This is a genomic window from Fulvimarina fulva (assembly GCF_039652615.1).
Taxonomy (GTDB): domain Bacteria; phylum Pseudomonadota; class Alphaproteobacteria; order Rhizobiales; family Rhizobiaceae; genus Fulvimarina.
The window spans coordinates 1-439,971 of the sequence record NZ_JBDJAC010000002.1 but is presented as its reverse complement, the minus strand read 5'-3'; the positions used below and the strand labels follow the sequence as shown (position 1 = coordinate 439,971).

395 protein-coding genes, 3 tRNA genes, 2 pseudogenes and 2 riboswitches are annotated in these 439,971 nt (G+C 61.8%); of the genes and pseudogenes, 211 read left to right on the top strand and 189 right to left on the bottom strand.

Annotated features, from left to right (window positions below; genetic code table 11):
• The 12 genes from ABDX79_RS05600 to lhpI (ABDX79_RS05545) all read left to right on the top strand — a co-directional run.
• Positions 1 to 269, top strand: a 269-nt coding sequence (locus ABDX79_RS05600) for a hypothetical protein (RefSeq protein WP_346219267.1), incomplete at its 5' end; no start/stop codon positions are given.
• Positions 270 to 275: 6 nt separating this feature from the next.
• The gene (cobW, locus tag ABDX79_RS05595; RefSeq protein ID WP_463671114.1) at positions 276 to 1,403 is read left to right on the top strand and encodes a cobalamin biosynthesis protein CobW; all 1,128 of its coding nucleotides are present in this window, start codon (positions 276 to 278) and stop codon (positions 1,401 to 1,403) included.
• 13 nt (positions 1,404 to 1,416) lie between these two features.
• Positions 1,417 to 5,172: a cobaltochelatase subunit CobN gene (gene cobN, locus ABDX79_RS05590; protein WP_346219265.1), complete on the top strand. Its 3,756-nt coding sequence runs from the start codon at positions 1,417 to 1,419 to the stop codon at positions 5,170 to 5,172.
• Positions 5,165 to 6,016 (top strand): MBL fold metallo-hydrolase, encoded by an 852-nt coding sequence (locus tag ABDX79_RS05585; protein ID WP_346219264.1) that lies wholly within the window; start codon positions 5,165 to 5,167, stop codon positions 6,014 to 6,016. The genes cobN and ABDX79_RS05585 overlap by 8 nt, the downstream gene beginning before the upstream one ends.
• Before the next feature lie 175 nt (positions 6,017 to 6,191).
• Positions 6,192 to 7,652, top strand: coding sequence for a sensor histidine kinase (locus ABDX79_RS05580; RefSeq protein WP_346219263.1), 1,461 nt, complete (start codon positions 6,192 to 6,194; stop codon positions 7,650 to 7,652).
• Positions 7,653 to 7,656: 4 nt separating this feature from the next.
• Positions 7,657 to 8,424, top strand: coding sequence for a peptidoglycan-binding domain-containing protein (locus ABDX79_RS05575; protein WP_346219262.1), 768 nt, complete (start codon positions 7,657 to 7,659; stop codon positions 8,422 to 8,424).
• Positions 8,425 to 8,478: 54 nt separating this feature from the next.
• A complete protein-coding gene (locus ABDX79_RS05570; RefSeq protein ID WP_346219261.1) occupies positions 8,479 to 8,811 on the top strand; it encodes a DUF1491 family protein in 333 nt (110 codons plus the stop codon).
• A 338-nt stretch (positions 8,812 to 9,149) separates the two neighbouring features.
• The gene (locus ABDX79_RS05565; protein WP_346219260.1) at positions 9,150 to 11,015 is read left to right on the top strand and encodes an AsmA family protein; all 1,866 of its coding nucleotides are present in this window, start codon (positions 9,150 to 9,152) and stop codon (positions 11,013 to 11,015) included.
• Between the two features lie 138 nt (positions 11,016 to 11,153).
• Entirely contained in the window at positions 11,154 to 12,152 is a 999-nt protein-coding gene (locus ABDX79_RS05560; RefSeq protein WP_346219259.1) for a hypothetical protein, read from the top strand.
• A gap of 144 nt (positions 12,153 to 12,296) precedes the next feature.
• Positions 12,297 to 13,058, top strand: a complete 762-nt coding sequence (locus ABDX79_RS05555; RefSeq protein ID WP_346219258.1) for an urease accessory protein UreD — start codon at positions 12,297 to 12,299, stop codon at positions 13,056 to 13,058.
• Positions 13,059 to 13,085: 27 nt separating this feature from the next.
• A complete protein-coding gene (locus ABDX79_RS05550; protein WP_346219257.1) occupies positions 13,086 to 13,388 on the top strand; it encodes an urease subunit gamma in 303 nt (100 codons plus the stop codon).
• Between the two features lie 39 nt (positions 13,389 to 13,427).
• On the top strand, positions 13,428 to 14,366 hold the full coding sequence (lhpI, locus tag ABDX79_RS05545) for a bifunctional Delta(1)-pyrroline-2-carboxylate/Delta(1)-piperideine-2-carboxylate reductase (RefSeq protein ID WP_346219256.1): 939 nt from the start codon (positions 13,428 to 13,430) through the stop codon (positions 14,364 to 14,366).
• Positions 14,367 to 14,382: 16 nt separating this feature from the next.
• Here lhpI (ABDX79_RS05545) and fabI read toward each other — a convergent pair whose 3' ends face one another.
• The 3 genes from fabI to fabA all read right to left on the bottom strand — a co-directional run bounded on the left by fabI (position 14,383) and on the right by fabA (position 17,122).
• Positions 14,383 to 15,225 carry an enoyl-ACP reductase FabI gene (gene fabI / locus ABDX79_RS05540; protein ID WP_346219255.1) on the bottom strand — a complete coding sequence of 281 codons (843 nt, stop codon included), beginning with the start codon at positions 15,223 to 15,225 and terminating at the stop codon, positions 14,383 to 14,385.
• Between the two features lie 103 nt (positions 15,226 to 15,328).
• On the bottom strand, positions 15,329 to 16,543 hold the full coding sequence (gene fabB, locus ABDX79_RS05535) for a beta-ketoacyl-ACP synthase I (RefSeq protein ID WP_346219254.1): 1,215 nt from the start codon (positions 16,541 to 16,543) through the stop codon (positions 15,329 to 15,331).
• Positions 16,544 to 16,594: 51 nt separating this feature from the next.
• Complete coding sequence (gene fabA / locus ABDX79_RS05530; protein ID WP_346219253.1) at positions 16,595 to 17,122, bottom strand: 3-hydroxyacyl-[acyl-carrier-protein] dehydratase FabA; 528 nt, start codon at positions 17,120 to 17,122, stop codon at positions 16,595 to 16,597.
• Between the two features lie 96 nt (positions 17,123 to 17,218).
• On the opposite strand from fabA, the gene ABDX79_RS05525 reads away from it, so the two are divergent.
• Positions 17,219 to 17,701, top strand: a complete 483-nt coding sequence (locus ABDX79_RS05525) for a hypothetical protein (RefSeq protein WP_346219252.1) — start codon at positions 17,219 to 17,221, stop codon at positions 17,699 to 17,701.
• Between the two features lie 146 nt (positions 17,702 to 17,847).
• Entirely contained in the window at positions 17,848 to 18,279 is a 432-nt protein-coding gene (gene irrA / locus ABDX79_RS05520; protein ID WP_346219251.1) for an iron response transcriptional regulator IrrA, read from the top strand.
• A gap of 211 nt (positions 18,280 to 18,490) precedes the next feature.
• Here irrA and ABDX79_RS05515 read toward each other — a convergent pair whose 3' ends face one another.
• Positions 18,491 to 19,060 carry an SH3 domain-containing protein gene (locus tag ABDX79_RS05515; RefSeq protein ID WP_346219250.1) on the bottom strand — a complete coding sequence of 190 codons (570 nt, stop codon included), beginning with the start codon at positions 19,058 to 19,060 and terminating at the stop codon, positions 18,491 to 18,493.
• A 154-nt stretch (positions 19,061 to 19,214) separates the two neighbouring features.
• Between ABDX79_RS05515 and ABDX79_RS05510 the strand changes: the two genes are divergently transcribed.
• Positions 19,215 to 20,216 (top strand): 2-hydroxyacid dehydrogenase, encoded by a 1,002-nt coding sequence (locus tag ABDX79_RS05510; protein ID WP_346219249.1) that lies wholly within the window; start codon positions 19,215 to 19,217, stop codon positions 20,214 to 20,216.
• Positions 20,217 to 20,313: 97 nt separating this feature from the next.
• On the opposite strand, the gene ABDX79_RS05505 is transcribed toward ABDX79_RS05510, so the two are convergent.
• The 4 genes from ABDX79_RS05505 to ABDX79_RS05490 all read right to left on the bottom strand — a co-directional run bounded on the left by ABDX79_RS05505 (position 20,314) and on the right by ABDX79_RS05490 (position 23,676).
• On the bottom strand, positions 20,314 to 20,823 hold the full coding sequence (locus ABDX79_RS05505) for an SRPBCC family protein (RefSeq protein ID WP_346219248.1): 510 nt from the start codon (positions 20,821 to 20,823) through the stop codon (positions 20,314 to 20,316).
• A gap of 73 nt (positions 20,824 to 20,896) precedes the next feature.
• Positions 20,897 to 21,202 carry a hypothetical protein gene (locus tag ABDX79_RS05500; protein WP_346219247.1) on the bottom strand — a complete coding sequence of 102 codons (306 nt, stop codon included), beginning with the start codon at positions 21,200 to 21,202 and terminating at the stop codon, positions 20,897 to 20,899.
• 289 nt (positions 21,203 to 21,491) lie between these two features.
• Entirely contained in the window at positions 21,492 to 22,637 is a 1,146-nt protein-coding gene (locus tag ABDX79_RS05495) for a coiled-coil domain-containing protein (RefSeq protein WP_346219246.1), read from the bottom strand.
• Between the two features lie 292 nt (positions 22,638 to 22,929).
• Positions 22,930 to 23,676, bottom strand: a complete 747-nt coding sequence (locus ABDX79_RS05490; protein ID WP_346219245.1) for a DUF1134 domain-containing protein — start codon at positions 23,674 to 23,676, stop codon at positions 22,930 to 22,932.
• 271 nt (positions 23,677 to 23,947) lie between these two features.
• Between ABDX79_RS05490 and ABDX79_RS05485 the strand changes: the two genes are divergently transcribed.
• On the top strand, positions 23,948 to 24,574 hold the full coding sequence (locus tag ABDX79_RS05485) for a histidine phosphotransferase family protein (RefSeq protein WP_346219244.1): 627 nt from the start codon (positions 23,948 to 23,950) through the stop codon (positions 24,572 to 24,574).
• A gap of 109 nt (positions 24,575 to 24,683) precedes the next feature.
• Complete coding sequence (locus ABDX79_RS05480) at positions 24,684 to 25,070, top strand: response regulator (protein ID WP_346219243.1); 387 nt, start codon at positions 24,684 to 24,686, stop codon at positions 25,068 to 25,070.
• 31 nt (positions 25,071 to 25,101) lie between these two features.
• Here ABDX79_RS05480 and ABDX79_RS05475 read toward each other — a convergent pair whose 3' ends face one another.
• Positions 25,102 to 25,980: an NAD(P)-dependent oxidoreductase gene (locus ABDX79_RS05475; protein ID WP_346219242.1), complete on the bottom strand. Its 879-nt coding sequence runs from the start codon at positions 25,978 to 25,980 to the stop codon at positions 25,102 to 25,104.
• 996 nt (positions 25,981 to 26,976) lie between these two features.
• Here ABDX79_RS05475 and ABDX79_RS05470 point away from each other — a divergent pair.
• A pseudogene (locus ABDX79_RS05470) lies at positions 26,977 to 28,100 on the top strand (IS5 family transposase).
• Positions 28,101 to 28,440: 340 nt separating this feature from the next.
• On the opposite strand, the gene ABDX79_RS05465 reads toward ABDX79_RS05470, so the two are convergent.
• On the bottom strand, positions 28,441 to 30,117 hold the full coding sequence (locus tag ABDX79_RS05465; RefSeq protein WP_346219241.1) for a DUF262 domain-containing protein: 1,677 nt from the start codon (positions 30,115 to 30,117) through the stop codon (positions 28,441 to 28,443).
• A 263-nt stretch (positions 30,118 to 30,380) separates the two neighbouring features.
• Positions 30,381 to 31,415 (bottom strand): hydantoinase/oxoprolinase family protein, encoded by a 1,035-nt coding sequence (locus ABDX79_RS05460; protein WP_346219240.1) that lies wholly within the window; start codon positions 31,413 to 31,415, stop codon positions 30,381 to 30,383.
• Positions 31,416 to 31,492: 77 nt separating this feature from the next.
• On the opposite strand from ABDX79_RS05460, the gene ABDX79_RS05455 reads away from it, so the two are divergent.
• On the top strand, positions 31,493 to 32,182 hold the full coding sequence (locus ABDX79_RS05455) for a HisA/HisF-related TIM barrel protein (protein ID WP_346219239.1): 690 nt from the start codon (positions 31,493 to 31,495) through the stop codon (positions 32,180 to 32,182).
• Positions 32,183 to 32,371: 189 nt separating this feature from the next.
• Here the strand turns inward: ABDX79_RS05455 and fae are convergent, their stop codons facing one another.
• From fae to ABDX79_RS05440, 3 genes are all read right to left on the bottom strand, one after another.
• The gene (gene fae / locus ABDX79_RS05450) at positions 32,372 to 32,881 is read right to left on the bottom strand and encodes a formaldehyde-activating enzyme (RefSeq protein ID WP_346219238.1); all 510 of its coding nucleotides are present in this window, start codon (positions 32,879 to 32,881) and stop codon (positions 32,372 to 32,374) included.
• A gap of 241 nt (positions 32,882 to 33,122) precedes the next feature.
• Positions 33,123 to 34,028, bottom strand: a complete 906-nt coding sequence (locus ABDX79_RS05445; RefSeq protein ID WP_346219237.1) for a triphosphoribosyl-dephospho-CoA synthase — start codon at positions 34,026 to 34,028, stop codon at positions 33,123 to 33,125.
• Positions 34,025 to 34,960 (bottom strand): RimK family alpha-L-glutamate ligase, encoded by a 936-nt coding sequence (locus tag ABDX79_RS05440; RefSeq protein WP_346219236.1) that lies wholly within the window; start codon positions 34,958 to 34,960, stop codon positions 34,025 to 34,027. The genes ABDX79_RS05445 and ABDX79_RS05440 overlap by 4 nt, the downstream gene beginning before the upstream one ends.
• 349 nt (positions 34,961 to 35,309) lie before the next feature.
• Here ABDX79_RS05440 and ABDX79_RS05435 point away from each other — a divergent pair, with 349 nt between their 5' ends.
• On the top strand, positions 35,310 to 36,431 hold the full coding sequence (locus ABDX79_RS05435; protein WP_346219235.1) for a sensor histidine kinase: 1,122 nt from the start codon (positions 35,310 to 35,312) through the stop codon (positions 36,429 to 36,431).
• On the top strand, positions 36,428 to 36,817 hold the full coding sequence (locus tag ABDX79_RS05430; RefSeq protein ID WP_346219234.1) for a response regulator: 390 nt from the start codon (positions 36,428 to 36,430) through the stop codon (positions 36,815 to 36,817). Before ABDX79_RS05435 ends, ABDX79_RS05430 begins: the two co-directional genes overlap by 4 nt.
• A 380-nt stretch (positions 36,818 to 37,197) precedes the next feature.
• Here the strand turns inward: ABDX79_RS05430 and mch are convergent, their stop codons facing one another.
• The 4 genes from mch to ABDX79_RS05410 form a co-directional block, all read right to left on the bottom strand.
• Positions 37,198 to 38,172, bottom strand: coding sequence for a methenyltetrahydromethanopterin cyclohydrolase (gene mch, locus ABDX79_RS05425; protein ID WP_346219233.1), 975 nt, complete (start codon positions 38,170 to 38,172; stop codon positions 37,198 to 37,200).
• Between the two features lie 62 nt (positions 38,173 to 38,234).
• Positions 38,235 to 39,446, bottom strand: coding sequence for an ATP-grasp domain-containing protein (locus ABDX79_RS05420; RefSeq protein WP_346219292.1), 1,212 nt, complete (start codon positions 39,444 to 39,446; stop codon positions 38,235 to 38,237).
• Positions 39,447 to 39,461: 15 nt separating this feature from the next.
• A complete protein-coding gene (locus ABDX79_RS05415) occupies positions 39,462 to 40,361 on the bottom strand; it encodes an NAD(P)-dependent methylenetetrahydromethanopterin dehydrogenase (RefSeq protein ID WP_346219232.1) in 900 nt (299 codons plus the stop codon).
• Positions 40,362 to 40,473: 112 nt separating this feature from the next.
• On the bottom strand, positions 40,474 to 41,493 hold the full coding sequence (locus ABDX79_RS05410) for a beta-ribofuranosylaminobenzene 5'-phosphate synthase family protein (protein ID WP_346219231.1): 1,020 nt from the start codon (positions 41,491 to 41,493) through the stop codon (positions 40,474 to 40,476).
• A 53-nt stretch (positions 41,494 to 41,546) separates the two neighbouring features.
• Here ABDX79_RS05410 and ABDX79_RS05405 point away from each other — a divergent pair, with 53 nt between their 5' ends.
• From ABDX79_RS05405 to fliP, 19 genes are all read left to right on the top strand, one after another.
• Positions 41,547 to 41,921 (top strand): 4a-hydroxytetrahydrobiopterin dehydratase, encoded by a 375-nt coding sequence (locus ABDX79_RS05405; protein WP_346219230.1) that lies wholly within the window; start codon positions 41,547 to 41,549, stop codon positions 41,919 to 41,921.
• Between the two features lie 127 nt (positions 41,922 to 42,048).
• Positions 42,049 to 43,167 carry a hypothetical protein gene (locus tag ABDX79_RS05400; RefSeq protein ID WP_346219229.1) on the top strand — a complete coding sequence of 373 codons (1,119 nt, stop codon included), beginning with the start codon at positions 42,049 to 42,051 and terminating at the stop codon, positions 43,165 to 43,167.
• A gap of 31 nt (positions 43,168 to 43,198) precedes the next feature.
• Entirely contained in the window at positions 43,199 to 44,836 is a 1,638-nt protein-coding gene (locus ABDX79_RS05395) for a formylmethanofuran dehydrogenase subunit A (RefSeq protein ID WP_346219228.1), read from the top strand.
• Positions 44,827 to 45,747, top strand: coding sequence for a formylmethanofuran--tetrahydromethanopterin N-formyltransferase (gene fhcD / locus ABDX79_RS05390; protein WP_346219227.1), 921 nt, complete (start codon positions 44,827 to 44,829; stop codon positions 45,745 to 45,747). Before ABDX79_RS05395 ends, fhcD begins: the two co-directional genes overlap by 10 nt.
• Complete coding sequence (locus ABDX79_RS05385; protein WP_346219226.1) at positions 45,744 to 46,550, top strand: formylmethanofuran dehydrogenase subunit C; 807 nt, start codon at positions 45,744 to 45,746, stop codon at positions 46,548 to 46,550. Before fhcD ends, ABDX79_RS05385 begins: the two co-directional genes overlap by 4 nt.
• Before the next feature lie 185 nt (positions 46,551 to 46,735).
• Positions 46,736 to 48,127 carry an HD-GYP domain-containing protein gene (locus ABDX79_RS05380; protein WP_346219225.1) on the top strand — a complete coding sequence of 464 codons (1,392 nt, stop codon included), beginning with the start codon at positions 46,736 to 46,738 and terminating at the stop codon, positions 48,125 to 48,127.
• 334 nt (positions 48,128 to 48,461) lie between these two features.
• Entirely contained in the window at positions 48,462 to 48,671 is a 210-nt protein-coding gene (locus ABDX79_RS05375; protein WP_346219224.1) for a hypothetical protein, read from the top strand.
• A 102-nt stretch (positions 48,672 to 48,773) separates the two neighbouring features.
• Positions 48,774 to 50,021: a putative DNA modification/repair radical SAM protein gene (locus ABDX79_RS05370; RefSeq protein WP_346219223.1), complete on the top strand. Its 1,248-nt coding sequence runs from the start codon at positions 48,774 to 48,776 to the stop codon at positions 50,019 to 50,021.
• 289 nt (positions 50,022 to 50,310) lie between these two features.
• Positions 50,311 to 50,754, top strand: a complete 444-nt coding sequence (gene ybgC, locus ABDX79_RS05365) for a tol-pal system-associated acyl-CoA thioesterase (protein WP_346219291.1) — start codon at positions 50,311 to 50,313, stop codon at positions 50,752 to 50,754.
• Positions 50,755 to 51,004: 250 nt separating this feature from the next.
• Complete coding sequence (locus tag ABDX79_RS05360; protein ID WP_346219222.1) at positions 51,005 to 51,676, top strand: response regulator transcription factor; 672 nt, start codon at positions 51,005 to 51,007, stop codon at positions 51,674 to 51,676.
• 393 nt (positions 51,677 to 52,069) lie between these two features.
• Entirely contained in the window at positions 52,070 to 52,741 is a 672-nt protein-coding gene (locus ABDX79_RS05355; RefSeq protein ID WP_346219222.1) for a response regulator transcription factor, read from the top strand.
• A 508-nt stretch (positions 52,742 to 53,249) separates the two neighbouring features.
• Positions 53,250 to 54,662, top strand: coding sequence for a flagellar hook-associated protein FlgK (gene flgK / locus ABDX79_RS05350; protein ID WP_346219221.1), 1,413 nt, complete (start codon positions 53,250 to 53,252; stop codon positions 54,660 to 54,662).
• 17 nt (positions 54,663 to 54,679) lie between these two features.
• On the top strand, positions 54,680 to 55,732 hold the full coding sequence (locus ABDX79_RS05345; protein ID WP_346219220.1) for a flagellar hook-associated family protein: 1,053 nt from the start codon (positions 54,680 to 54,682) through the stop codon (positions 55,730 to 55,732).
• A 133-nt stretch (positions 55,733 to 55,865) separates the two neighbouring features.
• Complete coding sequence (flaF, locus tag ABDX79_RS05340) at positions 55,866 to 56,213, top strand: flagellar biosynthesis regulator FlaF (protein WP_346219219.1); 348 nt, start codon at positions 55,866 to 55,868, stop codon at positions 56,211 to 56,213.
• Entirely contained in the window at positions 56,213 to 56,689 is a 477-nt protein-coding gene (gene flbT / locus ABDX79_RS05335) for a flagellar biosynthesis repressor FlbT (protein WP_346219218.1), read from the top strand. The genes flaF and flbT overlap by 1 nt, the downstream gene beginning before the upstream one ends.
• Positions 56,686 to 57,096 (top strand): flagellar hook assembly protein FlgD, encoded by a 411-nt coding sequence (gene flgD / locus ABDX79_RS05330; protein ID WP_346219217.1) that lies wholly within the window; start codon positions 56,686 to 56,688, stop codon positions 57,094 to 57,096. The genes flbT and flgD overlap by 4 nt, the downstream gene beginning before the upstream one ends.
• Before the next feature lie 111 nt (positions 57,097 to 57,207).
• Positions 57,208 to 57,486, top strand: coding sequence for a flagellar biosynthesis protein FliQ (gene fliQ / locus ABDX79_RS05325; protein WP_346219216.1), 279 nt, complete (start codon positions 57,208 to 57,210; stop codon positions 57,484 to 57,486).
• Between the two features lie 129 nt (positions 57,487 to 57,615).
• A complete protein-coding gene (locus ABDX79_RS05320; RefSeq protein ID WP_346219215.1) occupies positions 57,616 to 58,188 on the top strand; it encodes a flagellar basal body-associated FliL family protein in 573 nt (190 codons plus the stop codon).
• A complete protein-coding gene (gene fliP / locus ABDX79_RS05315; protein WP_346219214.1) occupies positions 58,185 to 58,979 on the top strand; it encodes a flagellar type III secretion system pore protein FliP in 795 nt (264 codons plus the stop codon). Before ABDX79_RS05320 ends, fliP begins: the two co-directional genes overlap by 4 nt.
• Before the next feature lie 48 nt (positions 58,980 to 59,027).
• On the opposite strand, the gene ABDX79_RS05310 is transcribed toward fliP, so the two are convergent.
• Entirely contained in the window at positions 59,028 to 59,405 is a 378-nt protein-coding gene (locus ABDX79_RS05310) for a hypothetical protein (protein ID WP_346219213.1), read from the bottom strand.
• Positions 59,406 to 59,800: 395 nt separating this feature from the next.
• Between ABDX79_RS05310 and ABDX79_RS05305 the strand changes: the two genes are divergently transcribed.
• Complete coding sequence (locus ABDX79_RS05305) at positions 59,801 to 61,252, top strand: methyl-accepting chemotaxis protein (protein ID WP_346219212.1); 1,452 nt, start codon at positions 59,801 to 59,803, stop codon at positions 61,250 to 61,252.
• A 51-nt stretch (positions 61,253 to 61,303) separates the two neighbouring features.
• Here the strand turns inward: ABDX79_RS05305 and ABDX79_RS05300 are convergent, their stop codons facing one another.
• The 15 genes from ABDX79_RS05300 to ABDX79_RS05230 all read right to left on the bottom strand — a co-directional run bounded on the left by ABDX79_RS05300 (position 61,304) and on the right by ABDX79_RS05230 (position 79,966).
• Complete coding sequence (locus ABDX79_RS05300) at positions 61,304 to 62,599, bottom strand: glycerate kinase type-2 family protein (protein ID WP_346219211.1); 1,296 nt, start codon at positions 62,597 to 62,599, stop codon at positions 61,304 to 61,306.
• Positions 62,600 to 62,604: 5 nt separating this feature from the next.
• Positions 62,605 to 63,573 (bottom strand): 2-hydroxyacid dehydrogenase, encoded by a 969-nt coding sequence (locus ABDX79_RS05295; RefSeq protein WP_346219210.1) that lies wholly within the window; start codon positions 63,571 to 63,573, stop codon positions 62,605 to 62,607.
• A 99-nt stretch (positions 63,574 to 63,672) separates the two neighbouring features.
• Positions 63,673 to 64,569: a succinate--CoA ligase subunit alpha gene (gene sucD / locus ABDX79_RS05290; RefSeq protein ID WP_346219209.1), complete on the bottom strand. Its 897-nt coding sequence runs from the start codon at positions 64,567 to 64,569 to the stop codon at positions 63,673 to 63,675.
• A 12-nt stretch (positions 64,570 to 64,581) separates the two neighbouring features.
• A complete protein-coding gene (locus tag ABDX79_RS05285) occupies positions 64,582 to 65,766 on the bottom strand; it encodes a malate--CoA ligase subunit beta (RefSeq protein ID WP_346219208.1) in 1,185 nt (394 codons plus the stop codon).
• 25 nt (positions 65,767 to 65,791) lie between these two features.
• Positions 65,792 to 66,730 carry an HpcH/HpaI aldolase/citrate lyase family protein gene (locus ABDX79_RS05280; protein ID WP_346219207.1) on the bottom strand — a complete coding sequence of 313 codons (939 nt, stop codon included), beginning with the start codon at positions 66,728 to 66,730 and terminating at the stop codon, positions 65,792 to 65,794.
• A gap of 515 nt (positions 66,731 to 67,245) precedes the next feature.
• Complete coding sequence (locus ABDX79_RS05275; RefSeq protein ID WP_346219206.1) at positions 67,246 to 67,863, bottom strand: response regulator transcription factor; 618 nt, start codon at positions 67,861 to 67,863, stop codon at positions 67,246 to 67,248.
• Between the two features lie 121 nt (positions 67,864 to 67,984).
• Complete coding sequence (locus ABDX79_RS05270) at positions 67,985 to 70,777, bottom strand: phosphoenolpyruvate carboxylase (protein ID WP_346219205.1); 2,793 nt, start codon at positions 70,775 to 70,777, stop codon at positions 67,985 to 67,987.
• 225 nt (positions 70,778 to 71,002) lie between these two features.
• The gene (gene cls / locus ABDX79_RS05265) at positions 71,003 to 72,400 is read right to left on the bottom strand and encodes a cardiolipin synthase (protein ID WP_346219204.1); all 1,398 of its coding nucleotides are present in this window, start codon (positions 72,398 to 72,400) and stop codon (positions 71,003 to 71,005) included.
• Between the two features lie 72 nt (positions 72,401 to 72,472).
• Positions 72,473 to 73,528, bottom strand: coding sequence for an AI-2E family transporter (locus ABDX79_RS05260; RefSeq protein WP_346219203.1), 1,056 nt, complete (start codon positions 73,526 to 73,528; stop codon positions 72,473 to 72,475).
• Positions 73,529 to 73,750: 222 nt separating this feature from the next.
• On the bottom strand, positions 73,751 to 75,439 hold the full coding sequence (lhpI, locus tag ABDX79_RS05255; protein WP_346219202.1) for a cis-3-hydroxy-L-proline dehydratase: 1,689 nt from the start codon (positions 75,437 to 75,439) through the stop codon (positions 73,751 to 73,753).
• The gene (locus ABDX79_RS05250; RefSeq protein ID WP_346219201.1) at positions 75,436 to 76,437 is read right to left on the bottom strand and encodes a 4-hydroxyproline epimerase; all 1,002 of its coding nucleotides are present in this window, start codon (positions 76,435 to 76,437) and stop codon (positions 75,436 to 75,438) included. The genes lhpI (ABDX79_RS05255) and ABDX79_RS05250 overlap by 4 nt, the downstream gene beginning before the upstream one ends.
• 3 nt (positions 76,438 to 76,440) lie before the next feature.
• The gene (locus tag ABDX79_RS05245; protein ID WP_346219200.1) at positions 76,441 to 77,697 is read right to left on the bottom strand and encodes an NAD(P)/FAD-dependent oxidoreductase; all 1,257 of its coding nucleotides are present in this window, start codon (positions 77,695 to 77,697) and stop codon (positions 76,441 to 76,443) included.
• Between the two features lie 41 nt (positions 77,698 to 77,738).
• Positions 77,739 to 78,704, bottom strand: coding sequence for a dihydrodipicolinate synthase family protein (locus ABDX79_RS05240; protein ID WP_346219199.1), 966 nt, complete (start codon positions 78,702 to 78,704; stop codon positions 77,739 to 77,741).
• Between the two features lie 112 nt (positions 78,705 to 78,816).
• Complete coding sequence (locus ABDX79_RS05235) at positions 78,817 to 79,518, bottom strand: GntR family transcriptional regulator (RefSeq protein ID WP_346219198.1); 702 nt, start codon at positions 79,516 to 79,518, stop codon at positions 78,817 to 78,819.
• Between the two features lie 238 nt (positions 79,519 to 79,756).
• Positions 79,757 to 79,966 (bottom strand): hypothetical protein, encoded by a 210-nt coding sequence (locus tag ABDX79_RS05230; protein ID WP_346219197.1) that lies wholly within the window; start codon positions 79,964 to 79,966, stop codon positions 79,757 to 79,759.
• A gap of 169 nt (positions 79,967 to 80,135) precedes the next feature.
• Between ABDX79_RS05230 and ruvB the strand changes: the two genes are divergently transcribed.
• Positions 80,136 to 81,182, top strand: a complete 1,047-nt coding sequence (gene ruvB / locus ABDX79_RS05225; RefSeq protein WP_346219196.1) for a Holliday junction branch migration DNA helicase RuvB — start codon at positions 80,136 to 80,138, stop codon at positions 81,180 to 81,182.
• Between the two features lie 151 nt (positions 81,183 to 81,333).
• On the opposite strand, the gene ABDX79_RS05220 is transcribed toward ruvB, so the two are convergent.
• The 4 genes from ABDX79_RS05220 to thiB all read right to left on the bottom strand — a co-directional run bounded on the left by ABDX79_RS05220 (position 81,334) and on the right by thiB (position 86,537).
• On the bottom strand, positions 81,334 to 82,797 hold the full coding sequence (locus ABDX79_RS05220; RefSeq protein ID WP_346219195.1) for a M48 family metalloprotease: 1,464 nt from the start codon (positions 82,795 to 82,797) through the stop codon (positions 81,334 to 81,336).
• Positions 82,798 to 83,108: 311 nt separating this feature from the next.
• Complete coding sequence (locus ABDX79_RS05215; protein WP_346219194.1) at positions 83,109 to 83,864, bottom strand: thiamine ABC transporter ATP-binding protein; 756 nt, start codon at positions 83,862 to 83,864, stop codon at positions 83,109 to 83,111.
• Complete coding sequence (gene thiP, locus ABDX79_RS05210; RefSeq protein ID WP_463671113.1) at positions 83,861 to 85,498, bottom strand: thiamine/thiamine pyrophosphate ABC transporter permease; 1,638 nt, start codon at positions 85,496 to 85,498, stop codon at positions 83,861 to 83,863. Before thiP ends, ABDX79_RS05215 begins: the two co-directional genes overlap by 4 nt.
• A gap of 10 nt (positions 85,499 to 85,508) precedes the next feature.
• Positions 85,509 to 86,537, bottom strand: coding sequence for a thiamine ABC transporter substrate binding subunit (gene thiB, locus ABDX79_RS05205; protein WP_346219193.1), 1,029 nt, complete (start codon positions 86,535 to 86,537; stop codon positions 85,509 to 85,511).
• Positions 86,538 to 86,595: 58 nt separating this feature from the next.
• Positions 86,596 to 86,704: riboswitch (TPP riboswitch) on the bottom strand.
• A 136-nt stretch (positions 86,705 to 86,840) separates the two neighbouring features.
• Between thiB and ABDX79_RS05200 the strand changes: the two genes are divergently transcribed.
• The 4 genes from ABDX79_RS05200 to ABDX79_RS05185 all read left to right on the top strand — a co-directional run bounded on the left by ABDX79_RS05200 (position 86,841) and on the right by ABDX79_RS05185 (position 89,019).
• A complete protein-coding gene (locus ABDX79_RS05200; RefSeq protein WP_346219192.1) occupies positions 86,841 to 87,482 on the top strand; it encodes a thiamine diphosphokinase in 642 nt (213 codons plus the stop codon).
• A gap of 295 nt (positions 87,483 to 87,777) precedes the next feature.
• A tRNA-Arg gene (locus ABDX79_RS05195) sits at positions 87,778 to 87,854 on the top strand.
• A 176-nt stretch (positions 87,855 to 88,030) separates the two neighbouring features.
• The gene (locus ABDX79_RS05190) at positions 88,031 to 88,228 is read left to right on the top strand and encodes a hypothetical protein (protein ID WP_346219191.1); all 198 of its coding nucleotides are present in this window, start codon (positions 88,031 to 88,033) and stop codon (positions 88,226 to 88,228) included.
• Between the two features lie 542 nt (positions 88,229 to 88,770).
• The gene (locus ABDX79_RS05185) at positions 88,771 to 89,019 is read left to right on the top strand and encodes a hypothetical protein (protein ID WP_346219190.1); all 249 of its coding nucleotides are present in this window, start codon (positions 88,771 to 88,773) and stop codon (positions 89,017 to 89,019) included.
• A gap of 307 nt (positions 89,020 to 89,326) precedes the next feature.
• Here ABDX79_RS05185 and ABDX79_RS05180 read toward each other — a convergent pair whose 3' ends face one another.
• The 3 genes from ABDX79_RS05180 to ABDX79_RS05170 form a co-directional block, all read right to left on the bottom strand.
• A complete protein-coding gene (locus tag ABDX79_RS05180) occupies positions 89,327 to 89,833 on the bottom strand; it encodes a hypothetical protein (protein ID WP_346219189.1) in 507 nt (168 codons plus the stop codon).
• A 174-nt stretch (positions 89,834 to 90,007) separates the two neighbouring features.
• The gene (locus ABDX79_RS05175; protein ID WP_346219188.1) at positions 90,008 to 91,600 is read right to left on the bottom strand and encodes an alanine/glycine:cation symporter family protein; all 1,593 of its coding nucleotides are present in this window, start codon (positions 91,598 to 91,600) and stop codon (positions 90,008 to 90,010) included.
• 13 nt (positions 91,601 to 91,613) lie between these two features.
• Entirely contained in the window at positions 91,614 to 92,051 is a 438-nt protein-coding gene (locus ABDX79_RS05170; RefSeq protein WP_346219187.1) for a universal stress protein, read from the bottom strand.
• A 515-nt stretch (positions 92,052 to 92,566) separates the two neighbouring features.
• Here ABDX79_RS05170 and ABDX79_RS05165 point away from each other — a divergent pair.
• The 14 genes from ABDX79_RS05165 to ABDX79_RS05100 all read left to right on the top strand — a co-directional run bounded on the left by ABDX79_RS05165 (position 92,567) and on the right by ABDX79_RS05100 (position 109,211).
• On the top strand, positions 92,567 to 93,445 hold the full coding sequence (locus ABDX79_RS05165) for a S49 family peptidase (protein WP_346219186.1): 879 nt from the start codon (positions 92,567 to 92,569) through the stop codon (positions 93,443 to 93,445).
• Positions 93,446 to 93,561: 116 nt separating this feature from the next.
• The gene (locus ABDX79_RS05160) at positions 93,562 to 93,756 is read left to right on the top strand and encodes a hypothetical protein (protein ID WP_346219185.1); all 195 of its coding nucleotides are present in this window, start codon (positions 93,562 to 93,564) and stop codon (positions 93,754 to 93,756) included.
• A gap of 103 nt (positions 93,757 to 93,859) precedes the next feature.
• Positions 93,860 to 94,036 carry a YqaE/Pmp3 family membrane protein gene (locus ABDX79_RS05155; protein WP_346219184.1) on the top strand — a complete coding sequence of 59 codons (177 nt, stop codon included), beginning with the start codon at positions 93,860 to 93,862 and terminating at the stop codon, positions 94,034 to 94,036.
• Positions 94,037 to 94,182: 146 nt separating this feature from the next.
• Positions 94,183 to 95,181, top strand: a complete 999-nt coding sequence (locus tag ABDX79_RS05150) for a glycine--tRNA ligase subunit alpha (RefSeq protein WP_346219183.1) — start codon at positions 94,183 to 94,185, stop codon at positions 95,179 to 95,181.
• Between the two features lie 139 nt (positions 95,182 to 95,320).
• Positions 95,321 to 96,235, top strand: coding sequence for a KPN_02809 family neutral zinc metallopeptidase (gene ypfJ / locus ABDX79_RS05145; RefSeq protein WP_346219182.1), 915 nt, complete (start codon positions 95,321 to 95,323; stop codon positions 96,233 to 96,235).
• 152 nt (positions 96,236 to 96,387) lie between these two features.
• On the top strand, positions 96,388 to 98,580 hold the full coding sequence (glyS, locus tag ABDX79_RS05140; protein ID WP_346219181.1) for a glycine--tRNA ligase subunit beta: 2,193 nt from the start codon (positions 96,388 to 96,390) through the stop codon (positions 98,578 to 98,580).
• Positions 98,581 to 99,187: 607 nt separating this feature from the next.
• The gene (locus ABDX79_RS05135; RefSeq protein ID WP_346219180.1) at positions 99,188 to 100,111 is read left to right on the top strand and encodes a D-alanine--D-alanine ligase; all 924 of its coding nucleotides are present in this window, start codon (positions 99,188 to 99,190) and stop codon (positions 100,109 to 100,111) included.
• Positions 100,099 to 100,983: a cell division protein FtsQ/DivIB gene (locus tag ABDX79_RS05130; RefSeq protein ID WP_346219179.1), complete on the top strand. Its 885-nt coding sequence runs from the start codon at positions 100,099 to 100,101 to the stop codon at positions 100,981 to 100,983. Before ABDX79_RS05135 ends, ABDX79_RS05130 begins: the two co-directional genes overlap by 13 nt.
• A 5-nt stretch (positions 100,984 to 100,988) precedes the next feature.
• Positions 100,989 to 102,314, top strand: coding sequence for a cell division protein FtsA (gene ftsA, locus ABDX79_RS05125; protein ID WP_346219178.1), 1,326 nt, complete (start codon positions 100,989 to 100,991; stop codon positions 102,312 to 102,314).
• 139 nt (positions 102,315 to 102,453) lie between these two features.
• The gene (gene ftsZ / locus ABDX79_RS05120; RefSeq protein WP_346219177.1) at positions 102,454 to 104,034 is read left to right on the top strand and encodes a cell division protein FtsZ; all 1,581 of its coding nucleotides are present in this window, start codon (positions 102,454 to 102,456) and stop codon (positions 104,032 to 104,034) included.
• Positions 104,035 to 104,339: 305 nt separating this feature from the next.
• Complete coding sequence (gene lpxC, locus ABDX79_RS05115) at positions 104,340 to 105,278, top strand: UDP-3-O-acyl-N-acetylglucosamine deacetylase (protein WP_346219176.1); 939 nt, start codon at positions 104,340 to 104,342, stop codon at positions 105,276 to 105,278.
• Between the two features lie 174 nt (positions 105,279 to 105,452).
• Positions 105,453 to 106,250, top strand: coding sequence for an outer membrane protein assembly factor BamD (locus ABDX79_RS05110; RefSeq protein WP_346219175.1), 798 nt, complete (start codon positions 105,453 to 105,455; stop codon positions 106,248 to 106,250).
• Between the two features lie 182 nt (positions 106,251 to 106,432).
• The gene (gene recN, locus ABDX79_RS05105; RefSeq protein ID WP_346219174.1) at positions 106,433 to 108,103 is read left to right on the top strand and encodes a DNA repair protein RecN; all 1,671 of its coding nucleotides are present in this window, start codon (positions 106,433 to 106,435) and stop codon (positions 108,101 to 108,103) included.
• Position 108,104: 1 nt separating this feature from the next.
• Positions 108,105 to 109,211 (top strand): FAD-dependent oxidoreductase, encoded by a 1,107-nt coding sequence (locus tag ABDX79_RS05100; protein WP_346219173.1) that lies wholly within the window; start codon positions 108,105 to 108,107, stop codon positions 109,209 to 109,211.
• A 12-nt stretch (positions 109,212 to 109,223) separates the two neighbouring features.
• On the opposite strand, the gene ABDX79_RS05095 is transcribed toward ABDX79_RS05100, so the two are convergent.
• Positions 109,224 to 109,418 carry a type II toxin-antitoxin system RelE/ParE family toxin gene (locus ABDX79_RS05095; RefSeq protein ID WP_346219172.1) on the bottom strand — a complete coding sequence of 65 codons (195 nt, stop codon included), beginning with the start codon at positions 109,416 to 109,418 and terminating at the stop codon, positions 109,224 to 109,226.
• Positions 109,419 to 109,761: 343 nt separating this feature from the next.
• Between ABDX79_RS05095 and ligA the strand changes: the two genes are divergently transcribed.
• Positions 109,762 to 112,230 carry an NAD-dependent DNA ligase LigA gene (ligA, locus tag ABDX79_RS05090; RefSeq protein ID WP_346219171.1) on the top strand — a complete coding sequence of 823 codons (2,469 nt, stop codon included), beginning with the start codon at positions 109,762 to 109,764 and terminating at the stop codon, positions 112,228 to 112,230.
• An 82-nt stretch (positions 112,231 to 112,312) separates the two neighbouring features.
• Here ligA and ABDX79_RS05085 read toward each other — a convergent pair whose 3' ends face one another.
• Positions 112,313 to 112,789 (bottom strand): BA14K family protein, encoded by a 477-nt coding sequence (locus ABDX79_RS05085; protein ID WP_346219170.1) that lies wholly within the window; start codon positions 112,787 to 112,789, stop codon positions 112,313 to 112,315.
• Between the two features lie 263 nt (positions 112,790 to 113,052).
• On the opposite strand from ABDX79_RS05085, the gene ABDX79_RS05080 reads away from it, so the two are divergent.
• The 4 genes from ABDX79_RS05080 to glgB all read left to right on the top strand — a co-directional run bounded on the left by ABDX79_RS05080 (position 113,053) and on the right by glgB (position 121,779).
• Positions 113,053 to 113,904 carry a fumarylacetoacetate hydrolase family protein gene (locus ABDX79_RS05080; RefSeq protein WP_346219169.1) on the top strand — a complete coding sequence of 284 codons (852 nt, stop codon included), beginning with the start codon at positions 113,053 to 113,055 and terminating at the stop codon, positions 113,902 to 113,904.
• Positions 113,905 to 114,169: 265 nt separating this feature from the next.
• Positions 114,170 to 116,164 (top strand): alpha-1,4-glucan--maltose-1-phosphate maltosyltransferase, encoded by a 1,995-nt coding sequence (locus ABDX79_RS05075; RefSeq protein ID WP_346219168.1) that lies wholly within the window; start codon positions 114,170 to 114,172, stop codon positions 116,162 to 116,164.
• Positions 116,165 to 116,233: 69 nt separating this feature from the next.
• Positions 116,234 to 119,563, top strand: coding sequence for a maltose alpha-D-glucosyltransferase (gene treS, locus ABDX79_RS05070; protein WP_346219167.1), 3,330 nt, complete (start codon positions 116,234 to 116,236; stop codon positions 119,561 to 119,563).
• A complete protein-coding gene (gene glgB, locus ABDX79_RS05065) occupies positions 119,560 to 121,779 on the top strand; it encodes a 1,4-alpha-glucan branching protein GlgB (RefSeq protein ID WP_346219166.1) in 2,220 nt (739 codons plus the stop codon). Before treS ends, glgB begins: the two co-directional genes overlap by 4 nt.
• Before the next feature lie 140 nt (positions 121,780 to 121,919).
• Here the strand turns inward: glgB and ABDX79_RS05060 are convergent, their stop codons facing one another.
• Positions 121,920 to 125,054, bottom strand: coding sequence for an efflux RND transporter permease subunit (locus tag ABDX79_RS05060; RefSeq protein WP_346219165.1), 3,135 nt, complete (start codon positions 125,052 to 125,054; stop codon positions 121,920 to 121,922).
• Positions 125,051 to 126,391: an efflux RND transporter periplasmic adaptor subunit gene (locus ABDX79_RS05055; protein ID WP_346219164.1), complete on the bottom strand. Its 1,341-nt coding sequence runs from the start codon at positions 126,389 to 126,391 to the stop codon at positions 125,051 to 125,053. The genes ABDX79_RS05060 and ABDX79_RS05055 overlap by 4 nt, the downstream gene beginning before the upstream one ends.
• A 281-nt stretch (positions 126,392 to 126,672) precedes the next feature.
• On the opposite strand from ABDX79_RS05055, the gene ribB reads away from it, so the two are divergent.
• Positions 126,673 to 127,800, top strand: coding sequence for a 3,4-dihydroxy-2-butanone-4-phosphate synthase (gene ribB, locus ABDX79_RS05050; RefSeq protein ID WP_346219289.1), 1,128 nt, complete (start codon positions 126,673 to 126,675; stop codon positions 127,798 to 127,800).
• 298 nt (positions 127,801 to 128,098) lie between these two features.
• On the opposite strand, the gene ABDX79_RS05045 is transcribed toward ribB, so the two are convergent.
• The gene (locus ABDX79_RS05045) at positions 128,099 to 128,311 is read right to left on the bottom strand and encodes a cold-shock protein (protein ID WP_346219163.1); all 213 of its coding nucleotides are present in this window, start codon (positions 128,309 to 128,311) and stop codon (positions 128,099 to 128,101) included.
• A 276-nt stretch (positions 128,312 to 128,587) separates the two neighbouring features.
• Between ABDX79_RS05045 and ABDX79_RS05040 the strand changes: the two genes are divergently transcribed.
• The 5 genes from ABDX79_RS05040 to ABDX79_RS05020 all read left to right on the top strand — a co-directional run bounded on the left by ABDX79_RS05040 (position 128,588) and on the right by ABDX79_RS05020 (position 131,964).
• Entirely contained in the window at positions 128,588 to 129,229 is a 642-nt protein-coding gene (locus ABDX79_RS05040) for a pyroglutamyl-peptidase I (protein ID WP_346219162.1), read from the top strand.
• A 104-nt stretch (positions 129,230 to 129,333) separates the two neighbouring features.
• Positions 129,334 to 129,675, top strand: a complete 342-nt coding sequence (locus ABDX79_RS05035; protein WP_346219161.1) for a hypothetical protein — start codon at positions 129,334 to 129,336, stop codon at positions 129,673 to 129,675.
• A gap of 17 nt (positions 129,676 to 129,692) precedes the next feature.
• Entirely contained in the window at positions 129,693 to 130,505 is an 813-nt protein-coding gene (locus ABDX79_RS05030) for a class I SAM-dependent DNA methyltransferase (protein WP_346219160.1), read from the top strand.
• A gap of 429 nt (positions 130,506 to 130,934) precedes the next feature.
• The gene (locus ABDX79_RS05025) at positions 130,935 to 131,531 is read left to right on the top strand and encodes a hypothetical protein (RefSeq protein ID WP_346219159.1); all 597 of its coding nucleotides are present in this window, start codon (positions 130,935 to 130,937) and stop codon (positions 131,529 to 131,531) included.
• Between the two features lie 97 nt (positions 131,532 to 131,628).
• Entirely contained in the window at positions 131,629 to 131,964 is a 336-nt protein-coding gene (locus ABDX79_RS05020) for a hypothetical protein (protein WP_346219158.1), read from the top strand.
• On the opposite strand, the gene ABDX79_RS05015 is transcribed toward ABDX79_RS05020, so the two are convergent.
• Positions 131,961 to 132,899: a DMT family transporter gene (locus ABDX79_RS05015; protein WP_346219157.1), complete on the bottom strand. Its 939-nt coding sequence runs from the start codon at positions 132,897 to 132,899 to the stop codon at positions 131,961 to 131,963. The two genes, ABDX79_RS05020 and ABDX79_RS05015, sit on opposite strands and share 4 nt — an antisense overlap.
• A 417-nt stretch (positions 132,900 to 133,316) precedes the next feature.
• On the opposite strand from ABDX79_RS05015, the gene ABDX79_RS05010 reads away from it, so the two are divergent.
• The 3 genes from ABDX79_RS05010 to ABDX79_RS05000 all read left to right on the top strand — a co-directional run bounded on the left by ABDX79_RS05010 (position 133,317) and on the right by ABDX79_RS05000 (position 135,354).
• Complete coding sequence (locus ABDX79_RS05010; RefSeq protein WP_346219156.1) at positions 133,317 to 133,718, top strand: hypothetical protein; 402 nt, start codon at positions 133,317 to 133,319, stop codon at positions 133,716 to 133,718.
• A gap of 517 nt (positions 133,719 to 134,235) precedes the next feature.
• A complete protein-coding gene (locus tag ABDX79_RS05005; protein ID WP_346219155.1) occupies positions 134,236 to 134,664 on the top strand; it encodes a hypothetical protein in 429 nt (142 codons plus the stop codon).
• Positions 134,665 to 134,868: 204 nt separating this feature from the next.
• A complete protein-coding gene (locus ABDX79_RS05000) occupies positions 134,869 to 135,354 on the top strand; it encodes an SRPBCC family protein (RefSeq protein WP_346219154.1) in 486 nt (161 codons plus the stop codon).
• A 175-nt stretch (positions 135,355 to 135,529) separates the two neighbouring features.
• Here the strand turns inward: ABDX79_RS05000 and ABDX79_RS04995 are convergent, their stop codons facing one another.
• The 3 genes from ABDX79_RS04995 to trxB form a co-directional block, all read right to left on the bottom strand.
• Entirely contained in the window at positions 135,530 to 136,384 is an 855-nt protein-coding gene (locus ABDX79_RS04995) for a metallophosphoesterase (protein WP_346219153.1), read from the bottom strand.
• A 160-nt stretch (positions 136,385 to 136,544) separates the two neighbouring features.
• A complete protein-coding gene (locus tag ABDX79_RS04990; RefSeq protein ID WP_346219152.1) occupies positions 136,545 to 137,441 on the bottom strand; it encodes a LysR family transcriptional regulator in 897 nt (298 codons plus the stop codon).
• A 78-nt stretch (positions 137,442 to 137,519) separates the two neighbouring features.
• Positions 137,520 to 138,494, bottom strand: coding sequence for a thioredoxin-disulfide reductase (gene trxB / locus ABDX79_RS04985; RefSeq protein ID WP_346219151.1), 975 nt, complete (start codon positions 138,492 to 138,494; stop codon positions 137,520 to 137,522).
• A 268-nt stretch (positions 138,495 to 138,762) separates the two neighbouring features.
• On the opposite strand from trxB, the gene ABDX79_RS04980 reads away from it, so the two are divergent.
• The 3 genes from ABDX79_RS04980 (at position 138,763) to ABDX79_RS04970 (ending at position 142,544) form a co-directional block, all read left to right on the top strand.
• Positions 138,763 to 140,148: a TrkH family potassium uptake protein gene (locus ABDX79_RS04980; RefSeq protein ID WP_346219288.1), complete on the top strand. Its 1,386-nt coding sequence runs from the start codon at positions 138,763 to 138,765 to the stop codon at positions 140,146 to 140,148.
• Between the two features lie 217 nt (positions 140,149 to 140,365).
• Positions 140,366 to 141,751, top strand: coding sequence for a TrkH family potassium uptake protein (locus ABDX79_RS04975; RefSeq protein WP_346219287.1), 1,386 nt, complete (start codon positions 140,366 to 140,368; stop codon positions 141,749 to 141,751).
• 7 nt (positions 141,752 to 141,758) lie between these two features.
• Complete coding sequence (locus ABDX79_RS04970) at positions 141,759 to 142,544, top strand: glycosyltransferase family 25 protein (RefSeq protein WP_346219150.1); 786 nt, start codon at positions 141,759 to 141,761, stop codon at positions 142,542 to 142,544.
• Here ABDX79_RS04970 and ABDX79_RS04965 read toward each other — a convergent pair.
• The 6 genes from ABDX79_RS04965 to carA form a co-directional block, all read right to left on the bottom strand.
• Positions 142,481 to 143,584 (bottom strand): glycosyltransferase family 4 protein, encoded by a 1,104-nt coding sequence (locus ABDX79_RS04965; protein WP_346219149.1) that lies wholly within the window; start codon positions 143,582 to 143,584, stop codon positions 142,481 to 142,483. The genes ABDX79_RS04970 and ABDX79_RS04965 overlap by 64 nt on opposite strands.
• A gap of 28 nt (positions 143,585 to 143,612) precedes the next feature.
• Positions 143,613 to 144,197 (bottom strand): Uma2 family endonuclease, encoded by a 585-nt coding sequence (locus tag ABDX79_RS04960; RefSeq protein ID WP_346219148.1) that lies wholly within the window; start codon positions 144,195 to 144,197, stop codon positions 143,613 to 143,615.
• Between the two features lie 25 nt (positions 144,198 to 144,222).
• Positions 144,223 to 144,696 (bottom strand): transcription elongation factor GreA, encoded by a 474-nt coding sequence (greA, locus tag ABDX79_RS04955; RefSeq protein WP_346219147.1) that lies wholly within the window; start codon positions 144,694 to 144,696, stop codon positions 144,223 to 144,225.
• Between the two features lie 213 nt (positions 144,697 to 144,909).
• Positions 144,910 to 148,344, bottom strand: coding sequence for a carbamoyl-phosphate synthase large subunit (gene carB, locus ABDX79_RS04950; protein ID WP_346219146.1), 3,435 nt, complete (start codon positions 148,342 to 148,344; stop codon positions 144,910 to 144,912).
• A gap of 206 nt (positions 148,345 to 148,550) precedes the next feature.
• Entirely contained in the window at positions 148,551 to 148,802 is a 252-nt protein-coding gene (locus ABDX79_RS04945) for a helix-turn-helix domain-containing protein (protein ID WP_346219145.1), read from the bottom strand.
• A gap of 575 nt (positions 148,803 to 149,377) precedes the next feature.
• Positions 149,378 to 150,565 (bottom strand): glutamine-hydrolyzing carbamoyl-phosphate synthase small subunit, encoded by a 1,188-nt coding sequence (gene carA / locus ABDX79_RS04940; RefSeq protein WP_346219144.1) that lies wholly within the window; start codon positions 150,563 to 150,565, stop codon positions 149,378 to 149,380.
• Positions 150,566 to 150,948: 383 nt separating this feature from the next.
• Here carA and ABDX79_RS04935 point away from each other — a divergent pair, with 383 nt between their 5' ends.
• Positions 150,949 to 151,398, top strand: coding sequence for a GatB/YqeY domain-containing protein (locus ABDX79_RS04935; RefSeq protein ID WP_346219143.1), 450 nt, complete (start codon positions 150,949 to 150,951; stop codon positions 151,396 to 151,398).
• 111 nt (positions 151,399 to 151,509) lie between these two features.
• Here ABDX79_RS04935 and ABDX79_RS04930 read toward each other — a convergent pair whose 3' ends face one another.
• The 3 genes from ABDX79_RS04930 to ABDX79_RS04920 all read right to left on the bottom strand — a co-directional run bounded on the left by ABDX79_RS04930 (position 151,510) and on the right by ABDX79_RS04920 (position 153,245).
• Positions 151,510 to 152,229, bottom strand: a complete 720-nt coding sequence (locus ABDX79_RS04930; RefSeq protein WP_346219142.1) for an LrgB family protein — start codon at positions 152,227 to 152,229, stop codon at positions 151,510 to 151,512.
• Entirely contained in the window at positions 152,222 to 152,593 is a 372-nt protein-coding gene (locus ABDX79_RS04925; RefSeq protein ID WP_346219141.1) for a CidA/LrgA family protein, read from the bottom strand. Before ABDX79_RS04925 ends, ABDX79_RS04930 begins: the two co-directional genes overlap by 8 nt.
• Positions 152,594 to 152,744: 151 nt before the next feature.
• On the bottom strand, positions 152,745 to 153,245 hold the full coding sequence (locus tag ABDX79_RS04920; protein WP_346219140.1) for a hypothetical protein: 501 nt from the start codon (positions 153,243 to 153,245) through the stop codon (positions 152,745 to 152,747).
• A gap of 242 nt (positions 153,246 to 153,487) precedes the next feature.
• Between ABDX79_RS04920 and ABDX79_RS04915 the strand changes: the two genes are divergently transcribed.
• The 6 genes from ABDX79_RS04915 (at position 153,488) to ABDX79_RS04890 (ending at position 161,990) form a co-directional block, all read left to right on the top strand.
• Positions 153,488 to 153,766, top strand: a complete 279-nt coding sequence (locus tag ABDX79_RS04915) for a DUF1289 domain-containing protein (RefSeq protein WP_346219139.1) — start codon at positions 153,488 to 153,490, stop codon at positions 153,764 to 153,766.
• A gap of 514 nt (positions 153,767 to 154,280) precedes the next feature.
• Positions 154,281 to 154,610, top strand: coding sequence for a hypothetical protein (locus ABDX79_RS04910; protein WP_346219138.1), 330 nt, complete (start codon positions 154,281 to 154,283; stop codon positions 154,608 to 154,610).
• A gap of 72 nt (positions 154,611 to 154,682) precedes the next feature.
• Positions 154,683 to 156,635: a DNA primase gene (dnaG, locus tag ABDX79_RS04905; RefSeq protein ID WP_346219137.1), complete on the top strand. Its 1,953-nt coding sequence runs from the start codon at positions 154,683 to 154,685 to the stop codon at positions 156,633 to 156,635.
• A 323-nt stretch (positions 156,636 to 156,958) separates the two neighbouring features.
• Positions 156,959 to 158,992: an RNA polymerase sigma factor RpoD gene (rpoD, locus tag ABDX79_RS04900; protein ID WP_346219136.1), complete on the top strand. Its 2,034-nt coding sequence runs from the start codon at positions 156,959 to 156,961 to the stop codon at positions 158,990 to 158,992.
• Positions 158,993 to 159,485: 493 nt separating this feature from the next.
• Positions 159,486 to 161,165 (top strand): 2-isopropylmalate synthase, encoded by a 1,680-nt coding sequence (gene leuA / locus ABDX79_RS04895; protein ID WP_346219286.1) that lies wholly within the window; start codon positions 159,486 to 159,488, stop codon positions 161,163 to 161,165.
• Between the two features lie 195 nt (positions 161,166 to 161,360).
• A complete protein-coding gene (locus tag ABDX79_RS04890) occupies positions 161,361 to 161,990 on the top strand; it encodes a hypothetical protein (RefSeq protein WP_346219135.1) in 630 nt (209 codons plus the stop codon).
• A 311-nt stretch (positions 161,991 to 162,301) separates the two neighbouring features.
• On the opposite strand, the gene ABDX79_RS04885 is transcribed toward ABDX79_RS04890, so the two are convergent.
• Both ABDX79_RS04885 and ABDX79_RS04880 read right to left on the bottom strand, forming a co-directional pair.
• Positions 162,302 to 162,715 carry an IS30 family transposase gene (locus ABDX79_RS04885; RefSeq protein ID WP_346219134.1) on the bottom strand — a complete coding sequence of 138 codons (414 nt, stop codon included), beginning with the start codon at positions 162,713 to 162,715 and terminating at the stop codon, positions 162,302 to 162,304.
• A 16-nt stretch (positions 162,716 to 162,731) separates the two neighbouring features.
• Positions 162,732 to 163,673 (bottom strand): metallophosphoesterase family protein, encoded by a 942-nt coding sequence (locus ABDX79_RS04880; RefSeq protein WP_346219133.1) that lies wholly within the window; start codon positions 163,671 to 163,673, stop codon positions 162,732 to 162,734.
• Between the two features lie 57 nt (positions 163,674 to 163,730).
• Here ABDX79_RS04880 and ABDX79_RS04875 point away from each other — a divergent pair, with 57 nt between their 5' ends.
• Positions 163,731 to 164,192: an NUDIX domain-containing protein gene (locus tag ABDX79_RS04875; protein ID WP_346219132.1), complete on the top strand. Its 462-nt coding sequence runs from the start codon at positions 163,731 to 163,733 to the stop codon at positions 164,190 to 164,192.
• 18 nt (positions 164,193 to 164,210) lie between these two features.
• On the opposite strand, the gene ABDX79_RS04870 is transcribed toward ABDX79_RS04875, so the two are convergent.
• Positions 164,211 to 165,212 carry a glutathione S-transferase family protein gene (locus ABDX79_RS04870; RefSeq protein WP_346219285.1) on the bottom strand — a complete coding sequence of 334 codons (1,002 nt, stop codon included), beginning with the start codon at positions 165,210 to 165,212 and terminating at the stop codon, positions 164,211 to 164,213.
• Positions 165,213 to 165,581: 369 nt separating this feature from the next.
• On the opposite strand from ABDX79_RS04870, the gene ABDX79_RS04865 reads away from it, so the two are divergent.
• On the top strand, positions 165,582 to 166,103 hold the full coding sequence (locus ABDX79_RS04865) for a GNAT family N-acetyltransferase (RefSeq protein WP_346219131.1): 522 nt from the start codon (positions 165,582 to 165,584) through the stop codon (positions 166,101 to 166,103).
• Positions 166,104 to 166,152: 49 nt separating this feature from the next.
• Here ABDX79_RS04865 and ABDX79_RS04860 read toward each other — a convergent pair whose 3' ends face one another.
• Positions 166,153 to 166,431 (bottom strand): DUF1236 domain-containing protein, encoded by a 279-nt coding sequence (locus ABDX79_RS04860; protein ID WP_346219130.1) that lies wholly within the window; start codon positions 166,429 to 166,431, stop codon positions 166,153 to 166,155.
• Between the two features lie 287 nt (positions 166,432 to 166,718).
• Between ABDX79_RS04860 and mutS the strand changes: the two genes are divergently transcribed.
• Positions 166,719 to 169,412 carry a DNA mismatch repair protein MutS gene (mutS, locus tag ABDX79_RS04855; protein ID WP_346219129.1) on the top strand — a complete coding sequence of 898 codons (2,694 nt, stop codon included), beginning with the start codon at positions 166,719 to 166,721 and terminating at the stop codon, positions 169,410 to 169,412.
• A 104-nt stretch (positions 169,413 to 169,516) separates the two neighbouring features.
• Here mutS and ABDX79_RS04850 read toward each other — a convergent pair whose 3' ends face one another.
• The 4 genes from ABDX79_RS04850 to ABDX79_RS04835 all read right to left on the bottom strand — a co-directional run bounded on the left by ABDX79_RS04850 (position 169,517) and on the right by ABDX79_RS04835 (position 173,284).
• Entirely contained in the window at positions 169,517 to 170,050 is a 534-nt protein-coding gene (locus ABDX79_RS04850; RefSeq protein ID WP_346219128.1) for a hypothetical protein, read from the bottom strand.
• A gap of 102 nt (positions 170,051 to 170,152) precedes the next feature.
• Positions 170,153 to 171,238, bottom strand: a complete 1,086-nt coding sequence (locus ABDX79_RS04845) for a YcjF family protein (protein ID WP_346219127.1) — start codon at positions 171,236 to 171,238, stop codon at positions 170,153 to 170,155.
• Positions 171,235 to 172,692, bottom strand: coding sequence for a YcjX family GTP-binding protein (locus ABDX79_RS04840; protein WP_346219126.1), 1,458 nt, complete (start codon positions 172,690 to 172,692; stop codon positions 171,235 to 171,237). The genes ABDX79_RS04845 and ABDX79_RS04840 overlap by 4 nt, the downstream gene beginning before the upstream one ends.
• 94 nt (positions 172,693 to 172,786) lie before the next feature.
• Positions 172,787 to 173,284 (bottom strand): SixA phosphatase family protein, encoded by a 498-nt coding sequence (locus ABDX79_RS04835; protein WP_346219125.1) that lies wholly within the window; start codon positions 173,282 to 173,284, stop codon positions 172,787 to 172,789.
• Between the two features lie 221 nt (positions 173,285 to 173,505).
• On the opposite strand from ABDX79_RS04835, the gene ABDX79_RS04830 reads away from it, so the two are divergent.
• From ABDX79_RS04830 to ABDX79_RS04820, 3 genes are all read left to right on the top strand, one after another.
• Complete coding sequence (locus tag ABDX79_RS04830) at positions 173,506 to 174,288, top strand: SIMPL domain-containing protein (protein ID WP_346219124.1); 783 nt, start codon at positions 173,506 to 173,508, stop codon at positions 174,286 to 174,288.
• Between the two features lie 11 nt (positions 174,289 to 174,299).
• Positions 174,300 to 174,608 (top strand): hypothetical protein, encoded by a 309-nt coding sequence (locus tag ABDX79_RS04825; protein WP_346219123.1) that lies wholly within the window; start codon positions 174,300 to 174,302, stop codon positions 174,606 to 174,608.
• A 315-nt stretch (positions 174,609 to 174,923) separates the two neighbouring features.
• On the top strand, positions 174,924 to 175,889 hold the full coding sequence (locus ABDX79_RS04820; protein ID WP_346219122.1) for a YihY/virulence factor BrkB family protein: 966 nt from the start codon (positions 174,924 to 174,926) through the stop codon (positions 175,887 to 175,889).
• 186 nt (positions 175,890 to 176,075) lie between these two features.
• On the opposite strand, the gene ABDX79_RS04815 is transcribed toward ABDX79_RS04820, so the two are convergent.
• The 6 genes from ABDX79_RS04815 to ABDX79_RS04790 all read right to left on the bottom strand — a co-directional run bounded on the left by ABDX79_RS04815 (position 176,076) and on the right by ABDX79_RS04790 (position 182,290).
• The gene (locus ABDX79_RS04815; protein ID WP_346219121.1) at positions 176,076 to 176,624 is read right to left on the bottom strand and encodes a formaldehyde-activating enzyme; all 549 of its coding nucleotides are present in this window, start codon (positions 176,622 to 176,624) and stop codon (positions 176,076 to 176,078) included.
• Between the two features lie 101 nt (positions 176,625 to 176,725).
• The gene (locus ABDX79_RS04810; RefSeq protein WP_346219120.1) at positions 176,726 to 177,979 is read right to left on the bottom strand and encodes a D-amino acid dehydrogenase; all 1,254 of its coding nucleotides are present in this window, start codon (positions 177,977 to 177,979) and stop codon (positions 176,726 to 176,728) included.
• Positions 177,980 to 178,133: 154 nt separating this feature from the next.
• A riboswitch (glycine riboswitch) is annotated at positions 178,134 to 178,223 on the bottom strand.
• Between the two features lie 198 nt (positions 178,224 to 178,421).
• Positions 178,422 to 178,925 carry a GNAT family N-acetyltransferase gene (locus tag ABDX79_RS04805; protein WP_346219119.1) on the bottom strand — a complete coding sequence of 168 codons (504 nt, stop codon included), beginning with the start codon at positions 178,923 to 178,925 and terminating at the stop codon, positions 178,422 to 178,424.
• Between the two features lie 5 nt (positions 178,926 to 178,930).
• Positions 178,931 to 179,551, bottom strand: a complete 621-nt coding sequence (locus ABDX79_RS04800) for a 2,3-bisphosphoglycerate-dependent phosphoglycerate mutase (protein ID WP_346219118.1) — start codon at positions 179,549 to 179,551, stop codon at positions 178,931 to 178,933.
• 44 nt (positions 179,552 to 179,595) lie between these two features.
• Positions 179,596 to 180,411, bottom strand: coding sequence for a 4-hydroxy-tetrahydrodipicolinate reductase (gene dapB, locus ABDX79_RS04795; RefSeq protein ID WP_346219117.1), 816 nt, complete (start codon positions 180,409 to 180,411; stop codon positions 179,596 to 179,598).
• Between the two features lie 43 nt (positions 180,412 to 180,454).
• On the bottom strand, positions 180,455 to 182,290 hold the full coding sequence (locus ABDX79_RS04790) for an ABC transporter ATP-binding protein (protein ID WP_463671112.1): 1,836 nt from the start codon (positions 182,288 to 182,290) through the stop codon (positions 180,455 to 180,457).
• 75 nt (positions 182,291 to 182,365) lie between these two features.
• Here ABDX79_RS04790 and ABDX79_RS04785 point away from each other — a divergent pair, with 75 nt between their 5' ends.
• The 3 genes from ABDX79_RS04785 to ABDX79_RS04775 all read left to right on the top strand — a co-directional run bounded on the left by ABDX79_RS04785 (position 182,366) and on the right by ABDX79_RS04775 (position 186,120).
• Entirely contained in the window at positions 182,366 to 182,512 is a 147-nt protein-coding gene (locus ABDX79_RS04785) for a hypothetical protein (protein WP_346219116.1), read from the top strand.
• A 98-nt stretch (positions 182,513 to 182,610) separates the two neighbouring features.
• On the top strand, positions 182,611 to 185,043 hold the full coding sequence (locus ABDX79_RS04780; RefSeq protein WP_346219115.1) for an EAL domain-containing protein: 2,433 nt from the start codon (positions 182,611 to 182,613) through the stop codon (positions 185,041 to 185,043).
• Positions 185,044 to 185,199: 156 nt separating this feature from the next.
• The gene (locus ABDX79_RS04775; protein ID WP_346219114.1) at positions 185,200 to 186,120 is read left to right on the top strand and encodes a mechanosensitive ion channel family protein; all 921 of its coding nucleotides are present in this window, start codon (positions 185,200 to 185,202) and stop codon (positions 186,118 to 186,120) included.
• A 498-nt stretch (positions 186,121 to 186,618) separates the two neighbouring features.
• On the opposite strand, the gene ABDX79_RS04770 is transcribed toward ABDX79_RS04775, so the two are convergent.
• The 4 genes from ABDX79_RS04770 to mutM all read right to left on the bottom strand — a co-directional run bounded on the left by ABDX79_RS04770 (position 186,619) and on the right by mutM (position 190,848).
• Positions 186,619 to 188,301, bottom strand: coding sequence for a methyl-accepting chemotaxis protein (locus tag ABDX79_RS04770; protein ID WP_346219113.1), 1,683 nt, complete (start codon positions 188,299 to 188,301; stop codon positions 186,619 to 186,621).
• 544 nt (positions 188,302 to 188,845) lie between these two features.
• A tRNA-Ala gene (locus ABDX79_RS04765) sits at positions 188,846 to 188,921 on the bottom strand.
• Positions 188,922 to 189,051: 130 nt separating this feature from the next.
• Positions 189,052 to 189,825 carry an enoyl-CoA hydratase gene (locus ABDX79_RS04760; RefSeq protein WP_346219112.1) on the bottom strand — a complete coding sequence of 258 codons (774 nt, stop codon included), beginning with the start codon at positions 189,823 to 189,825 and terminating at the stop codon, positions 189,052 to 189,054.
• Between the two features lie 129 nt (positions 189,826 to 189,954).
• The gene (gene mutM / locus ABDX79_RS04755) at positions 189,955 to 190,848 is read right to left on the bottom strand and encodes a bifunctional DNA-formamidopyrimidine glycosylase/DNA-(apurinic or apyrimidinic site) lyase (protein WP_346219111.1); all 894 of its coding nucleotides are present in this window, start codon (positions 190,846 to 190,848) and stop codon (positions 189,955 to 189,957) included.
• 156 nt (positions 190,849 to 191,004) lie between these two features.
• Here mutM and ubiE point away from each other — a divergent pair, with 156 nt between their 5' ends.
• From ubiE to dut, 4 genes are all read left to right on the top strand, one after another.
• A complete protein-coding gene (ubiE, locus tag ABDX79_RS04750; protein WP_346219110.1) occupies positions 191,005 to 191,784 on the top strand; it encodes a bifunctional demethylmenaquinone methyltransferase/2-methoxy-6-polyprenyl-1,4-benzoquinol methylase UbiE in 780 nt (259 codons plus the stop codon).
• A 44-nt stretch (positions 191,785 to 191,828) separates the two neighbouring features.
• Positions 191,829 to 193,418 carry a 2-polyprenylphenol 6-hydroxylase gene (gene ubiB / locus ABDX79_RS04745; protein WP_346219109.1) on the top strand — a complete coding sequence of 530 codons (1,590 nt, stop codon included), beginning with the start codon at positions 191,829 to 191,831 and terminating at the stop codon, positions 193,416 to 193,418.
• 113 nt (positions 193,419 to 193,531) lie between these two features.
• The gene (gene coaBC / locus ABDX79_RS04740; protein ID WP_463671111.1) at positions 193,532 to 194,752 is read left to right on the top strand and encodes a bifunctional phosphopantothenoylcysteine decarboxylase/phosphopantothenate--cysteine ligase CoaBC; all 1,221 of its coding nucleotides are present in this window, start codon (positions 193,532 to 193,534) and stop codon (positions 194,750 to 194,752) included.
• Positions 194,749 to 195,195 (top strand): dUTP diphosphatase, encoded by a 447-nt coding sequence (gene dut, locus ABDX79_RS04735; protein WP_346219108.1) that lies wholly within the window; start codon positions 194,749 to 194,751, stop codon positions 195,193 to 195,195. Before coaBC ends, dut begins: the two co-directional genes overlap by 4 nt.
• 20 nt (positions 195,196 to 195,215) lie before the next feature.
• On the opposite strand, the gene ABDX79_RS04730 is transcribed toward dut, so the two are convergent.
• The gene (locus tag ABDX79_RS04730; RefSeq protein ID WP_346219107.1) at positions 195,216 to 195,971 is read right to left on the bottom strand and encodes a GGDEF domain-containing protein; all 756 of its coding nucleotides are present in this window, start codon (positions 195,969 to 195,971) and stop codon (positions 195,216 to 195,218) included.
• A gap of 332 nt (positions 195,972 to 196,303) precedes the next feature.
• On the opposite strand from ABDX79_RS04730, the gene cysK reads away from it, so the two are divergent.
• A complete protein-coding gene (cysK, locus tag ABDX79_RS04725; RefSeq protein ID WP_346219106.1) occupies positions 196,304 to 197,332 on the top strand; it encodes a cysteine synthase A in 1,029 nt (342 codons plus the stop codon).
• A gap of 379 nt (positions 197,333 to 197,711) precedes the next feature.
• Complete coding sequence (locus tag ABDX79_RS04720) at positions 197,712 to 198,395, top strand: DUF502 domain-containing protein (RefSeq protein ID WP_346219282.1); 684 nt, start codon at positions 197,712 to 197,714, stop codon at positions 198,393 to 198,395.
• Between the two features lie 18 nt (positions 198,396 to 198,413).
• Here ABDX79_RS04720 and ABDX79_RS04715 read toward each other — a convergent pair whose 3' ends face one another.
• Positions 198,414 to 199,358: a glutaminase gene (locus ABDX79_RS04715; protein WP_346219105.1), complete on the bottom strand. Its 945-nt coding sequence runs from the start codon at positions 199,356 to 199,358 to the stop codon at positions 198,414 to 198,416.
• A 68-nt stretch (positions 199,359 to 199,426) separates the two neighbouring features.
• Between ABDX79_RS04715 and ABDX79_RS04710 the strand changes: the two genes are divergently transcribed.
• The 3 genes from ABDX79_RS04710 to ABDX79_RS04700 all read left to right on the top strand — a co-directional run bounded on the left by ABDX79_RS04710 (position 199,427) and on the right by ABDX79_RS04700 (position 201,168).
• Entirely contained in the window at positions 199,427 to 199,993 is a 567-nt protein-coding gene (locus ABDX79_RS04710; protein WP_346219104.1) for an EAL domain-containing protein, read from the top strand.
• A 216-nt stretch (positions 199,994 to 200,209) separates the two neighbouring features.
• Positions 200,210 to 200,638, top strand: coding sequence for a hypothetical protein (locus tag ABDX79_RS04705; RefSeq protein WP_346219103.1), 429 nt, complete (start codon positions 200,210 to 200,212; stop codon positions 200,636 to 200,638).
• A gap of 104 nt (positions 200,639 to 200,742) precedes the next feature.
• Complete coding sequence (locus tag ABDX79_RS04700) at positions 200,743 to 201,168, top strand: hypothetical protein (protein WP_346219102.1); 426 nt, start codon at positions 200,743 to 200,745, stop codon at positions 201,166 to 201,168.
• A 337-nt stretch (positions 201,169 to 201,505) separates the two neighbouring features.
• On the opposite strand, the gene ABDX79_RS04695 is transcribed toward ABDX79_RS04700, so the two are convergent.
• The 6 genes from ABDX79_RS04695 to ABDX79_RS04670 form a co-directional block, all read right to left on the bottom strand.
• Complete coding sequence (locus tag ABDX79_RS04695; RefSeq protein ID WP_346219101.1) at positions 201,506 to 202,624, bottom strand: NADH:flavin oxidoreductase/NADH oxidase; 1,119 nt, start codon at positions 202,622 to 202,624, stop codon at positions 201,506 to 201,508.
• 138 nt (positions 202,625 to 202,762) lie between these two features.
• Complete coding sequence (gene recG / locus ABDX79_RS04690) at positions 202,763 to 204,865, bottom strand: ATP-dependent DNA helicase RecG (protein ID WP_346219100.1); 2,103 nt, start codon at positions 204,863 to 204,865, stop codon at positions 202,763 to 202,765.
• 80 nt (positions 204,866 to 204,945) lie between these two features.
• Positions 204,946 to 206,094, bottom strand: a complete 1,149-nt coding sequence (locus ABDX79_RS04685; RefSeq protein ID WP_346219099.1) for an FAD-dependent oxidoreductase — start codon at positions 206,092 to 206,094, stop codon at positions 204,946 to 204,948.
• A 76-nt stretch (positions 206,095 to 206,170) separates the two neighbouring features.
• Positions 206,171 to 207,496, bottom strand: coding sequence for an MFS transporter (locus tag ABDX79_RS04680; protein ID WP_346219098.1), 1,326 nt, complete (start codon positions 207,494 to 207,496; stop codon positions 206,171 to 206,173).
• Positions 207,497 to 207,700: 204 nt separating this feature from the next.
• Complete coding sequence (locus tag ABDX79_RS04675; RefSeq protein ID WP_346219097.1) at positions 207,701 to 208,624, bottom strand: uracil-DNA glycosylase; 924 nt, start codon at positions 208,622 to 208,624, stop codon at positions 207,701 to 207,703.
• A gap of 43 nt (positions 208,625 to 208,667) precedes the next feature.
• A complete protein-coding gene (locus ABDX79_RS04670) occupies positions 208,668 to 208,997 on the bottom strand; it encodes a DMT family transporter (protein WP_346219096.1) in 330 nt (109 codons plus the stop codon).
• A gap of 179 nt (positions 208,998 to 209,176) precedes the next feature.
• On the opposite strand from ABDX79_RS04670, the gene ABDX79_RS04665 reads away from it, so the two are divergent.
• The 7 genes from ABDX79_RS04665 (at position 209,177) to ABDX79_RS04635 (ending at position 217,022) form a co-directional block, all read left to right on the top strand.
• The gene (locus ABDX79_RS04665; protein ID WP_346219095.1) at positions 209,177 to 210,838 is read left to right on the top strand and encodes an electron transfer flavoprotein-ubiquinone oxidoreductase; all 1,662 of its coding nucleotides are present in this window, start codon (positions 209,177 to 209,179) and stop codon (positions 210,836 to 210,838) included.
• A 136-nt stretch (positions 210,839 to 210,974) separates the two neighbouring features.
• Positions 210,975 to 211,823, top strand: coding sequence for an SDR family oxidoreductase (locus ABDX79_RS04660; RefSeq protein ID WP_346219094.1), 849 nt, complete (start codon positions 210,975 to 210,977; stop codon positions 211,821 to 211,823).
• Positions 211,824 to 211,937: 114 nt separating this feature from the next.
• Positions 211,938 to 212,282 carry a copper resistance CopC family protein gene (locus tag ABDX79_RS04655; RefSeq protein ID WP_346219093.1) on the top strand — a complete coding sequence of 115 codons (345 nt, stop codon included), beginning with the start codon at positions 211,938 to 211,940 and terminating at the stop codon, positions 212,280 to 212,282.
• 10 nt (positions 212,283 to 212,292) lie between these two features.
• Positions 212,293 to 213,183, top strand: a complete 891-nt coding sequence (locus tag ABDX79_RS04650) for a copper resistance D family protein (protein ID WP_346219092.1) — start codon at positions 212,293 to 212,295, stop codon at positions 213,181 to 213,183.
• A 95-nt stretch (positions 213,184 to 213,278) separates the two neighbouring features.
• Positions 213,279 to 214,889, top strand: a complete 1,611-nt coding sequence (locus tag ABDX79_RS04645) for a long-chain fatty acid--CoA ligase (RefSeq protein WP_346219091.1) — start codon at positions 213,279 to 213,281, stop codon at positions 214,887 to 214,889.
• 153 nt (positions 214,890 to 215,042) lie between these two features.
• Positions 215,043 to 216,671: an acyl-CoA synthetase gene (locus tag ABDX79_RS04640; RefSeq protein ID WP_346219090.1), complete on the top strand. Its 1,629-nt coding sequence runs from the start codon at positions 215,043 to 215,045 to the stop codon at positions 216,669 to 216,671.
• Between the two features lie 15 nt (positions 216,672 to 216,686).
• A complete protein-coding gene (locus ABDX79_RS04635) occupies positions 216,687 to 217,022 on the top strand; it encodes a GlpM family protein (protein ID WP_346219089.1) in 336 nt (111 codons plus the stop codon).
• A 157-nt stretch (positions 217,023 to 217,179) separates the two neighbouring features.
• On the opposite strand, the gene ABDX79_RS04630 is transcribed toward ABDX79_RS04635, so the two are convergent.
• The 3 genes from ABDX79_RS04630 to ABDX79_RS04620 form a co-directional block, all read right to left on the bottom strand.
• A complete protein-coding gene (locus ABDX79_RS04630; RefSeq protein WP_346219088.1) occupies positions 217,180 to 218,184 on the bottom strand; it encodes an endonuclease/exonuclease/phosphatase family protein in 1,005 nt (334 codons plus the stop codon).
• Positions 218,185 to 219,681 carry an AMP nucleosidase gene (locus tag ABDX79_RS04625; RefSeq protein ID WP_346219087.1) on the bottom strand — a complete coding sequence of 499 codons (1,497 nt, stop codon included), beginning with the start codon at positions 219,679 to 219,681 and terminating at the stop codon, positions 218,185 to 218,187.
• A gap of 162 nt (positions 219,682 to 219,843) precedes the next feature.
• The gene (locus ABDX79_RS04620) at positions 219,844 to 220,035 is read right to left on the bottom strand and encodes a hypothetical protein (RefSeq protein WP_346219086.1); all 192 of its coding nucleotides are present in this window, start codon (positions 220,033 to 220,035) and stop codon (positions 219,844 to 219,846) included.
• A 572-nt stretch (positions 220,036 to 220,607) separates the two neighbouring features.
• Between ABDX79_RS04620 and pptA the strand changes: the two genes are divergently transcribed.
• Together pptA and ABDX79_RS04610 are read left to right on the top strand one after the other, a co-directional pair.
• On the top strand, positions 220,608 to 220,832 hold the full coding sequence (pptA, locus tag ABDX79_RS04615) for a tautomerase PptA (protein WP_346219085.1): 225 nt from the start codon (positions 220,608 to 220,610) through the stop codon (positions 220,830 to 220,832).
• 82 nt (positions 220,833 to 220,914) lie between these two features.
• A complete protein-coding gene (locus tag ABDX79_RS04610; RefSeq protein ID WP_346219084.1) occupies positions 220,915 to 221,844 on the top strand; it encodes a DUF1194 domain-containing protein in 930 nt (309 codons plus the stop codon).
• Between the two features lie 94 nt (positions 221,845 to 221,938).
• On the opposite strand, the gene ABDX79_RS04605 is transcribed toward ABDX79_RS04610, so the two are convergent.
• From ABDX79_RS04605 to ABDX79_RS04590, 4 genes are all read right to left on the bottom strand, one after another.
• Positions 221,939 to 222,313 (bottom strand): hypothetical protein, encoded by a 375-nt coding sequence (locus ABDX79_RS04605; protein ID WP_346219083.1) that lies wholly within the window; start codon positions 222,311 to 222,313, stop codon positions 221,939 to 221,941.
• 105 nt (positions 222,314 to 222,418) lie between these two features.
• Positions 222,419 to 223,066 carry an exopolysaccharide biosynthesis protein gene (locus ABDX79_RS04600; RefSeq protein WP_346219082.1) on the bottom strand — a complete coding sequence of 216 codons (648 nt, stop codon included), beginning with the start codon at positions 223,064 to 223,066 and terminating at the stop codon, positions 222,419 to 222,421.
• Between the two features lie 168 nt (positions 223,067 to 223,234).
• Positions 223,235 to 224,416: a patatin-like phospholipase family protein gene (locus ABDX79_RS04595; protein WP_346219081.1), complete on the bottom strand. Its 1,182-nt coding sequence runs from the start codon at positions 224,414 to 224,416 to the stop codon at positions 223,235 to 223,237.
• A 203-nt stretch (positions 224,417 to 224,619) separates the two neighbouring features.
• Positions 224,620 to 225,297, bottom strand: a complete 678-nt coding sequence (locus tag ABDX79_RS04590; protein ID WP_346219080.1) for a hypothetical protein — start codon at positions 225,295 to 225,297, stop codon at positions 224,620 to 224,622.
• A gap of 234 nt (positions 225,298 to 225,531) precedes the next feature.
• On the opposite strand from ABDX79_RS04590, the gene ABDX79_RS04585 reads away from it, so the two are divergent.
• Entirely contained in the window at positions 225,532 to 225,975 is a 444-nt protein-coding gene (locus tag ABDX79_RS04585) for a helix-turn-helix domain-containing protein (protein ID WP_346219079.1), read from the top strand.
• Entirely contained in the window at positions 225,972 to 226,478 is a 507-nt protein-coding gene (locus tag ABDX79_RS04580) for a DUF6456 domain-containing protein (RefSeq protein ID WP_346219078.1), read from the top strand. The genes ABDX79_RS04585 and ABDX79_RS04580 overlap by 4 nt, the downstream gene beginning before the upstream one ends.
• A 103-nt stretch (positions 226,479 to 226,581) precedes the next feature.
• On the opposite strand, the gene ABDX79_RS04575 is transcribed toward ABDX79_RS04580, so the two are convergent.
• From ABDX79_RS04575 to ABDX79_RS04565, 3 genes are all read right to left on the bottom strand, one after another.
• Positions 226,582 to 227,004 (bottom strand): SufE family protein, encoded by a 423-nt coding sequence (locus ABDX79_RS04575; protein WP_346219077.1) that lies wholly within the window; start codon positions 227,002 to 227,004, stop codon positions 226,582 to 226,584.
• Between the two features lie 59 nt (positions 227,005 to 227,063).
• Positions 227,064 to 227,639 carry a DUF5330 domain-containing protein gene (locus ABDX79_RS04570; protein WP_346219076.1) on the bottom strand — a complete coding sequence of 192 codons (576 nt, stop codon included), beginning with the start codon at positions 227,637 to 227,639 and terminating at the stop codon, positions 227,064 to 227,066.
• 285 nt (positions 227,640 to 227,924) lie between these two features.
• Positions 227,925 to 228,821: a DUF1499 domain-containing protein gene (locus ABDX79_RS04565; protein WP_346219075.1), complete on the bottom strand. Its 897-nt coding sequence runs from the start codon at positions 228,819 to 228,821 to the stop codon at positions 227,925 to 227,927.
• 298 nt (positions 228,822 to 229,119) lie between these two features.
• Here ABDX79_RS04565 and ettA point away from each other — a divergent pair, with 298 nt between their 5' ends.
• The 4 genes from ettA to ABDX79_RS04545 all read left to right on the top strand — a co-directional run bounded on the left by ettA (position 229,120) and on the right by ABDX79_RS04545 (position 233,639).
• Positions 229,120 to 230,769 carry an energy-dependent translational throttle protein EttA gene (gene ettA, locus ABDX79_RS04560; RefSeq protein WP_346219074.1) on the top strand — a complete coding sequence of 550 codons (1,650 nt, stop codon included), beginning with the start codon at positions 229,120 to 229,122 and terminating at the stop codon, positions 230,767 to 230,769.
• A 123-nt stretch (positions 230,770 to 230,892) separates the two neighbouring features.
• Complete coding sequence (locus ABDX79_RS04555; protein WP_346219073.1) at positions 230,893 to 232,380, top strand: sensor histidine kinase; 1,488 nt, start codon at positions 230,893 to 230,895, stop codon at positions 232,378 to 232,380.
• Positions 232,361 to 232,753 carry a response regulator gene (locus ABDX79_RS04550; protein WP_346219072.1) on the top strand — a complete coding sequence of 131 codons (393 nt, stop codon included), beginning with the start codon at positions 232,361 to 232,363 and terminating at the stop codon, positions 232,751 to 232,753. The genes ABDX79_RS04555 and ABDX79_RS04550 overlap by 20 nt, the downstream gene beginning before the upstream one ends.
• A gap of 265 nt (positions 232,754 to 233,018) precedes the next feature.
• Complete coding sequence (locus tag ABDX79_RS04545; protein ID WP_346219071.1) at positions 233,019 to 233,639, top strand: DedA family protein; 621 nt, start codon at positions 233,019 to 233,021, stop codon at positions 233,637 to 233,639.
• Positions 233,640 to 233,758: 119 nt separating this feature from the next.
• Here ABDX79_RS04545 and ABDX79_RS04540 read toward each other — a convergent pair whose 3' ends face one another.
• Both ABDX79_RS04540 and tsaA read right to left on the bottom strand, forming a co-directional pair.
• A complete protein-coding gene (locus ABDX79_RS04540; RefSeq protein ID WP_346219070.1) occupies positions 233,759 to 234,133 on the bottom strand; it encodes a DUF2293 domain-containing protein in 375 nt (124 codons plus the stop codon).
• 2 nt (positions 234,134 to 234,135) lie between these two features.
• The gene (tsaA, locus tag ABDX79_RS04535) at positions 234,136 to 234,630 is read right to left on the bottom strand and encodes a tRNA (N6-threonylcarbamoyladenosine(37)-N6)-methyltransferase TrmO (RefSeq protein WP_346219069.1); all 495 of its coding nucleotides are present in this window, start codon (positions 234,628 to 234,630) and stop codon (positions 234,136 to 234,138) included.
• Positions 234,631 to 234,770: 140 nt separating this feature from the next.
• Here tsaA and ABDX79_RS04530 point away from each other — a divergent pair, with 140 nt between their 5' ends.
• Both ABDX79_RS04530 and metF read left to right on the top strand, forming a co-directional pair.
• Positions 234,771 to 235,784, top strand: a complete 1,014-nt coding sequence (locus ABDX79_RS04530) for an ArsR/SmtB family transcription factor (RefSeq protein ID WP_346219068.1) — start codon at positions 234,771 to 234,773, stop codon at positions 235,782 to 235,784.
• Positions 235,785 to 235,853: 69 nt separating this feature from the next.
• Positions 235,854 to 236,768, top strand: coding sequence for a methylenetetrahydrofolate reductase [NAD(P)H] (metF, locus tag ABDX79_RS04525; protein WP_346219067.1), 915 nt, complete (start codon positions 235,854 to 235,856; stop codon positions 236,766 to 236,768).
• Positions 236,769 to 236,866: 98 nt separating this feature from the next.
• On the opposite strand, the gene ABDX79_RS04520 is transcribed toward metF, so the two are convergent.
• From ABDX79_RS04520 to ABDX79_RS04465, 12 genes are all read right to left on the bottom strand, one after another.
• Complete coding sequence (locus tag ABDX79_RS04520) at positions 236,867 to 238,993, bottom strand: OmpA family protein (RefSeq protein WP_346219066.1); 2,127 nt, start codon at positions 238,991 to 238,993, stop codon at positions 236,867 to 236,869.
• Between the two features lie 117 nt (positions 238,994 to 239,110).
• Complete coding sequence (locus ABDX79_RS04515; RefSeq protein ID WP_346219065.1) at positions 239,111 to 240,292, bottom strand: FAD-dependent monooxygenase; 1,182 nt, start codon at positions 240,290 to 240,292, stop codon at positions 239,111 to 239,113.
• A gap of 25 nt (positions 240,293 to 240,317) precedes the next feature.
• A complete protein-coding gene (locus ABDX79_RS04510) occupies positions 240,318 to 240,554 on the bottom strand; it encodes a zinc-finger domain-containing protein (RefSeq protein WP_346219064.1) in 237 nt (78 codons plus the stop codon).
• 138 nt (positions 240,555 to 240,692) lie between these two features.
• Positions 240,693 to 241,373 (bottom strand): hypothetical protein, encoded by a 681-nt coding sequence (locus ABDX79_RS04505; protein WP_346219063.1) that lies wholly within the window; start codon positions 241,371 to 241,373, stop codon positions 240,693 to 240,695.
• Positions 241,374 to 241,529: 156 nt separating this feature from the next.
• Complete coding sequence (locus tag ABDX79_RS04500; RefSeq protein WP_007065759.1) at positions 241,530 to 241,673, bottom strand: hypothetical protein; 144 nt, start codon at positions 241,671 to 241,673, stop codon at positions 241,530 to 241,532.
• 713 nt (positions 241,674 to 242,386) lie between these two features.
• Positions 242,387 to 244,075 (bottom strand): TRAP transporter large permease, encoded by a 1,689-nt coding sequence (locus ABDX79_RS04495; RefSeq protein ID WP_346219062.1) that lies wholly within the window; start codon positions 244,073 to 244,075, stop codon positions 242,387 to 242,389.
• A gap of 7 nt (positions 244,076 to 244,082) precedes the next feature.
• The gene (locus ABDX79_RS04490) at positions 244,083 to 244,778 is read right to left on the bottom strand and encodes a TRAP transporter small permease (protein WP_346219061.1); all 696 of its coding nucleotides are present in this window, start codon (positions 244,776 to 244,778) and stop codon (positions 244,083 to 244,085) included.
• Between the two features lie 80 nt (positions 244,779 to 244,858).
• Positions 244,859 to 245,917, bottom strand: coding sequence for a DctP family TRAP transporter solute-binding subunit (locus ABDX79_RS04485; protein ID WP_346219060.1), 1,059 nt, complete (start codon positions 245,915 to 245,917; stop codon positions 244,859 to 244,861).
• Positions 245,918 to 246,347: 430 nt separating this feature from the next.
• Positions 246,348 to 247,736, bottom strand: a complete 1,389-nt coding sequence (locus ABDX79_RS04480; RefSeq protein WP_346219059.1) for a sigma-54-dependent transcriptional regulator — start codon at positions 247,734 to 247,736, stop codon at positions 246,348 to 246,350.
• Positions 247,737 to 247,756: 20 nt separating this feature from the next.
• On the bottom strand, positions 247,757 to 249,550 hold the full coding sequence (locus ABDX79_RS04475) for a sensor histidine kinase (protein WP_346219058.1): 1,794 nt from the start codon (positions 249,548 to 249,550) through the stop codon (positions 247,757 to 247,759).
• 139 nt (positions 249,551 to 249,689) lie between these two features.
• On the bottom strand, positions 249,690 to 250,991 hold the full coding sequence (gene hslU, locus ABDX79_RS04470; protein WP_346219057.1) for an ATP-dependent protease ATPase subunit HslU: 1,302 nt from the start codon (positions 250,989 to 250,991) through the stop codon (positions 249,690 to 249,692).
• Between the two features lie 192 nt (positions 250,992 to 251,183).
• A complete protein-coding gene (locus ABDX79_RS04465; RefSeq protein ID WP_346219056.1) occupies positions 251,184 to 251,921 on the bottom strand; it encodes a DUF4396 domain-containing protein in 738 nt (245 codons plus the stop codon).
• Between the two features lie 415 nt (positions 251,922 to 252,336).
• Here ABDX79_RS04465 and ABDX79_RS04460 point away from each other — a divergent pair, with 415 nt between their 5' ends.
• The 3 genes from ABDX79_RS04460 to ABDX79_RS04450 all read left to right on the top strand — a co-directional run bounded on the left by ABDX79_RS04460 (position 252,337) and on the right by ABDX79_RS04450 (position 254,295).
• The gene (locus ABDX79_RS04460; protein ID WP_346219281.1) at positions 252,337 to 252,900 is read left to right on the top strand and encodes a type 1 glutamine amidotransferase domain-containing protein; all 564 of its coding nucleotides are present in this window, start codon (positions 252,337 to 252,339) and stop codon (positions 252,898 to 252,900) included.
• Between the two features lie 150 nt (positions 252,901 to 253,050).
• The gene (locus ABDX79_RS04455) at positions 253,051 to 253,275 is read left to right on the top strand and encodes an aa3-type cytochrome c oxidase subunit IV (RefSeq protein WP_346219055.1); all 225 of its coding nucleotides are present in this window, start codon (positions 253,051 to 253,053) and stop codon (positions 253,273 to 253,275) included.
• A 222-nt stretch (positions 253,276 to 253,497) separates the two neighbouring features.
• Positions 253,498 to 254,295 (top strand): exonuclease domain-containing protein, encoded by a 798-nt coding sequence (locus ABDX79_RS04450; protein ID WP_346219054.1) that lies wholly within the window; start codon positions 253,498 to 253,500, stop codon positions 254,293 to 254,295.
• Positions 254,296 to 254,492: 197 nt separating this feature from the next.
• Here ABDX79_RS04450 and ABDX79_RS04445 read toward each other — a convergent pair whose 3' ends face one another.
• The gene (locus tag ABDX79_RS04445) at positions 254,493 to 256,721 is read right to left on the bottom strand and encodes an esterase-like activity of phytase family protein (RefSeq protein ID WP_463671110.1); all 2,229 of its coding nucleotides are present in this window, start codon (positions 256,719 to 256,721) and stop codon (positions 254,493 to 254,495) included.
• Positions 256,722 to 256,894: 173 nt separating this feature from the next.
• Between ABDX79_RS04445 and ABDX79_RS04440 the strand changes: the two genes are divergently transcribed.
• A complete protein-coding gene (locus ABDX79_RS04440; protein WP_346219053.1) occupies positions 256,895 to 258,559 on the top strand; it encodes a cisplatin damage response ATP-dependent DNA ligase in 1,665 nt (554 codons plus the stop codon).
• A 46-nt stretch (positions 258,560 to 258,605) separates the two neighbouring features.
• On the opposite strand, the gene ABDX79_RS04435 is transcribed toward ABDX79_RS04440, so the two are convergent.
• Genes ABDX79_RS04435 through ABDX79_RS04425 form a run of 3 tightly spaced genes read right to left on the bottom strand, consistent with a single transcriptional unit; the run spans position 258,606 to position 262,150 of the window.
• A complete protein-coding gene (locus ABDX79_RS04435) occupies positions 258,606 to 258,728 on the bottom strand; it encodes a hypothetical protein (RefSeq protein WP_346219052.1) in 123 nt (40 codons plus the stop codon).
• Positions 258,729 to 258,971, bottom strand: coding sequence for a hypothetical protein (locus ABDX79_RS04430; protein WP_346219051.1), 243 nt, complete (start codon positions 258,969 to 258,971; stop codon positions 258,729 to 258,731). It abuts the gene before it with no gap.
• Between the two features lie 29 nt (positions 258,972 to 259,000).
• Positions 259,001 to 262,150: a DNA translocase FtsK gene (locus tag ABDX79_RS04425; protein ID WP_346219050.1), complete on the bottom strand. Its 3,150-nt coding sequence runs from the start codon at positions 262,148 to 262,150 to the stop codon at positions 259,001 to 259,003.
• 344 nt (positions 262,151 to 262,494) lie between these two features.
• Here ABDX79_RS04425 and ABDX79_RS04420 point away from each other — a divergent pair, with 344 nt between their 5' ends.
• Entirely contained in the window at positions 262,495 to 262,770 is a 276-nt protein-coding gene (locus tag ABDX79_RS04420; protein ID WP_346219049.1) for a GNAT family N-acetyltransferase, read from the top strand.
• A 90-nt stretch (positions 262,771 to 262,860) separates the two neighbouring features.
• On the opposite strand, the gene ABDX79_RS04415 is transcribed toward ABDX79_RS04420, so the two are convergent.
• The 3 genes from ABDX79_RS04415 to ABDX79_RS04405 form a co-directional block, all read right to left on the bottom strand.
• Positions 262,861 to 264,222 carry an ammonium transporter gene (locus ABDX79_RS04415; RefSeq protein WP_346219279.1) on the bottom strand — a complete coding sequence of 454 codons (1,362 nt, stop codon included), beginning with the start codon at positions 264,220 to 264,222 and terminating at the stop codon, positions 262,861 to 262,863.
• 304 nt (positions 264,223 to 264,526) lie between these two features.
• Complete coding sequence (locus ABDX79_RS04410) at positions 264,527 to 265,903, bottom strand: ammonium transporter family protein (protein ID WP_346219048.1); 1,377 nt, start codon at positions 265,901 to 265,903, stop codon at positions 264,527 to 264,529.
• Between the two features lie 19 nt (positions 265,904 to 265,922).
• Positions 265,923 to 266,261 (bottom strand): P-II family nitrogen regulator, encoded by a 339-nt coding sequence (locus ABDX79_RS04405; protein ID WP_346219047.1) that lies wholly within the window; start codon positions 266,259 to 266,261, stop codon positions 265,923 to 265,925.
• On the opposite strand from ABDX79_RS04405, the gene ABDX79_RS04400 reads away from it, so the two are divergent.
• Complete coding sequence (locus ABDX79_RS04400; RefSeq protein WP_346219046.1) at positions 266,239 to 266,568, top strand: hypothetical protein; 330 nt, start codon at positions 266,239 to 266,241, stop codon at positions 266,566 to 266,568. The two genes, ABDX79_RS04405 and ABDX79_RS04400, sit on opposite strands and share 23 nt — an antisense overlap.
• A gap of 9 nt (positions 266,569 to 266,577) precedes the next feature.
• On the opposite strand, the gene tesB is transcribed toward ABDX79_RS04400, so the two are convergent.
• Positions 266,578 to 267,438 carry an acyl-CoA thioesterase II gene (tesB, locus tag ABDX79_RS04395; protein ID WP_346219045.1) on the bottom strand — a complete coding sequence of 287 codons (861 nt, stop codon included), beginning with the start codon at positions 267,436 to 267,438 and terminating at the stop codon, positions 266,578 to 266,580.
• Positions 267,439 to 267,578: 140 nt separating this feature from the next.
• Here tesB and ABDX79_RS04390 point away from each other — a divergent pair, with 140 nt between their 5' ends.
• Positions 267,579 to 268,841, top strand: a complete 1,263-nt coding sequence (locus ABDX79_RS04390; RefSeq protein WP_346219044.1) for a ubiquinone biosynthesis hydroxylase — start codon at positions 267,579 to 267,581, stop codon at positions 268,839 to 268,841.
• A 156-nt stretch (positions 268,842 to 268,997) separates the two neighbouring features.
• Positions 268,998 to 269,156, top strand: a complete 159-nt coding sequence (locus ABDX79_RS04385) for a DUF3309 family protein (protein WP_346219043.1) — start codon at positions 268,998 to 269,000, stop codon at positions 269,154 to 269,156.
• Positions 269,157 to 269,247: 91 nt separating this feature from the next.
• On the opposite strand, the gene folD is transcribed toward ABDX79_RS04385, so the two are convergent.
• From folD to ABDX79_RS04310, 15 genes are all read right to left on the bottom strand, one after another.
• Positions 269,248 to 270,168: a bifunctional methylenetetrahydrofolate dehydrogenase/methenyltetrahydrofolate cyclohydrolase FolD gene (gene folD / locus ABDX79_RS04380; RefSeq protein WP_346219042.1), complete on the bottom strand. Its 921-nt coding sequence runs from the start codon at positions 270,166 to 270,168 to the stop codon at positions 269,248 to 269,250.
• Between the two features lie 245 nt (positions 270,169 to 270,413).
• On the bottom strand, positions 270,414 to 270,884 hold the full coding sequence (locus ABDX79_RS04375; protein WP_346219041.1) for a DUF2269 family protein: 471 nt from the start codon (positions 270,882 to 270,884) through the stop codon (positions 270,414 to 270,416).
• 4 nt (positions 270,885 to 270,888) lie between these two features.
• Positions 270,889 to 272,130, bottom strand: coding sequence for an SDR family oxidoreductase (locus ABDX79_RS04370; RefSeq protein ID WP_346219040.1), 1,242 nt, complete (start codon positions 272,128 to 272,130; stop codon positions 270,889 to 270,891).
• The gene (locus ABDX79_RS04365) at positions 272,130 to 272,522 is read right to left on the bottom strand and encodes a hypothetical protein (protein ID WP_346219039.1); all 393 of its coding nucleotides are present in this window, start codon (positions 272,520 to 272,522) and stop codon (positions 272,130 to 272,132) included. Before ABDX79_RS04365 ends, ABDX79_RS04370 begins: the two co-directional genes overlap by 1 nt.
• A gap of 70 nt (positions 272,523 to 272,592) precedes the next feature.
• Positions 272,593 to 273,069 carry a GbsR/MarR family transcriptional regulator gene (locus ABDX79_RS04360; protein ID WP_346219278.1) on the bottom strand — a complete coding sequence of 159 codons (477 nt, stop codon included), beginning with the start codon at positions 273,067 to 273,069 and terminating at the stop codon, positions 272,593 to 272,595.
• A gap of 200 nt (positions 273,070 to 273,269) precedes the next feature.
• On the bottom strand, positions 273,270 to 274,013 hold the full coding sequence (gene pth / locus ABDX79_RS04355; RefSeq protein ID WP_346219038.1) for an aminoacyl-tRNA hydrolase: 744 nt from the start codon (positions 274,011 to 274,013) through the stop codon (positions 273,270 to 273,272).
• 95 nt (positions 274,014 to 274,108) lie between these two features.
• Positions 274,109 to 274,807 (bottom strand): 50S ribosomal protein L25/general stress protein Ctc, encoded by a 699-nt coding sequence (locus tag ABDX79_RS04350; protein WP_346219037.1) that lies wholly within the window; start codon positions 274,805 to 274,807, stop codon positions 274,109 to 274,111.
• Positions 274,808 to 275,057: 250 nt separating this feature from the next.
• Positions 275,058 to 275,816, bottom strand: a complete 759-nt coding sequence (locus ABDX79_RS04345; RefSeq protein ID WP_346219036.1) for an alpha/beta hydrolase family protein — start codon at positions 275,814 to 275,816, stop codon at positions 275,058 to 275,060.
• Positions 275,817 to 275,928: 112 nt separating this feature from the next.
• Positions 275,929 to 276,861: a ribose-phosphate pyrophosphokinase gene (locus ABDX79_RS04340; RefSeq protein ID WP_346219035.1), complete on the bottom strand. Its 933-nt coding sequence runs from the start codon at positions 276,859 to 276,861 to the stop codon at positions 275,929 to 275,931.
• A 171-nt stretch (positions 276,862 to 277,032) separates the two neighbouring features.
• Entirely contained in the window at positions 277,033 to 278,034 is a 1,002-nt protein-coding gene (locus tag ABDX79_RS04335; RefSeq protein ID WP_346219034.1) for a hypothetical protein, read from the bottom strand.
• A gap of 156 nt (positions 278,035 to 278,190) precedes the next feature.
• Positions 278,191 to 279,345 carry a M24 family metallopeptidase gene (locus tag ABDX79_RS04330; RefSeq protein ID WP_346219033.1) on the bottom strand — a complete coding sequence of 385 codons (1,155 nt, stop codon included), beginning with the start codon at positions 279,343 to 279,345 and terminating at the stop codon, positions 278,191 to 278,193.
• 5 nt (positions 279,346 to 279,350) lie between these two features.
• On the bottom strand, positions 279,351 to 280,121 hold the full coding sequence (gene pgeF, locus ABDX79_RS04325) for a peptidoglycan editing factor PgeF (RefSeq protein WP_346219032.1): 771 nt from the start codon (positions 280,119 to 280,121) through the stop codon (positions 279,351 to 279,353).
• 66 nt (positions 280,122 to 280,187) lie between these two features.
• Positions 280,188 to 281,291 carry a class I SAM-dependent methyltransferase gene (locus tag ABDX79_RS04320; protein ID WP_346219031.1) on the bottom strand — a complete coding sequence of 368 codons (1,104 nt, stop codon included), beginning with the start codon at positions 281,289 to 281,291 and terminating at the stop codon, positions 280,188 to 280,190.
• A 5-nt stretch (positions 281,292 to 281,296) separates the two neighbouring features.
• Complete coding sequence (gene lgt / locus ABDX79_RS04315; RefSeq protein ID WP_346219030.1) at positions 281,297 to 282,190, bottom strand: prolipoprotein diacylglyceryl transferase; 894 nt, start codon at positions 282,188 to 282,190, stop codon at positions 281,297 to 281,299.
• Between the two features lie 402 nt (positions 282,191 to 282,592).
• Positions 282,593 to 284,137 carry a Tad domain-containing protein gene (locus ABDX79_RS04310; protein ID WP_346219029.1) on the bottom strand — a complete coding sequence of 515 codons (1,545 nt, stop codon included), beginning with the start codon at positions 284,135 to 284,137 and terminating at the stop codon, positions 282,593 to 282,595.
• 502 nt (positions 284,138 to 284,639) lie between these two features.
• On the opposite strand from ABDX79_RS04310, the gene ABDX79_RS04305 reads away from it, so the two are divergent.
• The 4 genes from ABDX79_RS04305 to ABDX79_RS04290 all read left to right on the top strand — a co-directional run bounded on the left by ABDX79_RS04305 (position 284,640) and on the right by ABDX79_RS04290 (position 286,976).
• Positions 284,640 to 284,903, top strand: coding sequence for an accessory factor UbiK family protein (locus tag ABDX79_RS04305; RefSeq protein ID WP_346219028.1), 264 nt, complete (start codon positions 284,640 to 284,642; stop codon positions 284,901 to 284,903).
• A gap of 301 nt (positions 284,904 to 285,204) precedes the next feature.
• A complete protein-coding gene (locus ABDX79_RS04300) occupies positions 285,205 to 285,708 on the top strand; it encodes a type III secretion system chaperone family protein (RefSeq protein ID WP_346219027.1) in 504 nt (167 codons plus the stop codon).
• 4 nt (positions 285,709 to 285,712) lie between these two features.
• Positions 285,713 to 286,534: a pyrroline-5-carboxylate reductase gene (proC, locus tag ABDX79_RS04295; RefSeq protein ID WP_346219026.1), complete on the top strand. Its 822-nt coding sequence runs from the start codon at positions 285,713 to 285,715 to the stop codon at positions 286,532 to 286,534.
• An 88-nt stretch (positions 286,535 to 286,622) separates the two neighbouring features.
• Positions 286,623 to 286,976 (top strand): tRNA-binding protein, encoded by a 354-nt coding sequence (locus tag ABDX79_RS04290; protein ID WP_346219025.1) that lies wholly within the window; start codon positions 286,623 to 286,625, stop codon positions 286,974 to 286,976.
• Between the two features lie 39 nt (positions 286,977 to 287,015).
• Here the strand turns inward: ABDX79_RS04290 and ABDX79_RS04285 are convergent, their stop codons facing one another.
• From ABDX79_RS04285 to ABDX79_RS04265, 5 genes are all read right to left on the bottom strand, one after another.
• Positions 287,016 to 287,483 carry a MarR family winged helix-turn-helix transcriptional regulator gene (locus tag ABDX79_RS04285; protein WP_346219024.1) on the bottom strand — a complete coding sequence of 156 codons (468 nt, stop codon included), beginning with the start codon at positions 287,481 to 287,483 and terminating at the stop codon, positions 287,016 to 287,018.
• A 268-nt stretch (positions 287,484 to 287,751) separates the two neighbouring features.
• Positions 287,752 to 289,827, bottom strand: coding sequence for a hypothetical protein (locus tag ABDX79_RS04280; protein ID WP_346219023.1), 2,076 nt, complete (start codon positions 289,825 to 289,827; stop codon positions 287,752 to 287,754).
• Positions 289,827 to 292,709, bottom strand: a complete 2,883-nt coding sequence (locus ABDX79_RS04275) for a DUF4159 domain-containing protein (RefSeq protein WP_346219277.1) — start codon at positions 292,707 to 292,709, stop codon at positions 289,827 to 289,829. Before ABDX79_RS04275 ends, ABDX79_RS04280 begins: the two co-directional genes overlap by 1 nt.
• Positions 292,709 to 293,620 carry a DUF58 domain-containing protein gene (locus tag ABDX79_RS04270; protein WP_346219022.1) on the bottom strand — a complete coding sequence of 304 codons (912 nt, stop codon included), beginning with the start codon at positions 293,618 to 293,620 and terminating at the stop codon, positions 292,709 to 292,711. The genes ABDX79_RS04275 and ABDX79_RS04270 overlap by 1 nt, the downstream gene beginning before the upstream one ends.
• Positions 293,621 to 293,649: 29 nt before the next feature.
• Positions 293,650 to 294,663 (bottom strand): AAA family ATPase, encoded by a 1,014-nt coding sequence (locus ABDX79_RS04265; protein ID WP_346219021.1) that lies wholly within the window; start codon positions 294,661 to 294,663, stop codon positions 293,650 to 293,652.
• A 323-nt stretch (positions 294,664 to 294,986) separates the two neighbouring features.
• Here ABDX79_RS04265 and ABDX79_RS04260 point away from each other — a divergent pair, with 323 nt between their 5' ends.
• The 4 genes from ABDX79_RS04260 to ABDX79_RS04245 all read left to right on the top strand — a co-directional run bounded on the left by ABDX79_RS04260 (position 294,987) and on the right by ABDX79_RS04245 (position 298,773).
• Positions 294,987 to 295,565 (top strand): DUF1285 domain-containing protein, encoded by a 579-nt coding sequence (locus ABDX79_RS04260; RefSeq protein WP_346219020.1) that lies wholly within the window; start codon positions 294,987 to 294,989, stop codon positions 295,563 to 295,565.
• Positions 295,558 to 296,211: a CoA pyrophosphatase gene (locus ABDX79_RS04255; protein WP_346219019.1), complete on the top strand. Its 654-nt coding sequence runs from the start codon at positions 295,558 to 295,560 to the stop codon at positions 296,209 to 296,211. The genes ABDX79_RS04260 and ABDX79_RS04255 overlap by 8 nt, the downstream gene beginning before the upstream one ends.
• Entirely contained in the window at positions 296,208 to 297,449 is a 1,242-nt protein-coding gene (locus tag ABDX79_RS04250) for a CCA tRNA nucleotidyltransferase (RefSeq protein WP_346219018.1), read from the top strand. Before ABDX79_RS04255 ends, ABDX79_RS04250 begins: the two co-directional genes overlap by 4 nt.
• 88 nt (positions 297,450 to 297,537) lie before the next feature.
• Positions 297,538 to 298,773 carry a flagellar hook protein FlgE gene (locus ABDX79_RS04245; protein WP_346219017.1) on the top strand — a complete coding sequence of 412 codons (1,236 nt, stop codon included), beginning with the start codon at positions 297,538 to 297,540 and terminating at the stop codon, positions 298,771 to 298,773.
• A 109-nt stretch (positions 298,774 to 298,882) separates the two neighbouring features.
• Here ABDX79_RS04245 and ABDX79_RS04240 read toward each other — a convergent pair whose 3' ends face one another.
• The 7 genes from ABDX79_RS04240 to ABDX79_RS04210 are packed head-to-tail and all read right to left on the bottom strand — an operon-like array spanning position 298,883 to position 304,942.
• Positions 298,883 to 300,109, bottom strand: coding sequence for a hypothetical protein (locus ABDX79_RS04240; RefSeq protein ID WP_346219016.1), 1,227 nt, complete (start codon positions 300,107 to 300,109; stop codon positions 298,883 to 298,885).
• Positions 300,103 to 300,741 carry a tetratricopeptide repeat protein gene (locus tag ABDX79_RS04235; RefSeq protein ID WP_346219015.1) on the bottom strand — a complete coding sequence of 213 codons (639 nt, stop codon included), beginning with the start codon at positions 300,739 to 300,741 and terminating at the stop codon, positions 300,103 to 300,105. The genes ABDX79_RS04240 and ABDX79_RS04235 overlap by 7 nt, the downstream gene beginning before the upstream one ends.
• Position 300,742: 1 nt before the next feature.
• Entirely contained in the window at positions 300,743 to 301,669 is a 927-nt protein-coding gene (locus tag ABDX79_RS04230; protein ID WP_346219014.1) for a vWA domain-containing protein, read from the bottom strand.
• Positions 301,669 to 302,622: a VWA domain-containing protein gene (locus ABDX79_RS04225; RefSeq protein WP_346219013.1), complete on the bottom strand. Its 954-nt coding sequence runs from the start codon at positions 302,620 to 302,622 to the stop codon at positions 301,669 to 301,671. Before ABDX79_RS04225 ends, ABDX79_RS04230 begins: the two co-directional genes overlap by 1 nt.
• A gap of 4 nt (positions 302,623 to 302,626) precedes the next feature.
• Positions 302,627 to 303,046: a hypothetical protein gene (locus ABDX79_RS04220; protein WP_346219012.1), complete on the bottom strand. Its 420-nt coding sequence runs from the start codon at positions 303,044 to 303,046 to the stop codon at positions 302,627 to 302,629.
• Entirely contained in the window at positions 303,024 to 303,962 is a 939-nt protein-coding gene (locus ABDX79_RS04215) for a DUF58 domain-containing protein (RefSeq protein WP_346219011.1), read from the bottom strand. Before ABDX79_RS04215 ends, ABDX79_RS04220 begins: the two co-directional genes overlap by 23 nt.
• On the bottom strand, positions 303,962 to 304,942 hold the full coding sequence (locus ABDX79_RS04210) for an AAA family ATPase (protein WP_346219010.1): 981 nt from the start codon (positions 304,940 to 304,942) through the stop codon (positions 303,962 to 303,964). The genes ABDX79_RS04215 and ABDX79_RS04210 overlap by 1 nt, the downstream gene beginning before the upstream one ends.
• A gap of 253 nt (positions 304,943 to 305,195) precedes the next feature.
• Here ABDX79_RS04210 and ABDX79_RS04205 point away from each other — a divergent pair, with 253 nt between their 5' ends.
• Together ABDX79_RS04205 and ABDX79_RS04200 are read left to right on the top strand one after the other, a co-directional pair.
• Positions 305,196 to 306,569 carry a sensor histidine kinase gene (locus ABDX79_RS04205; RefSeq protein WP_346219009.1) on the top strand — a complete coding sequence of 458 codons (1,374 nt, stop codon included), beginning with the start codon at positions 305,196 to 305,198 and terminating at the stop codon, positions 306,567 to 306,569.
• Entirely contained in the window at positions 306,569 to 307,228 is a 660-nt protein-coding gene (locus tag ABDX79_RS04200; RefSeq protein ID WP_346219276.1) for a response regulator transcription factor, read from the top strand. The genes ABDX79_RS04205 and ABDX79_RS04200 overlap by 1 nt, the downstream gene beginning before the upstream one ends.
• Before the next feature lie 52 nt (positions 307,229 to 307,280).
• On the opposite strand, the gene ABDX79_RS04195 is transcribed toward ABDX79_RS04200, so the two are convergent.
• Positions 307,281 to 307,727 carry a hypothetical protein gene (locus tag ABDX79_RS04195; RefSeq protein WP_346219008.1) on the bottom strand — a complete coding sequence of 149 codons (447 nt, stop codon included), beginning with the start codon at positions 307,725 to 307,727 and terminating at the stop codon, positions 307,281 to 307,283.
• On the bottom strand, positions 307,724 to 309,568 hold the full coding sequence (gene phaC / locus ABDX79_RS04190; RefSeq protein WP_346219007.1) for a class I poly(R)-hydroxyalkanoic acid synthase: 1,845 nt from the start codon (positions 309,566 to 309,568) through the stop codon (positions 307,724 to 307,726). The genes ABDX79_RS04195 and phaC overlap by 4 nt, the downstream gene beginning before the upstream one ends.
• Before the next feature lie 165 nt (positions 309,569 to 309,733).
• On the opposite strand from phaC, the gene ABDX79_RS04185 reads away from it, so the two are divergent.
• From ABDX79_RS04185 to ABDX79_RS04175, 3 genes are all read left to right on the top strand, one after another.
• Positions 309,734 to 310,201 (top strand): hypothetical protein, encoded by a 468-nt coding sequence (locus ABDX79_RS04185; protein WP_346219006.1) that lies wholly within the window; start codon positions 309,734 to 309,736, stop codon positions 310,199 to 310,201.
• A 65-nt stretch (positions 310,202 to 310,266) separates the two neighbouring features.
• A complete protein-coding gene (locus tag ABDX79_RS04180) occupies positions 310,267 to 311,484 on the top strand; it encodes an LL-diaminopimelate aminotransferase (protein WP_346219275.1) in 1,218 nt (405 codons plus the stop codon).
• 144 nt (positions 311,485 to 311,628) lie between these two features.
• A complete protein-coding gene (locus ABDX79_RS04175) occupies positions 311,629 to 312,933 on the top strand; it encodes a homoserine dehydrogenase (protein ID WP_346219005.1) in 1,305 nt (434 codons plus the stop codon).
• A gap of 133 nt (positions 312,934 to 313,066) precedes the next feature.
• On the opposite strand, the gene ABDX79_RS04170 is transcribed toward ABDX79_RS04175, so the two are convergent.
• From ABDX79_RS04170 to purC, 4 genes are all read right to left on the bottom strand, one after another.
• Complete coding sequence (locus ABDX79_RS04170; RefSeq protein ID WP_346219004.1) at positions 313,067 to 313,486, bottom strand: hypothetical protein; 420 nt, start codon at positions 313,484 to 313,486, stop codon at positions 313,067 to 313,069.
• The gene (gene purQ / locus ABDX79_RS04165) at positions 313,486 to 314,166 is read right to left on the bottom strand and encodes a phosphoribosylformylglycinamidine synthase subunit PurQ (RefSeq protein WP_346219003.1); all 681 of its coding nucleotides are present in this window, start codon (positions 314,164 to 314,166) and stop codon (positions 313,486 to 313,488) included. The genes ABDX79_RS04170 and purQ overlap by 1 nt, the downstream gene beginning before the upstream one ends.
• 16 nt (positions 314,167 to 314,182) lie before the next feature.
• Entirely contained in the window at positions 314,183 to 314,425 is a 243-nt protein-coding gene (purS, locus tag ABDX79_RS04160; RefSeq protein ID WP_346219002.1) for a phosphoribosylformylglycinamidine synthase subunit PurS, read from the bottom strand.
• Between the two features lie 70 nt (positions 314,426 to 314,495).
• Complete coding sequence (purC, locus tag ABDX79_RS04155) at positions 314,496 to 315,260, bottom strand: phosphoribosylaminoimidazolesuccinocarboxamide synthase (protein WP_007065826.1); 765 nt, start codon at positions 315,258 to 315,260, stop codon at positions 314,496 to 314,498.
• A 330-nt stretch (positions 315,261 to 315,590) separates the two neighbouring features.
• Here purC and ABDX79_RS04150 point away from each other — a divergent pair, with 330 nt between their 5' ends.
• Positions 315,591 to 315,902, top strand: coding sequence for a DUF1476 domain-containing protein (locus tag ABDX79_RS04150; RefSeq protein WP_346219001.1), 312 nt, complete (start codon positions 315,591 to 315,593; stop codon positions 315,900 to 315,902).
• Positions 315,899 to 316,681 (top strand): HpcH/HpaI aldolase family protein, encoded by a 783-nt coding sequence (locus tag ABDX79_RS04145; RefSeq protein WP_346219000.1) that lies wholly within the window; start codon positions 315,899 to 315,901, stop codon positions 316,679 to 316,681. Before ABDX79_RS04150 ends, ABDX79_RS04145 begins: the two co-directional genes overlap by 4 nt.
• A gap of 20 nt (positions 316,682 to 316,701) precedes the next feature.
• Here the strand turns inward: ABDX79_RS04145 and ABDX79_RS04140 are convergent, their stop codons facing one another.
• Positions 316,702 to 317,262: an RBBP9/YdeN family alpha/beta hydrolase gene (locus ABDX79_RS04140; RefSeq protein WP_346218999.1), complete on the bottom strand. Its 561-nt coding sequence runs from the start codon at positions 317,260 to 317,262 to the stop codon at positions 316,702 to 316,704.
• A gap of 117 nt (positions 317,263 to 317,379) precedes the next feature.
• Positions 317,380 to 318,222 carry a tetratricopeptide repeat protein gene (locus ABDX79_RS04135; RefSeq protein ID WP_346218998.1) on the bottom strand — a complete coding sequence of 281 codons (843 nt, stop codon included), beginning with the start codon at positions 318,220 to 318,222 and terminating at the stop codon, positions 317,380 to 317,382.
• 131 nt (positions 318,223 to 318,353) lie between these two features.
• Between ABDX79_RS04135 and ABDX79_RS04130 the strand changes: the two genes are divergently transcribed.
• The 6 genes from ABDX79_RS04130 (at position 318,354) to ABDX79_RS19680 (ending at position 322,272) form a co-directional block, all read left to right on the top strand.
• A complete protein-coding gene (locus ABDX79_RS04130; protein ID WP_346218997.1) occupies positions 318,354 to 319,763 on the top strand; it encodes a leucyl aminopeptidase family protein in 1,410 nt (469 codons plus the stop codon).
• A 40-nt stretch (positions 319,764 to 319,803) separates the two neighbouring features.
• Complete coding sequence (locus ABDX79_RS04125; protein ID WP_346218996.1) at positions 319,804 to 320,706, top strand: C40 family peptidase; 903 nt, start codon at positions 319,804 to 319,806, stop codon at positions 320,704 to 320,706.
• Positions 320,703 to 321,326 (top strand): class I SAM-dependent DNA methyltransferase, encoded by a 624-nt coding sequence (locus ABDX79_RS04120; protein WP_346218995.1) that lies wholly within the window; start codon positions 320,703 to 320,705, stop codon positions 321,324 to 321,326. Before ABDX79_RS04125 ends, ABDX79_RS04120 begins: the two co-directional genes overlap by 4 nt.
• A gap of 98 nt (positions 321,327 to 321,424) precedes the next feature.
• Positions 321,425 to 321,694: a type II toxin-antitoxin system Phd/YefM family antitoxin gene (locus ABDX79_RS04115; RefSeq protein WP_346218994.1), complete on the top strand. Its 270-nt coding sequence runs from the start codon at positions 321,425 to 321,427 to the stop codon at positions 321,692 to 321,694.
• A gap of 5 nt (positions 321,695 to 321,699) precedes the next feature.
• Positions 321,700 to 321,960 carry a PIN domain-containing protein gene (locus tag ABDX79_RS04110; protein ID WP_346218993.1) on the top strand — a complete coding sequence of 87 codons (261 nt, stop codon included), beginning with the start codon at positions 321,700 to 321,702 and terminating at the stop codon, positions 321,958 to 321,960.
• Positions 321,961 to 322,008: 48 nt separating this feature from the next.
• Positions 322,009 to 322,272: a type II toxin-antitoxin system VapC family toxin gene (locus tag ABDX79_RS19680; RefSeq protein WP_463671109.1), complete on the top strand. Its 264-nt coding sequence runs from the start codon at positions 322,009 to 322,011 to the stop codon at positions 322,270 to 322,272.
• Here ABDX79_RS19680 and uvrA read toward each other — a convergent pair.
• Complete coding sequence (uvrA, locus tag ABDX79_RS04105; protein WP_346218992.1) at positions 322,197 to 325,124, bottom strand: excinuclease ABC subunit UvrA; 2,928 nt, start codon at positions 325,122 to 325,124, stop codon at positions 322,197 to 322,199. The genes ABDX79_RS19680 and uvrA overlap by 76 nt on opposite strands.
• Positions 325,125 to 325,347: 223 nt before the next feature.
• Between uvrA and ABDX79_RS04100 the strand changes: the two genes are divergently transcribed.
• The 20 genes from ABDX79_RS04100 to dnaE all read left to right on the top strand — a co-directional run bounded on the left by ABDX79_RS04100 (position 325,348) and on the right by dnaE (position 350,430).
• A complete protein-coding gene (locus ABDX79_RS04100; RefSeq protein WP_346218991.1) occupies positions 325,348 to 325,866 on the top strand; it encodes a single-stranded DNA-binding protein in 519 nt (172 codons plus the stop codon).
• Positions 325,867 to 326,230: 364 nt separating this feature from the next.
• A complete protein-coding gene (nuoE, locus tag ABDX79_RS04095) occupies positions 326,231 to 327,718 on the top strand; it encodes an NADH-quinone oxidoreductase subunit NuoE (RefSeq protein ID WP_346218990.1) in 1,488 nt (495 codons plus the stop codon).
• Between the two features lie 15 nt (positions 327,719 to 327,733).
• The gene (nuoF, locus tag ABDX79_RS04090) at positions 327,734 to 329,038 is read left to right on the top strand and encodes an NADH-quinone oxidoreductase subunit NuoF (protein ID WP_346218989.1); all 1,305 of its coding nucleotides are present in this window, start codon (positions 327,734 to 327,736) and stop codon (positions 329,036 to 329,038) included.
• Positions 329,039 to 329,139: 101 nt separating this feature from the next.
• The gene (gene nuoG / locus ABDX79_RS04085; RefSeq protein ID WP_346218988.1) at positions 329,140 to 331,215 is read left to right on the top strand and encodes an NADH-quinone oxidoreductase subunit NuoG; all 2,076 of its coding nucleotides are present in this window, start codon (positions 329,140 to 329,142) and stop codon (positions 331,213 to 331,215) included.
• Positions 331,216 to 331,227: 12 nt separating this feature from the next.
• A complete protein-coding gene (gene nuoH, locus ABDX79_RS04080; RefSeq protein ID WP_346218987.1) occupies positions 331,228 to 332,280 on the top strand; it encodes an NADH-quinone oxidoreductase subunit NuoH in 1,053 nt (350 codons plus the stop codon).
• On the top strand, positions 332,280 to 332,492 hold the full coding sequence (locus ABDX79_RS04075; RefSeq protein ID WP_346218986.1) for a hypothetical protein: 213 nt from the start codon (positions 332,280 to 332,282) through the stop codon (positions 332,490 to 332,492). Before nuoH ends, ABDX79_RS04075 begins: the two co-directional genes overlap by 1 nt.
• A gap of 292 nt (positions 332,493 to 332,784) precedes the next feature.
• Entirely contained in the window at positions 332,785 to 333,276 is a 492-nt protein-coding gene (nuoI, locus tag ABDX79_RS04070; RefSeq protein WP_346218985.1) for an NADH-quinone oxidoreductase subunit NuoI, read from the top strand.
• A gap of 97 nt (positions 333,277 to 333,373) precedes the next feature.
• On the top strand, positions 333,374 to 333,991 hold the full coding sequence (locus tag ABDX79_RS04065) for an NADH-quinone oxidoreductase subunit J (RefSeq protein WP_346218984.1): 618 nt from the start codon (positions 333,374 to 333,376) through the stop codon (positions 333,989 to 333,991).
• 27 nt (positions 333,992 to 334,018) lie between these two features.
• Positions 334,019 to 334,327 carry an NADH-quinone oxidoreductase subunit NuoK gene (gene nuoK / locus ABDX79_RS04060; protein ID WP_346218983.1) on the top strand — a complete coding sequence of 103 codons (309 nt, stop codon included), beginning with the start codon at positions 334,019 to 334,021 and terminating at the stop codon, positions 334,325 to 334,327.
• Between the two features lie 7 nt (positions 334,328 to 334,334).
• On the top strand, positions 334,335 to 336,344 hold the full coding sequence (gene nuoL, locus ABDX79_RS04055) for an NADH-quinone oxidoreductase subunit L (RefSeq protein ID WP_346218982.1): 2,010 nt from the start codon (positions 334,335 to 334,337) through the stop codon (positions 336,342 to 336,344).
• Complete coding sequence (locus ABDX79_RS04050) at positions 336,344 to 337,852, top strand: NADH-quinone oxidoreductase subunit M (RefSeq protein WP_346218981.1); 1,509 nt, start codon at positions 336,344 to 336,346, stop codon at positions 337,850 to 337,852. The genes nuoL and ABDX79_RS04050 overlap by 1 nt, the downstream gene beginning before the upstream one ends.
• A gap of 16 nt (positions 337,853 to 337,868) precedes the next feature.
• Positions 337,869 to 339,311, top strand: a complete 1,443-nt coding sequence (gene nuoN, locus ABDX79_RS04045; RefSeq protein ID WP_463671117.1) for an NADH-quinone oxidoreductase subunit NuoN — start codon at positions 337,869 to 337,871, stop codon at positions 339,309 to 339,311.
• The gene (locus tag ABDX79_RS04040; RefSeq protein ID WP_346218979.1) at positions 339,308 to 340,060 is read left to right on the top strand and encodes a biotin--[acetyl-CoA-carboxylase] ligase; all 753 of its coding nucleotides are present in this window, start codon (positions 339,308 to 339,310) and stop codon (positions 340,058 to 340,060) included. The genes nuoN and ABDX79_RS04040 overlap by 4 nt, the downstream gene beginning before the upstream one ends.
• A gap of 195 nt (positions 340,061 to 340,255) precedes the next feature.
• Positions 340,256 to 341,905 carry a ribonuclease J gene (locus ABDX79_RS04035; protein ID WP_346219274.1) on the top strand — a complete coding sequence of 550 codons (1,650 nt, stop codon included), beginning with the start codon at positions 340,256 to 340,258 and terminating at the stop codon, positions 341,903 to 341,905.
• A gap of 10 nt (positions 341,906 to 341,915) precedes the next feature.
• A complete protein-coding gene (gene mce / locus ABDX79_RS04030) occupies positions 341,916 to 342,320 on the top strand; it encodes a methylmalonyl-CoA epimerase (protein ID WP_346218978.1) in 405 nt (134 codons plus the stop codon).
• A 128-nt stretch (positions 342,321 to 342,448) separates the two neighbouring features.
• On the top strand, positions 342,449 to 342,718 hold the full coding sequence (locus ABDX79_RS04025) for a DUF1467 family protein (RefSeq protein WP_346218977.1): 270 nt from the start codon (positions 342,449 to 342,451) through the stop codon (positions 342,716 to 342,718).
• 504 nt (positions 342,719 to 343,222) lie between these two features.
• On the top strand, positions 343,223 to 344,545 hold the full coding sequence (gene proS, locus ABDX79_RS04020) for a proline--tRNA ligase (RefSeq protein WP_346218976.1): 1,323 nt from the start codon (positions 343,223 to 343,225) through the stop codon (positions 344,543 to 344,545).
• Positions 344,542 to 345,849, top strand: a complete 1,308-nt coding sequence (locus ABDX79_RS04015; RefSeq protein WP_346218975.1) for a lipoprotein-releasing ABC transporter permease subunit — start codon at positions 344,542 to 344,544, stop codon at positions 345,847 to 345,849. The genes proS and ABDX79_RS04015 overlap by 4 nt, the downstream gene beginning before the upstream one ends.
• Positions 345,846 to 346,529, top strand: coding sequence for an ABC transporter ATP-binding protein (locus ABDX79_RS04010; protein ID WP_346218974.1), 684 nt, complete (start codon positions 345,846 to 345,848; stop codon positions 346,527 to 346,529). The genes ABDX79_RS04015 and ABDX79_RS04010 overlap by 4 nt, the downstream gene beginning before the upstream one ends.
• Positions 346,530 to 346,974: 445 nt before the next feature.
• On the top strand, positions 346,975 to 350,430 hold the full coding sequence (dnaE, locus tag ABDX79_RS04005) for a DNA polymerase III subunit alpha (RefSeq protein WP_346218973.1): 3,456 nt from the start codon (positions 346,975 to 346,977) through the stop codon (positions 350,428 to 350,430).
• A gap of 145 nt (positions 350,431 to 350,575) precedes the next feature.
• Here the strand turns inward: dnaE and ABDX79_RS04000 are convergent, their stop codons facing one another.
• The 3 genes from ABDX79_RS04000 to ABDX79_RS03990 are packed head-to-tail and all read right to left on the bottom strand — an operon-like array spanning position 350,576 to position 352,874.
• The gene (locus ABDX79_RS04000; RefSeq protein WP_346218972.1) at positions 350,576 to 351,880 is read right to left on the bottom strand and encodes a DNA polymerase IV; all 1,305 of its coding nucleotides are present in this window, start codon (positions 351,878 to 351,880) and stop codon (positions 350,576 to 350,578) included.
• A complete protein-coding gene (locus ABDX79_RS03995; protein ID WP_346218971.1) occupies positions 351,877 to 352,575 on the bottom strand; it encodes a hypothetical protein in 699 nt (232 codons plus the stop codon). Before ABDX79_RS03995 ends, ABDX79_RS04000 begins: the two co-directional genes overlap by 4 nt.
• The gene (locus ABDX79_RS03990) at positions 352,572 to 352,874 is read right to left on the bottom strand and encodes a DUF3572 domain-containing protein (protein WP_346218970.1); all 303 of its coding nucleotides are present in this window, start codon (positions 352,872 to 352,874) and stop codon (positions 352,572 to 352,574) included. The genes ABDX79_RS03995 and ABDX79_RS03990 overlap by 4 nt, the downstream gene beginning before the upstream one ends.
• Positions 352,875 to 352,999: 125 nt before the next feature.
• On the opposite strand from ABDX79_RS03990, the gene ABDX79_RS03985 reads away from it, so the two are divergent.
• Positions 353,000 to 353,371, top strand: a complete 372-nt coding sequence (locus tag ABDX79_RS03985) for a response regulator (protein ID WP_346218969.1) — start codon at positions 353,000 to 353,002, stop codon at positions 353,369 to 353,371.
• Positions 353,372 to 353,382: 11 nt separating this feature from the next.
• A complete protein-coding gene (locus tag ABDX79_RS03980) occupies positions 353,383 to 354,747 on the top strand; it encodes a PleD family two-component system response regulator (RefSeq protein WP_346218968.1) in 1,365 nt (454 codons plus the stop codon).
• Positions 354,748 to 355,671: 924 nt separating this feature from the next.
• On the opposite strand, the gene rpmG is transcribed toward ABDX79_RS03980, so the two are convergent.
• From rpmG to ABDX79_RS03965, 3 genes are all read right to left on the bottom strand, one after another.
• The gene (rpmG, locus tag ABDX79_RS03975) at positions 355,672 to 355,839 is read right to left on the bottom strand and encodes a 50S ribosomal protein L33 (protein ID WP_346218967.1); all 168 of its coding nucleotides are present in this window, start codon (positions 355,837 to 355,839) and stop codon (positions 355,672 to 355,674) included.
• 208 nt (positions 355,840 to 356,047) lie between these two features.
• Positions 356,048 to 356,962: an RNA polymerase sigma factor RpoH gene (gene rpoH, locus ABDX79_RS03970; protein ID WP_346218966.1), complete on the bottom strand. Its 915-nt coding sequence runs from the start codon at positions 356,960 to 356,962 to the stop codon at positions 356,048 to 356,050.
• Positions 356,963 to 357,107: 145 nt separating this feature from the next.
• Positions 357,108 to 358,136, bottom strand: coding sequence for an RluA family pseudouridine synthase (locus ABDX79_RS03965; RefSeq protein WP_346218965.1), 1,029 nt, complete (start codon positions 358,134 to 358,136; stop codon positions 357,108 to 357,110).
• 72 nt (positions 358,137 to 358,208) lie between these two features.
• Between ABDX79_RS03965 and ABDX79_RS03960 the strand changes: the two genes are divergently transcribed.
• Both ABDX79_RS03960 and ABDX79_RS03955 read left to right on the top strand, forming a co-directional pair.
• Entirely contained in the window at positions 358,209 to 358,577 is a 369-nt protein-coding gene (locus ABDX79_RS03960) for a hypothetical protein (protein ID WP_346218964.1), read from the top strand.
• A gap of 124 nt (positions 358,578 to 358,701) precedes the next feature.
• Positions 358,702 to 358,777, top strand: a tRNA-Glu gene (locus tag ABDX79_RS03955).
• A 7-nt stretch (positions 358,778 to 358,784) separates the two neighbouring features.
• On the opposite strand, the gene ABDX79_RS03950 is transcribed toward ABDX79_RS03955, so the two are convergent.
• The 7 genes from ABDX79_RS03950 to ABDX79_RS03920 are packed head-to-tail and all read right to left on the bottom strand — an operon-like array spanning position 358,785 to position 363,999.
• A complete protein-coding gene (locus ABDX79_RS03950) occupies positions 358,785 to 359,861 on the bottom strand; it encodes a tyrosine-type recombinase/integrase (protein WP_346218963.1) in 1,077 nt (358 codons plus the stop codon).
• Positions 359,862 to 359,863: 2 nt separating this feature from the next.
• Complete coding sequence (locus tag ABDX79_RS03945; protein WP_346218962.1) at positions 359,864 to 360,034, bottom strand: hypothetical protein; 171 nt, start codon at positions 360,032 to 360,034, stop codon at positions 359,864 to 359,866.
• Position 360,035: 1 nt separating this feature from the next.
• On the bottom strand, positions 360,036 to 361,181 hold the full coding sequence (locus ABDX79_RS03940) for a phage portal protein (RefSeq protein ID WP_346218961.1): 1,146 nt from the start codon (positions 361,179 to 361,181) through the stop codon (positions 360,036 to 360,038).
• Between the two features lie 3 nt (positions 361,182 to 361,184).
• Positions 361,185 to 361,727 carry an HK97 family phage prohead protease gene (locus ABDX79_RS03935; protein WP_346218960.1) on the bottom strand — a complete coding sequence of 181 codons (543 nt, stop codon included), beginning with the start codon at positions 361,725 to 361,727 and terminating at the stop codon, positions 361,185 to 361,187.
• Positions 361,727 to 362,962 carry a phage major capsid protein gene (locus tag ABDX79_RS03930; protein WP_346218959.1) on the bottom strand — a complete coding sequence of 412 codons (1,236 nt, stop codon included), beginning with the start codon at positions 362,960 to 362,962 and terminating at the stop codon, positions 361,727 to 361,729. Before ABDX79_RS03930 ends, ABDX79_RS03935 begins: the two co-directional genes overlap by 1 nt.
• A 12-nt stretch (positions 362,963 to 362,974) precedes the next feature.
• The gene (locus ABDX79_RS03925; protein ID WP_346218958.1) at positions 362,975 to 363,478 is read right to left on the bottom strand and encodes a hypothetical protein; all 504 of its coding nucleotides are present in this window, start codon (positions 363,476 to 363,478) and stop codon (positions 362,975 to 362,977) included.
• Positions 363,479 to 363,534: 56 nt separating this feature from the next.
• Positions 363,535 to 363,999 (bottom strand): hypothetical protein, encoded by a 465-nt coding sequence (locus tag ABDX79_RS03920; RefSeq protein WP_346218957.1) that lies wholly within the window; start codon positions 363,997 to 363,999, stop codon positions 363,535 to 363,537.
• A gap of 96 nt (positions 364,000 to 364,095) precedes the next feature.
• On the opposite strand from ABDX79_RS03920, the gene ABDX79_RS03915 reads away from it, so the two are divergent.
• Both ABDX79_RS03915 and ABDX79_RS03910 read left to right on the top strand, forming a co-directional pair.
• A complete protein-coding gene (locus ABDX79_RS03915; RefSeq protein WP_346219273.1) occupies positions 364,096 to 364,302 on the top strand; it encodes a helix-turn-helix domain-containing protein in 207 nt (68 codons plus the stop codon).
• Between the two features lie 2 nt (positions 364,303 to 364,304).
• The gene (locus ABDX79_RS03910) at positions 364,305 to 364,550 is read left to right on the top strand and encodes a hypothetical protein (RefSeq protein ID WP_346218956.1); all 246 of its coding nucleotides are present in this window, start codon (positions 364,305 to 364,307) and stop codon (positions 364,548 to 364,550) included.
• 3 nt (positions 364,551 to 364,553) lie between these two features.
• Here the strand turns inward: ABDX79_RS03910 and ABDX79_RS03905 are convergent, their stop codons facing one another.
• From ABDX79_RS03905 to ABDX79_RS03895, 3 genes are all read right to left on the bottom strand, one after another.
• Entirely contained in the window at positions 364,554 to 366,236 is a 1,683-nt protein-coding gene (locus tag ABDX79_RS03905) for a terminase large subunit (RefSeq protein ID WP_346218955.1), read from the bottom strand.
• Complete coding sequence (locus tag ABDX79_RS03900) at positions 366,226 to 367,140, bottom strand: HNH endonuclease (protein ID WP_346218954.1); 915 nt, start codon at positions 367,138 to 367,140, stop codon at positions 366,226 to 366,228. The genes ABDX79_RS03905 and ABDX79_RS03900 overlap by 11 nt, the downstream gene beginning before the upstream one ends.
• Before the next feature lie 256 nt (positions 367,141 to 367,396).
• Positions 367,397 to 369,364 carry an AAA family ATPase gene (locus tag ABDX79_RS03895; RefSeq protein WP_346218953.1) on the bottom strand — a complete coding sequence of 656 codons (1,968 nt, stop codon included), beginning with the start codon at positions 369,362 to 369,364 and terminating at the stop codon, positions 367,397 to 367,399.
• Positions 369,365 to 369,826: 462 nt separating this feature from the next.
• On the opposite strand from ABDX79_RS03895, the gene ABDX79_RS03890 reads away from it, so the two are divergent.
• Positions 369,827 to 370,411 carry a MerR family transcriptional regulator gene (locus tag ABDX79_RS03890; RefSeq protein ID WP_346218952.1) on the top strand — a complete coding sequence of 195 codons (585 nt, stop codon included), beginning with the start codon at positions 369,827 to 369,829 and terminating at the stop codon, positions 370,409 to 370,411.
• 396 nt (positions 370,412 to 370,807) lie between these two features.
• Here the strand turns inward: ABDX79_RS03890 and ABDX79_RS03885 are convergent, their stop codons facing one another.
• Both ABDX79_RS03885 and dgcA read right to left on the bottom strand, forming a co-directional pair.
• On the bottom strand, positions 370,808 to 371,443 hold the full coding sequence (locus ABDX79_RS03885) for a DedA family protein (protein WP_346218951.1): 636 nt from the start codon (positions 371,441 to 371,443) through the stop codon (positions 370,808 to 370,810).
• A gap of 141 nt (positions 371,444 to 371,584) precedes the next feature.
• A complete protein-coding gene (gene dgcA / locus ABDX79_RS03880; protein ID WP_346218950.1) occupies positions 371,585 to 372,565 on the bottom strand; it encodes an N-acetyl-D-Glu racemase DgcA in 981 nt (326 codons plus the stop codon).
• Between the two features lie 240 nt (positions 372,566 to 372,805).
• Between dgcA and ABDX79_RS03875 the strand changes: the two genes are divergently transcribed.
• From ABDX79_RS03875 to cobO, 7 genes are all read left to right on the top strand, one after another.
• Positions 372,806 to 373,990 (top strand): ABC transporter permease, encoded by a 1,185-nt coding sequence (locus ABDX79_RS03875; RefSeq protein WP_346218949.1) that lies wholly within the window; start codon positions 372,806 to 372,808, stop codon positions 373,988 to 373,990.
• A 4-nt stretch (positions 373,991 to 373,994) separates the two neighbouring features.
• Positions 373,995 to 374,864 (top strand): ABC transporter ATP-binding protein, encoded by an 870-nt coding sequence (locus tag ABDX79_RS03870; RefSeq protein WP_346218948.1) that lies wholly within the window; start codon positions 373,995 to 373,997, stop codon positions 374,862 to 374,864.
• Entirely contained in the window at positions 374,864 to 377,392 is a 2,529-nt protein-coding gene (locus tag ABDX79_RS03865; RefSeq protein ID WP_346218947.1) for an MlaD family protein, read from the top strand. The genes ABDX79_RS03870 and ABDX79_RS03865 overlap by 1 nt, the downstream gene beginning before the upstream one ends.
• Positions 377,393 to 377,566: 174 nt before the next feature.
• Entirely contained in the window at positions 377,567 to 378,151 is a 585-nt protein-coding gene (locus tag ABDX79_RS03860) for an ABC-type transport auxiliary lipoprotein family protein (RefSeq protein ID WP_346218946.1), read from the top strand.
• A 20-nt stretch (positions 378,152 to 378,171) separates the two neighbouring features.
• Positions 378,172 to 378,696: a bifunctional adenosylcobinamide kinase/adenosylcobinamide-phosphate guanylyltransferase gene (cobU, locus tag ABDX79_RS03855; protein ID WP_346218945.1), complete on the top strand. Its 525-nt coding sequence runs from the start codon at positions 378,172 to 378,174 to the stop codon at positions 378,694 to 378,696.
• A gap of 186 nt (positions 378,697 to 378,882) precedes the next feature.
• Positions 378,883 to 379,302 (top strand): GNAT family N-acetyltransferase, encoded by a 420-nt coding sequence (locus ABDX79_RS03850; RefSeq protein WP_346218944.1) that lies wholly within the window; start codon positions 378,883 to 378,885, stop codon positions 379,300 to 379,302.
• A 32-nt stretch (positions 379,303 to 379,334) separates the two neighbouring features.
• Positions 379,335 to 379,973, top strand: coding sequence for a cob(I)yrinic acid a,c-diamide adenosyltransferase (cobO, locus tag ABDX79_RS03845; RefSeq protein ID WP_346218943.1), 639 nt, complete (start codon positions 379,335 to 379,337; stop codon positions 379,971 to 379,973).
• A 160-nt stretch (positions 379,974 to 380,133) separates the two neighbouring features.
• Here cobO and ABDX79_RS03840 read toward each other — a convergent pair whose 3' ends face one another.
• Positions 380,134 to 381,219, bottom strand: coding sequence for a cation diffusion facilitator family transporter (locus ABDX79_RS03840; RefSeq protein WP_346218942.1), 1,086 nt, complete (start codon positions 381,217 to 381,219; stop codon positions 380,134 to 380,136).
• A gap of 216 nt (positions 381,220 to 381,435) precedes the next feature.
• Positions 381,436 to 382,104, bottom strand: coding sequence for a MarC family protein (locus ABDX79_RS03835; RefSeq protein ID WP_346218941.1), 669 nt, complete (start codon positions 382,102 to 382,104; stop codon positions 381,436 to 381,438).
• A 303-nt stretch (positions 382,105 to 382,407) separates the two neighbouring features.
• Here ABDX79_RS03835 and gyrA point away from each other — a divergent pair, with 303 nt between their 5' ends.
• The 6 genes from gyrA (at position 382,408) to tgt (ending at position 389,578) form a co-directional block, all read left to right on the top strand.
• Positions 382,408 to 385,161 carry a DNA gyrase subunit A gene (gyrA, locus tag ABDX79_RS03830; protein WP_463671116.1) on the top strand — a complete coding sequence of 918 codons (2,754 nt, stop codon included), beginning with the start codon at positions 382,408 to 382,410 and terminating at the stop codon, positions 385,159 to 385,161.
• Positions 385,162 to 385,593: 432 nt separating this feature from the next.
• Complete coding sequence (gene coaD, locus ABDX79_RS03825) at positions 385,594 to 386,079, top strand: pantetheine-phosphate adenylyltransferase (protein WP_346218940.1); 486 nt, start codon at positions 385,594 to 385,596, stop codon at positions 386,077 to 386,079.
• Between the two features lie 43 nt (positions 386,080 to 386,122).
• Positions 386,123 to 386,734: a peptidylprolyl isomerase gene (locus ABDX79_RS03820; protein ID WP_463671108.1), complete on the top strand. Its 612-nt coding sequence runs from the start codon at positions 386,123 to 386,125 to the stop codon at positions 386,732 to 386,734.
• A gap of 142 nt (positions 386,735 to 386,876) precedes the next feature.
• A complete protein-coding gene (locus ABDX79_RS03815; RefSeq protein WP_346218939.1) occupies positions 386,877 to 387,356 on the top strand; it encodes a peptidylprolyl isomerase in 480 nt (159 codons plus the stop codon).
• Positions 387,357 to 387,374: 18 nt separating this feature from the next.
• Positions 387,375 to 388,451, top strand: a complete 1,077-nt coding sequence (queA, locus tag ABDX79_RS03810; protein ID WP_346218938.1) for a tRNA preQ1(34) S-adenosylmethionine ribosyltransferase-isomerase QueA — start codon at positions 387,375 to 387,377, stop codon at positions 388,449 to 388,451.
• Complete coding sequence (tgt, locus tag ABDX79_RS03805; RefSeq protein ID WP_346218937.1) at positions 388,448 to 389,578, top strand: tRNA guanosine(34) transglycosylase Tgt; 1,131 nt, start codon at positions 388,448 to 388,450, stop codon at positions 389,576 to 389,578. The genes queA and tgt overlap by 4 nt, the downstream gene beginning before the upstream one ends.
• Before the next feature lie 15 nt (positions 389,579 to 389,593).
• On the opposite strand, the gene ABDX79_RS03800 is transcribed toward tgt, so the two are convergent.
• The 5 genes from ABDX79_RS03800 to ABDX79_RS03780 form a co-directional block, all read right to left on the bottom strand.
• Entirely contained in the window at positions 389,594 to 390,016 is a 423-nt protein-coding gene (locus tag ABDX79_RS03800) for a DUF4864 domain-containing protein (RefSeq protein WP_346218936.1), read from the bottom strand.
• Between the two features lie 234 nt (positions 390,017 to 390,250).
• A complete protein-coding gene (locus ABDX79_RS03795) occupies positions 390,251 to 390,709 on the bottom strand; it encodes a DUF302 domain-containing protein (RefSeq protein WP_346218935.1) in 459 nt (152 codons plus the stop codon).
• A 198-nt stretch (positions 390,710 to 390,907) separates the two neighbouring features.
• Positions 390,908 to 391,525, bottom strand: a complete 618-nt coding sequence (gene msrA, locus ABDX79_RS03790) for a peptide-methionine (S)-S-oxide reductase MsrA (RefSeq protein ID WP_346218934.1) — start codon at positions 391,523 to 391,525, stop codon at positions 390,908 to 390,910.
• Positions 391,526 to 391,794: 269 nt separating this feature from the next.
• Positions 391,795 to 393,570 (bottom strand): PRC-barrel domain-containing protein, encoded by a 1,776-nt coding sequence (locus ABDX79_RS03785; RefSeq protein WP_346218933.1) that lies wholly within the window; start codon positions 393,568 to 393,570, stop codon positions 391,795 to 391,797.
• 422 nt (positions 393,571 to 393,992) lie between these two features.
• A complete protein-coding gene (locus tag ABDX79_RS03780) occupies positions 393,993 to 394,157 on the bottom strand; it encodes a DUF1328 family protein (RefSeq protein WP_346218932.1) in 165 nt (54 codons plus the stop codon).
• A gap of 456 nt (positions 394,158 to 394,613) precedes the next feature.
• Here ABDX79_RS03780 and ABDX79_RS03775 point away from each other — a divergent pair, with 456 nt between their 5' ends.
• Positions 394,614 to 395,540 carry a diacylglycerol/lipid kinase family protein gene (locus tag ABDX79_RS03775; protein ID WP_346218931.1) on the top strand — a complete coding sequence of 309 codons (927 nt, stop codon included), beginning with the start codon at positions 394,614 to 394,616 and terminating at the stop codon, positions 395,538 to 395,540.
• 199 nt (positions 395,541 to 395,739) lie between these two features.
• Here ABDX79_RS03775 and ABDX79_RS03770 read toward each other — a convergent pair whose 3' ends face one another.
• Positions 395,740 to 405,285, bottom strand: coding sequence for an apolipoprotein A-IV repeat region-like domain-containing protein (locus ABDX79_RS03770; RefSeq protein WP_346218930.1), 9,546 nt, complete (start codon positions 405,283 to 405,285; stop codon positions 395,740 to 395,742).
• Positions 405,286 to 405,753: 468 nt separating this feature from the next.
• On the opposite strand from ABDX79_RS03770, the gene ABDX79_RS03765 reads away from it, so the two are divergent.
• Together ABDX79_RS03765 and ABDX79_RS03760 are read left to right on the top strand one after the other, a co-directional pair.
• Complete coding sequence (locus ABDX79_RS03765; protein ID WP_346218929.1) at positions 405,754 to 406,131, top strand: Hpt domain-containing protein; 378 nt, start codon at positions 405,754 to 405,756, stop codon at positions 406,129 to 406,131.
• 161 nt (positions 406,132 to 406,292) lie between these two features.
• Positions 406,293 to 406,613 carry a 2Fe-2S iron-sulfur cluster-binding protein gene (locus ABDX79_RS03760; protein ID WP_346218928.1) on the top strand — a complete coding sequence of 107 codons (321 nt, stop codon included), beginning with the start codon at positions 406,293 to 406,295 and terminating at the stop codon, positions 406,611 to 406,613.
• Between the two features lie 28 nt (positions 406,614 to 406,641).
• Here ABDX79_RS03760 and ABDX79_RS03755 read toward each other — a convergent pair whose 3' ends face one another.
• Entirely contained in the window at positions 406,642 to 407,310 is a 669-nt protein-coding gene (locus ABDX79_RS03755; RefSeq protein ID WP_346218927.1) for an HAD hydrolase-like protein, read from the bottom strand.
• Between the two features lie 197 nt (positions 407,311 to 407,507).
• Between ABDX79_RS03755 and rpiA the strand changes: the two genes are divergently transcribed.
• From rpiA to ABDX79_RS03705, 10 genes are all read left to right on the top strand, one after another.
• Complete coding sequence (gene rpiA / locus ABDX79_RS03750) at positions 407,508 to 408,203, top strand: ribose-5-phosphate isomerase RpiA (RefSeq protein WP_346218926.1); 696 nt, start codon at positions 407,508 to 407,510, stop codon at positions 408,201 to 408,203.
• A gap of 84 nt (positions 408,204 to 408,287) precedes the next feature.
• The gene (locus ABDX79_RS03745) at positions 408,288 to 408,896 is read left to right on the top strand and encodes a DUF2059 domain-containing protein (RefSeq protein ID WP_346218925.1); all 609 of its coding nucleotides are present in this window, start codon (positions 408,288 to 408,290) and stop codon (positions 408,894 to 408,896) included.
• Positions 408,897 to 409,008: 112 nt separating this feature from the next.
• Positions 409,009 to 410,403 carry a glutathione-disulfide reductase gene (gor, locus tag ABDX79_RS03740; protein ID WP_346218924.1) on the top strand — a complete coding sequence of 465 codons (1,395 nt, stop codon included), beginning with the start codon at positions 409,009 to 409,011 and terminating at the stop codon, positions 410,401 to 410,403.
• A 142-nt stretch (positions 410,404 to 410,545) separates the two neighbouring features.
• On the top strand, positions 410,546 to 411,190 hold the full coding sequence (locus ABDX79_RS03735; protein ID WP_346218923.1) for a gamma-glutamylcyclotransferase family protein: 645 nt from the start codon (positions 410,546 to 410,548) through the stop codon (positions 411,188 to 411,190).
• Between the two features lie 28 nt (positions 411,191 to 411,218).
• Positions 411,219 to 411,686 (top strand): YtoQ family protein, encoded by a 468-nt coding sequence (locus tag ABDX79_RS03730; RefSeq protein ID WP_346218922.1) that lies wholly within the window; start codon positions 411,219 to 411,221, stop codon positions 411,684 to 411,686.
• Between the two features lie 173 nt (positions 411,687 to 411,859).
• On the top strand, positions 411,860 to 413,245 hold the full coding sequence (locus ABDX79_RS03725) for a class II 3-deoxy-7-phosphoheptulonate synthase (protein WP_346218921.1): 1,386 nt from the start codon (positions 411,860 to 411,862) through the stop codon (positions 413,243 to 413,245).
• 230 nt (positions 413,246 to 413,475) lie between these two features.
• Entirely contained in the window at positions 413,476 to 414,000 is a 525-nt protein-coding gene (locus ABDX79_RS03720) for a hypothetical protein (protein WP_346218920.1), read from the top strand.
• Entirely contained in the window at positions 414,000 to 414,341 is a 342-nt protein-coding gene (locus tag ABDX79_RS03715; RefSeq protein ID WP_346218919.1) for a hypothetical protein, read from the top strand. Before ABDX79_RS03720 ends, ABDX79_RS03715 begins: the two co-directional genes overlap by 1 nt.
• A 112-nt stretch (positions 414,342 to 414,453) precedes the next feature.
• Entirely contained in the window at positions 414,454 to 415,494 is a 1,041-nt protein-coding gene (dusA, locus tag ABDX79_RS03710) for a tRNA dihydrouridine(20/20a) synthase DusA (protein WP_463671107.1), read from the top strand.
• Between the two features lie 67 nt (positions 415,495 to 415,561).
• On the top strand, positions 415,562 to 416,389 hold the full coding sequence (locus ABDX79_RS03705; RefSeq protein WP_346218918.1) for a sulfite exporter TauE/SafE family protein: 828 nt from the start codon (positions 415,562 to 415,564) through the stop codon (positions 416,387 to 416,389).
• A gap of 20 nt (positions 416,390 to 416,409) precedes the next feature.
• On the opposite strand, the gene ABDX79_RS03700 is transcribed toward ABDX79_RS03705, so the two are convergent.
• The 3 genes from ABDX79_RS03700 to ABDX79_RS03690 all read right to left on the bottom strand — a co-directional run bounded on the left by ABDX79_RS03700 (position 416,410) and on the right by ABDX79_RS03690 (position 419,012).
• Positions 416,410 to 417,120, bottom strand: coding sequence for a retropepsin-like aspartic protease family protein (locus ABDX79_RS03700; protein ID WP_346218917.1), 711 nt, complete (start codon positions 417,118 to 417,120; stop codon positions 416,410 to 416,412).
• Positions 417,113 to 417,316, bottom strand: a complete 204-nt coding sequence (locus ABDX79_RS03695; RefSeq protein WP_346218916.1) for a DUF1289 domain-containing protein — start codon at positions 417,314 to 417,316, stop codon at positions 417,113 to 417,115. Before ABDX79_RS03695 ends, ABDX79_RS03700 begins: the two co-directional genes overlap by 8 nt.
• A 139-nt stretch (positions 417,317 to 417,455) precedes the next feature.
• Positions 417,456 to 419,012 (bottom strand): sensor histidine kinase, encoded by a 1,557-nt coding sequence (locus ABDX79_RS03690; protein WP_346218915.1) that lies wholly within the window; start codon positions 419,010 to 419,012, stop codon positions 417,456 to 417,458.
• Between the two features lie 109 nt (positions 419,013 to 419,121).
• Here ABDX79_RS03690 and ABDX79_RS03685 point away from each other — a divergent pair, with 109 nt between their 5' ends.
• The 3 genes from ABDX79_RS03685 (at position 419,122) to ABDX79_RS03675 (ending at position 421,276) form a co-directional block, all read left to right on the top strand.
• Entirely contained in the window at positions 419,122 to 419,733 is a 612-nt protein-coding gene (locus ABDX79_RS03685) for a glutathione S-transferase family protein (RefSeq protein WP_346218914.1), read from the top strand.
• Between the two features lie 6 nt (positions 419,734 to 419,739).
• The gene (locus ABDX79_RS03680) at positions 419,740 to 420,387 is read left to right on the top strand and encodes a uracil-DNA glycosylase family protein (protein ID WP_346218913.1); all 648 of its coding nucleotides are present in this window, start codon (positions 419,740 to 419,742) and stop codon (positions 420,385 to 420,387) included.
• 265 nt (positions 420,388 to 420,652) lie between these two features.
• Positions 420,653 to 421,276 carry a putative glycolipid-binding domain-containing protein gene (locus ABDX79_RS03675; RefSeq protein ID WP_346218912.1) on the top strand — a complete coding sequence of 208 codons (624 nt, stop codon included), beginning with the start codon at positions 420,653 to 420,655 and terminating at the stop codon, positions 421,274 to 421,276.
• Between the two features lie 137 nt (positions 421,277 to 421,413).
• Here ABDX79_RS03675 and ABDX79_RS03670 read toward each other — a convergent pair whose 3' ends face one another.
• The gene (locus ABDX79_RS03670; RefSeq protein ID WP_346218911.1) at positions 421,414 to 423,363 is read right to left on the bottom strand and encodes a methyl-accepting chemotaxis protein; all 1,950 of its coding nucleotides are present in this window, start codon (positions 423,361 to 423,363) and stop codon (positions 421,414 to 421,416) included.
• A 648-nt stretch (positions 423,364 to 424,011) separates the two neighbouring features.
• Here ABDX79_RS03670 and ABDX79_RS03665 point away from each other — a divergent pair.
• Positions 424,012 to 425,808, top strand: coding sequence for an acetolactate synthase 3 large subunit (locus ABDX79_RS03665; RefSeq protein WP_463671115.1), 1,797 nt, complete (start codon positions 424,012 to 424,014; stop codon positions 425,806 to 425,808).
• A 77-nt stretch (positions 425,809 to 425,885) separates the two neighbouring features.
• Here ABDX79_RS03665 and ABDX79_RS03660 read toward each other — a convergent pair whose 3' ends face one another.
• On the bottom strand, positions 425,886 to 427,901 hold the full coding sequence (locus tag ABDX79_RS03660) for a hypothetical protein (RefSeq protein ID WP_346218910.1): 2,016 nt from the start codon (positions 427,899 to 427,901) through the stop codon (positions 425,886 to 425,888).
• A 154-nt stretch (positions 427,902 to 428,055) separates the two neighbouring features.
• Between ABDX79_RS03660 and ilvN the strand changes: the two genes are divergently transcribed.
• Complete coding sequence (gene ilvN, locus ABDX79_RS03655; RefSeq protein WP_346218909.1) at positions 428,056 to 428,628, top strand: acetolactate synthase small subunit; 573 nt, start codon at positions 428,056 to 428,058, stop codon at positions 428,626 to 428,628.
• 70 nt (positions 428,629 to 428,698) lie between these two features.
• On the opposite strand, the gene ABDX79_RS03650 is transcribed toward ilvN, so the two are convergent.
• Both ABDX79_RS03650 and ABDX79_RS03645 read right to left on the bottom strand, forming a co-directional pair.
• Complete coding sequence (locus tag ABDX79_RS03650; RefSeq protein WP_463671106.1) at positions 428,699 to 429,463, bottom strand: alanyl-tRNA editing protein; 765 nt, start codon at positions 429,461 to 429,463, stop codon at positions 428,699 to 428,701.
• Positions 429,464 to 429,466: 3 nt separating this feature from the next.
• Positions 429,467 to 430,507, bottom strand: a complete 1,041-nt coding sequence (locus ABDX79_RS03645; RefSeq protein ID WP_346218908.1) for a cysteine synthase A — start codon at positions 430,505 to 430,507, stop codon at positions 429,467 to 429,469.
• Between the two features lie 464 nt (positions 430,508 to 430,971).
• Here ABDX79_RS03645 and dksA point away from each other — a divergent pair, with 464 nt between their 5' ends.
• Positions 430,972 to 431,388, top strand: a complete 417-nt coding sequence (gene dksA / locus ABDX79_RS03640) for an RNA polymerase-binding protein DksA (RefSeq protein ID WP_346218907.1) — start codon at positions 430,972 to 430,974, stop codon at positions 431,386 to 431,388.
• 267 nt (positions 431,389 to 431,655) lie between these two features.
• On the opposite strand, the gene ABDX79_RS03635 is transcribed toward dksA, so the two are convergent.
• The gene (locus tag ABDX79_RS03635) at positions 431,656 to 432,015 is read right to left on the bottom strand and encodes a flagellar biosynthetic protein FliO (protein ID WP_346218906.1); all 360 of its coding nucleotides are present in this window, start codon (positions 432,013 to 432,015) and stop codon (positions 431,656 to 431,658) included.
• 247 nt (positions 432,016 to 432,262) lie between these two features.
• On the opposite strand from ABDX79_RS03635, the gene cckA reads away from it, so the two are divergent.
• The 4 genes and pseudogenes from cckA to ABDX79_RS03615 form a co-directional block, all read left to right on the top strand.
• Positions 432,263 to 434,776 (top strand): cell cycle histidine kinase CckA, encoded by a 2,514-nt coding sequence (gene cckA, locus ABDX79_RS03630; RefSeq protein ID WP_346218905.1) that lies wholly within the window; start codon positions 432,263 to 432,265, stop codon positions 434,774 to 434,776.
• A gap of 262 nt (positions 434,777 to 435,038) precedes the next feature.
• On the top strand, positions 435,039 to 436,112 hold the full coding sequence (gene recA, locus ABDX79_RS03625; RefSeq protein ID WP_346218904.1) for a recombinase RecA: 1,074 nt from the start codon (positions 435,039 to 435,041) through the stop codon (positions 436,110 to 436,112).
• Between the two features lie 138 nt (positions 436,113 to 436,250).
• Positions 436,251 to 438,920: an alanine--tRNA ligase gene (gene alaS / locus ABDX79_RS03620; RefSeq protein ID WP_346218903.1), complete on the top strand. Its 2,670-nt coding sequence runs from the start codon at positions 436,251 to 436,253 to the stop codon at positions 438,918 to 438,920.
• Positions 438,908 to 439,582: pseudogene (locus ABDX79_RS03615) on the top strand (MFS transporter); the annotation flags it as partial. The gene alaS and the pseudogene ABDX79_RS03615, both read left to right, overlap by 13 nt.
• 138 nt (positions 439,583 to 439,720) lie before the next feature.
• Here ABDX79_RS03615 and ABDX79_RS03610 read toward each other — a convergent pair.
• Positions 439,721 to 439,971 (bottom strand): PRC-barrel domain-containing protein (locus tag ABDX79_RS03610; RefSeq protein ID WP_346218902.1); only part of this gene is annotated, 251 nt, incomplete at its 5' end.

The window sequence follows — 439,971 nt, the reverse complement described above, 5'->3', positions numbered from 1 at the left end:
TCGCCGCCAGGTCCGCAAATACCAAGATCAAAAAATCTTCTTCTTCACAACAAACAAACAAAAGCCCCGGCCATAAACCGGGGCTTTTACGCGTCTCAAAACCACAAAAAGAAGTGGCGGGAAGCCGCAGACGGGGAAGACGGCCCAGAGCGCGGCAGTCTCTTAACGGCGCCAATCACATGAGCGGGAAGGTTTCCCTCTCGCTATGGAGCCTTCTCCCCCTCGACCTTGAACGGCATTTGCGCGACATAGGCGCAACGACGCTTTGACCTTCGATGTCGAAGCCGACCCCATCTTCGAGAGGCAGATTCGATATGTCGAAAATTCCCGCCACCGTCATCACCGGCTTCCTGGGCGCGGGCAAGACGACGCTGATCCGCAACATGCTTGCCAATGCTGGCGGTCGCAAGATCGCTCTCATCATCAACGAGTTCGGTGATCTGGGCGTCGATGGCAACATCCTCACCGGCTGCGGGATCGAAACCTGCACCGAGGACGACGTGGTCGAGCTCACCAATGGCTGCATCTGCTGTACGGTCGCCGACGATTTCATTCCGACGATGGCGAAGCTTCTCGCGCGCGAGGACAAGCCCGATCACATCGTGATCGAGACGAGCGGCCTTGCGTTGCCACAGCCGCTGGTTGCCGCGTTCAACTGGCCGGAGGTGAAGACCAATGTGACTGTCGACGGCGTCGTGACGGTCGTCGATGCGGCAGCTGTCGCCGATGGTCGGTTTGCCGCCGACGAGGAGAAGGTCGCGGCCCAACGGGCGTCGGACGAGAGTCTCGATCATGACAACCCGCTGGAAGAGCTCTTTGAGGATCAGCTTCGCGCGGCCGATCTCGTCGTTCTCAATAAGGCGGACCTGATCGATCGCGAGGCGCTAGAAAAGGTTCGCTCGGCGATCGCCGCCAAGACGGAGCGGACGGTTCGAACCGTCGCAAGTGAGAACGGAAAGCTCCCGACCGATGTCCTTCTCGGCATCGAGGCAGGGACGGAAAGTCTGATCGCCGATCGCAAATCGCATCACGAGATGGAGCATGAAAGCGGCGAGCCGCACGACCACGATCACGACGAATTCGAGAGTTTCGTGGTGGGGGCTGGTCCGCTCGCCGATCGGGAAGCGTTCGAGACGAAGCTCCCTGAGCTCATCGCGCGGCATGACATTTTGCGGCTGAAGGGCTTTGCCGACGTGCCGGGCAAGAAGATGCGGCTCGTCGTCCAGGCTGTCGGCAAGAGGCTCGAAACCTATTTCGACCGGCCTTGGAAACCGGAGGAAAGCCGGGAGACGAAGCTCGTCGTCATCGGTCTGCACCACGACCTCGATGCGGCCGCCCGTGAAGACATCACCAGCGAACTGAACGCGATCGTCTCTGGAGAAGCGCGTCAGGCTGCGGAATAAGCGGCCTTAAGGAATGCATCTTCTTCTTGCCCAGAGGGGAACGATCGACGACGGGGGCGAGGCGGTCGATCTCGGTCAATCGCCGGCCGATGTCGTCATCCTGACAGCGGCGGATACGGAAATCGCGAGTCTGTCGGGTGCGGCCCGTCGGCTAGGCGGCGAAGCCCCGTCCCTGCGTCTCGTAAATTTTCTGCGGCTCAAACATCCGATGTCGGTGGATGCCTATATCGAGCGCACGGCCCGGCACGCGAAGCTCATTGTCCTGCGTCTGCTCGGTGGTCGCGCCTATTGGCCATACGGGCTTGATGCACTCCACGCGGCTGCGAAGAAGTCTGGCGCAAAGCTCTGCGTTTTGCCGGGCGACGACAAGCCGGATGTCGGTCTCGACGGATACGATATGCTGGAGGCGTCTTCGCGCGCCCAGCTCTGGCGCTATCTCCTCGAAGGTGGTGCCCAGAATGCCGACAATTTCCTGCGGGCCTGTAACGCTCTTCTGGACGGATCGGAACTGCCGGAAGACGCGCGGCCGCTGCTGAAGGCGGGAACGCTGGATGTGGGGCAGACCGGGAACCGATCAGATAGCCCCCGCGCCGCGATCGTCTTCTATCGGGCCCTCGTCCAGAGTGGCCAGACCCAGGCGGTGGAAGCATTGGCGACTGCCATGGCGGAAGCCGGGCTCGAGACGCAGGCGATCTTCGTCTCAAGCCTCAAGGACCCGGTGTCGATCGAGACGGTGCGCGGCCTTTTCGCAAAACATCCGCCCGACGTGGTCGTGAACCTCACCGGGTTTGCAGTCTCGTCGCCGGGCGCGGAGCGGGTGCCGACCGTTCTTGAAGAAAGCGGCGCCTTCGTCATGCAGGCCGTGCTTGCCAGCGGCGATGCCGAGGCCTGGGAAGTGTCCAGCCAGGGACTTTCTGCGCGCGATCTTGCCATGAGCGTGGCTCTGCCGGAGGTCGATGGCCGGGTATTGTCCCGCGCGATCGCGTTCAAGACCGCCGGCGAATGGGACGAGCTGACCCAAACCGATATCGTCGCCCACAAACCTCTTGCGAACCGTGTGGAGTTCGTGGCGGCTCTTGCCGCGCGCTGGGCCCGGCTGCGGGGGAAGACCAATGCGGATAAGCGGATCGCGCTCGTCCTCGCCAATTATCCGAACCGCGACGGGCGGCTCGGCAACGGCGTCGGTCTCGATACGCCCGCCGGAACGATCGAGGTGCTGCGGGCGATGGACGCGGCGGGCTATGCCATCGGCGAGATTCCTTCAGGCGGCAATGCGCTGATCGACCATCTGATGGCGGGGCCGACCAATGCAGGGACGAGGGCGCGCGAGATTCGCGAGACGCTCTCGCTCGCCGATTACAACGCCTTTTTTGAAACGCTTCCCCAAGCCGTCCGCGACAAGGTGAGGGACCGCTGGGGCGAAGCTAAGTCCGATCCGTTCGTCATCCGGCACGAGGGGGTGGATGTGTTCGCCCTGCCGATCAGCCGGCTCGGCAATACGCTTCTCGGCATCCAGCCGGCGCGCGGGTACAATATCGATCCTAAGGAGACCTATCACTCGCCGGATCTCGTGCCGCCGCACAACTACATCGCCTTCTACGCCTATTTGCGCAGGAAGGCCGATGCGGATGCCGTCGTGCATATGGGCAAGCACGGCAATCTGGAATGGCTGCCTGGCAAGGCGCTGGCCGTGTCGGAAACCTGTTTTCCCGAAGCGGTCTTCGGTCCGATACCGCATCTCTACCCGTTCATCGTCAACGATCCGGGTGAGGGGACGCAGGCCAAGCGGCGAACGAGCGCCGTGATCGTCGATCACCTGACGCCGCCTCTGACCCGCGCCGAGACCTATGGCGATCTGAAGGACCTCGAAGCTCTGGTCGACGAGTATTACGAAGCTTCGGGAACCGATCCGCGTCGGTTGGCACTGTTGAAGCCGCGCATTCTCGATCTCGTGCGAGATACCGGCCTCGATCAGGATGCCGGGATCGGTGCGGACGAGGGAGAGGAAACGGCGCTCGAAAAGCTCGATGCCTATCTTTGCGATCTGAAGGAAATGCAGATCCGCGACGGGCTCCATATCTTCGGCAAGGCGCCGGAATGCCGGCTTCTGACGGACCTGACCGTTGCGCTCGCCCGGCTTCCGCGCGGCCATGAGCCGGCGGAGGGATCGCTCCACCGGGCGATTGCGGCGGATCTTCTGGGTGATCCGGATTTCGACCCCCTCGATTGCGACATGGCTGCACCGTGGAAGGGTGTGCGTCCACAACGTCTTCAGGCGATGTCCACCGATCCGTGGCGAACCAACGGAGACACGCTGGAGCGGATCGAAATGCTTGCGGCACAGCTAGTTGCGGGCGAAATTTGCCCGGATGGAATGCCGCGAACGGCGGACATCCTTTCCGATATCCACAACCGGCTGATGCCGTCGGTCGAGGCTTGTGGAAAAGCGGAAATCGACGGGCTGTTGACGGGGCTTGCAGGCCGCTTCGTCTCGCCGGGACCGTCCGGCGCTCCGACCCGGGGGCGACCGGACGTTTTGCCGACGGGGCGGAATTTCTTCTCGGTCGATACGCGGGCCGTGCCCACGGAAACCGCCTTCGAGCTCGGACGAAAATCAGCCGAACTGCTTGTTACGCGGCATATGCAGGATCATGGCGAGGCTCCTCAAAGCATCGGTCTGACAGCCTGGGGGACCTCGAACATGCGAACGGGCGGCGACGACATCGCGCAAGGCTTGGCGCTGATCGGCGTTACGCCGGAATGGGACCGCGCCTCGCGCCGGGTCACCGGCTTCCGCGTTCTGACGCTGGCCGAGCTCGGCCGCCCGCGCGTCGACGTGACGCTCCGCATTTCCGGCTTTTTTCGTGATGCCTTTCCGGACCAGATCATGCTTTTCGATCGCGCGGTGCGGGCTGTGGCCGCGCTCGACGAGGATGGGGAGGACAATCCCATCGCGGCGCGGATCTCGGCGGAGACGAAAGACCTGATCGCTTCGGGGGCGAGCGAGGAGGAGGCCGCGAAGCGCGCTGGCTTCCGGGTCTATGGCTCCAAACCGGGCGCCTATGGTGCAGGGCTTCAGGCACTGATCGACGAAAAGGGTTGGGACTCCGCCGCCGATCTCGCCGAAAGCTATCTTCAATGGGGCGGATATGCCTATGGTCGCGGTGCCGAGGGGACGCCTGAGCGTCAGGGCTTCGAAAAGCGGCTCGCCGGGATCGACGCTGTCGTCCAGAATCAGGACAACCGCGAGCATGATCTTCTCGATTCCGACGATTATTATCAGTTCGAGGGCGGCATGACCGCCGCCGCCGAGCACCTGTCCGGTTCTCGGCCCGCGATCTATCACAACGATCATTCGCGGCCCGAGCGGCCTGTCATCCGGGCGCTCGACGAGGAGATCGGGCGGGTCGTCCGCGCCCGCGTCGTCAATCCGAAGTGGATCGCCGGCGTCATGCGACACGGCTACAAGGGCGCTTTCGAAATCACGGCGACGGTCGACTATATGTTCGCCTTCGCGGCGACCACGGGCGCTGTGAAGGATCATCATTTCGAGGCCGTCTATCGCGCCTTCGTGCTCGATCCGCACGTGAGGGTCTTCATGGAGGAGAACAACCGAAACGCCTTCGAAGAGATGGCGGACCGGCTTGGAGAGGCGATCGAGCGAGGCCTCTGGACGCCCAAAAGCAACTCGGCGCGCGTCGAGCTTGCCGAAATCGCTCGCAAGCGGACGAGCGTGGGCGGCGAGGACAGCGAGACAGCCCATGCCTGACGACCGTGCGCAAGACTTGCCGGAGGGCATCCTTCGGGTGACGGCGGACAATCCCGGCCCGATGACCTTCAAGGGCACCAACAGCTATGTGGTCGGGAACACTGAAGCCTGCGTCCTGGTCGATCCGGGTCCAGAAGACAGCGCCCAATTGGACGCTCTTTCAAAGGCTGTCGGGTCGCGCCGGGTCGAAGCCCTGCTTCTTACCCATCGCCATAGCGATCACAGCGGTCTGGTTGATGGCGCCAGAAGGCACTTCGACGCGCCGCTGCTGGCGGCGCCATCGCCTGAGATCGCCTATCAGGATTCGGTGGATTTCGCCGCGCTGCATCCTGACCGAGCTCTTGTTGACGGCGAAACGCTCGATCTCGCCGGCCAGCGGATCGATGTCGTCGCAACGCCCGGTCATACGTCGGACCATATTGCCTTTGCCCTTCCGGCCCTTGGCCTTCTCTTGAGCGGCGATCACGTGATGGGTTGGTCGACGACGGTCGTCATTCCGCCCGATGGCTCCATGCGCCAGTATCGCGATTCGCTGAAAAAGCTGATGGAACGGGCGGAGACCGTCTATCTGCCGGGTCATGGCGACCCGATCGAACGGCCGGGCCGGCTCGTTCGCAATTTTCTCACCCATCGAAGACAACGCGAGGAAATGATTCTCGCAAGCCTCACCGACGCTCCCGCTACCATCGCTCAGCTCGTTGAACGCCACTATCCGGGCGTCGAAGGCGGGCTGGCGGTTGCGGCGGGCTACTCGGTCCGCGCCCATCTGGTCGAACTGTTCGAGCGCGGTGTCCTCGCGGGCCCGGACCCTCTCGCCAGTGATGGACCGTTTAGGATCGGATAGCGCTACCTGCTTGCGGCATCGCGTTTTTTTGAACCGTCCACCGATAAGGGTCGGTACGGTTTATGCCTTCCTTAAAAACTCTCCGGCATTCTCCCATTCGAACTTCTCCTCGAAGTGAGACGGAACCCGCCCATCGGGCCCGCCCGTCTCGCGAATGGCATGAAGAGTGTTGTGTATGGTGTTTTTTGCGAGCGAGGCAGCGACGGGATCGGGCTCCGGTTCCAGCTTGTGGACCGGACGTGCGACTCAGCCGCACGGCGTCACGCCGGCCCGCCAGCCGTTTGCACACGTCAAGCGGCGGCACTGGAATGGTGCCCTTTTGACGGGTGCGCTGCTGGCTTCCGTCGCAACGCCTGTCATGGCCGCCGCCGATATGAGCGGGGCGATTGTCGCGGCACCGCTTTTCCTGGCGGGTATCGCGGTCGCCGCATCCTCCCTGTTCGGCTCTTCAAATGCGCCGAGTGATGGTCTTGCTGGCATGGAGACGCCATCTGCCAGCGCAACGGGCATGGCCGCCCTGCCGCTTGCCGATCTCTTCGAGGCCTCGGCCTTCGTCGTCTCGTCTGCCGGCTGCATCGTGAACTGCAACCGGGCAGGGCAGGGCCTGATGGATGACCTCGCTTCGCGCGCCGATCCGCCCGTCGTCTTCGATCTTCTCGATGCGCCAAGCCGCGCGACCGCGATGGCCGCGTTGCGGGAGCGCTCGGCCAAGCCCGTAACGGTTCGCATGCGCAACCGGGAAAGCCGGCTGTTCCACATCCTCCCGCTCGACGGCGATGCCAATCTTCTCGCCGTCATCGGACAGGTTCCCAACAAGGCTGGCCAGCCGGCGGAGCCGGAACCGGGCCGCCTGTCCGAGGCGATGCTCGCGACCGTGAGCCATGAGTTGCGCACACCGCTCAACGCCATCATCGGCTTTTCGGGCATCCTCGAAAACGAGCTGTTCGGCGCGCTCGGGTCAGAGAAGCAGCGCGAATATGTCGGTCTGATCCAGAGCTCGGGGCGTCATCTCCTCGCGGTCGTGAACGATATCCTCGACGTCTCGAAGATCGAGGCGGGGGCCTATCAGCTGCATTGCGAGCATTTCCTGCTCGATGAGGTGGTCGAGGAGGCAAGCGCCATGGTGCGCTGCCAGGCCGATGAGAAGGGGATCGCGATCGAGATCGAGAGCCCGCCTGGCGGCACCACCATTCACGGCGACCGCCGCGCCCTCAACCACATGCTCGTCAACCTTCTGGCCAACGCGGTGAAGTTCACCGATGCCGGCCATGTGACGCTCTCATGGGAGAGAGCCGGACGGGACCTGAAGCTCAGCGTTTCGGACACCGGCATCGGTATTCCCGCCGATCAGATCGGCAAGCTCGGCAAGCCCTTTGTCCAGGCCTCCTGCGGCATGTCGCGCCGTTACGAGGGGACCGGGCTCGGTCTCGCCTATGTCCGTGGCATGTGCGAACTCCACGGCGGGGTCATGACCATCACAAGTGCGGAAGGCGAGGGGACGCAGGTCATGCTCGACATGCCGCTCGTGCCTCGCCAGGCCGCAACCATCGAAGACAGAAACATCGTAGCGTTGAACCATGCCCGTCATTCGAAGAACTCCGGTAACTCCCATGCCCCGCAGCGCCGCTCGGCCTAGCGGCATGGCCCGGGTCACGGGCCGTGTACTCGGCGGAGCGAAGACAGGTCTGATCAAGGGAGCGCATCAGCTGCGCACCCATCCCGGCGTTTCGCTGGGAACGGCGGCGTTCGGCCTTTTCTTCGTCTGGGTGTCCGGCAACGCGCTCTTTGCGCAGTCGGAACATCATCCCGCGCCGTTGATCGCGACCAGAGGCATGCCCGAGCCCAGTCTCGATCAGAGGACGAGTGAATCGGACCCTCTGCTTGCCGAACTGCAGCAGGCACTGTCGCGGACCGGCCATTACCAGAGGTCTGTCGACGGACGGTTCGGACCCGGCACGCAGGCGGCGATCGAACGCTTCCAGCGCGAGAACGGGCTTTCTGTCGACGGGCGTCCGTCTCCGGATCTCCTTCGACAGGTCAAGGCGGTCGGCGCTCATGCGGCGCCACGCCCATCGTCCAAGCCTGTCGATTGGACCGATGCCGAGGAATACGAGATTGCCGAGACACCCGACGGCCGCAGCAGCCGTGTGATCCAGGATGTCGATCCGGTGTCCTCGATCATTGAGTTCGAGCGAGCCGAATCCTTGAGCGAACAGGATCTGGTGCGCAAGATCCAGACCGGTCTCACCGCGATCAATCTCGCAACGCTCGAGGCGGACGGCATTCCCGGCGCGCGCACGAAGGCGGCTATCCGCGAATTCGAGCAGGTCGAAGGGCTGGACGTGACTGGAGAGCCCGATCTCGATCTGTTGAAACAGCTCGTCCGCGTCGGCGCCTTTTCCGGCTGATCGACTGACGAACCGTGGCTGGCGTCCCTTTGCATCAGTCGGTAGAGGGAGGCCATGCGGATCACCAGCGACCTCTTCGTCTCCCACCTCATTCGCCGCGTCTTCAATGATGGCGGGTTCGCCGCAGTCGAGCGCAAGGGCGCTGAGGCGGCGGGCGCGATCTATATCGTGACGCGCGACCGGCTGGGGCAGGTCACGCTCTTTGCGCCGGCCTTCCAGAGCCTTGTCGAGGACTCGGGCACCCGCGCCTTCGTTCGCGAGGCGCTGACAGACGAGGCCGCGTTCAAGGCCCGCTTCGAGCGCGAGGCCCGCTTCGATCCCGATTTCTGGCTGGTGGAGATCGAGACGAGCGAGCCGGAGCGGTATCTGGAGATCGTCGAGGGCTGATAGAGCATTGTCGAGCGGAACAAGCCGCCGCGACACCAGCCGAATTGCAGGCGGAGCGCGATCGCACTGGCCGCTACGGGCCTTCAGACCTTGTCCGCTCATGGCTTTCAATGCCTTATCGCCACCGTCCCGGGTGGTTCGGTCATGATCATGCCACGAGGCTGTCGCAAACGACGCACACGGTCATGACATTTCGCTGAATGCGATCGACCCGTATTCAGGTTCGTTGTAGTGACGTTGCGGCAGAATGACGTGCTTGCCGACAAGGCGCGCAGTTGATCAGCCACTGCTCTTCGGCCGCATTGAAAAGACAGTCGATCAAGGAGACCACGCGCCGGATGCGTTTGAAGCGAACTCTGATCTGGGGCCTGTCCGCACTGGTGCTGCTTGTCGCAGCCGTCATGGTCCTGCCGCATCTGGTCCTGACATCCGATGATGCTCGCCGCGAACTGGTGACGCGACTGGAAGCCATGACGGGTGCGCCCGTCGAGATATCCGGCCGCGTGAGCTATTCCGTCCTGCCGAGAACCCGTCTGGTGGCGGACCGGATCGCCATCGGCGACGGGGGCGATTTCACCATCGATCGGATTGTCGCCGATTTCGATCCTGTCGATGCGCTGTTCGGCCATCCAAAGATTGCGCGTGTCGTTCTGGTGCGCCCGGAACATTATCCCGAGAGCGAACGATCCGCGGCCGCCAAGGCCGACGCCGAAGGCGCGACCTTCGGGCTGAAACCGGTCACCGACACCGCCCGAGCGCCGCGCCAGAGCGCTGCACAGATGATTGCGGGCCTCGAAGATCTTTCGCGCAAGGCGATCGACCGCCTTGATCAGCTACAAATTCTTGAAATTCGCAACGGGGTCTGGCGATCCGGCGAGGGCGAAGTCGGGCCGACCGGCATCAGCAATGCCAATCTGACGATCACGCGGGCCTCAAGCCGAAGCGCTTTTCGGATGGTCGGTGGCTTCGTCTGGAACGGTCAGCCCTCCGATATCGACATGCGTGTCGATTCGACATCCAGCCTTCGCGATGGCGGACAGAGCGATGTTTCCCTGGCCTTTTCCTCCCCGCCTCTAAGTGTCGATTTCGACGGTGTAATGGATTTTGGCCCGTCGACCCGCCTCGCAGGACGGTTCGAAGGTCGCGGCGAATCCTTTGCCACGACTGCTGCCTGGCTATCCAACGCCGACTTCCGGATTCCCTCGCTTGGCCCCATGAGCCTCACCGGCGATTTGAGCCTCGGCGGCCGAATGCTCGCTTTCAGAAACGCGAACTTGCGTATGCTCGATAGTCTCGGTGTCGGTGCCGTCGAATACGACCTCGACGCAGACCGTCTCGACGGCACGCTAGCCTTCGAGAGCCTCGATCTGACGCCGGTCGCCGAAGCGATCGTCCCGATGCCGTCGGGACCGTTCGGTCTGACCCGTCCGATCGAAGCAAAATTCGCCCAATCGGCGGATATCGCCCTGCGCGTCTCGGCGCAGCGGGCCCGCTTCGGCGAATTCGATTTCTCCGATATCGCTGCCGTGTTCGCTGTCGCTGATGGCGACGTTTCGCTCGAACTCGGGGATTCCCGGCTCTATGGCGGCCGGGCTTTTGGCAGGCTCGCTCTTTCCGACAACTCCGAGACCAGGATCAAGGGCGAGTTGAACGCGACCGGTGTCGATCTGGCGAGCCTCTCGTCGAGCCTCGGGGGTTCGTTGCTAAACCTGACCGGTTCGGGTGAATTCCACGCGAGCCTGACGACGCCGGCCAAGGACTGGCGGACGATCATGACGCGCGCGCAGACGGAGGTTTCCCTCAATGTGGGCAAAGGCGTTCTCGGCGGCTTCGATCCGTCGGTGTTCTCCGAACCCGGCGTCAATTCGATCTATAGCGGGTTTACCGGAGGTTCCGTCCCGTTTGAAACACTGAGGGCCCAAATGCGGACATTCGGCCCGAAGCTGTCGATCGAGTCCTGGTCGATGAACAACGCAAACTACCATCTCGAAGCCCAAGGCGATGCGCTCCTGAGCAGCGGGAAAATGCGGTTCGAGGGAACGTCGGAAACGCTCCCCCAGACAGCCTCGGTCGGAGTGAATGCCGAGGAGTTCACCGAGCCGAAACCAATTCCGTTTACGGTCGAGGGAACTTGGCCCGACCCGCGCGTCATCACCGGAACGCCAAAGCGTCCCCGAAACGAAAGCGGAGATTCGGCGCCGTAACGACTCAGGGCGTTTCACTTCGGTATGTCTCGATTTCCTTCGCTTTTGGTGCTCGCCCTTTGTTGTCCGTTCGTCGCAGGCACGTCCCATGCCAAAGACATATCGGCGGCGCGTTGCGCAGAAGAATTCCACGCCGCTTTGAGCGGGGAGCCCGCAAGGGCTTTTTCCACCATCGGATCCTTGCGCGACGTGGTGCGCGGTGGGGACGAGAGACTGCCAGGACGGCTTGTCTTCGCCGTCTCCGGTCAGCGGCGCGGGGGGGACGAAGTTCAGGCCCTGCGCATCGCGAACAAGCTCGCAAAGAGCAAGGGCCGACCGACCTGGGTGTCCAGCGCAAACAGCCGTTGGATCGTCGACCGCGTCATCACCGATCTTACCGATTTCATGGAGCAGGGGCCTTCGCCCTATCTGTGCGGCGGTGTCGAAAATTATATCGCTACGCTGCGCACCTATGTCGATCAGGTTTCGACAGGGGGAGGCCGCTCGCTGGAAGAGGTGAGAGAAGCGCAGGCCGATCGGGCGCGCAAAGCCATCGAACCGGCCCGTATTGCAATGAGGCCGGTGCCCGCGCCGCGCTATGCCCCTGACTTCCGCCCGATCGCGGTGATCGCATCGCCGCTGGAAACTCATCCGAGTTTCGCGCTGCGTCGTGGCTTCGACGGCCTGGATCTCATGTTGCCCGTTTCGAGCAAGATGCGGGAAGCTTTGGATAAACCGGTTTACGGTCCGCAGATCGACCCCGGTCTGCCGCTCAAATCCGAGCTTCGGATCGCTCTTGACACAGATGCGAACCGGCTTGCGGCGATCGACGGCCTGCTCGCTGCCGCCGTCGAGGGAGGCTTCCTGAACAGCGGCGATCTCGCACTTGTCTCGACTGAGCCTGCGGGGACTGAAACCTATCGCCCCGTACTTCGCCGGCTTGCGGGTCTGAGACAGGTTCTGACCGGTCAGGACGCCCGGATCGCGGATGCACTGGCGCGGCGCTCGCTCGTTGAGGCACTCTCAGAAATCGAGATCCTCGATTATCTTGCCCATGCGGGCGAAGAAAACGCCGAACCGCTGATCGCTGCCATCGAAACGACCTTTACCGCCATTCTTGAAGCCCGACGTCAGGCGCTGGCAAAGGCCAGCGGATGAGGGACTGACAAATCGCTCCCCAATGGGCAGGCCGGTATGCTATCCGCTGACCGGTTGTTCGATACCGACAGGGAGCGTTGATCCATCGCCGTTCTAGAAGAGACCGCCGGCACGCGCTTCCAAAGGGCCGAGGGCTCGGTCCGCGTGGAGCTCGGCCTTTCCGGCAACCGCACGAGGCTGCGCACGCTTCATCAGGCGGGTTGCCTCAAACTCCGCTTTCCCCGCCATGGAGATGGACGTTCGGAGGCGATCGCCATCAACACGTCGGGGGGCCTGACGGGTGGGGACCGCCTCACCTACGAGCTTGCCCTTGGCGCTGATGCCGCCGCGACGATGACGACCCAGGCCTGCGAACGGGTTTACCGGTCCTGCGGGGGCGATGCGGTTCTCAAAACCACGCTTCGGATCGGCGCCGGCGCGTCACTCGCCTATCTCCCACAGGAAACGATCCTTTTCGACGGCGGCAGGCTCAGCCGAACGCTGGAGGTCGAGGCGGACGCGACGTCGCGGTTTATGCTGATCGAGCCCGTCATCCTTGGGCGGGAGATGATGGGTGAGCGGATCGAGACAGGTGCCTTGCGCGATCGCTGGCGTATCCGGGTCGACGGCCGGCTGGTCTTCGCTGACGATCTTTCCCTCTGCGGCCGGAGCTCGCAATTGATCGACGAACGCGCTGCGCTCGACGGTGCCCGCGCTTTTGCGACCGTTCTCCTGAAAGGCGAGACCGCTGAGGCGCAGCTTGATGCTGCACGGCGTATCGTGGGCGATGCGGGCGGCGCGAGCCTGATGGACGGACTGCTCGTTGTCCGGCTTGTCGAAAAAAGCGGCTTTCGCTTAAGAAAACGGCTTGTTCCTCTGCTCGAAACGCTAGGCGAGGCCCCGCTGCCGCTAGTATGGTCTTTATGAAACTCTCGAAGACAGGATGCTTGAGCCATGCAATTAACCCCCCGGGAAAAGGACAAGCTGCTCGTCGCCATGGCCGCGATCGTCGCACGGAAGCGCCTTGAGCGCGGCGTGAAGCTCAACCATCCCGAAGCCGTGGCACTGATTACCGATTTCGTTGTCGAAGGTGCGAGGGATGGCCGCTCGGTCGCCGATCTGATGGAAGCCGGCGCCCATGTGATCACGCGCGATCAGGTGATGGAGGGCATCGCCGAAATGATTCACGACGTTCAGGTGGAGGCGACCTTTCCCGACGGGACCAAGCTTGTGACGGTGCACGAACCGATCCGGTAGCGCTTTTTCCCACTCCTCGGCCAATCAGGAGGTGACGATATGAAGGTTTTGTCCCGCCAGGAAACGATCGACGCCTTGCCGTTCGAAGAGCTGATTGCAGCGATCGACGAAGGCTTTCGTCATGACGTGGTTTCGCCGCTTCGCCACCATCATGCGATGACTAATGACGGGCGCAGCGACGACACGCTTCTCCTGATGCCTGCCTGGCAGAACAGTGGATGGGGCGGCATCAAGCTCGTCAACGTGCATCCCGGCAATGGGGAGCTCGGCATTCCGGCCGTTTCGTCCACCTATGTCCTGTTCGACCGGACAACCGGACAGCACAAGCTCATTCTCGATGGCGGGGAGCTGACGGCGCGGCGCACGGCGGCAGCTTCGGCCCTGGCGGCCAAGCGCCTTGCACGGCCGAACGCCTGCCGGCTTCTGGTCATCGGGTCGGGGCGCGTCGGGGCAAATATTCCCCACGCCTACAAGGCTGCGTTTCCGATCGAAGAGGTCGAGGTCTGGAGCCGCACCGGAAAGAGCGCGGCCCGGCTTGCCGCCAATCTGGAAGAAGCAGGTTTTGCGGCACGGGCCGTGGAAGATCTGGAGAAGGCCGTTTCCCGCGCCGATATCGTCTCCTGCGCGACGCTCGCCACGGAGCCCGTGCTCAAGGGTGAATGGCTGAAGCCCGGCCAGCATGTCGATCTCATCGGAAGCTTCACGCCCGGCATGCGCGAGGCCGATGACGAGGCGCTGAGGCGAGCCTCCATCTACATCGACACCGATCACGCGAAGGTGGAAAGCGGTGAGATCAAAACACCGTTGGAAACGGGTGTCATTTCGGACGCCGATATCCTCGGCACCCTGATCGACCTGTGCAGAACGGATTCATACCCGCGCGGTTCGGCTGAAGAAATTACCCTTTTCAAGGGCGTCGGAAACGCGATCGAGGATCTCAGCGCGGCGATCCTCGCCTACGATACCCTCGGCGCGTAGCGCTCGCGTCGCGCGCTCAATCTACGTCGCCGGATGTGCCCTCGACGATTTCTTCGCGCCGTTCCTGCTTCTTCAGCTCTTCGAGATCCGGCATCGACATGATGTTGTAGCCGGAATCGACATAGTGAATTTCGCCCGTGACCCCATCGGCCAGGTTCGACGTGAGATAGAGCGCGGCGCCGCCGACCTGATCGATCGTCGTGTTGCGACGGAGCGGAGAGTTGCGACGCTGATAGTTGAACATCAGCCGCGCATCGGAGACGCCGGCACCTGCAAGAGTGCGCACGGGCCCGGCCGAGATGGCGTTGACGCGAATATTGCGTGGGCCGTAATCGGCGGCGAGATAGCGGACCGAGGCTTCCAGTGCGGCCTTCGCAACGCCCATGACGTTGTAGTTCGGCATCACGCGGGTCGAGCCGCCATAGGTCATGGTGATCATAGAGCCGCCGTCACTCATGAGGCCGGCCGCCCGCTTCGCGATCTCCGTGAAGGAGAAGCAGGAGATAACCATGGTCCGCGTGAAGTTCTCGCGCGAGGTGTCGGCGTAAAGCCCCTTCAATTCGCTTCTGTCGGAAAAGGCGATGGCATGGATAATGAAATCGAGCTTGCCCCACTCGGTCTTCAAATCATCGAAGACCTTGTCGACAGTGGCTATATCTTCCACGTCGCAGGGCAGGATAAGCTTTGACCCGATTTGATCCGCGAGCGGCTTCACCCGGCGGCCGAAAGCCTCTCCCTGATAGGTGAGTGCGATTTCAGCACCCTCGCTGGCCAAGGCCTTGGCCGCGCCCCATGCGATGGAGTTGTGATTGGCGACACCCATGACGAGCCCGCGCATTCCCTTCATCAAATCTGCCATGGCTTTCCTTTGTGATCGCTTCGGCTTGGTGAGCGAGAAGCAATCGAAATAACTGCATCAACGTGTTTCCCGGTAACCCTTTGTGGATACCGGGCAGTAAGCTTTACTCGACGCGTTGAAATACCAGGCACGCGTTCGTGCCGCCAAAGCCGAACGAATTCGACATGATCCTGTCGAGTTTGACGTCGTCCTTGCGCTCGAAAGCGATCGGGAACCCTTCGAACTCAGAATCGAGCTCGCCGATATGCGCGCTCTTGGCGATGAAGTTCTCCTTCATCATGATCAGCGAGTAAATCGCTTCATGAACGCCGGTTGCGCCCTGACTGTGCCCGGTCAGCGCCTTGGTCGCCGAAATCGGCGGGATCGCATCGCCGAAGACTTCGCGTATGGCGTTGACTTCCGACTTGTCGCCAACGGGCGTCGCGGTCGCGTGTGGGTTGATGTAGTCGATTGGTCCATCAAGGCCCTGCATTGCCATCTTCATGCATCTGACGGCGCCTTCGCCGGAGGGCGCGACCATATCGGCGCCATCGGATGTGAGGCCGTAGCCGACGATCTCACCGAGGATATTGGCGCCGCGCGCCTTTGCCCGCTCATAGTCTTCGAGAACGAGAACGCCAGCGCCGCCGGCGATCACGAAGCCATCGCGCTTGGCGTCATACGGCTTGGAGGCATGGGCCGGATCGTCGTTGAAGCGCGAGGAGAGCGCCCCCATTGCGTCGAACAGGTTCGACAGGGACCAGTGAAGATCTTCGCAGCCGCCGGCAAACATGGCGTCCTGCTTGCCATAGGCGATCATCTCGTAGGCGTTGCCGATGCAGTGGCTCGATGTCGAGCAGGCCGACGAGATCGAATAATTGACGCCCTTGATCTTGAACCAGGTGGCAAGGGTCGCTGAGGCCGTCGAGGACATCGCCTTGGGCACCGCGGTCGGGCCGATCCGCTTCGGGCCCTTTTCGCGGGTGATGTCGGCGGCGTTCATGATCGTCTCGGTGGAGGGGCCACCCGAGCCCATGATGATGCCGGTCCGCTCGTTGGAAATGTCGCTTTCCGTAAAGCCCGCGCTTTCGATCGCCTGGTTCATGGCGACATGGTTCCAGGCCGTTCCGCCGCCGTGAAAGCGCAAGGCACGCCGGTCGAGAACATCAGCCGGATTGAGTTTCGGCTTGCCGTGAACATGGCTGCGGAAGCCCAGTTCGGCATATTCCTCGGCAAAGACGATTCCGGATTTCGCCTCGCGGAGGGATTGGGTCACTTCCGTGACATCGTCGCCGATCGACGACACGATTCCCATTCCGGTTACGACGACGCGTCTCATGATCCGCACCCCCTGTTAGAAGCTCTGCTGCCTGTTCGTGATCCGGCCGGATCAGGCCGAAGCCGCCGCTGCCTGCTCATCTGTGAAAAGACCGACCCGCATGTCGCTCGAGCGGTAGATGACTTCGCCATCCGCCTTCATCCAACCGTTCGCGATGCCGAGTTTGAGCTTGGAGCGCATCACGCGGCGAAATTCGACGCCGTATTCGATCAGCTTGATTTTCGGTGTGACCTGTCCGGTGAACTTGACCTCGCCGACGCCGAGTGCCCGGCCACGTCCGGGCTCGCCCAGCCAGCCGAGGAAGAAACCGGTCAACTGCCAAAGGGCATCGAGGCCCAGACATCCCGGCATTACCGGATCGCCCTGAAAATGACACTGGAAGAACCAGAGATCCGGATTGACGTCCAGCTCTGCTGTGATCGAGCCCTTGCCATGTTCACCGCCATCTTCGCTCACATGGGTGATGCGATCGAACATCAGCATGGGCGGAAGCGGCAGTTGCGCATTGCCTGAACCGAAAAGCTCGCCGCGGCCACAGGCGATGAGATCGTCGTAGTCGTAGGATGTCTTGCGCGTCATGAACTTTGTGCTTCCGCCTATTCCGTCGCCCTAGAGCGAGCGTTATTGATTTGCCCCGGCCTTACCATGGGAAGCCGATTGTGGGAAACAATGGCGATGATCCAATTTCTCAGTGAATTCCGTCGGCCGGCCAGGCCTCTATATCTGGCGCGCTTGTCAGGTTTTTGTACCCTCGCGCTCGTCTGTCTCGCCACCTCGGCCATGGCCCAGAGCTGGCGAAACAGCGGAACGACATCGGGATTTTATGCCGATGGCAGGCCGAACGGCATCTTCCTGCGCTGCGTCGGGCCGAGCGTGACCGTGAACTTCACGGGCTATGATGCGCCGCTATCCAATGGAACGAGCTACCGTGTCGGTGTCTCGGTCGATGGTGTCGCGCGGATCCTGAAGACCCGAACCTACAGGGTGCGGGGCCGTTCGATTCTCGTTCATCAGGATTCGCTCGCCAATCTGAGGCCGCTCATCGACGACTTGAGAAAGGGAAAGACAGTGGAGATCTCGACGCCCGCCGGTCGCTACAATGTGCCGCTCCAAGGTTCGGGAGCCGCGCTTGGCGCCTTGCTGGAGCGATGTGGCTGATAAACGCGGCAAAGCGCTCTTATGGGGCAGGGAGGGGTTTGTGATATGGTTTTCCCTGTATTATGTACGGCTAGAGCATATTCGACGAACCTTGAGGGTTGGCCGCTACGTGCAGACCGAAATTGGGCAGGCAGAGACTTAGAACCATGCAAACCTCGGCACATAGCCATTCATTCTGTGTCTTTTCGAAGTTGCGGTCGGTCGGCCTGCGCCCAACGCGCCAGCGGGTCGCTCTTTGTAACCTGATGTTCGGACAGGGTGACCGCCATCTTTCGGCGGAAGAGCTTCATGCCGAAGCCCATGAGGCCGGAGAGTCCGTGTCGCTCGCGACCGTCTATAACACGCTTCACCAGTTCACCGATGCCGGCCTTGTCCGGCCGCTTTCGGCCGAGGGTCAGCGGACCTATTTCGATACCAATACGTCCGATCACCATCACTTCTTCGTGGAGGACGATGGAGAAATGGTCGACATCCCAGCCGGCTCGTTCGATCTCGGCCAGTTGCCGGCCGCGCCGGAAGGCATGGAGATCGTGAATGTCGACGTGGTCGTTCGCCTGCGCCGCAAGCAGGGCGCCTGATCCCGATCAGGTTATTTGATGAGCCCGATGGTTCATCGGGCGGGTTGATATGGAACAGGCGACGATCCGGCCGGATACGTCGCCTTTTTGTTAGGGCCCGCCCGGCGAGCCCCATATGCAAGCACCCGGCTGCCGGCGGCCTTTCGAAAGGGGACGCTTTCGGAAGGCTCGCCGGCTTCGGTCTGGAGGCTTTGACGGAAAGCAGCTTCCGTCAGTTTTCGATGGGCTCGTCCGGATATACGCCCCAGATATCGGTTTGCGCGACATATCCGACCCGTTCGGAGACCGCGATCTCGCACCAGCCGGCATTGCATTTCTCGACCTTCGAGACGACGCCGGGCTCCATCCGGACGATGAGCGGCGCGTCCTTGGCGGGGCTCTTGTAGACGTCGATAAGGGCGTTCTTGCCCTTCAGCCACGGCGCCGCAATGGCAGTGCGCTCGCCGGACAGGAGCGAGTGATAGACCCAGCCCTCGGTGCCGTCGGAGTCGCGGATCTTACGCCAATGGTCGAATTCCTGGATGATTTCGACCGGCAGGCCCGATTTCAGATAAAGCCAGTTGACCTTGTGTTCGCGGCCCGGGCCATTGCGCAGGTTCACCCGACTCGACTTGAGGCTCACATAACGGGGAAGGGGCAGCTTGGAATAGCGCCCGAGTTCGACGGCCGAAGATGGCGCGGGCATTGCCATGAGCGAGCCCGCGAGTACGGCGCCCGCAAGCGTGACGCGGAACGCTGTTCTGCTTGCCGAGCGAATTTTCGAAAGATGCTTGAATGGCATGAGATCCTCGATCTGCCCTGCGTCTTGCCGGTCTCGCCTTCAGCCCGCACGCGGAAAACTTTTGTTTTCGCGGTCGCGACTTGATAGGACGAGGGCCCGAGCGGTCGAAAACGATCATCGCCCCGTTCGGTTAATGATTGCTTGAGGTAGACCGATGTCGGAGCGCCAGAAGCCGCTTGTCGTGATCACGCGAAAGCTTCCCGCTCCGGTGGAAGCCCGGATGGGTGAGCTGTTCGATGTCAGGACGAATGTCGATGATCGGCCGATGTCGCATCTCGATCTCGTCGCGGCGGTCCGCGAGGCCGATGTGCTCGTGCCAACGATCACCGACAGGATCGACCGGACCATCATCGAGAAGGCCGGCGAGAAGCTGAAGCTGATCGCCAACTTCGGCAACGGTATCGACAATATCGATATTTCGGCCGCGCACGAGAAGAGCATCTACGTGACCAATACGCCGACGGTGCTCAACGAAGACACCGCCGACATGACGATGGCGCTTATCCTCGCGGTGCCGCGACGCCTTGTGGAAGGCGCGAACCTTCTCCAGTCGCCCGAACCCTGGGCCGGCTGGTCGCCGACATGGATGCTCGGGCGTCGGATCTGGGGCAAGAAGCTCGGAATCGTCGGCATGGGCCGGATCGGAACGGCGGTCGCCCGTCGCGCCAGGGCCTTCGGCCTCGAAATCCACTATCACAACCGTCGGCGGGTCAATCCAAAGACCGAAGCGGAGCTTGGCGCGACCTATTGGGAGAGCCTCGACCAGATGCTGGCTCGCGCCGACATCATTTCGGTCAATTGCCCGTCGACGCCCGCGACCTTCCATCTCCTGTCGGCCCGGCGTCTGGCCCTGATCCAGCCGCATGCCTTCATCGTCAACACCGCGCGTGGCGATGTAATCGACGAGAAGGCGCTCGTCGATCTCATCCATGCCGAAAAGCTCGCCGGGGCCGGCCTCGACGTGTTTGAGACGATGCCCTCATCGAACCGCAAGCTGATGAAGCTGGCGACAAGCGGCAAGGTCGTGCTCCTGCCCCATATGGGCTCGTCGACGCTGGAAGGCCGCGTCGATATGGGTGAGAAGGTGATCATCAACATCCGGACGCTGATGGACGGTCACCGTCCGCCGGACCGCATCTTGCCGGGGCGTGCTTAAAGTCTCTCTTTAAGCCAATCCTTTCTCCGCCTGGTCCTTGAGACGTATCAACGGTCTTCGAATAACGCTGCCCGATTGAGACCGCCCTACGGCGACTTTACGCCGAGTCTTTTCGTGCGGCCCCGACAAGCCCTTCCAACCAGTTCTGGTGGCCGTTGACCATGGGGTTGGGCGTCTCTTGGGCAAGCTCTTTGGCCGGTTTTCCGTTCTGCGTTTCCTGCGTGAGAATCCGCACACGCCCGCCTTCCAGATTCTCGATTATCCATGCATGATGAACATCGAGTAGATCCTCGCCATCCCCGCTCCAGCCGTGCCAAGAGATCCGGCCCGGCTGGTCGCCTTTTGGCGGCGTGGCCTCGACAACCTCGCATTCGACTGGAAAGCCAAACGTATCGAAGCGGAAGCGATCGCCGACCTTGAGTTCGGGGCCGGCATTGTTGTGAAATTCAATTTTGCCCGCATTGTCGTAATAAGTCGGCCATCGCTCCGGGTAGCTGACCAGCGGCCAGATATTCTCGGCGGATAGGCCGGCTACAATCATTTCGTTCGAGGCGAAATTGTCCGTAAAACCGGGGATAAATCCCTCGGGCCAGCCGATTGCATGCATGGTCGCACCTCTAAAACCGTTGCGCCCCTCAGCTATGCGCGCCTGCAAAGACGTCAAGCGCTCTCAGGATCGGTCACCTTTCTTCTTGATCTGTGGAAGAATTCGGTCCGCCCGGCAGCTTGTTGCGCGCAGCCTCCAGTGCTTTCACCGCTTCATCGAGCCGGCGAAGGGTATCCGCGACACCTGCCGAGTTGGGATCGAGTTCGTGCCCGTTGCCATCGATCACGAGCACATCGTCCATATTTTCCGTAAACGGGCCTGTGGGCCCAGCACGATCATTGCCGTCGCCTGATACTTGGTTTTCAGGCGCGTTCTGGAGCAGATCCTCCAGACCTCTTTGAGCAGAGCCCGAAACCGTAGTCGCGAGCAGCGCGATCAAGACGATCAGAATTCGTGTCGGCATCGGCTTCTCCTGTGACCACGCTCACATGCGAACTTTTGTGCGGCGATCAACCATGCCCGTCAGCGCAGGCTTTTTTGTGCCCGACACATGAACGACCGAGTGCTGTTATCATCTGTCGCGGCGCGACGAGGTCCGCGCTTTCGCACGGCAGTGGATGGACCGGGCCGTGATGATGTCGTCTCGGAGCCTGCAAGTTGAAACGCCTGGATTGAAAGCCCCTCCAGACTGACCCATCGTCCGCACCGACAGATCGTGGGACCGAACGCTACCGTGCCGCTTCGCTCTCACGCTCGCGGCGGATCGCGCCGACACGGGCCGCGAGACTGGGGTGGGGGCCAGCTGAACCCCGCTGATCGTTTTGTGCCGCTGCCAGAATGGCTTCGATCGGCGATGAGGGGCCTTCCTGCCGGGCCGTTTGTTCGATCACTCGGGCGGCGATGTCCGCGACCTCTTCGCGGAGTTTCGCCGGGTCCTCGATCGCGTCGAGTGCGGTATGATCGGGTGATCCGCTCTCAGTGGCAACATTGGTCGTCTCTTCGACCACTGCCGCTGCAACCCTCGTCTCGCCGCCATCTTCAGCGTTCGCTTCGGCCTCTGCCGAACGTCTGAGCCTGTATTCGGCCCGCTCTTCGGCCGTGATCGGCCGGCTGGTCTCCATCGCCCGTTCGCCCCCACCGCGCGAGAAAATGCGGTCGAGCTGGTCGTCGCGATCGGCAAGCTGGCCGGTGAGGCGGGTCACCTTGGCCTCCAGCCGCTGGTTGGTCGAGCGCTCCTTCGCAAGCTGGGCACGGAGCCCTTCGACCTCGTTGGACAGCCGGTCGACCGAATTGCCGCTTTCGCGCGAGCGCCGTTCCAGAGCGCGCAGCTGGTCGGCAAGTTCGTCGTTGCGCGTTTCGAGCGTGATGATCTGAACCTTCCGCTCGTCGGCGATGTCGGTCATCTCCTCGAATCTGCGGCCAAGCTCTTCAAATTCCTCGATCCGGACCCTCAGGTCGTGATGGACCTCGCGCAGCTCGGTGTCGACCTCGTCGGCCTCGGCCTCGCGTTTGGAAAGAGCCGCATTGAGCTCCTCCAGTTCGCCCATCTGCTGCGCGACCTGCTTCGTCAGCGCCTTGGTGCGGGCCTTCAGCTCGGCATTCTCGCTGGCAATCCGCCCTGCATCGGCGCGCTCAAGAGCGGCCCTTTGCTCGCGTTCTTCCGATGCGATCTCGCGCTGGCGGGACTCAAAGGCAGTCTGCGCGCGCAAGCGATCATAGGTGCCCTGGATTTCCCGCGCATTGACCGGGATCGTCGCCTCGAATTCCTGCCTGGCGATCGAGCGGGCCCGTTTCCAGACGAGCGGGGCGATCAGCAACGCGCAGAGAAGGGCGAGGAGAAACCCGAATGCGAATGTGAGGGCGGCGGTAATCATGGGGGCGAACGATCATGCTGATAAAGGCTGACACAAGATAGATCGCCTTTGCGCGGAATTCGCCCCTCAAGCGAGAAAAGGGTGATGAAATCGCGGATGCTGTTGCGCGAATGCGATTTTCGAGCGGGCAAAGCCCCTTGTCCTATGGCAGCTGTGAAAGGCGAGCGTTTCGCACTCCCCGCCGCCCCTTATCCGAGTTCGGTTTGATCGTTTCGCAATAACGGATTCGATAACGCTCTTGCGCCGTGCGGGCTTCTGATGCCGTCCCTGGCTTCATCAGCCGGATACGGTATCAGAATGGATTCCAGGTCGGAGCTGGCGTCATCTTCAGATAGCCGATGTTCACGCCAAGTCGTGCGCCGACGCCGGTCTTGATCGGAACGATCATCACATTGCCGCGCTTGAGCCCGGTCATTGCGAAACCGCCGACGAGATAGGCGGTGCCGGTGATCCCGCCATAGCGACCGTAGATCGCCTCAACCGAGGGTAGATCGTAGACGAGCATCATGGTGCGCGCGCCGTCCGCGCCGGCGTCGAGGCCGATCGACGGACCCTGCCAGAAGATGCGGTGATTGCCGGCATTCTTCGTGTACAGTGTGCCCTCGCCGAACCGCACCCCGCCGATGAATGCGCCGGAGGCTTCTTCACCGAGGATATATCCGTTCGGTAGGCCGTAGCTCTGGATCGCCTGCTGCATCAGCTGGGCGAGGCCGCCGGATGTTGCCCCGAAGAAGTGATGACCCGAGCGCAGCACCTCGTCCATGGAATAGTCGGCGCCGTTGCCCGCTGCCTGCTGGCGTGGAGCCGAGTAGGGTTGCTGGTTGCCGTAGGATTGTTGTGTGCCGTATCCATTCTGCGCGGCATAGGTGCCGGCCGGATCTGAATATCCACCAGATTGCGCCGCGTAGTTCGGCTGGCCGGAATATTCCCCCTGTGCCGGTGCCGCGTATTGTGCGCTGGCCGGGCCCGGTGTGAACACCAGGACCGAGGACAGGACGGCGATCAGGGCTGCTGCGATTGAAAATCGTGTCGATGACATGGGCGGTCGACCCCTCTCCGATCGAATGGGCGCGTGGGCGAGCGTTCTTGGTCTCCATTAGAAAACGTTAGGCTTTCGAAATCGCTAACGGGGTTCGGACGATGCGAAATCAGGCTGGCGCAAGTTAGAAAGGAGATGCCAGGATGGGGTGCTGGAGCCGGTCGTTCCTGGCAGCTTGCCAGACGTCTGGAGCGAAGATGCGCGCGCGAAGTCGAGCACCCGAGATGAAGCGGTTCAGAAGGCCGCGCCAAACCGATACGAGGAACGCCTGATGAACAAACTGCCAGAACTCGCGCCGGCCGATCTTGCGGCGCTGCTCGCGAGCAAAATCTGCCACGACATCATCTCGCCGGTGTTCGGCATTCAAAGCGGCCTCGAACTCCTCGACGACATGCCGGACGATGCCGAATCCATGGGCCTCGTGCGCAATTCCTGCAAGGCGGCCGTCGGCAAGCTGCAATTTGCCCGCATGGCCTATGGTGCCTCCGGCTCGCAGACGGCGGCGGTGGATCTGAACGATGCGAAATCGGTGGCCGAAGGCTATATGTCCCACGAAAAGCCCGAACTCGTCTGGATCGGCGAGCCGGGCTACGCGCCGAAGAACTTCGCCAAGGCGGTTCTCAACCTGATCGTGCTCGCGACATCGAGCATCAGCCGTGGCGGCGAGGTGAGGGTCGAGATCACCGAAGCCGATCCGGGCCGTGCCACCGTCTCCGCCAAGGCGCAGCGTATCCGGATCCAGCCCGATACGATCGCGCTGATCGAAGGCCGATACGAGGGCGAAGCGATCAGCGCCCAGACCATCCAGCCCTATTACATGCTGTTCTGTGCCAACGAAGCGGGACTGACCGTGTCCCACGTGATGGAAGAAGGCAGCGTGACCTTCACCATCGGCTGAACAACGGCACTTTCGCATACCATTTGGCAAGCTTCCTCAGGTTAGGCTCGGATCGGAATGCCGCCCGCCGGTGACCCTATGAGCACATACTGAAGAGGGAGCGCCCGCCATGGCGACATGTCTGTTGTTCGACGAGATGCCGATCGTGAGAAAGATCGGTGAGCGCATTCTCGCCAAAGCGGATTATGAGGTCACCGTCGTGGAGACCCTCGCTGCGGCACAGGCGCATATCGCGGCGGCGGGCATACCGGACCTCGCCATCCTCTCCGGCACCGGCGGGAACAGCACAGTCACCGAATTCGTCAAGGCGATCCGGGAAGACCGGGGCGCGGGGCGCAGGGCGGTCATCCTCGTCTCCATCGTCGAGCGCAATATCGGGCTGCTGATGCGATTGCGCCGGGCGGGGGCGAACGGCATCCTGATGAAGCCGTTCGACGCCGATGGTTTTACCGAGACGCTGCACATCCACAAGCGCGCCGCCGAACTCGCGGCCTGATCGAAGTCCCGGCCGGATCGCTTCGGCCTGATCAGCCGGCCGGCTTGCGCAGGCGGGCGAGAAGGGCCGACGTATCCCAGCGCTTGCCGCCCATGGCTTCCACTTCCGCATAGAACTGGTCGACCAACGCGGTGACCGGAAGCTGCGAGCCGTTGCGTCTGGCCTCCGCAAGGCACATGCCGAGATCCTTGCGCATCCATTCGAGCGCGAAGCCGTGGTCGTAGTGGTTCTCGTTCATGGTCTTCCAGCGGTTTTCCATCTGCCAGGAGCCGGCCGCGCCCTTGGAGATGACCGAGATCACCTTCTCGATGTCCATGCCCGCATTCTGGCCGAAGGCGACCGCCTCCGACAGGCCCTGAACGAGGCCGGCGATGCAGATCTGGTTCATCATCTTGGTGATCTGGCCCGAGCCGCTCTCGCCCATGAGACCGACCATCTTGGCATAGCATTCGATGACGGGTTTCGCCGCCTCGAAGTCTTCCCTGTCGCCGCCGCACATGACGGTGAGCTGGCCGTTCTCCGCGCCCGCCTGACCGCCCGAGACCGGCGCATCGATGAACTTCACGCCCTTCTCGCTGCAGGCGGCGGCAAGCTCGCGGGCAAGCTCGGCCGAAGCGGTGGTGTTGTCGATGAGGGTCGCCCCGCTCTCCATGCCGGCAAGGACGCCGTCATCGCCGTAGACGACCGAGCGCACGTCGTCGTCATTGCCGACGCACATGAAGACGAATTCGGCGCCGCTCGCGGCCTCCTTCGGCGTCGCGGCATGGTCGCCGCCATGTTCGCCCGCCCATTTCTCCGCCTTGGAGCCGGTGCGGTTCCAGACCGTGACCTCGTGGCCACCCTTGTTCTTGAGGTGCCCGGCCATCGGATATCCCATGACCCCAAGCCCGATGAACGCCGTCTTCGCCATGATCGCCTCCGCAATGTTTCATGAAGACGGGCAGATATGGGGAAAGCGGCAGCTTTCAACGCCGGGACGACGATCAGGCACGGGTTCGCGTTCCCGCGCTCGTCGCGCAAGCCGGGGTCTCCAAAGAACCGTCGTTACCGGCTCGTGTGCCGGTGGGACGGTCCGAGATGTCTTGCCGCCCTGGCAGCGGCGCGCCGGAGGCAGGCCTCCGAAAGAGGGAAGTGAAACGGCTTGCCGCCGGCGCACTCCGCGCGGGATTTATCGCACCTCGCTTCGCCCGAGCCATGAACGGCCTTCTCCCGGCAGGCCCGTTCCCGGCACCCGATCCGGAATGCCGCCGGAAGGCGGGTTTCGCGGAACGGACCGATGAACGGCTCATCCAAGGGACGGCCCTCATGTTTCGGGCGGCTGTTGGCGTTTCCCACCTTCGAGAAGGTGGTCAAGTGGGCCGATCCACACCCGCGCCGTAGTACGCGAGGAGCCAACGGGGCCGCGAGACGTCCGGGACGCGGCAGCTTCCGGAATAAGCCACGCGCCGCAGACACCGCACGCATTCCCGAGGGATCCCGGCGATCACCCGTGCCATCCGGAATGCGATGGGCGGAGTGTAGGCGAGGGCGCGGGGGGCGGGGATAAGTTTTCGGTTTTCGCTGTTCTCGGGCGCTCTCGTCTTCAAGGAGCGATCCCTCGGCGTCGTCATCCCGGGCTTGACCCGGGACCCATTCCTCTGGCCGTTCATCCGCTTGGTGGTGGAAGTGGAGACGCACCACCCGACGTTCCGATGGGCTTCTGGAATGGGCGCTTTGCGCGCTCGGAGGCCGGGGTGACGACGCCTATTCCGAGGAAACCTATCCTCGGCTATCGAAGCAGTCGAGGGTGCGTTGGATGCTTTCTAGAAAAAGTGCAGCGAAAATGTCTACAACTTGGACACCTCCGGAAACTGGCATGTTTCTCGGTAATCTGATTCACTGACGTCGTATTGGTGGGGAGGATCGGATGTCGGGTCAGCTTGGATTTTGGGACGTTTCGGATCGGCTGTCTCAGCTCTCCAAACAGGGCGACCCGCTTGAGAAGCTTGCGGCGACCGTCGATTTCGAGATGTTCCGCTCGGAGCTTTTGAAGGCCGTTCCGCCCGGCATTCGCAGCAAAGGCGGCAGACCTCCTTTCGATCCGGTTCTGAAGTTCAGGATGCTTGTGCTTCAGGCGCTGAACGGTCTCTCGCTCTAACAGACCGAGTTTCTCGTGAAGGACCGGCTGAGTGGGATGCGCTTCTGCGGCTTGGGACCCGGCGACAGCGTCCCGGACGCCAACACGCTGTGGGACTTTCGCGAGGCCCTGATCGCCGCCGATGCGCTCGATGCCCTGTTTGCGCGCCTTGATCGGGCGATCACGGAGGCCGGCTATCTTCCGATGTCTGGCCAGATCATCGACGCGACGCTCGTTGCCGCTCCGCACCAGAGAAATACCGAGGACGAGAAGGCTCGGATCAAGGCGGGCGAGAGCGCGAAAGAGATCTGGAAGGACGAGCCGTTCAAGGCGCGTCAGAAAGATACCCACGCTCGCTGGACCGTGAAGTTCTCGAAGGCCAAACCCGCCGAGGACGGCCAGAAGCAACAGGTCGACATCGCGATCCCGACCTTCGGCTATAGTAAGCGGCCAGCGCGCCATCGGTCCGAGCGCGGCCAGCGAACGCACATCTCGATTGACCGCCGGCATGGCATCATCCGCAACTCTCTCGTCACCGACGCCGCGGCCCACGATGGAGCGCGTCTACGCGGGGCCTGATCGATCCGGACAACACCGCGTCCGACGAGTGGGCGGACAGCGCGTACCGTTCGGCAGAGAACGAACGCTTTCTCGACAAGGTCGGCAAGACCAGCCGTATTCACTGGCGAAAGCCTAAAGGCAACCCCATGCCGGTCGCGACCCGCAAGGCGAACGCGGCGAAGTCGACCGTTCGATCATGCGTCGAGCATGTCTTCGCCCGCCAGAAGGGGCCGATGGGCATGGTGATCCGAACAATCGGCATCGCCAGGGCAGAAGCGACGATCACGCTCGCCAACATGGCCTACAACATGAACCGATGGCAATGGCTCAACAGCCGAACTGCGTCCGCATGAGCCGAAAACGGCCGTAGAATAAGTCATTCGGCCCAAAATCAGCGTCGGAACGGGGCCGACGTGGTCGGCGCGGCGCCCAATCCGTCTACGACATTAAAATCAGCGCGTTTCCGGAGGTGTCCAGGTGCCGATGATCTGCTCTTCGGAAAAACGATTGCGCTTCATGTCCTGGTCCTCTCGGTGGGCCAGAACGAACTTCAAACTGGATTAAGCCGAAGGCGCAATGTCAGCTGCAAGATGGAAGCTTCCCGCTCACCTATCACTAGCCTAAGACAAACCGGAAGAGGCTGTAAGGGGGTTGGTGCTTCAATTGCGATTGCTTGCAGGAAACTCTAATGCGTTAATCAGCCCATTCCTTTCGAACGAACTCTTCGATTCTCTTTGTCCGCGTCTGAACGGCTACCTCGTCCCACTCCATGTCTTTATCAGTTGCAGTACGAATCTCTTCACCAACAGCGCGAGTGGCTGCCAAGCCACAACCGCGGTAGGTTGATGACTTCTCAAGGGGCGATTTGTCCTGAAGCCTTGAATTGACCCGCGGTGGGAGCATTGTGAGATTGCCAAGATGGTGAACGTAGCTCACCTGACTACTCTGCGGCTGGATGTGTTCGATCGACCGAGAAGCCTCTTCAGCCCATATCTTGTTCCATTGAGTAGTATCGAAGGGCGTGCCCGCTTCGTCAGCTAGGTGTTCGTCGTACCGAAACAGAATATATCGCAACTCTTCTGTCCATTGGTTATAGCAATCGGACCAGTAATCGGGACCGAGAATCACTTCATTGATACTCCACCCATCCCCCAACTCTCGGAGGCGATCTTCGACCTCCTTCGCAGAAAGTGAGCCGGTGCCGATATCATATCCAAGGCGGACGTAGTCGCCAACTTTGTGGCGGGTATCTGCGCCACCCAGTCCGAATATCCGGAACGTGACCCTTTCCCACCGACCGAGCAAACGGTCCTGCGTCGATTTCTCGAACCCACCAAGGAGTATTGCGGTCGCAACAAACCTAGCGTGTCGGATGCGGGTTACAGCCCGCAGGCGGACGCTCCGGTCAAGGGTGTTAACGGCACGTACAACCTCGCGAAGGCTCTTGGCCGCACCAACGATCGTTTTTTGCGCAGCGCCTGCCACACGCGTTATTTCTGCAGCCGCATCCTGCTCGCTCAGGATACGGTTCGGGCGATCGACCAAGGCCAACGTTCCAGCGAAGCGCAACGCTTCGTCGCCAAGTTTGTCCTCTAATCCGAGGATACGATAGATGTCCTGCCACACAACCCGCATCTCGTGCACCGCTTCGGCGCGAGCATCGTCGGTAAGGTGCTCGAAAAGTAGAGCCATCAACTGGCTCTTAAGCTTGTCGATCCACTTAACGTCCAGCCCTCTACTATTCAGAACTTCGAAAACCCGATATACTGTCGTCTCATCGGCCAACTCATGGTAGATCATAGAGAGCTGGTGCCGGATGGTCGCGATTAGATCGATCGCCGTTCGCTCGTGCAGCCAAAGTTGAACGAAATCTTCGCATTCCCGGGCAGCGTCAACGATCCTTAAGTCAGCTGCGGTAGTCGCGTTATCTTCTCTAATCTTGCCGTCGCGGATGTAGTCGACGAAAACGTCGGACGCGTCATGGTTCGTTTGTAGCAGAACAAGGGAGTGATCGTCATTCTTGACGAGCAGGTTGCGAAGGTCGAGACGAACCTTCTCCTGCGCCTGATCCTTACTGAGCGCCTTCTCGATCGCCTTGATCAGAATGATCAGCGTGGTCAATCTCTGTTGACCATCGACGATCTCGACGGTCTTGAACGCGTCAGCCCCAATCAGGCGTTTGTCTAACGCCAAAGCGACGACCGTCGCCATGAAGTGTTCCCGACCAGATTCTTTCGCTGCAACAATGTCCCTGAAGAGATCGTCCCGCTGCCGAGGACCCCAAGCGTAGGCCCGCTGATAGTCAGGAATACGAAAGAGCCGTCCCCCGAGTAGTTCGTTGACTGTCAGGTGTGTTGGACTTAGCTGCATGACAATTCCCTAGTTTTCAGTAGCGAGCGCTTCACTCAGGCAGCTTGCAACTGACTGCGCAGCTAACCACGTCGCGAATGTAGTTCATCTCAAACGAGGCCTCGTAGTCAATCGTCCTTCACAGGCTTGTTCCTATCGAAGAACGCGGCTGCCTGGGACATAATCGTGGAAGTACTTCTGGGGAGGCAGCTTTCCGCCATCTAGGCCCCAGAAACTGACGGTCTTTTTCGGCCCACATCAGCCAGAAGCGCTTTATCTGATCCTCACCCATCCCCCGCATTCGCCAGCACGCTCAGCGCACTGGCTGGCGCCGATCTGAGAACCGCGTCGCGGATATCCGAGGGGCAGTCGACGAGGTCCGAGAAATCGACGACGCCGCGATCAAGCCGTGAGGCGAGGCGCTTGAGGACCGGACGGCCGGCGCCGGCAACGACGAGGGGCGCATCGTCCGTGATTTCCTCCCGCGACAGGACCTTCAGCGCCGCATCGTGGATGGCGCGGACCTGAGCCTCCGCAAAGGCGTGAGCGAGCCATTCCCAGGCGCCATCCCGCGCATCGGCCGTATCCATGCCGATCATCCGCGCGATGCGCCTGCGCGAACCTTCGAGGCTCTTGTCGCCGCCATCGGCCGCCTCGTGCTGGTCGTCCTCCTCATCGAGATTGCCGATGACGCGCTGGACATCCGCCATGGTGGCGAAGAACTCGTTCATGACGGGAATCGTGCGGCCGACGAAGGGAACCTCGCGGGCGACCGCCATCAGCGCCGTGCGCGTATAGCCCTGATAGACGAGTTCGCCGGAGGCGAGGCGATCGCGATCCGTATGGCCCTTTGAGGCGTGGACGATGCCATCGGCGATGGGCACGAGATCGGTCGTCGTCGAGCCCATGTCCATGAAGAGGGCTTCCTCTATGTGCTTGGCCGCAAGGGAAGCGGTGGCGTGCCAGTTGGCCGACGCGATATCGAAGACGTTGGAGCGGGCATCGCCGAGGGAGAGGAAGCCTGCCGCCCCACCATAAAGCCGGATATCGCCCGAGAGGCGCTCGCCCATGACGCGGGCGATGCGCTCCACGCCCTGACGGCGGGAGGGGAAGACATCCGCGACCTCGGCCGTCATGGTGATGGCGTGGCGATCGACGAGGCCGGCCTCCTCCTCGATGAGGTCGACGGCGGATTGAAGGCTCTCGAAATCCTTCCAGATCGGCGTTACCTTCTGCCAGACCTTGATCACCCGGTCGTCCTCGGCGAGGGCGGCTTTCAGGTGCGCGCCGCCGATATCCCAACCCAATGCCCGTGCCATGTCATGCCCCGATCGCGATTCGAACTGACGCGCGTCATAGCATTGTGTGCGGCGAATGACAGGGGAGTGAACTGAAGATGCAGCTGATCCTGGTGCTGGACGTGATGAACGGCGCGATCGTGCGCGGGCAAGGCGGCAAGCGCGAGAGCTATCGGCCCATCGCAACGCCGCTGGCAAAGGGCGCGGCGCCGGTGGCCGTGGCGCGCGGGCTTATCCGCGCGACGGGGGCGGCGGTGGTCTATGTCGCCGATCTCGACGCGATCATGGGAGGCGAGGCGCAGGTTGGGGTGCTGATGGCGCTGACGGCGGCGCTGCCGGACGTGCGGTTCTGGGTGGATGCGGGGTTTCGCACGATCGGCGAGGCAGAGGCGCTCACGGCGGCGGTGGGGGACGCGCGGATCGTGCCCGTGTTCGGGACGGAGACGCTGGACAAGACGGAGGCGGATCAGCTGGCTCGGATCGAGAGGCCGGCGGTGCTCTCGCTCGATTTCGGCGCGGAGGGCTATCGCGGCTCGCGGCGCATTCTGGAGGATGCGGCCCGTTGGCCGGACGATGTGATCGTGATGTCGCTGACGGCGGTCGGCTCGGACGGCGGGCCAGATTTTGCGCGTCTGGAGGAGATCGCCCGGCGGGCCGACGGGCGCCGGGTGCATGCGGCGGGGGGCGTTCGCGGCGAAACGGATCTCGATGCGCTTGCCGCCATGGGCGTTGCAGGCGCGCTGGTCGCCAGCGCGATCCATGACGGGCGGATCGCGCGGCGGGGATAGGATATCCCGGGGGAGGGGCGCCGAGAGGCTGCCGGCCAAAGAAAAAGGAGCCTTTCGGCCCCTTTTCCTTCGATGTGTTGCGACCGCGAGAGCGGTGCCCGGTTATTGAAAACCGAATTTGGCGGCCAATCGCCGGAGAAGTCCACCGGACATCGCCGATTCTTCCTCTCCCCCGGGATGGTCTCTTGTCTAAGCGCCGGCGAACGGATGCTCGGCGGAACCCTTCTTGGAGACGACTTCCTGTGCGGTCGGCGTACCCTTCACGGCGCGCTCGATGGACTCCATCGTGGCCTGGTAGTTGTAGTCGCGGATCTTCGCGTCGTCTTCGGCTTCCCAGTGGATGAAGACACCGACGCAGATGTAGAGATCGTCGGCTTCATCGGCCGGGATGATGCCCTTTTCGACTGAATCGGCAACGGCGCGCGCGACGGCGGTCTGGGCCGGGCCGAACATCTGGACGGCCTGCTTGGCGCCCTTGATGGTGACCTTGTTGAACATCACCGTGTTGGGCTTGCAGGGCAGGTTCGGCGCGACGACCGCGAGAAGCGTCGTGAAACCGTCCTTGTTGTTCGTCAGCGAGTGGCAGAACGCCGACTCGGCAGCCGAACCGCGGGGGCCGATGATGAGATCGATGTGTGCAACTTCGTTGCCTTCACCGACGAGCGACTCGCCGACCATGACCTTGTTGATGGTTGCCATGAGCAATTCCTCCTGTTGTGCGGTCCTGCCGGTTATCTCCCGGCCGACCCTCAATATGTCTGTTCCCGGGATGTGAGATAGCCTTAAAGCCTGCCACAACAAGCCGTATCGGCCATTTCCTCCCGGCCGATGGACTGCGCGGAGCAATCCATCCTCACGGCTACCCTTGTTGGCGGCATCCCTTAATCGAGACCGGTTAGCCGGATAGCGCCGTTGTCACATGGACCACGACGGGGCGCAGTCAATCATCGCGCGGGACGTTCCGCAAGGGATGGGGAAAAAAAGCGGTGCGCGCGAGGTCGAGGGCGAAGAGTGTCGCGACGGTAAGATCGGCGGACGTGCCGGGATTGAGGCCCTCCGACTTCAGTTCGGCATCGAGGCGAAGAGCATTCGCCGCAACCTCGTCAGGGTCGGCAGTCGGGGTAATGGCCGCCGCGAGCCGGGCGAATCGCAAACGCACGGATTCGGCGCGCTCGGGCCCGAATTTGCGGCCGATATGGGAGTCGGCGAAGCGGGTCGTGTAGGCGAGATAAATCGCGAAGGCGGGGCCGAGAGCCGGATGGTCGATGATCGACGCGGGCGCTGCGTCCGGCGCCGCGAGCCCCGTACGAAAGATATCCGAATAGCCGGTCGCGTATTGATGGGCGATCAGGTCCCTGTCGGCGGAAAGCCGCATCGCTTCGATGAGTGAGATCCTCGGCGCGTGGCGCACATCGTGTGCGCCGGCCTCACCAAGTCCGCCGGGCGAGGCATGGGCGATGGCGGCAAAAACGTCTGCCGCGTCGTCCTCCGAGAAAGCGGTAAGGGTTCGGCGGAGGGCATCCTCGAGAGCGCCTGGGCCGGACGCTTCCATGGTCTCGAAGGTGCGGGCAAGGGGCGCGGCGAGGAGGACAATGCCGAGATTGGCGTTGCATCCGGCCGCGGCGAAGCTCGCGCGGGTCGCCTCCAGAACCCGGCGGCCGACGCTTAGGGCCGGATCGGCGATGATCGGGGCGGCAGCGAGTGCGGCGCGTTCGAAGGTTTCGGCATCCATGTCATGGCCGGGGGCGTGGATGTGGACATTGCCGGGCTTGATGGCGGCAAGCTCCGCCCGGCATGCCCTGAGGAAGGCTGCTTCGATGGTTCGACGTGGTTCGACGGCGCTCATACGGCGCGCGGCAGAACGAGATCCGCGCCCGGCCGCTTGGTCGAAGCATCCTCCAGGCGCGAGAGAAGGTCTTCGGCGCGAATGCGGGCGATGTCGAGCGGCACGACGCGGGACAGGCCGGTCCAGGCCGGCATGGAATTCACTTCGATGAGCTGGATCGCGCCGTCAGCGTCCCGCAGGAGGTCGACGCCGCAGAAATCGGCTTCGACCGCCTTGGCCGCTGAAATGGCGAGGGCGTTCATCGCCTCGTCCAGCTCCATGGGAAGCGCGACCGCGCCCTGTTTGATATTGGTGATCCAGTTCGCCGCCTCCCGGCGCATGCCGGCGATGGCCTTGCCGTTCGAGACGAGAATGCGGAAGTCGGTCCAGCGTTCGCCAACGGCTTTCCCCGCGAATTCCTGAAGGTAGTAGACGCCGCCGGCGATCTCCTCTGGCGGGGGCAGGTCGGCAGGCGCGCGGATCAGCTTGAGGCCTTTGCCCTGGCTGCCAAAAAGCGGCTTCAGCACGAGCGGCCCGGACGTCTTCTCGATCGCATCGAGGGCCTGATCGCGCTTCTCGAAGCAGTAAGAGCGCGGGCTCGGAAGGCCTGCCGCCTTCAGGCGAAAGCTCGTCGCCGCCTTGTCGACGCAGAACTCGATCGCGCGGCCCGAGTTCGAGACGGGAATGCCGACGCCCTCGAGGGCGTGAAGAATGCCGAGGCGGCGCGTCACGCCCTCGAAACTGCCGCCGTCCATCGTGCGCACGCAGATGGCGTCCGGCAGGTCGCTCTCGTATCCCGGGATCGAAAAGCCCGAGGGCGAGCCCGTGTCGAAACCGATGTCGGCGAGTTTGGCGAATGAGGCGCTCGCCCCGCAGGCCTCGAACGCGGCCTTCATCTGCCGCGCGTGGCGGTCGATAGCGGCGGTGACGACGAGGATGCGGGGTGCGGGCATGGATGGTCCGGTCTTCAAGGACAGAGTCTTACGCAACCGAAAGACGTGCGGTGGTCATTCGCTCAAGGACCATCGCAGTTCGTCCGTCATGCGACGACGGCACAAGATGAATGGAAGCCGCCGGATCGTCAAACCGCCGGAGGCTCGGGGGTCGATCCGGGTTGTGGGCGGATCGGCCCGAACCAGGCGATATCTCTGGTGACAAAATGCTGCAACACCTGCCGCGATGTTCATTTAGGGACTCGTTCAAACGGTGTGTTACGCTAATATGTGATTGAAATGCCTGCCTCATACCCGTTTTGAGAACGGTTCGATTCATAAATCAAACCTGTATGGAGGGTCTGTTTTCATGCCAAATTCGCGGCAGCCGCTGCAATCGACTTCAGCCGCGCAGGCGCCGCTCAAGAACCTTCGGCAGGGCGATGGCCAGCTGTTCGAGACCGAACGCCGTCTGAACGCAGTGCTGAACAATGCATCGGTCGCCATCTTCCTGATGGATGACCGCCAGCATTGCATCTACATGAACCGTGCCGCCGAACAGCTGACAGGCTGGACCCTCTCCGAAGTCCTGGAACGCGACTGCCCGCTGCACGACATCGTTCACCACACCTATCCGAACGGCGAGCCGTTTCCGCTGCATGAGTGTGCGATCGATCGCGCGTTTCCCGAAAACAATCAGGAGCGTGGTGAAGAGGTCTTCATTCATCGTGATGGCCACTTCTTCCCGGTCGGTTTCACAGCGAGCCCGATCCGGGACGACGAGTCCAACATCATCGGCACGATCATCGAGGTTCGCGACATCACCGAAGAGAAAGCGGCAGCCGAGCGGCAACGCCTGCTGATCAACGAACTGAACCACCGGGTGAAGAATACCCTGGCGACGGTTCAGTCGATCGCCGCACAAACCTTTCGCGCAGAGGCCACGGACCCCGCCATTCGCGCGGTGTTCGATTCCCGCCTGAGCGCTTTGTCTGTCGCCCATAACGTGCTGGTGGATGACAATTGGGAAAGCGCCAGCCTGAAAAGCGTCGTCGAAAGAGCTGTTTCCCCGCATCTCTCAGTGGAATCGGATGATCAGCGCTTCAAGCTCGAGGGGCCCGATTCGCGCCTGCATTCCAAGGTCGCGGTGACGCTTGCGATGGCGCTGCACGAATTGACGACGAACGCGGCGAAATACGGCGCCCTGACGGTGCCGGAGGGCCAGGTTCTCGTCCAGTGGTCGCTCGCAGCACTCGAGGACGGGCGCGAGCAACTCGATCTTTATTGGGAAGAACGGAACGGCCCCACCGTTGAACCGCCCGCCCGCAAGGGCTTTGGTTCCCGCTTGATCGAGCGCCAGTTGCCCATGGAGTTCGCCGGCAGCGCGGAGTTGCGATACCTGCCCTCCGGTGTCGTCTGCCGCGTCCAGATTCCGCTGACACCGCTCGGTTGGCACGGGCAAGCCAAGGTGACCGAGGCGCTTCAGCGATGAGTATGCTGGAGGGGCGCAGGGTCCTGCTCGTCGAGGATGAAAGCCTCATCGCCATGATGGCCGAGGATATCCTGTTCGATCTCGGCTGCGAGGTCGTTCTGGCGATGCGCCTCGATCAGGCCCTGACTTTCGTCCAAAAGGAAACCTTCGATTTCGCAGTGCTCGACATCAATCTTGGCGATACGCGAAGCTATCCCGTCGCCGATCTGTTGCTGGAGAACGGGACGCCTTTCATTTTCGCAACCGGATACGGCCTGAAAGGGCTGGACCCGAACTATGGATCGATACCGGTCATCCAGAAACCTTATATCGAGGCGGATATGGCGGACATGCTCCGTCGGAAACTGACCGGCAATTCGACGTTTGTCGAACTGCACCGGGAATAGATCGCGATGGTATTTCCCGGAAACGAACGCCACGCGTGCAGCATTTCCTGGTTCCGCAAGACATGGACGGAAAACGGGGCTCGCTGTTTCCTTACCCTGCCGTAGCACTTCATTCGTCCGGCACAGGCTCATACCGCCGGACAAATGAATTGACCTGAAGGTCAATTGTCGTCCGACGATTGGCTCTGGCGCCGCTCGGGCTCCCGGCCACCTTATGAAACCGTTGGTTTCAAAGGCCCCTCGGTATCAGACGCCGACGGGGCTGCCTGCGGACATCCGAACGCGATGCTTTCAAATGTCCGCCGGTATCCGTCCGACGACCGTGTCGAAAGTGATGCTTCGAAGGGACCGTCGGTCTGCGTAAGATGGGTCTCTAACCCTTAATCGAACGAGGCATCCACCAGCTTCGGATCGATGGCACCGCCCCGGAAGGTTTCGCCGGAATCAAGCGCGACCACCTGCACCTCGGCCGGCGAGAACAGCATCGGATCGATCTTGTAGAAGTCGCCTTCGTATTCCTTGAAAATCTCCGCGAAGGGCTTGCCGTAGTCGGCCGCCGTCGAGCTCGGGAGCTTTTCGGCGAGGTCCTTCGCCTCGTCTGCCGGGCCGGTGACGTAGAGAAGGATGCGCCCACCATAGATCACCGCGTCGTTGGTGCGGCCCATGGCGGTGATGAAATCGGGATGGGGCGGGGCGAGCGGGGCGGTGCCGATACCCTCGACGATGCGCGAGAGATCGAACTTCAACTCGTGCGCCTTGTGGAGGGCGACCTCGACCACGCGGCCGACGATCTGGATCGCGCCAGCGAGCGAAGTGGTCGGTGTGATCGCGAAGGTGAGCTTGTCCGGCGCGACGCCGCAATCCTTGGCGATCTGGCGCACCAGTTCTTCAGGCGGCGCGGTGTCGGTCTCGAGCACGAGAACGGCCTCGTCGGCGCTGTCGGAATAGGCGATGTCCTCGAAGATGTGCTCCTTGCCGGCCATGGCGCGGCCGGGACCCGAGCCCATGGAGAAGTAGGCGTTCTCGCCCTCGCCATGGGTCAGCTGCCAGCCGGCATACTGGCTGCCGAGGCAGGCGATGACGGGCTGGGAGGTGGAGACTGTGAGGGTGAAGGGCCAGCGATCGAGATAGGAGCCGACATCGAGCCGCACCTGACCGAGGCCGCCAAGGCAGACTTCCGTCAGAAGCCGTCCGGCCTCGAAGGAGCCGGGCACAGTTGAGCCCGCATCAATGATGGTTTCGCCGGCAGCGCCCGTCGTCACCTTCACGCGCAGCTCGCCGGCATTGTCCTTCAGGGTCTGGATCAGCGGCAGGACGCCCCGATTGACCGAGATATTCGCCTGTTTCGTCGTCATGTGTTCCTCCCGATCAGTCGCGATCGTCCGTCGATGCGTCGGACTTGGACTGTGTTTGTAGGTTACTGGGTCGCGTAGGCCAACCGAGGTGGTTCTCGGCCATCGCCGGCTGCGCCCTGGCTTTGGTCATGTGATTGGCCGGACGCGCGAAGCTCAGTGACGCGCCTCTCGAAGAGCGTCGTCGCCTCACCCTCGCTCTTGGCCTCGGCATAGATCGTCGCGATCGGCTCACCTGCCTCGAAGCTGTGGGGCAGGGTGGTGCGGTCCCGCGTCCAGTCCGGCCAGGAGAAGCCTTCGCCAAGGTGAAGCGGCGCATCGGCCCAGGCAAGACCCGAGGCGCGACAGGCGTGCTGATAGGGCGACAGATCCGCCGGCAGGCTGCCGTTGCAGGCCTCGATATGGAGCTTCAGCAGCGGCGCGTCGGGCTGGTCGAACACATCCACCGTCGCGCCGAAGCGGGCGTTGATCTCGAGGCAATAGACGAACTCGCCAGCCACAATGAAATCGGCGCTGAGAAGTCCGGTCAGCGCCGTGCCTGCCTCATGGGCCGAACGGACGATGCGGCGCAGGTCCTCGCGCATGGTTCGGGCGACGGAGGCTGGTGGATCGAGCGGGCCGACGGCGCCGCCATAGCGGAAGGGCTCGTCCGGTGTGGGGTCGACCCATTGGCGCGAAAAGCCGAGGGACCGGATGTCGCCGCGTGACGCCAGCGCTGCGAGCGAGTAGCGGGTGCCGCGCATGAAACGCTGGGCGTAACGCCGGCCGGTTCCGCCAACGGGGCGCTGCGCATTGGACCACTGGACATGGGTGCCGCCGCAGCCGCCGACCTGTTTCGAAATCCATCCCTCTTCTTCCGGCGGGGCGTAAAGGGCGATTTCGGGAAAGAGAACGCCCGCCCGGTCGCAGACCTCAGCGAACCAGAGCGGGTCCTTCAGCCGGGCCGAGGCCGTCGCGCCCGTGCCGAGCACCGGCCAGCGCTTTCCGATTTCGGTGAGAAGATGCGGGCGATCCTCGAAGCCCGCGCCGTAAACGAAGCCGATTGGCTTCTCGCCCTCGGCCAGCCGGTCGAGGGCGGACAGTAGATCCTCGTCGGTGAAGCCGTCCGGGTAATGGCCGGTCACGAGTTCGGCGCGTTTCGCCGCCGCCTTCAGATCGAGATCGGCGAAGAAGTCGACCGCCAGCGCATCATAGCCCGAAAGGCGTGCGCTCTCGGCGATCTGGCGCGCGGAAAACGCCGCGCACAGGATCGTCTGACGCTCGCCAGCGGTTTCCATTTCGCTCAAACCGGATCAGCCCTCGTTGACGAGCTTGCGGGCAAGATCGAAGGCGTGGCGGAAATCCAGAACCTGGCCTTCTTCCGACTCGATCATCTGGCGAAGCAGGCCGTATTCCGTCTTCGACTTGAAGACGCCAGTCGCGAGCGCCCCGATGCCGAGCGCCTCGGTTCCCTCGATCTTCACCGTATCGTCCATCACGTCGATGCCTTCGAGGCCGACGGGCGGAACGGCGTTGACGTCGGCTGCGACGAGAAGCTTCTCAGCCTTCTTCAACTGGTCGTGGCTGAGAACCTGAATGCCGGCCTTGGCCGCCGAGAGAATGACCTCGACATCGGAGATGATCGCCGAGTTTTTCTCGTCGGAGGAGCCGTCGACCGGCTCGACCTCGACGCCGAAGCGCTCCTTCATCTCGTCGGCGCGCTTCTTGACGCGGTCGACGCCGCTATAGCCGACGATGCGGACCTTCGCGCCTTCCGAAGCGGCGATGACGGCGGCGCAATAGCCAACGACGCCGGTCGCGCCGAAGACGGCGATGGTGGTGTCCTTGAGGTCGACGCCCTTCTCCTCCTTCAGGGCCTTCTCCACTTTTGCGACCATGGCCGCTGCAGTGGTGAAGGAGCCGGCCGGATCGGCCATGATGTTGCAGGTAAAGGGCGGCACGAGCGCGCCCTTGGCGGCATCGATCATGTCGAGAGCGAGAACCGCGTCGTCACCACCGAAGAAGATCGCCGAGTTCACACCGTGATCGGGCGGGCGCGAAAAGATGACGTCCTGCACGAGGTCGCTCACCTCGTCGATCCCGACGCTTTCATAGGGCGTGACGGAATCGTAACCGGCATCGAGCGCCTGGTTCACGTCGAAGGGGCTCACGTGCTTCTGCGGCGTGATCATGTGCAGGATGTTCTTTGGCATGTCCGGTATCCGTTCGCTTCTATGGTGTCGGCGCCCTTGCTGCCGCTGCTACTAGCACTGATCGGGGGATGCGGCGAAGCGCCCGATCGGGTAGAAAACGCCCGTCGCGCTCTCAACGCATCGAAAGTTTCGCAAGGGACAGGCGCTTGCGGATCTCCTGCCGAATGGAATCGACGACCGCGCCCTGATTGCGGCCTTTGGCAATCCTGATCGTGAGGCCTTCGATATCGCGTGTCGCGCGCGCTGTCTCGACGATGTCGAGCGCTTCGGCTTCGCTCGGCGCAAAGGCGAAACCGGTCGGCCCCCATGAGCTCTGGCCGATGCCATGGGCGCCATTCGCGGCGAGCTGTGCCATCATCTCGGCAACGCGGGAGCTCGTGAAGACACCGCCCTGGGCGGGCGCGAAATGGGAGCCGACGATCTCCTGAATCCGCGTCAGACCACGGCCGAAGGTTGCGATGTCGCGCTCGACGAGCCCCGGAAGGACGTTCATGAGCGTCAGGGCGGAGACCTCGCCTGCGTCTTCGGCCGAAAAGTCAGGCAGGCTTGCGAAGGCTTCGAGTTCGGCGGCTCCGTGGATGCCGGAAAGATCGTCCTGGAAGACGAGGATGATGCGCCAGTCTTCTGGGAAATCGAAATGGGCAACGAGCGGCGGCGGTGCATCGCTCGCCCCCTTGCCGCCGTCGACCGCGAGCCCGCCCCGGGTGACGAAGGCGGCGCCAAGGCCTGAACGCTGGCCGCGGCCCAGAACCGCCGCATCGCCCGCGACATCGAGCGGAATGTCTTCGAGGGTGCGCAGGGCGGTCGCGAGGGCGAGGGCGAGCTGGGTGCCCGAGCCGAGGCCGGAATGGCCGGGTATGACGCTTTCGATCTCGACGCGGTGGTTGGTTGTCAGACCGAGATGAGAGTGCAGGGTTTCGAGATAGCCGCGAGCGCGATCGGCGTCCGGGCCGATGACCGCCGTGGCCCGGTCCCGCCTGATCGAAAGCGAGGTCGCCGGAGCATCGATCGCAAGGCCGATGCCGCCAAAACGGCGCCCGAAATTTGCCCCTGGATCAAGGAAACCCAGATGGAGGCGAGCGGGGGCGGAAACGTGGACGACGTGGTCTGGCAAAATCGATCCTGTCTTCATGACGCGCCCCGCCTATTATCGAGTGCTAGACCGATCGGACAAGGGAGAAACCAATGGCTGCCAAGACCTATTCCGACGCTGACGTCGAAGAACGTCTGAAGACCGAGCTGCCGACCTGGCGTCTCGAAGACGGCTGGATCCGCCGCACCTACAAGACGCAAGGCTGGAAAGGCACCTTGATGGTGATCAATGCCGTCGGCCATCTGGCCGAGGCCGCGTTTCACCATCCCGATATCACGGCGTCCTATGCCTGGGTCGAGGTTCGGCTGATGAATCACGCCGCCAAGGGCATCACCGATTCGGACTTCGCCCTCGCCAAGATGATCGAACAGGTGATCATGTGGCAGCCGGGCAAGGAAGACGGACCGCTTCAGGGCACGCCGGACGATCCGCGCTTTGCCTATATCAAATACGAAAAATCCAGCTGACAGACGCCATCGAGCGCACGCTACGGACGAGCTTATTTTCGCTTGACGGAATTTCCTGCGAGCGGACGGCTTGCCGTGGCGGGCGGACGTGATAGTTCCCGTGACGGGCACAGAAAGTGATTGAGACGTGACGACTGCATGGGTCGAAGGCCAGCCGGTTTCGTCCGGCGAGGCGATCCGCGAAGCGGTGAAGCTGTTGTCTACGAGCCGGTTGCCGCTGGTGACGGGCCGGTTCGACGACATATCTGCCCTGCGCGAGGCCGCGCGTGTCGCGGGTGCGTGCGGCGGCGTTCTGGACCATCAGGATCTGGACAAGGTCGCGCCGCTTATCGAGGCGCTGCGCGACAACGGCATCATCCGCGTTTCTCCCGGGGAGATGCGACGGCGGGCCGACCGGGTTCTGGTGATCGGCGCCGATCCGTTCGCGGGCAGCGAGACGGTCTTCGAGCAGATTTTCTCGGTGGAGCCCGATCTTGGCGCAAGGACGAAGGGCGAGCCGCGCGAAATCGTGCTGCTTGGGCCAAACGCGCCGGGACGCTTTTCTGAAGCCAGGGGCAACGTGCGCACGATCGCCTGTCCGTCGGACGACCTGGGCGATGCCGTCGGCATCCTGCGGGCGGCGCTCGGTGGAAAGCCGTTCAATGACGGGCCTTTCGAGGAAGGGGCCGCGCGGGCGCTTGCGGGCTGGCTGAAGGATGCGGGCTTCGCTGCGATCGCCTTCGCTGCCGGTGACCTGGACGCCATCGCGATCGAGAGCGTGGCCGGGCTGGTCGCCGATCTCAACAGCGAAACGCGGGCCTCCGCTCTACCGCTCACGGCTGGAAGCGCCTATGGCGCGGCCGAGGGCGCGCTCTGGACGTCGGGCTTTCCGCTGCGCACCGCGTTCGGCCGTGTCGATCCCGAACACGACATGACACTGAACGAGGGGTTTCGGCTCGTAAGCTCCGGTGAGAGCGATGGGCGGCTTGTCCTCGTCTACGACGACAGCGCTTTCGATGCGGCGGATGTGCCGACGGTTCTGCTGAGCCCGGCCGACGAGCCTACCGGCAAGGGCGCCAAGGTCGTCTTCAAGATCGGGCGACCGGGGATCGACCACGGGATGGTCCATCACGAGCCGCGCTTCGGCAGTTTCGTCTCGAAGCCCGCCGAACATTCGGGGATGGCGACGAACGCTGCCGACATTCTCTCCGCGATCGCCGATCAGCTCGGCAAAACGCATCCATCAAACGACGAGGTCCGCGCATGACCGATATGCGGCGGGACGGAAAGGCAATCCCATGCTGACGTGCCTCAAAGGCGGCCATGTGGTCGATCCCGCGAACGGCATCGACGAGGTTCGGGACATGTTCATCGAAGCCGGCAAGATCGTCGATGCGCCGTCCGAGAGCGGCTCTGCGGATGAAACCGTCGACTGCTCCGGCATGGTGGTGATGGCGGGCGCGATCGACATCCACTCCCATATCGCCGGCGGTCATGTGAACACGGCCCGGCTTCTTCTGCCTGAATGGCACCGCGCGTTTTCCGCGCGGCCGGGCGAGACGGCGCTTTCCAAGGTGGGCTGGACCACCGAGGAAACGGGCCTTCGCTATGCCGAAATGGGCTTTACCACTGTGGTCGAACCCGCCATGGGGCCGCAGGCCGCGCTCCACGCCCATCTGGAGCTGGCCGATATTCCGATCATCGACAAGGCGACGCTGGTCGTCCTCGGCAATGACGACATGCTGATGTCGATGATCCGCGACGGCGAAAGCGACGAGGCGATCGCCGACTATGTTTCGTGGACGGTGGATGCCTCCAAGGCGCTCGGCGTCAAATGCATCAATGCAGGCGGTTCGGCGGCCTTCAAGGAGAATGTCCGCTCCTACGCCTTCGACGCGGAGGTGCCCGATTATGGCGTCTCCTCGAAGCAGATCGTGAAGACGCTGCAGAAGGCCGTGGCGGATGTCGGTATCCCCCATCCGCTGCATGTCCATTGCAACAATCTCGGCGTGCCCGGCGCTTCGGCCGAAGCGGCGGAGGCAACGATCCGGGCTTCGGAGGGCATGCCGCTCCATCTCGCCCACATCCAGTTCTACGGCTATGGCACAGAGGGCAAGCGCGGCTTTTCCTCCAAGGGGCAGGAGCTTGCCCGGCTGATCAACGAAAGCAGCGATGTCACCGTCGATATCGGACAGGTAATGTTCGGCCAGACGGTGACGATCTCGTCCGACGAACTGCGCCAGTTCGCCGGCCGCGCTCAGGCGAGCCCCGGCAAGACGATCATCATGGATCAGGAGGCCAATGGCGGCGGCGTCGTGCCGATGAACTACAAGGAAAAGAGCTTCTTCAACGCCCTTCAATGGGCGATTGGACTGGAGCTGTTCCTTCTCATCGAGGACCCGTCCCGCGTCTTCTTCACAACCGATCATCCGAACGGTGCGCCGTTCACCACCTATCCCGACATCTTCGCCCTGCTCATGGATCGAAACGTGCGTGAAACATGGATCGAGGCGCTGCCCAAAGGCGTGAAAAAGTGGACCTCGCTCCCCGAGATCGATCGCGAATACACGCTGGGCGAAATTGCGACCATGACCCGTGCGGCACCCGCCAAACTCCTCGGCACGAAGGATCGCGGCCATCTCGGCAGCGGTGCGACCGCCGATATCTCGGTCTACCGCCGGGATGACGACAAGGCGAAGATGTTCGGCGCGGCAGCCTATCTCTTCAAGGATGGCGTGAAGGTGGTCGAGAACGGCGCGGTGATCGCGAAGCCTTATGGCAAGGCGCTGACCCTGAAGACCCATTCGGACGCTAAGATGAGTTCGCGGCTCGATCGCTATTTCGACGAGGCCTACGGGCTTCAGTCGCGCTGGTTCAAGGTGGAAGGCAGCGCGCTGCGCCGTGAGACGCCATTCCGGGAGGTCCCATGCCTGTGATTGACCTTGCCGCGACGATCAACGGCGTCAGGATCGACGACGATTTCGCCGAAGCCTTTCCGATGAGCGGAACGGCGATCCAGATCACCGCGATCAGCGAGAAGTGGGCGCTGGAGGCGGCGACCAAGATGACGGGGTTTGCCACATCGGTCATCGCCTGCGGCTGCGAGGGCGGCATCGAACGGGTGCTTTCGCCGGACGAGACGCGCGATGGCCGGCCGGGCGTGCGCGTGCTCTTCTTCGGCTTCGATCCCGGCGGGCTTGAAAAGCAGGTGACGACACGGCTCGGCCAGTGCATCCTGACTTGCCCGACGACGGCCTGTTATGCCGATTACGATTCCGAAACGACGATCGAACTTGGCTCTGCGATCCGCTATTTTTCCGATGGCTTTCAGGTCTCGAAGAAATTTGCGGATAAGCACTTCTGGCGCATGCCGGTGATGGAAGGCGAGTTCCTCTGCGAGGCGAAGACCGGCTACACGTCCGACGGCGTCGGCGGTGGCAATCTCCTCATCATGGCGGGCGATGTCAGGGGGGCTCTCGCGGCCTCCGAGGCAGCGGTCGAGGCGATGAAGGCGGTGCCGGACGTCATCATGCCCTTTCCGGGCGGGATCGTGCGGTCGGGCTCAAAGCTTGGCGGCAAATACGAGGGCATGATGGCCTCGTCCAACGATGCCTACTGTCCAACCCTGAAAGGCGCCACCCAGTCGAAGCTCGACGACGATATCGGCTCGGTGCTGGAGATCGTGATCGACGGCCTTTCGGCCGAGGCGGTGTCGGAAGCGATGCGCGCCGGCATCAAGGCGATCTGCGATCTCGGCCCCGATGAAGGCGCGCTTCGCATCGGCGCCGGCAATTACGGCGGCGGTCTCGGACCCCATCACTTCTCCCTGAAGGAGCTTCTGCCATGAGCGCGCTCACCTTTCGCTTGAAGGGCGAACCGGACGAGCGGATCGATTGCTCCTCGCTCGTGCCGGATCGTCTGAAGAGCATCGGCCTCGCCGAAATCGGGAAACTGCCGGTCGGCACCACGAAGCGGGCGCTTCTTGCGGGAGATGTCTTCGATATCTCGGGCGACGATGCCGCCGATATCCGCTTTGAGGGGGGCTCTTCCCGTCTCGACCGGATCGGGCAGACGATGTCCGAAGGCGTGATCCGGGTCTCCGGCGATGCCGGGTTTCGCGTCGGCCGAGCCATGAGCGGCGGCGATCTTCACGTCGAGGGATCGGTGGGCGACCTTTGCGGCTCGGGGCTTGAAGGCGGCCGCATCCGCGTGAAAGGCGATTGCGGTGCAAGGCTCGGCGGGCCCGATGCAGGCGAGATGAAGGGCATGTCCGGCGGTACGATCCGCATCGCGGGCACGGCCGGTGAACGGGCTGCCGACCGCATGCGCCGGGGCACGATTCTGATCGACGGCGATTGCGGCAAGGAAGCCGCGAGCCGGATGATTGCCGGCACCCTGATCGTCGCGGGGCGTACGGAAGGCGCGCCCGGTCGGCTGATGAAGCGCGGCACGCTGCTTCTCATGGGAGGCGCTGAGCGCTTCGCACCGACATTCATCGATGCGGGCGTTCACGATCTTCTCTTCCTCAAACTGATGGCGGACGGACTCAAATCGACATTCGGGGATATCCCGTTCGATGGAACGCCGATGCGCAAGATCAGCGGTGATACGGCGGTCCTGGGCTTAGGTGAGGTGTATCTGCCGGCTTGATCGCGTGGCGGACATTTGAAGGCAATGCTTCCGGTGTCCGTCGGCGGGCTGCGGTGCGGCTTTGCCTGCCGATATGAAACGAAGGCTTTACCCTAACCGATGAGCACGATGATCGCTAAGGTTTGAGCGATCATCGTTCGTTAGTCTTCTTTCCGATAAGGGTCGGGGAGAAGACGAGGCGCCATATGAATTTCGAAGTTTTGGGTGATCAAGGTGCAAGGCCGTCTGCAAGTGTCCGTCTGTCGGACCTGCTCGGCGCACTATCCTATGCGCTCGATCTCACGGAGGGTCAGCCCGCCGGTCACTGCATCCGCGCGACCTATATCGCCCACCATATCGGAAAGCGTATCGGCCTGCCGGATCTGCAGCTCTGGGAGCTGTACTATACGGTGATGCTGAAGGACCTTGGCTGTTCATCGAACGCTGCGCGGATCTGCGAACTCTATCTGTCCGACGACATCGGCTTCAAACATGATTTCAAGACGCTCGGCACGTCCCTGCCGAAAGTGCTGGCGTTCGTCGTCTCCCATACGGGACGCAAGTCGCCCCTCGGCGAACGGCTGAAGGCGATCCTGAATATCCTGCAGAATGGCGGCGAGATCGTCGACGAGATGATCGAGACGCGCTGCCATCGCGGCGCGGAGATCGCGGCGGCTTTGCGGTTTCCGAAAGCCGTCAGCGAAGGCATCCATGCGCTCGACGAACACTGGAACGGGGAAGGGCGGCCCGATCGCCGCGCCGGGCCCGCGATCCCGCTCTATGCCCGGATCGCGCTTCTGGCGCAGGTCGCCGACGTCTTTCACTCCGCCGCAGGTCCAAAGGCCGCGCTCGCCGAGATCGAGGCCCGTGCCGGCAATTGGTTTGATCCCCATCTGGCGATGGTGTTCGCCGAAGTCGCCTCCGAGCCGGGTTTCTGGGACGCATTCGCACAGACAGATTTCGCCGATCGTGTTGCCGGGATGGAGCCGCCCGGTAACCTCATTCGTGTCGACGAGGACTATCTCGACGAAATCGCACAGGCTTTCGCGCAGGTGATCGACTCCAAGAGCCCCTTTACATCCGGTCATTCGGAACGCGTCGCAGTCTATGCCGAGATGACGGCGCGCAAGCTCGGTCACTCCGATGCCGACTGTCGCTGGCTGAAGCGGGCAGCTCTTCTTCATGATATCGGTAAACTTGGCGTGTCGAACGCGATCCTCGACAAGAACGGCAAACTGGACGACGCGGAATGGGTGGCGATGCGCTCCCATGCCGACCTTTCCGAAAAGATCCTCTCCCGCGTCCCGATCTTTTCCGAGATGGCGCTGATCGGCGGCGCCCATCACGAAAAGCTGGATGGGCGGGGTTATCCGCGCGGGCTGAAGGAAAATGAGATCGACGAGCGCACGCGGATCGTCTCGGTTGCCGACGTCTTCGACGCGCTGACGGCGGATCGCCCCTATCGCAAGGCGATGCCGCTCGAAAAGGCTCTGTCGATCATGCGGTCCGAAGTCGGCACTTCGTTCGACGGGCGTTGTCTTGCGGCACTGGAAGATGCGATCGCTGAGGCTGAAATCGGATTGGCCCGTGCCGCCTGAGGCGCCAAAGCGAGATTTTGGCGGGACGGCGTGGCGGCAAGACGGTCGCGGCGCCGGTTCGGGACATCGCCCAGGCTTGCGTGAGAATCCCTCCGGATTTTCCGGGTAGGGCTGAAACCATCCAGCGAAACGCATCGTAGCTGGTTTTACAGACCGGATGGGACGGGACGCTGGCGCCGCGGGTCGCGATTGCTTGACCTGCGGCGTCATGACCTTCTCCATGGGCTTGCGATGACGCGCCGTTGCGTCACAAGATTTGGCTGGGCACCGGGAATGGCAGGTCGATGGTCTTCGACTTGCCGCGACAACTCGTTTCTGGGAGGAAAGTCGAGCGATGATGGTCGATCTGATCCTGACTGTCTGCATGGTGACCAATCCGGACTCATGCCGCGAAGAACGCCTGAGCTTTCAGGCGCGACAGTCGCTTGCGCAATGCGTGATGCTGTCAGCACCCTATGTCGCCCAATGGGCCGGCGACCATCCGAACTGGAAGGTCAAGCGGTGGGAATGCGGCTGGCCGGACGAACGCGAGCAGAAGATCTGAACCTCTCGCAGGAAGACGTGGCTTTCGAGATGCGACCTGAAAACGGGTCCTGCGACCTTTTCGCGCTGGCGTGAACGGATCGGGAACGTTATCTCATGTCCCATGGCCAAGATCTCCCTGCGCGACAAGCTCGCGATTCTGTCCGATGCCGCGAAATATGACGCGTCCTGCGCGTCGTCCGGTGCGCAGTCGCGCAACTCGGTGAAGACCGGCGGCATCGGCTCCACGGAAGGCAACGGCATCTGCCATGCCTACGCGCCGGACGGGCGGTGTATTTCGCTGCTCAAGATCCTGATGACGAATTTCTGCATCTATGACTGCGCCTATTGCGTCAATCGGTCCTCGTCGAATGTGCAGAGGGCGCGGTTCTCCGTTGAGGAAGTCGTCGACCTGACGATGAACTTCTACAAGCGCAATTACATCGAGGGGCTGTTTCTCTCGTCCGGCATCGTGCGGAATTCCGACTACACCATGGAGGAGATGGTGCGGATTGCCCGCAAATTGCGGCTGGAGGAGAATTTCGCCGGCTATATCCATCTGAAGACGATCCCCGACGCAGCGCCAAAGCTGATCGAGGAAGCGGGGCTTTTCGCCGACCGGCTCTCGATCAATATCGAACTGCCGACGGACGTGGCGCTCGGGGCGTTCGCGCCGGAAAAGAACCCGCGCGACATCCGCCGCTCCATGGCCCATCTCCGCGAGAAGATCGAGGAGCACAAGGGCGAAAAGAAGGATCGGAAGAAGCCGCAGAGATTCTCCGCCAGCGGGCAGTCGACCCAGATGATCGTCGGTGCAGATGGTGCGGATGACGACGCCATTCTGGGACGTTCGGAGAACCTTTACGGCAATTACCGGCTGAAGCGCGTCTACTATTCCGCCTTTTCTCCCATTCCGGATTCCTCGGCCAAGCTGCCGCTGATGAAGCCGCCGCTGATGCGCGAGCACCGGCTCTATCAGGCCGACTGGCTGATGCGATTTTACGGTTTCGATCGTGGCGAGATCGTATCCGGCGGAGAGGCGGGGATGCTTGATCTTTCCATCGATCCCAAACTCGCCTGGGCCCTGAAGAACCGCGGCCGATTTCCCGTGGACGTAAACCGGGCCGACCGCGAAATGCTTTTGCGGGTGCCGGGCTTTGGAACGCGGGCGGTGAAGCGCATCCTTTCGACGCGTCAATTCCGGACGCTGAGGCTGGACGACGTGGCGAAGCTTTGCCAGTCGCTCGACAAGGTGCGCCCGTTCATCATCGCGGCCGACTGGTCGCCGGGCGGGTTGACGGACAGCCACGGCCTTCGCGACCGTTTTCTTCCGAAGGTAAAGAAGCAGGCGGCCCAGCTCGAGCTCTTCTGAGATCGCGGTTTTGCCGGCTCTCTCTTTCGGATCGGACCGGTCCGCGTTTATACCGGGCCTGCCCGCAAGGAGAGACGACGCTGTCATGACGATCGAGACGCCAGGACGAGCGCGACCGGATTACGGCGGAGACCGATTATCGGGTCAATCTGAAGGCGGAACTGGAGGTGCGTGAAGCGCGCGAGATGCTGGACCAGCTGCTTGCCGATCAACGCTCGGTGCTGGACGAGGTGCGCGCCGAGGTCGAAAAGCTTCGCGGCCTCGAAAGGAGACCGTCGTGAACAGCGAGATGGCGAGCGCACTGGCCGGCCGCCTCGTGGAGGATGGCCACGAACTCGAGTGCCGTGTCTATTTCGAGGATACGGACTTTTCCGGGGTCGTTTATCACGCCCGCTATCTGCACTTCCTGGAAAGGGGGCGGTCGGATTTCCTTCGGCTCAAGGGGATCGGTCACCGCGAACTTTTGTCCGGCTCGTTCGGAGAGCCGATGGCCTTTGCGGTTCGCAAGATGGAGATCGAATTCCTGCGCCCGGCGCGGATCGACGACGTGCTTCTGGTCTCGACGCGAACCCGGCAGCTTGGCGGTGCGCGTGTGTTGCTGGATCAGACGATCTCGCGTGATGGCGAGGTGCTGATCGAGGCGAATGTAAAGGTCGCGGTCATTTCGCCGGACGGAAAGCCCATGCGCATGCCCAAACGCGTGCTGGAGGTGCTGGCGCCAGACCCTGAATAGGGCTTGTCAAGGGTGCTTGTGAGAAAACGGTGAGCCAGCGGTGGATTTGCAGCGGGGAATCGCGCAGTATCGGTGGATAGTAAACGAATTGTGAAAATTTTCAGAAATAAAACCAAATAATTTCAATAGTTTAATTCAGAGTTTACACAAGAAGGTTATCCACCACTAAATTTCAGGATAGGAGCAAGTTCGAGGTCAGGTTATTCCTTACTCACAGGTTAACGCGGCGGGGGCCGAAGGGGAAAAGACCATGATCGTGATCGTAGACAACCGTGAACTTGTCACCGAAGGCTATCAGTCTCTCTTTGCACGCGAGGGCGTGTCTGCAGCTGGATTCAGCGCGGAAGAATTCCAGGACTGGATCTCGACGGCTCCTGAGGCTGACCTGTCCGCAGTCGAGGGCTTCCTGCTCGGTGACTTCGAGGAGCGCGCATCCTCGACCCGCACGATCCGCTCGCGTTCGAAGGCTCCGATGATCGCATTGTCCGAGAGCCGCAATCTCGACTCCACGCTCGATCTCTTCGCCTCCGGCATCGACGATGTTGTCGCCAAGCCTGTCCATGTAAAGGAAATTCTCGCCCGGGTCGGCGCCATCCGCCGCCGCGAGTCTTCCGAAGCCGCCAAGACCGTCACCGGCGAGATCGCCATCTATCAAGACGGCCGCGACGCGGAAGTCGCCGGCAAGCCGCTGGCCCTGCCGCGCCGCGAGCGCCGCATTCTGGAATATCTGGTTGCCAACAAGGGTCGCCGCGTTTCCAAGCAGCAGCTGTTTTCCGCGATCTACGGCATCTTCGACGAGAACGTGGAAGAGAACGTGATCGAGAGCCACATCTCCAAGCTGCGCAAGAAGCTGAAGATGCGCCTCGGCTACGATCCGGTCTCCTCCAAGCGCTATCTCGGCTACGGCATCGGCGTCGAATAAGCCTTCAGTTTCCTGTCTGCCTCACACGAAAAAGGCCGCCCGCGATCAGATCGCAGGCGGCCTTTTTCGTCGTCGTCTGGTTATCTTACGGCGTTTCGGGACAGGACGGGAGCGCGATTCTGTTTGCCGCCAGAAGTTAGCTGAGGGCTGTCAAGCGGGACTGTGAAGAAGGCGTATTTTCCGGTGGATCTGGAGTGGAGAATCGCGCGGTATCGGTGGAAAATGAACGAAACGTAAAAATTCTAATAAATTAAGTTCAATATATTCAATGACTTAGTTCGAAGCTGGTGCGAACACGTTATCCACCACTAAATTTCAGGATAGGAGCAAGTTCGAGGTCAGGTTATTCCTTACTCACAGGTTAACGCGGCGGGGGCCGAAGGGGAAAAGACCATGATCGTGATCGTAGACAACCGTGAACTTGTCACCGAAGGCTATCAGTCTCTCTTTGCACGCGAGGGCGTGTCTGCAGCTGGATTCAGCGCGGAAGAATTCCAGGACTGGATCTCGACGGCTCCTGAGGCTGACCTGTCCGCAGTCGAGGGCTTCCTGCTCGGTGACTTCGAGGAGCGCGCATCCTCGACCCGCACGATCCGCTCGCGTTCGAAGGCTCCGATGATCGCATTGTCCGAGAGCCGCAATCTCGACTCCACGCTCGATCTCTTCGCCTCCGGCATCGACGATGTTGTCGCCAAGCCTGTCCATGTAAAGGAAATTCTCGCCCGGGTCGGCGCCATCCGCCGCCGCGAGTCTTCCGAAGCCGCCAAGACCGTCACCGGCGAGATCGCCATCTATCAGGACGGCCGCGACGCGGAAGTCGCCGGCAAGCCGCTGGCCCTGCCGCGCCGCGAGCGCCGCATTCTGGAATATCTGGTTGCGAACAAGGGTCGCCGCGTTTCCAAGCAGCAGCTGTTTTCCGCAATCTACGGCATCTTCGACGAGAACGTCGAAGAGAACGTGATCGAGAGCCACATCTCCAAGCTGCGCAAGAAGCTGAAGATGCGCCTCGGCTACGACCCGGTCTCCTCCAAGCGCTATCTCGGCTACGGCATCGGCGTCGAATAAGCCTTCAGTTTCCTGTCTGCCTCACACGAAAAAAGCCGCCCGCGATCAGATCGCGGGCGGCTTTTTTCGTATGCCTACGGCGAGGCTTTCTTTGGCGAAAGGCTCGTGCGAAATCCGTCCGATCTCTTCGAGATTACGGGCTTCGAAGACGCTGCTCCGCCGCCCGGCCCGCCGACGAGTTTGCCCATCGCTGCTGCCAAACCTCAGTCGCAATAAGAGCTTGGATCGCTCCGGCTTATCCGACCACCGCCGACAACTCTCAGGCCAGCACAAGCTTCACCCTCTACGACTGTATCGAACGGAAATACCGGGAGATCAGGTCATGGGACAGGCTGCGAACACCGAGGGAAGACGTCCTTCGTGGCGGTCCTTGCCTGCAATGGACCCCGTCTTTCCTCGCCGTCTGCGGCCTCGTCCAACGAAGGCTGTTCGTTTCGATTGCGAACCTCGCCGGTCGCACGACCGGCTTGCGGCCCGCGCCGCCCTTACAGAATAGAAGCACCTCGCCATGTCACTTCTTTCGGTCTTAAACAGCGCACGGTCGTCGTTTTCCGTCACGAGCCAGCAGTCGGCGCTCGTTGCGCGTAACGTCGCCAATTCTGCCGATCCGACCGCGACGCGGAAATTCGGCAATCAGAGCTATGAGCGCGTCGGCGCCGTCGATATCAGGTCGATTTCCCAGTCGAGCGACCCGGCGCTCTATCGCAGTCTCATCAGTGCCCAGGCAAGCCAGGGAACGAACCAGACGCTGGCCGATGCGCTCGACCGTGTTCGCGACGTGATCGGTGATGTCGATGCGCCGACCTCGCCGTCTGCTTCGATCGCGGCCCTCAAGGATGCGCTCACCGACCTTGCTGGTTCGCCGGAAAGCTCGCATCTTCAGCGTGCCGCCGTCGATGCCGCGCGTACCGTGACGACGAACATCAACAACGCGACCAAGTCCGTCCAGGACATGCGTGGGGATGCCGATCGCCAGCTGGAAGCCGGGGCGAAACGCCTGAACGAACTTCTCGCGAACCTCGAAACCCTCAATGCAAAGGTGGTGTCCGGGACTGAGGCCGGCGCGGATGTGACCGACGACGTGGATCAGCGCGACCGGATCGTGTCGGAAATCTCGGACTATGTCGGGGTTTCGGTCCGGTTTCGCGCGAACAACGATCTCGTGCTCTCGACCGATTCCGGTATCGTGATGTTCGAGACGACGCCGAGAAGCGTCGAATTCGCGCGCACGCCGAGCTTCGATCCGTCGATCCGGCTGGATAGCGCAGTTCCGGCCAAGCGGCCTGGCGAGTTCAAGATCGACGGCGTGAGCATCGGCGCAGACAGCACGATGACGGTCCGAGAGGGCACGCTCGTCGCCGCCCTCAAGCTTCGCGACGAGATCGGCGTCCAGTTCCAGGATCGGCTCGACGATACCGCGAACACCTTGATCAACGAGACATTTGCCGAGAATGGCGCACCCGGTCTTTTCGAGCGGGCGGGGCCTGCGACGATCTCGATCGCCGCAAGCGTCGATTATCGTCTGCCCACGGGTGATCCGGCACGCCTGCGCGATGGCGGGATCAACGGCAGTGCCTCCTTCAATGCGGCCGGTGACGCCGGCTTTTCCGACCGGCTGAACCAGCTCGTCGCAAGGTTCAGCGATCAGCACACCTTCGCGACGGGCGAGATCGGCACGATCGCAATGTTCACCGCCGGCTCCATGGCACGCTTCGAAGATATACGGGCGACGGCGAGCGAGGATGCCTCCTATCAGTCCGTGATGGTCGCGCGAACCCGCGATGCGCTTTCGAACAAGACCGGCATCAATCTCGACGATGAAATGAGCCACCTTCTCGAACTGGAGCGGACCTATCAGGCCTCGACCAAACTCGTTCAGACCGTCGGCGACCTTCTCGATGGCCTCCTGGCTGTCCGCTAATCTGAAAGGCTGATTTCATGTCGAACTTCCTTGTCTCCAGCCTCTCCCTTTCCGGCGCGCCGCGCGCTTCCATCGCTCGCGTGCAGCAGGAACTGATGATCGCCCAGAAGGAAATCGCGACCGCCCGCTACGACGATGTCGGCAAGAGCCTCGGCATTTCGGTCGAGCGCACGATCACCATGCGCGCTGAAGTCTCCAATAGGGAGAGGCTCATGAACACCAACACGGTGATGGGCCAGCGCTTCGAAACCATGCAGGCCGTTCTCGGGACGATCGCCGATACCGGCGACAATCTTCTGGCCTCGCTGATTTCCTCGTCGGCAGCCGATCAGGCAGCGCGCGCCAACAAGCAGGTCGCCTCCGCCAGTATCAGCCAGATCATCGGCGGGCTGAACGGAAACTTCGGCTCACGCTATATCTTCTCGGGTGCCGCCACGGACACGCCGCCCATGAAGCCGGACATCTTCAAGGATTTCGAGACGTCGGTCGCTTCCGGCCTCGTGGATACCGCCTGGAATACGTTCGTTGCGGCGAATGCCGGCGGCGATCCCGCTCAGGTGACGGCTGCGCAGATGGAAAACTTCCTCCAGAACGACTTCGAGAATCTTTTCAGCGACGCGAACTGGGCGGCAAACTGGTCCAATGCATCCGACAGTGATGCAACGAGCCGCATCGGCGACAATGACTACATCCAGAGCTCGGTCTCTGCGAATGACGAGAGCTTCCGCAACGTCGTCAAATCGTCCGTCATGCTGTCGAAATTCGGCGGCGATTATCTGAACGACGAAGCACGTCAGGTTCTCACAAGCACGTCCATCGAAAGTCTCTCCAAGGGCCTGTCGCAGCTCACGGATCTTCGCTCGGAGATCGGCCTTCGCCAGGAGCGTGTCAGCATGGCTAACGATGGATTAAAGGTTCAGCAAAGGGTGCTGGAAATCGCGATCCAGGAGGAGGAGGAGGTCGATGTGTATGAGGCCAAGATTCGAATAGACGGCCTGATGAACACGCTTGAGATGTCTTACTCCCTGACAGCGCGGATGTCTCGGATGAGCCTTCTTAACTACCTTTAGTTTCCGCTCGGGTATGATCCCGCACAAGCGATCAAGCGCCTGAACTCGGGTTTCGGGTGACGATAGCGACACGCCAGAAATAGGACTGTCCTCTGCCTGAAAAAGGTGAGGACCCGCATATCAAGGGGTTTCAATGTATCAGTTTTCCTACGCGGAAGTGGCTCAGGACACGGCGGTCGATGCGCGCGAGCGCGAGCGCCAGGCGCTTGATCACTCGATCGCGCTTCTTGAAAAAGCAGAGAGAAACGGTCCGAGAAGCAGAGACGCGATCGAAGCGATCTATATCACGCGCAGCCTCTGGGCGATCCTGATCGAGGATCTCGGCAGCTCCGACAACGGGCTTCCCGAAGAGCTTCGAGCGGAACTCATCTCGATCGGCCTGTGGATCATGGCCGAGGCGGAAGCCATCCGTGTCGGCAAATCCACGAATTTCAAAGGCGTCATCGAAATTTCGCGCCTCATCCGGGATGGTCTCAATTAATGTCTACGCTCAGGATATCGCTGCGTGCGGGCGAGCGCATCTTCGTGAACGGCGCCGTCATGAAGGTCGATCGTAAAACGACCCTCGAATTCCTGAACGATGTGACCTTTCTTCTCGAAAGCCATGTCATGCAGGCCGAGAACGCCACGACGCCCCTTCGCCAGCTCTATTTCGTCGTGCAGATGATGCTGATGGATCCGGCCGATCAGGACAGGCCGCGCGCCGTGTTCAACGACAATCTCGCCCGGATGCTGAAGGCTTACTCGAACCGGGACATTCTTCAGGGTCTTCTCGAGATCGAGGACATGGTCGGGCGTGGCCGTGCCTTCGAGGCGCTGAAGCGGTTGCGCTCGCTCATCCCGATCGAGGACGAAATCCTCGGACGGCCTGAAAAAGGGGCCGTTCGTCCCGCCCCGCCCCGGGTCGTCCGGGGTGAGGACCAGAAACTTCGGATGGCCGCAGGAGGCATGTCATGAGCGTCGGCGCTGTAGGGGCCACTCAACAGACACAGGCGACGTCCGCCCAGAACGGTGTCACCAAGGGCGGCGCGTCCGAAATGGACTATGACGCCTTCCTCCAGCTGCTCGTTGCGCAGATGAAGAACCAGGATCCGCTCAACCCGGCCGATTCCACCGAATATGTTGCCCAGTTTGCGACCTTCGCCAATGTCGAGCAGTCGATCCAGACCAACACCCGGCTCGACAGCATGATGACCGTCTCGGCGCTGACCCAGGCGGACGCCCTGATCGGGCGCACGATCTTCTCCGCCGACGGTGAGAAGAGCGGCACCGTCTCCAGCATCCGCTCGGTCGACGGTGGAATCCAGGCAACGACCTCGAACGGCGATACGATCATGCTCGGAAACGGCGTCACTGTGGCCTGAGGCTTTGGCCGCCTTTCGCGGCACGGGCCTCTCTGACGCGCTTCGAGACCTCCCATTTCACATGCGGCGACCATGAGGGTCGACCGGCCAGGCTATGAAGGCTGAAGATCCATGAACCAGGCTGACGCGATCGATATCGTTCAGGAAGCGATCTGGACCATCGTCACCGCGAGTGCACCCGCCGTCGGCGCGGCCATGGCGGTCGGTATTCTGATCGCCCTTTTCCAGGCGCTTACCCAGATCCAGGAAATGACACTGACCTTCGTGCCGAAGATCCTGGCGATCTTCATCGTGATCGCGGTCACGGCATCCTTCACCGGCGCTCAGGTCTATGCATTCACCCAGGAAGCCTACAGCCGCATCGAGACCGGCTTCGACGGAAACCAGTAGACCACCAGCCCGTTCGGCTGCGGTCAGGCTGACATCAGTCTCCTCCCTTAAGACATCGTTAACGCTTTCGCGCAGCTGCCATGATGGCGGTCCGGCGGACTGCGAGTATCATTTCGGAAGGGCTCTCGAATGAGCGAGACCAACGATTTGCAGATCGAGGACGGGACGAAGAAGAAGGGTGGCATGATGCCCCTGATCGTCGCCCTCGGCCTCGTTACGATAATCGGCGGCGGCGGCGGCGCAGCGATGGGGTTTCTGCTGAGCGGCGGTTCCAGCAAGGAGGAGCCTGCGACTCCCGCTGAGGAACACGCCGAGGCGCCCAAGCATGAAGAGCCGGCCGCAGACCCTCAGGGCGGCCATGGCGACGACGGCGAAAAGAGCATCACCGAAATTGCTGAGGCCGAGAAACTGCCGCTTCGCATCATCGAGCTGAAGCCGGTTTTGACGAACCTCTATAATCCGTCAGCCTCATGGATTCGGATCGAGGCCGCGCTGATCATCAAGGACGACTCCGAAACCGATCCGGCGATCCTTGCGGCCGAGATCGAGGCCGATACGCTCGCCTTCGCACGCTCGCTCCAGATTTCCCAGGTCGAGGGCACACGCGGCCTGCTGCACCTTCGCGACGACCTTCGTGAACGCGCAAGGCTGCGCTCGCCGGTCGTCGTCGATTATCTCATCCAGGCCATGGTCGTCGAATGAGCTCCCCGGTGTCAAAGACTGTCCTTCGGCTCGCGCTCGTTCTTCTGGGCCTTGTCGGGCTGGCCACCGCAGCCCATGCCCAGATGGCCAATCCTTCGAGCCTCGCTGACCTGATACCCCAGGGCGACGGCACGATGTCCGGGCGCATTATCCAGCTTTTCGGTATCGTCACCGTGCTGTCGATCGCGCCGGGACTTCTCGTGATGGTGACGGCTTTCACGCGCATCGTCATTGCGCTTTCGATCATGCGAACCGGCCTCGGGCTCCAGACGACGCCGGCGAACCTCATCATCATCTCGCTCGCGCTGTTCATGACCTTCTTCGTCATGACCCCAACCTTCGACCGGGCCTGGAAGGACGGGCTTCAGCCGCTGCTTGAGAACGAGATCGGCGAGGAAGAGGCGTTCCATCGGATCGCCGACCCGTTCAAGGACTTCATGCTGACCCAGGTGCGCCCCTCGGACCTCCAGCTGTTCGGCGACATCGCCTCGTCCACCGGGCGGGATCGCGTGCAACCGCCAGAGCAGGGGGCGGCCGACGAGCGGGACGTGGAGCTTCGCGTGCTGATCCCCGCCTTCATGATCTCCGAACTGCGGCGCGGCTTCGAGATCGGCTTCCTCATCGTTCTGCCGTTCCTCGTCATCGACATGATCGTTGCGACGCTGACCATGTCCATGGGCATGATGATGCTTCCACCGACCATCATTTCCCTGCCGTTCAAGATCCTGTTCTTCGTGCTGATCGACGGCTGGAACCTGCTGGTGGGCTCGCTGGTGCGAAGTTTCTTCTAGATTTCCGGTCGTGAAAGCTCTCGCGCCACGGGCGAGAAACCGCTCCGGTCAGACCTCGAGGACATCCTGAAAGGCATCGGGATGGGTCTTGCGGGCGACGGTCTCATCGACCCGAAGGAGCGCCTCGTAGGATTGCGCATCGAACGGGTTTTCGGCCGGCACGATCTCGCGATTGAACAGCCAGGAGATACGGCCTGCATCGAGATTGCCGCGCTCGAACGGCTCGTCGCCGAACATGTGCCAGATCGCGTGCAGAAATGCGGTGTCGGCCAGCTTTTCGGTGGACGTGCGATCATGGAAACGCTTGCGCTCGATGATCTTTGTCGCGCCCTTCGGGTTTGCCCGGCGGACCGTGAACTGGAAGCCGGTGCCTGGCAGGCCGGACGGGAAACCGCGATGCTTGGTCATGGGCGGCAATTTGGGCATGGTTCGGCCTTCGGAGTGCGGTGCTGGATGGCGGGGGTGCGACGTGTCACTGCACCTACGTCTAGTGCGCGTCTCTGGCAGCCGAAAGGGGAAATCGCATTTTGGCTCGTACGAAGGTCTAAGCGGTCAATCCAGCAAAATTCATGTTTCGGCAGATCCTGGGAGTGATGATCGACAACGATCGATCCGAGGAAAACCGGCTCAGTTCCTTGATCTGCCAGGCATTCGACGGCCGGCGCCACTTCACATTTCCGGTTTAGAACCGCTTAACGGTTTTATCACGGACCAGTGATTAGAATGAAGCGCATCGTATCGATTGCATTCAATTGAACCCATGCCGGACCGGAAGACGCTCATCGCTCTTTTGGCCAGATATCTGCCGGGAGGCCTCCGTGGTGTCATTCTTTCGCAAACGGGCGACGGCCGAGCCGAGCGAGACGGTTCCCGACGCACTGGCCGCCTTCGGGACCATGGCGGTGCCCGCGTTCGTACTGGGGCGCGATGGGACCGTCGCGATGTGGAACCCGGCCTGCGAGGAGCTGACGGGCCTTAAGGCGCGGGATGTCATGGGCACCAAGAACCACTGGAAGGGCTTTTACGCTGCAGCCCGTCCCTGCCTTGCGGATCTCGCCTTCGGCAAAAACCCCGAGGCTGTCGCAGCGCTCTATGCCGCGCAGGAGCGGACCATCGACAGCGTCAATCTTCGCGCCCAAAACTGGTGCGACCTTCCCTGCGGCAAGCGCCGCTATCTCCTGATCGACGCTTGCCCGATCTTCGACGCCGACGGTGAGATTTGCGCCGTCGTCGAGACCCTTCAGGACATGACGGTGAACGAGGAAGCGAGGCTTGCCGCCATCGAACAGAAAGAACGGCAGGCAGATGTCACCAGCACGATCGGACTGGCGCTGAAGGCGCTCGCATCCGGCGATCTCGCAACACGTATCGATGCGGACTTCCCGCAAGAATATGAAGGACTTCGCCAGGACTTCAACCAGGCTGTCGGTGCTCTTGCCCAGGCGATCGCCGCCATCAGCGACAAGGCCGACAGCATACGGACCGGCTGCTCCGAACTCTCGGCAGCCGCAAGCGATTTTGCGGTCCGCACTGAGCGTGAGGCGGCTCAGGTGGAACAGGCCGCACACGAAGTCAGCCGGATCAGCGCCGCCGTGACCGAAACGAGCGGCGGTCTCGGAAACGCCCGCAAGGTGATCGCTCAGGCAAAAGATCAATCCACCCGCTCGGAAGCCGTCATCGAGCAGACCATCGATTCGATCAAAGCCATCGAATCTTCTTCGGAAAAGATCGCCCAGATCATCGGCGTGATCGATGAGATCGCTTTCCAGACCAATCTTCTTGCGCTCAATGCCGGCGTCGAGGCCGCAAGAGCCGGCGAGGCAGGGCGCGGGTTTGCAATCGTTGCTCAGGAGGTGCGGGGCCTGGCACAGCGCTCGGCCGATGCAGCACGCGAGATCAAGACGCTGATTACGACCTCCAGCGAAGAGGTCGCCGATGGCTCCCGCCTCGTTGGGGAAACGGGCACGTTCCTAAAGGCGATCGTCGAACAGGTCATGCAGATCGACGAACTCGTCGTCGGGCTGGCAACGGGCGCCGAGGATCAGTCCTCGCGCATCAAGAACGTGGACACGAGCGTCTCCGACATCGACCGGATGGTCCAGCAGAACGCGGCCATGGCGGAGGAGACATCGGCCGCAAGCCAGAGCCTCACCGACGAGGCCAATCATCTCTCGCGGCTGCTTTCGCGCTTCACCATCGCTGAGGTCCGCCAGTCCCGCGAGGGCGAGGCACGATCCCACCGACACGAGCACTTCGACCGCACCGCAGCCTGAGCCATCCTGACCGGCCAACGAGCGCCTAAAGTCGCCTCAGCCAGCCGTCGCTCACTTGTACAGGATCAACTGGATGTCGGCGACATTCGTGCCGGTTGCGCCCGTCTTCACCAATGCGTTTGCGGCTTCGAGAGCGGGATTGGAATCGTTGTCGGCAAGCCTTTCCCGAGGATTAAGCCCGGCATCTCGCATCTTGCCAAGCGTTTCGGCATCGACGATTGCGCCGGCTGCGTCTGTCGGGCCGTCGCGGCCATCGGTGCCGCCTGAGAGAAACACCCAGTCTCCGATAATCGGTTCTTCCTCTGCGAGCATGGCGAAACGCATCGCCATTTCCTGATTGCGACCACCAGAGCCGCTGCCCTTGAGGACGACCGTCGTCTCTCCGCCGGCAATGATCGCGACTGGCTTTCCGCCGGACGAATGACTGCTTAGAAGTTTGCGCAGGCGGGCTGCGGCATCGGCGACGTCACCGTCGAGCCAGCCTGTCACACGGTCAGTCAGATAGCCCATTTCTTCCGCCGCCGCTTCCGCCGCATCGCAGCTGAGGGCGTTGGAGCCGACGATGACGGTCTCGTAGTCCTGCGATGTAAAATCCGGCGCGGCGCTGGTGTCGCGCAGCCGGGTGAGGGCGGCTTCCGGGAGCCTGTCCTCGATGCCGTAACGCTGGACGATTCCCAGTGCGGCTTCCGGCGCATCGGAGGAGGGGACGCTCGGACCGGAGGCGACCGAAGATGGATCGTCGCCCGGGACATCGGAGAGGATCAGCGAGAGGACGCGGGCGGGCGCTGCGCGCGCGAGGAGACCGCCGCCCTTGAGGCGCGAGAGCTTGCGGCGAACCGTATTGACTTCGTCGATGGGTGCCCCGCAGCCGAGCAGCGCGTCGTTGACGGCGATCTTGTCTTCAAGCGTCAGCCCTTCGGCGGGCGCGGTGAGAAGCGCAGAGCCCCCACCGGAGACGAGGACGAGAACGAGATCCCCGTCTTCCGCGCTGTCGGCGGCAGCCTCGATCGCTTCTGCGCCCTTTTCGCTGCCCTCAGTCGGCGTCGGGTGCCCGCCGACATAGGTGTCGACGCCGGCGATCACCTTGGCCGCATCCTGCGTGGTGACCGCAACGCCAACTTTCAGCTTGTCCTGAATGTAAGGGAGCGCCGCCTCCGCCATTTGCGTGGCAGCCTTGCCGAAGGCGATGAGGACGATCCCTTTCGCATCGAAGATCGTCTCCTTCCGATCCTGAAGCGCGGCGTCCACCGCGCTCCCCGGATCGGCGGCCTCGACGGCGCGCCGGAAGATCGCCTCGGCATCCTGCCGAAGCGAACGCTCTTGCCTGTTCCCTTGCGTCTCGGACATCGGCGTCAGGCCACCCTGTCGCCGGGTTCCTTGCCGGCGAAAAAGGCTTCGAGATTGTCCATCACACGCCATCCCATGGCATCGCGGGTCCATTTCGTTGCGGAGCCGAGATGGGGAAGCATGACGGCGTTTGTTTCAAGAAGCGCTGGTGGAATGGTGGGCTCGCCCTCGAAGACATCGAGGCCGGCGCCCGCGATTGTGCCGTTGTTGAGCGCATCGGCGAGGGCCTTGGCGTCGACGACTTCCCCGCGCGCGGAGTTCACGAGGATCGCGGTCGGCTTCATCATTGCGAGCCGCTCGGCATTGATGAGGTGGTAGTTCTCCTTGCCGCCGGGCATGTGCAGCGAGAGGACGTCCGCTTCCTTCAGGACGGCCTCGATGGAGTCGCGGCTTTCCGCGTTCGTCGCTGCCGCCTTTTCCGGCGCAACGGGGAACGCGTCGTAATAGATGACCTTCATTCCGAAGCCGTGATGGGCGCGCTTGGCAGCCTCCTGGCCGATGCGGCCGAAGCCGAGCACGCCGAAGATGCCGCCGGAGACCTTGGTGCCGACCATATGGGTCGGGCGCCAGCCGGTCCAGTTGCCGGCGCGCAGCTCGCGCTCACCCTCGCCGGCGCGGCGCGCGGCCATCAGCATCAGCGTCATCGCGAGATCAGCCGTGCATTCGGACAGGACTTCCGGCGTGTTGGTGACGACGATGCCGGCCTTCTTGGCCGCATCCGTATCGATATGGCTGTAGCCAACGCCGTAGCTGGCGATGATCTTCGTCTTCGGATCGGCAACGTCGAGCACCGATGCGTCCACGCTGTCGGAGACCGTCGGACACAACGCGTCATAGTCCGTCAGCGCCTGCCGCATCTCGTCTTTCGACATCGGCTTGTCGTTCTCGTTGAACGTCACGTCGTAGGTCTCGGCCAGCTTCTTTTCGACGGCTTCGGGCCAGCGGCGCGTCACCAGTATCTTCGGTTTGCTCATTGTCGGAATTCTCCTCCCGCGTGCAGACAAGAAAGGGCGGATGGCGCGGCTTGTCCATAGCCGCGCCCCGCCATTGGTCGTACTTTGATCTCAGCCCTATCAGGCGGCCTTCTTCGTTCCGATCATGTCCTCGACGACTTCGCCGAAGGCCGAAGGGTGGGGCACGACAGTGATGCCGCAAGCCTTCATGATCTCGATCTTTTCGGCGGCGGACTCGCCTTCGGTGGACACGATGGCGCCGGCATGGCCCATGCGCTTGCCTTTTGGCGCGGACGCACCGGCGATGAAGGCGGCAATCGGCTTGGACATGTTTTCCTTCGCCCAATGGGCGGCTTCGGCTTCCTGTGGCCCGCCGATCTCACCAATCATCACAACGGCATCCGTTTCGGGATCGGCCTCGAAGAGTTCGAGACAGTCCTTGAAGGACGAGCCGTTGATCGGATCGCCGCCGATGCCGATCGAGGTGGAGACGCCGATGCCCTTTTCGAGCATCTGGGCCGCCGCCTCATAGGACAGGGTGCCCGAGCGTGCGACGACGCCGATGCGGCCCGATTTGTAGATATTGGTCGGCATGATGCCCATGAAGCCCTGGCCCGGTGTGATCATGCCCGCGCAGTTCGGTCCGAACAGGCGCATCTTGTCCGCCTGCTTGTAGCGGCGCATGTAACGCTTGACGCGCATCATGTCCTGGGCCGGAATGCCGTCGGTGATGCAGACGCAGAACTTGATGCCGGCATCGGCCGCTTCCATGATCGAATCCGCGGCGAAGGGCGGTGGTACGAAGACGATGGAGGCGTCCGCGCCGGTTTCCTCCACAGCGCCGCGAACCGTGTTGAAAACCGGCAGGTCGAGATGCATCTGGCCGCCCTTCGACGGGGTGACGCCACCGACGACATTGGTGCCGTAACGGATCATGTCCTCGGCGTGGAACGTGCCGATCTTGCCGGTGAAGCCCTGGACGATGACCTTGGTGTCCTTGGTGAGTAGTACTGCCATGATATCCTCCCGTCAGGCTGCCTTGGATGCGCCGGCGTTCTTCCACGCGGCGACCGCTTTTTCCGCACCCTCCTTGAGGGTGTCGGCGACGATGATGTCTTCGCCGGAATCGGCGAGGATCTGCTTGCCCTTCTCCACATTCGTGCCGGCCAGGCGGACGATGATCGGCAGATCGACGCCGACCTCCTTCTTGGCCTTGATGACGCCTTCCGCGACCCAGTCGCAGCGGTTGATGCCGGCGAAGATGTTGACGAAGATCACCTTCACGTTCTCGTCCTGAAGCACCGCGCGGAAGCTTTTGGCGACACGGTCCGGGCTTGCGCCGCCGCCGATATCGAGGAAGTTCGCGGGCTCGCCGCCGGAGATCTTGATCATGTCGAGGGTCGCCATGGCGAGGCCGGCGCCGTTGATGATGCAGCCGATTTCCCCGTCGAGGCCGACATAGGAAAGACCACGATCGGAAGCGAAGGTTTCGCGCGGGTCTTCCTGACTCTTGTCGCGCAGCTCGGAAATCTCCTGGCGGCGGAAGAGCGCATTCTCGTCGAAGCTCATCTTGGCATCGAGCGCCATGACGCTGCCGCCCTTCGTGATGACCAGCGGATTGATCTCCAGCATCGAGGCGTCATAGTCGCGGAAGGCGCGGTAGCAGCCGAGGATGGTGTCGACCATCCGGTTCACGACCTTGTAGTCGAGACCGAGATTGTAGGAGATCTCGCGGGCCTGGAAGTCCTGAAGGCCATGTCCGGGATCGACGATCGTCTTGACGAGGGACTCCGGTTCCTTGTCGGCGATCTCCTCGACTTCCATCCCGCCCGAGGACGAGGCGATGATCATGATGCGCTCGGCTTTCCGGTCGAGCACGAAGCCGAGATAGAGTTCCTGTGCGATATCGACCGTCTCCTCGATATAGAGACGGTTGACGAGCTTGCCCTCGGGGCCGGTCTGGTGGGTGACGAGGCGCTTGCCGAGCATGTCCTCGGCAGCTGCTTTCACCGCCTTGTCGCTGTCGCAGAGCTTGACGCCGCCGGCCTTGCCACGGGCGCCGGAATGGATCTGCGCCTTCACGGCCCAGCGGTCGCCGCCGATCTCGCTCGCGCGATAGGCCGCCTGTTCCGGGCTGTAGGCGAGGCCTCCACGCGGCAGGTTCACACCGTGCCGGGCCAGTAGCTCCTTGGCCTGATATTCATGGATATCCATGTGATGTCTCCCTTGTCTTGGCGGCTCAGCGCGCGTTGATCGCTTCGTGCATTTTCAGGACGTTCTGGGCCATGCGCTCGGAGGCGGCGTCGATCATCTTGCCGTCGAGCGAGGCGGCGCCCTGGCCCTTGCCTTCGGCTTCCTTCAACGCGGCGAGGATCTTGCGGGCCTTTTCGACCTCGGCCTCCGGCGGAGAGAACACATCGTTGGCAAGCTTGATCTGCGAGGGGTGGATCGCCCATTTGCCCTCGATGCCGAGAGACGCGGCGCGGTTGGCGCCATCGGTGAATCCCTGGGGGTCGGAGAAGTCTCCGAAGGGGCCGTCGATGGGACGAAGTCCGTAGGCGCGGCAAGCGACGGTCATGCGCGACAGGGCGTAGTGCCACTGGTCGCCCGGATAGTTCGGGTTGAGGCCGCCGATATTGGTGGTTCGCGCCTTGTTGAAGGCCGCATAGTCGGCAACGCCGAAATGCAGGGCCTCGAGGCGGCCGCCATAGGCCGCGATCTTTTCCACATTCGCCATTCCGAGCGCGGTTTCGATCAGCGCCTCGATGCCGACCCGGGTCTCGTAGCCCTTTGCCATCTCGATCTGGTTGATCATGGCCTCGACCATGTAGATGTCCGAGGGATTGCCCACTTTCGGGATCAGGATCGTGTCGAAACGGTCTCCCGCCTGTTCCATCAGATCGACGACATCGCGGTACATGTATTTCGTGTCGATGCCGTTGATGCGCACCGACACAGTCTTGTTCTTCGCGCGCCAGTCGATGTCGTTGAGGATCTGGATGATGTTGCGAAGCGCCTTTTCCTTGTCGGGCGGTGCAACGGCATCCTCGATATCGAGGAAGACGTAATCGGCTTCGCCGTCGGCGGCCTTTTCCATCATTGTGACATTGGCGCCCGGCACGGCGAGTTCACTTCGCTGAAGCCTGAATTTCCGTAGATTGTGGAGCTCGTGGCTCATGGGCTTCTCCTCCCTTGAAATGTGATTGGCCCTCTGGCGATCGCGGATGCGCGGCGCGCCTTTGAGGCGGCGGAATGGTCAGTGAGCGGGCCCGATCATGCACCGTGAACCGCTGGTGTCGTCTGGCGACGGGGCGATTGCCGGCCTTGAAAATGGGTGAGGGGACGTGCGACCCGGCATTCGGCTCTCGTCGCGCTCCAGGCCGCTGTCCTGGCTTCTGCGACGTCGCGCCACGGCGGCGGCATGGTCGTCGGACGCGGTATAAACGATTGTTTATGACCGGTCATTTCAAGTCCTCCCAGCGACTTCGACATGCCGGGAAGTATCTAACCTTGCTGTTTGCCGCACAAGGAAGGGACGGATAGGAACTTGACTGGTTGCGGGTAGGAAAACCTACCCGATTGAGATGGCGCGTTTCTCTGTTCGACTTTCGGGGGCGAACACTACGGAACCCGCGACTGCCTCGGCCATCGCGGCGACTTCTTTCGCGGCGCAGCAAACCGGCGGCATCGGCATCAGCGTTGCTCGTTCAGCCAGACTGCGACAGCCATCGCGCGGTTCTGGACATCCAGTTTTTCATAGAGATTTTTGAGATAATATTTGACGGTATTCTGCGAGATGCCCGTTCGCGCCGCGATCTGCACATTCGTCCAGCCAAGGGCGAGCATGGAAAGCAGCTCGCGCTCACGCACGGTGAGCTTGGAGATCGCCGTATCGTTGACCGAGGTGAGATCGAGGAAGGGAATGCAGATGCGGCCGTTCGCGACTGCGAGCAGCGTATCGAAGAGCACGTCCGGATCATCGAACTGGTAGCAGAAGCCGTAGACGCCGAGACGGACGGCCTGGCGCAGGATCACGATGTCCTCTTCGGCCGAGAAGATGACCACGCGCGGCGGCTTCTCCTTCTCCTTCAGCTTGATGAGGAGCGAAGCGCCATCCATGTCGGACAGGGTCCAGCCGACGACGACGATGTCGAAATCCGGATCGTCGGACCGGCGCAGGATTTCCGCGCCGCTTTCGGCGGTTCCGGTGAAGGCAAATCGATCGTCCTTGCCAATCAGATGTTTCAGCGCTGAAACGACGAGCGGATTGCGCTCAGCCAGCAGGACTCGGATCGGTTTTTCGGCAGCCATGTTCCTCCCACACCGACACTCCGGAGGTGCCAAACCGGAGGGCCGTCGTTCCTTGATAGTCTAGTGAATTTACACGCGGTGGGTAAAGCCCCGCGCAGCCGGAATTCAACCGTTACCGGTCTCAGCCCGTCCAGCCGAGACCGGCGGACGTGCAATGGATCGACAGAAGAAGGGCATCCAGCGTGCGCGGATCGCCATCCTTCACCTTTTTGCTCCTGCGGACGCGGGACAGGAGCTTGACCTGAAGATCGTGAACGCCGGCGAGCTGTGGCGCGACGCGGTCGATCTGCCGCTTGTGAACCGGGAAACGTTCTGAGAGATCGTCCGCGCCCGTCACTGCGATCAGCATCTTTCTCGTCAGCTCGTATTCGTTTTCGATCTTCCCGAAGATCGCCTGCCGCACCGTTTCGTTCTCGACGAGGGCCACATAGGCGCGGGCGATGTCGAGATTGCATTGGTAGTGCTGCTTCTCGACCTCGTCGATGATGAGGCGGAAGAGGCGCGAATGGCGGAACATCGCCCTCAGACAGTTCATCCCGTCGTCGCCGCGCACCTTCACGAAGCTGTCGAAGGCCGTCCCGATGCCGTACCAGCCCGTCATCAGATGGCGGTTCTGGCTCCAGGCGAAGACCCACGGGATCGCCCGCAGTTCCGACAGATCCTTCGGGCTGCCGCCGAACCGGCGCGCCGGGCGTGAGCCGATGTTGAGGAGGCCGAGCTCTTCCACCGGGCTCGCCTGGTTGAAATAGTCGATGAAGCCATCGGTGTTGATGAGATCTGCATAAGCGGTCTGGGAAAGGCCGGAGAGCGCCTCCATCGCCTCGTTGAACTCGGCATTGTCCTTCAGCTCCCTGTCGTGCGGGCTCTTCAGCGTATGAGCCAGCACGCTCGCTGTGAGGATTTCCAGATTGTGAAGCGCCGTGCCCTTGTTGGCGAACTTGGAGGAGACGACCTCGCCCTGTTCCGTGAGGCGCAGGGCCCCATCGACGGTTTCCGGCGGCTGGGCGGCGATCGCGCGCCCCGTCGGTGCGCCGCCCCGGCTCACCGAGCCGCCTCGGCCGTGGAAGAAGGAGACCTTCACCCGGCGTTTGACGCCGATCTCATGCAAGGTCCGCTGGGCTTTGGACAGTTCCCAGTTGGAGGTGAAGAAGCCGCCGTCCTTGTTCGAATCCGAATAGCCGAGCATGACCTCCTGGCGGTCGCCGCATTCGCGCAAAGAGCGGCGGATCGCGGGGATGGCGATCATCTCCTCCAGAATGTCCGGCGCTGCGCGCAGGTCGTCGATGGTTTCGAAGAGCGGCACGATGGCAAGCGTCGTCGCCGCGCTCGGGTCGTCGCCCGCTGTGATGCCGCCCCAGCGCGCCAGAAGATGGCAGGCGATCATGTCCTCGGCCGATTCCGTCATGGAAAGGATGAAGGCGCCGATCGCCCGATTGTCCTTGGCTTTCGCCTCGCGCATCACCCGGAAAAGGGCGACGGTTTCCTGAGCATCGTCCGAAAGATCGTGGCCGGCGATGTCCGGCTTGGCCTCGCTTCTGAGCGCATCGCGCAGGCGGTCTCCCCAGCCTTCGTCGCCTTTTTCGATCTTTCTGTCGTCGTCGACGCCGAGATTGAGGAGTTCGGCAACCACCTTGTTAACGATCGTCGCGTTCTGGCGAATGTCGAGGGCGGCGGTGTGAAACCCGAAGATTTCGAGCTGCCAGATCACCGGGCGCACCAGCCGCTCGGCAACGGCGATCGCGCCGACCTCGACGAGCCCCTGATTGAGCGCAAGAAGTTCGCCGCGCATCTCATTGGGGCTTCGATAGGATGTCGCGGCGTTCGCGCGCCGTTCGCCGTTCTCGTCGGCCAGGGTCGCCTTGAGGCGGGCGCGGACCGCGCAGACGAATTGGCGGAAGGGCTCGTTCGGGTTGCGACTGGAGATGCCGTCCCGCTCGCCGCTGAGATCCAGAACGCTGCCCAGAGCTTCCCGGAAGGTCTCGGGGATTGTGCAGACATTGGTGGAGACACTGAGTTCCACCGTGAGCCGTTGAAGGGGGGCGAAATAGGATTCGAGCGCTGCGCGGCGGTACTCCTTCAGGGCTGCCCGCGTGAGATCGGCGGTGACGAAAGGGTTGCCGTCGCGATCGCCGCCGATCCAGGTCGAAAAGCGCAGGTTCGGCGAAACGGGCGTCGCGTTTTCCGGTGCATGGCGCTCGAGCGCGGCCGAGAGCACGTCGCCGAGCTTCGGCACGGTGTCGAACAGGATCTCGCGGAAGAAGTGCAGTCCCCAGGCGACCTCCTGATCGACGGTCGGCTTTTCGAGGCGCAGTTCGCCGGTCAGCCATAACAGCTCGATCTCGCCGCGCAGACGGTCGATCAGTTCGTCGCGCTCGCGCGGCGACCAGCGCTGCTGCTCGGCCTCGGTCAGCGTTCGATAGATGCGGCGGTGAATTTCCAGAACCGTGACGCGCTTTGTCTCGGTGGGATGGGCCGTCATGGTCGGGCCGACACGCAGGGCCCCGAGGAGGCGGCGGATTTCCTCCGCGCTCTGGCCGTCCGCCATGCACTCGCCGACGACGTTGGAAAAGGAGCCGAGGATCGCATCCGCGCTGCCCTTTCGTTCCACCGCGCGGCGCCGGCTTGTCGCGGTGTATTCCTCGGCGATCGCAAGCAGCTGGAACCAGGCGGCGATCGCCTGCAGGCCATCGAGCCAGAGGCTTTCGTCGAGGTCGTGCACAGACATCGAACCATTGACGACGCGGGCGAGATCGGGATGGCGGCGGCGGACGACGGTGCTGAGCTGGGCGAGCAGGAGCCCGCGAATGCCCTGTCCGTTCTGTTCGAGACCGGCATCGGCCATCGCGCTCTCACGGGTCTGGGCGCGGATGGCGGAGGCATCGTCATGCTGGCTTTTCAGTTGAGCGTTGCTCATGGCGGCTTCCTCCCGAATGTTCGAACCCGGCTGCCCTCCCGGCAAACGGATGCACGCGCGCCTCGATCGATAAATCGATTGAAACAGCGTGGCATCATCAGTTTTGAAAGAATCGAGCGCCGCCGCAAGGATGGGCCGGGGTATCAACTTCATGGCGGCCGGGTAGAAAATAGTCTCCGACCGGTTGAGGCTCGGGAGCCGGCGCAAGGCCGGAGGGAGGGTGCCTTACAGGAGAGGGCTGACGAGCCGCGCCATGTTTTCGAGGAAACGGTCCCACCATCGCCGGCCTCGCCATTCCTCAAGATCGAGACGATCGCTCATGGCCATATAGCTTTCCTGGATACGCACCAGCGTGGCGTTCGCCGCCTCGTCATGGGACATCAGGCTGATCTCGGCATTCAGCGTGAAGGAGCGGACATCGGCATTGCTCGATCCGATGACGCCGATCCGTCCGTCCATCGAGACGTTCTTGGCGTGGAGCAGTCGGTCTCGGTAGCAATAGATCGCAATGCCGGCCCGCAAAAGCTCGTCGTAATAGGAGCGTTGGGCGAAGCTGACGAGGCGCTGATCCACAACCTGCGAGACGATGAGATCCACGGTGACGCCGCGCGCCACCGCGTTCTGGAGCGCGATCAGGAGGGCTGCGTCCGGGATGAGATAGGGCGAGACGATGATCAGCCGCGCCCGCGCGCCATGGACCAGTTCCACGAGCAGTCGCTCGAAGCCGGGCGTGTTGAAGTCCGGACCGCTCGGCATCGCCTGCAGCGCGGCTTCGCCCGTTGTTTCGTGGACTGCAATGGCACCAAGCTCCTGCCTGGTCTCCAGATACCAGTCGCTGGAAAAGACCGCTTCGAGCGCGGCGACCACGGGACCTTCGACGCGCGCCACCAGTTCGTCGTTGACGATGCCGGGGCGAAAATCGCGGTCGACGATGTTCTGCGAACCGATGAAGCCGGACTTTCCGTCGATGATGCAGAGCTTGCGGTGGTTTCGAAGATCGCCGCGCGCCCGCCGAAGGGCCGCGAGGCGCACCGGCAGGACGAGACGGGCATCGATGGAGCGGAATTCGAGCATGGCGATGGTACGCTCGGCCCAGGCCCGCGAGCCCAGCGCATCCAGCATGACGCGGACTTCGACACCCCGTTTCTTCGCGCGGGCGAGTGCCTCGGCGACGCTTGTGCCGGTTTTATCGTCGGCGAAGATGTAGGTGAGGATGTGAACCGTGCGCTCGGCCCCGTCGATCTCGCGGATCATGGCCGCGATCGTGGCATCGTAATCGGTGTGAAACTCGATCCGGTTGCCGCCGCAGACCGGGAAGCCGCCGAGGGTTTCGGCAAGGCGTGAGATGGACGCAGATGTCGCGGGGCCATTTGTCAGAGAGGCAGCGACATCCGCGCGCATCGTCTCGGTCGCCGCGAAGCGTTTGCGCCGCCACGTCGGGAACCGGGCTCGGCCGAACAGGCGATAGGCAATGAGCGCGGGTATGGGCAGAAAGAGTACCAGCAAGAGCCAGCTGCGCGCCGCTTCCGGAGGTCGCCGCATGGGGATGACGAAGACCATCACCAGCCGAATGGCCCATTCGCAGAGCAGGTAGTAGAGCGCGAGGCTAGAAGCGTCGAACATGGGCCTCGCGCGGATCGAAGCGCGGTCTTTCGAGGGGCGTCGCGGAACAGGAGTCGGAGAACCGGACGCCGATCATGAGGGCTCGATCCGTTTCGGTTCAATCTCGCGATCTTTGTCGCCGCCTACGAAGACCGCGAATTTCTGGGTCGGTTCGAACTTCGAACAGACGATGACGAGCATGGCCGTGAGCGGCACCGCCAGAAGACCACCGGCGACACCCCAAACCCAGCCCCAGAAGAGCAGGGACAGGATGATGGTGATCGGCGGCAGGGACACGCCTCTCGATTGCAGCATGGGATAGACGAAATTGCTGATGACGAGCTGCAAGACGACGAAACCCAGAAAGACCACGAGCGGCATGACCCATCCGCCATACTGGATGAAAGCGTACAGGGTGGGCGGCAGAATGCCGATGATATTGCCTATGACAGGAATGAAATTGAGAAGGAAGTTGAGAATGCCCCAAATGAGGGCGAGATCGAGCCCGAGGGCGAAAGCCCAGGCGAAAGACGCGACACCTGTAATGAAGCTGGTCAGAGTGGTCATGGCCAGATAGCTGCGCAGACTCTCCGCCATTTCCGCAACGGTCTCGGAAATCACGCGGTTGTCGTCAGTCTCGTATTCCTGGCGGAATTTATAGGCAAGCTTGGGCACTTCCGGAAAGCCGAGAATCACGATGACCGCCACGACGCCCAGATAGCTGAGGACGGTGTAGACGTCGCTGAGAACCATGCGGCCCATGTTGAGAATGCGTTGAAAACCGTTGATCTCGTCCGGCAGGGTCGGAAGGCCGTTGGTGCGGGCCCAGTCCGAATAATTCTCGAAGACGGCCGCAAACTCGTCTCGCCGTTCCACGAAGTTCTGGGCGACCTGCGACAGCGCGTAGAGAATGACGCCGAAAAAGAGAAGCAGGCCGAAAATCAGGACGATGATCGTGATCGTGTAGCTGAGCGCGGGTGGACCGAGCTGGTTGGCCCAACGCTTGATCGGCCAGGCCGAAGCGATGATGCAGAACGAGACGACGATCGGCATCAGCACGGGATAGCCGATCTTGACCGCCGCGATCGTCAGAATGATCGCCATGACGATGAGCAGGCGATTGCGCATCAGATCGGGCTGTATCGACATTCGACCTCGCAACCTGTCCTGCCGGGCATCCGGCATTTCGAGATATAAACCAAGAGGCGGAACGGTTCGAAACCTGGCGAGGTTTGCGCGCCTTGCAATGACCACCACTCGATAAGCGCAACGGTTGGGAGAGACGCTGGTTGCGGTGCCCGCCAGCGCTGTTTCGCTCGCCGGCCGTTCAACATTCGTGCAGTCGGTCATCCCGCTGCATTAAAAGCCCCCTCAGGAGAGCCAGTCCGGCGGCAAGGATGAAAGCCGGCCCGTCGTCGCTGCCTCGATGCAGCCGGCAAGGCTTGCAAGCCGGACCGCGCAGCCGGAGAGGCCGGGGCCGTAATGGGCGTATTTCCCGGAATTGGTGACCACGGTCTTCGCATCCACCGGAAACAGCGGGCGGACGATCGAGCACCAGCAGAGATCGGAGTGGATCGTCACGCCGGACTGAACGAGGCGGGAAAGCGTGCCCTCGCGCTCCAGCTGTGCCTTGACGGCTCTGCCAAGGGTGATGATCAGCGCCACACCGTGGGCGATGCGGCGGCCTTCGAGACCCTCCGCCAGCCGGCGGCATTCGTCTGCCGAGGCGTGTGGGCTGCCGATGGCGACCAGATCGATCGCCTGCGCACCCTGATTGAGTTTTTCGAAGGTCCCGGTGAAGTCGGCTCGGCCGATGTGACGATGATCCATGTCAGCGGATGCGCAATCTTCCGCCTCGGGCGTCACGTCGGCGATGTGCAGCATGGGCGCCGCGGATGTGGTTCCGAAGGCCGCGCACAGCGCTTTCAGGGCGTCAGGGCCCGGTTCAGCCGACTTCAATCCTCGCAGCAGGGGAATGCGATCGGGCGATTTGAGCCCGGCGCAATATCCGATGAGCGGCCAGACAAGATCGTCCGCGCCATCCGGAATCTCGACGTCGATCACGGTTCGGGCACGGCGATGATCGTCGAGATAGACCCCGGAAAGGGGCGCGCGGCCGGTGACCGCGATGCAAAGATCGAGAAAATCGGGGTGCTTCTGCGTGCGTGCGCCGAGCACACTGTTGGCATAGATGACGGCGTTCGATTCCGACCAGGCGATGGGCTCGTTAAGGCTTGGGGGCCCGTCGAGCAGATAGGGCGAGCAGGTGAAGCTCGGCCGGCATCCCATGTCGAGATAGCAGTCGGCGAGGCGCTGGGCAGGCGCACCGAAGCTTGGTGTAATGCCCTGCGCCTGCCACCGGCCATGTTCGATGGAGATCGCATTCATCGTCGTTGGGACCGAGACCTTCGCGCCGAGCCCGGCCATTCGTTCCGCGAAGACGAGATTGGCCGGGCTTGCATAGATGCAGCCGTCGATATGGGCGCGGGTCACGTCGAGAAGGGATGTCGCGCCCTGACTTTCCGCCATGGCGCAGACGATGCCCATGGCGATCCGCGCGGCCTCGCCCTCACTGCCTGCGAGCATCGAGCGGTCCCTCGCGGTGAGAGTGAGAGTTTCGTCGCTCGCGGGTCGGAGTTGATGGGACGCGCCATCGAAGGCGACCGCGTTCGGGGTGATGCGGGCGTTTTTCGCGGCAGAAATTGCCCCGTAGGCTTGCGCATCCAGCCGGATGACCGGCACGCTCGCCTTGAACATCCCGGCCGCGACCAGCGCTCCCAGGGTGAGAACGTCCTCCGGCCCTCCAAAGACGAGCGCCGAAGGAGCCCGGCCGGCCAAGGCAAGGTCGAGAAAGACGCCCGAACCCGAACAAGAGCCCCGGCTGGTCGGCATGACGAGGATCTTCCCGCTCACGATTTCGCCGTGCTGCGGATGGTGCGCGTCGATAATCCGCCCGCTTGCAGGATCGACGCCGCCCCAGAAGCTCAAGGGCTCGTCGAGCGCAAGAACTTCGCCTTCTCCGTGCCCATCGAGAACGCTGCGGCCGGCGGTCCCGGTCACAGCACGCTGAACCCGGCGGCGAAGGGGTCGCGATCGTCGATGAAGATCGTGTTGATCCCGGTCTGCCGCGCCCAGCCGGCGATGGAGGGCACAATCGCGGAGAAATTCCCCACTGTCGTCGCCGCTTCCACGCGGCCCCTGAAGAGGGAGCCGATGATCGATTCATGCACGAAATCGTCGCCGACGGTCAGCCTGCCTTTCGCGGCAAGCTGTGCCATGCGCGCCGAGGTACCCGTGCCGCAGGGCGAGCGGTCGATCGCCTTGGCACCGTAGAAGACGGCGTTGCGCCCATGGGCTTCGGGGTGTCTCGGCGTGCCCGTCCACAGGATATGGGAAAGGCCGGATATCTCTGGATGCAGCGGGTGGACGAACTCGTATCGGTCGTTCAGCGCGGCCCGCAGGCGCGGCGACAGGGCAACGAGTTCGCCGGCCGAAAAGTCGCTCATGTCGCAAAACGCCTTTTGCGGCTCGACGATGGCGTAGAAATTACCGCCATAGGCGACATCGACGACGAGCTCGCCGATGCCCTCGACCTCGACGGTGAGCCCTTCGGAATGGAGAAATCCCGGCACATTGGTGAGCCGCACCTCCTCGACGAAACGGCCCTCCTGCCGATAGGCGATGTCGACGCGTCCGGCCGGCGTTTCGAGCGAGAGCCTGCCGGGCTCGCGCGGTGTGACGAGACCGTTTTCGATCGCCATCGTCACCGTGCCGATGGTGCCATGGCCGCACATGGCGAGGCAGCCCGAGGTCTCGATATAAAGGACTGCGACGTCGCAGTCCTCGCGGGTTGGCGGGTATAGGATCGCGCCGGACATCATGTCGTGGCCGCGCGGCTCGAACATCAGGCCGGTGCGGATCCAGTCGTAATCGCGAATGAAGTGGGCGCGCTTTTCCAGCATGGTCGCGCCCTTGAGCTGCGGGCCCCCGCCAACCACCAGCCGCACGGGATTGCCGCAGGTATGGCCGTCGAGACAGGAGAAGGTGTGATTGGCCATGGCTCAGAACCGCTGTGGAGAGAAGGGCGCGAGGTTGATCGGCGCAGGCTGGCCGGTCAAGAGGTCGGCGACGAGCCGCGCCGTGCCGGCCGACTGGGTCAGCCCCAGATGGCCGTGGCCGAAGGCGTAGACGATACGCGGCGATGCCCGCGAACAGCCGATCGCCGGCAGGCTGTCGGGGAGGGACGGGCGGAAGCCCATCCACTGGCGGCCGCCCTCCGTTTTCAGGCCGGGCAGGAAACTCCTGGCCTTGTTGAGCATGGCATCCGCGCGGGCGAAGTTCGGCGGACGGTCGAGGCCAGCAAGCTCGACGGCGCCGCCAACCCGCACGCCACTCGACAGATTGGAGATGACGAAGCCATGCCCGCCGAAGGTCAGCTGGACCCGCAGATCGAAGGCACCGACGGGAAGGCTGGTGTTGTAGCCCCGTTCGGTTTCGAGCGGGATCGTCTCGGCGAGGGTTTTAGCGATGCGGTGGGAGTAGGCGCCGGCCGCGACAACGACCTTGCCGGCTTCGAGGACGTCACCAGACACGGTTTCGATCCGAACGCCGTCTTCAGAGGGCTTGAGGCCAGCTACGTCCTTGCGCTCGATCCGGCCGCCGCACTCTTCAAAGCGTCTGGCAAGGGCCAGCACATAATCCTTCGGATCGGACACCGAATACCAGCCGGGCGTGAACGTGCCGTGGGTGAGTTTCGGCGAGAGGCCGGGCTGGATCTCGGCCATTTCCTCATGACTCATATGCCTGAATTCGATGCCGTGCCTCTCGCGCGCGGACCAGCCGGGGAGGGAGGCGCGGAACTCTGCCTCGCTCTCATAGACTTCGAGATTACCGTCCTTGCGCAGCATGTCGATGGTGCCGCTCGCCTGCATGAACGGTTCGAGCTCGGCCTTGGACAGAGCCATCATCGCGGCCTGCGCCCTCGAGCCCGCAGCATAACGGGAAGGCCGCGCCGAAAGCGCGAAGCGCACCATCCAGGGCGCGATGCGGAACGCGTAGCCTGGCGGAACGCTCAGGGGTCCGAGAGGGTCGAAAAACCATTTCGGAGCCTTGCGGAAGATAACGGGCGACGCAAGCGGCAGGATGTCGGTGAAGGCGAACGCGCCGGCATTGCCGGACGAAGCCCCTGCCGCCGGTCCTTCGCGGTCGATCACCATGACGGAAAGCCCGCGTGCCTGGGCCGCGCGGGCCGCCGACAGACCGATGACGCCGGCTCCGATAACGGTGACATCCGGTCGCTGATGAACGGCTTTTCCCATGGCCGGTGAAATCCGCCTTCTCTTGCGGCGTTCCCGTCAGCTCAAGCCGCCGGTGCCAGCGCCTCGATGCTGTTCGAAAGCTTCCACTCGGCATACCAGCGCTGGAAGAGGGTGAACTGCGCTTCGGCAAAACCGCGCTGGCTTTCGCTTAACACGTCGCCTTCGTTGAAATGCAGACGATACTCTTCTTCGCCCTTCAAAACGAGTAGATGCTTGAAATAGAGAACGAGGTCCGGGCCTTCGTCGAAGGAGGAGAGAACGGCCAGCGCCCGGTCCAGCTCTTCGGCCGCGCGGCGGGCCGCGACGCTGCCCTTCGCGGCTTCTCGGCTCAGGGCGCAGAGATGGAGAACTTCCTCGGGAAGCACATTGCCAATGCCGGTGATGGCGCCGGTCGCGCCGCAATTGACATAGCCGTGGACGACGGCGGTATCGACGCCGATCATCAGCGACACGGCGTCGTCGCGGCTGGTGATCGTCTCGGCGGCATAGCGCAGGTCGTCTAAGCCCCCGAATTCCTTGAAGCCGCAGAGGTTCGGATGCTCGGCCCTCAGCGCAAAGAACAGATCGGCGCGGGTCGCAAAGCCGTAATAGGGGCTATTGTAGATGACGGCCGGAAGGTTCGGAGCCGCTGACAGCACCGACTTGAAATGGGCTTTCTGGGCAGCGGGCGCGCTGCCGCGCGACAGGACGCGCGGGATGACCATCAGGCCCTTTGCGCCAACCTTTTCGGCATGGGCCGCATGGGCAGCAGCGAGCTTGGTGTTCATCGCGCCGGTCCCGACGATGACGGGAATGCCTGCTTTCGCGAGGCGCTCGACGCCGGTCATCCGTTGCTCGTCGGTGAGAAGCGGCCAGTCGCCCATGGAGCCGCAATAGACGACGGCGGACATGCCTGCGTCGATCAGCTCTCCGGCCTTTCGAACCAGTGCGTCAAAATCCGGTGTCCGGTCCGGCGTGCAGGGTGTCATCAGGGCCGGAATGGTGCCTGAGAAGATGTCGGCTTTCATGGCTCTGTCTCTCGAAATCGAGGGTGGAAAAGGGCCGTATCTCAGGTCCGCTCAATCCTTTTAGCTCATTGTATAAAGTTTGTCGACAAAAATGCGGATAGGCGAAAGGGGGTCAAAGCGCAATGTCGAGGTCGGACCGGCGGCTCATCAGGCTCTGGATCTGCGTAACGATCTGTTCGGCATGGACTGCGGCGAGATCGTCCGCCTTCTGGAGGTCGCGGCTCTCGATTGCTTCGATCATCGCCTTGTGTTCATCGACGAAACGCTTGGGCAGGCGATCCTCGTAGGAGCCGTAATAGACGCGCAGAATGCGCCGGCCGTCGTCCATGAGCTTGGTGAAGAGGCCAAGGAAATAGGCGTTACGACCGGCCTCGGCGATCGCGATATGGAAGGCCCGGTTCGTGGCGATCATGGCGAGCGCGTCCTCGCGCTCCACCGCCTGTTCGAACTCGCTTTGGTGTGCGCGGATGGCGATGAGGTCTTCCGGGCTGTGGTGCTGGGCCGCGAGCCGCGTCGTCACCCGGTACATCAGGACCAGCGCATCGTAGAAGCTTCTGAGATTGAGCGTGTCGATGCCGGAGACCAGGGAAGCGCGGTTCGGCAGGGTTTCGACCAGCCCGTCGGACGCGAGCTTCACCAGCGCCTCGCGCACCGGGGTTCGGGATACTTCGAAGCGTTTTGCGAGCCGCACCTCGTCGATGGGACTGCCCGGAGGCAGTGTCAGTTCGAGGATCTCGTTGCGGAGAATGTCGTAGACATACTGGGAACCAGAGACGCGTTTACGCTCCATGACGGACCTCTCGATCGTCGGCATTGCGCCGGCTCCCAAGCGAAGCCAGTCTCACTCTGTAATAGGCCTTCGATCTTTCCCGGAAAGCAAGGATCGACAGACTTTCGCTCTCCTCCGGTGGCGTCGACGGACGCAGGAGAAAACCAAGCCGTTGGCGAATGCGAGCCTCGTCGCCCGCCTACGTTGCGTTGCCGCCAGCAGGCAGCCGCCCCCTCGATGGGCGGTTTGCGGGCAACCCGCTGGCTAGAACAATCGCGGACCGTTAGCGCTGGGCGCCTTCGGGCGGCGTCTTTCCCGCTCGGATGGCGTCCTCGCGCTCGTCTTCGCTCATCGCTTCCCATTCCTGCACGTCCTTGGGAATGTCCTTGCCGATCAGATCCTCGCCCAGTTCCTCGCCCTTGTAGCGCTTGTCCGTGCGTTTGATGGCATTGCCGAAGCCGCCGTAATTCGCATTGTTGTCGTTATCGCCCATGACTGTCTCCGTTTCCTGTTCTCTCCAAACGGTTCAGCCCGCCGAAAAGATGCGAGGGTGGGCCAAGTTTCGAACGAAAAGCGAACGTTGTCGTTGAACCCCTCGGCCAAGGTCTCTATGCGAAAGACCGACTTATGACATCTGAGCCGCCTTCTGGAGCGCCGACCCAATGAGCGACACCTCCCGTCTGATCGCGCCGGACAAGCGCGGCGAGGACATCGACACGACGCTGCGCCCGCAGGCGCTCGACGATTTCGTGGGGCAAGCTCAGGCGCGCGCCAACCTCAAGGTGTTCATCGGGGCCGCGAAGGCGCGCGGCGAGGCGCTGGATCACGTCCTCTTCGTCGGACCTCCGGGGCTCGGCAAGACGACGCTCGCCCAGATCATGGCGAAGGAGCTTGGCGTCAATTTCCGGGCAACATCCGGACCGGTGATCGCGAAGGCCGGCGATCTCGCCGCTCTGCTCACCAATCTGGAAGAGCGGGACGTGCTCTTCATCGACGAGATTCACCGGCTCAGCCCGGCAGTGGAGGAAATCCTCTATCCGGCGATGGAGGATTTCCAGCTCGATCTCATCATCGGCGAGGGGCCGGCCGCGCGTTCGGTGAAGATCGATCTGTCGAAGTTCACGCTGGTCGCCGCCACCACCCGCATCGGCCTCCTGACGACGCCGCTGCGCGACCGTTTCGGCATTCCGGTCCGCCTGAATTTCTATACGGTGGCCGAGCTGGAACACATCGTAACGCGCGGTGCGCGGCTGATGGGCCTCGCGATGGACAAGGCGGGTGCCGAGGAAATCGCCCGCCGCTCCCGTGGCACGCCGCGTATCGCCGGGCGTCTGTTACGCCGCGTGCGCGATTTCGCCGAATTTGCCGGCGCCGAAATGGTGACGCGCCAGGTTGCCGACGAGGCCCTGTCGCGGCTGGAAGTGGACAGCCTCGGCCTCGACCAGCTCGACCGGCGTTATCTCGATCTGATCGCCATGAATTTCGGCGGCGGTCCAGTGGGGATCGAGACGATCGCGGCCGCACTTTCCGAGCCGCGCGATGCCATCGAGGATATCGTCGAGCCGTATCTTCTCCAGCAGGGCTTTATCCAGCGCACGCCGCGCGGCCGGCTGATGACGCAGACCGCCTTCCGGCATCTGGGGCTTGCCATGCCGGCAGGCTTCCAGGGTGTCCAGTCGAGCCTGTTCGAGGAACCGGACGCGGAGTGAGACCGGCGGACCTTTGAAACCAACGGTTTCATGGGTCGTTGGCAGCCCGAGCGGCGTTTGAGCCGTTTGCCGGGCGTGGATTGACCTAGCGGGTCAATTCATTCGTCCGGCGGTATGACAGGTCTTCCGGCTGACGCAGCCGGATACGGATTTATTCCGCGACGATCTTGTAACGCGCGCCTGGCTGAACCTGTTGCGAGGCGTCGAGGCCGTTGAGCAGGCGGAACAGCGCCGCCTCACGGTCGACGCCCACCATGCGGCTTGACAGGCTTTCGACCGTATCGCCGCCGGCTGCCGTCACCACGCGAATGCGCAGCGGCTTCAGCGAATTGCGCTCGGCCGTCGAGAGCATCCGGAAGGACGAGGAAACGGAATCGGAGATCGAGGCAACGCGCGAGGCGTTGTCGGCCGGCACGGCCGTCAGGAAACGATAGACCTGCTTTCCGACCCGAACCACGGTGACATCGAAGGCATAATCTCCGCCCGAGGCGCGTGCCGACACCGCTTCTAGGCCGCCGATCCGTCTCTGCCGGATGGTCGACTTGTCGAGGCCGCCGACCCAGCCGCTTGCAATGTAATCTTCCAGCCGGGCCGAGGGCGCGAGTGCGACACCATCGAACCGGATCGCGACGTCGCCCGGACCTGTGGCGAGCACCGCCTCTGACGTGTTGTCGATCACGAAGTCCTGCGGCACGTCGAAGGCGATGCCGAGGCCCGGATGATAGAAGCTGCGTCCGCGAACATAGCCTTCCGAGGCCGAGTCGCCGAACAGAATGCCGTCGATGCCGGCGAGGTAGCGGTCGCGATCTGTCGTGCCGGTGCCGACCGGGCCTTGCTCGGCCGCATGGCGCCGGGCGAGACTGATGCGCTGGGGTGCGGATGGGTGCGAGGCCAGGAAGTCGAGGCTCGGATTTTCCACCTGGAACGCATTGCGGAAGTTCGTATAGGCGTCCATCGCCGAAAGGAAGCGGCTCGCGGCATAGGGGTCGTATCCCGCGCGCGCGACGTGCTTGATGCCGAGATCGTCGGCCTGAAGCTCCTGCTGGCGGGAGAACTGCGCAACGCTGAGCTTGTTGCGGGCAAGGGCCATGCGGCCCGCCTGATCGCTCGCGAGAACTTCCGAGACGACGCGGCTTGCGATTTCGGCTTCGCGCTCGCGCTGCTGGCGCTCGATGCCGTGATTGGCCGAGACGTGAGCCATCTCATGGCCGATCACAGCCGCGACTTCGGCGGAATCATTGGCGAGCGCCAGAAGTCCGCGCGTGATGTAGACATAGCCGCCCGGCAGCGCGAAGGCATTCACATTGGGGGAATTGAGAACGGTGATGTTGTAGGCGCGATCGGCATCATCGCTCGTGGCCTGCAGCTTGCCGACGACGCCGGCCAGCATCCGCTCCACCTTCGGATCGGAATAGGCCCCGCCATAGGCCGCGAGGATCTTCGGGTGCTGCGAGCGGCCGATGCTGGACTGGGGGTCCTTGGCCTGCGCGGTCTCGAAGGTGACCGGCGAGCGCGATGCGGCATAGCCGGTCTTGAGATCGCTGCTGGTCAGGCCGAGCCCGTCTTCAAGGGTCGTGCAGGAGGCGGTCCCGAGCAGAAGCGTGGCTGACGCCATAAGACCCAGCCGACGCAGAATCGAGCCACCAGCGTTGGACGCTTTTGCAAACATGCGCTTCGAAATTCGCCTCAATCTCTTGCCGTAACGCGGCGGTTTGCCGCTGCTCGTATCGGTTCGAGCCAACAATGCCCTTTAAGCGTTTGTGTCAGCCCCCCGATAGAGTGAACGCGCAACAGGACGTTCCTCAACCGGCATCGTCCCCACGATGCGGCAGTCTTCGTTCTAGGTCGAGATTGAGGTTGCAATGGGGCGTTTGTCTCGCCCGAAAAGCGTTTCGCAGCGCAGACAAGCGCTTGCGCGATGCCAGGTCATGTCACGTCAACACGGCTTGAATGGTCTTGTGACCCGAGATAGCGGCGCACGGCCTCCGGGGCATCGGAACCCAGCATGGCCTCGACCGGGCCGATATGGGCGATTCGTCCGGCATCGAGAAAAGCGACACGATCGGCATAGCTGCTGGCGTCTTCGGGGTGATGGGTCACCATCAGGATCGTCAGCGGTGTATCGGTGAACTGGCCGCGAAGCTGACGCAGGGTCGTCATCATCTCCCGGCGAAGCGCGGGACCGAGCGAGGCGAAGGGCTCGTCGAGACAAAGCAGCGGCTGGCGGCGCAGGAAAGCTCGGGCAAGCGCCGCGCGCTGGCGCTCCCCGCCGGACAGTTCATGTGGTTTACGCCCGCCCTTGCCTTCAAGGCCGACGGTTTCGAGGCCTTCCTCGATATGCGTACGCTCCTCTTGGGTCAGTCGGCGATTCGGAGCGATACCGAGAGCGACATTCTTGAAGACGGTCAGGTGCGGGAAGAGATTGTTGTCCTGAAAGACGATCGAGAGCGGGCGCTCCGACGGTCCCCGGCCTGTCACGTCTTCACCGGCGATCGACAGAGAGCCGCTGGTGAGCGGCAGGAACCCGGCGACCATATCCATCAGGGTGGATTTGCCGGCGCCGCTGGGGCCGATCAGCGCCAGCCATTCCCCCGGTTCGAGTTCCAGATCGAGCGTGACGGACCAGTCGTTGCGCGCAAAGACAGCACTGTCGAGGCGAAGGGCAGGCTGATAGTGGCTCATGTCGCTTTCGCCTCATCTGCGCTTGTGCGTTCGGCGAACCAGATCAGGGCGAGGCAGACCACGCCCAATATGAGGGCGAGACCGGCCGCGTCGTCGGTTCGATAGCTGCCCATGCGCTGATAGAGCAGATAGGGAAGCGTCGTGAATTCGCGATTGCCGAACAGGGCGATCGCGCCGAGATCGCCAAGAGAAATCGCGATGGCGAGCGCGAAGGCAAGACCCGCGGGACGCTTCAGCGCCGGATAGTCGAGAAGGAAAAAGCGGCGAAACCCGGTCATGCCGAGGCTGTCGGCGAGCTTTTCATCGCGCCGATGGGCGGCCGCGAAGCCGGGCCCGAGAATGCGGACCGCGAAGGGCACCGCCATCGCCATATTCGTGAGAACCACGATATAGGGCGCCGCCGAAAAGACGCTCGTCACTTCACGCAGGCCAAGGAACCAGCCGGCCCCGACGACGACCGGCGGGACGACGAGAACGAGGCTTGCGGCAATCTCCAGCGCGCGGCGGGGAAGGGGTGTCGCGAGCATCATCCGCCTCTCGGCGCTCGCAAGGGCTTCGACGCCAAGGAGGATCAGGACAGACACGAAAAGCGCAAGGACGCCCGAGGTGAACGCGACCCAGAGGCTGGTGAAAAGCGCGTCCAAGACCGCTGCTTCCGTCAGAAGCCGCGCGAGATCGGCCGTGATGCCGGCAAGGACGATGGCGAGAAAGGGCGAGAGCACGAAGAAGAGCCCGAGACCAAGGATCAGCGCGTCGTAACTCCTGAGAAGTGGGCCTGCCCGGTCCCAGCGGGTTGCCCGTCCGCCAAGCCCGAACTGGCCGGCATCCGAGCCGCCAAGCCGGTTCGCGATGGTGAGGATGATCGCCGTCAGGCCGATCTGTAGCAGCGACAGCGCGACGGCCCGGCCCGGTTCGAAGTCGTATCGCAGCGTCTGGTAGATCGCGACTTCCAGCGTCGTTGCGCCAGGGCCGCCGCCGAGGATGAGAACGATGGTGAAGCTCGTCGCGCAGAGCATGAAGATGAGGCTTGCCGCCGCCGGCAACACGGTGCGGATCGCCGGCCATTCGACCAGTCGGAACGTCGTCATGGGCGAGAAGGACAATTGGCCGGCAAGCTTCCAGCTTTCCTTCGGAACGTCGTCGAGCGCGGCGATCATAAGTCGGGCCGCGAGCGGCATGTTGAAGAACACATGCGCGACGAGAATGCCCGAAAGGCCGTAGATCGAAAAGCGCGGCAGGCCGAGGAACGCGCCGATATCCGCGACGACGCCATTGCGTCCCCAGACGGTGATGATCGCCAGCGCGCCGACCAGAACGGGAAGCGCTTGGGGCAGAAGGAAGATGCGCAGCACCACGCTTCTTCCCGGAAAGCGCGATCGGTGGAGGGCGCTTGCCAGGGGAATGGCGCCGAGAACCGAAAGGAGCGTCGACAACGCGGCCTGTTCCAGCGTGAACAGGGTGACGCCGCGCAGATAGGGATCGGTGAGGATCGCGAGAAACGGAAGCTCGGCATCGGTGCCTGCGGCAAGCAGGAGGAAGCCGCCGGCCAGAAAGCCGGTAAGGAGCAGCGCGGCAGCCACCCCTATGCTCAGCCGGATCGCCCTGTCCCGCTGCATGATGGTTGTGACGTGCAAGATTGGGCGATCAGCGTCCGAGTGCTTCCAGCCATTCCTGCGTCCAGGCCTGGCGATTCTCGGCAACGGTTTCAGGATCGATGTAGATCGGGTTTTCGACCTGGATCAGCTTGCCGAAGGCCTCCGGCAGCTCGATGCCTTCGATCACCGGATAGGCCCAGTTTCCGGTGGGGATCACCGACTGGAAATCCGAGGTGAGGATGAAATCGAGAAATTCGCGTGCAAGCTCCGGCTGTTTGGCGCTTTTCAGCATGCCGGCCACCTCGATCTGCAGGTAGAGACCTTCGGAGAAATCGGCCGCCTGATACCGTTCGGTGTCCTCCTCGATCATGTGATAGGCGGGCGAGGTGGAATAGCTGACGACGAGGGGCGCCTCGCCGGAAGTGAAAAGCCCATAGGCTTCCGACCAGCCGGGCGTCACCGTCAGAATACGGTTCGAGAGCTCCTCCCACTTCGCTTTCGCATCATCGCCGTAAACCGCCTTCATCCAGAGGAGGAAGCCAAGGCCCGGCGTCGAGGTGCGGGGATCCTCGATCGCGATCTTCTGCTTGGGATCGCCGGTGACGAGCGCATCGAGGCTCTTCGGCCAATCCTCGGCGGCTTCCGTATCCACCATGACGGCGAGATAGGAATAGTCGAAGGGCACGAACGTATCGTCGTCGTATTCGACCGGGAGGGAGAGGGGCGAGAGATCGACCCCACTTGGCGCGAAAAGACCGGTCGCCTTTGCCTCGGGCACGAGATCGGTCGTCAGGCCGATAACGGCATCGGCCGGCGAGGATGCGCCTTCGAGCTTCAGCCGGTTGAGGATTGCAACGCCATCGGCAAGGCCCACGAACTGGAGGTCGCAATCGCATTGCGCCTCGAAGGCCGCTTCGATCTTGGGGCCCGGACCCCAGTCCGGCACGAAGCTTTCATAGGTGTAGACGGTCAGGACCGGTTTCTCGCGGTCCTGCGCATGGGCGGCACCGGTATGTACGCCCGCAACGGCCATGGCGATCGCACCGGTGAGGAGCGGACGGAATTTCGACTGGGCCAACAGGGCCTCCCTTCAGGTTGTTTCGAAGGAAAGCCGGCGAGCCGAGGCCGCGAGTGATCGAAGCCGGCGCCCTCATTCCCTCCGCCGGCATGACCCGGATCAGGTTCGACGGGTCGGCTTTCAGCCTCTCAGCCTGCGTCGGATACGCGGCACCCCGTGTGAGCTTGGCTGAAAGATTAAAGCGTTTCGGCTGGAAAGAAAGCGATTCCTGATCAGGCGCGCAACGCGGACGGCTCCTTTCGTCCGATCCCTTTTGCACGCCGATGGCTTGGCCGAAGCTGCGTCTGCACCATTCTCTCGCCGATGACCGAATTCGCAGTTCTCCTCGCCGGCGATATCGCGCCGACAGATCATCTCAAGGCGCGCCTTTCGGCCTGCCGCATCATCGCCGCCGATGCTGGGATCGCCCATGCCCGCGCGCTGGGGCTCAAGCCGGAACTCTGGCTTGGCGACTTCGATTCGGCCGAGACCTCGCTTCGGGAGACCAGCGCGATCGAGACGCGCTCCTTTCCGACCGGCAAGGACAAGACGGACGGCGAGCTGGCGATCGAAGCCGCGATCGAGCGCGGCGCAACCCGCCTCGTCATTGCCGGTGCGCTCGGCGGGACGCGCAGCGACCACGCGTTTTCCAATCTCGTCCTTGCCATGCGTTATGTCGGTGAGGGGATCGCGATCGAGCTCGACGACGGCCGCGAACGCGGCTGGCCCCTCACTCCGGGCAAGCGTCGGGATGTTGATCTCCCGCCCGGAACCCAGTTTTCGATCCTGAAATTCTCCGACATCTCCGGCCTGACGATAACCGGTGCCGTCTATCCGCTTAACGATGTCAGCGTGCCGTTCACCTCGATCCTCACCCAGTCCAACGAGGCGACAGGGCCCATTTCGGTCGTCATCGGAACGGGGCGAGCCCTTTTATTGGCCCAGGCCGATCCTTCGGCCCATTGAGGCTCGATACGCGGCTTTGGCACAAAGCTTGAACCCAGCCATCGGTTCGGCCGCACAGTCAGCTGCAGGTCTCGTTTCAGGAGGGCATTCACCAGACTGGCGCCGCGCAAATCATACGAAGTAAGCTTGATCGCTTCCCGATAACGGTTTGAAATCGTGTCAGCGCCGCTTCGGGCTCCGATACCGTCCCCCGGCCTCATTCGCCGGATACGGTATCAGTCGGGATACCTCTTGCGAAAAGCTTCACGGAACAGGTTTCGCACCGCCGCGCTTTATTCTATAAGCTCCCCGGCGTGGTCCCGTAGCTCAGCAGGATAGAGCATCAGATTCCTAATCTGAGGGTCACAGGTTCGAATCCTGTCGGGATCACCAATAAATCAATTGCTTAGCGATGCGCATCTCCGGCTCACAGGCTATTAGGGTAACGAGGCGGGTAACGAAAGCTTCCCTTTAGGCTACGGCACAGCCCCGAATTCTCACAAGCGCGTGAGCCTCTTTCCGGATCATGGTATCCGCTCTCCTTTTCCTGGGAACAGAAAGGGAACAATATGGTCGAGAAGATCCAGCATATGTTTCGGATTAAGCGGGAGGTGGAGCCCGGCGATCTAAAGGATAGGCTGATAGCGGAGATCAGGGAATTGCGATGGGCGCGCCGCATGTGGGTCGCGGTCATCGCCGACGAGCCGGATTCCCGACTTGTCTTTCGCCATGGTGCCAGGATCATTGCGAAGCACCCGCCGCAATAAGCGAAACTTGCGACAGTGAAAGCCTAACTGGCGAACGGAGCAAAGAGCACAAGGAAGCTTAAGAACGCTATCGCGATTCCGAAAAACGCTATGACAAGAAGCGTTATTTCCGGCCTCAAGAGTGGTCGCATTCGTTCGCTGACTTGGCTCGGGGCGGCAAACACGAGAAAACGGTTATCTCGGAATGATGCTGGCGAACCAGCCGCCTATATCTCTTGAGCTTCGTGGTCTCATCTCGTTCGGCTTCAAGCTCTAGTTCTTGATTGGCTAAAGTTTGCCACGCATCTCTTGACCGTAAAAGTTTCTTTTTTACGGACATGAGGAGAGGCGGTTTAAGCTCTTCGTTTGCCTGATCGGCTCTATCTTGATAAACTTGGCTTTTTTCTTTTAGCATGAAATTCTTTCATTTTTCATTGAGAAAACATTCGGTAATTAACTTGATCACCCAGACATTTCGGTATTGAAAATTCCAGATACGACAATCATTTCATATGTAGATCGCGTTCATTCTAAATAATTCAATTCAAGCCGGAGAAATTATTATGAAAACGACTAATCCAAGTTTCGCTATGTCAGAATCAGAAGACTCGCTTTTACGGAATTTGAACGAGAATGGCGGTCAAGTTTCTTGGCTGAACCCAACATCAACCCTCTTGGTAGGAAAGAGGCTTGCGGCTTGGGCAGATTGTGGCGGTATGCTCGAAATTACATCCATGGGCCGTCTGGTGGCTCAAATGAGGGAGGAGGCGGCGGATCGCCCCCGACGCGCGCACGTCATGAAAGACATCTGAGGAATTTCCCCAGATGAGTAAGATCAATTCAGCGGAAAGCGCCCCGACCCGGCAAGGTCGGAGCGCCGCCATGACCTAACTGTCAACGATGGACAGATGCGAAAGCTATCGAACTTCGTCCAGCTTGCGCTTTTTGGCCTCGACGAGCGCCGCCAGCGCGTTTCCTTCGTGCCGCAGCTCACAATCCCCCTTCGCCATGATCAGGATGCCGTCCACCGGTGGATTCCATCGTGCAGTGCAACGGCTCATGAGAAGCGGATTTGGACGTCCTTGCCAAGCTCTTTGAGCATGGCCTGAAGCGGGCTGATTAAACTGCCGCGAACACGTGCGCGGCGAGGATGCCCCCGTCGCGCCGGTCGACTGCCAGAATATTAAGCTGCATCTGGCGTTCCTCCCGCTTGCCGCACCGGATGCCAAGACGGTTTATGATGCCGGCCACCTTCGCACGGTTCACCGTGGCGAGGTTGTAGCGCTTCAGCAGCGCCGCGACTTCCGAATAGCTGAAGCCGTGCAGGAGGAGGACGCAAGCGCAATATCGCGCCAGCGTCGTGTAGACCGATAGCGAATCAAACGCCGGCCGCACCCTGAAATTCACGATCTGCCGATGCCTGGGTTGGTTGTCGCCGGTCTGGTATGCGTCGAACGCCTCGCCGGTTTCGCGCCAGACCTGAAAGCTCTTGCCCTGCCACTGTCCGGCATGATCGCGCAGCGCGGCGAGGGCGGCATTGTCGAGCCGTTCGGTCTTGCCGAAAACCTTCCCGACGCTGACGGCCGAAACGTCGCCCTCTGGCCATCCTGAAGCCTCGGCGAGCATGTTCGGTTCTTAGCCGTTCGTCTCGCGGCATGGGCAGCGCGGGCTGCCTGTCAAAACATCGGGGTGGTCGGGCAGTTTGAAGTCGTGAAACGCCATCCTGCCCGGCCATCCCGATAATCATTCTTTTTCATGCGAAACCAGCGCGGCGAGAGTGCCCGCCGCGCCTTTGGAATTTTAGTCCCCGGTCGGCTGCGTCCCGAAAGGATTGGTGCTCGGGAATTTCTTGATCTCGCCCGACTTAAGCCGCGACCAGTAGGAATTGAGTTCCCTCTTGACGATGGGCATCAGCACGTAGAGCGCGGCGATGTTGACGACTGCCATGGCGAAGATCGCCGCGTCGGAGAAATCGATCACGGGCCCGAGGCTTGCCGCCGCACCGATGATGACGAAGAGGCAGAAGATCACCTTGAACGTAATCTCCTTCGCCTTGCCCTCGCCGAAGAGGTAGGTCCAGGCCTTGAGGCCGTAATAGGACCAGGACAGCATGGTCGAGAAGGCGAAGAGGATGACCGCCACCGCGAGCACGACGGGGAACCAGGAGAACGCCGTCGCGAAGGCCGCCGAGGTAAGCGCAACGCCCGAGACGTCGCCGACCGTCCGGATGGTCGTCCCGTCCTCGTTCAGGAGGAACATCCCGTTTGGATCGGTGATCAGCTGGTCGGAAATGATGATCACGAGGGCGGTCATCGTGCAGATGACGACCGTATCGATGAACGGTTCGAGCAGCGAGACGCAGCCCTCGGTGATCGGCTCCTTCGTCTTCACGGCCGAGTGGGCGATCGCAGCAGAGCCGACGCCCGCTTCGTTCGAGAAGGCCGCGCGGCGGAAGCCCTGGATGAGAGCGCCGACGAACCCGCCGGCAACGCCAAGTCCCGTGAAGGCGCCCTCGAAGATGCGGACGAAAGCAATGCCGATCTGATCGAAATTGGCGATGATGATGACCAGTGCCGAGACCACGTAGAGAACGCCCATGAACGGCACGACCTTTTCCGTGACACGGGCAATCGACTTGATGCCGCCGACGATGACCGCGAAGACGATCATGGCGAAGATGACGCCGGTGATCCAGCCGGGATAATCGCCGAAGATATTGGCCAGCTGGGCGTGGGCTTGGTTGGCCTGGAACATGTTGCCGCCGCCGAACGAGCCGAGGATGCAGAAGATGGCGAACAGGACGGCCATGAACTTGCCGCCGGGGATCCCGCGTTCCTTAAAGCCCTTTTCCATGTAGTACATGGGGCCGCCTGAAACGGAGCCGTCGGCGTACTCGTTGCGGTATTTGACGCCAAGTGTGCACTCGGTGAATTTCGACGCCATGCCCATCAGGCCGGCAAGGATCATCCAGAAGGTCGCGCCCGGACCGCCGATGCCGATGGCAACGGCGACACCGGCGATATTGCCGAGGCCAACCGTGCCCGAGAGCGCGGTGGCGAGGGCCTGGAAATGGCTCACCTCACCGGAATCGTTCGGATCGGAATAGTCTCCCTTCACCAGAAGGATCGCGTGCTTGAACGCGCGGAACTGAATGAAGCCGAAATAGACCGTAAAGATCGTCGCACCGACGACCAGCCAGAGCACGATCCAGGGAAAGCCCGTTCCGGGCAGGTCCGAGAAGATGAAGCTGACGAACCAGCCGGTCGCAACGCTGAAGACGTTGTTGACCACGGCATCGATGCCGCCGCCTTCAGCCGCCTCCTGGGCAAGGGCGGCAGCGCTGGATGCGAGTAGAAAGAGCACGGTGAGAGGTGTCACGAGCCGTCGTGTCATGGTGGACAATTCCTTAAGAGACGATAGTCACGGGCACGCTGGCTGAGGTCGCGAGCTTGACGGAGACGGTGCCGAAGAAGCGCGAGGCGAACCCGCCTTCGGAGCCGCGTGCGACGATGATCTGCTCGGCGTGGTTTTCGACCGCGATGGAGTTGAGGATCTCGGCGGCATCACCGTGCCGCACCCTGCATTCGGCCTTGAACCCGTCGGCGACGACCTGTTTCATCATCGGGTCGAGCACCCGTGATTTCGCGACGTCGATCTCTTCCTCGCGCCGTCTGTGGCGCTGCTCGTTCTCTTCGGCGCTCTGGAACGTGTAGGGCGACCATTCGATCACGTAGACCAGCAAGAGTGTGCAGTCCCCGATGAGCTTGGAGAGCCGCTGGCCGTGGGCCAAGGCTCTCTTGCTTGCGGCGCTGCCGTCGATTCCGATTACCAGTGTCGTCGTCAAGAGAGCTCCTTTCGAAAGGTAAAACTACACGTCTGCTCTCCGGCGGTCATGATGAAGGTGCCGGATTGTCCGTGTGAATGAGCGTCAGGTTTCACTTGCCCGAGTATTGGAAGCGTTTCTCCTGCGTTTCTGAAAGTTGTCGTATTTCTCTTGCGAAGGTCCGATGATCTCCTGCGGCCTTTATTTTGCGTCATTATTCCTGTTGCGGTGCCCATCCGCTGGATCGACCTGGAAAAGAGTGGGTATCTCTTTTCGGTCATATTTTCGTCACACGGATTGGATGCTCAAAATCCAAGCGGGTCAAGCCAGCTAACGACATTTTCAGTCATAATGACCAATTTTTTTGATGAATTCATTCATCGCGCTGATGAAACCCGACGCTGCATCAGCGATGCCCAGGGTTAAAGCGGTGATGAACGCGAATCGATGGCGCGCGCTGTCCGTCGCCCTTTGCGAATGGCTTGGCGGGGCATACATGCGCTGCAGCGCACAAACCTCAAGCAAAGTGAACGACCGTGGCCAACCTGTTGAAGAAATTCGTCCCGAAACGTTTCCGCAAGGAGAAGATCGAGATCCCGACCGTGCGCCTTTCGGGTGCCATCATGGCTTCGGGCGGCGGGATCGGCCGGCAGTCCCTGTCGCTCGCGGGTGTCGCGCCGATGCTGGAGAAGGCGTTCGGGCAAAAGGGTGCGCCGGCCGTGGCCGTGATCGTCAATTCGCCGGGCGGCTCGCCGGTCCAGTCGCGCCTGATCTATCAGCGTATCCGGGACCTTGCGGACGAGAAGAAGAAGAAAGTTCTGGTCTTCGTCGAGGACGTCGCGGCCTCGGGCGGCTACATGATCGCCTGTGCCGGCGACGACATCACCGCCGATCCGTCCTCCATCGTCGGCTCCATCGGCGTGGTGTCCGGCTCGTTCGGCTTCGTCGAGGCGATCTCCAAGCTCGGCATCGAGCGCCGGGTTCACACGGCCGGCAAGAACAAGGTGACGCTCGATCCGTTCCAGCCGGAAAAGCCGGAAGACGTGGAGCGGCTGAAAGCGCTGCAGCTCGACGTGCACGGCACCTTCATCGATCTCGTGAAGAACGCCCGCAAGGAGAAGCTTGTCGAACACGACGATCTTTTCACCGGCCTGTTCTGGTCGGGGAGCCGTGCGCTCGACCTCGGGCTGATCGACCGGCTTGGCGATCTGCATGGTGTGATCCGCGAGCTCTATGGCAAGAATGCCGAGCCCAAGCTTTACACGCCGAAGACCGGTCTGTTCGGGCGAGCCAAGCCCGGTGTCGGGATTTCGATGGGATCACCAACGATTGGACAGGCCATCGGCGCTGGCGCGATCGACCACATCCATGCGCTGGCGGAAGAGCGCGCACTCTGGGGCCGTTACGGACTCTGACGAAAATTTCAGGTTTCAGTGATCGGATGCGGCGTTCGGCGCACCCATATAGATGAAAGAGCGCTTGTCGGCGGTTCGGCAGGCGCGCATACTATCCGATATTCGGAACCCGTCACGTGATCGATCTGATGCCCCAGTTTCTTCTCCTCAGCCTTGTCGGGGCTGCTGCGCTTTACGGCTACAAGCAGATGAAGCGCGATGCGGAGCAACTCTCCGAGCGCAATCGGCGTGCCGAAGCCGAAACCCGCACCGGCGCACAGGGAACGCTGGTGCGCGGGGCGGACGGGGTCTACCGGGTGAAGAAAGACTGACGCTCAACGGCAAGCTCCATCGGCGCCTAACTTTTTGAAGCAGCAACCGCATCCGTCGAGATCCGTTGATCACAATATCAACAATCTCGATTGGATTAAGATCTTGCGTCTCGTCACACTTGTCATCGGCTTCCTGATCCCGCCTTTCGGTGCATGGCGGGCTGTCGGCTTTTCCGGCCATTTCTGGCTCAACGTGGTTTTGACGATGTTCGGCTATTTGCCGGGAAGTGTGCACTCGCTTTATCTGACTTTGACGCGAGAGCCCAAGCATCCGGGCTGAACGGTCAAACTTCGCGTTGCGAGGCCGATGAAGCCGGCTTGCGCGGGCGGGGCCAGCTTGACCATGCGCGCTCCCCCGTGGCAACTCGCGTGATGAACGCGGCGTCGTGACCGTCGCTTGTGAAGCCCGAAGAAAGCCTGCTCTTTATGTCCGATCTGGCCCCCCACATGGACCCGCGCCGCTCCTTTCAGGCGCTGATCCTGACGCTGCACCGCTATTGGGCCGATTACGGCTGCGTCGTGCTCCAGCCTTATGACATGGAAGTGGGGGCTGGCACCTTTCATCCGGCAACCACCCTTCGGGCGCTCGGGCTCAAGCCCTGGAACGCGGCCTATGTCCAGCCGTCCCGCCGCCCGAAAGACGGGCGCTATGGCGAGAATCCGAACCGTCTCCAGCATTACTACCAGTATCAGGTGATCCTGAAGCCGAACCCTTCGAACCTTCAGGAGCTTTATCTTGGCTCCCTGAAGGCGATCGGCATCGATCCGCTACTCCACGATATCCGCTTCGTGGAGGACGACTGGGAAAGCCCGACGCTGGGCGCCTGGGGGCTTGGCTGGGAATGCTGGTGCGATGGCATGGAGGTGTCCCAGTTCACCTATTTCCAGCAGGTCTGCGGTATCGAATGCGCGCCGGTCGCCGGCGAACTGACCTACGGTCTCGAACGCCTCGCGATGTATGTGCAGAACGTCGACAATGTCTACGATCTCAATTTCAACGGCCGTGAGGGCGCGGAAAAGGTCACCTATGGCGATGTGTTCCTGCAGGCCGAGCAGGAATATTCACGCTATAATTTCGAGATGGCCGATACCGAGATCCTTCACCGGCATTTCGACGAGGCCGAGCGCCAGTGCGCCGCGATCCTGAAGGCCGGCGCGCCGACAGAGGCGGGCAACGACAATGTTTCCGAAATGGGGGCTTTGGGCGGGACGGCTTCGCTGCACAAATGCGTGCTCCCGGCCTATGATCAATGCATCAAGGCCTCCCACGCCTTCAACCTGCTCGATGCGCGCGGCGTGATCTCCGTCACCGAGCGCCAGAGCTATATCTTGCGCGTGCGCAACCTTGCGCGTCAGTGCGGCGAGGCGTTCCTCATGACGGACGCGGGTGGGGCGAACCTGAAAGCCGGGGACGCGGCGGCCTGATCCTGTTTTAAGGAGGCCGAACCGAAGGGCGATCCGCAGGCTGACGGGCATCTCAAAGAACCCTGAAAGCGCTCGATCCTCATATTGACTTATCTCGCGCTGCGCAAATGTCTCTCCGATCAACAGGAGCAAGACGTATATGCGCTGGCGCGGACGGAGACAGTCGAGCAATATCGAGGATCGGCGAGGTAGCGGCGGCGGCTTTTCGCCCGGCGGATTCCGGCGAGGCGGTGGCGGCGGGCTGCGCATCCCGGTCAAGTCCGGCGGCGGCCTCGTCGGACTGATCATCGTCGGCGCAATCGCTTGGTTCGTCTTCGGCATCAATCCGATCGCGCTGCTCGGCGGTGATCCGGGCGGGCAGGGCAGCTATCAGACAAGCCAGACAGGCCCGTCAGGCGGCGGCGTTCAGTCGACGCCGGGCGAGACGGACGACTTCGTCGCGACGGTTCTCGCCGATACCGAGGATGTCTGGGGGCGCCGCTTCCAGGAGGCCGGGGAGACCTATCCCGAGCCGACGCTGGTTCTCTTCAACAGCCGCGTCCAGTCCGCCTGCGGAATCGCGGGCGCTGCGACCGGCCCGTTCTACTGCCCGAGTGACCGGAAGCTCTATATCGACCTTTCCTTCTTCGATCAGCTTCAGCAGCAGCTCAACGCGCCGGGCGACTTCGCGCAGGCCTATGTCGTTGCCCATGAGGTGGGCCATCACATCCAGAACCTCACCGGCGTTCTCGGTCAGTTGAACGAGGCCCGGCGCACCTTGCCGCAGGATGAGGCGAACGCGCTGTCGGTGCGTGTCGAGCTGCAGGCCGATTGTTACGCCGGCATCTGGGCGCACGAGACGCGCGCCGCCGGCTTTGTAGAGCCGGGCGATATCGACGAGGCGCTGAATGCCGCCTTCCAGATCGGCGACGACACCCTGCAGCGCCGCAGCCAGGGCACCGTGGTGCCGGACAGCTTTACCCACGGCACTTCGGAGCAGCGGCAGACATGGTTCAAGCGCGGCTATGAGACCGGCGATTTCGGCGCATGCGATACGCTGGAGGGAAGGATATAGGATCGGCTCAATTTAAAAGATCGCCGCGTGACTCGATCATGCCGCGCATCTGGGTTGGTGAGCCACTTTCGTTTGTTCTTCCAGGCTGAAGCTTGCATTCGCCCGAATGCCGTGGTGCAAGGCGGCGCACTCAACGAGATAGACTTCTGATAATGCCCGACCTTCTTCTCGAACTTCGCTCCGAGGAAATTCCTGCCCGCATGCAGCGCAAGGCGGCGGGAGACCTCAAAAAGCTCGTCACCGATGCGCTGGTCGAAGCCGGCCTCACTTATGAGGGCGCGCGGGAATACTGGACGCCGCGCCGGCTGACGCTGGACGTTCGCGGTGTAGATGCGGCCTCGAAGGATGTGAGCGAGGAGCGCAAGGGCCCGCGCACCGATGCGCCGGAAAAGGCGATCCAGGGCTTTTTGCGTGGGGCCGGCCTTTCGTCCATCGAGGAGGCCGAGACGCGTTCGGATCCGAAGAAGGGCGATTTCTACGTCGCGGTCATCAAGAAGCCCGGCCGCCCGGCCGAAGAGATCATCGCGGAGGTGATGCCCGGCATCATCCGCAACTTCCCCTGGCCGAAGTCGATGCGCTGGGGCCCGGCCTCGCGCGAACCGGGCTCGATGCGCTGGGTGCGGCCGCTCCAGTCGATCCTCTGCACCTTCGGTCCTGAGACCGAGGAGCCGGTGGTCGTCGACTTCGAGATTTCCGGCATTCGTTCCTGGAATATGACGGCGGGCCACCGCTTTCATGCGCCCGAGCCATTCACTGTGCGCCGCTTCGACGACTATGTCGACAAGCTGGAAAAGGCCCATGTGATCCTCGATGCCGAGCGCCGGAAGGACATGATCCGCACCGACGCTGAGAACCGCGCCTTCGCGCTGGGACTGGAAGTGGTGCCGGACGAGGCGCTGCTGGAAGAGGTGTCCGGGCTGGTCGAATGGCCGGTCGTGCTGATGGGCACGTTCGACGAGGCCTTCCTCGCGATTCCGCCCGAGGTGATCCAGCTCACCATCAAGGTGAACCAGAAGTGCTTCGTCACGCGGCCGGTCGGTTCCGACAATAAACTCTCCAATCACTTCGTGCTCATCTCGAATATCGAGGCGAGCGATGGGGGCGAGGAGATCGCGCGGGGCAACGGCAAGGTCGTGCGGGCCCGGCTGTCGGACGCGCTCTATTTCTGGGAAACCGATCAGGCCGACCTGCCGGATCTTGAGAGTCTCAAATCCTCGGCGGAAACGTTCAGGCTCGATCTTTCAAAACCGCTCGACCAGCGGATGGCGAAGCTCGATGCGCTCGGTGTGACCTTCCACGCCAAGCTTGGCACGCAAGGGGAGCGCGTGCAGCGCATCGCGGCGCTGGCCGAGGCGATCGCCGGTGAGATTGCGGCGCAGGTCACCGGCAATGGCGTTGCGACCAGCGAAGATGCGTTCGCAGCGGGCGAATTGAGAAGCACGGTGCGCCGTGCGGCGGTGCTCTCCAAGGCCGATCTGCCGACGGAGGCGGTCGGCGAATTTCCCGAGCTTCAGGGCCTGATGGGGCGCTATTACGCAGAGCTTCAGGGCGAGCATCCGTCCGTCCAGGCGGCGATCGAGGAGCATTACAAGCCCCTCGGCCCCGGCGATCAGGTGCCGCGCGATCCGGTCGCGATCTGCGTTGCGCTCGCCGACAAGCTCGACATGCTGGTGGGCTTCTGGGCGATCGACGAGAAGCCGACGGGGAGCAAGGACCCGTATGCGTTGAGGCGCGCGGCGCTGGGCGCGATTCGGATTCTGGTCGAGAACCGGTTGGTGCTGAATTTCGGCAAATTCGACATTCCCGATGATCTCCTCGCCTTCTTCCACGACCGCCTGAAAGTGCAGCTCCGCGACTCCGGTGCGCGCCACGACCTCGTCGATGCTGTCCTCTCTGGCTCCGGCGATCAGGCGAATGACGACCTTCTCGACATCACGCGCCGCGTCGAGGCGCTTGGTGCATTTCTCGGCACCGAAGACGGGCAGAACCTTCTCGCCGGCTATCGGCGTGCGGCCAACATCCTCGCCGCCGAGGAAAAGAAGGGCACGACGATCGGCGCCGAATTCGACGCCGACTGGATCGCTGCGAACGGCGAGCATGAGGAAAAAGTGCTTGCCGGCGCGATCGACCGGGCGGAGATCGAGGTCGCCGAGGCATTGGAGACGCGCGACTACGGGCAGGCGATGGCGGGGCTTTCCAAGCTACGCGCTCCGGTGGACGCCTTCTTCGACAAGGTTCTCGTCAACGCAGAGGACGAAACCGTGCGGGCCAATCGCCTCGCGCTTCTCGCCCGCATTCGTGCGGCCTGCGAGAAGGTCGCCGACTTCTCGAAGATCTCTGGGTAGGGGCGGCACCGCTCCATCCTTAGTTCCGATTTGTCCCGTCGCTCGGCATTTTGCGAGGCATTCCGGACTCTCGTCCGATCGACCATTCATTCGATTTGGATGATGCGCTCTTGAGGCGCGAGGGCATTTGACCGGACCGGAAGCCGCGCTTGACCGTGTTCAGCCCGCGAGGCTGTAATACCGCCGGACGAATGAATTGACCCGTTGGGTCAATCCACGCCCGGCAAACGGCTCAAACGCCGCTCGGGCTGCCGACGACCCATGAAACCGATGGTTTCAAAGGTCCGCCGGTATAAGCGGGCGGAAAGCCGGCACTCGTGCTTTTTCCCATATTCTGCTCGCCGACCCTATGCCGCTTATTTCCGAAGCTTTCGGCGCATGCTCTGTCGCACCTGCCATCGGCTGCGAGCGAATATGCGTCCTGATCGAGCGATCTATTGCGCCCCAACTGCAACAGTGCTGCGCGGCTGCAACAGAAAAGCGTCTTCATAAGATTTCATTGAGGATCGTTTCCTAGACCTTTCCACAAATTGCGCGCGTTAACCACCGCTTAACCAAATCCCTGCGATGGTCATTTCGAACTTGAATGCAGGGGTTTTGGTAACCGATGGCCAAGCATGTCGCGGTACTGATGGGCGGTTTTTCCTCCGAGCGGCCGGTGAGCCTGCGCTCGGGTGAGGCATGCGCGGATGCGCTGGAAGCGGAAGGCTTTCAGGTCTCGCGCGTCGATGTCGATCGGTCGATCGCAGAAACGCTCGCGAACCTGAAGCCGGATGTCGCCTTCAACGCCCTGCACGGGCCTTATGGCGAGGACGGCCGCATCCAGGGCATCCTCGAATATCTTCAGATCCCCTACACCCATTCCGGCGTGACCGCCTCGGCGCTTGCCATGAACAAGCTCCTCGCAAAGACCGTCGCGATGACGGCTGGCGTTCCGGTCGCCAAGGGCAAGGTGATCAAGCGCCAGGACATCTTCGACAAGCACCCCTACAGCCCGCCATACGTGATCAAGCCGATCGCGGAAGGTTCGAGCTTCGGCGTCATCATCGTGCGCGAGAACCAGTCGCATCCGCCGCAATCGCTCTCATCGCCCGAATGGACCTTCGGCGACGACGTGCTCGTCGAGCAGTTCGTGCATGGCCGCGAACTGACCTGCGCCGTGATGGGCGATGTGGCCCTCGATGTCTGCGAGATCACGACGGAGGGTCACGCCTTCTACGATTACGACTCGAAATATTCCGATGGCGGCTCCGTCCACATCGTGCCGGCTGACATCCCTTCCGATGTGGCCCGCAAGGTCCAGGAATGGTCGCTGCTCGCCCATCGCGCCATCGGATGCCGGGGCGTTACGCGTTCCGACTTTAGATATGACGACCGCTTCGGCGCCGGCGGCGAGATCGCCTGGCTCGAAATCAACACGCAGCCCGGCATGACGCCTGTCTCGCTGGTGCCGGACATCGCGGCGAAAGCCGGCCACAGCTTCGGCGAACTGCTGCGCTGGATGGTGGAGGATGCGTCATGCGAGAGGTGAGGCGCTCCTTCAATCCGCTCGGGTCGGCGCAGACACTGGCGCGCCGCTCGGCGGCGGGAATCGAACAGTTCGCGGGTCGGCTCGCCGAATTGCGGCTGCCACGCTTCGGCTTCATCGCCGGCGGTCTCGTAGCTGGTTCGATCACATACGGCATCGTACTCGGCGGTCACACGACGGCGGTCATCGACGGCATCGCGATGCCGCTCGGCTTTTCGATCGAGACGATCGAGGTGTCCGGCAATACCGAGACGTCGGAGATCGATATCCTGCAGGCACTCTGGGGCACCGGCGCGCAGACACTACTGAGCCTCGATCCGGCTCTCGCCCAGGAAAGCATCGAGGCGATGCCCTGGATCGAGCGTGCGTCGGTTTCGAAATACTACCCCAACCGGATCGGCATCGATTTGATCGAACACCGCCCCTATGCCGTCTGGCAGAGCGGTGAGAGCTTCATGATTGTCGATCGGGAAGGCACCCGGATCGTGCCCTTCACGCCGGGTCGTTTCGACATTCTTCCGGTCGTGGTGGGCGAGGGCGCGCCCACGGCCGCAGCGCGAATTCTCGATGAAATGGAAGAGTTTCCCGAGCTTCGCGCAAGCGTGAAAGCCTACGTTCGGGTCGGAGACCGGCGATGGGATCTTGCCCTGAACAATGGGGTCACGATTCGCCTGCCGGAAAATGAGCCGATCGCGGCACTGTCGGAGGTCGCGCGTATGGATCGAGAGCAGAACTTGCTGGGCCGCGACATCCTTGCCGTCGATATGCGCGTGAGCGACCGCATCGTGGTGAAGCTTACGCCGGAGGCGCTGGAGCGCCGCAACGCCGCGCTCAAAGAGCGCACGAAAATCCTCAAGCAGCGGTCGAAGGGCTGAAGGTCATGAGTTTCCTCTTCCGCAAAACATCCGACGTGCCACGCATGAAGCCGTTGTCTTCGCGGCGCACGCAGATCGTCTCCGTGCTCGACATCGGCTCCGAGAAGATGTCCTGCATGATCGGCAAGCTGCGTCCGCGCCCGGAAGGCGAGGTGCTGCGTGATCGAAGCCACACGATCGAGGTGCTCGGCGTCGGCTATCAGCGCTCCCGCGGTGTCAAATCCGGCAACGTCATCGATATCGAGGCCGCAGCGAAAGCGATCCGCGCGACCGTGGACGCCGCCGAGGCTGCGGCCGGTCTTTCCGTCGGCTCGCTCATCGTCTCGCTGACGGCCGGTCGTCTCAAGAGCTATCGCGGCAGCGCGACGCTCAATCCGTTGACGGCAATCACCCAGTCGGATGTCGATTTCGTCGAATCCCAGGCGGCCCGCATTCGCTTCGAGCCGACGCGACTCGCGCTTCACTCCGTGCCCTTCGATCTTGCGATCGACGGCGAGGGCGGTGTCGAGAACCCGGTTGGCATGGCGGCGGGAACGCTCAGCGCCGACATGCATGTTCTGACGGCCGAGGAAGTGCCGCTCCGCAATCTCGAGGCCGCGCTCAACGAGGCGCATATCGAGGTCGAGGCCTTCGTCGCAACGCCGTATGCGAGCGCGCTCGCAACGCTGGTGGAGGACGAGGCCGCCATGGGATCGGCCGCGATCGACATGGGCTCCGGCACGACGACGATCGCGATCTTCCACAACGGCCACTTCGTCTATGCCGATCAGGTGGCCATCGGTGGCAGCCATATCACCATGGACATCGCGCGCGGTCTCTCCATCCATCCGGCCGATGCCGAGCGTCTGAAGGTCGTGAACGCGTCCACGATGCCCCATCTGGCCGATGAGGACGAGATTCTCACCATTCCCTCGCTTGGCGAGGGCGGCAATGACGAAACCGTCACGGTTTCGCGTGGGACCCTTTCGAAGATCGTGCGGCCACGCGTGGAAGAGATCCTCGAACTCGTCCGCGACCGGCTGAACGCCTCCAATCTCGGCCACGTCATCGGCAAGCGCGTCGTGCTGACCGGTGGGGCGAGCCAGCTTTCGGGCCTGCCCGATACGGCCCGGGCCATCCTTCAGCGCAATGTCCGCCTCGGCCGTCCCGTCGGCGTCGCGGGGCTGACGACCGCGCACAAATCGCCTGCGTTTTCAGCGGCCGTCGGCCTCCTGATCTACCCGCAGGTGGTTCATCGCGAGACCGTCGCGACGACATCCATCGCCGCCCGCATGTTCGACCAGTCGACCAGAGCGGGCCGGTTCGGAACCTGGCTGAAACGAAGCATCTGAACACCGCCGGTCTGACCCCTCGCGGCGGACCGGCACCTGAGAAAAGAAACGGCGCGTGCCGCGCGTCGCCCGAGACCAAAAAGCATCATCCGGCCGCGCGGCAAGAACGGCCTCGGAATCTGGAGAGAGGATCAAGGCAATGAGCATCACCCTCAACAAGCCCGACATCACCGAGCTGAAGCCCCGCATCACCGTCTTCGGCGTCGGTGGCGGTGGCTGCAACGCGGTCAACAACATGATCAGCGCTGGGCTCGAGGGCGTCGAATTCGTCATCGCCAACACCGATGCGCAGGCGCTCCGTTCGTCCAAGGCCGAACGCGTGGTTCAGATGGGCGTCGCCGTCACCGAAGGTCTGGGCGCTGGTTCCCAGCCCGAGGTCGGCCGTGCGGCCGCCGAAGAGTCGATCGACGAGATCTGCGATCACCTGCTCGGTTCGCACATGTGCTTCGTCACCGCCGGCATGGGCGGCGGCACGGGCACGGGTGCAGCTCCCGTCGTCGCAAAGGCTGCCCGCGAAAAGGGCATCCTCACCGTCGGCGTCGTCACCAAGCCGTTCCACTTCGAAGGCCAGCGCCGCCTGCGGATCGCCGATCAGGGCATCGAGGATCTTCAGAAGAACGTCGATACCCTCATCGTCATTCCGAACCAGAACCTGTTCCGGATCGCCAACGACAAGACCACCTTCGCCGATGCCTTCGGCATGGCCGATCAGGTGCTCTATTCGGGTGTTGCCTGCATCACCGACCTGATGGTCAAGGAAGGCCTCATCAACCTCGATTTCGCGGACGTGCGTTCCGTGATGCGCGAGATGGGCAAGGCCATGATGGGCACGGGCGAAGCTTCGGGTGAGGGCCGCGCGCTCGCCGCCGCCGAGGCTGCGATCGCCAATCCGCTGCTCGACGAAACCTCGATGAAGGGCGCCAAAGGCCTCCTGATCTCGATCACCGGCGGCCGCGACCTGACGCTGTTCGAAGTGGACGAGGCGGCAACGCGGATCCGCGAAGAGGTGGATTCCGACGCCAACATCATTCTCGGTGCAACCTTCGACGAGAATCTCGAAGGCGTCATCCGGGTCTCGGTCGTCGCGACGGGCATCGACAAGATCGTTGAGGACAAGCCGATGCGCCGGCCCGAGCCCGCCCAGCGTCCGGCCGCAGCAACGCCTTCGGTTCCGGCCAAGCCGGCTCCGGCCTCAGCTCCGGTCGCCGAGAGGAAGCCGGTCGAGGCTCCGGTTGCCGCAGCTCCGGCACCGAAGCCTGCAGCTCCGGCTCCGCAGCCGCGCGCAACGAGCAATGACGACATCGACATGGACGACGACTTCACGGCCGCTCTCGCAGCCGAGATCGCGCAGGTCGCTCCCGAGATGAACCGTCAGGCCGCTCCGGCGCCTCAGGCTCGCATGCCGAAGATCGAGGACTTCCCGCCGGTGCTGAAGACCGAGATCGAGAACCGCGCCGCCCAGGCCGAATACTCGAACGACGACAAGGGACCGATGGGCCTCCTGCGCCGCCTGACGACGGGCCTGTCCCGCCGAGACGATGCCGAGGAGTTCGCAGCGCCCGAACAGCGCAAGGCCGAAGCGCCGAAGCCAGCTGCGCCGCAGCCGGCTCCCCGCCGCCAGGCGACGGAGTCCGCGGCTCGCCCCGCACCTCAGCCGAGGGGCCTCGCGGAGGAGGATCATCTTGAGATCCCCGCCTTCCTGAGGCGTCAGGCGAACTAAACGCTCTGTCTATTGCAGATTGGACACAGGCCCGCTGGTTGTACCGGCGGGCCTTTTCCGTTGTAAGTTATTGTAAATGAATGTTTTCTATTCTGGTTTGGAGCTTTACCGGTAACACGAAGTAAAGAAGCGTGATTTGGCTATCTGGCAACCTCAATCTAGGTAATCATTCACGACATCGGGGTCGGCGCGGCATGGGGGTGCCAAGCCACAGGGTCCCGGATCCGAGGGGAAATCCACCGGCCGTTTCATGGGTCGCCTCAGGCGAGCCGGAAGTGTGGTGGGAAAGGTTGCTTCAAGTGTTGATGTACCAGCAGACGATCGCCGCACATATCAGCTTCAACGGCGTTGGTGTTCACAGCGGCATGCCTGTCTCGTTGAACCTCATTCCCGCGGACGCCGATACCGGAATCATCTTCCGCCGCCGTCTCGACGATGGCGCGGTTCGCGACATCCAGGCAGTTTCGACGAACGCGCCGCTTGGCGATCTCTCCACGATGATCGGCGATGGTGACGGCGTTATGATCGCAACCATCGAGCACCTGATGGCCGCGCTTTACGCAGCTGGCGTCGATAACGCGATCGTCGAGATCGATTCGGGCGAAACCCCGATCATGGACGGTTGCTCTTCGGCCTTCATCTCCGCGATCGACGAAACCGGCCTCGTGAGCCAGCCGGTCAAGCGCCGCTACATCAAGATCCTGAAGACGGTCACGGTCGAGCACAACGGTGCCCGCGCCGAGTATCGCCCGCACAACGCGACGCGTTTCGAGGTGGAGATCGACTTCGAGTGCGACGCGATCGGCAGACAGTCCTATGCGGCCGACCTGACGCCCGAGCGGTTCAAGCGTGATCTCGCCAGGGCCCGCACCTTCGGCTTCATGAAGGATGTGGAGCGCCTCTGGGCCGCTGGCTACGCTCTCGGCTCGTCGCTTGAAAACTCGGTGGTGATCGATGTCGACGGCGGCATCGTCAATCCCGATGGCCTTCGCTACGAAGACGAGTTCGTGCGTCACAAGGCCCTGGACGCCGTGGGCGATCAAGCTTTGGCCGGAGCGCGCATTCTCGGCTGCTACGCGTCCTATCGCGGTGGTCACCGCCTGAACGCGATGGCGCTTCAGGCGCTCCTGGCCGATCCGTCGGCCTATGAGATCGTCGAGCTTCCGGCGCGCCGGACCGATCCGGTCCGTCACGCGCCGCTGGTTGCGGTCGCCGCGCCTGCTTACGGCCCGCAGATGATTTGACTGTCGGATGCGCCTCTGGCGGTCCGATACAGTCGATTTGCATGTCCGCGCAGGGCCACTTCGTCATAAAAACGCCGTCTCACACCGATCAGAAGCGATCGGGGTATTGAGTTTTTCCCGCAAGGATGTGACCGCATTCGAGACAGGGGAAACCGACAGGGGGATGATCAAGGGATGATGACGACGTTCGGCGCGTTTATCCGCAAAGCTTCGCTTACCGTTATCGTCGCTTCGACGGCAGCTCTCTCTTCGGGTTGCATGTCCGATGGCGGCTCCGACGTCGACGTGCTGGCGCTTGCCGCACAGACCGAGCGGCCGGAGGTTCTGTACAATCAGGGACTCGCCAATCTCGAGGGTGGCAATCTGGGAGAAGCCTCTGCGAAGTTCCGGGCGATCGACCGGCAGCATCCCTATACGGATTGGGCGCGCAAGGCGCTCGTCATGGGGGCCTTCACCAGCTATCGGTCCGGTGACTACGAGGAGGCGATCAACGCCACCAAGCGCTATCTGTCGCTCTATCCCGGCACCGAGGACGCAGCTTACGCGCAATATATCATGGGCCTGTCCTACTGGCGGCAGATCCCCGATATCACCCGCGACCAGACGGCGGCCGGACGCACGGCCCAGGCCATGCGCGCGGTGATCGACGATTATCCCGATTCCGAATATGTCGCGGATGCCCAGACCAAACTCCGCATTGCCCGCGATCAGCTCGCCGGCAAGGAGTTGCAGGTTGGGCGGTATTATCAGGAACGCAGCGAATACGTCGCGGCGATCAACCGCTTCAAGAACGTGGTCGAAGTCTATCCGGAGTCCCGTCAGGTCGAGGAAGCGCTGGCGCGCCTGACCGAGACCTATTATGCCATGGGTCTCGTACGCGAGGCGCAGGCCTCCGCTTCGGTTCTCGGCCAGAACTATCCGGACTCCGAATGGTATAAGGATTCATACGCGCTCCTGCAGGGCCGCGGCTGACGCGAAGCCCGCAGGCCCGCAACCCGGCATTATATTCGCGAACCGGCCCGCCCCTTGGCGGGCCGTTTTCGTTCGAAGGATATGCAAGCGACCCGCTTTCACCTATCTAAGGGCCAGCCGGAGCGGATCGAACTCCGCGCCGCCATCGCTCGCCATTTCTTCGCGCCCACCCAAGCCTGGACATGCTCGTTCACCTCGCAATCCGCGATATCGTCCTCATCGAACGGTTGGATCTGTCTCTTACGGAAGGACTTGCCGTCCTGACCGGCGAGACCGGTGCGGGCAAATCGATCATGCTGGATGCACTGTCGCTCGCCCTTGGAGGACGAGGCGACGGCTCGCTCGTTCGTCACGGAACCGAGCGAGGCGAGGTGACTGCGGTCTTCGACCTGCCTGGCGGCCACAAGGTGCGCGAGATTCTCAGCGAGAATGGCTACGAAAACGATGGCGACGTGATCCTGCGACGCATTCAGAACGCCGACGGGCGGACGCGGGTCTTCGTCAACGATCGGCCGGCGAGCGTCGGCCTGATGCGGGAAATCGGCGAAGCACTGGTCGAGATTCACGGACAGCACGCCGACCGTGCCCTCGTCGACGCGGATGCCCATCGCGATCTGCTCGACGCCTTTGGCGGGCTTCAGCCAATGGTTGCCGAGGTGGGCGCTGCGTTCAGTGCCTGGCGACGGGCGAGGACGGAACTCGACCAGCATCTGAAGAAGGTTGAGGAAGCCGCCCGCGAGGCGGACTATCTCCGGGCGAGCGTCGAGGAACTTTCCGAACTTGCGCCGCTGGCGGGCGAAGAGGAAGAGCTCGCCGAACGGCGCGCGATCATGATGAAGTCCGAAAAGATCGCGACAGACGTCAACGACGCCAATGACGAATTGTCGGGCCCGACCTCGCCGATGCCCGCGCTCGTCAACCTTCTGAAGCGCCTCGACCGCAAGCGTGACGACGTGCCGGGCCTCCTCGACGAGGTGATCGATCGTCTGGGCGCGGGCGTCGACGCTCTGTCAGACGCGCAGATGGCGCTCGAAACCGCGATGCGCTCGCTGGAATTCGATCCGCGCGCCCTAGAGCAGGCCGAGGAGCGCCTCTTCGCGCTGCGTGCGGCGAGCCGGAAATTCTCCGTGCCCGTGGACGAACTGCCGGATCTCACCGCGAGAATGGTGGGCGATCTCGCCGAGCTCGATGCCGGCGAAGAGCGGGTCCAGAAGCTCGAAGCGGAAGTGGCCTCGCGCCGCAAGACCTTCGACGAGCTTGCCGCGCGGCTTTCGGAGCGCCGCCGGGAAACGGCCGAAACGCTGACCGAGGCGGTGATGGCGGAACTGCCGGACCTGAAGCTCGAACGCGCGGCCTTCATCGTCAACATCGCCCGGACCGGCGAGAAGGGAAGCGCAAGCGGAATCGACGAGATCGAATTCCACGTGCGCACCAATCCTGGCACGCGCGCCGGACCCATGATGAAGGTCGCCTCCGGCGGCGAGCTCTCACGCTTCCTGCTCGCGCTGAAAGTTGCGCTTGCCGACCGGGGATCTGCTCCGACGCTGGTCTTCGACGAGATCGATACCGGCGTAGGCGGTGCCGTGGCCGATGCGATCGGACGACGCCTCGCAAGGCTTTCCAAGACCGTTCAGGTGCTCGCCGTGACCCATGCGCCGCAGGTCGCGGCACGGGCTGCGACACATCTTCTGATCTCCAAGGCCGATACAGAGGAAGCCGACCGGGTCGCGACGCGGGTCGTCGAGATCAAGAGCGATACCCGGCGCGAAGAGATCGCGCGCATGCTGGCTGGCGAAACGGTGACCGACGAGGCGAGGGCTGCAGCCGCCCAGTTGATTGGACTGGGAGCCTGACATGTCCACGATCCCCGGCAAGCCGATCGTCGTTGCCGGGGCCGGACCTGTCGGCCTGGCGCTTGCCGTAGAGGCTGTCAGGCGGGGCCTGAGCGTTCGGATCGTCGACAAGGACGATGGCCCGACTTCGCCGGACGAGTCGCGCGCGCTGGCAATCATGCCCACGACGCTGGCCGTACTCGAAGCATCCGGTGTGACGCAAAGACTTCTTCAAGAAGGTCAGCCGATTCGCCGTTTTCGCGTCCATTGGAATGGTCGGCCGACGGTCGAAGTGTCGCTCGATGCCGCCGATACCCCGAGGCCGTTCATCCTCTCTCTGCCTCAGGGCCGTACGGAGCGGGCGCTGATCGATTGGCTGTCCGAGCGCGGCGTCACGGTCGAATGGGGTGTTTCGTTGATCGGCTTTGAAGACACGCGGTCTCCGACGGCGATTTTTTCGACCGGCGAGAGGATCGAAGCCCATGCGCTCGCAGGCTGCGACGGCGTGCGTTCGACCGTGCGGCGCCTCCTCGACATCCCTCGGGTGGGCGAGCGCTATGCGACAGAGTTCGCGCTGGCGGATATCCATCTCAAGACTCCGATTGACCCCGATTGCGCTCAGCTTTCCATCGGCGGGGCCAATGGAACACGAGCGCTTCTACCCTTCGCATCCGACTTCGGCCGGTTGATCGGTGTGGTCGATGATCCGCAAACGCTCGTGAACGAGCGCGACGACATCCTCTCGGTCGGATGGATGTCCTCTTTCAAGGTCGCATTCCAGCATGCGGAGCGGATGGCGCGGGGCATGGTGTTTCTCGCTGGCGATGCCGCGCACGAGCATTCGCCGGTGGGCGGACGCGGCATGAATCTCGGCATCTGGGATGCCGCCTGGCTGGCCTTTCTCTTGAGCGAGGGCCGCGCCAGCGAATATGAAATGCGCCGCATGCCGAGCGTCAGGAAGGTGCTTGAACAGACGCGGACGATGACGGACATGATCAGTGCACCGCCGGCCTGGATGGGAGCGGGCTTGCGCTTTGGCCTGCCGGTGGCCTTGCGGCTGCGCATTGTGCGAAAGCGGATTGCAACACGGCTTCTCGCGCTGGACCTGCCGCAGCCGGAATGGCTTTAGACCGAGAGATCATCAAGTCGCGTCCGTGTCGGCTCTGAAGATTGCGGAGTAGTTCTTGCCTCCATAGAAAACGTTGAGGATCACAACGTCTTTCTCGCCAACGGTGTAAAGAATGACGGCCGATTTCTCGAACGGCACCATCCGAATATCTTCGCCAAGATCGGGGCGAGCCACGCCGCCAGAGGGCGCATCGCCGATCTCGCTCAAGTCGATAATCGCTTGTTCCGATAGACGTATCGGCGATGTTTGCATCGATTACCGCGACGCTTTGATCTTTTGCTCGATGCGTTCGAAAGTCTCCTTGATCGGGACCGAAGGGCGAGGATCGGCGAGAGACTTGCGCACCTTTTTCCGTATCTCTTCAAGGCGCTGTTCCCGGCTCGCAGCGTCGTTGCGCCTCCTGCAATCGGTCTGGTGATCAGCCCAAGATAGGGATTTCGATGCTTCGAGACAGCGGAGAGTGACATGTCCACAAAGCCATTCGACTTGAGGCGCGGGTGCGCTATGGACCATTCTTGACGAGCAGAGATCGACGGGAGCAGCGCAACACATGGCCGAAAAACCGGTCGAGAACCTGAGCGAGGCGGAAGCTGCTGCCGAGCTGGAGCGGCTTGCACGCGAAATCGCCGAGAGTGACCGTGCCTATTATGGCGAGGATGCCCCGACGTTGTCAGACGCCGACTACGACGCCTTGCGGCGTCGGAACATGGCGATCGAGGCGCGGTTTCCGGACCTCGTTCGGGATGACACGCCGTCGAAGCGTGTCGGAGTGGCGCCCTCGACGACCTTTGCCAAGGTCCGCCATGCCGTGCCGATGCTGTCCCTCGACAACGCCTTCACCGAGGAGGACGTTGCCGATTTCGCCAAGCGCGTGCGGCGTATGGCAAAGCTCAAGGAAAGCGATCGCCTGGGGATCACGGCCGAGCCGAAGATCGACGGTCTCTCGCTGTCGCTGCGCTATGTGAACGGAGTGCTGGAAACCGCCGCGACGCGGGGTGACGGAACGGTTGGCGAGGATGTGACCGCCAATGCACGGACCCTCGACGACATTCCTGCGCGGATCGAAGACGCCCCGGAAATCTTCGAGGTGCGCGGCGAGGTCTACATGGCCCATGCCGATTTCGCGGCGCTCAACGAGCGGCAGGAAGCGGCGGGCAAGCCGCGCTTTGCCAATCCGCGCAATGCGGCCGCCGGCTCTCTGCGCCAGAAGGATGCGGAGGTGACCCGGTCACGGCCGTTGCGCTTCTTCGCCTATGCCTGGGGGGAGGTGAGCGAGGTGCCAGGCGAGACCCAGACCGAAGTGGTCGCCGCGATCGGCAGGTTCGGCTTTCCCGTCAACGACCTCATGCAGCGCTTCGAGACGATCGACGGTCTGATCGAGCATTACCGCCGCATCGAGGAAAACCGGGCGGGCCTTGGCTACGATATCGACGGTGTCGTCTACAAGGTGGACGACCTTTCGCTGCAGGAAGAACTCGGCTTCGTCTCGCGCTTTCCGCGCTGGGCGATCGCCCACAAGTTCGCCGCCGAACGGGCGACGACGGTTCTCGTCGGCATCGATGTCACCACCGGACGCACGGGCGCGCTCAATCCCATCGCCCGGCTGAAGCCGGTGACGGTCGGCGGTGTGGTTGTCTCCAATGCGACGCTCCACAACGAGGACTATATCGCCGGCATCGATGCCGATGGCGAGACGATCCGCCCAAGCGGGCTCGATATTCGCATCGGCGATACGGTGGTCGTGCAGCGGGCCGGCGACGTCATTCCGCAGATCATCGACGTGGTGGCCGAAAAGCGGCCGGCGGATGCGAAGCCTTACGTCTTTCCCACCCATTGCGCCGTCTGCGGCTCGAACGCCGTGCGCGAGATGAACCCGCGCACCGGTCGCCCCGAATCCAAGCGGCACTGCACAGCGGGGCTGACCTGTCCGGCTCAGGGGCGCGAAGGGCTGAAGCATCTCGTTTCGCGCTCGGCCTTCGACATCGACGGTCTTGGGGACACGCTGGTCGAGGCGATGTTCGATGCGAGGCTGGTCAGGCAGCCGGCGGATATTTTCACTCTCGATTTCGAAAAGACCAAGACGCTGCTCGAGGAGCGGGCGCTGGCGGCCCGCCGCGAACGGGAGGCAGCCGAGGACGAAGCCGCGCGAGCCGAGGGGCGCGAGCCGAAGGCGCGCAGTGATGAGCGCAGCTACGACTATACGAAGACCACGCAGAACCTCTTCGATGCGATCGACGCGCGCCGGACCCTGCCACTTGAACGGTTCATCTTCGGGCTCGGTATTCCGAACATTGGCGAGACCACGGCAAAAGCACTCGCGCGCCATTTCCCGGATGTCGCTTCGCTGATCGAGGGTGTCGACGGGGCGGCGAAAGGCAGGCCGGGTCAGGCTTGGGTGACGCTCTCTTCCCTGAAGGGAATCGGCGACAAGAGCTTCGAGCAGCTTCTCGAACTTGATGAGACGAAGCTGAAGGACGAGGCGTATGATCCGACGCGCGATCCCGCAGCGGGGCTGAACGTCACCCGGCGCAGGAGCCTCAAGGAGCGCTTCGAAGATGCGGCCGGCATCCGCGCGGCGATCCTTGAAGCCAAACGCACGGCGCCGGTTCAATCCTATCTCAATCTCACGACGGACAGCGATATCGGCACGGTCGCGACTGAGGCGCTGATCAACTTCTTCGCCGAGGAGCACAACCGGCAGGCGGTCGACGCGCTTCTGAAGGCCGGCGTCTCGACTACGAACGAGCGGATCGCGATGGCTGAGACGGCGGACGGATCGCCGGTCGCCGGTCTCACCATCGTCTTCACGGGCTCGCTTGAAAAGATGACCCGTGACGGGGCCCAGGAAATGGCCGAGAGCCTTGGGGCCAAAACCTCGGGTTCGGTGTCGAAGAAGACAGATCTCGTGGTTGCGGGGCCCGGTGCAGGCTCGAAACTGAAGAAGGCGAGCGAACTCGGCATCGAGGTCATCGACGAGGCGGGGTGGTTCGAGCGCATCGGACGCACGCCACCCGACTGAGCCTTCAGCCTGTCGTCTTGATACGAAAACGCCGCCAGACCCGATGAGCCGGCGGCGTTTTCGAAGCGTTTGACTGACGCGCTTAGCGACAGATCTGGCGCGGGCCGTGATAGGGCTGGAACGTGCCAGAGCGGGCATCGAAGGACCGATATCGGGCCGCACAATAGCGATACCATTCGCCCGTCCACGGACGCGGGGCGCCATAACCGCGCGATACGGGGCGGGTGCGGTAGACCGGACGGGGCTGGTAATAACGCGGCTGCTGGCTGGCAATCGCAGCGCCCACACCCAGGCCAACGATACCGCCGATCACGGCTGCTGCTGCGGCATTGCCACGATCGCGGTAGTGGCGGCGATGGCCATAACCACGGTGCCCGCGATAGTGCCGACCGCCTCGATAACCGCGATCGCCGCGATAGACACGGTAATAGGGATCAGCCTTCGCGGCGGTGACGCCGATACCGGGGAGGGACATGCCAGCGGGCATCGTTGCCGGCGCAAGCGAAAAGGCGAGAGCCAGCGCCATTATTCTGAAACTGAGGGACTTGAAGAGCGACATCGGATTTCCTCATCCAAAGGGGGACTTCATGAAGCGCCCCTCGATCTGAACATCCGGTGAACGACGTTTCCGGCCGAAGGTTCAATCCGGAGCTTCACTCTTGCGTGTGGTGCCCGTTTCCCAAGTTTTGCGGCTTCGGTCTATCGCGCGTGGCGGAGTACCATTTCTTTTCGTCTATCTCACGCTGGACTGAACGCGGCGGGACGCAATGTTGTTCTTGCCGGATCGATACATGTGAATGCGACGAGCTCAGGGGATTGAAAATGCGATTAGTGCGATATGGTGAAATGGGCGCGGAAAAGCCTGGGCTCATTGACGACGAGCAGGTCATGCGCGACCTTTCGGACGAGATCGATGACATTGCGGGCGATGTCCTTTCGCGGCACGGCATGGAGCGGCTGGCGGCGATCAATCCGAAGAGCCTGCCGAAGGTCGACCCGTCCCATCGTCTCGGGTCTCCGGTCGGCCACGTCGGTCACTTTATCGCGATCGGGCTGAACTATGCCGATCACGCGGCGGAGACAGGGGCCGAAAAGCCAAAGGAGCCTCTGGTTTTTTCAAAGGCGCCGTCGTCGATCTGCGGTCCTCACGACAATCTTCCGATCCCGCCGGGGTCCACCAAGCTGGACTGGGAGGTGGAGCTTGCCATCGTCATCGGGGACAAAGCGTACGACATTTCCGAAGCCGAGGCGATGGATCATGTCGCTGGCTTCTGCCTGTGCAATGACATCTCCGAACGGTCCTTCCAGAAAGAGCGGGGCGGCCAGTTCATCAAGGGCAAGAGCTCCCCGTTCACCGGGCCCTTGGGCCCATGGCTGGTGACGCCGGATCGTCTCGGCGATCCGCAAGGTCTTGAACTCTGGCTCAGCGTCAACGGTGAAATCAAGCAGCGCGGCAAGACCAGCGACATGCTGTTCTCATCCGCCTTCATCGTCTCCTACCTCTCGAAGTTCATGGTCCTGGAGCCGGGCGACGTGATCACCACCGGAACGCCCTCGGGCGTGGGTGCGGGCATGGAACCGCCGCAATTTCTGAAAGAGGGCGATATCATCACTCTTGGCGGCAGTCATCTCGGCGAGCAGCGGCAGGTTGTGGTCGCGAGAACGCCCGGCTGAACGGCCTTTGGCGCGCTGGCCGCGTAAAGGTTCGGCCTCCCGGTCGTCATGTGCGGCAGACGACTTTCTGCTCGCCAATGACGATTAATGCGGCATGCAGTGCTGGACATGGGACAGCGCGCTCCTATCCCTTTTCATCAGAACTCGCATGGCCGACCGCATAAGGGTCGGCCGAGATTTCGTATCCTAGACCGGCAATCGGAAGGCATCGCCAATGTCAGACGCGAAAACGTCCGAACCCAGAAAGAGGAAGAAGAAGGACGACATGCCTTTGATGAAACCGTTCGAGGCCGATCTCATGGAGCTCGCCGAGAACCGGATCGCCATCGAAGGCGTCGCGCCGATGATCGATGGCGGGCGTTTCGCGATCAAGCGGGTCGAGAACGAAGACCTGACGATCTCGGCTGACGTCTTCTCCGACGGCCACGACAAGATCGCGGCCGCGGTGGTTTACGGCGAGGCGGGCTCGAAGGACTGGTCCGAGACCCCTCTCGAATTTCTCGTGAACGATCGCTGGGAGGCGGTGATCCGCTTTGAAAAGCCCGGCCCCCACCGCTATTCGGTCATCGCCTGGCGCGATCTTTACGCGACGTGGCGCGACGAAGCCAAGAAGAAGCTCGATGCGGGTAAGTTGACAGATCTGGAACTCACCGAGGCACGTGAGCTGGTCAAGGGGGCGCAGGAATCGGGTCGCGGCAGCAAGGCCGATCAAAAAGCGCTCGTGAAGCTGCACGAGCGGCTCGAAAAAGCCGCGGGGCAGGGCGATTCCACCGCGCAATATTCGCTGATGATGGAGCCCGACACCATCGCGCTCCTCGAACGCGCCGGCAACCGCACGAACCTCTCGCGCTTTTCCGTCGATGTTCCGGTCTGGGTCGATCGGACAGCGGCTGCGTTTTCGGCATGGTATGAGCTGTTCCCCCGCTCGCAATCGGGCGATCCGGAGCGGCACGGCACCTTTGCCGATGTGGAAAAGCGCCTGCCCGACATTCAGGAAATGGGCTTCGACGTTCTTTATTTCCCGCCGATCCACCCGATCGGGAAGACGAACCGCAAGGGCAAGAACAACACCCTGACGCCGGACGAGGGCGATCCCGGCAGCCCCTATGCGATCGGCTCGCCCGAGGGCGGTCACAATGCCATCCACCCCGAACTCGGGACCTTCGAGGATTTCGTGCAGCTGATCGCGAAGGCGAAGCAGCATGGACTGGAGATCGCGATCGACTACGCCATCCAGTGCTCGCCGGATCATCCGTGGATCAAGGAGCATCCCGAATGGTTCGACTGGCGGCCGGACGGAACGATCAAGTTCGCCGAAAATCCGCCGAAGAAGTACGAGGACATCGTCAACGTCCACTTCTATCGGGGTGCAATACCCTCGCTCTGGTACGAGCTGCGCGACAGCTTCCTGTTCTGGGTCGACAAGGGCGTGCGCATCTTCCGGGTCGACAACCCGCACACCAAGGTGTTCCCGTTCTGGGAATGGGTGATCGCGGAGATCCGCAAGGTCGATCCGGGCGTGATCTTCCTCGCCGAGGCCTTCACCCGGCCGAAGGTGATGAAGCGCCTCGCCAAGGTCGGCTACAACCAGTCCTATTCATACTTCACGTGGCGAAACGAGAAGTGGGAGCTTCAGGAATACCTGACCGAGCTGACGACGGAAGAGTGCGCCGAATACATGCGGCCGAATTTCTTCGTGAACACGCCGGACATCAACCCGATCTATCTCCAGACCTCGGGCCGGCCGGGCTTCCGCACCCGTCTTGCCCTGGCGGCGAGCCTTGGGGGCAATTACGGCGTCTACTCGGGCTTCGAACTCTGTGAATTCCTGCCCGTGCCCGGTAAGGAGGAGTATCTCAACTCCGAAAAATACGAGATCCGGGCTTTCGACTGGAAGGCCGAGGGAAATATTCGCGACGATATCGCCTTCTTCAACCGGCTTCGCAAAAACGAGCCGGCGATGCAGGATTTCCGTTCGCTTGCCTTCTTCAACTTCTGGAATGATCAGGTCCTGTATTACGGCAAGCGCACGGCCGATCGCTCGTCCTATCTCCTCTTCATGGTCAATCTCGATCCGCACCACCCGCAGGGCGGTCACTTCGAGGTGCCGCTCTGGGAGTTCGGCCTCGGAGACCAGGGTCTCGTTCAAGCCGAAAATCTGGCCAGCGGTCAGGTCGTGGCCTGGCACGGCAAGGTGCAGCACTGGTGGCTCGATCCCGCCGAATGCCCTTACGCGGTCTTCAAGCTGAGCTCGCCTTGACGCCGGCCGGTCCGTCTTCCACCCTTTTGCGTCACGCCCCTTACGAATGCTCGAAAGACATCTTCCCCGATGAATGAAATCGTCACCGCCGCAGCGCTCGACCCCTCGGGCGGAATCGATCCCGACGCCCCGGACTGGTACAAGGATGCGATCATCTACCAGCTCCACGTGAAGACGTTCGCCGATACCAACGGCGACGGGGTCGGCGATTTTCCGGGTCTGCTCTCCAAGCTCGATTATATTCAGGAGCTTGGCGTCACGGCGATCTGGCTCCTGCCGTTCTATCCCTCGCCCTTGCGGGACGACGGTTACGACATTTCCGACTATCGCTCGGTGAACCCGTCTTACGGCAACCTAGAGGATGTCGAGCGGCTGATCGAGGAGGCGCACAAGCGCGGCATGAAGGTGATCACCGAGCTGGTGATCAACCACACCTCCGATCAGCATCCCTGGTTTCAGGCCGCGCGCCATGCGCCGAAGGGCTCGCCGGAGCGCGATTTCTACGTCTGGGCGGACGATGACAAGGGGTACGATCTCACCCGGATCATCTTCACCGATACCGAGACGTCGAACTGGACCTGGGACCCGGTCGCCCAGCAATATTTCTGGCACCGCTTCTTCTCCCACCAGCCCGATCTCAACTTCGACAATCCGAAGGTGATGGAGGAAGTGCTGTCGGTCATGCACTTCTGGCTCGACAAGGGCGTCGACGGGCTGCGGCTCGATGCGATCCCCTATCTCGTCGAACGCGAGGGCACGAACAACGAAAACCTGCCCGAGACCCACGATGTCCTGAAGGCGATCCGCGCCGATCTCGACAAGCACTATCCAGACCGGATGCTTCTGGCGGAAGCGAACCAGTGGCCGGAGGACACGCGCCCCTATTTCGGCGAGGGCGACGAGTGCCACATGGCGTTCCACTTCCCGCTGATGCCGCGCATGTACATGGCGGTTGCCCAGGAGGACCGGCATCCGATCACCGACATCATGCGTCAGACGCCGGAAATTCCGGAAAACTGCCAATGGGCGATCTTCTTGCGCAACCATGACGAGCTGACGCTGGAAATGGTGACCGAGGAAGAGCGCGACTATCTCTGGTCGACCTACGCCGCCGACTCCCGTGCGCGCATCAATCTCGGCATCCGCCGGCGCCTTGCCCCGCTGATGGGCAACGACCGCCGTAAGATCGAGCTTCTCAACGCGCTGTTGATGTCGATGCCGGGAACGCCGGTCGTCTATTACGGCGACGAGATCGGCATGGGAGACAACTACTATCTCGGCGACCGCGACGGCGTGAGAACGCCGATGCAGTGGTCGGCCGACCGCAATGGCGGGTTCTCCCGCGCCGATCCGCAGCGTCTCTACCTGCCGGTGATTCAGGACGCGATCTACGGCTTTCAGGCGCTCAACGTCGAGGCCCAGTCGAACAACCCGGCCTCCCAGCTCAACTGGGTGCGACGCCTCATCCAGGTGCGCCGCACGAAGGAGGCCTTTGGCCGCGGCACGATCGACTTCCTCCTGCCCTCGAACCGCAAGATCCTTGCCTATCTGCGTGAGTTCGGCGACGAAAAGGTGCTGATCGTCGCCAATCTCTCGTCGTCCGCCCAGGCTGTCGAACTCGACCTTTCGAAGCATGCTGGCGCGACGCCGGTGGAGATGCTCGGTCTATCGGCCTTCCCGCAGATCGGCGAGCTTCCCTATATGCTCACCCTGCCGGCTTACGGCTTCTTCTGGTTCGATCTGTCGGCAGCGCCCTCCACGAGACGGTCGGATGCCCCGACGCCGCTGCCCGCCTTTTCGACACTCGTCGCGCCGGGCGATCTTCAGTCGACGGTGGGCGGACGCAACCTCACCGAGCTCAAATCCGTGCTGCCGGAATTCATCGGCAACCAGCGCTGGTTCGCCGCAAAGTCCGAGCAACCTAGACGCATCGAAATGAAAGTGCTCGGGGCGCCGACGCCCGATGCGCGGCGTCATCTGCTCACCGAGGTGGTCGTGCCGGCCAAGGACGGGGAACAGCGCTATCTCCTGCCGCTCTCGGTCAACTGGGGAGAACACAATCTGAACGCCCAGGAGCCTAACCTGCCTTATACGGTGGCGAAGGTGAGACAGGGGCCGAAGATCGGTGCACTGATCGACGGGGCAAGAAGCGGCGAATTCGCCAAGATCGTCGTGTCGCTGATTGCGGCCGATACCGATATCGATCTGACCGACGGCAAACTCGTCGTCGAGGCGTCGGCGAGCGAGAAGGAGGGGCTGGCCCAGTCGCTTCTGGTCGACACGGATGCAATCCGCGTCCTTACCGGCGAGCAGTCCAACACATCCGTGCTGGTCGGCGGGCAGGCGATCCTGAAATATTATCGCCGTCTGCGCGACGGTATCCAGCCGGAGCTGGAGGTCACGCGCTTCCTCACGGAAAAGACCGATTTCGACGCGGCACCAGCGCTCTACGGCTCGGTCGAACTCGTTCGCGAGGACGGCACCCGCACGGCCATCGCGGCGCTGTTCGAGCAGATCCAGAACCAGGGCGATGCCTGGACCGTGATCGTCGATGCGCTGGCCCGCTATCTGCGTGACCGCGCCTATGTTTATCAGCAGGAAGACACGGGCGGTCAGGACGAGGATGCCGCCTCAGACCAGCAGCTGATGATCCAGATCGATCCGGGCGAAGTGCTCGGCAGGCGCACCGGCGAGATGCATGCCGCACTTTCGACGGTGACCGGCGACGCAGCGTTCGATCCCGAGCTGCTCGACGACGAGCATTACATGAAGCTTGTTGGCGAGGCGAAGGCCGAAGCGAAGGACGCGCTCGAAATCCTGCGCGAGGCAAAGCCGCGTCTTCCTGCGGACGAGCTCGACGCTGTCGAGCGGCTGGTCTCTGCCGAAAAGGATATCCTCACCTGGTTCGACCGCTTCGGCGGCCTGAAGGTGAAGGCGCACAAGATCCGCATCCACGGCGACTATCACCTGGGTCAGGTTCTGGTGGCCAAGAATGATGTCGTCATTCTCGACTTCGAAGGGGAGCCGGGACGGACACTGGAAGAGCGGCGCGAGAAGTTCTCGCCGCTGCGCGATGTCGCCGGCATGATCCGCTCCTTCGACTACGCCGCCTTCGCAGCACGCGACCGGGCAGGGCCGGTGGACGATTCGACGGCGGAACGCCTGCGCGAGATGTCCCTTTCCTGGCGGGACGAGGTTACCGAGGAGTTCCTCAAGCACTGGAGCACCGCTTCGGGCATCTCTCTGGAAGACGATGCGACGGCGCAGCTGCTGGATCTCTTCGTTCTGCAAAAGGCGTTCTACGAACTGCGCTATGAAGCGGCCATGCGTCCGGCATGGCTGTCGATCCCGCTCCGCGGCATCATTGCGCTTCTCGAGAAAAGACAGGTGTTGAAATGAGTTCGACCAATAACGCTTCCGGGATCGATCATCGCCCCGAGGAAAGCAAGGCCTGGGAGATCGGTCGCGGTGTGCACGGCGATCCATTCTCCATCCTTGGCCGTTTCGAGGTCGAAGGCGGCTCGATCGTTCGCGTCTATCGCCCCGGCGCGCACAGCGCCACGGTGATCGACGAAAGCGGAAAGGAGCTCGGCAAACTGGAGCAGTTCGGGCCGGAGGAATTCTTCTCCGGCTTCGTGCCGGGCCTCACCGCCCAGATGCCTTACCGCATGCGCTACACCCATAATGACGCGCCGTGGGATGAAGAGGACCCCTATCGCTTCGGGCCGATCCTTGGCGAGCAGGACGTCTATCTTCTCGCCGAAGGCACGCACTACCGGATGTACGAGAAGCTCGGCGCGCATCCGATGGACAATGGCGGCGTGAAGGGCACGGCCTTCGCCGTCTGGGCGCCCAATGCCCGCAGGGTCTCCGTGGTCGGCAACTTTAATTCCTGGGACGGGCGCCGGTCCGTGATGCGCAAGCGCCACGAGTGCGGAGTCTGGGAACTCTTCATTCCCCATATCGGGAAGGGCGAGACCTATAAATACGAGGTGATCGGGCCAGACGGGGCGCTGCAGCCGCTGAAGGCCGATCCGGTCGGCTTTCGGCAAGAGCTTGCGCCCTCGACTGCCTCCATCGTGCAGGGGCTCGTCGAGCACGAGTGGAAGGATCAGGAATTCCAGTCGCATAAGGCCGACTGGCAGGACCGCGAGAAGCCGGTTTCGATCTACGAGGTGCATCTCGGTTCGTGGCAGCGCGGGCCGGACAACACCTTCCTCGATTATGACGAGATCGCCGAGAAGCTCGCCGCCTATGTGACCGAAATGGGCTTTACTCATGTGGAGCTGATGCCCGTTTCCGAGCATCCGTTCTACGGCTCCTGGGGCTATCAGCCGATCGGCATGTATGCGCCGTCGTCGCGCTACGGCACGGCGGAGGGCTTCGCGCGGCTCGTCGATGTCATGCATCAGCACAATATCGGCGTGCTGGTGGACTGGGTGCCCGGCCATTTCCCAACCGATGCCCACGGGCCGGGTCTCTTCGACGGTCGGCCGATCTACGAGCATCCGAACCCGAACCGCGGCTTCCACAAGGACTGGAACACGCTGATCTACGATTACGGTCGGCCCGAGGTGAAAAACTACCTCGTTGCCAACGGACTGTACTGGCTGGATCAATTCCACGTCGATGGCCTGCGCATCGATGCGGTCGCCTCGATGCTTTATCTCGACTATTCGCGCAATGCGGGCGAGTGGGAACCGAACATCCATGGCGGGCGCGAGAACCTCGAAGCCATGGCGTTCCTGAAGGACACCAACGAGCGCGTCGGCGAGTATTTCCCGAAGGCGACGACCCATGCGGAGGAATCGACTGCCTTCCCGGACGTGTCGCGCCCGACTTATGCCGGCGGCCTCGGCTTCCACTTCAAGTGGAATATGGGCTGGATGCACGACACCTTGCATTACATGCAGGAAGACCCGATCAACCGGCGCTACCACCACCATCACATGACCTTCGGCATGGTCTACGCCTATTCGGAGAACTTCGTTCTGCCGATCAGCCATGACGAGGTGGTCTACGGCAAAGGCTCGATGATCGAGAAGATGCCGGGCGACGAGTGGCAGAAATTCGCGAACCTGCGTGCCTATTACGGGTTCATGTGGACCCATCCCGGCAAGAAACTGCTCTTCATGGGCCAGGAATTTGGCCAGTGGCGCGAATGGAATCACGACCAGTCTCTCGATTGGCATCTGGTCGAGGAGGACGGCAGTCGGCACAAGGGTCTCCAGACCCTGGTACGCGATCTCAACCATCTGTACCGCGAGATCCCGGCGCTGCATGAACTCGACTGCGAGCCGGCCGGTTTCGAGTGGGTGGACACGGCCAATGTGGAGCAGAGCATCCTTGCCTATGCGCGGAAGGATCGTGCCGGGCGTACGGTTCTGATCGTCTGCAACTTCACGCCGGTCCCGCGGCATGATTACCGCGTCGGCGTCTCCAAGCCCGGCACCTGGACCGAGCGCCTCAACACGGATGCGGAGATCTATGGCGGCTCGAATGTGGGCAATATGGGTGGCAAGGAAGCCGAGGAGCACTCGGTGCACGGCCGGCCCTATTCGATCTCGCTCAGCCTCCCGCCGCTCGGCACGATCGTGATGGTCCACGAGGACTGATCGGCGGTTTTCCTCGACAGACGATCAAGCGGCATCGGCGGACCTCGCCGGTGCCGCTTCTTTTTTGGGACAACATCAGCGTCTGAGGTCGTCGCTTCTGAGAATTCTTCCCCGACTTCGCGAGCTGAATTAGCGAACGCCTATTCCCCCGGCGCAATCTGCGTCTCGGCGGCGCGCAGATCGGTTTCGAGACGCGCCATGCGTTCGGCATTGGGCGTCGAGAAGCGGCCGAGCACAAGATAGGCGACCGGCGTCAGATAGAGCGTCGAGATCGTCGCGAGACCGAGGCCACCGACGATGACGATGCCGAGGGCTTCGCGGGCTTCGGCGCCCGCGCCGGACGACAGCATCAGCGGCACGCCGCCAACGACCGTCGCGATCATGGTCATCATGACCGGGCGCAGGCGGATGATCGCAGCCTGCTCCGCGGCTTCACGAACGCTTTTGCCCTCTTCGCGCAGCTGGTTGGCGAATTCCACGACGAGGATGCCGTTCTTCGCCATGATGCCGACGAGAAGCACGAGCCCGATCTGGCTGTAGAGGTTGAGGGTCGCGCCGAAGAATTCAAGCGAGAAGACGGCGCAGGCAACGCCCAGCGGAACCGTCGCGATGATGATGAGCGCGGAGATGAAGCTCTCGAACTGTGCCGAGAGAACCAGCAGGATGACGATGAGGGCAAAGGCGAAGACGAGGGCGAGACCGCTGTTCGTTTCGCCGATGGTCGCAAGTTCCCCAAGCGGGATAAGGCGCTGGCCCGGTTGGAGTTCGCTCTCGACGACGGCCTGAACGTCTTCCCAGGCGTCCTGCATCGCCATGCCCTGAGGGAGATCCGCAGATATCGACACCGCGCGGGCGCGGTTCTCGCGGGTGAGTTCGGGTGCGACGGCTTCCTCTGAAATGCTGGCGATGGTCGAGATCGGCACGATCCGCCCGTCGCCGGCCTTGACGAAGACATTCTCCAGATCACCCGGATCGTTGATCGGATCGGTGGAGGCAATCAGCCGGATCGGCACTTCCTTGTCGGCGACATAGGTCTGTCCGATGCGACGTCCGTCGAGCAGCGCCTGGATGGCGGTGGCAAGCCCGTCGATGCCGATTCCGAGATCGGAGGCGCGTTCGCGATCGATGGAAACGGAGAGCTGCGGCTGGGTCGCCTCCGAGCCGAGGCGGACACGGCCGAACCGGCCGTCCTCTTCCATCGCCGTCACGATCCCGTCGGCGGTTTCGGCGAGGGAACGGAAGTCCTGGCCAGCCACCGCGAAGCGCAGGCCTTCGCCGCCGCCGCGAATACCGAGGGAATTGGGCTGGATCGCGAAGGCCCTGACGCCCGGAATGGAGCGCAGATTGCCGTTGATTTCCGAGACGATTTCGCCCTGGCCGCGCACGCGGTCCTCCCATCCGGCGAGGGAGAGCACCATGAAGCCGGAACTGGAGCCGCCGAAGCCGGAAATCGCGAAGACGTTGTTGGCTTCGCCGCTGTCGACATAGGGCGTCAGGATCGCTTCCACCTTGCGCATCTGGGCATTGGTGTAGTCGAGGCTCGCGCCCTGGGGAGCTGACAGCCGCAAGAGGACGACGGCGCGGTCTTCGGGCGGTGTCAGCTCCTGGGGCAGTTGCAGGAAACTCAGATAGGCAGCGCCCGAGAAAATGACGGCGATGCCGACAGTTGCGAGCGGATAGTTCAGCGCGCGGCGAAGGCTGAAGGCGTAGAGGCCGGCAAGCCACCCGCCGAAGCGCTGCATGGCGCGCGCAAAGACATTCGGCCGCCCCGCGTGCGAAAGATCCTTCAGGAGGAGCGAGGCCATCATCGGGCACAGCGTAAGGGCGATGAAGGATGAGATCGTCACGGCAGCCGCCAGCACATATCCGAACTCGCGGAAGAGCCCGCCGGCCTGACCAGGCAGGAAGGAGATCGGAACGAAGACGGCTGCCAGCGTCGCTGTGGTGGAGACGACGGCGAAGAACATCTCCCGCGCGCCGACGACGGCCGCCGCACGCGGCGTCAGCCCCATGTCGCGTCGTCGCACGATATTTTCCAGAACGATGATCGCGTCGTCGACGACCATGCCTGTCGCGAGAACCAGCGCGAGCAGGCTGAGAATGTTGATCGAAAAGCCCGCCATGTAGATGAACGCGATGACGCCGATGAGCGCGATCGGCATGGTGACTGCGGGAATGAGCGTTGCGCGGATGTTGAGGAGAAACAGGAAGATCACGCCGGTCACGATCAGAACCGCGAGGATCAGCGTGAACTGAACCTCCGAGATCGCGCCATTGATGAAGATCGCGTCGTCGCTCGTCACCTGCATGGTGACGCCATCGGGCAGCGATGCGTTGAGGCGGTCGACCTCGTTGCGCACGGCCTTGGAGATTTCGAGGGTCGAATAGCCGGCCTGCCGGATGACTGCGAGCCCGATCCCGGTGGTGCCGGTCACGCGCAGGGCCGTTGCCGCATCGTCCGGGCCGAAGCGCACGCTCGCCACATCGCCGAGCCGCGTCCGGTCGTTGAGATAGATTGCCTCGAACTCTTCCGGCGTCGAGATGTTGGCGTCGGCGCGCACGATCAGCGACTGCGAGGACGATTCCAGCTGGCCGGCAGGAACGTCGAGATTGGCGTTCGCCAGCGCGGTTGCGATGTCGCCGACGGTGAGGCCGCGCGTCGCGAGCCGGTCGGGCTGGACGTCGACGAAGATCTGGCGCTCGCGCTCGCCATAGACGCGGATCGCGGCAACGCCTTCGACGGCTGACAGCTGATCGGTGATCCTGTCGTCGACCAGCGTCGTCAGATCCTCGATGCTCATGTCGGGCGCGGTCACCGCAAGGCGCATGATCGCCTGTGCGTCTGCATCCGCCTTGACGATTTCCGGGTTCTCCGCGTTTTCCGGCAGGTTGTCGGCAATCCGGCCAACCGCGTCGCGCACATCGCTGGCAGCGACATTGAGATCGACGGAGTCGTTGAACTCGATCGTGACCTGACTTTCGCCGAATTCCGATTTCGACGAAATGGAGGAGATGCCCGATACGCGGGACACCGCGCTTTCGAGCTGGCTCGTCAGCTGGCGGTCCACGGTCTCGGGGGATGCGCCTTCGAATTCGACCTCGACGGTGACGACGGGCCGGTCGACATTCGGAAGCTCGCGGACCTCCACGGCGTTGAGGGCTGCAAGGCCCGCGACGACGATGAGGAGGTTCAGAACGATCGTCAGCACAGGCCGCGTTACGACCAGAGCCGCGAAGCTGCCAAGCGCGCTGGGCTTGTCCTTCGTCTTGCTCACGAGCCGCTCCGATCCGCCTTTTCGGGAATCGGGACGCCGGAACGTTCAGGGCCGCTCCCGAGACGAGAAGGAACGTCTTCCGCTGTTTGTGGCTGAGCCGAACCGGGGCGCGCTTCCGCCGCCACGATCGGTGCGTTCGCCCGGCTTAGATCCGCGCCGGGCGGGGCCTTGAGCACTTCGAGGTCCAGATCCAGCCCCTCGCGCATGGACTGGATGCCTTCGACGACGACGAGATCGCCGGCTTCGAGCGCATCCGAGACGATGAGTACCCGGTCGATGTCCCGCTGCACGATGCGAACCGGCGCCTTGGTCGCCTTGCCATCCCGAACGGCCCAGACGAACGGCCCGCTGCGCTCCCAGACGACGGCGAGCGGATCGGTCGCGAGATAGGTTTCTCCGTTCAGGGCGACGGTCACCGTAAAGGACATGCCGGGCCGGAGACGATCGTCGCGATTGACGATGACGCCTTCGGTGCGGACCGTGCGGCTGTCCTCGGCAACGCGGCTGTCGATGGCGGCGATCTGGCCCTGATAGGTCTGATCGGGCCGGGCAACGGGCACGGCGGTGAGGTCGGTGCCCACATCGATGTCGGTCAGGTAGCGTTCCGGCGTATAGAAAACGAGCTTCAGTTGATCGCGGGCGTCGATGGTCGCGATCTCGGTCGACCCTTCCACGAGGCTGCCGCGCTCGATCTTGATGATGCCGATGCGTCCGTCGATCGGTGCGCGGATTTCGCGTTTCGAAAGCGCGATCCGCGCCTCGCGCAGGTCGAGACGAGCCGTGTCCAATTCGCGAGCGGCATCGGTGACCTCGACACTCGTCGATGCGTTGCGTTGGCGAAGCTGGCGAATGCGTGAGAGCTTGTCCTCGGCAGCCTGGACCATGAGCGAGGCGCGGTCCACCGCGACGGCCTCGCTCGAACTCTCCAGGCGAATGATGGGTTGGCCGGCCGTCACCTGTTGACCGGATGAGGCCAGCACCTCCTCGACGATGCCGGACGTATTGTCCGGAACGACGGTGACGGAGCGTATGGCTTCGGCGCTGGCGATGGTCTTGAAGGTGGTGCGGCTTGCCTCCCGGGTGACCGGGGAGGCGATGGCAGGGGTTGCGCCGCTCCCGCCACCGAAGGCGCCGCGACCGGGGCCGCGCGCCTGTTCGGGCGCTGGCTGGGTCGCCTCCGGTGAAATCACCGCGATGGCCTCGCGCACCGTGTCCTTGTAGGGAATGTCCGCGGCAAGGATCATTCGGCCGATTTCCGGCTTCACCCAAACCAGTCCGGCAAGTCCGACGATGAGAATCAGGGCCGTGACGAGGATCTGTTTGAGAAAGGAAAGCATTACGTCCGTATGCCGTTGACCAAGAGAGAAAGGCGCGAGCCCGTGCCGGACCAGATACGCTTTACCGGGCGGTTATACGGCAGAATCGTCATACTCACGTAACGATTTGTAAGCGTGCGACCTTTCGCGGTCACTTCAGCGCGAGTGTGCCGCGAGGGTCAGGCAAAGCAATGGCATGCGCCGCCATTCAAATTCGCCGTGAAACCGACTAGACGGGCTTTCTGGACCCGATTCCCAACGTGCCGGCGGACTGATCGGCAAAGCATGAAAGTGGCTGGATGATGAGCGAGACCGATCTGACGCTCGACAAGGTCGAGGACGCAATCGAAGCGATCCGGAACGGCGAACTCGTCGTCGTGGTGGACGATGCCGACCGCGAGAACGAAGGCGATCTGATCATGGCGGCGTCCAAGGCGACGGCGGAAAACATGGCTTTCATGATCCGCCATACGAGCGGGATCATCTGCGTGCCGATGACCGGGGAGCGCGCCGAGGCGCTCAATCTGCCGCCGATGGTCGCCAACAATCTCGATCCCATGCGAACGGCTTTCACGGTTTCGGTCGATTACAAGCGCGGCATGACCACCGGCATTTCGGCCGACGAGCGCTGCAACACGGCGCGCGCCCTTGCCAACGACAATGCGGCGGGCTCGGACTTTCTGCGGCCGGGCCACATGTTCCCGCTGATCGCCCGCGACGGCGGCGTGCTGACGCGCTCCGGCCACACCGAAGCGGGGACCGATCTCGCGCGGCTCGCGGGTCTCCCCGAGGTCGGCGTGTTGGCGGAGGTCGTCAACGACGACGGGACGGTGATGCGCCTTCCCCAGCTCGTGCCGTTCGCACGCCAGCACGGCCTGAAGATCGTCTCGATCGAGGACATGATCGCTTGGCGCGTGCGCCGCGAGTCCTTCGTCAAGGCGGTGCGCGAAGAGACGATGACGATCGGCGGGCTGACCGGTCAGATCAGGATCTACGAGACACCGTTCGACGACCTCCAGCATGTTGTCGCGATTTTCGGCGATGTCCGGGGAGGTGAGGGGGTGCCGGTGCGCATTCACAGGGAGCAACCGGTCACGGATCTGTTCGGCCGCACACGCAATTCGAAGACCTGGGTCGAGGTTGCCGTCGACGAGATCGGCAAGGTCGGCCATGGCGTTCTGATGCTCCTCAGAACGCCGGAAGTCGACGACTTCGATCTCGGAGAAACCGTCGTGGATCACGCGGATGGGGAAAAGCACCATTCGGCGGTGTCGCGGCGCAAGCGCTGGCGCGAAGTCGGCCTTGGCGCGCAGATCCTGCGTGATCTCAAAATCCGCTCGATTCGCGAGATCGCGACCCATGAGCGCGCCTATGTCGGCCTCACCGGATTCGGGATCGAGGTCAGCGGAACGATTTTGGTGAAGGGCTGAGGCTGAGGAAAGGGCCGTTTGCAGCGTCGCAGTATGAGCCTCGGCGCCTGATCTGATCCGGAAGGTCGCATGACATTTCCGGTCAACCCAGGCGGCTAATCGAGAGGCCTGGAGCGGGCTGGGCCTGGAGCGGAATGTCGATTCCGGTTTGCCGCTTCATGCTCTGGTCAGTCGTAAACGCTGGCCAGGCTTCGTGCGTCGGTCGCGGTGGGACCAGCTGAAACGCAATTATGCGGCGAAGCACCCATGGCTTCGCCGCCTCATAGCAGGCTTGTTCGGGTAAGCCCGTATCGAGCTGTTATGCGGATTCGAGATTGACGGCCTTGGGGCCTTTTCCGCGCTTGTCCGGCTCGGTTTCGAACGAGACCTTCTGGTTCTCTTCGAGGCCGGAGAGGCCAGAGGCCTGAACGGCGGAAATGTGAACGAAGATATCAGCACCGCCATTGTCGGGCTTGATGAAACCAAAACCCTTCTCGGTGTTGAAGAATTTGACCGTTCCGGTCTGCGCCATGGTAGGAACCCTTGATCCTTAGCATTCAGTGTCGCCCGAAGGCAGCGGCAGGCAAGTCTTGTACTTAAGGAAGGAACCAACTCATCGCGGCTCTCGCCGCTCGGAAGAAGCGCTTCCGATGCGCAAATCGTCCATACCTAGCGTTCGCGAAATTGCCCGAACACAGTGAGGATGCATGCGATGCGTGCTATTGGCAAGTAAAACTTTTCCAACACAGGGCAACGCCTATATAGGTCGCGTTCCATATTCTGCCCACTCTCCTCGGTCGACCCGCCCATGAAAACGATTTTTGCCGGCTTTTCCGCGTTTCCCGGCGCTCCATACAATCCATCGGGTGATCTCATCGAGATGCTGACCCAGCGTCCGGCGGCGACAGGCGATGTCTATCCCGTTTGTCTTCCTGTAGATTGGGACCGGAGTTGGCCGGTACTGCGCGCGGCGATCGAAGAGCAGCGCCCCGAAACGGTCGTCCTGTTCGGTCTGCACGTCACGACCGAGCGCTTGAGGCTGGAGCTTCTGGCGCAGAACAGGCGCGAGCTTGGACGAAAGGATGCGGCAGGCGGTTTTCCGGCCGGCCCCAGCATTCTGGATGGTCCGGCGAAATACCAGAGCTGTCTGCCATGGACCGAGGTCGCGGCGCTGCTTCGCTCCGAAGGGATCGACTTCGAATGGTCCACCGATGCCGGTGCCTATCTCTGTAACGATACGCTTTACCGCCTGGCCCACCATGCCGGATCGCTTGGCATTCGCCAGTTCGGCTTCATTCATCTGCCGATGAGCGACGAGCGGATCGGCGACTTCCTCGCCAGCGATGCGGATTGTCCCCAGGTCTTCAATTCGATTTCCGGTGAAAAGCTTCTGAGATTCGCCAACGATCTTGCAGCTCTGCTCGGGTCGGCAGAATCGCCCATAGGCTGAGAGATTGACCTTTTATCCCTTTCGCCGGCGCGATGGCACGTCGTCGTCAGGGAACGTTTTCGCGTCCTGCCGGGTTACGGATCAACACCCTTTGGAGCGTATTGATGCCGACCTGTAAGCCGATCTATTTGGCCTCCACCCTGTTCTCCGTTCTGGCAATCTCGGGCTTTGCCACCGAAGCTTCGGCTCAGACGATGGACAGTGCGCCGATCCCAAGCGGCGGTGCGGTCGTGGAATATGATGCGGGCATTCCCCTCGGTCAGCGCAGCCAGTTCTACGGTCTTCCGGGAGTCGACCTCAACGACGGTGTCGGCAAGGTTCGCCCGCGCGGCCCCGGCGGGCTGGAGAATAATGTCGGCGCGATCGGCATGGCGACGCCGTCGACGTCCAGCGCCAATCCACGGCCGCTCGACGATACAGAGAGCGGCATTCCGCTCAACCGCTGAAGGCCCGATAGCCAACCGTGACCGATTTCGATGCTGATGCGCTGGGCGAGGTCTATAGGACCGGGCTTGCCGCGGAAAAAAGCGGCGACCGCGAGGCCGCCGCGGCCGCTTATCTGAAATGTCTGGACATTGATCCCGCCGATCACGTCGGGGCGGAAATTCGCCTTGCCGGGCTTGGCTTTCGCGATGCGCCGGCGAGTGCTGGCAGCGCCTATGTTGCAACGTTGTTCGATCAACATGCCGAAGATTTCGAAGACATTCTCGTTCGGCAACTGCAATACAGGGTCCCGGAAATGGTCGCGGAGGTCCTTCGGGCGTCCGGCCGGCGGTTCGGCCGCCTTCTTGACCTTGGCTGCGGAACAGGGCTTGGCGGCGAGGCTCTTTCCGAACTCTGCGACACGACGGTCGGCGTCGACCTGTCCGAAGAGATGGTGCGCATATCCGGCGAGAAGGACATCTATGACAGGTTATTCGTCGCCGAAGCGATCGCCTTTCTGAAAAGCGAGCACGCCAGCGCTGGCTATGAGCTGATCCTCGCGACGGATGTCGTTCCCTATCTTGGCGACCTCGACGAATTCTTCAAAGCTGCGGCCGATCGGCTCATTGCTGGCGGTACACTCGCCTTTTCGACCGAAACCATGAGCGTAAGCGAGCTGAACGGCCGCCCGTTTGCCGTCGGCAGGGCTCAGCGCTTTCATCATGGCGAAGTTTACGTCCGTCAGACGTTGTCCGACCACGGATTCTCAATTGAACATTTTAACGCCATCACCGTTCGCTTGCAGGATGGGGAACCAGCTCCGGGACACATCGTCGTTGCGCGCCAGTCGTGACGCACGATCGGGCGTCAACTTTGCCCTGCTCTGTTCTGAAACACGTCCAACCAAGAGGTTACCATGAGAACTCTCGTCTTCCCCGCAATCGCAGCACTCTTGATGGTCGGAGCATGCAGCACCGCGAATAACGGACAGGCTGCTCGCGAGATGACGACGCCTGAAACTCCGTCCGATGGCGTCGTTCCGGGCCAGACATCAACCAGCGGAATGTGAGACCGCTGAGCGGAGCATCAACCCCGATGTCGGGGGAACCTGATGCTCCGCTCGCGTGTTTTTTGGCGTCAATTCCTTCGGACACCGGCATTTTCTGTCCGGTTTGGTTCGTCCGGCCTGCATGACGTTTTTGTCCCGGACCAGTTCACGGCAAGTCCCGGATCATAGGATCGGAGCTAATCCGATTGCTTTCACGGCCCGAGACTTCGTTTGATGACCAAAGCCGCACGCTTCGTTCTTTTCAGTCTGATCGCTTCGCTCGCCTTTCCGTCCGCAAACGCGCAGCCGGTTCCCGGTTGGTCGGCCGGGTCTTCGAAAGACGCGACGATGGACGCCGGGCAGCTCTTCACATGCAAGGGGCCGGATTGCGCGGGCGGCTTCACCTGTCTTTACGCCGCAGCTCCGCCAAGGCCGGCTGGCGCCCGGTGGCTGAAGGTCGAGGATGTCACCAATCCCAAGGTCTGGCCCTGGCGGGCGGTCGAAACCTGGCTCGGCACGAAACTCAACGAGATCGAGGCCGGTATCGTGGAGGACCCTTCGCTGCCAGTCGGTGAATGGGCGGCCCGCGACAATCCGGTTACCTTCAAGATCGAAGACGAGGGCTTCGCCCGCCGCGTCTATTCGCCGAATTCCCGACAAGGCAATCTGACGGTTCCAATCTGGTTCTGGACGTCCAAAGGCCGGCTGTTCACGATGTTCTGCGCGATCGAGGGGCCACGGATTTCGAAGGTGAGGGCGCCAATCCACCGGCTCCTGAGCGAGCTTCATCCGGGTGAGCCGGTCCGCGACGATATACCCACGCGTTTTTGATCGGGTTCCCTCCGCCCGCTTTGCCGCACATCCGGAACCAAACACACCGCGCCGCCGTCTCCTTTTCGATATTCATCGTTCCGGACAGGAGACCAACATGCGTACGCTCGGACTGCTGGCGGTTGCGGCCGCTCTCGCTCTTCCCACGATGTCAGTCACGCCGGCCTCGGCTCAGCAGCGCATGGTCGATCGGGACGGCTACGACATTGTCGGCGTGCGTTTGTCGGAACGCGAACGCAAGGAAAGCCGTCCGGTGGAGTTGCCGAACGGACAGGTCGTTCTGCGTCCCGTGAACAATGGCATTCCGTGGCTCTACGGCTTTGGCGATGCGCGCGGTGTGCCGTCGGGCCTTCCGACGCAGCAGGGCGTCACCCCGTCCATCTACGATTCGACGCCCTCAAGTGGGATCGTGCCCGGACAGAGTTCGCGCTAGCTCACGCCAGCATTGACCGAGGCGGGGGCAGCCAGCCTGCGCTTCTTTTCCAGCCGCCGTTCCCGGAACCAGATGACCATTCCGGACCCAGCTACAATGGCCGCGCCGAGGATGGTCCATGGGCCCGGCCATTCGCCAAAGACCAGGATGCTGGCGATCGTCAGGTAGATGATGAAGACGTAGGTGAATGGTGTCAGCGCGGAGGCATCGGCGTAACCATGGGCTCTGGTCAGCATTTCGTGGCCGAACCAGCCGAATATTCCGATGGCAACAAGAAGCATCGTCGACAACCAGGTCTCTGGCATCTCCCAGAAATAGAAGGCGAAGGGCGCGAGGCAGACCGTGCCGACCAGCCCGCTGTAGAATTGCATCGTTTCGTGATGCACGCGGCCGGAGAGCTTGCGCGTCAGAAGTGTATAGAGCGCGACCGACAAGGCTCCGATCAGGGAGAGGAAGACTGCCCAGTGAAAGTCGGCCTCGAACGGGCGTATCGCGACAATCACCCCGACGAAGCCCAAGGCGATCGCGCCCCAGCGCCACGGGCCGACCTTTTCGCCCAATATTGGGCCCGACAGGGCGCAGATGATGATCGGCGATGAGAACATGATCGTCGCCGTCAGCGTCAGCGGAAGATAGCGCACCGCGAAGAAATTGGCGCAGGTCGAGGCCGCCAGAAAAGCTGATCGAAGCAGCACCAGGCCAAAGCGCTCCGAGCGGAATCGGTCGATATGGATGCCGTCCTTCGCAATCAGTCCGGTCGAGATGACGAAATGGACAAAATAGCGCATGAACCCGATCTGCAGCGCAGGAAGTCCGACGGTTCCCAGCCACTTCGCGCTCGTGTCGATGCCCGAAAAACCGAGATAGGCGAGAAGCATCATCCCGACGGCGAGGACGACGCGATCCTCATTGGCTTTGCTGACCAGTCCGACCATGGCGGGAGACCTTTCGAAGATGTGCTGTTCGTGACCCGCTTTTACCCATTGTGTCGCGGCGCGGATCGTCGAGCACCGCCATGGCCCGCATGCCCGTAGATGAACAGATGTGACGGATCAATTTCTCGTAAACGGATCGCTTCGCTCCAGCGCCGCGTTGGCGAGGGAATGCGGGGAAACGTTGCCGGAGACGAGGCGCGTCGGCCTGAAAGTAAAAAGGGGATGTCAGCGAGGAAACTCTAAAAAGGTTTTATGTCGTATAAACTCATTCACAAGTTATCACGAAAGTGTCATATCTTGCGCTGATAATATTGCCGCTTGGCCTATGTCCAAATCCTCGGCGGCCTCTAGTATTCGATGCAAGCCTACGAGTGTCCGGCTTCGATCCGGTCCATCTTGCAAAAGGGAAAGTATCCAATGAAGTCACTTCGCATCGCCACCATGATCGCCGGCGTTTCGGCATTCGCCATTCCGGCCCTTGCGCAAACCGAGCCGGAAATCCTGCCGGGTTCGGAAACCGCAACCGAGCAGCAAGCCGTTGAATCGCGTGAGGACACGGCCGCCATGCCCGGGTCCGAGACCGATGCGCCAGTCGCTGACCCGGCTTCCGAAACGATGGTCCCCGGCAGTGAAACCGGTGAGACCGAGAATATGGAAATGCAGCGGGACATGACGGCGGAACAGCCGGGTGGCGGCGAAGAAATGCAGACGAATGACGGGCCGCTGGTGCCGGGTTCGGGTGCGACATTTGCCCCCGGTGAAAACGCGACTGGCGAAGATGCAGCTCTTCAGGACGAGTCGGTGACCAGCCCCCAGTAAGCGTCTGGCGCCAAAAACCGTCAGCCAGAGTTTGAGGCCGAAACCCTGCAAGGCCTTTCGGACAACAGCATTCGGTAAAACAAGGTCTTGGAGCGAGAGATCGCTAGCGACTTCTTTCATTTCGCCCCAAGCCGAACATGCCATATCGATGCCCTCGCCGTGTGCGGGGGCATTTTCGTTTGGCATGCTGCTTATGCCTTCATCCGTTGGGACGATTGTTGTGGCTGCGTCTGTGACCGGACGCCGGCAGCACTCAGAAAAAAGCGGCGATATCTACGCTGGTACTGGACAAGAGTTTCTCGGTAACGGTGTTTTTACTGTATCGAGCGGGCGCTGCATAAGATTTTGGGGTCATTGTCTGCGTTGCGTTGACAGCCTGTTACCATCCTGTCATGCAACGAAGTTCTTTCTCAGACGTCTTCTTTCCGAACGGTCCGCAAACGGGCCACGACAATAAGCTCTGTCAATGAGCTCATGATCACGGCGCAGTTATATTGCGCTGGAAAGGACGATAATCATGTTGAAGACCCTTCGTATCGCGACCATCCTCACCGGTGTCTCCGCTTTCGCAGTCCCGGCATTCGCGCAGATGGCGCAGGATAACACGATCGTTCCGGGCAACGAGGCCGAGATCCAGACGAATAACGCTGAGATCCGCCAGAACGTCGCCGAAGACAGCACCGTCAATCTCTCACGCCCGGAAAACCCAACCGCTAACCCGATGGACGAAACCATCGTTCCGGGCAGCTCGGCAGGGATCAGGCAGAACGAAGCCGACGCGCGTGCCGCCGTTGCCGAAAGCCCGGATGTTGCGACAACCGGCGACATGAATGGCGAAGGTGAAGACGTTCTGGTCCCGGGTTCGGGCGCCACGTTCTCCCCTGGTGTTCCTGTCGAAGGCCAGCAGGCTGCAGAGCAGGACGAGTCGCCGAGCATTAACAACTAATCACGAAGCTGCCGATCAGTCGGCAATTCAGATCGAGGCCTCGGCGGCATCCGCCGGGGCCTTTTTTATGCGCTGATGACCGCACTGGAGGCCGGGTCCCGCGTGCCTTGCTATTCTTGCGGCTTGCACCACCCTCCTGTCGTGGGTGCCGCGCCAACGCCGCCTTGGCGATTGGATATCTGTCCATACTGGGAGGAATGACACATGAATGTATCGAGACTGGCTGCGCCGCTCGCTGGCTTCGTTCTTTTCGCGACGCCTGCCTTTGCGCTGGAGGTTTCGACTGAAACCGAAGTCGCTGCCGCACCTCAAAAGGTGTGGTCGACCATCGGGGGGTTCTGCGCCATCGCCGAATGGCACCCGGCCGTCGCTTCCTGCGAGGAACGCGAGGTGGATGGCGCGCCCCACCGCATTTTGTCTCTCGAAGGGGGCGGAACGATCGAGGAGGCACTCGTGTCCCGCGACGACACCGGGATGACCTATACCTATCGAATTGTAGAAAGCCCGCTTCCGGTCGCAAATTACGAGTCGACCATCGCTGTGTCGGGCGAGGGTGATACCTCGATGCTTTCCTGGGAGGGGACGTTCGACGCAGCGGAAGGCGCCAGTGACGAAGACGCGATCGGTGCGATCACCGGCATCTATGAGTCAGGCCTCGCCGCGATTTCGGAAAGAGCAACCGGAATGTAAGGCGATTGCGCCGCTATAAACACAGATCAGGGCCCGCATTCCCAGTGAATGCGGGCTTTCCGCCCCCCCGCCTTCTAAGAATTCCGTTTGATCGCTTCGCCATAGCGGATCTAGACACGCTCGTGCGCCGCGCTGGCATCGATACCATCTCCAACTTATTCAGCCGGATACGGTATCAAACGCAGGCTGCAAAGCGTCCCGAGGAATAGTCCGCGACAGCGGTGCCAAAGCCCCGGTCCATGCGCCGGGGGGAATTCGAACGCATCTGCCGTCCGTCCGTCGAAACGAAATCGAGCGTCCGATTTTCCCGATCGATGATCGCCGCTGTCAGCAATCCACCATAGACGGCGCCCGTGTCGATCGAAATCCGATTTTCAGTGATGGTCGGCCGCTTGTCCTTTTGCGGTGTGTGTCCGTGGACGACCACGTGGCTGAGCATTCCCTGATGCCGCATGAACGGAGCACGAATCCATGCGCAATCGTACCGAGCCTGACGGTCGAGCGATCGATGGGGATCGACCCCCGCATGGACGAAGGCAAACTCATCGACGAGAGCGATATTCTCGGTGGTCGTCAGCATCCCGCAATGCTCCGGTGACACCTCGAAAACCCGGCGGCGTGCCTCCTCGACCGTTCCCTGCTCAGTGACGCCATAGCTCTGCAAGGTCTCGGCCCCGCCCTGCGAGAGCCAGGCATGAACGTCTTCAGGCTCCATTTCGTCTTTCAGAAACTGAAGAAACCACATGTCGTGATTGCCGATGAAAGCGCGTGAGCCCTGTCGCCGATCGCAGAGATCGATGACCCGGTCGATGACGCCCCGGCTGTCCGGTCCCCGGTCGACCATGTCGCCCAGGATGTAGAACGCGCAGTCGTCAAGGTCCGGAATCTCGCTCAGACGATCAATGAGGTGATCGAAATGATCCGCCATTCCGTGAATATCGGCTATGGCGACAATCCGCTTGGGAAGGCCGGTTTCATCGAGTGAGGAGGGGCCGGACGGGAGGGCCGGAAAAAAGTCAGCTGATGTCATGGATGAAAGACGCGTGACGCATGGCGCGGGTTCCGGGCTCGCAGCTCGATCCGTCTCATAAGACATCCGTCCAATCGCTTCGAACTCAACGAGCCCGAAAGCGTGCAAGCAACCGCGCCAGCTTTGACGGGGTGTCCGACTGAAACGGCCGGACACCGCATCAAAACGCCCAGGTTCTTGCCTTGGAAATCAGAAAATCGCGGAAAACCCGGAGTTTCGCGGAGTTTCTCAGTTCCTCCGGATAGCAGAGATAGGTGTCGAAGGTCGGCATCTCGATCTCGGGAAGGATCTGGACCAGCTTGGTCCGTTGGTCGATCATATAATCGGGCAGAAGGCCGAGGCCGATACCGCTCTCGATGGCCGAGCGGATCGCGATCAGATTGTTGATCTGCAGGATCGGCGAGCGCGCCTGACCGTTCTCGATTCCCACGGTCTCCAGCGTATTCAGGTTGCGCAAATAGGGCGGCGCCGGCTCGCCGAACGTGATGATGCGGTGCTGATCGAGGTCGTCGATCGTCTCCGGCGTTCCGAACCGCGAAATGTAGCTAGGTGCGGCGTAGACGTGGAGATGCACCGTAAAGAGCCGGCGCTGGATCAGGTCGGGCTGCTGCGGCTGGCGAAGCCGGATCGCCGCGTCCGCGCGGCGCATGGTGAGATCGATCTCCTCATTATCGAACATCAGCTGAAGTTCGATGTCGGGATAAAGCTCGAGAAACTCCTTCGAGCGCTCGGTCAACCACCCGGAGCCGAGACCGACCGTCGTCGTCACGCGGAGCTTGCCGCTGGGCTTCTCCTTGGTTTCCGTGAGCTGCATACGAACGGCTTCGAGGCGCTGAAGCACCTCATTCGCCGTTTGAAACAGCATCTCTCCCTGCTCGGAAAGAATGAGGCCCCGCGCGTGCCGATGAAACAACGGCACGCCGACTTCGCTTTCGAGCGCGGCCACCTGGCGGCTGATCGCCGATTGGCTCAGCCCGAGATTTTCCGAGGCTCGGGTGAAGGAGCCCGCCTCTGCCGCAGCGTGGAAAATGCGCAGCTTATCCCAGTCAAGGGCCATTGGTTTGGTCCGTCCGGTCGATAGGAACTATTATTGCTGCACTGCAACATAATCACTTTTGTGGAGATTTCACGTAAATTATTCTGCTGCGGCCTTCTTTTGACTTTCGATCGCCTGCATCTGCAGCCAACGTTCGGCGTCGAGCGCGGCCATGCAGCCCATGCCAGCGGCGGTGACGGCCTGACGCCAGACGTCGTCCGCAACATCTCCAGCCGCGTAGACGCCCTCGATCGACGTGCGCACCGTACCCGGCTCGACCCAGAGATAACCGGACGGCTTCTGCTTCAGCTTGCCCTCGAACAGTTCGACGGCCGGCGCATGGCCGATCGCGATAAAGACGCCATCGGCCGACAGCTCCTCGGTCTCGCCGGTGCGCGTGTCCTTGATGCGAACCCCGGTCACGCCCGGCATCGGTTTGTCCTGGCCGAGGATTTCGTCGATCTCGCCATTCCAGCGCAGCTTGACGTTCTTGCTCGCGAACAACCGTTCCTGCAGGATGCGTTCGGCGCGCAATTCCTCGCGGCGGTGGACCAGCGTGACCGTCTTGGCGATGTTGGAGAGGTAAAGCGCTTCCTCGACGGCAGTGTTGCCGCCACCGACCACGACGACATCCTTGCCGCGATAGAAGAAGCCGTCGCAGGTTGCGCAAGCCGAAACGCCATAGCCCTGGAACTTCGCCTCGCTTTCAATCCCGAGCCATTTCGCCTGGGCGCCCGTCGCGATGATCAGCGCATCGCAGGTGTAGACCGTGCCCGAATCGGCGGTCAGCCGAAACGGCCGGCTTTCAAGATCGGCTTCGACGATGAGGTCGTTGACGATTTCGGAGCCGACATTCAGCGCCTGGGCCTTCATCTGCTCCATCATCCACGGACCCTGGACCGGGTCGGCGTAGCCCGGATAATTTTCCACATCCGAGGTGATCGTCAGCTGCCCGCCTTCCTGGAGGCCCGAAATGATCAGGGGTTTCAGCATGGCGCGCGCTGCGTAGATCGCGGCCGTGTAACCTGCGGGACCCGATCCCAGAATGAGGACTTCCGTATGTCGTTGGGTCATTTCGCGCTCTTTTGGTCTGTGACGTTCGCTTCGTGAAATGGTCGATCACGTGCGATCATTCAATAAGTGACGCCTTCTCTGCCCGCAACATGCGCGAGGATGGATGCGGTGCGGAGCTCCGTTGCGAGGCGGTCGGACGCACTGTAATACGCTGCGTGCAGTGCGAAAAATCGAGCCCATCCGTCGGCCTCGATCTCAGGGGACATTGACCATCTTCAGGACGATCGCTCACGTTACGTCGAATTTCGGCCTCGCGCTCGCCGGTGCCATGGTGATTCCCGCCTTGGTCGATATTTCCGATCGCAATGAGGATTGGAAGGTGTTCATCGGATCGAGCGCGATGATCGCGATGCTTTGCGCCCTCGTCTCGGCGGCAACGCGCGGTGACCGACCGCGATTCACCCAGCGGCTCGGCTTCCTGATCGTGACCTCGGTCTGGATCGTGGGCGCACTCATCGGCGCGGTCCCGATCTACATCTCCTCGGTCAACGTCTCTTACGCCGGGGCGTTCTTCGAATCGATGTCCGGTCTGACGACGACGGGATCGACCGTGCTGTCGGGTCTCGACGCGATGCCGCGCGGCATCTTGATGTGGCGATCCCTGCTGCAGTGGCTGGGCGGTATCGGCATTATCGGCATGGCGCTGCTGGTCCTGCCGGCCCTCAGGACCGGCGGCATGGCGCTGTTCCATATGGAAAGTTCCGACAAGTCGGATAAGGTTCTGCCGCGCGTCGCGCAGCTTTCAGGTGGTCTCGTGGCCGCCTATGTCACTCTGACCGTGCTCTGCTCGATCGTCTATACCGGGCTCGGCATGACGTTCTTCGATGCGATGAACCATGCCATGACGACGCTCTCGACGGGCGGCTATTCCACCCACGACCTCTCAATGGGGTATTTCGATGACGACCGGATCCTGGTAGCCGCGACCATCTTCATGGTGCTCGGCGCCTTGCCTTTCGTTCTCTACATCAGGGCGTTCCTGCCACGCCGTTTCCAGCTCTGGAGCGATCCGCAGATCGGCGTCTTTCTCACCACCTGCGTGATTTTGAGCCTGTCCATCGCCATAACCCGGCGCGTCTATAATTCGAGCTCGATCGAGGAGGCCTTCGTCTCCTCGACCTTCAACCTCGTCTCGATCATCACGACGACGGGATATGCGTCGGACGACTACACGCTCTGGTCCAATGCGGCCCTCGGCATCTTCATCTTCGCGACATTCCTTGGCGGATGCGCGGGTTCGACATCCGGCGGCATCAAGGCGAACCGTCTCTACATACTCTATAAGCTTCTCGGTGCCAATTTTCGTCGGCTGGTCCGGCCACACGCGGTGATTCGCCTGAAATACGGCTTGAACCCGATCCCGCCCGAGGGGATTCAGACGGTCACGATCTTCTTCTTCCTGTTCTTCGGAACCCTGCTTCTGGGAACCGTGGCGCTCGGCCTGTTCGGCCTCGATTACGACACAGCCTTTTCCGGAACGCTCACCGCGCTTGCCAATGTGGGTCCGGGCTTCGGCCAGACCATCGGTCCGGCCGGCAATTTCTCCTCGCTCCCGGAAGGCGCCCTGTGGATTCTTTCGGCCACGATGCTGCTCGGGCGGCTGGAGCTCGTGACCGTTCTGATCTTGTTTTATCCAGCCACCTGGACGGACTGACGCGTTCACGGCGCAGTCTGAGGGATGCAGGCACGCAACATGCGCCGCCTTGTGCGGGTTTCCGCCGTTGCCGGTCTTTTCGACAAACGGTATCCGATGGCGTCTGATCCTGCCCGGGCCGCGATGAGCGAGACCGGGCGGTTCCTGAGGAGAGCCGGCCATTCTACGGACGATCGCCAATGTGACGTCGAGCTTCGGCCTGGCTCTAGCGGGCTCCATGCTGTTACCCGCGCTCGTCGATGTCGCTGACGGGAATGACGACTGGAAGGTCTTCGTCGGTTCGAGCGCGCTGATCAGCATGATCTGCGCGCTGATCTTCGTTGCAACCCGCGGCGAGCGTCCCCGCTTCACCCAGCGGCTCGGCTTCCTCATCGTGACCTCGGTCTGGATCTTCGGCGCCGTCGTCGGAACGATCCCGCTCTATGTGGCCTCGTTCAATCTGACGCTGGCAGGGGCTTTTTTCGAATCCATGTCCGGCATCACGGCGACCGGATCGACGGTGATTTCCGGTCTCGACGCCCTCCCGCGCGGCATCCTCATGTGGCGTTCCCTGCTCCAGTGGATCGGCGGTATCGGCATCATCGGCATGGCGCTGCTCATTCTGCCGGTGCTCAGAACCGGCGGCATGGCGCTGTTTCACATGGAAAGTTCCGACAAGTCGGACAAGGTTCTGCCCCGGATCAACCAGCTTTCGGGCGGGCTCGTCGCGGCCTATGTCGTGCTGACGCTTTTGTGCACTGTCGCCTATACCGGCCTCGGCATGACCTTCTTCGATGCGGTCAACCACGCCATGACGACGGTCGCGACGGCGGGGTTTTCCACCCATGACGCATCCATGGGATATTTCGAGGACAACCGGATCCTCGTCGCCTCGACCATTTTCATGATCCTCGGCGCGATGCCGTTCGTCATTTATATACGGGCGTTCCTGCCGCGCCGGTTCCAGCTCTGGCGTGATCCGCAGATCAAGGTCTTCCTGTCGATCTGTCTGGTGCTCAGCCTGACGATCGCGATATCCCGGCGCATGATCAACGGTACGCCGTTCGACGAAGCGCTGATTTCCTCGGCCTTCAACCTCGTCTCCATCATCACGACGACCGGCTATGCGTCAGAGGACTACACGCTCTGGTCCAATGCTGCGATCGGCGTGTTCTTCCTGGCGACCTTTCTGGGCGGCTGCGCGGGCTCGACGACTGGCGGCATCAAGGCCAACCGGCTCTACATCCTCTATCAAGTGGTGGAGGCCAACTTCCGCCGTCTTGTACGCCCGCACGCGGTCATTCGCATGCGCTACGGCAACAGCGAGATCGCGCCTGACGGCATCCAGACCGTGACCATCTACTTCTTCCTGTTCTTCGGCACGCTGCTGCTTGGCACCGTCATCCTCTCCATGTACGGGCTGGATCTGATCACGGCCTTTTCCGGTACGCTCACATCACTGGCCAATGTCGGTCCCGGTTTTGGTCAGGTCATTGGTCCTGCTGGCAATTTCTCGTCTTTGCCGGACGGCGCCCTGTGGGTGCTTTCGATCACCATGTTGCTCGGGCGGCTGGAGCTCGTGACCGTGCTGATCCTGCTTTTCCCTGCAACCTGGAAGGATTAGGGGGCGAATGATCGCAGCGCATTACATCAATCTCGAACGGGCCAAAGAGCGGCGCCTTTTCATGGAGCGCCAGGGCACTCGTCTTGGCATGAAGCTTCAGCGTTTCGCGGCTCTTTGCGGCAGGGATGTTGCGGACAACAGGTTCTCCCGCCTTTCGACGCTCTGGGAGCGGCCCTTGTCACGGGTCGAGATCGCGCTTCTCCTCTCGCACGCGTCCCTGTGGGATAAGTCGGTCGAGATCCAGGCCCCGCTCGCGATCTTCGAGGATGATGCCGTGCTCTCGCCCCGCCTGCCGGCATTTCTCGACCGGGATCTGCCCGACTACGATCTCATCAACCTCGAATATTACGGCCGGCGGAAATTCTTCCGGCGATATGCGAGCATCGGCGAATTCTCGGATATCGCGAGGGACAAGGCGGGATCCGCTGCCTATGTGGTTTCGCCGACCGGTGCGCAGAAGCTCCTGACGGCCCTTGACCGCTTTGCTGCTCCTTCCGACGCATTTCTCTTCAGAAGCGGCCGGCTCGAAATCGCACAGGTGGAGCCGGCTCTCGCGGTGCAGGCCGATGTCCTTGAAAGAATGGGTGTCGATCCGGGTATCAGAACCACGAGGCAAATTCATCAGCCGAGGGCGCAACCGCGAATGCGCCGAAAGAACTGGGTCTATGGCTGGCGGCGAACCGTGACGCAATTGCAGCTGATCCCGCTTCATCTGGGACGCGGCACCTTCTACGAATTGCGCAAACCGCGCATCGACCTGGCCGAGTTCGTCTCGGACCACAGCTCGTCGTAAACCGACTCGATCTCTGCCGCTTCGCGTTGAAGCGGAAAATGCTCGCGGACATGGGCGAGGGCGCCTCTGGATGCCGCTTCCCGCTTTGCATCGTCGTCCATATAGGGGACGAGAGCTGCGGCGATGGCTTCACTGGAAAAGCTGTCCACCACCGTTCCGGTTTGGCCCTCGACGATGAGCTCACGGAATGCGCCGGCATCGGTCGCAATCACCGGCGTCCCGCTTGCCATCGCCTCGAGCGGGGTGAGGCCGAAACCCTCGTTGCGGGGCGGCGCGACATAGATGTCGAAGCGACGGAACCAGGGTGCGATGTCATCGACTTCGCCGGCGAAAAGGATGCGGTCGGCCATGCCTGCGGCCGCGACGCGATTTTGTAGCTCCCGCCCGAATGCCGCGTGCTCGCTCGTCGTGCGTCCCGTGGCGACAGCCGCCCAATCGGGCCGGTCTTTCAGGACTTCGATCATCGCGTCGATGAAGAGGTCGGTGCCCTTCTGATGACGGATGCGACCGGAGCAGCCGACGATCTTCTTGCCGGCGAGACGATATTCCAGATCTGATGAGAGCTGGGGAAGCGGTCCATCTGGCACGAACCGATCGCAATCGATGCCATGCATGACGACGCGATGGGGCACCTTGAGGAAGGACCCGCTCTTCGAAGACGTCGCGATCACACGGTCCATTCGCCGGATGAGGAAGCGTGTATAGGCCGAGTGCTCGCGTTGGGCAGCGGACGTGAAGACAAGCTTCAGCGGCATCCTCAGGACGTCGCGCATGACGATGCCCGGCAGCATCTCCGTGTTCCGCCGCGCATGCCAGATGCGGACGGATTTGCCCTTCGGTCGTCGCCAGAGCGCGGGGAGGGAGCCCCATGACAGGCGCGGGACGCTTTTCGGCAGCACATCCGGCCCCATGGACGCGATCGCGATGCGCCTTGCCTGAAACGGCAGAAGCTGGACGATGGTCGAGGTTACCCCGGAAAGCCGCCGTTTGAAGTTGGGTGCGATGACATGAGTTTCGCGCGCTGTGATATTCGATCTCACGCGATCGTCGCGATCGCCGACGGCGGTATCAGGGTCGTTTGGAGGTCGCACCTAGACCCGTCCCATCATAGATTTCCGAAATGGGAACTGACATTCCAAGGGGTTCGATCTGGAGTTCACCCATCTCCTCGGTGATGTCTTCCTCAGCGAGGAAACGACCTTGGTCGTCGCGCGTCCAGACGCTGATCCTGCTCTCCGACTGCGACCCGCAAACATACTGACGGATGTCCCTGACCGTCTCGTAGTCGCGCAATTTACGGCTCTGGTCACACCAGGCGGTCGATTTCGAGAGCGCTTCGAAAACGACCGGGGGCTTCGACGCATCATGGGAGGCAGGCTCGTAAGGCTCGCAATCGACAGTGACAACCGGATAGCGTGAATTGCCGGTCGCGGGAACCGTCACGCGCAAGTCCGAGCTGCCCACGCGACTAGGGTTTCCGCGCAGTCGGGTATGGAGGCTGGTCTGGATGTTGGCGCCGATGAGGGCGTGAGCCTGCGTGCCACCCGTCATCATGCGCGGCTCGCCGGCGACGAACTCGAATTTCCGCTCCTGGCGTTTCTCCCAATCGAGAAACTTCGAAAGCGTCATCGAATTCGTCGCTGCTTCGCTCATTGACCTGTCTCCGGTCGGTCGAACCCTACTGCCAGAGAACCTCGAGCACCTCGTAGGACCGTGCGCCACCGGGCGCTGCGACCTCGACGGTATCGCCTTCCTCCTTGCCGATCAGCGCGCGGGCGATCGGCGAGGAAATGGACACGCGGCCGGATTTCACGTCGGCTTCCTGATCGCCGACGATCTGGAACAGACGCTCTTCCTCGGTCTCTTCGTCGACGAGCTTGACGGTCGCGCCGAACATCACCTTGTCACCCTTCATCTTGGTGACGTCGATGACCTCGGCACGTGCGGTCACGTCCTCGAGTTCCGAAATCCGGCCCTCGTTGAGGCTCTGGGCTTCCTTCGCCGCATGATATTCCGCGTTCTCGGAGAGATCGCCGTGGGCACGCGCCTCTGAGATCGCCTGGATGATCCGGGGCCGCTCTTCCTGCTGACGGCGACGAAGCTCCTCTTTCAGCGTCTCGAATCCGCGGGTCGTCATCGGGACCTTCTGCATATCGGCCTCCACCTTTCGATACGGCCGGCCATGATGTGCCGGCGCGCCTTCTTATCGTTCGTGCCGGCGCGGCCGATGTCAAAACGGCGCTGCCGGGAATACAAAGACAGGCCGGACCGGGCGACAAATGATCGCCCGGCTCCAACCGGCTGAACGGACTTGGAAGTGTCGTCGTTCCCTGGTCCGGTCAGGGCCGACAAGCCATTTGAGAATTCAGGCAGCTGTAAAATACGACTGAAGCGGCCTGACTTCAAGATTGCCTTTCTTAAGGGCACCAACGGCCTGGGCGGCCGCTTCCATGCCGGCCAGCGTGGTGTAATAGGGCAATTTGTGGAGGAGGGCGGCGCGCCTTAGCGACAGCGAGTCCGATAGAGCCTTTGCGCCTTCCGTGGTATTGAAGACCAGCTGCACCTGTCTGTTGCGCATGGCGTCCTCGATATGAGGACGGCCCTCGAGAACCTTGTTCACGCGCACGGCTTCGATCCCGTTTTCGGTCAGGAAGCGCTGTGTGCCGCCCGTCGCCATCACGGAGAAGCCGATTTCGCTGAGAAGCCGGATCGTTGGGAGGATACGTTCCTTGTCGGCGTCCTTCACCGAAACGAAGACCGTGCCCTCGCGCGGCAGGTCCACACCTGCGCCGAGCTGGCTCTTGGCGAAGGCGAGCGCGTAGTCGTTGGCAAGTCCCATGACCTCGCCCGTCGAGCGCATTTCCGGCCCGAGCAGCGTGTCGACACCCTGAAAGCGGGAAAACGGGAACACCGCCTCCTTGACCGCGATATGCTTAAGGGACTTCACATCCGGCTTGCCGCCATAGGCCGCGAAGGCCGTATCGAGATCTTCGCCAGCCATGATGCGCGCCGCGATCTTGGCGATCGGCCGGCCGATCGTCTTGGCGACGAAGGGCACCGTGCGCGAGGCGCGCGGGTTGACTTCGAGAACGAAGATATCCTCGCCCTGGATCGCGAACTGGACGTTCATCAGACCGCCGACCTTCAGTGCGACGGCCATTTCCCGCGTCTGGCGTTCCAGTTCCTCGGTGATCTTCGTCGACAGGGAATGGACCGGCAGCGAACAGGCCGAGTCGCCTGAGTGGATGCCGGCTTCTTCGATATGCTCCATGATGCCGGCAACGAAGCTTGCCTCGCCGTCGCAGAGACAATCGACGTCGACCTCGATCGCGTCCTTCAGATAGCCGTCGATGAGGACCGGCGACTTGCCGGATACGACGACGGCCTCGCGCATGTAGCGCTCGAAGCCCTGGTCGGAGCGCACGATCTCCATGGCCCGTCCGCCGAGGACGTAAGACGGCCGGATCACAACCGGATAGCCGATCCGCTCCACGATCGCCTTGGCCTCTTCGAAGGAGCGGGCGATGCCGTTGTTCGGCTGCTTCAGGTTCAGCTTGTTGAGGAGCTGCTGGAACCGGTCGCGGTCTTCGGCAAGATCGATTGCGTCCGGCGAGGTACCGAGGATCGGAATGCCGGCCGCCTCCAGGGCTTCCGCAAGCTTCAGCGGTGTCTGGCCGCCGAACTGGACGATGACGCCGTGCAGCGTGCCCTTCGTCTGTTCGGCATAAAGGATCTCCAGCACGTCCTCGGCCGTCAGCGGCTCGAAGTAGAGCCGGTCGGACGTGTCGTAATCCGTCGAGACCGTTTCCGGATTGCAGTTGATCATGATCGATTCGTAGCCGGCGTCGCCAAGCGCGAACGCGGCGTGGCAGCAGCAATAGTCGAACTCGATGCCCTGGCCGATCCGGTTCGGACCGCCGCCGAGGATCACCACCTTCCTCGCATCTGTGATGTCGGCCTCGGACCGCACGCTGCCTGCGAAGGGGCGCTCATAGGTCGAGTACATGTAAGGGGTCGGCGAGGCGAATTCGGCGGCACAGGTATCGATCCGCTTGAACACCGGATGGACGTCGAGTTCGCGCCGCTTGTCGGCGACCTCGACTTCGCTGACGCCGGCGAGCGTCGCAAGACGGGCGTCCGAGAACCCGAAGGATTTCAGATAGCGCAGATTGTCCGCATCCTGCGGAAGACCGTGCTCGCGGATTCTCGCTTCAAGATCGATGATCGAGCGAATGCGGGCGAGGAACCAGCGGTCGATCTTGCAGGCCGCGTGGATCGCCTCGTCGTCCATGCCCATGCGCATGGCCTGGGCGACCATCAGCAGCCGGTCCGGCGTCGGCGTGCCGAGGGCTGCGCGCAGCGCGTTGAGGTCGTCGCCCTGACCGGCATCGGGGATCGCGATTTCGTCGAGTCCGTTCAGACCGGTTTCGAGGCCGCGAAGCGCCTTCTGCAGCGATTCGGCGAAAGTCCGGCCGATCGCCATCACCTCGCCGACGGATTTCATCGCCGTCGTCAGGATCGGCGCGGCGCCGGGAAATTTTTCGAAGGCGAAGCGCGGGATCTTCGTGACGACATAGTCGATCGACGGCTCGAAGGAGGCCGGCGTCGCGCCGCCCGTGATATCGTTTTCGAGCTCGTCCAGCGTATAGCCGACGGCAAGCTTCGCCGCGACCTTGGCGATTGGGAAGCCGGTCGCCTTCGAGGCGAGAGCGGACGAGCGCGAGACGCGCGGATTCATCTCGATGACGACAAGGCGGCCGGTTTCCGGGTTCACGGCAAACTGGACGTTGGACCCGCCAGTCTCCACCCCGATCTCGCGCAGCACCGCGATCGAGGCGTTGCGCATGATCTGGTATTCCTTGTCCGTCAGTGTCAGTGCCGGCGCGACGGTGATCGAATCGCCCGTATGGACACCCATCGGATCGACGTTCTCGATGGAACAGATGATGATGCAATTGTCCGCCCGATCGCGGACCACCTCCATCTCGTATTCCTTCCAGCCGAGGACGGACTCCTCGATCAGCACTTCCGTCGTCGGCGAGGCATCGAGCCCGTTCTCGACGATTTCGAAGAATTCCTGCCGGTTGTATGCGATGCCGCCGCCCGTGCCGCCGAGCGTGAAGGACGGCCGGATGATGGCGGGCAGGCCGACTTCGTCAAGTGCCTGGGCGGCAGCGGCCAAGGCATGCGTCATATAGCGCTGCTTGCGGTCGCTCTCGCCGAGATTCCACTCGGCTTCCAGCCTGTCGAGGGCGGCGTTGCGTGCGTCCTCGTCATCGGCATGTTCGGCGCGGATGACGGTGCGCTTTTCCTCGTGCACCTTGCGGTCCTGCGCCTTGGGGACGGCGGCATTGGCGAGAACCGAGCGCGGGGTTTCGAGGCCGATCTTGGCCATCGCCTCGCGGAAGAGCGCGCGGTCCTCGGCCTTGTCGATGGCGGCGGCGTTCGCGCCGATCATCTCCACATGATAGCGATCCAGCGTGCCCATCCGCTGGAGGGACAGCGCGGTGTTGAGCGCGGTCTGGCCGCCCATGGTCGGCAGCAGCGCGTCCGGCCGCTCCTTCTCGATGATCTTGGCGACGACTTCCGGCGTGATCGGCTCGATATAGGTGGCGTCGGCGAGATCGGGATCGGTCATGATCGTCGCTGGGTTCGAGTTGACGAGGATGATTCGGTAACCCTCGGCTTTCAGCGCCTTGCAGGCCTGGGTGCCGGAGTAATCGAACTCACAAGCCTGTCCGATGATGATGGGGCCGGCGCCGATGACGAGGATCGATTTGATATCTGTGCGTTTGGGCATGGCGGTTCGGTCCATCTTGTCGGCGTGCGAAGACCGGCCATCCGGCGCTTTCGTCATGAAAGCCGCGCGGTTTGACCAGTCGCAAATTGAGTCTTCAGGCTGAGGCCGCCTTATAGGGAAGAGGTCGCTGCGAGGGAAGGGGAAACCTGCGCGCATTTGCTGAACTGCACTCGAGATCGACAAGACTCTCAGCGCGCCATGAGCGCTTACGAACTCCCAGACCTTGCCTTCGAGACCTCGGCAACGCCCGGCAGCGGTCTGCCGTCGTAAGACTCGACGCCCATCGAGAGCGCGAAACAGGCAAGTTCCACGGTTTTCGGAATCTCGACGTTCTTTCCGCCGCGGGCGCCTTTTTCATAATACTGGATGACGCGCTTCTTGAGGCCCAGCTTCTCGGCAGCATCCTTCTGCTTCAGGCCAATATCCTTGCGCCAGGCTTTGAACGCTGCGGGCGTCATCGGCAACTCCGTCTGTCATCCATGTGTGAGCCATTCTCCGCCAAAGCGGTCTTGTCAACCGCAAGCTCAGCTCGGCAATCGCGGTCGCGGTCCCTATCAGATCAATTGGGACAAATGCTTTAAGCGGGACGGTTCGCCGCGCAAAAAATGCACATGGTGCGCTTTTATCCCCTTGAAAGTGCGCACCAAGTGCGCCTTATTATAAGAGAATCACGGCGATATGGCTTCTGGATGCCCGCGCGGATCATCGGCCTGCGACGCTCGCTCAAGCTGCATCCGCTAAGCTAAAACAATACGATAATGGGAGAAATAATAATGCTTGCAGATATCATCGTCGCCCGCGCTTCCTGTGGCGGAGAACGTGGCCGTCACGACATGCATCAGTATGCGACAGCTCATTGCGGATTTCGCCGCTCCGTGAAGAGATTTCTGGCCCGTTTCGGCCTCATCAAGATCCGGGCTGCGTAAAGCGGCACATCGCTGCGGACACTGAAATATAGAGACGCAAAAAAAAACGGGCATCGGCGACAAGCCGGTGCCCGTTTTCGTTTGGATTGCGAAGACCCGCTGCGTGGTCAGGCCGCGTTTCGTTTGCCCTGATGGCTGTCGATCATGTCGAAGAAGCGCTGAAAGAGGTAGTGCGAGTCCTGCGGGCCGGGTGAGGCCTCCGGGTGATGCTGGACGGAGAAGACGGGTTTCTCTTTCAGCTGCAGGCCGCAGTTCGAGCCATCGAAGAGCGAGCGGTGGGTCTCCGTGGCGCCGTCCGGAAGGGTATCGGCGGCAACCGCGAAGCCGTGATTCATCGACACGATTTCCACCTTGCCGGTGGTGTAGTCCATCACCGGATGGTTCGCGCCATGGTGGCCCTGATGCATCTTCTTCGTCTCGGCGCCCAGTGCGAGAGCAAGAAGCTGGTGGCCGAGGCATATGCCGAAGAGCGGGATACCGGCCTCCACAAGCTCCTGGATCTCCTTGACCGCATAAATGCCCGTCGCAGCCGGATCGCCGGGGCCGTTCGACAGGAAGACGCCATCAGGATCCATGGCGAGAATCTCTTTCGCGCTCGTCGTCGGCGGCACGACGGTCACCTCGGCGCCGTGGCCGGCAAGCAGACGGAAGATGTTGCGCTTGGCACCGTAATCGACCGCGACGATCTTGTAGCGGGCCGGCGTCTCCGCCGCCTTTTCATCGCCCCACAGCCAAGGCTTCTCGGTCCAGATGGAGCTTTTCGTGGTGGCGACGAGCTTCGCGATGTCCGTACCGTCTATGCCAGCCCATTCGCGTGCGCGCTTTTTCAGCGCCTCAATGTCGAACTGGCCGTTCGGATCGTGGGCGATCACCGCGTTCGGCATGCCATTCTCGCGGATCGATGCGGTCAAGGCCCGCGTGTCGATCCCTGAGAGAGCGATGATACCGCGCTGTTTCAGCCATTCCTCGAGCCGGCCGGCCGAGCGATAATTCGAGGGCTCGGTTACCTCCGCGCGCAGGATCGCGCCGACCGCGCCGGCATTGCCGAGGGGAGAGAAATCTTCGTGGTCTTCCGCGTTCGCGCCGACATTTCCGATATGCGGGAAGGTGAAGGTGACGATCTGCTGGGCATAGGACGGATCGGTGAGGATCTCCTGATAGCCGGTGAGCGCTGTGTTGAAGCAGACTTCGCCCTCGATCGCCCCTTCGGCGCCAAGGCCGAAGCCCTCGATCACCGTGCCATCCGCCAGAACGAGCAGTCCGGTGGTCACGCGTTTCGTCCATCCCTCGCTCATATTCGGGTCTCCTGATCCGGTCTCTTTCTAGAAAAACGCCTTGAGGCTCGCCATCTTAGGGAAGCGTTCAGCGAGGCTCAGCCTGCGGGCCGTCTTCCAGGTAAAGGCGCTTGCGTTGCATTCTGGGCTTCTCTATAGGGCAGCCGCCATGGGCTGCAAGCATCGATTGCCTGTACGAACCGTAATTCCACCGGATAAACACGCCGAAAGCGCCCTCCGGTGCGGGTTGTTCATGCACAGACGCAACATAATGACGATACTGTGACCGAACAACGGAATCCCCGTTGCATGGACAGCCGGTTAGCGTAACATCCTGAGTCCCGCCGCGGGCTTTTCCGATCCTCGGACCGCCACGGTACCCACGTTCGAAAGTGAAATGCGCAATGCGCGAGACGATTTCTGAAGCTTTGACCAAAGCGCAGGACGAGGGCGACAAGACCCGTGTATCCATTCTTCGCCTCATCAAGGCCGCTGTGAAGGACCGCGATGAGGCGAACCGCGAAGCGGGCCGCGATCCTGTGGATACCGACGATATCCTGAACATTCTCGTCACCATGCGCCGCCAGCGGATCGAATCCGCGCGGAGCTACGAGGAGAATGGCCGCCTGGAACTTGCCGAACAGGAGCGCGAGGAAATCAAGGTTATCGAGGACTTCCTGCCCGCCCAGCTCGACGAGAGCGCCATGCAGCAGGCTTGCCGCTCGGCAGTCGAAGATATCGATGCCAAGGGCCTTCGCGATGTCGGCCGCTGTATGAACAAGCTGAAACAGCGCTATCCGGGCCAGATGGATTTCACCAAGGCCTCGACCGTCGTGAAAGGCATGTTGCGCTGAAGCTTGCCGGGGAGAGGAGAAACCTCCCGTCGCGCTATCGAGGCATGTGGCAGCATATCGCCATCCCAAACCCTATGATGCTGTAGGCAGTCGCATCTCTGGCGATCGTTTTTAAAAGAAAAGCCAGAAGACGAGCGGTACGAGGATCGCCGTCGCAAGCGCGTTCAGCCCCATGGCAAGTCCGGAGAACGCGCCGGCCGCCTCACTTTCCTGAAGCGCTCGTGCAGTGCCTATGCCGTGCGAGCCGACGCCCATCCCCATGCCGCGCGCCGGCGCATCCTTCACACCCAAGAGATTGAGCATCGAAGGTCCAAGGGCCGCGCCGATGATGCCCGTGACGATCACGAGGACGGCGGTGAGCGAAGGCAGGCCGCCGATCCGCTCGACGATGCCCATGGCGACCGGAGCCGTCACCGATTTCGGCGCGATGGAGACGAAACCCGTCTGATCGATGCCGAAGAGGCCCGCGCACAAAAGCCCGCTCGCGATGCCCGTCACCGAACCGATACCAAGGCTTGCGGCAATCGCGAGCTTGTTCGCCTTGATTCGTTCGAACTGGCGATAAAGCGGAATCGCGAGGGCGACCGTCGCAGGGCCGAGCAGGAAGTGAATGAACTGGGCGCCTTCGAAATAGGTATCGTAGGAAGTGCCGGTTGCTGTGAGAACACCGACGATGATGAGCACCGAGACGAGCACCGGGTTCAAGAGGGCCGGCCTGCCGATTCGCGTCCAGATGTCCTGGACAATCTGATAGGCGACGAGGGTCAGCGTGAGGGCAAGGAGGGGGCTCGTCGCGAGATAGACCCAGATGTCGGTGATCTCCTCAGTCATCCTCGCTCTCCTGGGCGTTTTGAGGTGCTTTGTCCTTCATGAAGAACCGCATGGCGAGGGCGGTGACGCCGATGGTGATGAGCGTTGAGGCGAGCAGCGTTCCCCCGAGCTGGAGGCCTTCCGACCCTAGCCGGCTCGTGTGCTGCATGATGCCGACGCCAGCCGGCACGAAGAGGACGGCGAGATTGCCCAGAAGGCCGTCGCCCACGGTGGCGATGGAGTCGGGAATGCCGCCCCTGACGGCGAAGACCGTGAACAGAAGCGCCATGCCGATGACGGGGCCCGGAAGCGGAAGCCCCGTTGCGGCGACGAGAGCCTCGCCGACGAGCTGGCACAGAAGAATTCCGGTGAGCGCCCTAAGCAAGCGTATCACCGTGAGATAAGCGACTCGCGATCATGGGCGAGAGAATAGCTGCTACGGCGCGAGCGGAAAGAGTTAAAGGGCCGCTGTCCGATCAAACGCTACGTGAACTCGGCGCAACCAGAGGCGAATTGCGGGACGAGGTCCCGATCGCTCAGGCGTCGGCCGAGTGGGCAGGCGTTGCGAGCTCGGCCAGCGACGCTGCGAGAAAGCGCAACCACCGACGGCCTCTCGGTTCGATGCGCCATGTGACGAGGGCTGCGCCTTCCTTTTCCCGGCCCTGGCGGAACGCGGCAAGAAGCCGCAAGAGCCAGATCTCGTCACTCGAAGGCCAGCGCGTGCCGGGACGGTAAAACTCCAGCGTGATCGTGCCGTGTTTCGAGAGGCCTCGGAAAAACGCGTTCGACACGGTTTCGATGGCGCGGGGTTCCTTTCCGGCGAGCATCAGGCAGGCACGCTCGATCTCGGGCTTCGGCTGGAGCCGGCTTTTCAAGGCGAGCCAGCGGAGACGGTTGAGGAGATCGCGATCGCTCTCGGACAGGTCGCTCGCGCGAGTTTCGACAGTCGGACAGCTGCGCTTGCCGAACGGGATGACGACGGCCTCTTCCGGGGCTGTGTCCAGAAAAGACGCGAAGGTGCGAGCTGTGGCTGTCATGATCGGAACCGGCTTGTGATCTGCCAGTTTAGAATTCGTCTAAACTGCTGATTTTGTTGATTTCTCTTTAACAGAGCTAGTATGTCGGCGCAACGATGCCAGCCGCGCTGGCGTGTCACAGATGCTTTCGGGCGCTGGCAGGAGATATCCCGCTGGACATCGGCGCGCCGCTGGCATCGTCTGAAACCGACATCCGTTGCGTGGCTTGCGCCGCGTTGCACCAAATCCGAGGGACATCATCAATGGCCGGACTGTGGCGCGGGGCTCCATCGCCCTGCATCGATATCTGTAAACGCCCGGGGAAGGGCCCCTGCGTCGGCTGCGGCCTGACGAAGGACGAAAAGAAGCTGTTCAAGAAGAGCCGCAAGAAGGCCGACCGCAAGGCACTGTTTCGCCTGCTTCTGGCACGGCTCGAACAGACGGGCCGCAGGGATCGGTGGGAATTCCTCTACCGTCGCCGCTGCGCAAAGAAGGACCAGCCCTGTCCGCTCGACAAGCTGCAGGAGGCGAAGTCGGCTTGAGGTTCGCTGGCGGCGGCAGACGGCTGAAAACGCCCTCAACTTTCGTTGTGTTTTGCGGCATTAGGTTGCGGGGGGGGGGGAGCTCTTCTGGTTCCACTTCCCAAGACAATTGATGATGGGCTTCAAAAGGGGTCTTCTGACGAATGCGCGCTCTTGCTCTGGTATTTCTGTATCTAGTCAGTAGCGGAGGACTTGGCCTCGCATCTGAGCTTAAGACATTCGATCTGCCCTTGGTTGCTCCCGAAGGAATGTGCCGTCTCGACCCCGCAAATATCGGCCTCGAGTCCGTTGTGTTCGACGATGCGCGGGAAACGACCATGAACCTGAAGAACGTCTTGATCGCGATGTTCCTTCCATGCGGCGCGGACGATCCCACTACGATCGATCTCGATAGTTTGGATGGAACGCACATCACTGTGACTAGCCAAAATATGAAAAATGGCTATCTCTCCAAGAGTCCGCTGCCCCCCCCCCCAAGGAAGCGATGGCGTCTATGGAGCAGGCATTTCTGTCCATGAACACCGACCCGAGGTTCCGGGAGATTATTGGAAGGCAGCCTGAATTCGGAGAGTATGACGCCACCTTAGATCAACTGCAGGTGACCGAAATTGTGGAGCCGCGCGATGGCGACGTCCTCTATGTAAGAATGCTCTCACGCGCTACGACGCCTGAAGGTCAATTGACCATTCGGTCGATGACAGCCTACACGCAGGTTGACGGCTACGACGTATCGACTTCGATACACGACAGTCGCAGCCCTGACCTTTCTTATGAAGATATGGAAAAGATGCTTCGTTCGATGATGCAGACGCTTCGGGCGGATGCAAGGGGCATAGGCAGGTAGTTCTGCGGCTTAATCCACTGCCCATGACCGAAGGTGGCTGACGTCTGAGCGCAACTGTGCGAAGACGATCTCATGCGCTTTCCGCCCTCCTTTCTCGACGACATCCGTGCCCGCGTTCCGATCTCCGATGTGATCGGTCAGCGCGTGACCTGGGATCGGCGTAAATCCCGGCCTGCCAAGGGCGATCACTGGGCCTGCTGTCCGTTTCACGGCGAAAAGTCTCCGAGCTTTCACTGCGAGGACGACAAGGGCCGCTATCACTGTTTTGGTTGCGGCGTCTCCGGCGATCATTTCCGCTTTCTGACCGAGCTCGACGGGATGAGCTTTCCCGATGCGGTGGAGCGGCTGGCCGGTATGGCCGGCCTGTCGATGCCGGCGCCCGATCCCCAGGCCGAGCGGCGCGAGGAGAAGCGTGCGACCCTTCTCGATGCCCTGAGGCTTGCCTCGGAGTTTTTTCGCGAACGGCTGCAGGACAACGAAGGGGCCAAGGCGCGCGGCTATCTGCGCGATCGCGGCCTGACGCCTGCGACGCAAAAGCGCTTCGGGCTCGGTTTCGCGCCGGAGGGTCGGAACCGCCTGAAGGAGCATCTGGTCGCTAAGGGTGTGGGCAAGGCGGAGATCGAGGCCGCCGGGCTCGTCGTCCACGGTGACGACATCCCCGTCTCCTTCGACCGATTTCGCGACCGGATCATGTTTCCGATCCTCGATCCTTCGGAGCGATGCGTTGCCTTCGGCGGGCGGGCGATGTCGCCCAATGCCCGCGCCAAATATCTGAATTCGCCGGAAACCGATGTCTTTCACAAGGGCGCGATGCTCTACAATCTCGCCAATGCGAGGCGAGCGGCGAAGAGCGCCGGCACTTTCATCGTGGTCGAAGGCTACATGGACGTGATCGCCTTGGCCCAGGCCGGTTTTGATCACGCGGTCGCGCCGCTCGGCACCGCGTTGACGGAAGGCCAGATCGAGCTCTTGTGGCGCAATTCCACCGAGCCGGTTCTGTGTTTCGACGGAGACGGGGCCGGTCTTCGAGCCGCGCACCGGGCGGCCGAGATCGCGCTGCCCATGCTGAAGCCCGGTCGATCCCTGCGTTTCGCCCTGATGCCCGACGGCAAGGACCCGGACGACCTCGTGAAGGATGGCGGACCGGATGCCTTCAATGATGTTCTGGCGCAGGCCCGCCCCCTGTCGGATATGGTCTGGTCCCGCGAGACTGCCGGTTCGACCTTCGATACGCCGGAAGCGCGGGCCGAACTCGAGGCTCGCCTCAACCAGTTGACCCGGCAGATAGGCGACGAAAACGTTCGCCGACACTACCAGAGCGATATGCGTCAGAGGTTATCGACCTTTTTCGGCGGTGGATCGTCGCAGCGCGGCTATGGGGGAAAAAACGAACGCGGCGGCTATTCGCGGGGGGCAAGCGGCCAGAACCGGGGAGAGCGGCAAGGCCAGGCACCCGGTATGCGGCCGGCGATCTCGGACCGTCTCGCGCGATCCAGCCTCCTGCGATCCGCCGGCGGCCCCGCGCCCTCCTTGCGAGAGATCGCGATCGTGGTCGGTTTCGTGAACCATCCGGTGCTCATGCACGAAGCGTTCGACTACTTCGCCGATCTGGAGATCGATGCGCCCGATCTTGCCCGCCTGAGGGCTGCGGTGCTCGACATCTACGCCGAGCGCGCGCCGGACAGCCGGGATGTCATCGTCGATGGCTTGAAACGCACGGGCACGGATACGATTTTCGAGGCGTATGAAAGAAAGGCGCGCGAGGTACGGCTATGGCCGGTTCTCGCTGATGCTGCACCGGACGACGCCCGCGAGGCCCTGCGTCAGGCCTTGAATCTGCAGCATCGCTTCAAGGCGTTGACGCGCGAGCTGAGGCAGGCCGAACGACTGCTCGGCGAGGAGCCGACGCAGGGGACTTATGAGCACATGCGCGCGGTGAAAGCGGAAATCGAACGCCTGGAGACGACCGAAGCCCTGATAGATGGATTTGGCATCTTGTCGGGGCGCGCTGTTAAGACCATGTAAAGCATCAGAATTCCGTTCCCAATCGGCCACAGGCTGTCGCAGTGTCGCGTGCCGCGCGCGTTGCCGCGCAGGCTTGCGGCAAGCTGGGGCGTTTAAATATTGCCATTTGATGGTCGGGCACACATATACCGCCGCTGAACGCGATATAACGTTCATGTGATTGCGAGTTTCGAGACGACCGTGAACGGCGGAAAGCGAGCCTTGAGGGCCCCAAGTAGTCAAAGCGGCCTGAAAGAGGGTGCCTTCCCTCAGCGAGACGTCGCTGAGTGGACGGCAGGCAGCAGAACCCGGGTGGCGATGCCCGAAATCGGAGAATGAATCGTATGGCGACCAAGGTCAAAGAGAAAGAAGCGCCTGCGGACGAGCGCGCCGAAGCGGCGACCGACGGGCCCTTGCTGGACCTGTCCGATGACGCTGTAAAGAAAATGATCAAGGCCGCCAAGAAGCGCGGCTTCGTGACCATGGACAAGCTCAATTCGATGCTGTCCTCCGATGGCGTCACGTCCGATCAGGTCGAGGACCTGATGGCCATGCTCAACGACATGGGCATCAACGTCGTCGAGGACGACGAGGAGGGTGAGGCCGACAACGATAACGACAACGATAACGACGATTCCAATTCGTCGGGTTCGACCGAAGTCGCGGAAACCGGCAAGACCCAGGTCGCCACCACCGAGAAGAAGTCTTCGAGCGACCGTACCGACGATCCCGTGCGCATGTATCTGCGCGAGATGGGTTCGGTGGAATTGCTGTCGCGCGAAGGCGAGATCGCGATCGCCAAGCGCATCGAGGCTGGCCGCGAGACGATGATCGCCGGGCTCTGCGAGAGCCCCTTGACCTTCCAGGCCATCATCATCTGGCGCGACGAGCTGAACGATGGCAACATCCTTCTGCGCGACATCGTCGATCTGGAAGCGACCTATGCCGGGCCTGAGGCGAAAGCGCCGGCCGTTGCGGCGCCTGCGGGCGACGAAGGCGACGACGCGGAAGGCAAGGCGAAGGTTGCGACCGGTCCGCAGACGCGCCCAGGCGAGGCTCGTCCCGTGGGCACGGAAGAAGAGGACGAGGACGAGGACGACGAGGCGAACCTTTCCCTCGCCGCGATGGAGGCCGAGATCCTGCCTCAGGTGATGGACACGTTCGATCTCATCGCCGACACCTATTTCCGTCTTCGCAAGCTGCAGGACCAACAGGTCGAGAACCGTCTTCAGGCGACCGGCGCCCTGTCTCCGTCCCAAGAGAAATCCTACAAGAAGCTGAAGGAAGACCTCGTCGCGCTGGTCAAGGGGCTTTCGCTCAACCAGAACCGTATCGATGCGCTGGTCGAACAGCTGTACGACATCAACAAGCGGCTCGTTGGTAACGAGGGCAAGCTGCTGCGCCTTGGCGAATCCCATGGCGTGCGCCGCGATGAGTTCCTGAAGGAATATCAGGGCTCCGAGCTCGATCCGAACTGGACGCGGCGGGTGGCCAACCTGTCCGGCAAGGGCTGGCTCTCCTTCGTTCAGAAGGACAAGGAAAAGATCCAGCGCCTGCGCGGGGAAATCCAGAGCCTTGCGACCGAGACCGGTCTGGAAATCACCGAGTTCCGCCGCATCGTGCACATGGTGCAGAAGGGCGAGCGAGAGGCCCGGCAGGCGAAGAAGGAAATGGTCGAGGCGAACCTGCGTCTCGTGATTTCCATCGCCAAGAAGTACACCAATCGTGGCCTTCAGTTCCTGGACCTCATTCAGGAAGGCAATATCGGCCTGATGAAGGCCGTCGATAAGTTCGAATATCGCCGCGGCTACAAGTTCTCGACCTATGCGACGTGGTGGATCCGGCAGGCGATCACCCGCTCGATCGCCGACCAGGCCCGCACGATCCGCATTCCGGTGCATATGATCGAGACGATCAACAAGATCGTGCGCACCTCGCGCCAGATGCTGCACGAGATCGGTCGCGAACCGACCCCGGAAGAGTTGGCCGAAAAGCTGGCGATGCCGCTCGAAAAGGTCCGCAAGGTCCTGAAGATCGCCAAGGAGCCGATCTCCCTCGAAACGCCGGTGGGTGACGAGGAGGATTCGCATCTCGGCGACTTCATCGAGGACAAGAACGCGATCCTGCCGATCGATGCGGCGATTCAGGGCAATCTGCGCGAGACGACGACCCGCGTTCTCGCCTCACTCACGCCCCGCGAGGAGCGTGTCCTGCGCATGCGCTTCGGCATCGGCATGAACACCGACCACACGCTGGAAGAGGTTGGTCAGCAGTTCTCGGTGACCCGCGAGCGTATTCGCCAGATCGAGGCCAAGGCGCTGCGCAAGCTCAAGCATCCGAGCCGTTCGCGCAAGCTGCGCAGTTTCCTCGACAGCTGATTGAACACGGCGATGCCGGCGGTGATTGCGCCGGCATCGCCGCAAAGCCGGCGTTTTAAGCGTGCCGGCAGCTTGCTTTCCTTAAAACGATCCTGCATCTTTCTGACCATGAACATCTGCACGGCCATGTCTGCTCGGAGCACTGCCATCTCAGCCGGTGGCCGGTTTCGCATGTCTGGTCTTCTCCTCCTTAGCCGCGACCGTCGGGCCCGCTAAGGAAGGGGCGCCCGGCGGTCGGCTCAAGCCGGTCGGGTCTCTCCCGGAAATTCGGCTTCGCTCCTTCACATTTCGAGACCGATGGGCCGCGTGATCCGTGCGCGGCTTGAAAAGTTCGATCCGATCGCGGAAGACGCACGGTAAAGCTGCCGTGAATGCCGCCGATCGAGAAGGCGATTGAAGGACGACGATGTCTGCCATCCATAATATTCCGATGCCTGCGAGCGATACGACGATCGAGGCGAAGAAGCCGTTTCCCGAGGGGCGCGGCAAGACCATGACCAATGCGGCCGAGAAATACCGGCCCTATGGCCAGATCGATCTGCCCGATCGGACCTGGCCCTCGAAGACGATCGATACGCCGCCGATCTGGTGTTCCGTGGACCTGCGCGATGGCAATCAGGCCCTCGTCGATCCTATGGGCCAGGAGCGCAAGGCGCGATTCTTCGCGCTTCTGCTGGCCATGAACTTCAAGGAAGTCGAGATCGGTTTCCCCTCGGCCTCCCAGACCGATTTCGACTTCGTGCGCTGGTGTATCGAGGAGGGCGGGACGCCCGACGATGTCTCGCTGCAGGTGCTTGTCCAGTGCCGGCCCGAGCTGATCTCGCGAACCTTCGAGTCGCTGGAAGGCTCGGTGAGGCCGATCGTGCACTTCTACAATTCGACGAGTGAGCTTCAGCGCCGGGTCGTGTTCGACAAGGACCGGGCGGGGATCAAGCAGATTGCAACGGATGCGGCCAAGATGATCGCCGATATGGCGGCAAAAGCCGGCGGCGGCTATCGTTTCCAGTATTCACCGGAGAGCTTCACCGGCACCGAACTGGAATTTGCGGCCGAGGTCTGCAACGCGGTCGCCGAAATCATCCAGCCGACGCCGGAGAACAAGCTGATCGTCAATCTGCCGGCGACGGTCGAGATGTCGACGCCCAACATCCATGCCGACCAGATCGAATGGATGTGCCGCAATCTCGACAATCGGGAGAACCTCCTGGTCTCGATCCATCCGCACAATGATCGGGGCACGGCGGTCGCGGCGACGGAACTCGCCCTGATGGCAGGCGGCGACCGTGTGGAGGGCACGCTGTTCGGCAATGGCGAGCGGACCGGCAATGTCGATCTCGTGACCCTGGCCCTCAACATGTACACGCAAGGCGTCGATCCTTTGATCGACGTCTCCGACATCAACCGGATCAAGGATGTCTACGAATACTGCAACCAGCTCGCCGTCGGTGAGCGGCACCCTTATGTGGGCGAACTGGTCTATACCGCCTTTTCCGGCTCCCATCAGGACGCCATCAACAAGGGCATGAAGGCGGTACGTCAGCAGAACAAGCCGCTCTGGGAAGTGCCTTATCTGCCGATCGACCCGAAGGATGTCGGCCGGTCCTACGAGGCGATCATCCGCATCAACTCCCAGTCGGGCAAGGGCGGTATCGCCTACATCCTGCAGGAGGATTACGGGCTCAATCTGCCGCGCAATCTGCAGGTGGAGTTTCGCGAGGACATTCAGAGAATTACCGACGAAGAGGGCCGGGAGCTTCAGGGCAGCCGCATCTACGAGCGGTTCATGGAGCGCTATGTGACCCAGCCGGAAGGCCGTCTTCGCTTCATCAACCACGTCACGAAGCCCGATCCGAACGTTCCCGAGGGCCGGATCGTGGAGTCGACGATCATCGATCGCGGTGAGGAGATCTTGATCACCGGCAAGGGGACGGGGCCGATCGACGGCTTCATCGACGGTCTTTCCCGGCATATCGGTGTCGACATCTCGGTGCATGACTATTCCGAGCACTCTCTCGGAACGGGGTCGGATGCGCGGGCGATCTGCTACATGGAGATTGCCCATCCCGGTGGTCGGCTCTTTGGCGTCGCGATCAACAAGAATATCGTGACGGCCTCGCTCGTCGCGATTCTCTCGGCAGCCAACCGGATCATTGAAGGATCCGTCCAGCCCTGAGATCGCGGGACAGCAAAACTGAATCAGTCCGCTGTCTCGAAATGGCGCGACTGGTTCATTCCGGAACGGATGGCAGTGGCAGCATTGCCATCCGCTCGTCTATATGCGTCACCAGCGCGCAAATACCTTGGAACTGCCGCACATCGCCGATACATTAACGAATTATTCATGGTTTCGCAGGCGAGGCATAAGTTGATGGCGGAAAGCTCGGAGAAGGTCACGCCCCTCACAGGGACGAGACGCCTGGCAGATGCCGTGCGTGCCGCCAAGATTGCCGCAGCCCAGCGCTCGGATGTGGTGGTCGATATTCGCGAGGCAGACCGCGCCCGTCTCGAAATCCTCTCGGAAGAATTGAAGCCGATTGCCGACGAACTCGGCGGGGATGATCTGTTCGACTTCGTGCTGACCGGCGGCGTGACCTCCCGCTACTGGGTGGACGGAACGGCTCATGTCACCATGGCGCGTGATCGGCGCACCTATCGCTTCGTCCGTGAAACGCGCCTTGGCCGCGTCACGCTCGCCGAATCGACCGAACCTCGCAAGATCGCCGATCATGTGACGACCTATGTCGCGGAGCGCATCGTGGAGCGGGACCGCGCATTCGCGGTCGACGATGGCATTGGTGAGAAGGCGAGCGATCCCGCACGGTTCAAGACCCAGCCAGAGCGCGGCGTACAGCCGATGGCGAGCGACAAGACGAACCCGTCAGATGAGGGGGCGGAGCGCGACGGCGGCCGTTTCATCGTCGGCCTCGTCTGGTTCCTGCTCGGAACCGTTGTCGGCGCGGGCGTGCCTCTGGTTCTGTCCTACTTCTATCTTCTTTGATGGGGCTCGTTTGCCAGCGGGCGTTCTGACGAACCCACCCGTCCGCAACGCGTCGCTGCCAGAGTATTGTCTGGCGATGTATCGACGCGGAAGCAAGTCGCCTCCACACACTCGATGCCTTTACTTGGCGAGGAGAGCAGCGTTCGCGATAGGGACTGTTTCCAAGCGTTCGTTCGGTAGCAGTTGCGTTAAGTATTGTGATCGGAGGGGTGGATTCCAGTGTGAAGTGCAACGGCTCATGAGAAATGGATCTGGACGTCTTTGCCAAGCTCTTTGAGCATGGCCTGAAGCGGCGTGATGAAGCCGATGCATTACCTCGGCGTCGTGTTGATCGAGACGACGACGTCCTGAAGATCGGCTTCGGTGAGGGTGTCGAGATCGAGCGATCTCGGCAGCCATCGTCGCAATCGATTGTTGGCGTTTTCGACGCCGCCATTCTGCCACGAGGCGTAAGCGTCGCAGAACCAGGTGGTCATGCCGAAGAGGGCTTTGAGAAGGCCATGACGGGCAAATGTCGTGTCGTTGTCGAAGGTGACGGATGATCTGAGGTCGGCAGGGGCGCGCCGGAAGATCGTATTCATGGCCGAGATGGTTTCGGCGGCGATCTTCCCGGTCAGCCTTGTGGCGACCGTGATCCTCGTCTTTCGCTCATGAAGGACCAGCACCGGCTGCGCTCGCTTGCAGATGATCGGATCGCCCTCCCACATGCGTGCAATCGACGACACCAGCGATGCATTGGTTTCAGCCTGATCGGACCGTTCTTGCGTCGACGGCCTGCCCGTCGGAAAGAAGCTCCCGCTGACGCAACCAGTCCACGCCTTCATAGCTTTCGCTCATCCCGCGTTCGCGCTGGGTGAGCGACCAGTTTCCCGGCTCTCCCTCGATCTCGAACAGGTTATAGCGCGCAGCCGGCTTGTCTGCGCCGGGAGACTGGCTTGCCGATGGCACGCCCACCACGGGCACCTTGCGGTTGTCCGGGCCGTCCAGCCAGTAGAGGGTGTCGAGATGCGTGTGCCCGTGCAGGACGAGCTCGGCGCCGACATCACGGATGACCTTCGAGAAGAATTGCTTGCCGATCAGCCGCTTGTGCCAGGAAGCGGCGCCCGAGATCGGCGGATGGTGAATGAGAACAACCCGGAAATGCCCGGTCGAGCGGCAGCTTTCGAGCAGTTTCGCCAGTGCCAGTGCCTGGCCGCGGCGGAACGAGCCGGTCGCAAGGAACGGAGCGCTGGCCTCCGCCGTCGACACCCCGAAAATGGCGATCTTTCCGCGAACTCTCAGATAGGGAAACGAGTTGCCGATCGCCGCCAGCGGATTGTCGCCGATGAGATACTCGTACCACTCCCTGAAGGAGCGCTTGAGGGCACCCGGCACATAGGCGTCATGATTGCCGGGAACGAGCGAGACGTCGTGCGGCAGGCCAAGCTGCTCCAGCCAGATCCGCGCCGCCACCGTTTCCTTCTTGGTCGCGAGATTGACGAGATCGCCGGTGACCGCAATGTGGTCCGGTTGCTGGTGCTTCATGTCGAGGATGAGGTCGGTCAGCGTATCGCCGAACATGGACCGGCGCCGGTTGCGATGCCAATTGACATATCCGGTCACCCGCTTTGAGGCGAGCTCGCGAAGCGACAGCTCGGGCAGGGGACCAAGATGGATATCGGAAAGATGGGCAAGTCTGTACATTGAGAATCCTGATCGGTTCTCTCGTCAAATATGTCCTTGTTGGAGAAGAGAAACCCGATGCCGGCCCAGAAAATCGTTCGTCGTCTTATGCATCTTGGCTTTCTCGCAGCCCGGCCCATGACTCTGGGTGTGCGTGTTGCGGCTTTCGACGACGCAAGCCGTCTCTTTCTCGTGCGCCATACCTATGTTCCGGGCTGGTATATGCCGGGGGGCGGCGTCGATGCGGGCGAGACGGTAGAGGCGGCGGCTCGCCGAGAACTCGGCGAGGAAGCCAATATCGAGGCGCCGCAAGGACTTCGGCTGATGTCCGTCCACTTCAACACTTCCTCTTCGCGCCGCGATCATGTCATCGTCTATCGCGCCGACGGTGTGGTCCAAACCGAACCCAAGACGCCGGATCGGGAAATCGCCGAATCCGGCTTCTTCCCGGTGAACGATCTTCCAGCAGATATGACCGAGGCGACCCGGCGGCGCGTCGGCGAAATTTGCCATGGTGCGCCGCCCGATCCCTACTGGTGATGATGCCAGCCGGGCCGCTCAGGCGGCTGCCACGGCCGGCACCAGCCTGTCGCGGTTATGCGGAACGGTCAGGTCCTGCTGCGGTCCTTTCGGCACGATCCGGGTCGGATTGATGGTATCGTGGCTGGTGTAATAGTGACCCTTGATATGCTCGAAGTTCACGGTCTCGGCGATGCCGGGCCACTGGTAAAGTTCGAGCATGTATCCGAAGAGGTTCGGATAATCGGCGATCTGTTTGGCATTGCACTTGAAGTGGCCATGATAGACCGCGTCGAACCGGATCAGTGTGGTGAACAGCCGCCAGTCGGCTTCGGTGGGGTAGGGCGAACCGGCAAGATAACGCTGGCCCGACAGCCGGCCCTCCAAGACCTCAAGCGTATCGAAGAGGGTGTCGAAAGCCTCCTCGTAGGCATCCTGCTTGGTCGCAAAGCCCGTCTTGTAAACGCCGTTGTTCACGCCGTGGTAGACCATCTCGTTGATCGCGTCGATTTCCGAGAGGAAACCGGACGGCGTCAGATCGACGGTATTGTCCGCGAATTCCGAAAAGCCCGTGTTAAGAATACGGATCAGGTCGGCGGATTCGTTGTTGACGATCGTTTTGCGCTTCTTGTCCCAGAGAACCGGGACTGTGACGCGGCCCGTATAATTGGGGTCGGCTTCCAGATAGACCTCGTACAGCTTGTCCTTGCCGTTGACGCTGTCGGGTATCGCGCCCTCACGTTCCGAGAACTCCCAGCCGTTCTCGCCCATGTGATAGTCGACGACGGATAGCGAGATCACGTCCTCGAGGCCCTTCAGCTTGCGGGTGATCAGGATACGGTGCGCCCATGGGCAGGCGAGCGAGACATAGAGATGGTAACGGTCTGCTTCCGCCTCCTGCGCGTTCTGGCCGTCCGGACCCGGTGATCCATCATGTGTGACCCAGTCGCGAAAAACGGTCTTCGGTCGCTCGAACTTTCCGCCCGTCGAGTCCGTATCATACCACTTGTCCTGCCACTGGCCGTCGACGAGGAGGCCCATCGCCATCTCCTTTGCTTCTTGCGTTTCCGGCCTCGATTGAGCCCGCTTTGAAGAAGAGAACCTTAGCGAACTCTCCCGTGTTCCAAAGGCCAGGTCGCAAATGCCCCCTGTGAACGCAGCGTTATGCAAATCGATCAGGGGTGATGGACGGCCCCATCGAGCGCTGCTAAATGGTTCTGTATTGTGGAACCCGTGGATTTCGGCGACGCGCGATCGAGAAGAACGGAACTGGCCATGACCGACAGACGGCAGCGACGAAGCGGACTTTTGCGCCCCTAGCGCAATACGCCACGCGTTATGCTCTCGATCCCCGAGGCAGAGCGCTCAACGCGGCTGATGCCGCGACGTCCGAGTCGAACGGTCCGATCCATGTCTTTCCATGCCGACACAGCCGCTGATGCGGCCTCCACATATGCCATGACCGGTCCGATGCCGGCGTTTGATCCGTCCAGGATACGATACCGGCTTGAAACGCCGGCCGATGGTGAGACCATCGAGGCGATCGCCGAAGAGGCATTCGGCCCGGGACGCTACGTGCGGGCCGCCGAGCGCGTGCGCGAACTCTACCCGATCGTTCCATCCTTGTGTTTCGTGGCGAGCGACGGGGACGCGATCGCCGGGTCGGTGCGGATGACCGGTTTTGCCAATGCGCCTGAGCGGGCCCTGATGCTGGGTCCGCTCGCCGTGCGGCCGCATCTGAAAGGGCGTGGCATCGGAAAGACGCTCATGCGCCATGCTGCAAGGAAGGCTGGAGACGAAGGATATCGGGCGATCTATCTTGTTGGAGATCCGCCCTATTACGCGCTGCTCGGATATCGCGCGATCGAGCCGGGCCGGATCACCCTGCCGCGTCCCGCAGATCCGTCCCGCATTCTGGTGCTGGACTTATAAAAGACGCCGGGCGCTTCCGTCCGGCGCTTTCGACATGGCAGCTTCGTGGTCAGGCGCCGATGCGCACGATAGCGCGTGTCCTGAGGTCCACGATAACCGGCTGGCCATTATAATAGAAGTAGCCGAAATTGGCATGACCCTTGATGCTTTGCAGGTTCACCGAAGAGGGAACCGAGGCCCCCAGCGACGGCGGATTTTGCAACGAGGCGTTTTCCACCGGATTGCTGGCCGCATACTGGACCACGTTGTCCTGAGCGAATGCACTCGTGGTCATGAAGCCGATGCTTGCGGCGAGGGCGGCCGCCAATGCGATACCGAACCGTGACATTCCTGACTCCTGCATGCGTTTGAACGAGACAAACTCTCGCTATGATATGTGTATGACGAAGGCTTTATCGTGCGAATTCGTTGCGTCTTTGGCCATCCTCGGTGCGTTGGTTCGGGACTGTTGCAAACAAGCCGCAGTCGATCCTGCGGACCTGGAGACGGCTGACCTGCGCAAAACCGTTGATAGACGTTCGGATGCTCTTTCGCGCCGCGCGGCGCGTCTTTAGAACCCCACCCAAGGCATGAGCCGTTCCTGCCGCCCCGCAACAGCCGTCCGATCGAGCGAACATGTCAGCCGCGCCCGAGACCGCCCCGACGCCGATGATGGCGCAATTCATCGAGATCAAGGCGGCCAATCCCGATTGCCTACTGTTCTACCGGATGGGCGATTTCTACGAGCTGTTCTTCGATGATGCGGAAGAGGCCTCCCGCGCGCTCGGCATCACGCTGACGAAGCGCGGCAAGCATCTCGGCGAAGACATCCCGATGTGCGGCGTCCCGATCCATGCCGCCGACGATTACCTGCAGAAGCTCATCTCACTCGGCCATCGCGTCGCGATCTGCGAGCAGCTGGAGGACCCGGCCGAGGCAAAAAAGCGTGGCTCGAAATCCGTCGTCCGGCGCGATGTCGTCCGGCTCGTCACGCCGGGCACGATCACCGAGGAAACGCTCCTGGAGCCGGGGCAGGGCAATCATCTGATGACCGTCGCCCGGCTCGGCGGAAAGGCGAAAGGCGGCGACTATGCGCTGGCCTGGACCGATCTTTCCACCGGCGCGTTCTGGCTCGGCGAAACCGATGCGGATCGTCTGGAGGCCGATATCGCGGCCATCGAACCTTCCGAACTGGTGACCCACGACGACCTTTACGCCGACGAGCGGCTGGCCGGCCTCTTTCGCCGCTTCGGCAAGCGGGCGCGGCCCGAGCCGAAATCCTTCTTCGATGCGGCGACCGCGCCCAACCGGATCGCAAGTTTTTTCGGCGTGACGACGCTCGACGGGTTCGGCGAGTTCTCGCGAGCCGAGCTTTCGGCCGCCTCCGGGCTCATCGCCTATCTCGGCAAGACGCAACTCGATGCCCGGCCGGCGCTGAGACGGCCGCAACGCCGCCTTGCCGGTGCGGTCATGGAGATCGACCCGGCGACCCGCGCTTCGCTGGAGCTCACCCGCTCGGTGCAGGGCAAGCGGCAGGGCAGCCTTCTCGGCGTCATCGACCGCACGAAAAGCGGGGTTGGCGGCCGGCTTCTCGCAAGCCGGTTGTCGAGCCCGCTGACCGATGCGGCCGAGATTGCCACGCGTCAGGCATCGATCGGCTATTTCGTCGATGCGAGCGGATTGCGCTCCGAGATCCGGTCAAGTCTTGTGCGTCTGCCTGATATGGAGCGGGCGTTATCGCGGCTTGCGCTTGATCGCGGCGGCCCGCGCGATCTTCTCGGCATCAGGGCGGGTTTGCGCAGCGCTGCGGCGATTGCCGATAGGCTTGACGGCGAATTGCCGCCGGAGCTGGAAGCGTCCCGCGCCGAACTGACAGGTCTGCCATCGGATCTGCGGGACGTGCTGGAAGAGCTTCTGGGCGAAGAGGCACCGCTTGTGAAGCGAGATGGTGGCTTCGTCCGCGTCGGCGCGCTGCCCGAACTCGACGAGGCGCGCACGCTCCGCGAAGATGCCCGGCGCTTCGTTGCCGAACTTCAGGGCCGGCTCGCTGAGGAGACCGGTATCCGCTCCCTGAAGATCAAGCACAACAATGTGCTCGGTTTCTTCATCGAGGTGAACGAGGCGAACGGCAAGGCGCTGATGGCCGGCGAGACCGCCGATCACTTCATCCATCGCCAGACGCTGGCCTCCGCCATGCGCTTCACGACCACAGAACTCGCGGAGCTGCAGGAGCGGATCGTCAATGCGGGCGCGGATGCCCTGCGTATCGAACTCGAAACCTTCGACCGGCTGCGGGACGCGGTTGTGAGAGAAGCCGACCGGTTACAAAGCGCCTCCGCGGCGCTCGGTGCGATCGATGTCGCCGCAAGCCTTGCCGAGCTCGCCGTCTCGGAAGACTGGGTGCGCCCGAAAGTGGACGACAGCCTCGCCTTCGCGATCGACGGCGGACGCCATCCGGTGGTCGAGGCCGCGCTTGCCGCAGCCCAGGGCCCAAGCTTCGTCGCCAATGATTGCGATCTCTCGCCGCCGGGCTCTGCTTCCGATGCGGGCGCGATCTGGCTGGTCACCGGCCCCAATATGGGCGGTAAGTCCACCTTCCTGCGCCAGAATGCGCTGATCGCGATCCTCGCACAGATCGGCTCCTATGTGCCGGCGCGGGCTGCCCATATCGGTATCGTCGACCGGCTGTTTTCGCGGGTCGGTGCATCGGACGAACTTGCGGAAGGTCGCTCCACTTTCATGGTGGAGATGGTCGAGACGGCGGCGATCCTCAATCAGTCCGGGGAGCGGGCGCTCGTCATCCTTGACGAGATCGGGCGAGGCACCGCGACCTATGACGGTCTCTCGATCGCTTTTGCGGCCGTCGAGCATCTGCATGAGGTCAATTGCTGCCGATCGCTCTTTGCCACCCATTTTCACGAGATGACGGCGCTTTCGGAACGGCTCGTGCGGCTCTCGAACGTGACGATGCGGGTGAAGGAGTGGAAGGGCGACGTCGTGTTTCTGCACGAGGTCGGGCCCGGCGCTGCCGATCGCTCCTACGGCATTCAGGTGGCGAAGCTCGCAGGCCTGCCGAAATCGGTGGTCTCGCGCGCAAAGGCGGTGCTGGCGGAACTCGAACGCACGGATCAGGGAGAAAAGCGGGGGACGTTCCTCGACGATCTGCCGCTTTTCTCGGCTGCCGTGAAGCGCGCGGCGGAAGAGGAGGCGTCAGCCGCCGAGGCCGACCCGGTCGCCGAGGCCCTCAAGGAGATCGATCCCGATGTCCTGTCTCCACGCGAGGCGCTGGAGGCCCTTTATCGTCTGAAATCGATCGCATCCAGGGACTGATCGTCTCTCGACGACGGATTTCAAGGACGGCGTCCTGCGCCTTGAGCCTCCATCGGGAGCCTCCTGAAACAGGCGGACGCCCTATGAATTCGGCCGATCGAACCCTACCGTTCGAGCTGCGACTGGCGGACGCCGCCCGAGCGCTTCAGGTTCATGCCAATGACCGGAACGAGCTGGTTGGCGACGCGCACCGAGACGGTGATCGCCATCTGGTCCTCGCTTGCAAGACGGGCGACCATGGCGCCCTTCAGCTGCGCGCGGTCGAGACCAACCACCATCTTGTTGCCCTGAACCTCGCCGGAAACGATGTCGAGGCCCTTGCCCTTGGCGCCGTCCTGGAACGCGCCGCGATAGCCGCGACCTGCCTGAACGACTTCGGCCCGCATGGGCTGGGCGAAGAGCCCGACGCGGCAGGAGCCGTCGAGGACCATGCCGACGCGCTGGCTATGCTCAAGCCCGTCGAAGGTGCAGTTGAACTTCGTGCCCTTGTACTTGCCGGCGACGATCTCGCCGGGGCCCGTCCATTTGCCGACGACCTGACGGAAAAACTTCTTGTCGCCATTGGCGGCTGCCGGGCCCGAAGCAATCGCGCCGAAGGCGACAAGAGTGGCGAGGCCGAGGGTCTTCAGGCGCGACATGGATGAACCTTCCGGGCTGCGAGTAACGCTTCTCAATGATGCGCCAACTATCCGCTTGAATGGTTAACCGAGCCTTGCCAGAGCGACAATTCCAAAAGTGTTTCAACCCTCTCTGTTTCGCTTCGACTGTTGCCGGGAGGCAAATCGGGTCAGCTCACCAAGCACATCGCGAAGCTTCGGACGCTCCGTCGTCATGAAGGGAAATGGCCGGCAAAGGTCCATGGCGGCAAGGCCGATACGCGCAGTCAGAAGTCCGTTCACGATGCCTTCGCCGAGCCGCGCGGAGAGCTTTGCAGCGATGCCATGGCCGAGCATCTGGCCAACGAGATCGTCGCCGATCGCGATCGACCCGGTGACGGCCAGATGGGCGACGACGTCGCGCGTCAGGCGAATGAGACCGAGCGCGCCGGGGCGGGCGCCGTAAAGCTCCGACATGCGCCGGATCAGCTTGACGCTTTCGAACAGCACATAGGCGACATCGACCAGAGCCTTTGGGCTGACGGCGGTGACGACCGACGTCCGCTTCGATGTGGCAAGGACGAGCGCGACGGCCTGCGCGTCCAGGGGGCCGAGAATGTCGCGCTCCGCGATCCTGATAAGATCGGCGCCATCCACCACCTCGTCCTTCATGTCGGCGAGTTTCGTGCGGCCCGACAACGTCTCCGGGCGCGAGGAGACGATCGATGAGAGCCGCCTGACCGCTTGCTCCGCGCCTTCGCGCGAATTGGCATGGAAAGCTGCCTGGGATTCGCGGCGGTCCTTCTCAACCGCGGAAAGGCGCATCAGGCCGAGAGTTTCGCGAATGACGATGCCGATGACGGCAAGAACGAAAAGACCGGCTGCGGCAAGGGCCGTCCAGCCGAGCCAGTCGTAGCGGGCGAAAAGATCTCTGACGAGAGAATCGATCCACAGACCGATGCCGAGGGAAATCAGCGCGCCGAGGGCGCCAACTGCGATCTTGCCGAACGAAAACCTCTTGCGGGTCCGTGTCGCGACCGGCGGCATTGTCTCGGCGAGGTCCTCGTCGATCGCCTCGTCTGGCTCGTATTCCAGCATCTCGATCTGGTTGATCGCACGGGGCGCACGTCCGGGGCGCTCTTCGTCACGCGTGCGCGTCCGCTGCTCGCGACTGTCGTCCGGAAGTCTGAAGGACTGGGGACGCCGGCTCGGCGGCTCGTTCGGGCTCATCGAAGACGATCTCCGAGAAGGAATTCGAGCGCCCGGTCGAGCCGGATATGCGGAAGGGAAAGCGTCAGGCCTTCTTCCGAGCGTTCGAGCTTGGGCGGCCGGAAGCGCACGAAGCGGATTGGATCGGCGCGCTCGGCATGGCCGTCGGAATCCATGAAGAGCGATGTCGGGTCCTTCGGTAGGTCACCGGGAAAGACAGCGGTTTCGGTCCTGCCGTCGAAGGTTTCGTCGCCGATGGTCTCGCCGGCCTGCGGAACGCCGACGATCACCGGCAGGTCGTCGCCATTGTCCTCGATGCGCGCTTCGCGGGTTGCGCGGATCGCCGCCATCGCGATCACCTGGGTTTCCGCGCCGGAGAAGTCGGCACGCTTGACGGCACCCTCGACCAGCCGGCGCACGATCGCTTCCAGCCGCTTGTGGCTTTCCCGGTGGAGATGGTCCGCCTTGGTTGCCGCCACGAGAATCCGGTCGATCCGCCGGCTGAGGAGCGAGCCCAGCCAGCTCGACCGGCCCGGCCGGAAGCAGCGCAGGATGTCGGACAGGGCGATCTCAAGATCGCGCACGGCATCGGGCCCGGCATTGATCGCCTGAAGCGCGTCGACGAGAAGGATCTGCCTGTCGAGCCGGGCGAAGTGATCGCGGAAGAAGGGTTTGACCACGATCGTCTTGTAGGCTTCGTAACGCCTTTCGAGGACCGCACCGAGCGAGCCTTTCGGAAACACCTCGCCCTTCGTCGCGGGAAGCGGAGCGAAGGTGAGGGCCGGGGAGCCGTCGAGGTCCCCCGGCATCAGAAACCGGCCGGGCGGCAGGGTCGAAAGCGCCGTATTGTCAGAGCGCGCCTGGGTGAGATAGGCCGAGAATGCGCGGCTGAGCCGCTGGGCCGTGGGATCGTCCATCGGCGCTTTCGGATCGATGGTATCGAGCATATCCAGGAATTCGCCGGCGATTTCCCGGCGGCCGGGCAGGCGTGCGCGCTCGATCGATTCGCTTGAGAAATCGGCGAAGCTCTTGTCGATCAGCGGCAGGTCGAGCAGCCATTCGCCGGGATAGTCGACGATGTCGATCGACAGCTTGCCGCCCGAGAACATGCGCGACCAGCCGGAGGCGGATTCGAATTCGACCGTCAGGCGGAGTTCGGAAATCGCCCGCGTCGAATTCGGCCAGTCGCGATCCTCGAGGAGACGGGCGATATGGTCCTCGTACTGGAAGCGGGGCACCGCGTCGTCGGGCTGCTCTTCCAGATAGGTGCGCGCGACCCGGTCCTCCGCATATGCGGAGAACAGCGGCAGCCGTCCACCGTGCAGGAGATTGTGGACGAGCGAGGAGATGAAGACGGTCTTGCCGGCCCGCGAAAGCCCCGTGACGCCGAGCCGAACGGTCGGGTGGAAGAGGTCGGAGGTTCTGTCGGCGAGGTTGTCGAGCGCGATCCGTGCCTCGTCGGCGAATGATGCCATGGAGTGAGGGCCTGCTGTCTGGAGCCTGTGTTGAGGCTCCATATAGGTCGGGCAATCAAAGGCTGCGACGCGCGGGCGAAAGGTCTTGCCTCGGTCAGGCTATTTCGCGCGGCAGGAGGATACGCTCCATGACGCTGCCGCCGTTCTTCATACCCTCGAAACCGGTCTCGGCACTGATGGGTGCAAATTCGACGAAACCGCAGGTCGGCAGTCCCTCGCGAAGCTTGAACCAGGCCTTGCTGTCCTCGGCGACGAGGGAGAGGCAGAAATCCTCGATCATCGGATTGTGGCCGATGATCAGGACGCTCCGCGCATCCGGGACGGCGCACATGGCCGCGACGTAGGCTTCAGGTCCGAGAGCATAGAGGTCGTCCGACTTCACGATCTCGCCGATCGACGTGAACGCCGGCTCGACGATTTCCAGCGTTTCCCTGGCTCTGGTCGCGGTCGAGCATTGCACGCAATCGATCGCGATGCCGTCGGCTTCGATCGTTTCGGCAAGCCGTTTCGCATCCTCGCGTCCCCGATCGTCGAGGGCACGTTGATGATCCCGCTGACCGGGTAAGGCCCATGAAGAATGAGCGTGTCTCAAAACGAACAGTCGAAGCGGCGCCGATACCATAAAGGATGGATAAGCCGAACCGCGCGCGACGGCAATCCGTCTTGAGAACTTCATGACCACGCCCGTCGTCCTGAGGGCTGGAGAAAATCCCGGGTGCCCCGAAAACGTCTTGGTTTCCAAGCAGCTTGCCGGCACACGATCAACGCCGGCAGAAAGTCGGCGCAACAAATATTCAGGTCAGGAAAGCAAAGATGACGAGTTCGAAGGCGATCAAACCGAGCGCACTTGGCCTTCTGGCGGCGGCGGCCATTCTGTCGATGCCGGTGCTTGCGGGCGTTCAGCCGGCGGCCGCCCAGACAGCCAATGCCGAAAGCGCCATGCGCGGCACCATTTCGGTCACGGGCTTTGGTGAGGCGAGCGCGAAGCCCGACGAAGCCCGACTCAGCTTTACCGTTCTGCGGCAGGGCGAGAATGCGAAAGCGGCGGTCGACGCAACGAGCGCTGCCATGCGCGAGGTCATCGCCGGCATGCGCGATCTCGGCGCCGAGGATCGCGATCTCCAGACCGCGACCCTTCAGATCTACCCGCAATATGGCTCCTCCGACCAAACCCAGCCGGGTGGGCGGCAGCAGAACGAGATCGTCGGATACGAGGCGCGCAACACGCTTTCCGTCACCGTGCGCGATATCGCCAAGGTCGGCGACTATCTCGACCGCGCGATCGAGCTTGGCGTCAATCAGGGGGGCGATGTCAGTTTCGCCATCTCGGACGACGAGGCGCTTCTCAACGAGGCGCGGCGCGGCGCGATCGAGGACGGACGGGCGAAGGCGGAACTTTACGCCAAAACCGCCGGCGTCTCGATCGACCGGATCGTTTCGATCTCCGAGCCGTCGGCGGACCGTGGACCTCAGCCGCCCATGATACGGATGCGGATGGCTGCCGAGAGCGACGTTGGCGGCGTGCCGATCGAGGCCGGCGAAATCAGCCGCTCAACCTCGATTGACATGACGTTCTCGATCCGCGCGTCGAATTAACGCCCGCGAATGTGGCTGACCGGGCAGTGCGGGCGGTTCGCGAACCGAACGACGACCCGGTCTCCATGCAGACGACCCGCGACGGCTACACCCCTGCGCCCCGCCCGGATGACATGGGCACGATGAACGCCGATGCGGCTGGCCTTGCGAACGGCGCGCCGGGGGCTGCATCCGCGAGCCTGATGACCGCGCGCTCGATGGCCGCGATAGTGATCCCGGCCGCGATATTGCGTTTCCACATGGCCGTTGCCGATGGTGATGCCGAAGCCAACGCCATTGGCGGCGGCAGGGGCGGCAGATGCACCAATTGCCCCGAGTGATACGGCGGCGGCAAGACAGGCATTGCGAACGAATTCGGCGATCATGATGGGCTCCTGGGCTCTCGGATTTCGATATCCCGAGCATCGCACTGCCCATATGAACCCGTTCGGAAACCTGTGTTCATTGGACGTTCACGCCGGCAACCGCGCCATGGCGAGAGGTCGCCATGTGGCCGGCTTCGCGAAATATCGCGGCAGCGACGCAGTTTTCGCGGAACCCTCGCATGCTCGCGTGATTTGCTTTCTGAACGTTTGGTAACGATGTGGTCCGCAGCCTGGCGGGTCCGCGATCATTCAGTCCATGGGCCAAAAAAGATGAGCACGACGAAGAGCAGCGCGGGGCGTTACGCGGAATCACCTGCGGATATGCCGAAACAGGGCTGGAAAGACGTGGCTCTGCGGGTGAAGGACCGCTTCGAGGAGCACAGCGTGACGCTCGTTGCCGCTGGCATTACGTTTTACATTCTGCTGGCACTCTTTCCGGCCATCACCTCGCTCGTTTCGGTCTATGGCCTTGTCGCAGATCCCGCGACGATCGAGTCGCAGATCTCCAATCTTCAGGGTATCGTGCCGTCCGGAGCGCTCGACATTATCCAGTCACAGCTCGAACGCCTGACCAGCCAGACGAATTCATCGCTCTCCATCGCCTTCGCGATTTCTCTTCTCCTATCGATCTATTCGTCCACCAAGGGCGTGAAAGCCCTCTTCAAGGCGATGAACATTGCCTATGAGGAGAAGGAGGACCGGGGCTTCATCAAGCAGAACCTGATCTCGATGGCCTTCGTAATTGCCAGCATCATCCTGGCGATCCTGGCAATCGCGACCCTCGTCGTCATCCCCGCCATCCTCTCCCTGCTGCCGATCCCTTCCGAAGTGTCGGTGCTGCTCGCAGTCGTTCCGCCGATCGTTCTGGGATTGTTGGCACTGGCCTGGATCGCAGGGCTCTTCCGCTTCGGGCCAGACCGTCGCGCGCCAACGATCAAATGGCTGACTCCGGGCGCGGTGTTAACCACTCTCGGCTGGGTCATCGCCTCGGTTGCCTTCAGCTTCTATGCGTCCAATGTGAAGAACTTCGACGCCACCTATGGTTCGATGGCTTCGATCATCGTCTTCCTCATGTGGACGTGGATCATGATGATCGTGCTGCTGGCGGGCGCAGAGTTGAACGCCCAGCTCGAACATCAGACCGGCGTCGACACGACGGTCGGCGAGGACCGGGAGCCGGGAGATCGCCGCGCCGAACTCGCGGATCAGATCGCCGCGCTCCGCAACAAGGATTGACCTGGGTTCGAGGAGCCTCAAAAGAAAGCGCCGCCCAAAGCATGGCTCCGGGCGGCGTTCCTGCATTGAAGTCTGGACCATGAGACCCGAATTCGGAATCGGCCCTCTTGCTCCAGTCTTTTGTTTTCGCATCGGATTTTCCGAAAACCGGGATCCGCTTTTCGGTCCGATGTTTTAGCGTCTCGGTCAGATCTTACCGTCGAGACCCTGCTGGTAGTATTTGTGGGTGATCTTGTCCTGGTTCTCCAGAAGCCAGTCGATCGAAGGCTCGTTCTGCATCGCCTTGCGGATGGCGTTGGTCATGCCCTTGCGGTGGATGTCGAAGAGAACCTTGTGGTCGAGATCTTGAACATCGACGATCGTCGGCGCGAGCCAGACCGAACAGATGATGCCGAGATCGTTGACCCGGTCTTTCGGCAGAATGCCCTCACGCACCGCGTCGAGCACGCCGTTTGCGATGGCGAACTGCACCGTGCCCATCAGGATGTTGGTGTATTTCGGATTGTCCACCGTCACCTTCGAGGTGCAGAGCGTCACCGGACGCACCATGATGTCGGTGTTGAGAAGCGCGAAGACGCGGCTGTGGCCGGCGACCTGATCGCCGGTCAGGGTGGCGAGCGCAGTGCCCACCGGGCCGTCGAGCTCGCCGATGACCACTTCGGGTTCGGCCGCCGTGCCCGGAGGGCCTCCTGCGACGAGGGCTTCACCGGTGCGCATGATGATACGGTCGGACATGGATACTCCGCTTGATCCTTGGGTGCCGCAGCGGCGGTAGCAGATCGTACCGCCGCGCGGCAATCGCGCGGAATAGATTTTCCAGGCAGATGAACTCTACGTCAGGCAGCGAGCGGTTCGGGCGCCCGCGATCGGGCCGCAATCTCCATCTCGCCGGAGACCATTTCCGCCGTGATCGCCGAGAGCGTCCAGCCCAGGTGACCGTGGCCGGTGTTGTAGAAGACGCCCGGCCTGCGGCCGGCGCCAACGCGCGGCATCATGTTGGGCATCATCGGGCGAAGGCCCGCCCAGGGGGTGACCTGTTCGGTGGACACGCCCGGAAAACGCTTGCGACACCAGTCGACCAGAGGGCGGATGCGCGCCTCCTTGATGTCCTTGTTGAGGCCGGCGAATTCCGCCGTTCCCGCAAGCCGGAACCGGTTCGCGCCAAGGCGGCTCGTCACGATTTTCGCGTGATCGTCGAGAAGGCTCACATAGGGAGCGTTCGCGCGGCTTTCCTCGTCGTTGAGATGGACGGTGATGGAATAGCCCTTGACCGGATAGACGTTCACCCGGTCGCCGAGCTGGGCGGCAAACTCCCGGCTGGCAACGCCCGAACAGACGACGACGCCGTCAAATTCGCGGCGCTGGCTCTCGCCGTCGGGACCTGACGCGGTGACCGCGACACCGCCTGCGGGCAGTGCTTCGAGCCCTTCGACCGCATGCTGGTAAGCCATGGTCGCGCCGCGTTTGGCGCAGGCGTCCGAAAGATTGCGGGTGTAGAGATGGATGTCGCCCGTGAAATCGCTTTCGGTATAGAAACCACCGATGAAGCGCCCGTGGATGGTCGGCTCGATCTCGGCGATCTCGGTGGCTGACACCGCGCGCCGTTCGAGCCCGCCGCGCTGAAGGAGCTGGTTGACCCGCTTTGCCTCGTCGAATTCGGACTGTTCCTCGTAGATGTGGAGGATGCCGCGCGTTTCGGCGTCGAAGGAAAAGCCTTCGTCACTTGCCATTTCGAGGAGATGGCGCCGCGCCTCGATCGCGAGCCGCGTCGTCGCGATCGTGTTCTCCTGATAATTGCGCGAGGCCAGGACGAACTCGGCGAGCCAGGACATCTTGTGCCAGCTGGGCGCCGGATGGATCAGAAGCGGCGCATCCTTGCGCAGCATCCATTTCAGACCCTTCAGAAAGGTCGACGGCTTGTTCCAGACCTCTGCATTGGAGGCCGAAAGCTGGCCGCCATTGGCGAAGGACGTCTCCATGGCGGCATAGGGGTGACGGTCGTAAACGGTTACGTCAAAGCCGCGGCGGATGAGTTTGTATGTTGTGGTGATACCGGTGATACCAGCACCGACGACTGCGATGGTCTGCATAGCGAAACACTGGGCACGGCTTTCCAGGCCGACCCATCCCTACGCCCCGTCCGTTTTGAGCCTGAGAGTTTCACCGCCGCCGCGCCCACCGCGATATGGCGATTTTCTCCTTCGGCGGACCGTCAACGGTGAACGGTCACTCTTCGGACGTTTTGCGTCGCAGCCGGTCCCTTTGCCTGAGAGATTCCGGGGCGGTTGCTCCTTCGGCGCCGGCCTTGCGACCGAACTCTCCCGGCAGCGACGATACGAAAAAACGATAGCTCGATAGGCAATTCCAATCAAGCAATTTCGAGATCAACGTTAAGTCATGTCGGCGTCGTGAAGAGTGCGGCACGGCGGGCTTTCAAGACCCTCGGGAACGCCTGTCAGGCGTCCCACAAGTTCAAGCTTTTGCTTGTCCACACGATGTCTTCGGAAACGTCATGTACGTTTCGGCACAACTCTAAAGATCACGCCACATGACGAGGGCATCGACAAGACCCTTGTGCGGGTGTTGAAACCCTCCCGGAAGTCGCCCGACAGTCTCAAACCCGAGCGAATGCCACAGGCCGATCGCGCCGGTATTGGTCGATATGACGAAATTGAACTGCATTTTGAGGAAGCCGCGATCGCGCGCCGCCTCAAGCGAATGCTCGGCCATTCTGCGCGCGATCCCCCGTCCACGAGCTTCTGTGGCGACTGCATAGCCGCAATTGGCGATATGGGAGCCGCCGCCCGCCTGATTGCGCTTCAGGTAATAGGTGCCGAGAACCACGCCGCCGCTCTCGGCGACGAAGGTCGTCCTGTCGGCTCCGCACCAATAGGCGAGGGCGTCCGTCCGGGTCATCTCGCGATCGAGAGCATAGGTCTCGCCCTCGCATATGATCGGTCCGATGATATGCCAGATTGCGTCCGCGTCGCTCGGCTCGGCGACGCGGATGACAGGCGTCTCGGTCCGTTCGTGCACCGGGCTCAGGCCTTCAGAACGGTCTTTTCCGCGATCGTTGAATCGGCGTTGAGCTTGTAGACGATCGGAACACCTGTCGAGATCTCGTATTGCAGGATCTCGTCAGGCGTCATGCCTTCCAGCGCCATGACGAGCGCCCGGAGGCTGTTGCCGTGGGCCGAGACGATGACCGTCTTGCCGCTGAGGACCGTCGGCTGGATGTCGTGGAGATAATAGGGCCAGACCCGCGCGCCGGTATCCTTCAGGCTTTCGCCGTTCGGCGGTGGCACGTCGTAGGAGCGGCGCCACTGATGCACCTGATCGTCGCCCCATTTCTTGCGGGCGTCGTCCTTGTTGAGGCCGGCCAGATCGCCGTAGTCGCGTTCGTTGAGGGCGAGATTCTCGGTGATGTCGATGCCGGACTGCCCGATCTCCTCCAGGATCAGCTTCATCGTCCGCTGGGCGCGGCCAAGCTTGGATGTGAAGCCGAGATCGAACGTGTAGCCTGCCGCTTTCAGGCGTTGCCCACCGGCTTTGGCCTCTTCCACGCCCTGTTCGGTCAGATCAGGGTCCTTCCAGCCGGTGAAGAGGTTCTTTTTGTTCCATTCGCTCTGTCCGTGGCGGACGAGGACCAAGGTGCCCGACATGTGTTGTACGTTCCTTCCCGTGAAGATTGCTGCGTGTGGCGCGTTCAGCCGGTGAGGCCGAGAACGTCGCGCATGGAATAAAGACCCGGCGCGCGGCCGTTCGTCCAGATCGCGGCCGTGACGGCGCCACGTGCGAAAATTTCCCGATCGCCCGCTTTATGGGAGAGTTCGAGCCGCTCGCCTTCGCCGGCGAAGATAACGGAATGCTCGCCGACCACCGATCCGCCGCGCAGCGTCGCAAAGCCGATCGTGCCTTCTTCCCTTGGCCCGGTCTGACCGTCGCGGACGCGCACGCTGTTTTCGGATAGCGCGATCTCGCGGCCCTTGGCCGCGGCCTCTCCAAGGAGGAGCGCGGTGCCTGACGGCGCGTCGACCTTGTGCTTGTGATGCATTTCGAGAATTTCGATGTCGAAGAGATGGCGGGGCAGGGCGCGCGCCGCCTGTTCCACGAGGCCGGCGAGCAGATTGACGCCGAGGCTCATATTGCCCGACTTCACGATTGCGGTCTTCTCGGCCGATCCTGCGATCCTGTCCTCGTGATCGGCTGAAAATCCGGTGGTTCCGATCACATGGGCGCATCCGGCTTTCGCGGCCGCTTCCGACAACATGGCCGTTGCCGCAGGCGCGGAAAAATCGATGACGGCATCCGCGCGGGAAAGGGCGCTCGCGATATCCGAGGTGACCGAGACGCCGAGGCGCTTCAGGCCGGCGAGGCTTCCGGCGTCCTCTCCAAGTGAAGGCGAACTTGCCGAATCGAGCGCCGATACCAGAACGGCGCCCTCCATCTCGGAAACGATCTTGATGATCGTTCGGCCCATCCGTCCGGCTGCTCCGAACACCGCGATGCGTGTCTCAGCCATGCCTTGTTCCCTGGGCTTCCTGCTTCATCAATCTCTCGAGCCGTCAGGCGAGCGACAAGACCTCGTCGCCGCTTCGCCGCGTCTGGAGCGCGTAGAATCTGGCATAGAGGCCTTCGGGCCTGTCGACAAGTTCATCGTGTGTACCGCCCTCGACGATCTCACCGCCGTCCACGACAAGGATCTGATCGGCATTGACGATCGTGGATAGCCGATGCGCCACGACGATCGTGGTGCGATCCTTCATGGCGTTTTCGAGCGCTTCCTGAACGAGCGTCTCCGAGCGCGTGTCGAGTGCGCTCGTCGCCTCGTCGAGCAACAGGATCGGGGCATTTCGCACAAGGGCGCGTGCGATCGACAGGCGCTGGCGCTGGCCACCGGACAGCGTCACGCCGTTTTCGCCGAGCGGCGTATCGTAGCTGAGCGGCTGACGCAGGATGAACTCCTCGGCCTGGGCTTCTCGGGCCGCTTGCTCGATCTCGGCGTCGGTCGCATCCGTCCGGCCAAGGCGGATATTGTCGCGAATGGTGCCCTCGAAAAGATACGGAGCCTGAGGCACATAGGCGATCTGACCGCGCAGGGATTTCTTCGTGACGTCCCGAATATCGGTGCCGTCGACGGTGATCTCGCCGGTCTCCACATCGTAGAAACGCTGGATCAGGCTGATGATCGTCGACTTGCCGCCGCCAGATGCGCCGATGAGCGCCGTGGTGCGGCCGGCCGGCGCGACGAAACTGACCTGCTTCAAGACCGGTTCGCCAGCATGATAGCTGAAGGTGACGTCGTTGAATGCGATCTCGCCGGCCTCGATCTTGAGCGGGCGAGCCTGCGGCGCATCAGGCTGGCGCGGCTCGATGTCGAGGATCTCGTAGATCATCGAGGCGTTCACCATGGCCCGCTCGAGCTGCACCTGCATTCGGGCGAGGCGCCGGGCCGGATCATAGGCAAGAAGCAGCGCCGTGATGAAGGCGAACATCGCGCCCGGCGAATATCCGTAGACGATGGCGCGGTAGCCCGAATAGGCGATGACGCCGGCGATCGCGAGACCGGCGACGATCTCTGTCACCGGCGTCGTGCGCTCTGTGATGGAGGCGATGCGGTTGGAGCGCTGTTCGGCGGTCGTCACGAGGGTCTCGAGACGCTGCTTCAGGGGCTCTTCCATGGTGAAGGCCTTCAGCACCGTGATCCCCTGTGCGGCCTCCTGCATGGAGGCGAGAACCCGTGAATTGACGTCAACTACCTCGCGGGTCGCTGTGCGCAGCTTGCGCGCAAGGCTCGAGATCATCCACGCGATCGGCGGCGCGGCGAGAAGGGCGATGCCGGAGAGCAGCGGGTCCTGGTACAACATTACGCCGACGAGGAAGATCAGGCTCAGGAGATCGCGCGCGACCGACGTGATGGTGAGGTTCAGGGTATCGCGGATCCCGGTCACGTTCTGGTTGATCCGCGCTGCGAGCTGGGCGGACCGGTTGTCGGTGAAGAAATCCACCGACAGCTCCGTCAGCTTCGCGAAAAGCCGCCGCTGATAGCGCGCGATGATGTTGTTGCCGATCTGCGCGAGGATCACGCCCTGTCCATAGGTCGCAAGACCGCGCACGACGAAAGTCAGAAAGACGATTGCCGGCAGCGAGACGATGGCTGCGCGGTTGCCGTTGACGAAGATCTCGTCGATCACGTCGCGCATGACCCAGGCGAGAAAGGCTGTCGTCGCAGCAACGAGGACTAGGCAAACGATCGCAATCGAATATTGGCGAACGAACTCGTGCCCGTTCTCGGACAGCATGCGCCTCAGGAGCTGCAGCATCACGCCGCGATCTCCGGCCTTTTTCAGGCGCAGCTTTGGTTGCTCGGGCTTCGGAGCTTTGGTCTTTGTCTCGGTCATGTCGGCTGGCTATAGTGCTCGTTCCGCCTCGTGCCTACGCCAAATGGGTCGCAGCCCCGGAATTCTTCTTAGGCAATGCGATTTCACGTGGGACCGCGATATTCCTGCACCGCATCCCTGGAGGTGCTTGTCGAGCCGGTTCGCGCTGCGGGCGAGCGGGAAAAGCAGTCGATCGCCGAAGAGTTCTATGCCCTTGACGTTGCGGTCCCTCGCTTTCCCTAACGGTTCGGTAACCTCGCTCGCTTAAATTTGACCGTCATAAGGCTCGCGAATGTCGGGCCGGCATCAATGGAACGAGCAGGCTTAAGAAGGGGGGAGCGATGTCGATAGCAATGCGCCTCCTCCTTGGTGGGGTCACTTTTGCGGTGCTCGTTTGTGCCTTTGCGCTGTTTTCATTTCAAAACCAGTCGATGACGCACGGTATGGCGGCGAAGCTGCATGACAGCGCGACCGTTTCGCTCGATCGCCTTTACAAGGTTCAGGGTAAGGTCGACACCCTCAATGCGCATCTGAGCGGCCTTTTCGAGGTGCGTCGGGATACGCCGATGATGACGGAGCTCGAGAAGACGGAGTTCCGTAACGCGATTGAACGGATCAAGATCGATCTGAGCGACGTGCTTTCGGCGCCCCTTTCCGAGAAAGCGATCAAAGCCGTATCGGATATCCGTTACCCGCTGAGCATCCTGTCCGCGAGTGGAGGTAATATCTCCCATCGCAGCGCCAGGACGCAGCTGAGCAACATTTCCTACGCCATCGACACCGCTCTGCAGGCTGAGCTGCAGGATCTGACGGCATACAAGACTGACGTCGATCACAAAGCGGACACCAGTACCCTCATGACCATGATTGCGGTCGGGACGATCATGCTCGCTCTCATCGGCTACATGGTCTTCACATCGCGCTCCATTCGCGTGGCGCTGCGCGGTGCCTCCAGCACCGCAACGCATCTTGCTTCTGGCGCCTGGTCGGAACCGGTGACAATCCGCGGGCCGAGCGAGGTGAAGGAGATTCTGCGAAGCCTGTCGCAACTTCAGCAGAAATGCGAAGCGATGACCGAGACGATGTCGAACAAGACCGACAACCTCGCGAACCAGCTGGAAGCCAAACAGGATCAGATGGCGGCCGCGCTCAACAACATGACGCAGGCACTGTGTCTCCTGGACGGGAACAAGAACCTTCTCGTCTGGAACGAGGTGTTTACATATTATTTCGGCGAGCATGAGGTCGGAACCCCCGCCAGCAAGTTTCTGAGAGATCCGCGCTTGTCAGCGCCGCTCCCGCGCAACGAGACTTCTGTGATGAACACGGAGACCGAGCGGGGCGAGATCATGGAGGTCAAGCGTCGCGGGCTTTCCGACCGGGGCCTCGTCATAACCTTCGAGGACATCACGGAGCGCCAGCGTATTTCCGAACAGCTGGAGCATCTAGCCGCTCACGACGCACTGACCGATCTGCCGAACCGTCGGCGGTTCGGAGACGAGATCGAGGCGATCCTTTCCAAGCGCCGCGACGACTGCGCTCTGTTCGTTCTCGATCTGCGCAATTTCAAGGCGATCAACGACACCTATGGGCATCCGGTCGGCGATGGCGTGCTGGCGAAGGTCGGCGACCGGCTTCTTACCGCCTGCGGGCCGCGCGCCGTCGTTTCGCGGCTTGGGGGCGACGAATTCGGTATCCTCGTTACCGCGACGAAGGATCCCGACTGGCTGATCAACTTCGCAGAGAGCATCATGGAGTGCTTCACCGAGGCCTTCGAGGTCGGCGGTCGGCGGGTTCTCACCGCTCCCAGTATTGGCGTCACGGCCATTACGAAGGCCGAACGGGAAGGCGGAACGAGTGCCGACCTTCTCTTGCAGAACTGCGATCTGGCCCTCAACGAAGCCAAGCTGGAAGGCCGGCCGGGTTACCGGATCTTCGATCAGACGATGCGCGACCGCCAGCACATTCGCCGCGAGATGGAAGACGATCTGAGGCGGGCGCTGCAGAACAACGAACTCGAACTCTTCTATCAGCCTTTCGTCGATGCCGGACGCAAGGTCGTCAGCGGTTTCGAGGCCCTTTTGAGATGGCGCCATCCCGAAAAGGGCATGATCTCTCCTGGCGTCTTCATCCCGCTCGCCGAAGAGACGGGATTGATCGAGGAGATCGGCATCTGGTGTCTCCAGACCGCCTGCCGCGAAGCTGCAAGCTGGGATTCGGACATGACAATCTCGGTGAACTTCTCTCCGGTGCAGTTCAAGAGCGCGAGTCTGATCAACGATGTGGACGCCGCGCTCAGGGAAAGTCAGATCGATCCGCGCCGGGTTCAGGTCGAAGTGACCGAGTCCCTCTTCATCGACGAAAGCGAGAATATTCTCGCAACGCTGAAGGCTTTCCGCCGGCGAGGCCTGACGATCTCGATGGACGATTTCGGCACCGGCTATTCCTCGCTCGGCTATCTGTCGCGTTTCCCGTTCGACAAGATCAAGATCGATCAGTCCTTCATCCGCGACCTGTCGCGTCCCGAAAACATCGCCATCGTACGCTCGGTGATGGGCCTGTCGCGCGCACTCAACATGAAGGTTCTCGCCGAAGGAATCGAGACGCGCGAGCAGATGGATATCCTGGTTGCGGAAGGCTGCCGCGAAATGCAGGGCTATTTCTTCTCCAGGCCTGTACCCGCCGATGACATGCCTCTCGTGATCTCGGATATCACGCGCCGCTGGAGTGGCGATCTCGACCCGTCCTCCAATGCCAAGGGCATCGCTGCCTGACGAAAATCACGGTATTGCGATTACGGTATCCGTCTTAACGCTTGGAAAAGCATAAAAGTCTATCTGATTGGAACACGTGGTCGGCTGGGACCTGCAGGTCTTTGGGACTTTGCCGGCAGGACGGCCTCTTCCAACTAGCAGGGGCTTTCGAAGTCGATGCCTGACTTCTTCATTCCGTCCAGCGCTGCCGACAATATCGGCTGGAGCATCTGCGTTCTCGGCGGATGCCTCACTGCGCGGTTCCTGATCGAGCGCCTGGCGACACAAAGCGAAGATCCCTTCGTTGCGCGCCGCCGTCGGTTCACCGTTCGCGCTGTCACCAACGCGGTGATCGCGTTCGCACTTCTCGGTATCTGGCTTGCGGAGATCCAGAACGCCCTCCTGTCGCTGACGGCGGTCCTCGTCGCGCTCGTCGTCGCGACGAAAGAGCTGATCATGTGCGTTGCCGGTTCCGTGCTGCGTTTCGGCGGTCATCTCTTCAAGGTCGGGGACAGGATCGAGATCAACGGCATCCATGGCGAGGTCGTGGACCACGGCCTATTTTCGACGACGATCATGGAGCTTCCACCTCAGCATTTCGGCTTTTCCGGCACGGGACGGACCGTGATGCTGCCCAACTCCGTTCTTTTGTCCGGGCCGGTCAAGGTCGAGGCGCAGCCCCGCCACTATGCGCCGCACCGCTTTCTCTTGACGCTGGAGCAAGCCGTTCCGGTGAAGGATACGGCCCGGTTGATCGAGGCTGTGGCAAAGCGGGTTCTTGAGCCCGATCGCGAGCTTGCCTCGCGATTCCATCAGTTTGCGGCCCGCAAGGCCGGGGCGGATATTTCCGGCCCCGAAACATCGGTTCTGGTGGGAACGACCGACATCGGCAAGCTCCAGTTCCAGGTGGAAATCTATTGTCTCGTCAAGGATGCGGCCAAGCTCCAGAATGCGATCACCGCCGAGGTGGTCGACACCTTGCGGATCGGTGCGCGCGCGAATGCCACCGCCAAGGATGACGCGGGCGAGCGCGCATGGTCGGACGTAGCGAACCGCCTCAAATCGAGCGCTCCGGGGCCAAAGCGCGAGGCCGCCTGACCGGCTCGTCGGGACGGCTTTTCAGACAGCGCGATTAAAGATGTCGTCTGGCTGGCGATGGCCGCAACGCCGGTCGTGAAGACACACGATGAGGACGAGGCCTCGCCGCAGTCAGCAATCACGTCCCTTATGGTCGAGGAGAAGCTCGCAAGTGCTGAGCTTTCAAAGCGGTATGACCGCCGCGAGTGTCAGCACGGGCATAGGATCGACTTGTGGCGCGCTCAGCGTCCGGAAAATGCGATCGAGGTTTAAGCTTATCCGCGCCAGCGCCGGGCATTCGGCGGTCACCGCAGACACGCTTCACGAAACGGCGTGTCTTGGCGCGTTCGCCCCGTGTCGATCCATTGATCGGCACCGGTGAGTGCGATCAGATTTCCGGGGACGAGCTCCGACCATGGCGGAATGTGTTCTCAAGGCTTCAAACCACGCTTGGATTTCAGATCGCCGTCCGGGAGTGGGTTGACTGAGGCCACGCCGCGAATGCCTGGCCCCGTCGTCTCAAGCTGCAAGACCAATCGTCTTCTTTCTCACCTGAGTTTGAAGAGGCTGCAGGGTGAAGCGTTCAAGAAGGTCTGTCAGCTCCTGCGTCTGCGCGACAAGCTGATCGCAGGCACTCGAGGCCTCCTCGACCATAGTCGCGTTCTGCTGCGTGCCCTTGTCGATCAATCCGACCGCAACATTGATCTCTTCGAGACCGTTTCGCTGCGATCGAGCAGACCCGACGATCGCGGATACGTGGCCGCTGATGTCGCCGACTTCCTTGACGATCAGATCGAGCGCAGTGCCTGTTTGCGTCACGAGGTCTACACCGCGAGAGACCTGTTCTCCCGAGCGGGTGATGAGGCCCTTGATCTCCTTGGCGGCCTCCGAGGAGCGCGTTGCAAGGGCGCGCACTTCCTGAGCGACCACCGCGAAGCCCTTGCCGGACTCGCCGGCGCGCGCCGCCTCGACACCTGCGTTCAGGGCGAGAAGGCTCGTCTGAAAGGCGATCTCATCGATGACTCCGATGATCTTGCCGATTTCGTGCGCAGACCCCTCGATTTCTCCCATCGCGTTGACTGCTGTGCGAACGATCTTGCTCGAAGACTCCGCGTTCTTCTTTGTTTGGCCAACGAGGCCACCGGCATCCTCTGCACTCTTGGTAGAGGTCTGTACCTCTGCCGTGAGCTCATGCACCGTCGCCGATGTCTCTTCAACGGACGCTGCCTGTTGCTCGGTTCGCCGCGAGAGGTCGTCGGACGCCGCTTGTATCTCCGCAGTCGCGAAGTTGATGGAACGCGCCGTCTCGCGCACCTTGAGAAGGGTCGCGGCCAAATTTTCCAAAGAAGCGTTGAAGTCCTGACGCAGGGGTTCGAACTCTGCCGTGAACTCACGGTCTATGCGTGACGACAGGTCTCCGTCCGCCAGTCTGCCAAGGCCGTCTGCGATGGCTTCGACCGCAAGAACGCGGTCTGTGACATCGGTCGCATACTTCACGACCTTCACGACACGACCCTTGGTATCGAATATCGGATTGTATGATGCCTGGATGTGGACAACCCTGCCGTTCTTGCCGATCCGCTTGAACTCGTCGGCAACGTAGTTACCGGCCCGCAACCGATCCCAGAGCTGAGCATAGGCCGGCGATCCGGCGAGCTCCGGCTCGACGAATATTTTGTGATGCTTTCCAGCGATCTCATGGCGTTCGTAGCCGACGGCGCTCAGAAAATTGTCGTTGGCGTCGATGATCGTTCCGTCCGGCTGGAACTCGATTACGGCTTGCACGCGTAGAATTGCCTTCATCTTGGCATCGATTTCGAGATCGCGCTGTGCCATGGCCGTGATGTCAGTGGCGAATTTTACGACCCGCATGACCCGTCCCTTCTTGTCCAGAATGGGATTGTAAGTCGCCTCGATGACAATCTCACTGCCATCCTTGGTAAGCCGCGTGTACCGTCCGGCGTCGTACTTCCCTTCGCCGAGCCGCTTCCAGAACGCCGCATATTCCGGACTGTTGGCGTATTCCGTCTCACAGAAGATGCGATGATGGCGTCCGAGGATCTCCCTCTCTTCATAGCCGACAGCTTCGGCGAAGTTGCTATTGGCGCGGAGTATCGTACCATGGCGATCGAACTCGATTACAGCGAGTGATTTGTCCAAAGCCTGCGACAACGCATCGCCATAGGATGTCTTCCCAAACATTGTCGTCATACCTCCGCGCATTAATTCACGTCTGAAGGATTATCGTCTCAGCACTCAAGAAACCTTTAATTTTTTGATTGCGGGCTGTTAGGCGCAGGAAAAACCAAGTCAGAGCTAAGAAAATTTCAGAGTCACTTTAATATATATATAAGTCTAACTTATCGGTGTCATTTTATTAGAATTCACCACTGGACCCCAAATTTCAGATCCGGCCGAGCGTAGTCGACGAAACGGTTCTATGAAAAATGCAACCCATGCTCATATCTTGGTCAATTGGACGGCTGCACGTACTGCTAAAACAGTGGGGCGATCTATACTTGATGTAAGCGAAGAAACGACGAGCTAAGGTTCCTCAGCGGATCGCGTCGGACCGAGATGTCATCGCATCGGACACGAGATGTCCATGCTATCGACTTTGTTTTCTGTGTCGATCGTGCCTCTGGTCATCAAAGGCGGCTTCCGGCGCGACGATAGTTGCGCGCTCTTTGAGTCCGCTACTTAAAAAGGTTGAACTGTTTAAGACGGCTTGATGTCGGTAAAGTGTTGGTGGAGCTGAGCGGGATCGAACCGCTGACCTCGTCATTGCGAACGACGCGCTCTCCCAACTGAGCTACAGCCCCATCCACCTTGCGAGCGCGATTTACGGTCCGATTGGCCGGACTGTCAACGGGTTCGCTAAAGATTGCGGACAGTTTCCTTATGCTGCAGGGAACGGGCATTATGCTCGCTCCCCGGCTTCATGAGCCGTCTCTAGCGGTTCTTGAACTGGGCGCTGCGCTTCTGGACGAAGGCGGCCATCCCTTCCTTCTGGTCGTCCGTCGCGAAGGAGGCGTGGAAGAGCCGGCGTTCGTGCTTGAGGCCCGATTGCAGCGGGGTCTCGAATGCCTCCATCACCGCTTCCTTGGCCGCAAGCACCGCTGGCAGGGAGAAGTCTGCGATCTTTTCACCGATCTTCAGGGCATCTTCGAGAAGATTTGTTGTCTGAACGACCCGAGAGACGAGGCCGCAGGATTCGGCCTCCTTGGCGTCCATCATCCGTCCGGTGAGAACGAGGTCCATCGTCTTTGCCTTTCCGATGGAACGGGCGAGGCGCTGCGTGCCGCCCATGCCCGGCAAAATGCCGAGCGTGATCTCCGGCTGACCGAATTTGGCGTTTTCCGCTGCCAGAACGATGTCGCACATGGCCACCACCTCGCAGCCGCCGCCGAGCGCATAACCGCCGACCGCGGCAATCAAGGGCTTGCGGATGCGATCGAGGCGGCCCCAGTCCGCCCAGAGATCCTGCAGATAGGCCTCCGAATACTCGTAAGCCTCCATTTCCTTGACGTCGGCACCTGCCGCGAACGCCTTCTCCGTTCCCGTGAGAACGATCGCGCCGACCTTGCCGTCTGCGTCGAATTCCTCAGCCGCCTGACAGATCTCGCGCATCATCTGCTGGCTGAGCGCGTTCATCGCTTTCGGCCGGTTGAGTGTGATCAGCCCGACCCGGCCGCGCATCTCGGATTTGATGGTTTCGTAAGCCATTTGAATGATTGCCCCTTCCAAAAACGCTGGATTTTTCGTCGGCGTGCATCAAGAAAGCAAGCCCCGTGCGAAACGTCAGCTTGCGAGCCCACTTTCGTCGGCCCGACCGGGCGCGATGGCGGTCGCCGCCTAACGCTGGCATTCGGGGCAAAAGAAGGTCGAGCGACCCGACTGGACGATGCGCCTGATCATACCGTGACACCCTTCGCGTCGGCACGCATCGTCTTCCCGGCCGTAGACCCGGAACGAGTGTTGGAAATAGCCGAGCTCTCCATCCGCCTTGCGATAATCGCGCAAGGTCGAGCCGCCTGCCTCGATCGCATCGGCGATGGTTTCCCGGATATGGACCGCAAGCGCGTTCAGCCGCTCCGTCGGCTTGCCGTCCTTGCGAACGATCGAGCCAGCGAGCCGTCTTGGGCTGAGCCGAGAACGCCAGAGTGCCTCGCAGACATAGATGTTGCCGAGGCCTGCAATTGCCTTCTGGTCGAGAAGGGCGGCTTTGAGCGGTGTCTGCCTGTTGGCAAAGAGCGGGGCGAGGGCGTCGCCGGTCAGAGCATTTCCGGTCGGCTCGAGGCCGAGATTGCGGAAATGCGGATGGGCGTCGAGCTGCCCCGCCTCGATCAGCGTCATGTAGCCGAAGCGACGTGGATCGTTGAAGACGACCGACGGCCTCGAGCCGTCGTCGCGGCTGAGATCGAAGCGGACATGATCGTGCAGGCGCTCTTCCGAACGCGGATGAACGAAGGTGCCCGGAACGATCGCCTCGCCCTTCGTCTCGATTCGGAAGGAGCCGGACATGCCGAGATGCATTGCGAGGACCAGGCCGTCGCTCGTTTCGGCGATGAGATATTTCGCCCGCCGCGAAAGGCTTGCGATCACCGCGCCCTCCATCCGATCAGCGAAGCGATCGGGGAGGGGAAAGCGCAGATCGGGCCGCGCAAGATGAAGTTTGGAGACCCGCGCGCCCTCCATGACCGGCTGAAGGCCACGGCGAACCGTTTCCACCTCTGGCAATTCGGGCATTTGCGTATAAGTCCCACACAGCGAGACGCGGATCGTAACCGCGCCGACCAGATTCTTGACGGAGGGAAAGCCGCATTGCGGCGATAGGCCCTCTTTGACTTGTCCAACGGATATCGCCATTCGAGGCGATGCGTTCAAATGTTCAGGGTTGATGCCATGTCCGACAGCAGAGTGACAGATGCCGACGGGATGGAGACGAGCTACGGCTATTCCACGGTCTCGGGCCGTGAGGAAAAGCAGTCGCGCGTCAACGAGGTCTTCCATCGCGTCGCCAAGCGCTACGACCTGATGAACGATCTGATGTCCGCCGGCATGCACCGGGCCTGGAAGGACTCGATGGTCTCCTGGCTCGCTCCGCCGCACCGGGCCGGTTGGCGCTTTCTCGATGTGGCGGGCGGCACGGGCGATGTAGCCTTCAGGATCGTCGAGCGAACGGGCCGGCGCGCCGAGGGCACCGTGCTCGACATCAACGCCTCCATGCTGGGGGTTGGCGCCGAGCGGGCGGCCCGCAAGGGCATCTCCGACAATCTGCGCTTCGTCGAGGCGAATGCGGAGGATCTCGGCCTGCCGGACGCCGAGTTCGATGCCTATACGATCGCCTTCGGTATTCGGAACGTCCCGCGTATCGACAAGGCGCTGGCTGAGGCTTACCGCGTTTTGAAGCCGGGCGGACGCTTCCTGTGCCTCGAATTCTCCGAAGTCGACGTTCCGGGGCTGGATACGCTTTACGAGACCTGGTCGTTCAAGGGTATCCCCGCGATCGGTCAGCGCGTAGCCAATGATCGCGAATCCTATGAATATCTCGTCGAATCGATCCGCCGCTTTCCCAATCAGGAAAACTTCGCGGACCTGATCCGCAAGGCCGGCTTCGAGCGCGTCACCTATCGCAATCTCACCGGCGGGATCGCCGCGATCCATTCGGGCTGGAAGATTTGACGAGAGCGACGCCAATTGAAGTCGTGAACCAAGGCTGAGCATCCGTGGCCAATCCCATTCGAGGCACCTTCGCCCTTGCCCGCGCCGCATACGTGATGGCGCGCGAAGGGGTCGTCGGTACATTGCCGTCGGCGGGCATGCCGCCTGCCGCCCTGTTCGGCTACAAGATCGCGCGGCTGATCGAGCGCCGCAGCGTCGCGGGCCGCGAGCGGTCCGACCGGCTCTCGCGGGCGCTCAACCGGCTCGGTCCGTCCTATGTGAAGCTCGGCCAGTTCCTCGCGACGCGGCCCGATATCGTCGGCGCCAACATCGCGGGCGAACTCGGCGCATTGCAGGACAAGGTCCCGCCTTTTCCGGACGAGGAAGCGCGAAGGGAGATCGAGGTCACGCTCGGCCGGCCGATCAACGAGCTCTTCGCCGATCTCGGCGAGGTCGTCGGCGCTGCGTCCATCGCACAGGTTTATAAAGCGCGCATCGTGAACGCGGACGGCTTTGAGCGCGTCGCCGCCGTCAAGGTGATCCGGCCCAATGTCCGGGCACAGTTTCGACGCGAGCTCGATGCCTTCGCCTTCATCGCCCGTTTTCTGGAAAAGTTCGTTCCTTCCGCCCGCCGGCTGCGGCCGGTGGCTGTCGTCGAGACGCTGACCCAGTCGACCCGGATCGAGATGGATCTGCGGCTGGAAGCGGCCGCCGCCTCCGAAATGGCGGAAAATATCGCGGGCGATCCCGAATTTCGTGTGCCGGCGATCGACTGGGAGCGCACCGGCCGTGATGTCGTCACCATGGAGTGGATCGACGGCATCAAGATGAGCAATGTCTCGGCGATTCTTGCGGCGGGACACGATCCGAAGCGCCTCGCCGTCAATGTGGTCCAGTCTTTCCTTCGCCACGCCATGCGCGACGGCTTCTTCCATGCCGACATGCATCAGGGAAACCTGTTCGTCGCGCCCGATGGCGGTATCGTCGCCGTCGACATGGGCATCGTCGGTCGGCTCTCGGACGATTCGAAGCGCTTTCTGGCCGAGATCCTCTACGGCTTCATCAAGCGGGATTATCGGCGTGTCGCCGAGCTTCACTTCGAGGCGGGCTACGTGCCGCGCACGCAGGATGTGGCAAGCTTTGCCCAGGCATTGCGGGCGATTGGCGAGCCGATCTACGGACAGCCTGCCGAGACGATCTCGATGGGCCATCTCCTGTCGCTGCTCTTCGAGGTGACCGAGCTTTTCGAGATGAAGGCGCGCCCCGAACTCGTGCTTCTCCAGAAGACGATGGTCGTGGTCGAGGGCGTCGCGCGGACGTTCGATCCGAAATTCAACATGTGGGTGGCGGCGGAACCCGTCGTCTCCGACTACATCCTCAACGAGCTTGGGCCCGCGGCCAAGCTGCGCGATGCGCAGCAGGGCCTGAATGCCATCTTGCGGCTTGCGCGCAGGGGGCCGGATCTGGCCGTCGGTCTCGATGTGCTCGCCTCGCAATTGCCTGAGCTGATCGAGAACGGGTTGCGGCTCAACGACGACACGCTCGTCGAACTCGTGAAGGACTCGAAGGCGTCGATCATCCTTGGCCATGTCGAGCGTAGCGTGATCGCGTTGGCGCTGGTGGCGATTGCGTTCTCGATTATCTTCTCGGCATGATCTGATTTGTCTCAGACTCGGACACGGGTCTTCGATCTGTCGCGAACACTTTCAAGGCTGGACGCCATGGCAGAATTTAAAGTTGCTGAGACCGTTCTCGCACGGGTCGCGTGATGATGTCTCTCACCCAAAAACATATCCTTCTCATCGTCGGCGGCGGCATCGCTGCCTACAAGTCTCTCGACCTGATCCGCCGCCTGCGCGAGCGCGGCGCACTCGTGACGCCAGTCATGACCAGGGCGGCGGGGCATTTCGTGACCCCGCTTTCGGTCGGCGCGCTGTCGGCATCGAAAGTCTATGGCGATCTCTTCGACCGAGACGACGAACATGATGTCGGCCATATCCGTCTCGCGCGCAATCATGATCTCATTCTCGTCGCGCCGGCGACGGCGAACATCATGGCGAAATGCGCAAACGGCCTTGCCGATGATCTTGCGACAGCCGTGCTCCTTGCCGCGCGGGCTCCGATCCTGATGGCGCCGGCCATGAACCCCGCGATGTGGGACAATCCAGCGACGCGCAGGAACCATGCGACTCTTGAGAAAGACGGTATCCGTTTCGTCGGACCGAATTCCGGTGAGATGGCCGAAAGCGGGGAGGCCGGCGTCGGACGCATGGCCGAGCCGCTGGAAATCGTCGCGGCGGTCGAGGCCATGTTCGCCGATACGCCCCAAGTGCTCGCCGGCAAGCGGATCATCGTGACGTCGGGGCCGACGCATGAGCCGATCGATCCGGTGCGATATGTCGCCAATCGCTCCTCCGGCCGGCAGGGCCACGCGATCGCGGATGCGCTCGCGAAACTGGGGGCGGAGGTGACGCTCGTTTCGGGACCGGTGACCATCGCCGACCCGGCAGGTATCCACGTCGTCAAGGTCGAGACGGCGCGGGAGATGTTGAAGGCCGTCGAGACCGCCTTGCCCGCCGACGCCGCGATCTTCGTTGCGGCGGTCGCCGACTGGCGGGCCGCAAAGCCGGGCGAGACAAAGATCAAGAAAGACGGTAGCGGAGCGCCGACGATCGCCTTCGAGGAGAACCCGGACATCCTTGCGACGATCGGCCATTCGGATCGGCGACCCGGGCTGGTCGTTGGTTTTGCCGCCGAGACGAACGATGTCTTGCAAAATGCGCAAACCAAACTGGCCAAAAAGGGCGCCGATGTCATCGTCGCCAACGATGTTTCCGCAAGCGGTGGCGTGATGGGCGGCCTGGAAAATACGGTCCATCTGGTTACGGCCTCAGGCGTCGAGGACTGGCCGAAAATGGACAAGGCGGAGGTGGCGAAGCGTCTTGCTGACTGGATCGCCGGCAGGCTCTCGAAAGGAGATGTATCGTGACGGTCTCGCTCGCCTTCAGGCGTCTCGCGCACGGCGCCGGGATCGAACCTCCGGTTTACGAAAGCGAGGGAGCCGCCGGATGCGATATCCGTGCGGCGATCGACAAGGATCTCACGCTTAAGCCTGGCGAACGAACCCTCGTTCCGACCGGCTTTTCTTTCGCGGTGCCATCCGGTTACGAGATGCAGATCCGTCCACGCTCCGGTCTTGCCGCCCGGCATGGTGTCACGGTGCTGAATACGCCCGGAACGGTCGACAGCGATTACCGGGGCGAGGTGAAGGTGATCCTGATCAATCTGGGATCGGACCCGTTCACCCTTCGCCGCGGCGATCGAATCGCGCAGGCTGTCGTCGCACCGGTTACCCAGGCAGTCTTTTCCGAGGTCGACGATCTCGATGCCACCGTGCGCGGAGAGGGCGGTTTCGGATCGACCGGCGTTTGAAGCCTTCCTGCCTGGATGGATCAGACTGTCGCGGGCAGGCGGGGCTCCTCCGGGCGTCTCAGATAACCCATTCTTTCCTCAGGCGTCACGACCGTGAAGGTGACGCGGTTTCGGCCAAGATTCTTGGACCTGTAGCAGTTCTCGTCCGCCGCCTTGTAGAGCAATTCAAATCCCAGGGCTGAGGTCGTGAAAACGCCGCCGATGCTGACGGTCAGGCGGGCTTGCTGACCTCTAATGCCGATGGTGAGGAACGATACCCTGCTTCGGATGCGTTCTGCGATCGCTTCCGCCTGCTGCTGGGTGACACCATGGGCCGCCACGACGAATTCTTCGCCTCCCAGACGCCCGCAGATATCGCTGGCCCGCAAAGAATTGGCTGTCGTGCGGGCGATCGCCTTCAAGGCCTGGTCGCCAACCGGATGGCCGAAACGATCGTTGATGCGCTTGAAATGGTCGGCATCCAGAATGAGGAGCATGGTTCCGGTTCCAGTGCGGCCGTCGCTTTGCGTCGTCGCGATGTTCTCGAACCAGGCGCTCTTGAAGCCCTGACGGTTCAAGAGGCCGGTCAGGCGGTCCCGCATCGCGCGGTTCTTCCAGTCCTGCCGCTGGGTTTCCAGGATACTCGCCCGGATCATGATGTGCCCGATATGCACGGCTGCGACGATGAGAGACAGGATGACGGAAAAGACGACAACGCGCGTGAAAGCGGCGGCGGGAAAGTCGCTGAAGAAAAGCCACACGGCCACTGCGGACAGGACCGCAGTGGATGCAAACAAGATCAGGCATTCGGAGATAATCAATCGCAGGACGGCAGGTTGAACCGGCATGAGACAAACCTCGCAATGGATAAGTCCTCATGAATCGGCCTTATCCATTTAAACCCCACTGAAAATACTTTTGAAAATTGTCCGTATTCCAGATTTATTTCTCGTGGCGATGTGAGGCGATTTCGCGTGTGGGCGCACAAGTTTTCTATCCGAGCCGCTGCCATTGGTCGGTTCTTCCTCACAGAAGCGCTGCCCCTTTCCTATGTATATCCGTAGAGAACCGAATATGCGGCCCGCGCAAGAAGCGGGCGAACACGAACAGAGCAAGGGAGAAACGGAAAATGGACGATATCAGCCAGAACCAGGGCGCACGCACGCGCGGACGCGGGAAGATCTACGATTCCATTATCGACACGGTGGGCGACACGCCGCTTGTTCGGCTCAAGAAGCTCGCCGCCGAAAAGGGCGTGAAGGCCAATCTTCTCGCCAAGCTTGAATTCTTCAACCCGATCTCGTCCGTAAAGGATCGCATCGGTGTTGCGATGCTCGACAAGCTGGAGGCCGACGGCAAGATCGAGCCGGGCAAGACCACGCTGGTCGAGCCGACATCGGGTAATACCGGCATCGCGCTCGCCTTTGCCGCCGCCGCGAAGGGGTACAATCTGATCCTGACCATGCCGGAGACGATGTCGATCGAGCGCCGCAAGATGCTGCGTCTCCTCGGTGCTCAGCTGGTGCTGACCGAAGGCGCGAAGGGCATGAAGGGCGCGATCGCCCGCGCCGGCGAACTCGTCAACGAAATCCCGAACGCAGTCATCCCGCAGCAGTTCGAGAACCCGGCCAATCCGCAGATCCATCGTGAGACGACGGCCGAGGAAATCTGGAACGATACGGGCGGCGATGTCGACGTTCTCGTCTCGGGCATCGGCACGGGCGGAACCATCACCGGCGCCGGTCAGGTTCTGAAGAGCCGCAAACCCGGCATGCACGTGGTCGCGGTCGAGCCCCAGGATTCGCCGGTCCTGTCGGGCGGCCAGCCCGGCCCCCACAAGCTGCAGGGCATCGGTGCCGGTTTTGCGCCGAAGATTCTGGATCAGGGCGTTTATGACGAGGTGGTCACCGTCTCGAACGAAGAGTCTTTCGAAATGTCCCGGCTGGTCGCACGGCTCGAAGGCGTTCCGGTCGGGATCTCGTCGGGATCGGCTCTCGCCGCCGCCGTCAAGGTCGGCCAGCGCGATGAGATGGCCGGCAAGAATATCGTGATCATCATCCCGTCCTTTGCCGAGCGCTACCTCTCGACGGCGCTGTTCGACGGGCTGATGGATGAAGACGAACCGAAGGAGCCGCGCAAGGGCGCTCCGTCGATCTGAGCATTCGAACGGAATGCGGGAAACAGCCGCCGCCGGGGCAACCCGGTGGCGGCTTTTCCATGAGCGGGTCGCGGTGAGTAGGGGGCGTTCGGTATTTTTGAGCGCCTCTTGCGCGGACACGAACATATGACCGGCGGGGGCTGACGCCAATTGGCAAAGCCCACCCGCGCCCGATCACGCAGCGGGGGCTCGCCAATGCCGCAACCATTGCGCCTCCCGTGCCGTTCTCGCAGAAGTGGCGCTGCCCGCCATTCGTGCGGCGCGATAATTTGAAACGCTTGCAAATTCCTGCGACGACCGTGATGCTTACGGCACTGCACACAGGTCTTGAGTTCAAGTGCGTGCGGCCTGCCAGCGGGCAGAAATGGGGCATCGATACATGGCGCGATTGCGCAACTATTTTCTGACGGGGTTCATCGTCTGCGCCCCTCTGGCGATCACGGCATGGATCACCTGGTCCTTCATGCAATGGACGGATTCCTGGGTGAAGCCGTACATTCCCAGCCGTTTTCTGCCGGACAGCTATCTGCCCTTCGCCATTCCGGGCTTCGGCCTGATCGTTGCGCTGATCATCATAACGATCATCGGCTTCCTGACCGCGAACTTCATCGGCCGTACCATCATCAAATGGGGCGAGAATGTACTCGGGCGGATGCCGCTCGTGCGCACGGTCTATACGGCGCTGAAGCAGATATTCGAGACCGTGCTCGCCGACCGTTCGTCCTCCTTCAAGACAGCCGGTCTGATGGAATATCCGCGAAAGGGCGTCTGGTCTGTCGTCCTCATTGCGACGACAGCGAAGGGCGAGGTGGCACACGTCCTCTCCGACCAGGGCGAGGAGATGCTCGCGGTGTTCATGCCGCCGACGCCCAATCCGACCTCCGGATTCCTGATGTTCGTGCCGAAGGAAGATGTCCGAATTCTCAATATGAGCATCGAGCAGGCGCTGAAGCTCGTTGTCTCCGCCGGTCTGGTAACGGGCGATGAGAAGGAATCGCCGATGACCAAGAAGGAAGCGAGCCGGATCGTGGAAGAGCGCGCCCAGCGGGAAGCCGCGGAATAGGCTGCAACGCCGCCGTCGTCAGACCGCGCCCGGTCCGAAGATCGTCCAGCCGAGCCGCGTCGTCAGCGTTTCAAGCGCGATGCGGCCGAGATGGGAATTGCCGGTCGTATCGAGACCCGGCGACCAGACGCAGATCGAGGCCCGGCCCGGCACAATGGCGAGAATCGCGCCGCCGACGCCGCTCTTGCCGGGCAGGCCGACCCGGTAGGCGAATTCGCCCGAGCCGTCATAATGACCGCAGGTCAGCATGATCGCGTTGATACGCCGCGCCCGCTCGGGCGTGACGACGGAATAGCCGGTCTCCGGCCGCACACCATTGTTCGCGAGGAACCGGCCGGCCGTTGCGAGCTGCCGGCAGGTCATGGCGATGGCACAGTGATGGTAATAGACGCCGAGGGTGTACTCCACCGGATTGTCGAGGTTGCCGAAGCCCTTCATGAAATTGGCGAGCGCCCGGTTGTTGAAGCCGTGCTCTTCTTCCGACGCCGCAACGTTATGGTCGATAAAGACATTGTCGTCGTTGGCGAGGAACTGCATGAAGCGCAGGATCTCGCCGATCGCCTCGCGGGGTTGATGGCCGGCGAGAACGTGATCCGTGGTGACGATCGCCCCGGCATTGATGAACGGGTTGCGCGGAATGCCGCGCTCGCGCTCAAGCTGCACGATCGAATTGAACGGTGAGCCGGACGGCTCACGCCCCACCCGGTTCCAGAGCCGGTTGCCGACGAGCCCGAGGGCGAGCGTCAGCGTGAACACCTTCGACACGCTCTGGATCGAGAACGGCACATCGCAATCGCCCCCGCAGGCCACCTGCCCATCTTGCGTCACGACCGAGATCGCGAACTGGTTCGGATCGATGCGACCGAGCTCCGGGATATAACTCGCGACCGTGCCCCGGTCCGGCCGCGCGCGCATCTCGTCAGCGATTTCGGCGACGACGGTGTCGAGGGTGGATGGGGTCATGGGGCGGCTTTCGGTCGATCTCCTCTTCTCCTCATATGTTGCACCGCACGCGAAGGAAAGCTTCGCATGTGTCGATCGAGATCGTCTTCCGTGCGCGCATGGTCGATGGATACCAAAGGAAATTGCGATTGCAGCAGCTATCTAGGCGTGTTGTTAAGGATGGTTGCGGATTTAAAGAGAGGTCTACCGTCACGGAAACCAATTGTGGAAGGATTGCCCAGAATGGTCGCTTCGCCACAGCCAGCCAATTTCGACCGAGTCGTGACAGCCAAAGCCAACGCCTCAAGGCAGCCGGTGTGCGCATCTCGCTCGATGACTTCGGGACCGGGTATTCTTCGCTGAGCCCGATTCAGAAATTGCCGCTCGACAAGATCAAGGTGGACGGCAGCTTCGTGCATAACCTTGCGGACAGCGAGGCAAGCCGAAAGATCGTGAGTTCCGTGTCCGCCCTTTCGCGTGACCTATCCCTCTCCTGCGTCGTGGAGGATGTCGAAACGCGCGAGCAACTCGACATCCTCAAGGGCATCGGCTGCCACCTGATCCAGGGCTATTTCTTCTCCAAGCCGATGCGGAAAACCGACGTTGCCGCGTTTCTGGTCGGCCAATTCGAACTTCGAAGCAAAATCATTGCATGACGTGAAAAACCTTGGCGATCGAAAGGCGATCGAAAGGCGATCGCCGGGTCGACGAGGCCGAGGGCAAGCGTGAGCGTGAATATCTTCGAGACGCTCACGATCGAGTACAACACATCGCAATCGCCCAGCAGGGGACCTGCAATCTCTTCCGTAACGTCTTGTCACTTCAGCAAGTGAATGGCACTTTCTATCTTCTGCGGGTAACTGGGTGGGTCTATGACAAACAAGACGGTTTGGTCTCTGGTCGTGGTGGGGCTCTCGCTCAACCTCGCGGTTTCACCCGCGCAAGCGCGATCGAAGGCGGCGGACTGGCTGGTGCAGCAGCAGATCGCCGAGGCCTGTGACAGCGGCGGGACGATCGATACTGGCGGCGTGATCGAGCGCGATCTCGACGGCGACGGGGCCGCTGATCTGATCATCGCCCACGACAGCATCCGATGTTCCAACGGGCGCATGAGTTCGTTCTGCGGCATGCAGGTCTGTAGCGTCGAATTCTATCTGAGGCGTGGGAAACTGCTGAAGAATGTCGGAAGCATGCTCGGAAGCGGCGTCGAGGTGGAAGGCGGCCGGGTGCCCAAGATCTTCATGAATGCCCATGGGGGATCGCGAGGCTCCGTCCGTTGGAACGGTACGCGGTTTCGTTAGGTCTCCCTCTCAGGCATTTTGCTAATAGCCGCTCTTTATCGGCGCAGGGGCGAGGCAACGATACGCTGGGTGACCTTTCCCAACCGAAACGATGGGTCGACAGGATGAACTCTAAGCCACTGCAATCCGCTCTGATCGCCTGTCTTGCCTGTCTCGCGGCCGTCCCACCGGCAGCAGCGCGATCCAAGGCTGCCCAATGGCTGGTCGGTGAGGCATTGAAGGAGGCCTGTGGCAAGGGCGGCACGATCGACGATAGCGGCGTGATCGAGCGCGATCTCGACGGCGACGGGCCGGCCGATCTCATCATAGCCCATGATGCAGTCCAGTGTCCCGCAGGCCCAAGTGCCACCTGCGGCAATCAGGTCTGTGCCGTGAAGATCTATCTTCGGCGCGGCTCGCTGCTGGAGGAGTTCATCGCAACGCGCGGGAGCGCCGTTAAGGTTGGCACCGGCTCGCCGCCACCGATCTCCATGCGTCTCGAAGGCGGTGGTGAGGTCACGGCCCGTTGGGATGGTCAGACCTTTCGTTGATACCACGCGATCTTTGAAAGCCATGCTTCCGAAGGTCTGTCGGAAGCCCGAGCGGCGCTTGAGCCGGGCACCGGACGAGAATTGATCCTCTGGGCCAGTTCCCGTCCGGCGATTGGTTCAGACCAGACCCCATAAAGCGATCCGGCACCCAAGATCTGCCGCGCCCGTATCCCGTACGATCTCCGGCGTCAGGCGATAACTTGGTATCGCAAAACGCGTTCCGATTCTTGTCTGCGCGTCGGATGGATCGAAAAACCGGTGCCTGCCTTTCGCTTTACGCCTTTGTTTTGCCGTGTGATGTGATCTGAAATATCATGCAGTTTTTCGGCATCATGTTTCAACGCTGGCCGTGGCTTGCCGCCTCGAAGAGGTGCTTCAGGCCATGCGGCTGACAGCGGAAATATTGCGGCGGCGCGGTAACGCTCGCACCGAGCTCTGCGGCGGCGTGCCAGGGCCAACGGGGATCGTAGAGCATCGCGCGGGCAAGCGCGACCGCGTCTGCCTGACCTGTCTGGATCACCTGTTCGGCCTGCCGGGCATCGGTAACGAGACCCACCCCGATGACCGGGATCGACACGGCCTTTTTCACCGCTTCGGCAAAGTGCAGCTGGTAGCCTGGGCCGATCGGAATCTGCTGGTCCGGCGAAACACCGCCCGAGGACACGTGCATCGCGACACAGCCCCTCTCTTCGAGGGCCTTCGAAAACGCGACCGTGCCGTCGATATCCCATCCGCCTTCGACCCAGTCACTGGCCGAGACACGGACCCAGACCGGAAAATCGGCAGGAACGGCGGCCTTGACCGCGTCGAACACCGCAAGCGGAAAGCGCATGCGGTTTTCCAGTGAGCCACCGTATTGGTCGTCGCGCTTATTGGCGACCGGCGAAAGAAACTGGTGCAGAAGATAGCCGTGGGCAGCATGGAGCTCGATGCCTTGCAGACCAAGACCGACACTGCGCCGTGCAGCGGCCACGAAATCGTCGATCACGTTCTGAAGGCCCGCTTCGTCGAGTGCATCGGGGGCTTCCTCACCCTCCGCATGGGGGACAGCCGAAGGCGCCTTCGTGCGCCAACCCATAGGGTCGGTCGCCGGGATCTGGTTTCCGCCGTTCCAGGGCTTGGCACTGGACGCTTTGCGGCCCGCATGGGCCAGCTGGATCGCGAGCGGGATATCGGAATGAACGCGGATGGCGGCGATCACCTGAGCGAGCGCGGCTTCGTTTTCATCGGAATAAAGTCCGAGATCCCAGGCGGTGATCCGCGCTTCGGGTGACACACCGGTGGCCTCGAAGATGAGAAGGCCGGCGCCTGACAGGCTGAGGGACCCCAGATGCATCATGTGCCAGTCGGTCGCCGAGCCATTGTCGGCCGAATACTGGCACATGGGCGCGACGACGATACGGTTTGGAAGCCTAAGCGTGCCGAGATCAAGGGGCTGAAACAATGCGGCTGTCATGGACGTGAAGGCCCTTCCTGGGTGTGCCATTGGTGGCGGAGTGGATGGTTCGGCAGGACGCCAATGACCAGCCGCGTCTGTCCTGTCTATATCGTGCGCAACGGCTTAGGAAAGTCGACACCGGTCTGACCTCAAGACCTATCCCGACCGCAGCAGCCGAACCGCCTCGTCCTTGCCGAAGAGGTAAAGCAGCGTGCGGAGCGCTTCGCCGCGCTCCGATTTGAGATCCGGGTCCGTCGCGAGGATCAGTCGGGCATCGTCGCGGGCAACTTCCATGAGGTCGGCGTGGTGCTCCAGCCGGGCGAGGCGGAAGAACGGCATGCCGGACTGCTGGGTGCCGAGAAGATCGCCTTCGCCGCGCAGTTTCAGGTCTTCCTCCGCAATGCGGAAGCCGTCCTCGGTCTCGCGCATCACATTGATGCGGGCGGATGCCGTTTCGCCGAGCGGCGGGCGGTAGAGGAGGACGCAGGACGAGGCCTTCTCGCCGCGGCCCACCCGGCCGCGCAGCTGATGCAGCTGGGAAAGACCGAAGCGTTCCGCATGTTCGATGACGATGATGGAGGCGTCGGGCACGTCGACGCCGACCTCGATCACCGTCGTCGCGACGATGATCTGCGTGCGGCCCTCCTTGAAGGAGGCCATCGCCGCGTCCTTTTCCTCGCCCTTCATGCGGCCGTGGACGAGGCCCACCCGTTCGCCGAAAAACTGGCGCAGCACCTCCGCCCGTTCCTCGGCGGCTGTCAGGTCGCTCTTCTCGCTTTCCTCCACCAGGGGGCAGACCCAGTAGACCCGGTCGCCGGCCTCGATCGCCGAGCCGATGCGCTTGACGATGTCCGGTAGACGTTCATCGGCAAGGGCAACGGTGGTGATCGGCTTGCGGCCGGCGGGTTTGCCGGATAGCCGCGAGACGTCCATATCGCCGAAGGCTGCCAGCACCAGAGTACGTGGGATAGGCGTCGCGGTCATCACCAGAAGATCCGGCCGCTTGCCCTTGGCCGAGAGTTGCAGGCGCTGGTGAACGCCGAAGCGGTGCTGCTCGTCGACGACGACGAGACCGAGATCGTGATAATCGACGCTTTCCTGAAAGAGGGCGTGGGTGCCGACGATGATCCGGGTGTCGCCGCTCGCGATGCGGCCGAGCTTGGCCGCGCGGGTTTTGCCGGTGTCGCGGCCTGTGAGGATTTCGAGGGTGATTCCTGCTGCCTCGCACAGCGTGGCGAGGCCAGAGGCGTGCTGGCGGGCTAGAATTTCCGTCGGCGCGAGAAGGACGGACTGGACGCCGGCCTCCGCCGCGCGGGCCATGGCCATGAGCGCAACCACGGTCTTGCCCGCGCCCACATCGCCCTGAAGAAGGCGCAGCATGCGCTCCGGGCGCTCCATGTCGGCGAGAATATCGCCCACGGCGCTCGTCTGCGCGTCGGTGAGTTCGAAGGGAAGGGCGTGCTTCAGCCGGGCCAGCAGTGTACCATCGCCGGTGAGCGTTCGGCCGGAGGCGCCGCGCATCTTCTGGCGCGAGAGGGCGAGCGCGAGCTGATTGGCCAGGAACTCGTCATAGGCCAGCCGGCGGAAGGCGGGAGAGGCCGGATCGAGGTCGTTCGCGTTCGACGGATCATGAAGGCGGGCGAGAGCGCCTTTGAGCGCCGGAAAGGTCTGACGCTTGAAGACGCCCGGCTCGATCCATTCGGGAAGGTCCGGCGTTCGCTCCAGCGCCTGGGCGATCGCCCGCCGCAGAACCTTGCCGGAAAGCCCCGCCGTCAGCGGATAGATCGGCTCGACCAGCGAGAGGGTCTCGGCCTCCGCCAGCGGGGCGACGAAATCGGGATGCACGATCTGGGCGCGACCGTTGAACCATTCGACCTTGCCGGAGACGAGCATGGTCTCGCCGATGGGAAGAAGGTTTTCCAGCCATGCCGCCTTTGCGCGGAAATAGGTGAGGGCGATCTCGCCCGTCTCGTCATGGGCAAAGACCCGGTAAGGCGCGTTCGATTGCGCCCGGCCGGGCGGCTGATGCCGGTCGACCCTCACGGTGAGCGTGACGATGGAGCCCTGACCGGCCGAAAGGACTTCCTCGCGCCGGCGCCGGTCGATCAACCCGCTCGGCAGATGGAAGAGGAGATCGCGCACGCGCAGGGTCTGGCCGGGCCGCACGAGAAGGGTTTGCAGCAGTCCCGCAACCTTCGGTCCGACGCCTTCGAGGGTCGTGACGGCGGCAAACAGGGGATCGAGAACCGTGGGGCGCATGGGCGGAGGTTTGGCCGGTGAGCGGCGGTTTGGCAAGCCTGTAACTGGCTCTGGATTGCAAGCGTTTCGCAGTCCGGCGGCTAACCCTTTCGGGCCACCTTGTTGAAGCGCTCCACGAAGCGCCGGTCGTTCCAGTCCTTCCACCACCAGACCCATCGGCCTTCGAGGGAGAGGCCCCATTTATCCGCGACCGCTCGGCCATCGGCGGTGGAAAGAAGATTCAGCCAGTCCTTCTGGGGGCGATAGGACTTGAGGTCCTGTCCGAGCGCGGCGCGGCGAAGATTTTCGGCAAGAACCGGGCCCTCGCGTACCGCGAAGACGCCCGCCTTCGGGCGCGGATCGGGAAGAGCGGCGATGTCGCCGGCCGCAAAGAGGCTTGGGTGTGAAAGGCTGCACAAGGCCTCGTCCACCTTCACGAAGCCTTGGGGATCGAGCGAGAGGCCTGTCTGCCTCAGCCAGTCCTGCGCCGTGCTCGTCGTCGCCCAGACGATGGCGTCTGCCTCGATCTCTTCACCGCTGGCAAGAACCAGGCGGTCGGCTTGGGTTCGTGCGACGGGGGAACCGAGAACGGCCGCGATTCCCTTGTCCTCCAGCTTTCGGCGCATCCGCTCGCGGGTTCGCGGCGAGCGGTCGGTGAGAATCTCGGTCTTCTCACCAACCAATGTCAGCCGGAATGGACGGTTGCCGATTTCCCTGGGCAGACGGGCGGCAAAGGCGAAGATCAGTTCGACGCCGGCCGCGCCCGTGCCGACGACCGCAAGACGAAACGGCCCGGTGCCGGATTTCGCCTGGGCAAGAATGCCGTCGACGGTCTCGGTAAACCGGTCGATCGGCTTAACCGGAACGCCCGCCTCGGCCTCGCCCATGCCCGGCTGCGAGCCGATGTCGAGGGCAAGAAGATCGTAGTCAAGCCGGGCTCCGTTCCCGAGCGTCGCGGTCCGCGCCGCCGGATCGATCGCGGTGGCACGGTCGAGATGGAACTCGGCGCCGGAAAACGCGGCAAGCCCCGCCGCATCGATGGTCATTTCCTCGCTCGTATAACAGCCGGCGAGATAGCCCGGCAGCGAACCGGAATAGGGCGTGCGGCGGTGCGGCGTCACGAGCGTAAGCGTGACGCCGTGCTCCGGACGTTTGCCGAAGGCTTCGAGAACGTGGACGTTCGCGTGGCCGGCGCCGATGAGGAGAATACGGGTCTTCGGCGGCTCCGCGCCTTCCTTCGAAGGGCTCATAGGCGCAGACCCTGTCTGCTGATGGGGCGTATCGGCATCGTCTTATAGACGGAAAATGATCGCGAGAGAGAGGCGCTTATTTGACCTCCGCGCCTTCCACTTCTTTCACATTCGACGTTTCGTTCTCGGTCGAGCGCTCTGCCCCGTCTTCGTCGTCCTCGCCCGTGTCGTAACGCGGGTCGAGGGTGAATGTGACCGGGGTCTGGGTCCGTGCGAGCGGAATGGTCTGGAAGTCGCTGCGCTCTTCGAACGGGCGCGCACCACGACGGAAGGTCCGGTAGAAGGCGTAAGCCGCATAAAGCGCCGCCGCCACGCCGATAGACTGGAAGATGCCGATCGGGCCGAACAGCTCCATCAGGTAAGCTGCGTAGAGCGGACCGATCATGGTGCCGACGCCGTAAAGGATGAGAAGGCCGCTCGAAATCTTGATGAAATCGTTCGGGTCCGCATGGTCGTTCGAATGGGCGACGGCCAGCGAATATGAGGGATAGACCACGCCGCCGACGACGAAAGCGCCGGCGAGGAGCAGCGATGAACTGGCTGCGCCGAACTGCGCACCGGCCGCGGCGATGAAGACACCCATCGCGCCGACGGCGAGCATGACATAGCGTCGGTCCACCTTGTCGGAGATGCGTCCGAGCGGGATCTGGAAGACGATACCGCCAGCCATGGCAACGACGGTCAGCGATGCGATCTCCGTGGTGGACAGGCCGATCTGTTGGCCGAAAACCGGGGCCATGTTGTTCCAGGCGCCCGACATGACACCGGCAAGGAGCACGCCGACCGCGCCCACCGGCGAATTGCGGAACAACAGCTTGAGATCGATCGTGACGTTGGAAAGCGGGGCCGGCGAAGGGGCCCGTGACAGAGCGGTCGGCATCACGCCGAGGCAGAACAGGATGGCGCAGATCATGAACGAGGCTGCAACCGCCGGATCGGCGAGCGGCATGACATATTGGCCCGCCATCATCGCCGCCATGGTCACCACCATGTAGATCGAGAAGATCGCGCCGCGCGTTTCGTTGGTGACGCGCTCGTTCAGCCAGCTCTCGACGATCATGTAACAGCCGGCGAGAGCGAGGCCGCCCATGGCGCGAAAAATGATCCAGGCAATCGGTTCGACGACCAGCGCGCACAAAAGCACTGCGATGGCGAGAAGGGCAGAGAGCGAGGAGAATGTTCGCACATGCCCGGCGCTGCGCACGATGAGCGGCATGAACACGCATGCCCCCGTGAAGGCGATCGCATAGCTCGTACCGAGAAGACCGATTTCGTAGCTCGACCAGCCCTCGATCGCGGCGCGAACAGGAAGAAGGATCCCCTGGAGACCGGCGCCTGCCATGAGGAAGAAGGTCGATATGAGCAAAGCGGCGATCGGAAGGATTTGCCGGGTGAACTGCATGTGTGCCTCGCATCTTGCCGGACGAGACTTCTCGGTCCGGCGAGTGCGCCCTTACCGATGAAATATGACGGTGACGAGAGCGAAAAGAGCGACAGACCGATCGGTCATCGTCGCACCAAGCGGCGCAATCGTTTTGGAGCCTTGCATAAGGCCCCTGAAGGGCGCTGATTTTGAGCGAAGGGAGTCGTGCGCGCCGCACGGCTATCACGAAGTGGTGAGTTCCTTGAGCCTGGACTGCAGGAGCAGGAGATCCCGCCAGGCAAGGCGCTTTTGCGCAGGATTTCTGAGGAGATAGGCCGGATGCAGCATCGCCATCGCCGGGATCTGTCCGTCCTCGGAAAGGCTCATCGTGTAGCTCTTCCATTTGCCGCGAAGCCGCAGGATGCCTTCCCGCGCATCGAGAAGGGCGATCGAGGCAGGGTTGCCAAGGGTGACAAGAACCTTTGGGCGCACGAGCTCGATCTGCCGCTGAAGAAACGGCAGGCACATGGCCGTTTCGACGGGCGTCGGTGGTCGGTTGCCGGGCGGTCGCCACGGAACCGTGTTGGTGACGCGCACGTCGTCCCGCGCGATCCCGATCGCCATCAGCATCCGATCGAGGAGCTGGCCCGACCGCCCGACGAAAGGCTCGCCCGCCAGATCCTCGTCGCGGCCCGGCGCCTCGCCAACCAGCATCAGGTCGGCGTCTTCCCGTCCATTGCCGAAAACGCAGGATTTGGCAGTGACGCGGAGCGGGCATCCGTCGAAAGAAAGGAGAGCTTCCTTGAGTTCGGCAAGGTTGGCTGCGGACCGCGCTCGCTCGCGTGCATCAGCCACGGCGGCATCGCCGGAGACGGGAAGCGAAGGTGTCGGAAAGCTGTGCTTTGCCTCGTCGAGACGCGCATCGCGGGTGGGCTTGGCTATCGCTGGAGGCGCTTGCCTGCCAGACGTCTGCGCCGGATTGGGCTGGCTGCGTCCGTCATCTCGCCGCATCGCGCCGCCGGAACGCCGTTCGATTTCCGCCCGCGTTTCGGCGAAACGGTCACGGGCATGGTCTTCGAGCAGCGCATCGATGCCGGCCTCCGAATAGGAGGTCAGGAGAGCGATCGCCTGGCGTTGCAGTTCGATGTCGAGGTGATCGTCGGCCATGATGCGTTCTAACCGAAGCAGGGTTACCGGGATAGGCTTGCCGTCAGTGGCTGATCGACTGGGAGAAGAGATTGATGACGAGGACGCCCGCGAGGATGAGCGCAAGACCCGCGAAACCGGCGAAATCGATCGATGAGCGGAACCAGACGATATCGATCAGCGCCAGAAGCACGATGCCGGTCCCAGACCAGATCGCGTAGACGATGCCGACCGGAAGTGAGCGCAGCGGCAGGGACAGGAAATAGAACGCCAGCGCATAGGCGATGACCGTCACGATCGAGGGGCCAAGCCGCGTGAACCCGTCCGTCGTCTTCAGGGCAGTCGTACCGATGATTTCGCAGATGATGGCGATGAAAAGATAGAGATAGGTCACGATAAGGGGTGTCTTTACGCTGTAAGCTTCGTCCTGCCTTGTGAACCGGGCGCATGTTTGTCGCAAGCCGGCAGCTCGATGCCCATCCTGTTTGACCCATCGTGCGAAGCCGTTAGAACCAGTCAAAACCGTTCCATCGCCGGCTATGCTGGCCCAACCCCGAAAGCGACGACCTGCCCATGGCCGAGACCCCCGAAACCGAACCGCGCGAATCCATGGAATTCGACGTCGTCATCGTCGGAGCTGGTCCGGCGGGTCTTGCAGCCGCGATCCGTCTGAAACAGCTCGACGACAATCTTTCGGTTGTCGTCCTCGAAAAAGCGGCCGAAGTCGGCTCGCACATCCTGTCCGGCAATGTGCTCGATCCTTCGGCGCTCGACGCGCTGTTGCCTGAATGGCGAGAAGAAGAGACGCCGATCACCCAGAAGGTGACGGAAGACCGCTTCTACTATTACGGCCCCCAAGGCTCGATCCGCCTGCCGAACGCCCTCATGCCGAAGCTCATGAACAATCATGGCAATTACGTCGTCTCGCTCGGCCTCGTCTGCCAGTGGATGGCAGAGAAGGCCGAGGCGCTCGGTGTCGAGATCTATCCGGGTTTCGCTGCCAGCGAACTTTTGCGGGACGAGGAAAACCGGGTGATAGGCGTTGCGACCGGCGATATGGGCATCACGCGGGAAGGCGAGGAAGGTCCGCAATATCAGCGGGGCATGGCGCTTCTCGGCAAGTATGTCTTTCTCGGCGAAGGCGTGCGCGGCTCTCTTGCCAAGCAGGCGATCGCCGAACATGGCCTCGACGCGAACCGGGAGCCGCAGAAATTCGGCCTCGGCATCAAGGAAATGTGGGAGATCGCGCCGGAAAAGTCGCATCCCGGCCGGGTGCAGCATTCCTTCGGCTGGCCGCTCGATAGCGGCACGGGCGGCGGCTCGTTTCTCTATCACCTCGGCGACAACCGGGTTTACGTCGGCTTCGTCACCCATCTCAACTACAAGAACCCCTATCTTTCCCCATTTGAGGAGTTTCAGCGGTTCAAGACCCATGCCGACGTTGCCGAACTTCTGGAAGGCGGCAAGCGCATCGCCTATGGCGCGCGCGCCATCACAGAAGGCGGTTGGCAATCCGTGCCCCGGCTCGATTTTCCCGGCGGCGTGCTGATCGGCTGCTCGGCGGGCTTCGTGAATGTGCCGCGCATCAAGGGCGCCCACAATGCCATGTGGTCGGGCATGCTGGCGGCGGAAAAAGCCGCAGAAGCGATCGCGGCTGGTCGTGCGAACGACCGGCTCGAGGATTACGAGCGCGAATGGCGGTCCTCGGCGATCGGCCGCGACCTGAAGCCCGTACGCAACGTCAAGCCGCTCTGGTCGCAATACGGCACGGCTGTCGGCATCATGCTCGGCGGCATCGACATGTGGACGAATTCGCTCTTCGGTTTCTCGCCGTTCGGCACGAAGCCCCATGGCAAGGCCGATTACGAATGCTTGGAGCCGGCGGAGAACTTCAAGCCGATCGACTACCCGAAGCCCGACGGCAAGCTGACCTTCGACAGGGCGTCCTCGGTCTATCTCTCGAACACCAATCACGAGGAAGACCAGCCGGTCCATCTGCAGGTGAAAGATCCCGAACTGCAGCATTCATCGGAATTGCGGGTCTATGCCGGTCCCTCCCAGCGCTACTGCCCGGCCGGCGTCTACGAGTGGAACACCGAGGGCGGCCAGGAGACATTCGTCATCAACGGCCAGAACTGCGTCCACTGCAAGACCTGCGACATCAAGGACCCGAACCAGAACATCAACTGGGTCCCGCCCCAAGGCGGCGAGGGGCCGGTCTATCAGGAAATGTGATGCGTCGGAGGGGCGGCAGCGAAAGCGTTCAGACGCGACTTGAAAAAGGGGTCGTTCGTCCGCAACGCCGCCGGCCCTGTTGTGTTTGTCCAAGAGTTTAGCACGCGAAAGCGCTCAGATAAACGAAGGACGAACCATGCCTAGCGAGATCCCAGCACAGCATCAGGACCGCACGCCCGGCTCCGAAGCCGATATGACGCCGGCACCGGACTACACCCCGCGTTACAAGGGCTCGGACCGCGTCAAGGACAAGGTCGCCATCGTGACCGGCGGCGATAGCGGGATCGGCCGCGCGAGCGCCGTGCTCCTTGCCAGAGAGGGGGCGAAGGTCGCGGTCATGTATCTCGACGAGGACGAAGACGCCGAGACGACGAAGAAAGCCGTCGAGGCCGAGGGTGCCGAATGCCTGCTGATCCGCGGCGACGTGCGGGACAAGACGTTCTGCATTGAAGCCGTCAAGAAGACGGTCGAGGCGTTCGGCGGGCTCGATATCCTCGTCAACAATGCTGCCCATCAGGCCGTGGACGAAAACTTTCAGGAGCTTTCGCAGGAGTCTCTCGCCAAGCACTTCGAAACCAATGTCTATGGCTACGTCTACATGATGCAGGCCAGCCTCGATCATCTCAAAGAGGGATCGACCATCGTCAACGTGACCTCGGTGAACAGCTACAAGGGCAACGATACGCTGATCGCCTATTCCTCGACAAAGGGAGCGATCACCGCGCTCACGCGGTCGATGGCATCGAACCTTCTCGACAGGAAGATCCGGGTCAACGGCGTTGCACCGGGACCGGTCTGGACACCGTTCATCCCCATGTCGATGCCGGCCGAAATGGTCGAGGGCTTCGGCTCGGGCTCGCCCATGGGGCGCGCCGGCCAACCGAACGAGATCGCACCGTCGGTCCTCTTCCTTGCCTGCGAGGACTCGTCCTTCATGACCGGCCAGGTCCTGCATCCGAATGGCGGCAAGATCGTCGGGGCGTGATCCGCGTCGCCGGCCCCGCAGGCTCGTCATCGACCGGGTGAGGGGGGAAACCGGGCGACCTCATTGCTTTTATCACGGAGCTGTGATTGCCTTGATCCCAACCGGAGGAGCCAAATGAAGTCAATCATCGCCGCAAGCATGCTTTGTCTGCTGATGTCTGCGCCAGCGGCGCTGGCTCATTCGAAGGGTGAAACGACGCCTGCGGATGGCGAAACCGTCGCGTCCATCGAGACGATCTCGATGGACTTCGACAAGCCGATGCGGGTGACGGCGTTCAAGCTTTCGAAGAGCGGCGAGATGCTCGCCACCTCGAGCAAGCAGGGAATGGATATGGTGAGCGAATATCGCGCCGTGCCAGAATCTGCGCTCGTGCCGGGAGACTATACGGTCGAGTGGCGTGGTTTATCGCAGGATGGGCATCCGATGCAGGGTGAATTCAGCTTCACGATCTCCGAATAAACGGGCTTTCATGGCTTCATTAGAGGGTCTTGCGCCGATCGACGGCTTCGTCGTTGCAGCCGTCATCGCGAAGGCTCTTTCCTATGCCGCGGCATTCCTGGCCTTGGGGGGCGCGCTCTTCGCAGCCGTCTTCCCCAAGCTTCCCATTCGGGTTCAGACAGGGCTTGTGAGAACGACTGCGGCGGCGGCGGTTGCAGGGCTTTTGTTTCTCGTCGTCAGAATTGGCCTGCGTGCTGCCCGCATATCCGGCATGGGCGTCGAGGGCATGACTGATCCGACAATGGTCTTGATCGTTTGGGAAAGCCCGCTTGGAACGGCAGTGTTCGTCCAGGCGCTTGGTTTTTTCCTCACGCTGGCAGTTCTCCTGCGTGGTCCGATCCCGCAGACGCTATCGGTGATTGGCGCGACGCTGATCGCAATCGCTTTCACCGAGGTCGGGCATAGTCTCGGCGATGAACGCGCGCTCCTCGCAACTTTTTTGGCCGTGCATATCCTCACCGGAGCTTTCTGGGTGGGCGCTCTCTATCCCCTTTTTCGTGCCAGCAGCGACGTTGACGAAGGACCGGCGATCCTCGAACGTTTCGGCCGAATCGCGAGCGCGAGCGTTTTGATCCTGGTTTTGGCGGGCACCGCATTTGCGTATATTTCGGTCGGCTCGCTTTCGGCTTTGATCAACACGGCCTATGGGCTGCTGCTTCTTGCAAAGATCGCCCTTGTCGCTCTCCTTCTGGGGCTTGCGGCGGTCAACAAGATGCGTCTCGTGCCAGGGATCGCCACCGGCGTTCCGGGTGCGGTCCCGGCGTTCCGCCATTCGGTTATGTTCGAAGCCTGTCTCGTCGCGCTGATCCTTTTGGTGACCGCGACCTTGACGAGCATAACGACGCCGCCGATGAATCTATAGTTCCGGACATACGGACTGCCTCACGTTTCGAGCCACGCGCGAATCTGCAAAATCCGTGTTAGCGTGCCTGCAAACGTCTTTGGGAGGAGACACACGTGCACGCCTTGATGATGGACGTCCCGCTGCTCGTTTCGAGCATTCTCGACCATGCCGCGAAGTATCATTCCGATACCGAAGTCGTGTCGGCCGGGCCGGGTGGTGCGATCACGCGCAAGACCTATGGCGAGGTGGCGAAGCGCTCGGCGCAGCTTGCCCATGCGCTCGACGACCTGGGCATGGGGGAAGGCGACCGGATCGCGACACTCGCCTGGAACTCCAACCGGCATCTCGAACTCTATTTTGGCGTCGGCGGCTCGGGAAAGGTCTGCCACACGATCAATCCACGGCTTTTTCCAGAGCAGGTCGCCTTCATCCTGAACCACGCCGAGGATCGGATGATCTTCGTCGAACCGATGTTCGTGCCGCTCCTCGATAAGCTGGCCGGCGAGATTCCATCCGGCACGAAGATCGTGGTTCTCTGCGAGAGGGACGAGATGCCGACCTCCGAGGCTCTCTCCGATCTCGTCTCCTACGAGACGCTGATCGCGGGCAAGCCCGAGACCTACGAGTGGCCGCTTCTTGACGAGAACACGGCCTGCAGCCTCTGCTACACCTCAGGCACCACGGGCAATCCGAAAGGCGTCCTCTACTCCCACCGCTCATCGGTGCTTCATGCGATGGCAATTGCCTGGCCCGATGGGATCGGTCTTTCCGGTGCGGACTGCGCCTGTCTCGTGGTCCCGATGTTTCACGTCAACGCTTGGGGGCTGCCCTATGCCTGTCCGATGATGGGCACGAAGATGGTGATGCCGGGGGCGAACCTCGACGGCGCAAGTCTTCAGAAGCTGTTCGACGAAGAGGGCGTGACGATGTCGGCCGGTGTGCCGACGGTCTGGATGGGCCTGACTGCGCATATGGAAGAAAAGGGCGCGACCTTCAAAACGCTCGACCGGGTCGCCGTCGGCGGTTCGGCGATGCCCGCGCCGCTGATCGAGCGGATGAACAAGCTCGGCGTCTCTGTGCGCCATGCCTGGGGCATGACCGAAACGAGCCCGGTGGGCCTTGCGAGCGCCCTCAAGCCGAAGCACCGGGATCTTTCGGACGACAAGCGTCTGGAGCTCAATTCCAAGCAGGGCCGGCCGCTCTTCGGAATGGAGTTTCGCGTGGAGAACTCCAAGGGAAAGGAAGTCGCGCGCGACGGCAAGGAATACGGCGCGCTTCTGGTGCGCGGGCCATGGGTCGCCAAACGCTATTTCGGTGCCGGCTCCGACAGCCCGTCTTTCCGCGAGGACGGCTGGTTCGAGACGGGCGATGTGGTGACGATGGATGAGGACGGCTATGTCCAGATCGTCGACCGCACCAAGGACGTCATCAAGTCCGGTGGCGAGTGGATTTCTTCGATCGAGCTCGAAAACGTCGCTACCGGCCATCCCGCGGTGAAGGAAGCAGCGGTCGTTGCGAAAGTGGACGAGAAGTGGGGCGAACGACCGGTTCTCTTCATCGTCCCGAAGAACGAGGGCGACCAGCCATCAGCTGCGGACATGCAGGCCTTTTACGAAGGTAAAGTCGCTAAATGGTGCATCCCTGACGACGTGCGCGTCGTGGAAGAGCTGCCCCACACGGCGACCGGCAAGCTGCGCAAGGCCGATATCCGGGACATGCTCTGAAGAAGAGCGCCAGAATTGCAGGACGCACGAAATAACCGATCGACGCGCGGCCAAAAGCGCAAGCGCCGCACGGACAGCCGACGGATATTCGAAAGCCATGCTTTCCAGTAATCGTCGGAATCAAGCAGACGACTGGGAGGAGACAGAAGTCGCATGACCGCCAATATCTTTGAGACCGATCTTCCGAAGACCGGTGCCAATCACGTCCCGCTAACACCGATTGCCTTCATCGAGCGGGCAGCTTCTGTCTATCCGAACTACACGGCGGTGGTGCATGGCAAGGTCCGCCGCTCGTGGGACGAGACCTTCACCCGCGTAAAAAAGATGGCGAACGCTTTGAAGAAGCGCGGGATCGGCCCCGGCAAGGCGGTCTCGGCGATCCTCGCCAACACGCCGGAAATGTTCGAACTGCACTTTGCCGTGCCGATGACGGGCGGCGTTCTCAACACGATCAACACCCGGCTCGACGCGGCGGCGGTGGGCTTCATCCTGAACCATGCGGAAGCCGACATCTTCATGGTCGATCCGGAATTTGCAGAAATCGCCAAGGGCGCGGTCGCGGAGGCGGGCCGCGACATTCTGATCGTCGATGTGCCGGACGAGATGTATGAGGGCGGCAACGGCCCGATCGGCTCCATGACCTATGACGAGCTTCTCGCCGAAGGAGATGCGGACGCCGATTACTGGAAGCCGGACGATGAATGGTCGGCGATCAGCCTGAATTACACCTCAGGCACCACGGGCGATCCGAAGGGCGTCGTCTACCACCATCGCGGCGCCTATCTGAATGCACTGTCGAACGCCCATGACTGGGGGATGCAGCTGCATCCGGTCTATCTGTGGACCCTGCCGATGTTCCACTGCAATGGCTGGTGCTATTGCTGGACGCTGGCCGCGCTCGGCGGCACCGCCGTCTGCCTCAGGGCCGTGCGTGAAAAGCCGATTCTCGATCTCATCCGGCAGGAAAAGGTGACCCATTTCTGCGGCGCGCCCATCGTTCTCAACACGCTGGCGACCGCGCCGGACGAGCTGAAGAAGGATCTGCCGTCGCCGATCTACGCCATGACCGCCGCCGCGCCGCCGCCAGCCGCCGTCATCAAGCGGGTGGAGGAGATGGGCATCTCCGTGACCCATGTATACGGCCTGACGGAAACCTATGGACCGGCTGTCGTCTGCGCCTGGAAATCGGAATGGGACGGTCTTCCGGCCGACAAGAGAGCCGCCCTGAAGGCGCGCCAGGGCGTGCGATATACCGTTCTCGACGATATCATGGTGGCTGACCCGGATACGATGAAGCCGGTTCCCAAGGACGGTGAGACCATCGGCGAGATCTTCTTCTCGGGCAATAATGTCATGAAGGGCTATCTGAAGAACCCGGAGGCCAACAAACAGGCCTTGCGAAATGGCTGGTTCGCCTCGGGCGACCTGGCCGTCATGCACGAGGACAATTACATCGAGATCAAGGACCGCTCCAAGGACATCATTATCTCCGGCGGTGAGAATATTTCGTCTATCGAGATCGAGGACGTTCTCTACAAACATGACAAGATCTCGGAGGCGGCTGTCGTCGCGCGGCCTGATGACAAATGGGGCGAAACCCCGTGTGCCTTCGTCGTGTTGCGAAAGGGCGAGTCGATGACCGAGGAAGAGGTCATCGAATTCTGCAAGCAGAACATGGCGCGTTTCAAGGCACCGAAGACGGTGCTCTTCGAGGAGCTGCCGAAGACATCGACCGGCAAGATCCAGAAATTCGTGCTACGCAAGCGGGCAGAGGCTCTCTAGGTCCAGGCGCGCGCGATGGTCTTGGAATTCGTCTGGAAAGGGATCGTCGGCGGCATTCTCACCGCGCTGATCGTCATCACCTCGAAGAAAGGGGATGTCCTGCCGGGCGTGTTGCCACTGGTGCCGACCTTTGCGATCATCGCGCTGATCGCGGTCGGATCGAAAGGCGATCCGGCCGGTTTCCGCATGACGGCTCTGGCAGGCTTGAAGACGATCCCCGCCTATTTCGTCTTTCTGGCCGTCGCCTACGGTCTGGCCCTCAAGGTCGATTACAGGCTGGCCATCCTTGCCGGTGCGGTCGCCTGGCTTGCGACGGTGGGCGTCGTTTTCTGGGTGGCAAGAAACCTCTGACCTCGCCGGATGCTTTACAGCGCGAGACCCGATTTTGGAATCGGAGCTCACGCTGTCGTCTTCTGTTTGAGCATCGGATGATCCGAAAACCGGGTCGCTTTTCGGTCTGATGCTGCAGCTGGGCCGTGAACAGCAACCCAACGCCGAAACGACGCTCTCACGGCTTTATCGAAAAGCGCGTGAGCACGGGGAGATGGTCGGAGGCTGTCGGGGGCAGGGTTCCAGTGGAGAGGATCTTGATCTCGCTGGAAACGAGGACATTGTCGATTGGCAAACCGATGACGGGTTTCCAGGAAGCCGGCAGCGCGTAGGGCGCGAATGTCGCGCCGATCCCTTCGATCGGGCGGGCGTTCGCTGCATCGGCATAGACGCTCACGGCGGCGCTCCAGGGCACCGCGTTAAAATCTCCGCCGATCACCAGCGGGTGGTCGAGCTGCGCAAGAATGGCGGGAAGCACTTCGATCTGCGACCATTGCCTAAAGGGCCAAGGCCAGACGAGATGCTGAGACGCGACGGTGAGAATTTCTTCGTTCGCAAGGTCGATCGTTGTTGCGAGAAACCCGAGCTCTTCGTCGCAAACCGTATCACTCTCGCGGATCTGGAACTTCGACAGGATCACATTTCCGCCGAGCGGTTTCTTCACTCCGCAAAGAATGCGGTGAGGATAGATGTCCTTGACCCCTGAGAGTGCGTCGACCCAGCGTTCTGTGGACTCCTGGAGCGTCACGACATCCGCTTTGGTCGATCGGATGAGGTCGAGCGCAGGTTTGGTGTCCGAATTGTACCGAAGGTTCATCTGCAGGAGAGACAGGGCGGTGTGATCTTCGGATCGCGCGGTATCGCTGCTCGGGGCAAGGCGGATGCCGAAGAACGGAGCCGTCACTGCAAGCGGGACCAAAACTGAGGCGAGGGCGATAAGCCATATGGCGCGCGCAAGCCTGACGCCTGCCACGAACATCGCAGCCAATCCAGCCAGTGCCGCGACGAGAAGGTGCGCCCTGAAGTGGGAGAGCGAGTCGAAGGGGTGGGCGTAAGGCCCCAAATAGCCCGCGATCAGCGCCGCGAAGACCGCGGCTGTCAGGGCCGAAGCCAGAAACCGGACGAGCGTGTTCAGTTTGCCGGCCGATCTGTTCTCAGCCGGCTGAGACGGATTGGATGTCATTCACTGGAACGCCGTTTCGGTAAAGGATCGCAGCTTGCGGGAATGAATGCGTTCCGGCGGCACTTCGCTCATCAGTTCAAGCGCCCGCATGCCGATTTTCAGATGCTGGGCAACCTGACGGCGATAGAAATCGGTCGCCATGCCGGGCAATTTCAGCTCCCCGTGCAGTGGCTTGTCCGACACGCAAAGAAGCGTTCCGTATGGAACGCGAAAACGGAAGCCGTTTGCGGCGATCGTCGCCGATTCCATATCGAGCCCGATGGCACGTGACTGGGACAGCCGCTCGATCGGCTCGCGGTGGTCCCGCAGCTCCCAATTTCGATTGTCGATCGTCGCGACGGTGCCCGTGCGCATGACGCGCTTCAGTTCGTATCCGGAAAGCCCTGTCACTTCGCCGACCGCATTCTCGAGCGCGACCTGCACCTCCGCAAGCGCCGGGATCGGCACCCAGATCGGCAGGTCGGCGTCGAGCACGTGGTCTTCGCGGACATAGGCATGGGCGAGGACGTAGTCGCCGAGTTCCTGACTTGTGCGAAGGCCGGCGCAATGACCGAGCATCAGCCAGGCGTGGGGCCTGAGAACAGCGACATGGTCCGTGATCGTCTTGGCATTGGACGGACCGACGCCAATGTTGATCATGGTGATGCCGCTGCCGTCCTCGCGGACCAGGTGATAGGCGGGCATCTGCGGCAACCGGGCGGGTGCATCGCCACTGGCCGGTTCGATCTGCCCCGCCGGGGTCATGACGTTACCGGGCTCGATAAACGCCCGGTAGCCCTTGCCGCCATCGGCCATCATCTGCCGTGCCAGAATGCAAAACTCATCGATGTAGAACTGGTAATTCGTGAAAAGAACGAAGTTCTGGAAATGCTCGGGCTTCGTTGCCGTGTAGTGTTGCAAGCGGTGCAGCGAATAGTCGATGCGCTGTCCCGTGAAGGGCGCGAGCGGGCGGCCCTCGCCGAAGTGGGGCGTATAGGTGCCGTTGACGATCCGATCGTCGGTCGCTGCGAGATCGGGAACATCGAAGATGTCGCGGAGCGGACCGCCCAGTCTCGCAACCTTTTCCGCCTCCACATAGGAACCGTCCGGCACCGCGAAATGCAAGGGAATCGGCGTCTTCGAATCGCCGATCACGACCGGAACGCCGTGGTTCTGGATCAGGAGGCCGATCTGCTCGGTCAGGTAGTTCTTGAAAAGGTCCGGCCGGGTGATCGTGGTCGTATAATGGCCCGGATAGCTGACATGACCAAACGAAAGGCGGGAGTCGATCTTCGCGTAGCTTGTCGTCGTGATCGAGACCTGCGGATAGAAGGCCCGCACGCGGCCGGTCGCCGTGCCGCTTTCGATAATGACCTCGAATCGATCGGACAGAAAACCTATCGCGCGCTCGTAGAGCCTGCAGAGTTCCGCGACGGCTGCGGAGGCGTCGTCGAAGCTCTGGCCGACGGCGGCTTCGGGCGTTTGCGCAGCATCGAAGCTGTTGGTGTCTTGCGGCATCTGTTTCATGCCGACCAAGCTAGCGGAGGGGCCGGAAAGAAGAAGAGGTTCCCAGCCGGCACTCGCGTCTTTTCAGGCGATAACGGGTCCGGAAAAATGGAAAATGGCCCGAACCGAGCAATCGGCAGGCTGAGCGTTCGGGATATCGATTTTGCTCAGTGATTAGAACTTTGCCGTGATCGCAAGAGGTGTGCGTTCGATCTTGCAGACAATGCCCTGTGTGTAGTCGCAGCGGTCACCGGCGATGGACGCCACGGCGCTGTTCGGGCGTTCGACGGTGTTCTGGGCAAGGGCGCTCATGGCCATGCCGAAGAGCGCGATGAGTGCCGTTACGAACGAAAGTCGCTTTACCATTAGCGTTATCCCCCTGTTTCGTACCATCTGTCTTGCCATGGCAGCCTGTTCCCAGGCTGACCGCAAAAGCGCAAATGTCTGATTTTCTGGACGCTGAGTCCTCAACCCCACATCGGCACCGTCCCCACGGCGCCCGCATTCGTTCCATCATAGTTCATAGAAGGTGGCAAAAATGAGCCCAATTGGTGACATTGGGCAATTTTTGGGTCTCTTCGCGTTCTTTCCAAGGGCTTATCTGAGGCATCTTTAACCGAACGTTAGTCATTCCTAAAAAACCGGACGATATCGAGTGAATCTACTGTCCGCCAAGAAACGGGCTGCGATGAATTTCTATTTGAATAGAAGCGTTTGGCGTCCATGCTGACGTAGGGTTCGCGGGGTTCGGCCTCAGCCGCCGGCTCATGTCAGGCGCTTTGAAGACGTCCTGTGACCGCCCGACTGCCGGAATGATTTTTTGGTGGCGCTGGTTGCCTCGTTCTTGTTGAACCGGAGCGGCAACGCCGGTTAGCAATCGGAGCCGACCGGGGCGCTGCTGTCGTGGTTTGCTATCTCTCGATGAAAGGCCGTCCATCATGCCCCATGTGACCATCAAGCATTTCCCCGCCGATCTCGACGACGACAGCAGAAGGACGCTGTCCGATGAGATCACCGCGACCATCATGAAGGTGTTCGGTTCCCGGGAGGGGGCGGTTTCCATCGCACTCGAAACGGTCGAGAAGGACCGTTGGAAAAGCGAGGTTTATGAGCCGGAAATTGCGCAATGCCCGACCTTTCTTCTCAAGAAGCCGGACTACTGAAACCGTGAGCTGGTGAACCGGGACGCGGCATTTACGCATTCGTGTCTTGCGCGCGACGCCTTTTGAAGGCGAAACTTGCCGGATGTCGAAATGGAGACGCCGCCTTGCGCTCCTTCAGGGGCTTTGTTGGTTGCGAGCCGGATGGCTTGTCCTTGCGCTTTGCCTGCCGATGACAGCCGCTGCGCAGAGCCGGGGGCTCGGCGATATCGGCGGCGGGCCAAGGGCGGGTGCAATCGACGGCAAGCAGGTCGATGTCGAACTCGTTCTGGCAGTCGATGTCAGCTGGTCGATGAGCGACGCGGAACAGATCATCCAGCGCAATGGCTATGCGGCGGCGTTTCGTTCCCGCGAGGTTCAGGACGCGATCTTCGATGGCGTTCATGGCTCGATCGCCGTCACCTACGTCGAATGGGCGGGCGAGTTTTCCCAATCGGTCGTTCTGCCATGGACGCTTCTGGACTCCAAGGAGAGTGCGGACGCCTTCGCCTATCGCCTGGCGAGCGAACCACCGAGCCGGCGGCGGCGAACCTCGATCTCCGGCGCGATCGGCTACGGCGCGCGCCTGTTTGACGAAAATGGCTTTACCGGCCTCAAACGGGTGATCGATATTTCGGGCGACGGCCCCAACAATGAGGGAGTGATCGTCACAAGAGCGCGCGACGAGGCCGTGGCCGCCGGGATCGTCGTCAACGGACTACCCTTGATGACCAGCGATGCGTCCCTCTCTTGGGCGACGATCGACAATCTCGACGACTATTACGAGGCCTGCGTCGTCGGAGGGCAGGGCAGTTTCGTCATCCCTGTCAACGACTGGCCGCAGTTTGCCCAGGCAGTACGACGCAAACTGGTGCTTGAACTTGCGTCCGATTGGCCGATCGACGAGGCCGATCCCCGCCATCTGGAGCGCGTCCTGCCGGTCGTCCCCACGCAAGCGACAGCCGCCGTGGACTGCCTTATTGGAGAGAAGCTCTGGCAGCAGCGCCAGTGGCGTTGGCTCGACGACGCTCGGTAGCACTCGTTATATGCTGGATCACGATCACCCCCGGACGAAAGAATTGACCCAAAGGGCAATCCACGTCCGGTGAGTGACAGGAATGTCGGCTGGTCTACTTCGAAAGGCGTTTTTGGTTTGCTCGTACCTTGGAGCTGTAGGGCTTGAGGGCCGCCGAGCCGATTGCATCCATGGATTTTGCCATCGGATTTGCGCTCATCATGGCAAGCGGAAAATCCATCGCCGCCTTGAACATCGCCTGGTTGTAGGCGACGACCGATTGTTGAGCGGCAGCGACCTTCTCGGCAACCATCTTGTGGTTTTCCTGCCTGTCCTTCGCGCTCGGCTGAGCACCCGCCATGGCCATCCGCATCAGGCGTGTGCCGATGACGAAGGGCGCGCCCATCATGATCGCGTTCATCTCCATGGCCGATTTTGGAAAGAATTCAGCAGAGCTTTGCGTCGTTCTGCGTTTGCGCGTCGTGGCCATTGGGGCTTCCATCTCTTTGTTTTTTAAGACTTCCTGCCCATCAACGCGTGAAAAGAGATTTGGACCCATGGCAACTGCATTGATTTTGAGCAGCTGGCGATGGCGTCAGAACATGTTGAGCAAAGCGAAGACCGCGCCGCCATAAACGCCCACGAGAAAGAGGACCGAGGCAGCGCCCAGCGCGGTCGCGGCAATCAGCCATAAGCCGTCGCGGGCGGTGATCGCGATACCCGCGATCGCGATCGCGACGCCGGGTGCCATGTTTGTCAGCGGAAACGGGATCGTGACGATCAGAGCCAGGATAAAGCAGACCCAGCCGACGAGGCTCAGAAGCATGCCCTCCGGCTGGGGCCAGAGGCGATGCCGGGCCAGACGCTCCGCACGGCGGATGAGGGGCCCTATGCGTGTCATCAGAGAAGCGAGGGTTTCCGGCTTCAGGCTGATCTTGCGCACGCGCTCCGGAAGCCAGACCTTGTTGCGGCCGACGGCCAGCTGCAGCGCGAAAAGCACCAGCGGCAGGCCGAAGACGGTGGAGGCGCCCGGCGGCAGCGGTACGAGGTTGAGGCTTCCGAAAAGGATGAAAAAAGCGCCGAAAGCCCGCGTATCAAAGGCCAGCGAAAGTTCTTCTATCGTCGGATTCTCAGCCGCCTTCCTGTTGGAGAAGGCGCGCAGGATTGCCGAAATGCGCCTCTGTCGCTTGCCTTTTCGCCGGCGTGACTCGCGCCGAAAACGGGAGATGGCAAGGGGCGACACGAAATTTGACTCTCATCCATTGCGGGTTCGGCGTGACGAGCGCGGGCTTTTTCGGTTTGGCCCGCGCACCATATCGCCAAGACGCCAAGCCGCTTGGAACGGCCGGTTTGCCTCGGTTCGCGCTATTAGACACCATCAACTGTTAAGTCGAGGTTTGGACCGTCTTCGTCAAGACGCTTCCTTCTGACCGAGCTTGTTGCTCCGACCCGGCGACAGGTCCTCTCCGGTCGCGAGATCCAGAACCTCTATGGCAATCTCCGGCTTCTGCCGATTGACATAGGCCGGATGATTGAGCGTTCGCATGGCGTCCTGATAGCCGTCGCTCCAGCGCTCGTCCACCGTGTGCCGCGAGAACTCATAGTCCTTCGATCCCCGGCTGTAATCGCGCGTCCTGTTGATGAGATGGACGATCGTGACCGAGGCATCCGTCTCGCATTCATGCAGAAACGCGGCGTCCGGATCGTCTTTCAGCTCTTCGGGGAGCTTTTCCAGAAGACGATGAACGGCACGGCGCTCGCGTTGGCGTTCCTTGATCACATCGGTGATGAGACGGGTGCGGCTCGAATAGCGGATATCCTTTTCGCGCTGGGACACGTCTTCCATGGTCTCCGGCAAATTGCCGCGCGAAGAAAAGAGATCGATCTGGAACGCGACCATGTCGTGATCGCGGTCCCGCTCGAGAATATACTGCAGCGGGGTATTCGAGACGATGCCTCCGTCCCAGTACCATTCGCCGTCGATCTCCACCGGGGGAAAGCCGGGCGGCAGGGCGCCGCTGGCCATCACATGCTCCGGTCCGATGCGAGTGTCGGCGCTGTCGAAATAGCAGAAATTTCCCGTCCGGATGTTCACGGCGCCGAGGCTGATGCGCGGCCCTTCGTCGTTGAGATAGTCGAAGTCGCAGAAGCGAAGCAGCGTTTCCCGCAAGGGTGCCGTATCGTAATAGCTGAGTTCGCTGGGATGCTCGCTTGGGAACAGGTAGGTCGGCGGAAAGCGCGGCGTGAAGAACCCCGGAATGCCGAACAGGGCGGCCGCGGTCGCGCTGCCTTCGTTGAAGACGGACCGGACGATGCTGCCTGGAAGGGGCGGATCGAAGGTGACGAGCGAGGAAATCGTCTGCCAGAAGCCGCGCAGGGCCTCGACGCGGCGCTCCGGAGGATTGCCGGCAATCAGCGCGGCATTGATCGAGCCGATGGAAATTCCAGCGATCCAGTCCGGCCGCGCGTCCTTTTCCGCGATCGCCTCGAAAACGCCCGCCTGATAGGAACCGAGCGCGCCTCCTCCCTGAAAGACCAGCACGAGAAGCTCGCTGGGATGGGAAATCGCAGTGTCGAGGGATGGCTGACTCATCGCGATGCACTTTCAAGATTGGTTGTTCGACAACATCCGAAGGCGTGTCCATAGCCGTTTGCCGGCGTTTCTCAAATGTGTTTTGCAGTGCAGCAATTTCCAGAGGCCGGACGATAGCAACCGCAAAAAAGCGCTTTGAGGATCAGTTGTTCCGAAAGCTGGTGGAACCCAAAGTCCGGCTCCCGCATTTCCAAAATGTAATATTACCGTTCACGCAAGGTGTTCACATGGCTTCCAAAATCACTGCCGCCCTCGTTCTCGCTACGGCACTCTTCACGCTCGGCGCATGCGCCAATACGGTTCGTGGTGTTGGCGCGGATGTCGGCAACACCGTCGATGCTGGCGAGGCTGCCGCCGCCGACATCGCTTACTGATTTCACGCGTCTTCGGGCAGCGTTGACGCTGTTCTTCTCAAGACGACAGACAAAGGCGTTCCGCTTCGGCGGGACGCCTTTTCTGTTGGCGGTTCGATCGAGAGGGGGGCGGGGTCCATCGGTCGCCCTCCCGTTCAGCGCCGCAAGCAGCCGAACGAGGGCGGCATGCCTGTTGATGTCGTAGCGGGCATCGGAGATCCGGGCGTATCGCTTGAGGGTGGCGATCTCCCGGCTCAGCCGCGCGGCAAGATCCATACGCTCCGAGGCCGGGAAGGCCTTCACCAGATAGTCGAGAGAGGCGGGATCGAACTCGTCGCGCGAGAAGCGGGTTCTCCTCGCGTTTCTCTCCCTCCGGCAGAGCTTCAGACCGGCATTGGAAATTCCTGAGTTGAGGACGAGAAAGTCGATTTGCGCGGCCTCCAGCGGCAAATGGGAAGCCAGCCTGCGACTGGCTGCATAGGCGTCGGCTGCTTCCTGTAGCGCTGCTGCGAGTTTCCGGTGATCCATAACATCCTGCTTTTGTCTGGGTTGTCCACGCCCAGATTGCAGCTTTCGATTGTTATGAGGAAAAAATACCTATAAAAGACGGGTGATCTGAAGCGAAATCGAAGTCGGATGTCTGCTTTTGCACCATGTATTGCGTATCGCTGCGGTCGGTTTTGGGGATAATATAGGAAAGTTATCCCCGCGCCGTGGGTTTGGTCCTCAATGAGTGGAGCCAAACTCTCGGAGGACCCCGCCATGCAGCAAACTTGCCAAACCGCCTCGCCGACCATGGGCGAAGGCGCTCGACACAGTCTCGCCACCCTTGGGGGGGATCACGGTCGGGGACCGGGTTCGGGGCAGGAGGACGAGGCGAAACTGTGCCGTGTCGCCATCGCGGTCGCGGCGGTTCTACTCGATGTCGATCCTCAGGAAATCGAAAAGCCCAACCGCTCGAAAGCGTCGGCCTGCGAGGCGCGTCATGTCGCCATGTATCTCGCCCATGTGGTGTTCCAGGTCTCGCTCATCCGCGCGGGCCGGGCGTTCGGCCGGGATCGCACCAGCATCGCCCATGCGGTGAGACGAATCGAGGATCGAAGGGACGATCCCGAATTCGACGCGAAGATCGAGCATCTCGAACGGCTCGCGCATCTCATTCGCAACGCGCTGATCAAGAACGGCGATGCCGGGTGGCTCGCATGATGTTTTCCGGCGAAAAGGATTGGGCCGTCACGCGGTTGTCGGTCGATCGGGGGCGCCAGCCAGCCTTTCTCAACGAAGCGGAACGGGATGCGGCCGAACGGTTACGGGCTGATTTCACCCGCGGGGCGCTGATGCCATCCGTCACTCAACGCTGGGATGCCCAGCCGCGGGACCGATCGGCTCCGCGTGGCACAAACGATCTGTCCGACAATGCGATCGATGCGCGTGCCCGTGTCGACAAGGCAGTCGCTGCGATCGGGCCGGAATTGTCCGGCCTCGTCATGGACATCGCCTGCCATCTGAAGGGGCTGGAACTCGTCGAGCGTGAACGCGGCTGGCCGGCGCGTTCGGCCAAGATGCTTCTGAAGGCAGGCCTCGGCATCCTGGCCCGCCATTATGGCTTCACCGGCGTGCCGGCGCGGCGCTCCGGCGCGCTGCGGGCATGGAAGGCCGAGGATGCGCGGCCCGATCTCACCGGTCGGGAAGGCGCGCGAAATGGCTGATCGTACGAAGTTCGTTTGATCGCTTGATGATAACGGGTTTGAAAATGCTCAGACGCCGCGCGGGCTTCGATACCGTCCCCGGCTTCATCAACCGAATACGGTATCAGGCGTTTTCGAGCGCGGCGTTCGCGTCGCGCTTGATCCGGTCCACCATGGCGCGCAGGCCATTCGAACGCTGCGGCGTGAGATGGTCCTGGAGGCCGATCTGGTTGAACGTCGCGCTCGCATCTGTTTCGATAATCTCCTGCGCGGTCTTGTTGGAAAAGAGCGCAAGGGCGATCGCGACGAGGCCTTTGACGATATGGGCGTCGGATTCGCCGCGAAATGTGAGGCGGGGCGGAGACGCGCTGTCGATCTCGCTGACGAGCCAGACCTGGCTGACGCAACCCTGCACCTTGGTCCTCTCATTCAGCTCCGCCTCGTCCATCGGAGGCAGCGACCGGCCGAGCTCGATGAGGTAGCGATAGCGGTCTTCCCAATCGTCGAGAAATTCGAAATCGGTGAGGATGTCCTCGATCGACTGCAAGGAAGGCCTCCTTCGTCTGCTTTGCGGGTGACCGGGATATAGACCGGCAGGCCGGGAATTTACAGGGCCGGGCGAGGGCGCGGTGTCGGCACCGCCATGGAACCGGGCTCCTTCTGCGTGCCCTGGTTCACCGTAACCCTGTCAAAGCGCTCGACGATGCCCGCGTCGAGCGGCTCGCCCCGCGCGGCAAGGTCGGCCGCTCGCCTCACCGCTTTCACGATGTCGGGTGGGATCTGTTGAGCGCCGGGTATTTGGTCATCGTCGACGGCCTCAAGCAATTCGCGGATCAGGGCGGGGTCGATCGAAGACCAGTCGATCTTCGGCTGATCTGGTCGATTGGAGAGCACGGGGTTCTCGACCGGCTTGTCCTGAAAACCGCCGGAGCTTGCGGCATCGAGCGCGACCGAGAACCCGCTTTCCACTCTCCCAAGCGCAAACTGGCCGAGTTGGGAACCGGCCTCGCACGCCTCGGGTGCCCGGGTGCAGAACCCCATGACGTCCTCCACGGCGGCCCTAAAACCCATGAAGCTCTGAAAAGGGTCCAGCGTCACGTCCCCGTCGTCCGAACCGAGGCCCGGGATGAAGAGCGACCCAATGCCGATCACGAACGCTGTTTTGAGGAGGAAGCGAATCATCAAGCGGTTCCGGGGTGCGTTCCTTGATTCCCTAAAGCATGACCTGGCCCGAGAAGTTGAAGAGCGTCTCGTGCCAAACCATGCGCCAAAACAAAGACTTGAAGCGAAAACGCGATTCCGATCATTCGCATCCGCTCCAAGACGAATTCATGGCGCCGAAGTCATATCGCCCAGGCGGCAACGGATCGGCGCTTCGCGATTAGATCGCAAATTCCATAAGGAACGGTTTTGAAGAGGGCGCTTTGAAAGTCAGTGCGGCCCGAGCTTCTCAACGGTCGTCGAAGACTAGCCGGTCACGTCTTCCTCGCCGGCCATCGCCAGATCCAGCGCTGCCAGAAAGCGATCGACGAAGCGGCGATTCTGGCCGAAATCGTAAGCAATGTCGCGAGAGACCGACCGCACATCGACGATCGTGCCGTCTCCATCGGCGATAATACGAACGGTGACGTCGCTCGGAAGGCCGATGAGCCAGTCCGAAGCCACGGCTTTGAGCGTGTAGGCTTCGCGCACAGGCAGATCCAGTTGCCCGCTCTGTTCCTCGGTATCGACACTCTCCCGGTAAGTCGGGCGCGGAACGACACCGCTGTTGCGAATGACGCCGAGTGGGTCGGAGGCAGCGTCTGAGCCGTCCTCTGCGTCGACTGCGGCGATCTCCTCGATGCGCCAGCCCGAATCGAGGGCGGCGGTACGTGCGGCCTCGGCGACTTGCACCGGGGGTGCCGCATAGCGATGGGCCGGCATCGCGGCGGCGATCGCGCCGATCGTCAAAGCCCGATCGCCGGGAGCCTGCGTCGCCGAAACATCGTCGGCAAACCCGCCCGTATAGGCGATGTTCGTCGCCGGGTTTTCGGCCGCAAGACCTGCGATCAGCGCGTAGGGAAAGAGGCCGATAAAGGCGATGAGCGCTGCGCCGAACGCGCTCGACCCGCCCCGCGCCGCCTGGAACCAGGCGCGCAAGATGCCTGTCAGGCCGATGAGAAGGGCGACGACGAGCATTGCGAAGGAAAGGCCGAGCGTTCCGATCAGCGCGTCGGTGGAAATACCGCCCAGCCGATAGATCGCGACAGAGACGAGAAAGAGCGTCAGTCCGAACCAGGCAAGCTTCTTGGCCGGCTTCGCAAGCCTGAGCTGGGGCCGCACGAAATGGCCCTGGGCGGGCAAGAAGAGGGAGGTGCGGCTCATGATGGGGTGACCGGTCTTGATTGTCTCTCGTCGTTCGATCCGCTGACATGGAACGAGAATAGTGTGCGGAGAATGGAGGAGGGCAGCCCGGCGCGCAAGGTCTCGGCGGGTTTCGGGCGGGATATCGGCGGCGACTGTTGCCATCGCGATAGCAGCATTGTGCAAAGATGGTTTCCGCCGTGCCTCGGGCACCTTGCGAATCAAGCGCGGCCTCGCGTTGCGAAATGCTGCCCGATGCCTTAGATCGGTCGCGACTTCAAATCCCGCATTCGACCGATATCGGAGACGTTCGCGCGCCATGGCTCGCCAATTCATCTATCACATGTCCGGCCTGTCGAAGACCTACGGCAACAAGAAGGTCCTCGACAATATCCACCTCTCCTTCTACCCGGACGCCAAGATCGGCATTCTCGGGCCGAACGGCGCCGGTAAGTCCACCCTCCTGAAGATCATGGCGGGTGTCGACACCGAATTTACCGGCGAAGCCTGGGCGGCGGACGGTGCGACCGTCGGCTACCTGCCGCAGGAGCCGAAACTCGACGAGACGAAGAACGTCTTCGAAAACGTGATGGAAGGCGTCGCCGACAAGCAGGCGATCCTCGATCGTTACAACGAACTGATGATGAACTATTCCGACGAGACGGCGGACGAAGGCGCCAAGCTCCAGGACATCATCGACAGCCAGGACCTTTGGGATCTCGAGAACCAGGTCGAGATGGCGATGGACGCCCTGCGCTGTCCGCCGTCCGATGCCGAGGTGGGCCCGCTCTCCGGTGGCGAGAAACGCCGCGTCGCGCTCTGCAAGCTGCTGCTTTCCAAACCCGACATCCTGCTGCTCGACGAGCCGACCAACCATCTCGACGCCGAGACCATCAACTGGCTGGAAAAGCACCTTCGCGAATACGAAGGCTCCGTCCTGATGGTGACGCACGATCGCTACTTCCTCGACAACGTCACCGGCTGGATTCTCGAACTCGATCGCGGTCATGGCGTGCCCTATGAGGGCAACTACTCGGTCTATCTGGAAAAGAAGGCCAAGCGCATGCAGCAGGAGGGCCGCGAGGATGATGCCCGCATGCGGGCGATCAACCGCGAGCGCGAGTGGATCAACCAGGGCGCCAAGGGACGCCAGACCAAGTCCAAGGCCCGTATCCGCGCCTATCAGGACCTTGTCGAGGCCGCCGAGAACAGAAAGCCGGCGGACGGCAAGATCGTCATTCCGACGGGCGAGCGTCTCGGACAGAAGGTCATCGAGGTCGAGAATCTCACCAAGAGCTATGGCGACCGGGTGCTGATCGACGGTCTCACCTTCAAGCTGCCGCCCGGCGGCATCGTCGGCATCATCGGTCCGAACGGCGCCGGCAAGACGACGCTGTTCCGTATGATCACCGGTCAGGAAGAGCCCGATTCCGGCAAGATCGAAATCGGCGAGACCGTCGATCTCGGCTATGTCGACCAGAGCCGCGACGACCTGAATGCCAATAACAATGTCTGGGAGGAGATCTCGGGCGGCGTCGATATCATGAAGCTCGGCAAATACGAGATGAATTCCCGCGCCTATGTGGGCAACTTCAACTTCAAGGGCCCGAACCAGCAGCAGAAGGTGGGCACGCTTTCGGGCGGTCAGCGCAACCGCGTCCACCTCGCCAAGATGCTGAAGTCCGGCTCCAACGTCATCCTGCTCGACGAGCCGACCAACGATCTCGACACCGAGACGCTGACGGCGCTGGAAGACGCGCTGGAGGAATATGCCGGCTGCGCCGTGGTCATCAGCCACGATCGCATGTTCCTGGACCGCATGGCCACTCACATACTCGCCTTCGAGGGTGACAGCCATGTGGAATGGTTCGAGGGCAACTTCGAGGACTACGAGCAGGATAAGATCCGGCGCCTTGGCCCTGAAGCGGTGAATCCGAAGCGGCCGACCTACAAGCGGCTGACGCGCTGATCGACAGCGACGGCGAAAGGGACTGCAACCTTTCGTCGCTGGGCCCCGCAAAATGCGGGGTTCACGCTTCGTTGACACCCGCGTCGATTGCGATTCTTCATAAACCACTGATAAACACGGATTATGATCGCATTCGACTTTGAACGACAATTTCAGGCGCTGCCGCAACCGCATGCGATTTTCAGCCGCGATATGAAGTTCGTGGCGGTGAACGCCGCGCTCGAGGCATCCACCGGGAGTGCCGCATCGGATCTGGTCGGCCAGCGGATTTTCGACGTCTTTCCCAATGAAGGCGTCAGCGGCGCGCGGCTTCGCGACTCGCTGCAGCGCGTCCTCGAAACGGGTGAGCGTTCGTCGCTGGCGTTTCTGCGCTACGATATTCCGAGCCCGGATGGCGCTGTCGAGACCTATCTTCGGCGCTACTGGAGCATCACATACAGTCCGATGCTCGACGCAGCCGGTCGCACGGAATTCATTTTGGCAACGATTGTGGACGTCACGCATCTTGCAGAAGAGAATTCGGCTGGACTGGATGTGGCGCAATCCGCTTCGGACACGGATACTGCGATCCAGTCAATCATCGCGAGCGATGTGACGGTCCATGCTGGAGCAAAGCCGGAGGTCGCGGCTTTCAATCGGCTGTTTCGCCAGGCACCGGGCATGTTCGCGGTCCTCGAAGGCCGGGAGCTGCGCTTCAGCTTCGCCAATGACAGCTTTCTGAGATTTGCCTCCGACAGGACGGTGCTCGGGCGGCCCTTCTTCGACGTTCTGCCCGAATTGCAGGACCAAGGTGTGCTGGAACTTGCCCGCCTCGCTCTCGATGGCGGCGGTGCCGTGATGGGAGAAACCGTCCATATGGATTTGCGGCGTTCGGCCAATGACGAACTCGCATCCGACCGCTTTTTCGATTTTACCTTCAACCCGATGACGGACAATACCGGCGCCGTCGTCGGCCTGTTCTTCCAGGGCATCGATCGAACGGCATTCATGCGGGCGACGCTTCGCCACCGCATTCTCGTCGACGAGCTTAATCACCGGGTGAAGAACACGCTCTCTACTGTCCAGGCCATGGCGCGGCAAAGCTTCAGGTCCGCAGCCGACCCCGAAGAGGCGCGCTTTGCCTTCGAGGCGCGGATTATGGCGCTCAGCCAGGCCCACAATCTTCTCTCGGCGAGGCGATGGGAATCGGCCGGGCTGACGACCCTTCTCCATCAGGAACTGGCGGATATCCCGTCGGACGCCGTATCGATCACCGGGCCGAATGTGCTTCTCGGCTCCAAGGCGGCGATCGCGCTGGCGCTGGTGTTTCACGAATTGGCGTCCAATGCCGCGCGCTATGGCGCATGTGCTTGCGACGGGGGGCATCTGTCTATCGAATGGTCTTGTGAGACGAGAGGCCATGAGCGCGTGCTGGGCTTCGAATGGTCGGAGACGGCGCCGGGCGTGCCGATGAACAGGTTGCGTCCCGGCTATGGCATCAGGATGTTGAGACGGATCATCGAGGGCGAGCTCGGAGGTGACCTGTCTATGGAGCTTCGTGAGAAGGGACTGCGGTGCAGATTCGAGATCGTACTGACGGGGGCGGGGGAATTTGAGACGTCAGTCGCATAAGGCAGACAAGGCGATCAGCGGCCTATCGGTGTTCGTCGTCGAGGACGAAAGCGTCATCGCCATGCAGCTGGAGGACATGCTGCTGGAAGCCGGCTGCGAGGTCGTTGGTCCAGCGATGCGCCTCAAGGTTGCTCAGACGATGGTCGAGGGCGATCTGGAGGTTGGCGTGGCCGTGCTGGACGTCAATCTGGGAGATGCCACGGTGTTTCCCGTCGCGGAGCGTCTTCGGGAGCTTGGGATCCCGATCGTGTTCGCGACGGGTTACGGCCGCGACGGCGTGCCCGACGAATGGAGGCGCTATCCGGTGCTGCAAAAGCCCTATACCGCGCGCCAGATCGAAGAGGGCATTCTGGATGTGCTTGCCCGATTTTGAGTAGAGGGGCCCTCGGACGGTCGGCCTTGTGTATTCTCGCAGGAATGGTTGAGGCTTTTTCATCGCCAGGCCTTTTTCCCGCAGGCTACCGCCGTATGTTGCGATGGCTGAACTCCGCCAGCGGTCGGGCTCCCATACGATATCCGTTTGATCGCGTCGCGAAAACGGATTTAAAGGACGCTCGTGCGCCGCGCGGGCTTCGATACCTTCTCCGGCTTGATCTGCCGGATGCGGTATCAGGCACACATCAACAATCGAGATCGATATGGACGCTTTCGTCAGCGAGATCATGACCACGCTCGGACCGTTCGGGATCGCGCTGCTGATGTTCCTCGAAAACGTGTTTCCGCCCATTCCGTCCGAACTGATCATGCCGCTTGCCGGTTACGAGGCCGCGACCGGTTCGATGAGTATCGTCACCGTCATCCTATCGGGGACGATCGGTTCACTGCTCGGGATCATTCCTTGGTATTATATCGGCGAATGGATGGGACTGCGCCGGTCCAAGGCATTCGCGGCCAAGCACGGCCGCTGGATCACCATGGGGCCGGAGGATGTGGACCGGGCCAATAGCTGGTTCAATCGCCATGGATCGGAAGCGGTGCTGTTCGGACGCCTGGTGCCGACCGTGCGCACGCTGATTTCTGTTCCGGCCGGCATCGCCCATATGCCGCTGTGGAAATTCCTCCTCTATTCGGCAATTGGCAGCGCCATCTGGACCAGCTTTCTCGCTCTCGCCGGATATTTCCTGCGCGCGCAATACGAGGCGGTCGGCACCTATGTAGGGCCGGTTTCCAATGCCGTTCTCGTGATTATCGTCTTTGTCTACGTCTATCGCGTCTGGACCTTCGATCCGGCGACGAAGAACAAGACCGACGAGAGCTGACCTGAAGCGGGCTGGCTCATATGTGACCGTTAAATCGCTTCGCGATGACGGATTTGAAAACCTGTCTGCACCGCTTGGGGCTTCGATACCGGCCCCGGCTCAATCAGTCGAATACGGTATCAATGCTCGTCCAAGAAGTGGTCCAGCGCATCGGCTTCGTCGTCATCGGCTGATGCCTCCGGCACTTCGTCGGCCTCGGCATCCGGGTCCAGCCTGCGTGAGGCGCCCCAGTCGTCGAGTATCTCGTTCGTCTCATCGAGGACGAAGAAGCGGGCCGCATCCTTCTCGTAGCCGTCGTCCATGAGGACGTCGTAATCGGTGTGCTGATGGCGGATATGGGCGATCGTCGCCAGCCAGACGGCGGCCTCCGGTCTCAATCCCCGCATGTGCCTGGCGCGGGCCGCTTCCCGGATCGTTTCGGCATCGAGGAACGGGGCGCGCGGAATAAGCGCGGTTACCGCCTTCTTGATCTGGCGCTGACGTTCGGTCGCCATGGTCAGCTGTCACCATCTGGCGGTGTGTCGACGCTCGCAAAATACGGTTTGATGTCGACCAGCGGCGTTCCGTCCAGAACATCGATCGCGTCGATCTCCAGCCGGCCCGCCGCCTGATCAATCGCGACGAGCTTCACCAGATGAAGCCCGATCGGGTTCGGCCGCACCGGAGAGCGCAGCGAGAAGGTACCGCGCGGCGCATCGGCATGGCGCGGCATCTGCAGGGCAAGGTCGCGCCCGGCGCGATCGAGAAAGCTGAGGAGAAAGGCCCAGGAGCCGCTTTCGATCCCCGTCAGTGCCTCGTTATACGGCGGAAACACGACGACATGGGCGCGCTGCCCGCGCTCTCGTGCCTGCCTGAGATTCTTGGGGCACGCGCTTCTCTCGGTCCAAGGCGATTCGATCCGGCCGATGAAACGGAGGCCTGCGTTCCATGGGCGCTCGTCGTTTACGGAAAAGCGGCTTTCTCCATCCCGTCTCATGGGATCGTCACTCATGTCTCGGCCTTCGTAACTGTGTGTTTCCAGTCGATCGCGAAGAGGGATCGAGCGGTCGAAATCATCCCTTGCGCTCCATTTTGAAATCACATAAACATATCTTTATGTCGACATAGGAGGCATGGAAACAGGAGACTGCAATGGCTTCGGCGCCGACCCTCGATTTCGAACGCATTGTCGATGTCCTCAAGGCATTGGCCGAGCCCACGCGGCTGCGACTCGCGATGGTCCTGAAGTCTTGCGACCTGACTGTCAGCGAGTTGACGACCATTCTCGGGCAATCGCAACCGCGTATCTCCCGTCACCTGAAGTTGATGTCGGAATGTGGCGTGCTCGAGCGCTATCAGGAAGGGGCATTCGCCTATTTTCGCGTTGCCGACCGGCATCCGGCGGGAATTCTGGCGCGCTCGCTGGAAACTGGGATCGAAGTCGACGATGCCGTCATTCGAAAGGATCGCGAGCGGCTGGAGGCCATTCGCGCCGAGCGGGCGCGGCGCGCCGCCGACTATTTCGCGCGCAATGCCGCCCATTGGGATAAGATTCGCGCCCTTCATGTGCCGGACGCCGAAGTCGCCGCGGCCCTCGACAGGGTTCTCGGCAAGCGCCGGATCGGCACCATGCTCGATATCGGCACCGGTACGGGGCGCATGATGCAGCTTCTCGCCGATCGCTGCGAGCGGATGCTCGGCGTCGATACATCGCGCGAGATGATTTCCGCCGCCAGAGCCAAGCTCGACAATGCCGAGGTCACGAATGCGCAGCTGCGTGTTGGCGATGCCTATAATCTGCCGGCCAACGGCGAAACCTATGATCTCGTCCTGCTCCATCAGGTTCTGCACTATCTCGACGAGCCGCAGCGTGCGGTGCGTGAGGCTGCCTCCGTTCTTGCGCCGGGCGGCCGGCTGGTGATCGTCGATTTCGCGCCCCACGAGATGGAATTCCTGCGCACCGAGCACGCCCATTTGCGCCTTGGCTTTCCCGAGGAGAGCCTCAAGGGCTTCATGGAGGATGCGGGGCTGGAAATGCGCGCCGTCGAGCATCTTCGCTCGGGCGCTGCGGAAACCGGAGGGCTGACCGTGACCATCTGCATCGGACAGGACAAACGCCTGATTCTCGCGCCGGGTGATGAGCTTCCGTCCATGGCCGTCGCCTGAACCGATCACTTCTTTCGCGAAACGCTGAACAAGCCGGGGGCACCGGCGACTGAACTGGAGACTGAAACCATGTTGAAACCGCGTCCGACATCGCAGCCGATCCGCGTATCGTTCGAATTCTTCCCGCCCAAGACGGAGAAGATGGAACAGACATTGTGGCAATCGATCGAGCGGCTCGCGCCGCTTTCGCCGGAGTTCGTCTCGGTCACCTATGGTGCCGGCGGCTCGACCCGCGAGCGCACCCATCAGACGATCGAGCGCATCCTGAAGCAGAGCGATCTCACGCCGGCGGCGCACCTGACCTGCGTCGACGCCTCCAAAGAAGAGGTCGACGAGGTCGTGCGCCAGTATTGCCGGACCGGAGTCAAGCACTTCGTCGCGCTGCGCGGCGACAGCCAGCTCGGCGTCGGTCAGGAGTGGCAGGGCCGCGCGGACGGTTATCGCAACGGCGCTGAACTCACCGAAGGCATCAAGGCGATCGACAGCGACATCGAAGTGTCCGTCTCGGCCTATCCGGAAAAGCACCCCGAGAGCGCCGACCTGATGACGGATATCGACCTGTTGAAGCGCAAGGTGGATGCGGGAGCAACGCGCGCGATCACCCAGTTCTTCTTCGATAACGATATCTTCGAACGCTATGTCGAGCGCGTGCGCAAGGCGGGCATCTACATCCCGATCGTGCCGGGCATCGCGCCGGTGCACAACTTCACGAAGATCGCGAGCTTTGCCGGCAAGGCCGGGGCTTCGATCCCGGATTGGGTCCGGGTACGCTTCGAGGGCCTGGAGAACGATCCGCTGACCCATAGCCATGTGGCGGCTGCATGCTGCGCCGAGCAGGTCCTCGACCTGTCCCAGCGCGGGTTTTCGGATTTCCACTTCTACACGATGAACAAGGCCGATCTGGTCTATTCGATCTGCCACATCCTCGGTCTTCGCGGTGCCCAGGCCGAGGTGCCCGACGCGCTTCAGGAAGCTGCGGCCTGAAGCAAAGACAGTGCGATAGCCGGTCATACAACAAGCAGCCCCGGATCCTTTGAGGGATCCGGGGCTGCTTTTTCGTCTCTATCGGCGGTGCGCCACTGCTATTGTGCGGTGGACGTCTGGACCGGCTTCACCAGCGGCGTGATCCGGCGCACCGTCACACGGCGGTTCTCCGCATTCTGCCCCTGCGTGTTCACCTTCAGGAATTCCTCGCCATAGCCCTGAGTGATCAGGTTTTCCGGCGGGACGTCGAAGAAGTTGGTGAGTGCGGCCGCCACGGTCTCGGCCCGCTTGTCGGAGAGCCTCAGATTGGCAAGGTCCGAGCCGACCGCGTCCGTGTGACCCTCGACAATGAAGGTCTCGTCCGGATTCTGCTCGATCACGTCGGAAATCGCGCGGGCGAGGGCTTCCAGATTGGAAACCTGTTCCTGCGTGATCTCAGCCGAACCGAAGCCGAAATTGATCGTGTTGAGATCGATCCGGCGAACCTTGTCGCGAATGCGCTTGGACCGGCGCACCTCGTCCACCGAGTAGATCCGCTCAACGGTTTCCACAGGCGGTGCGACAATGGTGCGGTAATAGAGATCCTGATCGGGCTCGGCCACATCGACGATATAGTCCGATTCGGGAATGGTGTAGCGAACCGGCGGAAGCTCCGCGCCGGGATCGTAGAAATATTGCTGGTTAGCCGTGTCGCTCTCCGCATACGGATCGTAGAAAAGCACGACTTCCCGGCCGTCCGGCAGGATGCGCGAACGCTGGATCGTTTCGCCGTAGCGATTCGTGATCGTCACGACCTGAACGCCGTTGTCGCGAACGATGGTTTCGCGAATGCGGCCACCGCCCAGACGATCATAATACTGATCCTGCGCGTCGACGGCGACACGGCTCGTGTCGTCGCTGCGGATGAAATAGGCAGCCGCAGCGCCTGCCGCAGCGCCGGCAAGACCGGCACCCACCAGCGAAAGGATTTCTCGGCCGTCGTCGTCGCGCTCGACCACCTCAACGCCAGGGGGCACTTCCGGCTGTGGGCCGCGAATCACGGTCGTGTTGTTGACCGTCGTATTGTTCGTCGTGGCCGTATTGTTGGTTGCCGTCGTGTTGTTGGTCGTGGTGGTCGAATTGTCGGTGACCGTCGAATTGTTGATGGTCGTCGCCTCGATCCGCTCACCCTGTTCGGCCGTCGCGGACGGAATGTCGCCGACCGGTTCTGCCAGCGTCTGGACGCGGGCATCGCTTGCGGCAACGCCGCCTTCAGGAACGGCCTCGGTCTGGATCTCTTCGGAAACGGCCTCCGGCTCCTCTTCAGGCGCTGCCGGCGTCTGCGGCGCTGCTGCCGCTGCCGGGCTTTCCTCGGTGTCTCCAGCTTCTGCTCCAGCCGGAGCGGTCTCAGAGGGAGCGGTTTCGGAAGGCGTTTCCTCGGCAGCCGAAGGCTCCGGCGTTGGCTCAATGGCAGGGACTTCTTCCGGCGAAGGCGCGGCGTCCGTGCTTTCGGCTGGCGCTTCGTCAGCCGACGGTGCTTCTCCCGGCACTACGCCCTGTGCGGGCTCCTCAGTCGCTGAAGGCTCTGTGGTCGCTTCGGGAGCAGCCTCGTCCATCGTCGCGTCGGCTTCCGGCGCTGCCTCAGGCTGTTGTGCTGCCTCGGGAGCTGCCTCAGCTGCCGGCGCTTCTTCCGCTTCAGGTTCTTCTTCAGCAGGAGCTGCTTCTTCAGCCGGGGTAGCCTGTGTCTCCGGTTCAGGAGCTGGCTCTGGCTGAGGCTCGGGTTCTGCAGCGGGCTCCGGTTCTGGCTGAGGCTCCGGGGTCGGTTCGGGAGCTGCATCAGCGGGTGCCGCTGGCTCGGCAGGTGCTGCCTCTTCAGCGGGAGCGGGCTCCTGCGCAGGCGCTTCTTCGGCCTGTGGCTCCGGGGCCGGTGCTTCAGCAGCAGGCGCAGGCGTTTCTACAGCGGGGGCCTCAGGCTCAGGTTGCGGCTCCGGAGCTGGCTCTGGCTGAGGCTCGGGTTCCGGGGCGGGTTCTTCCGCGGCTGGCGCGGGAGCTGGCTCTTCTGCCGGAGGAGCCTGTTCAGCAGGCTGCGCTTCCGGCGGAAGGACGGGCTGACCGTCGCCATCGGCCTGCGCAAGGCGGTATTCGGCGCGGTCGGCGGCATAGGCCGAGACCGGACCGGCAAGGGCTGTCGAGGTGGCCAGCGTCGCAACGCAAGCGAAGCGGCCGGCTTTCCTGATATCGAACATGGTGTCCAACTCACATTTGGTGTTCTCGATGCCATGGCGAGCCTTTGCGGTCTCTCCACGGGATCATTGAGCGTGAGATAGGGCGCTCAAGATGAACGGAAGCTGAGTTTTGGGAAATCAGTCGGACGAGGGCGGCTTCCAATCGTAGAGCCAGGAAAGCGAGGCGCGCAGGCGTGCGGCCGGTGTCGTCGCCATGACGAGGTCGCGCCCCAGAGAAAAGGGCAGGGGCAGATGATAGACGAACCGGTGAAAACGCGCCCGTGCGACGACGCGGTCGACGCGTCCCCGCCGTACGGCCTCAAAGGATGACAAAGCCGCGCCGAGATCGTGGCTCTCCGCGATCTCGTGGGCGAGCACGAACGCATCCTCGATTGCCATGGCCGCACCCTGAGCCGCGAAAGGAAGCATGGCGTGGGCAGCATCGCCGATCAGGACGACATGTCCTTCTGCGAGCACCCATGGCCGCCCTGACGGCGCGCCACGAAGCGGCCAGGGGGTAAACGCGCCGGCTTCCGCTATCAGTTCCTTGAGATCGGCATTCCAGCTGGAGAATGCCTCGGGGAGGCTCCGCCCGTCCGCCGTATCCTCCGAGGTGGCCTTCTCGACGAGGACGAGATTGACCTCTTCCCCTGACCGAATCGGATAGGCGACGGCATGGCGCTTCGCTCCGAGCCAAGCCGTGATTCCAGAGGTTTTGGAATTGTAGCTGAGAGCGGCTTTTCCGGTGACGCGGCCGCGCCAGGCAATGGCACCTGCGAAGACCGAAGGCTCAAGCCCGCTCAGTTTTGCGACCCGGCTGTTCACCCCATCGGCTGCAACGAGAAGATCGGCCGTAATAGAGCTCAGCTCTCCGTCGGCTGCCCGGAATTTCGCGGATATGGTCTCTGACTGCTTCTCAATCGCGACGAGTTCATGGCCGGTTTCGAGCCGGATCCGCGATTCGGCCCGGACGGCGTCGAGGAGAGCCGTCTGAAGGTCGCCGCGATGGATTGAAAGATAGGGCGCATCGGGACCCGATCCGACGGGCACCGTTGCAAGCCTTCGACCGCTTCGGCCACTGCGCAGGGTCACGGTCTCCGCTTCGACGCCGCGCTGGCGAAGGGCCTTGGTCAGGCCGAGCCGGTCGAAAACGCTCAGCGCGTTGGAGGAGAGCTGAAGGCCGGCTCCGACCTCCTCCAGGGTCTCTGCTCGCTCGAAGATCCTTGAGCCGATCCCGCGCCGTGCAAGCGACAGGGCCATGGTCAGGCCGGCTATGCCGGCGCCGATAATCGCGATCGATCGTCCAGATGAAGCGTCCATGGATCGATGAGCCGAAACCTTCGGTTCAGCCTTCGTAAAGACAGCCGGCTGGCTTGGTTTCAGTGGCTTTCAGATCGCTGGAATATTTGAAGAGCGTGGAGCAGTACGCACAGATCTTTTCCCGCTCGTCGCCCATGTCGAGGAAGACGTGCGGATGATCGTGGGGCGGATTCGCGCCGCAGCACATGAACTCCGTGACGCCGATCTCGATGACGTCGTGGCCTGCATCGTTCTGGAAGTGCGGAATCTGGTGTCCGGCCATAAGAAACCTCGTCGTGGCGGTCGTCCGATTTGGCGCGGACCATAGGCAGGGCGCGGCCGGAATGCCAGCGCCGAAAACGCAAAAAAGCGGACCAGGTGGCCCGCTTTCGTTGAAGTCCGCAGTCTTTGCGACGCAGGATCAGCTGGTGATGTCGACGCCCGGTAGCGTCTCGTATCCCGGATTGGCCTTCTTGAAGGCTGCGACCCAGTTGCGAGGGAACAAAAGATGGTTGACGCCGCGCATGCCCATGAATTCCGCTACGTCGTTGTTGAAGGACGAGCAGTTGTAGGCGACCGCGCTCCAGAGCTTGAGACCGGCCTGCTTCTTTCGCACAAAGGCAGACAACCGCTGATACTCTGCAGCGGTGAGCGGGATCGTCATCTCGTTCTGAAGATAGGCTATTTCCGTGTCGCCGTCGGTCGGGCCGGTGCCTGACGGAACGGGGACGATATGGCCCATCGAATACATTCCGGGTCCGCCTTCCGGCCAGAATCCCGCAATCTCGACCATCGACGGTACAAGTTCGCCGGAGCGGTCATAGGGAACCCGTCCAGTGGAATCGAGCTGTCCGAAGGCGACGAACGAGTGGCCATAGCTTTCTGCGTTACGAGCGCGGAAGGACATGAAATAGGGTTTGTCGAGAACGCCGACGGCGCTTTGGCCGGACCAGGGCGTGAAACTGACCTGGCTTTGCGCCGAAGTCAGGTTGGCGGTCGGTGCGCCAACGGTCATGTTGCTCGACGTGGATGTCGAGGTGCAGCCAGCAAGGGCTACGGAGACAAGCGCGATCGCGCCAATCTTTGAAAAACTGAATGCCATATCGGCCGATCCTAAACGCTGGCAAATGCCGTGCTACGTTCGAATGAGAACGTTGCCTGCTGAGTGTGGAAAGGGGAACATATTGTCCCTAACGCCCGATTAAGGCCGAATTTGGGGGAGCGGCGACTGCCAGCCCCCCCAATTCCTACAAGGGGATTAGCCCTTGGTGACGTAGGTCTCTTCATAGACAGGAGCCGGAGCAGCAACAGGCTCTTTGCCCTTGCCCTTACCCTTGCCCATGCAACCAGCGAAAGAAGCGACTGCGAGGGCCGCGACCGAAGCGATGATGATCTTTTTCATTTCTATACCTATCAGTGCCTGACGGATGATGCCGCAGTTAAGGTTCGGTCGCGTTGACCGATACCTGCCTGCAAACTGTTGCGATTTGGCGATACGAGCAAGTGCGAAACCGCAACACTCGCCCGACATCGCCATTACCTAACCCCGAAGCGCTTAATCCTGCGTTACCGAGGTCGGCTTCCCCTCTCTCAAAGGGCCGTAACCCCTTTATTCCCAAGCGTTTGCCACATCAAGAGATCATTGGCCCAGACTGGTGCCCGGGTGCATCACGTGTTTTGAAACATGGAAATTCTTTGCGAGATGGAGGCCTTTCGCAGTGATCTGCACAAGGCTTCGGTGCGTCTCTCCGAGGATCCTGCCACGATCTTGACACGAAGGACGAGGTGCCGCGATTCTCTTTCCCCTTGGCGGATATTCGAAAAGACTGCGCTGGAGCCTTCCCGGAGCGTCCATGAGGCCGTCGGCCAGGGCGTCCGCCTCGAACCAGGCAGACCCTATCTGAGCGCACATGGCACGTAATCCTCCTCGAAATCGGTAGTTCAGCGATCATACGCATCGCGTATCCGCAGCGCTTCGAGTGCGACTTGTTTGTTTGGTCACTGGGTGGGCACCGGCGGCGGTGATGGACGGCCTCAACGCGAACGGCCCGCGCCATGTCTGACGCGGGCCGTTCGTTGTTCAGCTACTGATTCCTTTTGGTCGGGCTGACCCGGTCAGCGCGTCACGATTTCCGGCCCCATCAGGGCGTTCGGAATGAACGTCGAAAGGACTGGAACGTAGGTGACGAGGATCAGGAAGACGAAGAGGACGCAGACGAAGGGCGCTGCCGCCTTCACCACACTCACGAGACTCATGCCCGTTATGCCCGAGGTCACGAACAGGTTGAGACCGATCGGCGGTGTGATCATGCCGATCTCCATGTTCACCACCATGATGATGCCGAGATGGATCGGATCGATTCCCAGCTCCATCGCGATCGGGAACACGACCGGCGCGACGATGAGGAGCAGGCCGGACGGCTCCATGAACTGGCCGCCGATGAGCAGAAGGACGTTCACGGCAATCAGGAAGGTGAACCAGTTGAAGCCGTAGTCCAGCATCAGGGCGGTGATCGCATCGGGGATGCGCTCGGCCGTCAGCGTGTGGGCGAAGAGCAGCGCGTTGACGATGATGAACATCAGCATGACGGTGGTCTTCGAGGCGTCGACCATCACCTTGCGCGTCTCGTCGTGGAAGAGAGCCGGGAAGAATCCGACCGTCATCAGGCGCAGGTTCCTGCCCCAGATCGGCAGACCGGCGGCAAGAGCGCCGGGGATCTGCCCGATGACGCCCGATCCCGCGGTGCCTGTTGCGACATAGGCCGAACTTCCGTCGACGCCGACTGCCTGCGATGCCATTCCGTGCTGCAGGCGCCAGAGGGGGTAGGCGAAGAGGATGATCACGACGCCGATCAGGCCGGCGATGGCGCGCGAGCCGATCGTGGTGACGCCTGGCTCACCAACGGCGAAGAAGGAGAGAATCAGCCAGATGAGGAAGAAGGCAACAGCGTAGACGAGCGCCTTGAAACCGATGACAGCCTCGTGGCTGCGACCGTTGTCGACCCAGGGCTCTTCCTTCAGCGGACCCATGTCACGGTAGATGAAGAGCGCGACGAAGGCGGAATAGACCGCCGCGACGGCTGCTGCCTCGGTGGGCGTGAAGACACCTCCATAGATGCCGCCAAGAATGATGACGACGAGGAAGACACCCCAGCCGGCTTCCTTGCCGCCCTGGACGATCTCGCCGAAACCCTTCCATTCCTCGGCCGGCAGGTTCTTCCAGCGGGCGACCACATAGATCGCCAGCATCAGCATCACACCAGCGAGAAGGCCGGGAATGATGCCGGCCAGGAACATGCGTCCGACCGAGACGTTCACCGCCGCCGCGTAGACGACCATGACGATCGAAGGCGGAATGAGAATGCCGAGCGTGCCGGCATTGGCGATGATGCCCGCCGCGAAGCTCTTGGAATAACCGACCTGCATCATTCCGGCGATGGCGATCGTGCCGATCGCGACGACGGTTGCAGGCGAGGAGCCCGAAAGCGCCGCGAACAGCATACAGGCGAGGACCGAGGCCATCGCGAGACCACCCCGAAAGTGGCCGATGGTGGCAATGGCGAGACGGATGATCCGCTTTGCGACACCGCCGGTCGACATGAAGGCCGAGGCGAGGATGAAGAACGGAATGGCGAGCAGCGTGTAGTTCTGGCTCGCGGTGAAGAGCTGCAATGCGACCGAACTCATGGAGTCGGACGAGAACAGCGCGATGACGAGGACCGAGGAGAGGCCGAGCGAGATGGCAACCGGCACGCCGAGGAACAGCAGGCCGAAGACCATGATAAAGAGGAAACCCGTTTCCATGGTCCGGTCAGTCCTTGATCGAGTTGAGGTTCTGCTGGACGAGGTCTTCCGCCTCGTGTCCCGCGACGATGAGTTCCTTCTTGTCCTGCGCGATCAGAACGAGCGCCTGTAGCGAGCGGAAGGAGAGGAGGGCGAGGCCGACGGGCAGCATCAGATAGGCGACCCAGCGCTGAACGCGGTCCTGCAAGCCGAACGCGCTTTGCATCCATTCGGGATAGCGCAGTTCGTCGAGCCCGGTGCCCCGGTCGAACATGAAGGTCCAGTAGCCGATCGCGCCGCTCTGGCGCCAGTTCGTGGAGACGTCCGCGCCGAAGAAGGCGAGCCAGCCGGCATAAAGAAGGAGCATGCCGTATGCGAAGGTCGCAAAGGCACCGAAAAGGGCTGCGGCCTTGAACAGTGGCTTGGGAAAGAGGCGGATGACCGCGTCGACGCCGAGATGGATACCGACCTTGATGCCGTATCCCATACCGAACAGGATCAGCCAGGCGAACAGGATGCGGGTCGCTTCCAGTGCGCCTTGCCAGCCGGAATTGAAGCCGTAGCGTCCGATGACCTGAAAGAAGGAAATGAACGTGATGAGCGCCATCAGGATGGCGATAATGTTCTCCTCCAGGCTTTCAACGGCGGCGGGAAAAGCTCGCTCGGCCAAAAACAAAACCGTGACCAGCGCGATGAGCGCGATGGTCATTCCCATAAGTTCCATAAATTCCTCCCGGTGATCACCCAAGTCGAACGGTCGATTGCGTGACCGCGCCCCGATGGGCGCGGCCACGGCGCATCAGATCAGTTCTGTGCCTTTTCGCTCGAGCCGTTGCTTGACGCGTCGGCCTTCTGGGTCGAGCCGTAGCTCTCGGCTGCTTCGATCACGTCGAGACCGATATCGCCTTCGAACTGCTTCCACACCGGCTTCATGACTTCCACCCAGGCTTCACGCTGGCTGCCGTCGAGGGTCCGGATCGTGGCGCCGGTGTCCGCGATCGACTGCTTGCACTCGCCTTCCTGCTTGGCGACATTGTCGTTCGACTGCTTCAGGGTGTCGTTCACGATCTGAAGAAACTGCTCGCGTACGTCATCGTCGAGGCCGTCGATCCAGTCCTGGCTGGTAATCATGCCATAGGCCAGAAGCTGATGGTTCGTTTCGGTCATGCCGTCCTGAACTTCGAAGAACTTCTGGGTATAGATGTTGCACCAGGTGTTCTCCTGGCCGTCGACGACGCCCGTCTGGAGTGCGCCGTAGACTTCCTTGAAGGCAAGCTTCTGTGCCGAGGCGTTGAGGGCTTCGATCATTGCCACGGCGACGTCCGAGGTCTGAACACGGAACTTGAGGCCGGCAGCATCCTCAGGCTTGATGAGCGGCTTGTTCGCGGAAAACTGCTTCAAACCGGAATTAATGTAGCCGAGGCCCTTGTAGCCCTCGTCTTCCAGCACCGTGAGGAGCTGGGCCGCATCCTCGGAAGCGAGATAGTTGTTGGCGTCTTCAAGGGTCGGGAACAGGAAGGGCAGGTCGTAGAGGCGGAACTTGGTGGTGTAGGCCTCGAATTTCGACAGTGACGGCGCGGCGATCTGAACGTCGCCGAGGAGCAGCGCTTCCATCACCTTGTCGTCGTCATAGAGCGTCGAGTTCGGGAAGATCTGCATGCAAGCCTTTCCGTCCATCTGCTCGTTGACGTTCTTGGCGAGCAGCTGGGCCGCATCACCCTTCGGGTGACCGCTGTCCGCGACGACGTGGCTGAACTTGATGACCATTTCGCCGTCGTCGCAGGCGTCGGTCTGAGCCTGTGCTGCGCCAGCAGCCATGACGAGTGCGAGACCCGAAATCGTACCGAGCATATAATTCTTCATGGAATTTCCTCCTCCGTGACGGATCGACTGATCCGTCCTCCAAAACGTTTTCGTGTCGAGCCGGAATGACCGGTCCGAAACCACAGTGTGACACGCGTTTTGCGGGAGAACTAGAGACGACTTCTGGTCTGCGCGACCGGCCACAAGGGCTCTGCCACAAGTCTCGCAATGCCTCCCGCCGTCGCGATACGAAAAGCAATGCATGCCCCGTGCCAAATGCGGGATTGGAGAAGAATACTTTTCCGGAGCCCAGACTCTTCAAAGGGTTAGCCGGATTCGCCGCAGGGCGTTCAGAGGCTCAACCAAGCCGATGGGTAACAGGTTACCCATCTGGAAGAGGTCGATCGGCAGCTGACGACACATTGGCCTGCCGGAATCCGCAGGATGCATGCCGCGCATGACGGTTTGCCGTGCTGAGCGGTAAAACGCGTCAGGCTTGGCCGGGTTCCTCGTCGGCTTCGCTTGTTTCGATCCCAAGCCGTTTGATCTTGTCGTACAATCCCTTGCGCGAGATTTGCAGCGCTTCGTAGGTGGGTTTCAATGCGCCCTGATGGCGTGAGAGCTCCGTCTCGATGACGAGCTTTTCATAGGCGGCCATGCGATCGGCAAGGGACCCGTTCTCGCTGAAGGTGTCGTTGGATCCCGCAGAGACGACTTGCTTCGCCGGCTCCGCTCCGGGCCACATGCCGAGCACGAAACGGTCCGCGTAGTTGCGCAGTTCGCGGACATTGCCGGGCCATTCCTGCCTGATCAGCATCGCCTCGATCTGGGGATTGATCTCTGGAATATCGCGCCGGAACCGTGCCCGCGCCTCGCGTGCGAGGTGATAGAACAGAAGCGGCACGTCCTCGCGGCGGTCCCTAAGGGGCGGGATCGTCATGGTGACGACGTTGAGCCGATAATAAAGGTCGGAGCGAAACATGCCTTTTCGGCCTGCTTCGGAAAGATCGGTCTTCGTGGCTGCCAGAAAGCGGATATCGAGCGCGATGGGCTTGTTCGAACCGAGGCGCTCGATCGTCCGGGTCTCGATCGCGCGCAGAAGCTTTGCCTGCAGATCGAGGGGCATGGACTCGATCTCGTCGAGGAAAATCGTGCCGCCATCGGCGTGCTCGAGCTTACCGATGCGCTGCTTCTGGGCCCCGGTGAATGCGCCGGGCTCATGACCGAAGAGCTCGGACTCGATGATGTCTGCGGGCAGGGCGGCGCAGTTGATGGCGACGAAATTGCCTTTCTTGCGGTCGCCGAAATCGTGCAGTGCCCGGGCGACCACCTCCTTGCCCGATCCGGTTTCGCCGAGGATGAGGATATCGACATCCGTGCCGGCGAGCGCCGAAATCTCGTCGCGCAGCCTCTGGATGGCGGGGGTTCGACCGACAAGCCGCGCGGCGAGTTCCTGCTGGCCGTCCAGAACCGAGCGCAACAGGCGATTTTCCATCACCAGCCGGCGCTTTTCGAGGGCGCGCTCGATGACGGAATAGAGCCGGGAGACCGAAAACGGCTTCTCGATAAAGTCGTAGGCCCCGGTCCGCATCGCATCCACCGCCATCTGGACGTCGCCATGGCCGGTAATCAGGATGACCGGCAGGGCCGGGTCGATGGCAAGGGCCTGTTTCAAGAGTTGCAGTCCGTCGAGCCCCTTCATCCGGATATCGCTGACGACGACGGCATAGGCATCATGGCGAAGCTGGGAGATGAGCGCGGACCCGTCCTGATGGATGCGCACCGGCAGGCCCTCCAGTTCGAGCCCTTGGGCGAGTGCATCGCGCAGATCTTCGTCATCGTCGACGAGATGAACGACTGCGGCGCTTGGATCGGGCATGTGGGAGGCTCCCGCTCGGATTATTGGGCGGCAATTGCCGGGCTATCGGCGGTTCGCAGGCAAATTGCAAACACCGTTCCGTTCGTGCCGCTCGTTACGAGGCTGATCGTGCCGCCGAAATCGGCAAGGATGTTGGAGACGATGGACAGGCCGATCCCGATCCCTTCGCCGCTCGATTTCGTCGTGACGAAGGGTTCGAAGATTTCAGATTGGAGGTTCGCCGGGATCCCTGGACCGTCGTCACGAACCTCGATCACGGCCATGCCCTCGATTGTGCGTTTCGAAAGGCCGATCTCGATCTTGCTTCCCGAGGTTTCGCCGATGGCGTCGGCCGCGTTGTTGATCAGATTGACGAAAATCTGGCTCAGGCGGATTTTGCCGCCGATGACATCCAGATCCCGCAGTTCCGGCGCGATGACGAGGGTAATTCCGGCCTTTCTCAGGCGCGGGCGCACGAGGATCATCGCCTCGTCGAGAACGGCCCCGAGCGCAACTGCGCTCAAGGTCGGTCCGGGTTTACGGGCAAAGGCAAGCAGGGTCTTCGACAGTTCCGCCATGCGCTCCGTCATGGCGGTGATGCGCTTGAGGTTCTGGGCCGCCATGTCCGCGCGGTCGCTGGTGATCAGGCGGACTGCGTTGTCGGCATAGGTTCTGATCGCTGCGATCGGCTGGTTGAATTCGTGGCCGAGAGCCGCCGCCATCTGGCCAAGACCTGCAAGTTTGGCGGTCTGGACAAGCTCGTTCTGCGTCTTGCGCAGCTTTTCTTCCGTTTGTCGGCGCTCCTCCACCTCGCCCGTGAGCGTCTGGTTGGTACGGCTCAAGGCACGCGTCCGGTCGCGCACCTTCCGCTCCAGCCGCAATGCGACCGATCGGTCCCGGCGCTCGCGAAGGATCGCCTGCTCGCGCCTGCGCAGAAGCACGCCGACGATCGAAGCGAGGAGAATTGCAACAAGCGCGGCGAGAGCCTGAAAATAGAGCGCTGCCTGCGTGACGCCGCGCGTGTCGGCCAGGACATGCACATCCCATTCGAGCAGGGGCATGTAACGGCTTCGTTCGAGATAGGGCAGGTCCATATCGCCGATGCGGCCGAACAATGACGCCGAATCGCTGGGAGGGAGCGTCTCGATCCCCCATTCCGGGCGATTGGTCAGGAAAATCCGATCGAACCTGTCGGTCACGATGATGGGGTTCTTGGAAAGCGCCCAGGTCGACTCGACCGCCTCGAAGCCCACGAGCACCATCACATAACCAAGGATGTTCTGTTGCCGGCGAACCATCCAGGCGAACAGATAGGCCCTTTCGCCATCGGGTAGAATGAGGCTTTGACGACCGAGCCGACCCTCCGAGGCAACTTGCAGAGCGGATTGAACCTCCGGATTGTCCATCGACAAACGATTCCGCGAAGAGGCGATGATCTCCTGGCCGGCCGAAAGAAGCGCGACGTCGAGCGCTCCTGACATCGCTGTAATGCGCGCCACTTCCGAAAGCGCCTCGTTCCGGTCGATCTCGATGAGGGGTGCGCCGGGCGGGGAGAGGATCGAGCGAATTTCACGGGCCTGTGCGACCAGCGGCGTCAGCAGACGATATTTGTCGAGAATGCCTTCGAGAACGGCGGTCTGAACGTTGAGCGTTTCGGTCGCATCGCGAACGATGAGCTCGCGTTCACGCTCGGCGGCGAATTGCCCGGAAAAGACGATGGCCAGTAAGGCGATCGCAACGACCGTGACCGTCGCAACGCCGCGCAGGATCCAGAACCGGCGCCGAATCGCCGGACGACCCGACCTCGCCGGAATACTGATCGCTCCCCGTTTCATCGAACCCTGCGCCCTCAATCCCAGCAGGTGGGCACGTTACAGCAACGGCCCAAAAATCGTCACTGATTTTCAGGCCGTTGCCTCGATTGAACGCCTTCGAGCGGCGATGCCGTGAAAACGGGAGCCGGTCTTCAGCCCGTTACAGGATGAAACGCGAAAGGTCCGTATCGCCGGCAATGCCGTCGAGCGCGTTGTGAACATAGGCCGCGTCGATCGTATAGGTCTCGCCGCCCTTGTCCGGTGCCTCGAAGGAAATGTCGTCGAGGACACGCTCCATGACGGTCTGAAGCCTGCGGGCACCGATGTTCTCGACCGAGCCGTTCAGCTTCACAGCCGTATCGGCGAGCGCGTCGATCGCATCCTCGGTGATCTCGAGGTTTACATTCTCCGTCTTCATCAACGCGATATATTGCTTGATGAGCGAAGCTTCCGTTTCGGTCAGAATCCGGCGGAAATCCTCCCGCGTGAGGGCTCGCAACTCGACGCGGATCGGCAGGCGGCCTTGAAGCTCCGGCAGAAGGTCCGAGGGCTTCGACACATGGAAGGCGCCGGAGGCGATGAAGAGGATGTGATCGGTCTTCACCGGCCCGTGCTTCGTCGCAACCGTCGTGCCCTCGACAAGAGGCAGCAAGTCGCGCTGCACGCCCTCGCGGGAAACGCCCGCCGAATGGCCATCCTTGTTCGCGACCTTGTCGATCTCGTCGAGAAAGACGATGCCGTTGTTCTGGACCGCTTCGATGGCCTCGCGGGTGAGCTGCTCCTGATCGAGTAGCTTGTCGGATTCCTCACCGATGAGAAGGTCGTAGGAATCGCGCACGTTAGTGCGAACCTGCCTCGTGCGGTTCATCGCCTTGCCGAACATTTCCGACAGGTTGAGAACGCCGATATTGCCGCCCGGCATGCCGGGAATGTCCATGCCGCCCATGGGGTTCGACGTGTCGGCGACCTCGATGTCGATCTCCTTGTCGTCGAGTTCGCCGCTGCGCAGCTTCTTGCGGAAGGAATCCTTCGTCGCGGGCGAGGCGGATTTGCCGACAAGGGCTTCTAGAACGCGATCCTCTGCGCCCTTGTGGGCTTTCGCCTTCACCTCTTCGCGCTTCTTCTCGCGCACGAGTCCGATGCCGATCTCCACGAGATCGCGGATGATCTGCTCCACATCGCGGCCGACATAGCCGACCTCGGTAAACTTGGTCGCCTCGATCTTGATGAAAGGCGCACCGGCGAGCTTGGCGAGGCGGCGGGAAATCTCCGTCTTGCCGACGCCCGTCGGGCCGATCATCAAGATGTTCTTCGGCATGACCTCTTCGCGCAGACCCGGCTCAAGCTGCTGCCGGCGCCAGCGATTGCGCAAGGCGACCGCGACGGCGCGCTTGGCGTCGTTCTGGCCGATGATGTGGCGGTCGAGTTCGGATACGATTTCGCGGGGAGAATAATCTGTCATGGCTCGTTACGGGTTTGGCGGGCTTGTCGCCGGCCTGTCCTTTGTCTGCGGGGCATGGGCCCGCTTTTGTCCTGAGCCCGCTACATGGGTGGAGGCCGCGAGATTCGCCAGTCTCCGGGCAAAACGAGGTTCAAACATCGGCCAGCAGCCAGCAGAGAGAATGGCGCGCTGGAGGATGGACCCTGCGGCAGGCTACATCCTCTCCTTCAAGCCTTTCGAGATCAGCCAGCGATTGACGGGATAGGCGGTGAAGAAGCCGCAGATCATGGCGATCTGCATGGACGCCCAGAATTCCGGCATGGACGGATTGATCGCAACGCCGATCACCGCGCCGAAAATCAAGAAATGGGCAAATGCCATGAAGCCATACATGCCGACCTGCCAGGCGGTCAGTGACAGGATGTCGGCTTTTGCTGCCGCGGCGAGGGCCTTGCCGGGGCTCATATCCGGGTTCATCGGCTTGATCGAGGCATACTGGAACGCGATGCCGATGATCAGCGCGAGGACGTAATCGAAGATCCAGACGGCGAAGATCTTTTCCGAAAACAGGATTTCGTACCCGAAGTACACCGCGACCACCGGAAAGAGATAGGCGATCGTCTCGGCAATGATGTCGGCGATCGAACATCCCGCGCCGCAATGGGTGGTTCCCTTGCCGACCGACGCGAAAAAGGGCGTCTTCTCCTTGTGCGGCATGGGCTCGTCCCGCTCCATCGCGGCGCGTGCAATGTCTTCGCGGGCAAGCCAGCCGTATCGGAAATAGCCCCAGAGGGCGAGCGGACCGGCGTAAAGGCCGGTGATCGGCCAGACGAAGTTCATCACCGCCATGTGCTGCGGACGGTAGATCACAATCGCAAGCAGGATCAGGAACGAGGCAAGGCCCGTGAGAATGAGAGCGATCGAGAGGAGATGGAGCCAATCCGGGATCATGTCGTGCTTTCTGCCTGTGGGCTTTCAGAGGTCCTGCGGCGCTTCATGCGTGCCGCGAAAATCCCTGAGCCGCTATGTCATCGGTACCCGGTGGTCCGCTCGCGAAACCGACAGGCTTACCGGGCTCAATTCACAAGCAGCGTTCGAGTTTCACATCTGACACGACGTCAGCTGATTTCATGAGACTGACGACCGCGAGCCGATGGAACGTTCGCCGATACGCGCCGTTGTCCAATCAAACACGGAAAGTCTCGCCGAAGTTAAAGCGACGTGCCTTGGTGGTGATCACCAAGTTCCGGTGAAAACAGGACCTGTCATCAGATTGATTTCGAGCTCGTCATCGAACGGGTCGAACGCTTCTGCGTCTTGGTTTCACCACTTGCTGCGGGACGTGTCCATGAAAACGGAGAACATGATGACCAAGATTACTGAAGCAAAGATCGCAATTCTTGCAACCGACGGCTTTGAAGAAGTCGAGCTGACCGAACCCTTGAAGAAACTCAAGGAAGCCGGTGCCGAAGTTCACGTGATTTCCACGAAGGGCGGGAAGATCCGCAGCTGGGATCAGGATCACTGGAACCTCGAAGTCGATGTGGACAAGGAACTTTCGGAAGTGCGCGTGTCCGATTATCATGCGCTCGTCCTGCCGGGCGGCCAGATCAATCCGGATGTGCTGCGCGCCGATCCGAAGGTCGTGTCCTTCGTTCGCGAGTTCTTCAACTCCAAGAAGCCGCTTGCCGCGATCTGCCATGCACCTTGGCTGCTGATCGAAGCGGATGTCGTGCGCGGACGCGATATTACGTCCTACAAGTCGATTAAAACCGATGTGGTGAACGCTGGCGGAAACTGGGTCGATCAGGAAGTCGTGTGTCATGAGGCGCTGATTACCTCGCGCAACCCGGACGATCTGCCGGCCTTCATCAGCAAGATCATCGAAGAGGTCGAAGAAGGCCGTCACGAGGATCGCAAGGCCGCTTGAGCGGATTAGAATCGAAACAATTGGAAGGGCTGGCTATTCGCCGGCCCTTTTTTGTTAGAAGGAGAGCTGCGAAACAGGCCCGTTGTCGTTGCCAGGAAAGAAACACTTCGTGTATGTCCGACCGGATATCGCGTCTCGAAAGGTACTCGAATGGCAACGCTTCCCAGCTACGACACGAACAGCAACGCGGACATGGATTATCGGGAGCACGAACGCACCTACGCGCTCTTTCTCACGATGTTCAAATGGGGCGCGATCTTCGTCGTCGCACTGCTGATCGCCATGGCGGTAAGCCTTCTCGGCTCGGGCGGCATTCTCGGCGGTCTTGGTGCCTTTGTGATCGTGTTCGTGATCGCGTATTTCCTGAACAAATAGCTTACGGAAGCAATCGGAAACGCAGTTTGAGGCGAGGCCAGCCGACTGGCCTCGCTTTGACGGCATTTGATCATCCACTGGTTGCCGTGATTTTTCCCGGACCGGTTTCCGACGGGAATCGGCTTTGACAGGCTGCATCCGTCATTTCGAACGGCAGCTTCGGGATGCGCGGCGTTTCGCAGCGCTTGCGTGGTTGCCGAAAACAGACGATCTTTTCGGTGAATGACCGATCTTTTCCCGCCAGCATCAAGAACGCCGAGCCTTTTCGACGAGCCCGTGTCGACGATGGTTCGCGTCATCGACACGGAGACGGCTGGTCAAAAGCTCGAAGAGGATGCGGTGATCGAAATCGGGTCGATCGATCTCGATCTCGGCTCCGGCGCGATCTGCAATCCGATGCAGACCTTTTGCGATCCGGGCGGCGTTCCGATCAGCGACGGCGCACGCCGGGTTCATCATATCTCCGACGAGATGCTCGCCGATGCGCCGCCTTTCGCTGAGGCCGTTCTGCCATTCGCAACCGAAACCTATGCAGCCCAGAGGGCGGACTTCGATCGCTCGCGATTGCGCCTCACCGGGCGTTGGTTGTGTACCTACAAGCTGGCTCTGAGGGCTTTTCCGAACGTGCGGGCGCACGGGCTCCAAAGCCTCGTCAAATATGTTCCGCTCGATCTGTCGGAGGTGGGGGACATGCTCGCCGGTCTTCACCCGCACCGGGCGCTCTTCGATGCGGTCTGTACGGCCGTCCTTCTTCGCCGGATCGCGGGCGAGCTGATGCCCCGTTGCCACGACATCGCGGATTTTCTGGACCGGGCCGAAAAAGCATCCAGCGAACCGGCACTTCTCGCCAAGCTGCGCTTTGGCCGACACAAGGGTGTGCCGATTCGCGAAGTCCCGACCGATTATCTCCAATGGCTCGTCGCGGAGCCAGAGATGAATGCCGACGCGGTGTTTACGGCCCGGCGTCAGCTTTCGCTCCGGCAGGTAAGGGGCGAGCGTAAACTGCCGGACGGGCTCTGACGTTTTCGGTGGCATGAACGCACTGCTTTCGGCCGTCCGCCGATAGGAGATCGAAGCCGCGCGGACCGGATGATACCGTATCCGGCTTTTTGAGCCGGGTACGGTATCATCCGGTCCGCGCGGCGGTTGAGCGTTCTTCAGATCCGCTATCACGAAGTGATCAAACGGATTTCGTATGAGGCCCGCCCTTCAGGTTCTTAGTTTTGCGACGAAGCTGTTGAGTCCTGCGAGGTTTTCGCGTCGCCCTTGCTGGAGCCGTTCATTGGGACCTCGAAGAACAGTGTCTCGCCGGACGAGTCGTCGAGGCCGTCATTGTCCGTGACCGCATAGGCGGTTCCGTCCGAAGCGATCGTGAACCCTTCGATCTTGTCGACGACGAAGCCGTTCGGTGCCTCCAGATCCGGAATGAAGTCGTGGACGACTTCCTTTGTCACGGTGGGCAGGTCGCCGCCGAGTTCAGCCGGCTGAACGTCCGATTTCGCGACCCGGGTGAGCTGCTTGATCTTGGCGTTCGATCCAATCTGGTTGTCCCGCTCGATCAGATAGAGAGAGTCGCCATCAGCCGTGATTTCCGAAAGACCGACCCAGCCGCTTTCCGGAGTCTCCAGCGGATAGTAGACGGCACCCCATTCTTTTGAGGCCGGCTTGTAGGAGACGATCTTCGTCTTGCCCTTAGGATCGTTTTCCCACGGGCGCTGAATCGCGATCCACAGCGTGTCTCCGTCCATCGCGATGCCTTCGGCGCCAAAGCGCGTCGCGCCTTCGAGCAGGTCGTCAGGAAACGCGACTGTTTCCGCGATCGCGCCATCTGCGCCGACATGCAGGATCTGATGCGGGACGTCCTTGTCAGGATTGCCTTCGCTGGCAAGCCAGAAGCCTCCGTCTCCATCCGGCGTAATGCCTTCGAGATCGAGCTTTTCGGCCGGAGAGCCGTCACGTGTGATATCCATCGCGCCGGTGATCTTTGCGGGCGTCTGAGACGCGTTGATCGTGAAGATGCGCGGCTGGCCGGCATAGAAGGAGTCCGATACCACGTAGAGTGTGTTCGCATTGTCCGGGTCTGCAGCAAGGCCGGACAGCGCGCCCCAGCCGAGCGGCGTGCCATCCTGGTCCTCGGAGACGATCTGCGGATAGGCCGGCTCCTGGTCGGCGCGTTCATAGATCATGACGTGGGAGCGTGCGCCGCCATCCTCAGCCAGATCGGCCTCGTTGGAGGTGACGAAGAGGTTGCGCGACGGAATGGCGACGGCGCCCTCCGGTGCAATGCCCGATGGCAGAACCTGCAAGAGCTCCGGGTCGCCTTCGCCGATCCGGTAGACACCGACCGCCGATCCGCGCTCCGACAGAACGAAGAGCAGCTCTTCGTCGCCGAACTCTGCCGCTTCCAGACCTTCCGGCTCGACGCCCTTGGCATCTGAGCGCTTGTCGGGATAGTGGCCGGCGCGGATCAAGGCATATTCGAAGGCGTTGCCCGCCTCGTATTCGACCGTTCCGTCCTTGTTCCAGATGGTGAAGGAACGCGAACCGCCCTCATAATCGCCTTCATTGGCGGAAGCGAAGCGGTTCTCGTCGATCCACTGGACCGCATCGGGCTCGCGCTCGCGACCTTCCTGGCTGTCGGTGAAGGAGAGAGTCTTGTCGTCCTTGGCGTCGATTCCTTCAAGATCGACGGTGCCGGCCGAAAAGTCGTTCGTGATCTTGCCGGATGCCGCATCGACGATGGCGAAATGATTGTTCTCCTGAAGCGAGACGACGATTTCGTTGGCGGCGTTGAAATCGACGAATTCCGGCTCGGGATCTGACGGAGCGATTTCGGAAAGACCCGTCATGTCGACGGTCTTCATCGTCGCGCAGTCGGCCGCACCGTTCGCAAGGGACAAGACGACCAGCGAGCCGGCGGGAAGCTGCGGAAGCGCGCCGTCGTTCAGGTCCTCGTCGCGCTCGTTCTCGATGGCGACCGCTGCAAAGGTTCCGTCCGGTGAAACCGCAACCGAATCGGGCTGGCCAGGAAGATCGCAGGACGCCGTTTCGGTGCGATCACTCAAGGACACGATGGCAAGCCGGCCTGACGGGTTGGTGAAGCTTTCCGACGTGTTCACGCCGACCAGCACATTGCCCTCTACGGCGGCGACCGACGTGGGCTCGCCTTTCAGGGACAGGAAGCCGAGCGGGGCCGGCGCGTGGGCATCGGAAATATCGACGAAGCCGATGCCGCCGGCCGGGCTGTCCGAATAGACGAGCGTGTTACCGCCCTTTGCTGCCGTGATGATCTCCGAGGAGGTCTCGGTCATCGGATCCATATCGGCGGGCAGGTTTTGCGCGACGGGAAAGGATGCGATCCGGTTAAACATCGGTTCGGCGAGCGCGGCGCTGGCAGCGGTCAGAACCGAGGTGGCGCAGAGGGCTGTGAGGATTGGGCGCAGCATCGGGCGGCATGTCCTTCGTTGAAAGAAAGCGGTGATGATGCGTGAATGGGCTCCTTCTGTAACAGTTGGATGACGAAGCGGGCTGTTCTGTCGGACAGCACCCGGGGGAACGCGGCGGCTTGTCTCCCGACTGGCGACTCGTCTCGCGCGCGCGGGAAGCTATTTCATCAGCCATGAAGCCCTTCGCCGATCTCATCGATGCCCTGACCCTGACGCCGTCGCGCAACGGAAAACTACGGCTGATGGTGGAGCATTTTGGTGCCGAGCCCGATCCCGAGCGCGGGCTGGCGCTCGCGGCGATCACCCGCGATCTCGATATCAAGTCGGTGAAGCCAGCGATGCTGAGGGAACTCGCGACCGAGCGGATGGACCCGGTGCTGTTCGGCTATTCCTACGATTATGTGGGCGATCTCGCCGAAACGATCTCTCTGGTCTGGCCGGCACCCGAACTGGACGCGGGGGAGGGGGCCGGGCGCGGCCCCACATTATCGGAGGTGGTCGAAAGCCTGAATGGGGCGACCCGGCAACAAGGGCCGAAACTGGTCGAAGCCTGGCTCGACCTCCTGGACTCGTCCGGTCGCTACGCTCTTCTGAAGCTTGTCACAGGTGCCATGCGGATCGGCGTGTCCGCCCGGCTCGCCAAGCAGGCGCTTGCTGATTTCGGCAAAGTGGACGTCGCCGAGATCGAGGAGCTGTGGCACGGGTTGGCCCCGCCTTACGAAGACCTTTTCGCATGGCTCGAAGGTCGGGCGGACAAGCCGGTTTCTGCGGCCAAGGCGCCGTTTCGGCCGGTGATGCTGTCGACGCCGCTGGAAGAGCCCGACTACGGGAGCATTTCGGCGGAGGATTATGCCGCCGAGTGGAAATGGGACGGTATCCGCGTCCAGGCGAGTGCCGAGGGCGGCGTCGCCAAGCTCTATTCGCGAACGGGCGACGATATTTCCGGTGCCTTTCCCGATCTCATGGACTTCATGACCTATAACGGCACGCTCGACGGTGAGCTCCTGGTCGCCGTGCCGACTGAGGAGAAGTCCGGCATGCCGGCAGTCGAAAATCATGCGGGCAAGCGCGGCGACGATATCGTGGTCGGCACGTTTTCCGATCTCCAGCAGCGGCTCAACCGCAAGACCGTCTCCGCCGCGATGCTGAAGCAGTATCCGGTTTTTCTGCGGGCCTATGATCTGCTGTTCGACAACGGGGAGGACCTGCGCACGCTGCCCTTTGCCGAGCGGCGAAAGCGGCTGGATGTCTTTGCCAAGACGCTGGAGCCGACGCGGTTCGATGTCTCGCCCTTCGTGCCGTTCGAAAGTTTCGACGACCTGTCCGCGCTGCGGAAAGAGCCACCGCATGCCGTCATCGAAGGTTTGATGCTGAAGCGCTGGGACTCCGTCTATGTGCCCGGCCGGCCAAAGGGGCCGTGGTTCAAGTGGAAGCAGGACCCTTATCTGGTCGACGCGGTGCTGATGTATGCCCAACGTGGCCACGGCAAACGGTCAAGCTTTTATTCGGACTACACGTTCGGCGTCTGGACCGGCGAGATGGATGCGCCCGAGCTGGTGCCCGTCGGCAAGGCCTATTTCGGCTTTACCGATGAGGAACTGAAGCAGCTCGACAAATATGTTCGCGACAACACGATCGAGCGGTTCGGTCCCGTGCGCTCGGTTCGCGCCGAGCCGGACCATGGGCTGGTGATCGAAGTGGCCTTCGAAGGGCTGCAACGGTCTGGCCGGCACAAGTCCGGCGTCGCGATGCGGTTTCCGCGCGTCTCACGCCTCAGATGGGACAAGCCGGCGGCTGAGGCCGATAGGCTGGAGACGCTGCAAGCGATGCTGGATTAAGGGCAAAGACCGGCCAAAGGGCTGGGCACCAGCGGGCGAGATTCGCTTACTTGCCCCACTTCTCATCGAAGCGTTTGGCTGCAAAATGCGCCCAAGTCAGTCCAACGGCCGCGAAAACGAGGCCGGAGACCGGAAACAGCCACAAGGGACCGAAAATCTCTTCGAACATCTAATCCTCGCTCCGCAGAAGCCGAAGTACGCAATGTGCTGATATATGTAAGCCACCGGCAACGATTATCCAAACGATCGCATTGTCGATGGTTTTTCCGCTGACCGTTGGAAGGACTAGAGCCGAGCCAAAGATGGTCAAGCCGATCGTATTCCACGCGGCGGCGAGCAGCTTCACATGCTCGTTGAAGCGGCGCGCCGCAAACTTGCGGCGCTTCGCTGTGTCGTCATCGGTGATCTTCATCGACCGAAAACCTCAGAGGCGCGCCCTCCTCAGAGGTTGTCCTCCTCGGTCGGCACGAGGATCTCGCGCTTGCCGGCATGGTTGGCCGGGCCGACGACGCCCTCGTTCTCCATCTTCTCGATGATCGAGGCGGCGCGGTTGTAGCCGATGGAGAGACGGCGCTGGATGTAGGAGGTGGACGCCTTGCCATCGCGCAGGACCACCGCGACGGCCTGATCGTAGAGATCCGCGCTTTCGTCCAGTTCATCGTCCGCCGCAGGGGCATTCTTGGAGGCGCTGCCGCCGCCCTTGCCGCCCTTGCCGGAGTTGGACTTGCCGTCGTCCTCGTCTTCGTCGTCTTCGAGCACGGCGTCCAGATAGTCCGGCACGCCCTGCGCCTTCAGATGGCTGACGATGCCTTCGACCTCGGCGTCATCGACGAAGGGGCCGTGGACGCGCTGGATACGACCACCACCGGTCATGAACAGCATGTCGCCCATGCCGAGCAACTGCTCGGCGCCGCTCTCGCCCAACATGACGCGCGAATCGATCTTAGAGGTCACCTGGAAGGAGATGCGCGTCGGGAAGTTCGCCTTGATCGTGCCGGTGATGACGTCGGTGGAGGGCCGCTGGGTCGCCATGATGACGTGGATGCCGGCGGCACGAGCCATCTGCGCGAGACGCTGGACGGCGCCTTCGATTTCCTTGCCCGCGACCATCATCAGATCGGCCATTTCGTCGATGATGACGACGATGTAGGGAAGGGGCTGCAGGTTGAACTCTTCGGTCTCGAAGATCGGTTCGCCCGAATCCCGGTCGAAGCCGGTCTGCACGGTGCGAGACAGGACCTCGCCCTTGGCCTGCGCCGCGCGGACGCGCTGGTTGAAGCCGTCGATATTGCGAACGCCGACCTTCGCCATCTTTCGATAGCGGTCCTCCATCTCGCGCACGGTCCATTTAAGGGCGACGACCGCCTTCTTCGGGTCCGTGACGACAGGGGAGAGAAGATGCGGAATGCCGTCATAGATCGACAGTTCCAGCATCTTCGGATCGATCATGATCAGGCGGCATTCGGCCGGCGAATGCCGATAGAGAAGCGAGGAGATCATGGTGTTGATCGCAACCGACTTGCCCGAGCCGGTTGTGCCGGCAACGAGCAGATGCGGCATCTTCGCAAGATCGGCGATGACGGGCTCGCCGCCGATGGTCTTGCCGAGTGCGACGGGCAGCCGGCCCTTGTGCTGGGCGAAGGTCGGCGAATCGATCATCTCGCGGAAATAGACGGTCTCCCGCTTTGGGTTCGGCAGTTCGATACCGATGGCGTTCTTGCCCGGAATGACGGCGACGCGGGCTGCGATCGCGCTCATCGAACGGGCGATATCGTCGGCAAGGCCGATGACGCGGCTCGACTTGATGCCGGGAGCCGGCTCCAGCTCATAGAGCGTAACGACCGGGCCCGGCCGCACTTCCATGATCTCGCCCTTAACGCCGAAGTCCTGAAGGACGCTTTCCAGAAGACGCGCATTGTCGGCAAGCGCTGCTTCGGAGAGCGTCTCGTCCAGATAGGGGGCGGGCGGCGGCGTCAGATACTCGACCGACGGAAGCTCAAAGGTTTCTGGATCGGGCAATTCGAGCTTCGGTTGCATGGCGAGTGCCTTGCCAGAGCCGCTGCGCATCTGCGCCTGCTGGCCGGTGATCGTGCGGGTCTGGGGCACGGCGCGTGCGGCAGGCAGATCCTGCGATGATGGCGAGACCGGCGCATGAGCGCGCGGCATCTGCCGCTGCTGATGTTCTGCCGCAGCGGGTTGTGTCGGTTGCGGTGCGGCTGGGGCCGCGTCGAAACCCGGTTCCTGGCGCGGTGCCTGAGGCGCTTCGGCCCTCGGGCGGCGGCCCGGAAAGGCGACGATATTGCCTGGCAGAAGGCCGCGCCATCCGCCCTCTGCGGGCTGAGGCGCCGGTTCCTGCTGCGGTTCGATCTCAGCCTGCGGGGCCGCCTGGTAGCCGTCGTCATAGCCCTCGAAGTTCGGATCTGCCGCTTCGTTCGGGTCATTCGAGCGATACCAGGCATGGTTCGCGAAGGGGTCGTCTTCGGCAGGTGCCTGGGCCGGTGTCTCGAAGGGCGCGTCGAAGCGACCTGTCACTTGCGGCAGGCCATAGGGATCGGCAGCCGGTTGCGGTTGCGGAGCCGGGGCCTGACGGCTCGCCATCGCTGGCTGGGCATAGTCGTCCTCGTCGACCTGATCGGCGAACGGATCGACATAGGCGGTGGCCTGTCCCTGGCCGGGCATGCGGATCGAGACGCCGCGACGCGCGACCTCCGGTTCGTGAGGCGGCTGCACCGCCGGCATTTCCGGCGGGATCGGGGCGAGCTGCGGCTCTGCGCGGCCAAGCAGCGAGGGATCGCGGACAAGCGGCGCGGGCGCGGCGGGGTCGGTCCATTCGTCGAACCGATCGCCGAATTCTCTCCGGCGCTCGGCGCGCTGCGCGCGAACCCGGTCGATGGCCGAGCGCGCGGAGAAGACGACATGGGCGAGCGCGCCCATCGCGAGAGCGAACTTGCCCTCTTGGCCGTCGAGTTCGTCATGCGCTGTGCGCTGTGCAGGCGCGCGGTGCTGAGCAGGCGCCGGAGCCGGGCGGGTGCCGTTCTTCAAGTCCCACAGACCGGAGCCGCCAAGGAAGAGCCGGGCACCTGGCACGACCGTCAGAAGACCGACCAGAACCGCGAAGACGCCGGAGGGATAGCCACCGAAGAAGAGCGCCGGAACCTTGAGAACGATGTCGCCGAGAACGCCGCCAAGACCGATGGGAAGCGGCCAGCTAGCGCTTTCGGGCAAGCAGCCGAGGGCCGCGCAGACGAGTGCGATGCCGGCGACAGCAAGCCAGCCCTTGCGTGCCAGCCGATCGAGCGGCCGCCCGATGACGTAGAAGACGCCCCAGATAAGCGGCCACAGGACGATGAGCGCCGCGCCGAGGCCGAGGACCTGCATCAGGAGATCGGCGGTGATTGCGCCGGAAGCGCCGGCCGCGTTCTCGATCACCTGCCGGTTGGCCTGGCTCCAGGAGGGATCGGCAACGTTCCAGGTCGCGATGGACGTGGCGAAGAAGCCCGCTAGGCCGATCATTGCCAGTCCCGCGCCCAGTTCGGCCTGTCGCTTGAAATTCATACGCTTGCCGTTTGCGCCATCCGCCGTGATCGTCATTTCGCCGCCCGTTTTGAGGTGGAACCAAAGTCTGTACGCCGCGCCTCCTGTGAGGTGCGGACGTGTCCTCCACACATTAGGTCCGGGCTGGTTAAGCGGCCTTTAAGCTTAAGGCCCCGTTACCGTTTCGCGCATGCAAAATGGTCGAGGCTGGACTGGGCGTGAGACGGTATCGCGCTGTTTCAGCCCGCTGCGGTATCAAAGCACTGGCGGTCTACAAGCGGCTTCTAGATCCGGTGTCGCAGAGCGATGAGCGAATTTCGTAAGAGACGAATACACCCCGGGGGGAACAAGCCGGCGCGCCGGCAAGTTCGCCCCAAAAGCAAGCAAAGAGGCAAAAGACGATGGAAATCGAGCATCAGGCGCGAGACGATGGCGGGCGGTTCACCACCGCCGGCGGCGCATCCGAACTGACTTACATGCGGCGCGACAGCGACACTGTGGTCTTCGATCACACTTTCGTGCCGCCGGAAGAGCGCAGCCAGGGAATTGCGGCGGAACTCGTCAAGGCCGGTGTCGCCTGGGCACGACAGGAGAATCTGAAGATCGTGCCGCAATGCCCTTACGTTGCGGTATTGTTTCAGCGCAATCCCGACGACTATGCGGACGTTGCGGCCTGACTGATCCAACGAGCGGCCTTGCAGCTCTCTCAACGGAAAAGAGGCGCCGTTTCGGGCGCCTCTCGTCTTTTTCTCTGATCGGCCGATCGATCAGGAATGATAGGCGACTTCGCCGTGATAGGTGAGGTCGAGACCCTGCCTCTCGTCGTCCTGTGACGGACGCAGTCCGATCGTCAGATCGACGATCTTGTAGGCGATGATCGAGACGACGCCGCTCCACACGATGGTGACAAGAACACCGACGACCTGGGCCCAGACCTGCGAGGACATGGTCACCCCTTCGCCATAGCCGATGCCGCCAAGGGCGCTCGAGGTGAAGATGCCGGTTCCGATGGCGCCGATGATGCCACCCATACCGTGGATGCCGAAGACATCCAGGCTGTCGTCGTATTTCAGCTTGTTCTTCACCACCGCGACGAAGAAGTAGCAGATGGCGCTGGCGATCGCGCCGAGGACGATCGCACCGACCGGGCCGATCGTGCCGCAGGCCGGTGTCACGGCGACGAGACCAGCGACGATACCCGAAGCGCCGCCCAGCATCGAGGCCTTGCCGCGGGTCGCAGCTTCGAGGGCGCACCAGGCAATGAGTGCGCCTGCGGTCGCGGTGAAGGTGTTGATCATCGCGAGCACTGCGGCCGCCGTCGACTCAAGGTTTGATCCGGCATTGAAGCCGAACCAGCCGACCCAGAGGATCGCCGCGCCGACCATGGTGAGCGTCATCGAATGGGGCGCCATGTTATCGCGGCCGAGACCGAGGCGTTTGCCGACCATGAAGGCACCGACGAGTGCCGCGATACCGGCATTGATGTGCACCACGGTGCCGCCTGCGAAATCGATCGCGGCAATGCCACCCGAGAGGGCTCCCGTGAAGATCAGGCCGGAAGCGTCCCAGACCATGTGCGCGATCGGATAATAGGAGAATGTCGTCCAGAGGAGGACGAAGGCGATGACGGCGGAGAATTTGATCCGTTCCGCAAATCCACCGACGATCAGGGCCGGCGTGATGATGGCGAACGTCATCTGGAAGGCGATGAAGAGATATTCCGGTATCTCGACACCTTCCGAGAAGGTGGCTGCCGTCGAGTCGACCGTAACGCCGGCGAGGAAGAGCTTTCCAAGGCCGCCCCAAAAATAGCTCGTGCTACCGCCGAATGCGAACGAGTAGCCGTAGACCACCCAGGCGATGATCATGACCCCGGAGATCATCGTGCACTGCATGAGCACCGAGAGCATGTTCTTGGCGCGCACGAGGCCGCCATAAAAAAGCGCGAGGCCCGGCATGGTCATGAAGAGCACGAGTAGGGTGGCCGTCATCATCCAGGCGACATCGCCCTTGTTGACCGCCGCGATCGCGGCGCCTTCCAGGCCGGCACCGCCAGTCGCCGCCGTTTCCTGCGCGTAGACCGCGGATGTCTGGAGGACTGCGGCAAGCGCCGCCGATGCCGCAGCCATCGGCCGCAAGATACTGTGTCTGGTCACGTCGGACGCCCCTCTCGCGATTGGCTGTCAGCGCCGGATAAGGTGCGCTGCAGCATTCGAGAATGTTGGAATCAAGCAGCGTGCCAATTGATGAGGCCTTATAGAAAAGGCGGATTTTCAGGGGGCGCGATCTCTCGCTGATTAAATAATAAGCAAAAGACCATAAAGTAATCAGATTTCCTGAGGCTCTCCTGTAGCGTAACAAGACGAAAAAGGCCCGCCGTGAGGCGAGCCCTTTTCCGGCCCCAGGGGGACCGATTGTTTACGAAGTCGCCGATCAGCGCTGGCCGGAGGCGAATTCCGGATAGGCTTCGACACCAACCTCGGCCCGGTCGAGGCCAAGAGCCTCTTCCTCTGCCGAGACGCGCAGGCCCATGACCGCCTTGATGATCGCGAAGACGACAAGGCTTACGACGAAGGTGAAGACACCGTAGGCGACGATACCGATGAGCTGCGTTCCGTAGCTCGCATCGCTGTTGGTCGCCGGGACGATGATCGTTCCCCAGATACCTGCAACGAGGTGAACCGGAATCGCGCCGACGACGTCGTCGATCTTCAGCTTGTCCAGCAGCGGAACCATGAAGACCACGATGACACCGCCGACACCGCCGATGAGGATTGCCTGCCACGCGGTCGGGGCGAGAGGCTCCGCCGTGATCGAGACGAGACCGGCGAGCGCGCCGTTGAGAACCATCGTCACGTCGACGCGGCGATAGATGGCCTGAAGCAGGATCATCGTCACCACGACACCGCCGGCTGCCGCGAGGTTGGTGTTGGCGAAGATACGGCTGATATCCGTGACGTCGGAGATCGTACCCATTGCAAGCTGCGAGGCGCCGTTAAAGCCGAACCAGCCGAGCCAGAGGATGAACGTGCCGAGGGTTGCGAGCGGGATCGAGGAACCCGGCATCGGAACGCCCGTGCCGTCCTTGGCGAAGCGACCCGTCCGCGAACCAAGCAGAAGCACGCCAGCAAGGGCTGCCCAGCCGCCGACGGAGTGAACGAGCGTCGAACCGGCGAAGTCCGAGAAGCCCATTTCCGAGAGCCAGCCGCCGCCCCACTGCCAGGAACCGGCGATCGGGTAGATGAAGCCCGTCAGGACGATGACGAAGACCATGAACGAGCCGAGCTTGATGCGCTCTGCGAGCGTACCCGAAACGATCGAAGCGGCGGTTGCGACGAACACCATCTGGAAGAACCAGTCGGACGCCGTCGAATAGCCGGTGGACAGCGCGTCGCCGCCAACGGCATCGAAGGAATAGGGTGCGAGCGTGCCGATATACCCGCCGTCGACGCCGGTATACATGAGGCTATAGCCGCAGGCCCAGTACATGATGCCGGCCGTTGCGTAGAGTGCGACGTTCTTCAGGCACTGCATCGATACGTTCTTGGAACGCACGAGGCCGGCTTCGAGCATGGCGAAGCCTGCCGCCATCCACATGACGAGGAAGCCGCCGATGAGGAAGAGAAGCGTGTTGAAGATATAGGCAACCTGGTCGCTCGGTGCGCCGCCCGAGGCGGCTGCATCAGTCGCCGGGGCGGCCGTCGTCGCTGCCGCGTCGGCGGCAGGTGCCGCAGCGTCTTGCGCGTAGGCTGCCGTGGCCGTGAGGCCAGCGGCGAGCGCCGAATAGAAGATAAGATTCTTCAGTTTCATGTGTCGTCCCCTCTCAGCCTCAAAGCGCGCTGGAATCGGTTTCGCCGGTCCGGATGCGGACCGCCTGCTCGATTCCGTAGACGAAGATCTTGCCGTCACCGATCTGACCGGTCTTGGCGGCGCTCTGGATCGCTTCGATCGTCTTGTCGACGGACTCGTTGCCGACGACGACTTCGACCTTCAGCTTGGGAAGAAAGCTGACCGCGTATTCGGTGCCACGGTAGATTTCCGTGTGCCCCTTCTGACGCCCGTAACCTTTGACTTCGGTGACGGTCAGCCCCTGGATCCCGACGCCGGTGAGCGCTTCGCGCACCTCGTCGAGTTTGAATGGCTTGATGATCGCCATTACGATTTTCATGTTCACCTCGAACCTGTCGCGGCGGCTCCAGCCGCGGGTGTTGAGCCAAGAATGCGCCGCAGCATTGGTGCGGCGACTGCTCAACGAAGATTCAAGCTTCGTGCCAAACGGGTTCTCGGGCCTCGAAATTCCCTGTGGGACGGGTGTTCGGTCCGGCAAAAATCTTCAGCACCGGCCTCGAAAAGCCGTTGCCTACGAATTGTGCGATATTGCGTTGCACACTATGATGAAAAAGTGTGCAGATCCGCGCCGCCATCATGGTGGCGACTGGCCGCAGCCCCTTTACCGGGCGATTTTTACTGAATGAGGCGGTAAATCAGCGCGTTCGCGGCCGGATAAGCCCCTCCTGGGCAACCGAGGCAACAAGGTTTCCGTCCCGGGTATAGAGGCTGCCCCGGGTCAGGCCGCGCCCACCGGAGGAGGACGGGCTGTCCTGCGCATAAAGCAGCCAGTCCGAGACGTGGAACGGCCGATGAAACCACATGGAGTGATCTAGGCTTGCCGCCTGAACACGCTCGTTGAACACCGAAAGTCCATGGGCGAACAGAGACGTATCGAGCAGCGTCATGTCCGAAAGATAGGCGAGGACGGCGGCGTTGAGGTTCGTGTCGTCGCCAACCTCGCCACTGCACCGGACCCAGATGCGCTGGATCGGTTCGAGCTTGTTCTCGGTGAGATAGTGATCGAGCATGATCGGCCGGAATTCGATGGGGCGCGGGCGCAGCCAGTATTGTTTCACCGCCGGCGGTGCATGTTCGAGGATCTGTTCCTTCAGCGCTTCGCCGTGAGGAATATCGTCCGGGCCGGGCACGTCGGGCATATCGATCTGGTGGTCGAATCCCTCCTCCAGCACCTGAAAGGACGCCGACAGGAGAAAGATCGCGCGGCCATGCTGGATTGCGACCACGCGCCGTGTGGTGAACGAGCTACCGTCGCGGATGCGATCGACATCGTAGATGATGGGGGCCGAAGGGTCGCCACCGCGCAGGAAATAGCTATGCAGCGAATGGCAGAATCGGTCGGCGGGCACCGTGCGCTGAGCTGCGACGAGCGCTTGCGCCACCACCTGTCCGCCAAAGACGCGTTGCCAGGTCTGGTCGGCACTGACGCCGCGAAACAGATTTTCCTCGATTTTTTCCAGGTCGAGAATATCCAGAAGCTTAGATACGGCTTTCATGCAAGGCTCACTTCTCTCGTGCGGGCGCCGTGCGGCGATTGAGCCTTTGGAAGCTCTGGTGCTAGGCGCTGAGCAAACCATATGCTTCGAAAAGAGTTCGTCCATGGCGAACAGGAGCTGGAGACGGAGGAAAGCTGACGATGGCCGAAACGACCGAGACATCTGCCGCTGGAGCGGAACCCGGCGAACGCGCCGATATCCTGATTGCGGGTGCGGGCTATGTCGGCCTTACGCTGGCCGTCGCCATCAAGTCGGCGGAGCCGTCCTTGGACGTGCGCCTTGTCGACATCGCGCCGGACGGCGTGTGGAGGAAGGACGAGCGGGCTTCCGCCATTGCAGCTGCGGCCATTCGCATGCTCGACCAGCTGGATATCTGGGCATCGGTGAAGGACGAGGCCCAGCCGATCACCGAGATGATCGTGACTGATTCCAGGACCAATGACGTCGTGCGCCCGGTTTTTCTCACCTTCGGCGGCGAGGCCGAGCCCGGCGAGCCATTTGCGCATATGCTGAGCAATCAGGTGCTGAACGGTGCCCTGCGCGACAAGGCGGCTGAGATTGGCGTGACAATCGAGCAGGGGGTTGGTGTTTCTGCCGTTCATCCGAAATCGGCCCGCGTCGATATCGACCTGACGGACGGCCGCAGGCTGGCTGCCCGGCTGCTCGTCGCCTGTGACGGCGTCAACTCGAAGATCCGGACCATGGCCGGCATCCAGACCATCCGGAAGGAATACGATCAGGCGGGCATCGTCGCGACGGTTTCCCACGAGCGCCCGCACGGGGGGCGCGCGGAAGAGCATTTCCTGCCTTCCGGCCCGTTCGCCATCCTGCCCCTCAAGGGCAATCGGTCGTCCCTCGTCTGGACCGAAAGCACGCGCAAAGCGCAAGATCTCGTCGACGGCGACGAGATGGTGTTCGAGCTGGAGCTCGAACAGCGCTTTGGCCACAAACTCGGTGCGATCAGTCTCGAAGGTGGGCGCAAGGCCTTTCCGCTGAGCCTGACGCTTGCCCGCAGCTTCGTGAAGCCACGGATCGCCCTGTGCGGCGATGCGGCCCACGGCATTCACCCGATTGCGGGGCAGGGGCTCAATCTCGGCTTCAAGGATGCGGCCGCGCTGGCTCAGACGATCGTGGAAGCCGAACGCGGCGGGCTCGATATCGGCGCGATCGATGTTCTGGAAGAGTACCAGCGCTGGCGGCGCTTCGACACGGTGCAGATGGGCGTGACGACAGACATTCTCAACCGGCTCTTCTCCAATGACAGCAGCCTCATGCGCTCGGTCCGCTCCTTCGGCCTGTCGCTGGTCGACCGCGCACCGCCGCTCAAGGAGTTCTTCATCTCCCAGGCTGCCGGCCTGACCAAGGGGCCGTCACCGCGCCTTCTGCAAGGTGAGCCGATCTGATCTCCCACACCTCTGTCAGCCGCCGGAGACGATCTGGCGATTGCGGTTCTTGGAAGAGAACGTTAGGAAGCGTGTCGAACCCAAGGGCCGAAACGCCTGCGCCGCTATTCAAGCTGCGAACGAGGCCTACTGAACGCATATCGGAGCCATAGACGCATGACGCTCGGCGGATTTTTCTTTCTTGCTCTCCTGATTATCCTGGTCGTCGTGCTGCCGATCTGGCCTTATTCGCGTCGTTTCACGATCGGCCCGACGATGATTGTCGGCCTGCTTCTCGTTTTGGTGCTGACGCTGATTCTCATCGGCATCCTGTAGGAACGCGATAATCGACTGATTCAAAGCAAAACGGGCATCCATCGGATGCCCGTTTTGCTCTGGCTTTACGGCTTGCGCCGAATCGCGCGCGTCAGAACTTCGGCGCTTGCCTGCCAGCAGAGCGATAGGCCGAGCGAAGCGTGTTCGCCATCAGCATGCCGATGGTCATCGGGCCGACGCCGCCCGGCACCGGGGTAATGGCCTTGGCTTTTCTTGCGGCTTCGTCATAGGCGACATCGCCCACGAGCCTGGTTTTCGGCGAGCCGTCTTCCTGCGTGCCCTTTTCAGGCGCATCGATCCGGTTGATCCCGACATCGACGACCACCGCCCCTTCTTTCACGTAATCGCCGGTTACCATTTCCGGCCTGCCGACGGCCGCCACCAGAATATCCGCATTGGCGCAGACGGCGGCGAGGTTCTTCGTGCGTGAATGGGCGATCGTCACCGTCGCATTGGCTGCGAGCAAAAGCTGCGCCATCGGCTTGCCGACGATGTTCGAGCGGCCGACGATGACGGCGTTGAGCCCCGAAAGATCGTCTCCCAGAACGTCGCGGATCATCACCATGCAGCCGGCCGGCGTGCAGGGCACGAAGGCTTCGTCCGCAGCGCCGGTCGCGATCCGCCCGACATTGATGAGGTGGAAGCCGTCGACATCCTTGTCGGCATCGATCGCCTGGATGACCTTGCCCTCGTCGATCTGCTTCGGCAGAGGCAGCTGCACGAGAATCCCGTGGATCGTATCGTCCTTGTTCAGATCTTCGACGATCTTCAGGAGATCGGCCTCGCTCGTATCCTCGGGCAGTTCATGCTTGACCGACTTGAAACCGCATTCCTCGGCGCGCTTGGCCTTCGAGCCGACATAGACCTGGCTCGCCGGATCGGACCCGACGATGACGACCGCAAGCCCAGGTTGGACACCGGTTTCATCTTTCAGCGCCTTGGTTTGCGCTGTGACCTCTTCGATGATCGACTTGGATCGCGCCTTGCCGTCCATGATCGTTGGATCGCTCATGAGCCTTCTTCCTCCCGAATACGATGCGCGGCGCCCACCACTCTCATTCGAATAAGGGGAACGATAGGCAATGGGCAAGGAAAGGCGGGAAAGCCGGAAAGCCCGATCGGGTGGAAAACGCTGGCCGGATGGGGTGCTTTGTCTGAATCGGCGGGGCAGCAACGTTCGATTTTGCGATTGGCCGCCTTCTTCACACATTGGGGATGCGAGGGCGGCCTATCGACGCCATTTCTGCTTTGAGTTGATCAGCCAAGCGGCTTCTGGATCATCAGGTGGAAGATGACCAGAACGGCGCCGAAGGCCGGCCATCCGAGGGCAAACCAGCAGCGGAAAAGCCGATGATAGTCGGGTGGTAGGGGCGTGCCTTTTTCTGCGGCTTGAGCCGCTAGATCTCGCATACGGAGCTGAAGCCAAACGACCGGTAACCAACAGGCGCCTGCGAGGGCATAAAGCAGGATCGACATCCAGAGCCATCGGTCCCAAATGCTGTAACCCATATAGATTGCCATCGTCGCGCCAGTGAGGGGCTGGATGATGACGGCTGGGGTTGTAAAAAACCAGTCGGCCTTGACGACATTGCGCGCAACGAGAGCGATTCCTCTCACCTCACCACTGCGATGGGCCGAAAGCATCTGGAAGGCAGTGCCGAGACCGGTTCCGAAGATCACGGTCGCGCCAATCAGGTGGACGTATTTGATCCAAAGATAGCTTTCCATTACGTCACCGCTTGGGAAGTTGAACAAAAAGAAGCGTCGCCATGAAAATTGGGACATTCTTCAGGAGTTGGCCGAGCGGATCGGCCCAGGCCGCAGGCACGAGAAAGGTGGCCAAGATCGAATAGAAGAGGATGGTGAGCGCCTGAGCCGCGGCCGCAAGCCTGCGTGTGCGCCGGATGAAAGCAAAAAGCCCCAGTCCGATGTCGAGCACCGCGCCACCCAGTACGAGGCTCGACGCAAACCGTCCCTTGACCTCCGCTTGCAAAAGAAGAGCGCGTCCATCCTCGATATTTGCGATCGACATCACGCCGGTGACGATCCAGAAGAGTGCGAGCGCGTACCACAATCCCTCTAGCCATGGGGCTAATACCGCCGTCGCTCTATCGGCAAAGATTGCCGGATGGCGGGCAAGCCCGGCGGAGAGACCGACGGGGCGTGTGTTTGTGAGGCGCAGAAGGTCGGTCGCATCTCCATCCGCGCCTCTCATGAGCATCGTGTGCATGTCATCATTCACGAAGGGTAGGCGAAGCAGTGATGCGAAGCGTACGACCGAGCCTAGCGGCAGCCTGAGACCGGGCCGGTGTCCGACCATCAGCCAGCAAGCGAGCGCGTCGATATAGTCGTTGATGTCGATTTGATCCGGCCCAACTGCGTCGACGGATCGCGGTAATGGCTCATCGCTCTCCAGAAGATCGACGATCGCTGCGGCAAGATCGTTCACCTGAAGCGGGCGAATAGGGCCGCTATCGAACCGCAATCGTATGGGAAAGGCCGCGATTGCTGCGAGGAAGTGCATGCTCGCTCCACCTGGTCCGTAAACCAGCGATGGACGGACAACAGTCCAACCGGGAAGCTTTCTTTCATGGACGGCATCTTCGCCGTGCGCTTTCGTGCGAAGAAAATCCGTCGATGAATCGGGGCTTGTTCCGAGCGCCGAAACGAGCACGAGACGGGTGATGCCAGCCTTTTCGGCAGCGTCGGCGATCCGATGCGGAATCTCCCGGTGAGATTCGGCCATACCGGACGGGTCTATCGTACCGATTGCGACGACAACGGCATCCAGGCCATTCAATGTGGTGGGCCAGTTGCCACCGGCTGCTTGAACCGGTGTTACACCGATTGATCGGATTTGCGCGAGTTGCACTTGATTTCTGCCGAATGCCCGAACGCGATGACCACGCGCAATAAGCTGTCTGGTGACTTCTCTTCCGATGAAGCCCGTCGCGCCAACCACACCGACTTCCATCACACCGCCTCCCGATCCAGAGGCCGTTTGAACTGGCGCTCACGTTCGTCTTGCCTTGCGTCGAACAGGCGGCTGCTGGGTTGCCAAAGGCAGACACCGAGAATGGCCAATGCCGACATCAGGGCGCCTGTCGACCAGAAGATGCAGTTTTGAAGAAACAGCGGATCACCGTTTACGAACGATCCCGTCGTTGTCGCAACACTCACTGCAAGGACCGGCGCCAGCATGATCATGACTCCAGCATAGACGGTCCATAAACGTCCACGCTCTTCGCTTCCGCAGAGATCGACGATGACCCTCAAGAGCGGACGGTAGAGGATCGCGATTATAGTTCCCGCGCAGGCGAACGAGATGGATAGGGCGATGAGGTATTGAAGCGTGGCAGTAGGCATTCATGGTCCTTCGGTAGTTTCTGTAAAAACAGAAATTCTTGATCGGAACGTTGCGTAGATCGTCCAGGTCTCAGCTTCGAATGAACGAAGCTATGCGACCTCCAAGCTTGACGATGGCGGTCAGTGTCGAGCGGGGCAGACGGCGGACCTGATCATACCAACCCGACAAATCTTCCAGAAAATGCAGCATGGTCACAAGGCGCTCTCGCATCACCGGATCACTCGTTTCGCTCCGGTCTGCTTCGTCGACGCAGTCGCGCAGCATAGTGAGCGCGGGATCGATCTCCCGTTTCTTTCGCTCCTCAGCGATCCGGAGCATGATGTCCCAAGGGTCGTTCTCCGCCTTGAAATGATCGCGACGATCGCCGCGCATGTGCACGACCTCGACAAGCTGATAGGTCTGTAGTTCCTTTAAACTGGTGGAGACGTTTGACCGTGCAATCGAGAGGGTCTCGGCGATTTCGTCCGCGGGCAATGGATTGGCGGACAGGTACAGGAGCGCGTGGATTTGCGCGACGGATCGATTCACGCCCCATCGGGATCCCATTTCACCCCAATGCAGAATGAACTTTTCTCTGACAGGGGTTAAAAGCACTGCTTTCTCCAATTTCTGTTCATACAGAAATAAATGAATTAAAGCTGGAGTCAACGGCCAGAAACCGGCAGGCTTTTGAGCTGTACCTTTTTTGCCGGGCTTGGCTATGTGAGCGAGAGGTCTTGCGGCTAGTTACACACGATGGATGTTTTTCACTCGCCCTTGCCGAACATCCGCTTCAGCATCTCGGCCATGGGGCCCTTTTCAGGCACCTTGATCTGAGGGCCGGTGCCTCGGGCCTGGTGGATGTGGCTCTTGCCCTTCGCGGGTTTTGCTGCCGCATCGGGCTTTGGTGTCTTCTTCGGGTTCGATGGCGCCGAAGCGTCCGTGCCGCTCGCGGTCGAGACCTTGTTCATGAACGTCGCGTCCTCGCCCTTCACGAGCGGTTCGATATTGCGGACGATCGTGTCGAGAAGGGGATCCAGCCACTTCTTGTCGGCCTTCGAGAAGTCGCCCAGCACATGAGGCGTCACCGCCTCCTTGCGGCCAGGATGGCCGATGCCGAGGCGCATGCGCTTGTAGTCACGCGTACCGAGATGGGCGTCGGTGGAGCGAAGGCCGTTGTGACCGCCATTGCCGCCACCTGTCTTCACCTTTACACGGCCCGGATCGAGATCGAGTTCGTCATGGACGACGATCACGTCTTTCGGCTCGATCTTGTAGAAGCGCGCCGCCTCGCCGATCGAGCGGCCGGAATCATTCATGAAGGTGAGGGGCTTCAGAAGAAGAACCTTCTCGCCGCCGATCTGGCCCTCCGATATCTCGCCGGAGAACTTCTTCGACCAAGGCGAGAACGCCGGGTCTCGTGCGATCTCGTCGACAGCCATGAAACCGATATTGTGCCGGTTGCCGGCATATTTCGGACCGGGATTGCCGAGGCCTGCGATCAGGATCATGGACCATTCCTTTCGTCGTGGGCTTCATACCAAAACGGCCGGATGAAACACCCGGCCGTTCGATATATCTGTCGAGAAGAGCGTGAGACGCCAGCTTATTCCGGGCCGGCCTTCGTCTCGCCTTCGACGGTCTGAGCGTTCTGCTCGGTAACTTCGGTCTCGGTGACCTCGCCGTCCTCCGGAGCCTCGTCCTCGGAGATCTCGCCGCCTTCTTCCTCGGAGCGCAGTGCCGCAGGAGTCGCGATCGTGGCGATCGCGAAATCGCGGTCGGTGATCGTGAATTCGACGCCTTTGGGAAGCTTGATCGAGGATGCGGCCAGCGTGTCGCCGATCTCGGTGCCGGTCAGGTCGATCGTGAAGTATTCCGGAATGGAGTTCGCGGAGCATTGGACTTCGACCGCGTGACGCACGACGTTGAGGACGCCGCCGCGCTCGAGACCCGGGGAGGCTTCTTCGTTCTCGAAGTGAACCGGGATTTCGACCGTGACGCGGGTCTTCTCGCCGACGCGCAGGAAGTCCACATGCTCAAGGAAGTCGCGAACCGGATCGAGCTGGTAATCGCGCGGGAGGACCTTGATCTTCTCGTTGCCGACGGTGATCGTCGCAAGATTGGTCATGAAGCCGCCAGCGTGAAGCGCAAGGAAGGTTTCCTTGTAGGGGAGCGCGATCGGCAGGGGTTCTTTGTTGTCGCCGTAGATGACGGCTGGAATCATGGCGTTGCGGCGCAAAGCTCTGGCGGCCCCCTTGCCGACCTTTTCGCGCTTCTCGGCCTTAACCTCGAAGGTCTGATGCATGGTTTCGTCCTTTGACTGTTGAGGTGGTCGCCCGGTTTCTTAGAAAGCCGGAAACGACGAAAAGCGGCCTGCCGAAGGCAAACCGCCTATCTCCGCGCTGCCTCCAAGGGTGTCTGCGCGGACGGGCGTGCGTATAACGCAGGCTTGTCATAAGGGCAAGCGGTGGCGAGATGCTGGCTGAACCTTTTGGTCTCGGATCGCGCGGCTTTCTCAACGCGGCAGAGCGATGGAGACGATTTGCGGTCGCGCGTCAGAAATAGCGGCTTGCCCAGGCCGCGATGATGCCGGCAGCGTATTCGGCATCAGCTCCTTCGGTCAGGAAATGTGTGGCGCCTTCGAGGGATACGAAGCTCTTGGAATGCCGGGCGCGCTCGTGGATCATGCGAGCATTCTCGATCCCGACCACATCGTCGGTCGGTGAGTGCAGAACCAGAAGGGCCGCATCGAGCGCATCGATCCGTTCGGGTTGGGGCTGATCCTTCAGGTCGTCGACGAATTTCCGGGCGATGGTGAAGGTTCGGCCGCCGAGTTCGACCTCGGCCCGGCCATCTTTCCGGATCGCATCGAGCGCTTCCTCGAAATTATGGATCACATGCCAGGCATCGTACGGCGCGGCGATCGTCGCGACGGACGTGCATTCGGCAATCTCGCTTCCCGCTGCGATCGCAACCGAGCCGCCGAGGCTGTGTCCGACGACCAGTTTGGGAGCGGCATATCGCTCCCGCAGGAAAGCGGCAGCCGCAATCGTATCCTCGAGATTGGTGGAGAAACTCGTCTGCTCGAAATCGCCTTCGCTCTGGCCGATGCCTGCAAAGTCGAAGCGCAAGGTGGCAATGCCTGCCTCCGCGAGCGCCCGGCTCACCTTGACGCTGGCAAGAAAATCCTTGCCGCAAGTGAAGCAGGGGCAAAACAGAGCATAGGCGACCGGATCGGTGTCGGGAACTTCGAGCCGCGCGGAAATCCGGTTGCCGTTTGATCCCGCGAAAACGACCGATCTGCTTTCCGTCATTTCGCTGTTTGCCTCACATCCTCGCAAAAAGGGTAGGACAGGAGCGAAGGAAAGCCACCCCTTTCAAGCCGCGGTCGCTTGAGATGGCGCGGCGAATATGAGGGGCGTTCGCTCAGTCGAAGAGGCTGGAAACCGACTCTTCCGAGGCCGTCCGCGCGATCGCTTCGCCAAGAAGGTTGGCGGTCGTTACGATGCGGATATTCTCGGTCTCGCGGATCGCCTTGGTGGGCTCGATCGAATCCGTGATGACGAGCTCCTGAAGGCTCGATGCGGCGATACGGGCCGCCGCGCCGCCCGATAGGACGCCGTGCGTGATATAGGCCGAGGCGCTGTTCGCGCCGGCTTCGACGAGTGCCGCCGCCGCGTTGCACAGCGTGCCACCCGAATCGATGATGTCGTCGATCAGGATGCAGTTCCGGCCCTCGACGTCGCCGATGATGTTCATGACTTCCGATTCGCCGGGCCGTTCGCGGCGCTTGTCGACGATGGCGAGCTGAGCATCGAGCCGCTTTGCCAGCGCCCGAGCGCGAACCACGCCGCCCACGTCCGGCGAGACGACGGTGAGATTCGACAGGTCCTGATGCTCCTTGATGTCCCGGGCAAAGAGCGGAATTGCAAAGAGGTTGTCGGTCGGAATGTCGAAGAAGCCCTGGATCTGACCGGCATGGAGATCGAGCGTCATCACGCGGTCGGCGCCGGCATGGGTGATGAGGTTCGCAACGAGCTTGGCCGAGATCGGGGTGCGGCCTCCAGCCTTACGGTCCTGCCGGGCGTATCCGAAATAGGGGATGACGGCCGTAATACGCTTGGCCGAGGCGCGGCGCATCGCGTCAATGATGATCAGGAGCTCCATCAGGTGATCGTTCGCAGGGTAGGATGTCGACTGGAGAATGAAGACATCCTCGCCGCGGACATTTTCCTGAATCTCCACGAAGATTTCCTGATCGGCGAACCGGCGCACCAAGGCCTGACCCATCGGAAGCTCGAGATATTTCGCCATCGCTTCCGCAAGCGACCGATTGGAGTTGCCGCTGAAAATTTTCATCACGCTGGTCCGTGTCTCGGCTGTTCCGTCACATCCATCGCGTCGGGAGCCTGCCGAACGGCTCCCGGGGACGCGCCGCTATCGCAAGCGCGCTTTACCAGCCTGCCCGGAAACTTCAACCCAAACGTCGTTCGGACTTGTCGGACATGGTTACGGCCTGTTGCCTTGATGTCATCCCGAGGCCTGTGGAAGGCTCTGTGCTTCCTGAAGCGTCGTTCTCGCGACGCGGTCGAGCACCGCGCGATCGACACCTGCCCATGATCCATCGGGCGACCTGGCAAAGCGCTCCTGTCCCTGGATGCGGTGAATACGCTCGTCGTTTTGATCCAGAACATCCCAGACATAGACCAGCACCGATTGATCGCCTTCGTCGAACGCGCTGAAATAGCCTTTCAGGCGGACCGAGGCCTGTTTCTCGGAGGCCGGTCGAATGGTGACGCCCGAACGGTTTGCTTCGTCGGCAAGGGCCTGGGCGAGAATATTGGCCTGTTCGTTGGGGGCGCCGACGAGCGGCAGGAACTGGACCTCGGAGCTCGTCTGGCCGACTGCTGCGATCTGGCTTTGCGGTTGAGGTGCCGGAGCCGGTTGGGAGGGCGGCGGCGCGAGGCTGGCCTCTTGAACCTCTGTGAACGTTTCCTGTTCGCTGGAATAGGCCGGCTCTGCCACTGGCTGGGCGACCGTCTCGGCAGGCTGCTGGATCGGCTGCTGGCTTGTTGGCGGCGCAAGGAGCGGGGCCGACTGGATCGTATTCCCGGCTGGAGCGGCCTGCTGATAGGTGTCGTTTCGCTGGAACGAGGCGTTCTGCATCAAGCTGTTGTTCTGCTGGATGCCGGCGCTTTGCTGGCTGGCCGGAGACTGCTGCACCGGCTGTGAATAATCAACGCCGGACGACTGGGAGACCTCGCCCAGCTTTTCCACGGGGTAGGGCGGTGTCGGCGCGGACGGGCCGCCATAGCCGCCCGAACCCTGATTACCGGAACTTGCCGATGTCACGGACGGCGAACCGTAGACGCCGCCACCCGAGCCAATCGATGCAGGCGGAACGAGGTTGCCATCGATCCCCGAAATCATGTCCATCGTGGAGCATGCATTGAGCATAGCCGGCGTGAGGGCCGCGACGAGGAGGGTCGCCGTCTTTCGATCGAAGCGTCGCTTTCCGGTCACGCTGGTCAAGCCTCTTGCTTATCCCGTTAGTCGCTCCGTCCGGCGGGAGGAACATGATGTCTCGTGACGCTGGGAGAAAAAGCTTGATGGGTGGTGAAGAGAACCTCACCTCAATGCCTATAAGTTTTACGGCAAAGTAAACGGAGTCTTGCCGTTCTTGCCCGTTCAGGGTCTGATCACGGGGAGGTCCAGAGAGAGCTTCGAGAAGGGCTCCGGCGCGCCGTCGGTCGTGAGATAGGTCCGGCCAAGGGTCATCGCGGTGCCGCTCTCGGAGTCCATGATGATCATATGGGCGAACAAGGTCATGTTCGGCTCGATTTCTGTCGCATTCCCGGACATGAACATCGGTGCATCCATCCATGAGGGTGCATATCGGGCGCCCAGGGAATAACCGCAGGCCGAGAGGCGATGGCGAGCGAGATCGTGCGCTTCCATCACCGTCGCATGGGCGTCGAAGACGTCGCCGAAGGTTTTGCCCGGCCGCATCGTCTTTTCCACCGCTTCGAGCGCTTCGGTCGCGGCGTTATGGAGTTCGCGGTGCCGTTCGCTCGGCTCGCCGATGATGACCGTGCGCATCAGCGCCGAATGGTACTGCGCCTTCACGCCCGCCCATTCCAGTGTGAGCTGGTCCTGTTCTTTAAGCTTGGTTCGCCCTGATTTGTAGCGGCAGAGAAGCGCTGCTTCTCCCGAGCCGATGATGAAGGGATTGGCCGGATAATCGCCACCCTTCCTGAGGATCGTGCCCTGAAGCACCGAGAGAAGTTCGCCCTCGTCGGCGCCCGGCTTGATGAGCGGAAGAAGGTCTTCGTAAGCCTCGTCGGCAAGCCGCGCCGCTTCACGGACCTGGGTGATCTCGGCCGGCGTCTTCACGGCGCGGATCAACGGGATCAGAAGCGAGGCATCCTTGAGGGAGGCGAAAGAGCCGAGACGCTCCTCCACCATCCTGCCGTTCGACGCCGTCAGGCCGTGGGTCGACCATTCGACGCCGATCTTCGCGCCGAGAAGATCCATATCCTCCAGCATGTCGCGCAGTTCGATCACCGGATCGGCATTGCCACGATCGCGCCAGATGATGACGGTCTCGATGATCGAGGTCTGCCGCGCCTGCCGCATGTCGGCCGAGCGCGTGAGAAGCCGCATCTGACCGTCGGCGGTGAAGACGAGGCACTGGAAGAAGCAGAAGCCGAACGTATCGTAGCCTGTCAGCCAGTACATCGATTCCTGCGAGAAGAGCATCAGCGCGTCGAGCTTCTCCTCCTTCATCCGCGCAATCAGGCGCGCCTGGCGGGCTTCGAATTCCTCGCGAGTGAAATGCAGCATTAGGTTCAGCCTTTGACAGCGATTGCTGAGAGCTGGCGTCCATAATCCGGATCGCCGTTATGGGTCGACCGGCGGAACGAAAAGAACCGCTGATCGCCATAGGTGCACAGGTTGACGGATCGCCCGTCGACGCCTGCCTTTTCAAGGCGCTCGAGGATGAGGCCCGGCAGATCAAACTGGTATTTTCCCGGCGCGCCTTCCTCGAAAAAGCGCCGCGCCGATGGGCCGGCAGCTTGCACGGCTTCGTCGAGACGTTCGGCACCAACTTCGTAATTGGCCTGACTGATGGTCGGGCCGAGGACGGCGGTGATGCGCGACAGCCTGGCGCCAAGGCTGACCATCGCTTCGAGCGTCGCCTCGATAACGCCGCCGGTCGCACCTTTCCAGCCGGCATGGGCCGCGCCGACGACGCCTGCTTCGCTGTCCGCGAACAGGATCGGGCCGCAATCGGCCGTGACCACGCCGACGGCAAGCCCCGTCGTCTTCGTGACGACGGCATCGGCTTTTGGCCGCTCGTCACCGAAAGGCGCCTCGACGATCACCGCAGTCGGCGAATGGATCTGCCAGGGCGTTGCCAAAAGGTCGGGAGAAAGTCCCATGAAGCCCATGGCACGCGAGCGGTTTTCGATAACGGCCTCACGGTCGTCATCTGAGCCGAGGCCGGCATTGAGCGAAGCATAAAGTCCCGTCGAGACCCCGCCTTCACGGGTGAAGAACCCATGGGTAATCGACGGTCCGAAGGCCTCGGCCGTTTCAACTTGGTTTTCGTTCAGCACCCTCGCGCCGCCTCGCGCCGTGATCTTCGTGTTCGCGGCGGATGGTGGTTGAGGGGCGAGGGGAAGTCAATCGCCCCCTGACGCCGAGAATGGCGGAAGGTCGATGGGCGCAGAGGAAACGCCCATTACCTTGAAAAGATCGCCCATATCCTTCGGTCCGTTTCCTGCAAGCCGTTGAACATCTGCGCGAATCTGGTTTCGGCCTGTTTCGTCGAGGGGAGCGCCGAGGCGGCCGGCGCGCTCCAGAAGGCCCATGGACAGAAGGAAATTGCCTTGGGTCCGGATGGGCGACGACATCAATCCGCCCTCGGTAAAGCGGTGAGCGAGGCTTTCGAAATCGACATGGCTGGTCAGATCCGCCTCTCCGGGACGATCGAGAACCGGAACATAGCGATGCTCCGAAAGGGCCTGAAAGGTATCGCCGACCTGTGAGATGGCATGGCCATAATCGATGAAGAGACCTGCGCCGCCATCGGTGTGAAGACGCTGGCCAAGACCTGCAGCAAGGGTTTCTCGCGCCGGAGAATATTCCGCGATCGCTCCCTCCTCGAGCCTGCTTGTGTCGATGGCCGAGAGCCAGACGGGAAGGCGAGCCAAAGCGTCGCCGAGGACGAAGACAAAGCCTCCATCGGCTGAGAGATCGATCCTTCGCTCCCGCCAGGCCCCCTTGTCGAGAACGGCCTGCCGGATCGCGATCGCGTCGAACAGCTCGTTCGCAACGACGATCATCGGCATGGATTCGAGCTCTTCGATCCGCCGGACGCGCTTGATCGGCAAATCGAACCCTTCGAGCCGGCTTGCCTGAAGCGCGGCGAGGCGCTCGCTGGTTTCGACGAGCCGGATGCGCGATGCGGCAAGACAGTCCGGCGCAGTTCGCCGAAGCGTGCGCAGGATGTCGGCCATCAGCGTGCCGCGCCCCGGACCGATCTCCGCCAGGAGAAAGGGCGAGGGGCGTCCGAGCGCGGCCCAGACGCTGGCGCACCACGCGCCAATCAGTTCGCCGAACATCTGGCTGATTTCGGGCGCCGTCGTGAAATCGCCGGCGCGCCCGAACGGTTCGTGCGTGGAATAATAGCCGTCTTTCCGGTCGAAAAGCGCGATCTCCCAGAAGCGCTCGACGGTCATCGGTCCGCGCTCGCCGATCTCCCGGGCGATCTTTTCTGACAGCATCGCGGTCAAGCGGCCGATGCGTCCGCTTCGGCCTTCGCACGCTTGGCCGTGATCCGCGGGTCGGAGGCATGGGAGTGGTATTTCGAGAATGCCATGCCCCAGAGACCGATGAGCAGCATGGGGATCGACAGGATCATGCCCATGGTCAGCCAGCCGCCGTAGAAATAGCCGAGCTGGATGTCCGGCATGCGGAAGAACTCCACGAAGATGCGCGCCGAGGCATAGGCGAACAGGAACAGGCCACCGACGAAGCGCGGCCGCTTGAACATGCCGAAATGGTGGGTCGCGATGCGAAGAATGATGAAGAGAAGGATGCCTTCGAGCGCTGCCTCGTAGAGCTGGCTCGGATGGCGCGGTTCGGGGCCCGCTCCCGGAAAGACCATTGCCCATGGAACGGTGGTTGGCGCGCCCCAGAGTTCGCCGTTGATGAAGTTCGCGATCCGCCCGAAGAACAGGCCGAAGGGCGTGCAAGCCGCCGCGATGTCGAGCATGGACCAGAGCGGAACCTTCTGGACGCGGCAGAAGATGAGGATCGCGATGACCACGCCGATCAACCCGCCATGGAAGGACATGCCGCCTTCCCATACCCGGAAGACGGCCAGCGGATCGGCGAGATAGCGTTCGAAATCATAGAAGAACACCGATCCGAGGCGCCCACCAAGAACGATGCCAAGCGTGATGTAGAGAACGAAATCATCCGTCTCGGTCTTCGTCAGTGGCGAGACGCCGTCCGGCCAGAGTTTGGGATTGCTGACGATGGCGCGGCCGTAAAGCCATCCGCAAAGTATGCCGACCACATAGGCAAGGCCGTACCAGCGCAGTTGCAGAACTCCGAGGTCGAGGAAAACGGGATCGATCTGCGGATAGCTCAAGACGCCGAAAGCGGTGAAAGGGATCATCGGTGGGCCTGTCTTTCGCGTGGCCAGGAGAGCAGGCCGCGCTTGATTCGGTTTGCGGCCGGTTTGGCGAGGCAGTTTGGCCGGGTCAAGGCGAGGGCTCGCCAATCGAGAGCCGTCTCGCCGCCGAATGCTTGCGGCTACAGGACCGATTTGCGCGGTTTTCCCGGGTTCAGTTCCAAAATCCAGCGCGTGCGAGATGTTGCTACGACTTTCGTGCGAACGCTACTGAACGAAACATTGCATCGTGCCGACCAAGCCGAACGCGCGGGCGAAACGATCCTGTTTCTTTGAAGGAGGAGCGCGCATTCATCTGGTACGCTTGGCTCAGCAAGAACCTCTCCGTCTTCGACCTCGGCTCACCGATAGCGATAGGGCTCTTTTGAGAAGGAAAGATGGTGCCTTCTATTGGACAAGCCGTATTCGCTTGACTGAAGAAGCGATCGCCCGGAACGTTTCCGTCAGTTCCGAAGCGGACTGGATCGCGAAGTAATAATCCTTGCCACTCGCGCATGGCTTCAGAAGCGCTTCGTCGCCGCCGATGAGATTGATTGTGAAGAGTTCGATGCCGGTGCCCTTGGCATTCTCACAGGCCAATGCGGTTCGCGCATCGATGAGGTCTTTCTGATCGCGGCCCCACCAACGGTTCTGGGTGTTATAGCCGTCGGTGAGGACAATCATCACTTTGCGGACGTTCGGATCGGCTTGCGCCGACGTAAAAGGCGCTGGTGGAGAGAAAACCTCCATACCCCACTGGATCCCGATCGTCACATTCGTATTGCCAGATGGCCTAAGGCCATCAACAGCTGTTTTGAGTGACGTCAGATCGTTGGTCAGGCCGCGGATGGGGTACAGCGTGTCGACAGAGCAATTCGCTTGAGGGTAGATCGACTTTTTCTCGGCAAAATTTACCGGATCCGGCAGGACGTCGTATTCCCGGGAGCGATCCACGATGCATCCGCTCCAGGCGAGAAGATCGTTGGTCCCGTTCAAGAGAAGATCGTTGTTCGAGGTCTCGGTGTCCGTCCCATACCCCTTAGAGACCGTCTGTGATCGATATCCATTGGGCATGGGTTGGTTATAAATTTCCTGCCCTAAACTCAACAGTCCCATGAGATCGAAGCTGATCAGGCAGCCAAGACTGAAGCTGCTCGACTTGCGGACGATGAGACGACCATTGTACTCAAATGTCCAGTAGGTTGTATTGGAAAGAAGTGCGGAATAGCAGCGAGATGTATTGACGGTGAATCCGGTGTTGCTGCTTGAGCAGCGATTGCGATCGGTGCTGTTGCTTAAAAGCGAACAGTTCGCTTTCGCCGGTCCCAGCGAGGCAGATGCTTCACATGCCGCCTTGTCGTCAGGGTCGGTCAGAAGGGAGCACTGGGTGGTCGAATTGTACGGATTTCCTGCGGTCGACGAATAGCCGATCGGGAAATTTGCGTTGTCGACCCTTATCTGGGTGTCGAAAGGAACAAGAGCCGCCTGCGTTTTCCCTCCGCTGGTGAACTCGTCGAGAAACAGTTTAACCGCACTGCGAAGCTCAATAATTCGGTTGTCGGACGACATCGATCCCGAGCTGTCGAGAACCATGACGACATCGAGCGGTGTATCGGCAGTTGCGGCGACCGCTGTGATCATTTTGTCGATCGAAGCCGTGTTGATCAAGCGCAGGAAGTTCGTCTTGTAAGACAGTTGTACTGTGTAGACGTGTCGGCCCCCCTCGATCTGCAGGTTCGGCGTGCCGACTGTAATACCTTTTGGCAGGTTGGTCTTGAAAATGAGATCTGCCTGTGTGCGCTTTTCCGAGAGGGTTCCCGATAGCTTAGTCGCGGCCAGGACAGCGATATCCGCTGCGTGTTGCGTGTTGCTAACAGCTCGCTGAGCACCCGCCAGATCCGTCGCGCCGCCGGCCACGAGCGCGAGCGGAAACATGGCGAGAGCTGCCAGCATGGCATAGTTTCCCGATTGATCCCTTATCAGTCGTTTGAGGATGGTCTTTAGAATACACATTTTATACTTACTAATTCTGGGCCGGACCGAAATTCGGTAAGTTGGGATTGTGATCCTTCGCTAAGTCGTTGTTTTGATACATAGCGCTGAAGGTTTTACAGTTTTCGAGATTATGCTTCCCAGCAGTATTGATCCTTTGATATTACCGCTTGGTTGACGTGATGTTCATCAACGCAAATGATTAGGAATTGAACGATCGCATCATATTATCTTATGTTATGAATTTGATCCGCGGTGCGCGCTTATTTTGCTTTGGATGGTCAATCTGATGGGCTTTCGATAACGGGCATGCCACTTCAGGCATCCCGGGCGTCAAAACAGCCGTTTCATCGAATAATAGCGACCGAGCGAGCTCATCGGCATTGCCGCTCGCACGATGCGTCTCTACCTCAGGTGCTGACCGTTCTAAATCGACCTCAGGCATTCAAGAAGGATCGCCCCCATGCGCAATCAGGCTCCTAACCGCATTCTCGACGAATTCGCACGCGTGATGACCGACGCCGCCGGTGCCGCGCAAGGCGCGCGCCGCGAGGCCGAGACGTTTTTTCGCGCTCAGGGCGAACGTCTGATGAGCCAGATGGACGTCGTGCAGCGCGAGGAATTCGAGGCCGTTCGCGAGATGGCGATCAAGGCCCGCTCGGAGAACGAGGCCCTGAAGGCGCGGATCGCGGCGCTTGAGGAAAAGCTGGGCGGCCAATCGTCCTGACGATCGCGTCCGAGCTTCAGACCTCGAGAGCCTGATCCATGGTTATCCACAGGCTCTCCACAGGAAATCTGCGCGCTCGTTGACGGCCCCAAAGCCCTGTCGCGACTCGTCTTTCGACTCACCGGCGAGGCGCCGCGAATTCGGTAAATGTTTCGGAATTGTGAAAAACTCGGAGAGGGACTTAAGCCTCGGACTCTGCGTCTGTATGCTGCTTTCAGAAGGTGATTCGCCATAGGCGGCGGCGACTCTTTTTCGCGCCATTCCAAGCGGGATGGCAAGATGCGGCACACGAGGAAACAACATGAGTCATCTTTTTGAGGACGAGGGCTTCAGGCAAGCTCACCCCGTCGACACGATCGAATGGGTCGCGTCGGCGCACGACTGGGTGTTCGAACGGTCCTGTCAGGACGAACTGGCGATGACTGTCCAGGGCGTCTGGTCCGATTACGCAGTTTCTTTCTCATGGATCGACAATCTGGAGGCGCTGCATCTCGGCTGCGCGTTCGATCTGAAGGTCCCGCCCCATCGGCGTGACGAGATCGGGCGTTTGATCGCTCTCATCAACGACAAGCTGGTGCTCGGCCATTTCGGCTATTGGGATGCAGAAGGCGCGGTGATGTTCCGCAACTCGCTGCTGCTTGCGGGCGGCGTCGAGGCGACGAGCGGACAAGCCGAGGCGATGCTGGCGAATGCGGTCGATCAGTCGGACCGCTTCTACCAGGCGTTCCAGTATGTGATCTGGGCCAACAAGACGGCGTCCGAGGCGCTGGCCGCGGCCATGTTCGACACGGTTGGCGAGGCCTGACGCGATGGCATTCGACGGCAAGCGCATCCTCGTTCTCGGCGGCGGCAATATGGGTTGCGCATTGATGGGAGGCTGGCTTGACGGCGGCCTCAGCCCCGATGCGCTGCTGGTCGTCGATCCGAACCGCGGAGATGCGCTCGCCCGTCTCGTCGAAACCCACGGATTTCGCCATGAGACCGAAGTCCCTTCGGATTTCGATGCGGACGTCGTGCTGATCGCGGTCAAGCCGCAGATGATGACGAAGGCTTTGCCCGCGCTCGAACCGGCATTATCGGAGCGGACACTGGCCGTGTCGATCGCCGCCGGAACGTTGGTGGACAAGTTGAAGACGCTCATCGGCGAGCGGCCGATCGTTCGCGCCATGCCCAACACGCCGTCGCTGATCGGGCGCGGCGTGACGGGGGCGTTTGCCAATGACGCGGTGTCCGAGGACCAAAGGCAGACGGCCGATGAGCTGCTGTCCGCGTCGGGACCGGTGGAATGGGTCGAAACCGAAGACCTGATCGATGCCGTTACCGGTGTTTCCGGCAGCGGTCCGGCCTATGTTTTTCATCTTGCCGAATGCATGGCGAAGGCCGGCGAAGCCGTCGGGCTTCCGCGCGATCTCGCGCTCCGGCTCGCGATGCACACGGTGGCTGGCGCTGGCGAACTCATGGTGCGCTCGGATGAGCCTCCCGCCAAGCTTCGCAAGAACGTCACGTCCCCGAACGGCACGACGGAAGCCGGCTTGTCCGTCTTGATGAACGAGGAGACCGGCCTTCCGCCTCTCATCGAAAAAACCGTGAAAGCCGCGCGAGACCGTGCGATCGAGCTTTCGAAGGATTGAGCCATCGGGCCGGCGAGCGGGAACCAGTGTTTCAATAACCCGGCGCGTCGGCAGGATGAGCGGAAGAGAATAACCGGCGGGCAGGCCCATGGACGCTCAGCAGACAGAGACGATTTCGTTCGACGATTTCCTGAGGGTGGATATCCGCGTCGGGACGATCGTCGAGGCCGAGCCTTTCCCGGAGGCCCGCAAGCCGGCGATCAAGTTGCGGATCGATTTCGGCGGCTCAATCGGCGTCAAGAAGTCTTCGGCGCAGATCACCAAACACTACGAGCCAGCCGATCTCATCGGCAAGAAGGTCTTGGCCGTCGTGAATTTTCCGCCCCGCCAGATCGGCAAGTTCATGTCCGAAGTCCTGACGCTTGGCGTGCCGGACGATAGCGGCGAGGTCGTGCTGATCTGCCCGGACGAGGATGTCCCGATCGGCGGCCGGTTGTACTGATCCCGGCTTCCACTGCATGTCGGCGGGGTTCGACCGGCCTCAATCCTGATTCTTGTCCTGCCCATCCTTCGGCGTTTCGTCGACATCGCCGCCCAGGGCTTGAAGCAAGACCCGAAGACTGTCGGTCAAAGCTGCTTTTCGGGTCTCGTCGAGCGTTTCGACCGCGGCCTCGATCGTCCTCATCGGATCTTTCTTCAAAAGCGTGCGTCCTCGCTCGGTGAGATCGAGCCGTTCGGCGCGTCCCCGTCCGATCGTGCCGCGCTTCTCGATGAAACCCTTGCTGATGAGGGTTCGGACCGTGCGGGCGACGGCTCCGGAGGCGAGCCCCTGAAAGCGCGCGAGGTCGATCGCGGTGCGCAGATTTTCAGGCGAACTGTTGAGATAGCGCAGGGCAGCCCATTGGGCCGGAAACAGCCGGGCGGTATAGCCCTGCGAGTGCATCCGCCGCGTCAGCTGCTCGAGTCGCCCTGCGATCTCGCGTGTTTCTGAATTCAGATCGCTCGCCATCCTGCTCATCCCAGTTTCGCATCGTGGCACCAGGTGTCATGACCAATACCATAAGTTTTGATGACGAAGTGGCATCGGCATCGTTTCATTGATCAAAACTGCGTCTCTTACCGTTTTGTCGCAACCCGATCTCACGCGCGTTTTCGATGGCGTCGAAAGGTCGTTGTGAGAGCGAAACGGCGCCCGCACCCGTAGATGCGAGAATAGCTCTGCGCAGCCTGGAAACAAGCAGAGCGCGAAACGCCCTGCACCGTCCCGGCATCGCGCTTTAGCGACCCTCGCGATACCAAGTGGCCGAGAGGGCGAGCAGCAGCACTGCGAGCCCAAGGAAGCCGCCGAAGAGCGGCGTGCGATCGACGCCTCTCAGCACTGTCTCGTCTGTAGTGCGAAGGCCGATCCAGTTGCGTCCGTCGGCGCTGGCCCGCCCGGAGACCGGAACGATACGCGGAACCTCCACTTCGCCGTCTTCGACGATGCGACGCACCGAACCGCGCGTTTCCTCCGCAATCGGTGCAAGCTTCTCGCCCGTCGAGATGGCCTCGCGATATTCGCGCGGATTGACCGGACCGACATTGGCAAGCGCGCGCAAGTCGCCATTGGCGACCTGAAAGAGGCCGAGCTCGTCCGTTTCCAGCCGACCTTCCCAGATACCGGGTTCCCGTTCGGACAAAGCGATCTCCACCGCCTCGCCAGACGGGGTGATGATGGTCGCAGGGCCTGGATCGTCGCCAATGGTCTGGCGTTTCACGACCAGGTTGGAGCCGACCGCTTCGGCGCGCAAGGCCTCTTCCTCCAGCTCCGGTTCCCGCATCAGCCAATGCGCGAGCCGGCGGAACAGCGCGACATGCGGTCCGCCCCCCTCGTAGCCGCGCGACCAGAGCCATTCCTGATCCGATAGCAGCAGCGCGATCCGGCCTTCGCCGACCCGGTCCAGAAGCAGGAGAGGCTTGCCGTCCGGGCCGTTCATCACCGCGTCGCCCTCGGTCTCGCCGACATCGATATAACGGAACCAGGGCGACCAGTCCGGCGGCTCGACATTCGAACCCGGCAGGTCACGGGTTACGGGATGCTTGGCACCAAGCTCGGAAAGCGTTGGATAGAACGGCTTTTCGTCGATGCCGCCGCTCGGAAGGGCAGGCAGGACGGATTGCAGCGGCGTGTTGGCGACGCTGTCGCGACCGGCATATTCCGGGCCCGACGCGATCAGCATCGCGCCGCCGTTTTCCACATACTGCGCAATGTAATCGAAATAGAGCGCCGGCAGCACGCCGCGTTCCTGGTATCGATCGAAGATGATGAGGTCGAAATCGTCGATCTTCTCGACGAAGAGTTCTCGGGTCGGGAAGGCGATCAGCGAGAGTTCGTTGATCGGCGTTCCGTCCTGCTTTTCTGGCGGACGCAGAATGGTGAAATGAACGAGGTCGATCGCGGCGTCCGATTTCAGAAGGTTGCGCCAGGTCCGTTCGCCGGCATGGGGCTCGCCCGAGACGAGCAGCACGCGGAGATTTTCACGGATGCCGTCGACGATCGCGATCGAGCGGTTGTTGACGTCCGTGATTTCGGTCGCGTCGCGAGCGACCTGAACCTCGAGAATGTTGCGGCCGGCGCGCGGCAATTCGAACGACAGCCGGCTCTCGACCCCGACCTGGGCGGTTTCCCGCGAGATGAGATCGCCGTTCAGGAAGATATCGACGGATACGGGGCCGCCACTCGACGGACCGCTTTCGAACACCTGATAGGTCAGCTCCTGCGGTTCGTCGACGAGGCCGAAGCGAGGCGCAGACAGGATTTCGACCCTTCGGTCGAACTCGTCCTCGCGGCCTGTGATGAGACCGTGAAGCGGTGCGGAAAAACCAAGTCGTGATGCATTGGCCGGTATATCGTGGACCTGACCATCCGTGACCATGATCGCTCCGGCGACCCGCGAGGGCGGAACGTCGTCAAGCGCGCTGGAGAGCGCCGAAAACAGCGCCGTCGTCGCATCGCTATCGGGGCTTTCGCCGGATCGAGCCTCGACGGTCCGAACCTCGAATTCCGGGAACCGCGCAAGGCTGGCGCGGAGTGCGTCCACGGCCGCCGTTGTTTCCGCATCGCGGTCTTCGATCGTCTGGCTCTGGCTGCGATCGGCGACGATGGCGACGACGGATTTCAGCGGATCGCGGTCCTCGCGCAGCATCACCGGGTTGATCAGCGCGACGATGAGCGCGGCGAGAGCCGCGACGCGCACGAAGGCACCGCGCATTCCCGCAAGGATCAACCCCGCCGCGATGATCACGGCCGGAACGGCAAGGACGAGGATTGTCGTCCAGGAGAAGAACGGGGCGAAGTCGATGGACCAGTTCATTACTGACCGAGCCTTTCGAGAAGCGCCGGAATATGGACCTGATCGGCTTTGTAGTTGCCGGTCAGAACATACATGACGATGTTCGTGCCCGCGCGATAGGCAAGTTCACGCTGTCTCGGGTCCGAGGTGTTGGTGGGGAACAGGAACAGTCCCGCATCGTCCACGGCCCAGGCGCTGGCGAAATCGTTCGACGTGATCATGATGGACGAGACACCGTCGCCGCCGCGTGCCGGGCGCATCTCGCCCTCGGCATCCTCGACGAGGCTTTCGACCCAGAGCTCCGAGTCTGTGTAACGACCCACGAACTCGTCGAGAATATAGAAGGATTTCGTCAGGACATGATCAGGAGGGACGGGCTCGAGCGGCGGGATATCGAGATCGCCGATGATCTCTCTCAGCCGCATCTCCCCCGATGAAGGACTGCTGCTGGAAAACCCCGTCATGGCATCGCTTGCGACATCGAAGAGAACGGTGCCGCCCTGTTTCATATAGGCGTCGATCCGGCTGATGGCGTGTTCGGACGGCATTGGCGTCGTCGGGTCGATGGGCCAGTAGATCAGCGGATAGAAGGCGAGTTCGTCGGTTTCGATGTCGACGCCCATGGGCTCGCCCGGTTCGAGAGCGGTCTTTGAGGCGATGAACTGCGACAGACCGGACAGTCCCGCCGCCGAGAGGTCGTCGACGGCTTCATCGCCTGTTTGGACGTAGGCAAGGTGTGTCGCCTCGGTCGCCCGAACCGCGCGCTCCATGTCCCCGAGGTCGAGCGGGCGGGTGGACGAGGATTGGCCCGCCTCGGGCTCCAGCCCCGTCTGCGCCAGGGCAGGTCCGGGCGTCAGCGCGATCAGGAAGCCCGCGCCGAGAAGGGCCACCAAAATTGCGGGGAGGGCGGATTCGCCCCGGCGTGTGCCGAGACCGCGAAGCCGCGCGAAGCCGCCGTTCAGCCAGAGAAGCGCGAGCGCATCGAGCGCGAACAGGAAGAGAGCGGCGGCCAGAAGCCAGGGCGCCAGATCGACGGCCTCCTCGCTTTCATATTGCAGGCCTGTCGTCTCCGATCCCCAATCGAGTGCTGGAAGCGGGGCAAGCTCGGCACCGGCAGAAAAGAGATTGAGAGCACGATAGCCATCCTCGCTACCGTACAGGCCGGGGGGATGGGCCGCGTCGACAGTGACTTCGGAGCCGGCTTCGATCGGCTCGATATCCGGTCCGGGGGAGATCAGACGCCCGTCCGCAGAAAGAACCCGATAAGGTGGCAGGCTTTCGGCGGCGGATTCGCCATTGGACGAGGCACCGCCATCAGCCCGCGACAGGGACACGATCCGTCGCAGCATGTCGACGAAGGCGCCGCTGATCGGAAGGTTCGACCATGTCGCCTCGGCCGTTACGTGGAAGAGGACGATGGTGCCGGCACCGACCGTCTCGGCGGTGACGAGGGGGGTGCCGTCCGCAAGACTTGCCCAGGTCCGGTCGGCAAGCTCGATCGAGGGTTCCGCGAGCACCTGCCGCGAAACGGTCACGTCGTTTGGCACCGTGATGCCCGCAAACGGGCTGTCTGCATCCATCGGAGCGACCGTCTGGGGCTCGACCCAGGACATCGCACCGCCGAGCTGCCGCTCGCCCTGGCGCAGATTGACCGGAACCAGCGTATCCTCGCCGGTGGTCGCGGCAAGGCGCGGTCCGGCGAACCGGACGAGATAGCCGCCATTTTCGACAAAGGTCTCCAGCGCCTCGCGCGCATTGTCCGGCAAGACGCCGATATCGGCGAGAACGATGACCGAGGGGCGCTGCGCAATGAGGTTTGGTATCGTCTCCGACAGATCGGCGCTCTGGGCGCGAACGATATCGGCATAGGGGGCCAGGGCCCTGCTGATATAGTAGAGCGGCGACAGGAGCGGCTGCGCCAGATCGGCTGCTTCGCCTGAAACGAGCGCGACACGGCGACGGCGGAAAGAATCATCGACCAGCCGGACTTCCGCGGCGTTGTCGCCATTTTCGACCTCGAGCCGCGCGATGTCGTTGCGAAGTTCGACCGGTATGGCGAAACGGGCTTGCGCCTCGGTCTCGCCCGAGCCGAAGCCGATCTGCGTTCGCGCGACCTCGCGGCCCTGGGAATCGACGGCGAGAAGTTCGGCCTGAAAGCCGGTCTCGCGGCCGGATGGCCGAATGGCGTCGACCACGAGCGCGTCGGTCGAATTGTCGGCGGCCGTCAGTGCCGTGATGCCTTCGATCGAAGGCTCGTAGAGCAGGGTCTCGGCAGCCCCCAGCTGGCCCGCGATCTCTGCAGCGCGGTCGGTTGCCTCCGCGTCGAGGCCGTCTGAAAGGAGGGCAAGCGAGCCAAGCTGATTGCCCGCAAGCGCTGTCTGAAGGCGCTGGAAGGCAGCGCCTCGATTGACCGGGATCGGACGCGGCAATGCTGCGGCGAGACGTTCGCGCGCCGTTGTCGGCTCCACCGGCGTCGCATCGTTGTCCGTGCCTTCGGCCGTCAGAACGAGAGAGACCGGCCGTCCGGCATCCGCCGCCTGGCTGATAATCGCTTCGGCGGTCGAAATCGTCTCGTCCCAATTGCTGGCGTTCGCCCACCCATTGTCGATCACCAGCGCGACGGGACCCGTCCCGGAAATGAGGGTCTCACGCGGATTGAGCGTCGGAGCGGCGAGCGCGAAGATGATGAGGGCGGCGAGAAGCAAGCGGAGCAGCGTCAGCCACCAGGGCGATTTCGACGGCGTCTCTTCGCTCTTCAGAACGCGCTGAAGTATGCGTAGCGGCGGAAACGATTCCGTTTGCGGACGCGGCGGCGTCAGCTTCAGGAGCCACCAGATGACCGGTAGCGCCAGAAGGCCGGCGAGGACCAGCGGTGCTCCGAAAGAAAGGCTGAGACCTGCGATCAAGCGTTTCTCCGTGAAACTTGCGGGACGCCGGACAGCTGGCCATGCAGCGCGACGAGAACTTCCGATGCGAGATGGTCCGTGCGGTGGGCAATAAAGCTCCAGCCGAGACGCCGGCTATGGCGCGACAGCGTTTCGCGCCGGGCCGCCATGATGTTCCGGTAGTCCGCGCGAAGTGTTTCCGCGCGGCCCGCCGTCAGTTTCGCGCCTGTTTCCGGATCGCGGAATTCGGTGCGGCCGTTATACGGGAAGACCTCTTCGGCGGGATCGTTGACCATGACGAGATGACCGCGCACGCCGCGACCCCCAATGCGGTCGATCCGTGCGAGGGTCTCCTCGATCGGATCGAGGAAATCGGAAATCAGGACGACCTCCGAATGCTGGCGGAACCGATCGTCGGGCGGAAAGTGATCGTCCGGCCTGCGGGTGGACAGCGCAGCCGCGATCCGCTCGGCGGCATTGCGGGCCGAAATCGGATCGATCACGCCCGGATAGCCGATCCGCTCGCCCGAGCGTGACAGGATTTCGGCGAGTGCGAGCGTGAGGACCAGAGCGCGCGATTCCTTGGACACCTGCGCAGCGTTCGACTGGAACCGCATGGAGGGCGAGGGGTCCGCCCAGAGCCAGACCGTGTGGGCGGCCTCCCATTCCCGGTCGCGCAAATAGAGATGATCGTCGCGGGCCGAGCGGCGCCAGTCGATGCGCGCGACCTGCTCGCCTTGCACGAAGGGGCGAAACTGCCAGAAATTCTCGCCGACGCCCCGGCGCTTGCGCCCGTGCCAGCCGGCGATCACGGTCGCCACCACACGGTTGGCCTCGACGAGAAGGTCCGGCATCAACGCAGCGCGCTGACGGGCCCGGACGAGCGCGTCGGAGGATGGTGTCAGGTCCGTTGTCGTACCGATCGGCATTCTTGGATATCGAGCCTATCGTTTCAAAATCACGCGGCGTCGCGCTTAAGGGTGGCGATCACGTCTCGAACGCTCATGCCTTCGGCGCGCGCTGCGAAGTTGAGCGCCATGCGATGCTGGAGGATGGGTTCGGCAAGCGCCATGACGTCGTCGATCGAAGGGGCGAGCCGGCCCTCGTAAAGGGCGCGAGCCCTGACGCAGGTCATCAGCGCCTGCGATGCGCGCGGGCCCGGCCCCCAGGAGATGTGGTCGTCGGCTTCCTTATGCCCGTTGCCGGGACGGGCCGACCGCACGAGCCTCAGGATCGCCTCGACGACACTTTCGGACACCGGCATGCGGCGGACGAGCGACTGGATCTCGATGAGCCGTTCGGCGGTGACGACGCCGTCGACCGTATCGTCGGACGGTCCGCCGGTGGTTTCGAGCAGGATGCGGCGTTCGGCGTCGATATCGGGATAGAAGACGTCGATCTGCATGAGGAAGCGGTCGAGCTGGGCTTCCGGAAGCGGATAGGTGCCCTCCTGCTCCAGCGGGTTCTGGGTCGCGAGGACGTGGAACGGCCTTGGCAGATCGTGCCGCTCGCCCGCCACCGTGACGTGATATTCCTGCATGGACTGGAGCAGTGCCGACTGGGTGCGCGGCGAGGCGCGGTTGATTTCGTCGGCCATCAGGAGCTGGGCGAAGACCGGACCTCGCACATAGCGGAACGAGCGCCGCCCGGCTTCGTCCTGATCCATGACCTCCGTTCCGATGATATCGGAGGGCATCAGGTCCGGCGTGAACTGGATGCGGCGTGCATTGAGACCGAGGGCCCCGCCGAGGGTGTCGACGAGCTTGGTCTTGGCAAGGCCCGGAACACCGACCAGAAGACCGTGACCGCCCGCGAGAATGGCGATGAGGCTCTGCTCCACGACGCTTTCCTGGCCGAAGATCACCGTTCCGACCGTTGTCTTCACCTCGGCGATATCGGCGAGGGCCCGTTCGGCCTGCGCGACGATTTCCGCTTCGGAGAGCCTCGCATCGGTGGGTGTATGAGCCGTCATGTCAGGTCCTTCGATCGTCGTGCGAATGGTTCGGGCATCGGCGGTATCGCACGCAAACCACGTTCCGCCTCAAGCCGTCTTTTCAGATTTTTCGGTAGCGCCGGCTTCGCCCGAAGACCGCATTTCGTATTCTGTCCGGCGCGACCTGACCGGTCGCTTTCGCGCCGGCCAATTCAATACAATCTAGACGTTATGAAAGCTGTTCGCCTCTTTTGAGGCAAGCTTGGCCGTTCAACACTTTCGTGACCGTCCCGGCGCGCTGCCTCGATCCTTTGTCGATGCGAGGGTGCCGATGCGGGCGAAAGCAATCTATATGGCGCTTCATGGACAAGACGAACGATATCGATCTCGCCGGATTGAAGGCTCTGGCCGCCCGCGCCGAGGGCGCATCCGCCGCTGGCGCGCCTGTGGAGCGGTGGAACCCACCATTCTGCGGCGATATGGACATGCGCATCGCCGGCGACGGACGCTGGTTCTATCAGGGCAGTCCGATCGAACGCGAAGCGCTGGTGCGTCTCTTCGCCTCGGTCCTGAAGGTGGAGGACGACGGAGAAACCTATCTCGTCACGCCGGTCGAGAAACTGAGAATCACTGTTGACGACGCCCATTTCATCGCGGTCGAGGTGGCGCGACACGACGTGGACGGCGAGCCAGCGCTGACATTTCGCACCAATACCGGCGACATCGTGACAGCCGGACCGGATCACGCGCTTCAGTTGCCGGAGAAGCTCGACGAGGCGTTCGCGCCCTATCTGGTCGTGAGAGGCAGGCTGCGCGCCAAGCTGTCGCGACCTGTCGCAATGGAGATCGCCGAATGGCTGAAGGAAGATGACGCGGGTATCTTCATCCAATCAGGCGGTGTTCGCTTCCATGGACCGAGAGGCAATCTGTTCGATGAGTGAAACGGCGCGAAAGATTGCGAGGGACGAAGGGCTCTTTACCGCCGATGATCTGCGCCTGCGCTTCGAGGCACGGGCGGATCTGCCCGCGCCCGAACAGGAATTCGGCGATCACCTCCTCAACCCGGACATCGTCCAGCTGATGGAGCACAAGAACGCACGGGAGGCGGCGGTGCTCATCCCGGTCGTCGATCGTGATGGCGGCGCCAGCGTCATTCTGACCCAACGCACCCAGTCCCTGCGCAAGCATTCCGGACAGATCGCCTTTCCGGGCGGCTCTGTGGATGCGAGCGACGCCTCGCCGGAAGACGCCGCGCTTCGTGAGGCCCGGGAGGAAATCGCGCTTGCGCCGGACCGCGTGGAGGTTCTCGGTCGGCTGCCGCGCTACCTGACCACGACCGGGTTTCGGATCACGCCTGTCATTGGGATCGTCGCTCCCGATTTCGAGCTTGAAGCCAATCCGGCCGAGGTCGCCGACATCTTCGAGACCCCGCTCTCTTTTCTCATGACCGAGGCGAACCATGTGAGGGCCTCGAAGGTCTGGGGTGGCGTCGAGCGCCATTTCTACGAGATGCCCTATGGCGAACGCTATATCTGGGGCGTGACGGCCGGAATTCTGAGAACGCTGTACGAAAGATATTACGCATGACCGAGACCCGGATCGATGAAGACTGGCTCCGCGATCCCATCCTGCAATCCGTGCTGGCCGTCCTCAACGAGGGCGACGAGGAGGCCCGGATCGTCGGCGGTCCCGTCCGCAACACGCTGCTTGGCGCGCCGGTCTCCGACATCGATATCGCGACGACCTGCCTGCCCGAGGAAACCGTGCGCCGGGTCGAGGCGGGCGGGTTCAAGGCGGTTCCCACGGGGATCGAGCACGGCACGATTACGGTCGTCGCCGGTGGCCGGCCGTTTGAGGTTACGACCCTGCGCGAGGATGTCGCGACCGATGGGCGCCATGCCGAGGTGAAATTCGGCCGCGATTGGGAGGCCGACGCGAAGCGCCGGGATTTCACTATCAATGCGCTCTATGCGACGGCCGACGGGGAGATCTTCGATCCGGTCGGCGGACTTGCCGATATCGAAGGCCAGGTCCTGCGTTTCATCGGCGATGCGGAAAGCCGCATTCGCGAGGACTATCTGCGCATCCTTCGATTCTATCGATTCTTTGCCTGGTATGGCCGGGGCCGTCCCGATGCAGAAGGTATTCGCGCCTCGGCGAAGCTGAAAACTGGCCTTGCGAAACTCTCTGCCGAGCGGATCTGGATGGAGCTGAAGAAACTGCTCGGCGCACCGGACCCGAGCCGCGCCCTTTTGTGGATGCGGCAGGCCGGCGTGCTGACGGCCGTTCTTCCTGAAAGCGAGCGCTGGGGTATCGACAATATTCATCCGCTGACCGACGCGGAGCGCCAGTTCGTTTGGCCCGCCGATCCACTGCTGCGGCTTCTCGCGATCATTCCGCCGGATGCCGCGCGAATCAACGAGCTGGCCGGGCGGTTGAAGCTCTCGACCAGGGAGCGTGACCGGCTTCTCGCCTATGCCAACGCCGAAAACCCGAATGCCGAGGAAAGCGACGGATCACTGCGGACCCGGCTCTATTTCGGGGACGAAATCGCGATCGTCGACCGGCTGAAGCTGGCACTGGCGCTTGCCCGCCACAAGGAGAACCTTGACGCATCGAGCCGTCTGTCGGCTCAGCTCTCGATCGCAGAACGTTTCTCTTCACCGGAATTTCCGTTGTCCGGAGAGGACATGATCGCGGCGGGTTATTCGCCCGGACCCGATCTCGGCCGGGAAATGCGGCGGCTGAAGCAGATCTGGGCCGAAGGCGGTTTCGTAATGAGCCGCGAAACGCTAATGTCAAAAGCTGCCGAGACCGAGGTTTGAAGTAAACAAAACCTTAATTCCATCTTCGGACCAGCGAAGACGCCTAACGTGCCTTAACGACCGACATGGCAATTACGGGCAATCTTCGATGAGCATTAACGGCGTTTTCCGCACCAGTGTTTCGGGCATGAATGCCCAGGCAAACAGACTATCCGCAGTCTCGGACAATATCGCGAATTCGTCTACGACCGGCTACAAGCGGAGCGAGATCGAATTTTCCACGATGGTGCTCAATGGTTCTGGCCAGGACTATCAGTCCGGTTCGGTGCAGGCCCAGACGCGGACTGCGGTGAGTGTCCAGGGCTCGGCGATGACGACGTCCTCGTCGACGGATCTTGCGATCCAGGGCAACGGCATGTTTGTCGTCCAGGACCAGAATGGCGGCCAGTATTATACGCGTGCGGGCGCCTTCGTTCAGCGCTACGATCCCGACGCGCAGGCAACCTATCTGGTCAACTCGGCCGGATATCGTCTGACCGGCCAGAATCTGGAGACAGGCGCCGTCGAGCAGGTGAACCTGCCGGTCGGCAAGATCATGGAGCCCAAGGCGACCACCGCGCTGACCATCTCCGACCTCCAGTTTCCGCTTTCGTCCAACGTTCCGGCAACGGCTTTCGACCCGGCAGCTCCCAACAACCCGGCAACCTACAATTTCAAGTCTTCTGTCGCGGTCTATGATGGCGTCGGCTCAAAGAGCAATGTCGACATGTTTGCCGTCAAGACCGGCGACAATGCATGGACCCTGAACTTCTCCCACACCGATGATACGGGCGCGACGACCGTTCTGGGCACCCAGAACGTCGCCTTCAATCCAGCAACCGGCAAACCCGATCCAGCGCCTGGACCCTATACGTTTACGGGCGTGCTGCCGGGTCGTGCCGGTGAGGCCATGACGGTGAACTTCGGCAACGTCACCGAATATGACGCATCCTTCACCGCAAATATCGAGCGAGACGGGAATCCCGCCTCGGCCGTGACGGATTTCCGCGTGACTGACGACGGCACGATCAGCGCGCTGCTGCAAAGTGGCGACACGATTGACGTCTACCAGGCGCAGATGGCGAACTTCAAAAGCCCGGATCGGCTGGAATTGCTCTCCGGTAACGTCTTCAGGACAACGAAGGATTCGGGCGAAGCGCAGATTGGATTTGCTGGCGACAATGGTTTCGGCTCGATCCAGTCCGGCGCTCTCGAACAGTCGAATGTCGACCTCGCGCAGGAACTGACGACGATGATTGAATCCCAGCGGTCCTATTCAGCAAACTCCAAGACCTTCCAGACCGGCTCCGAGATGCTGGAACTGCTGGTCAATCTGAAGCGCTGATTTTCATTCAGGCTTTCGAACATTCAAACAGCCGGGGTGCGGTCCGCGTCCCGGCTGTTTTGTTTTCGAATCCGCGTCTATCGCCGCTCGTCGCCGAGATCGAGGCTGCCTACCGGGTTTGAAAAGCGTTCTCGGCGATCAGTCTGCGATGGATCGCCCGCAGATCGGGCCGCAAGCCTGCCTCTTGCGAACCGCCGAAAAGCGATCGGTCGAGATCACCGATCAACTGCTCGCAGTCAGCGCCTGATCGCGAGAAAAGCCGGGCCGCGTGTCTTCGATAGGCCCGCGCATCGCCGCGCCAGAGCGCCAAGCGAAGGGCGAGCGCGTCCCGCGACGGGACCCTGCCGGCAATGCGCGACCCGATCTGCCGCACCGATAGAAAACGTCGTCCCGGCAGGATTGCTATGACGGGAACGAGCAGCCCGAGAAGAGCGGGAAGCGCAATGCCGGTAAGGTTCGGGCCGAGATCTTCCGTCTCTTGCTGCTGTTCGATCGCGGCGAATGCGACGCGCTGGGATTCGATGACGAGTTCGCGCATGTTGCGGCTCGTCGTGTCGAACCAGGGAATGCGGAACGCCCTTATTTCGCCGGGCTCGGACTTCGCCGGCCGCAATCGCCACGTCCACTCCACCGTGCCGACCGGGCCATCGCGGGTGATCTCCGTCGAACGCTTTTCGGGTGCGATAAAGGAAATCAGCCAGGGCGCGGTCATCAGGGGTGGATTCGGCAGCATCTCGGCAGGCTGACCGTCGGCAACGATCCTGATCGTGCGGGTGGCGGTCGCACCATTGGCCATGCGCGCCGGGTCCATGTCCCAGTCGTCGGTCATGACGACTTCCCTGGCCGGCAACCACCAGCCGCCATTGGTCTTCGGTTTCGCCTTGATCTCGATATGGATTTCTTCGGATACGACCTGGTGTTTGAACCGCTCGGATTTGCCCTCCATCAGCGTCAGATTGTGCCTGAACGGTCCGATCCGCTGGATGCCGGCCTTCTGCGGATAAAGCGCGAGCTTTCGTTCCATGGTGACGAATTCGCGGCCACCGATCCGGCCGCGCGACCAGTTGTCCCGCCCGAGCTGGATCCAGGTGAAGTTCGGCAGATCGATGCTCTCGAATTTCTCCAGCGCGATGGTGACATCGTAATAGCCGGTGATCGTGACGAGGATCATTTCGCCGACAAAGGGCGTTTCGCTGCCTGCTTCGATTTCGATGAGGAGGCGCGTGTCGCCGTCCGCGACCCTCGGATCGGCCTCTGCGAGAGCGCAGAGTGGCAAGATCAGCCAGAGGAGAGCGGCGAGGCAGACGAAACGACGCCGGAAGCGAGACGTCACCATGCGTTGTCCTCCGGCGGATTGGCGAGGCCGAGATCCTGCCGCCGTTCGTTCTCGGCCCTGATCCGGCGCGCGAGATAGATGGCGGGCTCGTCGGGAAGCGTTTCCAGCCAGCCTTCGGTGGCAGCGGTGATGCGCTCGACACGCGGATCGAGAATGCTGCGCTGAGCGAGCACGGGCTGGGTTTCGAGGATGTCCCGCTTCGTCGCCTGCGCTTCCGACTCCTCGGTTTCCACGGTCGCTGCCACGCCGTCGATCTCATTGGACTCCGAAACGACGTCGGGAACCCGTCTTGCGATGAGATCGCGGTTGAACCGGGCGTCCTCGTCAGCCGGGTCCACGAAAAGGACGGCATCGAAATAGGCGACGCTCAGGGCGTAATCGCCGAGCGCTGCGAGCGACATTGCCCGGTTGTAGGTCGCTTGCCGGCCGGATGCGGCGAAGAGCTCATCGGCTTGCCGGTAATCGCCCGCTTCGAATTTCGCGATTCCGTCGATCTGCGGATCGTCGACGAGCCGAGCGGCGATGTTGGGAAAGCCCGCGACAAGTGCGATCTTGCCGAAGGCCTCAGGGCCTGCGGCCATGGCCGCGATGGCGGAGATCAGACAGCAGCACAGAATCAGAAGCCAGCGCATGTCAGGTGGCTCTCCTGAAAAGAAGCAGCGCGAAGGGCAGGGCGAGGAAAAGCAGGTAGCGCCCATAGTCGCGGAAGAACAAGGCCGCGGCATCGCCGGTGGCAAGGTCGCGTGCGGCCCTGCGACCGATGGACAGGGCGAGGGCGGAGGGAGCAATTGCCTCCCCGAGGCCACCGTCGCCGATCCGGGTGAGCCGTTCGAGCCCGGACATGTCCGGCTTGGGCATGTCCTCGTGGTTTTCGCTCGGTTCGACAACAAAGGCGCTGACATGGATATCGGCTTCGGCGAGATCGCCCGCGATGTTGAAGGCCTCCGGCGTCAGGCCGTCGCCGTCGGTGACGACGACGACATCGCCGGAGAGGATGTTGGCTTCCGCGAACATCCTTTCGGCGAGCGCGAGGGCTCTGTCGGTCCGCGAACCCGGATTTGGCACGATATCCTTGCCGAGAACCGCGATCAGCGGCGACAGGGCAAGGGCATCGGTCGTGAAGGCGCTCGCGACATAGGCCTCGCCAGCATAGACCAGAAGGGCGACGGGCCGGCCCGCGGAGTTTTGAAGAACGCTCTGGGCCGCGACCTGCGCATCGTCGAGGCTGCCGCCTTCGACGATCGATCGGGACAGGTCGACGGCGAGAACAACACCGTCGAGATTGCGAAATGTTTCGGGATTGGCGATTCGTGTCGCAGGCCCCGACAGCGCAAGGATCAACGTGGCGGCGGTGCCGATCGGCGGCAGAATACGACGCGCCTTTCCGGGCACGATCCGCCCGAACCTTTCCATGGCCGCAAGAAGCGCCGGATCGACCGCGCTCTCCCATGCACCGAGACCACGCGCACGGCGAAGAGCGATGACAGCGAGAGCTGCGAGCGCGGCGAAACACAGAAGCCACCATGGCCTCAGGAGGAAGAAGGGGCCGAGCTCCAGCATCACATCGCCCTCCGGCTTGCGATCAGGACGACGGACATGAGAAGCGCGAGCATCGCCGGATAGGGCCAGTAGTCGCGTCTGATGGTGGCGGCCGGCTGGTCGAAGCCGCTGGCTTCGAGCCGGTCGATCTCGGCTGTCACGGCTCTGAGGTCGTTGGTGTTGCGGACACGGAAGGTCTGGCCGCCGCTGAGCTTTGCGATGTCGCGAAGCGTTGCCGTATCGACGGCGTCTCGCGTCTTCGGTGCGGTCTCCATGTCCTCGGGGCCGAGAGCAATGGTGTGGACCGTCACCCCAAGCTGTTCGGCAAGCCGTGCCGAATCACGCGGCAATACGTTGCCGCTGGTATCGGACCCGTCCGAAAGAAGGATGACGACGCGGGACCGGGCATCGGATCTCTTCAGGCGCTTCAGCGCAAGGCCGAGCCCTCCGGCGATCGCCGTCGAGCGGCCGGAAATGCCGATCGTCGCCTCCTCGATAATCCGTGAGACTGCGGCGACGTCGAATGTCAGCGGGGCGGCGGCATAGGCGAATTCGGCGAAGAGGATGAGGCCCACCCGATCGCCAGCGCGGCTCGTCACGAACTCCTTGGCAACCGCCTTCACCGCATCGAGGCGCGTCACGGTGCGACCGTCGAGATCGAAGTCATCGCGCTCCATGCTGCCGGACAGATCGATGGCGAGGATTAGGTCGCGGCCGGTAGCGGGCAGGGCGTCCACCTGATCGAGCTTTTGCGGCCCGGCGATGGCCGTGACGAGGGCAAGCCAGAGGACGAGCGGGATCGCCCGCTTGACGCGCAGTCTGACCGCATCGCCCACGGTTTCCGGAAAGCTGCGCCCGATGGTGGCTGGTACCATTAGCGCGCCGGTGACCGCGCGGCGACCGGGAAGCAGTCGCATCGCCAGAAATGGAAGAGGCAGGACGAGAAAGGCGAGGGGGCTTGCAAAACTCCACATGCGCTCAGGTCCGCGCCTTGCCGACAAGACCAAGGATCTCCCGATCGATCCGGTCGCAATCGAGGCCGGGATCGCGGCGATAAAGCGCCTGATGGATCTCCGTCTTCAGCCGCTCCAGAGGTTCGGTTGATTTCAGCTTCGGCTTGCGCCGCCGCTTCTCAAAGCCGGTTTCCAGAAGGCCGATGGCCTGCGCCTGGGCGAGAAGGCGCTCTCCCGGTTCCAGCTGTTTCGCCCCGTCGAGCCGCTCGATGACCGCCCGCCGGATGGACGGCTTGGGCACGGTGGCAAGGCGCAGCAGGACTGCGAGAAGAAGGCCGGCGAGGATCGCGAGCGAGAACACCGCGAGCGCCCCGGAGAGGTCGAAAGCGTCGAAGCCGGGGGGCAGGCGGATCGGTCGAAGTTCAGCGATAAGATCGGGGTCCATCCACCGCCTCCAGAGCGAGCGCCATGTCCGTCCAGTCCGTGTCGGCCTCGATTACGCGCAGATCGATACCGGAGCTGCGCAGCCGTTCGATCCGTTCATCCTCGCGGCTCGCCTCTGCCTTGGGAACGAATGCCCAGCGCATGGAGGCAGGTGTCGCCTCGCCCATGACGAGATAGGGATAGGCGCCACGGGGGGCGGCCCTTTCGAACCGGTCCCGGATGAGAAGAAGCACGATATCGAAGCGACGACGGGCGGCGAGAAGCAGCTTGTCGAAACTCTCGTCTGCATCGTCCAGCGAGGATGCAAGTACGAGCGTCGTCCCGCTTGTGGATCGGGCGATGGCCTGCTCCAACATCGTTTCCAGGGAGGCTTCCCTCGGCGTGCCTTGATCAAGGGCGGCAATGCTTGCCTTGTGTGCCTCTTCCAGTGCTGCAGTCGCAGCGGCCATGGCCCGCTCGCGGGAGCGAGGCGGAAGATAAAGACTGCCGTGACAGCCCTCTGTCAGCAGCGAAACCCGGCCACCACCCTCTACGACGCGCCAGCCGACTAGAGCCAGGGCTCCCGCTGCGGCGACCGAGCGCAGCCGCGTCTTCGTGCCCCAGAGCATGGCCGATCGGAAATCGGCGATCAGCAGAGCCGCCCGGTCACGCTCGTCGCGAAAGGTGCGGACATGGGTCTTGGCCGTGCGAGCGGTCGCCGCCGCGTCGATATGGCGGGCGTCGTCGCCTTCGGAAAAAAGCCTGACATCGACGATTTCGAGACCGTTGCCGCGCTTCTTGCCGATATAGCCGCCGGGCCGGCCCGTCGGGCTGAGAAGCCGTTCGGGGACGTTGCGCACGATGTGGCGCATCGCGAACATCGTCTCGGCATCGATCCATGTCGGGCCTTCGGCCGCGCGAGAGCCGGGAAGGGCCATCAGTTCGGCTCGATGGCGGCGAGCAGTCCGGCGACGAGAGAACGGCCGGTCGCGCCCTCGGCCGTGGCCCGCCAGGTCGGGATGATCCGGTGGGCGAGGATGTCCGGCGCGATTTCGGTCACGTCTTCGGGGATCGCGTAGTCACGGCCCCTGAGATAAGCACGGGCGCGGGCACCGGCCGCAAGGGCCAGCGTGCCACGCGGGCTCACCGCGTGCTCGATCTTGGCATGGACCTCGGGCGCTGCGGCCGGATTGCGGGTTGCCATGACGAGACGAACGACGAAGTCCTTCAAGGCAGGCGCGAGATGGATCTTCGCGGCTTCCCGTCTTGCAGCGAGGATTTGCTCGCCGGGGATCGGATCGCCGGCCCTGGAAATCGTGCCGGCGCCCTCGCTCTCGACGAGTTCGAGGATTTCAAGTTCCGAGCGAGCATCGGGCAGATCGATCAGGACATGCATCAGGAACCGGTCGAGCTGCGCTTCCGGCAGGGGAAAGGTGCCCTCGTGTTCGATCGAGTTCTGGGTGGCGACTACCATGAAGGGCTCGGGCAGCCTGTAGGTGACGCCGCCCGCCGTCACCTGCGTTTCCGCCATCGCTTCTAGAAGAGCGGACTGAACCTTGGGCGGGGCGCGGTTGATCTCGTCGACGAGGACGAGAGAGTGGAAGATCGGCCCTTCCACGAATTCGAACTTGCCTGCTTCCGGCCGGAAGACCTGGGTTCCCGTCAGATCGGCCGGCATCAGGTCCGGCGTACACTGGATGCGCGAGAACGAGCTTTCGAGACCATCCGACAACAGCTTGACTGCGCGGGTCTTGGCAAGACCGGGCGGGCCTTCGAGCAGGAGATGGCCGCCGCACAGAAGCGCGATCATCAGGCGCTCGACAAGGCCGGAGCGGCCGATCAGGCCCCTCTCGACCTGGGCCTGAAGGCCCGCAAGTCGGTGGGCGGGACGCTCCGCGCCAGGAGCTTCCGTGGACATGTCTTGCGGCCTCTGGCGTTCGGCAAGCGATGACGTCAAAACGATGGTTCCTCCCCAGGAAGCCGATATCCGGGACGTGCCCTCATCCTGAATGTCGGCAGGTGGATTTATCACGCAGATGATCGCAAATTGAAATGGCCGAATTCCCCGGCCGGGTCAGGGCATATTGCCCGACCCTTTCCTGGCCGACTTGCGTGAACACGTCGTATCGGTGCTGATAGGCGCTGATCGACAAAGGGAGGCGTCGGGGCAGGTGAGCCTCACGATCAAGCTCGCAATCCGTCTGATGGCGGTCGCATTCGTTGCGCTTGGCGTCGCGCTCTCCGTCGTGGCCGTCGATACGAGCCGGGCAATCGAGAACGACATTGCCTCGACACAGGCGCGCGTCTCCTATCAGCTCGAACGCATGCATCGCGGCGGCAACGGATATCCGATCGAGAACATTCTCAAGCTGACGTCGATCGATATCGTCCTCGTCATGACGCCGGGGACCTGCGTGCTCTTTACTCAAGTGAACAATCCGGACATGAGCCGGCGTCTGTGTGCCGGCTGGAACATCTTCGGCGAGATCCCGCCGGCCTGGTTTCGAAAGGGCGTCGGCAAGGTGCTCGGTCCATTCGATCCGGTCATAGGCGAGGTCCCGATCTATGGCCGTGATGGCTACCGCCTGAAAACATTCTATGATCCCGTTGCTGCCGCAACCCGCGTTTGGCAGCAGGCCCGCATCCTCACTGGGCTCGCCGCAGGCCTTTCGGCAGCGATCGCAATTCTCTCGATCATTGCGGTGGCCCATGCCTTGCGGCCCGTCGGTTCGATCGTGCTGGGTCTCGATGCGCTGAAGGACGGGGCGCTGAAAACGCGGATCGCGCGCTCCGGCACCCGTGAGTTCGACCAGATCGCGGCTGCCGTCGACGCATTGGCCAAGCGTCTCGAACTCTCGCTGGACGATCGTCGTATGCTGATGAAGCGGCTCTTCGCGGTTCAGGAGGACGAGCGGCGAAATCTCGCGCGGGATCTGCATGACGAGTTCGGCCAGTGCCTTACCGCTGCGCTCGCGCTCACTTCGTCGATCGAGGGAAACGCGTCGAAGGACAGGCCGGATATTGCGCGGGATGCGGCGACCCTTGCAAAGATCGAGCGGCGAATGATGGAAACGCTGAAGGGTGCGTTCTCCCGTTTGCGACCGCCGGATCTCGCTGAAATCGGACTTCGCGCCTCGCTCCATGCCCTCGTACACGAGTGGAATTCCAGCCTTTCAGGTCGCACGCGGGTGACGATCGAAGCGCCGAAGGAGCTCGATGAGACACCGAGCGAGATCGCGGTCGCGATCTACCGAATCGTCCAGGAATGCCTGACGAATGTCGCGCGTCATGCCAATGCGAGCGAGGCGCGAGTGTCGATCCGTTTTCCACGGGCCGCGCCCGAACCTTCGATAGAGGTCACCGTGGTCGACGATGGTGTCGGCTGTGAGAGTGCAAACGACATGGTCGGCGGATCGGGGCTGATCGGCATGCGTGAACGCGTGTCTGCCCTCGGGGGACGACTGTCTGTCGTTACAACCGGCGGGGGTACGCATATTGCGGCGTTGATTCCTCAAGGGGCGCCGTTCGCAGAGGCCGCCGAATGATGCCGGGCAAGACTATTCTCCTCGTAGACGATCATCCCATCGTGCGCGAAGGCTATCGCAGGTTGATTGAGAGCCGCACCGCCCATCGGATTGTCGCCGAGGCCGAAACCGCTACGGAGGCCTATCGCCTTTTTCGGACGAGCAAGCCGGACCTCGTGGTGATGGACCTGTCTCTGCCGGGGCCGGGCGGTCTCGAAGCGCTACGTCACATTCGGCAATGGGATCACGCAGCGCGCATCCTCGTCTTCTCCATGCACCAGAATCCGGCCTATGCGCTGAAGGCCTTCGAGGCTGGAGCGATCGGTTACGTGACGAAGAGCAGCGACCCGGTGGAACTGCTGGCGGCGATCGAAACCGCGCTGAACGGGCGCCGCGCCATGAGCGAAGATATCGCCCGGGAAATTGCAAACGATCATCTGGATGGCGGCACGCCGCTTGCCGGCTTGAGTCCGCGCGAAACGGAAATCCTGCGGATGATCGCCCTCGGCATGACCGACGACGCCATTGCAGACGGATTGTCGCTGAGTCTCAAGACGGTTCAGAACAATCACTACCGCATTCGTGCAAAGCTTGAAGCGCCGACCGACGCCCTGCTGACCCATATCGCGATCAGTGCGGGACTGCTCGGCCATAAGAAAAGCGCTGCAGAAACCGGATAAGTTCGACCGTTTCATAACACCGGCGGTTTCAAAGGCCCGCCGGGATGACGCTCTATTCTGCCGGCATCGCCGCTTCGACTTCCGCTCCGTCCGGGTCCCAACTGCGGACAAGGGAGCATTCGAGGAAGCCTTCGGTATCCGGTCCGCCGCAAATCGTCTCGACGATGGCATCGAGTTCATCCGAGGAGGACGCGTCGCAGACATAGCGATGGTAGTGAAAGCCATCGCCGGTCTGGAGGAAGATATCGCCGGTCCAGCCATTGCCGAGGCACCAGCGGACGGGAACGCAGTCTTCTTCCGTCAATCCGCTTTCCGCGATGCATTTTTCCGTCGCGCAGGCAAAGCCACTGGCCGGATCGTTGGCCGTGCAGACCCCGGACCCGGCCTCAGGCGCTTCGACGATCGCAAGCCCCTGCGTATGCGCTGTCCCGGCAAACAGCGTGAAAGCGAGGGCCGCGCCCGCTGCGATGCGGACAGAGCCGAGAGGCGCGGTGATCACGCCTTGACCTTCACATAGCTGCCCGGCGCATCCTCGATCGGCTTCAGCTTTCCGCCGCCCGGCTTGCGCGCTTTGACCTTCTCGGTGCCGGTCTTTTCGGCGATCCATTTCGACCAGTGCGGCCACCAGGAACCCGGATGCTCCTCGGCCTTTTCGAACCAGTCCTTGAACTCGCCATCCGCCTGCGGCGCGGCGCCGGTCCAGTACTGATACTTGTTGCGGGACGGATGATTGACGACGCCGGCGATGTGGCCGGAGCCTGCGAGAATGTAGCTCACATCTCCGCCGAAGCATTTCGAACCGCGGTAGACGCTTTCCGGCGGCGCGATATGATCTTCCTTCGTCGCGAGGTTGTAGATCGGGATGTCGACGGCGCCGAGATCGATCCTCGTATCGCCGATGACCATCCTGCCCTCCGAGAGATTGTTCTCAAGATAGCAATTTCGCATGTAAAAGATGTGGTTGGCCTTCGGCATGCGGGTTGAGTCGGCGTTCCAGAACAGAAGGTCGAAGGGGACTGGGTCCTTGCCCTTCAGATAGTTGTTCACGAAATAGGGCCAGATCAGATCGGCCGACCGGAGCATGTTGAAGGCCTGAGCCATCTGCGTGCCCTCGAGATAGCCCCTCGCATCCATGGTGGCTTCGAGCGTCTTCAGCTGCTCTTCGTCGACGAAGACGAGAAGGTCGCCGGCATATTTGAAGTCGACCTGGGTCGCGAACAGGGTCGCCGTCTTCGCACGGGTGTCGCCCTTCGCCTTCAGATAACCGATGCCGGCCGAGAGCAGCGTGCCGCCCACGCAGTAGCCGACCATATTATATGCTTTTTCGCCGGTTGCCTTCTCGGCGCTGTCGAGGCCGAAGGCGATGCCGTCCTCGATATAGTCCTTCCAGGTCTTCTCGGCGTGCCGTTCGTCCGGGTTGACCCAGGAAATCACGAACACCGTATGCCCCTCATCGACGAGCCACTTGATGTAGCTTTTCTCAGGCTTGAGATCGAGGATGTAGTATTTGTTGATCCAGGGCGGGCAGATCACGACAGGCGTCTTGAAGACCTCGTCGGTCGCCGGTGAGTACTGGATGATCTGGCAGAGCTCGTTCTGGGCGATTACCTTGCCTTCGGTGAGCGCGATGTCCTCGCCAATCGTGAAGGCCGAATAATCAGCCTGCCGCAGGCGCAGATTGCCTTTGCCGGCTGCGATGTCCTCGGCGAACATCTTCATGCCCTTGACGAGGTTCTGGCCGTTCGTCTGCATCGTTTCCCGATAAAGCTCGGGGTTCGTCATGATGAAATTGGTCGGCGACAGGGCATTCGAGACCTGCCGCATATAGAACGCCGCCTTGTGCCGGGTGTGATCGTCGAGGCCGTTCGCCTCCTCGACCAGCTCGTCGGCCCAGCGGGTCGTCATGAGATAGGCCTGTTTCAGAAAATCGAAGAAGAAGTTCTGGTCCCAGTCCTCGTGGGAGAAGCGCTTGTCGGCTTTCTTCGGCGGTGCTGCCTCGCCGTTCAGGTCTTCGCCGGCGAACCGGCGGATGGAGTTGTTCCACACTGTCATGTAGCCCGCGAAAAGCCGGGTCTGTGCTTCGATTGCACGCGCTGGATCGGTCATCCAGTATTCGCCGACTTTCGAGAGCGTTTCGATGATCTCGGCCATCGCGACCGGGCCGGTATCGATGTAGTTGCCTTTTTCGCGTGGCTCGACCCACGCACTGGCCGCTTTTCCGAGATGTTCCATCATTCTCGCCATGTTCATGGCGAATTGTTCGGGATCCTTGACCGTATAGTCGGTCGTGAAGGGAACAGGTTCCGTGATCGGTTTTGAGCCGGTTTGCTTGTCCGCCATCGTTTCTTCCTCCCTGGACGATCCGCTACAGATGCGTTTCCAATCCGTCTTGAACCGGTTCTTGCAGCTCTTTCGATATAGCCGTTCTTTAGAAGCGGGCACGGTTTTGTAAATTGTTTCTTTTAAGGTATGACACGATCGACGATTTCAAACAGGCCCCTCGTCATGTCCACTAAATTTGGCGCTCTCCTTGTCTCGAGCATCCTTGTCGGCGCGCTTGCGCTGACGGGCTGTCAGTCGATTTTTCCCGGTGAGGAAGACGACTCGCTGGGCGCCCTGCGTTTGAGCGAGGCTGAGGCCGTCGCATCGCAGCAGCGGCTCGACGAAGACGGCTATCCCCTTCTCGGTGCCTATCCCGGTGCCGCCGCGCCGCAACTTGCCGACGAAAACGTCGCTGTTCTGGATGCGCGCTACAATGGCATCGCCGCCCAGCGGGCAGGCGCTTCGGCCAACACGGACTATTCCTCGGCGCTCTCGCGAGCCCAAAGCGCGCGCGAAAGGCAGGCCCGGGCCGTTTCCTCGCTCAACGCGGAGGCGGCCACCCAGCCCGCTGCTTCCGGGACGACGGAGCGCGGGCCGCGACCAGAAGACGTCCTGCGCCAGATCGAAGCGACGGAACAAGCGACCAACTGATTTCGCTTCGGTCGTTCTAAAATTCCAATTGAGCGGCCAGGAGTTGCCGCATGGATACACGACCCATGGAAGACTATTACAAGATCCGCCGTCTGCCCCCTTACGTTTTCGAGGAGGTCAACCGGCTGAAGGCGGCCGCGCGCGCCAAGGGTGCCGACATCATCGATCTCGGCATGGGCAATCCGGACCTGCCGACGCCGGACTTCATCGTCGACAAGCTGTGTGAGGTCGCGCGCGACCCGCGTGCCCATCGCTATTCGGCTTCGCGCGGCATCAACGGCCTGCGCAAGGCCCAGGCCGCCTTCTACGAACGGCGCTTCAACGTGAAGCTCGATCCGAACCGGCAGGTGGTGGCGACGCTTGGCTCGAAGGAGGGCTTCGCCAATATGGCGCAGGCGATTACCGCGCCCGGCGACGTCATCCTGTGCCCAAACCCGACCTATCCGATCCATGCCTTCGGCTTCATCATGTCGGGTGGCACCATTCGTGCCTTGCCGGCCAAGCCCGACGAGGACTTCCTGCGAGCGATGGAACGGGCGGTCGTTCACTCGATCCCGAAGCCGATCGCCGTCGTCCTGAACTTTCCGGGCAATCCGACGGCCTACACGGCGACCCGCGAATTCTACAAGGACGTCGTCGACTTCGCGAAGAAGCACGAGATCATCGTTCTTTCGGACCTCGCCTATTCGGAGATCTATTTCGACGACGTTCCTCCGCCCTCGATTCTCGAGGTCGAAGGCGCGATGGATGTCGCCGTCGAATTCACCTCCATGTCGAAGAGCTATTCCATGCCGGGCTGGCGGATCGGCTTCGCCGTCGGCAACGAGCGGCTCTGCGCGGCTCTCGGCCGGGTCAAATCCTATCTGGATTATGGCGCCTTCACTCCGGTCCAGGTTGCGGCGGCGACCGCGATCAATCAGGGCGATCAGGCGGTTGCGGAGATCCGTCAGGTCTACAAGAAGCGCCGCGATGTTCTCGTCGATGCGTTCGGCCGGGCCGGCTGGGCCGTGCCTGCGCCATCCTCGACCATGTTCGCCTGGGTTCCGCTGCCCGACGCCTACAAGCAGATGGGTTCGCTCGAATTCTCCAAGCTTCTGGTCGAACATGCCGATATCGCCGTCGCTCCGGGAATCGGGTTCGGTGAATATGGCGACGATCACGTGCGGATCGCACTGGTCGAGAACGAGCATCGCATCCGTCAGGCCGCGCGGAACCTGAAGCGCTTCCTTGCAAGCGGCGAGGAAGACGGGCAAAAGATCGTTCCAATGCGCGCCCGCGCCTGAGGTCTTGCTTGAAAGGCCGGTCCGTCCGGCCTTTCAATTGTCGTCCGTTCGGGTTAGCGCAACCGCCATCGAAACCTTTTCAGCCGCGCGACCTTCGAACGAACGTCGCGTTGGCCGTTTGCTGACGAATTGCGACTGATATCCATGACGAAACCATTGCGGATCGGAATTGCGGGCCTTGGCACCGTTGGCGCCAGCCTCGCGCGTCTTCTCCAGACCAAAACCGACTCGATCACTCGGCGCTCTGGCCGGCAGATCGATCTCGTGGCGGTTTCGGCGCGCGACAAGACGAAGGATCGCGGTTTCGATGCGAGCGGCCTTTCCTGGTACGGCGACCCGGTTTCACTCGCCCGAGAGGCTGAGATCGATGGCTTCGTGGAATTGATCGGTGGCTCGGAAGGGGCAGCGTTTGATTGCGTGAAGGCCGCGCTGGAGCGCGGTATTCCGGTCGTGACGGCCAACAAGGCGCTGCTTGCCCATCACGGCATGGAGCTTGCAAAGATCGCCGCCGACCACGGGACCGAGCTTCTTTACGAAGCAGCGGTGGCGGGCGGCATTCCCATTATCAAGGCGATGCGGGAAGGCCTCTCCGGCAACGAAGTGAGCCGCGTCTACGGCATTTTGAACGGCACCTGCAATTACATGCTGACCCGAATGGAGCGCGAGGGCCTCTCCTTCGATGCCTGCCTGAAGGATGCGCAGGCACTCGGTTATGCCGAGGCCGACCCGACCTTCGACATCGGCGGCTTCGATGCCGCCCACAAACTCGGAATTCTGACCTCTCTCGCCTTCGGCACCGAGATCGACGCCGACTCGATCTATGTCGAGGGGATCGAGACCGTCACGTCCGAAGACATCGCCGCAGCGAGTGAGCTCGGCTATTCGATCAAGCTTCTCGCCGTCGCCCAGAAGACCGATACCGGCATAGAGCAGCGGGTTCACCCCGCGCTGATCCCCGCCGCGGCTTCCATGGCTCAGGTCTCCGGTGTCACGAATGCGGTGGCGGTCGATACCGATCTTCTCGGCTCGATCATGCTTGCAGGTCCTGGCGCAGGTGGCGATGCCACGGCATCGGCCGTCTTGTCCGACATCATGGATGTTGCATCCGGCGTGGTTCTGCCGACCCTCGGCATTCCGGTGGACAAGCTTCAGCCCTATGTTCGCGCCCGTATGCGCGCCCACGAAGGCGGCTATTACATCCGCCTCTCCGTGCGCGATCAGGTCGGCGCGTTCGCGTCGATCGCAACGCGCATGGCGGAAAACGAAATCTCCCTGGCGTCCATCGTCCAGCGCCGCCGCGCCGGTGACGGCGACACGGCCAATGCGCAGGTGATTCTCGTCACCCACGAGACGACGGAAAGCGCTGTTCGCGAGGCCTTGCGCGCAATCTCCGATGACGGCCATCTCGGCGGCCAGCCACAGATGTTGCGGATCGAGCGGCTCGACTGATAATCCCGATCATTGGAAAGCATGGGCTTTCGGAAAGCCGTCGGTCAGTCCCGGCGGCTTTTTTGCGCCTATCGCCGGGCGAGGGGCGGCACGCTTTTTGGTAAGCTCAAAACGCCTGCGTTGGTGATAAGCGTCAGGCGACGCAGTCGTCGCTGCCATTGCGCCAGCGGGCGATATCCGCCTGCGCTCTCTGGCCGATCTCTTCGCCGAGCAGCGGGCCGTAGACCGCGACATCGGACGAGCCGGATTTGCCCTCTACCACCAGAAGCGGTCGGGCCTCAGGTTCGCCAGCCGGCGTCAGCAGGAAGCGCGGCTTGCCGGAGAACGAGGCGAGTTCAGGCGACAGGCTGTAGGGCTCGAAGGCCGGATCACCGGATTTGAACCAGCAGCGATCGGAATTGAGCGTCAATCGCTCCATCAGGTCGAGACCCATTTCCGAGGGAGCGGTTTCGGGTGTCGGAGCGGTGGTGGAGCAGGCGGCGACAATCAAGGTTGCGCCGAGCACGAGGGTCGGCGTCCGGTGCTTTCGAAGGTGCCGCAGCCCGGTCATCATCACGCCGCGGCCTGCTGCGAGAGGCCGAGGGCGCTTTCGAAGATCGCGCGTCCGTCGGTTCCGCCATGTTCGGGTTCGATGAGGTTTTCGGGGTGGGGCATCATGCCGAGAACATTGCCGGCCGCATTCACGATGCCGGCGATATCGTTGATCGCGCCGTTCGGATTGGTGCCCTCGGCATAGCGGAAGACAATCCGGTCATTGTCCTGAAGCGCGGACAAGGTGTCCCCTTCGGCGAAATAATTGCCGTCGTGATGGGCGACGGGACAGCGGATGACCTGACCTTGGGAATAGCCGCCGGTAAAGCGCGTGTCGGCGTTCGTGACTTCGAGCTTCACCTCGCGGCAGACGAAGCGCAGCGTCGTGTTGCGCATCAGAGCGCCCGGCAGAAGGCCTGCCTCGCAAAGGATCTGGAAGCCGTTGCACACGCCGAGCACAGGCACACCCTTTTCTGCGGCCTCCGCAACGGCCCGCATCACGGGCGAGCGGGCGGCTATCGCGCCGGAGCGAAGATAATCGCCGAAGGAAAAGCCGCCCGGAATGACGATCAGATCGGACTTCGGCAGCGCTGTTTCAGTCTGCCACGCCGTCTGGGGCGCCTTGCCGGTAATGGTTTTCAGGGCCGCGATCATGTCGCGGTCGCGATTGAGGCCGGGGAGGAGGACGACGGTTGTGTTCATGATCCTGCGCTGCCGATCAATCGAGCGTGATCGAATAGTCTTCGATCACTGTGTTGGCGAGCAGCTTCTCGCACATCTCGGAAAGCTGCTTTTCCGCCGCCGTCTTGTCGTCGCCCTCCAGCTGCAGATCGAAGACCTTGCCCTGGCGGACCTGATCGACGCCTTCGAAGCCGAGATGGCCGAGGGCGCCTTCGATCGCCTTGCCTTGGGGATCGAGAACGCCTTTTTTGAGGGTTACGACGATACGCGCCTTGATCACGGGATCTGCCTGTCTTTCGAATGAATGATCTTCAATGCCGGTGCCGGCTGCTTGACGGGGTCCGGCCGTCTTACTTGACCAACACCGGCCCGGAGGGGCGGGGTGGCTCGTTTTCGTTCATGATGCCAAGCCGGCGCGCGACTTCTTGATAGGCCTCGACAAGGCCGCCCATGTCGCGGCGGAAGCGATCCTTGTCCATCTTCTCCTGGGTGTTGATATCCCAGAGGCGGCAGGAATCCGGCGAGATCTCGTCGGCGACGACGATCCGCATCATGTCGCCCTCGAAGAGGCGGCCGGTTTCGATCTTGAAGTCGATGAGCTGGATGCCGACGCCGAGGAAGAGACCGGACAGGAAGTCGTTGACCCTGATGGCGAGCGCCATGATGTCGTCGATTTCTTGCGGGCTCGCCCAGCCGAAGGCCGTGATGTGCTCTTCGGAGACCATCGGATCGTCGAGCTGATCGGCCTTGTAGTAGAATTCGATGATCGAGCGCGGCAGCACGGTGCCCTCCTCGATGCCAAGGCGCTTGGCCAGAGAGCCGGCCGCGATGTTGCGGACCACCACTTCCAGCGGAATGATCTCGACTTCCTTGATCAGCTGCTCACGCATGTTGAGTCGCTTAATAAAGTGGGTCGGGATGCCCATCTTGTTCAGATGGCCGAAGATATATTCGGAAATGCGGTTGTTGAGGACGCCCTTGCCGTCGACGATTTCGTGCTTCTTCTTGTTGAAGGCGGTCGCGTCGTCCTTGAAGAACTGGACGAGCGTTCCGGGTTCGGGACCTTCGTAGAGGATCTTGCCCTTGCCTTCGTAGATGCGGCGGCGACGTGTCATAGCATACTCTGTTCTTGCCTTGCGGAACCCAGCCGGAAGCCGTCTCAAGGGCCGCTTTTTCTGCGTGAATAGACCATTGCGCCCGCCATCACAATCGGTGGACGCGTCATGATGGGGGACGATCTCGATCAAGGTCGTGATCGGCCGGCCAAAGGTCAAGGCGAGAGTGCGTGGCGATACTGGCATTGCCTGCTTGATACACGGGTTTTTCGCCGTCGATTTGTCCTGACTGCCTTATCGCCTTTTGCGCACTTCGCCATATTGTGGTGGACGGAATCAGCCGTCTTCGGGGCCAGGCTCCGATTGCAGGAATGAAAAGGGAGATCCCTCATGACCATGGCCGATCGCGAGCGCGATTTTGAAAATCGCTTCATTCATGATCAGGAACTGAAGTTTCGCATAAGGGCGCGGCGCAACAAGCTGATCGGGCTCTGGGCCGCGGAAAAGCTCGGGAAAACGGGTCCCGATGCCAATGCCTATGCCCAGAATCTGGTTCGCATCGATTTCGAGAAGCCGGGGGACGACAACATTTCCGACCATCTCAAGGCGGATCTGAGTGAGGAAGACATCTCGGCCGAGGAAATCCACGCCAAGATGGGCGAGCTTTTGAAAGAAGCCGAAGAGCAGGTGATGAGCGAATGAGGTCTTCGTCATCCCCGAAGGAGCGATTTTCCGCGCTCGTCGCGGACAGACCGGCGCTTTCGGCCTGGCTCGCTTCGCCCGACCCGTTCACCCAGGAGGCCTTCCTAGGGGCGGATTACGATCTGGTGACCCTCGATATGCAGCATGGGCTCCTCGATCGGGGCGACGTGCGCGATGCAATCACCCGTTCCTACGGCTTTGGAAAGGGCGCGATCGTCCGCGTTCCGGTGAGCGCGTTCGGCACTGCCTCCTGGGTCCTCGACATGGGCGCGCGCGGCGTCATCATGCCGATGATCGAGACCGCAGAAGACGCGCGCGACTTCGTCAAGCACATGAAGTATCCGCCGCTCGGCCTCAGGTCCTATGCGCCGATGCGAGCCGCGCCTCTCGCCAAGAACGGCGATGTGGACGCCTATGTCGAGACCGCGAACGCGGAGACCTTCGCCTTCGCCATGATCGAGACGCGCACGGCGCTCGACGCGCTGGACGAAATCGCGGCAATCGACGGCATCGACGGGCTTTTTGTCGGACCGTCCGATCTGTCGATCGCGCTCTCCGACGACAGTCGCGTCGATATCGAGGGCGACCGCCTGAGAGATGCCATGGACAAGGTTTGCGAAGCGGCAAGCCGGAACGGGAAGGTGGCCGCCGCCTATGCCGGCGATGCGGGACATGCCAAGGACTATTGGAGCCGCGGCTACGACTATGTGGGCATCAGCGCCGACCTGAAAGTGATCGCCATGGGCGCTCAGGCGCTGGCGCGTGACGCTAAGGGCTGATCGACAGCCCTGTGTTGCGCTCACTTGGTGGCGGGGAGCTTGCTCATGAACTTGCCGAAGGTGAGCAAGCCTTCCGGCCAGGGCCCGTGGCCCGAATCGCCGTTGATGTGACCGGCCTCGCCCGCATCGATGAACAGCGAGCCCCAGGCGCCGGCGATATCCTCGGCGGCGTCGAACGGCGAGAAGACGTCGTTGCGACTTGCCACCACGATCGAAGGGAAGGCGAGCGGAATGCGCGGATAGGGCCCAAAGGTCATCAGGTGTTTGGGTCTGATGGCGGCATTCTCGACGTCCGGCGGGGCCACGAAGAAGCCGCCCGCAATGCGGTTCGTCGATTCCTGCGCGGCGTGAACCGCAGTTGCGACGCCAAGGGAGTGGGCGACGAGGATTACCGGCTTTTCCGCCGCCTCGATCGCCTTGGCGACCGCCGCGACCCAATCCTCCCGGACGGGCTTTGACCATTCCCGCTGTTCGACGCGCCGTGCCGTGGAGAGCTTGCGCTCCCACCGGGTTTGCCAGTGATTGTCCGGCGAGCCCTTATAGCCCGGGATGATGAGGATGTCGGCTTCCGCTACTCGCATGGGGGCTGAATTGGAATCGGTCTCGCTTAATGTCAACTGGACAGGCTCACGACCGATCCGGCTAAAATTGCCAAGCGGTCACCTTTCAACGGGCGAGCCGGAGCCGGTTCCGGGGCATCAGGCCCCGCCGTTATCTTCCTGCTTCAGCTTGGACCAGGTGTTGTTCTGCGACAGCATCTCGCGAAGAAATGCGACATTGCCCCTGGCCTCCTCGGGAGACAGCGCGCCGGCCGCGACCTTCTCGGCCTCCTCGAACCGTCCCTGAAGCCCGATCACGAGCGCGAGGTTCTGCCGGATGCGGGCATCGCTGTCCGGCTGCTGGAGCGCTGCCCGCAGATAGCGTTCGGCAGAGGGCAGGTCGTCGGCGAGCAGATAGGACATGCCGAGATTGGACAGGACCGTCGCCTCGTTCGGCTTCAGGACGAGCGCTTTTTCGAAAAGCGCGCGCGCCTCTGCTGATTTGCCCATCTGGTCGAGAATCGCGCCTTCGGCCGAATACAGGCGCCAGTCTGGATAGTCGGGTGTTTGGGCGCGGCGGATTGTGTCGAGGGCTTTTGACAGGTCGCCGGCTGCGGCCAGCGCCTTGCCATAGGCGGCCAGAACGTCGCGATCTTTCGGGTGGGCGATCGCGACCTGGCGCATGACGGCAAGTGACTGGTCGTTTCGCCCGGCCATCTGTAGGGCCGCCGAATAGGCAAGGCCGACCTGCTTGTTGCGCGGATTGGCTTCATACTGCCGGCCATAGGCGTCGACGGCGTTGCGAAGCTCGCCCGACGACATTGCCGCCACGGTTTTCGCGGGGGCCTGCGCCGGCGATTGGGAAGAGGGCGCTGTTCGCGAGATAGAGCCGGTCGTCTCGTAGCTCACTTTGTTGGCGCAACCGGCAAGGCCGAGCGCGGCGATCGACGTTGCGACGAGAAGGGCCTTTCTTGAGGCCGATATCGAACTAAACTTGCGCATGCGCTGAGCTCTCGTCTCCGTTTCGACGGATTTGGATGTCCGACATAGACGCCGGCCATCGGGCGATGGCTCGAACATAAATCGTTAACCCTAATGGCTGGTTAATTGCCGCCAATGGTCCCGGAGTGCCGATGTCCGTCTCTTTCGTATCCGAACGTGCTGCCCTGTCCCGACCCATCGTGCCTGTCCGGCCCGGAGAGCGCGACGCCCTTCTGGGCGAGACGCGGGACTGGGCGGAGCTTTCGCGGTTCGACGGCGAGGCCGGCACGATCTGTCTCGTACCGGGCGAGGGGGGCGTGCGCTCTGTTCTTCTCGGCCTTGGCCGTGCCGACGAGCGCGACCCGAGCGATGGTGCGAGAGCGGCGCTGCTCGCCGGTGTTCTGAGCCGTAAGCTGCCGGACGGAGACTGGCACCTGCCGGCGGAGGCCAATGTCGACGCGGAGCTTTTCGGGTTGGCGCTAAAGCTTGGGGCCTACACGTTCGACCGCTACAAGACGGGAAAAACAGACGAGGCGGATGAAAAACCCGGCCTGCGCTTTCATCTCGGCGAGAGGGCGGACCTCGATCGCATCGCGGCGATCGCCGATGGCGTTTGTCTTGCCCGCGATCTCATCAACACGCCGGTCAACGACATGGGGCCGGCGGAACTCGAACAGGCGGTGCGCGATCTCGCGGAACGCGGCGGTGCCTCGGTTTCCGTGATTGCCGGCGATGCGCTGGTCGAACAGAATTTTCCGATGATCCATGCCGTCGGCCGCGCAAGCGCCTCGGCACCGCGGTTGATCGATCTCAACTGGGGGCGTCCGGACGCACCCAAGGTGACCCTCGTCGGCAAGGGCGTTTGCTTCGATACAGGCGGGCTCGACATCAAGCCGTCGTCCAGCATGCTTCTAATGAAGAAGGATATGGGCGGTGCGGCCAATGTCATCGGCCTTGCCTCCATGATCATGGCGCAGAAGCTCGATGTCAGGCTCCGGGTTCTGATTCCTGCGGTGGAGAATTCTATCTCAGGCAACGCATTTCGGCCGAGCGACATTCTCACAAGCCGCAATGGCAAAACGGTGGAGATCGGCAACACCGACGCCGAAGGTCGTCTGGTCCTTGCCGACGCGCTCGCCTATGGCGATGAGGAAGAGCCGGAGATCATGATCGACATGGCAACGCTCACGGGCGCTGCACGTGTCGCGCTGGGTGCCGATCTTCCGGCATTCTTCAGCGATGATTCCGCGCTCGTCGACGCCGTTTCTGAAGCGGGCCTGCGCCTTGCCGATCCCTCCTGGCGTCTTCCCCTCTATCGGCCCTATCGTTCGGATCTCTCCTCCAAGGTCGCCGATATCAACAATATCAGTCCCGGCGGCTTTGCCGGTGCAATCACGGCCGCGCTCTTCCTCGACGGCTTTGTCGAAAAAGCGAAGACCTGGGCCCATTTCGATATCTATGGCTGGCGACCGAAGGCCTCGTCGATTGGTCCGGTCGGGGGCGAAGCCTATGCAATCCGCGCCCTTTTCGACGTGCTCGCGGCGCGTTATCCGGCGAAGTGATCTCGAACGCATCGACGACAAGAACGCATCGACGAGAAGAATGACCGATCATCTCAATCCACGCCTCAACGCCTATCGCGAAGACCTGGCCGATATTCGGCTTAAGGGGAGCGTTTCGGCTGAACGGTTCATCGAGGGGCAGCCAGGTGTCGTATCCGTGCCGCTCGCCCCGATCCATCGTGCGCCCGCGCACGATTCAGCGCTCGACACCGAGGCCCTCTTCGGCGAGCGCCTGCTGGTCTTCGACGAGATCGTGGTCGACGGGGAGCCATGGGCCTGGGTGCAGCTCGATGAGGACGGCTATGTCGGCTACACCCCGTTTGCGGCGCTGAGCCGTCTCGACGAGGTGGGCGAGGCGGACATGCCGACCCACCGGATTTCCGTCCCGCGCACGCTGCTCTTTCCCGAACCCGACATCAAGCGTCCGCCAGTCGCGGACCTGCCCATGGGCGCGCTGGTGAAAGCGGTCGGCGAGGCGGAGGACCACAACGCCCGCTATCATCTGCTGGATGGTGGCGGCGCCATCGTGAAACAGCATGCCGAAGCGTTTGGCGAGGATGCGGCGGATTTCGTGTCCGTTGCCGAACGGTTCCTCGAGACGCCTTATCTCTGGGGCGGCAAGAGCGCGCTCGGCATCGATTGCTCGGCGCTTGTGCAGCTGTCCTGCCAGATGGCGGGGATCGACGCTCCGCGCGATTCGAGCGATCAGGCGCGTGAACTGGGAACGCGGATCGCCGGCATCGAAGCCCTTCAACGCGGCGACCTCATCTTCTGGCCGGGCCATGTGGGCATCATGATGGACGGCCAGCGCCTCATTCACGCCAACGCCTATCACATGATGACGGCGATCGAGCCGCTCAACGACACGCTGGAGCGATTCGACGAAAAGGGCGTGGCGCTGAGCGCCGTGCGGCGTATTCCGGCGAAAGCAAATGGCGGGTGAAAGAGGAACGCGCTAAGCTTTCTGAGGCAGCCGGCAATGTGGTGGATATCTACAAACGCCACGCGTTAGCGTTCGATCGTCTTCGCACCCGCGCTCTTTTTGAAAAAGGCTGGCTCGACCGCTTCGTCGATGCCATGCCGCACAAGCCCCGTATTCTCGACATCGGCTGTGGCATGGGCGAGCCGATCGGCACCTATCTCACGGAGCGCGGGTGCAGAATCACGGGCATCGACAGCTCTCAGGCGATGCTGGATCTCGCGCGCAATCGATTTCCGGACCATCGCTGGCTCGAAGCCGACATGCGGACATTATCGCTCGGAGAACGTTTCGACGGCCTCATTGCCTGGGACAGCTTTTTTCTGCTTTCGCCGGCCGACCAACGGGGGATGTTCCCGATCTTTGCGGCTCATTCCACTCAAGGGGCGCCGCTCCTTTTCACGACCGGACCCCGAGCGGGCGAAGTGATCAGCGAGTTCGAAGACGAACCGCTCTATGCCGCCAGTCTCGAAAACCAGGATTATCGAATCCTTCTATCCGAAACCGGTTTTGAAGTGATCGAACAGCGAAACGAAGACCCGGACTGCGATTACCACACGGTCTGGTTGGTGCGGCGGATGTGATCCTCCGTGTTGGCGTTCATCTATGCTGTTGGCGTTGTTTGGGCATTGACCATAGCTCGGAGATTGCAGCTAGCCAGGAAGCTAGCTGGATATTGCTCATGGCGACAATCGTGAACATGCATCAAGCCAAGACAGAACTTTCCAGCCTAGTTACCCGTGCCGAGGCGGGTGAGGAGATCGTGATCGCCCGGAGAAACCGGCCGGCTGTGCGCCTGATGCCGGTGGAAATGAAGCGGACGGGGCCGCGGATTCCGGGCGCTCTCGCCCATCTCGCAGGGGATATGCCAAGCGACATATTCCTTCAGCCTCCCAGCGAGGAAGATCTTGAGGAGAGGGAGGGCGGCCACGCCACTTATCCATTGAAATGATCACTTTGATCGATACGCATGTGCTGATCTGGTGGTTTTTCGAGCCGCAGCGTCTCTCCGATTTGGCGAAAAATGTCGTGGCGGATGATGAGAACACCATTCTCGTGAGTCCGATGTCCGGCTTCGAGATCGCCCAGAAGCACCGGGTCGGCAAGCTGCCGCAGGTCGCTGCCGTGTTATACCGCCGGACGAATGAATTGACCCGTTGGGTCAATCCACGCCCGGCAAACGGCTCAAACGCCGCTCGGGCTGCCGGCGACCCATGAAACCGATGGTTTCAAAGGTCCGCCGGTATTAGGCCGCTACTGCGAAACGTGGAGGCTGAGCGGATGACCCTCGTCGACTTGACCTGTCAGCAGGCAATGCGCGCCGGACAACTCCTCTCCGATCATCGAGACCCGTTCGATCGATTGATCGCGGCACAGGCCAGATCGCTTGGAGCCCCTGTCACCACCGCCGACCCGAGTTCGAGACACTCGGGGTGGAGATACTGTGGTGAGATCTACTCCGCCGCGATCTTCGTCACCTTCTTCGTCGGACGGCGTTCTAACAGCTCCTTGAGGAAGCGGCCGGTATAGGAGCGCTTCTCTTTGCAGATGTCCTCCGGCGTGCCGGTCGCGACGATCTCGCCGCCGCCATCGCCGCCCTCGGGGCCAATGTCGACAAGCCAGTCGGCCGTCTTGATGACCTCGAGATTGTGCTCGATGACCACCACCGTATTGCCGCGCTCGACAAGACCGTGCAGCACTTCCAGAAGCTTCGCGACATCGTGGAAGTGGAGGCCCGTCGTCGGCTCGTCGAGGATGTAGAGCGTCTTGCCTGTTGCCTTGCGGGAGAGTTCCTTGGCAAGCTTCACGCGCTGGGCCTCGCCGCCCGAAAGCGTCGTTGCCTGCTGGCCGACCTTGACGTAGCCAAGCCCGACTTCCTTCAGGGCCACGAGCTTGTCTCGGACAGCCGGAACGGGCGCGAAGAAGTCGACGCCTTCATCGACGGTCATATCGAGCACGTCGGCGATCGATTTTTCCCTGTAGGTGACTTCCAGCGTTTCGCGGTTGTAGCGCTTGCCGTCGCAGACATCGCAGGTGACGTAGACGTCTGGGAGAAAGTGCATCTCGATCTTGATGACGCCGTCGCCCTGGCAGGCCTCGCAGCGTCCGCCCTTCACGTTGAAGGAGAAACGGCCGGGCTGATAGCCGCGCGCCTTGGCCTCGGGAAGCCCTGCGAACCAGTCGCGGATCGGCGTAAAGGCACCGGTATAGGTCGCCGGATTCGAGCGTGGCGTGCGGCCGATGGGCGACTGATCGATGTCGATGACCTTGTCGAGGTGTTCCAGACCCTCGACCCGGTCGTGTTCGGCCGGTACGTCCCGACCGTTTGCGATGCGGCGCGACGCGGCCTTGAACAGCGTCTCGATCAGGAAGGTCGACTTGCCGCCGCCTGAAACGCCGGTGACGCAGGAAAACAGGCCCAGCGGAATCTCGGCGCTGACGTTTTTGAGGTTGTTGCCGCGCGCGCCGACGACCTTGACGGATTTGCCCTTCTTGGCCTTCCGCCTGTTCTGGGGCACGGGTACGCCCATCTCGCCGGACAGATACTGACCCGTGATCGAGTCAGGCGTCTCCATGATGTCTTCGGGCGTGCCCGAAGCGATGATCTCGCCGCCATGAACGCCCGCCGCCGGGCCGATATCGACTACGAAATCGGCCGTGCGGATCGCGTCCTCGTCATGCTCGACCACGATCACCGTGTTGCCAATGTCCCGCAAATGCTTGAGCGTGACAAGCAGGCGCTCGTTGTCGCGCTGGTGGAGGCCGATCGAGGGCTCGTCCAGCACGTAGAGGACGCCCGTGAGACCAGAGCCGATCTGCGAGGCAAGGCGAATGCGCTGGCTTTCGCCGCCGGACAGCGTACCCGACGAGCGCGAGAGCGTCAGATAATCGAGCCCCACATCGTTGAGGAAGCGGAGTCGGTCGCGGATTTCCTTTAGGATGCGAACGGCGATCTCGTTCTGCTTGTCGCTCAGGTGCTGCGGCAGGTCTTCGAACCAGTTGACCGCATGGCGAATGGAGAGATCGGCGACCTCGCCGATGTGCTGGCCGGCAATCTTCACCGCCAGAGCCTCGGGCTTCAGCCGGTTGCCGTTGCAGGCCGGGCAGGGCGTTGCCGACATGAAGCGCTCGATCTCTTCGCGCATGAAGGCCGAATCGGTCTCGCGCCAGCGCCGGGCGAGATTCGTGACGACGCCCTCGAAGGTCTTCGTCGTGGAATAGGCGCGCAGCCCGTCCTTGAACCGAAACTCGATCTTCTCTTTGCCGGTCCCGTTGAGGATGACATCCTTGGCCTCGTCGGAGAGATCGGCCCATTTGTCGGTCTGCTTGAAACCGTAATGCTTGCCGAGGCCGTCGAGGGTCTGCCCGTAATAGGGAGAAGTCGATTTAGCCCAGGGCGCGATCGCGCCGTTCTTCAGCGTCATGTTCTCGTTCGGCACCACGAGCTTGGGATCAACGGCCTGCTGCGAGCCGAGGCCGTCGCATTTCGGACAGGCCCCAAACGGATTGTTGAAGGAAAACAGGCGTGGCTCGATTTCCGGGATGGTGAAACCGGAGACCGGACAGGCGAACTTTTCCGAAAACAGCAGCCGTTCGTGCGTCTCGTTCTTGTTGCGATTCGCCCCGGCATTGGCGAGCCGCTCCTTCGGCAGCGGCTTGTCGGCGAATTCGGCGACAGCCAGGCCGTCCGCCATGCCGAGTGCGGTTTCGATTGAGTCGGCGAGGCGCGACTTCATGTCTTCACGCACCACGATGCGATCGACCACCACGTCGATGTCGTGCTTGTACTTCTTGTCGAGCGCCGGCACATCGGCGACCTCGTAATAATCGCCGTCCACCTTGACGCGCTGAAAGCCTTTTTTCTGCAGCTCCGCCAGTTCCTTGCGATATTCGCCCTTGCGGCCCCGGATGATCGGCGCGAGCAGATAAAGCCGCGTACCCTCTTCGAGCGCGAGCACCCGGTCGACCATCTGGCTTACCGTCTGGCTCTCGATCGGCAGGCCCGTCGCCGGTGAGATCGGCACGCCCACGCGGGCAAACAGCAGGCGCATATAGTCGTAGATTTCGGTGACCGTCGCGACGGTCGAGCGCGGATTTTTCGACGTCGTCTTCTGTTCGATGGAGATCGCCGGCGACAGGCCCTCGATGGAATCGACGTCAGGCTTCTGCATCATCTCAAGAAACTGCCGGGCATAGGCCGACAGGCTTTCGACATAACGCCGCTGACCCTCCGCATAGATCGTATCGAACGCGAGGGAGGACTTTCCGGAGCCGGAGAGGCCCGTCATCACGATCAGCTTGTCGCGCGGAACGTCGAGATCGACATTCTTCAGGTTGTGTTCGCGCGCGCCGCGAATGGAGATCGTCTTGAGATCGGACATGAGGAATACCGGCAATAAGAAGGGGAGCAGGGATGCGGCCTATCTATGGAAGCCCTCACCGAGTTTAAAGCACAGATTGACTCAAGGAAAGGCTTTGTTCTAACTTTGTTCCGTATCGCTGATTGGGAACCGCAAGCCTTTTCTGTGAACGATCGAGGCTCAGCCCTTTCGTGGTCGCAGGCGCGTCGTTAGGTTCGCGCGCAATCGTGTGAAGGAGTTTTTTATGGCGGGCAGCGTCAACAAGGTCATTCTCGTCGGCAATCTCGGGGCCGATCCCGAAATGCGGCGAACGCAGGACGGCAAGCCGATTGCGAACTTTTCGGTCGCGACCTCGGAAAGCTGGCGCGACCGAAATTCCGGCGAGCGGCGTGAAAAGACCGAATGGCACCGGGTCGTGTGCTTCAACGAAGGCTTGAACAAGGTCATCGAGCAGTATGTGAAGAAAGGCTCCAAGGTTTATATCGAGGGCCAGCTACAGACCCGCAAATGGCAGGGGCAGGACGGGCAGGATCGCTATTCGACCGAGGTCGTGCTGCAGGGCTTCAATTGCACGTTGACCATGCTCGACGGGCGCGGTGAAGGCGGCGGTGGAGACTATGGCGGCGGCGGGTCGCGCGGTGGTCCGCCGTCGGGCGGGTCGCGCGGCGGTGGCGACTATGGCGGCTCCGGCGGGGGCGGCGGCTACGGCGGCGGCGGCGGCGGTGGCGGATCACGCGATTTCGACGACGAAATCCCATTCTGATCCAGAGCCCTTGGGGAGGAAAGCGCGATTGCGCCTGGACCGCTGTGTTTCGACGCGTGCTTGGGTAGGCTCGATCCTCCCAATTGTCGGGCGCAGCGGCGGGAAGTGGTGGTGGGTATTTCATTCTGCAGGCCGCCGGGCATCGGGCTTTGTGAGCGTAGTTCAAATGAAATGGCGTTTGTCCGGCCTTTCGCTTGCCAACCCGGCTTTTTTCGCCGACTTTTCGGACACTGACTGATTCCGAATGTCTCGCGCGGTTTGCCGCAGTGCGATAACAGGTCTATCAAGCGCTGGCGTTTTGGTTTGCCTGTGATAGAACGCGGCCAAACCGAATGAATTGAAATGGTTCCAGAGTCGAGGTCCGATGTCCGTTCGACGTCTTGCCGATGACAGCATCCAGCCCGAAGGCTTCGCGTTTTCAGACGAGAACGCCGCTTGGGCCGATGCCACCGTCCGCAAATATCCTGAAGGTCGGCAGCAGTCGGCCGTGATCCCACTCCTGATGCGCGCACAGGATCAGGAAGGCTGGGTCACGAAGGCCGCGATCGAGCACGTCGCCGAGCGCCTCTCCATGCCGCTGATCCGCGTTCTCGAGGTTGCGACCTTCTATACGCAGTTCATGCTTCAGCCGATCGGCACGCGCGCTCATGTCCAGGTTTGCGGCACGACGCCGTGCATGCTTCGCGGAGCCGAGGATCTCAAGGCGGTCTGCAAGAAGAAGATCCATCCGGAACCGTTCCACCGCAATGAGTCCGGAACGCTGTCCTGGGAAGAAGTCGAGTGTCAGGGCGCCTGCGTGAACGCGCCGATGATCATGATCTTCAAGGATGCGTATGAGGACCTGACGCCGGAACGTCTGGAAGAGATCATCGACGAGTTCGACGCCGGAAACGGTGCCAAGGTGACGGCCGGTCCGCAGAACGGGCGGCATCAGTCCGTGCCGATCGGTGGTCTGACGTCTCTGACCGAAGATTATGACGATCTGATCGCCAAGCAGAAGCAGGAAGGCGCGCATGGGCCGGCAAACGGCTCGTCTCCTCAAGGGGAAGGCGCCGGAGAGGCGACCTCGACGCCGCCCTCGGAAGCTGGGCGCCCAGACAGTTACTCCGCCTACACCGATCCATCGATCGATGCCGGCGCCGATGCGCCGCAATCGGCCGAGGACCGGGAGAGCGACGAACTGGTCAGCGAAGCTCATTCTCCCGGTGCAGGCCAGGAAGGCGGCACGGAAAGCGGCGGGACCGATCAGGCGGAACGGGACGCGGCCGAGTCTGGTGCTGTCACGGGCGATGACCAAAGCGCGACGCCCGAGATGTCTGGCGGGACTTTTCTCGACAAGGAAGCCTCGGCCCGCGACGCCGTAATTCAGGATTTCAAGGTCGTCGACGACGCCGTCGGAACCGACATCGAACGGGCACGAGAGGGCGAGTCCGAGCCGGACCGTCTGGCCGCTGAAGGTCGCCCGATCGAAGGTGCGCGTACCGGCACGCAGGACGCAACGGCCGGACCCGTTTTCGACGACACCTTCGATAGCGCCGCTCAAGACAGCTCGGAGCCCGACGATCTCGGGGATCTCGGCGAGGGTGAGAAGCCAGCGGACCTCCTTGATGCGCCTAGGGGAGGCGAGGCTGACGATCTGAAGCAGATCAAGGGCATCGGCCCTGTCATCGAGAGCAAGCTCAACGAGGTTGGCGTCTTCCACTACTGGCAGATCGCGGCATGGCGACGCGAAGAGCTTATCTGGATCGACAACTATCTTAATTTCCGTGGGCGAGCCGTTCGCGATCGCTGGGTCGATCAGGCCAGGGAGCGGGCGGATTATGGTGCCGGCGACGGCAATTCGGAAGCTTAAGAAGGAGCGGATCGCATGCTAGCCGACAAGGACCGCATCTTCACGAATATCTATGGTCTTCGCGACAAGAGCCTCAAGGCGGCGATGAAGCGTGGTCATTTCGATGGCACGAAGGACATCATCGAGAAGGGTCGCGACTGGATCATCAACGAGATGAAGGCTTCGGGCCTTCGTGGCCGTGGTGGCGCAGGCTTTCCGACCGGGCTCAAATGGTCCTTCATGCCGAAGGAGAGCGCCGGTCGGCCGCACTATCTCGTCGTCAATGCCGACGAGTCCGAGCCTGGCACCTGCAAGGACCGGGAGATCATGCGGAACGACCCGTTCACGCTGATCGAGGGATGCGTGATCGCCGGCTTTTCGATGGGCGCTCACACCGCGTATATCTACATTCGCGGCGAGTATATCCGTGAGCGCGAAGCGCTTCAGAGGGCCGTCGACGAATGCTACGAGGCCGGCCTACTCGGCAGGGACAACAAGTGCGGCTGGGACTTCGACGTCGTGGTTCACCATGGTGCCGGTGCTTATATCTGCGGTGAAGAAACGGCGCTGCTCGAAAGCCTCGAGGGCAAGAAGGGCCAGCCTCGGCTGAAGCCGCCATTCCCGGCCAATGTGGGGCTTTACGGTTGCCCCACCACGGTCAACAATGTCGAGTCGATCGCGGTCGCCCCAACGATCCTGCGTCGCGGTGGCGGTTGGTTCGCCGGCATCGGTCGCGAGAACAACACCGGCACAAAGCTTTTCTGCATTTCCGGTCATGTCGAACAGCCCTGCACTGTTGAAGAGGCGATGGGCATCTCGTTCAGAGAGCTTGTCGACAAGCATTGCGGCGGGGTTCGCGGCGGCTGGGACAACCTGCTGGCCGTGATTCCGGGGGGCTCCTCGGTTCCGGTCGTGCCAGCCAAGGATATCATCGACGCGCCCATGGATTTCGACGGGCTGAAGGAGATCAAGACCTCCCTCGGAACCGCGGCGGTTATCGTGATGGACAAGTCGACCGACATCGTGAAGGCGATCGCGCGTATATCCTACTTCTACAAGCACGAGAGCTGCGGCCAATGCACACCTTGCCGCGAAGGCACCGGCTGGATGTGGCGCGTGATGGAGCGGATGGTCGTCGGCAACGCGAAGAAAAGCGAAATCGACATGCTGCTTCAGGTGACGAAGCAGGTGGAAGGCCACACGATTTGTGCCCTCGGCGACGCGGCCGCGTGGCCAATCCAGGGTCTGATGCGCCATTTCCGCCCTGAGATCGAGCGCCGGATCGACGAATTCTCGCGCAATGCCGATCTCGACCGGCCGCATCTCGTGGCGGCAGAGTAGGGCAGGAGAGTGCCCGCGCTTGCGGGGTGCGTTCAAGTTTGCCGGGAGCCGAGAGCGTTGAGAAGCGCTTCGGTCACCTGGGAGAGGAAGTTTGAAAGACGATGACACAGCTCAAAGTCGACGGCCGCGAGGTCGATGTTCCCGATCATTACACCCTACTGCAGGCGTGTGAGGAAGCGGGCGCCGAGATACCCCGCTTCTGCTTCCATGAGCGCCTGTCGATTGCAGGCAATTGCCGTATGTGCCTTGTCGAGGTGAAGGGCGGCCCGCCGAAGCCTGCCGCGTCCTGCGCCATGGGCGTGAAGGATCTGCGCAAGGGGCCGAACGGTGAGCTGCCGGAGGTCTTTACCACCACGCCGATGGTCAAGAAGGCCCGCGAAGGCGTGATGGAGTTCCTGCTGATCAACCATCCGCTCGACTGCCCGATCTGCGATCAGGGCGGCGAATGCGATCTGCAGGATCAGGCGATGGCCTATGGCGTTGATTCTTCGCGTTATGTGGAGAACAAGCGCGCGGTCGAGGACAAATATATCGGCCCGCTCGTCAAGACGATCATGACGCGCTGCATCCACTGCACGCGCTGTGTCCGCTTCACGACGGAAGTTGCCGGCATTTCCGAGCTGGGCCTTGTCGGCCGCGGCGAGGATGCCGAGATCACCACCTATCTCGAACAGGCGATGACCTCCGAGCTTCAGGGCAATGTTATCGACCTGTGTCCCGTTGGTGCGTTGACCTCGCGTCCTTACGCGTTCCAGGCGCGGCCCTGGGAGCTGACGAAGACCGAGACGATCGACGTGATGGATGCGGTCGGCTCTGGCATCCGCGTCGATACGCGCGGCCGGGAAGTGATGCGCATCCTGCCGCGCACGAACGAGGCAATCAACGAGGAATGGATCTCCGACAAGACCCGTTTTGTCTGGGACGGTTTACGCGTTCAGCGGCTGGACAAGCCCTATGTCCGCAAGGACGGACGCCTCCAGCCTGCGAGCTGGCCTGAAGCGTTCGCGGCGGTCAAGACAAGGCTTGGATCGACCGAGGCATCGAAGGTCGGGGCGATCGCCGGTGATCTGTCGGCCGTTGAAGACATGTGGGCGATGAAGCGCCTCATGGGCGAGATCGGTTCTGCGAATATGGATTGCCGTCAGGATGGCTCCGTCAGCCATCCGGCCGATGGCCGTTCATCCTATATCTTCAACACGACGATCGCCGGGATCGAGGATGCCGATGCACTCCTCATCATCGGTGCCAATCCGCGCTTCGAAGCCTCTGTTCTGAATGCGCGCATCCGCAAGCGCTGGCGGATGGAGGGGTTCCCGATCGGCGTCATTGGCGAGAACACCGATCTTCGCTACGACTACACCTACCTCGGCGCTGGCACGGACACACTGTCCGACATCGAAGGTGCGAGCCAGGGCTTCTTCGAGGCGCTGAAGGGCGCTGAGCGTCCCATGATCATCGTGGGGCAGGGCGCCCTGACCGGTGAAAATGGCTCGGCTATCCTTGCCTCCGCGGCAGCTCTTGCACGCGAGATCGGCGCTGTCACGGACACCTGGAACGGTTTCAACGTGATGCAGACTGCTGCGTCGCGTGTTGGCGGTCTGGATATCGGCTTTGTGCCCGGTGATAACGGTCAGACGGCAGCCGAGATGGCGTCCGGCGGTGTCGAGCTTCTCTTCAACATGGGCGCCGACGAGATCGACATCCCGGCCGGGCCGTTCGTGGTTTATCTCGGAAGTCATGGCGACAAGGGTGCAAGCCGCGCTGACGTGATCCTGCCGACTGCCGCCTATACGGAAAAGTCGGGAACCTACGTCAATCTGGAGGGCCGTGCACAGGTGGCGAGCCGCGCATCGTTCCCTCCGGGTGACGCGAAGGAGGACTGGGCTGTCATCCGAGCCCTATCCGCAGTCATCGAAAAGCAATTGCCCTTCGATTCGCTGATGCAGCTTCGCAAGGAGCTTTACGCCGAGCACGGCTTCATGAAGTCCGATTCCATCGTTCCGGCCGACAGCGGATCGATCACCGGTCTTGCGGACCGGGCCGAAAAGCTGCAATCCATGCCGCTGACTTCGAATGTGACCGACTTCTACCTGACGAACCCGATCGCGCGGGCCTCGAAGGTCATGGCCGAGTGCTCGCGTCTGGCGAGCCAGGCGCAACTGGAAGCGGCGGAATAAGGACGAAACGGCGTGACAGACTTCTTCTCGCTCTACCTCTGGCCCGGCCTGATCATCCTTGCGCAGAGCGTCCTGTTCCTGGTCGTTCTCCTCGTTCTGATCGCCTATATCCTGCTTGCCGATCGCAAGATCTGGGCGGCGGTGCAGATGCGCAGGGGGCCGAACGTGGTCGGGCCCTGGGGCATGTTCCAGTCCTTTGCCGACCTCCTGAAATTCGCGCTGAAAGAACCGGTCATTCCGGCTTCGTCCGACAAACCGGTCTTCCTTCTGGCGCCGCTTGTTGCCGTGACTCTGGCGCTGGCGACATTTGCCGTGATTCCCGTGGCGCAGGGCTGGGTGATCGCCGACATCAATCTTGGCATTCTCTTCGTTTTCGCCATTTCCTCTCTCGAGGTCTACGGCGTCATCATGGGCGGCTGGGCTTCGAACTCCAAATACGCATTTCTCGGCGCGCTGCGATCGGCCGCGCAGATGGTGTCCTATGAGGTTTCCATCGGCTTCGTCATCGTCTCCGTCCTCCTCTGCGTTGGGTCTTTGAACCTTTCCGAGATCGTGCTCGCGCAGACGACGGGTTTGGGCACCATGATCGGCCTGCCGGCGAGTTTCCTCGACTGGCACTGGCTCGGCCTCTTCCCGATGTTCATCGTGTTCTTCATCTCGGCACTTGCCGAGACGAACCGTCCGCCCTTCGATCTTCCTGAAGCGGAGTCGGAACTCGTCGCCGGCTTCATGGTCGAATATGGCTCCACCCCGTATATGATGTTCATGCTCGGCGAGTATGCGGCCATCACCCTGATGTGCTGCCTGACGACGATCCTGTTCCTGGGCGGCTGGCTTCCGCCGGTCGATTTCTTCCTGCTGAACTGGGTCCCGGGCTTCATCTGGTTCATGCTGAAAGCAGGGCTGGTGTTCTTCATGTTCGCCATGGTGAAGGCGTTCGTGCCTCGCTACCGCTACGACCAGCTGATGCGGCTCGGTTGGAAGGTTTTCCTTCCGCTGTCGCTCGCGATGGTCGTGATCACGGCATTCGTGGTGCAGATCTTCGGCTGGGGTGCAGCCGCTTGATGTCGATGGGGCTGATCGGGGCACTGGTCGGTTTGGTTATCGGCATTGCCGATTTCGTAATCCTCGGTCTCGTTCGAGACCGATTGAAGGAGCAACAGCCGACGGAGCGTGTCGGAGGTGGTCTGATCATCGAGATCGTCAGGATCTCTCAGCTCATCTTCTTCCCGATCGCCGGCTGGTATTTTGGAAAGTACATTCTGTTCGGCTCTTAAGGTCGGCAGAAGTTAATGCGAAGGCTGCTACAATGGTCGCCATTCTTGGAGGTATAGTTGGGGCCATCTTCGGTTTAATTTTCGGCGTATACGGTGGCCGACATATGCGTAAGCAAGGCTTGCGGACGCTCGAAAGGCATGCAAGGTCCGGGATTGCAAACCCTTGGACGGGAAAGCCCGCTGATATTGAAAAGATGGCCAATCGTATGGATCGCGAAAGCCGAACGCTTTTCCCTATTTTGTACGCCGTAGTTTTCGGAGCCCTAGGGTTCAAACTTCTTGGAGGTCAATTTTGACCGCAATCGCACAAACGGTTCGATCGCTCTTTCTCGTCGAGTTCGTCCAGGCCTTCGGCCTCGCGCTCCGCTACTTCTTCGCACCCAAGGCGACGATCAACTATCCGTTCGAGAAGGGGCCCGTCTCTCCGCGTTTTCGCGGCGAGCATGCGCTTCGCCGATATCCGAACGGTCAGGAGCGCTGCATTGCCTGTAAGCTCTGCGAGGCGATATGCCCTGCCCAGGCCATCACGATCGAGGCTGGCCCGCGCCAGAACGATGGAACCCGCCGCACCGTCCGCTACGACATCGACATGGTGAAGTGCATCTATTGCGGCTTCTGCCAGGAAGCCTGTCCGGTGGACGCCATCGTCGAAGGTCCGAATTTCGAGTTCGCCACGGAAACCCGTGAGGAACTGTACTACGACAAGCAGAAATTGCTCGCGAACGGCGATCGCTGGGAGCGGGAAATCGCGCGCAACATTGCGCTCGATGCGCCATACAGGTAAGCCGGGCCCGAACCGGCGAACGGTGACATACGCAGCGGTTCGGCAGGGTTTGTCGAGGTTCGTAAGGACCCCGCGAGAACGACTATAGGGAGCTTCGATGCTCGGTCTGCAGGCATTCTTTTTCTACATATTCGCCTTCATCGCTGTCGGCAGCGCCCTGATGGTCGTCCTCTCAAAGAATCCGGTTCACTCCGTGCTTTTCCTGATTCTGACCTTCGTCGCATCGGCGGGCCTGTTCTTGCTTGCGGGGGCGGAATTCCTCGCGCTGATTCTCATCGTCGTCTATGTGGGCGCGGTGGCGATCCTCTTCCTGTTCGTCGTGATGATGCTCGATCTCGACATTGGTCAGCTCAAGTCTCGCGCCGTCCAGTATGCGCCATTCGGCGCGATCATCGCCGTCCTTCTTCTGGCAGAACTCATCATCGCGGGATCGGGTTCGGTGAGTGATCCGACGATGGCGACCCAGACGACGCTGCCGATGGTGGAAGCGGGCGGCGCCTCGAACATCGAAGCGCTCGGAAACGTGCTTTACACCCGGTACATCCTGTTCTTTCAGCTTGCCGGTTTGATCCTCTTTGTCGCAATGGTCGGTGCGATCGTTCTGACGCTTCGCCACAAGGAGAAGGTGCGTCGCCAGTCGATACCGGATCAGGTCGCGCGCAATCCTTCGACGGCGATCGAGGTCAAGAAGGTCGAGAGCGGGCGCGGAATTTAATGACGAACGAGCGAGGGGCTTGAGAACATGGAAGTCGGTCTCAGCCAATACTTGACCGTCGCGGCGATCCTATTCGTGATCGGCGTCTTCGGCATTTTCATGAACCGGAAGAATATCATCACGATCCTGATGTCGGTCGAGCTGATCCTGCTCGCGGTGAATATCAATTTCATCGCCTTTTCGGCCTTCCTGAACGATCTCGCGGGGCAGGTCTTCGCCCTCTTCGTTCTTACGGTGGCGGCGGCAGAGGCCGCGATTGGCCTCGCGATCCTTGTGGTCTTCTTCCGAAATCGCGGCTCGATTGCCGTCGACGACGTCAACACGATGAAAGGCTGATCGAAACGTGTATCAGATCATCGTCCTTCTCCCGCTCGCCGGCTTTCTGATAGCCGGTTTCGCAGGCAATATGATCGGCGCGAAAGCGTCGGAATACATTACGTCGGGCTTTCTGGTCGTCGCGGCGGTTCTGTCCTGGATCGCTTTCCTGACCTTCAGCGGCGAAGACCCAGCGTCGCCGATCAACCTTCTGCACTGGATGCAGTCAGGCAGTCTCGATGTTTCCTGGGCGCTCAAGATCGACCGGCTGACGCTGGTGATGCTGATCGTGGTGAATTCGGTGTCGGCGCTCGTCCACATCTATTCCATCGGCTATATGCATCACGATCCGCACCGGCCGCGGTTCTTCGCCTATCTGTCGCTCTTCACCTTCGCCATGCTCATGCTGGTGACAGCTGATAACCTCGTCCAGATGTTCTTCGGCTGGGAGGGCGTGGGTCTCGCCTCCTATCTGCTGATCGGCTTCTGGTATAAAAAGCCGTCGGCCAATGCGGCGGCGATGAAGGCCTTCGTAGTCAACCGCGTCGGCGACTTCGGCTTCGTTCTTGGCATCTTTGGCGTCTTCGTTCTGTTCGGCTCTGTCAATCTCGACACGATCTTCGCAGGCGCGGCCGACCTTGCGGCCACTATGGGTTCGCATGGCGGAGAGGCGGCGGCTGAAGCCGCTGGCCACGGCGCTGCGGCGACCGGCGACGTCGTTCTGAACTTCGCAGGCTATGCGTTGACCATGGGCGGCGCCATCACCTGCGTCTGCCTCCTTCTCTTCGTCGGTGCCATGGGCAAGTCGGCCCAGCTCGGCCTTCACACCTGGCTGCCGGACGCGATGGAAGGTCCGACACCGGTTTCGGCTCTCATCCATGCCGCGACGATGGTCACTGCGGGCGTCTTCATGCTGGCGCGTATGTCGCCGCTCTTCGAATTGAGCCCGACCGCACTGACCTTCGTGACGTTCATCGGAGCGACGACCGCGCTCTTCGCCGCATCGATTGGTCTTGTTCAGAACGATATCAAGCGGGTGATCGCCTATTCGACCTGTTCGCAGCTCGGCTACATGTTCGTCGCGCTGGGCATGGGTGCCTATTCGGTGGCGATCTTCCACCTCTTCACGCACGCGTTCTTCAAGGCACTTCTGTTCCTCTGCGCAGGCTCGGTGATCCATGCGGTTTCCGACGAGCAGGACATGCGGCGCATGGGTGGCCTGAGGAAGCGCATTCCTGTCACTTACTGGATGATGGTGATCGGCACGTTGGCGATCACGGGCTTCCCGTTCACCGCCGGCTATTATTCGAAGGACGCGATCATCGAAGCGGCCTATGCGGGTCACAATGCCTTCGCGGGCTACGCCTGGGGCATGACGGTCATCGCTGCGCTTCTCACCAGTTTCTATTCCTGGCGTCTGATCTTCTTGACGTTCCACGGTAAGCCTCGTGCGGCTGCAGACGTGATGCATCATGTCCATGAATCGCCGAAGGTGATGCTAATCCCGCTCATGCTGCTCGCCGTGGGTGCGGCTCTCTGGGGAATTCTCTTTCACAGCGAGTTCATCGGGGATGACTACGTCGAGTTCTGGCAATCGGCGTTGTATACGGGTCCAGAGAATCACATTCTCCACGCCCTGCACGAGACACCGTTCTGGATCGCCATTCAGCCGACGATCATGATGGCCATCGGCTTCATTCTCGCCTACGCCTTCTACATCCGCAAACCGCAGCTGGCGAAAGACACCGCTAAACGGCATCGGGGCCTCTATAACTTCCTGCTGAACAAGTGGTACTTCGACGAGCTCTACAACTTCCTCTTCGTGCGGCCCGCGCAGGTTGTCGGTCGTTTTCTCTGGAAGACGGGGGACGGGAAGATCATCGACGGCTTCGGGCCGGACGGGGTTTCAGCAAGGGTGCTTGACGTGACCGGCTGGGTGGTTCGGTTGCAGAGCGGTTATCTTTATCATTATGCCTTCGCGATGCTGATCGGTGTTGCCGCGTTGGTCACCTGGACGATGCTCGGGGGAGCAAATTGATGACCGATTGGCCGATCCTTTCGACCGTCACGTTCCTGCCGCTCGTCGGTACGATTCTGATCCTTTTCATCAAGGACGATAACGAGCTCGCGCGGCGGAATGTGAGGAACGTCGCTCTCTACACGACGATCTTCACGCTGATCGTTTCGTTGTGGCTCCTGGTGGATTTCGACTCGTCGGATGCGGGCTTCCAGTTCGTCGAGAAGGCCGAGTGGCTCGGTCCCAGCCTGAACTATGAGGTGGGCATCGACGGCATTTCGCTGCTCTTCGTCCTTTTGACGACGATCCTGATGCCGTTCTGTATCCTGGCCTCCTGGGAGGCGATCACGGATCGGGTGAAGGCCTATATGATCTGTTTTCTCGTGCTCGAGACGATGGTCATCGGTGTCTTCGCCTCGCTCGATCTCGTGTTGTTCTACATCTTCTTCGAAGGTGCCCTCATTCCGTTGTATTTCGTCATCGGTATCTGGGGCCATCACCGTCGTGTCTACGCGTCGATGAAGCTGTTTCTCTACACGTTCCTCGGCTCGGTGTTCATGCTGCTGTCGATCATGGCGATGTACTGGACCGCTGGCACGACAAGCGTTCCGATTCTTCTCGACTACGATTTCCCGCCCGCGATGGAGACATGGCTCTTCCTCGGTTTCTTCGCCGCTTTCGCCGTGAAGATGCCGATGTGGCCGGTCCATACCTGGTTGCCAGATGCGCATGTTGAGGCGCCGACCGCAGCCTCCGGCGTTCTGGCCGGCGTTCTTCTGAAGCTTGGTGGCTTCGGCATCCTGCGCTACAGCCTGCCGATGTTTCCGGAAGCATCGCATGCTTTTGCGCCCCTGATCTTCGCGCTGTCGGTAATCGCGATCGTCTATGCCTCGCTCGTGGCGCTGATGCAGACGGACATGAAGAAGCTCGTTGCCTACTCCTCCGTTGCGCATATGGGCTTCGTGACGATGGGCATGTTCACCGGCACGGTCGAGGGTGTCGAGGGCGCGATGTTCCTGATGCTCTCTCACGGCATCGTCTCCGCCGCGCTGTTCTTCTGCGTCGGTGCCATCTACGATCGGACCCACACGCGTGAGATCGCCGCTTACGGCGGTATCGTGAACGTGATGCCGAAATTCGCCGTCGTGTTCATGATCTTCACAATGGCCAATGTGGGTCTACCCGGCACGTCGGGGTTCATCGGCGAGTTCCTGACGCTGATCGGTGCGTTTCAGGCCAACACCTGGGTGGCCATCTTGGCCGCGCTCGGCCTCATTCTTTCGGCCGCCTATGCGCTCTGGCTCTATCGCCGTGCGATTTTCGGACCGCTGGAGAAGGAGAGCCTGAGGCATCTGACCGATCTGTCGCGGCGTGAGAAATGCGTCCTCTACCCGTTGGTCGTTCTCACGATCTTCTTCGGCATCTATCCGATGCCAATCTTCGAGTTGACGTCGGCGCCCGTTCAGACCCTCGTCTCCCGCTATGTGACGTCGCTGGAATCTGCCGGCATCGTCCTGCATCAGCACTAACGCGAAGGACCAAGTAATTATGGTTCCGGATCTTTCCGCGAGTCTTTCCATCGTCGGGCCCGAGTTCATTCTGGCCATCGGTGCGATGATCCTTCTGATGGTCGGTGTCTTCAAAGGCGGGAACAGCGCGCAACTGGTCACGTCTCTGTCCGTTGCCCTCCTGATTATTGCCGCGCTCTGGTTGATTTTCGTGGCGCCCCAGGGTGTCGCATTCGGTGGTTCGATCGTCAGCGACAGTTTTTCAGCCTTTATGAAGGTCCTGGTGCTGATCGGTTCGGCGGCGGCGATCGTGATGTCCGCTGGTTATGCCGAGAGCGAGCGTTTCAATCGCTTCGAGTTTCCGGTTCTGATCGTTCTTTCCACGCTGGGCATGCTCGTCATGGTGTCGGCGGGTGATCTGATCACGCTTTATCTCGGTCTCGAACTTCAGTCGCTTGCCATTTATGTCCTCGCTGCGATCAACCGGGACAGTGTTCGCTCGACCGAAGCCGGCCTCAAATATTTCGTTCTGGGTGCATTGTCCTCGGGCATGCTGCTCTATGGCGCGTCGATGATCTACGGTTTTACCGGCCAGATCGAGCTCAGCGCGATTGCCCAGACATTGACCGAAGGCGATCGCTCCCTCGGACTGCTTGTCGGACTTGTCTTCCTGCTTGCCGGTCTCGCCTTCAAGATTTCCGCCGTGCCGTTCCATATGTGGACGCCCGACGTCTACGAAGGTGCGCCGACTCCAATCACGGCGCTTCTGGCGGGCGCTCCGAAAATCGCAGCCATGGCGCTGCTCGTACGCTTCGTCATGGATGGCTTTTTGCCGGTCGCCGTCGACTGGCAGCAGGTCATTGTCTTTATCTCGATCGCCTCGATGGTGTTTGGTGCCTTCGCGGCTATCGGGCAGAGGAACATCAAGCGACTGATGGCCTATTCCTCGATCGGGCATATGGGCTACGCATTGGTGGGTCTTGCGGCCGCCAATATGGAGGGCGTTCGCGGCGTCGCGCTCTACATGGCGATCTATCTTGCAACGACGCTCGGCACCTTCGCCGTCATTTTGGCCATGCGCCGGGACGACGGCCCGACGGAGCAGATCGACGATCTCGCCGGACTGTCGAGAACGAACCCGGTGATGGCGACCTTCCTGTCGATCATGATGCTGTCGCTCGCCGGACTGCCGCCGCTGGCTGGGTTCTTCGCCAAATATTTCGTTTTCATGGCCGCGATCGAGGCGAAGCTCTATGGGCTTGCCATCATCGGCGTTCTCGCGAGTGTGGTGGGCCTCTTCTACTATCTGCGCATCGTGAAGCTCATGTGGTTCGACGAAGAGGTGAAGCCGTTCCTGCCCGCGCCGTTCGAGCTCAAGCTCGTTCTCTGGGTTTCCGGTCTCTTCGTGTTCCCGGTCTATCTTCTGGTCGGTGCACCTGTCTTCGCGGCTGCCGGTGAAGCTGCGCAGTCGTTCTTTTGATCGAACTGCGGGCCGGCTCCATGGGATATCGCCGGCTTGCATTTGCGGACGTTTCTTCGACCAATACGCTGGCTCTCGAGGCGGCGCGATCAGGCGACCAAGGTAATCTCTGGGTGACCGGCGAGCGTCAGCTGGAGGGCCGGGGCCGGATGGGCCGGAAGTGGGTCTCCGAAGCCGGCAATCTCTATGCGAGTTGGCTCGGCATCGATGTCGCGCCGCAAGCCGAACTTGGCAAGTTACCCTTTGTTGCGTCCGTCGCCATCCGCGATGCCGTCGCGCGATTTGTCGAACCACCGGCAGAGACGCAGACGAAGTGGCCGAACGATATTCTCGTCGATGGCAAGAAGCTTGTCGGTATCCTGCTGGAGGCAAGTCGGCTCGCCGACGGGCGTCATGTCCTCATTCTAGGCTGTGGTATCAATATCGCGCACAAGCCAGATGATGCGCCCTATGGTGTGACATCGCTGAGGGACGAGGGCTTCCGCGGCACCATCGAAACGGTTTTCGAGGCTCTGGCGGACGAATGGTCTCGCCAGCTCAAGCGATTTGACGCAGGCTCGAACTTCGCGGACATTCGCAACGATTGGCTCAGTCATTGTGTCGGCCTTGGAAAACCCTGCACGGTCCGGCTTCCCGACAAAACGCTGGCCGGGTCCTTCGAGACGCTCGACCGCGATGGACGTTTGATCCTCGCTCTCGCGAATGGCACGAAGAAACCTATATCGGCTGGAGACGTATTCTTTGCCTGAGCGCTCTCTTCGGATCGAAGCGCCGGCCTGACCATGAGAGACAAGCGGTCTTTACCGACCGGCGGGCGACATACTGAGATCTTTCGCGACACGCATGAACGTGGCGCGGTGAACGAACGAAAATGAAGAGAGAAACGAGCCCGGCGCCGATATCGCGCCGTGCCGAACGCATGGAAGTATGACAGCTTGACACAAATGGTATTCGTGCCGCTTGGCGGCATTGGCGAGATCGGAATGAACCTCGCCCTTTATGGCTATGGTCCGGAGCATGATCGCGAATGGATCATGGTCGATTGCGGCATTTCCTTCGCAGGGCCGGACATGCCTGGCGTGGACCTCGTCTTTCCAGACATTCGGTTCATCGAGGAACATGTGAAGGCGCTCAAGGGCATCGTCATCACCCATGCCCACGAGGATCACTATGGCGCGCTCCTGGATCTCTGGCCGCGTTTGAAGTCTCCCGTTTATGCCACGGCGTTCACCGCCGGCTTGCTTGCGGCAAAGCGCGAGGGAGAGCCCGGTGCGCCGAAGATCCCCGTCGAAGTCTTCAAGGCGGGCGATCGCTTCAGGATCGGGCCGTTCGAAATCGAAGCGATCAACGTCACGCATTCGATTCCGGATCCGGTTGCGCTCGCGATCCGGACGGAGGCCGGAACGGTGTTGCACACCGGCGACTGGAAGATCGACGCGACCCCGGTTCTTGGCGAGCCGACCGACGAGAAGCGCCTTCGTGAAATCGGCGACGAGGGCGTGATGACCCTTGTCTGCGACTCGACCAACGCCATGCGCGAGGGTGAGAGCCCAAGCGAATCCGAAGTGGCGGCATCCCTCACCAAGATCATCATGGGTGCGAAAGCGCGGGTGGCGGTGACGACCTTTTCGTCGAATGTCGGCCGGATCCGGTCCGTCGCGCGCGCCGCGACCGATGCCGGGCGTCAGGTCCTGCTCATGGGACGATCCATGCGGCGGACGATCGATGTCGCCCGCGAGGCCGGCTACATGGATGATGTGCCGGAATTCCTGAGCGAGCAGGATTTCGGACATATTCCGCGCGACAAGGTGGTGATCATTCTCACCGGAAGTCAGGGTGAATCCCGTGCGGCGCTCGCGCGGCTCTCGCGAGACGAGCATCCAAGCGTTGCGCTTTCGAAGGACGACCTGGTGATTTTTTCATCGCGCGCGATTCCCGGCAACGAGAAGCCGATCATCGAGATCAAGAACGCGTTTCTCGAGCGCGGCGTGAAGATCATGGAGGACGGCGACGGTCTCGTTCACGTTTCCGGCCATCCACGCAGGAGCGAATTGCGGAAGATGTACGAGTGGGTCCGGCCCCGGACCGCGATCCCGGCCCATGGCGAGCCGGCCCACCTTGCTGCCCATGCCGAGTTGGCGCGGGAAATGGGTGTCAAGCATGTCGTCGAGGCGCGGAACGGCCATCTGGTGCAGTTATCGCCGGGCAACGGCGCGGTGATCGACGAGGTTCCGTTCGGTCGCCTCTACAAGGACGGCCATCTTCTGGGTACGGCCGAGGACATGGGCATCATCGAGCGGCGACGCTTGTCCTTCGTGGGACAGGTTTCGGTGCTGATCGAACTCGACGCCAAGCGCAATCTGAAAGACGACCCCGATCTCGTTTCGATCGGTTTGCCGATCGAGGACGAGGACGGCGAGGATCTGGAAGACTTGCTGGTGGATGCGGCGGCCGGTGCCGTCGAAAGCATCCCCAACGCCCGCCGCAAGGACCCGAGCCTCGTGCGTGAAGCGGTTCGTCGGGCCGTGCGGAACGCCTCCCAGGAAATCTGGGGCAAGAAGCCGATGACCACCGTCTTCATCTCAATGGACTGACGTTAGAGCGATGCTTGGACGCCTCAATCATGTCGCGCTCGCCGTACCGGATCTTGCTGCTGCAAGCGCGCGCTATCGAGACGCTCTCGGTGCCAAGGTCTCGCAACCGCAAGCGCTGCCGGAACATGGCGTCATGGTCGTCTTCGTCGAGCTGGACAATACGAAGATCGAGCTTCTTGAGCCTTTGGGCGAGGATTCGCCCATCGCCGCCTTTCTCGCCAAGAACCCGAAAGGCGGCATGCACCATGTCTGCTACGAGACGAAGGACGTGCGTGCGGCACGCGACCAGTTAATGGCCGCAGGTGCCCGCGTTCTCGGCGATGGCGAGCCGAAGATAGGAGCCCATGGCAAGCCGGTCATCTTCCTTCATCCCTCCGATCTGTTCGGCACGTTGACCGAACTGGAAGAGGTCTGAAACGACCAGAGCATGATGCCGACACACTCTATAAGTTTTCGGTATCGAAACACGCGAACGACAGGTGCGTAGAGCGGACGATCTCTTCCGGATTGGCGCGATGCACTGTCACCACGAGGAGCTGACTCATGGGATGGGTCTCGGGACTCGCGATCTTCTTCATCATCTGGTGGACGGCGCTCTTTGCCGTCCTGCCCTTCGGCAACCGTATTCCGGAAGACGAGGAGCAGCTGCTCGGCACCCAGGAAGAGACGCCGACCAATCCGCAGATGATGAAGAAGGCGGGAATCACGACGGTCGTCGCGGTGATCGTGTTCGCGCTCTTTTACCTGGTGACGGAGATCATCGGATTCAGCTTCTCCGATTTCCCGCAGATCATCCCCACGCCATCCAGCTGATTTCTTCGCGCGCCGTACAGGAAAGTGACGAAAAATCCTTATCGTTCTGGAATTTAGGCCGGCAAAACAGGGCAAAAAAAATGCAGGGCCGAAGCCCTGCATTTGAAAAATTGCGTGTCTGGATCTCACTCCATTCCGTCAGGATGGGGCTGCGGATGATCCGCGCCGGAGATCTCGTCCTCCCGAGACTAGACCGCTCAGTCCGGTTTTCTTGACGAAACCGTGACAACGAGCGGGACGATAAGCAACTCTTCACGCGTTGTCACGTAAATTTTAAAGTGAGTGATCTTTTAAGCAACGCGGCGTTTTGCACTTCTGATGTGCAGTGAAAGCATCTTGCGATGCAGTATTTAAATCATGGATGTTGTGTTATTTGCTTGGGGGATGACGCCACGGCCCCTGCCAAGGAAATGGCGCTTCCCATATCGGTTGCGAACCGGTAAACGCCGGATCTGCCTGGACACGAGCTCCGGCTCAACCCCGCCGAACTGACGGTTTAATCATATGCGATTGTCGCGCTATTTCCTGCCGATCCTCAAGGAAACGCCCAGAGAAGCAGAGATCATCTCGCACCAGCTCATGCTGCGCGCGGGAATGATCCGCCAGCAGGCGGCTGGGCTCTATACCTTCCTGCCGCTGGGTCTGAAGGTGTTGAACAAGGTTTGCAACATCATCCGCGAGGAACAGAACCGCGCCGGAGCCAACGAGCTTCTCATGCCGACGATCCAGTCGGCCGACCTGTGGCGTGAGTCCGGTCGGTATGACGCCTATGGCGAGGAGATGCTCCGCATCACCGATCGGCACAAGCGGGATCTCCTCTACGGGCCGACCAATGAGGAGGTGGTGACCGACATCTTTCGCACCTATGTCCGGTCCTACAAGAGCCTGCCCCTCAATCTCTACCACATTCAGTGGAAGTTCCGGGACGAGGTTCGTCCGCGCTTCGGCGTGATGCGCGGCCGCGAGTTCCTGATGAAGGATGCCTATTCCTTCGATCTCGACCTCGAGAGCGCGCAGGTCGCCTATCACCGGATGTTCGTGTCCTATCTGCGGACCTTCGACCGCTGCGGGCTTCAGGCGATCCCCATGCGCGCCGACACCGGGCCGATCGGCGGCAATCTCAGCCATGAATTCATCATCCTGGCCTCGACCGGCGAGAGCGAGGTGTTCTGTCACCGCGATTATCTCGACATGGAAATCCCCTCCGAAGCGATTGACTTCGACGACGGAGAACAGCTGGCCTCGATCGTCCGGAAATGGACGACGCCCTATGCCGCGACCGACGAAATGCACGACGAGGCTGCCTGGAACGCGGTTCCGGCGGAGAACCAGCTCAACGCCCGCGGCATCGAGGTCGGCCATATCTTCTATTTCGGAACGAAATATTCCGAAGCGATGAACGCGGTCGTGACAGGCCCTGACGGCAAGGATGTGCCGGTGCATATGGGCTCTTACGGCATCGGGCCGAGCCGGCTCGTCGCCGCCGCCATCGAAGCGTTCCACGACGATGCCGGCATCATCTGGCCGCGTGCGATCTCGCCCTTCGATGTCGGCCTCATCAACATGAAGCCGGGCGATGCCGAGTGCGACGCGGCTTGCGAAAAGCTCTATGCAGAGATGACCCAGGCCGGGATCGACGTCCTTTATGACGACCAGGAAGGCCGGGCGGGCGGCAAATTCGCGACGATGGATCTGATCGGACTGCCGACCCAGGTCATTATCGGTCCACGCGGCGCCAAGAGCGGCGAGGCCGAGGTCAAGGACCGCGCAAGCGGCGCGCGCGAGAGCATTCCGATGGAACAGGTTATCGCCAGGGTGAAGGCTTGAATACGACGACGGCCGACAACGCCAAAACGAAGACGAGCGACAAGGACGGCGCCTCGCCGTTTTCCCGGTTCGAATGGCTGCTCGCCGGCCGTTATCTGCGCTCGCGCAAGCGCGAGGCGGGCGTTTCGGTGATCGCCGGCTTCTCTTTCGTCGGGATCATGCTGGGCGTTGCCGCGCTCATCATCGTCATGTCGGTGATGAACGGGTTTCGAACGGAGCTTCTGACCCGCATTCTCGGCGTCAATGGCCATGTCATCGTGATGCCGATCGATCGCCCGCTGACCGATTACGACGCGGTTGCCAAGCGGATCGATCAGGTGCCGGGTGTGGCCTATTCCATGCCGCTGGTGCAGGGGCAGATTCTGGCCCAGGGCATGGGAACGTCCTCGTCCGGCGCGCTGGTAAAGGGTGTGTCCGGCGCATCGCTTCGGAACCTGAAGACGGTCTCCGACAACATCAAGCAAGGCTCGATCGAGAACTTCGACGATGGAGACGGGGTTGCGATCGGCGCGCGGCTTGCCGAACGCCTCGGATTGCGGATCGACGACCTGATTACGCTCATCTCGCCCAATGGCGACGTGACGCCGCTGGGCACGACACCGCGCGTCAAATCCTATCCGGTCGAGGCGATCTTCGAGATCGGGCTTTCCGAATATGACGCGGCCTATGTCTATATGCCGCTTTCCGAAGCGCAGCTCTATTTCAATTCGGAAGGCGAGACCCAGTCGGTCGAGGTTTTCGTCGACGATCCCGACAATGTCGCCAAGCTCCAGCCCGCCATCGAGGCCGCAGCAGACAGACCGGTCTATTCGGTGACGTGGCAAAGCCAGAACCAGTCCTTCTTTTCCGCGCTTCAGGTCGAGCGGAACGTGATGTTCATCATTCTCACGCTCATCGTCCTCGTCGCCGCCCTCAACATCATTTCCGGCCTTTTCATGCTGGTGAAGGGCAAGGGGCGCGATATCGCGATCCTGCGGACCATGGGCGCGACACGCGGCTCGATCATGCGCATCTTCTTCATCACCGGCGCTTCCATCGGCGTTTCAGGAACGATCGCCGGGTTCATCATCGGGCTGCTCTTCTGCCTTAATATCGAGAGCATCCGTGAGTTCTTCTCCTGGCTTTCCGGTGTCGATCTCTTCAACTCGGAAATCTACTTCCTGAGCGAGCTTCCGGCCGAAGTTCAGGTGTCCGAAGTGGTGCTCGTCGTTCTGATGGCGATCGGCTTGTCCTTCCTCGCAACGATCCTGCCGTCCTGGCAGGCATCGCGGCTCGATCCGGTCGAGGCTTTGAGATACGAATGACCTCTGCCCTTGAGCTGAAAAATGTCGGACGAAGCTTCGTCCAGGGCGAGAACGAACTCGTCGTCCTGAAGAACGCCGATCTGAAGATCGTATCCGGTGAGATGGTGGCTCTCGTTTCGCCGTCGGGCTCCGGTAAATCGACCCTTCTCCAGATCGCCGGACTTTTGGAAAAGCCGAACGAAGGCGAGGTGATCGTCGGCTCGCGGGACTGTTCGAGGATGGAGGACAAGGCGCGCACGGGGATGCGCCGGCGTTCGATCGGCTTCGTCTACCAGTTTCACCATCTCCTGCCCGAGCTTTCGGCGCTGGAGAACGTGATGATCCCGCAGCTGATCCTCGGACGCTCCCGTAGCGACGCCATCGCGCGGGCAAGAACGCTTCTCGATCATATGCGGATTTCCGCCCGAGCCGATCATCGACCCGCAGAACTGTCGGGCGGCGAACAGCAGCGCGTTGCGATCGCCCGGGCCGTCGCGAACGAACCGCAGGTACTCCTCGCTGACGAGCCCACCGGCAATCTCGACCCGTCGACGTCGGATCACGTGTTTCAGTCCCTGACGGAGATCGTTCGCGAGTCAGGATTGGCGTCGCTGATCGCGACTCACAATCACGAACTCGCCGGGCGGATGGATCGCATCGTGACCCTCGATAATGGGCAGGTCGTCGCGAAGACGGTCTGAGCCCGCGCCCGCTGTTCGCGGCGCTGATCGATATTTCCCTTTTGCCTCAAAGCCTTGCGGCGGCGCCTTCCGGGCGCCGCGCAATCGTGCGCGATTTGCGTTGACAAAAAGAACAAAACAGGAACAAATACACCCATTGCTGTTGGAAACGGGAGAACGAACATGATCGGATTGACCAAGGATCTGGCCTCGCTTTTGGCTATTGCCGGTTTTGTCTGCTCTCTGATGATGATCGCATCGGGCGTTTGATCCCCGTGGGCGTCGTCAACTGGGGCTTTGATGATCCGTCGGCGACCCGATCGGCATTGATCGAGCGGCCGGAAATCTGTGGACGCGATGCGGCACCGGTTTAAACGCAGCCGTGTCGCAAGTATCTGACAAGGGGTGCGATGTTACCGCAATCGGTGCCCGTTCCCCGGACCTGATGAAGAACCGAAGGTGAGTGATGACCGAGACCCCGGACCGCCTGACATTCATTCATCTGCGCAGCCACAGCGCGTTTTCGCTTCTTGAAGGCGCTCTCAAGCTGGATCAGATCATCAAGTTCGCCGTGGGTGACGGGGCACCCGCTGTCGGTATCGCCGACACGAACAATCTTTTCGGCGCGCTGGAATTCTCGGAGAAGGCGGCCAAGGCCGGGCTTCAACCCATCATCGGCTGCCAGCTGGATGTGGACTTCGAAGACGGCGAGAACGACCGCGAACGCGCCTCGCTTTCACCGGCGCCCATGGTTCTGATCGCCGCATCACAGATCGGCTATGCCAATCTCGTCGAGCTCGTGTCCAAAGCCTATCTCGGTCACGAAGCCAATGCCCGTCCCCATGTGAAGGCCTCCTGGCTGAACGATCTGGCCGAAGGCATCATTGCGCTGACCGGGGGACCCTCCGGTCCGATCGGCCTTGCAATCGGTGCGGATCGCATGCCGGTCGCAGAGGCGCGCCTCGAGCGGCTGAAAGCGGTCTATGGTGATCGGCTCTATGTCGAGTTGCAGCGCCAAGAGGGTTACAGCCGGCGGATCGAGGCCGGTACGCTCGAACTTGCCTATGGCCACGATCTCCCGATCGTTGCGACCAACGAGCCCTTTTTCTATTGCCCGGATGATTACGACGCCCATGACGCACTTCTCGCTGTCGCATCGAACCGTCTGGTCAGCCACGAAGACCGTCGGCGGCTCTCGCGCGATCACTGCCTGAAGACCCAGCAGGAGATGGCGGCGCTGTTCGCCGATCTGCCCGAGGCGATCGAGAACACGATCGAGGTCGCAAAGCGCTGCAGCTTCCGGCCAAAGGTGAGGGGACCCATCCTGCCGCGCTTTGCCGGGGCCGATGCCGATCCCGCTGAAGCGGAAAAGGCGGAAGCTGCCGAACTGCGCCGTCAGGCCTTCGAGGGGCTCGACAAGCGGATCGAGAAGCTCGGCATCGCGGATGGGCACACGGTCGAAGAATACAAGGAACGCCTCGACTTCGAGCTGACGATTATCGAACGGATGCAGTTTCCCGGCTACTTCCTGATCGTTGCCGACTTCATCAAATGGGCGAAGGATCAGGGCATCCCGGTCGGGCCGGGCCGTGGCTCGGGCGCGGGGTCGCTCGTCGCCTATGCACTGACGATTACCGACCTCGATCCCTTGCGGTTCTCGCTGCTTTTCGAACGCTTCCTCAATCCCGAGCGTGTCTCGATGCCGGATTTCGACATCGATTTCTGCCAGGATCGGCGCGAAGAGGTGATCCGCTATGTTCAGGAAAAATACGGCCGCGAGCAGGTCGGGCAGATCATTACCTTCGGAACCTTGCAGGCGCGCGCGGTTCTGCGCGACGTCGGACGTGTGCTGGAAATGTCCTACGGGCACGTGGACAAGCTCTGCAAGCTGGTTCCGGCCAATCCAGCCAATCCGGTCACGCTCGCGCAGGCCCTCGAAGAAGAACCGCGCCTGAAGGAGGCGCGCGAGCAGGAGGAGATCGTCGATCGGCTGATCTCGATCGCGCTCAAGCTCGAGGGGCTCTATCGCCACGCCTCGACCCACGCGGCGGGTATCGTCATCGGCGATCGTCCGCTCCACAAGCTGGTCCCGATGTATCGAGACCCGCGCTCGGACATGCCGGTGACCCAGTTCAACATGAAGTGGGTCGAGCCGGCCGGGCTCGTCAAATTCGATTTTCTTGGGCTGAAGACGCTCACGACACTCCAGACGGCGGTGTCGTTCGTTGAGCGCAACAAACAGACGAAGATCGATCTGTCGGCGATCCCGCTCGATGACAAGTTGACCTATGACATGCTCACGCGCGGCGAGACGGTCGGCGTGTTCCAGCTGGAATCGGTCGGCATGCGCAAGGCGCTGATCGGCATGCGGCCCGACGTCTTCGAGGATATCATCGCGCTCGTGGCGCTTTATCGTCCGGGCCCAATGGAGAATATCCCGACCTACAACGCCCGAAAGCATGGCGAGGAAGAACCGGACTTCATCCACGACAAGATCGCGCCGATCCTGAAGGAGACCCAGGGCGTCATCATCTATCAGGAGCAGGTGATGCAGATTGCCCAGGTCTTGTCCGGCTATTCGCTGGGCGAGGCCGACATGCTCCGCCGCGCGATGGGCAAGAAGATCCGCGCGGAGATGGACAAGCAGCGGGTTCGCTTCGTCGATGGCGCGGTCGAGCGCGGCGTCGAAAAGAAGCAGGCGGACATGATCTTCGACCTGCTCGCAAAGTTCGCCAATTACGGCTTCAACAAGTCTCACGCGGCGGCCTATGCGCTGGTCGCCTACCAGACGGCCTATCTGAAGGCGAATTATCCCGCCGAGTTCCTGGCCGCCTCGATGACGCTCGATGCCGGCAACACCGAAAAGCTCAACGAATTTCGCCTCGATGCCCGCCGGCTCGGGATTGAGGTCATCCCGCCGTCGATCCAGACATCATTCCGCAAGTTTGAGGTGTCCGGAAACAAGATCTTCTATGCGCTTGCGGCGATCAAGGGCGTCGGAGAGCATGCGGTCGACCACATCGTTGAAAAACGCGGCGACAAATCTTTCAAATCGCTGGAAGATTTCTGCGGTCGCATCGATCCGAAGATCATCAACAAGCGCACGTTCGAATTTCTGATCGCGGCGGGCGCGTTCGACTGTTTCGGTCACGAGCGCGCGGTGCTCATGAGCAATGTGGAGCGGATGATGGGTTATGCCGCGCGCATTGCCGAGAGCCGCGCATCCGGACAGGCCGATATCTTCGGTGCCTTGTCCTCCGAGCCCGAGCCGTTGCGTCTTGGTCCGGCACCGCTCTGGACCTCTTCGGAAAAGCTGCTGCGCGAATTTCAGGCGATCGGTTTTCACCTTTCGGCCCATCCGCTGGATGAATACCGCGCGACCCTGAAGCGGCTTCGCGTCCAGTCTCACACCGATGCGGTGGCCGCCGTGAAGCGCGGGGCGAGCGCCGTGCGGCTCGCCGGTACGGTGACGAGCCGGCAGGAGCGCAAGACCCGTTCGGGCGGCAAGATCGGCATCATCCAGATGTCGGATGCGAGCGCGCAATACGAGGTGGTGCTGTTTTCGGAATCGCTCTACGCCTTCCGGGACATCATGGAGCCGGGGGCGTCGGTTATCGTGACGGCGCAGGCTGAGGAGCGCCCCGAGGGCGTCTCCTTCCGGGCGAACAATGTGCAGTCGCTCGAGGATGAGGCGGTGCGCATGCAAAAGGCGCTTCGCATTTTCCTGCGGGATGAAAACCCGATCAATGCGTTCCAGAGCCATCTTCAGCCGAACGGCGACAGCGAGGTCTCGATCGTGCTCCTGCGCGATGATGGCGGACGCGAGGTCGAAATCAGGCTTGCGGACAAATATCGCGTCTCGCCGCAGATCGCGAGCGCCATCAAGGCGGCGCAAGGGGTTGTCGACGTCGAGCTTGTGTGAAGCAGCGTTCGGCTGTTTCCGCTGGTATTATATCGACAGGCCTTTGAAACCAACGGATTCATAAGGCCGTCTGGAGGCCGAGCGGCGCCTGAGCCATTCGTCGGACGAGAATTGACCTTCCGGTCAATTCATGTGTCCGTCGGTATCAGCTGCGATGGGAGCCGGATTTGGGGGCGGGGGCGCCATAGGTGAAGCCGGTCTCGATCGCCTTCTGGCCGAAGCGGTTGCGCAATGCATCGAGGGCGGCCTCGGCCTTCGCTCGCTTTTGAAAGCCCGGATCGACGAGGTCGTCCGGATCGGCTGAGGAAGCGGGCGCAAAGCCCGAACACCCGATACCGATCAGCCGAAAGCGCGTTCCGTCGAGTTCGTGCTCCAGAAGCGATCGGCCTGCTGCGAAGATGCGGTCGGCAAGGCGCGTCGGGTCCTGCAATTTGCGCTGCCGTGTGCGCAGTTTGAAATCGCTGGTTTTGAGTTTGAGCGTAACGCCGGTGGCGGCAAGGTCGGACGCCTTCAGCCGGGTCGACACTTTTTCGCTCAAGCGTCGCAGCAAGGGGAGAAGTTCGTCTGCCCGGTAAAGATCGCTGTTGAAGGTCGTCTCGGCCGAGATGCTCTTTGCCTCTCTTTCCGGTTCGACAGGCCGCTCGTCTATCCCGTGGGCAAGCTTCGACAGCCGCAGGCCCATGGCCCCGTAGCGCCGGATGAAGTCCGTGTCCTCCATATCCTGCAGCTGCGAAATCATGGTGAGACCGTCGGCTTTCAGTTTCGCGGTCATGGCATCGCCCACGCCCCAGATCGCCGAGATCGGGCGTGCGCGCAGGAAATCGCGTGTCTCGGCCCGGCCAATGACGGAAAACCCGCGCGGCTTTTCGAGGTCCGACGCCATTTTCGCCAGGAACTTGTTGTGCGAAAGGCCGATCGACACGCTGACGCCGATTTCCCGCTCGACCCGGTCGGCGAGCTTGACGAGGGTCACGGCGGAGGGCTCGCCGTGCAGACGCTCGGTGCCGGACAGGTCCATGAAGGCTTCGTCGATGGAGACCGGCTGCACGAGGGGCGTCAGGTCGCGCATCATCTGCCGGACCTCGCGGCCGACGCCAGCGTATTTTTCCATGTTCGGCCGAACGACGACGGCGTCCGGGCAGAGCTTCAGCGCCTTGAACATGGGCATTGCCGAGCGCACGCCGCGGATCCGCGCGATATAGCAGGCCGTTGTCACGACGCCGCGCGTGTTGCCGCCGACGATGACCGGCTTGTTGGCAAGGCTCGGATCGTCCCGCTTTTCGATGCTCGCGTAGAAGGCATCGCAGTCGAGATGCGCGAGACCGAGCTGGCCGAGCTCAGGATGGGCGGCGATTCGTGGGCTCCCGCAGGCAGAGCAGCGTCTTTGACCGGCATCGCCGACCGTATGGCAATCGCGGCAGATGCTGATCCGGGCGGCGGGGAGCGTCATCCCCGGCCGTCCACGGAAATCTCATCGTTTTGGGCAGCGCCGCTCGCCTTGCCCAGAATGGCCTCGATGTGATCAGCGGCATCGGCCCAATCGGTCGCGGAATAGACGCCTTTCGGAAGCGGCGGAAGATGCGGGCGAAAGCCGTGATGGGCCATGAGCTGCACGAGATGGGCGCGCGGAACGCTGCGCTGGACCGTTTGCAGATTGGGGACCAGATCGTCGACGAAGACGATGGGTCCTCGCCAGCGTTCGCCAAGTTCGCTCACGACGCCGCCCTTGGAACGCTCCGTCGCGATCATCGGATAGGCGAGCCCTGCCGCGTCGAGCGTGCGTCTGCGCTCATCGTAGAAGCGCGGCTCCATGGCCGTCAGAAAGACGATATCGGCACTGGGGGTCAGACGATCCAGTGCCTCGCGGCTTCCGGCTACCGGGGGCTGGCGGGTGGCCTGCTCGGCGTAAAGGATCTGCATGAACCCGTCGAGTTCGCCGCCACTCAAGGCAGCGCCAGTCGAAAGCGATCGCGCATTGCCAGTCAGCTTGTAGCTCTCGAAGTGGAGGCGCGCGCCGTGCTCGGCAAGAAGGCTTTCGAACGGGCCGATGAATTCGAGGATCACTTCGTCGATATCGAGGACGAGGAGAGCATCCTGCGTTTGCGCAAGATCGGCGATGGGGATACCGCGTGTCTGAGGTTTCATGGGTGATCCCAGCCATGGGGCGTTGCGCCAGGCAGCCGGTGGGAAGCGGCGGCGACCGTTTGCGGCGCATGTCCGCTCTGATCGGAAAAAGCCATCAGGGTCGGCTCGTGCGCAAGGATGAAGTCGAGGACGCCGGCCAGAAATCCGGGCTCCGAAGCGGCTGCACGCATCTCACTGGCGGTCAGGCCGGTGATCCCGCAAAAGCGCATGAAAAGGTCTTCGTCGGATGCGATGAACGACAAGCCGTCGATGGCAATCGCCTCCGGATTCGCAGTGTCGGTCGAGTCGCGGCCAGCCAAAGATTAACCTCCTGTTATCGTTAATGAATGGAGAGGTTTAGATTCCCAATTCTTCAACGAAATGCGACTAATGATTTAACGCGATAGCGAACATTCGGCCATAGGTCGAGGCAGGAGATACCCCTATGGCGAAAACCGTGATGATCGTTGAGGACAACGAACTCAACATGAAGCTTTTTCGCGATCTCATCGAAGCTTATGGATACGAGACGATCCAGACCCGAAGTGGTCTGAACGCGGTCGATCTCGCTCGCGAGCACCGCCCGGACCTCATCCTGATGGACATTCAACTGCCAGAGATCTCAGGCCTCGACGTGACGCGGCAGCTGAAGGCCGATCCCGAGCTGCAGCGGATACCCGTTATCGCGGTGACGGCCTTCGCCATGAAGGGCGATGAGGAGCGCATTCGCGAAGGCGGTTGCGAGGCCTATATATCGAAGCCCATCTCCGTGCCCAAGTTTATCGAGACGATAAGATCGTTTCTCGGTGAGGGCTAGAAGGAACCACGATGAGCGGACGAATCCTGATCGTCGACGACAACGAGATCAATCTCAAGCTGCTCGAAGCGCGTCTGGCTGCTGAATATTTCGATGTCGTTCAAGCGACGAGCGGTGAGGAGGCGCTTGCGATTTGCCGCTCCCAGTCGCTCGATCTCGTTCTCAGCGACGTCATGATGCCTGGAATGGATGGCTACGAGCTGTGCCGTATCCTGAAGGCCGATCCGCGCACCACGCATCTTCCGCTCGTTCTGATCACGGCGCTCGATCAGCATTCCGACCGCGTTCGTGGGCTCGAAGCCGGCGCCGACGACTTCCTGACCAAGCCGGTCCGCGACCTGCCGCTGTTCTCACGCGTGCGGAGCCTGACCCGCCTGAAGCAGATGACCGACGAGCTTCGCCGGCGCGCCGAGACGGCAAGCGATATCCTCATCGATTCGGAATTCGGCTCGAAGGATGTCGTGGATCTGCCGGACATCATCGTGACGGGCGAGGATGCCCGCCAGTCGGCGCGGATAGCCCGCAGCCTGCGGACGATCGGCACAGTTCGCGAGTTTTCCGACTACGAGACGGCCTACCAGGCCATTCAGGAGGGCAGGGCGGTGCTCTCGGTCGTCGATCTCGTGGCCGGCAACAAGACCGAACCGATGCGGTTTCTGGCCCGGTGTCGCGCCAGCGAAAAATCCCGCGGATTGCCCATCATTGCGGTCACCGCTTCCGACGACGACGACACGGCCGCAAAAGCGCTCGAACTCGGTGCGTATGACTATGTTCAGCGGCCGGTCGACGGAAACGAACTCGTCGCGCGTGCCCGAACCCAGCTCGCCCGCTACCGCTACGAAGAAACCTTGCGGATGACGCTGGAGCGGACCCTGGAACTCGCCGTCATCGACGGACTGACGGGGCTGCACAACCGGCGCTTCCTCAATGCCCATATGATCCGCGCCGTTGCTGCTGCGGAGGCGCGGCAGGGCACGTTTTCGCTGATCATGGCCGATATCGATCACTTCAAGAAGATCAACGATACCTATGGTCACGACGACGGAGACATGGTGTTGCGCGAGTTCGCGCATCGTCTCGAGGCCAGCATGCGGGCGAGCGATCTACCGTGCCGGGTCGGCGGAGAGGAATTCGCGGTGCTTCTGCCCAATGCCGACGAGCGCACGGCCGCCATTACCGCAGAGCGCTTGCGAGCCTCGATCGATGCAACGCCGTTCACGATCTCCGGCTCGCGAGACCTTTCGGTCACTGTCAGCGTCGGCGTTGCGGTCTTTCCGGCAAGCGGACGCGACGGACCGACACTGATGCGTGCTGCCGACGCAGCGCTCTACCGTGCGAAAACCGCAGGGCGCAATCAGATTGCCATCGCAGCGTAACATATCGCCGTTAGGGTCTTAACTGGAATAAACTTCAGGCTTAGCCGAGGCAAAAGAGGGCTCGCGCATGGCGGTGTCAGTTTTGTCGGTTTCGAGGAAACCCGCCTGGCCGATGCCGATTTCGCAGGTCATGGAATTTGCGCGAAACGTTAACTACGTCGGAATGTAACAGCTTCAATTGCGACGAATTGCGTTGCAAACGACTCATATATCGGCCACGTTCGACGTGAGGGTAGCAACGCAGATCTGCACACAGACAAGCGTTTCGGTTACCCCATGGAATGCTCAGGTCCGCCGCATCTCCTGGGTCCCGTGGGGCGGTCGGTCAGCCTTGCTCGTATACGGTGTCCTCGTGCCGTTGAGCAGGCTGGCCGGCCACTTTTTTGCTTATCTCCACAATCCAGCAATCAAACAGCCGAACACGTGACAATCTATCCGGCGCTCTATGCCGGGGACGATCTCAAAGCCCCAAGCTGCGCAGACACGTTTTAAAATCCGTTATCGCGAAGCGATCGAACGGATTTCGTGTGAATTGAGACGCAGTTCACGCCTCGTCCGGCAAACGACTCAGACGCCCCGTGACAGCGATTGTGCAATGACGGCGATGGACCCAACAGTTCGCCGGTCATCGTACCTTGCGAACGAGACGGCGGTCCGCTGTCTAGGCCGGCTGCAGATCGAGCACCCGATCGGCAGAGACGAGCCTTTGAAATCAGTGGCCAGACTTTCGCTTTCAGCTGTCTAAGCACAAAAAAAACGCCGCCCCGATGAGAGCGGCGTTTCGTAACTTTCGTTCAACCATCGCCTGGAGTGTAAGCCCGTCACACGGAAATCACAGCCCGATCGGGGCTTTCGCATTCCGGATGACACCGAAAAGCCTTGAAGCTTCGTGGTGCCACACTCTCCGGCTACCGGAAAACGGTATTACTTGATCTTCGCTTCGCGGAAATCGACGTGCTTGCGCGCGATAGGATCGTACTTCCGCTTCACCATCTTGTCCGTCATGGTGCGGCTGTTCTTGCGCGTCACATAGAAAAAGCCGGTATCGGCCGTCGAGAGCAGCTTGATCTTGATCGTGGTCGCCTTGGCCATCGTATCTTCCGTTGTTCTGCAATGCCTCAAAACCGCTTGGCACAAACCAATCGCGGGGAAGGCGGGTGTTTATCTGGAGATCACGTCAGCCGCGCACCGATTAAAACCGTGGCGCAAACGCGATGCCGCCGACGCACGAGGCATCGGCGGATTTGCGCGCGACAATACTCACGCGCCGTTTCAAGTCAAGAGCGATCCGACTTCGCGATCATGCGGTCGCGCCGCCTTCGACGGGGCGCAAGGCCTGTTGGTCGGCGACGACGTTCTCCTGCACGGCCTTCTGGACCTTCTCGAACGCGCGAACCTCGATCTGGCGCACGCGCTCGCGACTGATGTCGAATTCGCCGGAAAGCGCCTCGAGCGTGATCGGATCTTCGGAAAGGCGGCGTGCCTCGAAGATTCGCCTCTCGCGATCGTTGAGGATTCCCATCGCGCGCTGCAGCATACCACGGCGCTGATCCAGTTCGTCCTGTTGAGCGAGAACGTCCTCCTGGGATTCGCCCTCGTCCACGAGCCAGTCCTGCCATTCACCCGACTCGCCTTCCGTCGCGCGCAGGGGCGAGTTCAGGGAGGCATCGCCCGACAGGCGACGGTTCATGGAGATCACCTCTTCGTCGGAGACGCCGAGCTGGGTTGCGATCTGCTTGACCTGATCCGGGTTGAGGTCGCCGTCCTCGAGCGCCTGGATACGGCTCTTCATCTTGCGCAGATTGAAGAACAGGCGCTTCTGGTTGGCCGTAGTGCCCATCTTCACAAGGCTCCAGGACCGCAGGATGTATTCCTGGATCGATGCCTTGATCCACCACATGGCATAGGTCGCGAGACGGAAACCGCGCTCGGGATCGAAACGCTTGACGGCCTGCATCAGGCCGACATTGCCCTCCGAGACCACTTCGCCGATCGGCAGGCCGTAGCCGCGATAGCCCATGGCGATCTTCGCAACGAGCCGGAGATGGCTCGTGACGAGCTTGTGGGCCGCGTTGCGGTCGTCGTGCTCGGCGTAACGCTTGGCGAGCATGTATTCTTCATCTGGCTGCAACATCGGAAAGCGGCGGATCTCTTCGAGATATCGATTGAGACCGCCTTCTCCAGAAGCAATGCTAGGCAAATTCATCTGGGCCATAATAGTCCCTCCATCCTTTCCCGTCCGCTTCCAAAGCCGGACGCGTTTGGGCCCTTCGCGGCGCCCAACTTTCTCGCCATATGGGTATTGAAACGCGCGATTGCACGTGTCCGCAAGGCAAAACGTGTTGACGGGCGTTCACCGCCTACCCATCTAAAACCGTTGATTTATTCGGAAGGGAAATCCCGAGCGCGGCTGCGAGTTCCGTCAAATCGGCCGGCAGATTGCTGACGAAGTGTTTCTGTTCGTTCGTCACCGGGTGCACGAAGCCGAGTTCCGCTGCGTGAAGCGCCTGCCGCCGGAAGGCTTCGACGACATTGCGCGCCTCGGGCTCCAGCGCATTTATCTTGCTCATGAAGCCCGATCCATAGACGCTGTCGCCGACGAGCGGGTGGCCGATATGGGCCATATGGACGCGGATCTGGTGGGTCCGGCCGGTCGCGAGGCGGCATTCCACCAGGGATGCGCCGTCTGCGTCTTTCGTGCCGGAACTGGAGATCAGCCGATAATCCGTGATCGCGACGCGCGCATCGGGCTGGGACGCCGTGACGACGGCGCGCTTCAGCCGATCGGAGGATGAGCGCCCGAGCAAGGTCTCGATCCGTCCCACCGCCGGCACGGGCGTTTCCCAGACGAGTGCGCGATAGGAGCGGACCATCCGCCCATCGGCTCCGTGAGCCGCGAACTGTTCGGCAAGGCCGCGATGGGCGGTGTCCGACTTGGCGACGACCAGAAGGCCACTGGTATCCTTGTCGAGCCGATGGACGATGCCGGGGCGCTTGACGCCGTTGATGCCGGAGAGCTCGTCCCCGCAATGGTGGAGGAGTGCGTTGACCAGCGTCCCGTTCCAGTTCCCGGGGCCAGGATGGACGACGAGGCCGGCCGGCTTGTCGATGACGATCAGATCGGCATCCTCGAACACGATCGTTAGCGGGATGTCCTCCGGTTCCGGATCGGGATCGACTGGCGCTGGAACGCTGAGGGCAACCGCTTCTCCCTCCTGCACGCGGCGTTTGGCTGCATCGATCGTGACGGACCCGACGGCGACATCACCTGCGGCAATCAGCGCCTGGATCCTGCCGCGCGACAATTCCGGACTGCACCGGCCTGCCAGGAACGCATCGATGCGCATCCCGGCTTCCTCCGCTTCGACCCTGAACTCTCTTGTCTCCATGACCGTCTCGCCTGTAGTGCGTTGTTTGACGCTGCTTATCATGCGGCGAGATGTGACAGGCAAAGACGATCAATGACCACAGAGACCGAAAACCAGGACGAAAAGCCGCTCGATCCGGCAGCTGAAAAGTTGCGTCGAAAGCTGGTTCTTCTCCTGATCTTCTCCATGGGCTTTCTCATCCTGTCCGTCATGACCGTCTTCGGCGTCATCCTGTATCGTACGATGGGGTCGCCCGAATCTGTGCCGGCCCAGAGTGCCGGGCTCATTCCCATCACGCTTCCGGCCGGTGCCGAGATCGTCGACACCGCGATCGGGGAGGGACAGCTCCTTCTGACCATTCGCGACGGACAGACCGTGCGTCTTTTGAACGTGTCGGCCGCGACAGGCGCAATCCTGTCCGAATATCAGATAGAGCGAGAACCTGCGGCTGCATCCGAGTAATCTTTCAGGCGATGATTTCGCCAAATAGACGGATGAGCCGCCGACCCCTTGAGAAAATCACAGCTCTCGGCATGAATTCTCTTGCGTCCGCGGCGGGCGCCTTCTATGTGAGCCTCGTCGGAACGCTCCCATCGTCTAGCGGTCTAGGACGCCGCCCTCTCACGGCGGAAACACGGGTTCGAGTCCCGTTGGGAGTACCACCGACATCTAATTTCCCTTTTCATTCAATGGCTTGGCGCGTTTGGTGTCCAACTTTGCAACGCGGTTGGACATGGAACGAAGCTTTTCGATAGCGTCCGTTCCGAGCGTGGCCCTATTCGCTTTCTTTACGTAAGTGCGGGCTTCTTCCGGCGTTTTGTGTCCGAGGAAGGCCATGATCTGAAATTCGGTCGCGCCTGCATTCGCCAGCCTCGTGGCTCCGGCCTTTCGCAGTCCATGCGTGTTGCAGTGGGGCAGACCTGCCGCCGCGCATTGGTCTTTGAACCAGTTCGCAAAGGTCTCCGGCTTGTAGCCGCGACCCTCTCCCCAAGTGACGAACAGCAACTGAAGGCGATCGACCAATTCTAGGGCCTCTGCCAGCTCCTCGATGATCGGGATATCGACTTCGCCGCCTGTCTTGTGTCGCCGGTACGCGATGCGCTCACCACGCACGTTCTGCCAGCCCATGGCGGCGGCATCCTGCCTTGCCGCTCCGGTGTAGAGCATGATGCGAAGGGCAAGAACGGGCTTCGAGCCAAGGCCGTGATGGCGCTCGAATTTCTCAATCTCCGCGTCTGTCCAGGTGTGATAGCCGTCGACGCTTGAAGAAAATCCGCGAATGCCGGCGGTCGGATCGGTCTTTAAGACGCCCTTGCGAACGCCATAGCGGCAAATCCGGCGAAGCAGCTTGAGGAAGTGATTCGCGGCGGCTGGTGTCTCGATTTTCTTGGTAAGCAGACGCTCGACGTGATGCGGCCGAAGTTCGCCGATGACACGGTGCCCGTGCTCAACGCGAAGGCGCTCTATCGCCCGAAGCGTGTTCGTCCGCGTGATCCCTTTGAGCTGGGCCACGTCCTTCGTCTGAAGGTAACTTTCGATCAGCCAAGCCAGCGTTCCGGGCGTTGATCGCGACTTCACGACGATCTCGCCGTTAAAGGCCTTCTCATACGCTGCCCGAAACTCGACAGAGCCATAGGCACCCGAAAGGTAGCAACTCGGCTTTCCCTTCTGCCGGAACCGATGACGCACCTTGCCGTGTCGGTCCCGTAACGTCGTGACGCCGGGGAATGGATTCGGGCGCTTCATGGCTAGATATCATCCCAAGACGAGCGCGGCTCGTCGTCTCTCGGCTTGCCGGGTATGACGACGATCCGACCGGGCTCGATCTCGATACGGCCGACATCCAGCCCGGCCGCGCGTGCGGCCTTGATCGCGCGTGTCAGGTCACTCTGCTTGAACACGACGGGCTGGCGGGCCATCCTATTCGCCTCCCTGGCCTTGCATGTGCGCGGCGCGATGCGAGGGCGAAAGGTACTCGTCGCCGCCTTCGCGGCCGACGCGGTAAGCCTCGTAACGGGCCGTCATGTCGCCGCGTAGCAGGCCGGCCATGTCATGCTCGATGAACAGCGTCTTGCGGCTCTCAGGCGTGAGCAGCGTCGCATTCATCTGTTGTTCGATGCGCTTCGCCAGCGGCGCAAGGCATCGCACCACAAGGGCACGCGATTCCTCGCCGATGTTCGAATAGGTCGCATCATCGGTGATGCCGACAGCGGAAGGCGGAACACCAAAAATCCGGCATACGTCGAGATTGGAGAGCTTGCGACTGTCGAGAAATTCGGCATCACGGCCGCTGACAGCGAAACGTTCAAACTTGGCCCCGCCGTCGAGAACCATAACCTTGTTCGTATTCGCAACGCCGATAAGGTTTTTCTGAAAACTATCCCGCACCTGTTTGACCTGTTCCTGGCCCAATACCTGTGGGAAAACCATTGCGCCGGCTGCATTGAAGCCCTTCCGGGCTTGTGCGCTGGCTTGCTCACGCTGGGTGAGTGCCAGCCCGAACGTCTCCCGTGCCTCGGCGATCGGCGACAGGCCCATGATGCCGTCTTTCGTCCGCATCCGAATGTGAAGCATATCTTCGGCAAGAACGATCTCGACGCCGCCACGGCGATCGTGAACTCGGTAGCGAGGCCGGGCATTCCCGATCAGCTCGACGGCAACGGTCCCGCTCGTCAGGGGGTGAAGTTCAACCACTTGGCCGCGTCCGTTGCGCTCGATCTTCGCATAGGCGTTCCCATGAACGAGAAGCGAGGCAATCAGCGTTTCGCGCCCGGCGAAGGCCGTCATGCCATCGTGAAACGCTTCCTGCAGGACGCCGTAAAGCGGGTGGTCGCTTGCCGCTGTTGATCCGCCTTCGGCGCGGTAACGTCGCAGCTTGAGCGGTACGCTTGAAACCGTCTCGGCAATCAGGCGGATTGCGGCTTGCGCGACAGCATGGTTCGCGGCCTTGTCCGGTGTCTGATAGCCGGCGACATCATGAAAGCCGAAGAACTCGGAAAGGTATGGGTCCGATGCCCTGATGCTCTCGGCTCGCGTCTCGCGCTTGAAGAAATCCAACAGCCCCATGGTTCAAGCTCCGATAATGTCGAGGTAGCGCCGGGCAAGATCGCGGCGAACGGCTGGGAGCATCTGCGACCGTGCCGTTATCGCGGTGCCCTCATAGGCGGGGAATGCGAGGACGACGGACACTTCGAACAATTCGACGGCGCGAAGGGACCGGCGTTCACCTTGCCAGTCCTCTTCCGTCGCGTGGAAACCGAACGACATGCCGCCGATGTCGCCGCGTTCGGCAAGGGCGAGAACATCGCGGCCGGTCGAGGTGTCGGGAACATCGAGATCAAACGCGAGACCGCGACTGTCCTGCGCAAGCCGCAGGGTCCGGCTCCGGGTCCGGGCGAGGATGCGGCTCGGATCATGGTCGACAAGAGCGAGAACGTCGCGGCCTCTTGCAAGGGTCGTGGTGAACGCGCCCGACTCGATCGTCTCTGAAAAATGTTCGCTGATACGCGCTTCAAGGCCGAAGGTGGCGGCGTAGCCTTCAAGCCGCCGCCCACGCGCCCGGACTTCTACCGGGAGCGCTCGACGTTCGGGATGGTTCGCCGCCACGGTCATTATGCGATCTCCGAAACCACGAAGGCCTTGGGCTCGCGAACCACGACATCAGCGTCGAGGAAGGCGTGGATCAGAACGCCGCCCTTGCTGGCCACATCCGCGTGGTACGGGTTTACGAGGATATCGACGCCCGACCAGTAGCCGATGATTAGTTCCGACCACTGGCCGTAGATCAGGGCGTTCTTGTCGGACGTGTCGCCGATGTTTGCCGGGATCTGGTTCGTCCAGGCGGTGCGCTCGCCGTGGAACTGTTCGGCCATCGGAATGGTGCGCCCATCCGCGTCTTTCAGCTTGCGGACGATTTTCGCGACGTTCGGGTTCGAAACGAAGGCCCGTGAGCCCGTAAGATCGTCCAGTTCGAGCGCGGCGATCATTTCCGCCGTCGTATCGGAAAGAACGGCCTCGGCGGGAATGGTGACGATGCCCGCCGTGTTGAGGATGCCGGTGGGTGCGACACCCCCAGCGCCAGCGACAGCCGCGCCGTCGAGCGCCTGGCGCAACAGAACGCCAAGGTCACGCCGCATCAATGCTTCGATGGCCGTCGAAGATTGAAGGATCATGCGCCGGCTGATCTCGTATTCACCGCCGACAGTCTTCGGCGACATAGAGGACTTGGAGAACTTCGGGTCGGTGCGGCCGACATCCGCATGCTCGGCAACCCATCCGACCGAACCGCTTTCCGAAAGACGGGGAAGATCGATGTTGCCGGTAAGATCGCGCATCACGGTTGCGCCAAGGCCTTCGATCAAAAGGGTGGGCCGGGGATGTTCCGTAAGCGCGGCCTGGGTGCGACCGACGAGGTTCGAGCCGGGGCCTGTGCCGGGCGTCGACGTGGTGACGGCGCGATGTTCGAGCAGGATCGATGTCGGAACCATCACGCCGCGCGTCTCAGAGCGGTTGCGGGAAAGCTCGGCGTGTTCCTCGGCCTCGATGCCCGTCAGGCGTCCCGACATTGACTCCTGAATGGCCTTCGCGAGCGAGTATTCGGAGCGAACCTCGCGGTCGCGCGCCGGATCGATGGGCGAGGCATCCGCGCGGCGCTCCATTTCGGCGAGGCTTTCGGCGCGCTCGATCTGCGAACCGATAGAGCGTTCCTCGCCCTTAAGCGCTTCGAACCGCGTGTTTTCCTCGCTCGACAGGTCGCGATTTTCGTTCGCGGCCTTGTCGTGGATCGAACGCATTTCGGTAATTTTGGCCGCGCGCTCTTCGCGCAGCTCCGCAAGCTTCTTTTTCATGAGAAATGGCCCTTAAATCGAGAAAGCCGAAGGGGTGAGCTTGCTGCGCACCTGCCGATCGATGTCGTTGAGAACGATGATGGTCACGCCAGTCAGCCTTCCCTGTGAGGACGCCAACAGGTCCAATACGGAGCCGCCTTTTAAGGGGGCGAACTTCACCTCAGCTTCGCCGTTCGCGGCAACGCATAGGAGCGTAAAGCCCGGACCCTCAAACAGTGCGCCGGGTGCCCGCTCTGGCAGCTTGCCGAAAGGGTCGTTACTGCCGATGTGCACCCATTGGACCGCCGCGTCTCCGGCTATCCGAGGGCTCATGCCTTGGGCGACGAGGGCTCCGAACGTGGCGATGTAGAGGGCGCTTTGCATAGAAAGGAAATGCGCAAGCCCGTTACCGCCGGCCCTCTTGTCGGTCTCCATGAACTTCAGGAAACCGCGCTGGAACTGTGTGCGGATGGTGTTCGGGGCGTATCCCGTCGCCTCTCCAATCTGTGAGATCGTATATTTTGGTTCGTGGTCCATTCTGTTCCTCATTCGTTTGAGTTAGCAATAGCTCACGCAATTGAATGAGGAAAGGCCTACCCGCGAATTCTGTGGATAACTTCGCCCTGCATCGCCCGCGCGGCGACGACCGATCGAACGCGAAGGGCGATCAAGCGCAGTTCCTCGGCCCGCCACGGCGAGCGGTCGGCGAAAGGGACATACAGGCTGGCTTGGGCGATCATCGCCGCTTCGGCTTCGCTCTCGCAGTTCTCGGGTGTCCCCTCGAAATCCACGTCAGTCCAGTATCGTTTCCACTCACGCGGTCGATCGTCCTCGCCGACGATGCTGGAAGAGATCGAGGAGCCGAGATCAGGCTCGTCGTCGGCATCCTGTTCGCCGTCGAGCAGAGCGCCCACAACCTCAAAGCCGAGGCTCGGTTCAAGGTCGGGGTCCGCATCCATGCCGTCGAGCATGGCAATCAGGCTTTCGATCAGGTCTTCGATGGTTTTTCTGTCGAGAGGCAAGCCTGTAGCGCTTGCCGGAACGGGTGCGTTCAGCATGGCAATTCCCTTCCTGATGTGCTAATGGCACATGTGATGACTGCACTTGTGCAGATAGCATAAGGAAGAACGCTTGTGAAGCCTGCACAGGTGCGAATGGCAAGAGCGGCTTTAAGGTGGTCGCTTCAAGACCTCGCAGACGCCGCGAAAGTCCATCGGAATACGATCACGAACTTCGAGAACGAGCGATATGCGGGAAGCCCAGAAGCGCTTTCAGCAGTCCGCGAAGCGCTTCAATCAGCTGGTATTGTCTTCATCGAGGAAAATGGCGGCGGGGCCGGGGTAAGGCTTAGAAAGGAATGACGATGAACATGGAAATGGCAAAAATACTTCGTGTCGCCACGACGATAGCGGGAGATCAACTGCGTAAAAGTCAGAAGGGCGTAAGCATATCGGATGTTATCCAAGACGAGCTTGAAGCTGCGGATTTATCCCAAGAGCATGCCGAGTTGGTTGAACACCTCGTCGCTTCATTCGCGCACTTCGGTAATGCGGTTCGGGTCGCAGAGGCAAAGAAGCAGCCAGTGTTATTCGCTGTCGACGACAAATAATGATCAATCTTCAAACAGCATCGACAGACAGCCGGGGGCGGCGGGTTCGCCTTCGTGACGCTCGGCGAGCGACAAGGCCATGGTGAGCGCAACCAGCACGTCGATGCGGCCTGACGACTTCGCCTTCGTGAGCTTCCGGTTGCCCGACGCATCTCGCTCCACGACGGCATTCGCCGCGCACATATTCAGAACCGGATTGCTGCCATGGCGCAGCCTCGTCTCAGCAACCAGACGCTCAAGCGTATCGACGGCCGGTCCCATATCCTTGAAGCTTTGCGCGAACGGCTGGAGCGGAAGTTCAAGCCCCTGTTCCGCCAATTCGCGCTTCAGGTCCTCAATTCGCCAGCGGTCATAGGCGACGGCCTTCAGGTCGTAGCGCTCCGCAGCGGCGGCGATGGCCTCGGCGATGTTGGCCGGGTCCGTAGTCACGCCGGGCATGGTCGTGATGAAGCCCTGCTTTGCCCGCACGTCGTAAGGTGCGCGATCCTCATGGGCGCGTTCCTCGATATTGCCGCCCGGCATGAAGGCCGTGGGCAGGATATTGAAGGTTCCGTCGTCGTTCGGGAAGACGAGGACGAAGGCCGATAGATCGCGGGTCGCGCCGAGATCGAGCCCGCCATAGCATTCCCGGCCGTCGAGAGCGGCGAAATCGACGGCCTCGCCGCAATCGTCCCATTCCCGCTTCATGATGAAGCGAACATGCGCGGCAACGCGCTGATTGAGAATCAGGTTGCGGAATGCGTTCTCTTTTGACGAGACGCGCTTCGCCTGTGCGGCCTGGCGCTCGACATCCGACAGGGACCGGAAGTCGCCGAGAGCCGGATTGGCGGCAAGCCAAGTCTCCGGGTCCCACGGGTCGGCGTTGTCGGGAGCGCTGTAGAGCGTCAGGTGGAAGGCCGGATCTTCGACCTCGCCGGCAACAACCTTCCGGCCGTAATCGACCAGCTCCGACATTACCGCGTGATCGTCCGCCGCCTGCGTCGAAATCACGAGCATCAGCGGGTTGTCACGCGCGCCCATGGCGGTGTCCAGCGCCTCATAGAGCGCCCGCTTTGGAGCCTGTCCCAGCTCGTCATAGACGATGAAGCTCGGCGAAAGGCCGTGCTTCGTGTCTGCATCGGCCGAGAGTGCGGCAAAGAGCGATCCCTTGCCGTCGCCGACGAGGCATTCAATCTCCTTGCGGAAGCGGATGATGTTGAGGCGGGACGAAAGCGCAGGGCACTCCACGATGATCGCGACCATTTCGGCGAAAATCTTGCCCGCCTGAAACTTGTCATTTGCGGCTGAGTAAACCTCGCCGCGAGGTTCGGACTCGGGCCCGCAGAGGTGACAGAGGGCAAGAGCCGCGGCGAGCTGGGTCTTACCGTTCTTGCGCGCCATCGAGAGGACCGCCGTGCGAACCGGCCGTTCGCCGGCGGCGTTCTCGGCGTACACATCTTCCACGAAGCGGCGTTGCCAGTCCCGCAGGTGCATCGTGGTGCCCACCAGCGAGCCCTGAGTGATCGGAAGCGTCTCGATGAAGGCGATCACGCGTTCGGCTCGGGTGAGGCCGGGTGCGCGCCATGGCTCGGCGATCTTCGGGCGATGGTCGAGGCCCGCAAGCGACAGAAGGTCAGGCGGTCGCGGCGCATCGGCCTTTGATCGATGAAGCGGTGCCGGGTTCGCGCCGGGTCCTCTAAGCCCCATCTTCCGGGCCTTCCGATTTCAAAACTAAGTACGCATTCGTGTGGGGGCGCCGGTGTCCGGGGTCGCTTTCGCCGTCCTCGACACCCCCCCAGGGTGCTTTGAGACGCGTTTCGGAAGGGTCATGGCGGTAGGCTCTCCACCACGCATCGACAGCATCGCACTGTTCGCGCGCCGTCGAAGAGCGCTCGGCGTCGGCGAGGATGCGGCTCTTGCATAGCTCGCTGTCTGCCTCGATCACGACCGTCTCGGCTCCGATCGCAGAGCGCCACCACTGGCGATCGGCGACAAGGGGCAGCGTCATGGGTAGCCAGACACGGCCAATGGTCCGCTTAGCGGCTTCGATGATGCGACGGTTACGCTCGCGAAGGATCGGGACAATCAGCCTGTTCCGCATCCGGGCGCGACCGTTGATCTCGGCATCGATCCCATCGAAGTCGATGATGAGATCATCCGGGTTGGCGTTGTCCTGGCAGTACCGCGACTTGCCCGCAGCCGGTGGCCCGCAGACGATGACGGACGGCACGTTGAGGCGCTTGAGACCATCGGGCTTGGATTTGCCGCTGATCATCGTTTCGCCGCTCAAGGCGGGATGCGATGGGTCTACAGGCCACCCATCATCGCCGATGCGGTCGGAATAGCCGCGTATCTCGATCTTGGCCTTTTCCGAGTTGTGATGATGCTCGCAAAGGGTTTGCCAGTTCGATCGATCCCAGAACAGCGCCTCGTCGCCCTTGTGAGGAACAACGTGATCCACGACGGTTGCGGGTTCGGTTCTGCCAGCTTTGGCGCACATCGTGCAGAGCGGATGTTCCGAGAGGAACGCGGCCCGTGCCGTTCGCCAACGCCGCCCATAGAGCCGGTTCCGCTTGCCTTCAGTGTCCCAGAGCAAAGACGTTCGCCTCATCGTCCGGCCCTCCTTCCGGCAAGCCGGGCCGCTTCCCGCAGCTCGTAGGCAATCTCGGATCGATCTTCGAAAAACCCGTCAGGCCGTCTCGGGCTCGGCGAAAGCCGCTCTACCCGCTCTGCCAGTTCGCCAAGCCGCTCGGCGAGGGTCGGCGGGTCAGTCGTGACACCCCCTAGCCCCCCCTTAGGGGGGCGTAGGGTGTCACGCCTTCCCGCATCGCCGTGACATCGCGTGACAGTCACGCGTGACAGCAGCGTCACACCAGCCATGCCTGACCCTCCATGATCATCGCCAAACCCTTGGTAATCAGGCCTTCGTGGGTGCGTTTCCATGCTTGTCGGAAGCGAGCATCGGCTCTCGCTTGATCCGGGTCGGTGAAGTCGCCTCGGCGTCGGAACTCGTCTTTCCACGCTTCGAGCGTGACAACGTGCGTGACACTTGGCGGAATTCGACTGTCACGCGGTGTCACGCCCTGATCGCAGAGCAGGTCAGCAAGAGCGCGCCGCGCAATTTCTTCGGAAGGAGAGAGCCTTTTTTGCGGTTTTGCCGGGCCGGTCGTCTCGCTCGCGCCGAGGTGCTCCACGACGCAAGAGGTGGTCTCGTCACCGTCTTCGTCCGTGCCCACAGTCGATTGCGAAAGCCTTGCGCGGTATTTGCCGCCGTCCTCTCCGTCCTTCTGCTTGTCGACCTTGATCCAGTGCAGATGGTCGGTGTCTTCTTCCTTTGGTGCCTCGATTGCGAGGACCGTATCCGCGAAGTCACGAAGCATGGATGAACCTCGCATTCCGCGATCCGTCTCCTTTCCTGTGTGGTGAATGATAAGGATGTGAGCGCCGGTTGCTTGGCGGAGTGCTTCGACGTGTTCCAAGAATATCTTCATATCCCGTGGTTCACTGTCGACGCCGCCGTGCATCATGCGCGATAGGGTGTCGAGAACGATCAGCCGAACCGGCAGGCCGGCGCGCTCTTGAATTTCGGTCATTGCATCGCCGATCAGATCGATTGACTTGTTGTCTTTCGAAAAGAGATCGATCGCCCTGGGCATCATGACAAAAGGAAGCTCGTCAACGCCGTTTCGGTCCTGCCAAGCCGTCATGCGCTGACGAAACCCGGTCGCACCTTCACCCGCCACATAAAGAACAGCGGATGGCGTCACGCGGTGATCGTACCAGTCGAGCCCGGCCGCGATCCTCGCTCCGAGATCAAGTGCGACGAACGACTTGCCGCCGCCCGAAGGCGCATACATCACGGAAAGTTCGCCTTCGCCAAGAAGACCTTTAACGAGCCATTTGCGGGGCGGGAGCTTGTTTTGCTCCCCCATCCAGACAAGACCTAGCGTTGAGGCCGGCTGCCAATCGGACGCGCTCTCGACGATCTCATAAAGCCGCTCGACGGTGTTACCCTTAGCCAGCCAGTCGGACACATCGCCTTTGTTTGGGAGGTCGGGAAGCTCGGCAATTCGAATGCGAGCGGCCTTTGCTTTCAAAGATCTTGCAACGGTCTGGGCGTGTTTTTGACCTGGCTCGTCATTGTCGGGCAGGATCACGACATCCGCGCCTTCAAGGAATTCGGAATGTTGCGGCTTCCACTTGCCAGCGCCTTCCGAATTGCACGTCGCGACAACACCCAGCTTGGCGAGCCGATCAACGTCTTTCTCACCCTCGACAACGAAGACAGGGCGTTCCTGGGCGATGGCTTCCATCAATTCGGGGAGCCGGTAGGGAACGACGCGACAGCCTTTCACGCCATAGGTATTTTCGTCTTTCCGCTGAAAAAAAACTTTGATTCTTTGGTTTGTGTCGGGATCTCTCCCTTCCATGCGAACCGCTTCGAAAACACGCTCGCCGGCCTCGTCCTCATATCGATAGACGGCGACAATCTTCTTGCCCACAATTTTTCCGCGTGAAGTGCGTTCAAGCCCGTACTGTTCCGAGAGCCAAGCATGGGCTTCACGCCGATCGCCGCCGCGATGGAGAGCGATGAGGTCGAGAAGTCCACCAGCTTCGCCGGTCTCGAAATTCGAGAACGTGCCAGCCTCCGGGCCTTCGATCTTCACTTTCAGGCTGCCGTTTGTCCCAAACCGCAGTTCACCAGCCTTTGAAAGCTTCGTGTTCACTTCACCGCAAAGTGCCCGCGCGACGGGCTCGGCGTATTGAGCGTAATTGATGTTAGACATCGCCCGAACCGCTTGCAAAACGGTCGGACAACCGGCAAAAACCGCCAACGAAATCAATGAGGGCGAAAGGTGCGGTTGGTCCGGCTAAGCGACTGGTTGGACACGGAAACAGTAGTCCCGTTGGGAGTACCATAACAATCCACAACATATGGTCGCCGGTCGGCGCAGATCGTCACCTTCGTCGCCTTGACCAAAGAGCGTGCATTGCCTAACGTCAACTGTATCCGGAAATCGGATTACGGTGATACGCTCTCTTCCGGTATCGAGCAGATAGAGCCTCGATCAAGCGTCTTCCTACCGATGTGTGTTCGCTATAAGTGGCTTCGTGGAGGCATCCGTTCCGTATTGACAACGACCTGCACATGAGATTGGCAAATTGTCATGGAGTGGCACTGGCGCTGTGGTCGTAGTTCGGTCAAGTTCTTGCTTTTAAACGAATTTCGTATCATTCTTGATGCCGTTCGGGGAGCGTGATGAGGGCGGTGTTCCCACGGGACATCAGTTAAGAAAATGGATGCTAGACGGGCGCGCAAAAACGGATTCCGGAAAATAGGCGAGGCTGCCGCACTGTTCAGCACGACGCCGCGCACGCTTCTCTACTACGAGGAGCTGGGGATTCTGGCGCCATGCAAGACGACCAAAGGCACGCGCATGTACAGCGAGGCCGATCTTCGTGTGTTTGCGACCGCGCAGGAATTGTCCAGCCTCGGAGTGCCGCTTCGCAAGGTCCGCGATCTCGTTTCGATTTCGAGGACAGATCTTCAATCCAACGACGTCGCTTCCAGGCAGGCGCTCATTCTCGGTGAGCTGGCTGGGAAGTTGCGGAATCAGATTCAGCGCATTGATCTGATTGCGGCCGATATCGAGGCTGTGCGAGACCTTTTGCATGAGAAAGGCAGCGAGCTTACCCCGAGCGAGCTCGATGAGGCGACGGAACGATTGCATTGCATTCCAGAAAGAACCGAAGCCTCGCCATTAATGCCGCAGATTGTCGCGCTGCTGCAGCCAGGTCAGGATATGGCCGCATGTCCTTTGCTGTCGGACGAGACCTTCGAAGGCAAAAGCGAAGAGCCCGCCCGCATTTCGCGGCACTGATACTGCCGGACGAATAAGTTGACGCGTTGGGTCAATTCACGTCCGGCAAACGGCTCATACGCCGCTCGGGCTGCCGACGGCCCATGAGACCGATGGTTTCAATAGTCCGCAGGTATGATAACCGCATGCGACTGATCGAGCCGGGCTGCGTATCAGATTTCGCGCAGACAATGAGGTTGCATGAACTCATACCGGCGGACCTTCGAAAGCACCGCTTTCGAAGGTCCGCCGGCAGCCCGAGTGGCTCTTGAGCCACCAGCCGGGTGAGAACTGGCCCGGAGGGTCAGTTCATTCGTCCGGCGGTATCATGTGGCGCGAGACGAGCAATCCGGTTTCACAGACGTCGTCCCGCTACAGCGTTCGCGTCGGTCGAACGCCACCGGAGGGGGCAAGCGATCAGCTTTCGTTTTCCGATATGGATTGGTTCCGGGCCCGGGCTTTTTCACGGCGCCGGGCAAGTCTTGCCCGGATGATCGGGCCCCACTGCCGGTATCCGAAATAGGCAGCGATCGAGACGGCGGCGACAACGAGGACGATGATCACACCGGTCTCGAAGATCTGCATGCGCGCGAACAGCGTCTGGATTGAATAGCCGAAGACGTAGCCGAGCGTCGTGAAAAGGCATGCCCACAGTCCCGCGCCGATGAAATTCAGAACCGTAAAGCGCACCAGTCCGACGCGTGACATGCCGAGCGCGATGAGGCCGGGCATGCGCAGACCGTAGATATACCGGTTCACGATCACGAAATAGGCCTGATAACGCTCGACGAGGCGCAGCGTCTTGGAGAACTTCGGATGATCGCGCCAGGGGCGAACCCAACGATGATTCGAGGCGTATCGTCCGAACAGGAAAACCGCGAGATCGCCGAAGAATGAGCCGACAAAGGCGAGCGCGACCACCAGCTGGAACGGATAGGTCCCGCGATAGGCGAGAAAACCGCCGATGATCGCGAAGACCTCGCCCTCGAAGAATGTACCCGCCAGCACGATGAGCGGGCCGAACTGGCTGATGAGACTGAGGATTTCTTGCAAGACGGATCCAGGAACTCATTTGCGGCGGAGCGTGGTATTCTGCCGGGCAAATGTTGCGTTTCGACGGCAGCGGACCTTTGGTCCGACCGCGCAAATAGGCCGTCTGCCCTCAAGTTGGAAGATGCGGGCCGGAAGCTGGTATCATCCCCAGAGTTCGGGAGGAGGCGGCGACATCAGCGAGTGGGTGTAGTGAATGCCATGCTCGCGATCCTTTTTGAGCAAAAGCGGGCCATCGAGATCGACCACGTCGGCCTCCTGGGCCAGCAGCGAGGCCGGCGCCATCGCCAGCGAGCTTCCCACCATGCAGCCGATCATGACCCCGAAACCGAGCTCGCGCGCCCGGCCCATCATCTTCAGCGCTTCCGTTAGGCCGCCGCTCTTGTCGAGCTTGATGTTCACGAAGTCGTATTTCCCGAGAAGACCTTCCAGATCGGCAGTCGTATGGACCGATTCGTCGGCACAGATCGGAACCGGATGGGGGATCGTCGCCAGCAGATCGTCCTGGCCGGCGGGAAGGGGCTGCTCGATCAGGACAGCGCCGCCATGGGCAGCTTCCAGCAGATGCGTTTGCAGGCAGCTTTCGTCCCAACCCTCGTTTGCATCGAGAATCAGCCGTGCGCTGCGCGCTGCGGCGTGAACGGCGCGAATGCGCTCGACATCGTTCTTGGTCCCCATCTTGATCTTCAGGATGCGGCGGTCGGCCGCACGGGCTGCAGAGCCCATAATGCCTGGCTGGTCTAGGCTGATCGTGAAGGCGGTTTCGATCGGGCGCGGGAACTGATTGCAGATCCGCGAGGACACCGGCGTTCCGGACAGCTTGGCTTCAAGATCCCAGAACGCGCAATCGAGCGCGTTGCGGGCCGCGCCCGCCGGGAGCCGATTCTGCAGCATGTCGCGGTCAAGCCCGTTCGCGATCTCGTCGGACAGGGCGTTGATCGTCGCGCAGACACTGTCGATGGTCTCGCCGTAACGTGCGTAGGGGACGCATTCGCCGCGCCCAACGCTCCCGTCCTGTTCGAGCGCGGCGACGACGACGACAGCTTCGCTCTTGGCCCCGCGTGCGATCCTGAATTCACTCGCCAGCGGGAAGTGTTCCACTGTGACTGAAAGACGACTGCCCATTCGAATTTGCTCCATAGCAAGACTGTGCCCCTGATTTTGCCTTAACAAGCGGTAAACAAGGGGGGCGCGATCTGTAATCTAGGGGGCAAGTCGCGTTTCGCGAGCCGCTACGGCCTGTTAAAGGCGAGGTTTGGCGTTTCGCGGCGTGGATTTTTCTTGGGGGGCCAAAGAGGGACTGGCGGCCGGCGAATATCGCGAAGATGGGGACAAGGCGGACGCGAGCGGTCCGCGCGAAGGGGCATGGCAACAGCAACGACTTCAAAAACGGGCGAGAGCCGGGCATCTGGCGCGACCGCGCCAAGCCTGCGCGGCGAGCGCCGGGACGGTACGCTGGTACTGGAAGCGGCCGGGGATTGGCTTTCCCGGACGATCGGATCGATCGAGTCCGATCTGGAAAAGACCGCCAGCGCCGATCTCGGTTCGCGCGTCACCATGGATCTGTCGAATATCGGCAAGATCGACACGGCCGGCGCGTTCGTGCTCGAACGGCTCAAGCGTGCTCTCGCCGCAGATCGTCAGGGCGTCGAACTGAACGGTCTGGCAGAGCGCGATACCGCGCTGTTTGCCGCCGTCGGCCGGGCGATGGACAGCGAGCGGCCGACGCCTCAACGCAAGCGCTCCAACATCCTCATCGATGTGTTCGCAGCCGTCGGTGCGTTCGTCTACGGCATCAAGGACGAGCTCTTGAACGGTCTCAATCTGATCGGCGGCGCGATGTATGGGGCGGGAAGCCGCCTCTCGGGCCGTACGCAGGCGCGGCCGGCCGCGATCTTCAACCAGGTCGACCAGATGGGTGTGAAGGCGATCCCCATCATCGTCCTCATCACCTTCCTCGTCGGCGGTATCATCGCCCAGCAGGGCGCTTTCCAGCTGCGTCGCTATGGCGGAGAGGTCTACGCCGTCAATCTGATCAGCATTCTCGTCCTTCGCGAAATCGGCGTGCTGCTGGCCGCGATCATGATCGCCGGCCGTTCGGGAAGCGCGATCTGCGCCGAGATCGGCTCCATGAAGATGCGCGAGGAGGTGGATGCCCTCCATGTGATCGGTCTCAATCCGATCGGAGTTCTCGTCTTTCCGCGCCTCGTCGCGCTCTCCCTTGCGCTGCCGCTTCTCACGGTGATCGCCAATCTCGCAGCGCTTGCCGGCGGGGCGATCACGCTCAGGATCTATTCCGACATCTCGTTCCTGAACTTCGTTCAGGGGCTGCAGCAGTCGGTCGATCTCTTCACCGTGTTCTCCGGTCTCATCAAGGCGCCCTTCATGGCGATCCTCATCGGCCTGGTGTCCGCCAGCGAGGGCATGAAGGTCGGCGGCAGTGCCGAGAGCCTCGGCCAGCGCGTCACCGCCGCAGTCGTCAAATCCATCTTTCTGGTAATTGTCATGGATGGCCTTTTCGCAGTTTTCTATGCCACGATCGGACTCTGAATCCATGCTCGCCGAAGGGACCCCACCGCAGGAAGACCTCGTCGCAAAGACCGACACCCCGCAGGACACGTCGGGCAACGAGGTCATCATTCGGGCGCGGGGCGTGAGCGTCAGTTTCGGAGCGAAGACGATCCTCAAGGATCTCGATCTCGATGTCAGGCGCGGCGAGATCATGGGCTTCGTCGGCCCATCGGGTGCCGGCAAATCGGTGCTGCTTCGCACGATCCTCGGCCTCAACCAGAAGCAGGCGGGAACCATCGAGGTCTTCGGTGTCGATTACGAGACGGCGAGCGATCGCGACCGGCTCGCCGTCGAGCGTCGATGGGGCGTGCTCTTCCAGCACGGTGCCCTGTTCTCGTCCCTGACGGTGCTTGAGAATATCCAGGTGCCGATGCGCGAATATCTTCGGCTGTCGCCAAAACTGATGAACGAGCTCGCGCGCCTGAAGATCGACCTTGTGGGTCTGGCACAGGATGCCGCCGACAAGTACCCGTCCGAACTCTCCGGCGGCATGATCAAGCGCGCGGCGCTAGCGAGGGCGCTTGCGCTCGATCCCGACATCGTCTTTCTCGACGAGCCGACATCGGGCCTCGATCCGATCGGTGCCGCCGATTTCGACGAACTCATCATGACCCTGCGCGATACGCTCGGTCTCAGCGTCTACATGGTCACGCACGACCTCGACAGCCTGTTCCAGGCCTGCGACCGGATCGCGGTTCTCGGCGACAAGAAGGTGCTGGTCGAAGGTCCGCTCTCGACCATGCTCGAATACGATCACCCCTGGGTGAAATCCTACTTTCACGGCAAGCGCGCTCGCACAGTCGTTCACGACGGCGTTCATCCGGCGCAGGCCAAGGCGAATGGAGCCGGTTGATGGAAACCAAAGCCAATTACGTCCGCGTCGGGATCTTCACGGTCACCGTTCTCGCTCTCGCCTTCGGCTTCGTCTACTGGTCGGTTCTCGCCACCCAGAGTACGGCCCGCGTTCCGCTCCTGGTTCGCATTGCCGGATCGGTCACCGGCTTGCAGCAGGGCAGTCAGGTTCAGTTCAACGGCCTTCCCGTCGGTTCGGTGCAGAGCCTGAAACTCGATCCCAACAATCCTAAGGTCGTGATCGCCTCGACGATGGTCGATCCGGGCCTGCCGATTTCCGAATCGACCGACGCGAACCTCGTCGCCAATCCGCTGACCGGCTACAGTTATATCGAACTGCGCGGCGGTCAGATCGATCAGGAGAGCTTGCTCCAGCAGGCCGCGGAGCAGGGCACGACGGCAGTGATCACGGCATCCCCGTCGGAGGTGACCGATATCCTCCAGACCGCGCGTGACATCGCTCAGCGCGCCAACAACATCATGAGCCAGTTTGAAAAGGTTGTCGCAACGGTCGGCCCGTCGGTCGAACAAAGCGCGCAAAATATCACGAATATCACCGACAATGTCTCGACCTTCACCCAGTCTCTGGCCGACAATACTGATAATATCGACCAATTTGTCGCGCGCCTGAGCGATCTTGCAGAAAGCGCAAACACCGTGGCCCAGCGGCTTCCTGCCGCGATCTCCAATGTCCAGGCAATCCTGGCCGCGGTCGATCCGGCGAAGATCACCACGATCGTCGACAATGTCAGCGCGACGACGGTTTCCGTTCGCGAGGGCGCCGAGAACCTCAATGCGGTAACGGAAGCCGTTCAGTCGGCAGCCGCTGGCGTCAGCCAGATCGGCGAGACCATTCAGCGCAATGCGGACGGGATCGACGCCTTCATCGGCAATCTCGGTCCGCTCTCGCAGACCGCGACTTCCGTCGCAAGGCAGCTCGATACGACCGTGACCTCGGCGAACGAAATCCTCGCGGCTGTCGATCCTCAAGAGGTTTCGGATACGCTCTCGGGCGTTTCGGCGACCGCGACCAATCTCGCGGCCGTTTCGAAAACCGTCAGCGATCAGCGTGAGGCCATCCAGTCGGCGATCACCAGCGCGTCGAACACGATGCAGAATATCGATGCCGTGACCGGTGCGATCTCGGCGCGCACCCAGCAGATCGACACGTTCCTGTCGCGTCTCGACCCCATTTCGGAGAGCATCGGAACACTGTCGAACCAGCTGAACGAGACTGTTTCGCGGGTTGGCGAAGTGGTCTCCTCCGTCAATCCCCAGGCGGTTTCCGACACGCTGGACGGTCTGTCGTCGACGGCATCGAACCTGTCGGCGATCACCGACACCATCTCGAACGCGCGGGACACGATCACCGAGTTCCTGTCGCGCGCCTCGAACGCCGCCGCGGACGTCAATCGTGTGACGACGACCATCGCATCGCGATCCGACGCGCTGGGAACGGCCCTCGACCGGATCGATCCCATCACGGCATCGGCGGTGACGGCAGCCGATAATCTCAGCCAGACCGGTGCGCGCGCGAACCAGCTTCTCGCAACCATCGATCCGCAGCAGATCTCCGAGACCGTCGACGGCCTGACGTCGACGGCGCAGAACCTGTCGGCTGTCAGCCAGACCGTCGCCCAGCAGCGCGAGCAGATCTCGAGCGCCATTGCCGGTGCGTCGAACCTCATTCAGAACGTCAATCTGATTTCGACGACCATCGCCAACCGCCGCGATGACATCGATGCGGCGCTCACGAACCTTCCTCCGATCACCAACTCGTTGCGCGAAGCGAGCGGGCGTCTGGCGACGACTGTGGACAAGGCGGGGAACTTCGTCGACCAGATCGATACGAACCAGCTCAACCAGTCCATCGACCAGATCGGCAATCTGGCTGAGACGATCGGTTCGAAGTCGGACACCATCAATTCCATCATCGATGGCGTCGACACCGCTGTCGGCTCGCTGAATACGGCGCTGGTCGGCTTCGAGCAGACCCGGAAGGAGCTCGACAGTATCCTTGCCGCAGTCGAGCCGCAGCTCGTCAACAATGCCGTCAGCAATGTCTCCAGTGCGACGAACAATATCGCTCGGGCGGCCGACAGCATCGGCCGGGTCGGCGATATCATCAACGAGCATCAGGACGAGATCGACGAGATTCTCACCAACGCCAATATCACCAGCCAGCAAGTAGCCGCGGCATCCGGCCAGCTGGATTCGGTCATCACGTCGGTGAACAGTCTCCTGAACGGGAACGACGCAGGACGGCCGCTCGGTGTCGAAGTCACTGAGGCCTTGCGGGCGATCCGAGGTGCCGCGCAATCGATCCAGGGACAGGTCGGCCCGCTCTCGACGAACATCCAGAGCCTCTCCGACTCGACCCGGCGTGACATCCAGTCGCTCACCCGGCAGCTCAACCAGACGGTCGAGCGCATCGGACGAGCCGTCGACGACATCGCCGCCGATCCGAGCCAGGTCATTTTTGGTGGCGACTCGACCGTCAAAACCTATGACGGCCGTACGCGTCGCTGATCTGCAACACTGTGGCACGGCTCTCGCGTCAGGGCGTGAAAGTCGGTCACGCGTGCCGTAAGAGAGAAAAGCGCGCGGCGGTGCAGCCGATGAGCGGTTCAAGCCCGCGCGCTGCTTCAGGTGGCCAGGTTCTGGCCGCCGCGAACAATTCAACCGGTTTTTCGGGGAAACGGCATGATGCGCGTCTCGCGGCTGATGGTACTGGCAGTGTCGCTTCTCGGGCTCGGGGCCTGCGCCTCGCAATCTCTCGAGACCTTCGAGATTTCGGCACCTCCGCTTGGCCGTTCGACACAGGCTGCGACGAGAGCCCAGCTGCTGATTCCCGAGCCGACGGCGATCAAGACGATCGACTCGGAGAGGATCGTCGTGAAGCCGACGGCCTATACGGTCGAGTATCTGGCTGGCAGCCAGTGGAGCGATCGTCTGCCCCGCATGGTCCAGCTGCGCCTACTCCAGGCCTATGAGAACACGGGCAAGGTCGGAGCTGTCGGCGTTCCGGGGCAGGGGCTCGCGATCGACTACCAGATCATCCTCGAGATCCGCCGCTTCGAAGTCGATGTCGTCAGCGGCCGGCAGGCTGTGGTCGAGATTTCTGTGAAGGCATTGAACGACCGGAACGGCACGGTTCGCCGCACGCAGATCTTCACCGGCACCGCGCCCGTGGTCGGAAGTGGAAACTCAGCCTTCGTCTCCGCGCTCAACCAGGCCTTCGATCAGGTCTCGTCGGAAATCGTCTCCTGGACTTTGGCGCTCATCTGAGACGGGCGCAGCCTTCCGATATGTCTGAGATCCTTTTCGTGCTGGGCGGTGCGCGATCCGGCAAGAGCGCCTATGCCGAAGCGCGGGCAAGACAGTCGGGGCTCGATCCCGTTTATCTCGCGACCGCCCAGGCCTTCGACGACGAGATGTGGGACCGCGTCGCGCGGCACAGGGCCGATCGCGTCGATGATGGCTGGACGACGATCGAGGAGCCGCTGGCGCTCGCGGAGACGATCGCTGCCCAAAGAAGCCGGACGCGGGTTCTGCTCGTCGATTGCCTGACGCTCTGGGTGAGCAATCTGATGATGGCGGAGCGCGAAGTCGCAGATGAGATCGACCGGTTGATCGCGGCGATGTCGCATGGTCCAGAAGGCAGCGTGATCTTTGTCTCGAACGAAACCGGCCTCGGCATCGTGCCGGACAATGCGATGGCGCGGGCTTTTCGCGATCATGCCGGCAGGCTCAATCAGCGCATCGCGGCGATCGCCGACGAAGTGGTTTTCGTCGCCGCCGGCCTGCCTTTGGTGCTGAAACCGCAAGGCTGATCTTCGTTCTGGCGCACACCTTCTTTTTTCGAGCGATAGGCTCGAAGCCCGGCGAATGCTGCAGCGCAGCGCCTTTCGTGCCTATCAGGCGCGATCATTCCGAACTATAGGATCATCCTTTACGGCTGCTGTCCGGCATTTGGGACGCGGCCGGCATATCCCATCTCATCACGACCCAAGGACCCGATGGCAATCAGGATCGAAGCCGTGGACATGGCGGATATGGAGGCGCGCGCCAATCTCGTTCGCCCTTTCGCCGAGCCGTCGGTTGCCGAAAAATTCGCTTTCTCGCCAACCTATTTCGGGTTCGCCCTCAAGGACGAAGAGGGTGTCGATGGCGGTATCGCCGGCCAGCTCTACTGGGATTGGATGGTCATCGAAAATCTCAGCGTTCCGACCCGCTGGCGTGGCCGGGGGCTCGGAAGGGCAGTGCTTGAGACAGCGGAAGCGTCCGCCCGCGCGAAGGGGTGCGTCGGAGCCTGGGTTTCGACCTATTCGTTCCAGTCACCAGGCTTCTATCTCAGCATGGGCTATACGATCTTCGGCCGGCTTCCGTCTTATCCTGACAACCAGGAGCGGTTATTCCTCTCCAAGCTTTTCAGCTAATCTGCCGCCCGAATGAGGGGATAAGCGATTCGATGGCCGATAAATCCAAGATCACCGACGGCATGAGCGAGGACGAGCTCAATGCCCGCCACGCCGAAAAGATGAAGAAGAAGAAAGCGGCGCGCGACAAGATCGTCGCCACGAAGACCGTGGAGAAGGGCCTCGTCATCGTCCACACGGGCAAGGGCAAGGGCAAGTCGACGGCCGCCTTCGGCCTCGTCTTTCGCGCAATCGGCAACGGCATGAAGGTCGGTATCGTGCAGTTCGTGAAAGGCAAATGGGAAACCGGCGAGCGCGTCGCGCTCGAGAAGTTCCCGGATCAGGTCACGATCACCGCCATGGGCGACGGCTTTACCTGGGAAACGCAAGATCGCCAGCGCGACATCGAGGCCGCGCGACAGGCCTGGGAGCGGGCGAAGGCGATGATCATGGACGAGGAGCACGACCTCGTTCTGCTCGACGAGCTCAATATCGTGTTGCGCTACGACTATCTCGATCTCAACGAGATCATCGAGTTTTTAAAGCAGAAGCCCGAAATGAAGCACGTCGTCATCACAGGCCGCAACGCCAAGGACGAGCTGATCGATTTTGCCGACCTCGTCACTGAGATGACGATGGTGAAGCATCCCTTCCGCTCGGGCGTGAAGGCTCAGAAAGGCATCGAATTCTGATACCGGCGGACGTATGAACGCATCGCGTTCGAATGTTCGCCGGAAGCCCGAGCGGCGCCTGAGCCCAATGCTGGACGAATGAATTGGCCCGAAAGGTCAATTCATTCGTCCAGCGGTATGAAGCATCGCTTCCGTCGAAGCGACTCCTTCTCGCGTCCCGTCAGCTCGAGGCGCCTTCTCCCTCAAAAGGATCGGCGAAGCGCTCGTGGCCTGATTGAGACTGGACCTCGACATAGAGCTTGCGGACGAACTTGTAACGCTTCTTCACCTCTTCCTCGATCTCGGTGACGATCCGCTCGATGGTCTGGGAGACGACGTCGTCCTTGAAATCGACGCTCATTGTCATGAGGACGTCGTTCGGTCCGAGATGCAGGGTGCGCAGCTCGTTGATCGCGATGATCTCGTCGCGCTTGCCGACCATCTCCTGGATTTTCGTCTCGATCTCCGGATCGGCGGTCTCGCCGATCAGCAGCCCCTTCACCTCGACAGCGAGGAGAATCGCCGTGATGCCGAGAACCACACCAACGGCGATCGAGCCGACGGCGTCGTAGACGTGGTTACCGGTCATCCAGGTGAGGCCCACCGCGATGGCGGCGATGATGATGCCGATGCAGGCAGCCGAATCCTCAAAGAGGACAACGAAGATCGAAGGGTCCTTGAGCCTCTGGAAGTCTTTGAAGAAGCCGTCACCCTTTCTGCGCTCCTGAAATTCCTTCCACGCAACGGTCCAGGAGTAGCCCTCGAAGCAGAAAGCGATGAAGAGGACGCCGAGCGCGATGGAAGGCGATTTCAAACTCTCGCTCTCGCTCGCCATCAGGCCGGCGACGCCTTCGTAGATCGAGACTCCGGAGCCGAGGGCGAAGAGGAAGATCGCGACCATGAACGCCCAGAAATAGATTTCCGAGCCGTATCCGAACGGGTGTGCCTCGTCGGCCGGTTTCTTGGCGCGCTTCAGTCCGACCAGCAGCAGGACCTGGTTGGTCGTGTCGATGAGCGAGTGAATACCCTCGGCGAGCATCGAGGAGGAGCCGGTAAAGAGCGCCGCGCCGAACTTGGTGACCGCGATGCCGAGATTGGCGGCCATCGCGGCGAAAATGGTCTTCTTGCTGCCGGAGTCGTCGTCCGCGTCGTCGCCCTGCGGCTTGGCGTCCGCCTCGCGAGGCTTGATCCGCCGCCGTCTTTTCTTACCGCTATCGAACGAACTTCTCTCGCCGGAGAGCTCGCGTTGGCTCAGATATTTACCCATGGCGGACCCCGCTCGATATCACTCCGCGTCAAGCGCGGATCATCTTTCTTCGTACCGGCCGAAGCGCGATGAGCACTGCGTGCGACACCGTTCCAGTCGAGAACGTTCCCTATCGGAGGTGACCAAATCCGCCCGTTCGGCAAGGGATGATCCGCAAATTTGTATCATGAGGTGAAGATCGAGGCGCGCTCGAGCAGGCCTCCGCCCGCTTGCTTGTCAGCTCGTTGCGCCGCCACTTGCGCTGATTGAGAACAGGGCGGCGATGCCGTCCGCCACGAACTGAACGGCGAGGGCCGCCAGAATCACGCCGAGGACGCGGGAAATGACGCCGCGCCCGGTGGCGCCGAGAAGGGTATCCAGCCGGTGGGCGAAGGACAGTGAAGCGAAGGTGATCAGAAGCGTGACTGCGATGACCGCGACGACGCTCGCCTTGCCGATGGTGCTCGGCAACTGACCGGACAGAAGAATGACCGCGGCAATCGCGCCGGGACCTGCGATCAGGGGTATCGCCAGCGGGAAGGCCGCGACATCCGCATCCTCGCCCGGTTCGTCGTCCTTTTCCGCGATTGCCTTGGTCGCGCTCTTGCCCTTGCGCTCGTTTCGGCGCTCGAAAACGAGTTCGAAGCCGATCACGAATAGAAAGAGGCCGCCGGCAACCCGGAATGCGCCGAGCGAGATGCCGAGCGCTTCGAGCAGCGTGAGACCCAGCAGGGCAAAGACGGTGAGGATGAAGAAGGCGATCAAACAGCCCTTCCAGGCCATCTTCACGCGCGCCTTCTTCGAAATACCGGGCGTCAGGGCAAGATAGACCGGGATCAGGCCAAGCGGGTCCACGATGACGAACAGCGTCACGAAGCCGTTGAGGAGGAGATCGACCATCGCCATATTCCGGTTGAAGCAGGTCCCATCTCAGAACATGGAAAGAAGTTCGGTGGCAAGCCTTGCGCCGGCTCGTCCCGGCCGACGGGCCGGCCGCGTGGAACGCTTTGCCGGACGGAGTGGCGAGGGCCTGCAAGCGTTTGCGCTGGCGATTGCCTTCAGGCTATAGCAGGCGCACGAATTCGCATTGATTTCTGGACTTGATCCTTGGCTGACGAAAACGACGATCTGACCCCGCCCGACGACGAACCGACGGGTGGGCCGCCGCCGGAAGGCGGTGGCATCGGCACAGTCTCCATCATCGAGGAGATGCAGCGCAGTTATCTCGATTACGCCATGAGCGTGATCGTGAGCCGTGCGCTGCCCGATGTGCGTGACGGCCTCAAGCCCGTGCACCGGCGCATTCTCTACGCCATGCACGAGATGGGCCTCAACTCGACCCGTTCATACCGGAAATCGGCCGGTGTCGTCGGTGAGGTGATGGGTAAGTTCCATCCGCACGGCGACTCGGCGATTTACGATGCCCTCGTGCGCATGGCCCAGGATTGGTCGCTGCGCGACCGTCTGATCGAGGGACAGGGCAATTACGGTTCGATCGATGGCGATCCACCGGCGGCCATGCGTTACACCGAGTGCCGGCTGCGCAAGATCACCGACTCGCTGCTTGCCGACATCGACAAGGAAACCGTCGATTTTCAGGAGAACTACGACGGTCGCGAGATGGAGCCGGTGGTTCTGCCGGCCGGCTTCCCCAACCTGCTCGTCAATGGTTCGGGCGGCATCGCCGTCGGCATGGCGACGAACATTCCGCCCCACAATCTGGGCGAGGTGATCGACGGCTGCGTCGCGCTGATCGACAATCCGTCGATTACGCTTCCCGAAATGATGGAGATCATTCCGGGTCCGGACTTCCCGACCGGCGCATTGCTTCTCGGCAAGGCGGGCATCCAGGCCGCCTATTCGACGGGCCGCGGTTCGCTTCTGATGCGCGGAAAGGTGCATACCGAGACGATACGCGGCGACCGCGAAGCGATCATCATCACCGAGGTTCCCTACCAGGTGAACAAGGCGACGATGATCGAGAAGATGGCCGAACTGGTGCGCGAAAAGCGCATTGAAGGCATCTCCGACATTCGCGACGAGTCCGACCGCGACGGTTACCGCGTCGTCGTCGAGGTGAAACGCGACGGCTCCGCCGACGTGATTCTCAACCAGCTTTACCGGTTCACGCCGCTGCAGACCTCCTTCGGGGCCAATATGGTCGCGCTGAACGGCGGCAAGCCGGAACAGCTGACCTTGATGGACATGCTGCAGGCCTTCGTCGCCTTCCGCGAGGAGGTGGTCAACCGGCGCACGAAATACCTTCTGCGCAAGGCGCGCGAGCGGGCTCACGTGCTGGTCGGTCTCGCCATCGCCGTCGCCAATATCGACGAGGTGATCAAGCTCATCCGCGCCGCGCCCGATCCGGCGACGGCCCGCGAGCAGCTGATGACGCGCGAGTGGGACGCCAAGGACGTCGCGCCGCTGGTGCGGCTTATCGACGATCCGCGCCACCGGATTTCGGAGCAGGGCACTTATCGCCTGTCGGAAGCCCAGGCCCGCGCGATTCTCGATCTGCGTCTCCAGCGCCTCACGGCTCTCGGCCGGGACGAGATCGGCGACGAGCTGGAAAAGATCGGTGCAGAGATCAAGGATTATCTGGAAATCCTGTCCTCGCGCTCCCGCGTCATGGAGATCATCAAGGACGAACTCATCGCCATTCGTGACGAGTTCGCCACCCCGCGCCGGACCGAGCTCTCCGAAGGGGCCGCCGATCTCGAAGACGAGGACCTGATCCCGCGCGAGGACATGGTGGTGACCGTCAGTCACGGCGGTTACATCAAGCGCGTGCCGCTCAGTGTCTACCGTGCCCAGCGTCGGGGCGGAAAAGGCCGCTCCGGCATGAGCCTCAAAAACGACGAGGATTCGGTCACCCGGCTCTTCGTGGCGAACACCCACACGCCTGTCCTGTTCTTCTCCTCGCGCGGCATCGTCTACAAGGAGAAGGTGTGGCGCCTGCCGCTGACGACCCCGCAGGGCCGTGGCAAGGCGCTGGTGAACCTCCTGCCGCTCGAAAAGAACGAACGCATCACCTCGATTCTGCCTCTGCCGAACGAAGAAGAAGCCGCCGAGCGCACCAATGTGATGTTCGCGACGACCCGAGGCACGGTTCGCCGCAACAAGCTCTCCGATTTCACGAATGTGAATCGCAACGGCAAGATCGCCATGAAGCTCGACGACGAGCAGGACTCGATCCTCGGCGTTGCGACCTGTTCGGAAGACGACGACGTTCTACTCACGGCCTCCTCCGGCCAGTGCATCCGCTTTCCGACCACCGATGTCCGCGTCTTCGCGGGCCGTAATTCGGTGGGCGTGCGCGGCATCTCGCTGGGAACCGGCGAGACCGTCGTCTCAATGGCGATCCTGCGCCATGTGGAAGCCTCGGCCGAGGAGCGCTCGACCTATCTGAAGATGCGCCGTGCGGTCGACGGCGATACGAATGGCGAGGGTGAGAGCGACGAGGAAGCGGTCGCCGATGTCGCGATCGATCAGGAGCGCTATGCCGAGCTTGGCGCTCGGGAAGAAATGATCCTGACCGTGTCGGAATTCGGCTTCGGCAAGCGCTCCTCGTCCTACGAGTTCCGTACCTCCGGGCGCGGCGGCAAGGGCATCCGGGCGACCGACACCAACCGGCTCGACAAGCTGGGCGCGCTGGTCGCCGGTTTCCCGGTCGAGGACGAGGATCAGCTGCTTCTCGTCACCGATCGTGGCCAGGTGATCCGCGTTCCGGTAGACGGTATCGGCATGAAGGGCCGCGCGACCGGTGGGGTGACCATCTTCAAGACCGCTGAAGGTGAGCGCGTGGTCTCCGTCGAGCGCATTCCCGATCAGGGTACGGACGAGACCGGCGATTCCGCGGAACTTGTCGAGGGTGAAGAGGCCGATGGCGAGACTGGCGCAGTCGGTTCCACCGATGACACGCCAGACAGTAATGGTGGCGAGGGGCCGGCGGACGAGACCTGATCGGCCTGTCGCAGCACAAGAAAAAGGCGCCGTTCCCGATCATCGAGAGCGGCGCCGAGTTGTTTTGGAGGTCGATTTTTATGACCGGCTGGAGGACGGTGCTATAAAATAGTGGCCGGGATCAGCGGCGGAGGTGCCTGGCCTTGACCTTCACACGCGAGCGCTCCTGTTCACTGTGTATCGTGACCAGCGTTGCCGCGGTAAGGCTGAGGACCATTGCGAGGGATAGCGCTACGATCAGCATGAAAGTTCTCTCCTCGTTATCTTACACCAGATACGCTTGACGACCCGAAATGGTTCCCGACAGCGCGCATCGAAAGCCACGACGATCTCTCAAGACGCAAGATAGGCGCAAGCCAGGCGCTTGTCTTCAGTCAAATTGTCTCGATCATTGAACACACTTAAGCAAACCCTGTTGGGCGGAAACACGAGATGGCGACAGGCTACTTCCCCGGCTCCTTCGATCCGATGACGTTTGGACATCTTTCGATCCTGCGTCAGGCGCTCGGCTGTTTTGACGAGGTCATCGTCGGGATCGGCGTCCACGCGGCGAAGACCCCGATGTTTTCCTTCAAGGAGCGGGTCGACCTCATCCGCCGGAGTCTCGATGCCGACAGCCTGCGCTCCGATATCGAGATCGTCTCCTTCGACGGCCTCGTCGTCGACGCAGCTGCGAAAGCGGGAGCCTCGGTTCTCGTGCGTGGTGTGCGTGACGGCTCGGATCTCGATTACGAGATGCAGATGGCGGGCATGAACGGAGCCATGCGCCCTGAAATCAAGACCGTATTCCTGCCGGCCTCGCCGGAGACGCGGCCCATTACCGCCACATTGGTTCGCCAGATCGCGAAGATGGGCGGGGATGTCTCGCCATTCGTTCCAGCACCGGTTCTGGCCGCGCTTCGAGAAAAGAGCGCGTAGCGTTTGCCGGCTTCGTACCGTTCGCGATCTGAAGGGGTCACCTATGAAATTACTCACCTCACTCGGCGTCGTCGCAGGTCTCACCATGGCGGCGATTATGCCGGCATCGGCGCAAGATTCCGGTGATGCCGCCAACCGCCTCAACATCGAGACCAACAAGGGCGAAATCGTCGTCCAGCTTCGTCCCGACCTCGCGCCGAACCATGTGAAGCAGATCAAGGAGCTCGCCGAGGAAGGCGCCTATGACGACGTGGTCTTCCACCGGGTGATCGACGGCTTCATGGCCCAGACCGGCGATGTGCGCTTCGGCAAGAAGGGTTCGGATTCGTTCGACGCCTCGAGCGCCGGCATGGGCGGCTCTGACAAGCCCGATCTCGAAGCCGAATTCAGCGACAACGAGACGTTCGATCGCGGCACCGTCGGCATGGCCCGCTCGCAGGATCCGAATTCCGCCAACTCGCAGTTCTTCATCATGCTCGCGGACGGCGATTTCCTTGATGGCCAGTACACGATCGTCGGCGATGTCGTCGAAGGCATGGATGTCGTCGATCAGATCAAGAAGGGCGACGCGCGCCAGAATGGTGCCGTCGAAGACCCGGACGTGATGACCAGCGTGACGGTCGGCGACGGCAAGGGTACCGGCGGCGAGGGCTGAGCAATCGATTGACTGCGTCCCTCTGCTTTTGAGGCCGGGGTTGCGCGCTTTTCGATTCTGTCACACAGAGACCGACAATCGCGGCGGTTCGGGAAACGTCCCGGACCGCCTTTTTTAAATGAAATGAAGAAAGAGATCGATTATGGCCTATGACAAGCCGGAAAACGTCCTGATCCTCGAGACGACCAAGGGTCGCGTCGTCGTGCAGCTTCGTCCTGACCTCGCGCCCAAGCATGTCGAGCGCATCAAGGAACTCGCGCGGGAAAACTTCTACGACGGCGTCGTCTTTCACCGGGTGATCGATGGCTTCATGGCCCAGACCGGCGATCCGACGGGCACCGGTGCGGGCGGCTCGGACAAGCCGGACCTTGAAGCCGAATTCTCCAACGAGCCGCACAAGCGCGGAACCGTTTCGGCGGCCCGCACGGCCAATCCGAACTCGGCAAACTCCCAGTTCTTCATCTGCTTCGAGGACGCGCCCTGGCTGAACAAGCAGTATTCCGTGTTCGGTGAGGTCATCGAGGGCATGGACAATGTCGACCAGATCAAGAAGGGCGAGCCCGTCCGCGATCCGGATTCGATCACGACCATGCGCGTCGCAAGCGACGTCGACGCGGGCTGAGCCTGCCCCGCGGTCAAGATGAGAGTCGATCTCTTCGACTTCGAACTGCCGCCGGAGCGCATCGCGCTTCGGCCGGCGGAGCCGCGTGAGAGCGCGAAGCTTCTCGGCGTTTCCGAAGCGGGTCTTTCCGACCGGCTGATCGCCGATCTGCCGGATCTGCTCACACCCGGCGATGTTCTGGTCTTCAACGATACCAAGGTCATCCCGGCGCAGCTGTTCGGCGTGCGCACGCGCGAGGGCCTGCGAGACGGCGAAGGGATCGCCCAGATCGAGGCGACACTGCATATGCGGCTGTCGACCGAGAGCTGGGCGGCGTTCGTGCGGCCGGCCAAGCGCGTGAAGGTCGGTGATACGGTGGTGTTCTCAAGCGGCGATGCCGAGACGCTTGCCGCCGAGGTCACCGCACGGGGCGAGGCCGGCGAGGCGACGCTCACCTTCGAGCATTCGGGACCCGATCTCGATGCCGCGATCGCCGCTGTCGGCCATGTTCCGCTGCCCCCCTATATCGCGGCACGGCGCGGCGACGATGAACAGGACCGGGCCGATTATCAGACGGTCTATGCCCGAGAAGCCGGCGCCGTTGCTGCGCCGACCGCAGGACTTCATTTCACTGACGAGCTTCTTGCCAGGCTGAAGGAGCGGGGCATCGCCACCGAATTCCTGACGCTTCACGTCGGCGCGGGCACCTTCCTGCCGGTGAAGGCCGACGACACCGAAGACCATAGAATGCATGCCGAGATCGGGACGATCGATAACGCCACGGCCGACCGGCTGAACGCGGTGAGGGCGTCCGGCGGACGGATCGTCAGTGTTGGCACCACGTCGCTTCGGCTTCTCGAAAGCGCAGCCAGCGAGGATGGCCGGATCGCGCCCTTCGCGGGGCCAACCGATATCTTCATCACGCCGGGCTATCGCTTCAGGGCGGTCGATCGGCTCATGACGAATTTCCACCTGCCTCGCTCGACCCTCTTCATGCTGGTCTCGGCCTTTTCCGGTCTGGAGCGCATGCGCGGGGCCTATTCGCACGCAATCGAAAACGCATACCGCTTCTATTCCTACGGCGATGCGTGTCTCATCGACCGGATCGAAGAATGACCGATACATTCCAGTTCAAACTCCTCGCCACCGACGGCAAGGCGCGGCGCGGCGAGATCACCATGCCGCGCGGCACCGTGCGGACACCGGCCTTCATGCCCGTCGGAACCGCCGGTACGGTCAAGGCGATGTATCTCGATCAGGTGCGCGAGCTTGGATCGGACATCATTCTCGGCAATGTCTATCATCTGATGCTGCGGCCGGGCGCCGAGCGCGTGGCGCGGCTGGGTGGTCTTCATGAATTTGCCCGCTGGCCCCATCCGATCCTGACGGATTCCGGCGGCTTCCAGATCATGTCTCTCGCCGATCTGAGAAAGCTCGACGAGACCGGCGTGCGCTTCAAGAGCCATATCGACGGCTCGGAATATCAGCTGACGCCGGAGCGTTCGATCGAGATTCAGGGGCTTCTCGACAGCGATATCCAGATGCAGCTGGACGAGTGCATCCGCCTGCCGGCCGAGCGGGCCGAGATCGAGCGGGCGATGGAGCTTTCGCTGCGCTGGGCCGAACGATCGGCGAAGGCTTTCGGCAACCAGCCGGGCAAGGCGATGTTCGGCATCGTTCAGGGTGGTGACGTGCCGGATCTGCGCATTCGCTCGGCCGAACGTCTCGCAGCAATGGATCTCAAGGGTTATTCGATCGGCGGTCTTGCCGTGGGCGAGCCCCAGGACGTGATGCTGAAGACCCTGGAGGAAACGCTTCCGGTCCTGCCGGACACCAAACCCCGCTATCTGATGGGGGTCGGAACGCCGGACGATCTTCTGCAGTCGGTCGCGCGGGGTATCGACATGTTCGACTGCGTGATGCCGACACGCGCGGGCCGCCACGGGCTTGCCTATACCCGTTTCGGCAAGATCAACCTCAAGAATGCCCGTCATGCGGAGGACCCGCGCCCCCTCGACGAGGCGTCGGATTGCCCGGCGACCCGGGATTATTCCCGCGCCTATCTTCATCATCTCGTCAGGGCGAACGAATCGCTTGCCGGCATGCTGCTGACCTGGACCAATCTCGCCTATTATCAGTCGCTGATGGCGGGGATGCGCGGCGCAATCGAAGCGGGCCGCTTCGCCGACTTCAAGGCCGAGACCGAGGCCGGCTGGCAGCGCGGAGATATCGCCGCCATCTGAGGCGATATCGAGCGATCAGACGGCGAGTTCTTCGCTTTTCTTCAGGGTGACGCCGGTGATCTTCATCGTCCCGTCCGGCTGGCGTTCCAGCGAATAGGTCGCGATCCAGCTTTGTCCCTTGGGATCGGTCATGAAGACGTCCTGGCGAAAGCCGTCGCCGGAGGGCGTCAGCTCACCGAAGGATATGTTGCTGGAGCGATAGACGGGCGGATAACCGGTACGCACCATCTCCATGAAGCGATCCTTCGTGCCGAACATGTATTTTATCTTCGGTGCGGCGTGACCGAAGGCTCCAGCGCCGTCGTCCTGGCGAAAGGCTTCGAGCTGGGACGAGATGACGGCGCGGATATCGGCCGCGTCGTCCGCCCGCGCTGCATTCACCATGCTGGCAAGAGCAAGGGAGATGAGGAGGGCGAGCCGGGTGAAAGTGCGCATCATGACGGGTCTCCGGTCAGGGTCGTTCATGAATGTTCGATATGGCAGGGCAAGAGGAAACGCGCCTGTCGCTCACGATCGCGTGACGTGAGCTGTTGGGAGCCGGGCATGGGGCGGCGGCCATGCTCTCCCGCCGGCCTTATGGATCTCTCGCGACTGCGGGGTGGCCAAGAGGAAAGGGCGCCTCAACCACCCCGCCGAATTTGTCCACAGAACGCCTTCACATGGTCGCTTGTTTCACTGACTTCCGGCCGCCGCATTGCTGAGTTTGTCGAGCGCGCCGGTCATCGTCCCGATCGACTTGCTGGACGGGTCGAGGCCATGGCGAGCGGCGAGGGCTTCTGACGCAATGTAACCGATCTTCGTCTGGCCGTTGTCGTCCCAGATCAGGATCTTTTGCGGCAGGTCTATCGCGACACGGCGGTTTTCCTGCATGAGCGGTGTGCCGATTTTCGGATTGCCGAAGATCACGAGGGTCGTCTTCGGCAGTTCGAGATCTGCGGAGGCTGCGTTTGCGGAATGATCGACAGTCGCCATGACCGTTGCACCGGCCGACTCGATTGCGCTCGTCAGCGCATCGACGGCTTCATCGACACTGCGGCCCGTGGTTTTCGTCACCCAGTTGTCCTGTGCGCTTGCAGCGACGGGCAACGCAAAGAGGGCAAGGGCGCACAGGCCGGCGGTCAAAATTCGCATGGGACGAGCTCCTGGATTGTCGTGGCGGATCTACGAAGGCAGGGAGTGTGAACCGCTGAGCGGAGGAAAATGAGCCCTGAAGCGCGGCGAAAAGGGCGCCTGTTCCTGAAGTCCAGTTGGCCTCAGTGGTCTCGCAGGATTTCGGCAGCCGCCCGGCTGAAACAGCCGGACGCCATATCAGGGCGTAACGATCCGCGATTAGCTGACGGAATCCTTGATGCCCATGAAAGCCTTGTCGCCCCAAACGCGTTTGACCGTGTTGTTGCGCCCGCAGCCATTGCGGTAGAACTTGTATTTGACCGGGTTCTTTTTGTAGTAATCCTGATGATAGCCCTCGGCGGTCCAGAACGTCGATGCGGGACGGATTTCCGTCGCGACGCTTCCAAGATCCTTCTGAACCTCGGCCTTGGTTGCCTTGGCCTTTTTCATCTGATCGTCGTTTGTCGCGAAAATCGCGGTCGTATAGGAATGGCCTCGATCACAGAACTGCCCGCCCGCATCGGTCGGGTCTATCGAGTGCCAGTAGACCTGGAGCAATTTGTCGTAGCTCACCTTCGAGGGATCGTAGGTGACCCGAACGGCTTCCAGGTGACCTGAATGGTTTTGATAGGTCGGATTTTCGCTTTTGCCGCCGATATAGCCGGAAATCGTTTCGGTCACGCCATCGACGTGATCGAAATCGGACTCCACGCACCAGAAGCAGCCGCCGGCGAAGATCGCCGTATCGGTGTTCTGCGCGAAACTTGGAGTAGCGGCGGTAAGGCTAGCTGCTGCCGCTGCAGCGGCAAAGACAAGCGGGGCAAATCGTCTGGTCATGTCATCTCCCGGGTCGACATTCTTAAAAGGTCCTTGCAGCGCCGATGTTCGCGCTCATGAGGGCACTCTTCTATTCTTGTTCGATCAGCAGAGCGAAAAAGTTTCGCATGCATTCCGATTAAGGAGCGACCAGATGTCGTTCCGATCGAATTTCCAGACAGAAGATGGAGCCGTTCGCGGTTGACGCACTGCGACGCGGTGTCCTGATCGTAAAAAAAAAACGGGCCCGCCGAAGCGAGCCCATCTTTCACAATCTTGCTGACCGGGCCTTAGTTGTTCTGCCCGCCGGTCGCGCTACCGGTGTCGCTGGAGCTGCCATTGCCGCCGCCGGCTGCCGCATCGTTCGGCGTGTATTCCGGCGCATCTTCAAGCTGCTGCTCGGTCATGTTGCTCTGGACCGCGAGCGAGCCATTGGAATCGCGCATGAATTCGAGATTATCCATGCTCACCGCGACCGGCTTTTCGCCAATGCCGAGGAAGCCGCCGACATCGACGATGATGTCCTGGATACCACCCTCCGGAGAGAGAACGATATCACCGACATCGCCAACCGACTCGTTGTTCGGTCCGGTGACCGTGGTGCCGATCAGATCATCCGCCGTGAGCGTGGAGGTGTCCTCGACCGGCTGCATGTCCGACTGACCGCCTTCGCTCGTTCCGCTGGTGGCGTTGCTATCGGCCTGAGCCATATCGTTGCTGGCCTGGTTGGCCGTGTTGTCGGCAGCCTGCTCGGCCTGATCGCCGGCCTGCTGCATGTCGTTACCGGCTTCTTCAGCGGCCTGACCGGCTTCGTTCATGGCATTGTCGGCGGACTGTGCAGCCTGATCGCCGGCCTGTTCCATGTTATTGCCGGCATCGTTCGCAGCCTGCTGGCTTCCTGCAGCCGCCGTACCCGCGGCGGCGGTCGCCGCGGCACCTGTAGCAGCTGCCGACGACTGGCCGGCTTCAGTGGTGTTGTCGCCGGTACCGCCGTCCGAATTCATGCCCGTATTCGAGCTGTTGGACGACTGATCACCGGAATTGCCTTCCTGCGGACGTTCGTCGTCGAAGGACGGCGCGTTTTCCAGCTGCGTGCGATCGGAGGCGTAGACCACCTGCGGCGTTCCGCCTTCCTGCTTCGACAGCTCAATCTGGTCGAACGGAACGGCAACGTCTTTCTCGCCGATACCAAGGAAACCACCGACGCCGACGACGGCCGCATCGACCTTACCGGATGAAGAGACCACCAGATCGTTGACCTGGCCGATATTTTCAGCGTCTTCACCCGGGCCGGATACGACATCCGCGCCGATCAGATTCTGCGAAAGGAACTGATCCTGGCCGACAGTGGTCGGAACGTCAGACGAGCCGCCGGTCGATGCCGTGTCGCCGGAGCTGTTCGAGCCGCTGCTTTCCATCGACGTGCTGCTGGCCGAGCCGCTCGCGTCACCGCCTGTGGATGGGTCTGTCGCGCTGGCCGAGCCACCTGTCGTGGCTGTGTCGCCGGTCGCGGTATTTTCGGACGCCATGCCGGACTGTTCGCTCGAGCCGCCTTCCGAACCGGAGGCTGCTGCCTGCTGCTCTCCGGGCATCATGAAGGACGGCATCGAGCTGAGGTCTTCGCCGCCCGACGACATGGTTGCGCGGGGCTCGCCATCGTTCATCGACCAGGAGATCTGATCGAACGGAACGGCCACGGTCTTTGCTTCGCTGCCCGACGTCGTCACGATTGCTGCGACGATCTGGCCATCGGAGCCGACGAGATAGTTATCGATCGACGCGACTGCCTCTGCGTCCTCTGCATCGCTGCCGTAGATCGACTTTCCGGTCAGGTTCGATGCGAGATACTGATCCGATGAGAGCTGCTGCAAAAAGTTGCCCGAAGCCTGGCTATCGGACGAAGCAGACATGTTGCCGCCGCTCGCATCCGAGCTGCCCGTGTCGGCCTGCGTTTCCTGGTTCTGACCGCCGCCTGTTGCGGAACCGCTCTGATTGTTGTCCTGAGCATAGGCACCGGTGGCGAGAACGCCTGCAAGGGCTGTTGAAACGAGAAGTTTGCGTAGCATAGTGATTTCCTTGTCTGTCAGTTGTTTGACAGCGCCGCTCGCGTGAAAGTGCATCAGCGACGACGTTGATGCCTAAGGAATGTGCTGAGGGGCGGGGCAGTTCCCCGATAAAAAAGTATTTTTTGCCGGAAGAAATAGGTCATTCGTGAAACATCGCGCGTTCAGATTCGGTTCATCTTTGCGCTCGAAGAATAGTCTTTGCTGCGCCGCAAAATGCTCCGCGCACCAAGTACAGGCAAATGTATTGGTAGTCAGCTACTGACTGGACGAACGTCATCGTCTATGGCGCGTGGATGCAAGCGCGTGTCTCCGCTTTATAAGAGCGTTATATCAATCGCATGGCGAGACAACACTATTATGATGCCAGCGCTGATAGACCGCCGCGCTGGATGCGCCCATCGACTCGAATTGTCTTGATAGGGTTATGCGAAGACGAGGATGCCGAACAGGATCATCAACAAGAGGCCGATCAGCACGATAAAGATCAGCAGCTTGGCAATCCCGCCAGCAGCGCCGGCAACGCCTCGAAATCCGAGCAGGCTCGCGATCGCAGCCACGATAAGAAGAATGACGATAATCTCGAGCATGAATGCGTCCTGTCTTGGAAGGGCAGATCGCGATTTTTGCGATCGCAAAAACGAATGCCTCGGAGCGGGGAGCGTTCCACGGCCCATACTTAAATTGCTTTTCGTCCCTAATTATTGTGAGCCCGGCAGGAATGTCGAAGCGCGCGCTGACAGGCGTCGTGCGAGGAGGTTCATGTGAGGGCTGCACCATGCGCCGTCGCAGACTTCGATAGCGCGCGAGCCACCCAGACATTGCAACGGGACAGAGATGTGACAGTTCGAGGCGCCTGGGACAGTTCGGCGGATGTTTGAGAGAACCGCTTTCAATGTTTTGACGGAAGACCGGACGGTGGACGTGCCGTTGGCCCGGCGAGACTTGACCCGAGGGTCAATCTCGGAGCCCAGCGCTACAGGGCCGATATTCAGGGTTTTGGGGGTTACGGTGCCGCGCACCGCACGCAATGCTAAGGAAATAAAATGAAGATTCTGGCGCTTCTCAACCAGGATGGTGGAACGATGAAAACCACCAACCTCGACTGGCTTTCCAACCTGTTGAGGGATGAGTTTTCGGTTCACGGCCATACGGTCGAGATCGTGCACTGTACTGGCGACGAAGTGGTTCAAGGGATCTCGGATGCGATCGACCGCGAAGACACCGATGTCCTTCTTGTGGGCGGCGGTGACGGCACCGTCTCGGCTGCGGCGGCGAAATGCGCGGGGACGGAGACGGCTCTCGGCATTCTGCCGGCGGGAACCATGAACCTGTTCGCCCGTACGCTGCAAATTCCCCTTGATCTGGAGCAGGCCATCAAGGCGCTCGCCTCGGGCAATATCACGAAGGTCGATGTGGGACGTGCGAACGGCGAGGTTTTCGTCCATCAATATGCTGTCGGGCTGCACGCCCGCATGGTCCGTATGCGCAACAAGTTTTCCTACGGCTCGCGCGTCGGAAAGGTCCTTGCGACATGGCGCGCGGGGTGGATCGCGATACGGTCGCTGCCGGAGATCAGCCTGGAGATCGAGCTCGACGGCGAGGTGCGCAAGATCAAGTCGGCGGCCGTCGCCTTCTCGAACAATTTCTACGGCACTGGCCACGTTCCCTTCGCGGAAGATCCGACGGAAGGCTATCTTGGCGTCTATATCTGCAAGGCGCGTAGCTTCGGGCGCGTCGCGAGGCTGGTGCTGGATATTATGATGGGAGCCTGGCTGGACAACCAGGATCTGGAGGCGTTCAGGGCCAAGCGCGTGAAGCTGATCTACAATGGCCGGAACCACACCAACCGGGCTGTGAAGGATGGCGAACTCACCAGGCTCGAAGACAAGACGATCATCGAGATCGATCCGGGTGCGCTCAAGGTGCTCGCGCCGAACGAGGCGACATATCTGAAATCCAAGACGGCCTGACGCCGACGGCAATTTGAAAGCACTGTCTTCGAGTGTCCCTCCGTAGCAGCGCCCGAGCCGATCGTCGGACGAGAACTGACCTGCGGAGCAATTCATTTGTCCGGCGGTACCAGATGATTCAAGTGACAAAGAAAACGGGCGGTCTCTTCGCAAGAGGCCGCCCGTTTCTTGTTGTCTAGATTATGTGTCTTGCTTGCTTTTATTTGTCGAGCTTGCCTGCCGCGTGCGCGAGCATCGTATAGACCTTGCCGGTCTCGGTCGTCAGGTAGCTGCGGGTCAGATCGACATCGGGATCCTGCCGGACTGCCTCGGACAAAAGCTTCTCGAAATCGGCGATATAGCTCTCGACGGCCGACCGGAAGTCCGCGTCGCGCTGGTAGCGGCGCCGGACGGTGTCAAAGGTCTGCTGACCGCGGATCGTATAGAGGCGCCGATTGAAGACATTGGTTTCGCCGAGCCTGTAGCGACGCCAAAGGTCGGACGCCGCGTTGGTGTCGATGGCCCGGGCGATTTCACCGGCCAGATCGTCGAGCTGCTTGCCGGGGGACCGATCGACTGGCGCTGACGGCTGCGAGCGATCCGCCATCGGCTCGTCGTCGCGCGAGGCTCTGCGAAGGAGATCGGACACCCATCCGCTTCCCTGCGGCTCCGGTGGCGTCTCATCGCGCACAGGCGTCGAGGCCGAGCGTGGCTCTTCTCGTCTGCTATCGCTTTGAGCCGGACGTTCCGAACGACTCGCGATCGAGGGAGCGGGCTGTGCTGGCGGCCCCTGGAGCGGCCCGGTGGGGGCAGCGCTTCCTGTGGGCGTTGCACGACCGGTGCTGTTCTCGCTGCGCATCTGCGCCGCCGAACGTCCGGCTTCGGTCGATGAACGCGATCCGGTGTTGTCGGTGTTCGATCCGCGCAGATCGCGGGCAAGATTGCCGTCGGTCAGGAAGGATGCGGCAAGACGCTCCTCGAAGTCGCTATCGTCGAAATCGGTTTGAGGCGGCTGGGCCGGCTGCTGCGGTGCAGCACGCGGCGCTTCGGGCTGACGAGCCTGGGACTGACGCGGCGGCTCCTGCGTTGGGCTGGAGTCCGGCCGCGACGGCGAGGCTGACCGTGCCGATGCATAGCCACCCGCCGCAGCGCCTGCTGCCGCTGCCACCGGCGCGACATCGAGGGCGCCGCCGGTGCGCTGGACGATCTCGCTGAGATCGCGCAGCGCCCGAAGCTGTTCGGAGACCGCCCGGCGCATGGCCGAGGTCGACTCCCGGGTTTCCTCGGGAAGCTGGAAGACGCCCTGCTTGATGTCGGAGCGGGTCGCGGACATCTCGTCGCGGATCGCGGCTGCTGCCTGGCGAATTTCGTCGGTCGCGCCTTCGAAGCGCTGGCTGGCTTCCTCGACAGCGCTCTGGACGGCTTGGCGGATCGTCTCCGCGGCAATGCGGGAGCGCTCCTCGGTCGATCCGAGCTGACGTTCCGCCTGTTCCAACGTACCCGACACTTCGCTCGACAGCCGGGACGAGATTGCGCGGGAGCGCTCTTCCGTCCGCTCGAAGAGATTGTTCATGAGGCTTTCGAACGACTGAATCGTGCCGCCGATCTCTTCGGAGCGCGAAACCAGCCTGTTCGCCAGCTCTTCCAGCCCTCCTTGGCCGCCTTCCAGCGTCTCGCGCAGCCGGCCTTCGCCGGTCTCGATCTGGCGAACCGCATCACCGAGCGCCGCGCCGTGTTCGGCGAAGCGATCGACCATCGAGGCGATCTTCGAGAAGGCGCCCATGGACATCTGGTCGAGGCGCTCGGTGTTGCTCTCCAGCATCCGCGCGGTGAGGGCGATCTGGTTCGACGCCTGCTCGGCGGCGCTGGTGAAGCGGTCGCCGCTCTGCTGCAGCGTCGAGTCGATTGCGCCAAGATTGCTGGCGGTTTCTTCCACGAGGCCGCGCAGCTCGCCCGAGGTCTGCCCGAGCCGTCCCAGGAGGGAGTTGAGTTCGCTGGAAAGACGATCGCGAATATCCGACACATCGGCGGTGGCGCTACGGGCGCGCTCGTCAAAAGCACCCATGACGCCTTCGGCGGCCTGATTGAGGGCGGCGATGGTTTCGTCGGCGCGAATAGAAAGCTGGCCGACGAGAGGCCGGGCATCCTCATCGAGCAGCTGTACGAGCTGGCGATGCTGCGAACCGATGAGGTCTGTGAGATCCGCTGTGCGGACCTGCAATTCCTCGCCGAGGAGCCGGGCACGATCGGTGATGCCGCGTTCGCTCTGGCTGAGGCGCTCGGTGAGCTCGGTATCGAGAATGCGGGCGATCTCCGAAGAGCTCGACGAGAGCACCGAAGCCATCTCCCGTGTACGCTTTTCGAGGTCCTCCGAAAGCATCCGTCCGCGCGTCGCGATCTGGCGTTCGCTCTCGGCCATGCGCGCGGCCAGTTCGTCGGCGACGGCTCCAGCTGCCTGCATGAGCTGGTCGCGAGCCTGATCCGTCTGGCTGCGAATGGTCTCGGAGATCGTCGCGAACTGGCCGGACAGATCGGCGCTGCGCGCCAGAAGCTCCTGACGGGCCTCCGAGGCATCGTGGACGAAGGATTGCGACAGACTGACCACGTCGCCCCGAAGCTCCGCCGCGATCGTCGTCGCTTCCTGGCGAAGGCTCGCCGAGGCATTGGCGATCTCGGCCCGGACACGCTCGGTGGAGTCGCGAAGGCCTTCGCTGAGATTGTTCGACTGCAGAAGCTCCTCGAGCTGCACCGAAACGGTCGAAAGCTCTTCGGTGAAGCGCTGCGCACGCTCTTCCAGGCTCTTGGCCGCGTTGTCGGTTTCGGAGCGCAGCCGAAGGGACGCGCCCGAGATGCGGTTGGCAAGCTGGTCGGTGTTGTCGCGGAGCGCAAGCTGGCTCGTCTCGGCCTGCTCGCGCATCCGGTTCGCCGCCTCCGCGATCTGTGCGGCGATGGTTTCGGCCTGTTCGCGCATCGCGTCCCGGCTCTCGTAGGACGAGCTGGCAAGGCGACCCTGGGCCTCCTGCATCATCTCCTCGAAGCGCTTGGTGTTGCGCTCGAACTCGCTCGCGACCTCGACCGACACGCTTGAGAGTGCGTCGGCGAGCATCATACGCTGGGAGGCGAGACCTTCCTGAACCGTGGTGACCTCGCGGTTCATGTCGCCGGCAAGAGCGGCGATCGAGCGCGACAGTTGGGTCGCTTCCACGGAGAAACGGCTGCGGGACTCTTCCGAAAGCGTGCGCAGGGCGGTGGTCGCGCCGGTGATGTTCTCGGCGATCCGCTGGCTCTGATCGTTGAGCGAAAGCTCGGCATCGCTCGCCTTGGCCGCGAGCTCCTCGGCCAGCATCCTCAGCCTTTCGGACAGACGGTTGGCTTCTTCCTCGATCTGGCGGCGTGCCGAGTCGCCCGTAGCCGTGAAGAGCTGCTCCATGCCGGAAAGGCTCTCGGCCATACGGTTCGTCTCGCCCTGAAGACCTTCGCGGGCCTGGGCGACCTCCGCCGTCATCGTCTGCATGGCTTCCGCAATGGTCTCGCGGATCGTGTCGGCGATAGCGCCTGCGCGGGCGTTGAGCGTGCGCTCGACATTGCCGAGACCGCGCTCGAGCGCCGACGAAATGGCCGTCGTCCGTTCATCGAGGGTGGTCGCGAGTGCGCTCGAACCCTGGTCGAGTGCCGCGACCAGCTCGCCGCGCCGTTCGTCGAGCGTGGACGAGACATTGGCAACGCTCTCGTCGATCGCGCGGCGGACTTCGTCGCTCCGGTCGCCAAGGGTCGCAGCGGCCGCCCGTGAGGCCTCCTCGATGGTGGAGGCGAGGCTGTCACGGCGGTCGTCAAGGATCGACGACAGTTTGAGGTCGGCCTGGATGAGGGATTCGGAGATGGCGTTCACGCGTTCTTCGATCGTGCGGGCGATCGCCTCGCGGCCACCCGACAACTCGTTCGCGATCGCCTCGCGCCGTTCGTCGAGGCCGGTGAGGACCGAACCCTCCGACGCGGCGACCAGCGCGGCCATGGCGCCGAGGCGCTCGTCGAGACCATCCACGAGCAGTCGCTGGGCGTCACCGATGATCGAGCGCAGGCTTTCGGCCCGACTGGTAAGTCCGTCTTCTGCCAGCTGGACTCTGCCGGCAACCTGGTCGGCGAGTGTCTTCGCGCGGTTGTCGAGATCCTCCACGAGCTGGGCATCGTTCATGCGGCCAAGCTCGCGAATGCGTTCGGTTCGCTCGTCGAGCCCGCCGATGATGGCGGACAGTGCCTGTTCGATCGCTTCCATCTGACCGCTGGCGCTCTGGTCGATCCGATCGGAGAAGTTTGCCGAACGCTCGTCGATCTCGTTGCGGAACCGCTCTGTCTGGCTGTCGATGCTCTGGCGGATGACGCTGCGCGTGTCTTCCATCGCCGCCGCGAGGGCATCGACCTTGGTGGCCACATCCGATGCGACATTGGAGACAAGATCGTCGAAGCCGCCGCGAAGCGTGCCGATTCTTTCATCCAGAGCGGACAACATGCGCTCGCGAACTTCCTCGGTGATCGCTGTGAGGATCGAGGCGCGATCGTCAAGCTCGCCCCGCAGGGCGTTCGAGCGTTCCTCAATGGTCGAGAGCAGCTTGACGCCTTCGCTTTGCAGCGACTGGTTGAGACGTTCCGAGCGATCGGACAGGAGGGATGCGATCGATTCGATGCGATCGTCGAGACCGCCGGTGAGGCTGTCGCGGGTCTGGGCGACGAGGCTTTCAATGGCTCTTCCGCGCTCTTCGAGCAGGCTTGCGAGAGCATCCTGCTTTTCGTCGATGCCGCGGGTCATGATGCCGTCGGCCATGCCGATGAGCGCTTCGACGCGCTGCACGGTGGCTTCCAGCGAATTCTTCATCTCGCTCGACTGGCTTTCGAGGCCGGACAGAAGGGTCTGGGAACTGAGCGCAAGGCTCGCCTCCAGATCTCCTCCGCGATTGCCGAGAACCTCCTCGAGGCTGGCCTGCCGCTTTTGAAGGAGCGTTTCCAGGTTGGCGACGGCCGAGGCGAGGGTGTTTCCGATCGACGAGGTGCGCTCGTAAAGCGCTTCGATCCGCGATCCGGTCGATGCATCGAGCTGATGTAGCTTCTCGTCGAACGTGTCGCCGAGGGCATCGCGGCGGCGATCGAGCAGTTCCGACAGGGAGCTAAGACGCTCATCGAGCAGCGAGCGCACCTCTTCGGCTTTCGCGTCGAAGGCATGGCGGCGATCGTCGAAGAGCCCCGCCATCTGGCCCGAGCGGGCCTCGATGAGAGAGCCGAGATCTTCGAGACGCTCGTCGAGATAAGTGCGAACCGCATCGACCCGCCGATCGAACTGGCCCTGCTTGTCGTCGAATGCGCCGGAAATCGCGCCGGCCCGATCGGACAGCATGAAATTCAAAGCTTCGAGACGCTCGTCCAGGGCGCCGCGAATACCGTCGGCGATATGATCGAAGGCGTTACGCCGCTGGTCGATCGTGTCGGCGATCTTGCCGGAGCTCTGGTCGAGTATCTTCGTGATGTCGTCGAGCTTCTCGTCGATCGTCAGGCGGGCGATCTCGGCGGAGTCGGCAAAGCTGTCGCGCCGCTGGTCGATCGTATCGGCGAGCGTGTTCGAGCGCTGGTCGAGCATCGTCGACAGGGTTCCGAGCTTGTCGTCGATCGTCGCGCGGAAGTCCTCCGCAGACTGAATGAAGCTTTCGCGGCGTTCTTCGAAGATGCCGGCCATCTGGCCGCCGCGCGCATCGAGAAGAGATGCAAGGTCCCTCAGGCGTGCGTCGAGATCGCTGGCGATCGTGCGCGCCTTGTCCTCGAAGGCAGACTGGCGTCCATCGAAGGCACCGGAAATCTGGCCAGCGCGTTCGTCGAGCATCGCGCCGAGGCTCTGCAACCGCTCGTCGAGCGCGGCCCGAACGACATCGGCCCGTTCGTCGAAGATTTTCTGGCGTTCCTCGAAGATGCCCGACATCTGGCCGCCGCGCGCATCGAGGAGGGCCGAGAGTTCGTTAAGGCGTGTGTCGAGATCGTCGGCGATTGCGCGCGCCTTGTCCTCGAAATCGGACTGGCGTCCGTCGAAGGCGCCGGAAATCTGGCCCGCGCGTTCCTCAAGCATCGCTCCGAGGCTCTGCAGCCGCTCGTCGAGCGCGGCGCGGACGACATTTGCCCGTTCGTCGAACGTCTTCTGGCGCTCCTCGAAGATGCCGGCCATCTGGCCGCCGCGCGCATCGAGGAGAGATGCGAGATCCTCGAGGCGTGCGTCGAGATCGCCGGCGATCGTGCGCGCTTTGTCCTCGAAGGCCGACTGGCGTCCGTCGAAGGCACCGGAAATCTGTCCGGCGCGTTCGTCGAGCATCGCGCCGAGGCTTTGCAGCCGGTCGTCCAGCACCGCGCGGACGACATCGGCCCGTTCGTCGAAAATCTTCTGGCGATCGTCGAAAACGGATGAGATCTCGCCGCCGCGCTGGTCCAAAGCGCGCGAGAGGTCCGCAAGACGGGAATCAATCTCCGCAGACACGGCGCGCGCGCGCTCCTCAAACTCGCTCTGCCGGTCGTCGAACGACCCAGCGATGATCCCTGAACTTGCCGCGAGAATGCCGCCGAGCCCCTCAAGACGCTCGTCGAGCAAGGAGCGAAGTCCGTCCAGCTGCTCGTCGAGCTGGCGGCGTGCGCCCTCGGTCTGTTCGTCGAAAATCGCCTTGCGCTGGTCGAACGCCTCGGTGATCTCGTTCTGTTTGGCGCCGAGCTGGTTCGCAAGGCCAGACAGACGGTCGTCGATCTCGCGAGCCATCCGCGTCGCGCTGTCCTCGAATTCGCGCCGACGGTCATCGAAGGACGTCGCAAGAAGTCCGGAACTGGATGCGATGATGCCGTTCAGGGTTTCGAGCCGCTCATCGAGCAGGGCACGAACCGACTCGGCCTGATTTGCGAATGTCGACTGACGATCCTCGAAGCCGTCGACGAAGCGGCCGTAGCGCTCTTCGAGGCTTGCATTGAGCGCCTGCAACCTGTCGTCCAGGAGCGAGCGCACGTCCTGTGCGGTCTCGTCGAATTTGGCGCGCCTCTCGTCGAGTGTTTCGCCCAGCTTCGAATTGCGATCGTCCAGGAGCTGCGAAAGTTGCAGGCTCCGCTCCTCGAACAGGGAGCGTGTGGTAGCGAGCATGGCGTTGCCGCGCTCGGAGAACGTCCGATTGCCGTCGTCGAAAGCCGCGACGATCTGGCCGGACCCGGCATCGAGCAAGGAGTTGAGACCGGAGAGGCGTTCGTCGAGAAGGGTTCGAAGTTCGGACGTGCGCTTGTCGAGAACGCGGTCGCTCTCCGATACCGCATCGCGCGTGGAACTCCCGATGGCCTGATGGCCGGCCTCGAAAGCCGCGATGATCTCCTGAGCGCGTTCCTTGAGAGCCACGGCGAACTCGCGTGAGCGCTCTTCCAAAAGGTCGGAAATCCGCTGAGTCGCGTTCGCGATGACGTTCGCCCGCTCGTCGAGCGCTTCGACCAGATTGCCGCCGCGCTCGGTGAGGGTGCGGTCGATCGCCTCGATCCGGCGATCGAGATCGCCGATGGTTCTCTCATTGGCGTCGGACAGAAGGTTCGCCGCGCGTTCGGTGCGCTCGGTGAGGCTGGTCTCGATGGTCGACAGGAAGCGCTGGGAGTGATCTTCGAGTTCGCCCCTGCGCGTGTCGATGCTTTCGCTCAGCTTGCCGATATAGATGTCGTCGCGCTCGCCGATTTCGCGCAGCCGCTCGTTGAAGGCGCCATCGAGCTGGGCGAGGAAGTTCTGCGCTTCGCCGGCAAGGCCCTGCAGGCGCTGGTCGAAGACCGCCGCCATATCCGTGAGGAAGCGGCCCGTTTCGTCACTGAGACTTCCCTTGCGGGCTTCGAAGAGACCGGACATCGATTCGCCGGTGGCGATCAGCTGCCGATCGAATTCGCGGGCCTGGGTTTCCAGACGATCGACGATGGAACCGGACTTGTCCTCGAATTCGGCGGCGCGTGTGCCGAGGCGTCCGTCGATATCGGTGATGAGGCGCTTGGTCTTGCCGTCGATTTCTTCGCTGCGATGCTCGATCACCCGATCGAGATCGCCGAGGAAGCCGCCGCTCTTTTCCGCAAGTTCGCGAAGACGCTGCTCGAAGGCCGCTTCGAGGCCGGAGAGGAAGCTCGAGGTTTCCGAGGTCATGCTGTTGGAGCGCTCGTCGAGCGCCTGGGTAAGATCGGAGAGGAAGCGCTGATTGTCGCTTGTCAGCGTCGCGCTGCGATTGGCGAGGAGGCCGTTGATCGCCTCGCCGGATGCGACGAGGCGCTGCTCCATTTCCTGGCCGATCGCGGTCAGCCGCGTGGCGAGTTCGTCGGTGCTGGCCGTCAGGGATTGCGCCCGGCTTTCCAGAAGGGCGCCGATTCGCTCCTCCGAGGACTGGATCCGATTGTCGATGTCCTGGCCGATCGTGGAGAGACGCTCCATCAGCGCGTCGGAACGCTCGCTCATGGTCGACAGGCGGGAATCGAGCTCGCCGGCCACGTTATCGCCGGTTTCGCGGAGCGTCTGCGTTGCCTGTTCGCCGCTCTGCGTGATGCGCTGGATCAGCTCTTCGCTGTTCGACGTCAGGCGACCGCTGATCTCGCTGGAGCGCTCGTCGAAGAGGTTTGCCATCGTATCGGATCGCGAGGTGAAATCCTCGGCGAGCGCGCGGGAGCGGTCCTCGAAAAGCGCTGTGAAGCGTGCCGAAGCCTCTTCAATGCGCTGGAGGATCTGTTCCGATGCCTGATCGACATCCGTGACCAGCCGTTCGTGCGAACCGACAACGGAGGAGCGCATGCGCTCGGCATGGGAGAGCATCTGTTCGCGCTCGGAGCCGAGATCCTGCACGAGAGTGCGGATCTTCGCCTCGTTGTCGGCATAGGCCCGCTCAAGCGCCGACACCTCGCCATGCACGACGTTTTCCAGTTCCATGGTGCGCGAGAGGGCCCGCTCGACGCTGTCACCGAGAGAGGAGACTTCGCGGCGCACGGCCTGACCGACGCTTGCGACCCGCTCGCTTGCGACCGTTTCCGGTTCTGCGAGTTTGAAGGCGACCTCCGCCAGAGACTTGCTCATCAGGCGCAGGTCCGAGGAGCGGCGAACGAGGATGGCGAAGGCAAAGACGAGCAGTACGGGAATGAGGCCAGCCGCCGCGATCATGGCAAGCAGTGTGCCTTGCTCTGGATCGGTGATCGCCTGATCAAGCGGGAACAGGCGGTCGCCGAAGAACTGATAAGCAGCGAGCCCCGTGCCGGCGAGCCAGAGGACCGCGAACAGCGCGGCGAACCAGAGCGGCAGTGTCGAGCTGCTTCGCGAAAGAAGCGCGTTCGCCATGACCGCGGTCCGGCGCTCTTCGTCGTTCGCGGCCTGCGGGCCGTAGCTGCGCTGCGTCGCGTCGCTGTCCGGCGAACCGGAGGGCGTATAGCCTGCGGTGCCGGGGTCTTGATTGGCGGCGGTCTGGGGGAGCGGCTTTTGCGGCGTCACCTGCTCTTCGACGTTCTTGGGCGGAAGGAAGCCCTGCGCGTTCTCGCGCTCCTGCTCGGCTCGCAGCTCTTCCGCGGTCTCGCCGAGTTGACGTTCGAAATCGTCGAGTGACATGTCGACGGTGATATTGTCCGGGTTTTGCGGCGTTTCGGCCTGAGCGGACGTCTCGGCCCATTGTCCCGACTGGGTATTGAGATCCGCTTCCAAAGCGGCCTCGAGCTCACTCACGGCTTCGTCGGAGAGAGGATCGTAGGCTTTGGACTTCGACATCGTCGGTACGCCTTCATACTCGTTATTCGAACCGATGCTTCCCTGGCGCCACGCCCGTTTCAGGCAGGCCTTCCGGAACCCTCGGCTCCAACGGACAAACTATCCGCGATCATGACATCGACGCGCGCCGATCAGCGCACGAAAATGGGACGTCCCATCGTACCGGGCTCAAAACGGGAATGAAACCGTTAAGCAGCCGGGTTTCGACAAGTTTAAAGATAAGGTTAACGTGCTTGAGCCGGAACGCCTCGGAGTGAGCCCGCACCAGCCCCGGCGCAGTTGACACGCAGACGCGTCATTTGCGCAAGCCGAATCGTCCCAACACTTTTCCGCCACGTTAACCATTTGACTATCTTATTGTTTCAGTCTTGGTCAATCAGGGTGATGCGGAACGGATCTGGCAGAACTCACAAGGGTTTCGACCATTTCAGGTGATCGCGTTTCCATCCGGATTAACGGAGAGCGACCATGCCCGCCAATTCTTCTCATGCCTCGCCAGACAATGCCCCGCGCGCCTCTTCTCACGGGACAAGACCGTCCGCCGCAAGTCCGATCGATCTCGTCCACCTCGCCACGCAGACATGCGGGGACCGCGATCTCGAACGCAGCATTCTCGCCATGCTGGCACGCCAGATCGGCAGCGCCGAAGCCCGGCTTCGCGCATTGTCGCTCAAGGAGCGTGCGATGCTTGCCCATACCCTCAAGGGAACGGCCCGCAATGTCGGCGCCTTCGCATTGGCGGACGCCGCCGCGCACTTCGAAACCGGACCGTCATGCGAGGCAGCTCTCTCCCGGCTGATCGAGCACATGACCATGACAAGGCGCTTTGCTTCCGAACTCGCGTGAGTTCGATCGCCATGCCGGCAGCCGGTTTGGCAAAAAGCCAGAGCGTTTCTGCTGGTTGACACCCGGCCTTCGCTTGCCGATAGCTCCACCGACATGGCCGCGACCTCACACTCGGTCGGGGCAAATTTACGACAGCCGGTGATCGGGAAGCTCAAGAGACCATGCCGAAAGTGATCTATATTTCCGCGTCCGGCGAACGGCGGGAAATCGATGCCAAGGCCGGAACGACGGTCATGGAAAACGCCGTCCGCAACGACGTGCCAGGCATCGAGGCCGAGTGCGGCGGAGCCTGCGCCTGTGCGACCTGCCACGTCTATGTGGACGAAGCCTGGGTCGACAAACTGTCCGGACCCGAGGCGATGGAAGAGGACATGCTCGACTTCGCCCACGAGACGCGGGAAAACTCGCGGCTTTCCTGCCAGATCGTGCTGCGGGACGAGCTGGACGGGCTGACAGTGACCACACCCGACGAGCAGGCCTGAGCCCGGCCTTTGCATGATACGTCGCCGATCACGCCAGTAGGTCTTCGGCGAATCGAGGCGTCAAAGTGTCGTAGTGGGATATGACAACCGTTGCCTCGGCGCGGGCAGCCTCGTCCGGCGCATAGCCGAAATCCACCAGAACAGACGGGACATTGAGCGACTTGGCGGCGGCGATATCCGTCATGGTATCGCCGATCATCACCGTCTTGTCAGGCGTGCTGTTCGAGCGTTCGATCGTGCCGCCGAGATGGGCCGGGTCCGGCTTCATCCCGGAGAACGTATCCTGTCCGCAGATGGCGAGGAAGCGGTTCGATAGGCCCAGTTCGTCGAGGAGACGCATGGCCAGATGTTCGCGTTTGTTGGTGCAGATCGCAAACGCCCAACCGGCCGCCTCCAGCCGATCCATCGCCGCAAGAACGCCCGGAAAAGGCAGGGATGTCTCGGCGATATTGGCTTCGTAGTGCTGAAGAAAGCGATCGAGATGCTCCTTGACCAGCGCATCGGGAAGGTCGCGGCCATGATGACCATAGGCCGCGTTCAGCATCGCGATCGCTCCATGCCCGGCATGGGGCCTCACCACATGGAGCGGCAGTGGTGACAGCCCGTCGGCTACGAGGCAGACATTGAGGCTTGCGGCGAGATCCGGCGCGGTATCGACCAGGGTTCCATCGAGATCGAAGACCGCGAGTTTCGTCATAGGATCATTTGCCTCTTCTCAATTATAGTCCGGGCGGGACGCATCCGTTCGGCCTCGGCTCATGTCGACTGTGCACAAGTTTGCCCTTTAAGTCTGTCGACATCCGCGCGATAGCGCTTAAATCAACCAGCGAATTGCGGGAAGACGGGCGCTGACAAGCCCAATCGCTGAGCGGGAATGACCCTGGGAGTTTATCAATGTCGGACGCCAAGTCCTTGAAGAGACAATCCGCGGAAGCCGCTTTTGCGGAGCTCGAAGAGGGCCTGAACATCGGCATCGGTACCGGGTCGACGGCGGAAGAGTTCGTGCGTGTTCTGGCGGACCACGTCGGAGCGGGGTTTCAGATGACCGGCGTTGCGACATCCGAGCGCACCGAAAAGCTCTGCAATGAATTGGGCGTTCCAATAAAGACGCTCGACGAGATCCCGATCCTCGATGTCACGGTCGACGGAGCCGACGAGGTCGACGGAAAACTGCGGCTCATCAAGGGTGGCGGCGGTGCGCTGCTTCGGGAAAAGATCGTCGCCTTCTCTTCCGCCAGGATGATCGTCATCTGCGATCAATCCAAGAAGGTCGAGACGCTCGGCGCCTTTCCCCTGCCGATCGAGGTGAATGGTTTCGGGTTGATGTCGACCTTCATGTCGATCCGCCGTGCGGCGGAGTCCCTTGATCTTTCAGGTGACATCGTCCTCAGAAAGACCGATGGACAGCCGTTCATTACGGATGGCGGCCATTTGATTCTCGACGCATCTTTTGGCCGCATTCCAGACCCAGAAGCCCTGAGCGCCGCGCTTCATGCCATTCCCGGTATTGTCGAGCACGGCCTTTTCATCAAGCTCGCCAGCACCGTGTTCCTGGCCGGCGAGGATGGTATCGAGAAGCTCGAAGCTTGATGTTCGGGCTCTCGAAAGGACCAGCCTGCCGGCAGACGCGACAGTCTTCGCGCGAGGCTCAAACAACCGACGGAGATTCGAGTTTTGCGGATTAAGAACCTTGTCCCGGCGCTGAGCGCCATCGTCTTCAGCGGTGCGATGATCGCCGCCGTCCCCGCTTTGGCACAGGACGCCGCCGCGCCCGAAGGCGCAGGTCAGGCACAGCAGACAGGAGAGGCTCCAGAGGTGTCCGAAAGCCATCTCGCCGCCGCGCGCAAAGCTGTGGACGCGATTGGCGCGACCAAGGAGTTCGACAATATTCTTCTGAACGCTGCCAATCAGACCAAGGCCGAGTTCATCCCCAACAATCCGGATCTCCAGTCGGAGATTTCCAACATGGTGGATGACAAGGCGCTGGCTCTCGCACCACGCCGGGCCGCGCTCGAGACCGAAATCGCATCCGTCTATGCTCAGCTCTTTACCGAGGCGGAACTCAACCAGATTTCCGAGTTCTACGGGACGGAAGCGGGCCAGAAGCTGATCGAACTCGGTCCTCAGGCGGCACGCGACTCCGTGGCGGCTGCCAATGTCTGGACAAACGGTATCCTCAGGGACCTGCGTCAGTCTTCGCTCGAAGGCATGAACGAGATCTACGCATCCCAGCCTGACGCTGCCGGCGCAGGTGAAAATGCCGGGAGCGGCGAGGGCCAGTAGGTCCGAGGCGGAACCAGACCGAAAACTTCGGAGGGGAAGCGATCGTCTCCCTGACATATGCCCTGGCTGCTGAGCCGGCGTTTTTCCTTGTGACAAAAGCGGACCTGCCCTGATGGCGAATTATGATTACGACCTCTTTGTCATCGGCGGCGGCTCGGGCGGGGTCCGGGCCGCGCGGCGTGCAGCCCAAGCTGGCAAGCGCGTCGCGATCGCCGAGGAATATCGCTATGGCGGAACCTGCGTCATTCGCGGCTGCGTTCCCAAGAAGCTCATGGTCTACGCTTCGCAGTTCTCCGAGCATTTCGAGGATGCCGCCGGCTATGGCTGGAATGTCGGCACCCGGGACTTCAGCTGGGAAACGCTGATCGCCAACAAGGACAAGGAGATTGCCCGGCTGGAGGCGATCTACCGCACGAATCTCGAAAAGGCCGGTGTCCAGACGCTGGCAAGCCGGGCTGTCCTCGAAGGCCCGCACGAGATCCGCCTGAGCGACACGAACGAGCTCGTCACAGCCGACAAGATCCTGATCGCGGTGGGCGGCCGGCCGAACCACCACGCGGATCTGCCCGGTGCCGAACACTGCCTGACGTCGAACGAACTCTTCCATCTGGAGAAGCAGCCGAAAAAGCTCGTCATTCTTGGCGGCGGCTATATCGCGGTGGAGTTCGCGAACATCTTCCTCGGTCTCGGAACGGACGTGACCCTCGTCTATCGCGGGGTGGAAATCCTGCAGGGCTTCGACGACGATATTCGCACATGCCTGCACCAACAGATGAGCAACAAGGGTATGTCGGTTCGCTGCCGCGAGACGTTCAAGGCGGTTCGGCAAAAGCCCGATGGCGGTTTCGAAGTCGAACTCGATTCCGGCGAGATTCTCGATGCCGACGAGGTTCTGCTGGCGATCGGCCGTAAGGCGAACACCGAAAACCTCGGTTGCGAGAAAGCCGGCGTCGAACTCGACAAGCGCGGCGCGATCAAGGTGGACGACTATTCCCGCACGAGCGCCGAAAACATCTATGCGGTGGGCGACGTCACCCATCGCGTGCAGCTGACGCCGGTCGCAATCCATGAAGCGATGTGCTTCGTCGAAACGGTGTTCAAGAACAATCCGATAAAGCCTGATTACGACTCCATTCCCACGGCGGTGTTTTCCCAGCCCGAAATCGGCACGGTCGGGCTGACGGAAGCGGAGGCCGGCCAGCGCTTCGAGGAAGTCGCCGTCTTCAAGACCGACTTCAAGCCGATGAAGCATACGCTTTCGGGACGCAACGAACGCACGATGATGAAGATCGTCGTCGACCAGCAGACGGACCGGGTCCTCGGCGTCCATATTCTCGGCTCGGATGCCGGGGAACTCGCCCAGGTTCTCGGCATCGCCGTGAAGGCGCGGCTGACCAAGAGCCATTTCGACGAGACGATGGCGCTCCATCCAAGCGGTGCGGAAGAACTCGTCACGATGTACGAGCCGAGTTATCTCCTGCGCAACGGCGAGAAGGTCGCCGGCTGATCTGAAACGTCGCGGCGGTTCAAAGGTGGGCTGGGGCGAATGGGCCGGAGAACCCTTGCGGAAACCTCCGCTCGTTACGACACCTGACCGTCAAGCGCCGGGAGACTTGATTGCAGCGCCCGGCGCTGCCATTGCAATGCACATGGACTTACATCCCGATCATCCCGACCTCGAAACACTGGCTGCCGAAGGCAAGGTCATCGCCTATTTCGGCTATGGCTCACTGGTCAACCGGCGCACCCTGCGCACCCAGTTTCTCGCCATCAGACGCGCGGAAGCGCGAGGCTGGCAGCGATTCTGGCAGCCCCGCGACCCGACAGCCGAGATGGCGCTTCTTTCGGTGCAGCCGAACCCGGACGAGGCCGTTCACGGGGTCGTCGTCTACGATCTCATCGACAACCTGCCGAGCCTCGACGAGCGCGAGGCGGGATACAATCGGCAGATCATCGATCCGCAGGCTTTGACGATCGAGAACCCGCCGCTCGCCGATATGTCGGTGTTCATCTACGAGGCGACGCCCGGCGCGAGCGATGCGGTGGAGCTTGGATCGGCCATCCTCCAGAGCTATCTCGATGCCGTGATGCAGGGCTTTCGCGAACTCTACGGCGACGACGGCCTGAAGCGGTTCGTCGAGCGCACGCAAGGGTTCGAGACGCGGCTCCTAAGGGACCGGTCGGCACCGCGTTATCCGCGCTCGGTCGCGTTGCAGGCGGATGAGGCGGAGCTCTTCGACAGTCTCGTCAGCGCCCGCGGTGTCGAGGCGATCGAGCTCAGCTCCAACGACTGAAAATCAGAACAAGGCGAGGCGTATTGCGATGAGCGAAAAGCTGTGGCGCATCTATCTTTCTGGCGAAATTCACACCGATTGGCGCGATGAGATCGCTCATGGCGTAAAGGCCGCGGATTTGCCGGTCTCTCTATCCGCGCCTGTCACCAATCACGCCGCTTCAGACGATTGCGGCGTGGCCATTCTCGGGCCGGAAGACGACAAGGGCTGGCACGACCGCAAGGGCGCGCTGATGAACTCGATCCGCACCAGGACGCTGATCGAGGAAGCCGACATCGTCGTCGTCCGTTTCGGAGACAAGTACAAGCAGTGGAACGCGGCCTTCGATGCGGGCATGGCCGCTGCGCTCGGCAAGAATCTGATCGTCATGCACCCGCCGGAACATGCCCATGCGCTGAAAGAGGTTTGCGCAGCCTCCAGCGCCGTCGTCGAGCGGCCCGATCAGGTCGTCGATATCCTTCGTTATGTCATCCGCGGCGAACTGAAGGGGTATTAGACCTTCTCGCGGGTGACAATTCGACCCGAAAATGCTTTAAGGCGCCTGAATCCGGTCGATTTATCCCCGTTAGGGATGGTCGAAGGGCTGACGCAGAGCCTGCCGAGCAACAATCTAAGAACAACAATGATGAGAATGGCCGGCCCGTCAGCCGACCGATGAGAGGTAACATCATGGGCGCGAATTGGTCACCGTCGAGCTGGCGCAACCTGCCGATCGAGCAGGTGCCGGATTATCCGGATCCGGACGCCGTGCGCGAAACCGAGAACCGCCTCAAGTCGTTTCCGCCGCTGGTTTTTGCCGGTGAGGCACGCAAACTGAAACAGAGCCTCGGCGAAGTCGCAAACGGCCGCGGTTTCCTGCTGCAGGGCGGCGATTGCGCCGAAAGCTTTGCCGAGCATGGCGCGGACAATATCCGCGACTTCTTCCGCGCCTTCCTGCAGATGTCCGTCGTGTTGACCTTCGCGGGCTCCAAGCCGGTGGTGAAAGTCGGCCGCATTGCCGGACAGTTCGCAAAGCCGCGTTCGTCGGGCAGCGAGACGAAGAACGGAAAGACGCTGCCGTCCTATCGCGGCGACATCATCAACGGCATCGACTTCGATGAAGTCTCGCGCATTCCGAACCCGGATCGGCAGATCGAGGCGTATCGCCAGTCGGCGGCGACGCTGAACCTGCTGCGCGCGTTCGCACAGGGCGGCTATGCCAATCTGGACAATGTTCACCAGTGGATGCTCGGCTTCGTGTCGGGAAGCCCGGAAGCTGCTCGCTACAGCCAGATCGCCGATCGCATTACCGAGACCATGGAGTTCATGCGCGCCATCGGCATCAGCGGCGAGAACTATCGTTCGCTGCGCGAGACCGATTTCTACACCAGCCACGAAGCGCTTCTGCTCGGCTACGAGGAAGCGCTGACCCGGCAGGATTCGACCTCGCGGGGCGGCGACTGGTACGCGACATCCGGCCATATGATCTGGATCGGCGATCGCACCCGCCAAGAAGATCACGCCCATGTGGAATATTGCAGCGGCATCAAGAACCCGATCGGTCTCAAATGCGGTCCGAGTATGGAGCCGGACGGCCTTCTGCGTCTGATCGACAAGCTGAACCCCGAGAACGAGGCGGGCCGTCTGACCCTCATCACGCGCTTCGGTCACGAGAAGGTGGAAAAGCATCTGCCCGCGCTGATCGACGCCGTAGAGAAGGAAGGCCGCACGGTGGTCTGGTCCTGCGACCCCATGCACGGCAACACGATCTCGCAGAACAGCTACAAGACGCGGCCCTTCGAGCGCATCCTGGCCGAGGTCGAGGCATTCTTCGCCGTTCACAACGCGAAGGGCACCCATCCCGGCGGCATCCATATCGAGATGACCGGCAAGGATGTGACGGAGTGCATCGGCGGAGCGCGGCCCGTGCTGCCTGAAAATCTCTCGGATCGCTATCACACCCATTGCGATCCGCGGCTCAACGCCAATCAGGCACTGGAACTCGCCTTCCTCGTTGCCGAACATCTGAAGTCGGATGCCGGCGAGGCACAGGTCAAGAAGCAGGCGGCCGAATAAGGCATCTGCCCAAAGCATGCTCCAAGAAGGCCCGGTTCGCCGGGCCTTTTTTCGTTTTGTGGCGCATAACCGCACGCCGACGCTCTCTCGATCTTATCCACGGTGCCCGCCGCCTGCGGCATAGTCGCAGGACTTGAAAGACGTGGGGCGCGCGGCTTCGGTCGAACCGTCAGGGAACAGGAGAGAGGGATGTCGGGAATGGTGGATGCGGTCCTCAAGAGGCGAGGGCGATGAGCGCGGAGCGGGCGTTTGCGCACGCGCGTGGTCAGGGTGTGGTCTGGTGGGCTCTGCGAACCTTTCCCGGCCTTCGCGGTGTGTTCGTCTTTTTGCGCGGCATCTGGCACTCGCTCTGCGAGCGTCTCGCCGAATGGCTGCTCACCCTCTGGCTTTTGAACTGGGGCATCGTGCTGGCCTATGGAGGCGCGGTCGATGCGCCCGTTGTGAAGGTTCTCGAACCGTGGGCGACTATCGAGAGCTGGGCGCTCTTCTGCCTCCTCGGCGGTGGTGGCCGTCTGGCGCTCCTGATCGTCAATGGTGGCTGGCGCAAGTCGCCGCATTTCCGCGTCCTCGCGGCGCTCGGGACGATTCCGCTCTGGGCAGCCTTTGCCTATGGCTTTCACCAATCCGGATCGATAGCGAGTGCGGCCGGAGCCTATTACGCCTGCATTTTCAGCGAACTCGTCAGCATGTATCGCGCAACCCGCGAAGCCGGCTGGAACGACGGGCGCGCAGCCCATCAGGGGAACCGAGGCTGATGGCGGTCGGCGAGATCATGGGCTATGTCGCGGCCGGCGTGACGGGGCTGATCGTCGTCATGCGTCTGATCGATACCTATTTCTCGGAGCGGCGGCGCGGCAAGCAGGCGGGCGACGACCAGATGAGCATGGCGCGGATCGCTGTGTTTCAGCCGAGCGCCGAGCAGTATCGTCACGCGACCTTCGAGCAGATCGTCGGCGAGATCCACGCGCGGATCGGCGAAATTCACCGGGTCGTCATGGCCGAAGACGAGGAGCGCAAGGCGATCGAGCGCGCCAAGCTCGCCGCCGACCTTGAGGAGCTCGAAGCGCTGAGGCGAAAGGAGCGCGAGCGGAAATAGCTTGCGGGCGCTCCGAGGAATTGCGCCCCCGTGTGGCGGAGAAGGGTGCAATCCGTTAAAGCGCTCCGCAATTGGACGACACGAAAGTCGGCAGGAAAGACGCAGCCGAGTGATGAGACAGCAGCCAACACATCAAGCCGGGCAGCGGCTGTACGGCGAGGACCAGCCGGTCTTCGCTGTCGCACCGATGATCGACTGGACGGATCGCCACTGCCGGTTTTTCCACCGGCAGCTGACGTCCCGCGCATTGCTCTATACCGAGATGGTCGTTGCCGACGCGATCATCCACGGTCCGCGTGAGAGGCTGCTGGACTATGATGCCGCCGAACATCCGCTGGCTCTGCAGATCGGTGGCTCCGATCCGGAAAAGCTGCACGCGGCGGTGACGGTCGCCAGGGACCGGGGCTATGACGAGTTCAACCTCAATGTCGGCTGCCCGTCGGATCGCGTTCAATCCGGCACGTTCGGCGCCTGTCTGATGCGCGAGCCCGAACGCGTCGGCGATGGTCTTGCGGCGATGAAGGCGGCGGCGGGCGATATTCCGGTTACCGTGAAGTGCCGACTCGGTGTCGACGATCAGGATATCGAGGAAGCGCTCGACCGGCTTGCGGACGAAGCGATCCGCGCTGGTGTGTCCGTCCTCTGGGTTCATGCCCGAAAGGCCTGGCTCGATGGGCTAAGCCCCAAGGAGAACCGCGATATCCCGCCGCTTGATTATGGCCGGGTCGGCCGGCTCAAGGCGCGGCTTGGCGATGTCTTCGTGGGTCTTAACGGGGGATTGAAGACGGTCGAGGCCGCACGCGATGCAGTGTCCGCTCTCGGCCTGAACGGCATGATGATGGGGCGCGCTGCCTATCAGACGCCGGATGTGCTGACCAGGGTCGACCACCTCGTATACGGCGAGGCCGAAAGCAGCACCGACTATGCCGCCCTTATCGCGGCGATGGAAGGCTACGCTGCCGGCCATATCGAGCGCGGTGGCCGGCTCAATCATGTCACGCGCCACATGGTGGGGCTGTTCAATGGCATGCCCGGCGCCCGGCGCTGGCGGCAGGTGCTATCGACCGAGACGACCAAGCCCGGCGCGTTACCGACGATCATTGGCAAGGCGTTTTCCCATGTTCGCCTCGACGCGAGCCAGGAAGCGGCCTAAGCAGAGCGAAGCGCACTGCGCTTTCATCGCGACCAATCATCACCGCCGGGCTGTTCCTCTCCTGACCATGCTGACCCACATCGATTTTCAGAGCATGGCCATCGTCATCGGCGCGCTCGTCCTTGCCGCAGGGCTGGCCGGATTTCTCGCCGGGCTTTTCGGGATTGGCGGCGGTGCAATCTACGTACCGGTGCTCTATCAGCTCTACCAGTGGCTGGAGGTGTCCGAGGGCGTCGCCATGCATCTTGCCGTCGGCACATCGATTGCGATCATCGTGCCGACCTCCGTTCGCTCGCTCTATGCCCATCTCAGCCGGGACGCCGTGGACCGAAAGCTCTTGAAGGAGTGGTGTATCGCGGTGCCGGCCGGCTCGATCGCGGGTGCGTTTCTCGCGGCAAGCGCGTCCTCCGTCACCCTGCGCGCGATCTTTGCGGTGCTTGCGTTCGCCATCTCGCTGAAACTGTTGTTCGGCCGGATCACATGGAAGCTTGGCGACGATCTGCCGGGATTGGCCGGGCGGTCCGTGACCGGGGTTCTGATCGGATTTTTCTCGGCGCTGATCGGCATTGGCGGCGGCGTTCTGAACAACACGTTCATGACGCTTTACAACCGTCCGATGATTCAGGCTGTGGCAACCAGCGCCGGTGTCGGCGCCCTGATCGCGATTCCCGGCGTCGCAACCTACATTTTCAGTGGCCTCGGCGACCCGCTGCTTCCGCCCTTCAGTCTCGGCTATGTGAGCCTCACGACCCTTGCCGTGGTCGCGCCCATGTCGCTCATCGCCGTTCCATTCGGCGCGACGCTTGCGCACAAGCTTCCGCGCCGCACGTTGGAAATCGGGTTCGGTATCTTTCTCATCGTCGTCGCCGTGCGGTTCGCGATCAGCCTGTCTTAGTGAGACGGATCGACGGCCGATCAATCCGTCATGATCAGCCGGTCGCCGCGAAAGTCGTATGAGGTGAGCGTATCGAGAAAGCTCATCCCCAGGAGCACCGTGCCAAGCCCGTCGCTATCGGTCACGGCCGCGCGGACATTGCGGCGCTCGATATCGCCGACCGCCACGGTCTCGAGGAAGATCGGTGCCGAGCGGGCAAGCCCGTTCGCCGTCTGCACATAATCGCTAAAAGAAAGGCTGTCGGTATCGATGCCAAGCGAGTCGGCTGTCGGTCGATCCATCGCGATCACGGAGGCTCCGGTATCGACCATGAAGGAGACAGCTTCGCCGTCGATCGTGCCGTTCAGGTGGAAATGCCCGTCCCTTCCGCGGGTCGCCATATACTGCTGATTCTCGCCATCTGAGGAGAGCGAAACGACGCTGCCGGGCATCAGCACCGCCATCATCCGGTCCTTGATCGCCAGAAATTCCGGCGCGAATGCATAAGCGGCGATGACGACGAGAAAAACTCCGGCCCAGACGAGCGCATGGCGAAGCGCCTGGCCCAGCCGAATGCCGCCGAAGAGGATCAGACCGGCGCCGACCGCAATGCCAATGGTCCCGTAATAGACAAGTCCGGCGAACTGGCCCTCCGGCAGGCCGGCGATGATGCCATCCCTGTTGGTGAGAAGGGCGAGGAGCGCGATGCCGAGGATCGCCAGGATAACCCAGATGAGCTTACCGTTACGCATCGCTGGTGGCCTTGATTCCGAAGGGTTTCATGCCAGCCTGCCGCATGCGCTCCGGGAGGATCTCGATCAAGGACAGCCGATCGTCGCGCGAGAGCGCCGCCCATGCGCCGATCTCATCGCCGGTGCGGCCGCAACCCCGGCATAGCCCGGTCTTCGGATGGAGCTGGCAGATCCCGTTACAGGGCGTTTCGATCATCGATGTCCTTTTACGCGGATCTAGACATAGGCGTCGTGGTTGCGCTGGATATGGTCGGTCGGGCGCTTTTGCTCAAGACAGGGCGTTCAGCGCGCGGAGCGTTGCGTCGCTATCGCCCGTTGAGTTGAGCGTTCAAAGATCAGACGAGATCGAAAGCGGGCAGCACTTCCAGAACGCGAGAATGGGGAAATACGGCGATCACTTCGGTGCCCTTGCCCTCGCGCGAGGACAGCTCGAACTGGCCGTCATGCAGCTTGACGAGCGCCTGAACGATCGGCAGGCCGAGACCGGTGCCCTGTTCGGCGCTCTTGATGGCGTTGGAACCCTGACCGAACGATGCAAGAACCGTGGGGATCTCGTCTTCCGGAATGCCGGCGCCGTTGTCGCTGACGCCGACATATTGTCCGCCGCCGGCGGTCCAGCCGACGCGCAGGACGATCTCGCCGCCCTTCGGGGTGAATTTGACGGCGTTGGACAAAAGGTTGAGCACGACCTGGCGCAGCGCGCGCTCGTCGCCCCAGAGAGCGGGAAGATTGTCCTCGAACTGCATCTGCAGCGATATCCGCTTGTCTTCCGCGCGCAAACGCACGGTCGATGCACAGTCGGCCGCGATGCTGGCCAGATGGACCGCCTCCTCGTTGAGGGCGTAGTGGCCGGCCTCGACCCGCGACAGGTCGAGTATCTCGTTGATGACGCCGAGAAGGTGCTGCCCGGAGGAGTGGATGTCCGTCAGATATTCCTTGTAGTTCGGGCTACCGAGCGGCCCGAAGATCTCGTTCATCATCACTTCCGAAAAGCCGAGAATCGCGTTGAGCGGCGTGCGCAGCTCGTGGCTCATCGTCGCGAGAAATTGCGACTTCGCGCGGTTGGCGTCTTCGGCCCTGCGGCGCGCCTCGTCGGAGAGGACGCGTGAGCGTTCGAGTTCGCCGATGAGTTCGTCCTTTTCCGCCTGGTGACGGACCCGGGCCACCGCCCCCCGCCGCAAGGCTTCGGCCACGAAGGCGAAAAACGGGACGGCACCGATGACGATGCCCTGCATGGCCGAGCTCATCGGATCCGGGTTGCCATAGACCTCCACGCTGAGGCCGACGACCAGCGGCGCGAAGGCGATCGGCACCACAAAGCGCAGGGTGGACGAGATCATGGCCGTCATGGCGATCGCAAGAATCAGCGCGGCGAAATGAAAGAGTTCGAACCGAATCTGCGTGCAGTCCTGGCATTGCAGGAAGGCGAGGGAGGACCAGCACAGACCGACGACGCTATGACCCACGGTGAAAGGGATCGCGCTGGGGTTCGGGGGGGCTTTTGCCGCACCATCCGGCCCGTGCGCCGCCGCGTCCGCGCGTCGGGCAAGATAGAGGATGAACAGATAGGCGCTGAGCGTTGCCATCGTCCATGCCGCAGCGACGGTGAGCCCGGTGAAGATCGACAAGCCGAAGCCCGCGAGCAGCACCGGCGCGGGCAGGATGATCGAAGCCGCGCGAAGCTGGGAGGCATGCTGAACGATGAGTTCGGCTTCGATGAAGGAGGTGGCCTTGCGTCCGCGCCGCTTGAGATTCTGCCGCGCCGACTGCACTGCCTTCGACCCGCCGTGCTTTGAGCGCGGCGCGCGACGCCGTCCGGCATCGGTTCTGTCTTCGAAGGGGGAAAGGGCAAGTGACATCAGATCGGGGACAGGTCCGGAACGCGGGAACATCAGAACGAGGGCTTGTCTTCCCGAAGAATGAACAAAATGCCTTAATGAACCGCGAACATGGCGAGACGACCATGACGCAAGGCAGAGCACCGGAGAGGAAAGACCAGCCATGAAACTGTTCGACGGAGGGCGTGCGCCCAATCCACGGCGCACCCGGATCTTTCTTGCCGAAAAGGGTATCGAGGTGCCGCTGGTGCCGGTCGATATGGCTGAGGGAGAACATCTCGGCGAGGAGATCGCGAAGCGAAACCGGTTGAAACGCCTGCCGGTGCTGGAACTCGACGACGGCACGATCATCACCGAGTCGATCGCGATCTGTCGCTATTTCGAGGCGCTCCATCCCGATCCGCCGCTTTTCGGGAGAACGCCCGTCGAGATCGCCAAGGTCGAGATGTGGCAGCGCCGCGCCGAACTCGAACTCTATCAGGCTGTCGCAGCTGTCTTCCGGCACGGACATCCCGGCATGGCGAAGGCGGAGCCCGTTCAGGTGAAGGAATGGGCCGAACTCAATCGAACCCGCGCGATCGACGCCCTTGGAATGTTCGAGGAACAGCTCGGCGAGCAGCCCTTCGTGGCGGGCGAACATATCTCTGTCGCCGATATCACCGTCTTCATCACCGTCGGGTTCATGAAGCCCGCCAAGCTCGAAGTGCCGGACGATTTCAAGAATCTCCGTCGCTGGTATGGGGAGTTCGAAAAGCGGCCAAGCGCATCCGCCTGATCTGTCATGGCAGAGCATAGGATGGGGGCGGAAAGCGCCGAGGACCTCCAGCGAACGATCGAAGGCTGTCGCATCTGCGCCGAAAATCCGATCGGGGAACCGCTTCCGATCGAGCCAAACCCGGTTCTCGCGCTGTCGGATCGGGCCCGAATCCTCGTTGCGGGGCAAGCGCCCGGCAATCTGGCGGACAAGACCTCGAAACCGTTTAACGATCCGTCCGGTGTTCGGCTGCGCGACTGGATGGGTGTCGGTCCGGAGATTTTCTACGACCGTTCGAAGATCGCGATCCTGCCCATGGGCTTCTGCTTTCCGGGCTACGATGCCAAGGGCGGCGACAAGGCGCCCCGCAAGGAGTGCCGGCTCACCTGGCATGACCGAGCCATGACGGCGATGCCGCAGATCGAACTGGTTCTGGCGATCGGGGCCTATGCCCAGAGCTTCCACATCGAAGAGGGGCGGGGGCGAACGCTGACGGAAACGGTTCTGAACTGGCGCGATATTCTCGCAGGCGGTGGGCGCTACGCGCCGGTGATCCCGCTGCCGCACCCGTCCTGGCGCAACAATGGCTGGCTGCGGAAGAACCCTTGGTTCGCCGAGGAGCTTTTGCCGGAGCTTCGGGCGAGGGTGGGAAAGGCCGTCTTAGCTACGGCGTGATGCGGGTGGTTGGCGCAAGGAGCGATCGGCTGACCGCAGAGGCTTATTCGATTTGTCGGTGATTGTGCGTCGCATTTCTGCTGGCTTTAGTCTCTCCAACGGAGGTGCCTAAAACCGGCTTTAGGTCGCAAAGGCCGCGAATTTCCATCAAGCCGTTAGAAGCAATGCGGTTTCTTCGGCTGAAACGGCATCGGTAAACGGCATCGGCAGATGGCTGCGTTGGGCGGAAACCGGTCATTCACGAAAGCCTCGAACAACGGCGGTTATGCGAAACGAAGCGGATTTTTCTGAATATTTTGGAATTTCGATGAATATTCCCGGCAGAGGTGTTTCCATGCATGTCGTTTTGTGGCGCCGCCTCGATGTGGAGGGTCATGATGCCTGCCGTTATCTCAATACGAGTGACGGTTGGGCGGTCGAGGGCACGGCCGTCTTCGAACACGCAGGCACTGCCGCCTGCCTGACGTATCGTCTGCTCTGCGATAGGGAATGGAGGAGCAGAAGCGCCGCTGTTTCAGGATGGATTGGGGAACGCCGTTTCGAACTGGCTCTAGAACGGGAAAACGAAGCCGAATGGCGCATCAACGGACTACTCGACACGAGTATGACGGGATTGAACGACATCGACCTCGGCTTTACTCCCGCTAGCAATACCAACGCTATCCGGAGACTTGAACTTTCCGAAGGTTCGAAGGCGGAGTCAGTTGCCGTATGGCTAGACACGGAGGACTGGATCGTGAAGCGGCTGCCTCAAAGCTACAACTGCACCGGAGCGCGTACCTTCGACTATGCCTCGCCGCGGCATGATTATCACGCAACGCTCCTTATCGACGATTTCGGTGCCGTGATCGATTATCCCCATCTATGGACCAGAGAAAGCCGAGACTGATCGCCCAACCTTGCGTGCAACGAAATGAAGCGCTCAAGGTGGCCATTCGCTGCGCGATGCTCGAACGTCTTGGTTTGGTCGTTCCAGGCCACTGGTCTGATCCTACAGTTCAAAGCCGGCATGGCGGAGCTCGGAGATCAGAACTCTTCCCAATTGTCTTTGAGCGCCGCGAGTGCGGCGTTGCCCTGTGCGACCGGCTTGACTTGAATGTTCCGGCGCGCGGCAGCCGCCCCATCGCTAGCTGGTCGGGCGAGGCTGGCGCTGCGCGCTACAGATTTCGTGTCCGAACGGGAAGGGTGTCCGCTTCCTGCAGCTTTGAACGCGGCCACGAGACCACCCAGCTGCTCCGTCTCGGCCGACAGCGATTGCGCCGCTGCCGTCGTCTCTTCCACCATGGCGGCGTTCTGCTGGGTCACCTTGTCCATCTGGTCAGCCGCCATCGAAACCTCGCGCAAGCTGACCGCCTGATCGCGCGACGCATCCGCTATCTGCGCGATGGCCTGCGCCACCGCGCCAACCTGCTCTGTGATCAATTCGAGACTACGGCCCGATGCCGAGACCAGATCAACGCCCGAGCGAACCCGGTTGCCCGACATTTCGATGAGCGCCTTGATTTCCTTCGCTGCTTCCGTCGATCGCTGTGCGAGGCCTCGGACTTCTTGAGCCACCACCGCGAACCCTTGGCCGGCCTCACCGGCACGCGCTGCTTCCACACCGGCATTCAGCGCCAGAAGGTTCGTTTGGAAAGCAATCTCGTCGATCAGCGAAATGATGTTGCCGACCTGGGTGGACGACTGCTCGATCTCAGCCATTGCTTGGGCGGCCTGCGTCACGATCTCGCTGCCCTGCGATGCTTCGCGGCAGGCGAGTGAGGCCGACTGGCGGGCGGCATCCGCGCGCTGGGCGGTGTCACCGACGCCCTGCGTCACCTGCCCCAGCGCTGCTACGGTTTGTTCGAGGCTGGCTGCTTGCTGTTCGGTTCGCTGGGACAGATCGCCGGCCGCGTCGGTAATCTCGGTGAGGCCCGAGCGCATGGCAATGACCGCAGAAACCACGTGACCGATGGTCGTCTCGAGCTGAGCGACCGCACCGTTGAACTGGGCACGGATCGGCTCGAACTCGGGCGCCAATTCGCCGTTCATACGAACCGTCAGATCGCCGGAAGCAAGGCGAGTGAAACCTGCCTCTACGTTACTCACAAATGCGCGCAGATCCTCGGCCTTCGCATGATCGAGGGCAGATTGGCGTTCTCGACTCGTCGCCTGAGCCGTTCGGATCGATTCCGCCTCGGCGTCGAGCCGACGGTTCTCGATGGCTGCGGCCTTGAAGACCTGAACGGCCTCTGCCATCGCACCGATCTCATCCTGCCGCCCGAGACCGGTCACGGACACGTCGAGACGACCCGAAGCAAGGTCCCGCATGACCGCGGTCATCGATACGATCGGTCGCGCGATCGAGCGTCTTTGCCAGAACCATGCGAGGGTCATCACGGCGGTGGCGACGGCAATGCCCGAAACCAGCCATATCAGCGCCAGCTCGTATGCGGCCTCCTGCGCAGCATTTGCGTCATCCGACAAGACGTCGAGCTCCGCGATCGTCCCGCTGATGTCGGCCAAAACGGCGCTGAATGCCTGGAACGCCTCTTCCGACGTCACAATCGCCAACGCTTCATCCGCGCGGACCGGATCGAGAGCAAGTTGGATTGCAGGTTCGCCGAACGTCTCCTGCCAGTCTTTCAACGCCCCGGCTGTTGCATCGATCATGCGCACGACATCGGGATGGGAGGCGGCCAATTGCCGAGCGCTTTCGACCTGCGCGTCGATATCGTCACTCGTCGCTTGAAATATGTCCGCAAAACGGGCCTGACGAAACAGCATCGCGCCACGAACCAGGGCGTTCTGATCGTTCAGGCTGCTTCGGACCCGTTCCATGGCGACGACTGTGCCATTCATCCTGTCACTCTCGACGGCGCTGTTTCGGGAGTTCATCTGCTCCAGGAAAACGAGCGACGATGCTCCGATCAGCACCAGCAGGCAGGCAATGGATGCGGCAGCGATCTTTCTGGAGATCGACAGATCGTTCAGCATGGATGGAAGGCCCTCGGCACCACGAATTCCGGAAAAATCGCTCGAAAACATCAACGAAATCTGAACTTCTGGCATGGATTCCAGAATGCCAATCAAGTAGATCGACGTTCGAAGGTTGCGGGCACGGCGGCGTTCGCGAGCAGGTGCGGGTGGACCCTTGGGACTGCACCCGATCCATCCCGGTTGTTTGATCCATGCTCATTTCGCCAGTGACTGGTCAGGCCAAGAAGACACTTCGCCTTCGCTTTCACCGGCCACAGGCGGCGCGAGGCCCGAAGCGCGTCCGGATCGCCGTTGTCTCCCGGAAATTCTCAGCGCGAAGACGGAACCGAGCGACGATGCCGTTGTGCGACCGGCGGGAACGGACAGCGTGCAAGATGCCCGATCAACCGAGAGAGAAATTCGCTCGGCAAGCAGATCTCGGGAGAAACCGTTTGACGCCCGTGCGTTTAGCGCTTAACTTTTGCGTTATGACAAACACGACCATTATCGTACTTGTAGGAAGGCGCACACGACCGGCAGCGTAGCTGCCAGGCGAATGCCACGTGTGCGCGAAGACCAAGGGCCCTCCGGAGGCCCTTTTTTTATGCTTGGAATTCGGCGAACGGTATGCCGATGAGAGAAGAGATCGAGCAGGACATGGATACGATGAGCAATGAGAGCATCGAAGCGGACGGCAGGCGCGAAATGACCGGCGCCGAAATGGTTGTCCAGGCGCTGAAGGACAACGGCGTCAAGGACCTCTTCGGCTATCCCGGCGGCGCGGTGCTGCCGATCTATGACGAAATCTTCCAGCAGACCGATGTCCGCCACATCCTCGTGCGCCACGAGCAGGGCGCGGGTCACGCCGCCGAAGGCTATGCGCGCTCGACCGGCAAGCCAGGCGTGATGCTGGTGACGTCCGGTCCCGGCGCGACGAATGCCGTGACCGCGCTGCAGGACGCCCTGATGGATTCGATCCCGCTCGTCTGCATCACCGGACAGGTTCCGACGACGCTGATCGGCTCCGACGCCTTTCAGGAATGCGACACGGTGGGCATTACGCGGCCCTGCACCAAGCACAACTGGCTGGTGAAGGACGTCAACGACCTGGCGCGCGTGCTGCACGAAGCCTTCCATGTCGCAACGACCGGGCGGCCGGGGCCCGTGGTCGTCGACGTGCCGAAGGACGTTCAGTTCGCGACCGGCTTCTATACGCCGCCGCCGCCAGACCAGACCCACGAGAGCTACCGGCCGAAGATGAGCGCCGAGGACGAGAAGATCCGCGCCGCCGTCGAGCTCATCGCTGCGGCCAAGCGTCCGATTTTCTACACCGGAGGTGGCGTCGTGAACTCGGGTCCGGAAGCGGCCGAGCTCCTGACGAAGCTCGTCAGCAAGACGGGTATCCCGATTACTTCGACCCTGATGGGGCTCGGTGCCTATCCTGCATCGGGAAAGAGCTGGCTCGGCATGCTTGGCATGCACGGCACCTACGAGGCCAATCTTGCAATGCACGACTGCGATCTGATGATCGCGATCGGTGCGCGGTTCGACGACCGCATCACGGGCCGCCTCAACGCGTTCTCGCCGAACTCGCGCAAGATCCAGATCGACATCGATCCTTCATCGATCAACAAGAACGTAAGGGTCGATTTGCCGATTATCGGCGACGTGACTCACGTCCTGCGCGACCTCGTCGCCGCATGGGACGAGACCGGCGCGAAGAGCGACAAGGCCGCGTTGCATGACTGGTGGACGCAGATCGAGAAGTGGAAGGCGCGCGACTGCCTCGCCTATTCGCCGAACGACGACGTCATCATGCCGCAATACGCGGTGCAGCGGCTGTATGAGCTGACCAAGGATCGAGAGACCTACGTGTCGACCGAAGTCGGTCAGCATCAGATGTGGGCGGCTCAGTTCTACGGCTTCGAGAAGCCGAACCGGTGGCTGACCTCGGGCGGCCTCGGCACCATGGGCTATGGCCTGCCGGCGGCGATCGGTGCGGCGATCGCCCATCCGGACGCGCTTTCGGTCTGCATCGCGGGCGATGCCTCGGTGTTGATGAACATGCAGGAGATGTCGACGGCCGTACAGCACAATGCACGGATCAAGATCTTCATTCTCAACAACCAGTATATGGGCATGGTGCGCCAGTGGCAGCAGCTGCTCCATGGTAACCGGTTGTCGAACTCTTACACGGAGGCCTTGCCGGACTTTGTGAAGCTCGCCGAAGCTTATGGCGGCCATGGCATTCGCTGCCAGAAGCCCGGCGATCTCGACGATGCGATCCAGGAGATGCTGGACTATGACGGTCCGGTTCTCTTCGACTGCCGCGTCGCCAATCTTACCAACTGCTTCCCGATGATCCCGTCGGGCAAGGCGCACAACGAGATTCTTCTGCCGGACGAAGCGACGGACGAAGCGGTCGCCAACGCGATCGATGCCAAGGGCCGGGCGCTGGTCTGAGCGTCTGTGCAATCTGAAAAACGAAAATGGGCGCCACGAGCGCCCATTTTCACGTTCGGCATAAGTTCGAGACGTCTTCAGTTCGCGCGAACGAAGCGGGCTGCCTGACCATCCGACCTGACTTCCAGGGCGAAGGGCACCGAAGCGCTGTCCGTGCCCTCGAAGATGAAATAGCTCGTATAGTTCTCGCGGGTCGAGAGGATTACGCGATCCACCGAGTGGTCTGGCAGAAGTGCTGTGGCGATACGCTCGACCTGATTTGGAACCTGTTCCGGCTCGATCTGTCGATCCACGCTGACGATCTGACCATCCGCTTCGACCGCGATCGAAACCGGAATCCCGCCTGGACCCTCGCCGCGCAATGCGAAGAGCTTGCCGCTCTCTTCATCGCGAACGGAGACGGAGCGGAAATCGATGCCGGGCAGGGCAAGCCGGGCGCTTGCAATCACATTCGCCGGAACCGCGATCCTGTCATCTGCCGGGGGGGCGCTGTTCTGCTGCCCGGTAGAGGGCGCCGGAGACACGGCCGCCATCTGATCCCCGTTCTCATCCGGCGCCTGATCTGTCCCGGCTTCGGTCATCGATCCGCTGTCGGGCGTATCGCTCTTTGCATTTGCCGATTGGGCGGTCGCCGCCGACATCTGCTGTTCCAGCGTGCCCGGTCCGCTTTGCGACGGTGCGCCAGACGAGCCGTTCCCTGCAGTGGCGGCAGCCATCTGCTCTTCGAGAGTTCCGGGTCCTGACTTCGAAGGAACGCCAGTTGTTTCGAGAGAAGCGCTCATGTTCTCTGAGGTCGATGTCGCCTCGCTTTCATCCGAGGCGTCGGCGGTGTCTTCAGTGTCTGCCGATCGGGCGGTCGCCGCCGACATCTGCTGTTCCAGCGTGCCCGGTCCGCTTTGCGACGGAGCGCCAGACGAGCCGTTCCCTGCAGTCGCGGCAGCCATCTGCTCTGCGAGCGTTCCGGGTCCTGACTTCGAGGGAACGCCAGTTGTTTCGAGAGAAGGGCTCATGTTCTCTGAGGTCGATGTCGCCTCGCTTTCGTCCGAGGCGTCGGCGGTGTCTTCAGTGTCTGCCGATCGGGCGGTCGCCGCCGACATCTGCTGTGCCAGCGTGCCCGGTCCGCTTTGCGACGGAGCGCCAGACGAGCCGTTTCCTGCAGCGGCGGCAGCCATCTGCTCCTCGAGCGTTCCGGGTCCTGACTTCGAGGGCGCACCCATGGCCTGCGGCGCGGCATCCGGTTCTTCTGGGGACGTTTCGCCCTCGGCGCTCTTCTTGCTGCCGCCGTCGCCGCTTTCAGATGACGTCATCTCGCCGGCGGCTGGTTCGGTCTCTGCCTCGCCGTCTGCGCCAGGCGCCTGGGATGCGGCCGCCATCTGTTGCGAGAGGCTACCGGGGCCGGTTTCCGTCACCGCGCTCTGCGGTTTTGACACCACCGGAGCCTCGTTTGTCGTGCCGGTGCTTTGATCGACCGTCGCCATGGAGGGGATGTCGTCCGGCATTTGGTTCTGCGGCTCTTCGGCAAAACTCTCCGCGGTGACATCGTCGCTCGCGGTCCCGGCGCCGGTCTCGTTTTCGGTGGCTTTGTCTGTTTCGAGGGCCGCTGGCGGCTCGTCCAGATCCGGCGAGCCTTCTTTCAGATCATCGGCGGTTTCTTCGGCGGAATTTTCGATCTGGGTCTCGGTCGATGCGGCGTTTTCGCTCTCCTGCGAGGACGCGGCGTCATTAGGCGCGTCCTTAGCACCCGCGTTTTCGTTTCCTTGCTCGTCGGAAGAGCTGATGCCGGCCATGTTTCGGCCGATTTGCATCTCGCCGCTGATCATGGCGCCGGCTGTATTGGCTGCGCTTTGCGTCGCCTGCTCGGACGCGGTTGGCGACGTGACGAGGCCGGCGGCTTCCGCTGGAACGGCAACGAGAGCCCCGTTCTGGCAGGTCAGGCTATAGCGACCCGGCGCGCCTTCGACGGAAATCAGAAGCTCGATTCCAGAGGCGTTCGGTACGCTCGTGCATTGCCGGGCAGTCTCCTGCGCCCAGCTCTGTTGAGGAAGAATGGCGAGGGCCGTGCCCGCTGCGATCATGGACGTCCATGATTTCATGACTGTCTCCTACCCGCTCAGTCTCGTGCTCAAGTCTTGAATGTAGAAGATGACAAGTCCGGCAAGCTCGACAAGGTCGAGGCCCGGTCTTTCCTTTCGTGCGTTGATCGCTATGGTGCGCCAGCCGTCATTCCAAACGCGTCAGAGTCTTTCAATGTCACAGCCCGTCCAGCCGCCTGCTTCGGCTTATTTCATCACGCCGGAACAAGAAGAAACGCAGACGCGGACCTTGTCTGTCATCGTCGACAACGAGCCGGGTGTTCTTGCGCGCGTGATCGGTCTTTTCTCCGGGCGCGGCTATAATATCGAGAGCCTGACGGTGTCGGAGACCGAACACGAGCGGCATCTGTCGCGCATCACCGTCGTCACGCGCGGCTTTCCCCATGTCATCGAGCAGCTCAAGAGCCAGCTCGACCGTATCGTGCCGGTTCATCGGGTGATCGATCTGACCCAGGGCGGCGCCGGCAGCGAGGCCACCAAGCCGATCCAGCGTGAGCTTGCGATCGTCAAGGTTGCTGGCAAGGGCGACAAGCGCGTGGAAGCGCTTCGCCTCGCCGATATTTTCCGCGCCCGCGTGGTGGATTCCTCGATCGAGCATTTCGTGTTCGAGATCGTCGGACGTCCGTCGAAGATTGATCGCTTTGTCGGTATCATGGAGCCTCTTGGGCTGGTCGAGATCTGCCGGACGGGCGTCGCCGCCCTGTCGCGGGGACCAAGCGGCGACTGATTGACTGGGTGCCCGACCGCGTTTGGCCGGGCTTCTTATCAAAGCCCGCCTGGCGCTCGAGACCGAAGTGTCATTGCGCGGGCAGGGCGCCGAAGCGAATGCGCATCCGGCGGTTCGCCTTGCCCTTCTTCTCGATCTTGCCGATGTGAATCTCGCCCACTTCTCCGGTCTCGGACACATGGGTGCCGCCACACGGCTGAGCATCGATTGCCGAATTTGCGCCGATGCAGACGAGCCGGATGAAACCTGCGCCGCGCGGCGGCTTCACATTCGCCGATTTGACGAGGCCCGGATTGGCGTCGAGCTCCGCTTCCGTGATTGTCTCGGTGAATACGGGATGATTGGCGGTGACGAGTTCCATCAGCGATGCGGAGATCGCCTGCTTGTCTGCCGCCGCATCCGGCCAGTCGAAATCGACACGGCTTTCTTCCTCACCGACGGCCGCGCCGGTGATGGGGTAGGGGCAGACGACCGAGAGGAGATGGCAGGCCGTATGCATCCGCATCAGCCTGTAGCGGCGCTTCCAGTCGATATGGAGCGTCAGTGTTTCACCGGGCTCGGGTAGCGCCGAACCGTCCTTGGCGACCATCACGACATCGCACTTGTCCGGCGAATAGGCCGTCTCGACGATCTCGATCTTCGAACCGTCCGCGCGCTCCACGAAGCCTGTGTCGCCGGGCTGGCCGCCGCCGGTCGCAAAGAAGTTCGTGCGCTCGAAGACGAGCCCGCGCTCGCCCTCGATCCGCACGAGCCTTGCCTCCATGGTCGAGAGATAGGCGTCGTCCTGATAGACGCGTTCGGTGTGGCCGAAGATTTGGCTTTCGGTCTGCGCCATGTGTCAGTCGGCTTCCTCGAACGGCACGTCGAAGTCCGGCGTCTTGCCGATCCAGTCCGGCACCGGAAGGCCCTTCTCCTTCAGGAATGCCGGATTGAACATCTTCGACTGGTAGCGATTGCCGTAGTCGCAAAGGATCGTCACGATGGTATGGCCGGGCCCCATCTCCTTGGCGAGACGGATCGCCCCGGCGATGTTGATGCCCGACGATCCACCAAGGCACAGGCCTTCGCGGTTCACCAGATCGAAGACGATCTTCAATGCCTCCGCATCGGGGATCTGGAAGGCGAAGTCCGGCTCGAATCCTTCGAGGTTCGCGGTGATGCGCCCCTGGCCGATGCCTTCTGTGATGGAGGAGCCCTCGGACTTCATCTCGCCGTGGGTATAGTAGTTGTAGAGCGCAGCGCCCATCGGATCGGCGATACCGATCTTGATATGACCGGAATGCCGCTTGAGGCCGAGCGCCGTGCCGGCAAGTGTGCCCCCTGTGCCCACGGCGCAGATGAAGCCATCGATCTCGCCGCCGGTGTCGTGCCAGATCTCTTCGGCGGTGGTGACCACATGGCCGTCGCGGTTTGCAAGATTGTCGAACTGATTCGCCCAGATCGCGCCCGTCGGGTGAGTCTGCGCAATCTTCTCGGCCAATCGGCCGGACACCTTCACGTAGTTGTTGGGATTCTTGTAAGGCACCGCTGGCACCTCGACCAGTTCGGCCCCCATCAGGCGCAGGGCGTCCTTCTTTTCCTCGCTCTGGGTCTCGGGAATGACGATGACCGTGCGATAGCCCAGTGCGTTCGCCACGAGGGACAGGCCGATGCCTGTGTTGCCCGCTGTTCCCTCGACGATGATGCCGCCCGGTTCGAGCAGCCCTTTCTCTTCCGCGTCGCGAATGATGAAGAGGCCGGCCCGGTCTTTCACGGACTGGCCTGGATTGAGGAATTCGGCTTTTCCGTAGATCTCGCAGCCCGTCTCTTCCGAGGCTTGGTTGAGTCGGATCAGCGGTGTGTTGCCGATGGCATCGAGAATGGAATTATAGCGTGACATGGCTCGCTTCGGCTTTGTGGGCGCCTTGATGGACGATGCGCCGACGCTTTCGAGGCGCGAAGCGTCAGCGCATCAAGACCGTGGATGGTTTCACGAATCTAGTGCGAGGAGGGTTACGTGCGAGCCTCCGGCAAGGCAAGTCTGCCAAAGGGAGTGAGGCTGATACGAGAGCTTGGCCGATTTGCGCTATGCTCTCGTCTCAAAGCCCGCGCGGCGCGGGCGCTCCTTTGAAATCCGCGATCGCGAAACCATCGAGCGGGTTTGCAAGAGGCGCAGATGGGTCTTCACCGGCCGGCGCTGTCGCACGGACTTCGTATGACGCAGTTAGCTATCGTGACGATTGGGGCGCGATGGAAACTGTTTAAAGTCACAGCGCATGTTTAATTCCGGGGGCTCGAGCGCCAAACGCTTGTTTTGCAGGGAACCCGGAGGTATAAGCGCCACGCCCGGCGATGGAGGACCGCATGAGTGAAACCGTTGATCTTGCAAGTGTTCTGACGGACGATGGTTCGTTCATGAACGATCGCCAGAGAGAGTATTTCAGGCGGAAGCTCAAGGCCTGGAAGGCCGACATCCTTCGCGAGTCGAAGGAGACGCTTGAAGCCTTGGCAAATGAGAGCCCGAACCAGGCCGATGCGGCCGATCGGGCATCGTCCGAGACCGATCGCTCGATTGAATTGCGGGCGCGTGACCGGCAGCGCAAGCTGGTGGCAAAGATCGATGCCGCTCTCGAGCGCATCGAAGATGGCACCTACGGCTATTGCGAAGAGACGGGCGAGCCGATCAATCTGAAGCGCCTCGATGCCCGGCCGATCGCGACCCTTTCGCTGGAAGCCCAGGAACGGCACGAGCGCCGCGAAAAGATCTATCGGGACGACTGAGACCGGCCTCGCCGTTCGAAGCTGATCCAGCCAGGGCTTTCAACGGTCAGATCCTTCATCGTGCCGTGAGCCGAACCTCGGAGCTTCGGCAGACTTGACGACGACGTGAGTCGGCATCCAACCCTTTCGGTTCGTCGTTGCAAGCGGACCTTTGGCAAGCCGCTTGAGTCTTGCTTCTATGCCGGGCGTTTTCATTGCTCCGGTATCGGACACCCCAATATCTCATTGGCACTCCGTTATAGCGAAGCGCCGGTACAGGTTTGTCTGTCAGTCTCTTTCCTGCTTTTCCCTGTCGGGACTGCGCGTTTGACGACTCTCGTCATCCATCGCGCTTTTCACGCAGCACTCCACGACGACATCACTCGCGCCTCCGATCAGCAGCAGATGTTCCTCGCCGTCGCGTCTGACGAGTACGAGGCGGCGGCGATCGCCGATGTTGACGGCCTCGATCACCGCCAGGCGCGGCGCCTGTCCCCTAAAGGCCATTGCGCCGCCGGTGCCTCCCGTCATGGTCTTGATCAACCAGAGGCTGACGACGGCGATCAGGCAGACGAGCGCTGCGACGAAGACGACCCACAGGATGGGACCAAATGTCTCTCCTGTGATCGCAGCGAACCAGTCGGGCATCGGCTTTTCCAATCGAACGAATTTGCACGTTTCAGTTCTGTCTCAACCGGGCGAGTCGGCTTACAAGTTCGGCGCAAGCCTCGCGCCCCGAAAACAGGAAACTTTCGTGCCGCTGGTTTATAAGAGACGGCACGAACGCAACAGGGCCTGATCCAGTTCGGGTCTGCAACTTTTTCCGCTCGCCTCTTCGAGCGGGATGACTCATGTTGCGTTTGCCGCGATGGAAGGCCGGGCCGGAAAGATGACAATGGCGAATGCGTTCGACAAACCCCTGATCGATCGAACGGAACGGGCCGGCAATGTGCGCCGGCTTCTCCTCTTTTCGGGCTTTCTCATTCTGGTCGCCGCAGTGATGGCCCTGTTCGGTCACGCCTATGGCGGCATCGCGCTGCTTGCCATCTTCGCGCTGGTCGCGGTCGTCGGCATCGTTGCGCTTTTCGGCTTTGCGCTTGGCCTGATCTCGATCGGCAGCCGCGCGGACGAGGGAGCCGCGGCCCGCAGCTTCCTCGACGGTGCGCGCCAGGGGGCGGTCTTCGTCGATTCCAAGGGCCGGGTCGTTTACGCGAACCAGTCCTACGGGCGGCTGATCGGCAAGACGGATGCCGTCGACGTTCAGTCCCCGGTGCAGCTTCTCGCCCGTCATGCAGGCGCGGCTGAAGATGTCTACTGGCTTGCGAAAGCCGCCCGGAGCGATGGCGGCCAGCGCGAATTCAGGCTCGATACGCCGCTGTCCCGCGAGGACAATCATGCGCGCTGGTATCGGGTTTCGGTTCGGCCCATTCAGTCGCCCGGCGGTGTTCTCGAAGCATGGCAGATCGCGGACATCACCGCCGATCGCCGCGAGGAAGAAGCCTCGTTCCGGAGCCTCCAGGATGCGATCGACTATCTCGACAAGGCGCCCGTCGGCTTTTTCGCAGCCGACGGAGACCTGCGCCTCACCTATCTGAACGCGACCCTCGCGACCTGGCTCGATACCGATCTCGGGACATTCGATCCGGGCGCGGCCACCCTCGCCGATTACCTGCCGAAAACGATGCGGTCCCATCTCGACGCGCGTCTGAAATCCCTCGTCGAAGGTGAAAGCCAGCTGATCGATCTCGATCTGACGACCGGGCGAGGGCTCATTCTTCCGGTCAGGCTCATTGCCCAGAAGGCAAGAGAGCGGGACGGGCGGACGGGCCTCCGCGCAATCGTGCTGACCGAGACGTCCGAGGAACAGACCGATTCAGAAGCGACCAGCGCGCGGTTCAATCGCTTCTTCAACGCCGCGCCCATGGCGATTGCCGCGCTTGACGACCGGTATGTCAGCCATCGTTCGAACCCTGCTTTCGAACGGCTGTTCGGCGCGAAAGCCTCGGACGGAACAGTCTCCTTCCTCGACCTTCTCACTGAAGAGAGCGCAGGCCGACTTGCCGACTATCTGAAGGCCGCAAGCGACGGCGAGGCTGAAATTTCGCCGATCGACGTGACCCTGAAGAGCGAGAAGCCACGATCGGTGCGGATCTATCTCAACGCCATTCCCGATCGCGAATCGGGCGCCCGCGAGACGATCATCCTCTACGCCGTCGACATCACCGACCAGCGCGCATTGGAGGAGCAGTTTGCCAAGGCGCAGAAGATGCAGGCAGTCGGCAATCTGGCGGGCGGCATCGCACACGATTTCAACAATGTGCTCACGGTCATAACCGCGTCGGTCGACTTCCTCCTGATGAACCAGAAGCCGGGCGATCCGTCCTTCCAGGATCTGCTTTTGATCAAGCAGAGCGCGAACCGCGCCGCCTCTCTGGTGCGACAGCTTCTTGCCTATTCGCGCCGTCAGACCATGCGCCCGAAAATGCTGAACCTGACGGATGTGGTCGCCGATCTCGATTTGCTCCTGAAACGGATCGCGGGCGACAAGACGAAGCTGGAGCGTCGCCATGCGCGCGATCTCTGGCCGGTGATGGCCGATATCGGTCAGTTCGAGCAGGTGATCACCAATCTCGTCGGCAATGCACGTGACGCAATGCCAGAGGGTGGGACGATCAAGATCGAAACCCGCAATGTCGCCGATGGGGAGGCTGCGGCCTTCGCCTACGCGGAAATGCCTGCGGCCGACTATGTGCTGGTGGAGGTGTCGGACACCGGAACCGGCATGCCCGCGGATGTCGCCGAACGGATCTTCGAGCCGTTTTTCACCACCAAGGAGATCGGCAAAGGCACCGGTCTCGGCCTCTCGATGGTCTATGGCATCATCAAGCAGTCGAACGGTTTCATCTATGTCGAGTCGACGGAAGGCGAGGGGACGGTCTTCCGCATCTTCCTGCCTCGCTTCGTGCCGGAGCCATCGCAGGTCGAAATCAACAGGCCGCAGGACGTCGGAACCAACGAAAAGGTCGATCTTTCCGGCACTGCGACGATTCTTCTCGTCGAGGACGAGGACTATGTCCGCGCGGGAAGCGTTCGCGCTCTCAAACTCAAGGGTTACGATGTTCACGAGGCCGATTCCGGTCTCGACGCGCTCGATGTGCTCGAGGACCTCGATGGCAAGGTCGATCTTGTCGTCTCCGACGTCGTGATGCCGGAAATGGACGGACCGACCCTGTTGCGGGAGATGCGCAAGGTTCGGCCGGACATGAAGTTCATCTTCGTCTCGGGCTATGCCGAGGATGCCTTTGCCAAGAACCTGCCCGAGGGGGAGAAGTTCGGTTTCCTCTCAAAGCCTTTCACCCAGCGCGAGCTGGCGATGACGGTCAAGCAGATGCTGGAGAGCGACGGCTGATCGCCGCGCGGTCTCGAAATCCTTCGCAGCTAAGCGTTCATGCCGCGGGCCTTGCCAGCGGCATTTGTGCAAATCGAATACCTGTTCCCAGCTCGCCGACTTGCGGTAACGGGTGCGCCGCCAGCCGCCGGGAGCATAGCACAGAGCTGACATATGAGAACAAATATGAAACATCCATCTTGACGAGAACAAAAGGGGTACGTATTTCTGCCCCATGGATAGCGTTGCGTGACGCGCGCCGAATGCATTAAGGAGCGGATACATGGCCCAAAACGCCCTCAGACTCGTCGAGGAAAATTCGGTGGATAAAACCAAGGCGTTGGACGCCGCTCTCTCTCAGATCGAACGTGCCTTCGGCAAAGGTTCGATCATGAAGCTCGGTCAGAACAATCAGAGCGTCGAGGTGGAAACCGTCTCGACAGGCTCGCTGGGCCTGGACATCGCGCTAGGGATCGGCGGGCTGCCCAAGGGCCGCGTCGTGGAGATCTACGGACCGGAAAGCTCCGGTAAGACGACGCTCGCTCTCCATACGATCGCCGAAGCCCAGAAGAAGGGCGGGATTTGCGCATTCGTCGATGCTGAACATGCGCTGGACCCGATTTACGCCCGCAAGCTAGGTGTGGATCTCGAAAATCTTCTGGTCTCCCAGCCCGATACGGGCGAGCAGGCGCTGGAGATCGTCGATACGCTCGTTCGCTCCGGCGCGATTGACGTTCTCGTTGTCGACTCGGTCGCCGCGCTGACGCCGCGCGCCGAAATCGAGGGTGAGATGGGCGACTCGCTTCCCGGCATGCAGGCCAGATTGATGAGTCAGGCCTTGCGGAAGCTGACCGGTTCAATCTCTCGCTCCAAGTGCATGGTCATCTTCATCAACCAGATTCGCATGAAGATCGGTGTGATGTTCGGTTCGCCCGAAACGACGACCGGCGGCAACGCACTGAAGTTTTACGCCTCGGTGCGCCTCGATATTCGCCGTATCGGCTCGATCAAGGATCGTGAGGAGGTGACCGGCAACCAGACCAAGGTCAAAGTGGTCAAGAACAAGCTTGCGCCGCCGTTCAAGCAGGTCGAATTCGACATCATGTATGGCGAAGGCGTGTCGAAGATGGGCGAGCTCATCGATCTCGGCGTGAAGTCCGGTATCGTGGAGAAGTCTGGCGCCTGGTTTTCCTACAACAGTCAGAGACTCGGTCAGGGACGCGAAAACGCAAAGCAGTTTCTGCGTGACCATCCCGATGCGGCGAGCGAGATCGAGACCTCGATTCGCCAGAATGCTGGGATTCTCGCGGAAAAACTGTTGGAAGACGGGGCGAGCGAGCCTTCTGAAGACGAGTAATCGCGCGGTTTCGGCGCGTATCGGGATCTGATCTCGATTTACAGCGAGACACGAGCTTTGTAGAACGGCGACGAAATGGCCGATCGGGCGATCTCAGCCCGGTCAGGCCAAATGACTGTTTCTCCAAAGGTTGCGGCAATGAGTGGCGTCAACGAAATCCGGTCCGCGTTTCTGGACTATTTTGCGAAGAACGGGCACGAAAAGGTCTCTTCGTCGCCACTGGTCCCGCGCAATGATCCGACCCTGATGTTCGTTAATGCTGGCATGGTCCAGTTCAAGAACGTCTTTACGGGCGAGGAGAAGCGACCCTATTCTCGAGCGGCCACTTCGCAGAAATGCGTCCGGGCCGGTGGCAAGCACAACGATCTCGACAATGTCGGCTATACCGCGCGGCATCACACCTTTTTCGAGATGCTCGGCAATTTCTCTTTTGGTGATTATTTCAAGGATCAGGCGATCGAGCTCGCCTGGACCCTGATCACCAGGGAATTCGGTCTTCCGAAAGACAAGCTGCTCGTCACGGTCTATTCCGAAGACGACGAGGCTGCAGGGCTCTGGAAGAAGATCGCCGGTCTCTCCGACGATCGAATCATCCGGATTGGTACGTCCGACAACTTCTGGACCATGGGCGAGACGGGTCCGTGCGGGCCTTGCTCCGAAATCTTCTACGATCACGGCGAGGGAATCTTCGGCGGGCCTCCCGGTAGCCCGGACGAGGACGGTGACCGGTTCATCGAGATCTGGAATCTCGTCTTCATGCAGTACGAGCAGATGGCGGGCGATGAACGTCACGATCTGCCGCGCCCATCCATCGACACCGGAATGGGGTTGGAGCGTATCGCGGCGGTGCTGCAAGGCGTCCACGACAATTACGACATCGATCTCTTCCGCACGCTGATCGCTGCCGTCGAAAACGCGATCGGCTCGCGCGCCGAGGGCGATGCGGTGGCGAGCCATCGGGTGATTGCCGATCATCTGCGTTCGACAGCTTTCTTGATCGCCGACGGCGTCCTGCCGTCGAACGAGGGCCGGGGCTATGTCTTGCGGCGCATCATGCGCCGCGCTATGCGCCATGCACGCCTTCTTGGTGCGAGCGAGCCGGTCCTCTACAAGCTGCTGCCGACCCTGATTGCGGAGATGGGCCGGGCCTATCCCGAACTCGCGCGCGGCGAGGCACTGATTTCCGAAACGCTCAAGCTGGAGGAAAAGCGCTTTCTCCAGACGTTGGATCGGGGTTTGTCGCTTCTGGCTGATGCGACCGAAGGCATGGATGCCGGGCAGAAGCTGTCGGGCGAAACCGCCTTCAAGCTCTACGACACCTACGGCTTTCCCCTCGATCTGACACAGGACGCGCTGCGCCAGCGCGGGATCGCCGTGGATCTCGACGCGTTCAACACCGCGATGGAGCGCCAGAAGGCCGAAGCACGCAAAAGCTGGGCTGGCTCCGGCGAGGCGGCGACCGATAAGGTGTGGTTCCCCATCCGTGAGCGTGTGGGTGCGACGGAATTTCTCGGCTATGATACCGAAGAGGCGAGCGCGTCCGTTGTTGCGCTCGTTCAAGATGGCGCGGAAGTCAAATCCGCTCAGAGCGGGGAAAAGGTTTTCGTCGTCGTCAATCAGACGCCCTTCTACGGCGAGTCCGGCGGCCAGCTCGGTGATGCCGGCACCATGTCTGATGGCGATACGACCGTCGAGATCGAAGACACCCAGAAGCTCGCCGATGGGTTGTTCGTGCATCGTGGTACCGTGAAGGCCGGTGAGGTCTCGCTCGGCGATGCGCTCGATCTCAAGGTCGAACACCGCCGGCGTGCGAAGATCCGGTCCAATCACTCGGCCACTCATCTTCTGCATGAGGGGCTTCGCGAGGTCCTTGGAACACATGTTGCCCAGAAAGGGTCCATGGTTGCGCCGGAGCGTCTGCGTTTCGACTTCTCTCATCCAAAGCCTATGGACCGCGCCGAGATCGAGGCCGTCGAGCGGCTCGCCAACGCGATTGTCCGGCAGAATTCGCCCGTCGAGACACGGCTGATGGCCGTCGACGACGCGATTGAATCTGGTGCGATGGCGCTGTTTGGGGAAAAATATGGCGACGAGGTTCGCGTCGTTTCCATGGGAACCGCCGAAGAGGGCGAGAAGGCTGGAAAGCCCTATTCCATCGAGCTTTGCGGTGGCACTCATGTGAGCGCGACCGGCGAAATCGGTGTGGTTCACGTGGTGGCGGAAAGCGCGGTCGGGGCAGGCGTTCGCCGCATCGAGGCACTGACCGGTGAAGCTGCCCGCGATTACCTCCGGGAGCAGGATCAGCGCGTTCGCAAGATGTCGGCGCTTCTCAAGACATCTCCCGAAGATGCGCTTTCCAGGCTCGAAGCGGTTGTGGAAGAGCGGCGCCGCCTGGAACGTGAACTTGCAGAGGCCAAGAAGCGTCTGGCGCTCGCAGGTGACGGCGGCGGCAAATCCGATGCAGCAAAGACGGTGAATGGCGTCGCTTACCTTGGACGGGTCATCGACGGCGTGTCGGGACGTGACCTCAAGGGGCTCGTCGACGAGGCGAAATCGGGGCTTGGCTCTGGCGTGGTGGCGTTCGTCGGTGTCGCAGACGGCAAGGTCTCCGTCGTCGTCGGCGTCACGGACGACCTGACCTCGCGGTTCGACGCGGTTTCGCTCGTTAGAGCGGCAAGCCTTGCGATCGGCGGCAAGGGCGGCGGCGGCCGACCCGATATGGCCCAGGCCGGTGGGCCTGACGCGGACAAGGCGGGCGATGCAGTCGCTGCCGTCGAGGCGGAACTGGAGCGTGCCGAGGCCGCGTGAAGGAGTCGCCGAGTTTTGAGGCGCGCCAGCGGCTTGGTCAATCCTCCTTCATGAGCGTGGCGAAGTCCAACGGATGGCAGCTGCTCTGGGCCGTTCTGATGATGACGGCCTTCAACTTCTTCAGCCATGGGACGCAGGATCTTTATCCGACGTTCCTCGAGGTCCGGCGCGGCTTCGACAACCACACCGTGGGGCCATCGCCATCGTCTACAATATCGGCGCGATCCTCGGCGGTATTCTGTTCGGCGCTTGGTCCCAGCGCATCGGCCGGCGTCGCGCGATCGTAACGGCGGCGCTGCTTGCGATCCCGTCTGCCTGGCTTTGGGCCTATGCGCCAGGAGCCGTTCTCCTTGCGGTTGGCGCGTTCCTCGTCCAGTTCTTCGTACAGGGCGCATGGGCCGTGGTGCGTGGTGCGGGCGCACCTCAAGAAGCTGTCTCCGCCGAGCGTACCCGGTACGTTCCCGGGCGTCGCGTACCAGCTTGGGAACCTGCTCGCATCCGGCAATGCCACGATTGAAGCCGGACTGGCCAAGCATTGGGGCGGAGACTACGCGCTGACGATGTTCGTCGCGCTCTCCGTCGCAGTCTTCGCCGGGTTCGGCGTGGAAAACCGCGATCGGGATCTTGCCGGGCGCGTCTCCGCGGCAGGCTCGGCCGAATAGTGACGGCATCGGACTCTTAGACACAGGCCTCGCATCCATGCTATGGAGGCGACGTTTACCCAGCAGGGCCTATGGGACAAGGAAAAGGGGCGGACCCCAACAGGGCCGCCCCATCATGTTTGGCTCGATCGCGTTCGATCAGTCGTTGCGAACAGGAAGGTTCTGGACCTCTTCCGGCGACAGATCGACCGTCAGCCGGTTGTTCAAGAGCGAGAAGTTGGAAATCGGAACCACCACATCGTCGCGATCGGGATAGGTGCTTGCGTCATCGTCATCGAAATTGACTTCGATATGGGTTGGTGTCTGCGGATCGGAGCCAAGAACGTCGTCGACTTCGCCGACTTCCGTTCCATTCCCGTCATAGACGTCCATGTCTTCGATCTCGTCCG

Bases quoted from the DNA above. Each gene is read 5' to 3' on its own strand.
- ABDX79_RS05075 (WP_346219168.1), top strand. From the start codon at position 114,170: ATGCCTTTGATGAAACCGTTCGAGGCCGATCTCATGGAGCTCGCCGAG.
- ABDX79_RS04125 (WP_346218996.1), top strand. From the start codon at position 319,804: ATGACCGATCATCTCAATCCACGCCTCAACGCCTATCGCGAAGACCTG.
- ABDX79_RS04610 (WP_346219084.1), top strand. From the start codon at position 220,915: ATGTCGAAATGGAGACGCCGCCTTGCGCTCCTTCAGGGGCTTTGTTGG.
- ABDX79_RS04035 (WP_346219274.1), top strand. From the start codon at position 340,256: ATGGTATTCGTGCCGCTTGGCGGCATTGGCGAGATCGGAATGAACCTC.
- ABDX79_RS04930 (WP_346219142.1), bottom strand. From the start codon at position 152,229: ATGACTGAGGAGATCACCGACATCTGGGTCTATCTCGCGACGAGCCCC.
- ABDX79_RS04540 (WP_346219070.1), bottom strand. From the start codon at position 234,133: ATGGCGACCGAACGTCAGCGCCAGATCAAGAAGGCGGTAACCGCGCTT.
- greA (WP_346219147.1), bottom strand. From the start codon at position 144,696: ATGCAGAAGGTCCCGATGACGACCCGCGGATTCGAGACGCTGAAAGAG.
- ABDX79_RS04410 (WP_346219048.1), bottom strand. From the start codon at position 265,903: ATGAAACTGAAGAATCTTATCTTCTATTCGGCGCTCGCCGCTGGCCTC.
- ABDX79_RS04770 (WP_346219113.1), bottom strand. From the start codon at position 188,301: ATGTTTGGGAAGACATCCTATGGCGATGCGTTGTCGCAGGCTTTGGAC.
- ABDX79_RS04675 (WP_346219097.1), bottom strand. From the start codon at position 208,624: ATGGCCGACGATCACCTCGACATCGAACTGCAACGCCAGGCGATCGCT.
- ABDX79_RS04705 (WP_346219103.1), top strand. From the start codon at position 200,210: ATGACAAACAAGACGGTTTGGTCTCTGGTCGTGGTGGGGCTCTCGCTC.
- ABDX79_RS03675 (WP_346218912.1), top strand. From the start codon at position 420,653: ATGCGAAACGAAGCGGATTTTTCTGAATATTTTGGAATTTCGATGAAT.
- ABDX79_RS03685 (WP_346218914.1), top strand. From the start codon at position 419,122: ATGAAACTGTTCGACGGAGGGCGTGCGCCCAATCCACGGCGCACCCGG.
- ABDX79_RS04150 (WP_346219001.1), top strand. From the start codon at position 315,591: ATGACCATGGCCGATCGCGAGCGCGATTTTGAAAATCGCTTCATTCAT.
- ABDX79_RS04140 (WP_346218999.1), bottom strand. From the start codon at position 317,262: ATGCGAGTAGCGGAAGCCGACATCCTCATCATCCCGGGCTATAAGGGC.
- ABDX79_RS03780 (WP_346218932.1), bottom strand. From the start codon at position 394,157: ATGCTCGAGATTATCGTCATTCTTCTTATCGTGGCTGCGATCGCGAGC.
- ABDX79_RS04850 (WP_346219128.1), bottom strand. From the start codon at position 170,050: ATGTCGCGCCTGAAGACCCTCGGCCTCGCCACTCTTGTCGCCTTCGGC.
- ABDX79_RS04145 (WP_346219000.1), top strand. From the start codon at position 315,899: ATGAGGTCTTCGTCATCCCCGAAGGAGCGATTTTCCGCGCTCGTCGCG.
- ABDX79_RS05570 (WP_346219261.1), top strand. From the start codon at position 8,479: ATGCGGATCACCAGCGACCTCTTCGTCTCCCACCTCATTCGCCGCGTC.
- mch (WP_346219233.1), bottom strand. From the start codon at position 38,172: ATGACGACGAAACAGGCGAATATCTCGGTCAATCGGGGCGTCCTGCCG.
- ABDX79_RS04490 (WP_346219061.1), bottom strand. From the start codon at position 244,778: ATGGAACTTATGGGAATGACCATCGCGCTCATCGCGCTGGTCACGGTT.
- ABDX79_RS03875 (WP_346218949.1), top strand. From the start codon at position 372,806: ATGGCAACAGCAACGACTTCAAAAACGGGCGAGAGCCGGGCATCTGGC.
- ABDX79_RS03940 (WP_346218961.1), bottom strand. From the start codon at position 361,181: ATGGGGCTGTTGGATTTCTTCAAGCGCGAGACGCGAGCCGAGAGCATC.
- ABDX79_RS05185 (WP_346219190.1), top strand. From the start codon at position 88,771: ATGAAAACGACTAATCCAAGTTTCGCTATGTCAGAATCAGAAGACTCG.
- ABDX79_RS05445 (WP_346219237.1), bottom strand. From the start codon at position 34,028: ATGAGCGCCGTCGAACCACGTCGAACCATCGAAGCAGCCTTCCTCAGG.
- purC (WP_007065826.1), bottom strand. From the start codon at position 315,260: ATGACACGTCGCCGCCGCATCTACGAAGGCAAGGGCAAGATCCTCTAC.
- ABDX79_RS04695 (WP_346219101.1), bottom strand. From the start codon at position 202,624: ATGACAGCCGCATTGTTTCAGCCCCTTGATCTCGGCACGCTTAGGCTT.
- uvrA (WP_346218992.1), bottom strand. From the start codon at position 325,124: ATGTCCGATCTCAAGACGATCTCCATTCGCGGCGCGCGCGAACACAAC.
- ABDX79_RS03670 (WP_346218911.1), bottom strand. From the start codon at position 423,363: ATGCTGAACGATCTGTCGATCTCCAGAAAGATCGCTGCCGCATCCATT.
- ABDX79_RS04215 (WP_346219011.1), bottom strand. From the start codon at position 303,962: ATGGCCCTTCCCGGCTCTCGCGCGGCCGAAGGCCCGACATGGATCGAT.
- recA (WP_346218904.1), top strand. From the start codon at position 435,039: ATGGCCCAAAACGCCCTCAGACTCGTCGAGGAAAATTCGGTGGATAAA.
- ABDX79_RS04820 (WP_346219122.1), top strand. From the start codon at position 174,924: ATGAGCACGACGAAGAGCAGCGCGGGGCGTTACGCGGAATCACCTGCG.
- ABDX79_RS03965 (WP_346218965.1), bottom strand. From the start codon at position 358,136: ATGGAGACAAGAGAGTTCAGGGTCGAAGCGGAGGAAGCCGGGATGCGC.
- leuA (WP_346219286.1), top strand. From the start codon at position 159,486: ATGACCAATGCGGCCGAGAAATACCGGCCCTATGGCCAGATCGATCTG.
- ABDX79_RS04390 (WP_346219044.1), top strand. From the start codon at position 267,579: ATGGCCGAAACGACCGAGACATCTGCCGCTGGAGCGGAACCCGGCGAA.
- dapB (WP_346219117.1), bottom strand. From the start codon at position 180,411: ATGGCTGAGACACGCATCGCGGTGTTCGGAGCAGCCGGACGGATGGGC.
- ABDX79_RS04245 (WP_346219017.1), top strand. From the start codon at position 297,538: ATGAGCATTAACGGCGTTTTCCGCACCAGTGTTTCGGGCATGAATGCC.
- hslU (WP_346219057.1), bottom strand. From the start codon at position 250,991: ATGACAGATTATTCTCCCCGCGAAATCGTATCCGAACTCGACCGCCAC.
- ABDX79_RS04250 (WP_346219018.1), top strand. From the start codon at position 296,208: ATGACCGAGACCCGGATCGATGAAGACTGGCTCCGCGATCCCATCCTG.
- ABDX79_RS04260 (WP_346219020.1), top strand. From the start codon at position 294,987: ATGGACAAGACGAACGATATCGATCTCGCCGGATTGAAGGCTCTGGCC.
- ABDX79_RS03890 (WP_346218952.1), top strand. From the start codon at position 369,827: ATGGATGCTAGACGGGCGCGCAAAAACGGATTCCGGAAAATAGGCGAG.
- carA (WP_346219144.1), bottom strand. From the start codon at position 150,565: ATGAGCGAGGGATGGACGAAACGCGTGACCACCGGACTGCTCGTTCTG.
- ABDX79_RS04500 (WP_007065759.1), bottom strand. From the start codon at position 241,673: ATGAAAAAGATCATCATCGCTTCGGTCGCGGCCCTCGCAGTCGCTTCT.
- cobO (WP_346218943.1), top strand. From the start codon at position 379,335: ATGGCCGATAAATCCAAGATCACCGACGGCATGAGCGAGGACGAGCTC.
- ABDX79_RS04320 (WP_346219031.1), bottom strand. From the start codon at position 281,291: ATGCTGTCAGAAAAGATCGCCCGGGAGATCGGCGAGCGCGGACCGATG.
- ABDX79_RS04590 (WP_346219080.1), bottom strand. From the start codon at position 225,297: ATGGATCACCGGAAACTCGCAGCAGCGCTACAGGAAGCAGCCGACGCC.
- ABDX79_RS05575 (WP_346219262.1), top strand. From the start codon at position 7,657: ATGGCCCGGGTCACGGGCCGTGTACTCGGCGGAGCGAAGACAGGTCTG.
- ABDX79_RS04000 (WP_346218972.1), bottom strand. From the start codon at position 351,880: ATGACGCTCCCCGCCGCCCGGATCAGCATCTGCCGCGATTGCCATACG.
- ABDX79_RS04530 (WP_346219068.1), top strand. From the start codon at position 234,771: ATGGCTTCGGCGCCGACCCTCGATTTCGAACGCATTGTCGATGTCCTC.
- ABDX79_RS05565 (WP_346219260.1), top strand. From the start codon at position 9,150: ATGCGTTTGAAGCGAACTCTGATCTGGGGCCTGTCCGCACTGGTGCTG.
- glgB (WP_346219166.1), top strand. From the start codon at position 119,560: ATGAGTTCGACCAATAACGCTTCCGGGATCGATCATCGCCCCGAGGAA.
- fliQ (WP_346219216.1), top strand. From the start codon at position 57,208: ATGAACCAGGCTGACGCGATCGATATCGTTCAGGAAGCGATCTGGACC.
- ABDX79_RS05405 (WP_346219230.1), top strand. From the start codon at position 41,547: ATGGCTGCCAAGACCTATTCCGACGCTGACGTCGAAGAACGTCTGAAG.
- ABDX79_RS05550 (WP_346219257.1), top strand. From the start codon at position 13,086: ATGCAATTAACCCCCCGGGAAAAGGACAAGCTGCTCGTCGCCATGGCC.
- cobN (WP_346219265.1), top strand. From the start codon at position 1,417: ATGCATCTTCTTCTTGCCCAGAGGGGAACGATCGACGACGGGGGCGAG.
- ABDX79_RS04620 (WP_346219086.1), bottom strand. From the start codon at position 220,035: ATGGTAAAGCGACTTTCGTTCGTAACGGCACTCATCGCGCTCTTCGGC.
- ABDX79_RS04285 (WP_346219024.1), bottom strand. From the start codon at position 287,483: ATGGCGAGCGATCTGAATTCAGAAACACGCGAGATCGCAGGGCGACTC.
- ABDX79_RS05345 (WP_346219220.1), top strand. From the start codon at position 54,680: ATGTCGAACTTCCTTGTCTCCAGCCTCTCCCTTTCCGGCGCGCCGCGC.
- ABDX79_RS04980 (WP_346219288.1), top strand. From the start codon at position 138,763: ATGGTGATTCCCGCCTTGGTCGATATTTCCGATCGCAATGAGGATTGG.
- ABDX79_RS04400 (WP_346219046.1), top strand. From the start codon at position 266,239: ATGATCGCCATTACGATTTTCATGTTCACCTCGAACCTGTCGCGGCGG.
- ABDX79_RS04640 (WP_346219090.1), top strand. From the start codon at position 215,043: ATGACCGCCAATATCTTTGAGACCGATCTTCCGAAGACCGGTGCCAAT.
- ABDX79_RS03815 (WP_346218939.1), top strand. From the start codon at position 386,877: ATGGCCTATGACAAGCCGGAAAACGTCCTGATCCTCGAGACGACCAAG.
- ABDX79_RS04580 (WP_346219078.1), top strand. From the start codon at position 225,972: ATGATGTTTTCCGGCGAAAAGGATTGGGCCGTCACGCGGTTGTCGGTC.
- ABDX79_RS04100 (WP_346218991.1), top strand. From the start codon at position 325,348: ATGGCGGGCAGCGTCAACAAGGTCATTCTCGTCGGCAATCTCGGGGCC.
- sucD (WP_346219209.1), bottom strand. From the start codon at position 64,569: ATGGCAGTACTACTCACCAAGGACACCAAGGTCATCGTCCAGGGCTTC.
- ABDX79_RS04875 (WP_346219132.1), top strand. From the start codon at position 163,731: ATGCCGGCCCAGAAAATCGTTCGTCGTCTTATGCATCTTGGCTTTCTC.
- ABDX79_RS05475 (WP_346219242.1), bottom strand. From the start codon at position 25,980: ATGGCGAAGACGGCGTTCATCGGGCTTGGGGTCATGGGATATCCGATG.
- ABDX79_RS03785 (WP_346218933.1), bottom strand. From the start codon at position 393,570: ATGCTACGCAAACTTCTCGTTTCAACAGCCCTTGCAGGCGTTCTCGCC.
- ABDX79_RS05585 (WP_346219264.1), top strand. From the start codon at position 5,165: ATGCCTGACGACCGTGCGCAAGACTTGCCGGAGGGCATCCTTCGGGTG.
- gyrA (WP_463671116.1), top strand. From the start codon at position 382,408: ATGCAGCGCAGTTATCTCGATTACGCCATGAGCGTGATCGTGAGCCGT.
- ABDX79_RS04515 (WP_346219065.1), bottom strand. From the start codon at position 240,292: ATGGACGCTTCATCTGGACGATCGATCGCGATTATCGGCGCCGGCATA.
- ftsA (WP_346219178.1), top strand. From the start codon at position 100,989: ATGAGTTTCCTCTTCCGCAAAACATCCGACGTGCCACGCATGAAGCCG.
- ABDX79_RS03930 (WP_346218959.1), bottom strand. From the start codon at position 362,962: ATGAAAAAGAAGCTTGCGGAGCTGCGCGAAGAGCGCGCGGCCAAAATT.
- ABDX79_RS03870 (WP_346218948.1), top strand. From the start codon at position 373,995: ATGCTCGCCGAAGGGACCCCACCGCAGGAAGACCTCGTCGCAAAGACC.
- ABDX79_RS05385 (WP_346219226.1), top strand. From the start codon at position 45,744: ATGAGCGCGCTCACCTTTCGCTTGAAGGGCGAACCGGACGAGCGGATC.
- ABDX79_RS04255 (WP_346219019.1), top strand. From the start codon at position 295,558: ATGAGTGAAACGGCGCGAAAGATTGCGAGGGACGAAGGGCTCTTTACC.
- ABDX79_RS04605 (WP_346219083.1), bottom strand. From the start codon at position 222,313: ATGGCCACGACGCGCAAACGCAGAACGACGCAAAGCTCTGCTGAATTC.
- ABDX79_RS05580 (WP_346219263.1), top strand. From the start codon at position 6,192: ATGGTGTTTTTTGCGAGCGAGGCAGCGACGGGATCGGGCTCCGGTTCC.
- tesB (WP_346219045.1), bottom strand. From the start codon at position 267,438: ATGAAAGCCGTATCTAAGCTTCTGGATATTCTCGACCTGGAAAAAATC.
- metF (WP_346219067.1), top strand. From the start codon at position 235,854: ATGTTGAAACCGCGTCCGACATCGCAGCCGATCCGCGTATCGTTCGAA.
- ABDX79_RS03775 (WP_346218931.1), top strand. From the start codon at position 394,614: ATGAAGATTCTGGCGCTTCTCAACCAGGATGGTGGAACGATGAAAACC.
- ABDX79_RS04870 (WP_346219285.1), bottom strand. From the start codon at position 165,212: ATGGGCCTCCTCGTCGACGGCCAGTGGCAGGACAAGTGGTATGATACG.
- ftsZ (WP_346219177.1), top strand. From the start codon at position 102,454: ATGAGCATCACCCTCAACAAGCCCGACATCACCGAGCTGAAGCCCCGC.
- ABDX79_RS04175 (WP_346219005.1), top strand. From the start codon at position 311,629: ATGACGAAACCATTGCGGATCGGAATTGCGGGCCTTGGCACCGTTGGC.
- ABDX79_RS05110 (WP_346219175.1), top strand. From the start codon at position 105,453: ATGATGACGACGTTCGGCGCGTTTATCCGCAAAGCTTCGCTTACCGTT.
- ABDX79_RS03860 (WP_346218946.1), top strand. From the start codon at position 377,567: ATGATGCGCGTCTCGCGGCTGATGGTACTGGCAGTGTCGCTTCTCGGG.
- ABDX79_RS03715 (WP_346218919.1), top strand. From the start codon at position 414,000: ATGGCGGTCGGCGAGATCATGGGCTATGTCGCGGCCGGCGTGACGGGG.
- ABDX79_RS03660 (WP_346218910.1), bottom strand. From the start codon at position 427,901: ATGAAATCATGGACGTCCATGATCGCAGCGGGCACGGCCCTCGCCATT.
- ABDX79_RS04790 (WP_463671112.1), bottom strand. From the start codon at position 182,290: ATGACCGAGACAAAGACCAAAGCTCCGAAGCCCGAGCAACCAAAGCTG.
- ABDX79_RS04890 (WP_346219135.1), top strand. From the start codon at position 161,361: ATGGCGGAAAGCTCGGAGAAGGTCACGCCCCTCACAGGGACGAGACGC.
- ABDX79_RS05080 (WP_346219169.1), top strand. From the start codon at position 113,053: ATGCGATTAGTGCGATATGGTGAAATGGGCGCGGAAAAGCCTGGGCTC.
- ABDX79_RS04780 (WP_346219115.1), top strand. From the start codon at position 182,611: ATGTCGATAGCAATGCGCCTCCTCCTTGGTGGGGTCACTTTTGCGGTG.
- cls (WP_346219204.1), bottom strand. From the start codon at position 72,400: ATGTTCGACGCTTCTAGCCTCGCGCTCTACTACCTGCTCTGCGAATGG.
- ABDX79_RS04185 (WP_346219006.1), top strand. From the start codon at position 309,734: ATGTCCACTAAATTTGGCGCTCTCCTTGTCTCGAGCATCCTTGTCGGC.
- nuoE (WP_346218990.1), top strand. From the start codon at position 326,231: ATGTCCGTTCGACGTCTTGCCGATGACAGCATCCAGCCCGAAGGCTTC.
- ubiE (WP_346219110.1), top strand. From the start codon at position 191,005: ATGTCCGACAGCAGAGTGACAGATGCCGACGGGATGGAGACGAGCTAC.
- ABDX79_RS03945 (WP_346218962.1), bottom strand. From the start codon at position 360,034: ATGGCCCGCCAGCCCGTCGTGTTCAAGCAGAGTGACCTGACACGCGCG.
- ABDX79_RS04270 (WP_346219022.1), bottom strand. From the start codon at position 293,620: ATGCCGATCGGTACGACAACGGACCTGACACCATCCTCCGACGCGCTC.
- ABDX79_RS05245 (WP_346219200.1), bottom strand. From the start codon at position 77,697: ATGGGAAAAGCCGTTCATCAGCGACCGGATGTCACCGTTATCGGAGCC.
- ABDX79_RS04440 (WP_346219053.1), top strand. From the start codon at position 256,895: ATGAAGCCCTTCGCCGATCTCATCGATGCCCTGACCCTGACGCCGTCG.
- ABDX79_RS04975 (WP_346219287.1), top strand. From the start codon at position 140,366: ATGCTGTTACCCGCGCTCGTCGATGTCGCTGACGGGAATGACGACTGG.
- ABDX79_RS03700 (WP_346218917.1), bottom strand. From the start codon at position 417,120: ATGCGTAACGGTAAGCTCATCTGGGTTATCCTGGCGATCCTCGGCATC.
- ABDX79_RS04240 (WP_346219016.1), bottom strand. From the start codon at position 300,109: ATGGTGACGTCTCGCTTCCGGCGTCGTTTCGTCTGCCTCGCCGCTCTC.
- pptA (WP_346219085.1), top strand. From the start codon at position 220,608: ATGCCCCATGTGACCATCAAGCATTTCCCCGCCGATCTCGACGACGAC.
- ABDX79_RS03680 (WP_346218913.1), top strand. From the start codon at position 419,740: ATGGCAGAGCATAGGATGGGGGCGGAAAGCGCCGAGGACCTCCAGCGA.
- ABDX79_RS05010 (WP_346219156.1), top strand. From the start codon at position 133,317: ATGAAGTCACTTCGCATCGCCACCATGATCGCCGGCGTTTCGGCATTC.
- ABDX79_RS04265 (WP_346219021.1), bottom strand. From the start codon at position 294,663: ATGACGGCTCATACACCCACCGATGCGAGGCTCTCCGAAGCGGAAATC.
- ilvN (WP_346218909.1), top strand. From the start codon at position 428,056: ATGTCACAGCCCGTCCAGCCGCCTGCTTCGGCTTATTTCATCACGCCG.
- ettA (WP_346219074.1), top strand. From the start codon at position 229,120: ATGGCTCGCCAATTCATCTATCACATGTCCGGCCTGTCGAAGACCTAC.
- ABDX79_RS05215 (WP_346219194.1), bottom strand. From the start codon at position 83,864: ATGAGCCACTATCAGCCTGCCCTTCGCCTCGACAGTGCTGTCTTTGCG.
- ABDX79_RS05380 (WP_346219225.1), top strand. From the start codon at position 46,736: ATGAATTTCGAAGTTTTGGGTGATCAAGGTGCAAGGCCGTCTGCAAGT.
- mutS (WP_346219129.1), top strand. From the start codon at position 166,719: ATGTCAGCCGCGCCCGAGACCGCCCCGACGCCGATGATGGCGCAATTC.
- lhpI (WP_346219256.1), top strand. From the start codon at position 13,428: ATGAAGGTTTTGTCCCGCCAGGAAACGATCGACGCCTTGCCGTTCGAA.
- ABDX79_RS05005 (WP_346219155.1), top strand. From the start codon at position 134,236: ATGTTGAAGACCCTTCGTATCGCGACCATCCTCACCGGTGTCTCCGCT.
- ABDX79_RS04455 (WP_346219055.1), top strand. From the start codon at position 253,051: ATGGCAACGCTTCCCAGCTACGACACGAACAGCAACGCGGACATGGAT.
- ABDX79_RS04595 (WP_346219081.1), bottom strand. From the start codon at position 224,416: ATGAGTCAGCCATCCCTCGACACTGCGATTTCCCATCCCAGCGAGCTT.
- ABDX79_RS04475 (WP_346219058.1), bottom strand. From the start codon at position 249,550: ATGAAACGGGGAGCGATCAGTATTCCGGCGAGGTCGGGTCGTCCGGCG.
- ABDX79_RS05135 (WP_346219180.1), top strand. From the start codon at position 99,188: ATGGCCAAGCATGTCGCGGTACTGATGGGCGGTTTTTCCTCCGAGCGG.
- ABDX79_RS04545 (WP_346219071.1), top strand. From the start codon at position 233,019: ATGGACGCTTTCGTCAGCGAGATCATGACCACGCTCGGACCGTTCGGG.
- ABDX79_RS04220 (WP_346219012.1), bottom strand. From the start codon at position 303,046: ATGGACCCCGATCTTATCGCTGAACTTCGACCGATCCGCCTGCCCCCC.
- ABDX79_RS05395 (WP_346219228.1), top strand. From the start codon at position 43,199: ATGCTGACGTGCCTCAAAGGCGGCCATGTGGTCGATCCCGCGAACGGC.
- ABDX79_RS04485 (WP_346219060.1), bottom strand. From the start codon at position 245,917: ATGAAGAATTATATGCTCGGTACGATTTCGGGTCTCGCACTCGTCATG.
- ABDX79_RS04700 (WP_346219102.1), top strand. From the start codon at position 200,743: ATGAACTCTAAGCCACTGCAATCCGCTCTGATCGCCTGTCTTGCCTGT.
- ABDX79_RS04025 (WP_346218977.1), top strand. From the start codon at position 342,449: ATGGGATGGGTCTCGGGACTCGCGATCTTCTTCATCATCTGGTGGACG.
- ABDX79_RS04570 (WP_346219076.1), bottom strand. From the start codon at position 227,639: ATGATTCGCTTCCTCCTCAAAACAGCGTTCGTGATCGGCATTGGGTCG.
- ABDX79_RS03645 (WP_346218908.1), bottom strand. From the start codon at position 430,507: ATGTCACGCTATAATTCCATTCTCGATGCCATCGGCAACACACCGCTG.
- ABDX79_RS04565 (WP_346219075.1), bottom strand. From the start codon at position 228,821: ATGAGCCGCACCTCCCTCTTCTTGCCCGCCCAGGGCCATTTCGTGCGG.
- ABDX79_RS04680 (WP_346219098.1), bottom strand. From the start codon at position 207,496: ATGCAGTTCACCCGGCAAATCCTTCCGATCGCCGCTTTGCTCATATCG.
- ABDX79_RS04430 (WP_346219051.1), bottom strand. From the start codon at position 258,971: ATGAAGATCACCGATGACGACACAGCGAAGCGCCGCAAGTTTGCGGCG.
- nuoG (WP_346218988.1), top strand. From the start codon at position 329,140: ATGACACAGCTCAAAGTCGACGGCCGCGAGGTCGATGTTCCCGATCAT.
- ABDX79_RS05440 (WP_346219236.1), bottom strand. From the start codon at position 34,960: ATGCCCGCACCCCGCATCCTCGTCGTCACCGCCGCTATCGACCGCCAC.
- purQ (WP_346219003.1), bottom strand. From the start codon at position 314,166: ATGAACACAACCGTCGTCCTCCTCCCCGGCCTCAATCGCGACCGCGAC.
- ABDX79_RS03915 (WP_346219273.1), top strand. From the start codon at position 364,096: ATGGCAAGAGCGGCTTTAAGGTGGTCGCTTCAAGACCTCGCAGACGCC.
- irrA (WP_346219251.1), top strand. From the start codon at position 17,848: ATGCAAACCTCGGCACATAGCCATTCATTCTGTGTCTTTTCGAAGTTG.
- ABDX79_RS03820 (WP_463671108.1), top strand. From the start codon at position 386,123: ATGAAATTACTCACCTCACTCGGCGTCGTCGCAGGTCTCACCATGGCG.
- ABDX79_RS05455 (WP_346219239.1), top strand. From the start codon at position 31,493: ATGCAGCTGATCCTGGTGCTGGACGTGATGAACGGCGCGATCGTGCGC.
- ABDX79_RS04760 (WP_346219112.1), bottom strand. From the start codon at position 189,825: ATGGCTTACGAAACCATCAAATCCGAGATGCGCGGCCGGGTCGGGCTG.
- ABDX79_RS04635 (WP_346219089.1), top strand. From the start codon at position 216,687: ATGGTCTTGGAATTCGTCTGGAAAGGGATCGTCGGCGGCATTCTCACC.
- ABDX79_RS05490 (WP_346219245.1), bottom strand. From the start codon at position 23,676: ATGTCATCGACACGATTTTCAATCGCAGCAGCCCTGATCGCCGTCCTG.
- fabI (WP_346219255.1), bottom strand. From the start codon at position 15,225: ATGGCAGATTTGATGAAGGGAATGCGCGGGCTCGTCATGGGTGTCGCC.
- ABDX79_RS04520 (WP_346219066.1), bottom strand. From the start codon at position 238,993: ATGTTCGATATCAGGAAAGCCGGCCGCTTCGCTTGCGTTGCGACGCTG.
- ligA (WP_346219171.1), top strand. From the start codon at position 109,762: ATGGCCGAAAAACCGGTCGAGAACCTGAGCGAGGCGGAAGCTGCTGCC.
- ABDX79_RS04230 (WP_346219014.1), bottom strand. From the start codon at position 301,669: ATGCTGGAGCTCGGCCCCTTCTTCCTCCTGAGGCCATGGTGGCTTCTG.
- ABDX79_RS04200 (WP_346219276.1), top strand. From the start codon at position 306,569: ATGCCGGGCAAGACTATTCTCCTCGTAGACGATCATCCCATCGTGCGC.
- ABDX79_RS05280 (WP_346219207.1), bottom strand. From the start codon at position 66,730: ATGAGCCACGAGCTCCACAATCTACGGAAATTCAGGCTTCAGCGAAGT.
- ABDX79_RS04865 (WP_346219131.1), top strand. From the start codon at position 165,582: ATGTCTTTCCATGCCGACACAGCCGCTGATGCGGCCTCCACATATGCC.
- ABDX79_RS04425 (WP_346219050.1), bottom strand. From the start codon at position 262,150: ATGACGATCACGGCGGATGGCGCAAACGGCAAGCGTATGAATTTCAAG.
- ABDX79_RS04845 (WP_346219127.1), bottom strand. From the start codon at position 171,238: ATGAGCCCGAACGAGCCGCCGAGCCGGCGTCCCCAGTCCTTCAGACTT.
- ABDX79_RS03985 (WP_346218969.1), top strand. From the start codon at position 353,000: ATGGCGAAAACCGTGATGATCGTTGAGGACAACGAACTCAACATGAAG.
- rpiA (WP_346218926.1), top strand. From the start codon at position 407,508: ATGTCGGACGCCAAGTCCTTGAAGAGACAATCCGCGGAAGCCGCTTTT.
- ABDX79_RS04815 (WP_346219121.1), bottom strand. From the start codon at position 176,624: ATGTCCGACCGTATCATCATGCGCACCGGTGAAGCCCTCGTCGCAGGA.
- ABDX79_RS04065 (WP_346218984.1), top strand. From the start codon at position 333,374: ATGCTCGGTCTGCAGGCATTCTTTTTCTACATATTCGCCTTCATCGCT.
- phaC (WP_346219007.1), bottom strand. From the start codon at position 309,568: ATGGCGGACAAGCAAACCGGCTCAAAACCGATCACGGAACCTGTTCCC.
- tsaA (WP_346219069.1), bottom strand. From the start codon at position 234,630: ATGAGTGACGATCCCATGAGACGGGATGGAGAAAGCCGCTTTTCCGTA.
- ABDX79_RS04995 (WP_346219153.1), bottom strand. From the start codon at position 136,384: ATGACATCAGCTGACTTTTTTCCGGCCCTCCCGTCCGGCCCCTCCTCA.
- rpoH (WP_346218966.1), bottom strand. From the start codon at position 356,962: ATGGCCCAGATGAATTTGCCTAGCATTGCTTCTGGAGAAGGCGGTCTC.
- ABDX79_RS03725 (WP_346218921.1), top strand. From the start codon at position 411,860: ATGGGCGCGAATTGGTCACCGTCGAGCTGGCGCAACCTGCCGATCGAG.
- ABDX79_RS04330 (WP_346219033.1), bottom strand. From the start codon at position 279,345: ATGCTGCATTTCACTCGCGAGGAATTCGAAGCCCGCCAGGCGCGCCTG.
- ABDX79_RS05035 (WP_346219161.1), top strand. From the start codon at position 129,334: ATGCCGACCTGTAAGCCGATCTATTTGGCCTCCACCCTGTTCTCCGTT.
- ABDX79_RS05360 (WP_346219222.1), top strand. From the start codon at position 51,005: ATGATCGTGATCGTAGACAACCGTGAACTTGTCACCGAAGGCTATCAG.
- ABDX79_RS03695 (WP_346218916.1), bottom strand. From the start codon at position 417,316: ATGATCGAAACGCCCTGTAACGGGATCTGCCAGCTCCATCCGAAGACC.
- flgD (WP_346219217.1), top strand. From the start codon at position 56,686: ATGAGCGTCGGCGCTGTAGGGGCCACTCAACAGACACAGGCGACGTCC.
- ABDX79_RS04010 (WP_346218974.1), top strand. From the start codon at position 345,846: ATGACCTCTGCCCTTGAGCTGAAAAATGTCGGACGAAGCTTCGTCCAG.
- ABDX79_RS05525 (WP_346219252.1), top strand. From the start codon at position 17,219: ATGATCCAATTTCTCAGTGAATTCCGTCGGCCGGCCAGGCCTCTATAT.
- ABDX79_RS03800 (WP_346218936.1), bottom strand. From the start codon at position 390,016: ATGATGCGCACTTTCACCCGGCTCGCCCTCCTCATCTCCCTTGCTCTT.
- ABDX79_RS04510 (WP_346219064.1), bottom strand. From the start codon at position 240,554: ATGGCCGGACACCAGATTCCGCACTTCCAGAACGATGCAGGCCACGAC.
- ABDX79_RS04405 (WP_346219047.1), bottom strand. From the start codon at position 266,261: ATGAAAATCGTAATGGCGATCATCAAGCCATTCAAACTCGACGAGGTG.
- recN (WP_346219174.1), top strand. From the start codon at position 106,433: ATGCTCGTTCACCTCGCAATCCGCGATATCGTCCTCATCGAACGGTTG.
- ABDX79_RS05515 (WP_346219250.1), bottom strand. From the start codon at position 19,060: ATGCCATTCAAGCATCTTTCGAAAATTCGCTCGGCAAGCAGAACAGCG.
- ABDX79_RS04210 (WP_346219010.1), bottom strand. From the start codon at position 304,942: ATGTCCACGGAAGCTCCTGGCGCGGAGCGTCCCGCCCACCGACTTGCG.
- lpxC (WP_346219176.1), top strand. From the start codon at position 104,340: ATGTACCAGCAGACGATCGCCGCACATATCAGCTTCAACGGCGTTGGT.
- ABDX79_RS05355 (WP_346219222.1), top strand. From the start codon at position 52,070: ATGATCGTGATCGTAGACAACCGTGAACTTGTCACCGAAGGCTATCAG.
- alaS (WP_346218903.1), top strand. From the start codon at position 436,251: ATGAGTGGCGTCAACGAAATCCGGTCCGCGTTTCTGGACTATTTTGCG.
- ABDX79_RS04495 (WP_346219062.1), bottom strand. From the start codon at position 244,075: ATGGAAACGGGTTTCCTCTTTATCATGGTCTTCGGCCTGCTGTTCCTC.
- ABDX79_RS04385 (WP_346219043.1), top strand. From the start codon at position 268,998: ATGACGCTCGGCGGATTTTTCTTTCTTGCTCTCCTGATTATCCTGGTC.
- ABDX79_RS03840 (WP_346218942.1), bottom strand. From the start codon at position 381,219: ATGGGTAAATATCTGAGCCAACGCGAGCTCTCCGGCGAGAGAAGTTCG.
- ABDX79_RS03760 (WP_346218928.1), top strand. From the start codon at position 406,293: ATGCCGAAAGTGATCTATATTTCCGCGTCCGGCGAACGGCGGGAAATC.
- ABDX79_RS04280 (WP_346219023.1), bottom strand. From the start codon at position 289,827: ATGAACTGGTCCATCGACTTCGCCCCGTTCTTCTCCTGGACGACAATC.
- ABDX79_RS05100 (WP_346219173.1), top strand. From the start codon at position 108,105: ATGTCCACGATCCCCGGCAAGCCGATCGTCGTTGCCGGGGCCGGACCT.
- coaBC (WP_463671111.1), top strand. From the start codon at position 193,532: ATGATGTCTCTCACCCAAAAACATATCCTTCTCATCGTCGGCGGCGGC.
- ABDX79_RS03935 (WP_346218960.1), bottom strand. From the start codon at position 361,727: ATGACCGTGGCGGCGAACCATCCCGAACGTCGAGCGCTCCCGGTAGAA.
- ABDX79_RS05150 (WP_346219183.1), top strand. From the start codon at position 94,183: ATGTCCGATCTGGCCCCCCACATGGACCCGCGCCGCTCCTTTCAGGCG.
- nuoK (WP_346218983.1), top strand. From the start codon at position 334,019: ATGGAAGTCGGTCTCAGCCAATACTTGACCGTCGCGGCGATCCTATTC.
- ABDX79_RS04460 (WP_346219281.1), top strand. From the start codon at position 252,337: ATGACCAAGATTACTGAAGCAAAGATCGCAATTCTTGCAACCGACGGC.
- dgcA (WP_346218950.1), bottom strand. From the start codon at position 372,565: ATGGGCAGTCGTCTTTCAGTCACAGTGGAACACTTCCCGCTGGCGAGT.
- ABDX79_RS05045 (WP_346219163.1), bottom strand. From the start codon at position 128,311: ATGGCGCAGACCGGAACGGTCAAATTCTTCAACACCGAGAAGGGTTTT.
- ABDX79_RS04480 (WP_346219059.1), bottom strand. From the start codon at position 247,736: ATGCCCGATCCAAGCGCCGCAGTCGTTCATCTCGTCGACGATGACGAA.
- ABDX79_RS04360 (WP_346219278.1), bottom strand. From the start codon at position 273,069: ATGGGATCCCGATGGGGCGTGAATCGATCCGTCGCGCAAATCCACGCG.
- ABDX79_RS04075 (WP_346218986.1), top strand. From the start codon at position 332,280: ATGTCGATGGGGCTGATCGGGGCACTGGTCGGTTTGGTTATCGGCATT.
- ABDX79_RS04225 (WP_346219013.1), bottom strand. From the start codon at position 302,622: ATGTGGAGTTTTGCAAGCCCCCTCGCCTTTCTCGTCCTGCCTCTTCCA.
- ABDX79_RS05430 (WP_346219234.1), top strand. From the start codon at position 36,428: ATGAGTATGCTGGAGGGGCGCAGGGTCCTGCTCGTCGAGGATGAAAGC.
- ABDX79_RS04920 (WP_346219140.1), bottom strand. From the start codon at position 153,245: ATGACAGCCACAGCTCGCACCTTCGCGTCTTTTCTGGACACAGCCCCG.
- ABDX79_RS04445 (WP_463671110.1), bottom strand. From the start codon at position 256,721: ATGCTGCGCCCAATCCTCACAGCCCTCTGCGCCACCTCGGTTCTGACC.
- ABDX79_RS05260 (WP_346219203.1), bottom strand. From the start codon at position 73,528: ATGTCGATACAGCCCGATCTGATGCGCAATCGCCTGCTCATCGTCATG.
- ABDX79_RS03995 (WP_346218971.1), bottom strand. From the start codon at position 352,575: ATGAAACCTCAGACACGCGGTATCCCCATCGCCGATCTTGCGCAAACG.
- ABDX79_RS04800 (WP_346219118.1), bottom strand. From the start codon at position 179,551: ATGTCGGGCACCTTGGTCCTCGTCCGCCACGGACAGAGCGAATGGAAC.
- ABDX79_RS05235 (WP_346219198.1), bottom strand. From the start codon at position 79,518: ATGCCGACGATCGAGAGGTCCGTCATGGAGCGTAAACGCGTCTCTGGT.
- tgt (WP_346218937.1), top strand. From the start codon at position 388,448: ATGACCGATACATTCCAGTTCAAACTCCTCGCCACCGACGGCAAGGCG.
- ABDX79_RS05175 (WP_346219188.1), bottom strand. From the start codon at position 91,600: ATGACACGACGGCTCGTGACACCTCTCACCGTGCTCTTTCTACTCGCA.
- ABDX79_RS03735 (WP_346218923.1), top strand. From the start codon at position 410,546: ATGGACTTACATCCCGATCATCCCGACCTCGAAACACTGGCTGCCGAA.
- ABDX79_RS05480 (WP_346219243.1), top strand. From the start codon at position 24,684: ATGGCGACATGTCTGTTGTTCGACGAGATGCCGATCGTGAGAAAGATC.
- ABDX79_RS04775 (WP_346219114.1), top strand. From the start codon at position 185,200: ATGCCTGACTTCTTCATTCCGTCCAGCGCTGCCGACAATATCGGCTGG.
- nuoF (WP_346218989.1), top strand. From the start codon at position 327,734: ATGCTAGCCGACAAGGACCGCATCTTCACGAATATCTATGGTCTTCGC.
- cckA (WP_346218905.1), top strand. From the start codon at position 432,263: ATGGCGAATGCGTTCGACAAACCCCTGATCGATCGAACGGAACGGGCC.
- ABDX79_RS04990 (WP_346219152.1), bottom strand. From the start codon at position 137,441: ATGGCCCTTGACTGGGATAAGCTGCGCATTTTCCACGCTGCGGCAGAG.
- proS (WP_346218976.1), top strand. From the start codon at position 343,223: ATGCGATTGTCGCGCTATTTCCTGCCGATCCTCAAGGAAACGCCCAGA.
- ABDX79_RS05180 (WP_346219189.1), bottom strand. From the start codon at position 89,833: ATGCTCGCCGAGGCTTCAGGATGGCCAGAGGGCGACGTTTCGGCCGTC.
- ABDX79_RS03770 (WP_346218930.1), bottom strand. From the start codon at position 405,285: ATGTCGAAGTCCAAAGCCTACGATCCTCTCTCCGACGAAGCCGTGAGT.
- ABDX79_RS05240 (WP_346219199.1), bottom strand. From the start codon at position 78,704: ATGAAAGCCGACATCTTCTCAGGCACCATTCCGGCCCTGATGACACCC.
- ABDX79_RS04915 (WP_346219139.1), top strand. From the start codon at position 153,488: ATGGCCGGACTGTGGCGCGGGGCTCCATCGCCCTGCATCGATATCTGT.
- ABDX79_RS05465 (WP_346219241.1), bottom strand. From the start codon at position 30,117: ATGCAGCTAAGTCCAACACACCTGACAGTCAACGAACTACTCGGGGGA.
- ABDX79_RS03665 (WP_463671115.1), top strand. From the start codon at position 424,012: ATGAGCAATGAGAGCATCGAAGCGGACGGCAGGCGCGAAATGACCGGC.
- ABDX79_RS04180 (WP_346219275.1), top strand. From the start codon at position 310,267: ATGGAAGACTATTACAAGATCCGCCGTCTGCCCCCTTACGTTTTCGAG.
- ABDX79_RS04555 (WP_346219073.1), top strand. From the start codon at position 230,893: ATGATCGCATTCGACTTTGAACGACAATTTCAGGCGCTGCCGCAACCG.
- ABDX79_RS05415 (WP_346219232.1), bottom strand. From the start codon at position 40,361: ATGCCAAAGAACATCCTGCACATGATCACGCCGCAGAAGCACGTGAGC.
- ABDX79_RS04415 (WP_346219279.1), bottom strand. From the start codon at position 264,222: ATGGCTGCGGCATCGGCGGCGCTTGCCGCAGTCCTCCAGACATCCGCG.
- ABDX79_RS05130 (WP_346219179.1), top strand. From the start codon at position 100,099: ATGCGAGAGGTGAGGCGCTCCTTCAATCCGCTCGGGTCGGCGCAGACA.
- ruvB (WP_346219196.1), top strand. From the start codon at position 80,136: ATGAGCGACACCTCCCGTCTGATCGCGCCGGACAAGCGCGGCGAGGAC.
- ABDX79_RS04505 (WP_346219063.1), bottom strand. From the start codon at position 241,373: ATGGCATTCAGTTTTTCAAAGATTGGCGCGATCGCGCTTGTCTCCGTA.
- ABDX79_RS05495 (WP_346219246.1), bottom strand. From the start codon at position 22,637: ATGATTACCGCCGCCCTCACATTCGCATTCGGGTTTCTCCTCGCCCTT.
- ABDX79_RS04585 (WP_346219079.1), top strand. From the start codon at position 225,532: ATGCAGCAAACTTGCCAAACCGCCTCGCCGACCATGGGCGAAGGCGCT.
- ABDX79_RS03865 (WP_346218947.1), top strand. From the start codon at position 374,864: ATGGAAACCAAAGCCAATTACGTCCGCGTCGGGATCTTCACGGTCACC.
- ABDX79_RS04290 (WP_346219025.1), top strand. From the start codon at position 286,623: ATGGACGCTCAGCAGACAGAGACGATTTCGTTCGACGATTTCCTGAGG.
- ABDX79_RS03635 (WP_346218906.1), bottom strand. From the start codon at position 432,015: ATGCCCGACTGGTTCGCTGCGATCACAGGAGAGACATTTGGTCCCATC.
- ABDX79_RS04655 (WP_346219093.1), top strand. From the start codon at position 211,938: ATGAAGTCAATCATCGCCGCAAGCATGCTTTGTCTGCTGATGTCTGCG.
- proC (WP_346219026.1), top strand. From the start codon at position 285,713: ATGGCATTCGACGGCAAGCGCATCCTCGTTCTCGGCGGCGGCAATATG.
- ABDX79_RS04840 (WP_346219126.1), bottom strand. From the start codon at position 172,692: ATGGCATCATTCGCCGACGAGGCACGGATCGCGCTCGACAACCTCGCC.
- ABDX79_RS04720 (WP_346219282.1), top strand. From the start codon at position 197,712: ATGGCGCGATTGCGCAACTATTTTCTGACGGGGTTCATCGTCTGCGCC.
- gor (WP_346218924.1), top strand. From the start codon at position 409,009: ATGGCGAATTATGATTACGACCTCTTTGTCATCGGCGGCGGCTCGGGC.
- fliP (WP_346219214.1), top strand. From the start codon at position 58,185: ATGAGCTCCCCGGTGTCAAAGACTGTCCTTCGGCTCGCGCTCGTTCTT.
- rpoD (WP_346219136.1), top strand. From the start codon at position 156,959: ATGGCGACCAAGGTCAAAGAGAAAGAAGCGCCTGCGGACGAGCGCGCC.
- ABDX79_RS04170 (WP_346219004.1), bottom strand. From the start codon at position 313,486: ATGATGACCGGGCTGCGGCACCTTCGAAAGCACCGGACGCCGACCCTC.
- ABDX79_RS04050 (WP_346218981.1), top strand. From the start codon at position 336,344: ATGACCGATTGGCCGATCCTTTCGACCGTCACGTTCCTGCCGCTCGTC.
- ABDX79_RS05190 (WP_346219191.1), top strand. From the start codon at position 88,031: ATGGTCGAGAAGATCCAGCATATGTTTCGGATTAAGCGGGAGGTGGAG.
- ABDX79_RS05220 (WP_346219195.1), bottom strand. From the start codon at position 82,797: ATGGCGTCAGCCACGCTTCTGCTCGGGACCGCCTCCTGCACGACCCTT.
- ABDX79_RS04350 (WP_346219037.1), bottom strand. From the start codon at position 274,807: ATGCATCAGACCTTCGAGGTTAAGGCCGAGAAGCGCGAAAAGGTCGGC.
- ABDX79_RS03795 (WP_346218935.1), bottom strand. From the start codon at position 390,709: ATGCGAATTTTGACCGCCGGCCTGTGCGCCCTTGCCCTCTTTGCGTTG.
- ABDX79_RS03950 (WP_346218963.1), bottom strand. From the start codon at position 359,861: ATGAAGCGCCCGAATCCATTCCCCGGCGTCACGACGTTACGGGACCGA.
- ABDX79_RS05025 (WP_346219159.1), top strand. From the start codon at position 130,935: ATGACCAAAGCCGCACGCTTCGTTCTTTTCAGTCTGATCGCTTCGCTC.
- treS (WP_346219167.1), top strand. From the start codon at position 116,234: ATGAATGAAATCGTCACCGCCGCAGCGCTCGACCCCTCGGGCGGAATC.
- coaD (WP_346218940.1), top strand. From the start codon at position 385,594: ATGGCGACAGGCTACTTCCCCGGCTCCTTCGATCCGATGACGTTTGGA.
- ABDX79_RS04305 (WP_346219028.1), top strand. From the start codon at position 284,640: ATGCGCAATCAGGCTCCTAACCGCATTCTCGACGAATTCGCACGCGTG.
- msrA (WP_346218934.1), bottom strand. From the start codon at position 391,525: ATGACCAGACGATTTGCCCCGCTTGTCTTTGCCGCTGCAGCGGCAGCA.
- ABDX79_RS04860 (WP_346219130.1), bottom strand. From the start codon at position 166,431: ATGTCACGGTTCGGTATCGCATTGGCGGCCGCCCTCGCCGCAAGCATC.
- dnaE (WP_346218973.1), top strand. From the start codon at position 346,975: ATGACCGAGACCCCGGACCGCCTGACATTCATTCATCTGCGCAGCCAC.
- ABDX79_RS05370 (WP_346219223.1), top strand. From the start codon at position 48,774: ATGGCCAAGATCTCCCTGCGCGACAAGCTCGCGATTCTGTCCGATGCC.
- ABDX79_RS03920 (WP_346218957.1), bottom strand. From the start codon at position 363,999: ATGCTGAACGCACCCGTTCCGGCAAGCGCTACAGGCTTGCCTCTCGAC.
- ABDX79_RS05420 (WP_346219292.1), bottom strand. From the start codon at position 39,446: ATGGAAACCGCTGGCGAGCGTCAGACGATCCTGTGCGCGGCGTTTTCC.
- ABDX79_RS04130 (WP_346218997.1), top strand. From the start codon at position 318,354: ATGTCCGTCTCTTTCGTATCCGAACGTGCTGCCCTGTCCCGACCCATC.
- ABDX79_RS04960 (WP_346219148.1), bottom strand. From the start codon at position 144,197: ATGAGCGAAGCAGCGACGAATTCGATGACGCTTTCGAAGTTTCTCGAT.
- ABDX79_RS05230 (WP_346219197.1), bottom strand. From the start codon at position 79,966: ATGGGCGATAACGACAACAATGCGAATTACGGCGGCTTCGGCAATGCC.
- ABDX79_RS04970 (WP_346219150.1), top strand. From the start codon at position 141,759: ATGATCGCAGCGCATTACATCAATCTCGAACGGGCCAAAGAGCGGCGC.
- ABDX79_RS04685 (WP_346219099.1), bottom strand. From the start codon at position 206,094: ATGAGCCCTTCGAAGGAAGGCGCGGAGCCGCCGAAGACCCGTATTCTC.
- ABDX79_RS05485 (WP_346219244.1), top strand. From the start codon at position 23,948: ATGAACAAACTGCCAGAACTCGCGCCGGCCGATCTTGCGGCGCTGCTC.
- ABDX79_RS05055 (WP_346219164.1), bottom strand. From the start codon at position 126,391: ATGCTTTCCTTTCTCAAACAGATCCTCGTCACGGCCCTGATTCTCATC.
- glyS (WP_346219181.1), top strand. From the start codon at position 96,388: ATGCCCGACCTTCTTCTCGAACTTCGCTCCGAGGAAATTCCTGCCCGC.
- ABDX79_RS05085 (WP_346219170.1), bottom strand. From the start codon at position 112,789: ATGTCGCTCTTCAAGTCCCTCAGTTTCAGAATAATGGCGCTGGCTCTC.
- rpmG (WP_346218967.1), bottom strand. From the start codon at position 355,839: ATGGCCAAGGCGACCACGATCAAGATCAAGCTGCTCTCGACGGCCGAT.
- ABDX79_RS03650 (WP_463671106.1), bottom strand. From the start codon at position 429,463: ATGGCGCAGACCGAAAGCCAAATCTTCGGCCACACCGAACGCGTCTAT.
- ABDX79_RS04370 (WP_346219040.1), bottom strand. From the start codon at position 272,130: ATGGAAGTCGGTGTGGTTGGCGCGACGGGCTTCATCGGAAGAGAAGTC.
- recG (WP_346219100.1), bottom strand. From the start codon at position 204,865: ATGCGCCCCACGGTTCTCGATCCCCTGTTTGCCGCCGTCACGACCCTC.
- ABDX79_RS04135 (WP_346218998.1), bottom strand. From the start codon at position 318,222: ATGCGCAAGTTTAGTTCGATATCGGCCTCAAGAAAGGCCCTTCTCGTC.
- ABDX79_RS04630 (WP_346219088.1), bottom strand. From the start codon at position 218,184: ATGACATCCAATCCGTCTCAGCCGGCTGAGAACAGATCGGCCGGCAAA.
- flgK (WP_346219221.1), top strand. From the start codon at position 53,250: ATGTCACTTCTTTCGGTCTTAAACAGCGCACGGTCGTCGTTTTCCGTC.
- ABDX79_RS04910 (WP_346219138.1), top strand. From the start codon at position 154,281: ATGAACACCGACCCGAGGTTCCGGGAGATTATTGGAAGGCAGCCTGAA.
- flbT (WP_346219218.1), top strand. From the start codon at position 56,213: ATGTCTACGCTCAGGATATCGCTGCGTGCGGGCGAGCGCATCTTCGTG.
- ABDX79_RS03850 (WP_346218944.1), top strand. From the start codon at position 378,883: ATGGCAATCAGGATCGAAGCCGTGGACATGGCGGATATGGAGGCGCGC.
- ABDX79_RS03835 (WP_346218941.1), bottom strand. From the start codon at position 382,104: ATGGCGATGGTCGATCTCCTCCTCAACGGCTTCGTGACGCTGTTCGTC.
- cobU (WP_346218945.1), top strand. From the start codon at position 378,172: ATGTCTGAGATCCTTTTCGTGCTGGGCGGTGCGCGATCCGGCAAGAGC.
- ABDX79_RS03720 (WP_346218920.1), top strand. From the start codon at position 413,476: ATGAGCGCGGAGCGGGCGTTTGCGCACGCGCGTGGTCAGGGTGTGGTC.
- ABDX79_RS05040 (WP_346219162.1), top strand. From the start codon at position 128,588: ATGAAAACGATTTTTGCCGGCTTTTCCGCGTTTCCCGGCGCTCCATAC.
- folD (WP_346219042.1), bottom strand. From the start codon at position 270,168: ATGAGCGATCCAACGATCATGGACGGCAAGGCGCGATCCAAGTCGATC.
- ABDX79_RS04465 (WP_346219056.1), bottom strand. From the start codon at position 251,921: ATGATCCCGGATTGGCTCCATCTCCTCTCGATCGCTCTCATTCTCACG.
- ABDX79_RS05505 (WP_346219248.1), bottom strand. From the start codon at position 20,823: ATGCATGCAATCGGCTGGCCCGAGGGATTTATCCCCGGTTTTACGGAC.
- cobW (WP_463671114.1), top strand. From the start codon at position 276: ATGTCGAAGCCGACCCCATCTTCGAGAGGCAGATTCGATATGTCGAAA.
- dusA (WP_463671107.1), top strand. From the start codon at position 414,454: ATGAGACAGCAGCCAACACATCAAGCCGGGCAGCGGCTGTACGGCGAG.
- ABDX79_RS05435 (WP_346219235.1), top strand. From the start codon at position 35,310: ATGCCAAATTCGCGGCAGCCGCTGCAATCGACTTCAGCCGCGCAGGCG.
- ABDX79_RS05410 (WP_346219231.1), bottom strand. From the start codon at position 41,493: ATGAAGACAGGATCGATTTTGCCAGACCACGTCGTCCACGTTTCCGCC.
- ABDX79_RS03925 (WP_346218958.1), bottom strand. From the start codon at position 363,478: ATGGACCACGAACCAAAATATACGATCTCACAGATTGGAGAGGCGACG.
- ABDX79_RS04625 (WP_346219087.1), bottom strand. From the start codon at position 219,681: ATGCCGCAAGACACCAACAGCTTCGATGCTGCGCAAACGCCCGAAGCC.
- ABDX79_RS04660 (WP_346219094.1), top strand. From the start codon at position 210,975: ATGCCTAGCGAGATCCCAGCACAGCATCAGGACCGCACGCCCGGCTCC.
- flaF (WP_346219219.1), top strand. From the start codon at position 55,866: ATGTATCAGTTTTCCTACGCGGAAGTGGCTCAGGACACGGCGGTCGAT.
- ABDX79_RS04435 (WP_346219052.1), bottom strand. From the start codon at position 258,728: ATGTTCGAAGAGATTTTCGGTCCCTTGTGGCTGTTTCCGGTCTCCGGC.
- ribB (WP_346219289.1), top strand. From the start codon at position 126,673: ATGAGCGAGACCGATCTGACGCTCGACAAGGTCGAGGACGCAATCGAA.
- ABDX79_RS03690 (WP_346218915.1), bottom strand. From the start codon at position 419,012: ATGTTCCCGCGTTCCGGACCTGTCCCCGATCTGATGTCACTTGCCCTT.
- ABDX79_RS04665 (WP_346219095.1), top strand. From the start codon at position 209,177: ATGGCCGAGACCCCCGAAACCGAACCGCGCGAATCCATGGAATTCGAC.
- ABDX79_RS03755 (WP_346218927.1), bottom strand. From the start codon at position 407,310: ATGACGAAACTCGCGGTCTTCGATCTCGATGGAACCCTGGTCGATACC.
- ABDX79_RS05300 (WP_346219211.1), bottom strand. From the start codon at position 62,599: ATGTCCGAGACGCAAGGGAACAGGCAAGAGCGTTCGCTTCGGCAGGAT.
- ABDX79_RS05295 (WP_346219210.1), bottom strand. From the start codon at position 63,573: ATGAGCAAACCGAAGATACTGGTGACGCGCCGCTGGCCCGAAGCCGTC.
- dnaG (WP_346219137.1), top strand. From the start codon at position 154,683: ATGCGCTTTCCGCCCTCCTTTCTCGACGACATCCGTGCCCGCGTTCCG.
- mutM (WP_346219111.1), bottom strand. From the start codon at position 190,848: ATGCCCGAATTGCCAGAGGTGGAAACGGTTCGCCGTGGCCTTCAGCCG.
- carB (WP_346219146.1), bottom strand. From the start codon at position 148,344: ATGCCCAAACGCACAGATATCAAATCGATCCTCGTCATCGGCGCCGGC.
- ABDX79_RS05285 (WP_346219208.1), bottom strand. From the start codon at position 65,766: ATGGATATCCATGAATATCAGGCCAAGGAGCTACTGGCCCGGCACGGT.
- ABDX79_RS05270 (WP_346219205.1), bottom strand. From the start codon at position 70,777: ATGAGCAACGCTCAACTGAAAAGCCAGCATGACGATGCCTCCGCCATC.
- ABDX79_RS05510 (WP_346219249.1), top strand. From the start codon at position 19,215: ATGTCGGAGCGCCAGAAGCCGCTTGTCGTGATCACGCGAAAGCTTCCC.
- ABDX79_RS05275 (WP_346219206.1), bottom strand. From the start codon at position 67,863: ATGGCTGCCGAAAAACCGATCCGAGTCCTGCTGGCTGAGCGCAATCCG.
- ABDX79_RS05375 (WP_346219224.1), top strand. From the start codon at position 48,462: ATGATGGTCGATCTGATCCTGACTGTCTGCATGGTGACCAATCCGGAC.
- ABDX79_RS04235 (WP_346219015.1), bottom strand. From the start codon at position 300,741: ATGCGCTGGCTTCTGATTCTGTGCTGCTGTCTGATCTCCGCCATCGCG.
- ABDX79_RS03980 (WP_346218968.1), top strand. From the start codon at position 353,383: ATGAGCGGACGAATCCTGATCGTCGACGACAACGAGATCAATCTCAAG.
- ABDX79_RS04340 (WP_346219035.1), bottom strand. From the start codon at position 276,861: ATGAAAATTTTCAGCGGCAACTCCAATCGGTCGCTTGCGGAAGCGATG.
- ABDX79_RS04785 (WP_346219116.1), top strand. From the start codon at position 182,366: ATGCGATTTCACGTGGGACCGCGATATTCCTGCACCGCATCCCTGGAG.
- trxB (WP_346219151.1), bottom strand. From the start codon at position 138,494: ATGACCCAACGACATACGGAAGTCCTCATTCTGGGATCGGGTCCCGCA.
- ABDX79_RS04830 (WP_346219124.1), top strand. From the start codon at position 173,506: ATGACGAGTTCGAAGGCGATCAAACCGAGCGCACTTGGCCTTCTGGCG.
- queA (WP_346218938.1), top strand. From the start codon at position 387,375: ATGAGAGTCGATCTCTTCGACTTCGAACTGCCGCCGGAGCGCATCGCG.
- ABDX79_RS03765 (WP_346218929.1), top strand. From the start codon at position 405,754: ATGCCCGCCAATTCTTCTCATGCCTCGCCAGACAATGCCCCGCGCGCC.
- ABDX79_RS04650 (WP_346219092.1), top strand. From the start codon at position 212,293: ATGGCTTCATTAGAGGGTCTTGCGCCGATCGACGGCTTCGTCGTTGCA.
- ABDX79_RS05460 (WP_346219240.1), bottom strand. From the start codon at position 31,415: ATGGCACGGGCATTGGGTTGGGATATCGGCGGCGCGCACCTGAAAGCC.
- ABDX79_RS04365 (WP_346219039.1), bottom strand. From the start codon at position 272,522: ATGCCTACTGCCACGCTTCAATACCTCATCGCCCTATCCATCTCGTTC.
- ABDX79_RS04450 (WP_346219054.1), top strand. From the start codon at position 253,498: ATGACCGATCTTTTCCCGCCAGCATCAAGAACGCCGAGCCTTTTCGAC.
- ABDX79_RS04310 (WP_346219029.1), bottom strand. From the start codon at position 284,137: ATGCTGGCAGCTCTCGCCATGTTTCCGCTCGCGCTCGTGGCCGGCGGC.
- ABDX79_RS04935 (WP_346219143.1), top strand. From the start codon at position 150,949: ATGCGCGAGACGATTTCTGAAGCTTTGACCAAAGCGCAGGACGAGGGC.
- ABDX79_RS04880 (WP_346219133.1), bottom strand. From the start codon at position 163,673: ATGTACAGACTTGCCCATCTTTCCGATATCCATCTTGGTCCCCTGCCC.
- fae (WP_346219238.1), bottom strand. From the start codon at position 32,881: ATGGCAACCATCAACAAGGTCATGGTCGGCGAGTCGCTCGTCGGTGAA.
- ABDX79_RS05320 (WP_346219215.1), top strand. From the start codon at position 57,616: ATGAGCGAGACCAACGATTTGCAGATCGAGGACGGGACGAAGAAGAAG.
- ABDX79_RS03910 (WP_346218956.1), top strand. From the start codon at position 364,305: ATGAACATGGAAATGGCAAAAATACTTCGTGTCGCCACGACGATAGCG.
- ABDX79_RS04345 (WP_346219036.1), bottom strand. From the start codon at position 275,816: ATGACGGAAAGCAGATCGGTCGTTTTCGCGGGATCAAACGGCAACCGG.
- ABDX79_RS03730 (WP_346218922.1), top strand. From the start codon at position 411,219: ATGAGCGAAAAGCTGTGGCGCATCTATCTTTCTGGCGAAATTCACACC.
- ybgC (WP_346219291.1), top strand. From the start codon at position 50,311: ATGGCGAGCGCACTGGCCGGCCGCCTCGTGGAGGATGGCCACGAACTC.
- fhcD (WP_346219227.1), top strand. From the start codon at position 44,827: ATGCCTGTGATTGACCTTGCCGCGACGATCAACGGCGTCAGGATCGAC.
- ABDX79_RS04715 (WP_346219105.1), bottom strand. From the start codon at position 199,358: ATGACCCCATCCACCCTCGACACCGTCGTCGCCGAAATCGCTGACGAG.
- ABDX79_RS05015 (WP_346219157.1), bottom strand. From the start codon at position 132,899: ATGGTCGGACTGGTCAGCAAAGCCAATGAGGATCGCGTCGTCCTCGCC.
- ABDX79_RS04300 (WP_346219027.1), top strand. From the start codon at position 285,205: ATGAGTCATCTTTTTGAGGACGAGGGCTTCAGGCAAGCTCACCCCGTC.
- fabA (WP_346219253.1), bottom strand. From the start codon at position 17,122: ATGACGCGCAAGACATCCTACGACTACGACGATCTCATCGCCTGTGGC.
- ABDX79_RS04420 (WP_346219049.1), top strand. From the start codon at position 262,495: ATGGAAATCGAGCATCAGGCGCGAGACGATGGCGGGCGGTTCACCACC.
- ABDX79_RS03705 (WP_346218918.1), top strand. From the start codon at position 415,562: ATGCTGACCCACATCGATTTTCAGAGCATGGCCATCGTCATCGGCGCG.
- ABDX79_RS03905 (WP_346218955.1), bottom strand. From the start codon at position 366,236: ATGGGGCTTAGAGGACCCGGCGCGAACCCGGCACCGCTTCATCGATCA.
- ABDX79_RS05250 (WP_346219201.1), bottom strand. From the start codon at position 76,437: ATGGCCAATCACACCTTCTCCTGTCTCGACGGCCATACCTGCGGCAAT.
- ABDX79_RS03960 (WP_346218964.1), top strand. From the start codon at position 358,209: ATGACCACAGAGACCGAAAACCAGGACGAAAAGCCGCTCGATCCGGCA.
- fabB (WP_346219254.1), bottom strand. From the start codon at position 16,543: ATGAGACGCGTCGTCGTAACCGGAATGGGAATCGTGTCGTCGATCGGC.
- ABDX79_RS04810 (WP_346219120.1), bottom strand. From the start codon at position 177,979: ATGCAGACCATCGCAGTCGTCGGTGCTGGTATCACCGGTATCACCACA.
- mce (WP_346218978.1), top strand. From the start codon at position 341,916: ATGCTTGGACGCCTCAATCATGTCGCGCTCGCCGTACCGGATCTTGCT.
- ABDX79_RS05000 (WP_346219154.1), top strand. From the start codon at position 134,869: ATGAATGTATCGAGACTGGCTGCGCCGCTCGCTGGCTTCGTTCTTTTC.
- ABDX79_RS04945 (WP_346219145.1), bottom strand. From the start codon at position 148,802: ATGACGCCCGCAGCGTTCAAAGCCTGGCGCAAGGATATTGGCCTGAAG.
- ypfJ (WP_346219182.1), top strand. From the start codon at position 95,321: ATGCGCTGGCGCGGACGGAGACAGTCGAGCAATATCGAGGATCGGCGA.
- dksA (WP_346218907.1), top strand. From the start codon at position 430,972: ATGAGTGAAACCGTTGATCTTGCAAGTGTTCTGACGGACGATGGTTCG.
- ABDX79_RS04115 (WP_346218994.1), top strand. From the start codon at position 321,425: ATGGCGACAATCGTGAACATGCATCAAGCCAAGACAGAACTTTCCAGC.
- ABDX79_RS05310 (WP_346219213.1), bottom strand. From the start codon at position 59,405: ATGCCCAAATTGCCGCCCATGACCAAGCATCGCGGTTTCCCGTCCGGC.
- cysK (WP_346219106.1), top strand. From the start codon at position 196,304: ATGGACGATATCAGCCAGAACCAGGGCGCACGCACGCGCGGACGCGGG.
- lgt (WP_346219030.1), bottom strand. From the start codon at position 282,190: ATGATCCCTTTCACCGCTTTCGGCGTCTTGAGCTATCCGCAGATCGAT.
- ABDX79_RS05200 (WP_346219192.1), top strand. From the start codon at position 86,841: ATGACCGAATTCGCAGTTCTCCTCGCCGGCGATATCGCGCCGACAGAT.
- ABDX79_RS03900 (WP_346218954.1), bottom strand. From the start codon at position 367,140: ATGAGGCGAACGTCTTTGCTCTGGGACACTGAAGGCAAGCGGAACCGG.
- ABDX79_RS04375 (WP_346219041.1), bottom strand. From the start codon at position 270,884: ATGGAAAGCTATCTTTGGATCAAATACGTCCACCTGATTGGCGCGACC.
- ABDX79_RS05020 (WP_346219158.1), top strand. From the start codon at position 131,629: ATGCGTACGCTCGGACTGCTGGCGGTTGCGGCCGCTCTCGCTCTTCCC.
- pth (WP_346219038.1), bottom strand. From the start codon at position 274,013: ATGATCCTGATCGCAGGCCTCGGCAATCCCGGTCCGAAATATGCCGGC.